This window comes from Pseudomonas mandelii (assembly GCF_006438925.1).
Classification (GTDB): domain Bacteria; phylum Pseudomonadota; class Gammaproteobacteria; order Pseudomonadales; family Pseudomonadaceae; genus Aquipseudomonas; species Aquipseudomonas mandelii_C.
Map to the genome: position 1 here is coordinate 400,425 of NZ_RCZA01000001.1, position 403,680 is coordinate 804,104.

Here is a 403,680-nt window from a genome sequence, read left to right on the forward strand (position 1 = left end):
AAAACCAACAAACCTACGACGCCAGTCGAGTGAAACGGTTTCTGCAACAGTAGAGACCAATACCACTGAGCAGGCTGTAACTCAGCAGGCCGACCCAGCCTGCCGCGCTGGCCGGCCAAAGCCCAACGACCGGCGCCAGCCACACCAGCGGCACATTTGACGCCAGGCGCAGCAGCTCCAGCTTCAGCGCCCACGGGCGATTCTCCAGGGCCACGCCCAACGTAAACAAACCCAGCGCCACGGCACTCCAGCCGAGCACCAGCGCGGCGGTTGGCAAACTCTGCTCCAGGTTCATCAAGTAGCTGCCCAGCGCGATGTAGACGCAGAACTGCAACACGACGTAAAGCTGCTGACGCCCGTCCAGCGGCACCTCGAATTTACGGAACTGACTCAGGTCTGGCTTATTCATCGGGTACCTGGCCGCCACATCCGCCGGCCGCCAACCGGTGCGCATGAACCAGATACGCAGCTTGTCCCATTTGCTTTGCGCACGCCGCGCGTCATCCCACAGCTGCGCATAAAACTGCACATTCGCCCACAACGGATTCCAGCTCGCGAGCGGCGTGGTGACACCGAAAATCACCGGTTCGTTATCGTCCTCTTCCTGGAACGAGCCAAATAGACGGTCCCAAATAATGAACACCCCGCCGTAGTTGCGATCCATGTAGAGAGCGTTCTGTGCATGGTGAGCCCGATGATTGGACGGCGTGACAAAGAACCACTCGAACCAGCCGAGCTTGGGAATGTGTTTGGTATGCACCCAGAACTGGTACAGCAAGTTAAGCGAGGCGACGCTGATGAACACCAGCAGCGGCACGCCGAGCACGGCCATCGGCAGATAGAAAATCCAGCTCAACAGGAAGCCGGTACTGGTCTGGCGCAGCGCCGTGGACAGGTTGTAGTCCTCGCTCTGGTGATGCACTGAATGCGCCGCCCAGAGAATGTTGCGTTCGTGGCCCATGCGATGCAGCCAGTAGTAGCAGAAGTCGTAGAGGACGAAGGCGAATACCCAGACCCAAACGCTGTCCGCCGAGAGTTCGAACAGCGCCAGGTGCTTGAGGGCAAACGCATACGTCACCAGGCCGGCGCCTTTGGTCAACAGGCCGGTGGTGGTCGACAGCACGCCGGTGCTCATGCTGTTGATCGCGTCCGCCACGCGATAATTACTCACCCCGCGCCAACGGTCAGCCAGCAGTTCGACGGCAATCAGCACAAAGAAAAACGGCACCGCATACAGAATGAAGTCCATGACGCGCCCTGATCGGAATCTTGAGGACAGATCCTAGGTGTAGCCGCGAATTAACCCTATGGCAACGAGTGACAAATTAGTGGACATTTAACGCCATGAACCTGGAGAAAAGCCCATGAGCAAAAAAATTGCAGTGATCCTATCCGGCTGTGGCGTGTACGACGGCGCCGAGATCCACGAAAGCGTGATCACCTTGCTACGTCTGGACCAGCGGGGGGCTCAAGTGCAGTGTTTCGCACCGAACATCGCGCAGCTGCATGTGATCAATCACCTGACCGGCGAAGAAATGCCCGAGTCGCGCAACGTACTGGTGGAATCGGCGCGGATCGCCCGGGGCAATATCAAGGATATCCGCGAAGCGGACGTGGAAGACTTCGATGCGCTGATCGTTCCGGGCGGTTTCGGGGCGGCCAAGAACCTGTCCAACTTCGCCGTCGAAGGCGCCGGCTGCACCGTGCAACCGGAAGTCCTGGCGCTGGCTGAAGCCTTTGCCGAGGCCGGCAAACCGGTCGGGCTGATCTGCATCTCGCCGGCGCTCGCGGCGAAGATCTATGGACCGGGCGTGACTTGCACCATCGGCAACGACGCCGATACTGCCGCCACCATGAACAAGATGGGCGCTACACACGCCGACTGTGCGGTAACTGACATCGTTGAAGACAAAGCACGCAAACTGGTCAGCACCCCGGCGTACATGCTGGCGCAGAGCATCAGTGAAGCGGCTTCGGGCATCAACAAACTGGTCGACCGCGTTCTGGAACTGACCCACGAGAATGACGTGTAAACACGGACAAATGTGCGAGCCTGCTCGCGAAGAGGCCGTTACCTTCAACGCCTATGTTGACTGTCAGGCCGCTTTCGCGAGCAGGCTCGCTCCCACAAGGGGTTCTGTGTCTGGCTCAAGACTTGCGGGAAAGCCGCGTAAGGATCCGGTCCAGCGCATTGGCAAACGCCTGCTTCTCACGCTCACCAAATGGCGCTGGCCCGCCGCTCATCTGCCCCTGTTCACGTAGATCGGTAAACAGGTTACGCACCGCCAACCGATCGCCCATGTTCTGCGCATCGAACTCTTTGCCCCGTGGATCCAGCGCCGCAACACCCTTTTTCACCAGACGGTCGGCCAGCGGCACATCGCTGCAGATCACCAATTCGCCGGGGACTGCGTATTCCACCAGGTAGTCGTCGGCGGCATCCGGACCACTCGGCACCACGATCAGCTTCACCAGGGCCAACCCCGGTTTGATCTGCGGCTGTCCGGCCACCAGCACCACTTCGAACTGGCGCTTGAGGGCGAACTTCACCACCAGATCCTTGGCCGCCCGGGGGCAGGCGTCGGCATCGATCCACACACGCATCGTGTTTTCCTCGGGTCAAAAAGCTTCGCGAGCAGGCTCGCTCCCACAGGTTATACGCAAATCCTGTGGGAGCGAGCCTGCTCGCGAATATGAGCGAAGCGAATGCTTTTAAGAAACCTGCACCCGCCGCTTCTCGGCCAGCCGGCTACGGCCATACAGCACGATGATCGCGATGATCGCCACCGCCTGCGCACTCAGCGAATACGCATCAGCGTGGATCCCCAGCCAGTCGAAGTCAAAGAACGGCACCGGCCGGGTGCCGAAAACCCCGGCTTCCTGCAACGCCTTCACGCCATGCCCGGCAAACACCACCGACAACGCACACAACAGACCGGCGTTGATACTGAAGAACAACGACAGCGGCAGTTTCGCCGAGCCGCGCAGGATCACCCAGGCCAGACCCACCAACATAACCAACGCCGTCGCACCACCCGCCAGTACCGCGTTATGGCCCGCTGGACCTGCCTGCAGCCACAGGGTCTCGTAGAACAGAATCACCTCAAACAGTTCGCGATACACCGAGAAGAACGCCAGCGTCGCAAACCCGAAACGCCCGCCGCCTCCCACCAGGCTGCTCTTGACGTAATCCTGCCAGGCCGCGGCGTGACGACGGTCATGCATCCACACGCCGAGCCATAGCACCATGACGGCAGCGAACAATGCCGTCGCACCTTCCAGCAATTCCCGTTGCGAACCGCTGACATCGATCACATACGCTGCCAGCGCCCAGGTCCCCAGACCGGCCAGTAGCGCCAAGCCCCAACCGACGTTGACGCTGCGGACCGCTGATTGCTGGCCAGTGTTGCGCAGGAACGCGAGGATCGCCGCCAGCACCAAAATCGCTTCCAGGCCTTCGCGCAACAGAATCAACAGGCCGGAGATGTAGCTCAGCGACCAGCTCAAACCATCGCTGCCCAGCAGGCCGGCGGACGCCTTCAACTTGGCCTTGGCCGCGTCCAGACGTTGCTGGACCTGGGCAACCGGCAGACCGTCCTGCAACGACTGACGGTAAGCCATCAGCGATTTCTCAGTGTCTTTGCGCACGTTGGCATCGACGTTATCCAGAGAACTTTCGACCAGTTCGAAACCCTCCAGATAAGCCGCCACCGACAGGTCATAAGCCTGATCGTGATCACCGGCACGGTAGGCGGCGATGCTCTTGTCCAGGGTTGCGGCGGTGTAGTCGAGCAACTGCGCCGGGCCACGCTTGACCTGCGGCGGTTGCGCCCGCTGAGCACGGAACGTCGCCGCTGCTTGCGGCCCCTCGGCAACCTGCACTTCTGCGGGAGTCTGACGAGCCAGGTCGGCGATGTTGTAGGTTTTTTCGGACTTTGCAGTAGCCGGGTCGGCGCTGAAGCTGGCGATGTAGGTCGCCAGGTCCCAACGCTGACGATCGTCCAGCTGATCGGCGAAGGCCGGCATGTCGGTGCCTTCGACACCGAGGCCCAGGGTGCTGTAAATCGCGTAGAGGCTCAGGTGATCCAGCCGCGCCGCATCACGCAGATTGGCTGGCGGCGGCGTCAAACCGACGCCCGCCGGGCCATCCCCGGCCCCCGCGTCGCCGTGGCACACCGAACAATGCTGAGCGTACAGCGGCGCACCACGGGTCGGATCCGGGGTAATGATCGGCGCCTGACTGACTTCATAAGTCACGGCCAGTTTCGCACCGAGTTGGCGGGCCTGGCGGGCGACGTCCGCACCGTCCTGACGCGCAGAAATGGCACTGCGCAGTGTGCTGACGCCCTGCTCCAGTCCGGTTTTTTCCGGCTTGGCGGGCATCGCGGCGATCAAGCCTTGCAACACCTTGATGAATTCCAGCTGCTCGCGGTATTCGGACTCATCGATGACCTTGCCTGCCTGCACGGTTTGCGGGTAGTCCGCGCCGATGTAGTCGAGCAAATGCAGCGCTTGCGGCGCGCCTTCTACGGTGTCGGCCAGCAGATTGAAACTGCACAAGGCAAACAGCGGAAACACCAGCCAGGCCAGGAAACGGGACGGGGCAGTCATGAATGAATCTCAATTGGAAATACGAAGTAACACATTGTTCACTTCCAATGCCATTCACTCAAGCTTTGTCTGAGGCGGCCGCTGAAGTACAGGAACAAAGTGCCATCATCCAAGTCTATAATTTGCCGCCTCATGGCGGCTTATTTTCAAGGAAGACACACAGCAAATGGCCACCCGCCTGCGCTTCATGTTTGTACTCAGTGCGTGCCTTCTACTGAGCGGCTGCCCCACCATGCGCAACTACAACGCGGAACTGGGGGAGACACTCGATTACTTCAACGCGGGGCATCTCGACGGGGCACTGGCCGTACTTGAGCGAAACAATCCCATTGCGCCAGGGGATCTGCTCTATCACTTTGAGAAAGGCGAATTGCTGCGGCTCAACGGCGATATGAGCGGCAGTTTTGAAACGTGGGACTACGCCGACCGGTTGATCGAGGGGTGGGAAAACTCGCCAAGGTTCGACACCTTCAAAAAATTCACCGAGTTCAATAGTTACGCCCTTAACGACAAAGTCCGCTTATACGACGGCTACGATTTCGAGAAGGTCGCCCTGACCACGCAAATGGCCCTGACTTGCCTGTCCAGCCCCGACGTCGCAGCCGCCCGCGTCATGATCAAGAAAACCCACGAGCGCGAGGCAACCATTGCCCAAAAGCGCGACCTGCAATACCTGAAACTGGAAAACCAGGCTGAAGAAAAAGGGATCTCCCTGAAGTACAAAGACCTTCAGGGCTACCCGGTAGCGACCCTTGATGCCCCCGAAGTGGTCGCGCTGAAAAACAGCTACCAAAGTGCGTTCAGCCATTACCTGGCCGGTTTCGTCTACGAAACGCTGGGCGAAAAAGACCTCGCCGCGCCGGGTTATCGCCAGGCAGTTGAACTGCGCCCCAACACGCCGCTGCTCGAGCAAGCATTGCGTAATCTGGACAAATCACCGCTGAAGGCTGGCGAGAGTGATGTCCTGCTGATCGTGCAAACCGGCCTTGCGCCAGCGCGCAGCTCGGTTCGCGTGCCGATTGCGGTGGACGTCGACGGCGAAACCTTCATTACCAATATGTCGTTTCCGATCATCGTCCCCGACACCTCCACGCCCCCTGTGGACTTCATCACCGTGGACGGCAAAAAACAGAAACTGACCCTGCTCAACAGCTTCGGCGACATGTCGCGCCGCGCTTTGCGCGATGACATGCCGGGCATCATCCAGCGCACCCTCCATCGCGCTCGGTCCAATGCCGAATACCTGGCCTACCTGAGAAAGCACAGACCCGAGAAACTGGAGGCGGCGATCCTGGAACAAACGCAACGAGAGGATGCCGACACACGTGGCTGGCGTACCTTGCCCGACAAGACATTAGTGGCGCGTCTGCGGCTCAAGAAAGGCGTACATCAACTGACGCTGCCCAACGCGCCGGAATTTTCGCCGCTCAAGTTCAAGATCGATCAGACACATCAAGCCTTCAGCCTTCGGGCGGTGAGTAACCGGATTTACGCCGCCGATATCGCCATGCAGCTCGACGCCACTCCCGCATCGCAAACTGCAGTCGGCCCTGCCCTACCCTGAATGGAGATTTTCATGGGATTGAAATGCATCGCCGTTGTCGCTCTGGCCCTGTTGGCCGGTTGCGCCACACCGCCACCGCCGCCGGAGCCGGGCAGCGCTGCCAGCAAAGTCATGGCCACGGGACCGCTTGAACACGTAGCCATAGGCCCGATGCGCATGGCCCGGGAAAACGGCTTCCTGACGGTCAACGCGCAGCTGAGCAATACCGACACCCGCAACAGAACCTTGTACTACCGCTATCTGTGGCTGGGGCCGGAAGGTTTTCCCGTGGCCGAAGCCGACACCTGGAAAAGCTTGACCCTGTACGCCGAGCAAACCAGTTTTGTGCCGGCCATTGCTCCCGTGCCACAAGCCGTGGATTTCCGCCTGGAGATCAATACGCCGTGAACCGCCCACTTGAGACCTTGCCCATGTTTGTACGCGCTTCCTTCCTGGCCCTGAGCGCTTTGCTGATCGGTGGCTGCGCCGCCAACCATTCGCCGGTGTTAGGCAGTGGCAACATCAGCTACGGCGACCCCAAAGCCGTGGAACTGGTGACTAACGAATTCGGCTCGACTGACCTGCAGATGATCGCTGAAAGCATGACCCGCTCGCTCGCGCAGTCGGGCGTTCTGAAGGGGCGGCCGGTGGTTCAGGTATACGACGTGATGAACAAGACCAGCGAGTACATCGACACCCGCGAAATCACCACGTCGATCAAGACCCAACTGATGCGTTCCGGCACCGCGCGCTTTGCCAGCGACAACACAGACATGCAGAGCCAGGTCGACCACCTCAAACTGCAGAACCAGAGCGGTCTGTACAAGAAAAGTACGGTGGCCAAAACCGGCAACATGATCGCCGCCCGCTACCGCCTGGAAGGCTCGATCAGTTCGATTATTAAGCGCAGCAACGATTACAAGGACGTCTTCTACAAATTCAGCCTGCAATTGATCGACGTCGAAAGCGGGCTGGCGGAGTGGATGGACGAGAAAGAAATCCGCAAGACCACGGAGCGCTGAGCAATGCGTGCATGGATTGGCATCATGGCCCTGGCTTGCGCCGTTGGCGCCCAGGCAGCCCCGAAAATCGCGGTGACCGACTTGGCTTATGAAGCGAGCGTGGATCAATACGTTCACGTGATCTCGGCCCGGGACAATCATCAGCAGGACTATTACGGCACCAGTGGCTCGTCCAGCTATGACGAGTACACGACGCAGAACAGCTATCTGGAACAGACCGAAATCAGGCGTTTCAGTGGTGACATCAAAGGTCAGATGCTCAAGACCGGGATGTTCCAGCTGATTCAGGGCACGCCCTACACCGCCAGCGCTAAAAGCGATGTGTATGACGTAATCAAACGCATCAAGGCCGGCCACTTCAAGGGTGCCGACTACGTGCTGTTCGGCACGCTGTCGGACATCGACTTCACCCAGGACATGAACGAGCTGGCCAATACCGACAGCTATTCGGCAGTGCTGGCACTGACCTTGGTGGCCGACTTCAGCCTGATCAACACCAGGACTTACGAGATAACCTCGGCCTTTACCGCCATGGGCGAGGCTCAGGACACCAAACTGGTGAACAACCGGGATATCCACGTTTCATTGAACCGCCCGCGGGTGGTGCGTGAAGTTTCCCGGTCTCTGGGCGAGGATGTTGCCCGACAATTGAGCGAACAGCTCGGGGATGGAAGTTATGAGCCGTCAGGACAACCGGAGCCGCGCAATGACCTGCCACCGGATACCGCGCCGGTCATCCTGCGCTGACCCGTGAAACTAAAAAGGCGACACCAAGGGTCGCCTTTTTTGTGCCTGGCGGTTTTACACCACGGCTTTGCGAAGGGTCGCCATGAATGCCGCCGCACCAATGAACAGCCCGGCAAACGTGCGGTTCATGCGTCTCTGCTGCTTGGGCGTGCGCAACATCCGCAGCACCTTCGATGCAAGTCCGGTGTAACCGGCCATGACGATCAGATCAACGCAGACCATGGTCACACCAATGATCAGGTACTGGATCAGCAGCGGCGCATGCGGATCAATGAACTGCGGCAACACCGCCAGCATGAACACCAGCGCCTTGGGGTTGCTGATGTTCACCAGAAAACCGCGGAACACCAGGGCCATCGGCTTGCCAATCTGACGCACGGCCGCGTCATCGCTCATGTCGCTGGGCAGCGCACGCCATTGCTTGATCGCAAGGTAAACCAGATAGGCGACACCGAACCATTTGATCGCATAGAAGGCCGTGGCCGACGCCGTGAGAATCGCGCCAACACCGGCACCGACAATCGCAATCTGCACCGCCAGACCCAGTTGCAGGCCCAAGGCGTTCCAATAACCGCGCCAGAACCCGTATCGCAGACCGCTGGACATCGACGCAATGGCGCCGGCACCGGGGGATAGGCTGATCACCCAGCAGGCGGCAAAAAACGCCAGCCATGTTTGAAGCTCCATTGCACACCTCGACTCAGACTCTTGACAGACGTCTAAGCTAATGCGGCTTTGGGCCGATGACTACCGATTTTTGCAGGACAGAGTTGAAGCCGACCAGCGTTTACAGCTGTAGGGCCCTTTCGCGAGCAGGCTCGCTCCCACATGGAATTTGTGAGCGCCACAGATCTACTGTGGGAGCGAGCCTGCTCCGGGCGGCGTTCCGACGAAAGCGATAGGTCAGACGACAAAAGACTTACTTTTCGAAACCGCTGGAAGGAAATAAATCGCTGCCGCGCCAGCGTCGCACCGAGCGCTGGAAGAACAGGCTATTGGGCACTTGCACCATGGCACTGCCGGTGCCGAGTTCTTCGGCTTCGATCAGCGTGGTGTAGAGCAGATTGATCGCCACCACCCGGCCTTTGACGCCAGGCTTGTCAGTGGTGTCCACCAACTCGACCACATCACCGATCCGAAACGGGCCGACGGTGAAGATCAGGATCGCGCAAAGCAGATTGGAGAGCACACTCCACATGGCGAAGAACGCCACTGCCGCTACCGCGACAAACCCGGACAACGCGGTCCAAAGCACCGTCGCCGACACCCCGAGGCGTTCCAGCACGAAGATCAGCGCGCTGCCCATGATCAGCCAGCGCAAACCACCGCGCAGCGGCATCAGCAATTGCGGCGGCAACGGATAGCGCTCACCCAGGCGAGTCAGGCACTTGGCAACGCAACGCTGGGCAACATATCCCGCCAACAGAATCAGCAGGATCTGCACGAAGAGCCAGATCGGCTCGATCCACACAGCAGGCAATGGCAGCTTGAAGACTTCCATCAAGACAGAGCCTCCAGCTCCGCCTGCATGCTTTCAAGCAATTCCAGCGCTTCCATCCAGGCTTCTTCCAGCTCGGCTTCACGGACCTTCAGCTTGGCCTGTTCGGCCAGCAGATCACGCAAATCGTTCTTGCGCGCCGGCTCGTAAATGTCGCTGTCGCCGAGGCTGGTATCGATCTTCGCCAGTTTCTCGTGCAGCTTGCCCAGCTCGGCTTCGAGCTTGTCAGCCTCGCGCTTGTGCGGTGCCAGTTGCTGACGCAACGCAGCCGCCGCCTGGCGCTGGGCTTTCTTGTCGGTCTTGTCCGGGTTGACCGGCGTATTGCTGACCGGGGCGTTGCGCTGACGGTAGTCCACCAGCCAACGGGTGTAGTCTTCCAGGTCGCCGTCGAACTCCTCGACCTTGCCGTCCGCCACCAGATAGAAATTGTCAGTGGTGCTTTTGAGCAAATGGCGATCGTGGGAGACCACCAGTACCGCGCCACTGAATTCCTGAAGAGCCATGGTCAGCGCCAGGCGCATTTCCAGGTCCAGGTGGTTGGTCGGTTCGTCGAGCAGCAACAGGTTCGGCCGGCCCCAGGCGATCAATGCCAGCGCCAGTCGGGCCTTTTCGCCACCGGAGAAGTTCAGCACCGGCTCATCGATACGCGCCCCGCGGAAGTCGAAACCACCGAGGAAGTCGCGCAGCGTCTGCTCGCGCTCGGTCGGCGCCAGGCGCTGCATATGCAGCAACGGGCTGGCCTTGGAGTCGAGTGAGTCCAGCTGATGTTGGGCGAAGTAGCCAACGACGGTGTTCTCGCCACGGGTCAGTCGGCCAGACAACGGCTCAAGTTCACCGGCAAGGTTTTTGATCAGGGTCGATTTACCGGCACCGTTCGGGCCAAGCAAACCGATCCGCGCACCGGGGGTCAGTTGCAGCTTGACCTTCTCCAGCACGGCTCGCTCGCCGTAACCCAGTCGGGCGTCGGAGAGGTCAATCAACGGACTGGAGATTTTCACTGATTCGCGGAAAACGAAATCGAATGGCGAATCGACGTGGGCGGCGGACAGTTCTTCCATCCGCTCCAGCGCCTTGATCCGGCTCTGGGCCTGACGGGCCTTGGTGGCCTGGGCCTTGAAGCGGGCGATGTAGCTTTCCATGTGCGCACGTTGCGCCTGCTGCTTCTCGTAGGCCTGCTGTTGCTGGGCCAGACGTTCGGCACGGGCGCGTTCAAAGGCGCTATAACCACCGCGATACAGGGTGATCTTGCGCTGATCGACGTGGGCCACATGATCGACCACGGCATCGAGGAAGTCCCGGTCGTGGGAAATCAGCATCAAGGTGCCGGGATAGCTTTTGAGCCATTCTTCGAGCCAGATGATGGCGTCGAGGTCCAAGTGGTTGGTCGGTTCGTCGAGCAACAACAAGTCCGAAGGGCACATCAAAGCCTGCGCCAGGTTCAGACGCATCCGCCAACCACCAGAGAAATCTCCTACCTGGCGATCCATCTGTTCATTGGTGAACCCAAGGCCAGCCAGCAGTTTTCGGGCCCGGGCATCGGCGGTGTAACCGTCGGCGCTGTCGAGTTCCGAGTGCAGGCGGGCCTGAGCGGTACCGTCATGGGCCGCTTCGGCTGCCGCGAGGTCGCGTTGCACCTCGCGCAGGCGCAGGTCGCCATCGAGCACATAGTCGACCGCCACGCGATCGAGGGTGTCGATCTCCTGGCGCATGTGGGCGATGCGCCAGTCCGCCGGCAGGAAGCAATCACCCGAGTCCGGGTGCAGGTCACCCAGAAGCAAGGCGAACAGGCTCGATTTGCCGGCGCCGTTGGCACCGATGAGGCCGGCTTTGTGGCCGGCGTGCAGGGTCAGCTCGGCGTCTTCTAGCAGACGTTGAGGGCCACGCTGTAAAGTCAGGTTCTGAAGTCGAATCATAATGGCGGCGGAGTCTACCAGCTTCGCTCGCAACTGGCGCGAGTAGCACTATGTCCTCTGACCTGTGGAGCTTTTCCCTTAGTACTTACGCCCGTCCCGGCGTTGAACCCGCATGCCTGCAATTACAGTCGGCGGGTATCAATGTGTGCTTGCTGCTCTGCGGGCTGTGGCTGGGAGAACGTGGCGTCGCCTGTAACGAACAACGATTGCAGCAACTGCGTAGCGTGGCCGAGCCGTGGGACGCAGACGTGGTGCAACCGCTGCGAGCCTTGCGGGTGAATTGGAAAGTCGTTGCCACCGACGATAGCGAACTGAATGCTTTGCGCGAGCAAGTGAAGGCACTCGAACTGGAAGCCGAGCGACATCTGTTGGTGCGACTGGAACGATCGGCGTTGAGTTGGCCGCAAGGTGAGGCGACCGATCTATCGGCCTGGCTGGAAGGTGTAACGGCAGGCGCCGCCCACCTGGACCGCGACGCGCTGCATCAGCTGCGCGTCGCGGTAAGCAGCACTTAGGAAGCGCTGGGTGGGGTGGTTGCTGCGATCGATGCGGCGGCCGGCGTTGGTGCTGGCGTGGCTGTCGAGGTGGCTGCGGCTAAAGCAGATGTTGCTACCGGAGCCGGGTTGGCTGGCTTGGCAACTGGCGCGGCGGCCGGCTTGGCGGCAACCGGTTTTTTCACCGCTGGTTTTGCAGCCGGTTTGGCAGCGGCAGGTTTGGCTGCTGGTTTCGCTGCAGCAGGTTTTGCAGCAGTGGCTGGCTTGGCTGCGGCTGGTTTTGCAGCAGCAGTTTTGGCAGCCGGTTTGGCTGCAGCTTTTGCAGCTGGTTTTGCAGCTGGCTTGGCAGCTGTTTTAGTCGCGACTGATTTCGCGGCAGGCTTGGCAGCAGGTTTCGCAGCGGCAGTTCTAGCCGTTGGTTTTGCGGCCGGTTTGGCAGCTGCTTTCGCCGCTGCAGTTTTCGCCACCGCCGGTTTAGCAGCAGCGGTTCTTGCAGCCGGTTTAGCGGCAGCTTTTTTGGCAGCGGCTGGCTTGGCGGCAGGTTTGGCGGCGGCTGTTTTTGCAGCCGGTTTTGCAGCGCTTGCAGCGACTGGTTTTTTCGCCGCAGGTTTAGCGGCAGGTTTTGCTGCGGCTTTCACCGGTGCTTTGGCAGCCGGTTTGGCGGCAGACTTGGCCGGTGCTTTTGCAGCAGCCGGTTTGGCAGCGGCTTTCTTGGCAGGAGCCGCAGCAGGCTTGGCCGAACGCAGGGACAACGCCTTGCCGACAGCCTCTTGTACACGACCGACGCCCTGGGCCAGTTTCAGGCTTTCTTGAGCATCGCGCTTGAGTTGCAGAATGTAGCTGCGAGTTTCGGATTGACGATCCTTGAGGGCATCGAGCAAGTCCTCAAGCTCCTTCACCGCTCCCTTGGCTTTGGCTTGTGCCTTGGCCTTGCCGGCCGCCGCAGCGTCCTGCAATTTGGTACGGGACTTGTGCAATTTTTCTTGCGCTTTTCCGCGTTGCTTTTCCAGTTTGGCGAGCAGTTTTTCAGCATCAGCCAAGGCTTGGGAACAAGCGTTTTCCAAGTGCTCGAGCAAGCTGCCCGAGAGTTGTTGGAGTAAGTGCAACGGAGTATTTACAGGCTTCTTGGTGGCCGACATGGTTTACCTCCTGGCTGACGTGGGTGCGGCTCATACTAGACCTCTGCTGCTACCGCCGCTAGGGCATGTTGACAGTATCCAAAGCGCTGCGTTGCAACGGATTGAAATTCTTCTGCGCTTGCGCAAAACCAGTTCACCGTCGAGCGCATTCACACTGGCATAATCCACCGCATCTCAGGTCGGAGAGTGCCCATGTCGCGCTACCTTTTTTTATCACTGTGCGTGTTTTTTTCCGTGGCCCAGGCCGCCGAAAAAACCAAAGAAAATGACACTCATGATCTCTCTTACAGCCTGGGCGCAAGCCTCGGCGAACGCCTGCGCCAGGAGGTTCCCGATCTGCAACTTCAGGCGCTGATCGAAGGCTTGCAACAAGCTTATCAAGGCAAACCCCTGGCGCTGAAAGATGAGCAGATCGAACAGATTCTTGCCGAGCACGAAGCCCAGGTCGCCTTGCAACCGAGCATGCCGCAAAGCGAAGTTGCCCTCGAAAAAGAGCAGGCTTTTCTCGCCGAGGAAAAAACCAGACCGGGCGTTCGTGAGCTGGCCGATGGAATATTGCTAACGGAGTTGGCGCCAGGCACGGGTGCCAAAGCTGGCCCCAACGGCAAAGTCCAGGTGCTGTATGTCGGTCGTCTTCCCGACGGCACGGTGTTCGATCAGAACAGTCAGCCGCAGTGGTTCAGTCTCGACAGCGTGATCAGCGGATGGCGCAGCGCGTTGCAGCAAATGCCGGTCGGTGCGAAATGGCGTCTGGTAATTCCATCGGCCGAAGCCTATGGCGCCGAAGGTGCCGGCGACCTGATTGCACCGTTCACACCGCTGGTATTCGAAGTCGAATTGCGCGGTGCCACAGGCTGAATAGCGGAAACGAAAAACGGCGCGCATAGCGCACCGTTTTTGGAGGTTTTGCAGGAAGGGGGTTCAGGCCTGAACCGGGTCCTCTTCCTTGTGAGCGGTGTGCAGCACTTCGATCAGGCAGTCTTCCAGCTCGAAGCGCTCGTGCAACAGGCCACCCAGCTCTTTGAATTTCTCTGCCACGCATTGACCTGCATCACACAGGTCATTGAACGCTAGCAGCTTCTCGGTGATGACATCGATGCGAGGGTAGATGGTCTCGGCCAACTCAAGCCCGCGAGTGTCACCAAACGCTTTGGCTTCACCGGTCAGCTGTTCGTAGATCTCGAAGTGCCCGGCAGACACGTAATCGACCAGCACGCCGCAGAATTCCTGCAACGGCTTACGGTTCTCACCCAGTGCCTCAGGCTTGGCGCCGAGAGCATCATAGGCCCGAACCAGTTCGTGACGCTCCTGCAACCAGCGATCGATCAGCAGATGCACTCCACCCCAACGTTCCTGAGCATTCTGACAACTTTCGAGCATGGTGATCTCTCTTCCCTTGTGGGTCATGCTGCCCTACACCCGTCGCCACACTTGAAGGTCAAGTATCGGCCAGGCAGAGCGTCATTCGAGCAACATAATTCCAATGACACGTGCGGGCCAGATTATGCCCGCGCGACAATGGCTTCAAGGTACGCAGGAGATAAAGTTCATACAAGTGTTTAATCACCCGCCGGCGCCCGGTGCGACGAACCGCCGCTGGGCGGTCGCAGACAGGCTTTCCAGACAACGCGCAGCAGCTGATAAATTCCCAGAATTGTCATCGCCATGAAGAACAGCAGACTCCATTCAGGAATGCTCAGGTCGAACAGTGTCCAGGAAATCTCCGCGCACTCTGCCTCCCCTTTAAACATCTGCGTCACCTGACAAAACCAGGGCATGTCCTCGTACTGAACTGCCAGATTGGGCGAGCACGTCAACAGCTGATGCATTGGATCGCTCTGCAGCAATACCTGCCGCCACGCCGTGACCGTACCCGCCATACTGCAAAACAGCGCGAGCATCCAATACAGGAAAGACCCGAAGCGGCCCGGCCCATGTACCGAAGCCACCAGGCAGATACCTGTGAGCAACGCGAGGCAAAAGCGCTGCAACAAGCACAACCCGCAAGGCTTGAGGCCGACCGCATATTCCAGGTAATAGGACACGCCCAAGGCCAGGGCACCTGCAATGAAAGCCATGAAAAACAAGGAGCGTGAGCAGGCCAAAGACATGGCATTTCCGTAACAGTAGAGACAGGCGGTTACGGTAGAGGAAAGCGCGGCAGCCTTTCAAGGCAGGCCAGCGGGGACACTTCAACAGAGGTGTAGGGAATTCCCGACAGGAACGAGAGGATTAGGTGTAGTCCTCTGTAGGACTCTGCCGCTGACGGACTACAAAGGTAAAATCCCGACAGTTTGCAGGCAACTGGATCGCTCCTTCGAGCGACCCGTCATCCACTCTTCAAGCGTGAACAGGAACCGGCAACGGTGCCGCCAGCAAGCGCTCGTCCAACAAGCCCAAGCCCTCCTGGAACAACTGATTGCTGCGCTCGGTGTCACCCAGCTGCGCCAGCAGCCGCGCCAGTTCCGCGCAGGCTTCCGGGTTGCGCTGCACCCGCAAGCTGCTTTCCAGATAATCCCGGGCCTTGCCCCAAAGGCTGCTTTGCAGACACAAGCGCCCCAGAGTCAGCAGCAGGCTCGGATCGGCCGGATGATCCTTGAGCCAGCCCTCGGCGGTGTGCAGTTGACGTGCCGGATCGCTACCGCGAACGAGTCCGTAGAGGCGCGCCAGATGACTGTCGTAGTTGCGCTTGAGCGCCGTTCGCAGGATCTCTTCGGCCTCGACCTGAGCACCCAGTTGCCGAAGCTGCTCGGCATAAGCGAGCACCAGTTGCGGCTCCTGACGTTGAGCTGAGGTCAACTGCTGCCAGGCGCGATTGAGCGCTTGCAAGCCGACCGTCCCGTCTTCTTCCTGATGCGCCGCCAGGGACAGGTTCTCACCCCAGGCCCGGCGTTCCAGTTCGGCCAGCTCGGCCGGTGGCAGGACTTTGTCCTTGCGTAGCTCCGGCAGCAGACGAATCACCGCCGACCATTCGCCCCGCTGTTGGTACAAGCGCTGTAACTGGCGCAAGGTCTGGACGTTATGAGGATGACGTTCGTGCATGGCCTGCAGGGTCACCAGGGCGCCTTCGGTATCGCCGCGGTCAGTCTGCAATTGCGCGTGGCTCAGGGCAATCGCCAACTCTGCCTGGGGTTGTCGCTCTAGAGCGCGCTCCAGCAGGTTGTCGCTTTCCTCATATTGACCTTGTTCGTTCGCGGCCCGGGCAGCGCCGAGGTAGTAAAGCAGAGGCTGGCGCTCGGCTTCCGCAGCCCGATGCAGATGGCGCTGCGCACTGGCCCAGCGACCTTCGGCCAGATCCAGCTGACCGTGCTCAATCGCCACCTGCACACGGCGACTGCGATTGCGCCGCGACCAGGGATTGACCACGCCGCTGGAGGTCGTCACCAATTCGATCAACGCCTTGATGCCCCAGAACACCAGCCAGAGCACGGCGACCAACGCCAGGGTTGCCCACAGGCTCGATTCGTAACGGAAGCTTTTATAGGCGATCAGCACGTAACCGGAATGCTCGGCAATCGCCAGCCCCAGCGCAGCAGCAGCGGCAATCACCAGGAACACGATTACATAGAGGCGTTTCATGGCGTCGCCTCCTGAGCCGTGTCCGCGGCAGGTTTGGCCATCGGTTTGATCGAGTCCTCGGCGTTGACATTACGCCGCTCCAGATACCCCTGAACCGCACTCAGCGTGCCGGTCAGGTCTGGCGTGACGACGGTGACCGGTTGCTTGCTCAACTCGCCAACCTGCTCAAGCATCACTTTGCTCTGAGGATTGTCCGGGTTGAAGTTGCCCTTGAGCACGTCCCGCGCTTCGGCCAGCGCCTGGGTATAAACCACGGCCTGGCCATTGAGCGCGGCCCATTGCGCCTGCTCCAGCGCCAGGCTCAGGGCCAGGCGCACCTGGCTCAGGCTCTGCCCGGCCAGCAACGGACGCACATTCTTGTCGGCGTTAAAGTCGATGCGGATGTAGCGCGAGACCTGATCCCACCATTGCGCCCAACGACTGGCGCCGTCGCCATCGGCGGTGAGCCCCAACAGGGATTCACCACGGTCCTTGTACTCGGGTGCCAGCTCGGTGAGGCTGATTACCTGATCGCGCAGCGCCCCCAGTCGAAGGAACAGACCGGTGCGATCCGGCTGTTGGGTGCTACGCAATGCCACCAGCGTTTTGGCCACTTGCTCGCGAGCGGCAAAGGAACCCGGATCGTTCTGTTCGCGCAGAATTTCATCGGCGCCCTGCACCAAAGCCTGGGCACTGCTGATGTCCTGCAACGCGGAAAGACGCAAGCTGGCCAGGCGCAACAGGTGCTCGGCCTCGGCCAGACGCCAATCCTTGCGGCTGGCGCCGAGAACCGTTTCCAGACGTTGATTCAAGCGTTGCTGATCGCCTTGAAGTTGAGTGACCAAACGACTGCGTGCATCGAGCTCGTCGGCGGCAGGCATTTGTTCCAGGCGGGCAGTCAGGCGTTGTTCATTGAGCTTCAGGTCCTGCGCCTGATCGTTCAATGCCTGGACCTGACTCAACTGTTGCTGAGTATTGGCTTGCAGGTGACGCACCTGCCAGACTCCCCAACCGCCCACGGCGACACCGGCAGCGCCCAGCAGCAGCGCGACGATTGCCAGCCCATTGCCTCGGCGCTGCACTGCAGCAGACCCTGTTTCAACCGGTGCTTCAACCGGTGCATCGAGCACTGGCTGGACGTCATCTTTAGGCAAGGCTGTTTCGCTCACGTATCCATCCTTTGCATTAGAGAACGGGTCCGGGATGCTCCCGTAACGCCGTCAGCAAAGCCGCGGCACTGGCGCCACGACAATCCACAACTGTTTGGGCCCCGGCGGCACGTGCCAGCTCGGCGACCCGGGGGCTTGGAACAAACAACGGCAACCGCGCCAATTGCGGCCAGGCATCGCCGGCCAATTGATGCAGGTGCTCAAAACCCTGTCCACTGCTGACCACCAGCCCGTTCAAGCGTTCCGCTTCGATCAGGTCAGGCAGCGCTGCCGGCGGGTATTGCGGCAGGTCGCGGCGGTACAACTCCAGATACTCGACACTAGCACCAAGCTCGCGCAAACGCTCAGCCAGCAACTCGCGCCCGCCCTCCCCGCGCATGATCAGCACGCGTGGACCGGGCCGCGCGATTGCCTCGCGCAACTGAGGAAGTTCAAGCAAGGCTTCGCTGTCATCGCCATCCACCGGAAAGCTGATGTCCAACCCGCGATCCTCGAGGATCTGCGCGGTGGCTGCCCCCACGCTGAACCACTTCAAACGAGGGGGTTGCGGCCGATACCTGTCGAGCAGATCCACAGCAATTCTGGCGGCCGGTTTACTGACCACGATCACCGCGCAATAGCGACCCAGCCCCTGAATCACGTCGCGCATTGTGTCAGAGGCTGGAATCGGCTCGATCTCCAAAAGCGGCAAACTGCTGCTGAAAATCCCCTTTTCGGCCAAAAGACTGCTCAGCGCCACCGACTCATCCGCGGGACGCGTCAGCAGCAGGCGCCAGCCCGTCACTCGTGACCTGCCTCGCCGTAAACTGCTTTCAGAATGTCGTTGGCGCCTTGACTCAGCAGGTCTTCAGCCACTTGCACGCCCAAGGCTTCGGCATCGCTACGTGGCGCACGAGCCTCGGCGCTGAGCAGCAGACCGCCGTTCGGATCACCGACAAGACCACGCAACCATATCTGCTCGCCTTCAAGCACGGCATAGCAGGCGATCGGCACTTGGCAGCCGCCATTCAAATGTTTGTTGAGAGCACGTTCGGCGGTCACGCGGGTGGCGGTGTCCTGATGGTGCAGCGGTGCCAACAGCGCGTGAATTTCGCTGTCGACGCTGCGGCATTCGATACCCACCGCGCCTTGGCCACCGGCCGGCAGACTGTCGTCGACGCTGATGGCCGAGGTAATCCGATCTTCAAAGCCCAGGCGAATCAGGCCGGCGGCGGCGAGGATAATGGCGTCGTATTCGCCGGCATCGAGCTTGGCCAGGCGCGTGTTGACGTTGCCGCGCAGGAAGCGAATTTCCAGGTCCGGACGACGGGTCAGCAACTGGGCCTGACGGCGCAGGCTGGAGGTGCCGACGATGCTGCCTTGCGGCAATTCGTCCAGGCTGGCGTAGGTATTGGAAACGAAGGCATCACGCGGGTCTTCGCGCTCGCAGATGCAAAACAGACCGAGGCCTTCAGGGAAGTCCATCGGCACGTCTTTCATCGAGTGCACCGCGATGTCGGCTTCGTTTTCCAGCAGCGCGGTTTCCAGTTCTTTGACGAACAGGCCCTTGCCGCCGATTTTCGACAGTGGCGAGTCGAGCAACTTGTCACCGCGACTGACCATGGGCACCAACGTCACGAGCAGACCCGGATGGGCTTCTTCCAGACGGGCTTTGACGTATTCGGCCTGCCACAGGGCGAGTGCACTTTTACGGGTGGCGATGCGGATTTCGCGAGAGGACATGGATCAATCCGTACTGAATAGATACGGCGGATAATAACAGCTCAACCAAATCCACTTTGACTTGTATCAGAAAACGCGTGGCCTCCCTGGCCTCAGACATCCAGCAAACGGGATGAAACCCGCCCGTAATTGGCGGATTAAAGCTGTTGCATCATCTTGCGCACGCCGGCCACATGCCGTCGGCTGACGATCAGGGCGTCGCCGTTCAAGCCTTTGAGGAACAGCTGAAAATGCCCCAGAGGCGTGCGTTGCAGGCGTTCGATGCGTTCGCGGGCGACCAGCGCATTGCGGTGGATTCGCACGAAGCGGTCGCCAAATTCATCTTCAAGGGCCTTGAGCGGCTCATCCAGCAGCACTTCGCCGCCTTCGTGGCGCAAGGTCACGTATTTGTGATCCGCAATGAAGTAGACCACCTGACCCAGCGGGATCAGTTCGATACCTTTACGGGTACGGGCGCTGATGTGGCTGCGCGGGCCGCTGCCACTTTCGGCGGCGGGACGGGTCAGGGCCGCGAGCTGGACGCGATTGGGCCGCTCGGCTTTTTTCAACGCTTCATGTAATTGTTCTGTACGCACAGGTTTCACCAGATAGCCTACGGCGCTGGCCTGTAAGGCTTCCACGGCAAATTCATCGGGCCCTGTGCAAAACACCACGGCGGGCGGGGTTTCGCGTTCGCACAATCGCGCAGCCACTTGCAGGCCATCGAGGCCCGGCATGCCGATATCGAGCAGCACGATATCGGGTTTGTGGCTGTCGATCAGAGCCAACGCCTCATCGCCGTTCGTGGCGCTAGGCTCCAGGACACTGTATCCCTCAAGTTCGCCAACCATTCGGCTCAGGCGCTCGCGGGCAAGGGGTTCGTCATCAACGATCAGGACATTCATATTGCGCTGGATTCCTGCGTGAGTCTCGCACAAGGATAGCGTAGACAGGTGAAGTGACGTCCGTCACCGCGATCCACGCTAAGACTAGCGCGAGGGCCAAAAAGTGCCGCCCGACCGACGGTTAAATTTTCATCTGTCGTGCGTTTGGCGGCCCAGGCCCGCGTTGGCGAGGCATCGCCGCAGGGTTTGTTGATACACAATATGAACACCCCCTCTTCTTATAGTCAGCTGCAGCGTCTGGAAGTGCGCTGATCCTACTGTCCAACTGTAGACGGTTGCCGGCACGATATTGCTCAATTGAAAAATATCGTTGCGCAAATCCCCTCGCGTTGACGTGAGTATGGACTTGCGCATGAGAAAAAAACGTCTCGACCAGTGTCAGCGACAGCATTGGCAACCCTGTTATTATCCGCGACAGCTTTCTACGCCATCTTTCTTCAGCCGACACGAGCGAATTCATGAGCACTGACAAGACCAATCAGTCCTGGGGCGGCCGCTTCAGTGAACCCGTCGACGCCTTCGTCGCCCGCTTCACCGCCTCCGTCACTTTCGACCAGCGCCTGTATCGCCACGACATCATGGGCTCGATCGCTCACGCCACGATGCTGGCCAAGGTCGGCGTGCTGACCGATGCCGAGCGCGACAGCATCACTGATGGCCTGAAGACCATCCAGGGTGAAATCGAGGCCGGCCAGTTCGACTGGCGCATCGACCTCGAAGACGTACACATGAACATCGAGGCGCGTCTGACCGACCGCATCGGCGTCACCGGTAAAAAGCTGCACACCGGCCGCAGCCGTAACGACCAGGTCGCCACCGACATCCGCCTGTGGCTGCGTGACGAGATCGACCTGATCCTGAGCGAAATCACCCGCCTGCAAAAAGGCTTGCTGGAGCAGGCCGAGCGCGAATCCGGCAGCATCATGCCGGGCTTCACTCACCTGCAAACCGCGCAGCCGGTGACCTTCGGGCACCACATGCTGGCCTGGTTCGAGATGCTTAGCCGAGACTACGAGCGTCTGGTCGACTGCCGCAAACGTACCAATCGCATGCCGCTGGGCAGCGCCGCACTGGCCGGTACCACCTACCCGATCGACCGCGAATTCACCGCTCAACTGCTGGGCTTCGACGCCGTGGGTGGCAACTCGCTGGACAACGTGTCCGATCGTGACTTCGCCATCGAGTTTTGCTCGGCCGCGAGCATCGCGATGATGCACCTGTCGCGCTTCTCCGAAGAGCTGGTGCTGTGGACCAGCGCGCAGTTCCAGTTCATCGATCTGCCGGACCGTTTCTGCACCGGCAGCTCGATCATGCCGCAAAAGAAAAACCCGGACGTCCCGGAGCTGGTGCGCGGCAAGACCGGCCGCGTATTCGGCGCGCTGATGGGCCTGCTGACCCTGATGAAAGGCCAGCCACTGGCCTACAACAAGGACAACCAGGAAGATAAAGAGCCACTGTTCGACGCCGCCGACACGTTGCGCGACTCGCTGCGGGCCTTTGCCGACATGATCCCGGCAATCAAACCCAAGCACGCGATGATGCGTGAAGCAGCCCTGCGCGGTTTCTCCACCGCCACCGACCTGGCCGACTACCTGGTTCGCCGCGGCCTGCCGTTCCGCGACTGCCACGAAATCGTTGGCCATGCCGTGAAGTACGGCGTGGAAAGCGGTAAAGACCTGGCGGAAATGAGCCTGGAAGAGTTGCGCAAGTTCAGCGACCAGATCGATCAGGACGTGTTCGCCGTGCTGACCCTGGAAGGCTCGGTGAATGCCCGTGACCACATCGGCGGGACTGCGCCGGCACAGGTCAAGAAGGCTGTGGCTCGCGGCCAGGCATTGCTCGCCAGTCGCTAAAACGCTAAAAGCTTCGCGAGCAGGCTCCTTCCCACATTTGGAATGCGTTCCCCTGTGGGAGCGTGCCTGCTCGCGAAAGCGGTCTTGAAGACGCTGTAAATCCTACTTCTTGCCGGCGACCATCGCCAAAAACGCTGGCATTGCCGCGTCCTTGTCCTTTGCGATCCGCTGCACATTCGGATTTTGCCCCAGACGCTCCAGCAACGCCTTGGCCGCCGGCATCTCAGCCAGCAAATCCAGGTCAAACAGCTTCTGCGCCACCGCACAGGCCAGCGGCACGCTGTAGAGGAAATACAAATCCGCAATGCTCAGGCTGTCACCTGCCACATAAGGGGCGAACTTGCCGTGCCTGCCCAGTGAGGCAAACCCCAGCAGCAACTCGGCTTTGGTCTTGTCCTTGATCGCATCCGGCACAGTCATGCCGAAAAATGCTTCGGCGTAGCAGGCACGCCCCGGCAATTCGATGTACAGCTCGATTTCCTTGGCCAGCGCCAGGACCTGCGACCGCTCAAAGGGATCGCTCGGCAACAGCGGCGTGCCTTTCTGGCTGTGTTCGAGGTATTCGAGAATCACGCTGGTTTCGTTGACGAAACCCTGTTCGACACCCAGCACTGGCACCTTCCCGCGCGGGCTGATGGCTAATGCCTCGGGGCTCGGGCCCGGGTAAAACAGTACCTCTTCAAACGGCAGTCCCTTCTCGAGCAGCGCCAGCTTGACCATGTTGTAGTAGTTGCTGACGGAGAATCCATAAAGCTTGAGCATCACATAGCCTCCAGGCCGTGCGGGGTTGGCAGGTGCCTTTTATAGAACGCAGCGACGTTTCTTGCCAGCAGCATCACAGCGCTGAATGCAGGTAAACTGGCCGCCTTAACTTGAGGAGCCTGCCATGAGCGAGCCAACCCCCGGCATCAACAACGACGACATCGACGAAGAAGAGTTCGCCGAAAACACCCTGGTCGAAGCCATCGAAAACCAGATCGAAAGCGACAATCCACCGGCCGCCAAGGCAACCTTCAACAAGCTGACCCTGGTGGGTTACGAGCGTGAAGAAATCCTCAACCTGATGGCCCACGTTCTGGCGGTGGAAATCGACGCAATCCTCGAAGAAGACCGCGCGTTCAACACTGAATGGTATGAAGCCGCGCTGCGTGCATTGCCAGAGTTGCCGCCCGAAAAGAAATAAGCCAACCCCGTTTCGGGCGCGGGCTTCTGTGGTGAGGGGATAAATCCTCACCACAGGCAATCTCCACAACCACAAAAACCCGCTCCCACACAGTTTGTGACCAATCTCTCCTGCCCTTCCCCAGACCCTGTCTACACTGGTAACCACCCCGCTGCCGCACCACCCACCGGGGAATGCTTCCCAAGGCGAAAAAACCCTGTCGCGAGCACTGGACATGCCGCCCGAGTGGGATCACCTTAGGGACGCTGTCGTCCAATTCCTAGAAAGTCTGGAGTCCTTATGTCGCTTACCCCTGAGTTGGTTGCCGAACTGGAAATCCTCGCACTCTTCAACCTGGACAGTTCCCAGGAAGGTTTGAAAATTCATCAGACCGCTGCCCCGAAAGCCATTGCCGCCGCCCAAAGACTGTTCGACAAAGAACTGATCACCCAGCCAGATGGTGGTTATCTGACCAGCCTGGGTCGTGACGCCGCGCAAAATGTGCAAACCGTTCTGACCATTCTCAACGTCCGGGAAACTGCCTGAGCATTACCGTAGCGCCCACGGAAACCCCTGCTTCGGGATTTCCGCGGGCACATTTCGTTACCTGCCTGCTACCTGCCGTCGCCCCGCGATAAAAATCTGACGCCAGAAAAACAAAATCAGCTTAAAAGTCCTGGAGCCGAGGCGCTAAACTGCCCTCATTCGCAGACACCCACGTCTGTGCCCCGCGAGCCGGTTTGAGCTGACATGACCCGCACCCATGAAATCCGCCCCGATCTGGACGAGGGAATCGACCGCAAGGTTCTCAGCCAGCTGCGCGCACGTTTTCTGAAGCTCAACGAAGGCCGTATGGCCCGCGCCATGGAAGGGTTGTCGACCCGCCAGCAAGCGGTGCTGACCTTGTTGCCGCTGTTTTTCCACGTCAATCATCCGCTGTTGCCAGGGTACGTTTCGGGCAGCACGCCGGCCGGGCTGTCGAATTACGAACCCGATGCCAACGCCCTCGCCGAAGCCCAACGCCTGACCCGCTCGTTTTCCTATAAGCCCCGCCACGGCAGCAATCCGCCGCGACCGATTCACGGCCTGTTCCTGATGGGCAGCCTCGGCACCCTCGCCCAGGCCGACCAGAGCGACATGGACGTGTGGGTCTGTCATGGGCCGGACTTGAGCGAAAGCGAGCTCACTGAACTGCGCAAAAAATGCCAGCTCCTCGAAATCTGGGCTGCCAGCCAGGGCGCCGAGGCGCATTTCTTCCTGATCGACCCGACCCGTTTCGTACGCGGCGACCGTGATACGCAACTGAGCTCGGAAGACTGCGGCACCACCCAGCACTATCTGCTGCTGGACGAGTTTTATCGCACCGCGATCTGGCTGGCCGGACGCACGCCCGTCTGGTGGCTGGTGCCGGTCTACGAAGAAGCGAGCTACGACCGTTACACCCATACCCTGATGTCCAAGCGCTTCATCCGTGCCGACGAAACCCTGGACCTGGGGCATCTGGCCTATATCCCGCCGGGGGAGTTCATCGGCGCCGGACTCTGGCAGTTATTCAAGGGCATCGAGTCGCCGTACAAATCGGTCCTCAAACTGCTGCTGATCGAGGTCTATGCCAGCGAACACCCCAAGGTTCATTGCCTGAGCCTGCGCTTCAAGCAAGCGGTGTTTGCCAATCGGCTCGACCTTGACGAGCTGGACCCGTATGTCGTGGTCTACCGACGCATCGAGGAATACCTCACCGCCCGTGGCGAGCCGGAACGGCTGGAGCTGGTACGGCGGGCGTTGTACCTGAAGGTCAATCGCAAACTCACCGGCAGCAGCAGTCGCACTCAGAGCTGGCAGCGCTCGTTGCTCAAACGCCTGGCCCACGAATGGCAGTGGGATCATCGTCAACTGGCCCTGCTCGATAGCCGCAGCCAATGGAAAGTCCGCCAGGTCGGCTCTGAACGCAGGGCCTTGGTCAATGAGCTCAATTACAGCTATCGCTTCCTGACCCAGTTCGCCCGCAACGAACAGACCGTCAGCCTGATCAACAAGCGCGACCTCAACGTGCTGGGTCGACGGCTGTACGCAGCTTTCGAGCGCAAGGCCGACAAGGTCGAGTTCATCAACCCTGGCATCGCCCCGGATCTGGCCGAAGATACCCTCACGCTGGTGCACGCGCCGAACAAAAAAGAATCGGGTCAAACTCAGTGGGGTTTGTACAACGGCAGCCTGACAGCCCTCGAATGGGAGCATTTCGCACCGATCAAGCGCAGCCGCCAATTGCTGGAACTGCTGACCTGGTGTCACCGCAACGGCGTGATCGACAGCAGCACTCGCCTGGCCTTGCATCCCGGCACCAGCGACCTGAGCGAGTTCGAACTGTTCAACCTGCTCGGCAGCCTGCAACAGAGCATCGTCCTACCGCTGACGACCGTCGCCGAAGAACCGTTACTGCGCGCCAGTGTGCCGAGCGAAGTGCTGATTCTGGTGAACGTCGGCGTCGATCCACTCAAGCACCACCGCGACCTGAACATCCTGATGACCACCGAGCGCACCGATTCCCTCAGTTACGCCGGTGTCCGGGAAAACCTGGTGCTGACCCTGGATCAGGTCACGCTCAATAGTTGGAACGAAGTGCTGGTCAGCCGCTTCGACGGCCCCCACGCACTGCTCGACTGCGTGCGCGATTACCTCAACAACCTGCCCGACGGGCTACAACAACCCACGTTGCGGGTTCGTTGCTTCTGCCACAACCGCGCACAGTTCATCGCCCGGCGAGTCGAAGAAATCCTCGATACCGCGCAGAACCTGCTGTTGAGCAAACTCAATCATCGCTACCTGATTCAGGTCCAGCAGCACTACCACGTGTTGGAACTGGTGCCCGGTCAGGTCAAACATGTCGCCCTCGCCACGCTGCCGGCACTGGTCGATTACCTGGGCGAAGAGCTGGCAAGCTACAGCCCGCTGCACCTGGACACGATGGCACTGGAAGACCACGACCTGGCGCTGGTCCTGCCGATGGGCCAGCCCGATTGCATTCAGGTGTTCTACCGGATCAACGAATACCGCGCCGACCTGTACGTGCTGGATGAATTCAATGCCTTATGGCAGCAGCGTTTGCCCTACCACGACGAGCAAAGCCTGCTGGTGCCGCTGCAACGTTTCCTGCAATCGATCCAGTACCGGCGCGACGCCTTGCTGCCGATGGACGTCGCCCAGCCGCTGAGCCTGGACACCTTGTATTACCAACTGCTGCCCTCCGGCCCCGTACGGGCGCGTCGGGTCGAAGCTCAGCCAGCGCCGCAAACCCCGGTCAACAAACCGTTCTACGACGTGCAGGCGATTGTCGGCAAAGCCGCACCGGGACAGGTGCAGGTCACGTTGTATTGCAATCAGCGGGAATTTTCAGAGTTGGAACATGGCGACCGATTGTTCAGCGTGGTCGCCCGGGAAATCGTCGAGCAGCGCCGTGAAACCGAACGCTATCGCTGCTACATCACCGACCTGGACCTGTCGGGCCTGCTCGGTGATGGTCAGAGTTCAAGCATTTTGTATTTGCGCTACAAGGCTGACCTTGAGCGCGCATTGAACGAGGCGCTCGAGCAGGTCTGAGGGGACGTCATTCCGGGAAGGCGCCGCCATTGGCAGGCTGCGATTCGACTTCCAGCAGAGTCAGTTTGAGGGTCTTGCCACCCGGAGCCGGCCAGTCGATGTGCTGACCCACCTTCATACCGAGCAAAGCACTGCCCACTGGCGCAAGAATGGAAATTTTGCCTTCGTCGGCATTGGCTTCCTTCGGGTAAACCAGTGTCAGGTGATAGTCCTTGCCGCTGATTTCTTCACGGCAATGCACACGCGAGTTCATGGTCACGACATCGGCTGGCACCTCGTCGTGACCGACCAGGGTATCGGCGCGGTCCAGTTCGGTTTGCAGCGCGATAACGCCCGGCAGCGTGTCATCCAGGCTGTCGATCAGGCGCTCCAGACGTTGCACGTCCAGACGGGTAAGGGTAATTGAAGGTGCGGTCATGATTTGGGCAGACTCCTTTCTTCTGCACAGAAAAAGCAAAACCCCGCCAGAAAAAGGCGGGGTTTTCACGAGCCTCGATGGGTTGAGGCGTTTCTCGACACTATCACAGCTCAATAAATATACAAGTGAGGGGTGACCACGGCCCGGCGCAGACCTTTTGGAGAGGGGGTTGCCACAAAAGCCCTTATGGCAAGGCTTTGCGCTGTGCCGCCTGGGCGCAGATAACCCGACGCCGATCGTCATCGGCCGAGCGCCATTCGCGGATGTCTTCGACATGGCGAAAACACCCAAGGCAGACCTTCTGCTCATCCAGCCGACACACGCCGCTGCACGGCGAAGCCACCGCCGGGCTGACATTGCTGTAGAGCGGTTTGGGCGGGCGAACGGGGGCAAGCTGGGTCACGATCTCACAGACCTTCGAAATCGAGCTCGGCGTCAGCTTGCAGCTTGACGATGCGCTCGAGCATTTCGCCCAGCTGCTCTTCGCTCTTGTCGCACATCCAGCGCTCGCTCTCTTCGTCGTAATCGAAGTGGAAACCACCGGACACGGCCGCCAACCACAGCTGCCGCAGCGGTTCCTGACGGCTGAAAATCAACTGGCTGCCGTTTTCGAACTTGACGGTGAGCACACCGGCCGAGCTCTCCAGATCGATATCCAGGTCACACTCGTCAAAAATATCCTCCAGCGTCTGCTGGGTGGCATCGACCAGATCGTGGAAGCGGGCTTCAGTCAAACTCATTGCGGGAACCTCAAAAAGTGTCTACTCACGCTCAAGCGCCGCAAGATACGGGCGAGCCCCGGTGATTGCAAAGGATAACGACCAAGCGCCGATATAGGTACATCAAACGCAGGCCCTGTGGGAGCGAGCCTGCTCGCGAAGAGGCCGGCACATTCAACATCGTTGTGGGCTGACACACCGCCTTCGCGAGCAGGCTCGCTCCCACAGGGTTTGCACTTGGCCAGTCGGCATCGGCCCAAGCCCCGCCGGACGGGAGCCCCGTCGCATAGGCAAGCTGCCGGGTGGCCGGTATACTCCGGCGCAATTAATGCATTTTCAAGGATTTCGCCATGAAGCGCCTGATCTCTTCCCTTGCTGCGCTCGCTTCGCTCGTCGCTTTTGTCAGCTTATTATCGGCCTGTGGTCAAAAAGGCCCGCTGTACCTGCCTGACGATAGCCAGGACCCTGCCGAGCAAGCCAAGTCGTCGCAGAAGTCTCCGTCGAAAGCACACAAGCACGACGTCTACCAATAAGGGAACGCCATGGACGCTTTTAACTACCGTGACGGCGAGCTGTTCGCGGAAGGTGTTGCCCTGTCGGCCATCGCCGAGCGCTTTGGTACACCGACCTACGTCTACTCCCGTGCGCACATCGAAGCCCAGTACCTGGCTTACGCCGATGCGCTGGCCGGCATGCCGCACCTGGTCTGCTTTGCGGTCAAGGCCAACTCCAACCTGGGTGTACTGAATGTCCTGGCGCGTCTGGGCGCCGGTTTTGACATCGTCTCCCGTGGTGAGCTGGAACGTGTACTGGCCGCTGGCGGCAGCGCCGACAAGATCGTCTTCTCCGGTGTCGGCAAGACCCGTGACGACATGCGTCGTGCCCTGGAAGTCGGCGTGCACTGCTTCAACGTCGAATCCACCGATGAGCTGGAGCGTCTGCAAGTCGTCGCCGCCGAGCTGGGCGTTCGCGCGCCGATCTCGCTGCGCGTGAACCCGGACGTCGATGCCGGCACCCATCCGTACATTTCTACCGGTCTTAAAGAGAACAAGTTCGGCATCGCCATCGCCGACGCCGAAGACGTGTACATCCGCGCCGCCCAACTGCCAAACCTGGAAGTGGTCGGTGTCGATTGCCACATCGGTTCGCAACTGACCACCCTTCCGCCCTTCATCGATGCCCTCGACCGCCTGCTGGGCCTGGTCGACCGCCTCGGCGACTGTGGCATTTACCTGCGCCACATCGATCTCGGTGGTGGTTTGGGCGTGCGTTATCGCGATGAAGAGCCGCCATTGGCTGCCGACTACATCAAAGCCGTGCGCGAGCGTCTCGACGGTCGTGACCTGGCGCTGGTGTTCGAGCCAGGCCGCTTTATCGTCGCCAACGCCGGCGTGCTGCTGACCCAGGTCGAGTACCTCAAGCACACCGAACACAAAGACTTCGCCATCGTCGACGCGGCCATGAACGACCTGATCCGCCCGGCGCTGTACCAAGCCTGGATGGACGTCACCGCCGTGCGCCCGCGCACTACCGCGGCTCGCGCCTACGACATCGTCGGCCCGATCTGCGAGACCGGCGACTTCCTGGCCAAGGATCGTGAGCTGGCCCTGGAAGAAGGCGACCTGCTGGCCGTGCATTCGGCTGGTGCCTACGGGTTTGTCATGAGTTCCAACTACAACACCCGCGGCCGTGCCGCTGAAGTGTTGGTGGACGGTGATCAGGCATTTGAAGTGCGTCGCCGTGAGACGGTAGCCGAGTTGTTTGCTGGCGAAAGCCTGCTGCCGGAGTAAAACCATGCTGCTGCGTTTTACCAAGATGCACGGCCTGGGCAATGACTTCATGGTCCTCGACCTGGTCAGCCAGCATGCGCACATCCTGCCCAAACACGCCAAGCAATGGGGCGATCGGCATACGGGTATCGGTTTCGACCAGTTGCTGATCGTCGAAGCGCCCAGCAACCCGGACGTGGATTTCCGCTACCGGATCTTCAACGCCGACGGCTCCGAAGTGGAACAGTGCGGCAACGGTGCGCGCTGTTTCGCGCGCTTCGTGCTCGACAAGCGCCTGACCGCGAAACGGCTGATCCGCGTCGAGACCAAAAGCGGCATCATCGAACTGGATATCCGCAGCGACGGGCAGATCGGTGTCAACATGGGCGCACCGCGCCTGGTGCCGACCGACATTCCGTTCGACGCGCCGGAACAGGCCCTGAGTTATCAGGTTGACGTCGACGGCACCGCGGTCGAACTGGCCGCCGTGTCCATGGGCAACCCCCATGCCGTGCTGCGGGTCAGCGATATCAACAACGCACCGGTGCATGAACTGGGGCCGAAAATCGAAAACCATCCGCGCTTTCCGGCGCGGGTCAATGTCGGTTTTCTCCAGGTCATCGACCGGAACCGTGCGCAGTTGCGCGTCTGGGAACGCGGGGCCGGGGAAACCCAGGCTTGCGGAACAGGCGCTTGCGCTGCTGCAGTGGCCGCGATCAGCCAGGGGTGGATGGATTCGCCACTTTTGATCGACCTGCCCGGCGGGCGCCTGTCCATTGAATGGGCAGGCCCTGGCCAACCGGTCATGATGACCGGTCCGGCAGTGCGCGTTTATGAAGGACAAGTGCGTCTTTGAGAGAGTCGAATCCATGAAAGATAAGCCCCAGGTTCCCGCCCTACAGCCCGACGAATCCCCTTCCGAAAGCCTTGAGGCGGCGGCGATTGCCGCGTACCTGGAGGCTCATCCGGATTTCTTCGTCGAGCATGAAGAACTGCTCGCCACCTTGCGCATTCCGCACCAGCGCGGCGACACCATTTCGCTGGTCGAACGCCAGATGACCATCCTGCGCGACCGCAATATCGAATTGCGTCATCGCCTCTCGCATTTGATGGACGTTGCCCGCGACAACGACCGCCTCTTCGACAAGACCCGCCGCCTGATTCTCGCGCTGATGGACGCCACCAGCCTGGAAGACGTGGTGATCAGCGTCGAAGACAGTCTGCGCCAGGACTTCCAGGTGCCCTTCGTCAGCCTGATTCTGCTGGGTGACAACCCGATGCCGGTCGGCCGCTGGGTCACTCATGCCGACGCGCAAACGGCCATCGGCGGCTTGCTCTCGGAAGACAAAAGCGTCAGCGGCAGCCTGCGTGAACACGAACTGGACTTCCTGTTTGGCGAAGAACAGCGCAAACAGATCGGCTCCACCGCCGTCGTCGCCATCAGCTACCAAGGCATCCACGGCGTCCTGGCCATCGCCAGCCGCGACCCGCAGCACTACAAGAGTTCGGTGGGCACGCTGTTCCTCAGCTACATCGCCGAAGTCATGGGCCGCGTGCTGCCACGGGTCAACACCTCCCTGCGCTCGGTACGCTGATCGTGGAACGGCAACTGGACGCTTACTGCGAACACCTGCGCAGTGAGCGGCAGGTGTCACCTCACACGCTATACGCCTACCGCCGCGACCTCGACAAAGTGCTGGGCTGGTGCGTCAAACAGAACATCAGCAGCTGGGCGGCCCTGGACATCCAGCGCCTGCGCAGCCTGATCGCACGCCTGCATTCACAGGGTCAATCGTCCCGCAGCCTGGCGCGGCTGCTGTCGGCGGTGCGCGGGCTCTATCACTATCTGAACCGCGAAGGCCTCTGCGACCACGATCCGGCCAACGGCCTGGCACCGCCGAAGGGCGAACGTCGGCTGCCAAAAACCCTCGACACCGACCGCGCGCTGCAACTGCTTGAGGGTGCGGTAGAGGATGATTTTCTGGCGCGTCGGGATCAGGCGATCCTGGAGCTGTTCTATTCCTCAGGTTTGCGGCTTTCAGAACTGACCGGACTCAATCTGGATCAGCTGGACCTGGCCGACGGCATGGTTCAAGTGCTCGGCAAGGGCAGCAAGACCCGACTGCTGCCGGTCGGCAAAAAAGCTCGCGAAGCGCTGGAGCTGTGGCTGCCGCTACGGGCCATGACCAACCCGGCGGACGACGCAGTGTTTGTCAGCCAGCAAGGCCGGCGCCTCGGCCCACGGGCGATTCAGGTGCGGGTTAAGGCCGCTGGCGAGCGCGAACTGGGACAGAACCTGCATCCGCACATGCTGCGACACTCCTTTGCCAGCCATTTGCTGGAGTCCTCCCAGGACCTGCGGGCGGTTCAGGAATTGCTCGGCCACTCGGACATCAAAACCACCCAGATCTACACCCACCTGGACTTCCAGCACCTGGCGACGGTTTACGACAGCGCCCATCCACGGGCCAAACGCATCAAAGGCGATGAGTCATGAGAATCCAATTGATCACCTTCGACCTCGACGACACCCTGTGGGACACCGCCCCGGTGATCGTCAGCGCCGAAGCCATATTGCGTGAATGGCTGACCGAACATGCACCAAATCTGGGCGCCGTGCCGGTGGAGCATTTGTGGGCGATTCGCGAGCGGATCCTGAGCAGCGAGCCGGGCCTCAAGCACCGCATCAGCGCCTTGCGCCGCCGAGTCTTGTTCCACGCGCTGGAAGAGGCCGGTTACGACCATGATCAAGCTTCGGATCTGGCCGACAAGAGTTTTGAAGTGTTTCTGCATGCGCGGCATCAGCTGGAAATCTTCCCGGAGGTGCAACCGACCCTGGAGACGCTGGCCAATCACTACGCCCTCGGCGTGGTCACCAACGGCAATGCCGATGTGCGCCGGCTAGGGCTGGCGGATTACTTCAAGTTTGCCTTGTGCGCCGAAGACATCGGCATCGGCAAGCCGGATGCGCGACTGTTTCATGAGGCGTTGCAGCGGGGTGGTGCGACGGCTGAAACCGCCGTGCATATCGGCGATCATCCGGGTGACGACATTGCCGGCGCCCAGCAGGCGGGATTGCGGGCGATCTGGTTTAACCCGGCTGGCAAGGCCTGGGAAGCCGAGAAGGCACCGGATGCCGAGATTCGCAGCTTGAGCGAGTTGCCAGCGTTGTTGGCCCTCTGGAACTTGGAAAAGATCTGAGGTGTTTCTGAAAAGATCGCAGCCTTCGGCAGCTCCTACAGGTGTACACCCAATAGTGTAGGAGCTGCCGAAGGCTGCGATCTTTTGATTTTGTTTCACCCATGAAAAAGCCCGCAGCGACGGCGGGCTTTTTCAGCAAGCAAGTAGCAGGCTCAGATAGGCCGGCTGCCGTACTTGTTATCAGGCTTCTTGGGCGGATCGGCGACCACATTGGCCTCCACTTCCTGCACCTTGCCGCCTTTGGCCAGGAACTCTTCCATGGCCCGCGCCAGAGCATCACGCTCCTTGTTTTTTGCTTCGACGCTCGGCAGCTCATCGATCGATACCGCTGCCTTGGCTTTGCCTTTGGCGGTCGGAACGGGCGCTTCACCGCCATCGTCTTCAGCGACGTCGTCCGTCGCCGCTTCCAGACCTTCTTCGGTTTCGTCGTCGTCGCCTACTTCGAGGTCGTCGTTTTCCAGATCATCGTCGCTCATGTTCTACCTCATGACTTGCGAAAAGCAGATTAGTTATAGCCCAGCATCGCCGTCTGTCGAAGGCCGCCGGGAAAAATTCTACAAACGCTGGTAACCAGCGGTTTACGCCTCTTCACCGTGCACGGTGGCGAGGACTTTACGGGCACCGCCAAAATCACGGTGCTCGCCCAGATAAACGCCTTGCCAGGTCCCCAGCGCCAGTCGGCCTGCCGAAATCGGCAAACTGAGCTGACAGCCAAGTACGCTGGCCTTGAAGTGCGCCGGGAGGTCGTCCAGGCCTTCGTCGTTATGCTCATAGCCGTCTGCTCCTTGTGGGATCAGACGATTGAAAAATCGTTCGAAGTCGCGACGTACCGCCGGATCGGCGTTCTCGTTGATGGTCAACGACGCCGAGGTATGCTGCAGCCACAAATGCAACAGACCGACCCGACATGCCTTGAGTTCAGGCAGGCCGGCGAGTAACTCGTGCGTTACCAGATGAAAGCCCCGGGGCCTCGCCCGCAGGGTAATCAGAGTCTGTTGCCACATACAGTTCTCCGCACGTTCGGGGCGCATTCTAGCGCGCTCTGGGAAAAAACAAAGGCCCTAATATTCCTTCTATCATGTAAGCCATTGGCCGCAGAAAAACGCCCGTCGTAAACGCCACTAAACGTGTACGAAAAAACCTTTCAGCAGTTACTTCACTGACAAACTCCAGACAAAAAAATGCCCGGCAAGCCGGGCAAGTTTTTTGTGCGCGTACTTACAAGTTGTAGCCGCGTTCGTTGTGGAGTGCCAGATCGATGCCGACCGCCTCTTCTTCCTCAGTGATACGCAGGCCCATGACAGCGTCCAGAACCTTGAGGATGATGAAAGTGACGATCGCGGTGTAGATCACCGTGAAGCCCACGCCTTTGCACTGAATCCAGACTTGTGCGGCGATGTCGGTGACGGTGCCGAAACCTCCCAGCGACGGTGCAGCGAAGACACCGGTCAGGATCGCGCCGAGGATACCGCCGATACCGTGTACGCCGAAGGCATCCAGGGAGTCGTCATAGCCGAGTTTGCGTTTCAGGGTGGTGGCGCAGAAGAAGCACACCACGCCGGCGGCCAGACCGATGACCAGAGCGCCCATCGGGCCCACGGTGCCAGCGGCTGGCGTGATTGCAACCAGACCGGCCACAACACCCGAAGCGATACCCAGAGCACTTGGTTTGCCGTGCGTGATCCACTCGGCGAACATCCAGCCCAGTGCAGCGGCGGCGGTTGCGATCTGGGTCACCAACATCGCCATACCGGCAGTGCCGTTGGCCGCAGCAGCGGAACCGGCGTTGAAGCCGAACCAGCCAACCCACAGCATGGCAGCGCCCATCAGGGTGTAACCGAGGTTGTGCGGCGCCATCGGGGTAGTCGGGAAGCCTTTGCGCTTGCCCAGTACCAGGCAGGCAATCAGACCGGCCACACCGGCGTTGATGTGCACCACGGTGCCGCCGGCGAAGTCCAGCACGCCCCAGTCCCACAACAGGCCGCCGTTACCGGACCAGACCATGTGCGCGATCGGTGCGTAAACCAGGGTAAACCAGACGCCCATGAAGATCAGCATGGCGGAGAACTTCATCCGCTCGGCGAAGGCACCGACGATCAGCGCAGGGGTGATGATGGCGAACGTCATCTGGAAGGTGACGAACACCGCTTCAGGGAACAGCGCCGCAGGGCCGGTCAGGCTCGCTGGCGTGACACCGGCGAGGAATGCCTTGCCCATGCCACCGAAGAACGAGTTGAAGTTGATGACGCCTTGTTCCATGCCGGTGGTGTCGAACGCGATGCTGTAGCCATAAATGACCCACAGGATGCTGATCAGACCGGTAATGGCAAAGCACTGCATCATCACGGAAAGAATGTTTTTGGAGCGAACCATGCCGCCGTAGAACAGCGCGAGGCCGGGAATGGTCATGAACAGCACGAGGGCTGTCGAGGTCATCATCCAGGCAGTGTCGCCGGAATTGAGGACTGGGGCCGCCACTTCGTCTGCCGCCATAGCCAGGCCGGGCATTACGAGGGACAACAGGGCTCCTAGCCCTGCGAATTTACGCAGAGTCATATTGTTTTCTCCTGGGGCGTTGGGTTTGTGGCGGCTTAGATTGCGTCGGTATCGGTTTCGCCGGTACGGATGCGAATCGCCTGTTCCAGATTGACCACGAAGATCTTGCCGTCACCGATCTTGCCGGTGTTGGCAGCCTTGGTTATCGCCTCGATAACCCGGTCAAGATCCTTGTCGTCAATGGCGACATCGATCTTCACCTTTGGCAGGAAATCGACCACGTATTCCGCGCCGCGATACAGCTCGGTGTGACCCTTCTGCCGACCGAAGCCTTTGACTTCAGTAACGGTAATGCCCTGCACGCCGATCTCGGACAGCGACTCGCGTACGTCGTCCAGTTTGAACGGCTTGATGATGGCAGTGACTAGCTTCATGAAAACTCTCTCCCGAATTGGTGGACTTGCCCCAGGAAAACAAACCCGACTCAAGTCTAAGCGCAGTGCCTGGCTTTGTAACGCATCGTCGGCCTTACCTGCCCGTCCGACGCCTGCTAACCACTCCGCACGAAACACTTCCCCCGTTCCGCTTGGCGCACTGCATTCGTCACAGTGACTGCATCAGTGCATGGGTCAGTACCGACTAAGCAGAAAGCTTGCCATCTCGCCGAAACCCACTGATTTCAAGCTTTTGGCCGCTGTTGCAAGCGGCTTCGCGCAAATGACCTGACGGATACGCACAACAACAGTGCGCGGCCGTCCGTCCCCATGCGCGAAAAGCGTGCACCCCTGACTGCGAGATTGACTATAGACACTGCGTGATACACTGCGCGCCATTGTTGACAGGACATTTCCCATGCTCGCACCCAAAGACTTCCTCGATGCCCTGAGCGGCACTGCCTCCCGCCTCTTCAGCGGCGACACCCCGCTGCCGAAAAGCGAAATCGAAAGCCAGTTCAAGGCTCTGTTGCAGAGCGGCTTCAGCAAGCTGGATCTGGTGAGCCGGGAAGAGTTTGATAGCCAGATGGTTGTGCTCGCACGGACGCGTGCACGGTTGGAGAGCCTTGAGGCGAAGGTGGCGGAGCTGGAAGCGAAGCTCAATCCACCTGCGGAATAATGCGGTCCCCTGTGGGAGCGAGCCTGCTCGCGAATAGAGTCACCTCGGTCTCCAGCCATCCCACACTGAACAGACCACCCCTGTAGGAGCTGCCGAAGGCTGCGATCTTTTGATCTTCAGCCCCGCCACCATCTCGGCAACGTCCTACAAAGATCACACCGCCGTCCGATTGCGCCACAAAGCCCCGGTTCCTAAGCTCACCCAATGCTGAATGTTCAGCACTGGGTTTGGCGACCTGGATACCCCGATGCGGCACGACACATTCGGACAGGGAAATTCCCGTCTCGATTTATGGCGGCTGTGCGTGGGAGACCTTCGGGTCTGCCGGAATTCGGGCGTCGCCGGTTCGCCAACCCACGCACAGCTGCCACCCTTTTCGTTTGGCGACGATCAGAGGCAGTTTCTCTCCACTCGACCCCGAGAACTGCACCATGGATGAAAACTATCTGACGCCACACATCTTCACCCGCCACAAACTCCACCTCCACGCTCTACTGTTGGAAAACCAAGCGTGGTTCTGCGCCCGAGACCTGGGCCGATTGCTTCGCCTGTTCCTCGACGAACGCGCCGTCCGCAAACTCGATCCCGACCAACACCAAACTTTACGAATGCCCATCCACGGCAGCATCGAAAACACCCTGATGATCAGCGAATCCGGCGTTTACGCACTGCTGGTCTACCACTACTGCCCCGAATACCGGGCCCTGCGCGAATGGCTAACCCACGACGTAGTCCCCTCCCTCAGAGACGCCCAGCAACCCACCTCAACCGAACGCCCGATCCTGAGCCTGCTGAACTGGCCCGAGATGTCGTTGAATTTGCTGCACTGGAATAACCAACCGTGGATTCGCTTGCAGGATGTTCCGCACATGCTGGCGGATAGTGAACGGCCGCAGCGCTCGATCAATGCACCGTGGTGGAAGCGTGCTTCCCGAATACTCCTAGCATTCTAAACGACAAAAAAACCCCACGTTTGTAACGTGGGGTTCGTTCAGGAGCAGAGGATCAGGCGCAGTGCGAAAGACGCTCAACCTGATCCCGGATCACTGCCCCTCGCTCAATCTCGGCTTTGCGCAAATCGTAAGTCGATTGCAGGTTCAGCCAAAATTCCGGGGTCGTGTCCAGACAGATAGATAGCCTTAAAGCCATATCAGCGCTGACACCCCGGCGCTGGAGCACGATATCGTTCACCGTTGGTGTCGAAACGCTCAATGCTCTAGCCAAGGCTGCCGCCGTAAGGCTCAGAGGCTCCAGGTATTCCTCTTTGAGGATCTCGCCGGGGTGAACCGGACGCATACCATTCTTAGTCATTACTCACCTCAGTGATAATCGACGATTTCGACATTCTCTGGCCCGTTAAGACCCCAAACAAAGCAAATTCGCCATTGAGCGTTGATACGGATGCTGTGCTGACCTTTTCGATTTCCCCCCAGTGCCTCCAAGCGATTACCCGGCGGCGATCGAAGGTCAATCAGTACGGCAGCAGCATCAAGCATCGTCAGCTTTCGTTCCACGACACTCATAATGGCTGACCACATACGGGTCTTACCGTTGCGAAACAGGTACTCGGTCTCAGAACACTTAAAGCTAACGATCATAATTTAAAGCTTAACGTTATGCATTAATCTTGAGTGTATAACCTGAATTCACTTATGCAAATGCGCCAATGCGACTCTTGGCCATCCCTTCAAAGCTTTAGGAAAAGGACTACCAAAGGCCTTCAGAACTCCTTTTAAACACAGACGTTTCCTACGAAAAGGAGCACCAATTCTCATTGCATCACCACCGCGCTTACCTCTTAAGCTGACCGACCTGTAAAGCCATCTTCAAATCCAAAAAAAGAGATCGCTATGAAACCCGGAAAACGAAAAGCCAAACTTCTACTCATCGCTGGATATCATGCGGAGGCACTCCGGCTGGCCGGGAACGTATCAGCCACTCAACGTCGCTTTTGTGAGGTCGCTGCGGCTTGCGGTAAAGAATTGGAACCAAGCGGTTGGCTCGCCGGTTACAGGGCACCCGCTACGCTTGATTCGACAAAAAAAGGTGAATAATCTCAGCACCGTCAATGTGTCCGTTGAGGATGCGCAGGTCTTGGCCTCACCGAAGCCTGCACATAAAAACCGCTTTTTCAGGCGGTTTTTTTTCGCCCTCAATTCAGCTTCGCCGCCGTCCTTCATCAATCCAGGCAGCGTCCTACAACAACCTCATCCCGCGACTGATTACGTCGCAAATCCCACTCCCTTACGCTTCACCCATCAGAAAGACATTCGCAACATCCTGCGAAGATTTGGCACCTGCGCCATCACGCGCCCCCGACTACCCTTCAAAAAACCGCAGGAAGCGGTTCCCGTAAAGCTCAAGGAACGACCATGTCCCTCTCCATCGTCCATAGCCGCGCTCAGATTGGTGTCGATGCGCCCGCCGTCACCGTAGAAGTCCATCTGGCCAACGGTCTGCCCTCATTGACGATGGTCGGCTTGCCCGAGGCGGCAGTAAAGGAAAGCAAGGACCGGGTGCGCAGCGCGATCATCAATTCAGGCCTGCAATTTCCGGCGCGGCGCATCACGCTGAATCTCGCGCCTGCGGACTTACCGAAGGATGGCGGACGGTTTGATCTGGCAATTGCCTTGGGGATTCTGTCCGCAAGCGTACAGGTGCCGACGTTGACGCTGGATGACATTGAATGCTTGGGAGAATTGGCGCTGTCAGGCGCGGTACGTGCCGTGAGAGGCGTGTTGCCGGCTGCGCTGGCTGCACGCAAGGCCGGACGCTCATTGATGGTGCCGCGGGCGAACGCCGAGGAGGCGTGCCTGGCGTCGGGGTTGAAGGTGTTTGCCGTGGATCACCTGCTGGAAGCCGTTGCGCACTTCAATGGACATACGCCGGTCGAACCCTACGTTTCCAACGGGTTGCTCTACGCAAGTAAACCCTATCCGGACTTGAATGAAGTGCAGGGGCAAATCTCGGCCAAGCGCGCATTGCTGATTGCGGCGGCTGGGGCTCATAACCTGCTGTTCAGCGGACCGCCGGGGACCGGAAAAACGCTGTTAGCGAGTCGGTTGCCGGGGCTGCTTCCCCCGTTAGCCGAAAACGAAGCGCTGGAAGTCGCTGCCATTCAATCCGTCACCAGTTGCGTGCCCTTGAGCCACTGGCCGCAACGACCGTTCCGCCAGCCCCATCACTCGGCCTCCGGCCCGGCGTTGGTGGGCGGCGGTTCGAAGCCACAACCCGGCGAAATCACCCTGGCCCATCATGGCGTTCTATTCCTCGATGAACTCCCGGAGTTCGACCGCAAGGTGTTAGAGGTTTTAAGGGAGCCGCTGGAGTCCGGCCACATCGTGATTTCCCGCGCCAAGGATCGTGTGAGGTTTCCGGCGCGCTTTCAATTGGTGGCCGCAATGAACCCGTGCCCCTGTGGATATCTTGGCGAGCCCAGCGGTAAATGCAGTTGTACACCGGACATGGTCCAGCGTTATCGCAACAAATTGTCGGGGCCTCTACTGGATCGGATCGACCTGCACCTGACCGTCGCTCGGGAAGCCACGGCGTTGAACCCTGCGCTCAAACCCGGTGATGACACAGCCACTGCTGCGGTGCTGGTCGCCGACGCCCGGGAGCGTCAAAACAAACGCCAGGGCTGTGCCAACGCATTCCTTGATTTGCCAGGGCTGCGTCGACACTGCAAGTTATCCACAACCGACGAGGCGTGGCTGGAAACTGCTTGCGAGCGTTTGACCTTGTCACTCAGGTCGGCCCACCGTCTGCTCAAGGTAGCCCGTACATTGGCAGACCTTGAACAGGTGAATGCAATTACACGCGAGCACTTGGCGGAAGCATTGCAATATCGACCAGCCTCAGCGTAATTGATGGTTATTACCGCAAAGCCCTTCAGCAGATCACATACCAGAGAGAGCGTCAGTAAGACATGGAGTTACTAAAGAGTCATTGGATTAGATTCGTCTATTGCTTCATAAGCACTGTTATCGTGTGGGCGGCGCTGTTGAAGCAGGAAATCGTTGTCGGCTCTCCGACAACCCTGAATAACTTCTCCTACGTTGGCACGGTGATAACCATCGTCGCGCTCATCATTTCAATATCCGAAGTTCTGCACAGCGTTCGTTACTCACGAAGCATCAGTGCAGAAGCCAAAAAAGTGCTCAAGGAAGCAAAAGCGGTAGAGGGTGCCTCAGCCGTGAGCGAATGCCTCGCGACGCTTAATGAAACAGCAGGTTATATGGATACCGAAAACTATCAATTGGCGCTGAAGTGCTATCAGCATTTCAGGATTCTATTTGCCAAGATACCCGGCACAGGCCAGGAGTTTGAGAGGATCGACAATATCCTTGGAGAAACTGAAACCGCCGTCAGAAAAGGGATTTTCACATCGGCAAGCGCTCCGCTTGAGAAAACAACAAGAATTCTTATCCATCACAACCTTGAAAACATCAAAGAGAACCTTGAAAAGGTTAACCCGGCCAGAGGGCGACAATATGTTACCGCCTAGATTTCTCGATTTTGTCAAAACGCTTACAGCGAAAACGGAGCAAGGCGAATTCTCCTGGAGCTATGACGACAACAACTCGCTAGTCAAGCTAAATGAAAAAGCCTTTTCTCTTTCATTACGTTACAGCTTCAACTCCGATGAAAAATATGCGGAGTACGTCATCTATTACTTCGATGATATCGAAGACAAAGAATACCGGTTTTATACCAATCAAACCTGGAATGACTTCGACTTCATCCGGCGTTTGTTTGATGCCGCACAAGCTTCAAAAATGAAGCTTCCCTTTTGACACCTCAACGAGCAGTGAATACCTATCGCAGGCATTACTGCTCATCTCGCTCTCTCGACGGACAGGGAGTTAACGCGAGTTTACTCCTTGCTCAAATCCACCAACGGCGCCTGCCGCACCTCAGTCTCCCGACCACCCTGAATGTCGCTCACAGTTTTCAAAGCCTTATCCACAGCCCCTTTATCCACCAGCAAGCTATACCGGATCTGAAACTGTCTCTGTTCTTTAACCCCAATCGTCGGCACCAGATTCAGTGGCCGCTGATACCGACGGTTGTAGGAAAAGCTCGTTCCCGGTTCAAGACCCGTGACATAGCCCTGCCCTTGGGTGTCCGTATTTTTCCACAGGGAGAACACCGGCAACTGTTGAGTATTGAAACCCACGGAAACCCCGAGGCTGCCGGCCTTGTTATGCAATACGGTCAGCGTATCGCCCTTGGCGTCGGCATACGGCACGACATTGTAAACCGTCTCGTCGTAATCCTTGGTTGGCGCGCGGTAGGTCTGCCAGTCTGGCAAATCCCCTTTGGCCTTGTCGTTGAACGGCGACACCTGTTTAACCGGCGCAGCAAACCGGGCGCCCTCTTCCAGGAATGGAGTGCTGAAGTTGCTGTGATACAGCGCCTGATACTCCTTCGGATAGTCGCCGTTGTTGGTCAGGGTGTCGTTGAGGGCGAATGCTGCGCTGCCGGGCTCGGTGACCAGTTCCGTTATCACCGAGAAGTCGACTTTCTTGAACGCCTGCTCTTTCAGCTCGCCGCGCAGGCTGATGGCGTAAGGCGGTTTTTCATCGATGTGCAAAGTGACTTTGCTGGCCGGAATGTTGGCGGCACGGCCGTGGAGGGTCAGCAGTTCACCGTTGTCCATGCCGGGGTGACCGACCCACTCGTAGCCGCAACGGGCGACCAGTTCGTTAAAGCCCTCAAGCCAGCCCAGCCCGCCGCGGCCGTTGAGTTCGATGAAGGACGGATTGACCACGTCCTTGACGGGCGAGTCCCAGCCCATACGCACATTACCGACCGACGCCTGCAAAACGTTCATCCCACGAGTGGGGACCACCGAAAGTTTCATTGTGCCGTTATCGATGTCGACGATGCTGACGCCCTCCTGTCGACCGCCGTGCAAGTTACGAAGGGTCACGGAGAAGGGTTTGTCGGTTTTTACACCGAGTTGCTGGCTGGTGACCTGCCAGTTTTGGGCAGCCTTGTCGCTGTCGAGCAGAACGTAATCCCAGGCCATGGCGTGGGAGGCGGACAGCGCGCCAAAGGCAACGACGAATTTGAGCGGAGTCATGGGGAAGCCTTTCTTGGAGTTGTGCGTTTTTTATAGCGCTGATGAAACGATTCAGCAAGCCTAAAAAGCGTACACCCTAGCCTTCCCGAGCCAATTTAAATTGACCTCATGCAACCTCCGCACGCTTACGCTAGTCTCATACGGTTTTGAACCTCCGGCAAATTGACGGCGACATCATTATGACATTAAGGTCGCCAGCTAATTTCAGGAGCAAGAGCAGACACCTTTGTCTGTCATTTTTGCGCAGCGGAACATATGGAGTTTGAATGCGCGGGGCACTATTACGCAGCGGTAAGAGCGGGTCATTCACTGCCCTGGGCGAGACAGGTCAACCGGTATACCGGGCGGCCCTGCAATTGCGCGAAGCCATTCGCCGCAAGAACCCCGAGATGGTCGATCATCTGGCCATCCCTCAAAGCGACGAACTCGGTAACCAGATCGATTGGTACAGCGGTCTCGACGGCGATGTGATCCCGTGGAGCAGCGCGACCGAAGAAGAACGTGCCCCTGCCCGCCGCCAGCTTGAAGCCCTGAAGACCGCGCTCGACGAGTTGAGCCAGCGTTTCCTGGGCACTGATCCAGCCGAACAGCAGCAAGGCGACAAAGCCGTGTTCGGCAAGCTGCTCAAGCGTGTGATTCATTTCCCCGACGAAAACTTCGTCTACCTGGTGCAAGGCAAACCGGTGCTGACCTTTTGGGGCTTCGAGCATGCCGGTACCGGCAATCGCGATCCCCTGCACTGCCTCTATCAGGTTCCGCCTGCGTTTACCCTGCCCCCCGTGGTCGAAGCCGCGCCCGTGGTTGCGCCTCCCGTCGTGCCGGTGATTGCTCGTCCGTGGTGGCGGCGCTGGTGGTGGTGGCTGTTGCTGCTGCCTTTGTTGCTGCTGCTTTTGTGGCTATTACTGGGCTTGCGTGGTTGTGTGCCGATTCCGCTGGTGGCGGTCGATCTGCTCCCCCAGGGCGTCGTACCTGTTGAAAGGCAACTGGAAGAGCCACAACTGACCGGCCATGCCACGACGCTCAATGGCGTTCCTGTGACGGGCACCGTTGTAGGCTCCACCACGGGAACCGGCACCGCTGTGACCGGAACCCATGACGTGGAAGCGCCGGCGGTCGAGGGCAACGAGGCTGATGCAGCGCCGGCAGACTTGGCCAAAGACCCAGCCAAAGACCCGGCAGCCGAAGACCCAACCGCGCCACCCGAAAACAAAACTGCGCCGCCGGATATCACATCGCCCGAGGCCGAAAAATCCGCCGCCGCAAAACCCGGCCCTCCCCTGAGCATTCCGCCAGACGCCGCCGATGGTGCCGCCAAGTTCCTCGACGGTCAGTTCCGCGCCGGTGCCGGTATTCAGGATCGCCGAACCGGCAAACCCCTGCGTCTGGAATACCAGCTCAAGGACGGTAAAGGCGAAGTCACCGTACACCAGGCCGACGGCACGAAATGCAGCGGGCCGGTGAGCGCTACTATGAAGGGTGGCAGCCTGGCCATCGACAGTCAGGGCCAGGCCGTATGTGGCGATGGCAGCACTTACGACATGCCAAAGGTCAACTGCCGCAAAGGGGCGACCACAGTCGCAGACTGCACCGGCGGTTACGGCAAAGAACAATTCCCCATGTCCATGCGGCACGTGGCCGAATAAAAACGGAATAACCCGACATGTTGCCTGAAGTCACCCAATTCGAAGACACCGTCACGCTGGTCAGCGACACCGGCATCCAGTTCATGGATTTCGCCCTGCGCCTGGATCCTCGCAAGGAACCGGCCGGCGAATTCGCACCGATGATCAGCGGGCTGATCTGCCGCCTGTCGTACAACGAAGAGAAAGACTTCTTTTTCTACGAGCCGGAGCCGGAAAAGGTCGAGAAAGCCAAACCTGCGTTCAGCGTCGACATGAAAAGCAGCGTCGAGTTGCTGGACGGTATCTGGCTGCCGACCCCGTTTTTCCGCTTCATGCCGCCGCACCGCTTCGATGAAGGTCCGACCAACTGGTCGCGCATGCGTCTGGTGAAACTGGCGACACCCGACATTGACGGCAACACCCACCGCCTGACGATGGCCTTCGATAGCCGCGTGATGCCCAAGCGTGACGGCACCGCTTACCTGGCGCCCAACGAAGAAGACATCAGCTCCGGCGTGTCCTTCAAACTGGCGACGAAGGCCAGCGAAACCCGCTGGTTCCTGGCCCAACCGTGGGTCAACGAGTGGCTGTTGGAAGTGTTCAACGAGGGCAATGCCCACCGCTCGCGCGCAGAGCTGGACACCGACATCCGCGCCAACTATCACTTGGCGCACTACCTCAACTTGCTCAGCCTGTTGAGCAAGCCGTCCGCCGCCCAGCAGTCGACGGCCCGTGCGAAAGTTGAAATCCCTGAGCTGAAAGTAGTCGCCAACGACAGCAATGGCCTGGTCAAACCGATTCCGGTGGACCTGGTGCTGGACGTCGGCAACTCGCGCACCTGCGGCATCCTGATCGAGAACCACGGTCAGGCCGGTTCCGGGTTGAAACAGAACTACGTGCTGGAACTGCGCGATCTGATCACCCCGGAACACACCTACAATCTGCCGTTCGAAAGCCGTGTGGAATTCGCCCAGGCGTACTTCGGCAAGGACCACTGTTCGGTCAAGAGCGGCCGTCACGATGCGTTCCAATGGGCGACGATTGCCCGCGTCGGCAATGAGGCCAGCCGTCTGGCCAGCCGTCGCCGTGGTACCGAAGGTTCCACTGGCCTGTCCAGCCCGAAACGTTATCTGTGGGACGAAAACGCCTACGGCCACGGCTGGCGTTTCAACTGCTCGTACATCAAGACCGACAGCGAGCCGTACGCCACAGCCGCGCCGTTCTCGCACCTGATCAATGAAACCGGCGAGGCGCTTTACAGCCTCGAAGAAGACGATCGTCTGCCGGTGTTCATGCCGCGTTACTCGCGCAGCTCGCTGATGACCTTCATGCTCGCCGAAGTGCTGGCCCAGGCGCTGTCGCAAATCAACAGCCCGGCCCAGCGTTCGCGGCAGGGACACACCCGCGTGCCGCGTCAGCTCAACAGCATCACCCTGACCGTGCCGCCGGGCATGCCGCAGGCCGAGCGCAGCATCCTCAACGAACGCATGCTGCAAGCCATCGGCCTGGTGTGGAAGAGCCTCGGCTGGCATGCCGGCGAAGAGGATCCACATCAGGATCAGGCCATCAGCCCGCGCACGCCGATCCCAAGTATCCGCGTGGAATGGGACGAAGCCTCTTGCGGCCAGTTGGTCTACCTGTACACCGAGGTCAATGAGAACTTCGCCGGTCACCCCGAAGAGTTTTTCGACACCATCGCCCGGCCGGACAAGACCGACCGCGAACGCATCACCCTCGCGACCATCGATATCGGCGGCGGCACCACGGACCTGGTGATCACTGACTATCGCCTCGACCGTGCCGGCAACACTGGCAGCGGCAGCAACGTGCACATCGTGCCCGAGCAGCGTTTTCGCGATGGTTTCAAAGTCGCCGGCGATGACATCCTGCTGGACGTGATTCAGGACTTCATCCTGCCGAGCTTCGAAAAAGCCTTGCAGAACGCCGGCGTGAAAGCCCCGGATTCGCTGATGTCTCGGTTGTGCGGCGATGAGTCGGTCAGCGCCCAGGACATGATTCTGCGCCAGCAATTGAACCTGCAGGTGTTCGCACCGCTGGGCCTGGCGCTACTCAAGGCGTACGAGCATTACGACCCGCAAGTGCCGCAAGAAGTCACCCCACAAAGCTATCACCAGTTGCTCGGTGACAACGCGATCAGCCAGACCGTGCTCGACTACGTCAACGCCGCCGTGCGCCGCGATGTCGGTGGCCAGAGCGGTTTCGACCTGTATGCCGCACCGATCAGCTTTGACCTGCAGAAGCTTCACGCCGCGTTCCTCAACGACCAGATCAACATCACCAAGATTCTCGGTGCGCTGTGTGAAGTGGTTGCGCATTACCCGTGCGACGTCCTGCTGCTGACCGGCCGCCCTTCTCGCCTGCCCGGCATCCAGGCGTTCATTCGCAAGGTGTTGCCACTGCCACCGGGGCGCATTCTGGCGCTGCAAAACTACCGCACCGGCGGCTGGTATCCGTTCCACAAGAACGGCCGGATCGACGACCCGAAAAGCACCGCGTCGGTGGGTGCCATGCTCTGCCTGTTGTGTGCCAATCACAGCGTGCCGAACTTCTACTTCCGCTCTTCGGCGCTCAAGCCGTATTCGACGGTCAAGCACATCGGCGTAATCGACCTGAACAACGTGATCAAGGATGCCGACGTGCTGTACCGCGACATCCAGTCCGAAGACTACAAAATCAAGCTGCCGGAAATCGGCGTTGGCGATGCCGCCGACACGCCGCAACTGGAAATGCGCGGCGATCTGCGCCTCGGTTTCCGTCAGTTGGCCGCTGATCGCTGGGCCGCCTCGCCGCTGTACACCTTGCGGTTCACCAAGGCCGGTCGGGAGAAGTTTTCCCGGGCGAGCGGTGAAAACGGCAGCGCGCCGCTGCTCAAGGTGCGGTTCGAGGTCAAGCCGGCAGACAAATACACGCGCAAGCAGGATCTGGTCAGCGACCGCCTCTCGGTTCGCGACATCGAATCCAACTGTAACAACGTCAACTTCAACCCGCGCAGCGACCTCGAGCTGGAACTCAACACCATGCTCGACGCCGGCCTGAGCGAGACCAAGTACTGGCTCGACAGTGGAAGTGTGAAACGCAAATGAATGATCTGACCCCCGATCAAACTCAGCTCTCTGCCAGTTGGGCCGCTGTTTATGAAGGCGCCGGTCAGGCGCTGGACTGGATTGGCCAGACGCGCGGCAATGCCCCGCGCCTGGACAGCGAAGCCGACAACCTGAACATCCGCCTGCACCGCGCCCGCAACCTGGCTCAAAGCCTCGGTCGCGTGGCCTGCACGCCGATGACCATCGGCTTTTTCGGTTTGTCCCAGGCCGGCAAGTCCTACCTGATTTCGGCCCTCGCTGCGGGTCAGAACGGCAAACTGGAAACCGATTTCGGTGGCCAGCGCCTGGACTTCATCAAGCACATCAACCCGGTGGGTGGCGGCAAGGAAGCCACCGGACTGGTGACGCGCTTCAGCCGTCGAGCAACGGAAAGTCAGGACAATGACTTTCCGGTAGAACTCACGCTGTTCAAGGAAATCGAGCTGGCGAAGATCCTCGCCAACTCCTGGTTCAAGGATTTCGACCTTGAGCGCATTTCCTACGAGATCGACGAAGAGCGTATCCAGCGCGTACTTAAACCGTTTGAAGGCCGCGAAACCGGGCCGCTGCAAACGGGCGTCAACGCTGACGATCTGGTGTCGCTGTGGGATTACCTGCGCGACAACTTCCGCAACTCGGTGAAGAAACTCGAGCACCTGTATTGGCCAAAGGCATTACAACTGGCACCACGCCTGAATTTTCAGGAGCGGGCCGAGCTGTTTTCGATCCTGTGGGGTGAGCAAAGCGAGCTGACACGGGTGTATCAGCAACTGGCCGGCGCGCTGCACAAGCTGGGCCTGCCCGAGACCGTGTTCGCACCGTTGAAGGCCTTGGTGAGTTTCGAAAACGACACCTACAGCCAGCGCGACAGCATCATGAACGTCGACATTCTCGAACGCTTCGGCAGCCCACGGGACTTGCCGATCGACGTTCGACCACTGGTTGGCGATCGCCTGCAAAACAGTCAGGCGATTGCGGTTGCGCAACTGGCGGCGTTGACTGCCGAAATGACCTTCCGCCTGATCGAAGCGCCGGTGGATGACATCGTCAATCAGGTCGACCTGCTGGATTTCCCCGGTTATCGCGGGCGCAAGAAACTGCACGAGATCGCCGACTCCAACGACCCGCAATCCGCTACCAAGGACAACTCCGTTTCCCAGCTGATCCTGCGTGGCAAGGTCGCCTACCTGTTCGAACGCTACACCGACAACCAGGAAATGAACGCACTGGTGGTCTGCACCGGTTCGACCAAGCAGAGCGACGTCAACGACGTAGGCCCGGTGCTGACCCGCTGGATCGAAAAGACTCAGGGCGCCGACTCGGCCGCTCGCAGCAAGCGCGACACCGGTCTGATCTGGGCGCTGACCATGCTCGACCTGCGCATTACCAACTCCCTGAGCCTGACACCTGATCAGTACGACGAGAGCTGGAACGGCATGGTCAAGCTGACCATGCTGGAGCGCTTCGGTAGCCTGAGCTGGATGAGCGACTGGGCCGGCACACCGTTCCAGAACACCTTCCTGGTGCGCAAACCGCGCATGGACGCGGCGTTCATCGAGCAAGACACGACCGGTGCTGAAACCGGCCTCAATACCATCTATCAGGAACGTGTCGACGCACTGGGCACCAGCTTCGTCGGCAACGCTCTGGTGTGCAAACACATCAAGAACCCGGCCAATGCCTGGGCGCAAATGCTGCGCAACGATGACGGTGGCATCAGTCACTTCAGCAGCAGCTTCACCGGCGTGGCCAATATCGAATTCAAACTGCAGCGCATCCGCGAGCAATTGAGCGAATGCCTCGAAGGCCTGACCACTCACGGCCTGAGCACCTGGTACCACGCCGACGGCGACGGTGCCGCCGCTGCGAAGAAAGCCCAGGCGCAGATGATTCTGACCGGCCTGGGCCGTCGTCCGGCGGTGCTCGGCGAGTTGATCGATCAACTCGACATGCCGAGCGAAGAGGTGCGCGACCTGTACCTCAGCGGCGTGTACGAAACCGATGACGAGCCAACCGTGAGCGATGAACCGGTCGCCCCGACGCCGAGCCAGAGCCTGTATGGCAACGACGCCGGTTTCGATTTCGATTTCGGTGACGACACGAGCCCTGACGCACCGGTCAGCAGCAGCAAAAACGGCACCCCCGCGCCCGAGCTGCAAAGCAACGAGCACCGATTCGCCAAAGCGGCGTTCAAGGCCTGGATCGCGCACCTGCGTGAACTGACCACCCGGCAAAGCCTGCTCAACCTGCTCGGTCTGGAAAAAGCATTGCTGGAAGCGGTGGTCGACGAACTGATCACCGCTGGCTATCGCCAGGACTTGCCGGGCCAACTGAGCCGCGCAGTACTCAAGCGTGCACAAAGCGGCGCGCGGCGCGATCAACTGGTCGAGCGCCAGGTCCTGGAGGTGCAACGGGTACTGCGCGATTTCGTGTCCTGGTTCGGCTACCTGCAGAAGCCGGTAAGCGAGCGTCCGAACAGCCGTGCCGGCGCCAAGGCGCCCTTATTCTCGTTCTACACCGACATCAGTCCGGGACAAGTGCCCGTGCTGCCCGCGCAACCGGCCAATCAGGCGCAGCGGTATCTCGGCGACTGGCTCTCGGGCCTGGCCTACATCACGCAGGACAATGCCGGCCATGGCGCCGGACGTGAAATTACCCCTGAACAGAACGAACGGCTGGGCCAAGTGCTCACAGCCTTCACAGCGAGATAAGCAATGCCAATTCGTGTCGACCTGCTCGCGTTAGAGCCCAATGTGCCTGGTCAGGCCCGCCTCACTGTGAAGAAGTGGCAGGGTGGCGAGGAACAGCTGGAGTTTTCCATTCAGCGTAACCAGGACGGTTTTTACCTCCAGGACCACAAGGCCTGGAGCAACAATCCATTCTGGTTCAAGGTCTCGCGTTTCAACGTCACGGCCAGCGGTGAAGGCCTGGAAGCGCAGGTCGGCCCGGACGTGGTCGACCCGCTGCTGGAAGGTGGCGCCAACTCGCAATTCCAGATCGAACTGCGCGAACAGAGCCAAGGCCACGCGGACAAAGGCGTGGTTCGGCCAGGCGTTGGCGTGCTGCCGTCCACGGCCGGCGGCCAGACGCGCTCGACGTATGGTGGCGCCGAACTGACGGCGCCGAGTGCACCGGCACCGGAAATCCCGGAAATCCCGGAGCTGCCTGAACTGGTCCTGTCCACCGCCGAGCCCGAAGTGGAGTTGGAGTCGGTGTCCACCGAGCCCGACTACGCACCGCCTCCCACACCGGTGAAGAAAAGCAACAAAGGCCTGATCGGCCTGTTGATTGTCGTGTTGTTGCTGCTGGCCGCGGGCGGCGGATTCTGGTTCTACAAACGCCCCCCGGCGCCTGCCCCGGTGGCCACAGCCGCTGCCGCCGCACCGACCGGCGCCGACGCTCAAGCCTGCACCCTCGAGAGCATGAACAGCCTGCCCGAATTGACCTTCGTCCAGACCTGCATCAAGGCTGCGCCCGACAGTGCCAAGTTGCTGGAGATCATCAACCAGGCCAAGGTCGGCAAACACTGCGGTGTCGCCCAGCGCCTGTACGCCAACCGTGCCCAGGCCGGTGACGCGCTGATCGCCAACGCTTATGCCCGTGAATACGACCCCAAATACCTGAAGGCCAGCGAGTGCTTCCCGGTCGCGGACAACGCCACTGCGGCCTATTGGTACGAAACCATCCTCACCCAGGACCCGAACAACGCCGAAGCCAAGCAGCGTTTCGAGGAGTTGCAGAAGTGATGCGCTCGCCTATGAGTCGATTCCTGCTGAGCAGCGCCGCCCTGTTGGTGTTGTGCATCAGCCCGCTGTCCCAGGCCGATGACAAACCGCTGATCCAGGCCGGTAAAAAGACCCTGTTCCAACGCGTGCTGACCACACCAGGGTGCAAGATCAGCCCGACGGCGGGCGGCGCCGCAGGTGACGAACAGCCTGTGTTCAGCCGCTTTTACGTGTACGAACGTGCCCAAGCGAACAACGCCGAATGGCTGAAAGTCGGCCCCGACAGTTACGGTAAAACCATTGGCTGGTTGCCCGCCGGTTGCACCACCGACTGGAAAATGCAGCTGACGCTGGCCTTCACCAACCCGGCCAACCGCGACCGCTTGCTGTTCTTCAAGGACCGCACCACTGTCGAAGCCATCCTTGATGCACCGGACCCGGTGAGCAAAGTTGCGCCGCTGCGGGCCAAGTTGAAAAAGGGCCAGCAAGCACCGGGTGTGCTGGCTGAAGAGCCTGAATATTTCGTCGACCTGCAAAAGCAGTTCTATCTGCTGCCGGTGCTCAGCGGCGAAGAAGTCATGACCGAAGGCGGTTTCCGCACGCGCCTGCTCAATGTCGCGTCGGTCAGCAAACCAGATGACAAGAATGCCAAGGGCGGATCTGCCAACAACGCTGCCGGCGGCAAGGAGCCCGAGGACAAAAACGCCAACCAACTGAAGGAATTCAGTGCGGCGGTGGTGTTTGTCATCGACTCGACGATCTCGATGGACCCGTACATCGACCGCACCCGCGAGGCGATCCGCAAGGTTTATCAGAAAATCGAAGCGCAGAACCTCGGCAAGCAGGTCAAGTTCGGCATGGTGGCTTTCCGCTCCAACACCCAGGCGGTGCCGGGGCTGGAATACACCACCAAGATGTACGCCGACCCTACCAAAGTGAAAGACAGCGCCGACTTTTTCGCCAAGATCGCCGACCTCAAACAGGCCTCCGTGTCGAGCAGCAGCTTCGATGAGGACGCCTTTGCCGGCGTCATGGAGAGCATCGACAAGGTCGACTGGAGCCAGTTCGGCGCGCGCTACGTGGTGTTGATCACCGATGCGGGCGCCATCGAAGGTGACGACAAACTGTCGAAGACCGGTTTGAGCGCTGCACAGGTGCGTCTCGAAGCCGCCAATCCGGGCGTGGCGATTTACACCCTGCACTTGAAAACCCCGGCCGGGGCCAAGGACCACGCCAAGGCCGAAGCGCAGTACCAGAACCTGTCGACCTACCCGGGCACCAACACCTCGCTGTATTACCCGGTGAACGCTGGCGATATTCATGAATTCGGGCGCAAGGTCGACGCACTGGCCGCCGCGATCACTACACAAGTGAAAGCCGCCTACATGGGCGAGGACGCCATCGGCAGTGCGGCGAACGCCAAGCAGGACCCGGCCGAGAAGAAAATGCTCGAAGACGCGGCGCTGATCGGCCACGCCATGCAACTCGCCTACCTCGGCGAGAAGACCAACAGCAAGGCCCCGCCGGTGTTCAAGGCGTGGATCACCGACCGCGACCTGATCAAGCAGAACATCCCGACCACCGATGTGCGGGTGCTGCTGACCAAATCCCAGCTCAGCGACTTGAGCGATGTGATGAAGCAGATTCTCGATGCGGCCAACGAAGGCCTGATTTCACCGACGGAAATGTTCAATCGCCTGCGTTCGGTGGCGGCGACCATGGGCGCCGATCCCAATCAGCTGAAGCAGAACGGCAACGCCAAACTGGCGGACATGGGCGTGCTCGGCGAGTACCTCGAAGACCTGCCCTATCAGAGCGAAGTGCTGAACCTGGATGAAGAGACCTGGAAGAGCTGGGACGGTCTTGCGCAAGAGAAATTCATCCGCACGCTGAACACCAAACTGCGGCATTACCAGCGTTACAACGCGGATGTCGACCGTTGGGTCGCTTTAGCCAAGGACAGTGATGCACGGGACAACGTGTATCCCGTGCCACTGGAAATGATGCCTTAACGAGACGCCGATGCTCGATATCAAGAACCTGCTGGTGCGCCGTGGTGAAGGCGCACAGGCTCATCACGTGCGACTGCCGCACTTGCAGGTCGGTGCCGGAGAAATCCTCGCCATCACCGGCGAGAGCGGCAGCGGCAAAAGCACGTTGCTCGAAGCCATCGGCCTGTTGCTCGCGCCGATTGAACTCGAGCGCTTTCGCCTGGGCGCGGCGCACGCTCAAGACATTGCCCAACTGCTGGCCACTGACGACCAGCCGGCGCTTGCAACCGTGCGTTCACGGCACTTGGGATTCATTTTGCAGAGCGGCGGCTTGCTGCCGTTCCTGAGCGTGCGGGATAACATCAGCCTGCCGCGCCGGTTGCTCGGGATGCCGGCAAAGAGCGAGCACATCGACCATGCGGTTGACGTGTTGCGCCTGCAAGGGTTGCTGGATAAACAACCCCAGGCCTTGTCGATCGGCGAGCGTCAGCGCGTTGCCTGCGTGCGCGCCATTGCCCATGAACCGCTGTTGCTGTTGGCCGACGAGCCGACCGCCGCGCTCGACCCCCACAGCGCCCGGCGCTTGTTCGAGTTGCTATTGAGCCTGGTGTCGAGCATGGGCCTGAGCGCGCTCGTTGTGTCCCATGACTGGGCCTTGCTGAAAGATTTCGGCTTGCCGCGACTCGGCGCCATCAGCCGTCAGGGAGAGACACTGTTTGAACCGATGGACTGATCGCTTGCGCCTGCTGGGCTCACTGGCGCTGCAAGACCTCTGGCACGACCGCAAGGTCTCGCTGTGCATCGCCGCGTCCCTGGTGGCGGTGATTGCGCCGTTGTTGCTGCTGTTCGGGCTCAAGCACGGGGTGGTCAGCCAGTTGCAGGACGAACTGCTGCGCGACCCGCGCAACCTTGAAGTGAAGATGCTCAGCAACGGCAACTACGACACGGCCTGGATCGAGCGTTTGCGCCTGCGCCCCGAAACCGGTTTTGCCCTCGGCCAGACGCGTTCGCTCAATACCCAGGCTGACCTGCTGATCGGCATGCAACGGTTTGTCGAAGGCGCGGAAATCATTGCCACGCAACCGGGCGACCCACAACTGAACCTGGCGTCGCTTACCCCCGTTGGCAATCAAGTGATCCTCAGCGCCAGCGCCGCGCAGCGCTTGCAGGCCAAGGTCGGCGACAGTGTGCAGCTGCGAGCCTTGCGCCGTCTGGAAGGTGTTAACGAGCGCGGCGAAATGACACTGACAGTGCTGGCGGTGCTCGACGGCGCCCGCTTCGGCCGCGCGGCCGGGTTTGTCGCCCCGCCGCTGCTGCTGGATCTGGAGCGCTTTCGCGACGGTTATCAGGTCAGGGCGTTCGGCGTTATCACCGGCAAGCCTCTGGGCGATCTGCAACCGCTGTACGCCCGCGCCCGCGTCTATGCGCGCGACATCGATCAGGTCGCGCCGCTGGAGCACTGGCTCAACGAACAACACATCGAAACCTCAAGCCGGCTGGCCGACATCGACAACGTCAAAGCCATCAACCATGTGCTGGGGCTGATCTTCGGCGTGATCGCTGTGGCCGCACTGATCGGCTGCGTGGCGTCGATGGTCGGCGCATTCCTGGCCAACATCGACCGCAAGCGCAAAAGCCTGGCGGTCTTGCGTCTGCTGGGTTTCAAGCGCAGGGCCGTCGGCGGTTTCGTGGTCCTGCAGGCGTTGGTGCTGAGCCTTGCGGGCTACGTCGGCGGGCTGGGGTTTTATGCCGTCGGCAGCCATTTATTCGACTACTTGCTCGGCAGCAGCCAGGCCACCGGCACCTTCGTTTGCCACATCACTGTCTGGCATGGCCTTGCCGCCCTGCTCCTGACTTTTTTGGTCGCTGCATTGGTGGCCGTGATCGGTGCCCTGCGAGCCATCAACATCCAACCTGCGGAGAGTCTGCGTGAGCTATAAACGTTTTGGCTTGCTGTTGCCCCTGAGCCTCGGCTACCTGCTCGACGCCTCGGCGGCGGGCTGGGAGGAGAAGTTTTACAACCCGATGCCGGACGCCGCCGACGTGGTGTTGCCGATGCCCTGCGAAGGCTCGATGGTATTTCGCAAGGTGTTTATTCCGGTGGCCGGGCCGCTCGACGATTACCCGATCAATATTGGTCAGGACGGCGCGGAGTATGGCTACGTCGAACAGACCCGCCCGACCTTTATCGCCGGCAGTTTTACCGGGGCCAAGAACGACAAGTCCCGCTACTACCTGATGGCCAAATACGAAATGAGTCAGTTGCAATACGCTGCGCTGACCGAAGCAACCTGCCCCACCGCCGCCACCAAAATGCGCGTGCCGCAAACCGCAGTGAGCTGGGTACAAGCCATCGACGCCGCCGACAAGTACAACCTGTGGCTGCGCAAAAACGCCGCCGACAAGTTGCCCAAGGAAGACGGCGCACAGGGTTTCCTGCGCCTGCCGACTGAAGTCGAGTGGGAGTTTGCCGCGCGCGGCGGGCTGGAAGTCGGTGCCGCGGAATTCCGTGATACACACTACCCGATGCCGGACGGCATCAACGCCTACGAGTGGTTCGCCGGGGCGCAATCGTCCAACGGCAAAGTGCAGTTATCCGGCCTGCAAAAGCCCAACCCGCTGGGTCTGCACGACATGCTCGGCAACGTCGACGAAATGATGTTCGAGCCGTTTCGCCTGAACAAACTTGATCGCCAGCACGGTCAGGCCGGCGGCTATGTGGTCCGTGGCGGCAACTACCTGACCGCCCAGGCCGACCTGCGCACGGCGTTGCGCAAGGAAGAGCCGTATTACAACGCCGACGGCCAGGTGAAAAACAAAACCACCGGCCTGCGCCTGGTCATGGTGTCGCCGACCCTGACGTCTCGCGAACGGGTCGCCAGCATCGAAAGCAGCTGGAAAAAACTCGGCACCGGCAGCAAGGAAGCCGAATCCGCCGACAAAGGCACGGTGCAATCCCTGAACAGCCTGGCCTCGGGCGTCGAAGACAAAGCCCTCAAGGAAAAACTCAAGGCCCTGGAGAACCAGCTGCGCGCCAGCAACCAGCAGCAGGAAGAAACCCGCGACCAGGCGATTCGCGCCAGCCTCAACCTGGGCGCATTCCTGTGCACCAAGATGCTCGACGACGGCCAGTACGTGGACTTCCTGCAAAAGAACTACAAGCTCAACTGCGAAAGCGCGGACAAAGACGCCAGTTGCGACATGCGCAAAGGCAAGCTCGACGAGCAGAAGGATCGCCTGCACAAACTCAGCCGTTACTACGCCAGCAGTCTGGTGGAATCGGCGACCTTGTACGGCCAGCCATTGCTTGAAACGCAAGTCCCGGTGATGGAAGAAATCATCACCCGCAACAAACAGCTGCAAGACCTCAAACCTTACTTGCGCACCCACTGGGCCAATCAGAAGGCGTTCCTGCAAAAGCAGAAGATCGACACTGAAGCCTGGCTGAACAGCTGCAAAACCGTTACTCAATAACTCACCTTAATAACAACACGTCAACACCGTCACCGAGGAGTTTCACCATGTCGCGCAGCCTTTGGACTCGCTTCAAGCTACAGATCGCTTTCGTACTGGCCGGCAGCCTGCTGCTGACCGGTTGCGCCAACACCGGTAGCTCCATGCTCGGCGACAACGAGGGGGCCGACCCGCGCCTGACCCAGGGCCAAGATTCAGAGTTCTTCAGCAAGTCCGGCTATCAGGCCTGCGCCATGGGCGCCGGTGTCGGCATCCTCGCTTGCGCGCTGTCCAACAGCAACAACAAAGCCGTGTGCGCCGTCGCCGCCGGTATTACCGCGTGCGGCGTGGCCATGGGTGCGAACTACTATCTGGATCAGCGTCGCAGCGAATACGCCGACACCACCACCCGCTTGGCTAAAATGAACAGCGACGTCGAACAAGACACCCAGAACGTGATCGCCCGTACCGCGACCGCTCAGCAAGTGATCAAGGATGACCAGGCGCAAATCGCCCAGATCAAAAAGGACATCGCCAACAAGAAAGTCGACAAGGCCAAGGCCCAGGTGCAAATCGCCGAGATCGATTCGAACATCGCACGCCTGCGTAAAGACCTCGGCAACATGCGCATCAAAGTCACCGAGTACACCAAAGTGGCAGACGCCGAGCGTGCACAAGGCGCCGCCGGCGCCGAGATCAAGCAGGTGGACATGAACATTATGAAAATGAACCAGAAAGTCGCCGCCCTGCAGAAGGAAGTCGACGGTCTGTACAGCCAACGCTCTGCAATCACCCTGGGCTAAGCACATGACGCTACGACAACTGGCGGTCCTCACCGCCGTCCTGGCCTTGAGCGGTTGCGCGACCAAGCCGGGCGAATGCGATGCGACCAATCGCGACAGCAGCATGCTGACCAAGATGAACTGCGACTACTCCGGTGGCTACAGCGATCAGGTCAAGCAGAAGGAACTGGCCCTGAGCGAGTCCCGTCAGCAAAACGCAATGTTCCGTCAGGTGTACGAGAACATTCAGGCCCAGCAGCTGAGCACCAAAACCGACCTGGCCAGCCAGCAGAAATCCCAGGCGGCGCTGAATCAGTCGCTGGGGCAGCTGCTGACCTCGCTCAAAGCACGGCATGGCAATGAAAGCCAGGTGCAGAAGCAGATTGCCGGGCTTGAGCAGCAACTCAAGGCTTCGCAGGCTGCGCCAACGACCAAAGCCACTCCAGCGACGCTGAAGGCCAAGCAGGAAGAGCTGAAGGCGTTGCAGAAGAAGGTCAATCAGCTGCAATTCAGCCTCGGCTACGAAGAGTAACTTTTCACCCCGCAGGCCTCCTGATGGAGGCCTGCACTTTTTTCAGGAATCGTCGTCATGCAGCGGGTCATCAGGGATGCGCAAGCCACACCGGAGGGGATGAGTGCGCTGCAAGCCAAAGTCGCCCTCATCCAGAAACACTTTCCGCCGACCGTCGCCAGCCTTTTTGCCATCCCGCGGATGGGCAGCGGCGACGTGCTGGAATGGTGGACCGAACTGGGTGGGCAACCTACGCCCTACGCTGACCTCAACGAGGACGCGCAACGACGTTTGCTGGAAACCTATGAAGTGCGCCAGACGTCCCTCGGACAGCTGGCGGACGAACTGCAAAGACGCGGTCAACCGACGGAAGCCGAAGACCTGCGCAGCCTGCTCGGCACACCGGAGCTGGACAAACTCTACAGCCTCAACGGTGAGCCATTGGTGGTGCGCTGGAACCAGCGCCCGCCCAAACCGATCGTACCGCCGGTTGTTCCGCTGGTGCCGGTTGTTCCGCCATCGCGTCGTGGCTGGTGGATCGCGGCGGCCTTGCTCGCGTTGTTGTTGCTGCTTCTGGCGCTGTGGCTTTGGTGGTTCTTGCACCGTGAGCCGGTTGTCGTGGCTCCACCGGTTGCGCCGGTTGCGCCCGTGGTGACGCCCGCCGAGAAACCGGTTGAGCCTGTTCCCGAGCCTGTCGTGGAACCGGAACCTGCTCCGGAACCAGAGCCCGTGCCCGAACCAGCACCAGTGCCGGCACCCAAGCCGGTCCCACCACCAAAACCGGTCGTGGCCGCGCCGCCACCACCACCGCCGCCACCTCCAGCCCCGACGCTGGACAACTACGCATGCCGCAAAAAAGCGCCTGATGCCGTGCCCCCGCAATTTGTGGTAGTACTCGACACCTCGGGCTCGATGGACTTGAACATCAAGTCGGTGAAAGCCGACGAGGACTGGTTCTTCGGCAATGAGATGAACAAGTACCTGGACCCGAACCGCACCATGCAGATCTTCGCCAAGCCCAGCCGCATGGACGTCGCCAAGGACTCGCTGGCCGGCATGATCAATGGACTGGACCCGAAGATCAACACGCGCCTGATCACCTTCGCCGGTTGCGAAAGAACACCGGACCAGGGCGTGTTCAAGTTTGGCGATCGTCAGCGGTTGATCAACGGGATTCGCGGTCTGGTTCCCGACGACGGCACCCCGCTGGCCGACAGCCTGGCCTACGCCGCCAGCACGGTCGACGGACGCAATAACGATGCAGTGATCGTGATGTTTGTCGACGGTGAGGACGGTTGTCAGAAAGACGCTTGCGCGGTGTCCCGCCGAATCGCCAAGGAACAGCCGCGCCTGCGGGTCAACGTGGTGAAAATCGGTGCCGGTGGCCCGTCACGTTGCATCGCTGAAAACACCGGTGGCCGGGTTTACAACAGCACCAATGCGGCGGAGCTGGGTAGCCAGCTGAAACAGGCAACCAAGGAAGTGTCCAGCAATGCCAAGTGCAACTGACTTGGGAACAGATCCTGAATTGAGGTGACCCCATCGCGAGCAGGCTCGCTCCCACACTGGATTTGTGATCGACACAAAACCCTGTGGGAGCGAGCCGGCTCCGGGCGGCGTTCCGACGATAGCTATTTCAGAGGCGCCTCAACGAAACCGGTCAACCTCGTGACGCAAGTCCGCCGCGAGCTTCTCCAACTCTTTGGCCGTCACGGCCAGGTTCGACACCACTTCGCGCTGCTCACTGTTGGCCAATGCAATGCTTTGCAGGTTGCTGCTGAGCAATGTCGCGGTGCTGCTCTGCTCCTGGGTCGCGGTGGTGATCGCCGCAAATTGCTGACCGGCCGAGCGGCTTTGCTCATCGATCCGCGCCAGGGCCGAAGCCACGTTGGCGTTGCGCGACAGGCCTTCCTGCATCAACAGGTTGCCCTGCTCCATGGTGCTGATGGCGTTACCGGTTTCCTGCTGAATGCTTTGGATCATGCCGGAAATTTCGTCGGTCGCTTCGCGAGTGCGTGAGGCCAGGTTACGAACTTCATCGGCCACGACGGCAAAACCACGCCCCTGCTCACCGGCACGGGCGGCTTCGATGGCGGCATTCAGCGCCAGCAGGTTGGTTTGATCGGCAATCGAGGTAATCACCCCGACAATGCCACCGATTTCCTGGGAGCGCTGACCCAAGGTATTGATCACCGTCGCCGTGCTGTTCAGCGCTCCAGCAATTTGTTCCAGGGACGAGGACGCTTCGTCCATCGACGTGCGACCGATCTGGGTTTGCTGTGCGTTTTCTTGAGCCAGACGCTGAGTGCTGCCCATGTTGTCGGCAATGTTCAGGGACGTTGCGCTGAACTCTTCCACGGCGCCGGCCATGCTGGTGATTTCGCCCGACTGCTGCTCCATCCCTTCATAGGCGCCACCGGACAGACCGGACAAGGCCTGGGCACGGCTGTTGACCTCTTGCGAGGCCTTGCGGATGTGCTCGACCATGGTCGACAGCGCCTGGCTCATCTGGTTGAACGCGCGGGCCAACTGACCGATTTCGTCATTGCTCGATACGTTCAAACGCACGCTCAAATCACCGGCGCCCAAGGCTTCGGCCTGACGCACCAGATCACCCAGCGGCGCGAGTTTGCTGCGCAACAGCCAGACCGCCGCTCCCACAGCGATCAACATCGCCAGCAGACTGCCAATCGCCAATTGAATGCCGACACTCCAGGTCACGGCACGAATTTCGGTTTTCGGCATGCTCGCCACCACCGACCACGGGCCGCCTTCAAACGGCACGGCAATGCTGTAGAAATCTTCGGACTTGTCGCTCCAGAACTCGCCCTTGCCCGGCGTTTTCGCCAAACCAACGATGGTCGGCGTCGCCTGATCCAGCGCTTGTACGCCCGCGATCGGCACCAGCCATTTGCCTTGGTCATCGAGCAACGCCAGGGAGCCGGTCTGGCCGATACGGAAGCGCTTGAGGTTGGCAAACTGCGCGTTCTGCGCGTCGGTGTAGTCGAATCCTACGAATAGAACAGCAATCACCTTACCGCCGCTGTCACGTACGGGGGTGTACTGAGTCATGTAGGAGCGTTCGAACAGCAAGGCGCGTCCGACGTAGGCCTGCCCCGCCATCAAGCGGGCATAGGCCGGGTTCGCGTGATCGAGCAGCGTGCCGATGGCTCGGGTGCCGTCCTGTTTGCTCAGGGACGTGCTGACCCGAATGAAGTCTTCGCCGCTGCGCACAAACACAGTCGCAACGCCGGCGGTCATTTGCTTGAACTCGTCCACTTCCTTGAAGTTGTTGTTCAGCACTTCGCTGCCCAGGTGCAGGCCCGGGGTCTGAGTGCCCGCCACGGCCACCGGCTCGTCCGGATGCACGCTCAACCCTGCGCTGAAGCGTTTCTCGAACAGACCGGCCAAGCGCTGGGTGCTTTCGCGCAACGTGCCGTGAAAGGTGCTCAACTGATCAGCCAGCAAACGGGCTTCACTGGCCAGGTGTTCTTCGCGGGTCGCGAGGTTGGCGGTGTCCAGCGAACGCAGGGCGAACACCGTACTGCCGCTGATGACAATCGCCAGTATCACGGCAAGCGCAAGACCAAGCTGTGAGGCGATCCGGGCACGAGGTTGAGACATGACAGCTCCTGGCCGAGCGACCGGATCTTCCTTGATCTGGCTGCACACTCAGCAAAATTCTAATAATGGGAATTGCGTCGAACCTGCACGAAGGTTCCACCTGCATTTTCGGCGGGAAAACGGAATACTTGAGTAATTAACCGGGATATGGCTCAAGGCCGCCATTGCGGCGGCTCTATCGATTCAGCCCAAGTGTTGAACGTCGGGCAATTCCATGGCTCGGGCTTCGCCTTGCAGGAAGTCGCTGAGCCTGCGCAAACGCTCACCTCCGGGGCGGGTTTTCGGCCAGACCAGGTAATATTTCTCACCGCTGGCGACGGCCGTCGGCCACGGCAGACTCAGACGTCCCTGAGCCACATCCTCCGCCACCATCAGCAGATCGCCCATGGACACGCCATAACCTCGGGCGGCGGCGATCATGCCCAGTTCCAGCGTGTCGAACACCTGCCCGCCCTTGAGCGACACCTGATCCGCCAACCCCATGCGTTCCAGCCAATTGCGCCAGTCGCGACGATCCGGTGTCGGGTGCAGCAGTTCGGCATTGGCCAGCCGCGCGACATCCCACGGTTGATCCTGCAGAAGATTCGGCGCACCGACTGGAATCAGCTCTTCCGGGAACAGGAAACTCGCCTCCCAGTCCGGCGGAAAATGCCCGTTGCTGAGGATGACGGCGCAGTCGAACGGTTCATGGTTGAAGTCCACCGAGTCGACGTCCATCCAGGCGCTGGTCAATTGCACCTCGTTGCCCGGCTGCAGGTGCCGAAAGCGGCTGAGCCGTGCCAGCAGCCAGCGCATGGTCAGGGTCGACGGTGCTTTCATGCGCAGGATGTCATCTTCGGCGCGCAAGGTATTGCAGGCCCGCTCCAGGGCGGTGAAGCCTTCGCGAATGCCGGGCAGGATCAACCGCGCCGATTCGGTCAGTTGCAGGTTGCGCCCGCTGCGGTGAAACAGCCGACAGGCAAAATGCTCTTCTAGCGTACGAATGTGCCGACTGACCGCGCTTTGGGTGATCGATAATTCTTCGGCCGCACGGGTAAACGAACTGTGCCGCGCCGCCGCTTCGAATGCGCGCAGGGCATACAAGGGAGGAAGACGACGGGACATTCGGAAAGCTCCTATAGCGGGGTTCGGTCACCCTAGCAGAAACTCTCCAGCATGAGTTTGAATCATGCAACCCATCCTTTTTATCCCTTTGTGCAAACCCCGGAGAGCGCCGAGAATCGACGCTTTCCTGTCCCTCTTTAATTATCGAGCGTGATGACCATGCAGCATCCAGCACGTACCGAACTCTGGGCCATCCTGCGGCTGGCGGGGCCGTTGATTGCCTCGCAGTTGGCGCACATGCTGATGGTCCTCACCGACACCTTGATGATGGCGCGCCTGAGTCCAGAGGCGCTGGCCGGTGGCGGCCTGGGCGCAGCAACTTACTCGTTCGTGTCGATCTTCTGCATTGGCGTGATCGCCGCGGTTGGCACCCTCGTGGCCATCCGTCAGGGTGCGGGCGATATCGTCGGCGCCGCCAGGCTGACCCAGGCCGGGTTATGGCTGGCGTGGTTGATGGCGTTGGTGGCCGGGCTGCTGCTGTGGAACCTCAAACCGGTGTTGCTGCTGTTCGGCCAGACCGAAACCAACGTCCACGCGGCCGGGCAGTTCCTGTTGATCCTGCCGTTCGCCCTGCCCGGCTACCTGAGCTTCATGGCCCTGCGCGGCTTTACCAGCGCCATCGGCCGGGCAACACCGGTGATGGTCATCAGCCTCGGCGGCACCGTGGCCAACTTCCTGCTCAATTACGCCTTGATTACCGGCATGTTCGGTCTGCCGAAACTGGGGTTGATGGGCATCGGGCTGGTGACCGCTGTTGTCGCCAACTGCATGGCGTTGGCGCTGGCCTGGCACATCCGTCGACATCCGGCTTACGACGCTTATCCCTTGCGCCAAGGCCTGTCGCGACCTAACCGTCAATACCTCAAGGAACTGTGGCGCCTGGGTCTGCCGATTGGTGGCACCTACGCGGTGGAAGTCGGACTGTTTGCGTTCGCCGCGCTGTGCATGGGCACCATGGGCAGTACGCAAATGGGCGCACACCAGATTGCCCTGCAAATCGTCTCGGTGGCGTTCATGGTTCCGGCGGGGATTTCCTATGCGATCACCATGCGCATCGGGCAGCACTACGGCGCCGGGCAGCTGCTGAATGCACGGCTGGCCGGACGGGTCGGCATCGCTTTTGGCGCGGCGGCGATGCTTGCCTTCGCCATGGTCTTCTGGTTGCTGCCGAATCAGTTGATCGGTTTGTTCCTGGACCACAACGACCCGGCGTTTCGCGACGTCATCAACCTGGCCGTGAGCCTGTTGGCAGTCGCCGCGTGGTTCGAGCTGTTCGACGGCACGCAAACCATCGCCATGGGCTGCATTCGCGGGCTCAAGGATGCCAAGACCACGTTCCTGGTGGGTTTGGGGTGCTATTGGCTGATCGGCGCGCCGGCCGCCTGGTGGATGGCCTTCCATTTGAATTGGGGGCCGACAGGCGTCTGGTGGGGATTGGCGCTGGGGCTGGCGTGCGCGGCGGTGAGTCTGACGCTGGCGTTTGAGTGGAAGATGAAGCGGATGATTCGGCAGGAGCCTGCGCCGCGGAATAGTTTCCCGGTCGCCCAGCCTGACTGAGACCCCCTATGGGAGCGAGCCTGCTCGCGATTGCGGTCTGTCAGTAAATAACTATGTCAACTGACACACCGCTATCGCGAGCAGGCTCGCTCCCACATTTGTTCGTGGTTAGCTCACGATTTCCAGGGCGGGCTGCTGACTGCTGCCAAAGCTCAAATACTCAACCAACTCCGCCAACGGCAACGGCTTGCTGATCAAATATCCCTGCACCTGATCGCAGCCAAACCCGCGCAACAGATCCAGTTGCTCCGGCGTTTCTACGCCTTCGGCGACCACTTCAAGATTGAGGTTGTGCGCCAGGTTGATCATCGCGTGGACCAGTTTGCGATTTTCTTCGCGCTGTTCCATGCCGCCGACAAAGCTCTTATCAATCTTCAGCAAGGTAATCGGCAGGCTGTTGAGGTGCACAAACGAAGAGAAACCGGTGCCGAAGTCGTCCAGGGAAAAGCGCACACCCAGACGCCCCAGGGCATCCATGGTCTGCTTCACCAGATCGCTGCGGCGCATCACCGCGGTTTCAGTCAGTTCGAATTCCAGCCATTGCGCCTCGACACCGCGCTCGGTAATCAGCCGGCTCAGGGTCGACAACAATTGGCTGTCCTGAAACTGCCGGAACGACAGGTTGATCGCCATGTGCAACGCCGGCAAACCCCGTTCGCGCAACGCTTGCATGTCGCGCAAGGCGCGGGAAATCACCCAGTAACCCAGCGGCACGATCAAACCGCTCTGCTCGGCCAGCGGCACGAACTCACTGGGTGGCAGCAAGCCGCGCTCGCCATGGCGCCAGCGCACCAAGGCTTCGAGGCCGACGATCTGCCCGTCCTCAAGGTTCAGGCGAGGCTGGTAATGCAGTTCCAGTTCATCCCGGCGCAACGCCCGGCGCAGCTCGCTTTCGAGATCGGCGATGCTGCGGGCATTGCGATTGATGCGTTCGTTGAAGATGTGAAAGGTACAGCCCTGAGTACTTTTGGCTTGTTGCATGGCGATGTGTGCGTGCCACATCAGCGGGTCGGCGCCGGCCTGGGCCCGGGCGTGGGCAATACCGAGGCTGGAACCGATCAACAGGCTTTCGCCGTCGACCCAGTAAGGCTCGGCCAGCGCTTCGGTAATGCGCTCGGCCATCCATTCGGCGCGTTGAGGCGCACGGCGGGTGTCGATCAGCAGGGCGAACTCATCACTGCCCAGTCGTGCCAGCTGATCGCCGGCCTCAAGCTGGCTTTTCAGCCGCGCGACTACTTGCAGGATCAACCGGTCACCGGCCTGGTGACCGAGGGCATCGTTGGCGTGACGGAAGTTGTCGAGATCAAGGTGACCGAGGGCCAGGCCGCGGCCGTCGTTTTCCGCCAGGCGCGCCGCCAGCAAGGTCTGGAAACCCTGGCGATTGGCGATGCCGGTGAGCGGGTCTTGCTCAGCCAGGCGCTGCAGGGTGTTTTCCAGCACGCCACGCTCGCGCACATGCCGCAGGCACCGGCGCAACATGCCGGGATCAAGGTGATCGCGTACCAGCCAGTCGCTCACCCCATCGGGCGGCGCCAGTGGCTCGTGCTCGAGCAGCAATACCGTCGGCAGGCTGCAACGGCCAGGTAGAGGTTGAAGCGCTGGAATCGTCAACAACACCGCGTTGCGGTTGTCATCGAACAGACTGCTGACTGACTCCCAGCTCGGTGCGCTGATGAGCACGGTCGAGCTCCCCATCGGAGCCAGACACTCGCGCAACAACGCTGCCCACGCTGGCTCTTCGGCCAGTAGCAGCAAACGCAAGGGTTCGACAGGCGTAGACAAGCTAGCTCCCTAGACTCTGCAAAGATGTAGGCGGCGGGCATTATGCAGCGCCGGTAACCAATGACCAAATGACCTCGGTTATCAAACGCGGCTTTGTATCTTGAATTACGAACATTAGACGCAAATTCACCGCGCATCCTGCGTGAAAGTATCAAAACCGGCAAATATAGATAGCGTGCTGCGTCACAAGTCGGAGAGAGCAGCACAAATCGCTGAGCCTGTTAAAATGCCGGCCCATTTCGCAAACGACTCCCTGATTTCGTATGTCCCGACTCAATCCCCGGCAGCAAGAAGCCGTGAGCTACGTCGGCGGCCCTCTTTTGGTGCTCGCCGGTGCAGGCTCCGGCAAGACCAGCGTGATCACGCGCAAGATCGCCCACTTGATCCAGAATTGCGGCATCCGCGCCCAGTACATCGTCGCCATGACCTTTACCAACAAGGCCGCGCGGGAGATGAAGGAACGGGTCGGCACCTTGCTCAAGGGCGGCGAAGGCCGCGGCCTGACCGTCTGTACCTTCCACAATCTGGGACTGAACATCATCCGCAAGGAACACGTGCGGCTGGGCTACAAGCCAGGTTTCTCGATCTTCGACGAGACCGATGTCAAAGCCCTGATGACCGACATCATGCAGAAGGAATACTCGGGCGACGACGGCGTCGACGAGATCAAGAACATGATCGGCTCGTGGAAAAACGACCTGATCCTGCCGCCCGAAGCCCTGGAAAACGCGCGCAACCCCAAGGAACAGACCGCCGCCATCGTCTACACCCACTATCAGCGCACGCTCAAGGCGTTCAACGCGGTGGACTTCGACGACCTGATCCTGCTGCCGGTGAAGCTGTTCCAGGAACACGCCGACATCCTCGAAAAATGGCAGAACAAAGTCCGCTACCTGCTGGTGGACGAATACCAGGACACCAACGCCAGCCAGTATTTGCTGGTGAAGTTGCTGATCGGCACGCGCAACCAGTTCACCGTGGTGGGTGATGACGACCAGTCGATCTATGCCTGGCGCGGCGCTCGCCCGGAAAACCTGATGCTGCTCAAGGACGATTACCCGTCCCTGAAAGTGGTGATGCTGGAGCAAAACTATCGCTCCACCAGCCGCATCCTGCGCTGCGCCAACGTGCTGATCTCGAACAACCCGCACGAGTTCGAAAAGCAGCTGTGGAGCGAGATGGGCCACGGCGACGAGATTCGCGTGATCCGTTGCCGCAACGAAGACGCCGAAGCCGAGCGTGTGGCCGTGGAATTGCTGACCCTGCACCTGCGCACGGACCGGCCGTACAGCGATTTTGCGATCCTGTACCGCGGCAACTACCAGGCCAAGCTGATCGAGCTGAAGCTGCAACACCACCAGATTCCGTATCGCCTCTCTGGCGGCAACAGCTTTTTCGGACGTCAGGAAGTGAAGGACCTGATGGCCTACTTCCGCCTGATCGTGAACCCGGACGACGACAACGCCTTCCTGCGGGTGATCAACGTCCCACGTCGGGAGATCGGTTCGACCACGCTGGAAAAGCTCGGCAACTACGCCACCGAACGCAAAATCTCGATGTACGCCGCCACCGACGAAATCGGTTTGGGCGAGCATCTGGATACGCGCTTCACCGATCGACTGTCGCGCTTCAAGCGCTTCATGGACAAGGTCCGCGAGCAGTGCGCCGGCGAAGACCCGATCTCGGCGCTGCGCAGCATGGTCATGGACATCGACTACGAGAACTGGCTGCGCACCAACAGCTCCAGCGATAAGGCCGCCGATTACCGCATGGGTAACGTCTGGTTCCTGATCGAGGCGTTGAAGAACACCCTCGAAAAAGACGAAGAAGGCGAGATGACCGTCGAAGACGCCATCGGCAAACTCGTCCTGCGCGACATGCTGGAACGTCAGCAAGAAGAGGAAGACGGCGCCGAAGGTGTGCAGATGATGACCCTGCACGCCTCCAAAGGTCTGGAATTCCCCTACGTGTTCATCATGGGCATGGAAGAGGAAATCCTCCCGCACCGCTCCAGTATCGAAGCCGACACCATCGAAGAAGAACGTCGGCTGGCCTACGTCGGAATTACCCGAGCGCGCCAGACGCTGGCCTTCACCTTCGCCGCCAAGCGTAAGCAATACGGCGAGATCATCGACTGCGCACCGAGCCGCTTTCTTGATGAGCTGCCGCCGGACGACCTGGCCTGGGAAGGCAACGACGACACACCGGTTGAAGTCAAAGCCGTTCGCGGGAATACCGCATTGGCGGATATACGCGCGATGTTAAAGCGCTAGAATCGACTACTTTTTAACCAGCCTTAGACGCACAGCCGTCCTTAGAGGAAAGCTTCATGGAAGCACTGCACAAGAAAATTCGCGAAGAAGGCATCGTGCTTTCCGATCAGGTCCTGAAAGTCGACGCCTTTCTGAACCACCAGATCGACCCGGCCCTGATGAAGCTGATCGGCGACGAATTCGCCACGCTGTTCAAGGATTCGGGCATCACCAAGATCGTCACCATCGAAGCCTCGGGCATTGCGCCGGCGATCATGACCGGTCTGAACCTCGGCGTACCGGTGATTTTTGCGCGCAAGCATCAGTCCCTGACCCTGACCGAAAACCTGCTGTCGGCGACGGTTTACTCGTTCACCAAGCAGACCGAAAGCACCGTGGCGATCTCCCCGCGCCACCTGACCAGCAGCGATCGCGTGCTGATCATCGATGACTTTTTGGCCAACGGTAAGGCGTCGCAAGCGCTGATCTCGATCATCAAACAGGCCGGCGCTACCGTCGCGGGTTTGGGTATCGTGATCGAGAAGTCGTTCCAGGGCGGCCGTGCGGAACTGGATGCTCAGGGTTATCGCGTTGAATCCCTGGCCCGCGTTCAGTCGCTGGCTGGCGGTGTCGTAACCTTCATCGAGTAACCCGCAACACCGCATTTCCCCTGTGGGAGCCAGCCTGCTGGCGATGGCCGTCTGTCAGTCATGAAGGTTTTGACTGACACGACGCCATCGCCAGCAGGCTGGCTCCCACAGTTGTTTTGTGTTGGCTGTTATGGCGCGGTGGCTTTGAGGCCGGTGAGCAATAGCCGCTGAAACAAATCCTCTTTCAGCCCTTCCGGGCTGGTCAGCTGCATCCGTTCCAGATGCTCGGGAAACGATGAAGGCTCTGGCGCATCGAGCGCTGCCTTGCCCAGTTCCAGAATCTCCGTGAGCTTGAACTTGCTCTTCAGCCAATTCAGCGCCCGCAATAGATCCTTCTCCTCAGCGGTGAAATCACAGCCCAACGGATACTCTGGAAACAACTGCGGATGCCGTGCCTGAATGGCCTGCAAGCGCTGCGGACTGTTGTCGGCGAAGCGTGGATCAATACGGAAATTCTTCGGTAACTTGTCGGCTGCCTGAGCCTGTTCGATCAACCCCGGCTGAAAACGGGAGTCGCTGATATTCAGCAACGCCTCGATCACCGCCGCATCGGTCTTGCCCCGCAGATCGGCGATGCCGTACTCGGTGATCACGATGTCTCGCAGGTGTCGCGGGATCGTGCAATGGCCGTACTCCCAGACAATGTTCGAACTGACCTCACCGCCTGATTCGCGCCAGCTGCGCAGAAGCAACACCGAACGCGCCCCTTCCAGTGCATGCCCTTGCGCTACGAAGTTGTATTGCCCGCCGACACCGCTGAGCACTCGCCCGTCTTCGAGCTGATCGGCCACGCCTGCACCCAGCAAGGTCATGGTAAACACGGTGTTGATGAAACGCGCATCAAGGCGCTGCAAGCGTTTGAGTTCTTCCTGACCGTAGAGCTCATTGATGTAGCTGATGCGGGTCATATTGAATTCGAGCCGCTTGCTGTGCGGCAGCTCGCGCAGGCGCTCATAGAAACTGCGCGGCCCAAGGAAGAAACCGCCATGCACCGAAATGCCGTCAGTTTGCGCGGCTTCATCCAGCGTGCCGGCATTCGCCTGTTGCTGGGTCGGCACATCCGGATAGACCTTGCGCCGCACGATCCCGGCGTCGGCCAGCACCAGCAAGCCGTTGACGAACATTTCGCTGCAACCGTAAAGGCCCTTGGCGAAAGGTTCGACGCCGCCTTCGCGGTCGATGAGTTGTGCCCATTGGCTGAGATTGATATCCGCCAGCAATGCCTTGTAACCGACATTGTCAGCTTGCCGCGCCAGCAGCGCAGCGGTCAGGGCATCACCCATGGCGCCGATGCCGATCTGCAAGGTGCCGCCGTCGCGCACCAGCGTGCTGGCGTGCAGCCCGATGAAGTGATCCTGGAAGCCCACCGGCATGTTCGGCGTGGAGAACAGCGTGGTGCTGTCCTTCTCGTCGATCAGCAGGTCGAACGTGTCGATACCGATTTCAGCATCGCCGGGCATGTACGGCAAATCGTTGTGCACCTGCCCCACCAGCAGGATCGTCTCCCCCGCCGCCCGACGCTTGGCAATCATCGGGAACAGGTCGAGGGTGATGTCCGGGTTGCAGCTCAGGCTCAGGCGGTCGGGGTGCTCGCTGTGGCTCGCCACCAATTGCGCCACCAGGTTCAATCCGGCGGCGTTGATGTCTCGAGCGGCGTGGCTGTAATTACTGCTGACGTAATCCTGCTGGGCCTGTGCGCTGTGGAGCAGGCTGCCGGGCTGCATGAAGAATTGCTGAACATGGATGTTGGACGGCAGGCTGTCGCGATGCAGGTCGGCCAGGAAATCCAGTTCCGGATAATCGCCAAACACCCGCTCGATGAAGGGCTCGAGAAAGCGCTTTTGCAAACCGTCGCCCAACGCTGGACGACCGAGGCATAGCGCGGTGTAGATCGTCAGCTGCCGTTCGGGCAACTGCGCGATGCGTTGAAACAGCGCGTTGACGAAGTGGTTGGGTTTGCCCAGACCGAGGGGCAGGCCCATGTGGATATGCGCCGGCAACCGTGCCAAGACATCATCGACCGCTTGCTCGATAGAACACAGCTGCACCATCTGATCCTCCCTTACATTCCGTGAATTGGGGTTGGACCGAGCTTGCCGCGTCTTTGCTGCAATGAACAGTCTCAGCCGTAAATCGCACGCACAAAAAAGCCGCTCGAAAGCGGCTTTTTGATGAAGATGAAGGCTTATTTCAGGCCGGACATCTTCTGGATGGCGCCTTTGAGCTCGGCGTCTGCGCAATCGGCGCAGGTGCCTTTTGGCGGCATCGAGTTGAGACCGGAGATAGCCTTGGCGAGCAGGCCGTCAACACCACCTTCTTTCTTGGCGCGCTCGCCCCAAGCGGCGGCATCACCGATTTTCGGCGCGCCCAACAGGCCGGTGCCGTGGCAAGCGTTGCAGTGTTTGGCAATCACTTCGTCAGGAGTTTTGGCACCACCACCGCCGCCAGCAGATGCCGCGACTTCCATCCCCTTGCACTCTTTACCCTGAACGCAAACCTGGCCGACCGGCTCAAGGCGTTTAGCAATTTCGTCGTTGGTCGCAGCTTGTGCGCCGACTGCCCAAAGGGCCAATACGGTTGCTGGTACGGCCAGCATTTTCATAATTAGATTCACGCGTTCACCCTCAATGGTGGCTAGTCACGCCCACGGCCACGGTTCGCAGGCGGGCGCAAGTATAACGGTAAGCCCGCCACACTGAAACAACCCTAAAGTCGGAGGGGTCTTATGCGTGGCGGAAAAACAACTCGGGCACCTGCGCAATGCTCGCGGGACGCCTCTTTTCTTAGAAATTCGCTGGAGTCGCTGCGCTGATTAGTCGCGCTGGCGCATCGAACGGATTGCGGAAACGGTGCGGTTTAGTACTTTCAAAGTAGTAGCTGTCGCCGGCTTCAAGCACAAAAGTTTCAAGCCCTACCACCAGTTCAAGTCGACCTTCGAGCAAAATCCCGGTTTCCTCGCCCTCATGGGTGAGCATCTCGTCACCGGTGTCGGCGCCTGGCGGGTAGATTTCGTTGAGGAACGCGATGGCCCGGCTCGGATGAGCCCTGCCGACCAGTTTCATGGTCACCGCGCCATCGGAAATATCGATCAGCTCGTTGGCTTTGTAGACGATCTGAGTCGGTTTTTCCTGCAGGATCTCTTCGGAAAAGAACTCGACCATGGACATGGGAATCCCGCCCAGTACCTTCCTCAGCGAACTGATCGAGGGGCTGACGCTGTTCTTCTCGATCATCGAAATGGTGCTGTTGGTGACGCCCGCGCGTTTGGCGAGTTCACGCTGGGAAAGTCCTTTGAGCTTACGGATGGATTGCAGTCGTTCACCGACGTCCAATGCTGGAGCCTCCAGGGATTCAGGTTGTTGGAATATTGAGCGTTATCATGGCGACAGCGTTCAGTATTTACAACACTTGGACCTGAATCCTGTTCGGTGAAGCGACTTTCGGTCGGGACGCTTTGACCTAAGCCCCGGAATAGAGCATTGGCACCCGGCGCAGGTTGCAGAATATCTGGTAAGGAATCGTGCCCGCGGCCGCAGCCACGTCACTGGCGAGAATGTTTTTGCCCCACAACTCGACGGTCGAACCAAGGCCGGCTTGCGGCACATCGGTCAGGTCAATGCAGAGCATGTCCATCGACACCCGGCCAATCAACTGGCTGCGCTGCCCGGCAACCATCACTGGCGTACCGGTCGGTGCCTGACGAGGGTAGCCGTCGGCGTAACCCATGGCCACCACGCCCACGCGCATCGGTTTCTGGGTGATGAATTTGGCGCCATAACCGATCGGCTCGCCAGCCGGCAGTTCACGCACGCAAATCACTTTCGATTCGAGGGTCATCACCGGTTGCAGGCGGGACGCCACGGCATTGGCTTCTTCAAACGGAGTCGCGCCGTAGAGCATGATGCCCGGGCGAACCCAATCACTTGGAATCTGCGGCCAACCAAGCACTGCCGGCGAGTTACGCAGGCTGACCTCTGCCGACAAGCCCTGGCGCGCCGCTTCGAACACAGCAACCTGTTCGGCACTGGCCTGACTGTGCAGCTCATCGGCCCGGGCGAAGTGGCTCATCAGTACAATCTTCGCGACCTTGCCGCTGGCCAGCAGCCGTTGATAGCCCGCCTGATAATCCTTTGGATGCAAGCCCACCCGATGCATGCCCGAATCGAGTTTGAGCCAGACCGTGATCGGCTTGCTCAGTGCAGCGTTCTCGATGGCTTCGAGCTGCCACAGCGAATGCACCACGCACCAGAAGTCATGCTCGACGATCAGCGACAGCTCATCGGCCTCGAAAAAACCTTCCAGCAGCAACACCGGCGCACGAATGCCCGCGGCTCGCAGCTCCAACGCTTCTTCGATGCAGGCCACGGCAAACCCGTCCGCCTCGGCTTCCAGCGCCTGGGCGCAGCGCACCGCGCCATGGCCGTAGGCATCGGCCTTGATCACCGCGAGGGCCTTGGCCCCCGTGACTTCACGGGCGATTTGATAGTTGTGACGCAGGGCTTGAAGGTCGATCAGGGCACGGGCAGGACGCATGGCGGCAGACTTCTGGTCGGGTCATTGGGGAAGAAAAACCGGCGCTGGCTGACGGCGTGAACCGCCAGTAGCAGCACCGGGAGAGGGATCTTTCTGACGGGTTTATGGCAGAGCGGCGACTACCGACAGCTCAACCAGGATTTCCGGTTCGCACAGCTTCGATTCAACAGTGGCACGGGCCGGTGCGACGCCTTTTGGCAGCCACTTGTCCCAGACCGCGTTCATGCCTTCAAAGTGCGCATCAATGTCTTTCAAGTAAATCGTCACCGACAGTAAACGGCTCTTGTCGGTCCCGGCCAAATCCAGCAAACGCTCGATGTTGGCAAGCGTTTCACGGGTCTGCTGTTCAATCCCGGCGTTCATATCGTCGCCGACCTGCCCTGCCAGATACACGGTACCGCTGTGGACTACGATCTGGCTCATGCGCTCATTGGTGAGCTGGCGCTGGATTGACATGTTTTGCGGACTCCTGAATTTTTTTGCCATAACGGGAAATATCGAGGCCTTCGGCGCTGATCTGCGGCGTTTTCTTCGCCATCAGATCGGCCAGCAAGCGACCGGAACCGCACGCCATGGTCCAACCAAGCGTGCCGTGACCCGTGTTCAAAAACAGATTGCTGAACGGCGTAGCACCCACGATCGGCGTGCCGTCCGGCGTAGTCGGACGCAGACCGGTCCAGAAACTCGCCTGGGCCAGATCGCCGCCCTGAGGATAGAGGTCGTTGACGATCATCTCCAGGGTTTCACGCCGACGCGGGTTCAGCGACAGGTCAAAACCGGCTATTTCAGCCATGCCACCGACGCGGATGCGGTTGTCGAAACGGGTAATCGCGACCTTGTAGGTCTCGTCGAGGATAGTCGAAGTCGGGGCCATCGCCGGGTTGGTGATCGGCACCGTCAAGGAATAACCCTTGAGCGGATACACCGGCGCCTTGATACCCAGCGGCTTGAGCAGTTGCGGCGAGTAGCTGCCCAGGGCCAGCACATAGCGATCAGCGGTTTCCAGCTTGCCATCGATCCATACGCCGTTGATGCGATCACCGGCGTAGTCGAGACGCTGAATGTCCTGGTCGAAGCGGAATTCAACACCCAGATTCGCAGCCATCTCGGCGAGCTTGGTGGTGAACATCTGGCAGTCGCCCGTCTGGTCGTTCGGCAGGCGCAGGGCACCCGCGAGGATGCCGGTGACGCTGGCCAGCGCCGGCTCAACGCGGGCAATGCCGGCGCGGTCGAGCAGTTCGAACGGCACGCCGGACTCTTTCAGCACGGCGATGTCTTTCCAGGCGCCGTCGAGTTGGGCCTGGGTGCGGAACAGTTGGGTAGTACCGAGGCTGCGGCCTTCGTAGGCAATGCCGGTTTCGGCGCGCAATTCATCGAGGCAGTCACGGCTGTATTCGGACAGGCGGACCATGCGCTCTTTGTTCACCGCATAACGGCTGGCGGTGCAGTTGCGCAGCATCTGCGCCATCCACAGGTATTGGTCGATGTCAGCGGTGGCCTTGATCGCCAGCGGTGCGTGGCGCTGCAACAGCCACTTGATGGCCTTGAGCGGCACGCCCGGCGCGGCCCACGGCGAGGCATAACCCGGCGAAACCTGCCCGGCGTTGGCGAAACTGGTCTCCATGGCAGCTGCCGGCTGACGGTCCACGACCACCACTTCAAACCCGGCACGCGCCAGATAATAGGCACTGGTAGTACCGATGACGCCGCTACCCAAGACCATAACGCGCATTTTCATATCCCTCATCGCGGCTTGCCGCTGACGTTCGTAGTTGTCGAGCATTGATGTGCGCAGTGTAAAAAAGATTAGGCAGTGCTTTTCACTATATAAGTGCCTATATTTGGCGAGAATTCTCGGCAAAAACGCTTTTCACGGAGGCGCATCCCCTATGCGTACCAACACTCAGACCAAACGTGAGCTGGACAAGATCGACCGCAACATCCTGCGGATCCTGCAAGCGGACGGGCGTATCTCCTTCACCGAGCTGGGGGAAAAGGTCGGGCTCTCGACCACGCCGTGTACCGAGCGGGTCCGGCGGCTGGAGCGCGAAGGGATCATCATGGGCTACAACGCCCGGCTCAATCCGCAGCACCTCAAGGGTAGTCTTCTGGTATTCGTCGAGATCAGTCTCGACTACAAATCCGGCGATACTTTCGAAGAGTTCCGACGCGCGGTCCTGAAGCTTCCACACGTGCTGGAGTGCCATTTGGTGTCAGGGGATTTCGACTATCTGGTGAAAGCGCGGATTTCCGAGATGGCCTCGTACCGCAAACTGCTGGGCGACATCCTGCTCAAGCTGCCGCATGTGCGCGAATCCAAGAGCTACATCGTGATGGAAGAGGTGAAAGAGAGCTTGAACCTGCCGATTCCGGATTGAAGATCAAAAGATCGCAGCCTTCGGCAGCTCCTACAGGTGTACGCATTCCATGTAGGAGCTGCCGAAGGCTGCGATCTTTTAACTGGCGACGCTTAAACCAGCACCTGCCGCGTCGAAGCCATGTACTCGTGAATCTGCTTCTCGACCCGCGGATGAATCAGCTCCACCGGCCCCCGCCCATTTGGGCACGGCAAAGTCTTGGTGGTGCCGAACAACCGGCAAATCAGCGGCCGCTCGTCATACACGGTGCAGCCATTGGGCCCGAGGTGAACGCAATTGAGCTCATCCATCGCAGCGTCCTGCTCGGCCCGGGTCTTGCGCGGCAGGCGGGACATTTCTTCCGGTGAGGTGGTCACCGGCCCACAGCAGTCATGGCAGCCGGGCACGCACTCGAACGAGGGGATCTGCTGCCGCAGCGTGCGAATTTTCTGACTGTTGCAGCTCATCGAAGCGGTGACCAAAAGCGGAATAGAGCGGGATTCTGACGTAAAAGCCCCGATCCAGACAGCACCAACCGACCAGTGTTGCCCGTGTCCGAAGGTCCGGCTTATGCTCCGTCAAATTTTCTAGACACAAGAATCAGGATCACGCACATGAATGCCCGTGCTCAGCAACCTGCCCCGAACCACCAGCACCCTGCTTCTTACTACGCCGCCAGCAGCCTGCCGCAGCCCGATCATCCGGTGCTCACAGGCGACCTGGTGGCTGACGTGTGCGTGGTCGGTGGCGGGTTCTCCGGATTGAACACGGCGCTCGAACTGGCCGAACGCGGCTTCAATGTGATCCTGCTCGAAGCTCACAAAATCGGTTGGGGCGCCAGCGGACGCAATGGCGGACAGTTGATTCGTGGCGTCGGCCATGGCCTCGATCAGTTCGCCAACGTGGTCGGTGCGGACGGCGTGCGCCAGATGAAACTCATGGGCCTGGAAGCGGTGGAAATCGTCCGACAGCGCGTCGAGCGTTTTCAGATCCCATGCGACCTCACGTGGGGCTATTGCGATCTGGCCAACAAACCCCGCGACCTCGAAGGTTTCGCTGAAGACGCCGATGAGTTGCGCAGTCTCGATTACCGTTACGAAACCCGTCTGCTGCAAGCCAGTGAAATGCATTCCGTAGTGGGTTCCGATCGTTACGTCGGCGGTTTGATCGACATGGGCTCAGGGCACCTGCATCCGCTGAACCTGGCATTGGGCGAAGCCGCCGCCGCGCAGCAGTTGGGGGTGAAGCTGTTCGAACAATCGGCAGTCACCCGCATCGATTATGGCCCCGAGGTCAAGGTCCATACCGCCCAAGGCTCGGTTCGCGCCAAGATGCTGGTGCTGGGCTGCAACGCCTACCTTAATGAACTCAATCCCGAACTCAGCGGCAAGGTGCTGCCCGCCGGCAGCTACATCATCGCCACCGAACCCTTGAGTGAAGCGCTGGCACACTCACTGCTGCCGCAGAACATGGCGGTCTGCGATCAACGGGTCGCGCTGGATTACTACCGGCTCTCGGCGGACCGCCGCTTGCTGTTTGGCGGCGCCTGCCATTATTCAGGTCGCGACCCGAACGACATCGCCGCCTACATGCGGCCGAAGATGCTGGAGGTTTTCCCGCAACTGGCCGGGGTGAAGATCGACTATCAATGGGGCGGGATGATCGGCATCGGCGCCAACCGTCTGCCGCAGATCGGGCGACTCAAGGATCAACCGAATGTGTATTACGCCCAGGCTTATTCCGGTCACGGCGTGAATGCCACGCACCTGGCCGGGAAGTTGTTGGCTGAGGCTATCAGTGGTCAGCAGAGTGGAGGGTTTGATCTGTTTGCCAAGGTGCCGCATATCACGTTCCCTGGCGGTAAGCATTTGCGCTCGCCGCTGTTGGCGTTGGGGATGTTGTGGCATCGTCTCAAAGAGTTGGTCTGAGGGATTTCCAGCGTCTGTACCGACGCCTTCGCGAGCAGGCTCGCTCCCACAGGACCTGTGTCGTTCACAAATCCCCTGTGGGAGCGAGCCTGCTCGCGAATCGGTTCAAAGAACACCGCAAGACTCAGATCCGCCAGAACGGTTTAAGCCCCTCCTCCCGCGCCTGCTCCCGACTCAACCCGACGTCCTTGAGCTGCTCAGTCGTGAGCTCCAGCAATGCCTTGCGCGTGTGCAGACGATGCCAGAACAGGCCCCAGCGACTCAGGCCGGACGGTGCGTTGCGCATGACCGCCTCGCGTGCGCCGTTGTTTTGCCCTGCCGCCAGTTCCTGACTGTGTAATGTCAGCCGCACATCGCTCAAGCCGTTCATTTTGATTGCTCCTGTTTACTTGGGTAGCCAGAGCTTTCATGATGCGTCGACGGCGAAAAGCATTACAGATTCAAAGAGGCTGTATTAACTCCATACAGATTTTGCCTTTCAGCGTCTGAATCTCATATTTTCGACCCATCTGTACTGGTCAACCGAATCACCCACACCGAGACTGCACCATGACCCTTTACGTCAACCTCGCCGAACTGCTCGGCACGCGTATCGAACAGGGCTTCTATCGCCCCGGCGACCGGCTGCCGTCGGTGCGGGCGTTGAGTGTTGAGCACGGCGTCAGCCTGAGCACGGTGCAGCAGGCGTATCGCGTGCTGGAAGACAGCGGCCTGGCGACACCCAAACCCAAGTCGGGCTACTTCGTACCGGTGGGTCGTGAACTGCCGGAGCTTCCGGCCATTGGCCGCCCGGCACAGCGGCCAGTGGATATTTCCCAGTGGGATCAAGTGCTGGAACTGATCCGCGCGGTGCCACGCAAGGATGTGGTGCAACTGGGTCGCGGCATGCCGGACATCACCACGCCGACCATGAAACCGCTGCTGCGCAACCTGGCGCGAATCAGCCGGCGGCAGGACATGCCCGGTCTGTATTACGACAACATCTATGGCACCCTCGAACTGCGCGAACAGATTGCCCGTCTGCTGCTCGATTCCGGCTGCCAGTTGAGTGCCAACGACCTGGTGATCACCACCGGTTGTCACGAAGCGCTGTCCACCAGCATCCGCTCCATCTGCGAGCCGGGCGACATTGTGGCCGTGGACTCGCCAAGCTTTCACGGCGCCATGCAGACACTCAAGGGCCTGGGCATGAAAGCTCTGGAAATCCCCACCGACCCGCTCACCGGGATCAGCCTCGATGCCCTCGAACTGGCGTTGGAGCAATGGCCAATCAAGGCCATACAGTTGACCCCCAACTGCAACAACCCGCTGGGCTACATCATGCCGGAGTCGCGCAAACGCGCGTTGTTGACACTCGCACAGCGCTTCGACGTGGCGATCATCGAGGACGATGTGTATGGCGAACTGGCCTACACCTACCCGCGCCCGCGTACGATCAAATCCTTCGACGAAGATGGCCGCGTCCTGCTGTGCAGTTCCTTTTCCAAGACCCTGGCGCCGGGGCTGCGTATCGGTTGGGTGGCGCCGGGACGGTATCTGGAACGGGTGCTGCACATGAAATACATCAGCACCGGCTCTACCGCGCCGCAACCGCAAATCGCGATTGCCGAATTCCTCAAGGCTGGACATTTCGAACCGCATTTGCGGCGGATGCGCACCCAATACCAGCGCAATCGCGACGTGATGATCGATTGGGTCAGCCGCTATTTTCCGGCCGGTACCCGCGCCAGTCGTCCTCAGGGCAGCTTTATGCTCTGGGTCGAGCTGCCGGAGGGTTTTGACACCCTGAAACTGAATCGTGCGCTGCACGACCAAGGCGTACAGATTGCCGTCGGCAGCATCTTTTCCGCTTCGGGTAAGTACCGCAATTGCCTGCGCATGAACTACGCTGCAAAAACAACCCCGCAGATCGAAGAAGCGGTGCGTAAGGTCGGCGCGGCGGCGATAAAACTTCTGGCGGAAACCGACTGACCTTTCTCCGCCATCCGGCCTCCATATGCTAACCGCCACCACCCGGAATTAGCGCCGTGAGAATCAGACAGCCCCTGCTCGCTTTTCTGTTACTCACCTCGCTCCTTGGTGGCTGTACGACACTCAACGTTCCTCTTGAACCGAGTCAGGCCCTGCCAGCGGCGGACTCGGCGTTCGGCCGTTCCATCCAGGCCAAGGCCGCCCCCCATCAGGGCCAATCGGGCTTTCGCCTGCTCTCCGATAGCGCCGAAGCTTTCACCGCCCGTGCCGAGCTGATTCGTAGTGCACAGAGCAGCCTCGATTTGCAGTACTACATCGTCCACGACGGCATCAGCACTCGGATACTGGTGAGCGAGTTGCTCATGGCCGCCGACCGCGGCGTGCGGGTGCGGATTCTGCTAGACGACACCACCAGCGATGGCCTGGACCAAATCATCGCCACCCTCGCCGCACACCCGAAGATTCAAATCCGCGTGTTCAATCCGCTGCACCTGGGCCGCAGCACCGTGGTGACGCGAACGATGGGTCGGCTGTTCAACCTGTCGCAGCAACACCGTCGCATGCACAACAAACTGTGGGTGGCGGACAACAGCGTAGCGATCGTGGGTGGGCGCAACCTGGGGGACGAGTATTTCGATGCCGGGTCCAATCTGAATTTCACCGACATCGACATGCTCAGCGTCGGCCCGGTTGCAGAACAGCTGGGACATAGCTTTGACGAGTACTGGAACAGTGCTCTGAGCAAGCCGATCGAGCAGTTTCTCTGGACCAGGCCGACAGCCAAGGATCTGCAAAATACCCGGACCCGGCTGGACGAATCCCTGGAGGAAACGCGCAAACAGAATCACGCGCTCTATCAACAATTGATGACCTACACCACTCACCCAAGCCTGGATGTCTGGCTTCGGGAGCTGATCTGGGCCTGGAACCAGGCGTTGTGGGATGCACCGAGCAAGGTGCTGGTAAAGGGTGAGCCGGACCCGCACTTGCTGCTGGCCACCCAGTTGGCACCCGAGCTCAAAGGGGTCACCAAGGAGCTGATCATGGTTTCGGCCTACATGGTGCCCGGCGAACCGGGAATGGTGTACCTGGTCGGTCGTGCCGATGCCGGCGTGTCGGTCACTTTGCTGACCAATTCACTGGAAGCCACCGACGTACCCGCCGCGCATGGTGGTTATGCGCCTTATCGCAAAACCTTGCTGGAGCATGGTGTGCAGTTGTTCGAATTACGCCGCCAGCCCGGCGACAATGGCAGCAGCGGCAGTGGACCGAGCCTGTTTCACACCGGGTCCTCCCCCGGCTCCGACTCCAGCCTGCACAGCAAAGCGATGATTTTCGACCAACAGAAAGCCTTCATCGGCTCGTTCAATTTTGATTCGCGCTCATTACTGTGGAACACCGAAGTCGGGGTGTTGGTGGACAATCCGCAACTCGCCAGACGGGTGCGCGAATTGGCGCTGGAGGGCATGGCGCCAGCCCTCAGTTATCATGCCCAGCTGGAAAATGGCCAGATTGTCTGGGTCACCGAAGATGACGGCAAACTGCACACGCTGACCAAGGAGCCGGGGAGCTGGTGGCGGCGCTTCAATGCATGGATGAGCACCACCGTCGGCCTTGAGCGGATGTTGTAGAAGGGCACAAGATCAAAAGATCGCAGCCTTCGGCAGCTCGGGTGTGCGCCGCGCCCATGTAGGAGCTGCCGAAGGCTGCGATCTTTTGATCTATGCGGGCTGCACCGCGCCAAACGCCCCCCTGCCGCGACAGCAAAATCACCAGGCCAAACGCACCGGCCGCCATCAGCAGTGGCAACGCATGCCCGCTGATCCACTGACTGCCGGCGCCGGCCGCCAGCGGTCCGACCAGGCAACCGATACCCCACAGCTGCGCGATGTGCGCATTGGCGCGCACCAGTGCATCGTCGCGATAGCGCTCGCCGATCAGGATCAGTGACAAGGTGAACAAGCCGCCCGCACTGGCACCGAACAACACCCACAACGGCCAGATCAGCAACGTGTCGATCAACAACGGGATGGCCAGGCTCGATATCAGCAGGACCACCGCACACCCGGTGAACAACGTACGTCGGGACAAGCGATCAGCCAGTGCGCCAATCGGCAATTGCAGCAAGGCATCACCCACCACCACCGTGCTGACCATCGCCAGCGCAATTTCCGTCGTAAAGCCCTGACGCAGGCAATAAACCGGCAACAACGTCAGGATCATCGCTTCGAACGCTGCGAACAGCGAAACCGCCCAGGCAATCGCCGGCAGGCCACGGCAGAAACCCAGCAAGTCGCTGAAGGTCACGCTGCAGGCTTCACTGGTCGGCGCGCCGCTGCGGCTCATCAACAGGAACGGTGCCGCCATCAGCAAACCGACGCCGACCCAGAATCCGTAATCGTGCTCCGTGCCCAGTACGCCAAGCAGCAACGGCCCGGCCAGCTGACTCAGCGCATAGCTGCTGCCATACAGCGCCACCAGTCGCCCGCGCCATTGTTCGATCACCAGCTGGTTGATCCAGCTTTCGCCGAGGATGAAGACGAGGGTCAGGATCACCCCGATCATCAACCGCAATACCAGCCAAACCGGATAGCTCGGCAACAGCGCCAGCAAACCGATGGACAACGCCCCGGCCCACAGGCACAGACGCATCAGATTGGCCGTGCCCAGCCGCGCGGCCAGATGGCTGGAAATCTTGGCCCCCAGCAATACGCCAATGGCGGGCATCGCTGCCATCACACCGATGGCGAATGAGCCGTAACCCCAGCTTTCCAGGCGAAACGACACCAACGGCATGCTGACGCCCAGCGCCAGGCCGACACTCAAGACAGACGCCAACACGGCGAAATAAGTCGCCCAACGCATTTCCCACGCTCCTGTGGATATTATTTTTCAGGCCCGACACAAAACAATGTGGGAGCGAGCCTGCTCGCGAAGAGGCCAGCACATTCAACATCAATGTTGACTGTTACACCGTCTTCGCGAGCAGGCTCGCTCCCACAAGGGATCTACGTCGTTAAGAAAACCGACTTACAACTTGATCCAGGTCGCCTTGAGCTCGGTGTACTTGTCGAACGCATGCAGCGACTTGTCGCGACCGTTGCCGGACTGCTTGAAGCCGCCGAACGGGGCCGTCATGTCGCCGCCGTCATACTGGTTGACCCACACGCTACCGGCGCGCAGTGCCTTGGCGGTCAGGTGGGCCTTGGAAATATCCTGGGTCCACACCGCTGCGGCCAGGCCGTAAGGGGTGTCGTTGGCAATCGCAATGGCTTCTTCGGCGGTATCGAAAGTGATCACCGACAACACTGGGCCGAAGATTTCTTCCTGAGCGATTTTCATCGCATTGCTGACGCCGTCGAAAATGGTCGGCTCAACGTAGGTGCCACCGGTTTCCTGAAGAATGCGCTTGCCGCCTGCCACCAGTTTGGCGCCGTCGGTGTGGCCGGATTCGATGTAGGACAGCACGGTGTTCATCTGCTGGGTATCCACCAGCGCGCCGACGTTGGTTGCCGGGTCCAGCGGGTTGCCCGGTTTCCAGGTTTTGAGGGCCTCGATCACCAGCGGCAGGAATTTATCCTTGATCGAACGCTCCACCAGCAGGCGCGAGCCGGCGGTGCAGACTTCGCCCTGGTTGAAGGCGATGGCGCCGGCAGCCGATTCAGCGGCAGCTTGCAGATCCGGAGCATCGGCGAACACGATGTTCGGGCTCTTGCCGCCGGCTTCGAGCCAGACGCGTTTCATGTTCGATTCGCCGGAGTAGATCAGCAGTTGCTTGGCGATTTTGGTCGAACCGGTGAACACCAGGGTGTCCACATCATTGTGCAGGGCCAGGGCTTTGCCGACGGTGTGACCGTAGCCTGGCAGGACGTTCAGCACGCCTTTCGGAATACCGGCCTCAACGGCCAGCGCAGCGATGCGAATGGCGGTCAACGGGGATTTTTCGGATGGCTTGAGGATCACCGAGTTACCGGTGGACAGCGCCGGACCGAGTTTCCAGCACGCCATCATCAACGGGAAGTTCCACGGCACGATGGCGCCGACCACGCCGACCGGCTCGCGAGTCACCAGACCCAACTGGTCGTGGGGAGTGGCCGCCACTTCGTCGTAGATCTTGTCGATGGCTTCACCGCTCCAGCTCAGCGCTTGCGCCGCGCCAGGAACGTCGATGTACAGGGAATCGCTGATTGGCTTGCCCATGTCCAGGGTTTCAAGCAGGGCCAGCTCTTCGGCGTGCTGTTTCAGCAGGCCGGCGAAACGAATCATGGTGGCTTTGCGTTTGGTCGGTGCCAGGCGCGACCAGACGCCGGAATTGAAAGTGGCGCGGGCGTTTTCAACAGCACGTTGGGCGTCGGCGGCGTCACAGCTGGCAATCTTGCCCAGCAGACGGCCATCGACCGGGCTAATGCACTCGAAGGTCTCGCTGGAGACGGCATCGGTGTATTCGCCATTGATGTAGGCGCGGCCTTCGATCTTCAAATCGCGAGCCCGTTGTTCCCAATCGGCACGAGTCAGGGTGGTCATTCGAGTGTCCTCCTCTTATTGAATACGAGCGCCCCGCGGTCTTCGCGGGCGTCCTCAGGAATTCTGCCCGGCCAGCCTGCTTTTTCGGCCCAAGGCAACCGCCACCCTAAACCAGTGGCCGGGGTTGTTTCAATATATTTGACATAAGGTCGGCAAACGGCCTTGCGGTGTTCATTTTAATAAACATAGACTTTGGACTTTCCAGCCATCGCGCCGCAATCACGGGGGATTACAAGAATGAGCATCCAGGACATCGTCGACTTCAGCCAGGCCACCACCTTGCCCGATCGTTATCGACCAGACCCGGCGAAAGTCCTCAAGGGCGACCCCGAACAAGCAGTGTACAACCACTACAACAGCCCTTGCGGCCAGATGAGCGCAGGCGTGTGGGAAGGCGAAGTCGGCCAGTGGCATGTGAACTACACCGAGCATGAATACTGCGAGATCGTTCAGGGTGTTTCAGTGCTGCGCGACAACGAAGGCAACGGCAAGACCCTGCGCGTGGGCGATCGCTTCGTGATCCCGGCGGGCTTTCGCGGGACTTGGGAAGTGCTGGAAGCTTGCCGCAAGATCTATGTGGTGTTTGAACAGAAGGCTTGAGGATTTTTGTTGTTTGGGCTTGCTCGCGAAGGCGTCCTGACAGGCAACACATAATCTGCAGGCACAAAAAAGGCCCGTATCTCGCGATACGGGCCTTTTTCGTAAGAGGGAAAAATCAATTACTTGATTTTGCCTTCTTTGTAGATCACGTGCTTACGAACAACCGGATCAAATTTCTTGATCTCGATTTTGTCCGGAGTAGTGCGCTTGTTCTTGTCGGTAGTGTAGAAGTGACCAGTACCGGCGCTCGAAATCAAACGAATCAATTCACGCATGATTAGCTCCCTTAGATCTTGCCAGCTTTGCGGATTTCGGCCAGCACGACAGTGATGCCACGCTTGTCGATGATACGCATGCCTTTGGCAGATACGCGCAGACGCACGAAACGTTTCTCTTCTTCAACCCAGAAGCGGTGATGCTGCAGGTTCGGCAGGAAACGACGACGGGTTTTGTTGTTTGCGTGGGAAATGTTATTCCCAGTCACCGGACCCTTACCGGTAACTTGACATACTCTCGACATGCCTCAGCCCTCTAAAACCACATGCCCAACCCGGCATGGGTTGGCCGCTTAATCTCTCAGTCATTTGGCGCCAGGCGCCGCGTTTCTTTAGAGGTCTTACCGGCTACACCTACAGTGAAGGAACCGGGCCCCTAGAAAAGAGCGCTGCTTTATACCAGAAAGACTGGAGAGCAACAACATTCCGTGTGCGCGGACTTGATAAATTCCCCATTTTTCGGGCTCCGAGCGCCTAGGATAAAGGCTGTGGTCGATGAAGACCGCTCGTCGCAGAGAATCGGCCAACCGACCGATTCTGGGTTTTCCTCGGCCCGCATCACCGAAAACAAGCGCACATAGTCCCCTTAAAATGAAAAAGGGGATAGTCATTTGCAAAAGAGCCCACTAGGGTAAGCCTTTTCCAGACTGCACTTGCAGATGGGCCTTCGATCTGTAAAGGAATCCGACCATGCGCCTCGCTGCCCTACCGCTGTTGCTCGCCCCTCTTCTGCTGAGCCCATTGGCCCATGCCGACGCGCTGAGCGTCTGCACCGAGGCAAGCCCGGAAGGCTTCGACGTGGTGCAATACAACTCGCTGACCACCACCAACGCCTCGGCCGACGTGCTGATGAACCGCTTGGTGGACTTCGATACCGCCAGCGGCAAAGTGGTTGCCAGCCTCGCGGACAGCTGGGAAGTCACGCCCGACGGCTTGACCTATGTCTTCAAATTGCACCCGCAGGTGAAATTCCACCGCACTGAATACTTCAGCCCGACGCGTGACCTGACCGCCGAGGACGTGAAGTTCAGCTTCGACCGCATGCTCGACCCGGCAAACCCTTGGCACAAAGTCGCCCAAAGCGGCTTCCCACACGCCCAGTCGATGCAGCTGCCGGCGCTGATCAAGAAGATCGACGCGCTCGATCCGCTGACCATACGCTTTACCCTCGACCACCCGGACTCGACCTTCTTGCCGACGCTAAGCATGGGCTTCGCCTCGATCTACTCCGCCGAGTACGCCGATAAACTGATGAAGGCCGGCACCCCGGAGAAGCTCAATAGCCAGCCAATCGGCAGCGGGCCGTTCATCTTCACGCGCTTCCAGAAAGATGCCTCGATCCGCTACAAGGCCAACCCGGACTACTTCCGTGGCAAGCCTTCGGTGGATCCGCTGATTTTCGCCATCACCCCTGACGCCAACGTGCGTTTGCAGAAATTGCGCCGCAACGAGTGCCAGATCGCCCTGTCGCCCAAGCCTCTGGACGTACAGGCGGCGCTGAAAGAACCGACCCTAAAAGTGGAAAAGACTGACGCCTTCATGACCGCGTTCGTCGGCATCAACAGCCAGCATCCGCCGTTGGACAAGCCTGAAGTGCGCCAGGCGATCAACCTCGCGTTCGACAAGGCCAACTACGTCAAAGCCGTGTTCGAAGACACCGCCCAACCTGCCAACGGTCCGTACCCGCCGAACACCTGGAGCTATGCCAAAGGCCTGCCGGGTTATCCGCATGACGTCGAAAAAGCCAAAGCACTCATGGCGAAGGCCGGGCTCAAGGACGGTTTCCAGACCACCATCTGGACCCGACCTTCTGGCAGTCTGCTCAACCCGAACCCGAGCCTCAGCGCTCAAATGCTGCAATCGGACCTCGCGGAAATCGGCATCCAGGCCGAGATCCGGGTGATCGAATGGGGCGAACTGATTCGCCGCGCCAAGGCCGGTGAACACGACCTGTTGTTCATGGGCTGGGCCGGCGACAACGGTGACCCGGACAACTTCCTCACCCCGCAGTTTTCCTGCGCCGCGGTAAAATCCGGCACCAACTTCGCACGCTACTGCAACCAGGACCTGGACAAGCTGATCAGCGCCGGCAAGACCACCGGCGAGCAAGGTGTGCGTACCAAGCTCTACGAACAGGCCCAGGCACAGATCCAGCAGCAGGCGCTGTGGCTGCCGCTGGCCCACCCGACTGCCTTTGCGCTGACACGCAAGGACGTTGAGGGTTACTCGGTCAGCCCGTTCGGCCGCCAGGACTACTCGAAGGTCAACCTCAAGTAATCCGACCCGACACAAATCCCTGTGGGAGCGAGCCTGCTCGCGAAAGCGGTCTGTCAGTAGACATTGATATCGACTGACACGACGCCTTCGCGAGCAAGCCCGCTCCCACATGGGACTCACTTAACTCCGAAAACCTCGCTCACATCCACCCGTACTCGGCCATAGACAGCGGATCGCCGTCACCGATGATGAAATGGTCGAGCACCCGCACATCGATCAGGTCCAGCGCCTCTTGCAGGCGCTTGGTCAGCGTTCGGTCGGCTTGACTGGGGTTGGTATTACCCGACGGATGGTTATGGCAGAGGATCAACGCTGCGGCGTTGTGGGCCAACGCGCGCTTAACCACTTGTCTCGGATAGACACTAGTGCTGTCGATGGATCCGCGAAACAGCACTTCAAAGGCCAGCACTTGATGCCTGGAATCCAAAAAAAGACAGCCGAACACCTCGTGAGGCTCATGACGCAGCATTGACTTCAGGTAATCACGAACCGCCTGCGGATTTTCCAGCGCCGATTTTTGGCGCGCACGTTCGGCCAAATGCCGCCGGCTCATTTCCTGGACCGCTTGCAACTGAGCGAATTTCGCCGGCCCGAGCCCCAACTGCCTGCTGAATGCTGCTTGATCGGCCTCGAGCAGTGAGCGCAGGCTGCCAAACTGACTCAACAGGTGTCGCGCCAGATCTACCGCGCTTTTACCCGACACGCCCGTTCGTAAAAAAATCGCCAGCAGTTCGGCATCCGAAAGACTCCCCGAGCCCAACTCAAGCAACCTCTCCCGCGGCCGCTCCGCCGCCGGCCAATCACGAATACTCATAGCACCTCCCTGGTCTGTGGGCGCCGCTGTTCCGTAGCGGTCGCTGTGATATCGTAGCCCATCTTTTTTGCGGGCGATTTCACTCCTGGGGAGGGGGTATCGCCATGCAGTCATCAACGAAATGAAAGGCAGACCTATGCAGCGGCTGTATCGGAAACGCATCGTTCTGGGCGTCGGCGGCGGCATTGCTGCCTACAAGAGCGCCGACCTGGTTCGCCGACTGATCGACCAGGGCGCCGAAGTGCGCGTGGTCATGACCCGTGGCGGCAGCGAGTTCATCACGCCGTTGACCATGCAGGCCTTATCCGGCCACCCGGTCCACCTCGACCTGCTGGACCCCGCGGCCGAAGCCGCCATGGGCCACATCGAACTGGCCAAATGGGCCGACCTGGTGCTGATCGCCCCCGCCACCGCGGACCTCATTGCCCGCCTGGCCCAAGGCATTGCCGACGACCTGCTGACCACGCTGGTGCTGGCCACCGACGCCGTGGTCGCCGTTGCCCCGGCGATGAACCAGGCCATGTGGCGCGACCCGGCCACCCAGGCCAACCTGCAAACCCTCGAAAGCCGTGGCCTGAAAACCTTCGGCCCAGCCTCCGGCAGCCAGGCCTGCGGCGACGTCGGCATGGGCCGCATGCTCGAAGCCACCGACCTCGCCCAGTGCGCGGCAGACTGCTTCCAGCGTCAGGCGCTGACCGGCAAACACGTGCTGATCACCGCCGGCCCGACCCAGGAAAACATCGACCCGGTGCGCTACATCACTAACCACAGCTCCGGAAAAATGGGCTTTGCCCTGGCCGAGGCCGCGGTGGAAGCCGGCGCCCGCGTAACCCTGATCACCGGCCCGGTGCACCTGCAGACCCCGGATCGCGTCACCCGCATCGACGTGGTCAGCGCCCGCGACATGCTCGCCGCGTGTGAAGCCGCGATCCCTTGCGACCTGTTCATCGCCTCGGCAGCGGTCGCGGATTACCGCCCGGAAGTCGTCGCCCCACAGAAACTCAAGAAAGACCCTACGAACGGCGACGGCTTGTTGCTACAGATGGTGCGTAACCCAGACATTCTGGCCACCATTGCCACTCGCCCTGACCGTCCGTTCAGTGTCGGTTTCGCCGCCGAAACCGAACACTTGCTCGATTACGCTGCACGCAAGTTGAAAGACAAGAACCTCGATTTGATCGTCGCCAACGACGTCGCCAACCCGAGCATTGGCTTCAACAGCGAAGAAAACGCCTGCAGCGTGATCGACCGCCAGCTACACGCCACACTTTTCGCCCAGACCAGCAAGAGCAAGATTGCTCGCCAGCTGATCACTTTTATCGCCGAACGTCTGAACCAGGTTTAATTTACATGCACACTTTGCAAGCCAAGATCCTCGACCCTCGCATCGGTACCGATTTCCCGCTGCCGCAGTACGCCACGCCAGGCTCCGCCGGCCTCGACCTGCGCGCCATGCTGGAAAAAGACACCGTCATCAAGCCGGGCGAAACCCTGCTGATTCCTACCGGCCTGTCGGTGTACATCGGTGATCCAGGCCTGGCGGCGCTGATTCTGCCGCGCTCGGGCCTGGGCCATAAGCACGGCATCGTGCTGGGCAACCTGGTCGGCCTGATCGACTCCGATTATCAAGGCCCGCTGATGGTGTCGTGCTGGAACCGTGGCCAGACCGACTTCAACATCGTGGTCGGCGAACGTTTGGCTCAACTGGTTTTGGTGCCGGTGGTTCAAGCGCACTTCGAGATGGTCGAAGAGTTCGTTGAAACCGAGCGTGGCACTGGCGGTTTCGGGCATTCCGGCAGCCATTGATGATTTCCTTGTAGGAGCGAGCCTGCTCCGGGCGGCGTTCCGACGATGACGGTTGCACATTCGACAAAGATGTCGCCTGCGAGTCCGCTATCGTCGGAACGCCGCCCGGAGCCTGCTCGCTCCCACAGGTTTTGCACTGAATTGCACAGACGTCATCTGGAAGGTTTATCACTGAAAATCAACGCATTGGCCGTTCCATTACACGCTGATGTCGGGGTCATGGCCTTTACACACCACGAACTCTCAGTGGAAAAAGCCGTCATACCCTTCAGTTTGAGCCTGTCGACGAGTTCTTCGCAGCAGGTCCAGCCACCCTTCGAGATGGAGCATTTCCAGTAATGAGCACCCCAGCCCAAGTCGCACCCAAGTTCCCCGACAGCATCTTCCGCGCCTACGATATTCGCGGCACCGTCCCGGAATTCTTGAACGCTGAAACCGCTTATTGGCTCGGTCGCGCCATCGGCTCCCAGAGCCTGGCCCAGGACGAACCCAACGTGTCCGTCGGCCGTGACGGTCGCCTGTCCGGTCCAGAACTGGTCGAACAACTGATCAAAGGCCTCGCCGACAGCGGTTGCCACGTCAGCGACGTCGGCCTGGTGCCAACGCCTGCGCTGTACTACGCCGCCAACGTGCTGGCCGGCAAATCCGGCGTAATGCTCACCGGCAGCCACAACCCGTCGAACTACAACGGCTTCAAGATCGTCATCGCTGGCGACACCCTGGCCAACGAACAGATCCAGGCCCTGCACGAACGCCTCAAGACCAACAACCTGAGCAGCGGCAAGGGCAGCATCACCCAGGTCGAGATCCTCGACCGCTACAACACCGAAATCGTCCAGGACATCAAACTCGCCCGCCGCCTGAAGGTGGTGGTCGATTGCGGTAACGGCGCCGCCGGCGTGATCGCCCCGCAACTGATCGAAGCCCTGAACTGCGAAGTCATCCCGCTGTTCTGCGACGTCGACGGCAACTTCCCGAACCACCATCCGGATCCGGGCAAGCCTGAAAACCTTGTGGACCTGATCGCCAAGGTCAAGGAAACCAACGCTGACCTGGGCCTGGCCTTCGACGGCGACGGCGACCGCGTCGGCGTGGTGACCAACACCGGCAGCATCGTCTACCCGGACCGCCTGCTGATGCTGTTTGCCCGTGACGTACTGGCGCGCAATGCTGACGCGGAAATCATTTTCGACGTCAAATGCACCCGTCGCCTGACACCGCTGATCAAGGAATACGGCGGTCGTCCGCTCATGTGGAAGACCGGTCACTCGTTGATCAAAAAGAAAATGAAGCAAACCGGCGCCCTGTTGGCCGGCGAAATGAGCGGCCACATCTTCTTCAAGGAGCGCTGGTTCGGTTTCGACGACGGCATTTACAGCGCCGCGCGTCTGCTGGAGATCCTCAGCAAAGAAAAATCCACCGCGGAAGAGCTGTTTGCGACCTTCCCGAACGATATTTCTACGCCGGAAATCAATATCCATGTGACCGAAGAGAGCAAATTCAGCATCATTGATGCTCTGCACGACGCGAAGTGGGGCGAAGGCGCCGACCTGACCACCATTGACGGCGTGCGAGTCGACTACGCCAAAGGCTGGGGCCTGGTGCGCGCGTCCAACACCACACCGGTGCTGGTGCTGCGCTTCGAGGCCGATGACGAGGCGGAATTGCAACGCATCAAGGACGTGTTCAAAGTCCAGTTGAAGCGTGTTGCACCTGATCTCCAATTACCGTTCTGATTTAACGAAGCACCCGGAGCCCTGAATGACCCTCGAACGCGAAGCCGCCGCCAACACCGCCAAGGTCCTGTCCGAAGCGCTGCCTTACATTCGCCGCTATGTCGGCAAGACGCTGGTGATCAAATACGGCGGCAACGCGATGGAAAGCGAGGAGCTGAAAACCGGCTTCGCCCGCGACATCGTGCTGATGAAAGCCGTCGGCATTAACCCGGTGGTGGTTCACGGTGGCGGCCCGCAAATCGGCGACCTGCTCAAGCGTCTGTCGATCGAGAGCCACTTCATCGATGGCATGCGCGTGACTGACGCGCAAACCATGGACGTGGTGGAAATGGTCCTCGGCGGCCAGGTCAACAAGGACATCGTCAACCTGATCAACCGTCATGGCGGCAGCGCCATCGGCCTGACCGGTAAAGATGCCGAGCTGATTCGTGCGAAAAAGCTCACCGTGACCCGCCAAACGCCGGAGATGACTCAACCGGAAATCATCGACATCGGTCAGGTGGGCGAAGTGGTCGGGATCAACACCGACCTGCTGAACCTGCTGGTCAAAGGTGACTTCATCCCGGTGATCGCGCCAATCGGTGTCGGCGCCAACGGCGAGTCGTACAACATCAACGCTGACCTGGTGGCCGGTAAAGTCGCCGAAGCGCTGAAAGCTGAAAAGCTGATGCTGCTGACCAACATCGCCGGCCTGATGGACAAGTCGGGCACGGTCCTGACCGGCCTGACCACCCAACAGGTCGACGATTTGATCGCCGACGGCACCATCTACGGCGGCATGCTGCCGAAGATCCGTTGCGCGCTGGAAGCCGTGCAAGGTGGCGTGGGCAGCTCGTTGATCATCGATGGCCGGGTGCCGAATGCGATTCTGCTGGAGATCTTCACCGATACGGGCGTGGGTACTTTGATCAGTAATCGCAAGCGTCCCTGATTTATAGAGCCTTGAAAGATCGCAGCCTTCGGCAGCTCCTACAAAAGCGGATTTTCGGATGTACGAAAACTCTGTAGGAGCTGACGAAGTCTGCGATCTTTTTTATGCGCATAGGAAATGTCTTACCTGAGTCAACGAAACGTCCGACATCGCGAAAGAACAAATCTGCATAGGATCCTCCCTGTATCCACAGGAGATCTTCCCCATGAAAAAAGACCACGTTCCCTACGGCAGTGATGTTTCAGCAGGCACTTACGAGTGCGCAGACTGCGGGCGCGAATACACCAATCAGTCAAAGACTTCGCTTCCGCCGTGTCCAGACTTCAAACCAAGCACCCACGTACTCAATGGCTGGAATATCCTGACCGGCCAAGGTGACGCCGTGGCAGATCCGTATCCAAACAAGCCTTCCAAGTAATCACGGGAGCCTGAACCATGCAGATCTCGTTCACGATTGACGCCCAGGCATTCGACCTCGAGCAAAAGGAGCCGGTCAAAAAGACCCTGAGGATCTCCGACCACGAAATCGCCCACGCCCTGCAGCGAATCGCCAAGGCGAGCCTGACCGAATACTTGAAAATGCTGGTAGAAGGCGGCATGCCGAGTCGGGCCGATGAAGCGAAACAGGACCGCTTGCTGTATCTGATTCAAAGCTACTTCGGGCAGACATTGCCGACCGAATCCCAGATATCGACGATTTTTCAGCTGACCCAGAGCCAAAGCAAAACCCTGCTGAAAAACACGGTTTCGCGCTTTCGCAATCAGTTGGACGAGATCCTTCAACACAGCATGAGGGCCGTGATCGAAACGGCAGAGCATGCGCAGACGGTTTATCTGGTGGTGATCAGCTCTGACGTCATCCGTGATGAACTGAACATGCTGATCACCCAGAACGAGCCGACTTTCAAACCCATTACAAAACGCAAAGGCAGCGCCGGGCAGTTTGAAATCAGTGAAGATTCCCACGCGCTGTTGTGCCAGACACTGGGCCTGAATGCCGTTCAGTGACATCGTCGCGGTCAGCGGTTTGCTGCTGACCCTGACCACCTTCATGTTCAACCTGGCGTGGCCAAGGCTGCAAGAAGCATTGGAACTGGATGAAAAACAGCCAGGTGCGCTTGCCAGAAAACGCAGCCGCAAAACAGTAATGAACGTTTTGTTCGGCCGCGCTCTTCCACTGACGGCCGCCTTCGCGGCGCTGTTTTACGTCAACTTCCCTGCCGCCGTGAGGATCATGGGAAGCAGCACGCTGGATCTGTGGGATTTCGACGTGGATCGTACGCTCTACGTGCTAGTCGTCCTGGCACTGCTGGTGTTTGCGCTGTTCAACCTGGGATTGGCACTAAAACTAATAGGAAAATGGCAAAGACTGCGCTGACGACATAAAACAAAAGACCCCGCTCGGACTGGCTGAGCGGGGTCTTTTTTTGTACGCCGCTCCCACAAGGGATTGTGGTTAGACGCCGAACTGCGCGCGGTAGGCTTCAACCGCCGGCAGATGTTGCTTGAGCTGCGGATCGTCAGCCAGGAATTCGAGCACCTGGTTCAGCGAAACAATGCTGATCACCGGAATACCGAAGTCACGCTCCACTTCCTGGATGGCCGACAACTCGCCGTTGCCACGCTCCTGACGGTTCAGGGCGATGAGCACACCCGCCGCCTTGGCGCCGTCCTGAGAGGCGATGATCTGCATCACCTCACGGATGGCAGTGCCAGCGGTGATCACGTCGTCGATGATCAGCACGTCGCCGGTCAACGGTGCGCCGACCAGGCTGCCGCCTTCGCCGTGAGCCTTGGCTTCCTTGCGGTTGAAGCACCATGGCAAATCACGATCATGATGCTCGGCCAAGGCCACTGCGGTGGTCGCCGCCAAAGGGATGCCTTTGTACGCCGGGCCAAACAATACATCGAACGAAATACCGCTCTCGATGATGGCTGCCGCGTAGAAACGACCCAGCTGCGCAAGAGCCGAGCCCGAGTTGAACAGGCCGGCATTGAAGAAGTAAGGACTGGTGCGTCCGGACTTCAGGGTGAACTCGCCGAAGCGCAAAACGCCGCGATCGATGGCAAAACGAATGAAATCGCGCTGATACGCTTGCATGAAAAAAACCCCAAATACCACGGATTTAGCTAATTAGGTTGACGCCGTGTATCATACACGCACGCGATTTTTGGGGCCATTTATGCGGATCATCAGTGTGAACGTCAATGGTATTCAGGCTGCAGTGGAGCGAGGGTTGCTCAGTTGGCTGCAAGCACAGAATGCCGACGTCATCTGCCTGCAGGACACCCGCGCCTCCGCCTTTGAACTGGACGATCCAGCCTTCCAACTGGATGGCTACTTCCTTTATGCCTGCGAAGCCGAAGTTCCCGCCCAAGGTGGCGTGGCTTTGTATTCGCGGCTGCAACCGAAGGCAGTCATCAGCGGTCTCGGCTTCGAGACGGCCGACCGCTACGGGCGCTACCTGCAAGCCGATTTCGACAAGGTCAGCATCGCGACCTTACTGCTCCCTTCGGGGCAGAACGGCGATGAAGACTTGAACCAGAAGTTCAAGCTAATGGACGATTTCGCCCGTTATCTGGATAAACAGCGACGCAAACGTCGCGAGTACATTTACTGTGGCTCGCTGTACGTGGCGCAACAGAAGCTGGATATCAAAAACTGGCGTGACAGCCAGCAATCCCCGGGCTTCCTGGCACCTGAACGCGCCTGGATGGACGAGATTGTCGGCAACATGGGCTATGTCGATGCCCTGCGCGAAGTCAGCCGTGAAGGTGACCAGTACAGCTGGTGGCCGGATAACGAACAGGCTGAAATGCTCAACCTCGGTTGGCGTTTCGACTATCAGTTGCTGACGCCGGGTCTGCGCCGTTTCGTACGTAGCGCGCGCTTGCCTCGTCAGCCACGGTTCTCGCAGCACGCACCGCTGATCGTGGACTACGACTGGACGCTGACTATCTAGGTTTCGCTGACACGAAAACCTGCTGACCGGTTGACGAAAATGCCCGTATCGAAAGATACGGGCATTTTTCTTATGCGCTATACCTTCAAACAGCGGCGAAAAACGGCAGCGCCAGATACAACTTGATCACGATGACATTAATGATGTCGATGAAGAAAGCACCCACCATTGGCACCACTAGAAACGCTATCTGCGAAGGTCCATAACGCTGTGTCACCGCTTGCATGTTAGCGATGGCAGTTGGCGTTGCTCCTAATCCGAAACCGCAGTGCCCCGCCGCCAGAACTGCTGCATCGTAGTTGCTACCCATCATTCTGAATGTCACGAAAATCGCAAACAGTGCCATGATCAACGCTTGCGCAGCCAGGATGATAAAGATCGGCAAAGCCAGTGCTGCCAGATCCCACAGTTTGAGCGACATCAGAGCGATCGCCAGAAACAGCGATAAGCTGACATTCCCCAACACGGAAACTTCACGCTCAAACACCTGATACAAGCCAAACGCTGAAAGCCCGTTCCGTAAAATCACACCCACGAACAAGACGCAAACGAACGTCGGCAGCTCAAATGCAGTTCCTTGGAGCAGACCATTCAGGATAGAACCAACCAGCAAGCTGACCGCGATCAGAGCGAGTGTCTCGATAAACGAAAATGGCGTGATCGAGCGCTCTTTGTTCGGTTGCTCAAAGCCCTTTGGCAGCCGTGGCTTTTCTTGCTTGAGGCCGGGCACCTGGACACGTTTGATGAGCAGGCGAGCGACCGGACCACCAATCAAGCCGCCTAATACCAGGCCAAACGTCGCAGAGGCTATCGCGAGCTCAGAGGCAGAAGCCAGACCGTACTTCTCACTGAACACCGTTCCCCACGCAGCGCCTGTACCGTGACCACCCGCCAAGGTAATCGAGCCTGTCAGCAGGCCCATCAAAGGATCGAGTCCCAACGTTTTTGCAAGCGCGATGCCCATGGCATTCTGGACCACCAAAAGCGTGGTGACCGCCAGTAGAAAGATTCCCACTACGCGCCCGCCTTTCTTCAGGCTGGCGAAGTCTGCGCTCAAGCCGATGGTGGCAAAAAAAGCCAACATCAAGGGAGTTTGCAGTGAGGTGTCAAATCGGACGTCAATATCAAGTCCCCGCAAAGCCAGGAGAAGCAGAGCAACCACCAGGCCGCCTGCTACAGGTTCAGGGATATTGTAGTTGCGTAAAAAACCAATTCGGGTGACTAGTCCGCGCCCCAATAACAGCACTAAAGAGGCGGCCACAAGTGTTCCATAAAAATCGAGCTGAACCATCGGGATTATTCTTTTATATATACGTTCAGAGGCGAACTTTTTACCTGGACACGCCTCATGAACAGATTGATCTTCTCAACACTGATTTACTTTAAATTCAAGGACCTTCAATGGTCCGAATATATCGAAATATTTCTGAAGGAATATTACTTGGGGCAACTTTATCAACCGCGAAGTCTCATTACCAAGCACATAGGCGGTGCAGTGGCGAAAGCAGTTGTGACTAGAAGTGTAAGTGCGACAGTGCGTAGCAATACCTGCGGCAGCTGGATATTGCTAACGGCAACGTTTGGGAAGTTAATCCAATACAAAAAAACAAATGCCCCGACAAGTCAGGGCATTTGCTTTAAAGCGTGGCGAACTGCATTTTCACACAGCGGTCGCTCCCACAAGGGAATCTAACGCTGATCGCTATTTGATCAGCCGCCAAGTGAACGGATACCGGTAAGGCACCCCTTCATTGGCCTTCACGCCGCCGATGATCGTCAGCACCAGCGCACCAATCGCTAACAAACCGAACAGGAAGAACCCGACGATCACCACCATCAGCAGCAAGCAGATGGCGGAAGCAATGGCGACGGTGATCTGAAAGTTCAGCGCCTCCTTGCCCTGCGCATCGATGAACGGGTCCATCTCGCGCTTCATCTGCCAGAGAATCAGCGGGCCGATCAACGTGCCGAACGGAACCCAGATCCCCAGCAAGGCGGACAAGTGACAGAACATCGCCCACTGCCGAACCTCTTTGCTCGGTGTGGGAAGCAGCTGTTGCTCGTCACTCATAACGTCCTCCTTGTGTGGAGCGGCCCGATCAATCGGCCAGTGCAGCCTTTTGCAGTTCGAAGATTTCGGTCATGCCTTTCTTCGCCAGTTCCAGCATAGCGTTCAGCTCTTCCGGCTGGAACGGTGCGCCTTCGGCAGTGCCCTGGACTTCGATGAAGCCGCCCGTGCTGGTCATCACTACGTTCAGGTCGGTCTCGGCGGCCGAGTCTTCCAGGTAGTCGAGGTCGAGTACCGGCTCACCCTGGTACATACCCACCGATACGGCAGCAATCATTTGCTTCAGCGGGTCGCCGCCTTTCAGGCCGCCGCGCTTCTTGATCACTTTCAAGGCATCGACCAGTGCAACCATGGCGCCGGTGATGGACGCGGTGCGGGTGCCGCCGTCAGCCTGGATCACGTCGCAATCGACGTACAGGGTAACGTCGCCCAGCTTGGACATGTCCAGCGAAGCGCGCAGGGAACGACCGATCAGACGCTGGATTTCCAGGGTGCGGCCGCCTTGTTTGCCACGGCTCGCTTCACGCTGGTTACGCTCGCCAGTGGCGCGCGGCAGCATGCCGTATTCAGCGGTCAACCAGCCTTGGCCCTGACCTTTGAGGAAACGCGGCACGCCGTTCTCGACGCTGACGGTGCAGATGACTTTGGTATCACCGAACTCGACCAGTACAGATCCCTCGGCGTGTTTGGTGTAGTTGCGGGTAATGCGGATCGAGCGGAGCTGATCGGCAGCGCGACCACTTGGACGTTTCATAGGGAATACCTGTACGGGGGACGGAAAACTGCGGAGCATTATAGAGCCGCAGGGCCGTGAGTGGGCACTTCTAAAAAATCCCCCGACGACTGAAGGCCCTGAATAGCGCTTTACCGACGGCCTGCAGCCCTTTGTCACTCCGTGTGTTTGGGCGCATTCGCCCCACTGCGCTACAATCCTGCGCCTTTGCTGCCTCTGGGCTTAAATTCATATAGATCAGGCCTGCGAAACCTTTGGTAACGCATGAACCTGCATTGCGAGGTACCTCCATGGTGCACAGCATGACCGCCTTCGCCCGCGTCGAAAAAGCCGGCACCCAAGGCACCCTGAGCTGGGAACTGCGCTCGGTCAACAGCCGCTACCTGGAGCCGCACTTGCGTTTGCCAGAGTCCTTTCGCGACCTCGAAGGCGCGGTCCGCGAAGCCCTGCGCCAGGGAATCTCCCGGGGCAAGCTCGAATGCACCTTGCGCTTCACCGAAGAAAATACCGACAAACCCCTGCAAGTGGACCGCGAGCGCGCCGCGCAATTGGTCGCCGCCGCCGAGACCATCGCCGGTCTGATCAAAAACCCGGCCGCGCTGAACCCGCTGGAAGTCCTGGCCTGGCCCGGCGTGCTGGTGGGCGACGCGACCGACCCGCAAGCCCTGAATGCCGAAGCCCTGGCGCTGTTCAACGAAGGCCTGAAAGAACTCAAGGCCGGCCGCGAGCGCGAAGGCGCGGAGCTGGCGCGGTTGATCAACGATCGACTGACCTCTATTGAAGAAGACGTGGTGACCCTGCGTGAACTGGTCCCGCAGATGCTTGCAACCCAGCGCCAGAAAGTCCTCGACCGCTTCGCCGACATGAAGGCCGAGATGGATCCGCAGCGGCTGGAGCAGGAAATGGTCATGCTCGCGCAAAAGAGCGACGTCGCCGAAGAACTGGATCGCCTGAGCACTCACATCATCGAAGTTCGCCGGGTACTCAAATCCGGTGGTGCTGCCGGTCGGCGCCTGGACTTTCTGATGCAAGAGCTCAACCGCGAAGCCAACACACTGGGCTCCAAAGCCTTCGACCCGCGCAGCACCCAGGCGGCGGTCAACCTCAAAGTGTTGATCGAGCAGATGCGCGAACAAGTGCAGAATATTGAGTAAGGCAACCCTGACATGACCCACAGCACCGGCACCCTGTACATCATTTCCGCACCTTCGGGCGCGGGCAAGAGCAGCCTGGTAAAGGCCTTGACCGACTCCGATCAGGAGATCCGTGTCTCCGTCTCCCACACCACCCGCGCCATGCGCCCCGGGGAAGTGAACGGCGTGAACTATCACTTCGTCTCCCGCGAAGCGTTTGTAAAGATGGGTGAACATGGCGACTTCCTGGAGCGCGCCGAAGTGTTCGGCAATCTCTACGGCACCTCGCAAAGCCACTTGCAGCAGACCCTCGACGCAGGCCACGACCTGATCCTGGAAATCGACTGGCAAGGCGCTGAGCAAGTGCGCAAGTTGATGCCCCAGGCTCGTTCGATCTTCATTCTGCCGCCGTCCCTGCAAGCCTTGCACCAGCGCCTGACCAATCGCGGCCAGGACAGCGACGAGATCATTGACGGGCGGATGCGCGAAGCCGTCAGCGAGATGAGTCACTACGTCGACTACGATTACCTGATCATCAACGACGATTTCGCCCACGCACTGCGCGATTTACAGGCGATTTTCCGTGCCAATCAGCTTCATCAGAAGCGCCAGCAGCAGCGTCACGGAAAACTTTTGGCCGAATTGCTCGGCTAAACAGCTCTTCCCAAAACCGCTGCAAGGGCTTTACATTGGCACTTGCAGCGCGTTGAAGGGCTTGGTCAAAAAATCAGCGCTTCCCTAATCGCTGGTGATTTTTTAAACTGTTGAGTCCGCTCGCCCAACCGGGCAGCGCGCATATTGCATTCGCTCCGAGGAATACCATGGCCCGCGTAACCGTTGAAGATTGCCTAAACCACGTGGAAAACCGCTTTGAGCTGGTCATGCTGTCTACCAAGCGTGCCCGTCAACTGGCCACCGGCGGCAAAGAGCCACTGGTTCAGTGGGAAAACGACAAGCCTACCGTTGTAGCCTTGCGTGAAATCGCTGAAGGCCTGATGAGCTACGAGTTCATCGCCAACGCTGAAATCGTCGAAGACGAACCGCTGTTCGCAGCGTTCGAGGACGAGTCCAACGAGGCAGTCTAAGCCATGCCTGGTCGACGTAGCACGGCGCGGGGTCACAGCGAACGGCAGGTTTCATCATGCCGAGCATAGACGCCCTCGCCGATCGCTTATCGACCTACCTCGGCAAGGACCAGGTCAACCTGGTCCGCCGAGCGTACTTCTACGCCGAACAAGCCCACGATGGCCAACGCCGCCGCAGCGGTGAGGCGTACGTCACGCACCCACTCGCGGTTGCGAATATTCTTGCCGACATGCACATGGACCATCAGAGCCTGATGGCTGCGATGCTGCATGACGTGATCGAAGACACCGGTATTGCCAAGGAAGCGCTGCAAGCGCAATTCGGCGAAACCGTGGCCGAACTGGTCGACGGGGTCAGCAAACTGACCCAGATGAACTTCGAGACCAAGGCCGAAGCCCAGGCTGAAAACTTCCAGAAAATGGCCATGGCCATGGCCCGCGATATTCGCGTGATTCTGGTCAAACTGGCCGACCGTCTGCACAACATGCGGACCCTGGAAGTCCTGTCCGGCGAAAAACGCCGACGGATCGCCAAGGAAACCCTGGAAATCTATGCGCCTATCGCCAACCGGCTGGGCATGCACGCCATCCGCATAGAATTCGAAGACCTCGGCTTCAAGGCCATGCACCCGATGCGTTCCGCACGGATCAACCAGGCGGTCAAACGCGCCCGGGGCAACCGCAAGGAAATCGTCAACAAGATCGAAGAATCCCTCAGCCACTGCCTGGCCATCGACGGCATTCAGGGCGAGGTCAGCGGTCGTCAAAAACACCTCTACGGCATCTACAAGAAAATGCGCGGCAAGCGTCGGGCCTTCAACGAGATCATGGACGTCTATGCGTTCCGGATCATCGTCGACAAGGTCGATACCTGCTACCGCGTACTGGGTGCTGTGCATAATTTGTACAAACCGTTGCCGGGGCGCTTCAAGGATTACATCGCGATCCCCAAGGCCAACGGCTACCAGTCGCTGCACACCACGCTGTTCGGCATGCACGGTGTACCGATCGAGATTCAGATCCGTACCCGTGAAATGGAAGAGATGGCCAACAACGGCATTGCCGCCCATTGGCTGTACAAATCCAGCGGCGACGAGCAGCCAAAAGGCACTCACGCCCGCGCCCGCCAGTGGGTCAAAGGCGTGCTGGAGATGCAGCAACGCGCCGGAAACTCGCTGGAATTCATCGAGAGCGTGAAGATCGACCTGTTTCCGGACGAGGTCTACGTGTTCACGCCCAAAGGCCGGATCATGGAGCTGCCCAAAGGCTCCACGGCGGTCGACTTCGCTTACGCGGTGCACACCGACGTGGGCAACAGCTGCATTGCCTGTCGGATCAATCGACGTCTCGCACCGCTGTCCGAACCGCTGCAAAGCGGCTCCACGGTCGAGATCGTCAGCGCCCCCGGGGCTCGACCGAATCCGGCGTGGCTCAACTTCGTGGTCACCGGCAAGGCGCGGACTCACATCCGCCATGCGTTGAAACTGCAACGCCGCTCCGAATCCATCAGCCTCGGCGAACGCCTGCTGAACAAGGTTCTCAACGGGTTCGACAGCTCGCTGGAGAAAGTAGCAGCCGAGCGCGTCAAGGCGATGCTCACCGAGTACCGCCTGGAACTGATCGAGGACCTGCTCGAAGATATCGGCCTGGGCAATCGCATGGCTTACGTTGTCGCCCGCCGACTGCTTGGTGAAGGCGAACAGCTGCCGAGCTCGGAAGGCCCGCTGGCGATTCGCGGCACTGAAGGCCTGGTGCTCAGCTACGCCAAGTGCTGCACACCGATCCCGGGCGACCCGATTGTCGGCCACCTGTCCGCGGGCAAAGGCATGGTCGTGCACCTGGACAACTGCCGCAACATCAGCGAAATCCGCCACAACCCGGAAAAATGCATCCAGCTCTCGTGGGCCAAGGATGTCACCGGTGAATTCAATGTCGAACTGCGCGTCGAGCTGGAACACCAGCGCGGCCTGATCGCCCTGCTGGCCAGCAGCGTCAACGCGGCCGACGGCAATATCGAAAAAATCAGCATGGACGAACGCGATGGTCGCATCAGCGTGGTCCAACTGGTGGTCAGCGTGCACGACCGCGTGCACCTGGCCCGCGTGATCAAGAAACTGCGCGCCCTGACCGGGGTGATTCGCATCACTCGCATGCGTGCGTAAGCCACTCATTACAAGGAGTCATTCATGACCAAAACAGTTATTACCAGCGACAAGGCCCCGGCCGCTATCGGCACTTACTCCCAGGCGATCAAGGCCGGCAACACCGTTTACATGTCGGGTCAAATTCCTCTGGACCCAAAAACCATGGAACTGGTAGAAGGTTTCGAAGCCCAGACCGTCCAGGTGTTCGAGAACCTCAAAGCCGTGGCTGAAGCCGCTGGCGGTTCGTTCAAGGACATCGTCAAACTGAACATCTTCCTCACCGACCTGAGCCACTTCGCCAAGGTCAACGAGATCATGGGCAAGTACTTTGACCAGCCTTACCCTGCCCGCGCCGCCATCGGCGTAGCAGCCCTGCCAAAGGGTTCGCAGGTTGAGATGGATGCCATTCTGGTCATCGAGTAATGCGTCCGGCGCAGCCTTCTAAAGGCTGCGCCGATCTTGCTTTGAAAGGATTCCACCATGCGCCAAGCGCTAGCTCTCTCGCTGGTCGCCCTACTCTTGGGCGGTTGTGCCAGCAACCCTGCCGACCGTGACATCAGCGGCACCTGGATCAATCAGGCGGCCATCGATGTTGCAGCCAAAGGCGGCCCCCTGCGCGAAGCGCTCCAGGCTTATGGCCCGAACCTGGAATGGGACGTCAACACCAAGGCCGGTCAGGCCCGCTACACCAACGGTTTTGAAAACGTCGATGGCAAGCTGCTAGGCGAAGAGTCCGGCGCCTGGAAGGTCGACTTTTATGGCAGCTCGGGTAGTGAGCTGAAGCGTGACGGCAAGCAATTGAGCCAGGTCGCCAGCGACAATGAGCCGGAGCAAGTCTTCGACCGCGCGCAGGTTACGGTGCCAGAGGGCGCACCGGTGGGCGCCAGTTTCGAACGCGCACTGTATTCAGCCTACATGGGCGGCAGCTGGAAAGTCGTCAGCGGTCCCGGTGAAGGCAATACCGTGCAGTTCCAGGCTGACGGCCAGGTTGCAGGCCTGCCGGGGGCGGATCGTTATGCCCTGTGCCTGGCCGGTGATTGCGCGTCGATGAGCGGCGGCAATGACAACATGTGGCTACAGGCGAATGGTCAGGGCAACACCTGGATCTTTGCGCGCAAGGGCAAGGAACTGGAAATCCTCCAGGCAGTGAACACCGCACAGGCGGATGAAATGCCGCAGTTCACCCCGGGTGATCGCAAGTGGTTGCTGGAAAAACAGTGATACAGAATATAGGAGCCTGCGGGCTCCTTTTTCTTTAGCCTGCGCCGTGAAATTCTTCACCCCTCTCAAGGATTGAACATGCGCCCACTGCTTGTCCTCAGCCTTTTGCTGCTCGGCGGCTGCACCTCTATTCCCGCAGAAACGGATATCAGTGGTATCTGGATCAATCAGGCGGCCATCGATGCAGCGGCCCAAGGCCAGTCTTTACATGAATCCTTAAACACCCATGGCCGGAATCTGGAATGGGACATCAACACTCGCACCGGCAAGGCGCAAGTGAGCAGCGGTTTTGAGAGGGGTGGAGGCCAACTGCTGCAAAAGTCACCCAATGCCTGGACCGTCGACTACAACGGCTACGGCACTGACGAACTGCGCCTGGATGGCAAGCGACTGACCCAACTGGCCAAGGAGCACGTCCCCCAGCAGGTGTTCAGTCGCCCCAGCAAGACCGCCAAAACGCATACGAAGTGGGGTAGCACCTTCAGGAGCGCCCTGAACGCTGCTTATATGGGCGGGCAGTGGAAAATCATCGACAGTCACGGAACAGGCCAGCGGGTCGAGTTTACGGAAGATGGCCATGTTTCAGGGTTACCGGGAACCGATCGATACGAGTTATGCCTGGACGGTGATTGCGCCAGCCAAGGCGCAGGGAATGACACCTTGTATCTGGGCACGGGCGACCTGAGTGACACATGGATTTTCGTTCGCAAAGGCAAGCAACTGGAGATTTTCCAGGCAATCAATCAATCCCGGCCAGACGAAATCCCCCAATTCACCCCCGGCCCACGCCAGTGGCTGCTGGTAAAACAATGACCCAAAAACAAAGGCGCCCGCAGGCGCCTGTTGTTTAGAAGCTCGCTCAACTCAACTCCCCCTGGGCAAGTATCGCGGCATAACCTTCGCGGTAACTTGGGTACTTCGGTGTCCAGCCCAAGGCTTTGGCCCGCACATTGCGGCAGCGCTTGCTGCCAGTGCGCCGCACGCTCGCATCGTCATCCCATTCGGTCACGCCCAAATACTCTCGTAGCCAGCCTACCACTTCTGCCAGCGGTGCTGGCGCATCGTCGACGCCGATATAGACGTCATCCAGCGCCACGCCGCGCCGGTCCGCCTCAAGCAAGCAGGCCATCAGCCCCGCCGCGTCGTCTGCATGAATACGGTTGCCATACAACGGCGGATCGACCGCAACGCGATAGCCGCGGCGAACTTGGGTCAACAGCCACTCACGGCCGGGACCATAGATACCGGTTAAACGCACGACGCTGGCAGGAATGCCGCTATTGAGGGCAATCTGCTCGGCTTCCAGCATCACACGCCCTGAATAGCCAGCGGCTACAGCAGGCGAAGTCTCATCGACCCACTCGCCATCCTGCTGGCCATACACACTGCTGCTGGAAACAAACAGCAGGCGGTCGGGCACCTGACCGTAGTCGCCCAGCCACTCCAGCACGTGCTGCAAACCCTGAACATAAGCGGCGCGGTAACCCGCCTCATCGTGATCAGTGGCCGCCGCGCAATACACCAGGTAATCCACCGCACCGACTGGCCAGGTCGCTGGACAGTCTTCATTGAACAAGTCACCGGCAACGCCAATCACCCCCTTGGGCAGGCGCGAGACGTCACGCCTCAGGCCATAAACCTCCCACCCGGAAGCGATCAATTGCGTAGCCAGACGACTGCCAACATCACCGCAGCCGGCGATCAAAACAGAAGGCGCGGACATCAGAAAACTCCCTCAAGAAAGGTACAGACTAGCGCCCGAAATGGATGAGCGGCTAGTAATGGAGGAAAAAAAGAGACGCTATTACTTTTGTTAACAAGAATTAATTGCAATAATGCCAGCCACTTTTGTTCTCGGCCTTACGAGGCCTGGAAGAGCATTTACCGTTTTTCTTTCTCAGGTCCGGCCAGCATGACACCCAATCAATTCCCCGCTTCGCCTACCAAACGACCTCGCGCCTGGAGCGCAGTGGCCGCCCTCCTGCTCAGCCTGATGCTGGCGCCGACCGCCGCTTTCGCTGACGCACAGACGCCAGCCACTCCAGCAGCCACTGCAGCTCCAGCTCCAGCTCCAGCCGATCATGTTACTCCGCCTGCGACCGACCCGGCCCAAGCCGTAGACACCACCGCCGAAGACGTTCCGGAAGTCCTCGAAGCCGACAATAGTCTGGGCATGGCCCACGACCTGTCGCCGTGGGGCATGTACCAGAACGCCGACATCATCGTGAAAATCGTGATGATCGGTCTGGCCATCGCCTCGATCATCACCTGGACCATCTGGATCGCCAAGGGTTTCGAGCTGATGGGCGCCAAGCGTCGTCTACGCACCGAAATCGTCCACCTGAAAAAAGCCACCACGCTTAAAGAAGCCAGTGCGACAGCCACCAAGCATGGCACCCTCGCCAACTTGCTGGTGCATGACGCCCTGGAAGAGATGCGTTTGTCGGTCAACAGCCGCGAGAAAGAAGGCATCAAGGAACGCGTCGCCTTCCGCCTTGAGCGTCTGGTTGCAGCCTGCGGTCGGAACATGAGCAGCGGCACCGGCGTGCTCGCCACCATCGGTTCCACCGCGCCGTTCGTCGGCCTGTTCGGTACCGTGTGGGGCATCATGAACAGCTTCATCGGCATCGCCAAAACCCAGACCACCAACCTCGCCGTCGTGGCTCCCGGCATCGCCGAAGCCCTGCTGGCAACCGCGCTGGGTCTGGTTGCAGCGATCCCGGCCGTAGTGATCTACAACGTTTTTGCCCGCTCCATTGCCGGTTACAAGGCACAAGTATCCGATGCCTCGGCTGAAGTCCTGCTGCTGGTGAGCCGCGACCTCGATCACCTGCCGACCACCGAGCGCTCCGCGCAACCCCACATGGTCAAAGTAGGGTAATCAGCCATGGGCTTGCATTTGAGAGAAGGCGCAGACGACGATCTGGCCGAGAACCACGAAATCAACGTCACGCCGTTCATCGACGTGATGCTGGTGCTGTTGATCATCTTCATGGTGGCGGCCCCGCTCGCCACTGTGGACATCAAGGTCGACCTGCCTGCCTCCAGCGCCAAACCGGCGCCACGGCCAGAGAAACCAGTGTTCCTCAGCGTCAAGGCTGACCAGCGCCTGTTCCTCGGCGAAGACGAAGTGAAGGCCGAAGCACTCGGTGCCACCCTCGACGCCAGGACCAAAGGCAAGAAAGACACGACGATCTTCTTCCAGGCCGACAAAGGTGTGGATTACGGCGACCTGATGAGCGTGATGGACAACCTGCGCTCTGCCGGTTACCTGAAGGTGGGTCTGGTCGGACTCGAGACGGCAGTCAAGAAATGATCACGACGCGCCAAAAGCTGACGCGTTACAGCGCGAGCCTGGCCGTGGTGCTGGGCGTCCATGCGCTGGCCATTGCGCTGGCGCTGAACTGGACGTCGCGCCCACCGATCGAGCTACCGCCGCAGGCGATGATGGTCGAGTTGGCGCCAGTTCCGGCACCGCCACCACCGGCACCGCCGAAGGTCATCACGCCGCCACAGCCACCCGCCCCGGTGGAAGAACTGCCGATACCGAAACTGGCTGAAGTACCGAAGGCCGAGATTACGGTGCCGAAACCGGTCAAACCCAAGCCAAAGCCTCAACCGCCCAAGCCTGTGGAGAAAAAGCCGGAACCGCCTAAAGAGAAGCCGTCCGAGGAAAAACCGAGCGACGCGCAACCGACTCAGGCGCCAACGGAGAAATCCGCTCAGCCGGCACCGGGCCCTTCACCGGCGCAGCAAGCGGCCAAGGCCAGCTGGCAGAGCGAATTGCTCGCGCATCTGGCCAAGCATAAGAAGTATCCACCCGCTGCAAGATTGCGGAACAAGGAAGGTGTGAACCGTCTACGTTTCGTGGTGGATGCGCAAGGTAATGTGTTGTCGTTCGAACTGGAGAGCCCTTCCGGCAACGCCGATCTGGACCGCGCCACCCTGCAAATGATCCGGGAGGCTCAACCACTGCCCAAGCCGCCGGCCGACATGTTGACCAACGGCGCCATCGAAATCGTTGCACCGTTTGTTTACTCGCTGGAAAAACGCCGGCGCTAAACCACCGCCGAACCATTGTGGGAGCGAGCCTGCTCGCGAAGAGGCCATCACATCCAACATCCATGTTGACTGATACACCGCATTCGCGAGCAGGCTCGCTCCCACAGAGATCTCCGGCAGCAGGAATATCCGTGAAAGGCACCCGAAAGGTGCCTTTTGCATATCCGCCAGGGCAAACCTGCTTTGCCCTGTGTCACTCAACACACTCAGTCTGATAACGTGCGTCTATCGATTGCAGCCGGTATGCTTGGCTCGCAACTTCATGGACGCTTGCTATGACTCTTACAGAATTACGCTACATCGTTACCCTCGCCCAAGAGCAGCACTTCGGCCACGCGGCCGAGCGTTGCCACGTCAGTCAGCCGACCCTGTCGGTGGGCGTGAAAAAGCTTGAAGACGAACTCGGTGTGCTGATTTTCGAGCGCAGCAAGAGTGCCGTGCGCCTGACCCCGGTCGGCGAAGGCATTGTCGCCCAGGCGCAGAAAGTGCTGGAACAGGCCCAAGGCATCCGCGAACTGGCCCAGGCCGGCAAGAACCAGCTGACCGCGCCGCTGAAAGTCGGCGCCATCTACACCGTCGGCCCGTACCTGTTTCCGCACCTGATTCCACAACTGCACCGGGTCGCCCCGCAGATGCCGTTGTACATCGAAGAAAACTTCACCCACGTGCTGCGCGACAAACTGCGCAACGGCGAGCTCGACGCGATCATCATCGCCTTGCCGTTCAACGAAGCTGACGTGCTGACCCTCCAGCTCTACGACGAACCGTTCTACGTCCTGATGCCGGCCCAGCACCCGTGGACCCAAAAAGAATCCATCGACGCCGCCCTGCTCAACGACAAGAGCCTGCTGCTGCTCGGCGAAGGCCACTGCTTCCGCGATCAAGTGCTGGAAGCCTGCCCGACCCTGGCCAAAGGCAACGACGGCGCCAAACACACCACCGTGGAATCCAGTTCCCTGGAAACCATCCGCCACATGGTTGCGTCTGGCCTGGGCATTTCGATCCTGCCGCTGTCCGCGGTGGACAGCCATCACTACGCCCCCGGTGTCCTCGAAGTGCGTCCACTGACGCCGCCGGTACCGTTCCGCACCGTAGCCATCGCCTGGCGCGCGAGCTTCCCGCGGCCGAAGGCGATTGAAATCCTCGCTGACTCCATTCGCCTGTGCTCGGTGGCCAAGCCGCAAGCACCGGTGGTTGCGGCCTAAGTCGCTGCCATGACCGAGTTGTCGCAAGTGTCGGTGACGGCACTCAAGGGTGTCGGCGAAGCCATGGCCGAGAAGTTGGCCAAGGTCGGCCTGGAGAATCTCCAGGACGTGCTTTTTCACCTGCCGCTGCGCTATCAGGACCGCACTCGCGTAGTCCCGATCGGCCATTTGCGACCCGGGCAAGACGCCGTGATCGAAGGCACCGTCAGCGGCGCCGACGTGGTCATGGGCCGGCGCCGCAGCCTCGTTGTTCGTCTTCAAGACGGCACCGGCGGGCTCAGCCTGCGTTTCTACCATTTCAGCAACGCCCAGAAAGAAGGCCTCAAACGCGGCACGCGCATTCGCTGCTACGGCGAAGCACGGCCCGGTGCATCGGGGCTGGAAATCTATCACCCGGAATACCGCGCCATCACCGGTGACGAGCCGCCGCCGGTGGATGAAACCCTGACCCCGGTTTACCCGCTCACCGAAGGCCTGACCCAACAGCGCTTGCGCCAATTGTGCATGCAGACCCTGACGATGCTCGGTCCCACCAGTCTGCCCGACTGGCTGCCGACCGAACTGGCGCGGGACTATCAACTGGCGCCGCTGGCCGATGCAATCCGCTACCTGCACCACCCGCCGGCCGATGCCGATGTCGATGAACTCGCCCTCGGTCATCACTGGGCGCAGCACCGTCTGGCCTTCGAAGAACTGCTGACCCATCAACTGTCCCAGCAGCGCCTGCGCGAGAGCATGCGCTCCCTGCGCGCGCCGGCGATGCCGAAAGCCACTCGGCTGCCGGCCCACTATCTGGCCAACCTTGGCTTCACTCCGACCGGCGCTCAGCAACGTGTCGGCAACGAAATCGCCTACGACCTCAGTCAGCACGAACCGATGCTGCGGCTGATTCAGGGCGACGTCGGCGCGGGTAAAACCGTGGTCGCTGCACTCGCCGCACTCCAGGCCTTGGAGGCCGGTTATCAAGTGGCGCTGATGGCGCCCACCGAAATCCTCGCCGAGCAGCACTTCATCACCTTCAAACGCTGGCTCGAACCGCTGGGCATCGAAGTCGCATGGCTGGCCGGCAAGCTCAAAGGCAAGAACCGCGTGGCCGCACTGGAGCAGATTGCCAACGGCACACCGATGGTGGTCGGCACCCACGCACTGTTTCAGGACGAAGTGCAGTTCAAAAACCTCGCACTGGCGATCATCGACGAACAGCACCGCTTCGGCGTGCAGCAACGGCTGGCGTTGCGGCAGAAAGGTGTCGGCGGGCGGATGTGTCCGCACCAGTTGATCATGACCGCCACACCGATTCCCCGGACGCTGGCCATGAGCGCCTACGCCGACCTCGACACCTCGATCCTCGACGAACTGCCGCCCGGCCGGACCCCGGTGAACACCGTGCTGATCACCGATACCCGGCGCGTCGAAGTCATCGAGCGGGTGCGCGGCGCCTGTGCCGAAGGGCGTCAGGCCTATTGGGTGTGCACGCTGATTGAAGAGTCGGAAGAGCTGACCTGTCAGGCCGCCGAAACCACCTACGAAGACCTCACCGCCGCCCTCGGCGAGTTGAAGGTCGGGCTGATCCACGGTCGCATGAAGCCCGTCGAAAAAGCCGCGGTCATGGCCGAATTCAAGGCCGGCAACCTGCAACTGCTGGTCGCCACCACGGTGATCGAAGTCGGCGTCGACGTGCCCAACGCCAGCCTGATGATCATCGAAAACCCGGAACGCCTCGGGCTTGCGCAATTGCACCAGTTGCGCGGTCGTGTCGGTCGAGGCAGCGCGGCCAGTCATTGCGTGCTGCTTTACCATCCGCCGCTTTCACAGATCGGTCGTCAGCGTTTGGGCATCATGCGCGAAACCAACGACGGGTTTGTCATCGCCGAAAAAGACCTTGAGCTGCGCGGCCCCGGCGAAATGCTCGGTACGCGTCAGACCGGCCTGCTGCAATTCAAGGTCGCTGACCTGATGCGCGACGCCGATCTGCTACCCGCCGTGCGCGACGCCGCCCAGGCGCTGCTGGAACGCTGGCCGGATCACGTCAGCCCGCTGCTCGACCGCTGGCTACGTCATGGGCAGCAATACGGCCAAGTGTGAGCACCGTCGCAGTTTCTGAACCACCGTTCTGAGCAAGCTGGTTATACTCCTGCCATTGTTTTAAAACGGATACAGACCATGACCGAAGTTGCCCTCGCACCCGCCTCCCCGCACGCTCCGTCGGTTATTCGGCTGATGCTGGGCAAACTGGGTATCGCCTACGAAGAAGTCCTCGACCATCACGGCCTGAACGCCGCACGCAAAGTGCAGGCAGTTCTGCTTGATGACGCCGTGGGCACGCTCATGGTGCTGTTCCCGCAGAGCCAATTGCTGGACCTCAATAGCCTCGCCGAATTGACGGGTCGCCGCCTTACCGCCGTGTCGACCGAACGGCTGGTAAAAATGCTCGGCAAACACAACCTGAGTCTGCTGCCCGGCATGCCGGCGCTCACCAGTTCACCGTGCCTGTATGAAGAAAGCCTGCTGCGCGAGCCGAAGGTGCTGATCAACTCGGGCGAGCCGGGCGTGTTGCTGGAGATCACCAGCGAAGACTTCAAGACCATGCTGACCAAGGCCAGCGCCGCCAACTTCGGCGAAGCGCTGACCAGCATTCGCCCGAACCTCGACCGCCCCCACGATGACCGCGAGGAAATCACCCAGGCCGTTCAAGCGTTCACCGCGCGGCGCATCCAGCAGCGTCTGGAAGAAACCATCGAGATTCCGCCGCTGGCCGAGACCGCACAGAAAATCATCAAACTGCGCGTCGACCCCAACGCCACCATCGACGACATCACCGGCGTCGTCGAAACCGACCCGGCCCTGGCCGCACAAGTCGTGAGCTGGGCGGCGTCGCCGTACTACGCCTCACCGGGCAAAATTCGTTCAGTAGAAGACGCGATCGTGCGGGTGCTGGGCTTCGACCTGGTGATCAACCTGGCGCTGGGCCTGGCCTTGGGCAAAACCCTGAGCCTGCCCAAAGACCACCCGCAACACACCACGCCGTACTGGCAGCAATCGATCTACACCGCCGCCGTCATCGAAGGCCTGACCCGCGCCATGCCCCGCGCACAGCGCCCGGAAGCCGGCCTGACCTACCTCGCCGGCCTGCTGCACAACTTCGGCTACTTGCTGCTGGCCCACGTCTTCCCGCCACACTTCTCGCTGATCTGCCGCCACCTGGAGGTCAACCCGCACCTGTGCCACAGCTACGTCGAGCAACACTTGCTGGGCATCAGCCGTGAACAGATCGGCTCGTGGCTGATGCGCTACTGGGACATGCCCGAAGAACTGGCCACCGCGCTGCGCTTCCAGCACGACCCGGGCTACGACGGCGATTACGCCGAGTACCCAAACCTCGTGTGCCTGGCTGTGCGCTTGCTGCGCAGTCGTGGGATTGGCTCCGGCCCCGACGAAGACATCCCCGACGCGCTGCTAGAGCGCGTAGGCCTGACCCGCGACAAAGCCAACGACGTCGTCAGCAAAGTGCTTGAAGCTGAAGTGCTGCTGCGTGAACTGGCTTCGCAATTCACCCAGGTATAAAAAACCCGCTCCTACACTCGGTCGAATGTGGGAGCGGGCTTGCTCGCGAAGAATCCAACTCGGTCTAACTGGCGGACCTTAAACCTTGGCTTTTGCCTTCGCCTTCCTCGGCTTCAAATACTTGGTCAACCCCTGAAACCAGATCACCAGCGCCGGGTTGCCCTTGATCTGAATCGACTTGTCCTGAATCCCCGTCATAAACGCCAGCTGCTTGTTCTTCGCCTGCATCGTGGCAAAGCCATACGCCGCGTCTTTAAAGGCAATCGCAAACGCAGGCTCGGCATACACGCCGGACTTGCTGGTGATGCGCTGATCCCTCACAAAGAAATGCCGCGCCACTTTCCCGTCCAGGGTCTGTAGCTGAAACACCAATTCCTTGTCACCCAACTGCTGCTGAAACGCAGGATTAGTCCGACTGGCCTTCCCCATCAACAAACCCAGCATCCACAGAAGAAAACGAAATTTCATGCGCACAGCCTCAAAAGGAAAATGAACGGCCGGCGCAGTGTAGCGGCTTCAAGCGAGAACGCCACTGTCTGGTTGCGTTAGAAGAAGATGCCGGTCTTATTGACGCTGATGACTACCAAGTCATTGACGAAACCAGCTGTTTAAAAGCGAAGATATTTTGATCTTTCTACGCTCGAGTCCATCGGATATTTCCTTCAACACGCGGTGCTGTTCGTGAACTAGGCAGCCCTGGGCTTCATCGATAGTCTTTGTTCGTTACCGCAAAAACGGTGACACGGACGTGCAAGTCCGGTACATATCGCCGCACAATCGCCAATCCGAACACCGAGCGTTTTCATGCTCGCTGTAAATGATTTATGGCGGCTGTGCGTGGGAGGTCCCTTTGGGGTCTGCCGGGGTCCGATATGCCCGGTCTTGCACACCTGCGCACGGCTGCCACCCTTATTCGAATGCAAGCGAAGAGGACACAGCCACATCCAAAACACATATCGGGACATACCAATGATCAAGCCAACACCCAATCCTCCAGAACACGAAGACACATCCCCCTACGAATCCTTCGATTCCAAAAAGCTCCACGAAGCCGCCGAACGCGCCCTCGATCTTCACCTCGGCACACCTGCGGATAAAAAACCTAAACGTCGCAATGGCGACCTCTTCATCGTCGCTCCCGACCTCCACACCGAAACCCTCCTGGCCAACGCCTCGGAAGACGTGCTATCCATCAGCGCCATCGCCGCTGACCTGGCCGACAGTGTAGAAGGCTCGCGCCGCTCCGTCGCACTGGCACTCAGTAGAATGGCGGTCGGTGTGCATCTGTTAGTGGAGCGAGCGCTGGATCACATTGATTCGCCGGATCCGGCGGAGCATCGGGCTAAGACGTAGCAAGAAATACGAAGGGGACTGACGTCCCCTTCTTCATTCCAATGCATTGTCACGTCTGCACTCCGAGCTTTAAATGCAGTGACTTGCCTTGACCGATTCCGCCCCCTTCAATCCAATCCACCATCACCTGCTTCTCCAAAGGCAGCCGAGAGAATGCACGCTGCACGGCCTGACACTGCTGAACGCCGCCAGGAAAGTTCCAAAAGCACGAAAAAGCTGAAAATCACCATGCATCTACGCATACTTGTGCCGCACTTTCAGAATGGAATCTTCAAATGCCTTTTGCCTTACCCCGCCCTATCCTTATCCACACTATGATGCTGGCCAGTATGGCTTTTACCACAATTGCTGCCGCCAACAGTTTCGACTGTGCCAATGCTGCGACACCTACAGAAAAGGCAATATGTTCTGACCCATACACGCTTGGATTGGATCGTAAATTGGGGCAGGCATGGAAAACAGCAAAGGCAACAGTGAAAGACACCGTGATGCTGAAGGCTGATCAACGCCAATGGATTAAAAACCGCGACCACTGCGCTGCCGACTTTCATTGTTTGCGACGCAGTTATTCGATGCGGATTGCAGAGCTCCAACATGCAGGTAAACCATTCAATTGGAAAGGAACCTGGCAACGTATCCCGGCGGGGCGATTCGACAGCGCCGAATGGAAGATAAACGGGCGCGCGCCACAGTTCGGTTTCACCTCAAAAGCGTCAAATAAAATGGGCTCAGGAAATTTGACTGGTACGTTCAACCTGGAAGGCTCCCAAGGTATTTATCGAAGCGAAGATTGCACGTTATTGATGACACCAACCACCGGCCTCCTTTACGTCATCCAAGTGGGTGAATGCCACGGAACTGACGCAGCCTTTGGCGGACATTATGTCGCATCCGAACAACCACTTGATTTGAACTATGACCTGTTGTCGCTGGGACTCGTCCGGACGCAAGAAGAAGACGATGCGGCTCGGCAATTGCTTAAGGATGACTATCAAACCGTTCTGGATGCCAGTGACTCGTTTTACTACGTAGACGAGTCCGCCGCAGACAACCTGGGGGCTCAAGTCGCCAACATTCGGGTTTTGGGGCTTCCTCCTCCCAACGCCGCACTAATCATGCGCGGACGCGACGCTCAACTTTGGGTCGCGGCGCTGGTCAGCGATCAGAAGCAGAATTACCGCGTGCGCTATTACACTAACGTGCAGGGCTGGAAGGGACGTTTGCCAGGCCCGATTCAACGCTGGTATGCCGAACAATTCGATTGGCGCAAGGCGCCGCTGGATTACATGCCGTAGGCGCCAAAGGAAAGGGGACGGATTGCCCCCTTTTCCATCGAATATCAAGGTTACTTTAACAACGCTTTCAAACCTTCATAATCATAGCGTGTAAAAGATTCCTCAATACCTTTTGCCGCCACCTCTAAATACTGAGGAGATTTCAAATCACTAACCTTATATATAGAAAATATTGTGCCAGAGCTGAACTGATGCCGGATGCTGCCTTGCGTAACAGCAACTGACGGAGATTTGGAAACCAAATCGTCCTTAGATTTATAGGTTCTCACCAAATGGATGTCCTTGTACTGAGTCTCATCCACATTCAAAGCCACCGCTGGAGTTTTACTCAAAGACTCTATTGAAACTTTTCCCGCAGCATTCTTCCACTCGTCAGAGAACTCATAGATCGACTCCTCATAATCCTCGACGAGCGGTCTGTTAAGATCACAAACAGCTTTGTTGATGAGAATACCGTTTCTATCATTACGAATATTTGCATATATGCAATCGACAACGACATTGTCTCCTTGCCTACTCAGCGTAAAGTACGCTTCAAACGGGGTGCTCGACGCCAGGTTTTCATAGTGCAAAGCTTTAGCGCCATTAAAGTCAACGAAGTCTCTCGTAACTTCTCCTTTATCACCAATGACACCTTCAACAATTTTGCTTCCGCCCGACCACCTAACTTTCAGGCTCTGAGTCGCTTTATCTACTTCATAAACATCTCCCGCAGGGACTGTTGCTTCTTCAGCAGCAGATACGGCAAACGAGAGGCCAATGAACAACAACGCAAACAGGTTTTTCTTTTTCATTCTTATCGAGTCTCCGGCGCTACGGATGTAGCTCTCAAAATAGCTTCAAATTTAGTGGCATAACTCGCGATCAGAACCTTCTGATCAGAACCGTTGATAACTTTACGAGCGCCTTGATAATCCTTGGTGGTGTTATTTACATAGGTGCCCAATTTTTGATTGGTAAAAATACCCTCTTTCATACCCCAAATCATAATGGGAACTGAATTTTTAAACCCAGCGGCCTCTTCAGGACTTCCAACAAAATCTATCCCGAAATAATCTTTGGCTTTCTGATAGTTGTTTTTCCATGTCAAGTGCACCAAACCACGCCCGCGGTATTTAAAACCGTCACCTTGGGCGGTGTTTCCATTACCTACCGCTCTCTCCCTATGCGCAGCACTAGTTGCAAGAACGGGATCATACTTGTCGAAATAACTAACCGGCCCGATCTCCGGGGCAGCACTAAAATACTCGGCAATAGTGTAGTTATATGCCTCATGCCTAGCCGTAGCGAACATATATGACAACTCATATATCGTCAGAATTTCTCTATTTTTATCAACATATATATTTATATTTTTTACAATCTCCCTGAGATTTTCCTTCGATTTTGCTGAAAGTGCGGGAGATTCGGCTTGGAAAGACACGTGCTGTTCGGCATACATTGCAACGAATCGCTCTACATCGATGTATACGGATTGACTCATGAAATTATCAAGCAACGCTATCGGATGAAAATGCCAAACCAAATCTGAATTTACTACAGCCTTAATGGGAGGCTCCTCCCAAAAAACATAATTATTTATACGTTCTTTTTCATGCATCAAAGATTTTGGAGCAGCTTCCAGTATTTTGTCCAGTCGACTCCACTTCGCATTATTTGCTTTAAACTTCCACTCGGTTGGATGACGAGCAATAAGCTTCGACCATCGATCTCTTGTATCCGCATCTTTTAACGCATCAGCAAGCTCGCCTGGGTCAACATCACCATTGCCGTTTTTATCAATTTTATTAAAAAGATCCTTAAAAAACTGCGGCATGTCTTCTGGATCAAGAAAGCCATCAGCAGTGGCATTGGACTCTTCAACTACGTGGAAGCCCAACTTCGTCCAATCGTGCTGAGTAATAATTACAGCTTCCGATTTTTTGATCAGTCCAGAGATTGGTAAGTCCTCCCCAACCACACGGACTTCGTACCAATCATCGGGGCCCTCTTTGATAACCGGCGCTTTGGTCAAATCTATCGCGTGCTCTCTCTTTAGAGGTTCGGTGGTGCCAATGGCAGGCGCTTTGTTCTTGAGCTTGGTTCCGATTGGCAAATGCAAATATTGCTTGCCTGTCTTTAATCCGGCGAGGTTATCGAGGAAATCTTTGACATCGGCTTCGGCAGTGAATATCTCAATATGAGCCTGGAATTTACTATCCGTTACGCCCGACTCATTGAGGAGATTTTCTGTTTTACCCAGATATCCAATAGGATCGCCAGCCTTGATCCCGGTACTTGCTGTTTCAACCGAATCGAAGCTGGAAGGCATCAACGACGTCCAGTCGACCATGTGGTATTCCGCACTACTTTCTATACAGGTCCAAAAACTCTCAGGTACAGATCCCGCGGCAGCTAAACCGCCGCTGACCATTACGCATTTGGCCATTCGTCGAAGTTTGCCCTCAACGATCAGATTCAGCACTTCTTTACTATCGAACTCAACGACGCTGGTAGGGATAAGCTGCTTATTTCCGCATCGGGCGCCTATGGGTTGGCCGTTTTGAAGCGTCGCGGGGGCTGTGTAAAGGTCAAGCTTATTGGCTGCGGTAGCTTTAACTTTTCCCTGCCAATAATTGGGTCTCAGCCGTTCCGGCACTTTGTCCGCGGTCCAGATCGACTTGTGATTCGAGTTTTGATAGGGGGCGTCGTTCTCTTTATAAGCGAACCAGATTTCATCTCCGACGATTCGTGTTTTATTTGAGCCGCTTTTCACTGATCCAACTAGAATTTTGCCCTTGGCGTACGCCTTAGCTCCGTTAACAGCCTGATCAAGGATTTCTAACTTCGTATCCTTTTTTATTAAGCCGTAGGAAACCGCTCCCGGTATCCAAGGCGCTTTGTCATAGCCTTTGTAGTCTCCAAAGTTCATGGTCACTACAGGTTTCGGGGTTTCCTCTGGAGCCAATGGATAGCGCTCATAGGGAAGCAAGTGCATGTATAGACTGAAGAAGGCCAGCTTGTTTTGCTTGCCTTTGTTCGGCCCTTCTTCCGGGTTGGGCGCAGACTTGTACTCGTGGCGCACCAGGCAGAAGGAACTGGAATACTTCAGTTTTTTCTCGTTGTTGCCGAAGGTCGATTCCAGATAATCCTCATTAAGGCGATAAGCAACGACTTCGCCATCGGCCATACAGCGTATCGGCTCATTCAGTACGCATTGCGGGGCGCTTGCATTGGTGATGTGGATGCCGCCGTGCCAGAACTTGTTACTGCCGAGCAGGTAGTGACCCGAGGTTTCACTTTCGAGTGCAGCGTAAACTTCTTCCCCGTTGGCGAACTGCTTGCCATCAGCTTTTCTGAACGGATATTGGAAGTTCATCAATGGCGCAGGCCCCGCCGGAGCAGGTGCGGGGGCAGGAGCAGCCGCAGGCATCGGTTGTGCACCAGTTCTGTATTGAGCTTTCGGACGCAAAAACTTTTCTGGCATCGGCCAGTAACCGCTCAGGTGCCCATACTTAGCGGATTTCGGCCCAGAAGAAGATTGCGAGCCGAAAAAATTCCCCGCGGTCCGTACTGAGTTGATGTCCTCGACTACCCCCGTATGCCCGTGGAAATTGATCCAAAGTGCAATATCGCCGGGCTCGACGCTCGCGAGCGGGATGACGTTAAAATGGGTTACATCAACATTTAACTGTCCCGTTGTCAGGTATGGGATTGAATATCCCGCATCCTTCAACATTCGGTACAACAGACCTGAGCAATCGATTTCCTTGCGACCGTCGGCGTCGGCGTCGGCGTACCCCTTGGCAGGGCCGTATTCATATTGGCTATGTGGGTAGTTAGCCCGTTGCTCAAGTAGTCCGGTACTCATCGGAAGCTTCCTGCTTTAAGACATTGAGTTGAGTTATCAGCGACGACGCCCTGAGCCGCTAAGTGCTCAACACCTCGCGTACCGGACTCACTATCCATTTTCTGAACCTCCTGATAACACGCCATTGCTCTGGACAGATCAGCTGGGACGATGTTGCCGACTTCATACACTTGGCCCAGTTGACTCAGTGCGTCAATTGAGCCTCGGCGCGCGGCGCTTTCCAATGCGGCCATTGACTGTTGCGGGTTGATACAGACGCGCCTGTCGTCGTATTCACCCTCATCGCAATAAAAATTGGCAAGCGCCACGCCTGCGTCGGGAATGCTTTTTGAAGCAGCAACCAAAAGATCCACAATCTTGGTGTTATCCAAGCGCGGAGCTTGCCCAGAAAGACTGATTCCCGCAGCAGATAATGCAGCCTGCGGCGAACCTTGTTGCGCTCCGGCTAAATAACTATCCAGTGCTGCGGCGTACAGATAAACACCGGATTCGGGCGAAGCATGATTAGCCAATCGGTCAAACCACACACCTTTCTTCAACTCTCGCTCACCGGGTGATAGTTTTTCCGTTCGAGCCACACCCTCTAAAACGTTTTCAAGCGACCAATCTTCGACACGACTGAGAACCCAGCAGTTGTCGTTTTTGAAGACGAAAATTTTCAGGAATCCGCCCACCTGGTCACGGACGATCACCTTGTTAGGTAATTCGACCTTAATGGTCAGATTCGACTCACCAGCTTTTTCTGGAATGAGAACGCTCAATTCAGTAGCGTCCAGGGTTTTGAGTTTACGTTTGACTACCTTCGGCTTGTCGCCATCAAAAACCACTCGAATCTCTTCAACGGGAGAGGCGATAAAGGCCTTCTGTATCTCAGGCTGGGAGGCGAAAACTTTAACGAACTCTGCAAAGTCGTCGCTCGGACATTGAGCATCAATGGACGACGAGGCAAAGGCACCGGTGTGCATACCTAAGGTCAACAGTACGAGGGAGCACCACTTCAATTGCCTTACACTTTTGTTTGTTCTAATCACGAATTTCATCACTCAGAAAATACAAAAAAAGCCTTCGGTTTAACCTTCTCAGGCGGCGCATTCAACAACGCCTGATCCATCAAACTCCCCGCCTTATCCTTATCTGCCGCCCCCGGCAGCACCGGTGGCTTAATCCCGATCCCCGTCCCGCTCCCCGCCGACCCACCCGCATTAATCTTCACCACCGGCCCAACAACCGTAATCCCGCCAGCATCGAGTTTGATAAAGCTCCCACCCGCCTTCACGGTGAGCTCCATCCCGGCTTCAATGACAATCTTGTCCCCAGCCTTCAGATGAATCTCCTTCCCAACGCTAGTCAGCTGCGCAGTCCCCAGCTTCATATGCTGGTTCTGCCCAATCGTCAGGTGGTCATCCAGCCGCGCTTCAGTCTTGCGATCCGCAATCGTGGTTCGATGTTCTTCCGCCTTCAGCTCGGTGTAAGTGTTCTTCTCCACCGTGTCGTGGCGCTCATTGCCGACTCTTATCTTCTGGTCATGCTCAACGTTTTCATCCCAATCGCGCTGGGCATGGATGAAGATCTGCTCGGCGCCTTTCTTGTCTTCAATCCGCAGTTCGTTGTACCCGCCGCCCCCCGGTGAGCTGAGGGTTTTGAATTCGGTGCGAGTCTTGTTCGCCGGCAGTTCGTAAGGGACCTGGTTTTCCTTGTGGTACAGGCAACCGGTCACCAGCGGCTGGTCGGGGTCACCTTCGAGGAAGGTCACCAGCACTTCCATGCCGATGCGCGGGATGGCGATGGCGCCGTAGCGGTCGCCGGCCCAGCTGCTGGAGACACGCATCCAGCAACTGGTTTTGTCGTCAGCCAAACCTTCACGGTCCCAGTGGAATTGCACCTTGATGCGGCCGTACTGGTCGCAGTGGATTTCTTCACCTTTGGGGCCGGTGACCATGGCAGTCTGGCTGCCGAGCACGCGAGGTTTCGGGTGTTCCAGCGCCGGGCGGTAGAACACGTCCCACGGCGTGGCGAGGAAGCGGTTGCGGTAGCCCTGGTGGAAGTCGTCTTTGTTGTCGGTGGTGTCGCTGGTCACGGACTCTTCGAGGACTTGCGGCTGTTTACCTTCGTGGACGATTTCGGTGAGCAACCAGAGGTCGTTCCACTCGGTGCGCGGGTGGTCGGACATTTCCAGGAAGTGGCCGCTGACCAGGGTGGTCTGATCGCTTTTGCCTTCGGCCTGGCGGTAATCGGCGCGGTGGCGTTCGAGGGCGCGTTGGCTGAGGAATTTGCCGCGCGCGCGGTCGATGAAGCGGCCGGGGTAGTCGTAGTCTTCGAGGTCCGGCGCGTCGCTTTGCGCCTCGGGTTTGTAGGCGGATTCCAGTTGCAGGCGCGGTTTTTCGAAGTCGTAGTCGCGGCGGGTGACGCGGCCGGTGCGGGTTTCCAGGCGGAGCTTGAAGCCTTTGATCACCGGTTCGTCGGCGACCATGCCGCTGCCTTGTACATACGCCGTTGGCTGGCCGAGTTTCGGGAACACGGTCTGATCATCGCCGAATACCAAAAGATGACCTTTGGAACTGTGCTGGAAGTGGTAGTGAATGCCTTCCTCTTCGCACAGGCGCTGGACGAAATGCAAGTCGGTTTCGTCGTACTGCACGCAGTAGTCGCGGTCCGGGCACGGTTGGCTGAGCTGGAAGTTGTAGGCGTTGCCTTTGATGCCGTGTTCTTCGAGGATCAGCGCGATGATTTTCGGCGCGGACATCTGCTGATAGATGCGCTGGTTAGTGCGGTGATGCAGGTATTGCAGTTGCGGCACCAGGGAGATTTTGTAGCGGGTCAGGCGTTTGCCGGCGTCACCTTGGGCAACGCGGTAGATCTGGCCGTGGATGCCGCTTCCCTGCGGATCGAACGCCAAAAAAGCCTGTTTGTGCAGGAGTTTTTCCAGGTCCAGATCGGGGTTTTCGCTGACCAGTTCGAGGTCGAAGCGATACGGCTGGCTGATACCTTCGGTGCCGGTGAACGACAGCACTTGCAGGTCGCCCACGTAGTCTTCGACGGTCAGGCTGAAGTGGGTTTCGTTAGCGAGGTTGAACATTGCTTGCTCCCTGTTCGGTAGTCATCCGTTACGCCCGCAGTCGCAGGCGTTGCAGCAAAGACGAAGTGGCGCCCAAGGCGTCACGCAATTGGGCGGCGGTGATGGTGCGCTTGGCCGCATCGAAAGCCAGCGCCGTTCGCAGGGCTGGCCAGCAGTGTTTCGGTAGATTCCTGGGTGCGTGCAGCTCGCGTTCGAGGTGCCCGTCGCGGGCCTCGGTCGAGGGCAAGCGGCGGAACGGGTGTTTGCCGCCGGCCAATTCGTAGAGCACGCAGGCCACGCCGTACACATCTGCACTGGCCGACAGCGGCTGGCCTTCGAGCAGTTCGGGGGCGGCGTAGCCGGGGGTCCAGGCGTTGAAGCGGTTGCGGCTCAGGTGTGGCAGGCCGGGCAGGATGCCCTCCTCGGCCTGGCCCAGACCGAAGTCGAACAGGCGCACGCCTTCTTCGCTGAGCATGACGTTGCTTGGCTTCATGTCACCGTGCAGCACGCCGCGAGCGTGGGCAAAGGCCAGCGCGTCGAGCAGCGGCAGCGCGATGTCGCGCAGTTCTTTCCACGGCAGGCCCAGCGGCCGCTCGCAGAGTAATTTGTCCAGGGTCAGCCCACGCATGAGTTCCATGGTGATGAAGGCGCGCTGGCAGTCGGTGTCCACTTCAAAGCTGTGCAAACGCAGCACGTTGTCGTGGCGCAGTCGTCGGGTCAGGGCGAACTCGCTGTAGAGCAAGGCACTGGCGTCCGGCGATTCGGCAAATTCTTCGCTGAGGATTTTCAGCGCGATGTAAGGGTCGGGATCGCCGAACTGTTCGCTCAGCAAGTCCCGTGCGCGGTAAACCGCGCCCATGCCACCGGCACCGAGCAGGCGCTCGATGCGGTAACGGCCTGCCAGCACGTCGGGCATTTCACCGACGCTGGCCTTTGTCGGCGCCAGCGCGGGTTCTGCTTTATGCGGCTTTCCGTTTAGAGACGGGGCAAACGCAAAGTAAGTCAGGTTATTGGCTTCCTCGTCGGTCACCGGCAGGTCGTCGAGCGGCGGCATGAGTTGAGTCATTTTCGGATCACCACAGCAGTCAGGTTGTCCCGGGCCGACCCACGCAGGGCGCCGTCGAACAGACGCTCCAGCGCAACGTGCGGCGCGGTCAGGCTCAGGGCGTTGCCCAAGGCATCGGTGCTCAACCCCTGGTACAAACCATCGCTGCACAACAGAAACGCATCGCCGGGGTAAACCTCGAGTTCAAGCACATCCAGCGTCAGCTGCTCCGCAGCCCCGACCGCACGGGTCAAGGCATGAGCAGAAGGATGGGCACGGGCGTCTTCGACACTCATGTTTTGCTCGTCGATCAGTTGCTGTTGCAGCGAATGGTCCTTGGACAGCTGATACAACCGCTGGCCACGCCACAGGTAGCAACGGCTGTCGCCGGCCCAGATGCAGGCCGCACGATTACCTTCCACCAGCAGCGCCACCACGGTACTGCCCATGATGCTGTCGTGGCGCCCGGCCGTGACGGTCAACTCCTGACCCAAGCGGCGGTTGAGCCAGTGCAGGCACTGGCGTATGCCTTTGAGTCGTTCGTCGAAGTCGTCCTGCACCGGCAATTCCGCCAGGCTGGCGACGATCAACTGGCTGGCGATGTCGCCACCCTGATGACCGCCCATGCCATCCGCGACCACCCACAGCCCCTGCTGCGGGCAGTCGAGAAAAGCATCTTCGTTGCGCGCCCGAACCTTGCCCGGATCGGTACGCGCAGCGCTGCGCCAGGGACTGGCAACCAGCATCAGAGCTGCACCGGCATACGGAAGGTACGCAGCACGCCCATGTCGAACGGGTTCGGTGTGCGCTGGCTCGACAGCAAGTAGTTGGCGCGCAGGCCGCCCACATCAGCTTTCAGTACCAGCACATCGCGACCGCTCAGGTACTCGGTCTGCATCAGGTCGAACAGACGGAACAGCGACCATGGGCCGGTGTTCTTTTCGATACCGATCGGGCGGCCGGCCATTTTGTCGAGGACCAGGCTGGTGCGACCGTCTTCAGCATCGGTCGGCCATTTGAACGACACCGGCACGATCGGGCCGTGGCGGTATTCGATGGTCTTGTCGCCAAACTTGAACTCGGAACGGCTGACGGCCGGGTCGAGGGTGTACGGCTCCAGTTTGAACTGCACTTGTGGTTCGGCCGGGTTGATCGAGAAGAAGCTCTGGCGAATCACTTGTGCCGCGGCCATCTGGTCGAGGTAGACCTTGGAGATCGGCATGCTGTGACCGTCGATGCTGCGCAGACGGTAGTTGCCTGGATCGCCACTCACGAACGGACGCATGTAGGTCTCGAAGAAGCGATCGTTGATGCCCTGCGCCTTGAAGAACTCGCGGAAGTCGCTGATCGCAACGTCGCTGGTGCTGTGGGCGCTGAACGGGTAACGCTTGTTGATCGCCTTGCCATAGAAGCTGTACAGCTCGCTCTGATAACGCTGGTTCAGGTACTGGTAGGAATCGTTCAGCACCAGACGCCAGGTGTCTTCAGCCAGTACGTTGAACCACACGCTGACCGGGCGCGGCAGACGGTTGGAAGCATTGCGCAAGTTGCTCAGCGCATCACGCTGGCCGCTCATGCGGGTCTTGGCCATTTCGAACGCAGCCTGTTCCGGCGCGCTGGCACGAGCGAGGCTCGCCAGTTGCAGTTGCAGGTCGTTGAGCGCCGTCAGGGCCGGGGTCAAATCAGCGGCCGGGCCGTTGTTGTCATCCAGCAAACGGTGCAGCGGTTCGAAGCGACGTTGCAGGGATTTCTTCGCGGTGTCCGGCAAGTTCTTGATCGCAGCCAGGTCCGAGGCCTTGTCTGCCGCAGCTGACGCCAGTTTGCCCAGCTTGCCCAACTTGCCTTTCTGATCGGCCAGTGCGCCAGCGGCATCAGCCGCTTGATCAACCGGCTCGGCTTCTGCCGGGAACCGGGTGTTCTCACGCACTTCCACTAGCAGTTGCAGCACCGGGGAGTTGGCGGACGTCAGGCCAGCCAATTGCTCGGCGCCTTCACCGGCGTCGTTGATCGGTGGCAAGGCAACCTGGCCGACCGCTTCACTCCAGAAGTTGGCGTAGTCGCGGAAGTACAGTTGCTCCAGTTCGACCATCAAGCGACGCAAGTCCATGCCGCTGATGCCCGAGCCTTCGCCCAGCACCCAGTTGTCACGCAGGATATCGGTGACCAGCGCAGAGCCCTGAACCGAGAAGTACTGCTGATAACCCTGTTGGGTGTAGAAACCCGGGATCACGTACTCGGTGCCGACAAACAGCGAAGCCTGCGGGCCGATGTGTTGGCTCAAACGATATTCCGGGAGGTTGCGAGCCTGCTCGCGCAGCATCCGGTAAACCACGTTGGCCAGCGATTCGCTGCGCAGGACCTGACGCGCCTGAGCCACCAGTTGATCGTTCAACGGGTAGATAAACGGCTGCTTCAGCAAACGCTCGAAGTGGGTGTTCAAACCGTTTTGCACGGCGGTGTTGCCGGCGTAACGCTGGGACCATTCGGTAGCGACCCAATCCTTGAGCCACGGCCCGTCGCGACGGTCTTTCATGTTCAGCATCAGGTACGCACGCAGGCTGTTGAGCAAGCGTTCGCGGTCCTTCATGTTGGCGCGGATCTGACCTTCCAGCAGCGTCGCGACCTTCGGCAGCAATTGCGCTTCGAGCTCACGCTCGTAGGCCTCCTTGACCACCGGATTGACCTCTTCGCCCTGGTACAGACCACCGCGCTCGTGGTAACTCACGTCGCCTTTTTTCGGGAAGACCTGAGTCGCTGCGTAGCTGGTGTCGAGGGGCTTGAGCACCGCCATGGAATCATCACGCGCGGTCAATGCCGAGCGCTGTTGCGTCCAGTTGGTCGCCAGGCTGCGCAGGTTTTCCAGACGCTCGTAGTTGGCCGAAAATCCGCCCGCCCACAGCATGCCGAACAGCGCCAATGCCGCCAATGCGCCCACGTACAACGCACGCTGGCCCCAATGAATGCGGCTGCGTTCGCGCTTGTCCAGACCGGCCAGATCGGCCTCGGGGAAAATCACCCGGCTGAGCAAGTGGTGAATGAAGCGCGAACGGCCGCTGCGCAAGGTCGGCAGCACGCCAGCGTTCATCCCCAGATTGGCGCCGATGCCGGCGGTGGTCTGGTCCATCTCTTGGGTCAGGTGCGGTGCGCTGGTCAGGTAGAAACCGCGCAACTGGCTGACACGCTGGTAACGGTTGCCGGTGAACGCCATGTCGACGAACAGGCACAGACGCTCGCCGATCTGCCCCAGTTGATGCGGGAAGTCGAGGATGCGGCCACGGCGCTGGGTGTCGCGCTCCTGGTGCATGCGCATGATCACCTGGCTGTTCAGGCGACGCAGCAGCTCTTCGAACTCGGCGCGCAGGACGGCGACGTCGGTGCCGCTCTGCTCTTTGCGGAAGCTGGTGCCGAGCACCTGATCGCTTTCTTCGCGGGTCAGTTGATCGAAGAACTCGTCGAAACCGAGCAGCGTGTCAGCCTTGCTCAGCACCAGATAAACCGGCACATCGACGTGCAATTTCTGATGCACGTCTTGCAGACGGGCACGCACCTGGCGAGCCAGGGTATCGAGGTCTTGCTCGCTGCCGCTCAGCAGTGTTTCCACCGGAATGGTCACCAGCACACCGTTCAACGGACGGTTGCGGCGACGCTTGCGCAACAGGTCGAGCAAGGTGCTCCAGGCGCTGCCATCGACTTCGGCATCCGACTGGGTCAGGTAACGTCCGGCGGTGTCGATCAGCACACCGTGGTCGGCGAAATACCAGTCGCAATGACGGGTGCCGAGGGTGTCGCGGGTCAGTTTGCGGTCGATCTTGTTGATCGGAAACTCAAGGCCCGAGAAGTCCAACAGGCTGGTCTTGCCGCTGCCCTGCGGGCCGATCAGCAAGTACCACGGCAAATCACTGCGCCAGCGCTCGCTGCGACCGCGATACAGGCTCGAGGTCTTCAGGGTTTTCAGCGCGTCCTTGAAACGCACCTTCAACTCTTTCTGCTCTTCGTCGATCAACTCTTCACGGCGGATACGATCCTGGCCGTCTTCGGTGTCTTCGATAGCCTTTTTGCGTACGCCAGCGCGCCAGCTGACGAAGACCATGGTCAGGCCCCAGATCAGGAACAGCACACTGATGGTCAGCAGGCGGGAGGTCGAACCTTCCCAGAACTTGTAGTCATCGACGGCCAGCAGCGGCCCGACGAACCACACCAGCAGCGCGACAAACAGCACCACCAGCAAGGTCCAGACCCAGGTCTTGCGCAAGAATGCGCCGACTTTCTTGAAAAACTTTTTCATCACACGTCCCTGTTTACGGCTGCGACTGCGGCTGGACCGCGGCCGGATCTAGCTGCTGATAAGGTTGCAGAACGGTTTCGCGTTGCTCGCCCAGTACCCAGGCAAAGCCCGAATACATCACCACCAGGCAAACCACGGTGAACAGCACCACCATCCACGCCGGCACGATGCGCACCAGGCTGCGACGCTGATCGTTCAAGCCTTCCCAATGGGGCGACAGTTCGCGTGGCACGTCGCCGCGCAGTTGACGAATCTGGCGATACAAGGCGTCGCGGATGCCTTCGAGCTCGAGCATGCCGCGGGCTTGCACGCGGTACTTGCCCTCGAAGCCCAGCGACAGGCACAGGTACATCAGTTCCAGCATCGGCAGGTGCTTGACCGGGTTTTTCGACAGGCGATCCAGCAGCTGGAAGAACTTCTCGCCGCCGAAGGTTTCGTTGTGGAAGCTGCTGAGCAGGCTCATCTGCGACCACTCGCTTTCGTTGCCCCACGGCGTGGTCACGACGGCTTCGTCGACCACGGTGCAGAGCACGTAACGCGCGGCCATCACCTGGCTGCTTTCGGCGCCGTTGTGCAGCGCCCGCACTTCAAACAGTTTGAGCCCGGCGGTCAGTCGCTCATTGAGCGCGTACATGTCCTCGCGGGTGTCGCTGTGCTTGAGTCGCACCACTTCCGACAACAGGTCGGACGCCGCGGCCACCAGCGAATTGAGGCTGATGTTGAAGGCTTCGGCCGGGCGCAAGCGTGCGGCGTAGATCATCCGCTCTTCGAGCTGTTCAAAACGCGGCGGTGCGGCGAAATCTGTCAGCGGACTCGAAGCCGGGCCGTGGCCCTGGCGGTCGAGCAGGACGGTTTTATCGTCCTGGTTGTGTTCCATGTCCTTGATCATGTCGGTCAGTTCCTGATGGCCCAGAATTTCAGTTCAAGCTCGGCAAATTCGCCGGACACGTGGAACGCGAAACCGCCGGAGCGCTCGAGTTGTGCCAGGTCTTCGGAACTGAGTTCGAGAATGAAATAGGTTTTGTTGGAGTGGAACGCGATCTGCCGCGGGGCCACCGGCAACGGTTTGACCTTGATGCCCGGCAGATGCAGGTTGACCAGTTGGCGGATGCGCTCCACCGGGCCGACCTTGAGGTGCGCCGGCAAGCGATGGCGCAGTTCTTCGGAGTCGCAGTTGGCGCTGGCGGCGAGCACGAACGAGGCCGAGCCCAGCAGTTTGTGGTCGTGCAACGGCGAGACGATGATCCCGTACTGGCGCGCTTGCAGGACCAGTTCGATGGCGTGCTGTTCGAGCACCATCGACAGCACCTGACGAATCGCTTCCATCAGTTTGCGGAAGCTCGCGCCCTGATCGCTGTGCTGGTAGCGGCTGTCCAGGCGCGGGCGTTTGCTGTCGCTGGAAAACGTCGCCAGATCGCCGAGCATGGTCAGCAGCGTGCGGTACAACTCTTCCGGGTGAACCTGTTCCAGGCCGAGGTAGTGGCGCAGCAGCAGCTCGGTGCGGTTGATCAGTTGCAGCATCATGAAGTCGCCGACTTCCGCGCCACCGACTTTACCGTTGGAGCGGATGCGCTCGGCGATGGTGTCGCCACGGTGGCCGAGCATGCTGATCACTTCTTTCAGACACGACAGCAGGTAGCTGGACGAATGCGCCTGAATGTAGGTCGGAACGAAATCCGGGTCGAGGCTGATCACGCCGTCGGGCGTGGTGTCGAGCACTTCGCAGATCTTCAGTTTCACGTAGGCCTGGTCGCTCTGCTGCTCGCCGAGCAACAGTTTGAAATCCGGACGGCCGCAGCTGACCTGGCTGGCAGAATCGTCGCCGGCGTTGGAGTCGGCGACTTCCGCTTCGTACGCGGTGTAGCGCGCCAGCACGTCGGATTGCTCCGGACGGCGCGACTCGATGTGGTTACCGGTGACCAGCGGCAGCGCCAGATAGATCGGCGTGTTACCGGTGTTCGGCGGCACGTCGAGCGCCAGCGGTTCGGTGTTGCCGCCGAGTTCGAACAGGCTGCCATCCGGTAGAATCCCCGAGGCCTGGCTGATCACCAGTTTGCCCATGTTGAGGAACTGCAAGTCGATGTCCAGGTTCAGGAAGCCCCAGGTGTAGCTGCCCAGCAACTGAGTGCGGGTCTTCATCTGGTGGTCGTAGTAGCGATCGTTGTGCTGGAAGTGCTGCGGACGCAGCAGCATGCCTTCCTGCCAAATCACTTTATGGGAATTCATGATCAGTCATCCGCCTTGGCGAGCGTTTCGTTGCTATTGCGAATACCAGCCTGGTCGAGGGTCAGATCAGCGTCGGTGACTTCCACCGGGGTGACTTGCACCGTGTAGCGCCATTTGGTTTCCGGCAGATCGCGGTAGGCGGCGAGGATGCCGACGTAGCGACTGCCCTCCTCCACGCTGAGTTTCATCTCCACGGTTTCACCTGGGCGCAGTTCAATTTCTTCGCTGGCCACCAGGTCCGGGGTCAGGGATTCCTTGGCGCGCTCGTACAGGCTGAAGAAATCCGCGTTCTCGAACGTCACCGGATGCTTGAGCTCGAACAGACGCACAACAATCGGCGATGGACGCCCGTTGAGGTCCGGGTTCAGCTGATCGCTGGCGGTCAGCTTCAGGTTGAGCTTGGTGACGTGGGAATACGGCGACAGTGACGAGCAGCCGGCCAGCAGCACCAGGGCCGCGAACGCCATCAGCGTCTTGAAAAAAGCGGTCGAGCAGCGAGACATGCGCATCATCCTTGGTGGTCGGTGTGAAGGGTGGAAATCAGGCGGATCTGTTCTTCGTAGGCCTGAGCGAAGTCGCGGGCCAGCAGGCGCTCGCTCCAGTCATCGTCCTGACGCAGGGCCTGGTGATAACGACCGTAGGCTCTCCAGCGACTACCCGACGTGGCGAGCAACGGCTTGTTGTCGCGCTCGAAACGCAGGGTCAATTGCTGTGGCGAGAAGTGCTCCAGCGTGCCGCGAACGGCAGCGCGACTGGCGGTCAGCAACGCCACCTGATGCGCCTGCAAATCGCGGAACGCACGGGAGATTGCTTGCTCAGCCGGCAACTGACCCGGCTTGTTCGGCTGCAACAAAATGCCCAACGCTTCGCCGGCATCGACGGCAAATTTGAGCGGGTTCTTTTGGGTGCCTTGCACAGTGGTCTGGGCCAGACGCAGTTCGTTTTTCAGTTCGCTGCGGGTGCGCAGGCTCTGCTGCAAACCACCGACGCTTTGCTTGAGCAGGCGTGCAGCGTTCAGCGCCAGGGCTTCGCGGGCATCGTGGTCGAGGCCTTTGAGGTCCACGCCCAACGCGGCACCGAAGTGCTCCCAGAAACCTTCACTCTGACGCTCGACCGCTTTGGGCGGTGGCGCGGGTGCTGGCTCTGCCGGGGCGTTGATCAGCTCCGGGACCATCAGACTTTCCATGTCGATGCGCGCATAGTCGGCGCGCTGACGGGTGTCCTGTGGTGCGTTGTTCGGGGAGATCAGCTCGTCGATTTCCGAATACACGCGCTCTTGCTGATCGAGGGCATTGAGCGGGTCGAGATCGAGAAACGCATCGTCTGGAATGATGCTGCCTGCCACTTGCGGACGGCCGACTTCAACGTCGAAGGTCGCCGGGTCGCGCACCAGCCGCGCGCGGATCTCGAAGTCACCCAGCACATAGACGCTGCCATGCTCGATGCGCATCGCTTCGCCCTTGCGCAGGCGCGCGCCGCTTTCGCTGTCCTGGATACCGTTACTGCTGGTATCGGTCAGGAAAAACGTGCCTTCGCGGTAGCTGATCAACGCGTGGTGGTTGGACAGGTGACGCTTGCGGTCCGGAATGATCCAGTCGCAATCCTCACCCCGACCGATCACCCCACCGGCCTGTTTGAAGGTCTTCTGGCACAAATCCGTGGGCACGAACTGCTTGGTGTTGAGCATTTCGAAAACCAGTTCCATGGTGATACTCCTTGCGGTCACTTGCCGCGATTGACCGCCTGCGGATCACCCAATGGGCGATAGGTGTTGTCGTTGTATTTGTAATTGCCGCTACAGCCGCCGAGGCCGCATAGAACGACGAGGGTCAGCAGGACGGCTTGCCAGTGACGAACAGACATCAGAGGGTCTCCAGGGGTAGACAAAGTACAAAGCGCCGACCCGTTGGGGCGGCGCCGTTAGAAGCGGATAAGGTGAAATCGATGGTCGTTTGCCTAGCCATCGAAATCACCCAAATTGATATTCAGGCGCCCGAGGCGATACAGCAGCGTGCGGCGTGGAAGCCCGAGTTCGCGGGCCGCGAGGGTTTGGTTGCCGTCGTTTTTGCGCAGGCAATCGAGCAACAGACTGCGTTCGACCTGCTCCAGGCGTTCGCGCAGGTTCAGGCCGCTGCTGTCTTCCGGCATGGCCTCCATGCGCAGAGAGAAATGTTCGGCCAACAACTCACCGCCCTCGCACAGCAGCACCGCGCGTTCGACCAGGCCTTTGAGTTCACGCACGTTGCCGGGGAAGGCGTAACCGGACAGGTGATCCAGCGCCGCATCGGACCAGCGCACCGCATCGCGCTGCAAGAACGAGCAGGCCTTGTCGGCGAAGTGTCGGGCCAGGTCGAGAATGTCGCCTTCGCGCTGACGCAGGGCCGGCAACTCAATCGGAAATTGCGCGAGGCGGTAGTACAAGTCCTCGCGAAATTTGCCTTCGCTGACCAGCACCGACAAATCCCGGTGCGTCGCGGCGATGATGCGCACGTCGATTTTGTGAGTGTCGTTGGAACCCAGCGGGCGGATCTCGCCCTCCTGCAGAACCCGCAACAGCTTGGCTTGCAGGGACAACGGCATGTCGCCGATTTCATCGAGCAGCAAGGTGCCGCCGTTGGCCGCGTCGAACAGCCCGGCACGGTCGCGATCAGCACCGGTGAACGCACCTTTGCGGTAGCCGAACAGTTCGCTTTCCAACAGGTTCTCGGGGAACGCCGCGCAGTTCTGCACGATGAACGCCTGAGAACGGCGCGGGCCGCAATCGTGAATCGCCCGCGCCACCACTTCCTTGCCGGTGCCGGTTTCGCCGCGCAGCAGCACGGTATACGGGCTGTGCAGAACTTTGCTGATCAGCGAATAGGTTTGGCGCATGGCCGAACTCTTGCCGATCAAACCGTAACCGCTGGCACTCGGAACGCTGACCTTCACTGGCCGCGCATCACTGGTTGGCTGACGCAGACGTTGCAGCAAATGCAGTTGGCCGAGCACGAACGAACCGAGTTGACCGAGGGAATCGGCAAAACCTTGCAGGTCGATGTGCCGGCGACTGGCGCACAGCAGCAAGCCTTCGACGGCTTTCTGCTGATTGACCAGCGGCACACACAACAGCGACTGCCAAGGCATGGCCTGAGGTGGCAGGAAACTGGTTTCGTGCAAGCTGCCGCTCAGCTCGCTGAGACACACCACGCGGTTCTGGCACAGGGCGAATTGCAGCAGTTGTTCACCGTTGTAATCCGCCGGCAGGCTCGTCGCTTCCCGGGGTTGCAGGATGCCGTTGAGGCATTCGGCGTTCATCCCCAGGCACGTGTGAGTCGCGTCCAGCAGGTACAGCTGCGTCAACTCGCAACCGCTGAGCTCGGCCAACCCGCGCACGAAGTCACCCAGCAGCGCAGCACCGTCCGCCGCGCGCGACAAGCTGGCGAACTGCGCCAGCAAGGCTTCGGCATACACCAGCGGCTGCGGCACTTGAGTGAACATCACACCCACCTCAGGCGAACTCGCAGGTCACGCTGGCGTTGCCGTCGAGCGTCGCGTGGACACGCTTGAGGCTTTCGCCCGTGGCCATCGCATCGAGCAAGCGGTCTGCCACCAGCGGCAGCACGTGCAGGTCGAGCAAATGGTCGATCAGGCGCGCGCCACTGTCGCTCTGGGTGCAGCGTTCGGCCAAGTGATCGACGAGGTCCTGAGAGAACGTGAAATCCAACTGACGGCGGTTCAGGCGCTCGCCCAAACGACCGAGTTTGATTTCGATCAGCTCGCGCAGCACCGGGCCGCCCACCGGGTAGTAAGGCACCACGCGCATGCGCGCCAGCAGCGCCGGTTTGAAGTGTTTGCTCAGCACCGGGCGGATGGTTTCTTCGAGCACTTCGGCCGACGGCCGCGCGCCGTTTTCACAGAGCTCGGCGATGCGGTCGCTGCCCAGGTTCGAAGTCATCAGGATCAGCGTGTTGCGGAAGTCGATCTCGCGCCCTTCGCCGTCGTTGGCCACGCCTTTATCGAAGATTTGGTAGAACAGGTTGAGCACGTCCGGGTCGGCTTTCTCGACTTCATCGAGCAGCACCACCGAGTACGGTTTCTGGCGCACGGCTTCGGTGAGCATGCCGCCCTCGCCATAACCGACGTAGCCCGGCGGCGCGCCGATCAGGCGCGAGACGGTGTGCTTCTCCTGGAACTCGGACATGTTGATGGTGGTGATGAAACGATCGCCGCCGTACAGCAAATCCGCCAGGGCCAGCGCGGTTTCGGTCTTGCCGACGCCGCTCGGGCCGACCAGCAGGAACACGCCGACCGGCGCATCAGGTTTGTTCAGGCCGGCAGCAGTGGCGCGCATCGAGCGGTCCAGTGCGTGAACGGCTTGTTCCTGACCACGGATGCGGGTGCGCAAATCGGTGGCGAAGCTCGCGACCTTGGCGTTGTGCTCACGGGCCAGTTGGGCCAATGGCACACCGGTCCAGGCGCTGATCACTTCGGCGACCAGACGCGGGCAGACTTCAAAACTCACCAGACGTTCTTTGATCTGAAGTTCGGTCAGGGCGCGGTGGGTTTCGTTCAGCGCGACTTCCAGGGATGCGACGCTTTGCGCTTCGTCCACAGGGGCTTCGAGCGTTTCGATCACGGTGCCTTCGGCGTCTTCCTCAACCGTGACAGTGGGCTCGACGGCGGCAGCTTCGCGGGCCTTGGCCAGTTGCTGACGCAGGTCCAGCAGACGCTCTGCCAGTTCTTTCTGCTCGGTCCAAAGAGTTTCCAGCACGACCATTTCGTCTTCAGCTTCGGCCAGGCGATCTTCCAAAGCGTCCAGCGCTTCGTGATCGATCAGCAGACCGGCCTCGGCATCACGGCGCAGGGCCTGACGCTGACGACCACCTTCAGCCAGTTCACCACGCAGGCGTTCAAGGCTTTCCGGTGCGGCGGCGAGGCTGATGCGCACGCGAGCGCACGCGGTGTCGAGCACATCGACGGCTTTGTCCGGCAGCTGACGGCCCGCGAGGTAGCGAGCAGACAACTCGGCCGCTGCAACCACCGCGTCATCGCGCAGGTAGATGCCGTGGCTCTTCTCGTAGACCTGCGCCAGACCACGAAGGATGGTCACCGCTTCGCTGACGGTCGGTTCGTGCAGTTGCACCGGTTGGAAACGACGGGCCAGGGCCGGGTCTTTTTCGAAGTATTTTTTGTATTCCGCCCAGGTGGTGGCGGCGATGGTGCGCAACTCGCCACGGGCCAGGGCTGGCTTGAGCAGGTTGGCCGCGTCGGAACCGCCGGCATTGCCGCCCGCGCCGATCAGTGTGTGAGCTTCGTCGATGAACAGGATGATTGGTTTCGGCGAGGCTTTGACTTCGTCGATCACGCCTTTGAGGCGACGTTCGAATTCACCTTTGACGCTGGCGCCCGCCTGCAACAGGCCCATGTCCAGCGACAGCAACTCAACGCCTTTCAAGACTTGCGGCACTTCACCCGCCGCGATGCGCGAGGCCAGACCTTCAACGATGGCGGTTTTACCGACACCGGCTTCACCGACCACAATCGGGTTGTTCTTGCGGCGACGGGCGAGGATGTCGACCATCTGACGGATCGCGCCATCGCGGCACAACACCGGGTCGAGTTTGCCGTCGCGGGCTTGTTGGGTCAGGTTGTGGGTGAAGCGCTGCAGCAGCGATTCGCCGGGCACAGCGGGTTTGCCCGTCGCCGGTTGTTCTTTCTGCGACAGGGCGAATTCTTTCAGGCGCTCGATGTTCAGTTTGGCCAGCAACGACTGGTAGCGGCTGCCGGCGTAGCGCATCGGGTTGCGCAACAACGCGAGGATCAACGCGGCTTGCTCGACCTGGCTTTGGCCCAATTCAAGGTTGGCCACCAGCAACGCATCTTGCAGCCACTGCACCAGTTCCGGGGCGAACACCGGGTTGCGCGAAGCGCTGTGCTCGATCCGCGATTGCAACGCGGCGCTCAGCTCACCGGCATCCACTTCGGCGTCTTGCAGCGCGCGTGCGAGCAAGCCTTGCGGGCGCTCCAGCAAGCCCAGCAGCAAGTCTTCGACGAGGATTTTGCTGCCGCCACGGGCGACGCAACGTTCGGCCGAACTTTCCAGGTCACGACGGGTTTCGGCGTCCAGCGCCTGGATAAGTTGTTGCAGGTCTACGTTGATCATAGGTCTCACGTCCTTAATGAATTTTGCTGCCGAGGGTCACCACGCCGTCCGCTTTTTCGCGGCCGAGCCAACTGGTCCATCCCAGGCGACAGGCGTTCTGCTCACCGATGCGCAGTTCGCGGATTTCTTCCTGGCGCAGCACCAGGCGAATGTCGTAATCGAGCGGGTCACGCAGGGTGAACCGCACCAGCGCACAGAGCGGTTGGTAGCCGAAACCGATTGGCAGGAATTCGTGGAAGCGTTGCCAGTCGAGTTCGCGGATGTGGATGCGGAACTTGCCGCTGCGGTCGCGCACGTGTTCGCCCAGCACCAGGTCTTCGCCGAGCAGGCTGTTGGCGCGGCCCAAGCGATTGCGCTGCTCGTCGAGGATTTCGACGCGGCGCTCGATGCACTGCTCGATGGTCAGCTCTGCATGTTTGAAGTAGTACCGCAGCACCGCCTCGATCAGCGCCGCCGAGTGCGCCCGCAAGCTGAGCAAGCCGAGGTACGGCAGCAGGCGTTTCCAGTTCAGCTCCTGGGCCCTGCGGATCTCTTCGCCGCCGAGGCCGATCAACGCAAACAGCTGCGACGAAAACGGGTCGAGGGCGCCGCTCTGGAAGCTTGCGCGGTAACGGTATTTTTTCCAGATCGGCAGCATCAGCCGTTGCAGGCGATGGTGGAACAGGTCGAGAAAGTTGCGAGTCGGGTTGCCGTCTTCGCTATCGCCCAGGGCTTGTTCGCCGTAGAACGCCGGCAGCGGCGAGCCGGAACCGACCAGGCCGATCAGGTTGAAACGCAGACGCGCGCGCATCTGCCCGTGCTCTTCGAAAAACTCCACGCGATCAACGTCACTGCCGGGGAAACCCAGGCTCGGATTGGCCTGGAATTCCAGCTGGTCGTACAGATCGTCTTCGCTCAGGTATGGGTGCGCCTCGCGCAGCCGGTCAACCACCAGCAGCACCGCCTGAAACAGCGAGTACTCGCGTATTACCCGGGTCAGCCCGCTTAAAGCAGGGGTTGCAGACCCATACGTGGTGTCCATTGGTACACCTCTCCCTGTGTGCTTTTTACCCGCAACTCGTGGTACGAATTGAGACTGGCGTAAAGCGCGAAAAACTCGTTAAGAACCGAAGCGAAAACGAACAGGTCGCCCTCACCGATATACCCTTCCGGGTCGATGGTCAGCTCGGTGCGCAACCCGCGTACCGGCAACCCTCGGTGCAAGCGGTCGACATGCTGGTGTTTGATCGACTTGAGCCCGCCCAGCAGGCGCTTGCTGACTTTTTCAGCGTGTTGGTCGTAGTAGCGCGGCAGGTCGTAGGTTTCGAGAATCACCTTCAACGCATTGACGTCGGCCAGCGACAGATAGTTAAGCGACATGTTGCTGATCAGCTTCCAGAGGAAGTCACGGTTCAGCGGCGGCGCATAACTGGGCGTGGCCGGGGTGATGTTGCGGAAACTGAGGAACTCCGGCGTCTCTTCGCAGGCCACGCAGATGTCGCCGAGCTTGAGCTTGCGCGGCAGGTTCTGGTTGGTGCACATCAGCTCGATCGACAGGGTTTCGTGGGCTTCGGTGTGACGGATGCCGAAGCTCAGGTAAGTGTCGAGGCCGTCGTGCAACGAGGACGAACGCTGGCGAATGCTGTAGTGCGGACGGCTGTTGGGCACGTCGAAACTCGGGTCGTGCTCGAACGATTCGAACGGCACGTACTCCTGATAACCGAGGCCGCCGGGCTTCCAGCCGGTGACGGTTTCCACGGAAAACACACCGCAGTTCTGCAGGTCGTATTCGGCTGGCAGCAGCAGGTATTCGTCCTGCTTGCCGTCGAGGCGGATTGGCAATGCATCGTGCTTGAACAGGTTGACGATGGGCGTGCAGTAGAGCTTCACGTTGTCCAGCGTCGGACGCAGGCGCTGGATGCCGCTCTTGCGAATATCGAAGCGCAATTCAAGACCGCGCATCTGCTTGAGCGTGTCTTCCGGCAGGGCTTTGAGCAGGTCCAGACCTTTGATGTCGACGAACAGGAATTTGTCCTGAAAGGCGAAATATTCCTGCAGGTAGCGATAGCCGCGGAAGGTGTTCAGCGGATACGGGATCAACGCCTCTTCTTCGGCAAAACCCACCGGCTGCACGCGGTCGCCGGGCATCTTGAATGCCATTGGCGTGCCGTTCACACCATTGATGGGCTTGCCGGCGCCGTCCAACGGGATCAGCTCGATGCCTTCCAGGTTGCGCAACAGGCTCAGATACAGCATCTGGCTGATGTAGCGCTCTCCCGCAAAATGCAGACGCAAGCGGCTCAGTTCCAGTTCGCCGAGGTGACCGTCAGCGCTCATCTCCAGACGCAGGCTCAACAGCGAACCGTCGCCCTTGACCGAGTAATTCAGCGCGGCCAGATCCAGCGGCAAGACTTCGGTCGGGTAGCAAGTGCGGAAGCGGCAACGCACGTCATCGATCGGGACACTCTCAACCGGCGTGTCGCGCTCGACCATCAACGCAGGTCCCGATCGCTTCAACGGATCGAACTGCAAAATGCTGAACGCCGGCAGCGGGCGCATGTAGTTGGGCCACAGCAGGTGCATCAGCGAGTGGCTGAGTTCCGGCAGTTCGTCGTCGAGCTTCTGGCGCAGGCGACCGGTCAGGAATGCAAAACCTTCCAGCAACCGCTCCACGTCCGGATCCCGCCCGGCCTGGCCGAGGAAAGGCGCCAACGCTGGACTACGCTCGGCGAAACGGCGGCCTAACTGGCGCAGTGCGGTGAGTTCGCTTTGGTAGTAGTGGTTAAAGGACACGGGGTACCTTCCTGGTAGTGGAACTCATGAAAAAACTGTCCTGTAGAGCGCTACCCTGAAAAAAATTGGACTAGGGCAGCATTCATTTTTTTGAATGCTCCGCGACGGATCATTAGTAAGTTTCACTGAACACCCAGTGATTAAAGCTGTAAAGAACAACAGCACCTACAACTGAGGAAGCCAAGAATGAAAATCCATTGTGCGAGCTTTTATATTTAAAAAATTTCAATAACGCTTCTACAAAACGATAAAAAGAAAACCCCATCACGCTCGGGGTTTTCCATCTTATTTTAGAACCGGATATCAGCGGCATTCTGGAATTATCCAACTTTCCCAGCCTTCGGAGCCTGGGTACACAATCATTTCACCACGAAACTCTGGAGCAACGCCGGCATTTCCTTCTCTCATCCAGAGATTCCACTCAGACGTTTCCAACAATTCATCATTCTTCGTATAAACACGATAAAAATATGGACTACTGAAATATTTAAAGATACGCCCAGCGACGACACCCAGGACTTTGTAATCAGGTGCATATGTGGCGATATAACACTCGCCCGAATCATTCCAATCCGTGCGCAAGGGTTTTGCAGTCCATGAGCTCTGCACTTTCAACCCAAGAAGGACCAATAGCGGTAGCGCCACAACCATCAAGAGAATGAATACTCGCTTTCCAATAGCAGTTCTCATGGCGCTACCTTAGGCTTAACAGATCTTTGCGAAAACTCAGAAAAATCGTCAGCAGTAAAACGATGGTGAATAGACACAGGTACTTTTTTAACAGTTGAGTACACGAACAAATCACCGCCCTTGCCATATTTCTGACGATATTGGTTATAACTATCGTTGGTAACCTTGAAATAAACTTTCCCGTCAACCTCGTAAGTTTTCGGCGCAGTAAAGTATGCGTAGACGCTAGGCTTCACCACACCATCATGGTTCCAGTAACCAAGCAACTGGTCATCACCGCCTTCGTTCAAAAACTCATACGTGTCACGTATGTAACATCCAATCTCTTCAATGTGCAGTGTGGCCGCCATTTTTTTGGTCTTAGGCGTGGTGCTAAACTTCGTAACTGCAAACTTAACGACAAACCCTCCCAACGTTCCGTACACGTCATCTAAAGGATTGTTCTTTTTTTCCGATGTCGATGTCCCGATAGGTCTGAAGTTATATTGTGTAACGCTTTCCAATGCCCTTGCGCTTAAAGCGCTGTAGTCATAAGTGCCTTTTACAAGATCCTGATTTGCCTCATCGAGCACTCCCAGTGACCTCATACACGTCATAAACTGCAAAAGACCTGGCGCCAGTTGCGTCAAACCTTTTTGACGACCGATAAGTTCATTGTATTGGCTGGGATTTGTCACTTTACCGATCAGCTCTTTGATCACTTGGCCCGTGTGGGGCGAAGCAGTGGTGAGCCAATCAAAATTCAGATCATCGAACAGCTTCTCCTGGGCAATCTTGTCAACCGCCAGACGCCCCAGTTTTTCGCTTGAAGACATCACAAATGGTGCACCATCTAGCCACCGCTGCATGATTCGGGCGCTCTCCTTCCAGCCCATCTTCGTCATCACACCTGGAATATCCGTGACCTGGAAATCTTCCACAGTCGCCTCCACTGGCTTCTTGTCAGAAGAAGGAGTGAGCTGGGCCGTTATAGGTGCGGGTGCAGACATGTGATGGTCCCTTATGCAATCACGATAGAAGACTGTGGTTCGAAAGTGAGCGTGACGCTTTCAGCCAAATGGGACGCTATCGAGGCTGTTTTACCCTGTGCATCCGTAACGCCTTTGAACTCTTTGCCTGATGCCGTACGCAAGGTGTATGCGCGGTCAGCAACCGGCGCTCCGGTTTTCGGATTACGCACCACAAAGTGCTGGCTGAACGGCCACTGAATCTCCACCGGCAACGGCGCCACAAACGGCACCGGCGAATGCGAATTCCCGATAATCACCGTCCCGGACCCGGCCGTAACCTTGTTGCCATGTGTCCCAACCGAATCAACCGTCGCAGCCGGTTTTCCATTAATCAAAACCGTCGTCGCCAACCCGCCCGACATCGCACCACCACACGCCGAGGCATCGCCTTGGCGGGCGGCCGCGAGGCCGTCGAAGAAGACGTCGCCGGAACCGGCGACAATCGGGTTGGTGCCGTGGCCGGGGAGCGGGCAAGCGGTGGGGTCGGTGACACGTGCTGCGGGTTTGCCGGACATACGAATCTCCTTAGTTGACCTTGACTTGACCGCTGCCATCCAGGCGCGCGGCGAAACTGACCTGACGCTTGAAACCATCAACTTCCAGCAGGCCTTCGATGCTGAAGGACAGGCGAAGCTGATCGTGGTCACGCGGCAGGGAGATGACACGCACATTGCTCAGGCGTGGCTCGTAGGCTTCGATGAAATTTTCGATGGCCAGACGGGCCTGACTCAGGGAGTCGTGCAGGCTCAGACGCATGTCATTGAGATCGGGTAGCCCGTAATCGGACAGCGTTTGCACGCTGCCCGCACGGGTGCTGAGCATCTTGGCCAGATGGGCAGCCACGGACGCCATGGCGGAGACCTCGCGGCTCCAGCCGACGCGTTTGTCCGCGTCGCCACCCAGGCGTTCGAAAAGGCTGCCGTATCCAGTCATGAGTTAGCTCCGCTTACTCTTTGTCCAGCTTGCCAACCAGCGATAGGGTGAAATCGGCACCCATGTACTTGAAGTGCGGGCGCACGTTCAGGCTGACGCGGTACCAGCCAGGCTCGCCTTCAACATCGCTGACGATGATCTGGGCAGCGCGCAGTGGACGACGGCCACGCACTTCGGCGCTTGGGTTTTCCTGGTCCGCCACGTACTGGCGGATCCACTTGTTGAGTTCCAGCTCGAGGTCGGTACGTTCTTTCCATGAACCGAGTTGCTCGCGCTGCAGCACTTTCAAGTAGTGAGCCAGGCGGTTGACGATCATCATGTACGGCAGTTGGGTGCCGAGCTTGTAGTTCAGCTCTGCTGCCTTGCCTTCTGCGCTGATGCCGAAGAACTTCGGCTTCTGCACCGAGCTGGCGGAGAAGAACGCCGCGTTGTCGGAGCCTTTGCGCATGGTCAGGGAGATGAAGCCTTCCTCGGCCAGTTCGTATTCACGACGGTCGCTAACCAGAACCTCGGTAGGAATCTTGGTTTCGATTTCGCCCATGCTTTCGAAGTGGTGCAACGGCAGGTCTTCAACCGCGCCACCGCTCTGCGGGCCGATGATGTTCGGGCACCAGCGGAATTTGGCGAAGCTGTCGGTCAGCTTGGTGCCGAACGCGTAGGCCGTGTTGCCCCACAGGTAGTGCTCGTGGCTGTTGGCGACGGTTTCTTTGTACACGAACGATTTGACCGGGTTTTCTTCCGGGTCGTACGGGTTGCGCAGCAGGAAACGCGGCACGGTCAGGCCAACGTAACGGGAATCTTCCGACTGGCGGAAGCTCTGCCATTTGGCGAATTGCGGGCCTTCGAAGTGATCTTTCAGATCCTTCAGGTCCGGCAAACCGGTGAAGCTTTCCAGGCCGAAGAATTTCGGGCCGGCAGCCGCAATGAACGGCGCGTGGGACATGCAGGCAACGCTGGACACGTACTGCATCAGTTTCACGTCCGGCGAGCTTGGGGACATGAAGTAGTTGGCGATGATCGCGCCAACCGGCTGACCACCGAACTGACCGTATTCAGCGGTGTAGATGTGCTTGTACAGGCCCGATTGCATCACTTCCGGCGAATCTTCGAAGTCGTCCAGCAGGTCGTCTTTGGAGACGTTGAGGATTTCGATCTTGATGTTTTCGCGGAAGTTGGTGCGGTCGACCAGCAACTGCAGGCCACGCCACGACGATTCCAGGGACTGGAAAGACGGGTGGTGCAGGATTTCGTCCATCTGGCGGCTGAGCTTGGCATCGATCTCGGCGATCATGCGGTCGACCATGGCCTTCTTGACTGGCTCACCGTTGTTCTGCGGCTTGAGCAGCTCTTCGATGAAGGCCGACACACCGCGTTTGGCGATGTCGTAGGCTTCGTCGTCCGGCGTCAGGCGGGTTTCGGCGATGATGCTGTCGAGAATGCTGTATTCGCCGTTCTCTTTGCTCTTTTGCTGTGCTGCGCTAGTGCTCATTGTTGGCTTCCTTGACTGATGGGGGCTCAGACGTTCTGGGGGGCGTCCTGGGCGGCGGCGTTCAAGCCCAGCTCACCCAGTACGCGACCGCGGGATTCGTCGTCGGCGAGAACGCCTTCGATGGCTTTGCGGAACGCAGGCGCGTTACCCAGCGGGCCTTTGAGGGCCACCAGCGCGTCGCGCAGTTCCATCAGTTTTTTCAGCTCAGGCACTTGCTCAACCAGGCTGGCCGGGTTGAAGTCCTTCATCGAGTTGACGCGCAGCTGCACGCCCAGCTCTTCAGTGCTGCCCTCTTCCTGAAGACGGTTCGGCACGTTCAACGTCAGGGTCAGCTCTTGCTTGGCCAGCACTTCGTCGAAGGTCATCTTGTCGATGCTGATCGGCTTGCGATCTTCGACTTTACGTTCGTCCTTGCGGTGGGTGTAGTCACCGATTGCCAGTAGTTTCAACGGCAGTTCAATCTCTTCCTGAGCACCACCGGTGGCAGGTTTGAAAGTGACGTTGATGCGTTCCTTGGGGGCTACCGAGCCTTCTTTGGCCATGGCTATTCTCCTTGCGGTTGTGGCCCGGGGGCCTATTCGAGTACCACTTCGAGATCGAGGTGGCACAGCCTGCGATAAATCTCTTCCTTGCGTTCACGTACGGCATGGTTCTGCGGCAACAACTCGCAGCAGCTATGCAGTAAATGCAGCACTTCCAGCGCAAGATCGGGCTCCCAGGCGTTCAGGCCTGAGTCCTGTAATGTTTGGTCCAGGGTTTCGAGTTGGGTCCTGGCCAGTTCGTATTTCTTGGCCATGAAGCACAGCCGCGCGAGGGCGAACTGCCAGAAGAACCGGGCGCGTCCGCCTTGGGCGCTTTGCAGGCCTTGCTTGAGGATCTGCACGGCGGCCTTGAGGCCGTCCTTGCGCAGGATCGGCAAGACTTCTTCCAGGGCCAGTTCCCAGGCTGGCTGGGTGTCGGCGACTTCGACCTTGCGCGGCGCGCTGGCGCTTTGCAGATGTGGCATGACGTGGGCGCTGACCCAGGCGCGGGTGGCCGGATCAGCGAACGGCGCGCCGTCATGGAAGCGCAATTCGATGATGCCGGGCAGGCGCTGAATCAAAAGCGCGAAGTGGATTTCCACTTCGCGCATAGCCATCTCGGCGTTGAGCCCCTGGAGGCACTCCCAGACCATTCGCTGGCCATCGAACCAGAACGGCGCCTTCGCCAGGCTCGCCTCCAGTTCCACCAGCAGATCGGCGTATTTGGCCTGGTCGTAACGGTCCTGGTAAGCCTTGAGCTTGTCGGCGGGCAAACCGCGCAGAACGGTGATCTGCTCGGCGTTGCGCTCGGGCACCGCGTCGATGGGCAACCACAACAGTGTGCGATTGAGGCGCAAGGCGCGCAGGTCGGTGGCTTTCTGCTTGAGCCACCAGGCACACAGCGGCCGCGCGCTTTCCTGCTGGGCGCGCAGGGCTTTATGGGCTTCTTTTTCGTTGTCGATCGGTGCGCCGGGGGTGAACAGTTGCGTGGCGGCTTGTTTGACCTGAGCCACCGCCGCGCCGACCACGCCGGGCTCCGGCTGGTTGTCGGCGGCGCGCTGAACCATGTTTTTCAAGCGGCGGGAGATCGGCAGCAACAACGGCGCATCGTCGCCCAAGTGCTCGGTGCAAGCGGCATCGAGACCTTCAAGGTGTTCGACCAGCCGCCGGAACATCGGCAACTGCTCTTTGATCGCGACGTTTTCGGTCAGCACCTGCTCAAGACGCGGTACCAACCAACTGACGGCAGCGGAGCGGGTGCGGGCCTTATTGGGATGAACCTCGGCCCAGTGGTTCTCGCACAGGTGGTGCAAAAGTCCGAGGCCGGCCAGCAGCCCCTGGAAGGATTCGCGCTGGTACAGGGCCCAGGTCAGCCAGGCACCAACCCGCAAGTCCTTGGACTGGGTGCGCAGCAGGTTTTCACTGTTTTCGCGGATTTTCAGCCAGTCGATCTGACCGCTTTCGTGCATGGATTGGGCTTTGCCCAGCTCGCTTTCCAGCGCCTCATATTCGCTCGAAAAGCGAACGTCCTCGCCCGCGAAATTCTCTTTGGAAACAGAGGCTTTTGCGAGTTCGAGGTAATGAGCGGAAAGTTTGCTTGAGTAGGACATCCCTGGCCTTTAGTTAGGATTACAGTCATACGTCCATTGGAGTTCCAACGACGCGAGACAGAATCAAAGAGCTGCGATGAGTCTCATCCAATTGAGTTCGTGCTCTTTCAAGTGCGCGCATCGTAATCACAATGATGGCCACTAGCAAGCATCTGATTAAACAACAAGACGAAGTGTATTTTTATCTCGTAGGAGATGTCCCTATATGTAGCAGGGGGATCCCTGATATCCGCTTAACAATTCATCGCTCGACCTAATGGCCTGAAACCACTGAGATAGAGCCATCAGCCCCTCCACCTTAATAAATGCCGTATTCATTACCGATTCGCCCCTGAGACAGGCGCGAAGCATGCCAAAAATACAAAATTATGAATGTAGGACTATTCCTAAATGTTACCGATATTCATGAGTTAAACGACGAGCGACAACAGCCAATAAGAAAAGTGCCATCATTGTGATGGCATTTTTATATTTCAAACAAAGTTCCAAAATGGAACTTCCGGTATCGCGGAAATTTCATATCGGGCTTCAAGATCCCTCCTACATCAATACTTTGGATGCCTTGTTAGCGTGCACGGCATTTTGGCGACCTGCTCGAGCCAGGCACGACTCGGGCGTCACGATTTTTTCTCTCTCGGCTTAAGGACGAGCTAAAAAAGCAAAAGGATAAGCGCATGTTCGCACCGGCTAATGCTGGCAACTTGGCAGTCTCACCTGACTACCACAGTTGCCTGCCCATCGAGCTGCACAGTCAGGCGGATGCATTTATCCGTTATCTGCACGAGCTACCCAATAAATCACCGGTCGAATGTCCGCAGTGTGGTCATCCACGCTTCAGACTGGAGGCCATGCCAAACCTGCGTCTTCCGTTTTACCGCTGTGCAGCTTGCAATAAAGGCTTTAACTGCCTGTCGAAAAACCCATTTTCGGGGTACGGGCTTATGCACCTGTGGTCCGCCTACGGACAGTACCTTCTAGCAGGCTGGCCTATGCCCAATATTGCCAAAGCGCTGGGCATTTCCCCCAGTACCACGTGGCGCTGGATTAAACCCTGCCGAGCGGTAATGGCTAAAGAATTTCCAGCGTTGTATCACTGGTGGTCTGCGCGACAAGATCGAACCGATCTGGAACCGCCGCCGCATATTGCGGCCCAGGCCCAGGCGTTCCTGAGTGGGTTAAAGCATTTACTGACGACTCAACAGGCTGTTTGCTCAAGGTGTGGCTCGCTTCAAATGCGGCGCGTCGATGAGCGGCGTCCCAATTTCTACTGTTCTGGCTGCTCAAGCACGTTGAGCTTACTGCGTGGCACGGTACTGTCCCGGTTGGGTTATCCGGAACACTGGCTGGGTTTAGCTCAAGGGGTGATCAATGGCGAAAGCGTGGTTGATTTGCAACGCCGTACGGGGCTTTGCGGAAATGCCTGCAAGCGCTGGCAAGTGCGTTTTACCCAGATGCTGGAACAGCAGGGATATACCGAGTTGATCCAGTGGATTACCTGGCTGCGTAGCCGCCGGGTTAAGGAGGTGAGTGATTTTGTGCGTGAAGGCGGGCAATTGGAGGTTGTAACCGGTTCTCGCTATTCCACTGATTCAAATCGGCGGTATTCGGTTCCACCAAAGCGCTTGCGCAAGCAGCACTGAAGACATTTCGAGCAACACGGCTGCGACGACATTAAAGACTCTCACTGTTGTCAGCTAATTGTCCGAACGACAGTACGAAGGCCCTCTCTTAACGTATTGATTGCTACGCCTGCTTCGTTCGTGGAAACAACATTCTGTAACCACCAACCGAATATTCTCTCAGCAAATTCCTCACGTCCTGCTGCGCCGGTGGAAACACCGCCTCCGCCTGCGAGAGTTACCACTGAAAACCAGGCCTTCAAGCACGTCTCTACAACTCATGCACGACGTTTGTCGGTCGGATTCAATCGTTGAACCTCGGCAAAAATCTCGGTAATGGCTCGTCTTGGCTGTCGCTTGTGCAGTGCTCGTACTTGTTCGCTCATGCGCAGCAGTTCTTCGCTTGGCTTGGCCCATTGCTCCTTTGGCAACGGCTCTGACCATTGGCGCATCACCTCGGGCAACGTGTGTTGGCCCATGGCTTTGATGCGCCGGATTTCCCATTCGGTCAGGTAGTTGGGAATCGTCCACAGCGTCATGACGTGGTACAGGTACCAGAAAAATCCCGAGAGCCGGTTGCGTGAACCGTCGCGGATTTGCTGGTGCATGCGCGCGCGGGCGTTGTGGAAGGTGTGCAGGCCTTCGTGGGGTGGGTCGTCGGGGCCTTGCAGGTCTTGCGGGTCCTGGATGGATTTGAGGTCGTTGACTTCGAATTCCATGTAGCCGCGAATCGCTTCCCAATGGCTGATGGCGATGGGCAGGCCGGTGCAGGGGAATTCGACGCTGGTCAGGGTCTCGCCGTGCTGGAAACCGATGCCCATGCCGTATTGGCGGCGGATGCCGTACTGGGTGGCGTTTTGGGCTTCGATGACCCAGGCCGAGAGCGACTCCCAGGGGACGAAGACCGGTTCGGTGGCGTCCTCGGGCATGAAGCAGACTTCACGGCGTTGACGGTTGAAGCGGGTGGGGATGATTTCGGCGCGTTTGTTGTGGTTGTGGAGCCAGACGCAGAGGCCGATGAATAGGGTAAGAGAAGCGGCTACCAGTCCGAGTTCAGAGGCAGCAAAAAAAACATCAATCGCGAACTCCCATGAATAAAGCCACTCGTATCCCAAAACGAGGCCGAAAAAAAAGCTGAACAACGGGAATAGGAAAGCAAACATACAGGCAAGAGTGAATGGTCCGCCTAATATGACTTGCCATGAGAACACCTCTGGCGATCCCAAACCGAAGTCCATGTACACCTCATTCAACTCCCCGATATGAGGGCCATTAGGCGGCAGTGGTGTCGGAAGCGGCAGCGGGGCGAGATAGGTGATCTTCCCGCTTGGAAAGGGCTCGACATCTCCGGCTTTGCGCGATTGCCCAAGGTGCGGTGTCGGCGCGGGGTTATCAAGGTTTTTGGGCATGGTCGACCGGCTCCAGCAAATGGGTTTCAACCAGCAACAGGGGCGGAGGCTCGGTGACTGATTTTGGCGGAAGCGAAGGAAAATGGCCTTCGCCCCGAGGATTGAGATGAATGACGTGAGTGCGAGAGACCCACTCTCCTTTGGCATTCAACATTTGCACGCACACCCCCAGTTCCAGTGTCTCCACCACAGGCGCCATCGGTGCATTACGATTCAGCGGATATTGCAGACATACAATCAGCGGGTCTGCTTGCACGACCAGCAGGCTGTCCGTCACTTCGTCGCTGATCACATCCTTGCGTTCACGCGCCGTACCGCGGCTGTCGAGGGGGCGGAAAAGCCGATGGGCGCCGATACCCAGGCGGTGAGACGGTTTACCGCTTAACGGCGGCTGGAAGTCGCTCAGTTTCACCCCCGGCAGCGTCAGATGTATATCACTGGGTTTGGCGCGCAAAAACAGGTTCTTCAGCAATGAATCATGCTTGTTCAAGCCAAGTTGTGCCGAAGGGGCGTGAAGCAAATCGCCGAGGTAACGTTGGTACTGATCCAGGGTGTAGTTACCGCGTTCATCGCTGTCCAGGCTCCATGGCGTGGTTTTGAGCCATTTGTCGTGAGCGCTGATGTTGTAGCGGTTGAACAGCCAGGTGCCGCCGAATTCCAATACGGTAAACAGGAAGCCGGCCAGGTTGACTCGGAAAAACACAGTAGACAGGCGTGTACCGGCTGCGGCCCAAGCGGCTGTGCGTGCCGCGGCACTCCTTGCAGTCACTACTTTAAAAGTGGCGTGGACAGTATGACTAAGGCCATAAGCATTAACAGCTGTCATGCCGGCTGCACCCACTGTAGCCAGAGCAGCACTGCTTTGGGCCGCGCGGTTGCCGCTGCGCGTTGCTTGCTGCCAATTCTGCTGTTGGGTATTAAGGCTGGCCAATGAGGATGCAAAACCAAGCGCGTAGGTAACGAAACCCAGTCCCACATGCATCTTCCCCATTTGCACATGCACACTCTCCAAGGCGTGATGTTGAGCTGCCCAGACCAGCTTATCGCTACGGGCCTTCAGAGCGGTGTCTGCCAGGCTCTGTGCTGCGGCAAACCCTGCGGCACCTGTGGCCGCCGCCGCACTCAACAATGGTCCAATAGATCGTTTGTTTCCTGCCTGCTTGATTGTCTCTTTGAAGACCACCACCAAATTCACCGCCTGCGCCAAAAACACCAACAACCCAACCCCTTCGCTCTTGATCAAGTCTGCCTTCGGCACGCTCTGAATCCCCAGCCGAATGTTCTTCAGCAAACTCCTCACCTCCTGCTGCTGCGCCGGTGGAAACACCACCGTCACCCCCGCCCGAGCCGGCGTAGCACCGTACGTGCGCACCGACCCATCCGGCAACTCAGCAATCGGGCTCAACGCATCCGCCAGTCGGCCTTCAAGCTGAGTCAACTCCGCACGTACCCGAACGATCTCGGTTTGCAATTCAACCGCGCGTGGCGTTTTGTGCCCCGCTTGGTTTTTATTGTGGGTAAGCCGGTTGCGCTCACTGGTCAAACTCTTTTGGTAAGCGCGCTCCCTGAGCACGTCCTTGATGTCGGTTTGCAGCGCCGCGTGTTCCCCCGGGGTGGCAATGGTAAAGGTCACCCCGGTGGTTTTCGCCGCATCGAGAATCCGTGCCGGCAGCGCTTTGGGCAGATGACGGAATAGTTCGTCGAGGTCGGGGACTTTCCCACCCGCCAAATCGAAGCCTTCCAGCGCGCGACTCAGGCCCAGGTTCAACGCTGGGCTGTAGCTGTGTTGCACCGCGTCGGCCATGGCGCGGGTGTGTTCGGGTAAATCGTCGAGGGCCGGCAGGTGCGGTTGTTCGATTTTTCGCAGGGCTTCCAACCATTGGGGCAGCTTGCTTAACAGGCCGGCGCCCGCATTGGACAACAGGCTGTATTGCACCAGCAGCTCGGGCCTGACGCGCAGCGGCAAGGTATAGAACGGGGACCGCGTCAACTCCGGGTGTTCTTCCAGATAGCCCAGCATTTCTTTGCTTGCGTGGTCACTGCGGCAGATGTCTTTGATGCAGGCGTATTCGGCAGCGAAGACCTCGGCCAATTGCTGCGGCTCGCGCGCGTCGTAGTACCAGGCCGAACGATGGTAACGCCCCGAACATACCAGCATCGTACGGTCAGCGGTGATGCGTTCGAGCAAGCGGTTCCAGCGCCCGAGGTCTGCGCGGTGCTGAAACAACGCGTCGTCCATGGCGGGGCGGTCGATGAAATCGTTGATCCCGCGTTTGCCCGTGAAATCGGAGCCCTCGATCACGTCCTCAATGCGTTTGTTTTGCTCCTTGCCGAGCTTGATCAGGGTTTTGAGGTGCTGCTCAACGAAGTCGGTGGGGGCCATCGCAAAGTGCTGGCGGGTGTAGTAACTGCGGTCCGCGTCTTCAATGGCGCGCTTGTGTGCAGTGATGTCTGGAGTCCCCCCCTGATACTTGAGCATCTCTTGGACTTCGGCTTTGGCTTCCTTGCGCAGCTGCACCAGCTCCAGGGGGGCTGGTACGTCGACAGGCTCGACCTTGCCGCCCTTGTTCAGGTAATCCAGCAAGGCTTTGCGCATGTGTTCCCGGGTTGGTTCAGGCAACTGTTGTAGATCGACGAGCAGCGCATTGACCGCCGGGTCGTCGCTGGCGTCGGCCAGGTTGCCGATATCCGCGGGACTGAGCTGGCTCAAGGATTCGATGTAGCAAGCCAGCAAATAATTACGTTCGTTGTGGTCGGCATTGCTCCAGGTATCGACCCAGCCGACCACAGTGTCTTGATACTCGGCCAGATCACGCAGCACGCCGAGGTCGTCCTGCACCACGAGGAACAGCGTGTCGTCCTGATAAGCCGGGCGGACCCGCCCGAGAAACTCACCGATGTGCGCCTCGCGAAAGCGTCGCGGCTGCTCCCACAGATAGGGTTCACGTTCGTGCGCGGGGGCGTCGCTGACGTGCAACGTCGGCAATAGAACGGCGTCCGGCGGCGACTCGGCTTCCTGTTCAGCGCGGTCTTGGGCGGCTTGCGCCTGCCGGGCCGAAACCGTCGCAATCTCCGCCAGCCACTGCTTGCCTTGCGCGACCGTCAGCAGATGCCCGCCACCGGTCTGGCAATGCACCGGGCCGAGATCGACGGCCTGCATGAAGTGTTCGCGTTCCTCGCGGCTGTCGAGCACTTGCGTGCATTTGGCCGCCGTCCACTGCACTTCGGCGAAGCTCACATGCAAGGTGCTGCGCCTTGAAAACACCAGTGCGGGACGTTCTTCGATGGGCGTGCGCTGATCGCCATCGACCTTGGCGCCCTTGTGCAGCAAGGCGCTGACCAGTCCGTTGAGTACCTGATATTCGTGCAGGTGGCCGGTGACGCTGTCGATGACGTACAACCAGCCATCGCGCAGCATGCGAATGCCCAACGGGCGGGTCGTCAGGGCATACGGCAGCTTCAGTTCCGCACTCGGGTCGAGGGGCTTTTCCACCAGCCCGTAACGCAAGGGCAGCAGCTGTACGTGGGTTTGGCGCAAGGGGCAGGCACCCAGAGAGCCGATGGGGGATTTGGAGGCGGCAGCCGCAGCAAGGTTCGCAAGGTGGGTCATGAGCGTCCTCCTTGGCTGGCCCAGCGCTGGGCCAGATCAGCGGCCAGCGCCACACGCTCGCCGAGTGATTGCAGTGATGATGTATGCAGCAACCCGTTGATCTGCGGATGCTGGTCTAGCGGTGAGCCGTCCAGCCAGGCCATGACGTTGGCGTAGTGGAAAAGCTCGGATTGGCTGCTCACGCCCAAGGCGCCGGCCTCGGCCTCCACTTGTTCGAGCATTGGCCAACGCTGGGCCACGGTTTCACCGCCATAACGTTCGGGAAAGTGAGCGAGCAGGTGAGCGTCGAGTTCGAGCAATACGCGGCGCCGATCAGCGTGGTCCAGCGCCGAATTCTGTTCAGGGCTCAGGCGATAGGGCGTCGGCAGGTCAGGACGCTCGGACGACCGGGGTTGGTGGCGATGCCAATTCGCGCCGACGTTATCGGCCGTTACCACACAGGACAGTGGACCAAACAAACGCTCATCGCCGCTGCCGAACAGGGCACGCGCCACGGCGGCATCGGCCAGTCGCAAAATCACCGGCAGGCCCTCTGGCATTTCAACCGTCAGCAGTTTGCGCAAATGCTGAGCAACGCCATGCGCAGGCTCGGGACTGAACAACAGCACGCCCCACTCTTCATGCGCCTGTTGCAGATAGAACTGAAAGATCGGCTCGTCAGGTTGTTCGATCGCCACCAGCAGCGGCGAGATATCCTGCAGCGCAGTGAACGGCGCACTGTCATACAGCGCAACAGTGCTTGCACCCGGACTGAGTTGCTTCAAGCGATCCGGCAAATCGCTCAAGGTCGCGCCGTCCAGCAACAGGAAAGCCTGTTGCTCGCTCCATGGCAGGTCTTCAGGCAGAGAGGTCGAGAGATTCATGCTTGGGCGGCCTCGCAAATCAGGCAGCGCGAGGCGCGGGTTGAAATCAGCGCATGACGTTGCTGGACCGCATCGAACGTCACTTTCAACAAAGGCAAGGCGCCCGGCATCAAAGGCTCAGTCGACATGCCCACGGCCGGGGCGCCGCCCTGCACAATAGGTGCGCTGCTGAAAATGCCTTCCGGGCCTATCGTCAGCCAATGACCGCCAGCCTGAATCGCCGCGCGCTGACCACCGTCGATGACCACTTGTTCGTCTGCATTGAGGTGAATGTGCCGAGTGGCACTGAGCAGGTGATTGGTGGTTCGGATATGGCGATCGCCATGAACCAGCAAGTGATCGTTTTGTTTGAGTTCGGTCAAGCGGTTGCCGTGGGTGAGGTGCTGTTCTTCGCCACGCAGGTCGTGGCTGGCGATGCCGCCGACCACCACGGTGCGTTGGTTATCGACTTGAATGCGCTCGTCGTTGAGGACGAGCTGGACGAAATCGCGCTGGGCACGCAGGGCAATCTCCTCGGCGCCCTTTTTGTCCTCGATGCGCAACTCGTTGTAACCGCCCCCGCCGGGACTGCTCTGGCTGCGGAAAATGCTGCGGGTGTGCTCGGCCGGCAAATCGAGTGGCACTGGAGTTGAGGCGTTGGGCAGACAGTTGAGGATAAAAGGTTTGTCAGGGTCGCCATCGGTGAACCCCACCAGCACTTCCATGCCGACCCGGGGGATCTGGACGCTGCCATAACGGTCATGGGCCCAACCGGTAGCGACCCGAAGCCAGCAGCTCGATTGTTCGTCGCGCTGACCCTCTCGGTCCCACGGCAGTTGAACCTTGACCCGGCCGTACTCGTCGCAGTAGATCTCTTCGCCGGGCGGGCCTGTGACGATGGCATGCTGGTTGCCCGTTATTCGCGGTTTGGCGTGCTCAAGAGCCGGCCTGAATATGACGTCCCAAGGTGTCGCGACGAAGTGGTTACGGTAGCCCTGACTGAAACCGTCCTGCGGACTGGCATCGGTAATCGACTCCTCAAGCACTTGGGGTTGCAAGCCAACATGTTCGACTTCAGTCAGAAGCCACAGGCCATTCCAGTCAGTGCGGGGGTGTTCGGACATGTCGACGAAATGGCCGCTACGCATGGCGCACTGATCGCTGCGCCCTTCGGCTTGCTGGTAATCGGCGCGGTGACGTTCCAGTGCCCGATTGGCCAGATGTTTACCGCGCTCACGATGGGTGAATTGACCTGGGAAACCATAATCCTCAAGGTGCGGCAGCAGCGGGTTTTTGGCCTCGCTTTCCAGTTCCAGACGCGGTTTCTCGAAGTCGTAATCACGACGGCTGACGTGGGTCGGGCGGGTTTCCAGTCGCAGCTTGAAACGGTCGATCACCGGCGCTTCGGCGACCATGCCACTGCCTGGCCTGTACGCGGTTGACTGGGAGGGTTTCGAGAAGCTGGTTTGATCGTCGCCGAACACCAGCACATGTCCGTCGGGGCTGTGCTCGAAATGAAAGTGCAGACCTTCTTCCTCGCACAACCTTTGCAGGAAATGCAGATCAGCCTCGTACTGCACACAATAGAGCCGTGCCCGGTACTCGGCGCTTAGTTGGAAACGCCAGGCATCGGGCTGCATTCCCTGGTCTTTCAGTACTTTTGCAATGATCTGCTGCACGCTCAGGTGCTGAAAAATGCGCTGATTGTGGCAGTGGGCGAGGTAGGCAAGCCGGGGCACCAGGGTGATTTGATAGCGGGTCAGGCGTTTGCCGGAATCGCCTTGGGCGATTTGATAGACCTGCCCGTGAATGCCGGCGCCGTCAGGACCGAAGCGCAGAAAAGCCGGGCGATGCAGCAGAGACTCGAGGTCCAGGTCGGGGCGTTCGCTGACCAGTTCGAGTTTGACTGCGTAGGGTTGGTTGAGCCTCTCCTTGGCGCGGAATTCGAGCACCTGAAGGTCGTGGGGGAAACCTTCAATGTCGAGTTTGAAAACGACCTGCTTGGCCTCGCTGAGCATCCACATGTCCCTGTGTCTATTTGTAAGCACGGGACTTTGCGTGGATCTACAAATTGGCGCAGTCAGACGAATCGATATTTAGCGTAGGACGCTTCCGTTAAGCCGAATAGTTGTCGAATATCGTTTCCCGCCAACATTTTCGGAAGTTAAACACCGCTCGACAGCGCTTGTTTAAAACGGCTCAAGGTTACTTCCTGCAAGCTACAACACCTTGCGTCGTTGCCTACGGCTACGCCAGAATCCGCCGGCTTGTGCGCCTTGGGGGCGGTCGGTAACTTGGTTCCTGTCACTGCCCATCAGTGATCGGGTTTAGTCGCTCGCTGGTAATTGAAGATGCACAAGCTTCTGTCAGACAGGTATTTCCTACCTGCATTTGATGGTGGCTGTGCGTAGGGCACCTTCGGGTGCGCCGGCTTCTTCAATTCCCCGGTCCGACTAACCTGCGTACAGCTGCCACCCCTTCGTTTAGTCGGCGAAGTGTTGTCAGCATCATTCAAGGAATTGAAGATCATGTTCAAGGTCACACCAAACCCACCCGACACCGATCCGGTCTCCCCCTACGAAAGCCCCGACTCAAACAAACTCAACGAAGCCGCCGAGCGCGCCCTCGACCATCACTTCCCGCCAGCCGACCCCAAACCACCAAAACGCAACGGCCAGCTCTTCAGCGTCTGCCCGGGTATCAACCCTGAAACCCTTCTCGCCAATGCCTCGGAAGATTTGCTGTCCATCAGCGCCATCGCCGCCAACCTCGCCGACGATGTGGACGGTTCCCGCCGCTCCGTAGCCCTGGCGCTCAGCCGCATGGCCGACGGCGTGCATTTGTTGGTGGAGCGAATGCTGGATCATCTGGATGAGCCGGAGATAGCGGCGATTCTCGCCAGGAAACAAAGCCGAGTCAGTTGATCGACCAAGAAAAAAGTACTCCGCCCCCCATAAAAAAATGGTTCTTCCCCGGAAAACCGTGAAGAACCTTTTTATTGGTGCGCCAGGCATGGCGAGTAGCGCCGTGACTGGCGCTGTTTGGCTCACTGTGGTGGTGAGTTGGAGGTAGAAGCCATTTACACACCCGGCAAGAGGAGGTGTTCGCCAGAGGCAAGGGTGTCGCGGGTGACTGCGAATCTGAAGGAAACGCGAGGCAAAATGCTGGCCTGACGAACAGGAGGCGGTAGCGGAGGGAAGATACCCGTTACTGGCTGCATCCTTGCAACCAGCAACGAAGGGCTGTTACTACACATTGTTCAATGGGGCTTGCGAGCAACGTCGCAGTGAATCAGGCGGGATATCTCGATCATATCCACAACGGTTTTTTCATCGACCTCAAACCCGCGGCCTGAAAGCCCTGTATCGCTATTACTTGAGCGTGACGTCGAGCATCGGCGGGATATAACCGTAGTCGTACTCGGCCACCACGAACGTCTGCTGCCCTTTTATCTTCATGCCCACCGTCGGCGCCTCAGTGCCGCCGATACGAATCTGCGTGCCGGTTTCGTCGGTCGGTACGCTGTCGATAAAGGAGGTCACCAGGCCGTTGGGCATCACATAGTGCGAGTAGGTCTGGAACGGCTGAGAAGACGGGTTGCCCAGCACCAGGCCGGAACCGTTCAACGGCACGTAAGGGCCGAACAGCGAATCCGCGACAAAACCGTACACCCCGTCCGGCCCGGTCACACCATCGGCATAGGTGAACGTATGGCTGATGGTGAACAGGTAGTACTTGCCGTCCTGGAACACGAAGTGCGGGCGTTCGGTCTGGTCGTTGACCCCCACAGCGGTCAGCAGCGGCGGTAGCATTTCCCAGTCGTCGCCGTCCGCGTCACGGGCCACGGCGATGCCGACACAGGCGGTCTGGAAGCGCGAGTTGCCGACGTTTTCATAACCCGGCGGTACATCGCCGATTTCCGCTTCACCCACCTTGTGCGAGCCGCGCTCGCCGGCCACGTTGCCCTCGAACAGCATGTACAGGTTGCCGTCCTTCGGGTCGCGGAATGGCCATGGATCACGGAAGCCCCAGAAGGAATTCTGTGCTTCGGTCTGGTACATCTTGCCGTCGGCCTCGAACAGCGGCTTGACCTTCTCGAAGCCGACCATGCTGACGCCATGTTCGGTGGTCACCACCCGGCCCCGCACCTTGACGATGGTCGCGCCCGGGGTGACGGCGGTGTAATACAGGTCCACCTCACCCTGGTCATTCAACAGGATCGGCGTACCGGCCCATTCGCGAACGGTCGGCGAAACCCCTTCAGCCATCACACGGCCGCCGAGTTTCCAGTCCTTGCCGGTACGAGAAAACCAGTAGTACATCTTTGCCCGACCGTGGCGATCGTTCCAGTCGCGGGTGATGTTGTAGTTGCCGTTCTCGTCGATGTACTCCGGGTCGTTTGGATGACGATCGGCAGTCAGGGTGAAGATCACCGACCAGCCATCGACGGACGTCACGTTACCATCCATGTCGCGCAGCGGCATGGTGTCCCAGATGAACACTTCGTTGCTCAATACCGGGAAATCCGCGCTGACCAGCGGTTGGGTGGTGGTGGGATCGTCCGCGCGGACTTTCAGCGCATCAGCGCGGGTCCAGAGGCTGGATTGATGGGGCGTTTTGCCGAATTTTTCAGTGTTGCTTTTCATAGGGTAATGCCTCGTCCATGAATGGATTCGAATAAATATTGATCAAAAAATACTGTATGCACATACAGCTAATTAACCTTAAGAGACTCAATCTTATGGGTCAAGAAAAAAATGCATTTGTGCATAATTTAATATTTTTCTGAAGCTGATACGTTTCAGCTTGCGATTTTTATAGAAGTTTTTTCTCAGCCAGATCGGCGACGTTGCCTGCAAAACACGCGCGTTTAACCGCTGGTCGGTCGAGGGTATGCGTAGCTGATGCAACGGGCGGAAGCAGGGACTGGGCGGATCGGTCAACTGAGTCAGCGCATCCTGCGCAAAGCCCAACAAGGCTGTGAAGAACCAAAAAAAATGGGCACCCAACCCAGTTGGCGTGCCCATTTTTTATCCCGCTCCCGCGCTACGCGGGAAGTCGGTGCGTGTTACGGATTAACGCTGTCTTTCAACGATTTGCCTGGCTTGAACGCAACAGTGTTGCTGGCCTTGATTTTGACGGGCTCACCGGTTTGCGGGTTTTTGCCGGTGCGGGCACCGCGGTGGCGTTGCAGGAAGGTACCGAAGCCCACCAGCGTGACGCTGTCCTTGCGGTGCAGAGCGCCGGTGATTTCTTCGAGAACGGCGTTGAGAACGCGGTTGGCCTGCTCTTTGGTGAGGTCTGCTTTTTCAGCAATTGCAGCGGCGAGTTCTGGTTTACGCATTAGTGAAGCCCCTTTGACGGTTTTTTGTTGTTATGTCCGTGCTGTTCTCGTTGGAACAGCGCCCAAAGCGCCGCAGATGCTCTACTCTGCGGCAGACGGGAGTGAGGATGGCACGCAGCGAAGAGCCGCGCCAGTCTCGGCGCGACCTTTGTAGGGGCAAAAGAGGGGTGATTCCGACAGAACGACCGGTATTTACGCCAGCAGTGCCGGAAGCTCTTTGTTCAGGGCCAGTTTTTCCATCACCGCCGCGCCTGTCAGGGCATAACCCAGCAGTTTGCCGCTGGCATCGCGGCACAATACCTTGATGTCCGCACCCTGCCCTTCGACTGTCCAGACGCCCTCCAAACCCCGTGGCGGCGGTGAAACCACCAAGGGACAGACCGGCGTTTTAACGGTGATGGGCATCGGGCCATAACTCACCGCCGTCGGGTTTCCGGCGAGGGTCTGAGCCAGCGCTCTCGCACAGCTCATGAGGGGCATCACGTACAACAGATTCAGCCCATCGACTTCGGCGCAGTCGCCCAGGGCATAGATATTGGCGTGAGAGGTTTTCAACTGACGATCGACCACCACGCCGCGATTGACCTGCACACCGGCCGCAGCCGCCAGGTCGATGCGCGGACGCAGCCCGATGGCCGACACCACCACATCGCAAGGGATCACCTGGCCATCGGACAGATGCGCTTCCAGTCCGTCAGCAACGCGCTGCAAGCGATTGAGCACCGGCCCGAGGTGGAAGCGTGCGCCCAGGCTTTCCAGCCCGGCCTGGACCGCAGCGGCCGCCGCCGGGTGCAACAGGGTCGGCATGACCTGCTCGCACGGTGCAACCAGTTGCACCTCGTAACCGCCAAGGATCAGATCGTTGGCGAACTCGCAACCAATCAGGCCGGCGCCGAGCAGCAACACGCGACGTTTGCCGGCCGCCGCTGTGCGAAAGCGTGCGTAGTCTTCCAGATCGTTGATCGGGAAGACTGCGTCAGCCGCATCGCCTTCGATCGGCACTCGCACGGTTTCCGCGCCCCAGGCGAGGATCAGGTCACGGTAAAACACCGCTTCCTCTCCGATCCACAAGCGCTTGTGGCCAGGGTCGATGCCGCTGATGCGCGTGTGTGTACGCACTTCGGCCTTCAACTGCTCGGCCATGGTGCCGGGTTCGGCCATGCTCAAGCCGTCAGCGTCTTTGTTTTTGCCGAAGCCGGTGGAGAGCATCGGCTTGGAGTAGGAGCGTCCGTCATCGGCAGTAATCAGCAGCAGCGGGGTTTCGCCATCGAGTTTGCGAAACTCCCGGGCCAGGTTGTAGCCGGCCAGCCCGGTGCCGACGATCACGACAGGTGCGTTCATTCCTTACTCCTCTAATTGTTTTATGCAGCGATTTCGATCATTTCAAAATCCATCTTTCCCACGCCGCAGTCCGGGCACAACCAGTCTTCCGGCACGTCCTGCCACAGGGTGCCTGGGGCAATACCATCATCCGGCCAACCTTCAGCTTCGTTGTAGATCAGGCCGCAAACCACACATTGCCACTTTTTCATTCGGTTCATCCTCAGGAATCAGATTCTTACTGGCGCGAACGGTCGATTGGTGAAGCGCTGCTGTCCGGCTCAGGGGCGCTTTGTACTGATCGGGCCCGGCAGATGCAAGTCTGTTCGGCGCAGTGGCCGGCCGGATCAATCAAAATCGCTGGCTGACATGGTAAGCTCGCCGCCTCATTTGCTGCCAATAATGACTCACTGTGCCGCACTCAAAATCCCCCGCCGTGACCCCGCTTTGGCTCCCTCGCAGCCAACTGACGCCCCTCCCCGACACGTCTACGCTCGACTGGTTGTTCGACGAAGGCTCTTTGACTCGACGGTTGATCCGTTTGTCGAATGATGGCTTCAGCGTCACGCCACTCTTCGAAGGCTGGCAATCACTGCGCGCCGACGAATGTGCCGCGCTGGACCTGGCCGAAGGCAGCGAGGGCTGGGTGCGCGAGGTGTATCTGCGCGGCCACGGCGAAGCCTGGGTGTTTGCGCGCAGCGTGGCGGCGCGCAGTGCGCTGCAGGGCGACGGTCTGCACATGGACGAGTTGGGCAGCCGCTCCCTGGGCGAATTGCTGTTTTGCGATCAGGCGTTCCAGCGCCGCGCTATTGAGGTTTGTCACTATCCTCAGGTGTGGCTGCCGATGGAGTCCCGGGCACCTGAACTGTGGGGCCGCCGTTCGCGTTTCGACCGCGGGGCCTTGAGCGTGCTGGTGGCCGAAATTTTCTTGCCGACCTTGTGGAACGCCACCCGCGCCCATCCGGAGAATTGCTGATGTACCAGAGCCTGCTCAAGTCCCTGAATCGCTTGAACCCACGGGCCTGGGATTTCATTCAGCTGACTCGCATGGACAAACCGATCGGCATTTATCTGCTGCTGTGGCCGACGCTGTGGGCACTGTGGATCGCCGGTAAAGGGTCGCCGTCACTGGCCAATATCGTGATTTTCGTCCTGGGCGTGGTGCTGACCCGCGCCGGCGGCTGCGTGATCAACGATTGGGCAGACCGCAAGGTCGATGGCTACGTGAAGCGCACCGAACAGCGACCCTTGGTGAGTGGCAAGATCAGCTCCAAAGAAGCGCTGGTGTTCTTCGCGCTGCTGATGGGCGTGAGTTTCCTGCTGGTGTTGTGCACCAATGCGGCAACGGTCTGGCTGTCGTTCGGTGGTTTGGCACTGGCCTTCACTTACCCGTTCATGAAGCGCTACACCTATTACCCGCAAGTGGTGCTGGGCGCGGCGTTCTCCTGGGGCATGCCGATGGCGTTCACCGCCGAAACCGGTGAACTGCCGGCGGCGGCGTGGTTGCTGTGGATCGCCAACCTGCTGTGGACGGTGGGCTACGACACCTACTACGCCATGACCGACCGCGACGACGACTTGAAGATCGGCGTGAAATCCACGGCGATTCTGTTTGGCGAGGCGGATCGGGTGATCATTCTGACGCTGCAAGGGATGGCGCTGGGTTGCCTGTTGCTGGCCGGGTCGAAATTCGAGCTCGGCGGCTGGTTCCACCTCGGATTGCTGGCGGCGGCAGGCTGTTTTGCGTGGGAGTTCTGGTACACCCGCGGCAAGGACCGGATGCGTTGCTTCAAGGCGTTTCTGCACAACCATTGGGCCGGGTTGGCGATTTTTGTCGGGATTGTGCTGGATTACGCGCTGCATTGACCGTTGGAGAAGATCGCAGCCTGCGCCAGCTCCAACAGGGGGATGGAGCGACCGCAGGCTGCGAACTGTTTACGGCGCAGGCGAATCGCTTATTTATGCTCGCGCATGATGTGCCAGACGTCCTTCATATTGTCGCCTGCCATGTCACCAGGTTTTTTGTCCTTCATGAACGTGTAAAGCGGCTTGCCATCATAGGCCCACTGCATCTTACCGTCATCACGCTTGATCGTGCTCCACTTGCCTTCGGGCTTGGCGCCCGCCGGCGCCATCATTGGCGGCCAGTATTCAGCGCACTCGCCGTTGCACATCGACTTACTGCCTGAGTCCTTGTCGTATGTGTACACCGTCATGCCCTTATGATCGACCATCATCCCGTCTTTCATCATCGCCGGCTCGGCGGCGAAGGCCAGTGTCGGCAGCGTTAGCGCAGCCGTGACCAGCAGAGCCTTCCAGGTTTGAGCAATGTGTTTCATGGAAACCTTCCTTTTGTGGTTGTCAGGATTCGGACTTAGAGCTTAGTTCAGGATCATGACAACCGCCGATCGACTAAAATACTGTCACACGACTGCAATAATTCCGTTATCTAATGCGGCGCAAGACAGTTAAATGACAAGAGGATTAAAGGCATGGTTGGCAGGAGCATTCTGATCGTCGACGACGAAGCGCCCATTCGCGAAATGATCGCCGTGGCGTTGGAAATGGCCGGCTATGACTGCATGGAGGCTGAGAACTCGCAACAGGCCCACGCCATCATCGTCGACCGCAAGCCGGACCTGATCCTGCTCGACTGGATGCTGCCCGGCACGTCCGGCATCGAGCTGGCCCGACGCCTCAAGCGCGATGAGCTGACCGGGGACATCCCGATCATCATGCTCACCGCCAAGGGCGAAGAGGACAACAAGATCCAGGGCCTGGAAGTCGGCGCCGATGACTACATCACCAAACCCTTTTCCCCACGTGAGCTGGTTGCGCGCCTGAAGGCCGTGCTGCGCCGTGCCGGTCCGACCGATGGCGAGACGCCGATCGAAGTCGGCGGCCTGCTGCTGGACCCGATCAGCCACCGTGTGACCATCGACGGCAAACCCGCCGAGATGGGCCCGACCGAATACCGCCTGCTGCAATTCTTCATGACCCACCAGGAACGTGCCTACACCCGCGGCCAGTTGCTGGACCAGGTCTGGGGCGGCAACGTTTATGTCGAAGAGCGCACCGTCGACGTGCACATCCGCCGCCTGCGCAAAGCCCTCGGTGATGCTTACGAAAATCTGGTACAAACCGTGCGCGGCACCGGTTACCGGTTTTCCACCAAGGCCTGACCCGGACCTTTCCGCCCCGACAAGCTGACAAGGACGCGCGTTCAAGTGAACCAAAACTGGCATGGCACCCTGATCCGCCACATGCTTTTGCTGGTCACCGCCTGCCTGGTGATCGGCCTGATCACCGGCTACTACGGCTGGAGCCTCGCCGCGGGCCTGGGCCTTTACCTGGCCTGGACCCTCAAGCAACTGCTGCGTCTGCACGAATGGCTGCGCCTGCACAAATCCGATGAGGCACCGCCCGATGGCTATGGCCTGTGGGGCGAAGTGTTCGACAGCATCTACCACCTGCAACGCCGCGACCAACGAGTGCGCGGGCGCCTGCAAGCGGTGATCGACCGGGTCCAGGAATCGACTGCCGCGCTGAAAGACGCGGTGATCATGCTCGACAGCGACGGCAACCTCGAATGGTGGAACCGAGCCGCCGAAACCCTGCTCGGCCTCAAGACTCCGCAAGACAGCGGCCAACCGGTCACCAACCTAGTCCGCCATCCGAGCTTCAAGGAATACTTCGAGCAGGACAGTTACGCCGAGCCGCTGGAAATCCCTTCACCGATCAACGACCGTCTGCGCATTCAGCTGTACATCACCCGCTACGGCAACAACGAACACTTGATGCTGGTGCGCGACGTGACGCGTATCCATCAACTGGAACAGATGCGCAAAGACTTCATCGCCAACGTCTCCCATGAACTGCGCACGCCGTTGACGGTGATCTGCGGTTATCTGGAAACCTTGCTCGACAATGTCGAGGACGTGAACCCGCGCTGGTCCCGTGCCCTGCAGCAGATGCAGCAGCAAGGCGGACGCATGCAGACGTTGCTCAACGACTTGCTGCTGTTGGCCAAACTGGAAGCCACCGATTACCCGTCGGACAACCAGCCGGTGGCCATCGACGGCTTGCTGCAATCGATCAAGAGCGACGCTCAGCAACTGTCCGCCCAGCGCAATCAGAAAATCACCCTGGAAGCCGACCCGACGATTCTGCTCAAGGGCAGCGAGGCCGAATTGCGCAGCGCGTTTTCCAATCTGGTGTTCAACGCGGTGAAATACACCCCGGCCGAGGGCAATATCCGCATTCGCTGGTGGGGTGATGAGCAAGGCGCACACCTGAGCGTGCAGGATTCCGGCATCGGCATCGACAGCAAACACCTGCCGCGCCTGACCGAACGCTTCTACCGCGTCGATTCCAGCCGCAACTCCAACACCGGCGGCACGGGGCTCGGCCTGGCGATCGTCAAACACGTGCTGCTGCGCCACCGCGCACGGATGGAAATCAGCAGTGTGCCGGGCCACGGCAGCACCTTTACCTGCCATTTTGCGCCGGCCCAGGTCACCAAATCCCGGGTCATCAGCGCCACCGACTGATACCGGCCGGCACGCGCCACTAGGCAATCGACCAGTCAGCCGCTACATTGGCTGACTTGTGCCTGCCCTTCAGGCGCACTTTTTTCTTTCCTTTCGAATACACGGAACCCGCAAAACTCCATCATGGACCCTTCCCCTGGCTTGACCCTCGCGACACTCTTCGCCGATTTCGGCATGATTCTTTTTGCTCTGATCCTGGTTTTGCTCAACGGTTTTTTCGTTGCGGCGGAATTTGCCATGGTCAAATTGCGCTCGACCCGGGTCGAATCCATCGCTGAAAAAAACGGCTGGCGCGGACACATCCTGCGCACCGTTCACAGTCAGCTCGATGCTTACCTGTCGGCCTGCCAATTGGGTATCACCCTCGCCTCCCTCGGCCTCGGCTGGGTTGGTGAACCGGCGTTCGCGCACATCCTCGAGCCTTTGCTTGAGACCGTTGGCGTGCAGTCGGCCGAAGTGGTCAAAGGCGTATCATTCTTCGCCGCGTTCTTCGTCATCTCGTACCTACACATCGTGGTCGGTGAGCTGGCCCCGAAATCCTGGGCCATTCGCAAACCCGAATTGCTGTCGCTGTGGACCGCCGTGCCGCTGTACCTGTTCTACTGGGCCATGTACCCGGCGATTTACCTGCTCAACGCCAGCGCCAACACGATCTTGCGTATTGCTGGCCAAGGTGAACCCGGCCCGCATCACGAGCACCATTACAGCCGTGAAGAACTGAAACTGATCCTGCACTCCAGCCGTGGCCAGGACCCGAGCGACCAAGGCATGCGTGTTTTGGCCTCGGCGGTGGAAATGGGCGAGCTGGAAGTGGTCGACTGGGCCAATTCCCGGGAAGACCTCGTGACCCTGGAGTTCAACGCGCCGCTGAAGGAAATCCTGGCGATGTTTCGTCGCCACAAATTCAGCCGTTATCCGGTGTACGACAGCGATCGTCAGGAGTTCGTCGGCCTGCTGCACATCAAGGATCTGCTGCTGGAACTGGCAGCCCTGGACCACATTCCAGAGTCGTTCAACCTCGCCGAGCTGACCCGGCCGCTGGAGCGGGTTTCGCGCCATATGCCGCTGTCGCAGTTGCTGGAACAGTTCCGCAAAGGCGGCTCGCACTTCGCCCTGGTCGAAGAAGCCGATGGCAACATCATCGGCTACCTGACCATGGAAGACGTGTTGGAAGTGCTGGTCGGCGACATTCAGGATGAACACCGCAAGGCTGAGCGCGGGATCCTCGCGTACCAGCCGGGCAAGCTGCTGGTGCGCGGCGACACGCCATTATTCAAGGTCGAGCGCCTGCTGGGCATCGATCTGGACCACATCGAAGCCGAAACCCTCGCCGGGCTGGTCTACGAAACCCTGAAACGGGTACCGGAAGAGGAAGAAGTGCTGGAAGTCGAAGGCTTGCGGATCATCATCAAGAAGATGAAAGGGCCGAAGATCATTCTGGCCAAGGTGTTGATGCTCGATTGAGTGCAATGCGGTGAACCGCATTGACCCCAAATGAACGCAGCCTTCGGCAGCTCCTACGCCGAACGCGTACTCCTGTAGGAGCTGCCGCAGGCTGCGATCTTTTGCTTTATGGCCTTATTGTTTGCCCAACGCAAAGTTGGGCAAGTTGCCCACCGGTTGATTGAACTGGTACGGAATCGACACCAGCCCCAACCCGGTATTGCGCTGCACCACGAAATGCAGGTGCGGCCCGCTGCTGTTGCCGGTATTGCCCGACAGCGCCAACGCACTCCCCACCGACACCCGTTGCCCCTCGCGAACGCTCACCGAACCTTGTTTGAGGTGCAGGTACACGCCCATCGTCCCGTCATCGTGCAGCACCCGCACGAAATTACCCGACGGATCGGTGCCGCGCCCGGTCTGGGCATTCTCGGTTTTCACCACCACACCGCCTCGCGCCGCGATGATCGGCGTGCCTTCGGGCATGGCGATGTCCATGGCGTAGCGGTTCTTTGGACCAAAGTGGCTGTATTGACCGTTGGCGCCCTGACTCAGCCGAAACGGTCCACCGCGCCAGGGCAACGGGTATCGATAGGCCATGGCGGCCCCTGAGGGGTCGCCCAGGGAGTATTCAAATTTTGGGGTATACGCGAGCGGCCTTTCGGACTGCGTGGCGGTGAGCAGCGCCAGACGAATACTGCTGCGTGCCGGCATCACCCGGTGAATCGGCCGGCTCGGCGCACCACTGACGTTCTTCAGCCCACCGAAGCTCAACTCGATTTCTACCGGCGCATACAGGTCATTGCGCACGTAAACGCTGTCCACGCCCTTCTTCTTCGTGATAACGAGGTACACCTGACGCTCAAGATTCTCGACCATGCGATCACGAAAAACGAACACCTTGGAGCCTGTCGTGGGGCGGTCGCTGTAGGAGACCACGCCATTGGCGTCGGTGGACTTGTAGATCGTCATGGCCATCGCCGAGGTGGAGGCCATGAAAAGACCGCAGAAAAACAGCAGGCGCGCGAGCATGGGCAAGATTCTGTCGAGTAAGGCCTGGGTAGGAGCCTAGCAGCTGCAATGGACCCGGGTAGTCGGCAGATGTTTCAAAATGGGCCGTTCAGCGGATGTGTGGTGAATCTGATGGCCCCTTCGCGAGCAGGCTCGCTCCCACATTGGAATGCATTTCAATTGTGGGAGCAGCCGGTCGACGCTCGATTGCTCGCGAAGGCGTCCTGTCAGGCGACGAAGATTACGCGCCCGGTACGAAATGCTTCTGCGCCGTACCACGTGCGATCAATCGCGAGATGTAGTCGAGCTTCTGCGCATCCTGATCGACGAAGCGGAAGGTCAGTTGCAGCCACTCGCTGTCGGGTTTCTGCTCGTGGGCGACGATGGCGTGCAGGTAGCCGTTCAGACGGGCGGTCTCGGCGTTATCGCCCTGCTCCAGGTCGAGCACGGCGCTGTCGAGTACTTGCGGCAGGGTGTCGGTGCGTTTCACCACCAGCAAGGCTTCCTTGAGACTCAAGGCCTTGATCACACATTGCTGAATGCCGTTCGGCAGGCGCAATTGGCCCTGGCCACGACCGCCCGTTGGCGCTGCGGAGGACGCTGGAGGCTTGATCGGCGGGCTGTTGAGCAGACCGCGAGACGGAGCGGCCGCCGGGGCTGGCGCGGCGGCGGCAGGTTTGGCGAACGGGTTGACCGGCGCCGCGGCGGGTGCGACCACGCCAGCCTTACCGCCCGTCAATGCGCTCAGGGAATCGTTGCCGAACGCCGAGTTCATTTTGGTCGGCGCGCTGTTCATCAAGGTGTCGAGCTTGCCGACCTTGTTCAGGGCCTGCTTGACCTTGGTCAGCAGTTGCTCGTTGGTGAACGGCTTGCTGACGTAACCCGAAACCCCGGCCTGGATCGCCTGGACAACGTTCTCTTTATCGCCCCGACTGGTCACCATCACGAACGGCATGGTCTTGAGGTTGTCCTGCTCGCGGCACCAGGTCAGCAGCTCCAGCCCGGACATTTCCGGCATTTCCCAGTCGCACAGGACCAGGTCGAACGCTTCCCGTGCCAGCAAGGACTGAGCCTTCTTGCCGTTGACCGCGTCTTCGATCCGGATCCCCGGGAAGTAGTTGCGCAAGCACTTCTTCACCAGGTCACGAATGAACGACGCGTCGTCCACGACCAACACACTGACCTTACTCATCCATCACCCCTATAAAAAATCCCGGCAAGCATACCGCTTTGCTGATGGCACATTGCCAAAAACCTTCAGTCACGCCGGGACATTTCGTTCGCGGGTGCTGCTTTCGAATTCATCGACCACAAACAAAAACGCCCGGCCAAAAGGCCGGGCGCTTTTCTCAGGCAATCTTACTTATCGTCAGCTTTGCCCGGAACATTAGCGGTTTCGCCACTTGTGCCTTCAACTTCTTCTTTCATGCGCTTGAGGCCCAGGTGCCGCACGTCGGTGCCGCGCACCAGGTAAATCACCAGCTCCGAGATATTGCGTGCGTGGTCGCCGATCCGTTCCAGCGAGCGCAGCACCCAAATGATGCTCAAGACCCGCGAGATAGAGCGCGGGTCTTCCATCATGTAGGTGGCAAGTTCACGCAGGGCGGTCTTGTATTCACGGTCGATGATCTTGTCGTACTGGGCCACCGACAACGCCAGGTCGGCGTCGAAGCGGGCAAAGGCGTCCAGTGCATCGCGAACCATGTTGCGCACCTGGTCGCCGATGTGGCGAACCTCGACATAACCCCGTGGGGCTTCGCCTTCTTCACACAACTGGATGGCGCGACGGGCGATCTTGGTCGCTTCGTCACCGATGCGCTCCAGGTCGATGACCGACTTGGAGATGCTGATGATCAAACGCAAGTCCGACGCCGCCGGCTGACGACGGGCCAGAATGCGCAGGCATTCTTCGTCGATGTTGCGTTCCATCTGGTTGATCTGGTCGTCGATCTCGCGAACCTGCTGGGCCAGGCCGGAGTCGGCCTCGATCAGCGCGGTCACCGCGTCGTTGACCTGCTTTTCCACCAGCCCGCCCATGGCCAGGAGGTGGCTGCGCACTTCCTCGAGCTCAGCGTTGAACTGCGCAGAGATGTGATGGGTAAGGCCTTCTTTACTAATCATGTTGGCGTCCTTGGAGCGTCCGGTAAGGTGCGGTGGACCGCAGCGTCAGTTCAGTGAGCAACAACAGCTTCCTAGCCGTAGCGACCCGTGATGTAGTCTTCGGTCTGCTTCTTCGCCGGATTGGTGAACAGGGTGTCGGTGTCGCCGAATTCCACCAGTTTGCCCATGTACATGAACGCCGTGTAGTCGGAAACCCGCGCGGCCTGTTGCATGTTGTGGGTCACGATGACGATGGTGAACTTGGATTTCAGTTCGTAGATCAGCTCTTCGACTTTCAGCGTGGAGATCGGGTCAAGTGCCGAGCACGGTTCGTCGAGCAGCAGCACTTCCGGCTCCACGGCGATGGTGCGAGCGATCACCAGACGTTGTTGCTGACCGCCGGACAGCCCAAGTGCCGACTCATGCAGGCGGTCTTTGACTTCGTCCCACAGTGCCGCGCCTTTCAACGCCCACTCGACGGCTTCGTCGAGTACGCGTTTTTTGTTGATGCCCTGGATGCGCAGGCCGTAGACCACGTTTTCGTAGATGGTTTTCGGGAACGGGTTGGGCTTCTGGAACACCATGCCGACGCGACGACGCAGCTCGGCCACGTCTTCGCCCTTACGGTAGATGTTGTTGCCGTAGAGGTTGATCTCGCCTTCGACACGGCAGCCATCCACCAGGTCGTTCATGCGGTTGAAGGTGCGCAGCAGCGTGGACTTGCCGCAGCCGGACGGGCCGATGAAGGCGGTCACACGCTGTTTCGGGATATTCATGCTGACGTCGAACAGCGCTTGTTTGTCGCCATAAAACAGGCTCAGGCCCGGCACTTGAATGGCCACGGTTTCCTGTTCAAGGCTCAGGCTCTGTTTGTCGCGGCCCAAGGCAGACATGTTGATGCCGTGGGTATGTGTTTCGTGCTGCATGGGAGGCTCCCTGTGCTAACAAATTCGGTTCGGTTTTTGTGGGAGCCAGCCTGCTGGCGATTCAGGCAACGCGGTCAATCTGTAAACCGCGGTGATGCCATCGCCAGCAGGCTGGCTCCCACATAAAAATCAGCTATCCAGCGCTTTGTATTTTTCGCGCAGGTGGTTCCGGATGTACACCGCCGACAGGTTCAACGTGGCAATCACCAACACCAGCAACAGTGCCGTGGCGTACACCAGCGGCCGTGCGGCCTCGACGTTCGGACTCTGGAAGCCGACGTCATAGATATGGAAGCCCAAGTGCATGATCTTCTGGTCTAGGTGCAAGTACGGGTAGTTACCATCCACCGGCAGCGACGGCGCCAGTTTCACCACACCCACCAGCATCAGCGGCGCCACTTCACCGGCGGCGCGAGCCACGGCGAGGATCATGCCGGTCATCATGGCCGGGCTGGCCATCGGCAGCACGATCTTCCACAAGGTTTCAGCCTTGGTTGCGCCGAGGGCCAACGAGCCTTCACGCACGGTGCGAGGAATCCGCGCCAGGCCTTCTTCCGTGGCCACGATCACCACCGGCACCGCCAGCAGCGCCAGGGTCAGGGACGCCCAGAGCAGACCCGGCGTACCAAAGGTCGGCGCCGGCAGCGCTTCCGGGAAGAACAACCGGTCGACCGAACCGCCCAGCACATAAACGAAGAAGCCCAGACCGAACACGCCGTAAACGATGGCCGGAACGCCCGCCAGGTTGTTCACCGCGATGCGGATCAAGCGCGTCATGGTGTTCTGTTTCGCATATTCACGCAGGTAAACCGCTGCCAGTACGCCAAACGGGGTCACGATCATCGCCATGATCAACGTCATCATCACGGTGCCGAAAATCGCCGGGAAGATCCCGCCTTCGGTGTTCGCTTCACGCGGGTCGTCACTCAGGAATTCCCAGACCTTGCTGAAGTAGAAACCGATCTTGGTGAAGGTACCCATGGCGTTCGGCTGGTAGGCATGAACCACTTTGCCGATGCCGATTTCGATCTCTTTGCCGTTGGCATCGCGGGCCGTGAGGCTGTCGCGGTTGAACTGGGCGTGCAGGTCGTTCAGGCGTGCTTCGATGTCCTGATAACGAGCGTTCAGTTCGGCGCGCTCGGACTCCATGTCCGCTTGCGCGGTAGCGTCCATCGTCCCGGCCAGTTCCAGCTTGCGACCGTGCAGACGGACGCGCTCGAGGCCGGAGTTGATCGCGCCAATGTCGGTTTTTTCCAGGCTCTTGAGCTGCGCGGCGAGTTTGTTGACGCGATCGACACGGGCCTGCAACTCAGGCCAGGCGGCTTCGCCTTCAGCGATGACCTTGCCGTCCTGTTTGACGTTGACCAGGTAGCCGTAGAAGTTGCCCCACTCACGACGCTCGATGGTCATCAGCTCGGGTGGCGTCTTCTGATTGGTCAGCCACTCGCCGACGATCCAGGTGAAGTCGTTGCCGTTCAGGTCACGGTTGCCGACCTTGATCAGCTCGCGGGTCATGAACTCCGGGCCCTGATCGGGCACCGGCAGGCCAGCACTTTTAAGGCGCTCGCGCGGCACTTCTTCTTTCTGCACCACTTCGCCGATGACGAGGTGATTGGCCTGACCCGGCACGTCGTAACTGGCGTGCACCAGGTCCGCCGGCCAGAAATGGCCCAGACCGCGCACGGCAATCACTGCCAGCAAGCCAATGGTCATGATGACGGCGATGGACACCGCGCCACCGCTGATCCAGACGCCGGGGGCGCCGCTCTTGAACCATCCATTCAGGGAGTTCTGTTTCACAGACTTCTACCTTTCTTAAAGCGACGAGTATTTCTTGCGCAGACGCTGACGAATCAGTTCCGCGAGGGTGTTCATGACGAAGGTGAACAACAGCAGCACCAGCGCCGAGAGGAACAGCACCCGGTAGTGGCTGCCGCCGACTTCCGATTCGGGCATTTCCACCGCAACGTTGGCCGCCAGGGTGCGCAGGCCTTCGAACAGGTTCATTTCCATGACCGGGGTGTTACCGGTGGCCATCAGCACGATCATCGTTTCACCGACCGCACGGCCCATGCCGATCATCAGCGCTGAGAAGATGCCCGGGCTGGCGGTAAGGATCACCACGCGAGTCATGGTCTGCCACGGCGTGGCACCGAGGGCCAGGGAACCGAGGGTCAAACCGCGAGGCACGCTGAACACGGCGTCTTCGGCGATGGAGTAGATGTTCGGGATCACCGCAAAGCCCATGGCCAGACCGACCACCAGAGCGTTGCGCTGATCGTAGGTGATGCCCAGGTCGTGGGAGATCCACATGCGCATGTCGCCGCCGAAGAACCAGGTTTCCATGTACGGGCTCATGTACAGCGAGAGCCAGCCCACGAACAGGATCACCGGAATCAGGATCGCGCTTTCCCAGCCGTCCGGCACTTTCAGGCGAATCGACTCAGGCAGGCGGCTGAAAACGAAACCCGCCACCAGAATGCCGATCGGCAAGAGCATCAGCAGGCTGAAGATGCCCGGCAAATGTCCTTCTACATAGGGTGCGAGGAACAGGCCGGCGAAGAAGCCGAGGATCACCGTCGGCATTGCTTCCATCAGCTCGATTACCGGTTTTACCTTGCGGCGCAGGCTCGGAGCCATGAAGTACGCGGTGTAGATCGCAGCGGCGACGGCCAGTGGCGCGGCCAGCAGCATGGCGTAGAACGCGGCCTTGAGCGTACCGAAGGTCAGTGGCGCCAGGCTCATCTTGGGTTCGAAATCGGTGTTGGCGGCGGTCGATTGCCAGACGTATTTAGGCTCGTCGTAGTTTTCGTACCAGACCTTGCTCCACAACGCGCTCCACGACACTTCCGGGTGTGGGTTGTCGAGCAACAGCGGTTGAATCTTGCCGCCGGCTTCCACGATCACGCGGTTGGCCCGTGGCGACAGACCAAAGATGCCTTGGCCATCGACCACTTGATCCACCAGCAAGGTGCGGTGAGCCGTGCTGTGGAACACGCCAAGCTTGCCGGACGCATCGAGGGCAATGAAACCTTTGCGACGTTCTTCAGCGGTGATTTCAACGATCGGCGCAGTGCCCATCTGGAAAGTACGAATCTGCTTCAGACGCAGTTCGCCATCGTGGTCGCGGGCCATGAACCACTGGGCCAAGCCACCCTTGGAATCGCCGAGGATCAGCGAGATGCCACCCACCAATTGAGTACTGGCAGTGATCTGCGCTTCGCCGTCATCCAGCAGTTTGTAGCGACCGTTGAGACTTTTGTCGCGCAGGCTGAACACGTCGGCCTGAGCCCGACCGTTGATCACATACAGCCATTGCTGACGCGGGTCGATGAAGATGTTCTTCACCGGCTCGGTCATCTGTGGCAGATCGATGCGCTTCTGCTCGTTGGTGACTTCACCGGTCATCATGTTTTCTTCGCTGGTCAGCGACAAAACATTGAGTTGCGAACCGGTGGAACCGACCAGCATCAAGGTCGTGTCGGTGGCGTTGAGACTGACGTGCTCAAGTGCACCGCCCGCCTCGTTCAGCGCAATCGGGGTTTCGCCATACGGATATTCAATGGCCGGCGAGATGGTCTTCTTGCCCGCGGGATAGCTGACTTTATAGGTGTGACGGAAAACCAGGGCCTGGCCGTTGGACAAGCCCACCGCCACCAGCGGATGACCAGGCTGGTCTTCACCGATGGAGGTCACGGTGGTGCCAGCTGGAATCGGCAGATCGACACGCTTGAGTTCAGCGCCACTGTCAATATCGAAGAACAACGCCTGGCCTTTGTCGGAAACCCGCATGGCAACCTGGTTCTGCTCTTCCAGGGAGATCATCAACGGCTTGCCGGCGTCCTGCATCCAGGCCGGTGTGATGGCGTCCTGGGCGGTCAGGTCGGCCCCCTGAAACAGAGGCGCGACAACGTAAGCAAGGAAGAAAAAGATCAGCGTGATCGCACCGAGAACGGCGAGGCCGCCCACGAGGACGTACCAGCGGGTCAGGCGATCTTTGAGCGCGCGAATGCGGCGCTTGCGTTGCAACTCAGGCGTATTGAAGTCAATTCGCTTGGGGGGATTTGTAGTCATGGTGGAATTGGCCAGATCATTCATTCGCACACCCTAGCGATCCTGTATGACAGAAAGATGACAATGCAGTGACGCAACAAATCCGCCGCCCGTGGGAACTGGCAGCGGACTGAAAATTTGGGGGTTGTAGGAGCTGTCGAGGGAACCGAGGCTGCGATCTTTTGATCTTGCAGTTAGAGACCAGATCAAAAGATCGCAGCCTCGGTTCACTCGACAGCTCCTACAGAGTCCGGGTTTACCCCGGACTCAGGGTTTTACTTTTTTGCGACTTCAGCACCGCCTTCCTGCAGACCCAGGTCAGCCAGTGCTTTTGCAGCAACCTTGGCTGGCAGCGGGATGTAACCATCTTTCACCACAACTTCCTGGCCCTGTTTGGACAGAACCAGTTTCACGAACTCGGCTTCCAGCGGGGCCAGAGGCTTGTTCGGGGCTTTGTTGACGTAAACGTAGAGGAAACGCGACAGCGGGTATTTGCCGTTCAGTGCGTTTTCTTCGCTGTCTTCGATGAACTCAGTGCTGCCCTTCTTGGACAGAGCCACCGTTTTCACGCTAGCGGTTTTGTAGCCGATGCCCGAGTAACCGATGCCGTTCAGCGAGGAGCTGATCGACTGCACAACCGAAGCCGAACCTGGTTGTTCGTTGACGTTTGGCTTGTAGTCACCTTTGCACAGGGCTTCTTCTTTGAAGTAGCCGTAGGTGCCGGATACCGAGTTACGACCGAACAGCTGAACCGGCTTGTTGGCCAGGTCGCCGGTCACGCCCAGGTCGCCCCAGGTTTTGACTTCGGTTTTAGCGCCGCACAGACGAGTGGACGAGAAGATCGCGTCGACTTGTTCCATGGTCAGGTGCTGGATCGGGTTGTCTTTGTGGACGAAGACAGCCAGGGCGTCCACGGCAACCGGGATAGCGGTTGGCTTGTAGCCGTATTTCTGCTCGAAGGCAGCCAGTTCGGTGTCCTTCATCTTGCGGCTCATCGGGCCCAGGTTAGAGGTGCCTTCAGTCAGCGCAGGTGGCGCAGTGGCGGAGCCAGCGGCCTGAATCTGGATGTTTACGTTCGGGTATTCTTTTTTGTAGTTCTCGGCCCACAGGGTCATGAGGTTGGCCAGAGTATCGGAGCCGACGCTGGACAGGTTGCCCGACACACCAGTGGTTTTGGTGTAGCTCGGGATAGCAGGGTCAACAGCGGCAACCGCGTTGGCAGTCGCAACGCCAGCAGCGACAAAAGTCATTGCCGCCATCAAACGCTTCAGTTTCATGCCTTACTCCTAGCAGATAGGTGTGTTAAGTCGGGGCCAAGTATCAGCAGGCCGTGTGAACACTCTATGGCTGAAATATGACAATTGGATGAAAGGCCAGCATTCGATCTTTTGCCGGGGCACCGCGTTATCGTTTTTCGCGAGCAAGGCCGCTCCCACAGGGGATCTGCGGTCAACACAGAATCAATGTGGGAGCGAGCCTGCTCGCGAAGAGGCCAGTGCAGTCGATGAAAGAAGTCCGCCTAGCGGCCCTTCTTCCAGAGGTACGCCCCCACCAGCACCCCGACACCGCAAATGATCGCTACGTAATAGGCGGGCCCCATCGGGCTTTCCTTGAGCAGCAACGTCACGATCATCGGCGTCAACCCGCCGAAGATCGCGTAGGCCAAATTGTAGGAGAACGACAGCCCGCTGAAGCGCACCACCGCCGGGAAGGCTTTGACCATCACGTACGGCACCGCACCGATGGTGCCGACCAGCAAACCGGTCAAGGCGTACATCGGGAACAGCCAGTCCGGGTGGTTGAACAGGCTGTGATAGAAGGTCCACGAACTGATCAGCAACGCAGCACTGCCGAACACGAAGACACGACCCGCGCCGAAGCGGTCAGCCAGTGCACCTGAGGCGACGCAGCCCAGGCTCAGAAACACGATCGCCAGGCTGTTGGCCTGCAACGCGGTGGTTGGCGAGAAGTGGTAGACGGTCTGCAGCACGGTCGGGGTCATCAGGATGACCACGATGATGCCGGCGGACAGCAGCCAGGTCAGCAGCATGGAAATCAGGATCGCCCCGCGATGGTCGCGCAACACGGCGCGCAACGGCACTTCTTCTGCCAAGGCCTTGCGCAGTTGTAGCTCGGCGAATACCGGGGTCTCGTGCAACCAGCGGCGCAGGTAAACCGAGAACAGGCCGAATACGCCACCCAACAGGAACGGAATCCGCCAGGCGTAATCCGAGACTTCGACCGGGGTGTAAATGCTGTTGATTGCGGTGGCGACCAACGAGCCCAGCAGAATACCCGCCGTCAGACCGCTGGTCAGGGTGCCGCAGGCGTAGCCGATGTGCCGCTGCGGCACGTGTTCGGAAACGAATACCCACGCGCCCGGCACTTCACCGCCAATCGCAGCGCCTTGAATCACCCGCATCAGCAGCAACAGGATCGGCGCCCACATGCCGATCTGCGCGTAAGTCGGTAGCAGGCCCATGATCAGGGTCGGCACCGCCATCATGAAAATGCTCAGGGTGAACATCTTCTTGCGTCCCAGCAGGTCGCCGAAGTGCGCCATGACGATGCCGCCCAGTGGCCGTGCCAGGTAGCCGGCGGCAAAGATCCCGAAGGTCTGCATCAAGCGCAGCCACTCGGGCATGTCGGCCGGGAAGAACAGCTTGCCGACCACCGTGGCGAAGAACACGAAGATGATGAAGTCGTAAAACTCCAGCGCACCGCCCAGGGCAGACAACGACAAAGTCTTGTAATCGCTGCGGGTCAGCGGACGTGCGGATTGAGTGGACTGCGCGATGCTCGAGGGCGCGGTGGTCATGGCAAGGCTTCTCTTATAGTCGGAACTGCAACCCCAACAACGCTGGCGGAGGCTTGGGCAGGTCCGGCACGATAACAAATTGTTCGAAAAAGCACATAGAGGTGCGTATTTGACGGTCGAAATGAGAACCGGACGGTCGTCTCGGAGTCTACCGATCGATATACTCGCAATCCTGCACCTGCTTGTAAGGGGTTGCTGTGCGAAAACGTCGTTGGCAGCCGTCAGCCGATTTCGCAGAGTTTCCCTTTAGGCGCCTTACGAAAAACGTGACGAACGCAGTATGTTCGGGGCTGAATCGTTTTTCCTTAAGACGGCTATTCACCTGAAGTACCAATGAGAGTCACGGGTCAGAGGCACCCCCGGCATGATAGAGCTCGAACAAGAAGATCCAATCCCGCAAGGCGACCTGGCCCTGCAAATTACCGCGCTTCCCCGCGAAACCAATGGCTTTGGCGATATTTTCGGCGGCTGGCTGGTGTCGCAGATGGATTTGGCCGGCACCGCAATGGCCAGTAAAGTCGCAGGTGGTCGCGTGGCGACGGTTGCGATCGACCGCATGGCATTTCTGGTGCCGGTAGCGGTGGGCGCTCAGCTCTCCTTCTATACCCAGGCGCTGGAAATCGGACGCAGCTCGATTCAGATGATGGTCGAAGTCTGGAGTGACGATCCGCTGTCCAGCGAATGGCGTAAAGTGACTGAAGCCGTGTTTGTGTTCGTCGCCATCGACGGCAGCGGTCGCACCCGTTCGGTTCCGCCTAGAGCTCGTTAAACACTGCGACCATTCTGCGGTCCATTGCAGTCATTGTTCCTGATCGAGAGTTGCCCCATGAGCACGCCCAACGTTGAAGCCGTGAAACTGGATGAACTGAACTGCTGGCGCATCCGCCACGGTCAGGCCGAACTGCTGGTTGCCCAGCAGGGCGCGCACATCCTCAGTTATCAAGTGGCCGGTCAACCGCCGCTGATCTGGCTCAACGACGAGGCAGTGTTCAAGACTGGCAAGAGCATCCGCGCCGGGGTTCCGGTGTGCTGGCCGTGGTTCGGCAATCTGCCGCGCAACCCGCAGAGCGTTCAGGCCATGCGCGTCAGCAACGAAGCGCCGACCGCCCACGGGCTGGTAAGGGCAATGGACTGGGAATTGGGTGGCATTGAAACCGAGGGCGAAAGCCTCAAGGTGGAGTTTGTTCTGCCTTACCCTGAAGGCGGCTTGCCAGGCTGGCCACATCAAGTGGAATTGAAGCTGAGCATTCGTCTGGATGAGCAACTGCATATCTGCCTGACCAGCCATAACCAGGGCGCTGACAAAGTCACCATCAGCCAGGCGCTGCACAGCTATTTCGCGGTCAGCGATGTACGCGAAGTGCATGTCGAAGGGCTGGATGGCTTGAGTTACATCGAAACCCTGGACGACTGGAAAACCGTCACTCAGACCGGCGATCTGCGTTTTACCGGCGAGACCGATCGCATCTATCTCAATACCCCGGCGAAGCTGAGCATTGTCGATCCGGCCTGGGAACGGCGCATCGAGCTGACCAGCAGCGGTTCACGCTCGGCGGTGATCTGGAATCCGTGGATTGAACGCGCCGCGGCGTTCAGCGACATGGCCGACGATGGCTGGCAGCGCATGCTGTGCATTGAAACGGCGAATGTGATGGATGATGTGGTGACGCTGGCGCCGGGTGCGAGCCATACCCTCGGCGTCAGCATCGGCAGCAAATCTCTCTAAGCAACACCACAAAACCAATGTGGGAGCGAGCTTGCTCGCGATGGCGGTATAACAGTCAACATAGATGCTGAATGTTATGGCCTCATCGCGAGCAAGCTCGCTCCCACATTTGGTTTGTGCCAGGCCAACTGGCGCGTTACAAATCCGACTCTTTGACCACTCGCACTTTCGCCGCATCCAGCGCATACGCTGCGTCAGCCAGGTCATTGTTGACCTTCTCGACCTTCAGCGTGCCGGTCACCCACAGCGGTGTATAGATGTCATTCAGCTTCAAACCTTTCGGATAACGCACCAACACCAATTGATTAGGCGGTGGCGGCGGCACGTGGATGCAGGCGCCCGGATACGGCACGAGGAAGAACAGCGTGCTGCGGCCCTGGGCGTCGGATTCCAGCGGCACCGGATAACCACCGATGCGGATGTTCTTGTCGTTCATCGACGGCACGGTTTTGGTCGAATACATCACTGCAGGCAAGCCCTTGCTCTGCTTCATGCCACCCTTTTGGGTAAAGGTGCCATTGGATTCGGGGGAGTTGTGGTCGATTTCGGGCATGGCCTCGAGGGCTTTCTGGTCCGACTTTGGCATCAGTTCGAGCCAGTCGGTTTCCGGCAGTTCGCCGGCGTGGGCAAGGCCTGTACCCAGCAAAAGGAGAGTGAACATCAGACGGCGCATGGAGGTGCTCGGCAAAGGAGAGGACAGTGCAACGCCGAGCATTCTAGCCCTCTCTGCGTGCGGCGCAGAGGGGGCTTTGTCGCCTGAATCAGTTCTTTTTGATCAAGCCGTAGATCACCAGCAATATCACGGCGCCAACCAGCGCACCAAGGAAGCCTGCGCCTTGGCCGGCCTGATAGAAGCCCAGGGCCTGGCCGCCGTATGTGGCCGCCAGCGAACCGCCGATACCGAGCAGGATGGTCATGATCCAGCCCATGCTGTCGTCGCCCGGTTTCAGGAACCGGGCCAGCAGGCCGACGATCAAGCCGATAAAGATGGTTCCAATAATTCCCATGGCATTTCCCTCTGATTGAATGGCTGTGCGAAAGCCTAGTCAGACTTTGGCATCCTGCCATGAGAGAACGGCGGCCCCTGAATGGTTCCGCCGCTGCCACATGAAACTATTCGGCGATGAGCGCTTCGACCTTGAGGATCTGCTGCTCCAGCGTGGCCTTGTCGGCGCAGCGCAGGTTAGCGTGACCGACCTTGCGACCGACCTTGAACGCCTTGCCATAGTGATGCAGATGGCAATCGGCTATGGCCATGACTTTCTCGGTCTCCGGCACTTTACCGATGAAGTTGAGCATCGCGCTCTCGCCGACCTTGGCCGTCGAACCCAGTGGCAGACCGGCAACGGCCCGCAGGTGGTTTTCGAACTGGCTGCACTCGGCACCTTCAGTGGTCCAGTGACCTGAGTTGTGCACGCGCGGAGCAATCTCGTTAGCCTTGAGGCCACCGTCGACTTCAAAGAACTCGAACGCCATCACGCCAACGTAGTTCAGCTGCTTGAGTACGCGGCTGGAATAGTCTTCCGCCAGGGCTTGCAGCGGGTGATCGGTGCTGGCCACGGACAGTTTGAGGATGCCGCTGTCGTGGGTGTTGTGAACCAGCGGATAGAACCTGGTTTCGCCATCGCGAGCGCGCACGGCGATCAACGACACTTCGCCGGTAAACGGCACGAAGCCTTCCAACAGGCAGGCCACGCTGCCCAGTTCGGCGAACGTGCCGACCACGTCTTCAGGCTTGCGCAGAACCTTCTGGCCCTTGCCGTCGTAACCCAGGGTGCGGGTTTTCAGCACGGCCGGCAGACCGATGGAAGCCACGGCAGCGTCCAGATCGGCTTGCGATTGAATGTCGGCGAACGCCGGGGTGGGAATCCCCAGGTCCTTGAACATGCTCTTCTCGAACCAGCGATCACGGGCGATGCGCAGCGCTTCGGCGCTCGGGTAGACCGGGACGAATTGCGACAGGAAAGCCACGGTTTCAGCCGGGACACTTTCGAACTCGAAGGTCACCAGATCGACTTCTTCGGCGAGCTGACGCAAGTGATCCTGATCGCCGTAATCGGCCCGCAGGTGTTCGCCCAACGCGGCTGCGCAGGCATCCGGCGCGGGGTCCAGGAAAGCGAAGTTCATGCCCAGCGGAGTGCCCGCCAGCGCCAACATGCGACCCAACTGGCCGCCACCGATTACACCGATCTTCATCGTTAACAACCTCAGGCGATGCGTGGGTCTGGATTTTCCAGGACGCTGTCTGTCTGCTCAGCGCGGAATTTTTTCAGCACCGCGTGGAACTGCGGGTGCTTGGCGCCGAGGATGCTCGCCGAGAGCAGCGCTGCGTTGATCGCGCCGGCCTTGCCGATGGCCAGGGTGGCGACCGGAATGCCCGCGGGCATCTGCACGATAGACAGCAGCGAATCGACGCCCGACAGCATCGCCGACTGCACCGGCACGCCCAGCACCGGCAGGTGGGTCTTGGCCGCACACATGCCTGGCAAGTGAGCCGCGCCGCCGGCACCGGCGATGATCACCTCGATGCCACGCGCCTCAGCCTCTTCGGCGTACTGGAACAGCAGGTCCGGGGTGCGGTGGGCAGAGACCACTTTTACCTCGTAAGGGATGCCGAGCTTTTCCAGCATATCGGCGGTGTGGCTAAGGGTGGACCAATCGGACTTGGAGCCCATGATCACGCCAACCAGTGCACTCATCGTCGTGCCTCTTCTCTCTGGGCGCCCGCAGGCGCGTCAAAAAACAACAAGCCACGCAAAATGCGTGGCTTGATTGTACGAATTATGGCCGGACGAACCGGCCGAAGGCCGCGCAGTATACCTCAATGAGGCAGATAAACAGCCCCCGATACGACCATCTGTCATTCGGCGCAAAGCGCCGGTTTTATTGACTCGCAGGTCAACCAAATACACCACAAATCCCTTGTGGGAGCGAGCCTGCTCGCGATAGCGGTCGTCCATCCAACATTGATGCTGACTGACACACCGCCATCGCGAACAGGCTCGCTCCCACATTTGATTTTCAGCGGTCTCAGGAACCGGTTGTTCCTTGGGCGGCACCGCCTTCCAGCTTGCGCCACAGCAACCGCACGTTCGCCTTGCGCACCAGCGCGCAACGGTACAGGCGAATCTCCAGCGGCACATGCCATTGCGGGCCGCCGCAAACCACCAGTTCACCCCGAGCCAGTTCGGCGCGCACGCTGAGCCGGGGCACCCAGGCAATGCCCAATCCTTCCAGCGCCATGCTTTTCAGGCTGTCGGCCATAGCCGTCTCATAGATGGTGGTGAAGCGCAGCGCGCGCTGACGCAGCAGCATGTTCACCGAACGCCCGAGAAATGCACCGGCGCTGTAGGCGAGCAGCGGCACACTGCCTTCGCCTTCCAGATCGAACAGCGGCTTGCCCTCGGCGTCCGCCGCGCAGACCGGGAGCATTTCGGTGTCGCCAAGGTGCAGCGACGGGAAGATTTCCGGGTCCATCTGCATCGCCGCGTCCGGGTCGTAGAACGCCAGCATCAGATCGCAACCGCCTTCACGCAGGGCATGCACGGCATCACCGACGTTGGTCGCCACCAGGCGCGTCGCGATGTTCAGGCCTTCATTACGCAACTGCGCGATCCAGCGCGGGAAGAAACCCAGCGCCAGGGAGTGAGCGGCGGCGACCTGCATCACCTCGCCCTGCCCGCCTTCCAGGTGATGAAGGTGACGCAACACTTCACCGAGCTGCTCGACCACCGTTCGCGCGGTGACCAGAAACAGCTGCCCCGCCGCCGTCAGTTCGATCGGCGTGCGCGAGCGATTGACCAGGGTCAGCCCCAGCGCGGCTTCAAGGCTGCGGATCCGTCGACTGAATGCCGGCTGAGTCACGAAGCGCCGTTCGGCAGCCTGGGAGAAGCTGCGGGTGGCGGCCAGAGCACTAAAGTCCTCAAGCCATTTACTTTCAAGGTTCATCACGGCCTCCCGGACACGCACCAATTTAGGTCACACGCTCGCCGCCGACACGGCGTCACACGGGCATTATGCCGAATGTGCATAGGCTAGTGTTTAACAGCATTGGCCCAAAATTCTCCACAAGCCTAGCATTTGCAGTGTTCCGGCACAGACCGGGTCCATATCGAGATGATTTCTATCATGTCCTCCGCTGCATCTTTCCGCACAGAAAAAGACCTGCTTGGCGTACTCGAAGTACCTGCTCAAGCGTATTACGGCATCCAGACCCTGCGAGCGGTGAACAACTTCCGTCTCTCCGGCGTTCCGATTTCGCATTACCCAAAGCTGGTTGTCGGGCTGGCCATGGTCAAACAGGCCGCCGCTGACGCCAACCGCGAACTGGGTCACCTGAGCGAAGCCAAGCACGCTGCCATCAGCGAAGCCTGTGCACGTTTGATCCGCGGCGATTTCCACGAAGAGTTCGTAGTGGACATGATTCAAGGCGGCGCTGGCACTTCAACCAACATGAATGCCAACGAAGTCATCGCCAACATCGCGCTGGAGGCCATGGGTCACCAGAAGGGCGAATACCAATACCTGCACCCGAACAACGACGTGAACATGGCGCAGTCGACCAACGACGCCTACCCGACCGCGATCCGTCTGGGTCTGCTGCTGGGTCACGACGCGCTGCTGGCCAGCCTCGACAGCCTGATCCAGGCGTTCGCCGCCAAAGGTCAGGAATTCGCACACGTCCTGAAAATGGGCCGCACCCAGCTGCAAGACGCCGTGCCGATGACCCTCGGCCAGGAATTCCGCGCCTTCGCCACGACACTGGGCGAAGACCTGGCACGCCTGAAAACACTGGCACCTGAACTGCTGACCGAAGTGAACCTGGGCGGCACCGCGATCGGTACCGGCATCAACGCCGACCCGCGCTACCAGCACCTGGCCGTGCAGCGTCTGGCCCTGATCAGCGGTCAACCGCTGGTTCCAGCCGCCGACCTGATCGAAGCCACCTCCGACATGGGCGCCTTCGTGCTGTTCTCCGGCATGCTCAAGCGCACCGCGGTCAAGCTGTCGAAGATCTGCAACGACCTGCGCCTGCTGTCCAGCGGCCCACGCACCGGCATCAACGAAATCAACCTGCCGGCACGTCAGCCAGGCAGCTCGATCATGCCAGGCAAGGTCAACCCGGTTATTCCGGAAGCGGTTAACCAGGTGGCGTTCCAGATCATCGGCAACGACCTGGCCCTGACCATCGCGGCCGAAGGCGGCCAGTTGCAACTGAACGTGATGGAGCCGCTGATCGCGTTCAAGATCTTCGACTCGATCCGCCTGCTGCAACGCGCCATGGACATGCTGCGCGAGCACTGCATCGTCGGCATCACCGCCAACGAAGAGCGCTGCCGCGAACTGGTCGAGCACTCGATCGGTCTGGTCACCGCGCTGAACCCGTACATCGGCTATGAAAACGCCACCCGCATCGCCCGTATCGCGCTGGAAAGCGGCCGCGGTGTGCTGGAACTGGTGCGCGAAGAAGGCTTGCTCGACGACGAAATGCTCGCCGACATCCTGCGTCCGGAAAACATGATTGCTCCGCGTCTGGTGCCTCTGAAGGCTTAACCGAACGCAACACCGGCTCTTTGAACCAAGAGCCACGCTCACCAGGTCGAGGGACTAGACACCTCTCACCTTTTGAGGGCTTGGGGATTTATCCCCAAGCCCTTTTTTTTAACTTTTGAAGGACTTCTGTCTTCTGTGGGAGTGAGCCTGCTCGCGATGAACGATAAAGCGGTGTAACTGAAATGCCGCGGTGTCTGCATCGCGAGCAGGCTCACTCCTACAAGGGCCTGGCTCAAAAAAGTCAGGTGTTTCAAAGGCTTCGTTTCGATGCTTGCACCACAACCGTGCAGACGGACGGCGCGCTCATAGGTATAGTGCCGCCCCTCTTCGCGTGAGCGGTCGTCGGTAACGAGGCCCAAACCCATGCGAAACCCGAACTAATAACAACCCGCGATATGGAACCGGGACGAATCTTCGCCTCACCTGTTGTGCCACGCGCAAGCCGGTGTAACGCGATGTTTCTGACCCTCCAGCATTTGCCTACACAAAAAACAGCGAGGAAAAATCCATGCTCGAAGTCATCAACGACTTCCTCTCAGGGAAAGTACTGATCGTGCTCATTGTCGGGCTCGGTAGCTACTTCACGATCCGCTCGCGTTTCGTACAACTGCGTCACTTCTTCCACATGTTCGCGGTGTTCCGCGACAGCCTCAAAAGCAGCGCCGGTCAACTCAGTTCGTTCCAGGCCCTGATGCTCAGCCTCGCCGGCCGCGTCGGTGCGGGTAACATCGCCGGTGTCGGTATCGCCGTGACCCTGGGTGGCCCGGGTGCGGTGTTCTGGATGTGGGTGACCGCGCTGGTCGGCATGTCCAGCAGCTTCTTCGAATGCTCTCTCGGCCAGCTCTACAAGCGCTGCGACTCCGACGGCACGTACCGTGGCGGCCCGTCCTATTACATCCAGCACGGCCTGCAAAAACGCTGGCTGGGCATGATCATGGCGTTCCTGCTGCTGATCACCTTCGGCTTCGCCTTCAACGGCCTGCAATCCCACGCCGTGACCCACTCGCTGAACAACGCGTTCGGCCTCGATACCACCTACACAGGCTTGGCCCTGGCGGTGTTGTTGGGTCTGGTGTTCATCGGTGGTATCAAGCGCATCGCCAAGGTCGCTGACCTGCTGGTGCCGGTGAAAACCCTGGTGTACATCGGCGTGACCCTCTACGTGATCGTGCTGCAATTCGACCACGTTCCGGGCATGTTGATGACCATCGTCAAAAGCGCTTTCGGTCTGGATCAAGCCTTCGGCGGCCTGATCGGCAGCGCGATCGTCATGGGCGTGAAGCGTGGCGTGTTCGCCAACGAAGCGGGCCTGGGCAGTGCGCCGAACGTGGCCGCAGTGGCTTCGGTCGAGCACCCGGTGGCACAGGGTGTGGTTCAGGCGTTCAGCGTGTTCCTCGACACCTTCGTGATCTGCACCTGCACCGCGTTGCTGATCCTGCTGTCGGGTTTCTACACCCCGGGCTTCGAAGGCGACGGCATTGCCCTGACCCAAAACTCGCTGGCTGCCGTGGTCGGTGACTGGGGCCGGAGCTTCATCTCCGTAGCCCTGTCGTTGTTTGTGTTCACCTCGATCCTCTACAACTACTACCTGGGCGAGAGCAACCTGCGCTTCCTGATCGGTGAAAACCGCAAGGCGCTGATCGGCTACCGCGCACTGGTTTTGGTGTTGATCTTCTGGGGTGCGATCGAGAACCTCGGCACGGTGTTCGCCTTCGCCGACATCACCATGACCCTGCTGGCGTTCGTGAACCTGATCGCGCTGTTCCTGCTGTTCAAAGTCGGCATGCGCATCCTGCGTGACTACGATGACCAGCGCGCTGCCGGGATCAAGACGCCGGTGTTCGATTCGAGCAAGTTCCCGGATCTGGACCTGGACCTGAAAGCCTGGCCAGCCAATCCGCCAGCGGCCGACACCAAGGCTGAAGCTGAGCCGCAAGGCGTACCCGCAGCGCAACGCTGATCGGTTAAAGTGCGAAAACCCCTGTGGGAGCGAGCAGGCTCGCTCCCACAGGGGAAGTCATTATTCTCGGAGTACCTCCATGAATTCCTCGACCTACCCTGCCGCCCAGCACGTCATGGTGCTCTACACCGGCGGCACCATCGGTATGCAATCCAGCGCCAATGGCCTGGCCCCAGCGTCCGGTTTCGAAGCCCGGATGCGCGAGTATCTGCACAGCCAGCCCGACCTTGTCGTGCCGCAGTGGCGCTTTCGCGAGATGTCGCCGCTGATCGATAGCGCCAACATGAGCCCTGATTACTGGCAGCAACTGCGTGAAGCGGTGGTCGACGCCGTCGATGTCCAGGGCTGCGACAGCGTGCTGATCCTGCACGGCACCGACACCCTCGCCTACAGCGCCGCCGCGATGAGTTTTCAATTGCTCGGCCTGCATGCCCGCGTGGTGTTCACCGGTTCCATGCTGCCGGCCGGCGTAACCGACAGCGATGCCTGGGAAAACCTCAGTGGCGCGCTGGTTGCTTTGGGTCTCGGGCTTGCGCCGGGCGTTCATCTGTACTTCCACGGCGAACTGCTGGACCCGACCCGTTGCGCAAAAGTACGCAGTTTCGGTCGTCATCCGTTCAAGCGACTTGAGCGTCAGGGTGGCGGCGTGAAGGCTACTTCCTTGCCCGCGCCGCTGACCTATAACCAACCCAAGCAACTGGCGAAAGTCGCTGTGCTGCCGCTGTTCCCCGGCATCGGCGCCGAGATACTGGACGGCCTGCTCGACAGTGGCATTCAAGGCCTGGTGCTGGAGTGCTACGGCAGCGGCACCGGGCCGAGCGATAGCCCTGAGTTTCTCACCAGCCTGGAACGGGCGCGGGACAAAGGTGTTGTTGTCGTCGCGGTGACGCAGTGCCATGAAGGTGGTGTCGAACTGGATATTTACGAGGCCGGCAGTCGCTTGCGCGGTGTCGGCGTGTTGTCCGGTGGCGGCATGACTCGCGAGGCTGCGTTCGGCAAGTTACATGCTTTGCTGGGCGCAGGGCTGGATAACGCTGAAGTGCGTCGTCTTGCAGAACTAGACCTCTGCGGCGAACTGAGCTGACACCCTGCAAACCCCTGTGGGAGCGAGCCTGCTCGCGATAGCGGTCGTCCATCCAACATTGATGCTGACTGACACACCGCCATCGCGAACAGGCTCGCTCCCACAGGATCTCCATCAGGCATATAACTTGCTGCGTTTCAGCCATCCCAAGGCTGGAAGCCGCCCATGCTCCACTCCCACCTCACCACCCTCAACGCCGTCTCCCTTGTGCTCAACACCTTCAAGGCCGAAGGCTTGTCCAGCGAAGCGCTGCTGGCGGGAAGCGGCATCAGCGCGGCGGATCTGAGCCGGGCCGACACGCGCATTACCACCAACCAGGAGATGCAGGTCTGCGCCAACGCCGTCGCGCTCAAGCGTGACATCGGCCTGGAACTGGGCCGCCGGATGCACGTTTCGTCCTACGGCATGCTCGGTTATGCGCTGCTAACCAGTGCCACCTTCGGTGACGCTTTGCGGTTGGCGATGCGTTATCCGGCGCTGTTGGGAACACTTTTCGAGCTGAGCCTGGAAGACGACGGCGAGCGCGTCTGGTTCGTCGCCGCCGATTACCGGGAAAGCCCGGCACTGGCGGTATTCAATGCCGAGTTCTGTCTGGTGTCGTTGAAAGTCATCTGCGACGACCTGCTCAGCCATCCACTTCCCGTGCTCGCTGCTCGCTTTGAACATAGCGCGCCAGACTATCAAGCGACCTACACCGAGCACTTCGACTGCCCGCTGCACTTCGAGGCGCGGGACAACGCCTTCGCCTTTGATAAACGCTGGCTCGATCAACCCTTGCCACTGGCGGACGTCATCACCCATCAGGCCATGGCCGATCGCTGCCGCAAACAGAACACCGAATTCACGGGTCGCCAGGTGTGGCTGGGGCGAATCCGCCAGCTACTCAGCGCGCAGTTGAATGCGGCGCCGGGGCTTGAGGGGTTGGCCGAGCAGATGAATTGCTCGGCGCGGACGTTGCGCCGGCACCTCAAGGATTTGGGTAGCAGCTATCAGGAATTGCTCGACGAACTGCGGTTCGAGCAGGCCAAACAAATGCTCTGCGAGGATCATCTGCCGATTTACCGGATTGCCGAAGCACTGGGGTTCAGCGAGACCGCGAGTTTCCGCCATGCGTTTGTGCGCTGGAGTGGCGTGGCGCCCAGCCAATTCAGGCCCCACTGATTAACCCAATGTGAGAGTGAGCCGGCTCCGGGCGGCGTTCCGACGAAGACGGCTGCACAGCCAACACTGATGTTGTCTGACACTCCGCTTTCGTCGGAACGCCGCCCGGAGCCGGCTCGCTCCCACAGGTTGAACATCCCACGCCCAACCCTGGAGCACTCCCGCGCCAATAAGGGGCGAATTACGGTCAATTCTTTTGGCCATATTGATCCCCTTTTGGCCTTTCCTGCCGTTCTCTCAAACACCGTGCGCCGCAAGACTGTGTTCAACCGAATCAGCCTGCGGAGAACAAGAAAATGCTGACGATCTACTCGGACGATCACCACCTGCACCACGGTCGCTGTGAATTGATGGACGGGCAACTGATGCCCTGCTTTGAGATGCCGTCACGCGCCGACCACGTGCTGCAACGCGTGCAATACCGCGACCTCGGCCCGGTCGAAGCGCCGCAGGATTTCGGCCTCGACCCGATCGCGCGCGTCCACAGCCGCGCCTACCTCGACTTCTTCAAAGGTGCCTGGGCGCGCTGGACCGAATTCGGTACCGACGGCGACTTGCTGCCCTACACCTGGCCGGCCCGCACTTTGCGCCGGATCATCCCCACCAGCCTGCACGGCCAACTCGGCTATTACAGCTTCGACGGCGGCGCACCGATTACCGCCGGCACCTGGCAAGCGGCATACAGCGCGGCGCAAGTAGCGCTGACCGCTCAAGCCGTCATTCAACGCGGCGCCCGCAGTGCCTTCGCCTTGTGCCGTCCTCCGGGACACCACGCCGCCAGCGATTTGATGGGCGGTTATTGCTACCTCAACAACGCCGCCATCGCTGCGCAGGCGTTCCTCGATCAGGGCCATAAAAAGGTCGCGATCCTCGACGTCGACTACCACCACGGCAACGGCACTCAATCGATTTTTTACGAGCGCAGCGACGTGCTGTTCACCTCGATCCACGGTCATCCGGAAGCCGAGTTCCCATTCTTCCTCGGCTATGAAGATGAGCGGGGTGAAGGGGCCGGCGAAGGCTTCAACTTCAACTACCCTTTGCCGGCCGGGAGCGGTTGGGACAGTTGGAGTGCCGCGCTGGAACAAGCCTGCAAAGAGATCGAAAAGTACGGCGCCGATATCGTCGTCGTTTCCCTGGGCGTCGATACGTTCAAGGACGATCCGATCTCCCAATTCAAGCTCGACAGCCCGGATTACCTGGCCATGGGTGCATGCATCGCCGGCCTCGGCAAGCCGACGCTGTTCGTAATGGAAGGCGGCTACGCGGTAGAAGAAATCGGTATCAATGCCGTGAACGTTCTCGAAGGTTTTGAAAGCGCCCAATGAGGAATTAGAACAATGATCAGTCTCAAGCGTTTTATCGCGCCAGCACTCTTCCCCACAGTGCTGTGCGCCACAGTGCTCAGTGGTGCCGTTCACGCTGAAGAGCGAACGTTGCGCGTCTACAACTGGTTCGACTACATCACCCCCAAAGCGCTGGAAGACTTCAAGGCCCAGAACACCCAGACCAAACTGGTCTACGACATCTTCGACACCAACGAAGCGCTGGAGGCCAAGCTGCTGACCGGCAACTCCGGTTATGACGTGGTCGTGCCGTCCAACGTATTCCTTGCCAAGCAAATCGAGGCCGGCGTTTTCCAGCCACTGGATCGCAGCAAACTGCCGAACTGGAACCACCTCGATCCCAAGCTGATGAAGCTGATCGAAGCCAACGATCCGGGCAACAAATTTGCCGTGCCGTACATGTACGGGACCATCCTGATCGGCTTCAACCCGGACAAGATCAAGGCTGCACTGGGTGACAACGCACCGGTGGACAGCTGGGATCTGATCTTCAAGGAAGAGAACATCAGCAAGCTCAAGCAGTGCGGCGTGGCCCTGCTCGACTCGCCGTCGGAGATCCTGCCACTGGCCCTGCAACACCTCGGCCTGGACCCCAACAGCAAGAAACCGGCGGATTACGAAAAGGCTGAAGCGCTGTTGATGAAGATTCGTCCGTACGTCACCTACTTCCATTCCTCGAAGTACATGGCCGACATCGCCAACGGTGACATCTGCGTCGCGGTCGGTTATTCCGGCAGCTTCTCCCAGGCAGCGAACCGCGCCAAGGAAGCCAAGAACGGCGTAATCGTCGACATGCGTCTGCCGAAAGAAGGCGCGCCGATCTGGTTCGACATGCTCTCCATCCCGAAAGGCGCGAAGAACCCGGAAGACGCCTACACCTTCATCAACTACTTGTTGCAGCCGCAGGTGATTGCACCGGTCAGCGATTTCGTCGGCTACCCGAACCCGAACAAAGACGCCACAGAAATGGTCGACCCAGCGATCCGCAACAACCCGAATCTGTACCCGACCGAAACGGCGATGAGCACGCTGTACACCCTGCAACCGCTGCCCCGTGATGCCGAACGGGCGCGGACCCGGGCCTGGACCAAGATCAAGTCCGGGACCTGAACAACCCATCGTTTACGCGCCATTGAAGACCCGCCCCGTGCGGGTCTTTTTTTTTACCTGACGATATTTAAGTACCACCCGACCGATCCAACACCCCGCTACTTTCCGAACCTGACCGGCGCGTTTGCGCGCACGTCCCAGTCCCTCAGAAAGGAATGCACATGTCCTCTACCGAAACGAATGCTGTCGAAGCCGATCCGGCATCCAGCAACCCCAGTGATCTGCTCACCCAACTGGTCACCGGCCCCTCGATCAGGGAAGTCGCCACCCGTATTCTTCAACAGGACCTGAAAAAGCTTTATCCACAATTGGAAATCGATCCCAGGATGGCGATGGTCGTCACACCGCGCTGGAAAATCATCGCCGGGGCGGTCCAGCCCGGGTCATTGAGATTCGAGTCATTGACGGACGCGCTATTGCGACACTTCGGCTCAGGCGAGTCAGTGACCTACCTCGACGGTGAACACTTCCTGAGCCTTAATCCCAAGGCGATCACACCCATCCACCTTCCGGTCAAGATCGATGCGATCGGGCGCCTGATCAATAAGCTGTCCCCCCTCCTGTTGGTGGCTTACCAGGAACAACAACTTGAATACTGGGACCAACCCACCCACGGCACGACCCTGCGTTGGCAGGCGTTGTCGCAGTCATTGCGCCAGGTCTGGAATGTAGAAAAGGTTGAGGGCTGGGATGTGCACCAGCTGGCCATTGCGCGCAGTGTCTTCAATTATCCCGATGCGACGTTGCGAGGCCCCCACGACACCTACAAGACCCGGGTCTGTCTGATCGACTTCGACCGGCTCGATGGCACCGTATCCAGCCACCTCAATCGTACGGATTTGACGGTCGTGATCGGCACCGTCGGGACACGCACGATCATTCTGACCCACTCCATCGCGACGGGCTTCCTGGCCTATGAATCGCTGGAAAAACTGGGCGAGATCCTGCCCGGTTACGTTGAAAAACTGCCCCCAGAGGCCACGCTTCAATGGCGCCTGTTCGAACCCTCCGGGAATTTTTTTAATCATCAGGCCACCGCACTGATTGCTCTCCAGGTTGATGTCATTGCCAGCATGGCGTATGCAAAACGGGCCAGCAGGCCGGCGATCACCACCCCCTCCCGTCCCGCAGCAGAGGTGACCGGTACGACTCAGGCCGAGCAGGATTCGCACTTCGAAAAGGTGCAGCGTCTGATCCCCGAATGGCTGAACAACGCTTCGCCATTCGATCTGGGTTGCTACAGCCGACACCTGTTGGATCTGGCGCTGCTACAACTGCGAAACAGCGGCAAATCCTTCGACGACGATATTGCTCCGATCAAGACGTTCGCGCTGGATGCGCTTCGAGCCCACATGCTCAAAAGCCACAGTGACGTTGCCCAAATGAAGCTTGAGAACGTCGAGATCGTTATTGTCAGTCAAGTGGTGTGGGGAGCATTCACGGCCCCCGGCATGAGCGAGACCACTCGCCTGGACCTCGCCGAACTGGCACTCGAAAACCTCATCGCCCTCCCGCTGGGCAACCAGTCGGTTCAGTACAAAGACGGCACAGCGGTGCCGGCCTGGATGACACCCGACTACCTGAAGACCGCAATCAGCACCGTCGACATTGGCACGGCTTACCCGGCGTGGGTCAAGGGCAAGCTGCTGGATGACCCGCTGGAATCGCTGCGGCGTCAACGCCTCTACGCCAGTAACCTGCGCATCCAGCTGCCGCTGCAAGCATTGCAAAGCAAGATCCTTGGCGAACACGGCATCGACGAGCGGGGCTATCGCTACGTTGTGGCGGTGATGAATGTGCTGAATGCCGATCGGTGGGTGGAGGGACAAGAGATCGTCATTCGCCCGCTGGCGTTCATCCCCAGCCAGCGGGACAGCAAAACCCCTGACGAAGTCACCAACATGTATGTGATCGGGCCGCGGGACATGGACAAGGGGCCTTGCATCCTCTATCGCCCACTGCTTGAGCAACCGTTGGCGCAGTATCCCGCGGCCGCCAACCTGCTATATGCGATCAACCACTCCAAAGAGCTACGGGCATCAACCCTGGCGTGGCTGCCGGACAACGTTCGGTTCAACTATTCGCAGTATGTCTTCCCGGGGGAATTGCCTTCGGTCTGGACGTTGTCCCAACTGCTGGTCGATCCAGCCATTTCCTTGCAGATGAGCGGACCCGTGTTGTTCGGGCAGAGAGTGATAGAACACGACCGCCTGGCGACTCTGTTCAAGGCCAACGCCAACGCGATGGTCATGAAGGGTGAGCGAGACTCGGTGTCCAATGCCGAAAGCCGTTGGGCCAGCTTCAAACAACACGCCTGGATGATATTCAGCGCCGTGTTGCCGTTTCTCGGTCGCACTGCCGGAACAGCTGCGTGGATCTGGCAGATTCTGGACGACCTGCAAGAAGGCATCGACGCCCGGGAAAACCAGGATACGACGGCACAATGGTCGGCCCTGACCGACTTGTTCCTGACCCTGGGCATGGTGCTGGCTCACCACGCGACCGCCCGACGCCAACCCGCGCGAGACCGCGTATCGCAGACCGAAACACCCATCATTGTCGGCGCGGAGAAAAGCCCTCCGGCCCAGACCCCGGCCAGCATACAGCTGCCTGATATTGCTGCTGATTATCTGCCAGCCGAACACCAGACCTCACTTCATCCCACAACCGCACTCAATAGCAGCAGCCAAGGGCTGGGGCCAACCCTGGACCAGTACAAAATCCCCAAACCGCAAGGACTCGGGGCGGCCAGTACCGAAGGCTTGCACAAGCACCTCTATGAACATCAGTCCAAATGCTATGCCCCGGTTGGCGAACGATGGTTCGAGGTCTTCCTGAACGACGATGGAATCGTTCAGATCATTGATACCCGCCAGGAACCGTCCATCAACGGACCGTTGTTGATCAACAACTCCACAGGTAAATGGTTCATTGATATCAGGCTACGACTGCGTGGCGGCGGCAAAAAAAGCAAGCTCAAGGCATTACAACAAGCGAACGCAACCAGAATCGCCAGCATCAAGACTCATCTGGCCGTCTTCGATGCGCAGATAGCATCCAAAAGAAAAGGTATTGCCGACGCCTACAACGCCATGAAAAATGCCCCCGCCGATGCAATCGACGCCACTCGACAAACATTTCTAGAAAAACTGGAGGCACGCACCGACGAATATGAAACCACGATCGAGAAAGTCAAATCGCTCAATCTGGTGGAGGAAGTGCCTAACTATCGTGACGCGATGATCGAAATGCTGGGAACTCAACTGTTTTTCAACCAAACCTGGATCGACCAGAAATACCCGGCATTCGTCGAGGCCCTGCGTCTGACCATGGAACATCTCGATGCCAAAGAAAACAGCGGCCCTCCTCCCCCCGCCGGCACGTTTGAAACCATGTCAGACCTGACCCAGGGCATTATTCAGAAGGTTGAGTTCGCTCAGTCCCGCTTCCAGGAATTGACGCGTCTGGGCAAAAATGCCGAGCAGTTGTCCCTGGAGTATCAAAAAAAACTACCCAATTTCGACCTCCAGGACCTCCGGTCCCTTCAGGTCACCCTCGCCCGCGAGCTGTGCCTCAAACCTGGCGAAACGCCCGAACTGTCCGCAGCCAAAGCTTCCATCGTGCAGATTGTCGAAGATGCCGATCTGACGGTGAATAGTGCGATGGAGTTGATGCGTGATGAGCTGCTGAGCTCGGGTGACCGGATCGAGGCCTTGAACAACCTGGTCGACCAGTTCGCCGCTATCGAACAGCGCCTGCAGAGCTTCGCCGGAACGTACCCGGAGCAGATTGTCAAAGAGCAATTTGAGCGGCTGCAGGTCCGCGTTGGCGAGTTCAATCAGCAGACCGTCGGGCATCTGGCGGACTTGTTGCGCAAGCAGCGACTCCTGGAGCCTGCACCCGGCCCGTCACGCCCCTCATCGGCGTCAAACAAGAGAGTCATCAAGACGCGCTTCAAAGGCACCGTGATCGGCAAAACCCGCAAAACCACGCCCGGCCACCCGGTCCTCGTGGATGTCACCGCGCCGGTGACCGGCAAGGTGATCGCCACCTTCCACGAAAAAACACCAGGGGTCTGGATCGAGCGGGTGACGAAGAAACCGCCCACCAGAGAACGCCTGCCTGACCCGGGGACACGTATAACGGCAGGAAAAGCACTGCTGGATACTCTACCGTCCTTTACCCAACGTACCGAAGCTGACTCAAAACAGCCCAGGCAGATCCCGGTGGAAATAGAAGAAGCGTTCCACCAGCAGGCCTCCCGCCTTGAAGACGCCACCAAGGCGATCAACGCAGCGCTCATCCAAAGCAATGCCACGCAGGACCATACGAACGACGCACGACCGGTATTGGCACAACTGGCCACACAAACCACCCGGCTCTATGCCGAAGGCCATCGCCTGCGGCTTGAGATGACCAAACGACAACCGCCTACCGCCGCACGCGTCGAGTGGTTACGCAGTAAAGGTGAAGTCGACATTGTGCGTGTGGGAGAGCGACGTCGGCTCAAAGGGCCGCGCCGCGATTATCTGCAGGAATACGAAGTGCGTGAGGCCACCACCGCCCGCGTGCTGTGGTATGCCCACTTCCACTACGCCCAGCTCAAGGATGGCGTCCAGTCCTTTACCGCCGCGCACCTGAAAACCCGCGAGCAACGATTGCTTGGCCGTGTCGATATAGGGGCAAGCACCAGCAACCAGGAAGCGATCGAGATCTATCGCAGCGAGATCAGCCCTCTGCTGGCCCGATCGCTGTTCTTCTCTCAGGCACCCGCGTCTACCTGACCGTTACCACAGACCCATCTGCCGATGGGTCTTTTTAACCGCGGCCATCGACTGCCACCTCACCGGCTGTTTCGCCCATATCGGGTGCTGGCGGCCGCCCTCTACTCCGGTCAAAAAGGAAAATGACCATGACACAAGTATCCACACCCACTCCCCCAAGCAACGCAACACTGCTGCTGGACAGAAGTAATCTGGTCAGCCAGACCAATCAGGGCCCCACCCTCGACGATGTCAGCTCGCAAGTGCTGCGCGAAGCACTGAAACAGCTTTATCCGCAGCTCGACATCGACCCCGACCAAACACTGATCGTCACTCCAGGATGGCGCATGGAGGATGGAACCTTGAGTGCCGACTCGCCATACGTGGAGACATTGACCCATGCGCTGGTGCGTCTGAGCTGGAGCGCAGGTGTCGCGAACTTCATCGAAGGTGAGCACTTCCTGATGCGAATTCCCCTTACCAGCTCTCCCGTTCATCTCGCTGTCAGTGTCGAAGACATTGCCCAACTGCTGAACGATCACGTCTCCCTGCTATCCGTCGAGTTTCAACAGCGCGCACTGGCTTTCTGGAATGAGGCGGTAAACGATCAGCCCCGCTGGCATGGGCTCTGCGAGACGCTGAGAAACACGTTTAATGTTCAACAGGCAAAGGGCTGGAGCGCCGATCAATGCGCCGTGGCCCGTGCGGTGTACAACTATCCGGACAAAACCGAACGGGCGTTGAAAAACACTGAAATCCCCGGCATCACAGCCTGCCTGATCGACGTGGACTACAGCGAAACCACCAACACCGCCCATCTCATGTTGGGAGGTGCAATTGCCCTGAAGGCTACTTATAAACAGCGCGAACAGATCATGCTGTACACGATAGAAGACGGCTACGAGGCCTTCGATTCTCTGGAGCAACTGGGCGCGTCGCTGCCCGCCCGGATCGACATGGACCTGGCAGGTCGCACACTCAAGTGGCAATTGGTCGAGCCAGCAGGCAACATTTTCGATCACATGGCCTGGGCGCTGATCGCCTCTCAAATGGACGCCATCAACGCATTCATCCCCTCGGTCTCGACCGCCGGGACCGGAAAAACCCCTGGCTTGCGCACGGCAGTCACCCCCGCAGGACATTTCAGCTCCGCCGACAAGAGCCGCATCGAGCAGCTTGAGGCGGCCATACCCGATTGGTTATCAAACGCCTCGGCCAGTCATCTGCAAGACTACAGCCGTGGTCTCTCCCATCTGGGAAAACTGCGAAACGCCTCAGGCCTGAACGATATTCCGCTGATCGGTGCGTACGCGCAGACCAAAATGCGTGAAGCCATCGTCACGGACAAAGCCAGCGAAGGGGCCGCGCAGCTACCGCTGGATGACCTGCAAATCACTGTCACCAACAGCTTCATCGCCGGCGGGCTCACCTTGCCCAACCCGCATGACCGGCATATCGAAAGCCTGGGTGATTTCGCCCTGCAAAATACCGCGCCCTACCTGGCAGAACTGCATTTCAAAAACAACGAAACCGTCCCCCAATGGCTGACGGTTGATTACCTCATTGCCATGGCGGCTCAGGTCAATGTCGGCAAGATCTACCCACAGTTGCTCAGAAGCAAACTGATCGATGATCCGGCACAAGTCGCGCTCCAGAAGCAGCGCTACATCAGCCAACTACCCGACCTGCTACGGCTCAAGGCACTAGAGTGCATGCTTCAACAGGAAGGCGGGGTCGATGAAACAGGCTATCGCTACATCTGCGAGTTAATGGACGTCGCACTCGGAAAACCGCGACCAGGTAATCTCGATATCGTGATTCGCCCCCTCACGTTCAGTCCTCGGCATCGCCTGCTGTCTGGCGGTGACACCGTCACAAACATGTTCATCGTCGGCCCGCGGAAAAAAACAGACGCTCCCTGCCTGCTTTACCGGCCACTGCTTGAGCAACCTATATTGCAGTTTGCCTCGCAGGCAAACCTGGTTTACGCCCTGCACCAACCGGGCGAGCTGCGCGACTCCGTACTGGCCTGGCTCCCGACCCCGGCGCTGAGCTTCGAATATGCGCAATACGTCTTTCCCGTGGGGCTGCCTTCGCCATGGCTGGCGACTCAGTCCGATATCGATACGCTACTCACTCTGGACCTGGCCGGGCCCATCGACCTGGGAACCAAAGAGATCGTCGACGACATACTGGCAACACTGTTTAACAGCAACGCCAGCACCATGGCGGAGCAGGCGGATCGGCAGTCACTGTCCAATGGCGAAAGACGCTGGGCACTCTTGAAGGACAGTGCCTGGGCGATCTTCAACGTTGCCTCAACCTTCTTGAGCGGGCCTGTGGGGACCGCCGTTTGGGTGTGGCAAAGCATCAGCGAGATCCAGCAAGCGCTCGATGCCCATGAACAAGGCGACACGCTGGTCGAGTGGAGTTCATGGGGAGATGTGCTGGTGACACTTGCTATTGTGCTGACTCACCGCGCTTACGAGCAGCGTCATAGCGAATGGACTGGGTATGCGCGCAAGAAACCGGCATGGGAACTGCCGTCACCTCCAGCACCACGTCCATTACCCGAGCCTGTCCCTGCGACGATTTCCATGGATCCCCTGGTATTTGAACTGTCCGCAAGCCATTCCTCTTCACTGGAAATCGGCGTATCGGTCCCTCGTCGCTCAGGCCCGACACTGGACGCCTTTCTGGACACGCTCAAAGTCAGCGCGCCGGATCTGAACAGCACCGAGCTGAACACACTGAATGAGAAACCGCCCCATCTGTATCAGCTCAACGATACGCACTACGCCAAGGTCGGCGAGCGCTGGTTCAAGGTCAGCATCGATGACGACGAGGAAGTGCAGATCCTCAATCCAAAAGAACCCATGCACCCCGGTCCGTTGCTGACTCCTGACCAGCACGCCAAGTGGTCTGTGGATTCACGGTTGCGGCTGCGCGGTGGTGGTCCAAAAAGCCGTTTGAAAGCCTTGAAGCAAGCAAAGGAGGCCCGCAAACTCGAGCTGAATACTCAGTTAGAGACATTCAAGGGCCAGGAAAAAACCCATCAGGAAGCACTCGATCGCCTCCAGAACGCTATGTCCAAGGCTGCCGCCGAGAACCTCGAAACCGCATCCAGGTCTTACACCGACAAACTCGATGAGCGAATCAAAAGCTATGGAGAAGCCCTCGAACAGCTACGCGAATGGCGCTCGCTGGGCGGTGAAACCAATTACACCTACACGCTGTTGCGCCTCACCACCGAGCAGCAAAAGTTCCTGTCACTCTGGTTAACGGTGAAGAACAACCAATACGTTCGGGTCACGCAACCACTGGAGGAACAGGCCCATATCAACAGTGCTGAACCGGTGCCCGGGAACCTGGCCGTCATTCAGCAGGCAACCGCACTGAGCAACGCCATAATCGAACGGCTTGAGCTGGCAAAAGCCACTCTGGCGGGCCTCAAGGTACTAGGCCGCACAGGGCTCACCAGAATCCAAGCCCTCACAATGCTCCTGCCAAAATTCACCCGACTGGACTTCAAGGCCAATGAAATCGGTATGGCCTACGAACTGTGCATTCAAGAGACCTCTGACGAGACCATGCCACAGGCTCGAGCGGCAATCGCCAGCATTGTGGTCGAAGCCGCCGAGGCCAGCCATGAAGTCGCTGATATGACGAAACAGCCGAGCGTTACCGAGCCGCCCGAGGAGCGCATCAAAAAACTGTCCAGGCTGGCCGACATCTATGCCGATACCCATCAGCGCATCCAGGACCTGCCAACCCGATACCCCGGGATGGTCCGCCAATCGCCTCTCGACCACCTTCAAGCATTGATCTCGGAATTTCAGGCACTGACGCTGACCCAGCTCGACGACCTGCTTCCCGAGGCCGAAGAGTCTTTCCTCCAGGAACCTCCCCAACCTGTTGTCGCAGGGCCGTCGCGGCCCAAGGTCAAAATCAAAGTCACCAAGACCCGTCCACGCGTCGTGGAAAGCGAAGCCCCCCAAATACCCGAGCAGGTGAAAGAGGAGGAGGCGTTCCACAAGCTCGCCCCCAAAAGCGCTCAGCCAGCCAGACCCGCTCTGGATGATACAGATACCATCGCTGCCGCCCTGAACCTCAACCTGGACGTAAACGATTTCATCAGACGCACCAACCGGGATGCCGAACGTGCGAACCGAATCCCTGCCGATGTGCAGGATCTGTTCGATCAACAGGCGCTCAAACTGGAAGAGTCTGCAACAAACCTCGACAGGGTCATGAGCAACATCAAAAGTGCCGGTAAACAACTTCCTCCCATATCAGGCCAGAGCCAGGCAATGCGTGGAGCAGCCATCAGGCTCCGCAACGAAGGCATCAGTACCCGCACAAAAATGCTCAAGAAGCGCAAACCCAGGCAGGAGTACTTTCAATGGTTGCACGAGAACCGACAGATCAAAATCGTCCGCAACGATCAAGGCAGGATCAGAACCAAGGGGCGCAAGGACTACTTTCAGGAGTACCGGATTCTCGACACCCGCAACAATGACCAGGAACTGTGGGTTGCGCATTTCCACTACGAAACACTTGAGAGCAACGCCACTCAACCCACCGCAGCTCACCTGAAAGTATCTGAAAAATACCTGGCGACGCTGGAGACCGAGCTTCGGCAACAGCTGGCCACACTTCAACCGATTGACTACGTACTGCGTCGAATTACCAGTGCGTCCACCCAATCGCTGTTCCTGACACTTGAACCCCAGTGATAAGTAAAAAGGCTGGTTGCCAGCCAGCCTTTTTACCGACGCCAGGCACTGAGCAGACGCACAAGCGCTGACTCGATGGCTGCTTCCGGCACCGCCGCAAAACCCAGCACCAACCCCGCTCGCTGATCCGCCGGAGTGTTCGAATCCGGTAGCCAGTAACTGCTCAGGCCGTTGATCTCGACATCGACGCTGGCGGCGGCTTCAATCAGTTCGCGTTCGCGGGCCTGAGTGTCGACCGCCACCGTCAAGTGCAGCCCTGCCGCCACACTCGGCAGGCTGCCAACCCCGGGAATGTCCGAGGGCCAGTTGGCCAGAAGTGTATTGCGGCGACTCAACGCGGCGCGGCGCATGCGGCGGATGTGCCGCTGGAAATGCCCGGCCGCCATGAACTCGGCCATGACGGCCTGGGTGCTTACTTCAGAGTGGCGCACATCGACCGCGCGACGCTGGGCGAAAGCGTCTACCAATGCCGGAGGCAGCACCAGATAGCCCAGGCGCAATGCCGGAAAAGCCACTTTGCCGAACGTGCCGACGTAGAGCACCCGCCCGTGACGATCTAGCGCAGCCAGCGGGGCCAGAGGCGCGCCGCTGTAACGATACTCGCCATCGTAATCATCCTCGACGATCCACCCCTCGGTTCGCTCGGCCCAGGCCAACAACTCCAGCCGCCGCGCCAGACTCATCACCACACCGGTCGGGTACTGATGCGACGGCGTGACATAGGCCAGTCGACAATCGTTGAGCCCGTTCAATTCGGTGCAGTCGATGCCCTCGCTGTCCACCGCCACCCCGTGCAATCGCGCACCGGCCACGGCGAACGCATGACCCGCCGCCCGATACCCCGGATTCTCGATCGCCACGCCATCGCCCGGCTCTACCAGCAGCTGTGCACAAAGGCTAATCCCCTGCTGTGCGCCACTGGTGATCACTATTTGCTCAGCCGTGCACTGCATCCCCCGGGAACTGCGCAAGTACGCGGCAATCAGACCGCGTAATCGTGCATCGCCCGCAGGATCGCCATAACACAATTGCTGGAGATCCGGTTTACGCCAGAAAGCCGCATTCAGCTTGGCCCAAACCTCGAAAGGAAACAGGTCGAACGCCGGAACACCGACCCGGAACGCACGAGGCGGACCACTGGGCGGCAAGGCCAAATGGTTCTTTTCCACGCGTCCCAGTGCACCGTTGTGGATAACTTTGCTGGATGAAACCACAGGTAAATCCAGCCAATTTGTGGATAAGGCTGTGGGTAACCCTGTTGACAACCCTGTGGATACTTTTGTGGATAGTTTTTTCACCGGCAACACTGCTTGAGGCAATTGCGCGACATACGTCCCATCCCCCACACGTCCTTCAATAAAGCCCTCGGCGTAGAGCTGATCGTAGGCACGGACCACGCTGTTTCGGGAAATCGACAACGCCGCCGCCAGATCGCGACTGGCCGGTAATCGCGTACCGCTGGCCAACCGACCGTCGAGCACTCGCACCCGTAAGGCTTGATAGAGCTGACGACTCAAACCCTGGCGTCGATCGAGTTCGATACCCGCGGGGTTGAATGACAAGGACAGTGGCTCGCTGGTCATGGCAATGGACCTATGAAATTGGTCGTTAATGGCTCTTACAACAGACCAATAGCCTGCCTAGGATGCAGGCATTCGCCAAGGAAAATCTCCATGTACACGCCAAGCAGCTTTGCCATAGATGATTTGCATGAACTGCACCAGCAGATACTCGGCACCCGCCTTGCCATGGTGGTCACCCACGGGGAGCAAGGTTTGCAAGCCAGTCATCTGCCGCTGCTGTTCAACCCCGACCACGGCCCGAATGGCACCCTTTACGGCCACTTCGCCCGGGCCAATCCGCAATGGAAGGAACTGCAGAACGGCGCCGAAGCCCTGGTCATTTTTGCCGGTGCCGACGCTTACGTCAGCCCGGGGTTTTACCAGAGCAAAGCCGAGCACGGCAAAGTCGTGCCGACCTGGAACTACGTCGCCGTGCATGCGTACGGCACGGCCGAAGTGTTCACCGACGCTGATCGCCTGCGCACTCTGGTCAGCGCGCTGACTGATCGTCATGAAGCGGGTCGCGCCAGTCCATGGAAAGTCGCCGATGCCCCCGCCGACTACATTGACGGGATGCTCAAGGCCATCGTCGGTTTTGCCTTGCCGATCCAGCGCCTGGAAGGCAAACGCAAGCTCAGCCAGAACCGCAACGCTGCAGACATCACCGGTGTGCGCGAGGGGCTTGCCGCCAGCCCTGATGTGCACGACCAGGCCCTCGCCCACTTGATGCGTTAAGGAATGAACATGAGTCAGATCGCCATCCGCCAGGTCAGTGCCGACGACCACGCCGCCTGGTTGCCGTTGTGGCAGGCCTACCTGCGTTTCTACAACACCGAACTGCCTGAGGCGGTCACCCAAAGCACCTGGCAGCGCCTGCTCGACCCGAGCGAACCGACCCATGCCGCGCTGGCCTGGGCCGATGGCAAAGCGGTGGGCATGGTGCACTTCATCTACCATCGTTCAAACTGGAGCATCGAAAACTCCTGCTACCTGCAAGACCTGTTAGTAACGCCTGAAACCCGCGGCACTGGCGTCGGCCGACAGTTGATCGAATTCGTATACGCGACAGCCAAAGAGGACGGTTGCTGCAAGGTCCACTGGCTGACCCACGAAACCAACGCCACCGCGATCCAGCTCTACGAGCGCATCGCCGAACGCCCCGGTTTTATCCAGTTTCGCAAAGCCCTGTAAGGTTCAAGGAGAACAGCATGTCGACTTCACTCGCCGACTGGAAAGGCGTTCCGGCGCCATCAGTCCAAACCATTGAAGGGCGTTTCATTCGCCTGGAAAAACTCGACCCGGCGCGTCATGCCGACGGTTTGTGGAAAGCCCTGCAAGGCCCGGGTTCCGACCCGAAACTCTGGGACTATTTGCCTTACGGTCCTTTCCCGGAGCGCAGCGTGTTCAACGATTGGCTGAACAATCATGCGGCCAATAGCGACCCATACTTCTTCAGCGTGATCGACCGTGCCAGCGGCGATGTGCAAGGCATCCTCAGTTTGATGTCGATTGTTCCTTCACAAGGCCGGATCGAGATCGGCCATGTCACGTTCGGTGCGCCGATGCAGCGCTCGCCGAAAAGCACCGAGGCGGTTTATCTGCTCGCCAAAGAGTCGTTTGCCTTGGGTTATCGACGCCTGGAGTGGAAGTGCAACAACGGCAACGCCCGCTCCAAATACGCGGCCGAGCGGCTGGGGTTCAGCTTTGAAGGCGTGTTTCGCCAGCACATGGTGGTCAAGGGGCAGAATCGAGACACGGCGTGGTATTCGATTCTGGACTCGGAATGGCCAGCGATCGGGGCGGGGTTTGAGCGCTGGCTGTCCGATGAGAACCAGACGGATTCGGGGCAGGTGAAAACGTTGGCGGAGTGCCGCGGGTAATCTTCGGCGCCTGGACGGACGCTATCGCGAGCAGGCTCGCTCCCACATTGGATCGTTGTCGAACACAATATACGTGTTCACTGAAGATCTAATGTGGGAGCGAGCCTGCTCGCGAATGGCTTCACGCCAGTTTCTGGGCAAGCACCGCAATATGCTCCGGCCCGATCCCGCAGCAACCACCCAAATGACTCGCGCCGCGTTCTTTCCAATCAGCGGCCCACTGCAAATAACCCGGCGGATCGAGGTCTTCACGCAACGGGTCCAGACCGTCGTTGGCTGTGGCCTCTTTCGGTTGCGGCGGGAAGGCGTTGGCGTAAGCGCCGATGTGAATCTTCACACCCAACTGCTCGAAGGTTTCCCGCGCGGCATCAATCGCAGCACCGATTACTTCCGGCTGGCTGCAATTGAACAGCAACGTCTCGACGCCCAGCTCAGCCGCCACTGCTGCGGCTTCAGCCACCGGCTCACCCGAACGCAAGCGCGGCACTTCGTCCGTGTCCTCATCCTTCAGGGTAAACGACAGCCAGAACGGCTTGCCGTCCGTTGGCAGACCGGCATGGATCGCTCGCGCTTCAACGATCGAGCTCTGGGTTTCCGCCAGCCATAGATCGACATGCGGTGCCAGCCCCTTCACCAGCGGCGCCAACAATTCAGTCGCCCGAGCAGCGTCGAAAAGGTCCGGACGATAGGACCCAAACAGCGGCGGCAATGAACCGGCCACGCGAACCGCTTTGCCCGAAGCCTCTACAGCGCGCCGAGCCAGCTCACCGGCCAACGCCGCGAGCGCCTGCCCTTCTGCGGCAAAACGCTCTTCGCCAATGTGAAACGGCACCACCGCGTAACTGTTGCTGGTGATCACGTTCGCACCGCTTTCGATATAAGCCGAGTGCACCGCCTCTACCGCTTGCGGTGCTTCGCTCAAGGCCAGCGCCGACCACTCGGGCTGTCTGAACGGCGCGCCTCGACGCTGCAACTCACGACCCATGCCGCCATCCAGAATTACTGTGCTTGCTGCGCCCATATGCTTTTCACTCATAAGCTTATGAAAATAACTCACTATCAGAGTCGTCCTTATAACTATTTAATACGCACCATCCGGTTAATAACAACCTCTTTTTTATCAGGGATCGACTGTGAAATTCCAACCGCTACTGGCCCTGGGCCTGACGATTCTGGCTGCCTCCACCCAAGCCTTTGGCGGCGCCACGCTGGATCGCGTCGAAAAAAAGAAAGAGCTCGTGGGCGTGTTGATGGAAAGCTATCCACCCTTCTCGTTCCTCAATGATCAGAACCAGCTCGATGGATTCGACGTCGACGTAGCCAAGGCCGTGGCAGACAAACTGGGCGTCAAACTGCGCCTCGAAACCCCGTCCTGGGACGTGATTGCCGCCGGCCGCTGGAGTGGACGCTACGACATCTGCATCTGCTCCATGACCCCGAGCAAGGCCCGCGCCGAGGTCTTCGACTTCCCGGTCGAGTACTACGCCTCGCCAGCCGTGATCGTGGTCAACGCCAAGGACGACAGCATCCACAGCGCCAAGGACCTGAGCGGCAAGAAAGTCGGCCTCACCAGTGCCTCCAGCTACGAAAGCTACCTGAACAAAAACCTGGTGATCGAAGGCGCCGAAGACACGCAATTGCAGTACCCGTTCGAGGACGTGCAAATCGCGCCGTATGACACCGACAATGTCGCGTTCCAGGACCTCGGCCTGGGTGCTGGTGTTCGACTGGACGCGATCCTCACCAACCTTGTCACCGCACAACCGCGCCTGACCGAAGACAAACGCTTCAAGCTCGCCGGCGAGCCGCTGTACTCGGAGCCGAACTCGGTGGCCATTGAAAAAGGCGACGCCCAGTGGGACGCCAAAGTGCGCGACGTCTTCGCTCAGCTGAAACAGGACGGAACAATGAGCAAGCTGTCGCAAAAATGGATCGGCGCTGATATCAGTAAATGACTTCTTTCCCAAAACCTCCCCAGCCGCCGCAACCAGTGGCTGAGTCGCGGCTGCAACGAATCTTCGGTTTCCGCACGCGGCTGTACCTGACCTGGGCAGCGATGCTCGGGTTGTTCGCCAGCTTCTTCCTGAGCTTCGACCTGAAGTTCTCAATCATCCTCGACAAACTGCCGAACCTGATCGGCCTGCACCTGGCGCCCAACGGCTTTTTGCAGGGCGCGGCACTGACGCTGTTTCTCTGCCTGTGTTCGATCGTGAGCTCCTCGCTGCTGGGCTTCATCACCGCCCTGGCGCGGCTGTCGAAAAGCGCCGTGGCCTTCGGGATTGCGAGCTTCTATGCTTCATTTTTTCGTGGCACACCGCTGCTTATCCAGATCCTGCTGATCTACCTCGGCCTGCCACAACTTGGCATCGTGCCCGGTGCCATCGCCGCCGGCATCATTGCCCTGTCGCTCAATTACGGCGCCTACCTGAGCGAAATCTTCCGCGCCGGCATCCTCGGCGTCCCCCACGGCCAACGCGAAGCGTCCCTGGCGCTGGGCATGCGCGAAACCGTGATCTTTTGGCGAGTCACCCTGCCCCAGGCCATGCGCACCATCATCCCGCCAACCACCAACCAATTCATCTCAATGCTCAAAGACTCGTCGCTGATCTCGGTGATGGGGGTTTGGGAGGTTATGTTTTTGGCGCAATCGTATGGACGGTCGAGCTATCGCTACATCGAGATGCTGACGACAGCGGCGGTGATTTATTGGGTGATGTCGATTGGGCTGGAGCTGATTCAGGCACGGATGGAGCGGCATTATGGGAAGGCGTATTTGAGCCGTAGTTAGCGAAAGGCAGATGAGTTTCCGAGTTTGCGATAGCCGACCCTGTCTCGATTTGTTGTAAGAAAAAGCGTCAGCCCCAACAGGTAAAAACAGCCTTCCTCAGGAGGCTGGCAATTTTCTACACAACCTTCTGACAACCCCCGCAATCCTGCGGGAAGCAGCTGACATCGGTACCTATAGCCTGCCTCTTAGAGTTTGGCCTCCTGTCAAAAGAGGCCGTACTCGATGCCCGTTCAACACAAATACCGACCAAAACACCTGGCGCTGGCCATTGCGCTTGCGCTGGGTTGCACTGAATTTTCGATGGCTCAGCAAATCTCCGCGGATATCACCGCACCTCCGGTTGAATCGCCAGAGCAGCTCATGGCGGCGCTGGACGCATTTATCAATGATCCCGCCATCGACAAAAGCACCATCAGCAAAGCAGCGGATGGTGTTGATCGGACATTCGGCGACGGAGATGATCTGGTCATTGTGTCTGGCCGCGGAGTCCTTTCCGGATTGATCGACGGTGGTGACGGTGTCAACTTCCTACAACTCGATACCGCGAGCGGTGGCACGTTAGGCGAGAGTCGTCGTTTTGAAGGCATGGAGATCAAACGAAGCACTTGGACCATGAATGGTTCCGGTGATTTCAATACCGGTGTCTTGATACGTTCAAAAGCAACGCTAATCAATAATGGGCATATCCAGGGTGGGGCGTTGACCCAAGGAACGCTTGTCAATAACGGAAAGATTGGCGGCGGAGCGACCGTGCAATCAGGAGGCACCCTGAACAACCCGGGAACTATCGAAGGCGACGTCGTTATCCATGAAAAAGGAGCTTTTGCGGGCAACGGTTTAACGGGTTCCCTGAAGGTAAACGGAAAGCTTTCTGTTGACGGTTTGCACGGCGCACCGACAGTTAAAGGTGACTTGGGTCTCTCAAAAACTGCCGAGCTAACCTACGAGGTCAATGCCAACCGCAAAAGTGAAACGATATTAGTCGATGGAACCGCCAACCTTGGAGGCGCAACACTGAACATCGTTGCAGCACAGGGTGACTACCCGCTAATCAGCGAAAACAACATCCTTATTGCCAATAAAGTCGAAGGGGAATTTGGGGAAGTCCTCAACAACCTTGCCTTTTTAACGCCCAAGGTCAAATACGAAGAAAAGACTGTCGACCTGATCTTCGTCCGTAACGATGTGACGATCGAGAGTGTCGCAACCACGGATAACGGCAAGCAAGTCGCCCAAAGCATTGAAGAGCCCAAGGACATACCTCAAGCACCCACCGTCGCTGAAGCCCCGAATCCAGTTGCAAGTGCCGACACATCCGTTCCGGTCTCCACACCGACAACTACCGCTGAAAAACCTTCGACAGCCGCAACACCACCCATCACCGAGCAGCCCGTCACAGCCTCAACTCCACCCCCTGCTACCAATTCCGTCGCCACAGTGCCAAAGGCACCCAGCCCCATTAACGCTGCTGTCGCAGCCCTGCTCAGCGCTGACAAACAGACGGCATCTGTTGCCATCGAACAGCTGGCTGGCGGCCAGAACGCCAACCTTGCGAAAGCGACCCTGAACAGTGACAGCCCAATCAGCGCGACCATGCTCTCGGCCATGCGTCAGCTGGACAGCGCCAGTAGCTACAGCAATTCAACCAGGCGCAATGCACCACGCCGGGCCGCCGGCAGTGATGACAATGGCCGAGTCTGGCTTCAAGCATTGGGTCACGGTGGGACGCTGGATCGCGATTACGACGCGCTGAAACACACAACCCACGGCCTGGTACTGGGAGCGGATTGGGGCATCGATGAGGAATGGCGCATCGGTGTCTTGGGCGGGAAGTCCGAGACTCGCCTGGACAGCCGCGGACTCGACGGCGATCTCGACAGCTGGCATTTGGGAGCTTATGCCCTGCGTCAAAACGGACCAGTCTCCCTGCGCCTGGGTGCGACCTACAGCAGCCACGACGGCAGCACTAAACGCCGGGTTGCCTTCAAAGGTTTCAGCGACCGCCCTGAAGGCCGTTACGATGCCAACACCCAGCAGGCCTTTGCGGAATTGGGTTACAACCTGGGGCAGGCGAACGTCAGCATCGAACCGTTTGCCAGCCTGGGCTACCAACGCTATCAGCGCGACACTTACACGGAAAAAGGTGGCGCAGCGGCACTGAAGGTACACGGTCAAACGCAGAACAACTTGAACAGCACATTCGGCCTGCGCCTGGCGAAGCTCAACACTCTGGATAACGGCATGCAACTGACGCCGCGATTCAGTGCCGGGTGGAAACACACTTACGGGGACGTCTACAGCGATACCCGCCAACGATTGGTGACGGGCGGAAAAAACTTCACCGTTTCCGGTGCGCCGCTGGATCGTGACAGTCTGCTGGTCGATGCAGGGCTGGACCTTGGATTGTCAGCAAAACACACCCTGGGCGTCGGCCTCACTGGCGAGATCGGCACCGACAGCCGAAACCACGGCGTCACGGGTCAGTGGCGAATGAGTTTCTAATACCCACAAATCCCGGGCGAAAAAAAAGGGGAGCACATGCCCCCCCGAGGTTTAAAGCGGTGTATCGAGGCTGTTAACTCAGCCTTCGATCTCGATCAGGATTTCGCCCGGGTTCACCCGGTCGCCCTTGGCCACGTGGATGGCGGTGACTTTGCCGGCGATGGCCGATTGGACTTCGGTTTCCATCTTCATCGCTTCGGTGATCAGCACGGCCTGGCCGGCTTTCACGGTGTCGCCTTCCTTGACCAGCACGTCGACGATGTTGCCCGGCATGGTGGTGCTGACGTGGCCCGGTGCAGTGGCTTGCTTGCGCTTGCTGCTGCCGCCGCTGACGAATTCGTTGAGCGGCTCGAACACCACTTCTTCCGGCATGCCGTCGATGGACAGGTAGAAGTGGCGCTTGCCTTCAGCCTTGACGCCGACACCGGTGATGTCGACGCGGTAGGTTTCGCCGTGGACGTCGATGACGAACTCGGTCGGCACGCCTTCGCCACCGGCCGAGGTCACGCCGCCGGCTTCAGGAATCGGCAGCAGCACTTCTGGAGTCAGGGTGCCGGCGGCGCGTTCTTCGAGGAACTTGCGACCGATGTCCGGGAACATGGCGTAGGTCAGCACGTCTTCTTCAGACTTGGCCACCGTACCGATTTCAGCACGCAGCTTGGTCATTTCCGGCTTGAGCAGGTCAGCCGGACGCACGTCGATCACTTCTTCGCTGCCGATGGCCTGGCGACGCAGTTTTTCGTTCACGGTGCCCGGCGCTTTGCCATAGCCGCCTTGTAGGTAAAGCTTCACTTCGTTGGTGATGGTCTTGTAGCGCTCACCGGCCAGCACGTTGAAGAACGCCTGGGTGCCGACAATCTGCGAGGTCGGGGTCACCAGCGGCGGGAAGCCGAGGTCTTCACGAACGCGCGGGATTTCGGCCAGCACTTCGCTCATGCGGTTCAGGGCACCCTGCTCTTTCAACTGGTTTGCCAGGTTGGAAATCATCCCGCCGGGTACCTGGTTGACTTGAACGCGGGTGTCGACGGCGGTGAACTCGCTTTCGAACTGGTGGTACTTTTTGCGCACGGCGTAGAAGTACAGACCGATCTCTTGCAGCAGTTCCAGATTCAGTCCGGTGTCGAACTCGCTGCCTTTAAGGGCGGCAACCATCGACTCGGTGCCCGGGTGGCTGGTGCCCCAGGCGAAGCTGGAGATCGCGGTATCGATGTGGTCGGCACCGTTTTCGATGGCCTTGAGTTGGCACATCGCGGCCAAACCCGCGGTGTCGTGCGAGTGAATGAACACTGGCAGCGATTGCTCGGATTTCAATGCCTTGACCAGTTCTCCGGTAGCGTACGGAGTCAGCAGGCCAGCCATGTCCTTGATCGCCACCGAGTCGCAACCCATGGCTTCCATCTGCTTGGCTTGCGCCACGAACGCCTCGATGGTGTGCACCGGGCTGGTGGTGTAAGCGATGGTGCCTTGAGCGTGTTTGCCGGCGGCTTTCACCGCTTCGATGGCGACTCGCAGGTTACGCACGTCGTTCATGGCGTCGAAGATGCGGAACACATCGATGCCGTTGACCGCAGCCTTGGCGACGAAGGCTTTGACCACGTCGTCGCTGTAGTGGCGGTAGCCCAGCAGGTTCTGGCCACGCAGAAGCATTTGCAGGCGAGTGTTAGGCAACGCCGCGCGCAGTTGGCGCAAGCGCTCCCACGGGTCTTCTTTGAGGAAGCGTACGCAGGCGTCGAAGGTCGCGCCGCCCCAGACTTCCAGCGACCAGTAGCCGACTTTGTCGAGCTTGTCGCAGATCGGCAGCATGTCTTCGGTGCGCATGCGGGTCGCGAGCAGCGATTGGTGGGCGTCGCGCAGGATTGTGTCGGTAACGTTTATCTTTTTAGAAACAGGGGGTTTGCTCATTGTTCTATTCCTCACAGGCCTGCGTGGGCGGCGATGGCGGCGGCGATGGCCAGGGCCAGCTCTTCGGGTTTGCGCTTGATCGAGTAGTTGGTCAGTTCAGGGTGGCTTTCAACGAAGCTGGTGTTGAACTGGCCGCTACGGAATTCCGGGTTACGCAGGATTTCCTGGTAGTACGCGGCGGTGGTCTTGACCCCTTGCAGACGCATGTCGTCGAGGGCGCGCAAGCCACGGTCCATCGCCTCTTCCCAGGTCAGCGCCCACACCACCAGTTTCAGGCACATGGAGTCGTAGAACGGTGGAATGGTGTAACCGGTGTAGATCGCCGTGTCGGTACGCACACCGGGGCCGCCGGGTGCGTAGTAACGGGTGATCTTGCCGAAACTCGGCAGGAAGTTGTTTTTCGGGTCTTCGGCGTTGATCCGGAACTGCAGCGCGAAACCGCGGTGCTGGATGTCTTCCTGTTTCACCGAAAGCGGCAGGCCGGAGGCAATGCGGATCTGCTCACGAACGATGTCGATGCCGGTGATTTCTTCGGTGATGGTGTGTTCCACCTGCACCCGGGTGTTCATTTCCATGAAGTACACCTCGCCCTCGGCGAGCAGGAACTCCACGGTGCCGGCGTTCTCGTAACCCACGGCCTTGGCTGCGCGCACCGACAGGTCGCCGATGTAGGCGCGCTGTTCCGGGGTCAGTTGCGGGCTTGGGGCGATCTCGATGAGCTTCTGGTTGCGACGCTGGATCGAGCAGTCACGCTCGAACAGGTGCACCACGTTGCCAAAGCTGTCGCCGAGGATCTGCGCTTCGATGTGTTTCGGATTGACGATGCATTTTTCCAGGAACACTTCCGCCGAACCGAAAGCCTTGGTGGCTTCGGAAATGACTCGCGGGAATGCTTGTTCAAGTTCTTCTCGGCTGTCACAGCGACGGATACCACGACCACCGCCACCCGAAGTCGCCTTGAGCATCACCGGATAACCGATGCGGTCGCCTTCGATCAACGCTTCCGCGATATCCGCGACGTTGCCTTCGGTCCCCGGGGTGACGGGTACGCCAGCCTTGATCATGCTGCGACGGGCTTCAGTCTTGTCGCCCATGCGGCGAATCACTTCAGCCGATGGACCGATGAACTTGATGCCGCGCTCGGCGCAGATGTCTGCCAGTTCAGCGTTTTCCGAAAGGAAACCGTAGCCGGGGTGCAGCGCATCACAACCGGTTTCCACCGCCAGATTCACCAGCTTGCGCGCATTCAGGTAGCCGGCCAGTGGCTCGGCACCGATGCTGTGGGCCTCGTCCGCACGCTTCACATGCAACGCATGGCGGTCGGCGTCGGAATAGATCGCGACCGAGCGAATGCCCATCTCGGCGCAGGCACGTACGATTCGTACGGCAATCTCACCACGGTTGGCGATCAGGATCTTTTTTATCACTTGGAGGTTCCCTTGAGCCGGTGGTACCCACGACCTGCTAGACCAGGTCGACGCGTGACCAAATGTTTCAATTCAGTCGCAGGCCCACACTAGCCCCCACAAGGGATTAACAAAAATGAATAATAATTGGGTCAGGCATAAGCAAAGACTTATAGTTGACTCATCAGCCTGCGGTGAGAGCGCCTAGAAAATGCGTAAGTCCTTGATGCGTATGACGTTGCGTCAATTGCAGATCTTCAATGAAGTCTGTGATTTGCGGTCCTACAGCCGTGCAGCCGATGAAATGTCTCTCACACAACCTGCCGTGAGCCTACAGATTCGTCAACTTGAAGAGCTGATTGGGCAACCTCTGTTCGATTATGTCGGTAAAAAGCTCTACATGACCGAGGCAGCCGAAGCCCTTCAACGCGCCAGCCGCGACATTTTCGGACGCCTGGAAAACCTCGACATGCAGCTTTCAGACATGCAGGGATCGCTGCAAGGTCAGCTGAAACTGGCGGTGGAGTCCAGCGCCAAGTATTTCGTGCCGCATCTGTTTGCCGCGTTCAAGCGCCAGCATCCGGAAGTGAACCTGCAACTGACGGTGGTCAATCGCGGGCAGGTCATTCGACGACTGTCGGACAACCGCGACGACCTGGTGATCATGTCCATGGTGCCGCAGGACATGGGGCTGGAGTTCTTGCCATTCCTCAACAACCCGATCGTTGCCGTGGCGCCACCGGATCATCCGCTGTGCCACATGGGCCCGCTACGTTTGCAGGATCTTGAACCCTACACACTGCTGATGCGCGAATCCGGCTCCGGGACGCGGCTGGCTTGCGAAGAATATTTCAAAGAGAAGCGCGTGCACTTCAACCAGACCCAGGAAGTCTCGTCAGCCGAAGCACAGCGTGAATGTGTGGTGGCGGGTCTGGGCGTGGCGCTGTTGACGCGTCACGCCCTGAACCTTGAGTTGGCGACCGGCGGATTGATCGAGTTGCCGGTCGAAGAGCTGCCGCTGTATCGCAGCTGGTGCCTGGTGCAAGCCAAGGCGAAACGGCTGTCACCGGTGGCGCACGCGTTCCTTGCGTTTATTCGCAGTGAGCGGGTGCAGATCAGCGCGCTGGTTGAGCGTTTCGACGGGAAGTTGCCGGTGCCGCCTGCCAGTAGTTGAGCTCCAGCTCAGGGAAATCACCGATCTCGGCCAGCAGTTGGCGACGCTCGCAGCGATCTTCGATAGCGCGGCGAAATTCCATGCGGCGCTGGTCTTCCTGCTGACGACGGGTTCTGGCGGCGCTGTTGCGTTCTTCGTAGGGCTGGGCCATTTCGAGTCTCCCAAGGCGATTACGGGAGTTTCAAGATAGGCGCGAGGGATGACGGTTTGGCGGCGGGCGGGTTACAGGGAGATGAACCTTGCCGAGTGATGTGAACCCAAAAAGCAAAGATCGCAGCCTTCGGCAGCTCCTACAGATGTACACATTCCATGTAGGAGTTGCCGAAGGCTGCGATCTTTTGACTTTAATCGTCCAGCGCTTTTACCGATTTAGGCGACAGCCGCAAGCTGCGCAGGCTGCGCTTGACGCTCTTGAGGTGATTGACCAGGCTCGGCCCGCGGGCCATGGCCACGCCCATCGCCAACACGTCGATCACCACCAGGTGAGCGATCCGCGAGGTCAGCGGCGTATAGATCTCGGTGTCTTCATGCACATCGATCGCCAGGTTGACGGTCGACAGTTCGGCCAGCGGTGTCTGGCTCGGGCACAAGGTAATCAGCGAAGCGCCGCTTTCGCGCACCAGATTGGCGGTGATCAACAAATCTTTGGAACGCCCGGACTGGGAAATACAGATCGCTACGTCGGTCGGTTTCAACGTGACCGCCGACATCGCCTGCATGTGCGGGTCGGAATACGCCGCCGCCGTCAGCAACAAACGGAAGAACTTGTGCTGGGCATCGGCCGCCACTGCACCCGACGCGCCAAAGCCATAGAACTCGACCCGCTGGGCCTGCGACATGAGCGACACAGCACGCTGCAACTCCACCGGATCGAGCTTCTCGCGAACCTCCATCAGCGTGTGCAGGGTGGTGTCGAAGATTTTCAGGCTGTAGTCAGCGACCGAGTCGTCTTCATGAATCGCGAACTGCCCGAAGCTCGCGCCGGCAGCCAGGCTCTGTGCCAGTTTCAACTTCAAGTCCTGGAAACCGGAGCAACCGATGGCGCGACAGAACCGCACGATGGTCGGTTCGCTAATGCCCACGTTGTGGGCCAGGTCGGCCATGGAGCTGTGCATCACCGCCGCAGGATCAAGCAGCACGTGGTCGGCGACCTTGAGCTCCGACTTGCGTAAGAGGTGGCGTGACTGGGCGATGTGTTGCAGCAGATTCAAAGGGCTGGACTCTTTGTTATTGGCAGGTGCCGGGGATGTAGCACGCTTGTAGTTATACTACATGAATCGGCTTTTTGCCTGCTCAATGCGTAACTCGATGTCCCCATTTCACGCCACATGCGCTCCATGTAGCCCCCGAGACCCTGTAGCAGCTGCCGAAGGCTGCGTTCGGCGGCGCAGCCGTCGTAAAACCTGAGAACCGGATTATCCGGTAACCGCGTAACGCCCATTCACGACGGCTGCGCCGCCGAACGCAGCCTTCGGCAGCTGCTACAGGGAATTTGTGTCCTGACGTAAAAGCGCAGCCAGGCCATCAGCCTCGACCGGACGACTGATGAGATAGCCCTGCACTTCATCGCAGCACTCGGCTTTCAAAAACTCTAGCTGCTCCTGCCGCTCCACCCCTTCAGCCACCACTTTCAACGACAAGCCGTGCGCCATGGCAATAATCGCCCGGGTGATCGCCGCGTCCTCGCTGCCTTCCCCCAGACCGCGGATAAACGCCTGATCGATTTTCACGTAATCCACCGGGATGCGTTTGAGGTAGCTCAGGGACGAATACCCGGTGCCAAAGTCATCAATCGCCAACTTAACCCCCAAATCACGCAATTGCTGGAAAGTCGCGATGATGTGCTCGACGCTGTCCAGCAACTGACTTTCGGTGAGTTCCAGCTCGAGGTAGTGCGGCGCCAGACCGGTTTCCTCCAGCACCTGACGCACAAGGCTGACCAGTTTGCCCTGACGCAATTGATGCACCGACAGATTGACCGACACCCGAATCGGCGCAAGCCCCTGACGCTGCCACTCACAGGCTTGCCAGCAGGCCTGACGCAACACGAACTCGCCGATCGGGCCGATCAACCCGGTTTCCTCGGCCAGGCCGATGAAGTCCCCTGGCGGCACACGGCCCATGGTCGGGTGATCCCAGCGCACCAGCGCCTCGGCGGCATTCAACCGACCCGTGGCGAGGCACAGCTTCGGCTGATAAAACACCATCAACTGCTTCTCTTCGATAGCTTTACGCAGCTGATTTTCCAGCTGCAAGCGCTCCAGCGTGCTGGCTTGCAGGCTGTCGGTGTAAAACTGGAAGTTATTTCCGCCCAAGTGCTTGGCGTGCTGCATGGCCATATTTGACTGATGGACCAGCGCGGAAATTTCTCGCGCGTTGTCCGGCAACATACTGATGCCCATGGACGCGCTAACCACCAGTTCATGGCCCTCGACAGTGATCGGCAAGCGCAGCTTGGTCGACAGTCGGGTCGCCACCCGCACCAGGCTCGACAGGTTGCCGTAGGCATTGAACAACACGGCAAACTCATCGCCGGACAAGCGAGCGATGGTGTCTGCTTCAGGCAATGCGTTGACCAGGCGCCGGGCCATTTTCTGCAAGAGCTGGTCGGCGATTTCATGGCCAAGGCTGTCATTGAGCAGCTTGAAACGATCCAGATTGATGTGCAGCAGCGCCAGACTGCGATAGCCGCCCTGGCGCACCCGCTGATGAGCCTCGTTTAGCCGTTCGCGGAACAGTGAACGGTTAGCCAGGCCCGTCAATTCGTCGTAATGCGTCAGGTAACGCATGCGCTCTTCAGATTCGCGCCGGGCCGATAGGTCGGCGAAGAAGCCCACGATATGGCTCACATTTCCCCGAGCATCACGCACCGCGTTCAGTTGCAACCATTGCGGATACAACTCGCCATTCTTGCGGGTTTCTACCAGCTCGCCCTGCCAACTGCCGTGTTGCTCCAGCGCCTGATGAATCGCAGCGTAGTGTCGGCGGGCATCGCGGCTGCACGGCAACTCGACCACGTTGCGTCCAATCATGTCTTCAATGTCATAGCCGGTGACTCGGCTGAAGGCCTGATTGACCGCGATCAACGCGTAATTCGGATCGAAAATCACGATGCCTTCGCTGGCGGCTTCGAACACCGTCGCGGCCAGTTGCCGTTGCTCTTCCAGAGCTTTGCTGACGCTGATGTCGCGACGGGTGCCGACCATGCGGATCACCCGGCCATTTTCGCCGCGCTCAACCGCTCGACCACGGTCTTCGATCCAGACCCAATGGCCATCGCCGTGGCGCACGCGGTACTCAATCTGGTAGTCCTCGCTGCGGCCCTTCAAATGCTCGACCAGCGCGCGCTTGAGCGACGGCAAGTCATCGGGGTGCAGGCGCGGCTTGAGGTGGCGAAGCATCGCCGTCACGAATTCCGGCTCCAGGCCGAACAGCTCCTGAAGCTGGGTGTGATGGACTTCGTCGGTTTGCAGGTTCCAGTCCCACAACCCGAGCTCACTGGCCTTCAACGCCAGCGCCAGACGCGCTTCACTCTTGCTCAGGGCCTGATTGGCAGCGTCCAGCTCCAGGCTGCGCTGGGCAACACGGCTTTCCAGCTCGATCTGAATTTGACGTAGCTCGTCTTCGGCGCGACGGCGCTGGTCGATTTCCTTGGCCAGCTTTTGATTGAGCTGATCGCTGCAGCTTTGCGCCTGCTGCAAGTGTTCGATCAGTGCTTGATTCTGGAAGCGCCGTAACAGTCCGCTATCGATGAGCCGATTGACCTGCCAGGCGACCACACTCAACGCGCCCAGCAATATGAGGCCGAACCAGCCCCAGCCCTGATCTTGCTCATCGCCGCCCCAAAACAGATAGCCGATGGCCGGCAACAGACACGGCAAGGTAAAGGACAGGAACGCCGGCAGGCTGACCGCGTAGGCAACGCTGGCCGAAAGCGCTGCGGCGCCGATCAGGCCGAACACCCAGGCTTGTTGCATGAAGTTATCGGCGGGTACCAGCGCAATGCCGGCGCCGGCCAGGGTCAGGCCGGTCATGGCCGACCCCAGCAAAAACATGCGACGCCAGATCGGATGGGCCTGACGGTTGGGTATCGCCGAATCGAAGGCCGCGACTTGAATCACCCGCAACGCCACCAGCGACAACAGCCACACCAGCCAGACGCTGACCAGGAAGTAACGCTGCGGACTCCAAAGCAAGCCAGCGCAAACCAGACCGTTGATCAACATGAATAACGTGGGTAGTAACGAACCCTGATAAAGCAGACGCGTGCGTTCGACCGCCATTTCCATGGCGTACTGTTTGCGGATAACCCGGGGCTCCACAACGGGGCCCGACAGGTCGGTGCTGAGGGTCATAGGCAATGTTCTTGTTCTTATAATGGTGAGCATGCGCCCGAAACGTCGAGGGAGCATACACAAGCAAATGCCCGGACCAAACTGCCCCAGGTCATAAATAGACCAAAGTATCGACTGCCTGGCCCCGTGTAAAAGCAGCCAAGCGAGCCCCGCCAACGCTTGCAGCCAGTGACTGACCGGTCGTCCTGCACCTATCTTTCATCGGCTAAAACAATGCGGGGTTTGCCCGGTGTGACGCCGCCCCCTAGAATGCCCCGATGCGCGATGATCTCTCCCTTCTGCTGAACTCCCTCAACGATGCCCAACGCCAGGCCGTAGCTGCCTCCGTGGGTCGTCAGTTGGTCCTGGCCGGTGCTGGTTCCGGTAAAACCCGAGTGCTGGTGCACCGTATCGCCTGGTTGATCCAGGTCGAAAACGCCTCGCCCCACTCAATCCTGTCGGTGACCTTCACCAATAAGGCCGCTGCCGAGATGCGCCATCGCATCGAGCAGCTGATGGGTATCAACCCGGCCGGCATGTGGGTCGGCACCTTCCACGGCCTGGCGCACCGCTTGTTGCGGGCGCACTGGCAGGAAGCCGGCCTGAGCCAGACTTTCCAGATTCTCGACAGCGACGACCAGCAACGGCTGGTCAAGCGGGTGATCCGCGAGCTGGGCCTGGACGAACAACGCTGGCCGGCCCGTCAGGCCCAATGGTTCATCAACGGGCAGAAAGACGAAGGTCTGCGTCCGCAACACATTCAAGCCAGCGGCGACCTGTTCCTGGCAACCATGCGCAGCATTTATGAAGCCTATGAGGCTGCATGCCTGCGCGCTGGCGTGATCGACTTCTCTGAATTGCTGCTGCGCGCCCTCGATCTGTGGCGCGATCACCCGGGCTTGCTGGCTCATTATCAGAAACGCTTCCGCCACATCCTGGTAGACGAATTCCAGGACACCAACGCCGTGCAGTACGCCTGGTTGCGACTGCTGGCCAAGGGCGGCGACAGCCTGATGGTGGTCGGCGACGACGATCAGTCGATCTACGGCTGGCGCGGCGCGAAAATCGAGAACATTTATCAGTATTCCGACGATTTTCCGGATGCCGAGACCATTCGTCTGGAGCAGAACTACCGCTCCACCGCCGGCATCCTTAAAGCAGCCAACGCCCTGATCGCCAACAACACGGGACGCATGGGCAAAGAGCTGTGGACCGACGGCGGCGAAGGCGAAGCGATCAACCTGTACGCCGCGTTCAACGAACACGATGAAGCACGCTACGTGGTGGAAACCATCGAAAGCGCGCTGAAAACCGGCTTGGCTCGCAGTGACATCGCGATTTTGTACCGCTCCAACGCCCAATCGCGCGTTTTGGAAGAAGCCTTGTTGCGCGAGCGCATTCCGTACCGCATCTATGGCGGTCAGCGCTTCTTCGAACGGGCAGAAATCAAAAACGCCATGGCCTACCTGCGCTTGCTGGAAGGTCGCGGCAACGATGCAGCGCTGGAGCGGGTGATCAACGTTCCGGCCCGTGGTATCGGTGAGAAAACCGTTGAAGCGATCCGCGACCATGCCCGTCACAGCGATGTATCGATGTGGGAAGCCATGCGTCTGCTGGTGGCTAACAAAGGTCTGACTGGTCGTGCCGCCGGTGCTCTCGGGGCGTTTATCGAACTGATCGAGAACCTCGCCGCCAAGTGCATGGAAATGCCGCTGCATCTGATGACCCAGACCGTCATCGAGCAGTCCGGTCTAATCGCCTATCACGAAGCGGAAAAAGGCGAGAAAGGCCAGGCACGGGTAGAAAACCTTGAGGAACTGGTCAGCGCCGCGCGCAACTTCGAAAACGCTGAAGAAGACGAAGACCTGACGCCACTGGCGGCGTTCCTCGGTCACGCGTCACTGGAGGCCGGAGATACTCAGGCCGACGAGCACGAAGACAGCATTCAGTTGATGACGTTGCACAGCGCCAAGGGTCTGGAATTCCCTTACGTGTTCCTGGTGGGCATGGAAGAAGGCCTGTTCCCGCACAAGATGAGCCTTGAAGAACCGGGTCGTCTTGAAGAGGAGCGCCGTTTGGCCTATGTCGGTATCACCCGGGCCATGCAGAACCTGGTGATGACCTATGCTGAAACCCGACGCCTGTACGGCAGCGAGACTTACAACAAGGTGTCGCGTTTCGTACGTGAAGTGCCGAAAGGCCTGATCCAGGAAGTTCGGCTGTCCAACAGCGTCAGCCGTCCGTTCGGCGGAGGCCAGCAGCAGAGCTCCAGCAGCCTGTTTGGCGGTAGCGAGATCCCGGATACCGGGTTCAGCCTCGGCCAGGCCGTACGGCATTCGGTGTTTGGCGACGGTGTGATCCTGAACTTCGAAGGTGCCGGGGCTCAGGCTCGGGTGCAGGTGAACTTCAGCGAAGGCAGCAAGTGGCTGATGCTGGGTTACGCAAAGCTGGAAGCGATTTAAAGCCTGCCCGAAAAGCTTTTCTGTGGGAGCGAGCTTGCCCGCGATGAACGATAGCGCAGTGTTTCAGACATACCGCTGCGCCCCAAATCGCGAGCAAGCTCGCTCCCACAGGGTTTTGTGTTGCATCCACTCTGTGTGCTGATACGTTGATCTATAAAGGCGCGACAACATGGGCTCAGGCTTCTTTTCTTCCTGGACATTCTGGGCCCTGATGTCGGCAGCCTTTGCCGCCATGACCGCCATTTTCGCGAAAATCGGCATCGAAAACGTCAACTCCGACTTTGCCACCCTTCTGCGCACCATGGTGGTATTGGTCAGTCTGGCCTTGATTTTGTACGCCACGGGCCAATATCAGTCATTAGGATCGATCTCTGCCAGGAGCTACCTGTTCCTGCTGCTGTCGGGACTTGCCACCGGTGCCTCGTGGATCTGCTACTTCCGCGCACTGAAACTGGGGCCAGCCTCACTGGTCGCTCCGGTGGACAAGCTCAGCGTGGTACTGGTGGCGGTGCTCGGCGTGATCCTGCTGGGCGAAAAACTCGACCTGCGTCAATGGGGTGGAATCGGCCTGATTACAGCCGGTGTGGTGATGCTGGCGCTGCGCCGCTAGGCCACCTTCCTACAGAACTTATCAACTTATCCTACGGACCAAAGTTAACAGGCCTTATTGCGCTGACTGAAGCTGAACACAACCTGTCAGGCAAAAGCCCGAAACACTCTGCCGCTAGCCAGTAACACTTCAGCTGTGCAACATGGCGCGCGTGCCATCCACAAATGGGAATTCCCTTTATGAAACGTTTTCTTAGCATCGCCATGGCGTTGTGCATCGGCCTGACGATGAGCCTCGACGCCAACGCCAAGCGCTTTGGTGGCGGCAAGAGCTCCGGCGCTGCGCCGACTCACCAGACCAGCCAAATGGCGCCTTCTTCTGCCGCAGGTGGTGCTGCCGCCACTGCGGGCGCGGCCGGTGCCGCTGGCGCTGCCGCCAAAGCCGGCGGTGCTTCGCGCTGGCTCGGCCCTCTGGCCGGCATCGCAGCCGGTGGTCTGTTGGCCTCCATGTTCATGGGCGGCGGCTTCCAGGGCATGCAGATCTTCGACATCCTGATCATGGCGGTCATCGCCTTCCTGATCTTCCGCTTCATCGCCGCTCGTCGTCGCAAGCAGCAGGAACACATGGCTCCAGCTGGCGCACCGATGCAGCGTGAAGTGTTCGAGCAGAAGCCAACGGCCATGGGTTCAGTCTTCGGCGGCTCGGCAGCACCGGTTGCCGCTCGCCCGGTAATCAATGCTCCGGCCTGGTTCAATGAGAAGAACTTCATTGAAGCGGCCCGCAACCACTTCCAGTCCCTGCAGCAACACTGGGACGCCAACGAAATGGACAAGATCGCCGAGTTCGTGACCCCGCAACTGCTCGAGTTCCTCAAGCGCGAACGTGCCGATCTGGGCGAAGGTTTCCAGTCCACCTACATTGACAACCTCAATGTTCAACTGGACGGCGTGGATGATCGCGCCGACAAGACCATCGCCACCCTGACCTTCACCGGTGTGTCGAAGACCTCGCGTTTCGACCAGGGCGAAGTGTTCAGCGAAAGCTGGAACATGGAACGTCCGCAGGGCGAGAACCAGCCTTGGCTGGTCGCCGGTATCCGCCAGAACGGCTGATCCCTCCTGCGTTAAGCATGCTGTAACGAAAACCCCGGCCTTGCCGGGGTTTTTCTATTTCACGGTTGCATCTATAGCGAGCTACTGTATAAACCGCCCCAACTAAACCGCGCCATCAAGCAAGAGGATCCCGGACGTGGAAGAAATCATCGAACAACTGCGTGAAGCCAACGAACCGGTACCGGTCCCCTTGGAGTTGCCCGACGAAGATCAATTGGTGGAAATCGAAGAACAGCTGTTCATCGACATTCCGTTTGTCTTCAGAGAGTTTTTGCTGACCGTCAGCGACGTCGTCTATGGCAGCCTGGAGCCGGTGACCGTTACCGACCCGCAATCCCACACCTACCTGCCGGACGTTGCTGCCAACGCCTGGGATGCGGGTGTTGATCGCAGCATGATTCCGATCTGCCAGGACGGTGACAACTACTACCTGGTCGAAGAAGACGGCACCGTGGTGCTGTGGTTGGCCGAAGAAGAGCTGATCGCCGAAGAAACCTGGGAATCGGTGTGGCACTGGGCGCGGGATGTCTGGCTGGAAAGCTGAGACGTCTGACGCGCCACAGGGTTAATGCCCGGACGAATCCTTGTGGTTGTCCAGTGTTTCGAGTAACGCCACCTGCATCCGCGTGTGCACGCGGATGAACCAGCGCCAGAGCAGCGCCGCTACAGCGGCCGCGACGACGACGATCAGCACCAGCAACTTGTTGGTCGGCAGAATACTGGCCGACAAGGCTGCCAGCAGCAGAAAAATCACCAGCAGCGAGAGGATCGGGATCACTTCGGCGATCACCCGACGCACTCGTTGCGTGTGGCGGCCGGCCATCTCCGGCTTCACGCCCATCTCCGCCAACAGCATCGAGAGCGCCTTGAGCTTGCGATAGGCGGCGATCAGGAACGGCAGCGACAACAGCAACGCCCCGCCCCAAATCAACGCTTTCTGCCAGCTCGGGTCGCCGATCCAGTCTTGCAGGTAAGCGGACATGCGCTCGGCGAAAAAAGCACCCGAGAAGAAGATCGCAATCACCAGCGCCAGATTGACTCCCACCTGCAACAGAATCCGCCGAATCATCGACGCCAGCAGCGCGCCCTCGCCCTGAGGCTGGATGCTGCGCAGCCATTCGCCGTACATCCCCAATACCCTGCCCAGTCGCTTCGGCATCACCGCGGCAAGCTTGACCGACAGCGGATCAGCCGCGCGGATCAGGTAGGGTGTCAGCAACGTGGTGATCACCGAGACGGCAACCGCGACCGGGTAAAGGAAGTTGCTGGTGACCTGCAACGTCATGCCCAGCGCCGCGATGATGAAAGAAAATTCGCCAATCTGCGAAAGCCCCATCCCTACTCGAAGTGAGGTGCGTCCATCATTACCAGCGATAAAGGCGCCAAGGCCGCAAGAGAACATTTTGCCCAGCACCACGGCCACGGTGATCACCGCAATCGACCACGCGTATTGCAGCAGGATCATCGGATCGAGCATCAACCCGATGGCGACAAAGAAGATCGCGCTGAACAGGTCGCGAACCGGTTCGATCAAGCGTTCGATTTTTAGCAATTGCCGGGATTCAGCCATGATCGCGCCAATCAGGAAGGCACCGAGCACCATGCTGTACTCGAGTTTGACCACCAGCAAACAGAAGCCGAAACACAGGCCTAACACCGTGATCAGCAGCATTTCATTGCTTTCGAACTTCGCCACGTAAGCCAGCAATCGCGGCACCAACAGGATGCCGATGACCAGTGCGACAATCATGAACAGCGAGAGCTTGCCGACCGTGGAAAATACTTCGCCGGAACTGACCGTGCCGCTGACCGCGATGCTCGACAGCAAGGCGATGATGCCGATACCAAGGATGTCTTCAACAATCAGCACGCCGAAAATCAGCTGCGCGAAGCGCTCGTTCTTCATCTTCAGATCGTTGAGCGCCTTAACGATGATGGTGGTTGAGGAAATCGCCAGGATCGCGCCAAGGAACAGCGAGTCCATGGTGTTCCAATCGAACCAGCGACCGATTTCGTAGCCGATCCAGATCATCAGCACGATTTCCATAAACGCCGCAATGAACGCTGTGGCGCCGACCTTGAACAGCTTGCGCAGGCTGAACTCCAGGCCCAGGCAGAACATCAGGAAAATCACCCCGAGTTCGGCGAGGGTCTTGATGGTTTCTTCATCGTGAATCAGGCTGAACGGCGGGGTGTGCGGCCCGATGATGAAGCCGGCGACGATGTAGCCGAGTACCACCGGTTGTTTGAAGCGATGAAACAGCACGGTCACCACACCCGCGATCAACATGATCACTGCCAGATCTTGAATGAAACTGATGGCGTGCATGGTGTGGGGCTCCTTGGGTGACATTGCTCAATCGACAGACGTAGGAAAGGTCTGTTCGAGCAAGGTAAAAAATCCACTTTCCGCGTGGGAATTACCCTTGAGAAGGGGCTTTTGAAGGGTAACACCGCGACTTCCGGCAGAAAGGCGGTGCAATATATGGAAACAGATCGATCCGGGCGTGACGGCAGCCACCCGCCCGGCGTCCCGATAACTGTTGGTTTGAAAAAGCTGACGAGGCACCCGCAGAGGTGCCGCCCTCCCGAAATTCTGCCTTGAACCGTGAGAACGCTATGGAACCCGGAAACGCACAACTGTCGATGACGGTATTGATGACCCCCGACATGGCCAACTTCTCTGGCAATGTCCACGGCGGTACCTTGCTCAAATACCTCGACGAAGTGGCCTACGCGTGCGCCAGCCGTTATGCCGGTCGCTACGTAGTGACCCTGTCAGTGGACCAGGTGATTTTCCGCGAGCCGATTCATGTCGGCGAACTGGTGACCTTTCTGGCCTCGGTCAATTACACCGGCAACACCTCCATGGAGGTGGGCATCAAGGTGGTGACCGAGAACATCCGCGAGCGTTCGGTGCGCCACACCAACAGCTGTTTCTTCACCATGGTCGCAGTGGATGACGACCGCAAACCGGCTGCTGTACCGCCACTGCAACCGCAGAACAGCGAAGACAAACGCCGCTTCATGCAAGCCCAGCAACGTCGGCAGATTCGTCAGGAGCTGGAAAAGCGCTATCAGGACATCAAGGGCGACGCCTGATATCGACAAGGTCGCAGCCAGTGCAAAGGCTGCGATTTTTTCTGCGAATGTTGTTACAAACTGATCGCCGTCGCCTCGAACCGCACCCGCGGGTGGGAAATCCGGTCCTGAGCCCGTACCAGTTCCAGCTCATAGCTGGAGCAAGCCTGGGTTTCCAGCAGCACTTCATGTACCGCCGACGCGGCGAATTCGAAAGCCGCCACCAGGCTATCGCCCAACAGTACGCGAGCCAGAAACAGTCCGGAGGTCAGGTCGCCGACGCCCACCGGCTGACGCGGGAACGCCAGCAGCGGACGGCGCAAATGCCAGCTGTCTTCGGCCGTCACCAGCAACATCTCGAAAACATCCCCCGGTTTACCGGGATAGTCCAGATGCTTGACCAGCACAGCCTTCGGACCACGCGCCAGCAATGCTCGCGCCATGGCCAGGCAATCAAATAACGATTGCGGCTTGCGCCCCGAAAAGCTGTCCAGCTCCAGCTGGTTTGGGCACATGAAGTCCGCCACGGCAGCCGCCTCCTCCAGCAGAAAATCGCTGACTTCCGCGGGCACGCTGCAACCCTTCTCCGGATGGCCCATCACCGGGTCACACAGATACAGTGCCTTGGGATTCATCGACTTGATCCGTGCCACACCTGTCAGGATCGCCCGGCCCTGGGCAGCACTGCCGAGATAGCCAGACAGCACGGCGTCGCAGTTGCCCAGTTCGCCAATCGCCGCGATGCCTTCGATCAGGTCGGGAATCTGATGCGGTGCCAGCACTTCACCGGCCCACTGGCCGTACTGGGTGTGGTTGGAGAACTGCACCGTATTGAGCGGCCAGACATTCACCCCGACCCGCTGCATCGGGAAAACCGCGGCGCTGTTGCCAGCGTGGCCGAACACCACGTGGGACTGGATGGCGAGCAGATGGGGCGTACGTTTCATGCGGTGGGTTTTCCGTCAAACGATTGAAATTCAAGCCGCGCAGTATGCGACTAAACGCAGCCTGTACGACAGACCGGCGACGCAGTTAAGCTGACACCATCTTGTTGGAGCAACGTGTTGATGCTGACCCTTGGAAATATCTTCGTCCTGATGCTGCTTGCCACCGGTGGCGCGTGGTTATGGCACAACCATGGCTTGCGTGAGCGCGCGCTGGAGCGGGTCAAGCTGCATTGCACCAAGCTCGGAATCGAGCTGCTGGACGGCAACGTGGCCTTGAAGAAGATTGCGTTCATTAAAGACGCCAACGGCCGCCGGCGCCTCGCCCGTGTGTATAACTTCGAATTCACCGTGACCGGTGAAAGCCGTCACAACGGCACCATCACCCAGTTCGGCGCCCACAGTGCCCAGATTGAACTGGCGCCCTACCCGATGCCGTCCGACGACACGCCTGCGGTGGCCGAAGTAGTGAAACCGCGCGCCGAGGTGATCGAGATGAGCCAGTGGCGGCAAGAACACACTAAATGGCGTCCTTGATTCAAGTCTTGCTCGACCGGCAGTCGGCTAGATCTCTTTGTAATGAAGCTACATCCTGCGGCTCACTGAAAATCAGCTCGATGCGCGAATCACGCCGCCATTCGCTGGGCAGCCAATCCAGCACCGAGTTTTCCAGCGCATTCGCCGAAACCCAACCGTCGATGCTGTGGATAACCAGCTTCGCCCGCCGCCAGGCAAGGCTTTCAAGCCAACGGCCAAGACGCGTCGCATCGAAAGTCTGACTCGGATGCCAGCGCCACCCAACACTCCAGCCGCCCTGCTGCTCCTGGCTCAAGCAAATTGGCAGCGCAGGATCGGTCCAGACGGCCGGCAGCTGTGCCAATCCTTTGGGTGCAACGAAGTTATCCACACCCGCTACAGCCTGAACCCCAAGCCCTGGTAACTCACTCAATGGCAACGCGGCCTGCTGCGTCCAGTACAACGGACGCGCCGGCAACTGGGCGGCGATTCGCAGGCGATCAGCATCGTCGATATTTTCGGCTTTATTCATCAGCAACAACCCGGCGCTGTTCAGTGCGTCCTGTTGCGCCACCGGCAGCGGTTTACCGGCAGCAAGTGCCTGGGCGTCCAGCACCAGCACGCAGGGTTGAACAGCCAATACGCCTTGCCACGGCGCCTCACTCAACTGCCTGAGCAATTGCGCCGGATGCCCCAGCCCGGAGGGTTCGATAAACAGCCGATCCGGCCGCGCCTTGCGCAGCAAACGCCCGAGGCCGATCTGAAACGGCGCACCATTCACGCAACACAAACAGCCCCCGGCCACTTCACCCAGTGCGATACCATCGGCGTCTCGGGTCAGCAACGCAGCGTCGAGGCCAATCTGGCCGAATTCGTTGATCAGCACCGCCCAACGCTCATTCGCCGGCCGCTGCGCCAGCAGGTGCTTGATCAGGCTGGTCTTGCCGGCGCCCAACGGACCGGCGATGACGTGAGTGGGAATGTTCTGCAACATGGTCGAAAGTTTCTGAGGAGGTAAGAATGCGGTTGATGGGATTGTCGTTGCTCCTGGCGCTCACTTCAGGTGAGGCGCTGGCTCAAGCCTGCGTGGTACATAGCACGGCTGCGCGACTCGACGTGAAAGTCTGCCAGCAGAACCGCAACATTCCGGAAAAACTGTTCGCCGATGGATTCTGCCAGCCGAACCTTCCTGGCCAGAAAGTCGAGGTGCAGTACGTCGACCAATGCCCCACCGGCGCGTTCGGCGTGTGCAGCAACGCCCAAGTCGCCAATATGCCTTACCGGCAGGATATTCACTATTACGGCGTAGCCACGGATGCGGCGTATTTGAAGCCGTTTTGTGAAGCCCAAAGCCAGGGAACCTGGCTCAAGCCGTGAGCCGCTAGCTCAGCCAGTCGAGCGTCAGGATCAGACGCCGCTCACCGGACGCAAGCTGTGGCGACCGGTGAATAAGGCCGAAGCCTTCGTTGCCATGCCATTTCTCGCCTTTGAGCAACGCCACTTCGCCGCTGGCGATCTGCTCGATCAACGAATCGTCCTGGGGTTCGGCTTCGGCGTTGCCCAGTTGTCGGCGATCCATCGCACCTTCCTTCAGCCACTGGCTGCCGATCCCGCAATACGTGGTGATCAGCCGCACCGGCACGTGATCGACGTGGAAACGCGGACACATGGCCTTGTCCAGGACCCGCAGGCGCAGGCCGACATGCTTGGCGCCCAGCAAACAGGCGAAAGCACTGACCAGCCAGGAGACGTCGGCGATGAAACCTTCGTAACCTTCGAGATCGCTGAAACCTGAGGCCAATCCATGAAGATTGGGTTCGGTATCAGCGCTGGGCAGTTCCAGGACCAGCGACTCGGCCAACGGCTTGTTCAGGGACAGCAGCAAACGCCCGAAATCAGCGATGTGCGCCGGCAGTTGGCGACGCCAAACGACGAGGTTTACGCCGTCATCCAATATTCGGGTCAGCGCTTGCGGCGCCTCACCTTGAACCTGATAAATGATCGGCCGCATTTTCAGACCGGGTGCCAACATCAGGCTGCCGCCTCTTCATGCCACGGGCCAAATGGATCCGACAGCAATCGCCAGCCCCCGACGCCTAACGCCATTTCATCGTCGGTCAGCAGGCAATTGTCGAGTTCGTTGGTGAGTTGCGCAAAGTCGATGTTCTGGCCGATGAACACCAGTTCCTGGCGGCAATCGCCAGCGGTTGCGGTCCAGTTTTCCATGATCCCGGCGGTGCTTTCTTCGTCCTGCGGCCATTGGGTTTTCGGCACAAAACGCCACCAGCGCCCGGCGAAACCATGGCGCATCAATCCGCCGGCCTGGGACCAGCTACCGGCGTCCATGTGCTTGCTGGCCAGCCAGAAGAAACCCTTGGAGCGCAGCAGTTTGCCGTTCACCCACGGGCGGTCGATGAAGCTGTAAAAACGTTGCGGATGAAACGGTCGGCGTGCTCGGTAGGCTGTCGAGGCGATGCCGTATTCCTCGGTTTCGGGCACGTGTTCGCCACGCAATTCCTGTAGCCAGCCCGGCGCCTGAGCGGCCTTCTCGAAGTCGAAACGACCGGTATTGAGGATTTTCTTGAGCGACACTTCGCCCATCACCATCGGAATGATTTCCGCTTGGGCGTTAAGCCGTTCGAGGATCGCGATCAACTCCTGGCGTTCGCTGCTGCTGATCAAGTCGATCTTGCTGATCAGAATCACGTCGGCGAATTCGATTTGCTCGATCAACAGGTCGGTGATCGAGCGTTCGTCCTCTTCACCCAAGGTTTCACCACGGGATGCGAGGCTTTCGGCGGCCTGATAGTCGAGCAGGAAGTTCATGCCATCGACCACTGTGACCATGGTGTCGAGCCGGGCGACGTCGGCCAGGCTCTGCCCTTCTTCATCGCGGAAGGTGAAGGTTTCCGCCACGGGCATTGGCTCGGAAATGCCGGTGGATTCGATCAACAAATAATCAAAGCGACCCTCCTTGGCGAGTTTGCTCACCTCTTCCAGCAAGTCTTCGCGCAAGGTGCAGCAAATGCAGCCATTGCTCATCTCCACGAGTTTTTCTTCAGCACGGTTCAGGCTGACATCGCGCTGAACTTCGCTGCCATCGATGTTGATTTCGCTCATATCATTGACGATCACTGCGACCCGCAAATTTTCGCGATTACGTAGTACGTAATTAAGAAGTGTACTTTTTCCGGCACCGAGAAAGCCCGACAGGACGGTCACGGGGAGACGATTGGGCATCAGGTATTCCTCACAAAGATGCCCGGTCGCAGTGTCGGGCTTAACTTGATGTTATAGTATAACAACACAATCAAGCCACTCTCCTCTTGCCCACGATGACAAATGGCACGATGCTCAAGCCCGTTCGGTCCGTGAGAAATCCTATGCGTGTAGCCCTGAAAATAACGCTGATAAGCTTTTCGCTGCTGGTCGCTGTCGACGCCTGGGCGCAAATCCCGAGCCTGGCCAAATGCACCCGAAGCGCCAATCTGCTGGCCTGCGTGGATAGCGACGGCAACGCCTACAGCGTCAACACCGTCGGAAGCACGATCTATCTGCGGGGCTTCGAAGCAGCCGGAAAACGCCATTGGGCACAGACCAACAGTCGCTATGGACAACTCACGTTCTTCACTGGGCTCGCTTCCGATGGCGAGGCCTGGGTCGGCTACAACCGTCGCGTCGGCTGGACCACGATCAATCGGTTTTCCAGTTCCGGTGGCAGCAGTGGCAAGTTCACCTGTAGCCGAATTGCGGGATGTTAGCCAGCGACTTCAGCACCGCAAATCCCGCTTGTTCCACGCGCTTCTGATGCAGTGTGGTGATGCCCGCCAGACTGCCAAGCACCGTGCTGCCCAACTGCAAACTGGCGGCGAAGGCCGCGCTGGCCAGGATCAGGTTCAACAACTGACGTCTGTGCATGATGAAAGCCTGTTCATGAAAAAGGCATGGCCGATTTTGATGTAATAACATAACATTCGAAATCGACTCTCACGATGGACCTGCTCATGAATGCGCTGACTCTGCCGGATATCGCTGCGCAGGCCTCACGCCAAGCCCTGCCACTCGACTGGGTGGGCATGTGCGGCATTGCTCTTCCTGTTTTGTTCGATGGCCAACGGCTGAGTGCGAAAGCCGACGCGGGCGTTAGCCTCGATGATGGAGAGGCGCGCGGGATTCATATGTCGCGGCTGTACTTGGCGCTGGAAATGCTCGAGCAAGAAAACCTGACGCCCGCCTTGTTGCGGCGAGTTTTGCAACGTTTTCTCAAGACTCATGAAGGACTGTCCAACAGCGCGTACTTAAAAATCCACACCGATTTACTGCTCAAAAGACCGGCGCTGGTCAGTCCATTGGCCGGCTGGAAAACCTATCCAGTGAGCATCGAAGCACATTTGAAAAACGCGATGTTCCACGTGGAACTAAAAATCGACGTGCCTTATTCCTCGACCTGCCCGTGTTCGGCCGCGCTTTCCCGGCAACTGATTCAGCAGCAATTCGTCGATGACTTCGCCAACAAGCCGCTGCAACATGCCGATGTGTTGGCTTGGCTCGGCTCCACAAAAGGCATCGTCGCAACGCCTCACAGCCAACGGAGCACTGCAAGATTGCGGCTTCGAGTGGACGACTATCTGGAAGACTTGCCGCTGATCGCGCTCATCAACGACGCTGAAGCGGCCCTCGGTACCGCCGTACAAACAGCGGTAAAACGCGCCGACGAACAAGCCTTCGCGCTGGCCAACGGTCAGAACCTGATGTTCTGTGAAGACGCCGTCCGACGTTTGAACCTGGCGTTAAAACGCTCCCCCGGCATCAACGCCTTCCACATACGAGTCGTCCACGCGGAAAGCCTCCACGCCCACGATGCCGTCGCCGAAAGCCGCTGGAATTGGGAGGCCGCATGATTCATTGCCAAGCCTTGCGTTGGGGCGCACCTGGCCAGCCACTGACTCCATCCGTGGAATTCGAACTGGCCAAAGGAAGTCTGACCGCCGTAATCGGTGCCAATGGCTCGGGTAAAAGTAGCCTGCTGAAAGTCATCGCTGGCTTGCAAAAACCGCTGACCGGCAAAGTCATCCTGGATGCTCCACGCAAGGGCAGCCTCTCGTTCCTTGCACAGCAACAACACCTGGATCGCCAATTTCCCATCAGCCTGCAAGAGTTAGTGGCCGCCGGTTTCTGGGGTAGCACGCAGTCTCCCGAGATACGCAGACAACGCCTCAAAGCCGTGCTGGAAAACTGGTGTCTGAGCGGACTGGAACAGCGCCCATTGATGGCCTTGTCCGGCGGCGAATTACAGCGTGCCTTGCTCGCCCGTTTGAGCCTCGCCGACACACCATTGCTATTGCTCGACGAACCCCACGCCGCCCTCGACGAGCTCGGTCAGGCACTGCTCTGGAAACACATTCACGCCTGGCATGCCGAAGGTCGAACCCAGCTGATCGTGTGCCATGACCTGGCCGCCGTTCGCCAACACATTCCTCAAACGTTGCTGATCAAAAGCAGCGGCTGCGTCCTCGGGTCGAGCGTTGATCTGATCCACCAACAACCACATACGCGGGTGGCCTGATGCTCGCTACCGCTCATCTTTGGCAACCGTTCCACGAGTTCGTGTTCATGCGTCGAGCGCTGCTGGGTGGATTGGTCCTGGCGTGCAGCACCGCACCGTTGGGCGTGTTTCTGATCCTGCGACGGATGAGCCTGATCGGCGACGCGGTGGCTCACGGCATTCTGCCGGGGGCCGCGTTGGGCTTCTGGTTCGCCGGATTGAGTCTGCCGGCGCTGACCGTCGGCGGCCTCGGTGCCGGTCTCGGCATGGCCGGACTCGCCGCCTGGATCACCCGTCGCACCGGCCTGCGGGAAGACGCCAGTCTCGCCGCGATCTACCCGATCTCCCTTGCCTGCGGTGTGCTGATCCTCGGCATCGCCGGCAAACGTCTGGACCTGTTGCACCTGTTGTTTGGCTCGGCACTGGCGGTCGATGGCCCGACGCTGACCGGCATGTTCTGGGTCTCCGGCTTCAGCCTGATCGCCATGGCGTTCATCTACAGACCGCTGTTGCTGGACACCCTCGACCCACTCTTTCTGCAAACCGTCAGCCGACTCGGTCCCTTGGCCCACGGCGTATTTCTAACCCTGGTGGTGCTGAATCTGGTGATCGGTTTTCAAGCCATCGGTGCGCTGATGGTGGTCGGTTTGATGATGTTGCCCGCCGCTGCTTCTCGCTTCTGGAGCCGTCGCTTGCCGACGTTAATGGCCATCGCCGCCCTGCTCGGCTGCCTCTCGGTGTGGCTCGGACTGTTGCTGTCGTTCTACTACTCGCTCCCCAGTGGCCCGGCGATCGTGCTGGTGGCTGGCGGTTTGTATCTGCTGTCCGTGGTGTTCGGACCGGTGCATGGCTTGCTGCGCCGCCCGCCTTTGCTCACATCCTGATGAGGTGTTACCCGATGCGCGTTTTACTCGTGCTGTTCAGTTTGATGCTGTCGATGTCGCTGTCTGCTGCGGAAAAACTTCAGGTAGTCACCAGTTTCAGCATTCTCGCCGACATGACCCATCAAGTCGGCGGCGACCATATCCAGATCACCAACATGGTCGGCCCGGATGCCGATGCTCACACGTACGAGCCGACGCCGGACGACGCCAAGGCGTTGCTCAAAGCCAAACTCATCATCAAAAACGGCTTGGGTTTCGAGCCATGGCTGGACCGCCTGGTGACCAGCACTGAGACCCAAGCGCCAGTGATCAGCGCGAGCCACGGCGTCATCCCGCGCTCCCTGGATGAAGAGGGCGAGACGATTCCCGACCCGCATGCCTGGCACAATCTGGCGAACGCTGAGCTGTATATCAGCAACATCAGCAAGGCGCTGATCGCCGCCGACCCGACGAATAAAGCCGACTACGAACGCAACAGTCAGGCCTACCTGAAACAGATCTACGCGCTGCTCGCCGAAGCCAAGACCAAACTCGGTTCGCTGCCACCGCGCAATCGCAAAATCGTGACGTCCCATGACGCCTTCGGTTATCTCGGTCAGGCTTACGGCATCGACTTCATGGCGCCTCAAGGTCTGTCCACTGAACGAGAACCGTCAGCCGCCGAAGTCGCCGCACTGATCACCCAGATACGCCAGGCCAAGGTCAAAGCGGTGTTCATGGAAAACATCAAGGATGCACGCCTGCTCAAGCAGATTGCCGATGAAAGCGGCGCGCACATCGGTGGCACGTTGTACTCCGATGCGCTAGCGGCGACCGGTCCGGCCAGCACCTTCGTCGGGATGTTCGAGTACAACCTCAACACCCTGTACGACGCGTTGGGCAAGCCATGATCCGCAAGAATCCTTCGGGTGATTTGCCCCTGATTGCCGAGTCAGCGTACGTGGACAACACCGCCATCATCTGCGGCAAAGTAGTGATCGGCGAGAACGTCTTCGTCGGTCCTTACGCGGTGATTCGTGCCGACGAAGTGGATACCTCAGGAGAGATGGAGCCGATCACCATCGGCGCCAATTCGAACATCCAGGATGGCGTGGTGATCCACTCCAAGTCCGGCGCGGCAGTGACCATCGGCGAGTTCAGCTCCATCGCCCACCGCTCGATCGTTCATGGTCCGTGCAAGGTTGGCGACCGGGTGTTTATCGGGTTCAACAGCGTGCTGTTCAACTGCATAGTCGGCGACGGTTGCGTGGTGCGGCACAACTCGGTGGTCGATGGTCGCGACCTGCCCGAAGACTTCTATGTGCCCTCCACCACCCGCATCGGCCCGAATACAGATCTGTCGCAGTTCCCACCGGTGAGCGTCAGCGCCTCGGAGTTTTCCGAGGACGTGGCGCGCACCAACGTCGACCTGGTGCGCGGCTACAAAGCCCTGCAGAACGAGTTCTGACCATGAGCAGCGTGCTGATTCGCAATGCCCGGCTGGTGAACGAAGGCCGTGAGTTTGACGGTGATCTGTTGGCGAGCAACGGTCGAATCGTGAAGATCGCCAGCAGCATCCACGGTGAAAATGCCGACGTGGAAATCGATGCACAAGGGCGATGGCTGTTGCCCGGAATGATCGACGACCAAGTGCACTTCCGCGATCCAGGCTCGCCAGACAAGGGCAGCTTCTACACCGAATCGCGGGCTGCGGTGGCCGGTGGCATCACCAGCTTCATGGACATGCCCAACACTAATCCGGCGACCCTGACCCTCAGCGCACTGACCGACAAAAAGCGCCGAGCGGCGATCAGCTCCGTCGCCAATTACGGCTTTCACTTCGGCGTGAGCAACGACAATCTCGATACCGTTGCCAGGCTCAATCCCTGTGAAGTAGCCGGAGTCAAAGTGTTCATGGGCGCCTCGACCGGCAACATGCTGGTCGATGACCCACGGATTCTTGAACGGTTATTCGCCGAGGTGCCAACCCTTTTGTTGGCCCACTGCGAGCACACGCCCAGCATCGACGCCAATGCCGCGAACCTGCGTGACTTGTTCGGCGAACACATTCCAGCTGCGGCCCACCCGCTGATCCGCAACGCCGAGGCCTGCTTTCGCTCCTCTTCGATGGCCGTAGAGCTGGCCAGACGTCACGGCACCCGACTGCACGTTCTGCACCTGACCACCGCCCGCGAGCTGGCGTTGTTCGAAGACAAGCCGCTGGCACAGAAACGCATCACCGCCGAAGTCTGCCTGCACCACTTGCTGTTCGATGACCGGAATTACCTTGGCCTCGGCAACCTGATCAAGTGCAACCCGGCGATCAAAACCCAGGCCGATCGCGATGCCTTGCGCGAAGCATTGCTGAGCCATCGGCTCGACGTGATCGGCAGCGATCACGCGCCACACACTTGGGCCGAAAAACAGCTGCCCTACAGCCAGGCACCTTCCGGGTTGCCGTTGGTGCAACACGCCCTGCCCGCGTTGCTGGAACTGGTCGCGGATGAAGTGTTGCCGATCACCACGCTCGTGGCCAAGACCAGTCACCGGGTCGCCGATCTGTTCGCGATTCCCGACCGCGGTTATCTGCGCGAAGGCTATTGGGCCGACCTCGTTCTGATCAAACCCGAACCCGGCGGTGTCGCCGTTGCCCAACAGCCGATCCTGTCTCAATGCGGCTGGACGCCTTTTGCCCAATGGCGTTTTCGCCACAGCGTCAGCACCACGATCGTCTCGGGTCAAATTGCCTGGCATGACAAACTACTTAATGACAACTGCCAGGGTTTACCTCTACGGTTTATGCGCTAGCACTCGAGAGCACCGACATGATTCACATCACCCTGAGCGATGGTTCATTGCGTGAATACGACCAGCCACTGTCGGTGTACGAACTCGCCGCGAGTATCGGACCCGGGCTGGCAAAAGCAGCAGTCGCAGGTCGAGTAGACGGCATATTGGTGGACTGTGAGTTCATGATCGAGGCCGATGCCCGGGTCAGCATCGTCACGCCTCAAGAGCCCGATGGGCTGGAGATCCTTCGACGCTCCTGTGCACTGATGCTGGCCATGGCCGTTAAACAACTCCATCCTCAGGTGCAACTGCATGCAGGGACGGCGCTGGGCGACGGGTTCTTTCAGGCGTTTTCTACCGACCGTCCCCTTATGCAGACAGACCTGCCACTGATCGAGGCTCGCATGCAGACTCTGGCGGCGACCAATCACTCGATTCGCCGTCAAGGAAAGACGCCGCTGTATCGCCTGGGGAACTTCGAATCTTCGACGGTTGGCCCACATGTCCCCACCACCAAAGTGCTGCAAGCATTCACCCTCGACCACATCAGCGGTACGTTGCCGCAACGGATATACGGTACGTGCTGGTCCTGCCAACAGGAGCTCGATAACTGGCGGACGCCGCCACACGTCATGATCGTCAGCATGGACGAACGTCAGGCGGATTATGCGCAGTCGGTGACTGAGGTATTGCGTCGAAGTGGCGTGCGCGCCCGCGCGGATCTACGTCACGAGAAAGTCCGCCAAAAGATTCGCGAGCACAGTCAGCACGTACCGTATCTGGTGGTGATTGGGGAGAAAGAACAGGAAGGTGGATTTGTCAGTGTGCGCAGCCGCACCGGGGAAGACTTCGGGAGGATGGCGATAGACGCGGTGTGCGAGTGGTTGAATCAAGCCCGCCCCCACACGGCCATGTAGGGAGCGGACCTGTTGGCGAAGCTTTTAAGCCCTCGGCTTGACGGTCCCGCAATCCTGCCCCAACCACACGGCGCGGCTATCGAGGCTGCCCTTCTGCTGAATACCGGTGGCGTTGAACGTGCCATTAACCTTGGTGGTGAACTCACGATCACTGAGGAAAGTGGCGACACCGGTGCCCTGCGCTTTCGGACAGCTGAAGCGGAATTTCCACTGATTCCCGCTGCGGTCGGTGATTTCCTGCTTGCAGCCCGACTGTGGATCGGTCAGCGGAATGTCGTTGGTCTTCACCTGTTCTGGCGTCAAGCAAGCCCGAATCCCCTTGCCGCCCATGGTGATGCCCTGCTTCTCCAGCTGCGCACGCTGTGCCGGGGTCATCTGGCCCTGCAACTGGCCAAGGATCAACTGCAAATCCGGGAGATTCTGGTCATCGACCTTCATGTTGCTTGTGGTCATTTCCCACAAGCCGGGCTGCAGCATCTGCGCCTGAGCGGCCACAGGAAGTGACAAACCAATAGCCATGGCCAAACCCAGCAGACGAACGTTCATCGAGTAACTCCTGATCAGTAGTGGCCGTTAGACGTCAGCCAGTGGCTTCGGTTCATGGGCCAATTAAATAGCGACATTCTGCACGGAACATGGTCTGTTAAGCATTGAATCTTCAGGAGCAAGGCTGCCCCATGGATTACTTTGGACCGCATATTTTCGGCTACACGATTGCACTGCTTCACTCGCTGGGCCTGATCGCTGCCATCCACGCCGTGCTCACCGTCCGGACCGCCCAGGGATCGATCGCCTGGGCCCTGTCGTTGCTGTTTATTCCCTACCTCACGCTCATCCCCTATCTGGTCTTCGGCCGCAGTACCTTCGATGGCTACATCAAGGCTCGGCGCCAGGCCAACGAAGAAATGCGCAAGGCTATCTCCGAGCTCAACTGGCGCCCTTGGGTAGAAGAGGCGCTGACCGCTCGCGCCTCAAGTGCTTACGCATCCTTGAGGGCCATGCCGAAACTGGGGCGCATGCCGTGCCTGGCGAATAACGAAGTGCGCTTGCTGATCAACGGCCAGGCCACCTTCGACGCCATTTTTGAAGCCATCAGCAACGCGAAGGAAGCGGTGCTGATTCAGTTTTTCATCATCCACGACGATCGCCTCGGCCAACGCCTGCAAACCTTGCTGCTGAAGAAAGCCGCTGAAGGCGTGGCGGTTTATTTATTGTACGACCGCATCGGCAGCCATTCCCTGCCTCACAGTTACGTGCAGCCGTTACGTGATGCCGGCATCGAGGTTAAAGCCTTTGCGACCCGCAGCGGCTGGCTCAACCGCTTCCAGGTCAACTTCCGCAATCACCGCAAGATTGTGGTGGTCGATGGAGTGCTGGGTTTCGTCGGTGGGCATAACGTCGGCGACGAATACATGGGCGAGAAACCACCCCTCGCCCCGTGGCGCGATACCCATGTGCAAGTACGCGGACCGGTGGTTGCCTGCATGCAGGAATCGTTTGCTGAAGACTGGTTTTGGGCGGCCCGCTCATTGCCGCCGCTGATCCTGCCGGACGTTTACCCGGACGACGGCGTGCTCTGCCAATTGCTCGCCAGCGGCCCGGCGGATTCCTACGAGACCTGTTCGTTATTCTTCGTCGAAGCTATCCATGCGGCAACCGAACGGGTGTGGATCACCAGCCCTTATTTCATACCCGACGAAGCTGTGTTCGCGGCGTTAAGGCTGGCGGTTCTGCGAGGCGTGGATGTGCGGCTGCTGCTGCCCTCACGACCGGACCACCGGATCGTCTACGCCGCCTCCAGCCTGTATGCCTTCGAAGCCGTGCGCGCGGGCGTGCGGGTGTTCCGCTACGAGCCGGGATTCCTGCATCAGAAAGTGGTGTTGATCGACAGCGAAATCAGCGCCATTGGCAGTGCCAATCTGGACAACCGCTCGTTCCGGTTGAATTTTGAATTGATGTTGTTGACGGTCGACAGCGCGTTTGCCGCCGAAGTAGAACAGATGCTCATCGATGACTTCGCCCAGGCTCACGAGATCGCCAAAGAAGAAAGCCGGGAGACCCACCGCCTGCAACAGGTCGGCATGCGGGTCGCCCGGCTTATTTCACCGATCCTTTAAGGGTTGTAGATGTCGTCGCGAGTCCATGGCAGTTCATGGCTGCCATCGGGGTGGGCTTTTACCGCGAGAATCTGGTGCAAGTTGATCCAGCCCTTGGCGAACGCATAAGCGCATCCCGCCAGGTACAGCCGCCAGATACGCAGGGCCTGCTCCGGCACCTGCCTGGCGGCGGCTTCCAGATTGTCTTCCAGGCGCTCGCTCCAGTGGTCCAGCGTACGCGCGTAATGCAGGCGCAGACTCTCGACGTCGACGATCTCCAGCCCTGCTTCGCTGATCTCGGCAGAAATCATCGACAGATGCGGAAGCTCGCCATTGGGGAACACATACCTCTCGATGAATTCGCCGGCACCGCGCCCCACCGGACGGCCATCGATGTGTTTGGCGGTGATCCCGTGGTTCATCACCAGGCCACCCTCTTTCACCGCACCGAACAAGGTCTTGCAGTACTCGGCCAGATTGGCGTGGCCAACGTGTTCGAACATACCGACACTGACCACTTTGTCGAAGCGACCGTCCTGAGGCAGGTCGCGGTAGTCGAGCAGTTGCAGTTCGACCAGATCGTCCAGGCCCTCGGCAGTCACCCGTTCACGGGCAAGTGCCAGTTGCTCTTTACTGAGTGTGATCCCGAACACCTTCGCGCCAAACTCCCGAGCCGCATACCGTGCCAGTCCGCCCCAACCACAACCGACATCCAGCAGGTATTCCCCTGGTTGCAGCCGCAGCTTGCGGCACAGGTGGCGGAATTTCGCTTGCTGGGCTTGCTCCAGCGTTTCGCTGCCGGTCTCGAAATAGGCGCAGGAATACGCCATGTCACTGTCGAGCCACAGCTGATAAAACGCATTGGAAAGGTCGTAGTGGTAGGAAATCGCCTTGGCGTCGGCTTCTTTGTCGTGAGCGGTGCGCACTGGCTGGCTGTCTTGATCACCGAGCAACGCCTGGCTCCACTCATCGCAGACGCGGATCACGTCACTGATGGAGCCTTCCAGCTCAAGTTTACCTTCGACAAACGCCGCTCCTAGCGCGTCCAGGCTTGGGTGAGTGAACTGGGTAACCATTTGTGGGTCCTTGACCACAATTGTGACGCTAGGCGTCGGCCCCAGGTTGAATTCATGGCCGTCCCAGAGTCGCAGGCGTAGCGGTAACTGCAGATTCTGTAAGGCCGGTGGAAGGTGCGCGAGCATGGATAGTCCCTCGTGTTTCAGACGTCTGATGTGAGGGTAGACCATCTTTGAAAAATAGCTGGCTATCGAATTAATAGCCCTTTTGTATGATTCGTAACGCTCGAACCCACCGTTGCGAATTCACAAAATTGATTGCCCTCACGTAGATGACTACGAATTCGTCGTACAGTTCTGAAAACTTCAAATCGACCGTGATCGCCCTGTTTAGAGCACTCACCCGGCGTACTCAATCCTCATCCTTAAGCTTGAGCAATGGTTCCTGAAAACGCAGTAAACGCCCGGCGTTCCCCAACACCAGCAACGTGCTGAAATTGTGCAACAGCGCAGCAATCATCGCGCCCGCAGCGCCAAGCCAACCGAAGGCGGCGAAGGCTACAATCGCCAGCGTCCAGCCCAGACCGATGATCACGTTAACCTGCAACGTCTGCCGGCATTGGCGACTCAAGCGCACACACGTGCCGAGTCGACGCAGGTCGCTGCCGATCAGGACGATGTCGGCCGAAGCCAGCGCGATGTCCGCCCCGCCCGCTCCCATGGCGACGCCAACCACACCGGCCTTGAGCGCCAGCGAATCGTTGATCCCATCTCCCACGACCATAGGCCGGAAGCCGCTGCCGATTTCCTTCAGCACGCGATTGAGTTTGTCCTCGGGCAACGCTTGAGCTTCAACGTCACTGATCCCGACATCGCGCGCCAATGTGTGCGCGACGCTTTGCCGATCACCTGTCAGCAGCAACTGCCGACCCAACCCCAACTCACGTAGCTCGCTCAAAGCAAATCGAGCTTCAGGTTTGACGCTGTCGGCCAGCAACAGCCAGGCGAGGAACTCACCGTTGAGCGCCAGCCCGGCAATCGGGCCATCGTGGTCGGGGACACTTGAAGTGGCGATGCCCAATTGGGTGAACAACTCCGGACGACCGAGCGCCGCCTCGCCCTGCTCCGTCATCGCCACCACGCCCAATCCCTGACGCTCGTGGATGTCGCAGAGCTGCAGAAAATGTTCCTGGGTGACCAACCCGGCGAGCGCGCGGCTGACCGGATGACTGCTGGCGGACCCGAGGCTGGCGGCAAGTTTTAGAACGTGACCGCGATCCTCCAGAGGACTGTCGATGGATTGTAAACGCAAGGTGCCGAAGGTCAGGGTTCCGGTCTTGTCGACCACCAGCGAAGTCAGGTCTGCCAACTCTTCGAGGAACGCGGAGCTGCGAATCAGAATCCCGTGCCGAGCGGCCACCGCCACCCCGGCAATCGCCGTGGCCGGAGCCGACAACACCAATGCACAAGGACAGGCCGCCACCAACACCGCGAGCATGGCCTGAGCATCGTTAGTGACGAACCAGGTCACGGCGGCCAGCAGCAACACCAGCACCATGTAGCTGCCGGCGTAGCGTTCCAGCAAACGCGTGATCGGTGGTTTGGAACGCTCGGCGCTTTGCATCAGCGCGATGACTTTGCCGAGGGTCGACTCATTGCCGGTGCGAGTCACTTCAATACGCAGCAGACCGTCGAGGTTGATCGCGCCGCCGAAGACTAGCATGCCGACGCCCGCCTCCATCGGCACCGATTCGCCGGTAATCGAAGCGGTGTCCAGGCTCGCCTGTCCGGACAACACCCGACCATCCGCCGGCACTCGATCACCCGCGCGCACCTCGACGAGGTCGCCGGCCTTGAGTGTGCCGTTATCGACTTCGACGATGGAGCCATCGGCCTGAACCTTGCGCGCGTGGCTGCGAGTCAGTTTGCCGAGGGCACGAATCGCTTCCTGCGAGCCGATCACGCTGCGCTCTTCCAGCACGTGGCCGAAGATCATGATGATTGGCAGCAACGCCGCAGTCAGCAGATCTCCCATGGCCCACGCCCCCAGCATGGCCAGGGCGATCAATTGATCAGTGATCCCGTGCAGGCTTGGATAACGCAGGCTGTACCAGGCTGAACGCATCACGGGCACGGCCACCAATAACGAAGCAAAGCCCAGCAGCAATTGACTGACGCCCGTCTGCTCCGGCGCCAACCAGCGCCAGCTCAGACCGAGGGCGAGCAGGCCCAATGCGAGCATGGCCAAGGTCAATTGACGCGCGGCGCTGCGTTGTTCAGCCGAGGACAACATGCTCGGTGCGGCGGCGGTTTGGGTGGTCATTGTGCAGCTCCCTGAATGATCAGGCGGGAATCGTCTTTCGGGTTGACCGTGGTCACCGAACCGGCCTGACCGAGAATCTTCGGCATCCGCTCGCGGTAGATGCGCAGCAGCATTTGCGGGTCCGTCCCTTGTTGTTGCGCCTTAGCCAGGCTCAACACCGTGGCCGTGTCCGCCGAGGCTTTGGCCAGCCGTTCGCTCGCTTGGGCATGAGCGACTTGCAGCGTGCGATCGGCTTGTTCGTTGGCAGTCTGAGTCAGTTTCTCGGCTTCAGTGCGAGCATTGGCCACAGCTTTATCGGCTTGTTGACTGGCGGTCAGAACAGCGTTGAAGGCGTTGACCGCCGGACCCGGCAGACTCGATTGCACGTCGACTCGCGTCACTTCAATGCCTACCCCCTGCCCGGTCGCGGTCAGGTCAGCCAGGCGCTGATTCATGGCTTGCACCAGATCACCGCGCAACCGTTCGCGGCGTTCAGCAGCCTGACTATCGGCGCCGATCAACTCCGGTCGAGCGACCAGAATAGTGTCCAGATCTCTTGCGGCAGTCAGGGTCACCGCACTGCGAGTCACCAATCGATCCAGCGCCGGCAACACATGTTCGCCTTGAAGGACGAAGGCATAAGGCTCGGTGACTTTGTAGAAAACACGCACATCCAGTTGCACCACGCCCGCGTCACCGGTGAGCAAATAACCGGAGCCGGCAAGTGCATCGCTGATTGGTGTAGCGAAACTCGCTACCCGGTCTGCCTGCGACGCGGCATCTGTACGCAGCAGGTTTTCCACCCGACGCTCAATCACCCGATCCGCCGCAGGCAACAAAATCACCTGCTCAAACGGACGCGGCCAGGCCAATAGCAGCCCAGCATTCTGGATACGATCCAACGCGCCGAAGTGCAACACCACCGCGCGATTTTGCGGATCGATCTGCCGCACATTGGAGAATGCCCACACCAAAGCGGCCAGCACCGTCACGGCGTAAAGGGCCAAAAAAGCCAATCGCCCAGCCTGAATCCAGGGACTGCTTAACTCATTTGTTCCACGTGGAACTAATTTCATGGTTGCGACCCGGCCTTGTTATCGAGGGTCGGCGGACCGTCAACCAATACCCTGAACGGCGCGGCGTCGGTGCGCAGAATCAGTTTTGTACCGGGCGTGACGATGGTGCCTAGTGTGTCGAGGGAGCGCAGCAGGTTGTAGAGCTGGGGCGATCCGGCGTAGGCGCGACCGTAAATTTGCGCGGCTTCGACGCGCGATTGTGCTTCGATGTCCGCCGCTTTTACCGTGGCGTCGGCCTGCACGATGCGCGCGTCACGCTCGGCAGCGGAACGGATTTGCGCCGCTTCGCGCTTACCGATGGCTGTGCGTTCGGTGGCGATTGTTTCACGCTCGGCACGCATGCGATCGACCGTGGCCGTGAGGGTTACCGACGGCAAAGTCAGACGCTCGATACCGACTTGCAGCACCCGCACGCCATAAGTCGTGAGCAGCTGCTGATCGATTTGCTGCCGCAGTTGCGCTTCAAAATCAGCGATGTGTACTTTGTTGGCATCGGTGTTCACCAGGTTAGCCAGATCAAAACTGCTGGCCGTGGTTTCCAGAGCCGAACCCACAAACGTGCGAATCTGCCGCGCTGCTTCGTCCGGCTGATTCTGTACGGCGCGCATGAAGCGCTGCACGTTGTCCGGATCGCCTTGAACCTGCCAGGCCACATACGCCTGAACGATGATGCGCAAACCGTCCCGCGTACCCACATCCTGTAAACCACTCGAGGTCGTGCGCAGTCGCAGATCGACAGGAATCGCTGCTTCAAAAGGAGCAGGCCAACGCCAGCCAAGACCTGGTTCCAGCAATACCCGCGACGGATTACCAAAACGCGTGATCACCGTGGCCTCCCCCGAACGCACTTGAACCAGGCTCGCTGCCGCGATGGCGAACGCCACCAGCAACGCCGCCCAACCCATCCGCCGCCATGGGAACGGGCCAGCTTCTTGGGGATCACCGTGGTGGTGATGTCCGTGGTGATGCCCGCCATGGCCGTGATCGTGGCCAGTGTGGTCGTCGTGATCGTGAGTGTGCGACTGGCTCAATTGGCAGCTCCTGGCTGAGCGGTTTTACGCGCCGGCGCAGGATCAGCCGGCAGCGTGAATGTACGGAGGTCGATGGTCGGCGCGTTACTGCTGCCGCCCAGACGATGATCCAGTACCAGCAACCTGGCATTGGCCAGGCCCTGGGACAGTTGGCTGAAGTACTGCTCCAGCACGAAGGCCTGGCCGGCGCTGGCGTAGGCCTTTTGCTCGGCACTGAATCTCAAGTCTGCCGCTTGGGCGGTGGCGTTGATTTCACGAGCGCTGGCCGTCGCTTGATCGCGTGCGATGCTGGCCTGCAATTGCGCCTGGTTAGTGGCCTCCGCCGCCGCCCCACGCTCGCGGGAAATCAACGCCTGGGCGCCAATCTGAGCAGCCTGAACGCCGTGATAGGCATTGGCGGCACCGGCCGGCGGATGAATCGCCTCGACCACGGTGGCGAGAATTTCCACGCCGCTGTCGAGTTTCTGCAGGTCAGCCTGTACCGCGCGACCAATCTCTTCGGCGAGCCCTGCCCTGTCTTCACCGAGCAAACCGTCGAGGGTTCGCGAGGCGAAATCGTGGACCAGAATCCGGCTGGCGGTGCTGCGGATTAGCGTTGGCACGTCGGCGCTGTTGTAGGTCGCGGCCAACGCCGCTTGATCGCTCAGGCCGATACGGTAGACGAAACGCACGTCCATGTTGACGATCTGGAAGCTCTGCTTATCGGCTCGACTGCTGGCAATGACTTGGGATTTGTCGTTCACATGGCTGGCGTCCCACAAGCGATTGGCAATCGCGGGCGCCGGGCCTTCGGCGGGTTCGGCCACAACCGGAGCCGGTGTGTCGCCAACACTGGTAGCCAACTCGTGGACCACACCATTCTCGACGCTCAACACTCGGCCCAGAGGCCAGGGCAAACCCGCGTGCAAACCAGGGCCGAATACCTCCACCGGTTTGCCGAATCGCTCGTAGATGCCCCGCCCTTGCATGGGGATTTCGTGGATGCCGGTGAGTGACCAACCGACAATTGCCACCACCATCAGCACCGGAAAAAACGCCCGACGCATGTAGGTGAAGGCCCAGATCTGTCGCAGGTCGATGCCGAAGCGGTTGTGCAATTCGTGCTGCAACGCCAACAAGGGTTGCGGCGGCCAGCGCAGCATGTCGGCGACGAAGCTGCGCGCCAGCAAGGCAGGTTCGAGTTGTTCGCGCTGCGGACTGAACAACGACAGCAGGGCGCGCAACAGCAGCTCGGCGGCGACCAACCCTGGCAGCAAGCCAATCAGTACCGCCAGACGCACCGGCCATACCGAGGTTTCACTACCCAACAACAGGCACAAAGCGCTGAGTACCAGGCAGATGATCGCCACCCGAGTCATCTGCGCCAACGACGCTGCTTCGGGCCATTGCGCGACGTTTTCCTGCGCCAGTTGTCGCTCCAGCACCAACAAACCGAAGGCCAGCAACAAGGACAACGCCGCACCGACACTGGCCGACAACCCCAGTGCGGCCGGCGGCAGTACAAGGTTCCAGACTTGTTCGATGCTCAATAACGTCAGCAGCGACCAACCGCCAAGCCACAGTGTCGGAGCGCCGATCTGCACCAACATTCGCAGCCATCGCTGGCTGAGCCGATCCAGCAGCCGTTCGTACCAGCCCACCGGGGCAACGACTTCGTCCGCAACGACGACCTGCACGACCGGGTTCAACGCCCGCGCGCGCCACTGGGTCACCCACCAGGCCGATTGCAAACCGGCGACCAGCACCAGCAAACCGGCGCTCTGATTGACCAGCAACGCAGGCCAGAGCGACTGCGGCGCAAACAGCCCGACAAAAAACGCCAGCAACCAACCCGTCGCCGTAAGAGCGCCCAGACCGATTGCGAACTGACGCAATCGTCGCCCTTGAAAAACCGCCAGCTGGAAACGCGGCAGCCCGGCTACTTGCGTCCCATCGACATCGAGATCGACTTGCATACCACCCCAGTGTTTATCGTTGCTCATATCGCATTTCGTTACGATATAACGAAAGCCGTGAAATTTCCGTTCTTAAATGCTGTATCTAAAGGCGCTCAACCTGTCGCTTGGCTGAAGCCTTGACCGAAATGTTGCGGAATGCACATATTACGTTCGTAATTTTATCCAGGAACTACGTTTACCCATTCCGATCCGATTCACTCCAGGAGTACACCATGAGCATCTATGACGTCGTGATTCTGGGCGGAGGCCCCGGTGGTTATAACGCGGCGATCCGCGCCGGTCAGTTGGGCCTCAGAGCGGTTTGCGTAGAAGGACGCGCCACGCTCGGCGGCACCTGCCTGAACGTCGGTTGCATGCCGTCAAAAGCGTTGCTGCACGCCTCCGAACTCTACGACGCCGCCATGGGCGCGGAATTCGCCAACCTGGGGATTGAAGTCAAACCCACACTCAACCTCGCGCAGATGATGAAACAAAAGGATGAAAGCGTTGCAGGATTGACCAAAGGCATCGAGTTTCTGTTTCGCAAAAACAAAGTCCACTGGATCAAGGGCTGGGGCCACATCGACGGGCCCGGCAAAGTGACGGTGACCGACAGCCAGGGCGTCAAGACCGAACTGAACGCCAAGAACATCATCATCGCCACAGGTTCCGAGCCCACTCCCCTGCCCGGTGTGGACATCGACAACAAACGCATCCTCGATTCAACGGGCGCGCTGTCGCTGACTGAAGTGCCCAAGCATCTGGTGGTGATCGGCGCCGGAGTGATCGGTCTGGAGTTGGGCTCGGTGTGGCGCCGTTTGGGCGCTCAAGTGACGGTGATCGAGTTTCTCGACCGGATCTGCCCCGGTGTGGATGGTGAAGCCGGCAAAACCCTGCAACGTTCGTTGAGTAAACAGGGCATCAACTTCAAATTGAGTTGCAAAGTCACCAGCGCCACGACCTCGGCGACCGGCGTTCAACTCAGCGTCGAACCCGCGGCTGGTGGCACCACCGAACTGCTTGAAGCGGATTACGTGCTGGTATCCATCGGGCGCCGGCCTTACACCCACGGCCTGGGGCTGGAAAACGTCGGCCTCGCCACGGATAAACGCGGCATGCTCGCCAACAAGGGCCATCGCACCGAAGCCGCTGGCATTTGGGTGATCGGCGACGTCACGTCCGGGCCGATGCTCGCCCACAAGGCCGAAGACGAGGCCATGGTCTGCATCGAGCAGATTGTCGGCAAGGCGGCCGAGGTCAACTACGACCTGATCCCCAACGTGATCTACACCAAACCCGAACTGGCCAGCGTCGGCAAGACCGAAGAACAACTGAAGGCCGAAGGTCGTGCCTACAAGGTCGGCAAGTTTCCCTTCACCGCCAACAGCCGGGCAAAGATCAATCACGAAACCGAAGGCTTCGCCAAAGTGCTGGCCGATGAGCGCACCGACGAGATTCTCGGCGTACACCTTGTGGGCCCAAGTGTCAGTGAAATGATTGGCGAATACTGTGTGGCCATGGAGTTCAGCGCCTCTGCCGAAGACATTGCCCTGACCTGCCATCCACACCCGACCCGCTCCGAGGCCTTGCGTCAGGCGGCGATGAATGTGGAGGGGATGGCGACGCAGATGTAAGCCTGGAGGTTGGCGGTGGCGGGTCTACCGCTATCGTCGGAATGCCGCCCAGACCAAGCTCGCGATTGGGTCTCAGGCCGGCAAATGTTCCAACGGCAACGCCCCTGGCGTCTTCACCGTATGAATCGCAAAGTTGCTGCGGATGTCGCTCACGCCCGGCAATTTCAGCAAACGCCCCGTGAGGAAACGGTCATAGGCACGCAGGTCCGGCACCACCACTTGCAGCAGAAAATCCGATTCCCCTGACACCAGAAACGCCGAAATCACCTCGGGTAACGCCGTCACGGCCAGGCGAAAGGCTTCGGCTTGCTCATCGTTGTGCCGCTCGACCTTGACCCCGACAAACACCGTCAGCCCAAGCCCTACTTCGTCGCGATCCAGATTGGCCTGGTAACCGCGTATCACCCCGGCTTCTTCAAGCATCCGTACCCGACGCAAACAAGGCGAAGCGGACAGGCCGATCTCGTCAGCCAGTTGCACGTTGCTCAGGCGACCGTCCCGTTGCAGGGCTGCGAGAATCTTGCGGTCATAGGCGTCGAGTTTCATGGTTTGGCAGATCCTGATGGTTCAAATGCAATTCAGTGGCAGGTTATGCCAACCAGAAGCATTTTAGAAGCGAACTACGCAACCACCTGCCCTGCCCTTCAGTCCTAGACTGACCGGACCGAATCGACAACGAATGGGGTGCAACGTGGCAGGACTCTGGGTGTTTTTCATGGCGCTGGCGGTGGTCTATCTGTTGCCGGGCCCGGACATGATCCTGTTGTTGCAGACGGGTGCCCGTCAGGGCAAAGGCGCGGCGCTGGCGACTGCGGTGGGTCTGGGTGTGGCCCGGGGATGCCATGTGGCGTTGGCAGCGTTGGGGTTGGCGGCACTGTTCAAGGCTGCGCCCTGGACGTTCGACGTGGTACGCCTGGCCGGGGCCGCCTATCTACTGTGGATCGGCATTCAATGCCTGCGAACCACCATGCTGCCGAACTTGAACGGAGCAGACTCCACCGCCGAGAAACATCGCTGGCGTGCAGCGATCCAGCGCGGTTTGCTGACCAACCTGCTCAACCCCAAAGCGTTGCTGTTCTGCTCGGTGCTGCTGCCGCAGTTCATCGATCCACAGGCCGGGCCAGTGCTCGCACAATTTGCGACCCTCGGAATAGTGCTGGTCGGTGTCGGTTTGCTGTTCGACAGCGCTTACGCACTGACCGGCGCAGCGCTGGGCCGTTGGCTGCAACGCAGTCCTTCGGCCCAGCGCCTGCAGCAATGGCTGTTTGGCAGCCTGTTGATCGGCTTCGCCGTGCGGCTGACCTTTGTGCAACAGGCTTGAGCCTTACCGCGTTTTACGGCGGCGATTGATCAGCAACAGCGCCGCGGCCGTGACTGCTATCACACCGCCAATCTGCAACGGTGTTTTGTAGGGCCGCAGCTGCGAGCGCGCGGCGTCGGTGACTTGGGTCACATAGCGCTTGTCGGCGCTCTGAAAGTCCGGATCCTGGCATTGGTGACCAAAATCTCCGGCCCAGACCACGTACGGGCCTTCCTCGACATAACGACGGTAGAACGCGCTTTGCTCTTGCAGACTGGAGCCCCACGACGAAGCCTTGCACAGCACCGAAGCAAACGCCTGACTGCTGTGGGGCAGCTGATCAGCGGCCTTGCTCGCCAGCGCCGTGGCGACAAAACGGTAGTGGAAACGCTCATCAGGCTGCGCCACCGTGGCTTGCTGGCGCTGCACTTCACCCTCGGCCATCAGCGGTCCAACCTTGAGCTCGGGCGCTTCCAGACTGTAATTGCCACCGAAGGTGGCGTAATCCGGGGACAGCTCGTAGCCCAACAACTCCATTCCGTCGAAACGCGCCAGCGTCGCTGCATGGTAATAAGCGAGTGCCCGTTTGGTCGGCCACCATTTTGATTCGGCGTCGTGGCGCAACTGCCCATACCACTTGGCCTTGGCCTGGAAGTCGGTGTTATCGAAATAGGCTGGCGCTTCGTCGTACCGCTCTTCGCGCAGCAAGCGCCGCCCGAGCAAATTGCGCAGTTTCGCCGCCACCGGTAACTGCACGTAGTTATCGCGATCCTGCTGAGTCAGAGGGGGCGGTGCCGGCACTTGAGTGTCGACGTATTGCTTGAGCTCATCGACGGTCAACACCCGCTCGGCGACCGTGGCTGCGTCGAACCAGTAAATATCTTTACTGCGATAAAGCTGATCGAACGCTTGCAGGTAATCCCCGCGTTGCAACGCCAGGATCGCGCTTTCCCCTTCAACCCGGCACTTTGGCTGAAGCGTTTCGAAGTCCCAGTCTGGCGTGCGCCGCTCACCCCAGGACTCATTCTGCGGGAAGGCTTGGGCAGCCTTGGCATACGCTGCGGCAGCCGCGTTTTTATCGCCATCGCGCACGGCCAGTTTGGCCCGCAGCCACCACGCCAGTCCGCCGTCACCGGCGTGTTCGAGGAACGCCTTGGCGCTGGTGTAATCACCCTGTTGATAATTTACCGCTGCCAGCCGATCAGCGTTGTCGAGGCTACCGCGGGTGCTGTTTTGCAGCAGTTTGATCAGTTTCAATTCATTTGGCGGTTGATCACCGAATGACCAGCCCAGTCGGCTGATCAACGACGCCGTCACCAGTTGCTGTACCGGTTTGCCCTTGAGCAACACGGCCAGTTGATCGTCAGGCATCGCTGCGAGGTCGGCTACCAACAGTTTCAGCGAGGTGTAACCCACCGCCGAGCCCTGAAGGTTTTGCGTGGCGTAGAGTTCGATGGCGCGATTCCAGTCGCCGGCCGTGCGGGCCACGCGGGCCTCTTCACCAAGACTGGCGACGCCCAGTTCCAGAGGGTCACTGAAGCCGTCGATATTCAGCTGGCGGGTCTGCTCGAAGGCCTTTCGAGACTGAGTCAACAAGTCAGGGCCAGCGTCCGCTTCGGAGCTCATGGCAAACAGCGCCCGACCTAACGAATAAGCAGCCCAGGTGCTGCGCAACGCCCGTTGATCCGCCGGCAATGCCAGCACCTTCTGGAAGTACTCGGCTGCCAGTCCATGATCACCGGCATTGAATGCCACCGCACCAGCCAGATAGAGCGTGAGCTCAGCCGGAAGGCTCGCACCCTGAATCTCGACCTCATGCGCATCGGTCAGGCTGCGTAACTGTTTCACCAGCGTTTGCTGCTCAGCCGTCAAACCGGATTGCTCAGCCTGATCCCGCTGTTCTGCGTAGTCGGGCGCATCCATGTTATAGGCAGTTTCGGTGACATTTTTCAGCCCGGCGACCGCATGTCCGAGGCGACTGATTTCAAATCTGAAGTTGCCTTCCGGCAGCTCCGCCAGCGACTGGCCGCGGTTGTCCAGCAGACGCATCGGAAAATCCGGCCCACAGGCCAGCGCCGAACCCAGCGGCAGGCTGAGGCTCAGGCAAAGCAGATGGCGGGGCCAGTTACGGGTAAACATTCGAACCTCCTTGATCAATATGTGCGCAACGAGCCCAACCAATGGCGCGCTGCCCGCCGGCCGGTATTCGACCCTCGCGCAGGCGGGTGAAGGTAAGCAGATCCGGACGCTGTTGCAATGCATAACCGGCCAGCGCATCAGCACCGTCACAGCCCTGCACCGCGAGTGTCAGGCGTTCGGGCCAGGCGCTGTCGAGGTTGCCCTGATTGCTGAGGCTGATGTCATAGAGGCCTTCTTGCGCAGAGAGTTTCAGCGCCAAGTGACTGTCGAGGGCGTCGCCACGCGCCACGGCGCTCAGGGTCGTCAGACTCCAGGCCCGGCGGTCGCTGGCCAGCGGCAAACGAAACCAGATCAGGCCCGCCAGATGAGCCGGTGGATCGTTGCGCAACTCGGTCCCGAGTCGGCTCAGTTGCTGCGGATCGGCTAGTAATTCCCGGCGTTTGCCGCCCTGTTCGATCGGCACTTCGCTTTCCACTACCGGCGCACCGCCGCCCGGCAACAACGCTACACCGTAGGCCGGCAGCGCCAGATAGAACGGTTTGGAAGTGATGCGGCTCCAGGCCCTGGTCCATTTACCGGCCTGATCCGGGTCGAACAAGCCAAGACGCGGATCGCTCACCGCGTGCACCTGCAACACGCTGCTATCGACTGTGGATAACAGCGTCGGCAACTCGGGACTGTCGAGCCAGGCCGGCAATGCGGTGATGCTCAGTGGAATAGAGGCTGGCAAAACTGCGCGCAGGTGCGTAAGAAATTCGCGGTAGGTCGGTAGCCGAGCATTACCGGCATCGTGGTCGATTTCCACGCCGGAGAGATTCAGCCCCTGCCCTTGCCAATCGCCGAGCACCTGCTGGATCTGCACGATGACTTCGTCCCGATCCAGCGACTTGAGTTGGCCGTCGAGACGAATCACCGCGATCAGCGGCCGACCATCACGGTTGAGCAGCGCCGGATCAATCCGCGCCCGGCTCCAACCTGCCTCGGGGAATGCCTGCAAGGCCAGCACCCGCAGCGTGGAAAAGTCAGCGCGGCTGTCCCTCAACGCCGCTTCATGGGCCGGTGTCCATTGTCGTTGCCAAACGTAGAGTTGCTGATCGAGCGGTGACGCGTCCTGTCGTTCGCAACCGTTGAGCAATGCCACCGCGACAATCAACGCCGACAGACGAGCGAAAAAATACATACCGAATCTGATCCCTTATCGCAGCGGCCAGAAGCTGCGTTCGGCAGATGCTACAGGTCGAGGACCAACGGCTGCGACCCCTGCGCCGGAATCGCACAACAAATCAGCACTTGTCCGTCGTCCGGCACGTCGGCCGGCGGCTGTGGATAATTCACCTGGCCGCTGATCAGGCGAGTCTTGCAGGTCCCGCAGGAACCACCGCGGCAACTGAATTCCGGGCGCAATCCACGGCTTTCCGCCAACTCCAGCAAACTGCCACCGTCCGGTTGCCAGCGGGCCTCTTTAGCCGAGCGCTGAAACACCACCGGCACGGAGGTGGTAGCAGCGGGTGGTTGCTCGATGACCACTGCGTCGCGATCCGGTACCCGGCGCAAGGTCGAGGGGCCGAAGGTTTCGGCGTGAATCCTTGCATCACGGATGTCCAGTTCCCGCAGGCTGTCGTACAGCCCTTGGGTAAAACTGCCTGGACCGCAGAGGACGAAATCCAGCTGATCGTAGTCCTCCACTTCAAGAATGGTTTTGAGCAACGCTGTGTCGATCCGCCCGTTCAGGTCGAAATCCTCACCCTCCAAGGCCCCGGCTTCCGGCTGACTCACCAGACGCAATACCCTGACCGCATCGCCCGCGCCATCAAGCAAGCGATCCAGCTCAGGACGAAACGCTTGATCGGCCAACGTCCGCGAACTCTGGAAAAACCAGGTCGGCCGGATGCGGCGGGTGCGCAGGCCTTGATAAACCACCTCGCGCAGCATCGACAGCAGCGGCGTGATGCCGACACCGGCAGCCAACAACACCAGTGGCCGACGTTCATTAGGTGCTACGGTGAAATGCCCTTGAGGCGCACGGGCCTCCAACAGATCACCCACGCGCACCTGTTCATGCAGGTACGAAGACACCAAGCCTTCACGCTTCACGCTGATGCGGAAAAAATCATCGGACGGCGCGCTCGACAGGCTGTAAGTGCGGATGTGCACCTCGCCGGCAATATTGAACCGCAGGGGCAAATGCTGCCCGGCCTGAAACACTGGCAACCCCGCCCCATCGGCAGGCTCCAGATAGATAGAGCGGATGTTGTGGCTTTCCTCTTTGATGCGCGCCACCCGCAGAAGCCGCCAACTATCGCCCAAGGCCTGGGCTTGCAGACGGGCGTTGGCCTGCACCCAGGTGCCGGTGAGCAAACTGGTGGGGGACACGCCGTCGAAGCGCCACCGCAGAGCAAGCGCGGCGGGCCGACGCACCACGCTTTCCACCTCGAATGTCCACAAGCGCTCGGCCCCTTGAAATGCCTCGACCTGTGGGCCTTCAAGAATGACTTCGGCGCGACCGCTGAGGTGCAGCAGGTCTCCCGAATTGAAATCGATAAACAGCAAACCGGCTCGGGGATTGAGCAGCAGGTTGCCCAAGGTGTTGAAAAACAGATTGCCGGCGAAATCGGGAATGGTCAGGCGATTGCCTTCTACCTGTACGAAACCGGCCTGGCCGCCGCGGTGAGAAACATCCACCGAGCGTTGGCCATCAACGTCCACGTAACTGGCGACAAAGAACGTATCGGCTCCCGCGATCAGGGTTTTGGCCGCTTCATCCAGCCCGTTGAGGTGTTGCGCGATGCGAGTCGACGGATCCGCCAACGGCACTGAGCGAAACTGCCGCAATTGGATGTATTGCGGGCAATTGCCGAAGGACTGCTCCACCGTCACATCGAAGCCGCTTGCCGTCATCGCGCCGACTCGGCCGTTGAGACGATTGCGGCGACGGGTGTGCAGTTCGATCCCCAGCAGGCCGATGGCCGCACCCTCCGTCAATTGAGCCGGATCGTCGGCGCCCGGCAGGCTGCAAAATTGCAGTGCGCCCGGCTCGGGCGAGTGAGCGAAACCCGGTGGCCCTTCAAGAATACTGGTCCAAGGATTTCCGTCGGCATCCACCGCGCCGTACAGCATGAATGGCAATTGCTCATAGAACGTGCGGTGCTGATCCGGCATCTCGCGGCGAATCACCTTACGACCGAGCACCTCCATTCGTTCGGCAATGCCCACATGAGCCTGCAATTGTTTCTCTCCAGCGTGCCAGGGTGAACGGTCCACAACGACTTCTCCCCTGCGCCATTGGCGCAGTGTGAACGACCCGACAGTGTCGGGCCGTAAGCATCAGGCAGTTTTTTGCAGACCGGCAACGGTGCGCGGCATGCCGACAAACCCTGGCAAGGCTTCGATCCGCGCCAGCCAGGCGCGGATGTTGGCGTAGTCCTCCAGCGACACGTTTCCTTCCGGTGCGTGGGCGATGTAGCTGTAGGCCGAAACGTCGGCAATGGTTGGCTCGGTGCCAGCCAGATAAGGCGTTGCAGCCAGTTCCTGATCGATGACCTTGAGCACAACGTGCGAATAAGCGATCACCTCTTCAGCGTTGTAAGGCGCACCAAACACCGTGATCAGCCTTGCTCTGGCGGGGCCAAAGGCAATCGGCCCAGCGGCAACGGACAACCAACGCTGAACCTTGGCCGCACCGACCGGATCGGCTGGCAGCCAGCGGCCATTGCCATATTTCTGTGCCAGGTAGACCAGGATCGCATTGGAGTCAGCCAACACCACACCTTGATCATCAAGGACCGGAACCTGACCAAATGAGTTGAGTGCAAGGAAGTCCGGCTGTTTGTGCGCGCCCTTGGCCAGGTCGACAAATATCAGCTCGGTCGGCAGTTGCAGCAGGGACAGCATCAGTTCTACACGGTGAGCGTGGCCGGAACGTGGGAAGTTGTAGAGTTTGATCGCTTGCATGGTCGACTCCGCTGGCTGGTGGCGCTGTTGAACAGAGATCAGCACCGATGGGGCGCTATCTTCCACCCGCAACCAAAACAACAGAATAACCAGCCAACGCAATCCATTATTTCACCATGTGAAATAAACCATCACGCCTGCAAGGACGGATGCTCACGCAGCGCGCTCACCGCAAAATCCACAAAACTGCGAATCCGCGCAGGGGCCTTGCGCCCGCCCTGATAGACCACATGGATAGGCAATGGCGGTAGTTCGAAGTCAGCCAGAACGATTTCCAGCTCACCGGAGGCGACTTTACTCGCGACCTGATAAGACAGAACCCGGGTCAACCCCAAACCCAGGCATGCCGCCGTAATGGCCGCCTGATTGGCCGTCACCACCAGGCGCGGCGCTGGTCGAACACTCAGCGGCTCTCCCCCTTCGAGGAACGGCCAGGTTTTCGACTGACCGATAGAGGACGTCGCAATAACCGGCGCCTGAGCCAGATCCTGAGGATGTCGAGGTCGACCATGGGCCGTCAGGAATTCCCGCGAGCCGCAAATCACCCGCCGAACCTCCCCCACGCGAATCGCGTGCTGATTACTGTCGGGCAACTCACCGATCCGCACGGCGACATCGATGCCCTCCTCGACCATGCTGACCACTCGATCGACCAGCAACCCATTGATGCTGACCTCAGGAAATTGCCTCAGATAATTCACCATCACTGGCGTGACAAACAACTCACCAAACAACACCGGCGCAGTAATCGTCAATTGCCCACGCGGTTGGGTGTGGCTGCCCGCCGCCGAGTCCTCGGCTTCCTGCACCTCGGCGAGAATCCTCCGACAGTCTTCCAGGTAACGCTGACCCGCCTCGCTCAAATGCACACTGCGGGTGGTTCGCGTCAGCAGCAACGTGCCGATGCGTTTCTCCAGCGCTGCCACTGCGCGAGTCACGCTGGCGGCCGATAGGCCCAAACGCCGCGCCGCCGCCGAGAAGCCTTGGTCTTGGGCGACGGCAGCGAAGACCTGCATTTCCTGGAATCGGTCCATGGGCGTGTCCTCAATTCAGATAAAAAAATCGCAACCGTAGGCTGCGATTTTTAATGATGTTTTGATCTTAAAGAATAAAAACTGTCGCGCCCAGTGCCGGAAATTCGAGGCCTGAGCGCATGCTTGCGGGAAATCTAAAAACTGTCGCAACCCTCAATAAAGGAAAATAGAAGGATGTTCCAAGTAATAAAAACTGTCGCAATCACAGGAAGTTTGCCAGCCATCCTCTAAACGAAAGCATCGCTGGGCAAAAAGGGCTTAAGGGCGGTAAGTGAATGGTGGCGATTCATAGGCTTTGCACTGACACTAAATAATACGCATCAGTAAATTTTCGTTGTGGGCTGTAACGCATCGCGATGACCTCTCTCTAGTGGGGTAAGCCAGCACAAACGCGGCTTACCAAAACTCAAACCACGGAGAAACATCATGACTGCTACTACCCGCACCCTGTCCGCCACCGCCCTGGTTCTGGCCCTTGGTTCTGCGCTGAGCATGGCCGCTGTCTCCACCGTCCAGGCCGCCGACAACAGCAACATGGAAAAATGTTTCGGCGTGGCCATGAAAGGTCATAACGATTGCGCGGCTGGCGCTGGCACCACGTGCGCGGGCACCGCGAAGACCGACTACCAGCCAAACGCCTGGAAACTGGTTCCCAAAGGCACCTGCGCCACCGCCGAAAGCAAAACCTCGCCGACCGGTTTCGGTCAGATGGAAGCCTTCAAAGCCAAAGCGTGATCCGTCTCCCAGCCTGAGTGTCGAACATGAACCATTCACCGTTCGGGCTCCCGCCCCGCGCCGGACTGGGGCTCAAGACCGGGCACTTCCGTGAAGTGCTCGGTTCACAACCGGACATCGGTTTCTTCGAAGTCCACGCCGAAAACTACATGGTGGCCGGCGGCCCTTTTCATCACTATCTGGGGCTGATCCGCGAGCAGTATCCGCTGTCGTTGCATGGGGTTGGCCTGTCCATCGGTGCCGAAGGTCCGCTGGACATTCGCCACCTGCAACGCCTCGCCGAGCTGATCGAGCGCTATCAACCCCACTCCTTTTCCGAACACCTGGCCTGGTCCAGCCATGGCTCGGTATTCCTCAATGACCTGCTGCCACTGGCTTACGACAACACAACGCTGAACCGCGTCTGCGAACACATCGATCAGGTGCAAACCACGCTCAAGCGCCCAATGCTGCTGGAGAACCCGGCGACGTACCTGGCGTTCAAGCGTTCGACGATCGATGAGGCCGATTTTATCAGCGAAGTCATTCGCCGCACCGGTTGCGGGTTGTTGCTGGACGTGAATAACGTCTATGTGTCGAGCATCAATCATCAACGCGATCCTCTGGCCTACATCGACGCCCTGCCCCTTCACGCCGTCGGCGAGATTCATCTGGCCGGATTTGCCGAAGACACCGACAGCCTCGGCGACCTTCTGCTGATTGACGATCACGGCGCGCCCATCGACAACGCCGTGTGGGCGCTGTACGTGCAAGTGCTGGAGCGCGTCGGCCCGATGGCGACGCTGATCGAACGCGACAACCACTTGCCGGCCTTCAGCGTTTTGCATGCGGAAGCGCGCCAGGCCGATGAGATTTTGCTATGCGCCGAGGTCAGGCCATGAACAATCATGCCGAATTCGCCGCCGCCCTGCTCGATCCGCAACGGCACTGCCCCGATGGATTATTCAGCCCAAATGGCGCCGATCCGGCCAGCCGTTTTGCGGTGTATCGCAACAATGTGCAAGGCTCGCTGATCAACGCGCTGGCAGACAGTTACCCCGTGGTCGTGCAATTGGTTGGCGAGGAATTCTTCCGCGCCATGGCCGGTCTTTTTGTACAAAGCACCCCACCCCAGAACCCTTTGATGAATGGCTACGGCCAAGATCTCGCCGCCTTCATCGAAGGCTTTGCGCCCGTCGCCAGCGTGCCTTATCTGGCCGACGTCGCCCGGTTGGAGCGCCTGCGAATCATGGCCTATCACGCCGCCGATGCGCAGCCATTGAATCACGAACAGATCGCCGCAGCGCTCGCCGACCAGCAAGCCCTGAGCGAGCTCACCGTCGAACTTCATCCCTCCCTCAATCTGTTGAATTCAACCTTCGCCGTGGTCGCGATCTGGGCTGCCCATCAACAGGAAGCGACGCTGGCGGGGATTGATCTGAACCAGGGACAGCACGCGCTGGTACTGCGCAATGGCCTGGACGTTGAAGTATTCGCCATTGATGAGGGGGTCAGTGCATTCATCCAGAACCTGCAAAAGGGCGAGTCACTGATGCAGGCGCTGGAAGCCGCCCCCGCCTTCGATCTCAGCCAAACCCTGGCGCTGCTGATCAGCCGCAACGCCATCACTCACTTGCTTAACAACAAGGTATCGCCATGAACATCCGGACCGAATCACTGAACCCCATCGCCCGCGCCATCGTGCGGCTGGAGATGATCCCCCATAGCCTGATCGCCTTTATCGCGCGTTTTTCCATCGCCGCAGTGTTCTGGAAGTCCGGGCAAACCAAGGTCGAAGGCCTGGCCATCGACCTGTTCGACGGCTCCTTCCAGCTTGGCGTGCCGCATCTGGCGGACTCGACCATTCCGTTATTCCAGGGCGAGTACCACGTGCCGTTGCTGTCCCCGGAACTGGCAGCGCACCTGGCAGCGTTCGCCGAGCATTTCTTCCCGATGCTGATCCTGATCGGCTTCGCCACGCGGTTTTCTGCGCTGGCCTTGCTGGGCATGACCCTGACCATTCAACTGTTCGTGTACCCGGATGCCTACCCGACTCATGGCACTTGGGCGGCGGTGTTGCTGTATCTGATGGCGACCGGGCCGGGCAAGTTGTCGATCGATCACCTGATCGCCCGTCGTTACGCCCACTAAGTAATTGTCAATGAAGAATGCGTCCACGAAATTGTCCGGGTCTCAAGACTGGCTGAGTATTTTTGGGACTGTTCCTAAAGTGAAGAGTTGGTGTCAGTGGTAACATTCTGGCTCCTTGCTCCATCCCTCTGATGGTATTTCTTTGCCCAATATTTTGAAGATGATTGATGCCGCTCCGATGGAGCGCCATACCTATGAATGACGACGCGAAACTGGTCAAGCGCTTACTAACGGGCGAAAGTCAGGCTTACGGGGAACTCGTCGCTACTTATCAAAGCGCCATGAGGGCAGTGGCCTACGCTATCGTGGGCGCGAGAAGTTGCGATGATGTGGTGCAGGATGCCTGGCTGTCAGTGGTGCGTAATCTGGCAGGTTTCCAGGGCCGTTCGAGCCTTAAAACCTGGCTGCTGACCATCACTGCCAACTCGGCCAAGAGCCGCTACAAGCAGAACCGACGGGAAGTGTTACTCGATGATTTGCCGTCGCCTCATGGCACTATCGGCGATGATCGTTTTTCGCCTGACGATGGTCACTGGCTGCTGGCGCCATTCGCCTGGCATCAAGACACGCCCGAAGCCCTGCTGACCGAAAACGAGTTGCGTCTATGCCTGGAGCACACGTTGCAGTGCTTGCCGGACTTGCAAAGCGGCGTGTTGCTACTGCGAGAGCGTCAAGGGTTGGAGCTGGAAGATATCTGTATTCTTCTAGACGTTTCGCTCTCTAACGTTCGTGTACTGCTGCACAGGGCACGGTTGAAAGTCTTTGCGACCCTGGAACATTTTGAGGAAACCGGTGAATGCTGACTTGTAAAGAACAAGTAGCGCAGTCAAGTGACTATCTCGATGGGCAGCTAAGCTTTCGGGAGACATTGATGATGCGTCATCATTTGATGTTTTGTCCCAATTGCCGACGATTCAATCGACAGATGCGTCTGATGCAAGCAACACTGCGTGACCTGCCGGAGGATGCAGTGCCAGACGTCGATACACTTGCCGAACGCCTAGCTGCCGAACGTCGCAAGGAACTGTAAAAACAGACTTTAGGCAAATTTTGATCCTACTGCTTTCCTTGGAACTTCTCATCTGAGCCCTCAGACGCCACTGACTCAGACAGACCGACATGGCTTGCGAAGTACCGAATTGAGTTCAAACAAAAAAACCCGCAGTGGCGGGGTAAAAGTAATGCCGCTCATATTACCTGGAGCGAAAACAAGACCGATCCCCATACAAAAAACACGGAACACCTCATCCTTGAGGCGGCTCAACGTTCACTCATTGCGATAAGCAAGTCTTTGGGATTTGTCTCAAAGGCTGACGAACAAAGCGCCAGTAAAGCGGGACTTTTTTTTAAACCTCTGTAACACCGTCAGGGGTAGTGCTCTCTAGTGCTGTGTCGGGACTGACAAACCGTCCAGCCGACACCCCTGACGATTACCGAGGATATAAAAATGAACTTCAAAAACGCTACCGCCGGTGCTGCTCTCGCCTTCGCTGCTGCGACCCTGTTTGCCGGTGTAGCCACTCAAGCCCAAGCCGCTGACGCTGCTCAGGTTCACTGCTACGGCGTGACTTCTTGCAAAGGCATGAACGATTGCAAGACTGCTGAAAACGCCTGCAAGGGCCAGGGTGTTTGCAAAGGTCACGGCTTCAAGGCAATGACGCAGACCGAATGCATGAAAGCAGGTGGCAAGGTCGGCGAGTAATCGACCACTGCATGCCGCCGCAGTGGTTTGCGCCACTGCGGCCACTTTGCGAGGAGTCCGCAAAATGTCTGCATCCCTTCCTTGTCTGGGCTACGGCCTGGGCTTGCGCAGTGCTTACTACCAACAGATTCTCGAGCAGTCGCCCCCCGTTGACTGGTTCGAAGTCACCTCCGAAAATTTTATGGTTCAGGGCGGGAAAGCCTTGTATTACCTCGGCGCCATTGCCGAGCGTTATCCGGTGGTGATGCATGGCGTGTCCTTGTCCGTCGGCGGGCCTCATGCCCTCGATCCAGACTATCTGAACCAACTCAAATTATTGGCTGAACGAGTGAGACCCGCGTGGATCTCCGATCACCTGTGCTGGAGCCGCGGCAACGCCCATCAGCTTCATGATCTGCTACCGTTGCCTTACACCGAAGAAAGCCTTTATTACGTGGCTGGCCGAGTGCGTCAGGTTCAGGACGTTTTGCAGCGACCGCTGGTGCTGGAGAATGTCTCCAGTTATGTGCGCAGCGCCGGCGACGACTTCAGCGAGTGGGAATTTCTTGAAGCCCTCAGTCGGGAGAGCGGTTGCGAGCTGTTGCTGGACGTCAACAATGTCTATGTCAGCTCGCGCAATCACGGCTTCGATCCGTGGACGTTCATCCAAGGCTTGCCGGCGAACAAGATTCGCCAACTGCACCTGGCAGGGCACAGCGATTACGGCCATTACGTGATCGACACCCATGATCAGCCCGTGAGTGATCCGGTCTGGGCACTCTATCAAAAAACCCTTGAACACCTCGGCCCGGTCGCCACGCTTCTGGAACGCGATGACCACCTCCCGCCTTTTGCAGAGCTGCTGACCGAATTGCAAAAGGCCCGGGAGCTAGGCGAAAGCGTGCTGGGCCGGAGACTGAAATGCGCCTGAACGATTGGCAACTGGCCTTTGAAGACTATCTGTCAGGGGAGCGGGCAATAGCCGATCCCAAGCTGGGAGCAAGCTTGATCGGCAGTCCGACACTTGACGTAAATACAGGCTTGGCGATCTATCACAACGCCTATCAGGCGCGGCTTCAGGAAGTGTTGCGTGGCGACTATCCGGTAATCTGGCATTGGTTGGGCGACGATGAATTCGCACAGCTCGCCGTGGCTTACATTCGCCAGTCACCCTCAGCGCATTTCAGTTTGAGGTGGCTGGGCAAAGGTTTTGAAATGTTCCTCCGCCAGCATCTGGTGCCTGAACAAAGTGCTGCACTCGCCGAATTAGCCGCGTTTGAATGGGCTTTCACCCTGGCGTTCGACGCACCTGAATCCCGACCGCTGACGATGCAAGACATGGCCGCTTTGCCACCGCAGGACTGGCCGATGCTGCGAGTCTGTCCCGGCACCACCGTGCAGTGGTTGGAATGTACTTTCAACAGCGTCGCACTGTGGCGGGCAGTGAAGGATGAAACCGCGTTTCCCGGGAGCACAGCATTGGAAGCACACCAGGTAGTCGTCATCTGGCGCAGCGAACTGGTTTGTCACTACCGCAGTCTCGAATCTGCCGAGGCAACTGCTCTAAAAGGTATGTTTCAGCTCGGCTGGAGTTTTGCTGAACTGTGTTCCGAACTAGCAGTCATCTTTGGTGAGAACGCACCACTTCAAGCTGTTACATGGCTGAAACAGTGGATTCATGACGGTTGGTTAGAACGTTGCGACTCGTAGAGAGATTACTGAATAGATATCCTCATACCTGACGGAAGCCATAGCGCAGTCAAGGTCATCGCTACCATCATCTCAGGGAAATGCGCGCTATGAGCATCGTAAGTGGAAACGGTGTCCTGTCTTTTAGGGTGGCTCGTTCACGGCTGTTTGGTGCCTGGATAAACGGGATAGCGAATATTCAAAGCATGGGCAATCGACTGAACCGCAGATTGCGGAAGGATGGGAAATTGCTCACGTATGTCCAACACATCTGGGGAAACTCGGCTACGAGCAAATACCCGTATTCAAGATCAGACAGCAGGTGATGGAGCCGATCAACCTTTACTCCATGCACCTTGCGCAAACGGCCATGACGGAACGTCTTGCACGCGTAGCCATGGCAAATAAAGCCCCTGACTTCCTTGTCCAAAGCCTTTTTCGATATGCCGATCGATATCGGACTGCGTCTTAAAGCTACGACCACGCAAGCCAACCTCCCATGCCTTCTGCGGCCTCCACATATACTCGAAAATGGAATGTGCACAAAAAGTCACAGGAAATTATCAGTCCTGTGAATAAGTCTGATCACCAGTACCAGATTAAACCTTCAGCAAGACCACTATCCATAATCGGACATCTGTGGAGGGCATAAAAAAGAAAAAGCCCCTGAAATCAGGGGCTTTTGGCATTTTGTAAAAATCTATTGTCTGAAACCACCAGTTTCCATCAGCTGTGGATAACTTATTCCACCGTCACCGACTTCGCCAGATTTCGCGGCTGGTCAACGTCAGTGCCCTTCAACACGGCAACGTAATACGAGAGCAACTGCAGCGGAATGGTGTAGAGGATCGGCGACAGGATGTCGTGAATGTGCGGCATTTGCACAACATGAGTGCCTTCGCCATTGGTCATGCCAGCTTGTTCGTCTGCGAAGACGATCAGCTCGCCGCCACGGGCGCGGACTTCCTGGAGGTTGGATTTCAACTTCTCCAGCAGCTCGTTGTTCGGTGCCACGGTGACCACCGGCATGTCGTTATCCACAAGCGCCAATGGACCGTGTTTCAGCTCGCCAGCCGGATAGGCTTCGGCGTGGATGTAGGAGATTTCCTTGAGCTTGAGAGCCCCTTCCATCGCCACCGGAAATTGCGCGCCACGACCGAGGAACAGGGTGTGGTTTTTCTCGGCGAACAGCTCAGCGATTTTTTCGACGGTGCCGTCCATGGCCAGGGCTTCGCCGAGGCGAGTTGGCAAGCGACGCAGCTCTTCAACCAATGTGGCTTCGACGCCTTTGGCCAACGTGCCGTGAACCTGGCCTAGGGACAAGGTCAGCAACAACAGGCCTACCAATTGAGTGGTGAAGGCTTTGGTCGAGGCCACGCCGATTTCGCGACCGGCCTGGGTCAGCAGAGTCAGATCGGACTCACGCACCAATGAGCTGATGCCGACGTTGCAAATCGCCAGGCTGGCGAGGTAACCCAGCTCTTTGGCGTTGCGCAGGGCAGCCAGGGTGTCGGCGGTTTCGCCGGACTGGGAGATGGTCACGAATAGCGTGTCGGCCTGCACCACCACCTTGCGGTAGCGGAATTCGCTGGCGACTTCGACCTGGCACGGGACACCGGCCAGTTCTTCGAGCCAGTAACGGGCAACCATGCCGGCGTGGTAACTGGTGCCGCACGCGACGATCTGTACGTTACGCACTTTGGCGAACAGCTCGGCAGCCTGTGGACCGAACGCTTGCACCAGCACTTGATTCTGGCTAATGCGCCCTTCCAGGGTGCGCTGCACCACAGCGGGTTGCTCGTGAATTTCCTTGAGCATGAAGTGGCGGAATTTGCCCTTGTCAGCGGCTTCAGCGCCATCGCGATATTGCACCGACTCACGTTCGACCACTTGACCGCTCAGGTCCCAAATCTGCACGCTATCGCAGCGAATTTCGGCGATATCGCCTTCTTCGAGGTACATGAAACGGTCAGTGACCTGGCGCAGGGCCAGCTGATCGGAAGCCAGGAAGTTTTCACCCATACCCAGACCGATGACCAGCGGGCTGCCGCTGCGGGCCGCAATCAAACGATCCGGTTGTTGAGCGCTGATCACCGCCAGACCGTAAGCACCGTGCAGCTCTTTGACAGTAGCCTTCAGGGCCACAGTCAGATCAGGCAGATCCTTGAGTTTGTGGTTCAACAGGTGAGCAATGACTTCGGTGTCGGTGTCCGAGGTGAACACGTAACCTAAAGTTTTCAGTTGCTCGCGCAGGGCTTCGTGGTTCTCGATGATGCCGTTGTGCACCACCGCCAAATCACCGGAGAAATGCGGGTGAGCGTTGCGCTCGCACGGCGCACCGTGAGTGGCCCAGCGGGTGTGGGCGATACCCAGGCGGCCGACCAGCGGTTCTTCGGCCAGCGCCAGTTCCAATTCACTGACCTTGCCCGGACGTCGCAGACGCTCAAGCTTTTGGTCATTGGTGTAGACCGCTACACCGGCACTGTCATAGCCACGGTATTCCAGGCGTTTGAGGCCTTCGAGCAGGATGGCGGTGATATTACGTTCTGCGATTGCGCCGACAATTCCACACATGCTATTTCTCCTGACTGACAGCCGCGAGGATCAAGTTGATTCCGCGGGCCTGAATCTGATCCCGTGCCTCAAGCGGCAGGCGATCATCGGTAATAAGGGTATGGACGCTGCTCCAGGGCAGCTCCAGGTTGGGAATCTTGCGGCCGATCTTGTCGGCCTCCACCATGACAACCACTTCCCGGGCGACTTCAGCCATGACTCGGCTCAGCCCCAGCAGTTCGTTGAAGGTGGTGGTACCGCGAACCAGGTCGATGCCATCGGCACCGATGAACAACTGGTCGAAATCGTAAGAGCGCAGGACCTGCTCGGCCACCTGCCCCTGAAAGGACTCTGAATGCGGGTCCCAGGTGCCGCCGGTCATCAACAGTACCGGCTCATGCTCAAGTTCGCTCAAGGCATTGGCGACATGCAGGGAGTTGGTCATCACGACCAGGCCCGGCTGCTGGCCGATTTCCGGAATCATCGCCGCCGTAGTGCTGCCGCTGTCGATGATGATCCGCGCATGCTCGCGAATCCGCGCAACGGCGGCGCGAGCAATAGCCTGTTTGTATTTGGACACCGGCTGACCAAGGTCGGCCACCAGCTCTTGAGGCAGGGTAATCGCTCCGCCATAACGGCGTAGCAGCAAACCATTGGTCTCAAGCGCAGCGAGATCCTTGCGGACCGTAACTTCTGACGTTTCGAAGCGCTTGGCCAGCTCATCCACACTGACTTCGCCCTGCTCATTGAGCAGGGCGAGGATGTTGTGACGGCGTTGAGGTGTATTGCGCTTCGACATGGCTTGGTAAGTTTCGATTCGAAAGATAACGGAAGCAATCAAAACCTATTGGCGAAACTTCGTCAAGCGTGGGGCGATAAAACGACCTGTGGATAACTGAAAAAAGATCGCAGCCTGCGGCAGCTCACAAATGGGTTTTCTTTTCACCCTGTAGGAGCTGCCGCAGGCTGCGATCTTTTGCTCTTCAAGAGCTGTGGATAACTCAGCTCTTCTTGATTTTCTCAGGCCGCTTCCAGCCATCGATATTCTTCTGCCGCGCACGGCCCACGGCCAACTGCGCGTTATCCACATTCTGCGTAATGGTCGAACCAGCAGCAGTAGTTGCACCGGAAGAGATATCCACAGGCGCAACCAACGAGTTGTTGGAACCGATGAACACATCTTCACCCAGCACTGTTTTCCACTTATTGGCGCCATCGTAGTTGCAGGTAATGGTGCCCGCGCCGATGTTGGTACGCGCGCCGATCTCGGCATCACCCAGGTAGGTCAAATGACCGGCCTTGGCGCCCTCGCCAAGATGAGCGTTTTTCAACTCAACAAAGTTACCCACATGGGCGCGTGCTTCGAGCACTGTGCCCGGACGTAAACGTGCGAACGGGCCGGCATCGCTACCTTCGCCGAGAATCGCGCCTTCGATGTGGCTGTTGGCCTTGATCACCACGCCTTTACGCAGAGTGCTGTCCTTGATCACGCAGTTCGGGCCAATCACCACGTCGTCCTCGATAACGACCTTGCCTTCGAGGATCACGTTGATGTCGATCAGCACGTCGCGGCCGACGGTGATTTCACCGCGCACATCGAAACGAGCCGGATCACGCAGGGTCACGCCTTGAGCCATCAAACGACGACCGGCGCGCAGCTGATAGTGACGCTCAAGCTCGGAAAGCTGCTTGCGGTCGTTAGCACCCTGCACTTCCATGGCGTCATGCGGTTGCTCGGTGGCCACCACCAGACCGTCGCTGACCGCCATCGCGATCACGTCAGTCAGGTAATACTCGCCCTGGGCGTTGTTGTTCGATAGACGGCTCATCCAGCCAGCCAATTGCGCGAACGGCAGCGCCAGAATACCGGTGTTGCCTTCAGTGATCGCTCGTTCGGCTTCGTTGGCGTCTTTCTGCTCGACGATGGCTGTTACCTTGCCGTCGGCGTTTCGGACGATGCGGCCATAGCCGGTCGGGTCGTCCAGTTCTACTGTCAACAAACCCAGTTGCTGCGGCGCTACTTGCTTGAGCAGACGCTGCAGGGTCTCGACTTCGATCAATGGCACGTCACCATAAAGAATCAGGACGGTGTCGGACTCAATAAAAGGCACCGCTTGAGCAACGGCGTGGCCAGTTCCAAGCTGTTTGTCCTGCAGGACGAAATTCAGATCATCAGCCGCCAGACGCTCGCGCACCGCATCGGCACCATGGCCTATCACTACGTGGATGCGCTGTGGATCAAGTTGCCGGGCGCTGTGGATAACATGGCCGAGCATTGAGTTACCGGCAATCGGATGCAGAACTTTCGGCAGTGCCGAACGCATGCGAGTGCCTTGACCAGCAGCGAGGATAACGATTTCTAAAGACATGACTGGCTACCAATCCTGGGTGGTCAGCGGCTGCGACCAGGTTTTGAATATATAAAAAGAAAAAAGGGTAGCCGAGGCTACCCTTTTTAATCAATCGCACAACAAGCGGCGGCCTATTAGTGGCCGAACTTCTTGCGGATCTGCTGGACGGTGCGCAGCTGAGCTGCGGCCTCGGCCAGACGTGCGGCAGCAGAACCGTAATCGAATTCTGCACCACGGTCATGCAAGGCCTTCTCGGCAGCCTTAACGGCTTCCTGAGCGGAGGCTTCGTCCAGGTCGGCAGCACGTTGCACAGTGTCGGCAAGTACCTTGACCATGTTCGGCTGAACCTCGAGGAAACCGCCAGAGATGTAATACACCTCCTCTTCCCCGCCCTGCTTGATCAGGCGGATCGGGCCCGGCTTGAGATTAGTGATCAGCGGCGCGTGACCCAGGGCGATACCAAGATCACCCAGTGCACCGTGCGCAACCACCATCTCGACCAGGCCGGAGAAGATTTCCCCTTCCGCGCTGACGATATCGCAATGGACTGTCATAGCCATCTGATTGCCTCAACCTAAATTAGCGCCCGTTGCCGGGCGCCGGGATTACAGTTTCTTGGCTTTCTCGATCGCTTCTTCGATGCCGCCGACCATGTAGAACGCTTGTTCTGGCAGGTGGTCGTAGTCACCGTTGAGGATGCCTTTGAAGCCAGCAATGGTGTCTTTCAGGGAAACGTATTTACCCGAAGCACCGGTGAAGACTTCAGCCACGAAGAACGGCTGCGACAAGAAACGCTGGATCTTACGAGCACGGTTTACCAACTGCTTGTCGGCTTCCGACAGCTCGTCCATACCCAGGATCGCAATGATGTCCTTCAGTTCTTTGTAACGTTGCAGAACATACTGTACGCCGCGAGCGGTGTCGTAGTGGTCCTGGCCGATTACGTTCGGGTCCAGCTGGCGCGAAGTCGAGTCGAGTGGATCGACCGCTGGGTAGATACCCAGGGAAGCGATGTCACGGGACAGAACGACGGTGGCGTCCAAGTGGGCGAAAGTGGTCGCTGGCGACGGGTCAGTCAAGTCATCCGCAGGTACGTATACCGCTTGGATCGAAGTGATCGAACCGTTTTTGGTCGAAGTGATACGCTCTTGCAGAGTACCCATCTCTTCGGCCAGGGTCGGCTGGTAACCTACTGCGGAAGGCATACGGCCCAGCAGTGCGGATACTTCAGTACCGGCCAGGGTGTAACGATAGATGTTGTCGACGAACAGCAGAACGTCGTTACCTTCGTCACGGAACTTCTCGGCCATGGTCAGGCCGGTCAGTGCTACGCGCAGACGGTTACCCGGCGGCTCGTTCATCTGACCGTAAACCAGTGCCACTTTGTCCAGAACGTTGGAATCCTTCATCTCGTGGTAGAAGTCGTTACCCTCACGAGTACGCTCACCCACACCGGCGAACACGGAATAACCGCTGTGCTCGATGGCGATGTTACGGATCAGTTCCATCATGTTTACGGTTTTGCCTACACCGGCACCACCGAACAGACCGACTTTACCACCCTTGGCGAACGGGCAAACCAGGTCGATAACCTTGATGCCGGTTTCCAGCAGGTCGTTGCCGCCAGCTTGTTCAGCGAAGGTTGGCGCAGGACGGTGAATGCCCCAGCGCTCTTCGGTGTCAATCGGGCCAGCTTCGTCGATCGGGTTACCCAGTACGTCCATGATCCGGCCCAGGGTCGCTTTACCGACCGGTACGGAGATGGCTGCGCCGGAGTCCTTGACTTCCAGACCGCGCTTCAAGCCTTCGGTGGAACCCATCGCAATGGTACGAACCACGCCGTCGCCCAGCTGTTGCTGAACTTCCAGAGTGGTCCCTGCCGCGCTTTGTACCAACAGCGCGTTATAGATGCTCGGTACGCTGTCGCGTGGAAATTCCACGTCGATAACGGCGCCGATGATTTGAACGATACGTCCGCTACTCATAGCTGGATCCTCTGAATATTTGAACCGTTAAACCGCGGCAGCGCCGCCGACGATTTCCGAGATCTCTTGGGTGATCGCAGCCTGACGCGCCTTGTTGTAGACCAGCTGCAAATCGCTGATCAAATCACCGGCGTTGTCGGTAGCGTTCTTCATCGCGATCATCCGCGCAGCTTGTTCAGCCGCGTTGTTCTCGACCACCGCCTGGTAGACCTGCGACTCAACGTAGCGGACCATCAAGCCGTCAAGCAGCTCTTTGGCATCCGGTTCGTAGAGATAGTCCCAGTGGTGCTTGAGCGATTGATCCGGGGTTGCCTCCAGTGGAATCAACTGCTCCACAGTAGGCTGTTGCGTCATGGTGTTGATGAACTTGTTGGACACCACGGACAGGCGATCAATACGGCCGTCCAGGTAGGCATCCAGCATCACCTTGACGCTGCCAATCAGATCATTGATCGACGGCTCTTCACCCAGGTGGCTGATAGCTGCAACGACGTTACCGCCGAAGTTGCGGAAGAAAGCCGCACCCTTGCTACCAACAACACACAGATCGATCTCGACGCCGTTTTCACGGTTTACCGCCATGTCCTTGACCAGGGCCTTGAACAGGTTGGTGTTCAAGCCACCACACAGACCACGGTCACTGCTCACTACAACATAACCGACGCGCTTGATTTCACGCTCGATCATGAAGGGGTGGCGATATTCCGGGTTAGCATTGGCCAAATGACCAATAACCTGGCGGATGCGCTCCGCGTAAGGACGGCTAGCAGACATACGCATTTGTGCCTTGCGCATTTTGCTGACCGCCACTTTTTCCATGGCGCTGGTAATCTTTTGCGTGCTTTTGATGCTCGCAATCTTACTGCGAATCTCTTTTGCGCCTGCCATGTAACACCTATCAGGTTAGCAAGCGGGAGCCTTGCGGCTCCCGCTGCGGCTTACCAGGTTTGGGTGGCCTTGAACTTCTCGATACCGGCTTTCATGCCAGCGTCGATTTCGTCATTGAAGTCACCCTTCACGTTGATCTTCGCCATCAATTCGGCGTGATCGCGGTTGAAGAAAGCAATCAGCGCTTGTTCGAAGCTGCCGATCTTGGCGATTTCAACGTCAGTCAGGAACCCACGCTCAGCGGCATACAGCGACAGCGCCATGTCAGCGATCGACATTGGTGCGTATTGCTTCTGCTTCATCAGCTCGGTAACGCGCTGACCATGCTCAAGTTGCTTACGGGTCGCTTCGTCCAGGTCAGAAGCGAACTGGGCGAATGCCGCCAGTTCACGGTACTGAGCCAGAGCGGTACGGATACCACCGGAGAGCTTCTTGATGATCTTGGTCTGAGCGGCACCACCCACACGGGATACCGAAACACCGGCGTTCACAGCAGGACGGATCCCGGAGTTGAACATGGCCGATTCCAGGAAGATCTGACCGTCGGTGATGGAAATCACGTTGGTCGGAACGAACGCGGAAACGTCGCCAGCCTGGGTTTCGATGATCGGCAGTGCGGTCAGGGAACCGGTTTTGCCGGTCACTGCGCCGTTGGTGAACTTCTCTACGTACTCTTCCGAAACGCGGGATGCGCGCTCCAGCAGACGGGAGTGGAGATAGAACACGTCGCCTGGGTAAGCTTCACGGCCTGGTGGACGGCGCAGCAGCAGGGAAATCTGGCGGTAAGCCACTGCTTGCTTGGACAGATCGTCATAAACGATCAGCGCGTCTTCGCCGCGGTCGCGGAAGAATTCACCCATGGTGCAACCGGAGTACGGTGCCAGGAACTGCAGTGCTGCAGATTCCGAAGCGCTCGCAGCGACGACGATGGTGTTAGCCAGTGCGCCGTTTTCTTCCAGTTTGCGAACCACGTTAGCGATGGTCGATTGTTTCTGACCGATCGCTACGTAGACGCAGAAAATGCCGCTGTTTTTCTGGTTGATGATCGCGTCGATCGCCAGAGCGGTTTTACCGATCTGACGGTCACCGATGATCAGCTCACGCTGGCCACGGCCGACAGGGATCATGGCATCGACAGCCTTGTAGCCAGTCTGTACAGGCTGGTCTACCGACTTACGCCAGATCACGCCCGGAGCAACTTTCTCGACCGCATCGGTCTCGGTGTTGTTCAGCGGACCTTTGCCGTCAACTGGGTTACCCAGTGCGTCGACTACGCGACCCAGCAGTTCCTTACCAACCGGAACTTCGAGGATGCGGCCAGTGCACTTGGCGCTCATGCCTTCAGCCAGAGACTGGTAAGAGCCCAATACAACGGCACCTACAGAGTCTTGCTCCAGGTTGAGAGCCATACCGAAGACGCCGCCCGGAAACTCGATCATCTCGCCGTACATTACGTCGGCCAGACCGTGAATCCGCACGATACCGTCAGATACGCTGACGACAGTGCCTTCGTTACGGGCTTGGGAGGTCACATCGAGCTTGTCGATGCGGCCCTTGATAATTTCACTTATTTCGGAAGGATTGAGTTGCTGCATTGCTCTGCTGCCCCTTCAAACTCAAGATTTCAATGCTTCGGCAAGGTTCGCGAGTTTGCCGCGAATCGAGCCATCGATTACCAGGTCGCCGGCGCGAATGATGACACCACCAATAAGGGTGGCATCCTCCGCAGCGTGCAGTCGCACTTCCCGGCCGAGCCGTGCACTGAGAACCTTGGCGAGTTTGTCTTGCTGTTCTTGGTTCAATGCAAAAGCACTGGTTACGTCCACGTCTACCGATTTCTCTTGTTCGGCCTTGTACAGGTCAAACAGAGCGGCGATCTCCGGCAAAAGCGGGAGACGGTCGTTTTCGGCAACGACGTGAATGAAATTCTGTGCCTTGGCATCGAACTTGTCGCCACACACGTCAATAAACGTGGTGGCCTTGTTTGCGCTCGTCAGTCGCGGGGCCTTGAGCACGCGCTGCATGGTGTCGTCTTGCGACACTGCTGCAGCCAGGCCGAGCATGGCTGACCAAGAGGCCAGTTGCTGGTGGGCCTGGGCGTGCTCGAAGGCTGCCTTAGCGTAAGGTCGGGCCAACGTGGTCAATTCTGCCATGATCGCCCTCGCTTAAATTTCAGCAGCCAGTTTGTTTACCAGCTCCGCGTGCGCGTTTTGATCGATTGTGGCACCCAGGATCTTCTCGGCGCCGCCAACGGCCAGAGCACCCAATTGGGCACGCAGCGCGTCTTTGACACTGTTCAGTTCCTGCTCGATCTCGGCCTGAGCCTGAACCTTCACACGGTCAGCGTCGATACGGGCTTTTTCAACAGCCTCTTCAACGATCTGGTTACCGCGTTTCTTGGCCTGCTCAATGATTTCAGCTGCCTGAGCTTTTGCTTCGCGCAGTTGATGACCCGCTTTCTCTTGGGCCAACTCCAGGTCGCGAGCTGCTCGGCTGGCAGCATCCAGTCCATCCGCGATCTTCTTCTGACGTTCGTGCAAAGCCGCGATGACCGGAGGCCACACGAACTTCATGCAAAACAGTACAAAAATGAAGAACGCAACGGACTGGCCAATCAGGGTTGCATTAATGTTCACGCCAACACCTCGCTCGTTCGTTGCACATCACACCAATTACTCGAAGGTTCGAGTAATTAGCCAGCGAGTTGACCAACGAATGGGTTCGCGAAGGTGAAGAACAGAGCGATACCAACACCGATCATGGTTACGGCGTCGAGCAGACCGGCAACGATGAACATTTTAACTTGCAGCATTGGAACCATCTCTGGCTGACGCGCTGCGCCTTCCAGGAACTTGCCACCCAACAGGCCGAAACCAATTGCGGTACCCAGTGCGCCCAGGCCGATCAACAGTGCAACAGCGATAGCGGTTAGACCAACTACAGTTTCCATCTTTCCTCCCGACTTTTACGTCGTATGGTTTAGGTTTTTTAGATTTTAAAGCGGTAAAACAAATCGTTTCATAGCCCTGTTCGGGCACCCACTCGTTTGACCGAGTGGGACATCAGACTAGTCGAGACTGGTCTTAATGGTTCTCTTCGTGCGCCATCGACAGGTAAACGATGGTCAGCATCATGAAGATAAACGCCTGCAGGGTAATGATCAGGATGTGGAACACAGCCCACGCCCACTGCAGAACTATGCCCAGGCCGCTAAGCCAGAGCAGACCGCTGCCGAACATCACAGCAATCAGAATGAAGACCAGTTCGCCGGCGTACATGTTGCCGAACAGACGCAGTGCCAGGGAGATTGGCTTGGCGACCAGCGTCACGAACTCCAGCAGGAAGTTCACCGGGATCAACAGGGCTTGAACGAAGATGTTCTTGCTGCCGAAAGGGTGCAGGGTCAGTTCGCCGATGAAGCCGCCGATACCCTTGACCTTGATGCTGTAGAAAATGATCAACGCGAACACCGACAGGGACATACCCAGAGTCGCGTTCGGGTCAGTGGTCGGAACAGCACGGAAGACCAGATGCGGGTCGCCGGTAATGATGGCGGCCACTTTCGGAATCCAGTCGACCGGAACCAGGTCGACGGCGTTCATCAGGAACACCCAGACAAAAATCGTCAGCGCCAATGGTGCGATCAATGGATTACGGCCGTGAAAGGTATCTTTCACGCTGCTGTCGACGAACTCGATCAGAACCTCGACGAAGTTCTGCAGGCCGCCAGGCTGACCGGAAGTCGCCTTCTTTGCCGCCATGCGGAAAAGAAGAACGAAGATCAGACCCAACGCGACCGACCAGCCGAGAGTATCGACGTGGAAAGCCCAGAAGCCCATTTCTTTGGCTTCTGCTGCGGTGTGGGCAAAACCCCACCCGCCAGTTGGGTGCTGACCGAAGGTCAGGTTCTGCAAGTGGTGCTGGATATAGCCCGAAGCGGTTGTCTCTGCCATGGTTGCCTCAAACGCCCTAAGGTCTCGAAAGTCTTGTTCTCATCAGCAGGGGCGCGAACCAGCTGACCAGTTGGGTCAACACGAAGACGCCGAATACAGCTAGCGGCGCCAATGGCTTCACACCTGCAAACGTCAATGCAAAGAGCACTGCCGTCAAAATTAGTTTGCCCGCCTCGCCGGCATAAAAAGACCGGACGATGGCTTGAGCTGCTCGGGCGCCGGAAAACCGAAATGCCCTGTGAGCGAAATAAACATTGGGCAGCAAGGCTATCAGGCCTCCGCAGAGTCCTGAGTACCCGGCTACGACTCCATGCCAGTACCAGAGCGCCAAAGCGGCCAGTACCAAAACGACAAATTGAGCCAGTAAGACCGGAAAAACTGCCAGGCGATGGAACGGCAAGCGGTTTGGCGTGCGGCTCTCCATCGTTTTTGCTCCCCAATGATCGGCTGCCAGAATTCAATAACTTGGCATAATTTGTGCCGACAAAATGCGCGCAGAGTATAGGGGCGGTTCTGCCCCTATTCAACTGTCAGGTAGTGATTTCCGACTGCACGCTACATGAGGAAATGTTTCAACGAATGTGTGCAAGCACACCTTGAAGCTCATCAAGGGAGTTGTAACCGATCACCAACTGCCCCTTCCCCTTTTTACCGTGGCGGATCTGCACCGCAGAGCCTAGGCGCTCAGCCAGACGCTGTTCGAGTCGAGCAATATCCGGGTCCGGCTTTACCGGTTCAGCAGGTTCCTGTTTACCACTCAACCACTGGCGAACCAGTGCTTCAGTCTGGCGTACAGTCAGCCCCCGTGCGACAACGTGTCGCGCCCCTTCAACCTGTTGATTTTCCGGTAAACCGAGCAAAGCACGTGCATGACCCATTTCCAGGTCGCCGTGGGACAGCATGGTTTTGATGACTTCCGGCAACGCGATCAAGCGTAGCAGGTTGGCCACGGTCACGCGGGATTTGCCCACGGCTTCGGCCACTTGTTGCTGCGTCAGCTGGAATTCCTGCTGCAAACGCTGCAAAGCCACCGCTTCTTCGATCGGATTGAGGTCTTCGCGCTGGATGTTCTCAATCAGCGCCATGGCGATCGCGGTTTCATCCGGTACATCGCGAACCATTGCCGGGATGGTTTCCTGCCCAGCCTGCTGACTGGCGCGCCAACGGCGCTCACCGGCGATGATCTCAAATCGGCCGCTGCCGATCGGACGAACCACAATCGGCTGCATCACGCCCTGAGCCTTGATCGACTGCGCCAGCTCTTCCAGCGCCTGAGGATCCATATCCCGGCGCGGCTGGTACTTGCCGCGCTGGATCAGGTCCAGGGGCAGGTGCTGCAGCTCACGCTGATCAGCCTGCACCGCTTGTTCTTCCAGCGAGCTGACAGTCGGACCACTCAGCAGTGCATCCAGTCCACGTCCGAGACCTCGTTTCTTGACGGCCATGGGGATTCCTTAAGTTGCCTGAGCAGCGGCAGTGCGTGAGTTTTTGCGTTGACGACGAACCATCTCGCCCGCCAATGCCAGATAGGCAATGGCGCCCCGCGATGATTTGTCGTACGCCAGCGCCGGCATGCCATAGCTTGGCGCTTCGGCCAGGCGGATGTTGCGCGGAATCACCGTGTCGTAGAGCTGCTCGCCGAAGTGTTCCTTGAGCTGCGCCGAAACATCGTTCATCAGGCTCAGGCGCGGGTCATACATGGTCCGCAACAGGCCTTCGACTTTCAGGTTCGGGTTCAGCAACTCAGCGATGCGCTTGATGTTATCCACAAGGTCGCTCAAACCTTCGAGCGCGAAGTACTCGCACTGCATGGGGATAATCACCCCGTCAGCCGCAACCAGTGCGTTAAGCGTGAGCATCGACAACGATGGCGGGCAGTCGATCAAAATGTAATCGTAGTTTTCACGGATCGGTGCCAGCGCGCTGCGCAGGCGGCTTTCCTTCATCTGCATTTCCAGCAGAACCACTTCGGCCGCGGTCAGGTCGCGGTTGGCCGGCAGCAGTTGGTAACCACCGTGTTCGGAATAGTGCATGGCCTGGGCCAGATCGCATTCGCCGATCAGCAGGTCGTAGACCGAGTTCTCCAGGCCGTGTTTATCCACACCGCTACCCATGGTGGCGTTGCCCTGTGGATCGAGATCGATCAACAGCACCCGACGCTTGGTAGCGACCAGGGAAGCTGCGAGGTTGATACAGGTGGTGGTCTTGCCCACACCACCCTTTTGGTTCGCTATCGCGAATACCTTAGCCATTCTTGCTTGTGTTCCCAATCATGCCGTGCGGCGCAGTATCAGCAGATGGCGTTGGCCTTGGCAACCGGGTACGGCCAAGGCGTGTTCGCTATCGAGGTGGAAGTCTGCCGGCAATGCTACCAGCTCATCGGCGGGATGAACGCCCTTCATTGCCAGCCAACGTGTTTCGGTGTCGCCGAGGTGGCGAGTCCAGTTGCTGAAGTTCTCCATGCTGCTGAACGCCCGGGAAATGATCCCGTTGAATGGCTGATCAGGCTGAAAAGCTTCGACGCGACTGTGGATAACTTGAAGGTTATCCAGTTTGAGTTCGAGTTTGACCTGAGTCAGGAAGCGGGTTTTCTTGCCGTTGCTGTCCAGGCAGGTCACTTGAGACTCTGGAAACAGGATGGCCAACGGAATACCCGGCATGCCGCCGCCGCTGCCAACGTCCAGCCAGCGGCCGTTTTCGACGAACGACATTACGCTCAAACTATCGAGCAAGTGACGGGAAACCATTTCATCCGGATCGCGTACGGCGGTCAGGTTGTAAGCCTTGTTCCATTTGATCAACAGGGCCAGATAACCCAGCAGCTGAGCATGTTGGGTTTCTGTCAGCGTGACACCGAGCTGGCGAGCACCTGTGGATAACTCTTCTGCGTGTTGCGAGGTGACCAACGAACTCAAGCGCTTTGCTCCAACTGACGGCCCGCGCCGCGTTTTTTCAAATGAATCATCAACAGCGAAATCGCTGCCGGCGTCACACCCGGGATACGCGACGCCTGGCCCAAGGTCTCTGGACGGGTCGCGCCGAGCTTGCTCTGGATCTCTTTGGAGAGACCGGAAATATTCGTGTAATCGATATCCACAGGCAGTTTTGTGTCTTCGCTGGCCCGCAGCCGTGCGATTTCATCCTGCTGGCGATCGATGTAACCGGCGTATTTGGTCTTGATTTCGACCTGCTCGGCGACTTGTGGATCTTCTGCACCCCCACCGGTGACGGCGATCAGACCAGCGTAGTCGATTTCCGGACGGCTCAGCAGGTTGAGCAAGTTGTATTCGTGGGTCAGCGGCGTGCCGAATTTCTCGGAAATCGCATCGCCTTGCTCAGTGCCCGGGCGAACCCAGGTACTTTTCAGGCGTTGCTCTTCCAGCGTAATGCTTTCGCGTTTGGTGCAGAACGCAGCCCAACGCGCGTCATCCACCAGACCCAGTTCGCGACCTTTTTCGGTCAAGCGCAGGTCAGCGTTATCTTCACGCAGGATCAGGCGGTATTCGGCGCGGGACGTGAACATCCGATACGGTTCCTGGGTACCCAGGGTAATCAGGTCGTCGACCAACACTCCGATGTACGCCTCGTCGCGACGCGGGCACCAGGCATCTTTGCCCTGAGCACGCAGTGCGGCGTTGGCCCCGGCCAGCAAACCCTGGGCGCCGGCTTCTTCGTAACCGGTGGTGCCGTTGATTTGTCCGGCGAAGAACAGACCGCCGATGACTTTGGTTTCCAGGTTGTACTTCAGGTCACGCGGGTCGAAGTAGTCGTATTCGATGGCGTAACCCGGACGAACGATGTGCGCGTTTTCCATGCCGCGGATCGATTGCACGATCTGCAGTTGCACATCGAACGGCAAGGATGTGGATATCCCGTTCGGGTACAGCTCGTTGGTCGTCAGGCCTTCCGGCTCGATGAAGACCTGATGGCTTTCCTTGTCGGCAAAGCGATGGATCTTGTCTTCGATCGACGGGCAGTAACGCGGGCCGATACCTTCGATCACACCGGCATCGGAATACATCGGCGACCGATCAAGGTTGGCGGCAATGATTTCATGGGTGCGGGCGTTGGTGTGGGTAATCCAGCAGCTGACCTGTTTCGGGTGCTGCTCTTTGGAACCCATGAACGACATCACCGGGATCGGTGTATCGCCGGCTTGCTCGGTCATCACCGAGAAATCCACAGAACGACCGTCGATACGCGGTGGGGTGCCGGTTTTCAGGCGACCAACGCGCAATGGCAATTCACGCAAACGGTGAGCCAGGGCGATCGATGGCGGATCACCGGCACGGCCACCGGAAAAGTTCTGCATTCCGATGTGGATAAGTCCACCGAGGAAGGTGCCAGTAGTTAACACCACGGAATCCGCGAGGAAACGCAGGCCCATTTGGGTGACAACACCGCGCACTTGTTCCTGCTCGACGATCAGGTCGTCGGCTGCCTGTTGAAATATCCACAGGTTCGGCTGGTTTTCGAGGATTTCGCGGACAGCGGCCTTGTACAGAACCCGATCAGCCTGAGCGCGGGTTGCCCGCACGGCCGGGCCTTTGCGGCTGTTCAATACGCGAAATTGAATACCGCCCTTATCGGTAGCCATGGCCATCGCGCCGCCGAGGGCATCGATTTCCTTGACCAGATGGCTTTTGCCGATCCCACCGATAGCGGGGTTGCAACTCATGGCACCGAGGGTTTCCACGTTATGCGTCAGTAACAGGGTTTTTGCACCCATGCGTGCTGAGGCCAGTGCTGCCTCGGTACCGGCATGACCGCCGCCGATGACGATCACTTCAAAACGGGAAGGGAAATCCACCACGCACCTCGTGCCTGCTTCAGTTAGGTAATCCGGAATAGGTTGATCTCAGGTTTTTGGACCTGGTCGGCAAGTATAGGGACTTCGCCCTTCCTAAAGAACCCTTTGCACAAAATTTAACCAGCTGTGGAGAAGTCGCGGTTATAGAAATTAAAAAGAAAGAAATTTATTAAATCTTTGTTTTTATGTTTATTTCTACTGAGGCACATTTCTGTGGATAGATCTCTACAGGCCTTTATATTCAATATGTACAGAGATTCAAAACCCTGTGGTCATGTGCCAATTAGGCCCTTGGATAACCGGTTTAAGCCTGTGGATGAAAGGGGTGCTTATCCACAGGGGCGGTTATCTTCAGTTTTGAGGCCCTGTTATCAACTGCCCTTAGAGGCAGTTATTCACAGGGCTTAATCCACAGAAAACTGCTGAATAAGCAAATCCTGGGCACGGGAAATCCGCTCAAGCAGAAAGAATCTGCTCAGCACCGGAAGAGAATTTAAGAAAAGGAGGGAACAGACAGGCACGAATGGCCTGTCTGTGGACAACGGGGAAGATTATTTACCGATACAGAAGCTGGAAAAGATCCGTCCCAGCAGGTCATCGGAGCTGAATGCACCAGTGATTTCACCCAAAGCGTGTTGGGCTTGTCGCAAATCCTCGGCTAACAGTTCACCGGCACCCGCCAGGGTCAGCTGTGCACGGCCGTGCTCAAGGGACGCACTGGCGTGGCGCAACGCTTCAAGGTGACGCCTGCGAGCACTGAAGCTGCTTTCAGAGGTCTGCTCGTAACCCATGCAGGCCTTGAGGTGGTCGCGCAGCAATTCCAGCCCTTCACCTGCAGATTTGGCGCTCAGGTTGATGGTGACGTGGCCATCCCCGCTGACTTCCAGGGCAATGGCTTCGCCAGTGAGGTCAGCCTTGTTTCGAATCAGCGTGACTTTCGCCGGATCCGGACGGATTTCCAGGAATTCAGGCCATAACGCGAACGGATCAAGTGCCTCAGGAGCCGTAGCATCGACCACCAACAGCACGCGATCAGCCTCGCCGATCGCTTTCAACGCTCGCTCGACGCCGATTTTTTCCACCTGGTCTTCGGTATCTCGCAGGCCTGCGGTGTCGACTACGTGCAGCGGCATACCATCGATGTGGATATGTTCACGAAGAATGTCCCGGGTAGTGCCGGCAATCTCGGTGACGATCGCGGCTTCACGGCCGGCCAGCGCATTCAACAGGCTGGATTTACCGGCATTCGGCCGGCCGGCGATCACCACGGTCATCCCGTCACGCAGCAAGGCACCCTGCCCGGCTTCCCGTAGTACGGTGGATAACTCGTCACGCACTTTGTCGAGCATGCTCAATACGTGGCCATCGGCGAGGAAGTCGATTTCTTCTTCAGGGAAGTCGATCGCCGCTTCGACATAGATGCGCAGGCCAATCAATTGCTCGGTGAGGTTATGCACACGTTCGGAGAATGCGCCCTGCAAGGAACGCAGGGCATTTCGCGCAGCCTGTGCAGAACTCGCTTCGATCAAATCAGCGATGGCCTCGGCCTGAGCCAGGTCGAGTTTGTCATTGAGGAACGCGCGCTCGCTGAATTCCCCCGGCCGGGCCAACCGACAGCCCAGTTCCAGGCAACGCTTGAGCAGCATATCCAGAACTATCGGACCACCATGGCCCTGGAGCTCCAGCACATCTTCGCCGGTGAACGAGTTCGGGCCGGGAAAATACAGGGCGATACCTTGATCCAGCACCTCATCGTTTTTACTGAGGAACGGGCCGTAGTGGGCGAATCGCGGCTTGAGTTCACGACCGCTGAAGGCCTTGGCTGCAACACTCGCCAGCGGCCCGGAAATACGGACGATGCCTACCCCGCCGCGACCTTGAGCGGTGGCGACGGCGGCGATGGTTTCACGAGGAACGCTCATAAACCGTTATCCAGACAAAAGTGACAGATAGCAAAACGCCCCACTAGGGGGCGTTTTGAGTGGTTATCCACAGTGTAAGTCAGGCAGCTGCTTTGGTAGCTGCTTCGATCTTACGAGTGATGTACCACTGTTGGGCGATCGACAGGCAGTTGTTCACTACCCAGTACAGCACCAGACCAGCCGGGAACCACAGGAAGAAGAAGGTGAAGATGATTGGCATCAACTTCATCACCTTGGCCTGCATCGGGTCCGGAGGAGTCGGGTTCAGCTGCTGCTGGATGAACATGGTTGCACCCATGATGATCGGCAGAATGAAGAACGGATCCTTGATCGACAGGTCAGTAATCCACAGCATGAACGGCGCTTGGCGCATTTCAACGCTTTCCAGCAGAACCCAGTACAGCGAAAGGAAAACCGGCATCTGCACGAGGATTGGCAAGCAACCACCCAGCGGATTGATCTTTTCTTTCTTGTACAGCTCCATCATGGATTGCGACATTTTCTGCCGGTCGTCGCCATGTTGCTCTTTCAGCGCTGCCAGTTTCGGTGCCACTGCACGCATGCGCGCCATGGATTTGTAGCTGGCAGCCGACAACGGGAAGAAGATCCCTTTGATCAGCATGGTCAGGAAGATGATCGACCAGCCCCAGTTACCGACCAGCGCGTGGATATGTTGCAGCAGCCAGAAGATTGGCTGGGCAATGAACCACAGAATGCCGTAGTCGACGGTCAGTTCCAGACCCGGGGACAACTCTTTCAGCACGGCCTGACTTTTCGGACCGGCATACAGAACGGCACTGGTCTCGGCTTTTGCACCTGGCGCGACGGTCATTGCCGGAGCGGTGTAGCCGATGATGTAGTTGCCTTTGCTGTCTTTACGGGTCTGGACGAGGTTGTTCTCGCCTTTCGCCGGAATCCACGCGGTCACGAAGTAGTGCTGCAACCATGCAACCCAACCACCGTTAACGGTTTCTTTCAGCTGAGCCTTGTCCATGTCCTTCATGGACACTTTCTTGTACGGCTCGTTACTTGTCCACAGGGCGGCGCCCAGGTAAGTCGCGGTGCCGGTGGCGGTGCTGGAAGAAGGATCGGAGCTGGCGTCACGCTTCAATTGCGCGAACATTGCACCGGACCAGGGCTGAGCACTCTGGTTATCGATCAGGTAGGAAACGGTTACGTCATACAGGCCACGTTTCAGGGTGAAACGCTTGATGTAGTTGACGCCGTCCTTGCTGAACTTCAGGTCTGCGACCAATTGGTCCTGACCATCAGCCAGTTGGTAAATCTTCTTCTCCGAGGAGTAAACCGGACGGCCGGCAGGACTGGCGTCCGGACCGTTGGTGCCGATCAAACCACTTTGAGCCAGATAAGTCCGCTCGTTGCCGTTATCGAACAACTGGAAAGGAATTTCCGGATGGTCCTGGCGACGTGGATACAGCGGCAGCGTCAACTGCGCAACATCACCACCTTGTGGATCGATTGCCAGGTTGAGCACATCCGTTTTGATCTGGATGAGGTCTTTGCTTGCAGCTACTGGTGTTTCAGCAGGTGCAGTTGCACTGGTATCGCTTGCGGCGCGTGGAATGTCGTCACTGACAGAAGCATTATTGCCAGTCGCCGTATCCGGTAGGCCCGGTGCGGTAGTACTGGAAGCAACATTCTGAGTCGGCAGGGCAGCCTGGCCATAGTCCTGGTTCCATTTAAGAACCATAACGTAGGACACGATTGCCAGGGCGACGATCAGGATCGTGCGTTTGATATCCATGATTACTCGGCCATCGAAGAAGAACGGGAGGTAGGGATAGATGGAACCGGGTCATAACCACCGGGATTCCACGGATGACAGCGACCTAAACGACGAAAGGCCAGCCAGCCACCGCGCAGAAGGCCATGATTTTCTATGGCTTCATACGCGTAGCAGGAACAACTGGGGTAGAAACGACAGTGACTGGCCATCAGAGGACTAATGGCATAGCGATAAAACTGGATCGGAACGAGTGCCAGTTTACGCATCGGGACTGTCTACCCCTACAGTTTCGGTTTTGACTGCTGGTACCGGCGTGCTGCGTGCCAGACGCTTCCAGAGTTTGCCGAAATGCTGAATCAATTCGGGGTTTTCTACGTCACCCAAACCTTTGCGCGCGACGATAACGATGTCCCAGCCGGCCAGTGAGTCCTGGTTCAGACGGAACGATTCGCGCATCAGACGTTTGAGGCGATTGCGCTCGACGGAGAGCTTTACGCTCTTTTTCCCGATAACCAGCCCGAGACGGGGGTGATCAAGATCGTTGTTGCGCGCAAGGAGCAGGAGATTTTTCCCCGGAACCTTGCCGGTAGGGGAGTCAAAGACTGCCTTGAAATGCCGGGGAGTAAGCAGACGCTTTTCCCGACTGAAGTCCTGACTCACCTCCAGTGCCGGATTATCAAACTGCCAGACGCGCACGACCTTTGGCGCGACGACGCGACAGGACGGCACGACCGTTTTTGGTAGCCATGCGAGCACGGAAACCGTGAGTACGAGCGCGTTTGATAGTGCTTGGTTGGAAAGTACGTTTCATTGTCGTGTTACCTGGTTCGTCCACAACGGGCCGGAATGGCCCCCGTTTTAAGAGACCGGGGATTCTAGAGAAAGCAAGCCTCTAGGTCAATTTCCAACCAGCGTTTCCTTATAAATAGATCTCCAGACGTTTTTCCTGCCGAGCTCCATTGGCTAGATATAGAAATTAAGAAGGAAAGTATTTAAAGCTTTTCTGTAAAGCTTATAAAAGCTAGGGACACGATCATCTGTGGATAACTGCCATCAGCCCTTTAAAGTCGTGCTGTACAGAGAATGACAACTACGGTGGAAAACGGTGGTAACCCTGTGCTGCGCTGTCGGATAAGCTGTGTGTGAAAGAGGTAGTTATCCACAACGTGGTTATCCACCGAGTTTCGCCCCCACTTGTACAACGACCTTAGGCCCGGTTATCCACAGAGCTTATGCACAGACCGCTGGTCGTCTTTTTTTCGTATAAATCACTGATTCTTCATGGCAGGTGCACAACCTTCGTGTGGATAAGTCGGGGCTTGGTCGGCTACAATGGCGGCTTGTTTTTGCCTCACCGGCTTTCAACTTAGGGGATATCCGTGTCAGTGGAACTTTGGCAGCAGTGCGTGGAGCTTTTGCGCGATGAGCTGCCTGCCCAACAATTCAACACTTGGATCCGTCCACTACAGGTCGAAGCCGAAGGCGACGAGTTGCGTGTCTACGCACCGAATCGTTTTGTTCTCGACTGGGTCAACGAAAAGTACCTGGGCCGCGTCCTTGAACTGCTGGATGAGCATGGCAATGGCATCGCGCCGGCGCTGTCCTTATTAATAGGCAGCAAACGCAGTTCGGCACCACGTGCAGCCCCGAATGCTCCGTTGGCCGCCGCTGCTTCACAGGCTCAGGCCGCTCAAGCACCTGTCAGCGCCCCGGCGCCAGCCCAGGTAGCCGCTCCGACCAAGCGTGCGACGCAAAAAGTTGCAGAGGTTAATGAAGAGCCATCGCGCGACAGCTTCGACCCGATGGCCGGGGCCAGTTCGCAACAAGCCCCGATTCGCGCCGAACAGCGTACGGTGCAGGTCGAAGGCGCGCTCAAGCACACCAGCTACCTGAACCGCACCTTCACCTTCGAAAACTTCGTCGAGGGCAAGTCCAACCAACTGGCCCGGGCTGCGGCCTGGCAAGTGGCGGACAATCCCAAGCACGGTTACAACCCGCTTTTCCTTTATGGTGGCGTCGGCTTGGGTAAAACCCACTTGATGCACGCTGTGGGTAACCACCTATTAAAGAAGAATCCGAATGCCAAGGTTGTGTACCTGCATTCCGAGCGTTTCGTCGCGGACATGGTCAAGGCCTTGCAGCTGAATGCGATCAACGAGTTCAAGCGCTTCTACCGCTCGGTGGATGCGTTGCTGATCGATGACATTCAGTTCTTCGCCCGCAAGGAACGTTCCCAGGAAGAGTTTTTCCACACCTTCAACGCCCTGCTTGAAGGTGGCCAGCAGGTCATTCTCACCAGTGACCGCTACCCGAAAGAAATCGAAGGCCTTGAAGAGCGCCTCAAATCCCGCTTCGGCTGGGGCCTGACGGTAGCCGTCGAGCCGCCGGAACTGGAAACCCGCGTGGCGATCCTGATGAAAAAGGCCGATCAGGCCAAAGTCGATCTGCCCCATGACGCGGCGTTCTTCATTGCCCAACGTATTCGTTCCAATGTCCGTGAGCTGGAAGGCGCGCTCAAACGCGTGATCGCCCACTCGCACTTCATGGGCCGCGATATCACCATCGAGCTGATTCGCGAATCCCTGAAAGATCTGTTGGCACTGCAAGACAAACTGGTCTCTGTGGATAACATTCAGCGCACGGTCGCCGAGTACTACAAGATCAAGATCTCCGACTTGTTGTCCAAACGTCGTTCGCGTTCGGTAGCTCGTCCGCGTCAGGTTGCCATGGCGTTGTCCAAAGAGTTGACTAACCACAGCCTGCCGGAAATCGGCGATGTGTTTGGCGGCCGGGACCACACGACTGTTTTGCACGCCTGCCGCAAGATCAACGAACTTAAGGAATCCGACGCGGACATCCGCGAGGACTACAAGAACCTGCTGCGTACACTGACCACTTGATGAACACCAGCGCAGCTTATTAAGGCAAGGGACTAGACCATGCATTTCACCATTCAACGCGAAGCCCTGTTGAAACCCCTGCAACTGGTCGCAGGCGTCGTCGAGCGCCGACAGACCTTGCCGGTGCTCTCCAACGTGCTGCTGGTTGTCGAAGGCCAGCAACTGTCGCTGACCGGTACCGACCTGGAAGTCGAGCTGGTTGGTCGCGTGCAACTCGAAGAACCGGCTGATCCAGGTTCCATCACTGTGCCTGCGCGCAAGCTGATGGATATCTGCAAGAGCTTGCCGAACGATGCGCTGATCGACATCAAGGTTGACGAGCAGAAGCTCGTGGTGAAGGCCGGCCGTAGCCGCTTCACCCTGTCGACCCTGCCGGCCAATGACTTCCCGACTGTGGAAGAAGGCCCTGGCTCGTTGACGTGCAGCCTTGAGCAAAGCAAATTGCGGCGCCTGATTGAACGGACCAGCTTCGCCATGGCCCAGCAGGACGTGCGTTACTACCTCAACGGCATGCTGCTGGAAGTCTCGGCTGGCATCATCCGCGCCGTGGCCACCGACGGTCACCGCTTGGCCATGTGCTCGATGCAGGCTGATATCGGTCAGCCGGATCGCCACCAGGTCATCGTGCCACGTAAAGGTATCCTTGAACTGGCGCGCCTGCTGACTGAGCCGGACGGCATCGTCAGTATCGTACTGGGCCAGCACCACATTCGTGCGACCACTGGCGAGTTCACCTTCACGTCGAAACTGGTCGACGGCAAATTCCCGGACTACGAGCGTGTTCTGCCGAAAGGTGGCGACAAACTGGTACTCGGCGATCGTCAGGCCCTGCGTGAAGCCTTCAGTCGTACCGCGATTCTGTCCAACGAGAAGTACCGCGGCATCCGTCTGCAACTGGCCAATGGTCAGCTGAAGATCCAGGCGAATAACCCGGAACAGGAAGAAGCTGAAGAAGAAGTGGGCGTTGAGTACAACGGCGGCAATCTGGAAATCGGCTTCAACGTGAGCTATCTGCTCGACGTACTGGGCGTGATGACCACTGAGCAGGTTCGCTTGATTCTGTCCGACTCCAACAGCAGCGCGCTGGTGCAAGAGTCCGACAACGACGACTCGGCCTACGTTGTCATGCCGATGCGTCTGTAATCATGCTCAGCAGAAGCTAGATGTCCTTAAGTCGCGTCTCGGTCACCGCGGTGCGCAATCTGCACCCGGTGACCTTCTCCCCTTCCCCCCGAATCAACATTCTTTACGGCGCCAACGGCAGCGGAAAAACCAGTGTTCTGGAAGCCATTCATCTGCTGGGGCTTGCCCGTTCGTTTCGTAGCACCCGCCTGTTACCGGTCATCCAGTACGAGCAGCTCGCCTGTACGGTGTTTGGTCAGGTGGAGTTGGCCGAGGGTGGGCACAGCGCCTTGGGGATCTCCCGAGACCGTCAAGGGGAGTTCCAGATTCGCATCGACGGGCAGAACGCCCGGAGCGCGGCGCAACTGGCGGAAATCCTGCCGCTGCAACTGATCAACCCTGATAGCTTCCGCTTGCTGGAAGGCGCACCGAAGATTCGCCGGCAGTTTCTCGACTGGGGCGTGTTCCACGTGGAACCACGATTCATGTCCACCTGGCAGCGCTTGCAGAAGGCCCTGCGCCAGAGAAACTCTTGGCTGCGGCATGGTACACTTGACGCCGTTTCGCAAGCGGTTTGGGACAGGGAACTGTGCCAGGCCAGCGCTGAAATTGATGAATACCGCCGCGCTTATATCAAAGCCTTGAAACCAGTCTTTGAACAGACCTTGAGCGAACTCGTTGAGCTCGAGGGCTTAACGCTCAGCTATTACCGAGGTTGGGACAAAGACCGAGAGCTGAGTGCAGTACTCGCCGGGTCCCTTCAGCGGGATCAGCAAATGGGTCATACCCAGGCCGGACCGCAGCGCGCTGATTTGCGCCTTAGATTGGGCGCACACAACGCCGCGGACATATTGTCTCGCGGTCAGCAGAAGCTGGTGGTCTGTGCATTGCGGATTGCCCAAGGGCACTTGGTTAGCCAGGCCCGACGCGGCCAGTGTATTTATCTGGTGGATGACCTGCCGTCCGAACTGGATGAGCAACACCGCCGTGCGCTTTGCCGCTTGCTGGAAGACTTACGCTGCCAGGTGTTTATCACCTGTGTAGATCACGAATTATTGAGGGAAGGCTGGCAGACGGAAACGCCAGTCGCTCTGTTCCACGTGGAACAGGGCCGTATCACCCAGACCCACGACCATCGGGAGTGAAGGCATTGAGCGAAGAAAATACGAATACCTACGACTCAACGAGCATTAAAGTGCTGAAAGGCCTGGATGCCGTACGCAAACGTCCCGGTATGTACATTGGTGACACCGACGATGGTAGCGGTCTGCACCACATGGTCTTCGAGGTAGTCGACAACTCCATCGATGAAGCGCTCGCTGGCCACTGCGACGACATCAGCATCATTATCCACCCGGATGAGTCCATCACCGTTCGCGACAACGGTCGTGGTATCCCGGTTGACGTGCACAAAGAAGAAGGCGTCTCGGCAGCCGAGGTCATAATGACCGTGCTGCACGCCGGCGGTAAGTTCGACGACAACTCCTACAAAGTATCCGGCGGTCTGCACGGTGTCGGTGTGTCGGTTGTGAACGCCTTGTCCGAAGAGCTGGTTCTGACCGTTCGCCGCAGCGGCAAGATCTGGGAACAGACCTACATTCACGGTGTTCCAAAAGAGCCGATGAAAATCGTTGGCGAAAGCGAAAGCACCGGTACCCAGATTCACTTCAAGCCGTCCGATCTGACCTTCAAGAACATCCACTTCAGCTGGGACATCCTGGCCAAGCGGATTCGTGAACTGTCCTTCCTCAACTCCGGTGTCGGCATCGTCCTCAAGGATGAGCGCAGCGGCAAGGAAGAGCTGTTCAAGTACGAAGGCGGCCTGCGTGCGTTCGTTGAATACCTGAACACCAACAAGACCCCGGTCAACCAGGTGTTCCATTTCAATGTCCAGCGTGAAGACGGCATCGGCGTGGAAATCGCCCTGCAGTGGAACGACAGCTTCAACGAGAATCTGTTGTGCTTCACCAACAACATCCCGCAGCGCGATGGCGGTACTCACTTGGTGGGTTTCCGTTCCGCACTGACGCGTAACCTGAACACCTACATCGAAGCTGAAGGCTTGGCGAAGAAGCACAAGGTCGCCACCACCGGTGACGATGCCCGTGAAGGTCTTACCGCGATTATCTCGGTAAAAGTACCGGATCCGAAGTTCAGCTCCCAGACCAAAGACAAGCTGGTTTCTTCCGAAGTGAAGACCGCGGTCGAACAGGAAATGGGTAAGTACTTCTCCGACTTCCTGCTGGAAAACCCGAACGAAGCCAAACTGGTCGTCGGCAAGATGATCGACGCGGCGCGTGCGCGTGAAGCGGCACGTAAAGCCCGTGAGATGACCCGTCGTAAAGGCGCGCTGGATATCGCCGGTTTGCCGGGCAAACTGGCTGACTGCCAGGAAAAAGACCCTGCCCTTTCCGAACTGTACCTCGTGGAAGGTGACTCTGCTGGCGGCTCCGCCAAGCAGGGACGTAACCGCCGCACTCAGGCCATCCTGCCGTTGAAAGGTAAGATCCTGAACGTCGAGAAGGCGCGCTTCGACAAGATGATCTCTTCGCAAGAAGTGGGCACCTTGATCACCGCGCTGGGCTGTGGCATTGGCCGCGATGAATACAACATCGCGAAGCTGCGTTACCACAACATCATCATCATGACCGATGCTGACGTCGACGGTTCGCACATCCGTACCCTGCTGCTGACCTTCTTCTTCCGTCAGTTGCCGGAGCTGATCGAGCGCGGCTACATCTACATCGCCCAGCCACCGCTGTACAAGGTCAAGAAAGGCAAGCAAGAGCAATACATCAAAGACGACGACGCCATGGAAGAGTACATGACGCAGTCGGCCCTGGAAGACGCGAGCCTGCACCTGAACGAGGAAGCCCCGGGTATCTCCGGTGCAGCCCTTGAGCGTCTGGTGAATGACTTCCGTCTGGTGATGAAGACCCTCAAGCGTCTGTCGCGCCTGTACCCACAGGAGCTGACCGAGCACTTCATCTACCTGCCAGCCGTCAGCCTGGAGCAATTGTCTGATCACGCAGCGATGCAGGATTGGATGGCCCAGTACGAAGTTCGTCTGCGCACTGTCGAGAAATCCGGCCTGGTTTATAAAGCCAGCCTGCGTGAAGACCGTGAACGTAACGTCTGGCTGCCTGAGGTCGAACTGATCTCCCACGGCTTGTCGAACTACGTCACCTTCAACCGCGACTTCTTCGGCAGCAACGATTACAAGACTGTTGTTTCTCTGGGCGCTCAACTGAGCACCTTGCTGGACGACGGCGCGTATATCCAGCGTGGCGAGCGCAAGAAGCCGGTCACGGAGTTCAAGGAAGCCCTTGAATGGCTGATGGCCGAAAGCACCAAGCGTCACACCATCCAGCGATACAAAGGTCTGGGTGAGATGAACCCTGATCAGCTGTGGGAAACCACCATGGACCCAAGTCAGCGCCGGATGCTCAAAGTGACCATCGAAGACGCCATTGGCGCGGACCAGATCTTCAACACCCTGATGGGTGATGCGGTCGAGCCTCGCCGTGACTTCATCGAAAGCAACGCCCTGGCGGTTTCCAACCTGGACTTCTGATCCAGCGAACCTGCCAAACGAAAAAGGCCAACGCTCAAGCGTTGGCCTTTTTTATTTCTGCGATTCCGTGAAAGCAGCCCCCACGGGCCCTTCGTGCGAAGCCTGAAACCTAGCAAACCCCGGGCATAAAAAAACCGGCTATATCAGCCGGTTTTTTTGCGCCCGAAAAAAACTTATGCACCATTTCCGGCGTTTTATGTGTTTAAGAAATATGTATATAAATCATAAACTTAAAAACAAAAAACGCTACTTTTCGACAAAACGGTACACAGGTTATCCACAGAATCTCAGACAGCAACCTGATCGTTGGCGGAGGGGGCCGCAGGGGCTGCTGGCAGCGAACCCATTTCACGTTGCATCTGCTCGTTCCAGGCCTGGACCCGATCATTCAGATCGGCAATGGCGCGCGGCCCACTGCCCACGGCGTACATCGGCTCACCGATGATCACGGTAATGACGCCCTGCTTCTTCGCCCAACCGGTTTTCGGCCAGAACTTGCCAGCATTGTGCGCAATCGGCAGCACGGGAAGTGCGGCGTTGACGGCTAAAGCAGTACCACCGCGAGAGAACTTTCCGATGGTGCCGTAAGGAACGCGCGTTCCCTCTGGGAAGATCAGAACCCAGACGCCGTCTTTCAGCAGTTCATCGCCCTTCTTCGCCACATGCTTGAGTGCCGCTTTAGGGTTGTCGCGGTCGATGGCGATCGGTCGCAGCATGGCCATGGCCCAGCCGAAGAACGGTACAAACAGCAATGAGCGCTTCAGTACCTGGCTCAACGGCTCGAAGTAAGCGGATAGAAAGAACGTCTCCCACGTGCTCTGATGGTTCGACTGAATCACGCAGGGCTGGTCGGGCACGTTCTCGGCGCCCTTCACTTCGTAGCTGATACCCAGAAAGACTTTGCTCAGCCACAAGGCGCAGCGGCACCAGTACACATTGATGAAGCGATAGCGCGCCCTGAACGGTAGAAAAGGCGCGATAAAAAAGCTCAGGCTGCACCAGAGCAAGGAGCTGATGCCCAGCAGCAGGTAAAAGAGGAAGGATCTGATGGCCTGCAGTATCGACATGGCGACATTTACCGTTGCGGGCTCTGCCCGTCTATATAAAGCGCACTCCCGATCAATCCCTGGTCAGGAACAATCGAAGCACTCTAATTGTGGATAAGTTCTGCGGCAATCGCCGCCAGATCGTCAAAAATCAAGGTACCTGCCGGTAGGGTCTTGCCCAAAGTCTTTTCGCCTTTCCCGGTCTTTACCAAAACTGGCTGAGAATCGACGGCTTTGGCGGCCTCCAGGTCACCTAGGGTATCGCCGACGAACCAAAGATTGGTCAGCGATACGTTGTAATGCGCGGCGATGGCTTTCAACATCCCGGGTTTTGGTTTGCGGCATTCGCAGCCATCGTCCGGCCCGTGCGGGCAATAGACGATTAGCCCGACTTCACCGCCCTGCTCCGCCACCCGCTCGCGCAAGCGCTCGTGCATGGCGTCCAGGGTGGCGATGTCGTAATAGCCGCGAGCGATGCCCGACTGGTTGGTAGCCACCGCTACCGTCCAGCCGGCCTTGCTCAACTGCGCGATGGCTTCGATCGAACCAGGGAGCGGAATCCACTCCTCCACCGACTTGATGTAAGCGTCGGAGTCGTAATTGATCACCCCGTCCCGATCGAGAATCAGCAGTTTCAACAGCAGCCCCTCAACCCAGCAGCGAAATGTCGGCGACGCCGAGGAACAGCCCACGCAGGCGCGACAGCAACGCATAACGGTTGGCGCGGACCTTGGCATCTTCAGCGTTGACCATCACGGCTTCGAAGAACGCATCCACCGGCTCGCGCAAGGCAGCCAGACGTGCCAGGGATTCGCTGTACTGACGCGCCGCAGCCATCGGCTGGACAGCCTGGTCAGCCTGCTGGATCGCCGAGTACAGGGAGAACTCGTTGGCGTTGTCGAAGTACTTGGCTTCCACGACCGAAGGAACAGAGCCTTCTACCTTGCTCAGCAAGTTCGAAACGCGCTTGTTCACCGCGGCCAGGGCAGCGGCTTCCGGCAATTTGCGGAACGCCTCTACCGCTTGTACGCGTTGATCGAAGTCCAGCGCCGAACCCGGTTTCAGGGCACGAACCGACAGGTAAGTGCCGACATCCACGCCTTCGTCTTCGTAACGGGCACGCAGACGGTCGAAGACAAACTCCAGCACCGAGTCGTTCAGGCCGGCAACCTTGACCTTGGTACCGAACGCGTTCACGGCAAACGCCACGGCGTCGTTCAGGTCGAGGTCGAGCTTCTTGTCGATCAGGATCCGCAACACACCCAGCGCAGCACGGCGCAAGGCGTACGGGTCTTTACTACCGGTTGGCAGCATGCCGATACCGAAAATGCCCACCAGCGTGTCGAGCTTGTCAGCGATGGCCACGGCCGCACCGGTCAGGGTGGTCGGCAGTTCCGCACCGGCACCGCGCGGCATGTATTGCTCGTTCAGCGCCAGAGCGACTTCTTCCGGCTCGCCGTCGTTGAGGGCGTAGTAGTAACCGGCGACACCTTGCATCTCCGGGAACTCACCGACCATCTCGGTCGCCAGGTCGCACTTGGACAGCAGCCCGGCACGGGAAGCCCACGCGGCGTTACCGCCAATGCGTTGGGCGATGAACGCAGCGAGTTTGGAAACGCGCTCGGCCTTGTCGTAGACGCTGCCGAGTTTTTCCTGGAACACCACGTTCTGCAGGCGCAGGTTGAAGTCTTCGAGTTTCTGCTTCTTGTCTTGCTTGAAGAAGAACTCGGCGTCGGTCAGGCGTGGACGAACCACTTTCTCGTTACCGGCGATGATCTGCTGTGGGTCTTTGCTTTCGATGTTGGCCACGGTAATGAAACGTGGCAGCAACTTGCCGTCGGCATCCAGCAGGCAGAAATACTTCTGGTTGTCCTGCATGGTGGTGATCAGGGCTTCTTGCGGCACGTCGAGGAAACGCTCTTCGAACGAGCACACCAGCGGCACCGGCCATTCAACCAGCGCGGTCACTTCGTCGAGCAGCGCTGGCGGCACGATCGCCGTCCCTTCCTGCATCGTCGCCAGCTCTTCGACGCGCTTGCTGATCAGTTCGCGACGCTCGTTGGCATCGGCCAGTACGTAAGCAGCACGCAGGTCGGTCAGGTAGTTGGCCGGCGAGGTGATGCGCACGCTTTGCGGGTGATGGAAGCGGTGACCACGGGAATCGCGACCCGCCTTCTGGGCGAGGATGGTGCAATCGATGACCTGGTCACCGAGCAGCATCACCAGCCACTGGGTCGGACGAACGAATTCTTCCTTGCGAGCACCCCAGCGCATGCGCTTGGGAATCGGCAGGTCGTTCAGGGAATCTTCGACGATGGTCGACAGCAGGCTCGCGGTCGGTTTGCCGGCGATGCTTTGGCTGTAACGCAGTTTCGGGCCGCTTTGATCGATTTCGCTCAGGTCGACGCCGCACTTCTTGGCGAAGCCCAATGCCGCTTGAGTCGGGTTGCCTTCGGCATCGAATGCAGCCTGACGTGGCGGGCCATCGAGGTTGATGCTGCGATCCGGCTGATGAGTCGCGAGTGAAGTGATCAGCACAGCCAGACGTCGTGGCGCGGCGTAGACGGTTTTGGTCTCGTAGTTCAGGCCGGCGGCTTGCAGGCCCTTGTCGATACCGGCCAGGAACGCGTCGGCCAGGGTGTTCAGGGCTTTGGGTGGCAGTTCTTCGGTGCCCAGTTCAACCAGAAAATCTTGAGCACTCATTGTGCAGCCTCCAGCTTGGCCAGTACTTCGTCACGCAAGTCCGGGGTCGCCATCGGGAAGCCCAGCTTGGCGCGAGCCAGCAGGTAGGCTTGCGCAACGGAACGCGCCAGGGTGCGGACACGCAGAATGTATTGCTGACGCGCGGTCACCGAGATCGCCCGGCGCGCATCCAGCAGGTTGAAGGTGTGGGAGGCTTTCAACACCATTTCGTAGCTCGGCAACGGCAGCGGCTGGTCGAGTTCGATCAGGCGCTTGGCTTCGCTTTCGTAGAAATCGAACAGTTCGAACAGCTTCTCGACGTTGGCGTGTTCGAAGTTATAGGTCGACTGCTCCACTTCGTTCTGGTGGAACACGTCGCCGTAGGTCACTTTGCCCATCGGACCGTCAGCCCAGACCAGGTCGTAAACCGAGTCCACGCCTTGCAGGTACATGGCCAGGCGCTCCAGACCGTAAGTGATCTCGCCGGTCACCGGGTAGCACTCGATGCCGCCCGCTTGCTGGAAGTAAGTGAACTGCGTCACTTCCATGCCGTTGAGCCAGACTTCCCAGCCCAGACCCCAGGCGCCCAGTGTTGGTGATTCCCAGTTGTCTTCAACAAAGCGAATGTCGTGGACCAGCGGGTCCAGGCCGACATGCTTGAGGGAGCCCAGGTACAGTTCCTGGAAGTTGTCCGGGTTCGGCTTCAGCACGACCTGGAACTGGTAGTAGTGCTGCAGACGGTTCGGGTTTTCGCCGTAGCGGCCGTCAGTCGGGCGACGACTGGGCTGCACATAAGCGGCGTTCCAGGTTTCCGGGCCAATGGCGCGCAGAAACGTGGCAGTGTGGAAAGTCCCGGCGCCTACTTCCATATCGTAGGGCTGAAGTACCACACAACCTTGCTCGGCCCAGTATTGCTGGAGGGCGAGGATCAAGTCTTGGAAGGTACGCACGGCTGGCGTAGGCTGGCTCACGAAATTCACCTGTTTCTTGGGCTGCGATTTAAAGAGCGGGAGTATACCCGATTCGGTCCTGCGCACGCCCCCTGGAGCCTTATGCCACGCTGCTTTTGGTGTTCCGAAGATCCGCTGTACATGGCTTATCACGATCAGGAGTGGGGTACGCCGCTACGCGATGCGCAGGGATTGTTCGAGTTGCTTTTGCTCGAAGGGTTCCAGGCCGGCCTTTCCTGGATCACCGTGCTGCGTAAACGTGAGCACTATCGTCAGGTGATGTTCGGCTTCGACGTACAGCGCGTGGCGCAAATGAGCGACGCCGAAATCGATGAATTGATGCTCGATCCGGGCATTATTCGCAATCGCCTCAAACTCAATGCGGCCCGGCGCAATGCCCAGGCCTGGCTGGCGCTGGAGGATCCGGTGGAGTTTCTCTGGTCCTTCGTCGACGGCAAGCCTGTGATCAATCATTTCAAGGATCGCAGCGAAGTGCCGGCGGTGACGCCGACCGCCGTGGAGATGAGCAAAGGCCTGAAAAAGGCCGGTTTTACCTTCGTCGGTCCGACCATTTGTTACGCGCTGATGCAGGCCTCGGGCATGGTCATGGACCACACCCAGGATTGTGATCGCTACGCGACCCTGGCGAACGGCGGTTAGAATAGCCGCCTCGCGCACAGCACAAGATCAGGAGTGACCTGTGGATAAGTTTAAAGGCGCCTTGCTGGTAGGCGCTCTGCGGTTGTTTGCCTTGCTTCCGTGGCGGGCAGTACAAGCCGTGGGCTCGGCCATCGGCTGGATGATGTGGAAAACCCCGAACCGTTCCCGCGATGTGGTGCGGATCAATCTCGCCAAGTGCTTCCCGGATATGGACCCGGCCGAGCGTGAGCGTCTGGTAGGCCAGAGTCTGAAAGACATCGGCAAATCCTTGACCGAAAGCGCCTGCGCCTGGATCTGGCCGGCCCAGCGCTCCATCGATCTGGTGCGTGAAGTCGAAGGTCTGGACGTATTGAAGGACGCCCTCGCCTCTGGCAAAGGTGTCGTCGGCATCACCAGTCACCTTGGCAACTGGGAAGTGTTGAACCACTTCTATTGCAGCCAGTGCAAACCGATCATCTTTTATCGTCCGCCAAAGCTGAAGGCTGTGGATGATTTGCTGCGCAAGCAGCGGGTGCAATTGGGCAATCGGGTGGCCGCCTCCACCAAGGAAGGCATCCTCAGTGTTATCAAGGAAGTGCGCAAAGGTGGTGCAGTGGGCATTCCCGCTGACCCGGAACCGGCCGAATCCGCCGGGATCTTCGTGCCGTTCTTCGCCACTCAGGCCCTGACCAGCAAATTCGTACCGAACATGCTCGCGGGCGGCAAAGCGGTCGGCGTGTTTCTGCATGCGCTACGTCTACCGGACGGTTCGGGTTACAAAGTGATCCTCGAAGCCGCGCCAGAAGCCATGTACAGCACCGATACCGAGACGTCCTGCGCGGCCATGAGCCAGGTGGTCGAGCGCTATGTGCGGGCGTATCCGAGCCAGTACATGTGGAGCATGAAGCGCTTCAAGAAGCGTCCGCCGGGTGAAGAACGCTGGTACTGAGTTGATCGGCATGATCTGTGGATAACCTGGGGGCCAGGGTTATCCACAACCGTTCAATAAAGGGCGCAGAAGATGTCCGAACACCGCAAATCTCTTCGCATCAAGATCAGTCACCACAGTTTCGGCGAATGCCTGGGTCAGACGCGTAACCTCTCGACGACAGGCGTCTACGTCAAGCATCCGGGCTTGTCGGCCTTGCCCAAGGGCGCGGTGGTGTACGGTCAGGTGCAGGACTTACCCACAGGCGCGCCGCGCGTGCGCATGGAAGTGGTGCTGGTGGATGCCGAGGGCATCGGTTTGCGATACCTCTGACTAGTGAGCCTGACGCTCGAGCTTTTTCAGAAACACCGTCATTTCCTTTTCTGCCTGCTTGTCGCCATGGGCGCGAGCGGCTTCCAGGCCCTGTTCCCACGCCTGACGTGCGGACGCGAAATCCTTCAGCCCCAGATGGGCCTTGCCCAACAGCTTCCAGGCTGCCGAATACTTCGGATCGAATTCGACACAACGTTGGAAATGCTCAGCGGCCTTGGCGTTTTCCCCAAGATCGAGATAACCCTTGCCCAGCCCGAAGCGCAGCAATGAGTTATCCACACCCTTGGCGAGCATTTTTTCCAGGGATTCGATCACGGTGGATTCCTTATTGATGTTATTCAGGGATGACTGTTCGTTCTTGAGATTGCTTTCGCGGGCAAGCCCGCTCCCACAGGAATCTCGGTCGTACACAAGATAGGTGTTCACTGCAAAATACTGTGGGAGCGGGCTTGCCCGCGAAGAGGCCAGTCCAGGCGCCACACATCACGGATCAGAAGAAGCTCAATCCCACATGGAACAGCTTCTCCACATCCCGAATATGCTTCTTATCCACAAGGAACAGAATCACATGGTCACCCGCAGCGATCACGGTGTCGTCGTGGGCAATGATCACCTCTTCGTCGCGGATGATTGCGCCGATGGTGGTGCCCGGCGGCAGGCCGATGTTCTCAATGGACTTGCCGATGACCTTACTCGACTTCTCATCACCATGGGCAATCGCCTCGATGGCTTCCGCCGCGCCCCGGCGCAATGAGTGCACGCTAACGATATCGCCACGGCGCACGTGGGCCAGCAAGGTGCCGATGGTTGCCAATTGCGGGCTGATGGCGATGTCGATGTCGCCGCCCTGGATCAGGTCGACGTAGGCCGGGTTGTTGATGATGGTCATCACCTTCTTCGCACCCAGGCGCTTGGCCAGCAGCGACGACATGATGTTGGCTTCGTCGTCGTTGGTCAGGGCCAGGAAAAGGTCGGCGTCGGCGATGTTCTCTTCCAGCAGTAGATCCCGATCCGAAGCACTGCCCTGCAACACCACGGTGCTGTCGAGGGTGTCCGAGAGATGACGGCAGCGCGCCGGGTTCATCTCGATGATCTTCACTTGGTAACGGCTTTCGATGGCCTCGGCCAAACGCTCGCCAATTTGCCCACCGCCAGCGATGACGATGCGTTTGTAGCTCTCATCAAGGCGGCGCATTTCGCTCATCACGGCGCGAATATTCGCCTTGGCGGCGATGAAAAAAACTTCGTCGTCCGCCTCAATCACAGTATCGCCCTGCGGCAGGATCGGCCGATCACGACGGAAAATCGCCGCGACGCGGGTTTCGACATTCGGCATGTGTTCACGCAACTGACGCAGCTGCTGGCCCACCAGCGGGCCACCGTAGTACGCCTTGACCGCCACCAATTGGGCTTTGCCTTCGGCGAAGTCGATCACCTGCAAGGCGCCCGGATGCTGGATCAGGCGCTTGATGTAATTGGTGACCACTTGCTCCGGGCTGATCAGCACGTCCACCGGGATCGCTTCGTTATCGAACAGCTCGGAGCGAGTCAGGTAGGCGGCTTCGCGAACCCGGGCGATTTTGGTCGGCGTGTGGAACAGGGTGTGGGCAACCTGGCAGGCCACCATGTTGGTTTCGTCGCTGTTGGTCACCGCCACCAGCATGTCGGCATCGTCCGCGCCGGCCTGGCGCAGCACCGTCGGCAGTGAGCCGCGGCCCTGCACGGTGCGGATGTCCAGCCGATCGCCAAGGTCGCGCAGGCGTTCGCCGTCGGTGTCGACCACGGTGATGTCGTTGGCCTCGCTGGCCAAGTGTTCTGCCAGCGAACCGCCGACCTGCCCTGCGCCAAGGATGATGATTTTCATCCAGTCACTCCCTTAAAACCTATTAACCGCGCGCGGCGGCGATCTTGATCAGCTTGGCGTAGTAGAACCCGTCGTGGCCGCCGTCCTGGGCCAGCAATTGGCGACCGTGAGGTTGCTTGATACCGGCTTGAGTCGCGAGGTCCAGTTCACGGGCGCCCGGCGTGCGAGCGAGGAAGGCTTCGATGACTTCGGTGTTCTCGGTCGGTAGCGTCGAGCAGGTGGCGTATAGCAGGATGCCGCCGACCTCCAAAGTTATCCACATGGCATCGAGCAGCTCGCCCTGAAGCACCGCCAGTGCGGCGATGTCGTCGGGTTGGCGAGTCAGCTTGATGTCGGGATGACGACGGATGACGCCGGTGGCCGAGCATGGCGCGTCCAGCAGAATGCGCTGGAACGATTTGCCGTCCCACCAGGTGGCGGTATCGCGGCCGTCGGCGGCGATCAGTTCGGCGCTCAGGCCCAGGCGTGCGAGGTTTTCCCGCACTCGCACCAGACGCTTGGCTTCCAGGTCCACCGCCACCACGCCGGCGAGTGCCGGCTCGGCTTCAAGGATGTGGCAAGTCTTGCCGCCCGGTGCACAGCAGGCGTCGAGCACCCGTTGGCCCGGCGCCAGATCAAGCAGATCGGCGGCCAGTTGCGCGGCTTCGTCCTGCACGCTGATCCAGCCTTCGGCGAAACCCGGCAAGCTGCGCACGTCGGCAGCGGCTTCGAGAATGATGCCGTCCTGACTGTAAACACACGGCGTGGCGGCGATGCCGGCGGCGGTCAGCAAGCCGAGGTAAGCATCGCGGCTGTGATGACGGCGGTTGACCCGCAAAATCATCGGCGGGTGAGCGTTGTTTGCCGCGCAAATGGCTTCCCACTGCTCAGGCCAGAAGGCTTTGAGGGATTTTTGCAGCCAGCGCGGGTGGGCAGTGCGCACCACCGGATCGTGTTCCAGCTCCGCCAGCAGCGCTTCGCTTTCACGCTGGGCGCGGCGCAACACGGCGTTGAGCAAGGCCTTGGCCCAAGGCTTTTTCAGCTTGTCGGCGCAACCCACGGTTTCACCGATGGCGGCGTGGGCTGGAACTCGTGTGTAGAGCAACTGGTAGAGACCGACCAGCAACAGCGCTTCGACATCGGCGTCGGCTGCCTTGAACGGCTTCTGCAGCAACTTGGCCGCCAGCGCCGACAAACGCGGCTGCCAGCGAGCGGTGCCGAACGCCAGGTCTTGGGTGAAGGCGCGATCACGGTCTTCGACCTTGTCCATCTGCGTCGGCAGGGAACTGTTGAGTGAGGCTTTTCCGTTAAGAACAGCAGCAAGTGCCTTGGCGGCGGCCAGACGTGGATTCATTGAGCGTCCGCCGCTTGACCGAGGACGGTGCCGACGGCGAATTTCTCACGACGGCTGTTGAACAAGTCGCTGAAGTTCAGCGCCTTGCCGCCGGGCAATTGCAGACGAGTCAGACACAGCGCTTGCTCACCGCAGGCGACGATCAAACCATCCTTGCTGGCGCTGAGGATTTCACCGGGAGCGCCCTGCCCTTCAGCGAGGCTGGCGGCCAACACCTTCAATGCTTCGCCATTTAGCGTGCTGTGGCAGATCGGCCATGGATTGAAGGCGCGAACCAGACGTTCCAGCTCAACCGCCGGACGGGTCCAGTCGATGCGTGCTTCATCCTTGTTCAATTTGTGAGCATAAGTGGCGAGGCTGTCGTCCTGCACTTCGCCATCCAGCGTGCCGGCAGCGAGGCCGGCAATCGCCTGAATCACCGCTGGGGGACCCATTTTCGCCAGACGGTCGTGGAGGCTGCCGCCGGTGTCTTCAGCGGTGATCGGCGTGGTGACTTTCAGCAGCATCGGCCCGGTGTCGAGGCCCAGTTCCATGCGCATGACGGTCACACCGCTTTCGCTGTCGCCCGCTTCGACGGCGCGCTGGATCGGCGCCGCACCACGCCAGCGTGGCAGCAAGGAGGCGTGGCTGTTGATGCATCCCAGGCGCGGAATATCCAGCACCACTTGCGGCAGGATCAGGCCGTAGGCAACCACCACCAGCAAGTCCGGCTTGAGCGCGGCCAGTTCAGCCTGAGCGTCTTCGTTGCGCAGGGTTGGCGGTTGCAACACAGGAATGTTGTTTTCCAGAGCCAACTGCTTGACCGGGCTTGGCATCAACTTTTGCCCGCGACCCGCCGGACGGTCCGGTTGGGTGTAGACCGCGACGATCTCGTAAGGGCTGTCGAGCAGGGCCTTGAGGTGTTCGGCGGCGAATTCCGGGGTGCCGGCAAAGACGATGCGCAGTGGCTCAGTCATTCAAAAGGTCTCGCAAAAGAAAAAGGCTTGCCGCAGCAAGCCTTTGAAAGGAGGGCATCAAGCGTTCTGGCGATGGAGCTTTTCCAGTTTCTTCTTGATTCGGTCGCGTTTGAGATTGGACAGGTAGTCGACGAACAATTTGCCGTTCAGGTGGTCGCATTCATGCTGGATGCACACCGCGAGCAGGCCTTCGGCGATCAGTTCGTAAGGCTGGCCGTCGCGGTCCAGGGCCTTGATTTTGACCTTCTGTGGGCGATCGACGTTTTCGTAGAAGCCCGGCACCGAGAGGCAGCCTTCCTGATATTGCTCCATCTCGTCGGTCAGGGTTTCGAACTCGGGGTTGATGAACACCCGTGGTTCGCTGCGGTCTTCGGAGAGGTCCATCACGACGATACGTTTGTGCACGTTGACCTGGGTCGCGGCGAGGCCGATGCCTGGCGCTTCATACATTGTTTCAAACATGTCATCGACCAACTGACGCACTTCGTCGTCCACTACGGCCACTGGTTTGGCGATAGTGCGCAGGCGCGAATCGGGAAATTCGAGGATGTCTAAAATGGCCATAAGCTTAATTGCTGCACGTGTGAGGTAATGTCGGGTCGATGGCCTGGCGGGTCCGAAGATGCAGGCTACCGTTGTAAAACGTAGCTTCCTTCTCTTTTTGGTAAAGAGTCAGGAGCGAGCCACGAGGGCTCTGGCGTTCTACGCGAATGCACATAATAAAGGGATTCACCGCATGAGGAAATCACTACTCGCCTTGCTCCTTCTGGCCTCGGCCGGTTTTGCGCACGGGCAAGTGCAACTCAAGGAAGGTTTTCCACAGCAATACACCGTGGTATCCGGTGACACACTCTGGGACATATCGGGGAAATTTCTCCGTGAGCCCTGGAAATGGCCGGAGCTCTGGCAGGCCAATCCACAGATCGAAAACCCCAATCTCATCTACCCCGGCGACTCGCTGTCGCTGGTCTACGTCAATGGGCAGCCACGCCTGACCCTCAACCGTGGCGCTTCCAGGGGCACCATCAAGCTTTCGCCACGCATTCGCAGTAGCCCGGTTGCCGACGCGATCCCGAGCATTCCGCTGCAATCGATCAACAGCTTTCTGCTGAGCAACCGCATCGTCGACAAGGTCGAGGATTTCGACAAGGCGCCCTACATCGTTGCCGGTGATGCCGAGCGCGTGCTCAGTGGCACCGGTGACCGGATCTTCGCCCGCGGCCACTTCGACCCGGCCCAGCCGGTTTACGGCATCTTCCGTCAGGGCAAGGTCTACACCGATCCTGTCAGTAAAGAATTTTTGGGGATCAATGCCGACGACATCGGCGGTGGCGAGATTGTGGCCACCGAAGGCGACGTTGCCACCCTGGCGCTGCAACGCACCACCCAGGAAGTCCGCATCGGCGACCGCTTGTTCAGCGGTGAAGAGCGCTCCATCAACTCGACCTTCATGCCCAGTGCGCCAAAATCCGAGATCAACGGGTTGATCATCGACGTGCCGCGCGGGGTTACCCAAATTGGCGCGCTGGATGTGGTCACGCTGAACAAGGGCCAGCGCGATGGCCTGGTCGAAGGCAACGTGTTGGTGGTGATGAAAACCGGTGAAACCGTGCGTGACCGGATCACCGGTCAACCACTGAAAATCCCGGATGAGCGTGCCGGTTTGCTGATGGTTTTCCGCACCTATGACAAGCTCAGTTACGGGTTGGTGCTCTACGCATCACGCTCCCTGGCGGTGCTGGACAAGGTGCGAAATCCTTAGCAGGTTCCACAAGTTACCAACAGAGTTATCCACAGCTTATTCCCGTTTGAACGGGGCTCATAACGATCAAGGATGATCCATGTCGCTGTCTGCTTTTGCACCGGTTTCCCCTGCGGAACTGGAAGCTCGTTTACGTTTGCATCGCCTGCCGGAAATCGGCCCTGCGCGTTTCAGGAAATTGCTTGAGGCCTTCGGCTCGGCGTCCAAGGCTATCAGCGCACCGGCCAGTGCCTGGCGTTCGCTGGGTTTGCCCCTCGCTTGCGCAGAGGCCAGGCGCTCCAGTGAAATCCGTGATGGCGCGAGCCATGCATTGGCCTGGCTAGAGCGTCCGGACCAGCATTTACTGATGTGGGACCAATCTGAATATCCGGCACTGCTGGCGGAAATCAGTGATGCGCCGCCGCTGTTATTCGTGGCGGGCGATCCTGGCATTCTGGAAAAACCGCAGCTGGCGATGGTCGGCAGCCGTCGCGCTTCGCGGCCGGGCATGGACACCGCCGCGGCCTTTTCCCGCAGTCTGGCGGGCGCCGGTTTTGTCATTACTAGCGGTTTGGCGCTGGGCATTGATGCCGCCGCGCATCAAGCCGCTTTGGACGTGGGCGGGCGAACGGTCGGTGTACTTGGCACGGGTCTTGAAAAGTTTTATCCACAGCGCAATCGACGGCTGGCAGACGCCATGATCGCCTCGGGCAGCGCAGTGCTTTCGGAGTTCCCGCTGGACGCCGGACCGACCGCCAGTAACTTCCCCCGGCGCAATCGGATCATCAGCGGGTTATCCCTGGGCGTGCTGGTGGTCGAGGCGAGTGTCGCCAGTGGTTCATTGATCACCGCGAGGCTGGCGGCGGAACAAGGGCGCGAGGTGTATGCGATTCCCGGGTCGATCCACCACCCTGGTGCAAAGGGTTGTCATCAACTGATCCGCGACGGTGCAGTGCTGGTGGAAACCATCGAGCATATCCTCGAAGCGTTGCGCGGCTGGCAGCAGTTGCCGTTATCCACAGCAACGCCAGCGGTGACACATCCGTTGCTCATACTGCTGCATGCCGCGCCGCATACCAGTGAAGCGTTGTCTGTCACCAGCGGTTGGGCCTTGCCGAAAGTGCTGGCGGCACTGACGGAACTGGAAATGGACGGCCGTGCGGTCTGCGAAAGCGGGCGCTGGTTTGCGCGGGTGAGCTAGGTTTTATAAGGAAGATCGGTAAACTGCGCAGAGCCTTATTCCGGAGAGTTTTTTCATGGTCAACAGTTGGCGTGTGCAACAAGCCGCACGAGCCATTCGCGCAGGCGCCGTGATTGCCTACCCAACCGAAGCGGTCTGGGGTCTGGGTTGCGACCCGTGGGACGAAGAGGCGGTCTACCGTCTGCTGGCGATCAAGGGGCGGTCGGTGGAAAAAGGGTTGATTCTGGTGGCCGACAACATTCGCCAGTTCGACTTCCTCTTCGAAGACTTTCCTGAATTGTGGATGGATCGCATGGCCAGCACCTGGCCAGGGCCGAACACCTGGCTGGTGCCGCATCAGAATATGTTGCCCCAGTGGATTACCGGTGTGCATGAAACGGTGGCGCTGCGGGTCAGCGATCACCCGCAGGTGCGGGATTTGTGTGCGTTGGTCGGGCCGCTGGTGTCGACCTCGGCCAATCCACAGGGCCGGCCGGCGGCGCGCACGCGAATTCGCGTGGAGCAATATTTCCGTGGGCAGGTTGATTTGGTGCTGGGCGGTAACCTCGGGGGACGCAAGAACCCGAGCGTGATCCGCGATCTGGCGACCGGCAAGGTTTTGCGCCCGGATTAAGACCGCGTCATCGTTCATCGCGAGCAAGCTCGCTCCCACAGGAGATCTTCAGTGAACACAGAATTTGTGTTCGACAACGATCCACTGTGGGAGCGAGCTTGCTCGCGATGGCGTCCGTCAAGGCAACAAAACAGTCAAACCCGTCGTGCGTCGTGCCGACAACTCGGTCTGCGCCTTCGCCGCTTCGGCCAATGGATACTTCTGGCTGATGTCCACTTTCAGCTTGCCGCTGATGATCATCTCGAACAGTTCATCCGCCATACGTTGCAGGTTTTCAGCGTTGTTGGCGTAAGTCGCGAGCGTAGGCCGGGTCACGTACAGCGAACCCTTCGCCGACAGAATTCCCAGGTTCACCCCGTCTACCGCACCCGACGCATTGCCGAAGCTCACCACCAGACCGCGAGGCGCCGCGCTATCAAGCGAAGTCAGCCAAGTGTCCTTGCCCACGCCGTCGTACACCACCGGGACTTTTTTCCCGTCAGTCAATTCCAGAACGCGCTGTGCGACGTTTTCATGGCTGTAATCGATGGTTGCCCAGGCGCCGTTGGCCTTGGCAAGAGCAGCTTTCTCCGGTGAGCTGACGGTACCGATCAACTTCACACCCAAGGCTTTGGCCCACTGGCAGGCCAGGGAACCGACACCACCGGCTGCCGCGTGAAACAGAATGGTTTCACCACCCTTGAGTTCATAGGTCTGACGCAGCAGGTATTGCACGGTCAGGCCCTTGAGCATTACGCCCGCGGCCTGTTCGAAGCTGATCGCGTCCGGCAGGTGCACCAGATTGGCCTCCGGCAACACGTGAACATCGCTGTAGGCGCCCAACGGTCCGCTGCCATACGCCACGCGATCACCCACCTTGAACCGGGTGACTTCACTGCCCACCGCCTCGACCACGCCCGCGCCTTCCGAGCCCAGGCCCGATGGCAGGGCTGGCGGTGCATAGAGACCGCTGCGGTAATAGGTGTCGATGAAATTCAGGCCGATGGCCTTATTGGTCACGCGAACCTGCTGCGGGCCGGGCTCGGCGGGTTGGTAGTCAACATACTCGAGTACTTCAGGGCCGCCATGGGTGCGGAACTGGATACGCTTAGCCATCAGAACTCTCCTTAGGTCTTAGCTACTAGGGTTGTAGCGCGAAGCTCCCTATCGAACTCCCATGCTTGATCTTCGTCAACTGCGGCAGGTCCATCTGCGATGTTATGCTACGCGCCCATTTGCGCCGGCCCTGCTCCCATGGAGCGCCGCGTAGCTTTGCCCGATTCAAGGTGATGACATGACAACCCGCACCGAGGCCGTAAAAGCCTACCTGCTCGACCTGCAAGACCGCATTTGCGCGGCCCTCGAAGCTGAAGACGGCGGCACGCAGTTCGTCGAAGACGCCTGGACCCGGACTGCCGGCGGTGGCGGTCGCACCCGGGTGATCGAAAACGGCGCGGTCATCGAAAAGGGCGGCGTCAACTTTTCCCACGTCTTCGGCAGCGGTCTCCCACCCTCCGCCAGCGCCCATCGGCCAGAATTGGCCGGACGTGGCTTCGAAGCCCTTGGCGTGTCGCTGGTCATTCACCCGCATAACCCGTATGTGCCGACGTCCCACGCCAACGTGCGCTTTTTCATCGCTGAAAAAGAAGGCGAAGAACCGGTCTGGTGGTTCGGCGGTGGCTTCGACCTGACCCCTTATTACGGCAATGAAGAAGACTGCGTGCACTGGCACCGCGTCGCCGAGCAGGCCTGCGCGCCATTCGGTCCGGATGTTTACCCACGCTACAAGGCCTGGTGCGACAGCTACTTCCACATCAAGCATCGCCACGAACCGCGCGGCATCGGCGGCCTGTTCTTTGATGACTTGAACGAGTGGGACTTCGATACGAGTTTCGCCTTCATGCGTGCCATCGGTGACGCGTTCATCGACGCGTACCTGCCGATCGTGCAGCGCCGCAAAAATGATGCGTTTACCGCCAAACAGCGTGAATTCCAGGAATTCCGCCGTGGGCGCTACGTTGAATTCAATCTGGTCTACGATCGCGGCACGCTGTTCGGTCTGCAATCGGGCGGGCGTACCGAGTCGATCCTGATGTCTCTGCCGCCGCAAGTACGCTGGGGTTACGACTGGAAAGCCGAGCCGGGCAGCGAAGAAGCACGGCTGACCGAGTACTTCCTGCAAGACCGCGATTGGTTGGCCAAGGCCTGAACGAGGAATCCTGATGGACCGTTACGTCGTATTCGGTAACCCGATTGGCCACAGCAAGTCGCCGCTGATCCACCGTCTGTTCGCGGAACAGACAGCTCAAAAACTCGACTACAGCACGTTGCTGGCGCCCCTCGACGACTTTTCCACGTGCGCCCGGACGTTTTTCCTCGAAGGCCGCGGGGCGAATGTGACGGTGCCGTTCAAGGAAGAAGCCTATCGTCTGGCGAACAGTCTGACGGCGCGGGCGCAACGCGCCGGTGCGGTAAACACCCTGAGCAAACTCGCTGATGGCAGCCTGCTGGGCGACAACACCGATGGCGCCGGACTGGTGCGGGACCTGACGGTCAACGCCGGTTTCAGCCTCAAGGGCAAGCGCATCCTGCTGCTCGGTGCCGGTGGCGCGGTGCGCGGTGCGCTGGAGCCGTTGCTGGCCGAGCAACCCGCTTCGGTGATCATCGCCAACCGCACGGTGGAAAAAGCCGAGCTGTTGGCGGAATTGTTCGCGGACCTGGGGCCGGTGTCGGCCAGTGGTTTTGATTGGTTGAAGGAGTCGGTGGACCTGATCATCAACGCGACGTCCGCCAGTCTGTCAGGCGAAGTACCGCCGATTGCCAGCAGTTTGATCGAGCCGGGCAAAACGGTGTGCTACGACATGATGTACGGCAAGGAGCCGACCTCATTCTGCCGTTGGGCCAGTGAACATGGCGCGGCGGTGTCGATGGATGGCTTGGGGATGTTGGCCGAACAGGCGGCGGAAGCCTTCTATCTGTGGCGCGGTGTGCGACCGGATACGGCGCCGGTGCTGGCCGAACTTCGCCGCCAGCTCGCGCTTTAAGGTCAAAAGATCGCAGCCTTCGGCAGCTCCTACACGGGATCGAAGTGCATCCTGTAGGAGATGCCGAAGGCTGTGATCTTTTCAGTCCTCAAACCGGATCGGACATTTCTCCGCGCCTTCCAGCTTGCGCAACTCTTCCACCACCTGAGGCCGCGCGCGCCGCAGGGTCAGGCTGCGATCCTGGCGCAGCAGCCGTCGCGCTTCCTGATGCAGCATTTCCACCCCTGAATAGTCGATGAAGTTGATCTGCTGCGCTTCGATCACCACGCGCGCGCCGTGCATCCGTTGCAGGCGTACTTGCAGGTAATGGCTGGCGCCGAAAAAGATCGAACCGCCAACCCGCAGAATGTCTTCATCCCCCTCACGCCAATGCTGAACTCGCGGTTGCGAGGTGCGTTTGAGGTAGAAGAACAGCGAAGCCAGCACCCCGGCGTAGATCGCGGTCTGCAATTCCAGCAGCAGCGTGGCGACACAGGTCAGCGCCATGACCAGGAACTCGGCGTGGCTGACCCGCAACAACGCGCGAATGCCGCGATGATCCACCAGCCCCCAGGCGATCAACAAAATGCTGCCGGCCATGGCCGGGATCGGAATGTGCGCGATCAAATTTGCGCCGAAGATGGCGAACAGCGCCACCCACAACGCCGAAAAAACGCCGGCCATTGGCGAGCAGGCACCCGCTTCATAGCTCAGGCCCGAGCGGGTGAAGGAACCGGCTGACAGCGATCCGGAAAAAAACGCACCGACCATGTTCGATAAACCCTGGGCGCGGACCTCTTGGTTGGCGTCGAGCAACTGCTGGGAGCGGGCCGATAAGGAGCGGGCAATCGACAGACTGGTGACCAGCCCGAGCATGCCCACCGCCACCGCGCTAGGTAACAGGCGCAGAATCAGGTCCAGATCCAGCGGCAGCGGGCTGAAGGGCGGCAGCCGCCCGACAAATGCGCTGACCAACTTCACATGACCCAGCATTGATGGCCAGAGCCAGACCAGCAAGCCGCTCAGCACCAGGGTGATCAATAGTGTCGGCCAGCGCGGCAGGAGCCATTTGAGGATCACGCCCACGACGACCGTCGCGAAGCCCAGCATTAACGAAGGTTTATCCACTTCGCCGAGATGGCTGAACAGCATCATCAAGCTGTTCAGCGCTGTTGCCTGGTTGGGCAATTCCAGCCCCAGCAGGTTTGGCAGTTGGCCGATGGCAATCACCACCGCCGCGCCGAGGGTGAAACCCAGCACTACCGAGTGCGAGACGAAATTCACCAAGGCGCCGAAGCGCAGCAAACCGAGCAGCCACTGGAAAATGCCGGCAAGCAGCGTCAGAAGCAGGATCAGGGTGACGTAGTCATCTGACGCAGGAACGGCCAGCGGACTGATGCTGGCGTACAAGACGATAGAAATCGCCGCCGTAGGACCGCAGATCAAGTGCCACGAAGAACCCCAGAGACACGCGATCAGCACCGGGATAATCGCCGCATACAGACCGTATTCAGGTGGGAGACCGGCGATCAGCGCGTAGGCAATGGATTGCGGCAGCGCGAGAATCGCGCCGCTCAGGCCGACAATCAGGTCACGACCGACACTGGCGCGGGTTTGCCGCGGCAACCAGCTAAGGAAGGGGAAGAGCGAATGGCGGCTTGGGAAGGCCATGGGTCCTCTCGGGTGGGGGTTTGCGCAAGGGTAGCAGGGTGTGAGGGGTTGTCAGAAGAATCCACCCCTCACCCTAACCCTCCCGAAACGTCGGACCGCCCCAGAGGGTAGAGGGGACTGACCGTGTTGAATGTTCGGAATACTGCGACCTGCGATAACGAGGTGAGCTCAGTTCTGAAAAACACCGGAAATCTGCTCCCTTTCCCCCTCTCCCCTATGGGGAGAGGGCGGGGGTGAGGGGGGAGACCCTGAGCCAGAAACAGAATCCAGCATCACCCGATCAAAGCTTCGCTTTCACCGCCCCCAGCGCATCCTTCCCATCCACTGTCTTCACCCCGTCCAGCCACTTATCCAGCACAGCCGGATTCGCCTTGATCCACGCCTTGGCCGCATCAGCATTGCTGACCTTCTTGTTCACCACCTCGGCCATGATGCTGTTCTCCATTTCCTGGGTGAAACTCAGGTTGGTGAGCAATTTGCCTACGTTGGGACAGGCCTGTGCATAACCTTTGCGGGTCAAGGTGTGAACACTGCCGGTGTCGCCGAAGTACTTCTCGCCGCCCTTGAGGTAATGCATTTTCAGTTGCACGTTCATCGGGTGCGGGGTCCAGCCGAGAAAGGTCACGAACTTCTGTTTTTTCACCGCGCGAGACACTTCGGCCAGCATGGCCTGCTCGCTGGACTCGACCAGTTTCCACTGGCCCATGTCGAAGTCGTTCTTCTTGATGATTTCCTGCAAGGAGATGTTGGCGGGAGCGCCGGAGCCGATGCCGTAGATCTTCTTGTCGAACTTGTCGGCGTATTTGTTCAGGTCGGAAAAGTTATGCACACCCGCATCCCAGACGTAATCCGGGACCGCGAGCGTGAATTCGGTGCCATCGAGGTTCTTCGCCAATTGCGTGACATCGCCGGTGGCCACGAACTTGTCATAGAAACCCTGTTGCGCCGGCATCCAGTTACCGAGAAACACGTCGACCTGGCCATCTTTCAAGCCGCCAAAGGTGATCGGCACTGCAAGCGTGTCGACCTTGGCCTTGTAGCCCATGCCGTCCAGCAGAAACCCGGTGATGGCGTTGGTCGCGGCAATGTCGCTCCAGCCAGGGTCGGCCATTTTCACCGTCTCGCAACTCTGATCGGCATACGCCGATGCACTGCCCAGAGCCAGAAGCCCGACCGTCATTGCTGTGGATAACCTACGCATGGCATTCCCCTTAACATTATTGGTTTTGGCAGGGTTGTGGATAACGTGCTTTACGCTCCAGATCGTCGAGGTCGATGTGGTTGCGCATGTACTGCTGACTGGCGTCCACCAGCGGCTGGTGATCCCAGCTCTTCAGCTTGCCAATGGTTAATGCATCGGCGACAAAACGTCGGCGCCGTTGGCTGGCGAGCACTTGTTGGTGGATCGCCGGGATATCCCATTTGGCCCGGGCTTCGGCGAGAAATTCATCGAAAAGCGACTGATGTTGCGGCGATTGGCTGAGTTCTTCCAGTTCGCGCGGGTCGTTGTGTACATCGAAGAGTAGGCAAGGGTCGTCTTCGCTATAGATGAATTTGTAGGCGCCGCGGCGAATCATCATCAGCGGGCTGATAGTGCCTTCAGCCATGTATTCGCCGAAGACCTCGTCATGACCGCCCTGCCCTTGCAGGTGCGAGACCAGTGAGCGGCCATCCAGCGGCAGTCCAGGCTCCAGCGACCCGCCGGCCAGTTCCACGAAGGTCGGCAACAGATCGGCAGTGGAGACCGCCGCGCTGACCCGGCCAGCCCCGAATTGCCCCGGCGCACTGATCAACAGAGGCACGCGGGCGGCCATTTCATACCAATGCATTTTGTACCAGAGACCACGCTCGCCGAGCATGTCGCCGTGGTCGCCGGAGAACACGATGATGGTGTCGTCGATGAGGCCGGTTTCCTCGAGTGTTTGCAGGAGTTTGCCGACGTTGCTATCGATATAGCTGCACGCACCGAAATAGGCACGGCGCGCATCGCGAATCTTATCCACAGGCAGCGGTTTATCCCACAGGTCGTAAACCTTGAGTAAACGCTGGGAATGCGGATCAAGTTCGGTCTGCGTCGGGGTTTTGGGTAATGGGATATCGGCGTCGTCGTACATATCCCAGAAAGCCTTGGGAATGGTGTACGGGTCGTGTGGGTGAGTCATCGAAACGGTCAGGCAAAACGGCTGATCGCCATCCTCGCGGATGTGATCGAACAAATACTGTTGGGCCTTGAACACCACCTCTTCGTCGAAATCCAGCTGATTGGTGCGTACACACGGCCCGGCCTGCAGCACCGACGACATGTTGTGAAACCAGGTTGGACGCACGTCTGGCTCGTCCCAGTTCACAGACCAGCCGTAATCGGCCGGGTAGATGTCGCTGGTCAGGCGTTCTTCATAGCCGTGTAGCTGATCCGGGCCGCAGAAATGCATCTTGCCGGACAGCGCGGTGCGGTAACCGAGTCGACGCAGGTAGTGGGCATAAGTCGGTACATCGGCGGGGAAATCGGCCGCGTTGTCGTAGGCGCCGATCTTGCTCGGCAACTGACCACTCACCAAGGTAAAACGCGACGGCGCGCACAGTGGGCTGTTGCAATAAGCGGCGTCGAACACCACACCTTGGGCGGCGAGGCGGCTGAGATTAGGCAGTTTGATGGGCGAAGGGCCGTAGAACGGCAACATTGGCGCGGCCATCTGATCGGCCATGATGAAAAGAATATTCTTGCGCTTCATGTGATCGCGGCATTCCATAGTGAATATTTATGCGAGAGTGCTGCGATCGAGCATGTAGCCCATGCAATTTGTGGTAAAGCCCATGCGCGGCAATGACTAGGATAAGCCCAGCTTATGTATGACGCCCTTGGTGATTTGTCTCTGGATTTGCTTCGTGCCTTTGAAGCAGCGGCCCGTCAACGCAGCTTCACGGCGGCCGCCGTGGAGCTTGGCACCACGCAACCGGCCATCAGCCAGCAGATCAAACGGTTGGAAGAACAACTCGGGACGCGGCTGTTCGACCGGATCTACCGCGGGATCGAACTGACCGAGGCCGGGACCATCCTGTTTGAGCAGGTTCAGCTCGGATTGCAGAATATCGATGCAGGATTGAGCGCAATCAGCGCACAGCACCAACATGAGGTGTTGCAGGTTGCCACCGACTTTGCCTTCGCCGCGTATTGGCTGATGCCGCGGCTGCACCGTTTCCATGCCGCCAACCCTCAAGTGGACGTCAGCCTGGTCACCAGCGAACGCAGCCTCAATATGCTGCGCACCGACATTGATGTGGCGGTGCTGTTTGGTGATGGCCGATTCAAGCAGGGCGAAAGCCATTGGCTGTTCAGCGAAGAAGTCTTTCCGGTGTGCAGCCCGCTGCTGTTGAAGGATCGTCCCCTGCCCTTGCCCTCCCAGTCATTGCTCGAATTCCCGCTGCTGCACCTTCGAGGCGAGAACAGCAGCAACTGGTTCGACTGGAGCGGCGTGTTTCGGGAGTTGGGGATCGCTTCGGCACCTGCGCCCGGGCAATTGCGCTTCGACAATTACACGCTGCTGATTCAGGCGGCGATTGGCGGCCAAGGGGTGGCGATTGGGTGGCGGCACCTTGTGGATAACTTGCTGGCGCAAGGTTTGTTATGCCGACCGATTGCGGAAACGGTGATTTCCAGGCTCGGCTATTACGTGGTCCTGCCCCAGCGGAAACGGCGTGGTGCGCTGATTCAACAGTTTGTGGACTGGCTGATGGCTGAGCAGGCCAGCAGTGCGCAATCGTTGAATGGCCTGCCGTTGCCGTCTATCGCTGTATAGCGTCAGTCGCGACGAAGGTTACGTGTTCGCCGACATGCAGGTTCAACCGCAATTCATCGGCAATCCCCACGGCCACCCGGCTCAACCGCTCAAGCGGTTCGGCGAGGCCCGGCTCCAGGCTGCTGCTGACGTGGCTGAAATGTTCGATGGTCAGCCCGGCCACCCCGCGTGGTGCATTCACCAGCGTCCAGTGCAAGGTGCTGCTTTGCAGGGCTTCGCGGATTTCTTCGGCGGCGTGGCGTTGCAGTTGATCTTCGATCTCCGGATCGTCCAGTGCCTCGAAATCTCCGACAAGAAACAGTCGGGCAATCCCTGAGGCCTGCATGCCATCAATCAGAGCATCCACCGCCAGCACTTGCTCTACCGGGCCGGGTACGATGGATTTTTCCACGTGCTCACTGTTCATCGGCAACCCGGGTGCATCCAGCAGACAGATCACCGCCGAACACCCGGCGACACTCTGCTTGACCCGCTTGGCGTCGAACAAATCACCGGTCTTGGTCCGCAATCCCGGGCGCGGCGCGAGCGCCGTCAAATCATCGAGAATCGCGATCACTTCATGTTGGCGCCGCAGCATTTCAGCCATCAGCGCACTGCCCAGGCTACTCATGGCACCATAAAGCACCACTTTCACCACTGGGGTTTCGGCATTTTTCATGGCCGTGCTCCGTTCTTCCTACGTATATGGCGTGTGACCTGTGGGAAACAACGCCAGTTCGACTCGGTTCAGAGGGTTTCAAATGCAGCGGATCAAGGGCTACCACGCCCATGTCTACTTCGACGCCACCACCCTTCCTCAGGCTCGAGCCTTGTGTGAGCAGGCGGCGCAATTGTTTCCAGTGAGGATGGGCCGCGTCCATGAACGGCCGGTGGGCCCGCACCCGGACTGGAGCTGCCAGTTGGCGTTCGAGCCGCAATACATCGGCGACGTACTGCCCTGGCTTGCGCTCAACCGCAAGGGTTTGGTGGTGTTCCTGCACCCGGACACCGGCGACGATCTGCTCGACCACACCGAGCACGCCATCTGGATGGGCGCGATTCGGCCACTGGACTTGTCTATTTTTTGATCAGTTTACAACTGTTCCTCGGCTTCGCCGGGCAAATGTTCATCCAGATGCAGCCAGGGCAGTCGGTTGTCAGTCCAGATATGCCTTTCGGCGGGTGCGTGCTCGGGATGATCGAGAGTGGCGATGGTCACGTCGATGCTGTCCGGGCTCAGGTGCGAGACCAGCGCCAGCTGCGCCCCACAGTTGCCGCAGAAATACCGTACGCAGGTTATGGAAGAGTCGTACTGCGCTGGCGTTCCTTTCACCCATTCAAAGGCTGACGTGGGCACGGTGATCCAGGTGGTCACGATCCCGCCGCTGACCCGTCGGCAAATCGAACAATGACAGTGGGCGATGTCGTGCAAAGGCCCGCTGAATTGATAGCGCAGATGCCCGCAATGGCAGCCGCCCGTATGAATTTCGCCCATGTTTTGTCCTCCTGCCCTGTTTTCAGTGACTTCAAACCCGTCCGACGACCGGTTGCACATCTGGTCACTGCTTTCATCCGCGAAAGCTGGGTGAAAGCTTCCCCGATTAGGATCGCCCCCACTACCGGCAACAGACCGGTCGGCCAATGCCAGTGTTTTATCGCTCGCACAGCCCATTTAACAACAACAATGGTGATCCTGATGTCCTCTGCTACCCGCCGCTTCGCTGTCACTCCGCCCATACGCCTCGTGCTTCCCGTTCTGCGCTGACCCACCCGGTTCGCCCATTCCCTAGCCGCGCTATGCCTGGAGTATTCCCATGCTGACTTTCCTTGGCTTTGCCATGGTCATCACGTTCATGTTCCTGATCATGACCAAGCGCCTGTCCGCGCTGATCGCTCTGATCATCATCCCGATCCTGTTCGCGCTGTTCGGTGGTTTTGCACCGAAGATCGGCCCGATGATGCTCGAAGGCATCACCAAGCTCGCACCGACCGGTGTGATGCTGATGTTCGCCATTCTGTACTTCGCCCTGATGATCGACTCCGGCCTGTTCGACCCGGCCGTGCGCAAGATCCTCAAACTGGTCAAGGGCGACCCGTTGAAAGTTTCGGTCGGCACCGCCGTACTGGCGCTCGTCGTCTCCCTCGATGGTGACGGCGCGACCACTTATATGATCTGCGTGGCCGCCATGCTGCCGCTCTACAGCCGCATCGGCATGAGCCCACGGATCATGGCCGGCCTGATCATCCTCGCCGGTGGCGTGATGAACATGACGCCATGGGGCGGCCCGACCGCTCGTGCGGCCAGTGCGTTGCATGTGGACCCGTCCGACATCTTCGTACCCATGATTCCGGCGATGGCTTTCGGGGTGCTGGCCATCCTCGTGATTGCCTACTTCTACGGCAAGCGTGAGCGTGCGCGCCTGGGTGAGCTGCACCTGGTGGGCGAGGAAATCGACCACAGTGAAATCAGCGTTTCGCAATTCCCGGATGCCCGTCGTCCGAATTTGATCTGGTTCAACGGCGCCCTGACCCTGACCCTGATGTGCACCCTGGTCGCCGGTCTGTTGCCGCTGCCGGTGCTGTTCATGGTGGCGTTCAGCATCGCGATGATCGTCAACTACCCGAGCCTGCAACAGCAGAAAGACCGCGTCGCGGCTCATGCCGGTAGCGTGCTGGCGGTGGTCGGCTTGATCTTCGCGGCCGGTATCTTCACCGGAATCCTGTCGGGCACCGGCATGGTCGATGCGATGTCGAAGAGCCTGTTGGCAGTCATCCCGGACTTCCTCGGCCCGTACCTGGCCGTGATTACCGCGCTGGTGAGCATGCCGTTCACGTTCTTCATGTCGAACGACGCATTTTATTACGGGGTGTTACCGGTACTTGCCGAAGCCGCCAGCCATTACGGTATAACCGCGGTTGAAATGGCACGTGCCTCGATCGTCGGTCAGCCCGTCCACTTGCTGAGCCCGCTGGTACCATCGACCTATCTGTTGGTGGCCCTGGCCGGTATCGACTTCGGTGATCACCAGCGTTTCACCCTGAAGTGGGCAGTGCTGGTGTGCATGTGCATACTGGTCGCCGCTTTGCTGATGGGGATTTTTCCGCTGTTCAGCACTCTATAAGCCCAAGACTCACCACGACGGGTCCAGGCTTTGTTGTTTGAAGCCCGGGCCCTTCGTGGTTTAACACTCGCACAAAGGAATACACATGGAATGGCTGACCAACCCTGAAATCTGGGTTGCCTTCTTCACCCTGACCGCCCTGGAAATCGTCCTGGGTATCGATAACATCATTATGATTTCGATCCTGGTCAGCCGCATGCCCAAGCACATGCAACAGCGCACCCGGATTTTCGGCCTGGCACTGGCCATGGTCACGCGGATCCTGTTGCTGCTGTCGATCACTTGGGTCATGCGCCTTACCGCGGACTTGTTCGAAGTGTTCGGCCAAGGCATTTCCGGGCGTGACCTGATCCTGTTCTTCGGTGGTCTGTTCCTGCTGTGGAAGAGCTCGCAAGAGATGTACCACGCGCTGGAAGGTGAAGACGAAACCAATGAGGAGCCGGGCGGCAAGGGCGGCAACTTCCTCTACACCATCATTCAGATCGCGATCATCGACATCGTGTTCTCGCTGGACTCGGTCATCACCGCCGTGGGCATGGTGTCCTACGTACCGGTCATGGTCGCGGCGATCATCGTTGCCGTGCTGGTGATGATGTGGGCTTCCGGCACCATCAGCGAGTTCATCGACAAGCACCCGTCGCTGAAGATGCTGGCGCTGTCGTTCCTGTTGATAGTCGGTACTGTGCTGATTGCTGAATCCTTCGACGTTCACGTGCCAAAAGGCTACGTCTACTTCGCCATGGCGTTCTCGCTGGCGGTGGAAGCGATCAACATCAAGATGCGCACCGCGATCGCGAAAAAACGCAAACAGCAGGATCCGGTGAAACTGCGCAAGGACATTCCGGGTCAGTAACCCCGGTCAGCATAAAACCTGTGGGAGCGAGCCTGCTCGCGATAGCGGCCTGTCAGTCAACATCAATGTTGAATGTGACGGCCTCATCGCGAGCAGGCTCGCTCCCACATTTTTTTTGCTCTGTGATTACCCTGGCGGATCGAGGTTATCCAGCACTCGATTCACCGCCAATTCCCCCAACATGATGCTTTGCTGAATCCCGAGCAGAGTGCTGCGCTGTGGGCCATTCAGAAACCCTGCGAAATCACTGGCCATTACGCTGGCGGACGCCAACGATTCGCAGGCGTGCCCGAGCAAGGTTTCGTTATCGACCTTGGGGTCTATGAAGAAAATGCTGCTGGGTTTACGCGGCGGGAAGTCGTGGGGGACCGGATCGGTGTCCGGTGGGTTGGGCGTGACTTTGAACATAGGGACTTTCTCCAGTATGGCCGCAACCCCTTCGCTACTAATACAAAAGGGTGGCAGCTGTGCACAGGTTAGTAGACCGGCAAAGTCACCTAAAACACCCGGCGCGCCCGAGGGCGCCCTATGCACAGCCACCATCAAGCGCAGGCGGATACCTGACTGGATGACGCTTGTACAACCGAGATGACTGGTCGGGCTACTAAACCCGATCACTGATGGTCAGCGACGGGAACCAAGTTATCGACAGGCCTCTAGGCGCACAAGCCGGCGGATTCTGGCGTAGCCGTAGGCAACGACGCAAGGCGTTGTAGCCTCCGAGAAGTAACTCCGGATGTCTTTAAACACGCGCTGCAAAAACACGTGAATCACATCAAAACAACCGAATGCTTACCGACGTTTTTTTTCAAGGGTTGACGCACCGAGCTCTGGTGGTTAGCGTCCCTCGCTCGCTTCAACCGACAATGACAAGGAATGCATATGTCTGGAAAACCGGCTGCACGCCTCACGGACCCCACCACCTGCCCGCTTCCAGGGCACGGCACCAATCCCATCGCAAGCGGCTCACCCGATGTCTTTTTCAACGGTCTCGCCGCCGCTCGGGTCAGCGACAAATGCACCTGCGGCCAGGCCTTGAACGGTGGATTCTCTTCAACCGTGTTCATCAACGGCCTGAATGCCATGACTCTCGATAGCACCACCAGCCATGGCGGTGTGGTGATTGGCGGCTCCGGCAACGTCATCATCGGCAGCTCTCATTCCCCTGAGTCCTTCATCCCGCCCTTGCCGATCATTGGTCAACCTTTGGTGGAGTTCAAAGCCGTCAGCGCCGGCAATGGCGAACCGATCGCCGCACAAGACTACGAAATCGAAACCGCCGAAGGCCGCATCGTCAAAGGCCAGACCAACGCCCTGGGCATGACCCAAAGCGTCGCCACCTTACAGCCCGACCTCGCCGTCGTCCGCTGGACCGTCTGAAGCCTCAAGGAAGAATCAAATGACCGGCCAATGCATCGCTCCAGACGACCTGGACATGAAAAAACTCTGGGACAGCGCCTGCGAACTGCCTACCTGCAAACGCGAAACCACCATCGGCGGCCCCAACCCGAAAACCCGCGTCGAAGTGCCATTGCTGACTTGTAACTGCCTGTGGCGCAGATTTCAGAAAGAAGCCGAAGAATGGGTCGCGCCGGGCGGCGTGTTGATTGCGGACCCGCAAGCACGCAACCGCAAGATCAACGCGGCTTATGCGCAGCTGTGGCTGGCGGACAACCGGTTTCAGTGGGCGGGGTTGGCGGCGTTTGCTTCCAAGCAGGTGGGGTGTGGGTTGATTCATGCCGCCAAATTGCAAACGGCTATTGCGGCGCAAAAGGCTGCGCAAGAGAAACTGCGGACCGGTAAGTCGGAAACCATTTTCGAAGGGTTTGGGTTCAAGCTCAGTAAGACAGATCCAGAAATTGAGAAAGAATTAGCGAAAGCCAAAGAGGCCAATCCTCTTCCTACGGATGATATTACCTTCGGCGACAGCTCCCGTTCCGCTGTTCAGCAGCAGTTGGACTACGTGTATGAAATGCTTGCCCTCGGTAACACCTCACTGTTTCTGGATGTTTATCCGCTGCATCGGTTTTTTATGGTGCGGGGCTATAAGGAAATGGAGAAATGCTTGAAGAGCCGTCGCGGCATTCTGAAAGATGTGATGTGGCCGATTGCAGGGAAAGTTGAGTTTGGCGCAGATACCCCGGAAATCTACGCAACGTTCAAAGCCATCGACAACGGAAACATCAAGGGTAGCGTCGAGCGAATGGCGACTCATGAACAAGTAAATATCCTGCAACCAGCAATGTACGACGAAACTCATTTCGCCATGCTCATGCGAGGCACTCATGGAGGCGATGTCATTTCGGTTGTAACGGGATTGTTGCCAGGGGCAGCCGAGGAGATCCAGCTTACCCTTGCTAGCCAATGCAAAGCGCTTGACAACAAAAAAGTTGCTTTCGGTAGTAACCCACTCGCGAATCTCGCCGACAAGGACCAAAGGATGGCGTTCGTCTTACGCGCCGCCACTCAATTTGACACATTGCTTAATGAGCCAGCTTCTCGAGCAAAATTAAAACAGTCAATTACTGACATTGCGAGCGGCGGTGGTATCAAGTGAGGCACAAGCGAAATACCTACTTACTTTTTGCTGCCGTTGCGTTGGTGACAATCACCGTGGCTTTTTTTTTCAGCCGTGGACCGGAGCAACTTTCCTTTCACATCGGAAAAAGTTACGACGATGTGGTGCGCGATTCGACATTTCCTGTAAAGGGCGAAACCGCCATCTATCCCGGTGAACCACCTCACCCGAGCTCCACCTGGATTAGCACGCCAGTAATAATTACTTTTGATGACAAGCAACATGGATTCACGTTGCCTGCCACAAAGTTCGGTGCGATTGGGTGGTCCGAATTCAAAGCGATCACCCTGACTACGTCGCCGATGCTGGAAACCTTGCCGTTCGAGCAAGCGGTAAAACTTCTTGAGGAATTACAACAAAAGTTCAAACAAGTCGGGTGGACTCCAGAGCCTGTGGAAGGTAACGACTGGCTAAAAATAGAAACCCAAGAGGACAAGGTGCAGCTTCAAGCCAAACTCTTTGATCAACTGGACGGTGTCATCCTGTTGATTCCGCACAAGTACAGCTTGATCCTTCACATCAAATGCTATGCCCGCTGCGACGAACGAAACTCCGAGACAGCCAAGTATCTGATCGACGTAGGACTGGGCGAGGATCACTTCAGTGATTGAACTCTCCCTCAATGGGGCTGCTGCGCAGCCCAGCGGGAGCAAGCTCCCTCGCCACAGGTTATGTTCGCGTAACCTTTCAACTGAGGGGCTGAGATCTATGGGCCCCTTTTTCATTGACGCATGAACCTGTTTTCATGACAGTTTTGTTTCAATCGCTTCTTTAGCTGTGCGATGCTGGCGCGCAGACCGTTAGCCAACTACAGCTTAAGTACAGAACGTAGAAGAACGCGCGGCACCGTCAACTTGCCCCTTTGGGGCGCTACCACCACAGGGGGCCTGCATGCTCACCCTGCTCAATTTGTTATCTGCCGTGGCCTTGTTGATTTGGGGCACGCACATCGTCCGAACCGGCATATTGCGGGTCTACGGTTCCAACCTGCGCCATGTGATTGGCCGGAACATGTCCAAGCGTTGGCTGGCATTCGTCTCGGGGATCGTCGTAACGGCGATGGTCCAGAGCAGCAACGCCACCGCGATGCTCGTCACCTCCTTTGTCGGTCAGGGCCTGATGGCGCTGACCCCGGCCCTGGCGACCATGCTCGGGGCCGACGTCGGTACCGCACTGATGGCGCGGGTGCTGACCTTCGACCTGTCATGGTTGTCGCCGCTGCTGATCTTTCTTGGGGTGATTTTCTTCCTGTCGCGCAAACAGACCCGGGTCGGACAAATGGGCCGGGTCGGCATTGGCCTAGGGCTGATCATCCTGGCGCTGCAACTGATCGTCGAATCCGCCGCGCCGATCACCCAGGCCCAAGGCGTGAAGGTTATTTTCGCCTCGCTGACCGGCGACATCCTGCTGGATGCCCTGGTCGGTGCGTTGTTCGCAATGGTTTCCTACTCCAGCCTGGCCGCCGTCCTGCTGACCGCGACCCTGGCCGGTGCCGCAGTGATCAGCCTGCCCGTGGCCATCGGTCTGGTGATCGGCGCCAACATCGGCAGCGGCATCCTTGCCTTCCTCAGCACCAGCATGCAGAACGCCGCCGGTCGCCAGGTGGCGTTGGGCAGCCTGCTCTACAAACTGATCGGCCTGTTGCTGATCATCCCGGTACTCGACCCGTTGGTGCACTGGATCGACAGCCTGGACTTCAGCCCTCAGGAAATGGTCATCGGCTTTCACCTGCTCTACAACACCGCGCGCTGCCTGATCTTGCTGCCCAGTGTCGGGCCGATGGCCAAGCTGTGCGCGTGGCTGTTGCCGGAGCGGCCGGAAATCAACGGCACTGCCAAACCGCGGCATCTTGATCCAACAGCGCTGGTCACGCCCAGCCTGGCGCTGGCCAATGCCGCCCGGGAAACCCTGCGCATCGGCGACCTGATCGACAACATGCTCGAGGCCATGCTCGACGTGCTGAACGGCAAGCAAACCGCCATTACCCAGGAAATGCGGCGCCTGACCGATGATGTGGAATCGCTCTACGGTGCGATCAAGCTGTATCTGGCGCAAATGCCCCGTGAAGACCTCAGCGAGCAGGACAGCCGGCGCTGGGCGGAAATCATCGAGCTGGCGATCAACCTTAAGCTCGCCAGCGACCTCATCGAACGTATGCTGCGCAAGGTTCAGCAGCAGAAAACCTCGCAGCGCCGGTCTTTTTCCGAGGTCGGCCTGGAAGAGTTGGCGGGGCTGCACAGTCAGTTGATCTCCAACCTGCGCCTGGGGTTGTCGGTGTTCCTCAGTGCCGATAAGGAAAGTGCCCGCCAGTTATTGCGTGAGAAACGTCGCTTTCGCGCACAGGAACGCCGCTTGGCCCATGCTCACGTCAGCCGATTGCAACGTAAGATCGTGCAGAGTATCGAGACCAGCTCGTTGCACCTTGAGTTGATTGCCGACATGAAGCGTCTGAATTCGCTGTTTTGCAGCAGCGCCTATGTGGTGCTGGAAACTTCCGACACCGGCGCCCTGGCGGCCGACGATTTGGCTGACATCACGCATTCACCTTGAACGTCTGGCAGAGTGGTCAGTCAGTAACATTGATTCAGCATGAAGGCCGCCTTCGCGAGCAGGCTCGCTCCCGCAGTGGATCTTCGGTGTACTCGGAAATTGTGTCCGACTCAGATCACCTGTGGGAGCGAGCCTGCTCGCGAAGGCGGCCTGGCTGATGACACGGATCTCCGATTGGTTGCCTGGAAGCTTGCTATGCGTTGTTTGTTGTTCGCCTGTCTGTTGCTTGGCTCATTCCCTTCATTTGCCCTGGATCGCTTTCAGGTCGAGGGCTATACGCTGCCCAACGGCCTGCAATTAATGCTCAAACCCGGCACCGAGCGCGGGCATGTGGCGATTCGTCTGGTGGTCGGCGTCGGCATCGATGATTTCAGCTGCGCCGACAAAGAGCTGCCGCACCTGCTTGAGCACTTGCTGTTCAGCGGCATCGACGCCACGGGCGAAGGCGGGCTGGAAGAACGCATGCAGGCCCTGGGTGGCGAGTGGAACGCCTACACCAACAATGCCGACACGACGTTCGTCATCGAAGCCCCGGCGAAAAACCAGCGCAAAGTCCTCGACCTGCTGCTGGCGCTGCTGACCCAGACCCGAATCGACGACAACGCCATCAACGCCGCCAAACAAGTGGTCGAGCGCGAAGACGGCGGCCATTACTCGCACCTGCAACGCTGGCTGGATCGCCAGGATCTTGGCCACACGGCGAGTAATCAGCTGGCGGTGGAACTGGGCCTCAAATGCCCCGAACGGCCTGAAGTCGATCACCTGACCCGCGATCAGGTGGAAAAGGTACGCAAGGCCTGGTACGCAGCCAACAACATGACCCTGATCGTCGTCGGCGACCTTGAGCGGTTGCTGCCGGCCTATCTGGAACGGTCTTATGGCGCGCTTGAAGCGGTCGACCCGACCGATCACCCGGCCCTGCCGGCGATCCAGGCCAGTGCTGCCCATGAGCGCACCCTGAGTCACGGTTTGGTCGGCGGCAGTGCGAAATTGCATTGGCTGGTGCCAGAGCCGGTGCAAGAGGATCAGCACGACGAAACCTTCGACTTGCTCAAGGACTATCTGGACTGGGCGCTCTACCGCCAGTTGCGCCTGACCCATAGCTTGTCCTACGGGCCTTCGGCCGAGCGTGAGGTGTTTGGCGGCGTGGGCTTCATGAGTCTGAACGCCGACCTTGACCGCGACGACGTACCCCAGGCCGAACAGGTGCTGGATGATCTGAAGGCCGGGTTGCTCAGGGACGGCCTCAATGCCAACACCTTCAACCGCCTCAAGCAGGCCGCCATTGCCCGCCAGGCCTGGGCCGTGCAAGGCAACAGCGCGTTGGCCGATTATTACTGGAGCGCCCTTGGGGACTACGAGGACGGCCGTTTCGCCAACCCGGCCAAGGAACTGCAAGGGGTGACGCTGGAGGAAGCAAACAAGGCCATGCGTGAGTTGCTGATGCAGCCGGGCTACCTGCGGATCGAAAAGCCGTTGATCAGTGATGATCAGTTTATGTGGGCGATTGCCGGGGTGCTGGGGCTCATCGTGTTGATGCTGATGGGTTGGCGTGTGTACCTCAGAGCACCGCGAACCGTGTAGCAGCTGGCGAAGGCTGCGTTCGGCTGCGCAGCAGTCGCAAACCCGTTATGTCAGATATACCTGATGGGCCGCGTTGAATGGTTTTACGACTGCTGCGCAGCCGAACGCAGGCTGCGCCAGCTGCTACAAGGATTTGTGATCGGACCGCAGCCCCTCGCCACGCCGCCCTCTCGGCGGTTACCCTGTCGGGGATTTTTCCCACGACTATTGCGAACCGCCGAATGCCTACTCTGACCCTATACGTCCAGCGCATCCTGGAACTGATGAAGCGCTACCCAGGGGTCATTGCGCTCGGTGGCTTCATTTCCGGGGTCGGCAGTTTCATTCTGGTGGATCGCCAGCAAGGTCTGGCGACCTGGATCACCACCATCATGCTGGTCAGCTGGATCTGGCTGATGCTGGAAAACAGTCTCACCAAGCTGTTCACCAGGATCTTCAAGCGCGAAATACCCCAGCCTCTGCTGCGCTACGCCACGCAGATGATCCACCAGGAAAGCCTGTTCTTCGTCCTGCCGTTCTTTTTCATCACCACCACCTGGAACAGTGGCCAGTTGTTCTTCACCGGGTTGCTGAGCATGGCGGCGCTGATTTCCATCATCGACCCGCTCTACTACAAATGGCTGGCCCCCCGGCGCTGGGCGTTCCTGGCGCTGCATACCTTGACGCTGTTCGCTGCGCTGCTGACCGCCCTGCCCGTCATCCTGCACCTGACCACCGCACAGAGTTTCAAACTGGCCCTGGGCACCGCCGTCGTGCTGTCGTTCCCGAGCCTGGCGTCGATCTTCCCGATTCGTACCGTGCGCAACGCGCTGGCGATTCTGAGCATCACCGTGGGTATCGGTGGCGTTGGCTGGGTGCTGCGTTCGTGGGTTCCGCCGGCGACGCTGTGGATGACCGACGTGGCCATCAGCACGCAAATGCAGGACCGCACACCTGGCAAGAGTCTGGAAGAAGTCAGCGCCGACCAGATCCGTGGTGACGGGCTGTACGCCTACACCGCGATCAACGCCCCGCGCGGTCTGGATGAGAGGATCTACCACGTGTGGCAGTTCAACGGCAAAGAGGTCGACCGCATCCCCCTGGACATCCATGGTGGGCGCAAGGAAGGCTATCGGGCCTGGACCCACAAGCAGAATTTCCCCGGTAACCCCGCGGGTAAGTGGCAAGTTCGGGTGCTGACCGAAGATGGCCAGGTTATCGGTGTGTTGCGCTTCACCATTACGGACAGCACACCGACCAAAGAAAAGTAATGCGGTTCATGCTATTACGTAGCTCTGCGAAATAGCCGAACAAGCACGGAGCTTATGAGCAGCAGCACAATGGCCGGCAGTGCCCGACTGGACACCTCTCACTCCCCTGCTCAGTTGCGGGTCACGGGTGACTGGACGCTTGCCCATTACGCCGATCTCAAGCACCTGTGCGAAAAGCTCCACGGCCAATACGACGACAGCACTCACATCGACCTCAACGGCCTCGGCGCGCTCGACACCGCCGGTGCGTCGCTGCTGGTGGAGTTGCTCGGTTCCGAGCGTTTGGGCCGATCCGCCGAACACCCCGATTGCACGCTGTCCTCGGCCGACCGTGCCTTGTTGCAGACTGTTTATTGCTCGCTGACCGACTTCTGCGTGCCGATCAAGGAGCCGGAAATCAGCGTCAGCGTTCAACTGTTGACCCGCATCGGCCGGGCGGTCGACGCGGTCTGGCAGGACACCCTGCAACTGCTGGGTTTCGTCGGCCTGATTCTGGAAACCATCGCCCGCAATCTGTTTCGCCCCGCGCGCTGGCGGATTACACCGATGGTGGCGCACATCGAGCAGACCGGCCTCGACGCCGCGCCCATCGTTGCCCTGCTGACCTTTTTGGTGGGCGCCGTGGTGGCGTTTCTCGGGGCGACGGTGTTGGCGAGTTTTGGCGCGAGTATTTTTACCGTGGACCTGGTGGCATTCTCCTTCCTGCGCGAATTCGGTGTGTTGCTGACCGCGATCCTGATGGCCGGCCGCACCGCCAGTGCGTTTACCGCGCAGATCGGTTCGATGAAAGCCAACGAAGAAATCGACGCCATCCGCACCTTGGGCCTCGACCCGATAGAGTTGCTGGTGGTGCCGCGCGTCTTGGCCCTGCTGGTCGCGCTGCCGATGTTGACCTTTCTGGCGATGCTTTCGGGGATTGTCGGCGGCGGCGTAGTCTGCGCTGTGTCGCTGGATATCTCGCCGGCGATGTTCCTGTCGCTGCTGCAATCGGACATCGGCGTTCAGCATTTTCTGGTGGGGATCGTCAAAGCGCCGATCTTCGCGTTCCTGATCGCTGCCATTGGCTGTCTCGAAGGCTTCAAAGTCAGCGGCAGCGCCGAGTCCGTCGGCGCGCACACCACGTCGAGCGTGGTCCAGTCTATTTTCGTGGTGATCGTACTCGACGCCGTGGCCGCGCTGTTTTTCATGGAGATGGGCTGGTGAATCGTCTACCCCGAGCGCCCTCCGAGGCGGTGATCGAAGTCCGCGGTCTGTGCAACCGCTTCGGTCACCAGAGCGTGCATGAGAACCTTGATCTGGATTTGTACAAGGGCGAAATCCTGGCTGTGGTCGGCGGTTCCGGCAGCGGTAAATCGGTGCTGTTGCGCAGCATCGTCGGGCTGCGTCAGCCCAGCGAAGGTGTAGTGAAGGTCTTCGGCAAAAACCTGCCGACGCTGTCCGAACACGAGCGCTCGATGGTCGAACGGCGCTTCGGCGTGCTGTTCCAGAAAGGCGCCCTGTTCTCTTCGCTGACCGTGACCGAGAACGTCGCCCTGCCCCTGATCGAGCATGCCGGTTTGAGCCGAGAGGACGCCGAGCACCTGGCGGCAGTGAAAATGGCCTTGGCCGGGCTGCCGCTGTCGGCGGCCGACAAGTACCCCGCTTCGCTGTCCGGCGGGATGATCAAGCGTGCGGCACTGGCCCGCGCGCTGGCACTGGACCCGGACATCCTGTTTCTCGACGAACCCACCGCCGGGCTCGATCCGATTGGTGCGGCCGCGTTCGATCAATTGATCCTGACCCTGCGCGATGCATTGGGCCTGAGTGTTTTTCTGGTCACCCACGACCTCGACACGCTCTACACCATCACCGACCGGGTGGCGGTGCTGGCGCAGAAGAAAGTGCTGGTGGCGGATGCCATCGAAAAAGTCTCGGAAACCGATGACGCGTGGATTCACGAATACTTCCATGGCCCTCGCGGCCGCGCGGCGCTGACCGCCGCTCAACAGCTTAAGGAGGTCTGACATGGAAACCCGAGCCCATCATGTATTGATCGGCCTGTTCACCGTGATTGTGGTGGCGGGCGCCCTGCTCTTCGGCTTGTGGCTGGCCAAGTCCAGCGTCGACACCGAGTTCAAGGACTACGAAATCGTCTTCAACGAGGCCGTCAGCGGCCTGTCCAAGGGCAGCGCCGTGCAGTACAGCGGGATCAAGGTCGGCGACGTGGTGACCCTGCGTCTGGACCCGAAAGACCCGCGCCGGGTGCTGGCGCGGATCCGCCTGGGCGGCGAGACACCGATCAAGGAAGACACCCGGGCCATATTGGCGCTGACCGGGATCACCGGGACGTCGATCATCCAGCTCAGCGGGGGTACGCCGCAGAGTCCGAAGCTCAAGGGCAAGGACGGTAATTTACCGACGATCATTGCATCGCCCTCGCCCATCGCCCGTTTGCTGAATGACAGCGGCGACCTGGTGGCCGGTGTGAACATGCTGATGCTCAACGCCAATCAGATGTTTTCTTCGCAGAACGTCGAGCGCATCAGCAAGACCCTTGAACATCTGGAACAAACCACCGGCACCATCGCCGACCAGCGCGGCGATATTCGCCAGGCGATGCAGCAACTGGCCTCGGTCGGCAAACAGGCCGGCGCCATGCTGGAACAGACGTCGGCGCTGATGCGCAACGCTAATGGCATGCTCAACGATCAAGGCAAGCAGATGTTCGGCAGTGCCGAGCAGGCGATGAAGTCGCTGGAGTCGAGCAGCGCGACCATCAACAAGCTGCTCACGACCAATCAGGACTCGCTCAACAGCGGCATGCAAGGCCTCAATGGCCTGGCCCCGGCGGTGCGTGAACTGCGCGACACCCTGACGTCGTTGCGGGCTATTTCCCAGCGTCTGGAAGCCAACCCCACCGGTTATTTGCTGGGCAATGACAAGAACAAGGAGTTCACGCCATGAAGCTGGCTCACCTCGCCCTCCTCGCCAGCTTCATTGTGCTCGGCGCTTGCTCGATCCTGCCCAAGTCCGAGCCGTCCGATGTCTATCGGTTGCCTTCGGCCCAGAGCAGCGCATCGGCCAGTCACGGGACGCCGCAGCGCTGGTCGTTGCGCCTGACCAAGCCGCAGACCAGCGAGGTCTTGAACAGCCCGAAGATCGCCGTGATCCCTCAGGGTGATCTGATCAGCAGCTACAAGGCTTCGCGCTGGAGCGACCCGGCACCGGTGTTGCTGCGCAATCGTCTGTTGGATGGTTTCCAGCGTGATGGTCGGGTGACATTGCTGAGCACCGACGACAGCAACTTCCAGGCGGATCTTGAACTGGGCGGTAGCCTGCAGGCATTCCAGACTGAGTACCAAGGAACGAACGCGAGCGTCGTCGTGCGTCTGGATGCGTTGCTGGTGCGCGGTTATGACCAGCGAATCCTCGCCAGCCGACGCTTTGAGGTGCGCCAGCCATTGAGCGATGTGAAGGTGCCGGCGGTGGTGGTTGGGTTTGGTCAGGCCAGTGACCAGTTGACGGCGCAGGTGGTGGCTTGGGCGGTGGAGCAAGGGCAGAAGGTTGCTCCGGTAAAACCCTGAAATCGCCAAGATCGCAGCCTTCGGCAGCTCCTATAGTGGATTTGCGTACACCTGTAGGAGCTGCCGAAGGCTGCGATCTTTTGATTCACCCAAAGAACCAGTAGCAAACGCCGATCGCGCCGAGGACGCCGGCAAGCTCCGCCAGCAACGCACACCCCACCGCATGCCGCGCCCGCTGGATCCCCACCGCGCCGAAATACACCGCCAATACATAGAAGGTCGTTTCAGTACTGCCCTGAACCGTCGCCGCCACCAGCGCCGGGAAGCTGTCCACGCCAGATGTTTTCATGGTTTCGATCAGCATCGCCCGGGCAGCACTGCCGGAGAACGGCTTGACCATGGCGGTCGGCAGCGCATCGACGAAGCGCGTGTCCCAACCGGCCCATTCCACCAGATGCCGAATCCCGTCCAGGCCAAAGTCCAGCGCTCCGGATGCTCGCAGCACGCCGACGGCACACAGCATCGCCACCAGATACGGCAGCAGGTTCTTGGCCACGTCGAAGCCTTCTTTGGCGCCTTCGACGAACGCTTCGTACACCTTCACTTTGCGCAGCGCGCCAATCACCAGAAACAACATGATCAGCCCAAACAGCGTCACGTTGCCGAGGATCGATGACAGGCTGGCCAGAGCGGTCGCTGAGAGCGTCGCCAGCAGCGCCATGAAGGCACCGAGGGCCAAGGCACCGGGAATCAGGTACGCAAGCACCACCGGGTCCCACAGGCGCAGACGCTGCATGAACGCCACCGACAGCAGGCCGACCAATGTAGAGCAACTGGTGGCGAGCAGGATTGGCAGGAACACCAGGGTCGGATCGGGCGCACCCTGCTGGGCGCGGTACATGAAGATGGTCACCGGCAGCAGGGTCAGGGAGGAGGCGTTGAGCACCAGGAACAGAATCTGCGCGTTGCTGGCGATTGTGGTGCTCGGGTTGAGTTCTTGCAGCGCCTTCATGGCTTTGAGGCCGATTGGCGTGGCGGCGTTGTCCAGGCCCAGGCCGTTGGCGGCAAAGTTGAGCGTGATCAGGCCGATGGCGGGGTGACCGGCCGGCACTTCCGGCATCAGGCGCAGGAACAACGGGCCCAGCGCTTTGGCCAGCCACTCGACGATCCCGGCCTTCTCGGCAATCCGCAGAAAGCCCAGCCAGAGCGTCAGGGTGCCGAACAGCAGGACCATGACTTCGACCGACAACTTGGCCATGGCGAAAATGCTTTCCACCATCGCCGCGAAGATCCCGGCGTTACCGCCGATCAACCATTGCGCCAGTGCCGAAACGGCAGCCACGATGAAGAAGCCAAGCCAAAGGCCATTGAGCATCAGTCAAATCCCCCGAAGAATGCGGCGAATGATAGCGGGGTAGCCAGAAACGACAAACCCCGGATTTCTCCGGGGTTTGTTTGAGGCGTTGTACGCAATCCAATGTGGGAGCGGGCTTGCTCGCAAAGAGGCCGGAACATTCAACATCTCTATTGACTGATCCACCGCTTTCGCGAGCAAGCCCGCTCCCACAGGAGGGTTGCATCAGTTGCTGGAAACCTCGCCAGACGGCAATTTTTCCTTGCTGCGCCAGTGCGGCAAGGAGTTCCAGTAGCGCTGGCCCTTGGCGTCGTCGTACATGCCTTCCCAACGGGAGATGACCAGCACGGCCAAGGCATTACCGATCACGTTCAGTGCGGTACGGGCCATGTCCATGATGCGGTCGACACCGGCGATGAACGCCAGGCCTTCGAGCGGAATACCCACGCTGCCCAGGGTGGCCAGCAGCACCACAAAGGACACACCCGGTACGCCGGCGATGCCTTTGGAGGTGACCATCAGGGTCAGCACCAGCAGCAATTGCTGGCTGATCGACAGGTCGATGCCGTAGAGCTGGGCAATGAAGATGGCCGCAATGCTCTGGTACAGGGTCGAGCCGTCGAGGTTGAACGAATAACCGGTCGGTACCACGAAGCTGCAAATGGCTTTCGGTGCGCCGTAGGCTTCCATTTTCTCGATCACGCGCGGCAGCACGGTTTCGGAACTGGCGGTGGAGTAGGCCAGCACCAGCTCATCCTTGAAGATGCGCATCAGCTTGATCACCGAGAAGCCGAACAGGCGAGCGATCAGGCCCAGCACCACGAAGGCGAAGAAGGCGATGGCGAAGTAAACCAGGATCACCAGTTTCGCCAGTGGCAGCAGGGAGGCGAAGCCGAAGTTGGCCACGGTCACCGCGATCAGTGCGAAAACGCCGATCGGGGCGTAGTTCATGATCATGTGAGTGACCTTGAACATGCTTTCCGACACGCCCTGGAACATCTTCACCAGCGGCTCGCGCAGGTCCGATTGCAGGCTCGACAGACCGAGGCCGAACAATACGGAGAAGAAGATGATCGGCAGCATCTCGCCGCGGGCCATGGCCGCGAAGATGTTCGACGGGATCAGGTTAAGGATGGTCTGGATGAACGCATGTTCATGCTGAACCTCGGCGGCAGTGGCCTGGTACTTGGAAATATCCACGGTACCCAGGGTGCTCATGTCGATGCCGGTGCCCGGATGGAACACGTTGGCCAACACCAGACCGACCACGATGGCGATGGTGGTAACGATCTCGAAGTAGAGGATGGTCTTCAGACCGATACGCCCGAGCTTCTTCGCGTCGCCGACGCCTGCAATACCGACGATCAAGGATGAGATCACGATCGGGATCACAATCATCTTGATCAGACGGATAAAGATATCGCCTGCTGGTTGCAGGACGTTGCTGACCCACCAGGCTTTTTCGGCACTGAAATGGTTGAGCAGCGCACCGATTGCAATCCCCAATACCAGACCGATGAGGATCTGCCAGGCGAGGCTAAGCTTTGCCTTCTTCATATCTTTACCCTTACTTGCGTTTGACTCAGGCAGATGCAAGAACTGGAACGCTTGTGGCGAAAAAGTCTTGTGCATCTGCCCCCGTATAAGGTGCCCCGGAGCGCTTGTTATCGGCTCTCTGGCAGGCGAAAAAAGGCGCAACTATTCAGATGCAAGGAAGCGACGTCTAATGCCGTAAACGCCTACCCTATGCCGAATCGGCATGAGCTTTTTTAACTGAAACCCGCGTCCCAACCGGTTCGAATACGACATTTCGGCAGGCATAAGTGCCGTGAACCGGCCATCGTAGAGGAGGTTGGTTGTTTTTTGAGCAAGGGAATGAGGGCTAGAACTTGGGAAAAAGCCTACGTTTAAGCGCGAAAATTCTCGGTCTTTGAGTCGCAGTTTTCTCGATATACGGTCACCAAAGAAACACTACGAAATGGTTTTGCGAGGGATTAACGGAGCAGGCGAGCAGAACGCTCTAGGACAACACTTTGCGCTGAGGAAGCTCTTCGCAAGTCCGTCGATCCATGAGTGACCGGCGAACTTACGTCGCAGCTTCTGCCTGACCCGGCCCTTGCGCAGGCACTCCCCTGTACCCGTAGGTCACTCCGCCCCTGAAACAGGCAGAACGTCCCGGCCCCTTGATCATGCGTCTACCTTCCTCGGGCAGCGCAGTGGAAAGAAGCCATGCTGCTTCTTTCATGTTACGAATTCAGTACCAGTGTGGGTCTTTCTTCAGCTGTTCCATCAACAAATCCTGCATACCCTGGTCCGGCTTTCCCAGAAAGCGGTAGTCGGCATGCCGCGTGGGCGACTTGTCGGCCGGCAGCCCCGCAGGCACTTCGACCAGCATGGCGTAGGCTTCCTTCTTGTTGAAGCTGACGGCAACGATCAAGCGCTTGTTGAGGCATGTCGCCTGCGATTCGCAGAGCGGCCCAACCAGATACTTTTCGCCATCCTCTTCAACGGCATTCATTTGCTCGGCGTCGCCGGACAGGTTCATGACCCATTCCGGCAGGCGTTCTTCCTTCTTCACCACGCCTTGCCAGGTTTCACGGTACTGCGGGTCTGCACTTAGCAACTCATTGACCCGCGCCTGGCCGTCATTGGCCGCTGTTGCCATGGCACTACCGCCCAGAAGCAGGGCGGCTGCCAGTGTCTTTAACAAAACGCTCATATTCACCCTCGACCGCGACGGCCAAAGAAGAAGGAAGCAATGAACATCACCAGGAACACGACAAAGAGAATCTTGGCGATACCCGTGGCGGTGCCCGCGATACCACCGAAGCCCAGTACCGCAGCGATGATGGCAATGATCAAGAATGTGATTGCCCAGCTCAACATGGTGATTCTCCTTACGCTTCTATTTAGAGATGTTGCTTGTGGTGCTTTTCCCGGCGCAGGGAACGCGCCAAGTTCATGTGTTTAGAACACCCAACGTTCCTGGCGAGGCATCTGATCGGCAGGCTGAGCCTGGTCGACGTCCAGCATTCGCATTGGGGGGCTGTCAGCCTGGTTACTGCTGGCCGCGCTGAAATGGGTTTGGGTCGGGTGCTGAATCGACAAGCGTGGCGCTTCTTGCTGCTGGTTCTGCTCCCAACGCTGAAACTGCTGGCCGGCGATCAAGGTGATCAATAGCGCCAGAACAGCAAACAGACCTTGCTGGAGATGCAGTGGCGAGATACGCAACTGGGCGGCACGTTGGCGACTCATCCTGAAGCTCCTCCCACTCTGTGGTGATCTTGTTAGGGCGACGTCTTTGAATGCCCCGGTTAATCAGACCATTGCAGCCTGCATGCCAGCTTTTAAAGATAATAAAAATCAATAAAATCAATTAGTTATGAATGATGTGGAAAATGGATCGGACGCATCCTGCACGATGGTCCTTTTGAAGTCGTGCGTAATGCACGATGGGTTCGTTGGAACTTTCAATATTTTTGAATTGCGAGGAGGGCGTGGATGTCACAAGGGGACAGCGGCAATCGCCGGCGAACCGGCTATCTGATAAAAAAACAACAAAATCAGGCGATTAGCCGTAGGGTGAGGAGAGAGTTACGCTGCTGTGGCAGGAATCGACCAGAATCAACCATGCAACTTGCCCGATTATTCCGGGACTAACCAAGATCATTCATTAAGGAGCGTAGGAAAATGGAGTCAGCCACTGAGCATCAAGGCCGCATTCTGCTGGTGGACGATGAGTCCGCCATCCTGCGTACATTCCGTTATTGCCTCGAAGATGAAGGCTACAGCGTCGCTACCGCCAACAGCGCCGCTCAGGCTGATGCACTGCTTCAGCGTCAAGTCTTCGACTTGTGCTTCCTCGACCTGCGTCTGGGTGAAGACAATGGCCTCGATGTGCTGGCCCAAATGCGCATTCAGGCGCCGTGGATGAGGGTGGTGATCGTCACCGCTCATTCGGCCGTCGACACGGCGGTCGATGCCATTCAGGCCGGGGCCGCCGACTATCTGGTCAAGCCTTGCAGCCCCGACCAATTACGCCTGGCCACCGCCAAGCAGCTGGAAGTGCGGCAACTGTCGGCACGTCTGGAAGCCCTTGAAGGCGAAGTGCGCAAACCCAAGGATGGCCTGGACTCTCACAGCCCGGCGATGAAAGTGGTGCTCGAAACCGCCCGCCAGGTGGCCAGTACCGATGCCAATATTTTGATTCTCGGCGAGTCCGGTACCGGTAAAGGCGAACTGTCCCAAGCCATTCACGGCTGGAGCAAGCGCGCGAAGAAATCCTGCATCACGATCAACTGCCCGTCCCTGACCGCCGAACTCATGGAAAGCGAGCTCTTCGGCCACAGCCGTGGCGCGTTCACCGGGGCCAGCGAAAGTACTCTGGGTCGTGTCAATCAGGCCGACGGTGGGACGCTGTTTCTTGACGAGATCGGCGATTTTCCGTTGGTTTTGCAACCTAAACTGCTGCGTTTCATCCAGGACAAAGAATACGAACGGGTGGGCGATCCGGTCACCCGCCGCGCCGATGTGCGCATCCTCGCGGCCACTAACCAGAACCTCGAAGACATGGTGCGCGACGGCCGTTTCCGTGAAGATTTGCTTTACCGCCTGAACGTGATCACCCTGCACCTGCCACCACTGCGCGAACGCAGGGAAGATATTCTGACCCTGGCCGATCGCTTTCTGGCCCGTTTCGTCAAGGAATACGCGCGTCCGGCCCGGGGCTTCAGCGACGAAGCCCGTGAAGCGCTGCTCGGCTACCGCTGGCCGGGGAACATTCGCGAACTGCGCAACGTTGTGGAGCGGGCAAGCATCATTTGTCCACAGGAACGGGTCGAGATCAGTCACTTGGGCATGGCTGAAACCCCGGTCAACAACGCTCCTCGCATCGGCGCTGCGCTGAGTCTGGATGAATTGGAAAAAGCCCACATCGGAGCGGTCCTCGCCACTGCAGATACGCTGGACCAGGCCGCCAAGACCCTGGGTATCGATGCCTCGACGTTGTACCGAAAACGCAAGCAGTACAACTTGTGAGCTGTCTCCGATGAGACTGGCGATGAAGTTGCGCACGCGGCTGTTTCTCAGTATTTCCGCACTGATCACCGTGGCGCTGCTTGGGCTGTTGCTCGGGCTGGTCAGCGTGATGCAGATGGCGAGTTCCCAGGAAGCGCTGATTCGCAATAATTTCGTCACGCTCGACCTGGGACTGAAATTGCGTCAGACCTTGGGCGATCAGCTGATGATCATGCTCAGCGAGAAGCCGGATCCTGCGGCGTTCGAGGCGTCCAAGCAGCATTATTTTCAGTTGCTTGATGACGGCATTGTCCATGCCCAGGCTGGCGATGAGCTCCAACACGGTTTCGAACAGGCTAAGACTGACTACCTGAGCTTTTTGCAGGCATACGACCTGTCCCGTGACTCGACGCAGGTATTGAGTGGCAACGAAGAGCTCACCGAAAAATTCAATGCACTGCGCAATGGTTTGATCGTCGAGCAACAGCGTGCGCTGGATAACATCAATGCCACCGAACGGCAGACTCGGGAGAGGGCGCTGCTGGTTGCCGGCCTGCTCGGGCTGGTGGGGCTGGCGGTGCTGATCATCGGCTTCGTCACCGCCCACGCTATCGCTCAACGTTTTGGTGCGCCGATCGAGGCTCTGGCCCAAGCGGCGGACAACATCGGCCAAGGCAATTTCGAAGTGACGCTACCGATTTCCTCGGCCGTGGAAATGAACCTGCTGACCAAGCGCTTCGGGATCATGGCCCAGGCCCTGCGTGAGCATCAGGCCACCAATGTCGATGAACTGCTCGCAGGTCAGCAGCGTTTGCAGGCCGTGCTCGACAGCATCGACGATGGGCTGTTGATGATCGACCGCGATGGTCGTTTGGAACACCTCAATCCAGTGGCGCAGCGTCAGTTGGGTTGGGACAGCGATCGTCTCGGCCAAGGTCTGGGTACGGCGCTTGAGCGCCCCGAACTCGATGATCAGCTGCAACTGGTACTGCGCGGTGGCACCCTGGAGCGGGCGCCTGAGGACCTGAGTATCGAGGTCGACGGTGAGTCGCGGTTGCTGACCTTTAGCCTGACGCCGGTCAGCCATACACAAGGTCATATTCTCGGCGCCGTGATGGTGCTGCATGACGTCACAGAACAGCGGGCGTTTGAGCGGGTGCGCAGCGAGTTCGTGCTGCGCGCCTCCCATGAATTGCGAACGCCGGTTACCGGGATGCACATGGCGTTCGGCCTGTTTCGCGAGCGCGCCCACTTTGCCCAGGACTCGCGTGAAGCTGATCTGCTGGACACCGTGAATGAAGAGATGCAGCGCTTGATGCAGTTGATCAACGACCTGCTGAACTTCTCCCGCTACCAGAACGGATTGCAAAAACTCACGTTGGCGCCGTGCTCCATAGAGGATTTGCTGGAGCAGTCCCGGGCACGTTTTGCCGGCCTTGCAGAAGAGCAGGGCATCGACCTGCTAGTGGAAGTGCAAGGGCCATTACCGCGATTGCAAGCCGATCAGCCGCAGCTGGACCGGGTGCTCGATAACCTGATCGACAACGCATTGCGCCACACCGCTTCCGGCGGGCAAATACGTTTGCAGGCTCGACGCCATGGGGAGCGGGTGATTATCAGCGTTGAAGACAACGGCGAAGGCATTGCCTATGGCCAGCAGGGACGGATTTTCGAACCCTTTGTACAGGTGGGTCGCAAGAAGGGCGGTGCCGGGCTCGGTCTGGCACTGTGTAAGGAAATTGTGCAGTTGCACGGCGGTCGGATGGGTGTTTATTCGCGACCAGGGCAGGGTACTCAGTTCTATATGGCGCTGTCGGTATAAGCCGCAGCCGCTTCAGGCTTCGTCATCGAGACGTCGGGCAGCCAATCGGCGACCACGGGTTATCAGCTCGATGAACTGCACCGCACTCAACGCATGGGCGAATAGCCAACCCTGACCGAACTTCACGCCTTCACTGCTCAAAAGCGCCGCCTGGGATTCAAGTTCGATGCCCTCGGCAATCACCTTGAGTTGCAGGGCCTGGGCCATGTGAATGATGTGCGGTGCGACACCGCTACTCGCAGCGTCATGACCCAGTGCATCGATAAACGCCTTGTCGATTTTCAGGCAATCGACTGGAAGGGTTTGCAGATAGGCGAGGCTGCAATAGCCGGTGCCAAAGTCATCGATCAGCACTTGATGCCCGACATCCCGCAAGGCTTGCAGGTTTTCCCGGGCGACCACGACATCGATCAATCCCCGTTCGGTGACCTCAAAGGCAATTTGCTTTGCCGCGACGCGGTGCAAGGTCAGCAGTCGCGCCATTACCTGGCCGATACGCGGCACCATGACGTCGCAGGCCGCCAGGTTGACCGAGATGTACAGTTGCGGATTGGCCCGCAACAATTGACCCAGCTGCTCAAGCAGGCGTTGCAGGACGAAGTCGGTCATCTGGCGGATCTGGCCGGTGTTCTCCGCCATCGGAATAAACAGGTCGGGGCTGGTCAGGGTGCCGTCCGGTCTTCGCCAGCGCAGCAAGGCTTCTGCCCCGACACAGTTGCGGCTGTCGAGGTCGAAGATCGGTTGATACAGCACCTGCAATTCGCCTCGTCGTATGGCACCACTCAGTTCGGCGTCCAGCGACTGTCGCTGGCGCACCAGCAGAAGCACCAGAAAACCCACGCATAAGGCGAGTGCCAGGCTGGCCGGCAGCAACCACCACCAGACTGCGGGCACTTGCATACCGGTGCGCGGGCTGATCAGCACCAGTTGGTATTCCGGATTGTTGGTGGGCATGCGGTAAATCAAGCGGGAATGCGTCACTTGTAGCGCGTCGAGGCTTTTCGGGGGCCAGGGTTCGGTGGGTGGCCAGACCTGCGAGACACCCAGTACCGGAATCGCGCGCGTACCGTGGTCGAGCACCACCAGCAGGCTGCTTCCCGGTGGCAAGTCGACCATGTCGGTCAAATGCCCGCGAGACGTCGCGACACGAAAATTGCCGCGTCCGAGCATCAGCGCGGCGCGGTTTTCATCGGGTTCGGTGGTGGTGTTCAGCCAGTAACTGTAGGTCGGCCCCTTGATGTCTGGCGGTCTTATCATCGACAGCCCTTCCTGGCGGGGGCGATTGGAACAGATCCGCGAGGCGTCCATATAAGCGGCTTCGTAAACGAAACGGTAATTGAAGCTGACCTGTTGCAAGGTCGCGATCATTTCGTCATCGCAGCCGCGTAACGGCTGGGCCTCCAGGTCGTCGAGGCTTTCCCGCAACTGCCCGAAAAGTTGCTCCAGACGAGCAAGGAAGCGCTCGCCCTGGGCATTCATCTCTTCGCTTTCGCTCTGCTCGACTTGATGCATGGCCACGAACAGGCTGCCGGCCATCAGGAGTGTCGCGCTCAAGGCAGCAGCCAGTATCGCCAAAAACCAAGGGCGAAAGAACCAACTACGTAGTGTCTCTCGAGCAGCAGGCATAGGGAATATCCGAAGTATTACCAATGAGTTATAGCTGCTGATTGGAAAAAAGCCCTGACCGTCGGGCGGGCGTCATTATTTTGTCTGGTTCAAGACTTGTAGAAGCGCCGCGGTTTGCGCATCCGGTGTGCCATCGAAACGTGACGGTCGGAAATGCATCTGGAAGGCCGCAATCACATGACGTGTCGCAACATCCAGTTCGCCGGTTTGCGGCGTGGGATAACCCGCGCGGGCCAGCTGCGCCTGAAACCAGCTGATGGTTGGCAGTTGTACTTCGAACTGTGCTTGCTGACGCGTTACGGCCTGCTCATTCGGCCAGATCCCCAGGCCTTCGGCCGCCAGGCGCTTCCAAGGGAACGCCGGCCCCGGATCAAGCTTGCGCAGCGGGGCGATGTCGCTATGGCCGATGATGCTGTGGGGATTGATGGCGTAACGCTTGCTGATGTCCTTGAGCAGAACGATCAACGACTGGACCTGGGCTTCGCTGTAGGGATACCAGAAGCGTCCTCCGCTCGGGAGTTCCTTGAAACCCGGGTTGACGATTTCGATACCAATGGAGCTGGAGTTCAACCAGGTCCGGCCTTGCCATTCGCTTTCCCCGGCGTGCCAGGCTCGAAGGTTTTCATCCATCAACTTGTAGATGGTGGCGCCCTTGTCGTCGCCAATCAGGTAGTGGCTGCTGACCTCGCCGTGGGTCAGCAGTTGCAGCGAGCGCTCCAGTGATGCGGTGGTGTAGTGCACCACCACGAACTGAATGCGGCTGTCGTAATTGGCTGAAGGGTGACTTGTGTCGAAACGGGGGCCGCTGGCGCAACCGGCCAACAGAATCAGAGACACGAAGAGAGATAGATATTTCATGGCAGAAGGCAATACACGCAAGACAGTAATGCAACAGTGTAACGTACTGCCTTGCGCGCAGACGGCCAACGCGAAGTTTTAAACAAAATGGAACAATTGACCGTCAGCCCATTGCCACTTGGTTACGACCAGCATGTTTCGCGCGATATAGGGCCTGATCGGCTCTTTTAAGGGCCAGATCGCTATGTTCGCCGGGTTTGAATGCAGTCAGGCCCATGGAAATGGTGATAGTTACCGGCTCACCCTTGAAGTGGAAAGGGCAGGCTTCGATTGAGGCGCGCAGCTTTTCCAGCAGTTTCGCACCAGCAGTTGGCACTGTGTCTGGCATCAACAGGACAAACTCCTCACCGCCGAACCGGGCAATGAAATCCGTCCCGCGCAGGCGCTTGCGTAGCACGTTGGCGATGATTTTCAGTACTTTGTCGCCCGCCAGGTGACCATAGTTATCGTTAATGCGTTTGAAATGGTCGAGGTCGAGCATTGCCAGCAACAGGGTGTTGCCGTGTTGCTGCCATTGATTGATTTCGTGATCCAGCCGTTCGCTCCAGGCTGCCCGGTTAGGCAGGTCGGTCAGCGGGTCGATCAAGGCTTTCTGACGCTGCTCTTCAAGATGCTCGCGGTAGCCCAGGGCTTCCTGCTCCATGTGCGCAACGCGTTCTGCGAGACTATGAAGGCGGGCTGCGACTTCCTGCTCGCGTTCGTCACGCTGCTTCTGGTGCTGGTCCATGGTGCCAAGCAGGCCTTCCAGATGGTTTTCCAGGACGTGCTTGAGATCGTCCAGGTCGGCGGCTTCCTGCATGCTGCTCTGCAAGCCGTCGACCTGCTCGCGGATCTGCGTGTCCATCTCGCGTGCGGCGGAACGGTTGTCGGCATGGCCTTCGCTGGCGGCTTGCAAGTTGCTTTGGAACGACTCGAGGCGTTCGTTTAGTTGTTGCAGGTAGGCTTCGAATTCATGCTGGCCACTGTCGGTGATTGCCAACATCAAGGTTGCCAGATCGTCGAGGATTGGCAGCAGTTCGTACCAATTCAAACCGTTTTGCAGGCGATCACGCATCGCTTCGGCTTGCGGACGATGACGCTCGGGCAGCGTCAGGTCGTCGAGCAAGCCCAGTAGCGTGTCTTCGATATGCTTGGCCACCGAGCTGTAGGACGGCTCGGGTGAGTCCGGCAGGGCGTAGAGAACATGCGGCTCGGATTGTTCAGTGTCTACGGTGGCCAACACCTCGGCCATGGCCGGGGGCAACGGTAGGCTGTCGAGATAGACCACCGGGGTCAGTTCGTCGGGATTGATTGCCGGTTGAGCCTGTATTTCTGGCTCGATGATTGATGGAACGGGTTCTTCTGGATGTTCTATGTCCGGTTGCGGTTGCGTCTCTGGAGTCTGGGCGCGTGCTCGCTCCGCCTCAAGCACCGGCGGGACAAACGCTACAACTGCAGGAGAGGGCGCTGTTGCGGGCGGTGCCTCGATCGTCGGTGGCTCGGATGCAGTAGTGGGCGCGGCAACTTGTGCAAACGCCACTTGCGGCTTATCGATCTCTGGCGCGAGATCGACAGTGACCTGTGATGTCTGGGCATGCGGCACAGCAAACGCTTCGGCTGGCTGCGGGGCGGGCGTCGGGAAGGTGCCGGAGGTAACCTGTAATACCGCTTCATCCGCGTCTCGGCTACCAAACAGTCGCTGCAGCAAACCAGGGCGGCCGGGTTCTGCCGGGTTTTCAAGCTGATTCAGGGCTTTGCCTTGCAGACCGCTCAGTTCGCTGAGCAGCAACGGAATTTCGCGCGCCTGCCCGACTCTTGCATCCAGATGCTTGGCGAAGTTTTTCAGAGGCCGGCTTACTTCGCGGGGCAGCGGTAATGTTTGCAGCTGCGAGACCAGCGCGGTCAATGCGGCGCTGGTCTGATTAACTCGAGTTTCCCGGCGTTGTTCGGAGTCGAGTACGGCTTTTTCCAGCCGCGGAAGCAGGGCGGCCAGGCCGGCGTCCATGTCGTCGGTGCGCACGACTTCACGCATTTCCTTCATGCATTGGTCAACGACGCGGTCGGTGCCCTCGGCTGCCAGCGTGCTGCGTACCAGGCCACGACGCAGCAGGTCGAGTCGGGCGTCCCATCGACGTTCGAGCTTTTCCTGTTGTTCGATGCTTTTGAGGTATTTCTCTTTCCAGCGCTGTGCTTCGTCGCTCATTCATGGGATCCGCGAGGGGCAGGACTCAACGCGGGCAATGCATCAGCCGTAAGCGAACCCGGCAGACGAATCTCTACCGCGACCGGCAGGTGATCGGAAATGGGTTGTGCCAGCACCTGGACCTTTTCAAGGGTCAGGGTGGGGCTCAGTAGAATATGGTCCAGACAGCGCTGCGGGCGCCAGCTAGGGAACGTCGCTTCCAGTTGCGGCGCGAGCAGGCCGAGGTCACGCAACGGGGAGTTTTGCAGCAAGTCACTGGCATGGGTATTCATGTCGCCCATCAGCACCTGGTGTTTATAGCCGCCGATCAACTCGCGGATGTAAGCCAGTTGCATGCTGCGGGCGCGAGCGCCCAGTGCAAGGTGCATCATGACCACCACCAGCGCCTCAGGACCCTCGCCAAAGCGCACCAGAATCGCCCCGCGACCCTTGGGCCCCGGTAGCGGATGATCTTCAATCGCCCACGGACGCAGGCGGCTTAGCACACCATTGCTGTGCTGGCCGAGGCGTCCGAGATTGCGATTGAGTTGTTGATACCAGTAGGGGAATGCGCCGAGCTGGGCCAGGTGTTCGACCTGGTTGACGTAGCCTGATCGCAAGCTGCCGCCATCGGCTTCCTGCAAGGCGACCAGATCGAAGTCGCCCAACAGATTGCCGATCTTTTGCAGATTGTCGGCACGTCCGGTGTGCGGCAACAGGTGCTGCCAGCCCCGGGTCAGGTAGTGGTGATAGCGCTCGGTACTGATGCCGACCTGGATATTGAAGCTGAGCAAGCGCAGACGACTGTCTGCGGGCAGGCCCGTCGATTCCAGATGATGTTCGTTGACCCGCGGATCATGCAGGCCAACGACGCGTTCAGTGCCCCAGCGGCGCATGGCAGTTGCGGCGCTTAGTTCGCTGCAGCCTTGTTAGCCGCTCGCTCTTTGTCGACCAGTTTATCGGCCAACTGCAGTGCTTGTTCGGCACCACCGGCCGAGCCTACATCGAAGCGATACTTGCCGTTGACGATCATGGTAGGAACACCTGAGATTTCATACTTCTTGGCCAGTTCGCGAGCCTTGGTCATCTGACCCTTGATGGCGAAGGAGTCGAAGGTGGCGAGGAATTTGTCCTTGTCTACGCCTTGGGTCGCCAGGAAGTCAGCCATTTCGTTTTTGTCGGTCAGTTTCTTGTGTTCCTTCTGGATGGCGTTGAACACCGCAGCGTGCACGTCATGCTCGACACCCATGCTTTGCAGGGTCAGGAACATTTGCCCATGGGCGTCCCAAGGGCCGCCGAACAGGGCTGGGATACGCACGAAATTAACGTCGGAAGGCAGCTTTTCAACCCAAGGATTGATCACCGGCTCAAATGCGTAGCAGTGCGGGCAGCCGTACCAGAACAACTCCACCACTTCGATCTTGCCAGGTACAGCCACCGGAACAGCGTTAGTCAGTTCGACGTAAGGGGCGGCGGGTGCTTCGGCGGCTTGGGCGGTCATGCCGAACAGGCTGGCAGCGACGAGTGCGGCGCTGATGATCAGATTACGCATGCTTAACTCCTGGACAATTTTGGTCGCCTCGCGCGACCTGTTTTCAGACAGGTCATGGCGGGCTTGAGTTCTGTAGTGTAACGGCAGCGGCCACAAAAAAGGGCGGCCTAAGCCACCCTTTTTATACTTGCTGCGACGGATTAATAGAGCGTTAACGTTGCTGGAGATGTCCACCCAACGCAACGCTCGATCCGCAGGCCTTAGTGTAGGCCCTGAATGTAGCTGGAGACCGCGGCGATATCTTCGTCGCTCAGCTTTTTGGAGATGGTCTGCATCGGCTTGGTATCGCCATCGTTGGTGCGGCCGGCTTCTTCCTTGCGGAAATCGGTCAGCTGCTTGGCGATGTATTGAGCATGCTGGCCGCCCAGGTGCGGGAAGCCGGCGGCCGCGTTGCCTGCGCCATTTGGCGAGTGGCAGCCGGTGCAGGATGGCAGGCCCTTGGCCAGGTCGCCACCACGGAACAGTGCTTCACCGCGAGAAACGACTTTCGGGTCGGCGGCGCCAACGCTGCCTTTCTGGCTGGCGAAGTAGGCGGCGATATCGGCCAGGTCCTGATCGCTCAGGTTGGTCAGCAGGCCGGTCATTTCCAGTACCGTGCGTTTGCCGGACTTGATGTCGTGTAGCTGCTTGTTCAGATAACGCTCGCCCTGGCCTGCCAGTTTCGGAAAGTTAGGCGCCATACTGTTGCCATCCGGGCCATGACAGGCGCCACATACTGCGGCTTTCGCCTGACCAGCAGTCGCATCACCTGCAGCATGGGCAATGCCGGAGATCCCCACGGTCAACAGCAGACTCACGATCAATTTGTTCATCAGCTAATCCAACTACGGCTAAGGGTTAAAGAGTTATGGACCGGGATCACTCGCTCATCCACTGGATGATTGCTTGGTAATCCTCGGCACTGCAGTCCATGCACAAACCACGCGGCGGCATCGCCTTGAAACCCTGGGTCACGTGTTGCACCAGCGTCTCCATACCTTTCGCCAACCTCGGCGTCCAAGCTTCCTGATCGCCCTTTTGGGGCGCCATGGGTAGTTGGCCGGAATGACAGGCACCACAAACACGGTTGTACACAGCTTCCGGATCCTGTGTAGCCTGAGCGCTGTAAAGCGGCATCAAGACACCGGCAGCTAGCAGCCATTTCGTCATAAAACGACCTTTTCAGGGTTGAGAGCGTTCTGCGTTCTAGTGCGCAATCAAGGTCAATCGCTCTCGTGAACTTCATCCTACGCTGGGACAAAGCGCACACAAAATCTGCGGCATTATATACTGGCGTCACTGAAACGGAAACGACACTGCTCGCCGCGTCCATTCCCGGCGCCGCCCACATCGGAAATCCCATGCAACTCAAGAACCCCATCCTCGGCCTGTGCCAACAGTCCACCTTCATGCTCAGCGCTGCCAAAGTCGACCAATGTCCCGACGACGAAGGCTTTGAAGTGGCCTTCGCCGGGCGTTCCAACGCCGGCAAGTCCAGTGCGCTGAACACCTTGACGCACGCCAGCCTTGCGCGGACCTCGAAAACTCCGGGTCGCACGCAGCTCTTGAACTTCTTCAAGCTAGACGATGATCGTCGTCTGGTCGACCTGCCGGGTTACGGTTACGCGAAAGTACCTATCCCGTTGAAGCTGCACTGGCAGCGTCACCTGGAAGCCTATCTGGGTGGTCGTGAGAGTTTGAAGGGGCTGATTTTGATGATGGACATCCGTCATCCAATGACCGACTTCGACCTGCTGATGCTCGATTGGGCTGTCGCTAGCGGCATGCCAATGCACATTTTGCTGACCAAAGCCGACAAGCTGACCTACGGCGCGGCGAAAAACGTCCTGCTCAAGGTTCAGGCAGACATCCGCAAGGGTTGGGGAGATGCGATCAGCATCCAGCTGTTCTCGGCGCCAAAACGCATGGGCCTGGAAGACGCCTACACTGTACTGGCGGGTTGGATGGAACTGGCGGACAAGGGCGCCGAGCTCGCGGAGTAAGCTCGTTTACAAAAATTGCGGGCAAAAAAAACCCCGGACTTCTTATGGGGAGGGGGAAGTTCCGGGGTTCAAGTTCCGGACCGTTAGGGCGGGGTCCAGATATCTGCCAACACTTAACACAACATTAGGAGCATCGAAGGGCTTCACCACCCATTCAGTAACTCTGAGTGGCGATTCAGGAAATTAGTTCAGAATTTTTTAAAAAGCCTTTGGAATAGGCCATCGAATTTTCCGAACTAAGAGCCCTTCGGTCTTTCTGCCGCGGCACTACGCCGCAGCGGAAAACACCTTTTCAGACGGTTCAGTGAGCCTCATCCCAGTTATTTCCTACACCCACCTCTACCAACAGCGGCACATCAAGCTTCGCTGCGTCGCTCATGTGCACGCGAATTTCATCACGGACCTGATCGACCAAATCCTCACGCACTTCCAGAACCAATTCATCGTGCACCTGCAGGATGACTTTGGCGTCGAGGCCTGACGCTGTCAGCCAGCTATCCACGGCAATCATGGCTTTCTTGATGATGTCCGCCGCAGTGCCTTGCATCGGGGCGTTGATCGCCGTGCGTTCGGCACCTTTGCGCAGGGCCGGGTTTTTCGCGTTGATTTCCGGCAGGTACAAGCGACGACCAAAGATGGTTTCGACGAAACCTTGTTCGGCGGCCTGGGCGCGGGTGCGTTCCATGTATTCCAGCACGCCTGGGTAACGGGCGAAGTAACGGTCGATGTAGGCTTGGGATTGCTTGCGATCAACACCAATCTGTTTGGCCAGGCCAAACGCGCTCATGCCGTAGATCAAGCCGAAGTTGATCGCCTTGGCACTGCGCCGTTGGTCGGTGGTGACGTCTGCCAGTTCAACCCCGAAAACTTCAGCGGCGGTGGCTTTGTGCACGTCCAGATCGTTGCGAAACGCGTGCAGCAACCCTTCGTCCTTGGCCAGGTGAGCCATGATTCGCAGTTCGATTTGCGAATAGTCCGCTGCCAGCAGCTTGTAGCCTTTTGGTGCGACGAACGCCTGACGAATCCGACGACCTTCAGCGGTGCGGATAGGAATGTTCTGCAGGTTCGGGTCGCTGGACGACAAGCGCCCGGTCGCCGCGACAGCCTGATGATAAGAGGTGTGAATCCGCCCGGTGCGCGGGTTTATCTGCTCCGGCAGGCGATCGGTGTAGGTGCTTTTCAGCTTGCTCATCGAGCGGTACTGCATCAGCACTTTGGGCAGCGGGAAATCCTGTTCGGCCAGCTCCGCCAGCACGGCTTCGGCGGTGGACGCCTGGCCCTTGGCGGTTTTGCTGAGAATTGGCAGGCCGAGCTTTTCGTACAGGATCACGCCCAATTGCTTCGGAGAGCCGAGGTTGAACTCTTCCCCGGCAATGGCGAACGCCTCACGCTCGAGGGCGACCATTTTCTCGCCCAGCTCCACGCTCTGAATGCCCAGCAGGTTGGCATCGACCAGCGCGCCTTGGCGTTCGATTCGTGCCAGCACCGGCACCAACGGCATTTCGATTTCGCTCAGGACCTTGCTCAGGCTCGGGATGGCGTTGAGTTTTTCCATCAGGGTTTGATGCAGGCGCAGCGTTACGTCGGCGTCTTCGGCGGCGTAAGGCCCGGCAAGTTCCAGGGAGATCTGGTCAAATGTCAGCTGTTTGGCGCCTTTGCCGGCGATGTCCTGAAAACTGGTGGTGGTGTGATTCAGGTACTTGAGCGCCAGGCTGTCCATGTCGTGGCGGGTCGCGGTGGAGTCCAGCACGTAGGATTCGAGCATTGTGTCGAAAGCAACGCCTTGCACGGTGATGCCGCAGCTTTGATCGCCACCGATGGCACAGTTGGCCAGGATGTTCATGTCGAACTTGGCGTGCTGGCCAACCTTGAGTTTGCTCGGGTCTTCCAACATCGGCTTCAGTGCTCGCAGCACGGTATCGCGATCGAGCTGATCCGGCACGCCCATGTAGGAATGGGTCAGTGGGATGTAGGCTGCTTCGTTTGCTTGTACAGCGAAAGACAGGCCCACCAGTTGCGCCTGCTGCGCATCGATGCCGGTAGTTTCGGTATCGAAGGCAATCAGCTTGGCATCGTTGAGCTTCTTCAGCCACAGGTCGAAATCAGCCTGGGTGAGGATCGTTGTGTACTTGAGTTCGGTATCGGCGGCCGCTTCTTCAGCCACCGGAGCGACGACTTCCTGGCCGGAACGCTTGGCATCGCGCTGGTTCTCTTCGAACCAGCTCTTGAACTCCAGCAGGGTATAGAGCTCGGCGAGCTTGTCGTGATCCGGCTTGCCCATTTGCAGGTCGTCGAGGCCGATATCCAGCGGCACGTCGATCTTGATGGTTGCCAATTGATAGGAGAGAAACGCCATCTCCTTGTGCTCTTCGAGCTTGGCCGGCAGGGTTTTGGCCCCGCGAATCGGCAGGGTCGGGACGATGTCGAGCTGCGCATAGAGCTCGGTCAGGCCGCCGTTCACCCCGACCAACAGGCCGGAAGCGGTCTTCGGGCCAATGCCCGGAACGCCCGGAATGTTGTCGGAAGAATCGCCCATGAGCGCCAGGTAATCGATGATCTGCTCGGGAGCGACGCCGAATTTCTCCTTCACGCCCTCCACGTCCAGCGCGCTACCGGTCATGGTATTGACCAAGGTAATGTGGCCGTCGACCAGCTGCGCCATGTCCTTGTCGCCGGTGGAGATCACCACCGGGCGGTCGGCCGCCGCGCTGCTGCGGGCCAGGGTGCCGATCACGTCATCGGCTTCGACGCCTTCGACGCACAACAGTGGAAAGCCCAGGGCGATCACGCTTTGGTGCAGCGGCTCGATCTGAACACGCATGTCGTCGGGCATGCTTGGGCGGTTGGCCTTGTACTCGGCAAACATTTCGTCCCGGAATGTCCCGCCCTTGGCGTCGAACACCACGGCGAACGGACTTTCCGGGTACTGCTTGCGCAGACTCTTGAGCATGTTCAATACGCCCTTGACCGCACCGGTCGGCAAACCTTTGGAAGTGGTCAGCGGTGGCAGGGCGTGAAAGGCGCGGTACAGGTAAGAAGAACCGTCCACCAGGACGAGGGGGGCTTGGCTCATGAGCAGGATCAACCTTTTCGGCGGGTCCGGCGCTAGAATAGCGGGACCGTTGACGACAAAGGGACAAGGTTATCATGCGCACACTAAATCGCCTGTTGCTGGCTGGCCTGTTTGCAACCGTTCCACTGGCCGTCATGGCGGCGGATGATGCTCCGACATCTGAGCCGCAAGTCACTATCCGCACGGAAGGGGATAAAACCATCCAGGAGTACCGCCAAAACGGTTTCCTGTACGCGATCAAGGTCACGCCCAAGGTCGGACCGCCGTATTTTCTGGTGCGCGCGGATGGGACCGATGCAAACTACATCCGTTCGGATCAGCCGGATATGCTGATTCCGTCGTGGAAGATTTTTGAATGGAAGTAGTTTCTTAATCTCAATCGGCGCTGGCTCAAGCAGCGGCGCCCGTACTGGCAGTTCAAACATGTCTGTGTTCACCCCGCTGGCTCGGCCCGAGCTGGAAACCTTTCTCGCCCCTTACGGGCTCGGCCGCCTGCTTGATTTCCAGGGGATTGCCGCTGGAAGCGAAAACACCAATTTCTTTATCAGCCTGGAGCAGGGCGAATTTGTCCTGACCCTGGTTGAGCGTGGTCCGGTCCAGGAGATGCCGTTCTTCATAGAACTGCTCGACGTGCTGCATGGCGCCGACCTGCCCGTGCCTTATGCCTTGCGCACCACCGACGGCGTCGCCTTGCGCGAGCTGGCGGGCAAGCCTGCGCTGTTGCAGCCACGTCTGGCCGGCAAGCACATCAAGGAAGCCAATGCGCAGCATTGCGCTCAGGTGGGCGAGTTGCTCGGCCATCTGCACCTGGCGACCCGGGCCAACATGATCAAGCGCAAGACCGATCGCGGCCTGGACTGGATGCTGGAAGAGGGCACGCAGTTGCTGTCGCACCTCAATGCCGAGCAAAGCGAACTGCTGCAACGGGCGCTGGACGAAATCACACAGCAGAAGACGAAAATTCTGGCGCTGCCGCGAGCCAATATCCACGCCGACCTGTTCCGCGATAACGCGATGTTCGAAGGCACGCACCTGACCGGGTTGATCGACTTCTACAACGCGTGTTCGGGGCCGATGCTCTACGACGTGGCGATCGCCTTGAACGACTGGTGTTCGGACGAGAGCGGGTTGATCGACGGGCCACGGGCGAGGGCGTTGCTTGGCGCTTATGCAGCGCTGCGACCGTTCACGGCGACCGAGGCGGAGTTGTGGCCAACCATGCTGCGGGTGGCGTGTGTGCGGTTCTGGCTGTCGCGGTTGATTGCCGCTGAGTCGTTCGCCGGGCAGGACGTGTTGATTCACGATCCGATGGAGTTTCAGCAGCGTCTGGCGCAGCGGCAGAAGGTCAGCACACCGCTGCCGTTCGCGCTTTAAAGTCAAAAGATCGTCCGAACGCGGCCCGAACCTTCGGCAGCTCCTACAAAGATCGGTGTAGGAGCTGCCGAAGGCTGCGATCTTTTTTATGGGGTTACAACGACTCCAGACACCCCGCCAAATCATTCCCCAACTTCTCCAGCACCTGCTCATACCCCTGAGCGGTCGCCGGCGTGTACCCGCCCAGCGCGTCCAGTTCCGCCAGCTTCACCGGCAGACCCGCCACCAGGGTTTCCGCCAGGCGCGGACGCAGAGGCGGTTCGCTGAACACGCAGGTTTTGCCGACTTCCTGTAATCGAGTGCGCATCGCCGCGACGTGCTGGGCGCCAGGCTGGACCTCGGCGGCGACGCTGAATACGCCGGCGTGCTTGAGGCCGTAGGCGTCTTCAAAGTAGTCGAAGGCCTCGTGGAATACGAAGTACGGTTTGCCTGCGATGCCGGCCAGGCGTGCTTTCAAGCGAAGATCCATTGCATCCAGACGCTCATCGAACGCCTTGAGGTTGCTCTGATAACGCGCGGCATTGGCCGGATCGGCTGCACTCAGGTCTGCGGCCATTTTTGTGGCGATGACGCGGGCGTTGACCGGCGAAAGCCACAAGTGTGCGTCCAGACTGCCGGGACGGTGATCGTGATCATGCTCGTCGGCTTCTTCCGCATGGGAGTGGCTATCTTCGGCGAAATGTCGCAGTTTCAGGCCCGGCAAATCCTGCACGGCGACGCTGGGCAGCGTACGACCATTCAGCACGCGGGGCAGGAAACCTTCCATGCTCGGACCGACCCAGTACACCAGATCCACCGATTGCACCTTCCGTACGTCGGATGGGCGCAAGGCATAGTTATGAGGCGAGGCACCCGGCGGCAGCAAGACTTCCGGAATCGCCACGCCGTCCTGCACCGCCGCCGCGATCAGCTGTAGAGGTTTGATACTGGTGAGAACTTTGACTTCGGCGTGAGCTGAACTGATCAGCAGAAAACTTGCTACAAATGCGACAAAGATAGAAAAAAGTCGGGACACGATGACCACTCGAAGAGGCGAGAACGGGTAACATAATAACGTCTCTCACAAAACTCGTCGCCGCTCATGCCTAAAACACCGATTGCCAGCCGTCCCCACGACCACTCTCATTGCGTCCATAGCGCATTGTCTGAGGCCGATGCCCTGTGCGCACGTCAAGGCCTGCGCCTGACCGCCTTGCGCCGGCGGGTGCTGGAACTGGTCTGGCAGAGCCATAAACCGTTGGGTGCCTACGACATTCTCGCGGTACTCAGCGAGCAGGACGGCCGCCGTGCGGCGCCGCCGACCGTGTACCGTGCGCTGGACTTCCTGCTGGAAAACGGCCTCGTACACCGCATCTCCTCGCTGAACGCCTTCGTCGGCTGCAATCACCCGGGGCACGCCCATCAGGGCCAGTTCCTGATTTGCCGCGAATGCCACGCCGCCATCGAGCTCGAACAGAAATCCATCAGTGACGCGATCATCAGTAGCGCCAAGGATGTCGGATTTGTCGTCGAGGGCCAGACCGTTGAAGTGGTCGGCCTCTGTTCGGGTTGCCAGGGGGTTTAATGAGCAACGCGCTGATCCGCCTCGAGCAGGTTGCCGTCACCTTTGCCGGGCAAAACGTGCTGGATAACATCGAGCTGAGCGTCGAGCCGGGGCAGATCGTCACCCTGATCGGCCCTAACGGCGCCGGCAAGACCACGCTGGTGCGCGCTGTACTCGGTCTGTTGAAACCGGACCGCGGCAGCGTGTGGCGCAAGCCGAAACTGCGGGTCGGTTACATGCCGCAAAAACTTCACGTCGATCCAACGCTGCCGCTGTCGGTGCTGCGCTTTTTGCGTTTGGTGCCGGGCGTGGACCGCGCCATGGCCTTGGCGGCACTCAAGGAAGTCGGCGCCGAACAGGTGATCGACAGCCCGGTGCAAAATGTTTCCGGAGGCGAAATGCAGCGGGTGCTGCTGGCCCGGGCATTGCTGCGAGAGCCGGAATTGCTGGTACTCGATGAACCTGTGCAAGGCGTCGATGTGGCCGGTCAAGCCGAGCTCTACAGCCTGATCACACGATTGCGCGACCGCCACGGTTGCGGCGTGTTGATGGTGTCCCACGACCTGCATCTGGTGATGAGTACCACCGACCAGGTGGTCTGCCTCAACCGTCACGTCTGCTGCTCCGGGCATCCTGAGCAGGTCAGCGGTGATCCGGCTTTCGTCGAGCTGTTCGGAAAGAACGCACAAAGCCTGGCGATTTATCACCACCATCACGACCACGCCCATGACCTGCATGGCTCGGTGGTCAGCGCCGCCCCGTCGGCCCCTACCCACGTTCACGGAGATGGCTGCAAGCATGGCTGATTTTCTGCTCTACGCCCTGCTTGCAGGTCTGGCCCTGGCGTTGGTCGCGGGCCCGTTGGGTTCGTTCGTGGTCTGGCGGCGCATGGCCTATTTCGGCGACACCCTTTCCCATGCCGCGCTGCTCGGCGTGGCGCTGGGTTTTCTGCTGGATGTCAGCCCGACCGTTGCGGTCACCGTAGGCTGTCTGCTGTTGGCGGTGTTGCTGGTGACCTTGCAACAGCGCCAACCGCTGGCGTCCGACACGCTTTTGGGAATTCTCGCACCGAGCACGCTCTCTTTGGGCCTGGTCGTACTAAGCTTCATGCACGAAGTGCGGATCGACCTGATGGCTTATCTGTTCGGCGACTTGCTGGCGATCAGCCCGACCGATCTCGCCTGGATACTCGGCGGCAGCGCGGCCGTTCTGGCTTTGCTGGTGACGTTGTGGCGGCCATTGCTGGCAATCACGGTGCACGAAGAACTGGCCAGGGTTGAAGGTCTGCCGGTGGCGGCGTTGCGCCTGACCCTGATGTTGCTGATCGCTGTAGTGATCGCAGTGGCGATGAAAATCGTCGGTGTGTTGCTGATTACGTCCTTGCTGATCATCCCGGCGGCTGCGGCACAACGTCACGCCCGGTCACCGGAGCAGATGGCACTGGGCGCGAGCCTGCTGGGTATGCTCGCGGTCTGTGGCGGGCTGTCGCTGTCATGGTTCAAGGACACCCCGGCGGGCCCATCGATTGTTGTGGCGGCCGCCGCACTGTTTCTGCTGAGTTTTGTCCTGCCCCGTCGAGGGGTGTAGACTTGCTCGTTTTTTGCGCAAATAGAGAGTCGCAGGAATGAAGCCGTTCCCCTCCCGTTATCTGCTCCTTGTCGCATTTTCGCTGCTACTGGGCGCTTGTCAAAGCACGCCACCGGCGGCCACCGAGGCTGCCGGTGCACGGGCCACGGCCATCGCGCAGCTGCAACAAAGCCTAGCCAGCAGCGAACTGGCGACTGCCGAAGATCAATTGGCTGCCTTGCAGGCCGAGTCGCCCAATGATCAATCCCTTGAGCAATACCAGCGGCAACTGGCCGAAGCCTATCTGCGCCGCAGTCAGATCGTGCTGCAAAAGGGCGATGTGAATGCGGCTGCCACGGCGCTGAGCCGCGCCCGGTCGTTGATGCCCAAGGCTCCGGCGCTGACCGGAGGGGTTAACAATGCCATCGTTGATGCCCGCAAAGCTGAACTGGACAGAGCCGAAACAGCGCTCATGGCTGCCGAAGCCAAGCCACAGGCCAAAGTCATTGATCCGACGGCGGAAAGCACCACGGTTGCGTTGAACCTGACTGATATGACGAAACTTCGTCGCCAACTGGATGCGATCGCCGCCGATGTGGTGAATTACCAGTGCGACGTGAGCATTCAGGCGCCACGCACCCAGGACTTCCCTTGGTTGGTCACGTTGCTGACCAAACGCGTGAAGAAACTCGATTCGGACTTTGATCTGAATCTGGAGAAGCAGATTCTGCGCAACGTTCCCGCGCAGATGGTTCTGAGTCCGCGTAAACCTTAAAAGCTTCGCGAGCAGGCTCGCTCCCACATGGGATGGGGGTTGATCACAAATCTGTGATCATCTCTGAATTCTGTGGGAGCGAGCTTGCTCGCGATAGCGTCCTCCCTATCGATACAAAACCTTAAGCCGGAATCGCCTTGGCCTTAGGCTCCCTGTCCCACACCCGATGCTGCCCGATCGCGGCAAAAAACGGTTTGATCAACTTCGCATCCGCACCCACGATCAACCCCGAATCAGCCTCGAGCTTTAAAACATCCAGCAACTGTTTGGCCTCGCCCTGCAGCGCAATCGCCTTCAAGTGCTTGTACGCCTCCAGCACGTAATGCAGTGCCACGCCGTCAGTGCTCAACGCCTTGATCGACGCCGCACCACCGGGCACAAACACCGCATCGAACGCCACCGAAGGCGAGCCTTCCATCGACGCATCGACCGGCAACGCCTTGCCATCGGCGGTGGTCACAGGCGCAGACGTCGGGCCGAGCAGTTTGGCGTGCGCACCTTCGGCCTTCAGCGCTTTCTTCATCGCATCAATCGCTGCGCCATCGACGCCATTGGCTGCCAGGATTGCCACTTTGCGAGTTTTGATATCCGCCGGCAGCAAGTTGGCCTGGCTCAGGGCCGGCGAGCGATCCGGTGAGGTTTTGCGTACTTCGACCGTCCCGGCTTTGGGCGCGGGCAACCCCAGGTTCTGCGCCACGCGCTTAGCCAGATCCAGATCTATGTTGGCCAGAATCTCATTCACCTGACGCGCGCGGATGAACTCCCGCTCAACCTTGCCCAACTCGAAGCTGTAAGCCGAGATGATGTGCTCCTGCTCGTGCTTGCTCATGCTGTGGAAAAACAGCCGCGCCTGGGAGAAGTGGTCGCTGAAAGATTCGCTGCGCTGACGGATCTTGTTGGCATCGATGCGCTCTGGATAACTTTCGAAGCCGCCATCCTGGGCTGCCGGCGGTGTTTCTTTCGGCCAACCGCTATCAATGGAGTTCGGCTCGTAAGACGCGCGGCCCTTGTCGATGGTGGTGCGATGCAGCGCATCCCGTTGACCATTGTGGAACGGTGCCACCGGGCGGTTGATCGGAATCTCGTGAAAGTTAGGCCCACCGAGTCGGCTGATTTGCGTATCGGTGTAGGAAAACAGCCGACCTTGCAGCAATGGATCGTTGGAAAAGTCGATCCCCGGCACGATATGCCCTGGGCAGAAGGCGACCTGTTCGGTTTCGGCGAAAAAGTTGTCGGGGTTACGGTTGAGGGTCATTTTGCCCAGTGGGGTGATCGGCACCAGTTCTTCCGGGATCAGCTTGGTCGGGTCAAGGATGTCGAAGTCGAATTTATGTTCGTTCTCCTCCTCGATGATCTGTACGCCCAGTTCCCATTGCGGGTAGTCGCCCATCTCGATCGACTCCCAGAGATCGCGACGGTGGTAATCCGTGTCTTTACCGGCGAGTTTTTGCGCTTCATCCCACACCAGCGAACAGGTCCCGGCAGTGGGGCGCCAGTGGAATTTGACGAAGCGCGATTTACCTTCGGCATTGATCAGGCGGAAGGTGTGCACACCGAAGCCTTGCATGCTGCGCAGGCTTTTCGGGATAGCCCGGTCGGACATGGTCCAGATCACCATGTGCGCCGACTCCGGGACTAGAGAGACAAAATCCCAAAAGGTGTCGTGAGCTGAACCGCCGGTGGGCATCTCATTGTGCGGCTCGGGTTTCACCGCGTGCACGAAGTCAGGAAACTTGATCGCATCCTGAATGAAAAACACCGGCATGTTATTGCCCACCAGATCGAAGTTGCCTTCGTCGGTGAAAAACTTCACCGCGAAACCTCGTACGTCCCGCACGGTATCGCCCGACCCACGAGGGCCCTGCACCGTGGAGAAACGGACGAAGACCGGGGTTTTTTGGCTTGGGTCTTGTAGGAACCCCGCCTTGGTCAGCACGGAATGAGTTTCATAACTCTGGAAGTAGCCGTGAGCACCGGTGCCACGGGCGTGGACGATGCGCTCGGGAATGCGTTCATGGTCAAAGTGCGTGATCTTTTCACGCATGATGAAATCTTCCAGCAACGATGGCCCGCGGGCGCCGACCTTCAACGTGTTCTGGTTGTCCGAGACTTTCACGCCCTGGTTGGTGCGCAGGGCCTGTTCAGTGGCATCGGAGCGAAATTGCTCCAGGCTGTCGAGCTTGGCATTGGTGTTACCGCGGTCCGGGGTATCGGTCCCGGCCAGTGCGCTTTTGGTTGCGGCAGGTTTTTTAGTACTCATCAGGCAAAACTCCTCGTTGCGATTCCCGCCGTAGCCAGGACTCTTGAGCAATACCCCAGGCGCGGACCGGGGGCGTTTTCGAGTTGCCTAATTAGTGACTGATGACGTTTTGCGCCGTTCCTTTTTTCTAACCTTTGATCGCGTTATTGCCAAATGGAAGGTTGAATGCGGAATAAATGCTAATAACCTCTATACGGACAGGCTAAAATGCGCGCCCGGCTAACCGCTGATCCTTTTCCAACGCGCCCCACAAGGTTCGCTACGTGATCGAGTTTCAAAACGTCCACAAAACCTACCGCGTCGCCGGTAAGGATATTCCCGCCTTGCATCCGACCAGTCTGACGATTGAGAACGGTCAGGTCTTCGGTCTGATCGGCCATTCCGGTGCGGGAAAAAGTACCCTGCTGCGTCTGATCAATCGCCTGGAAGAGTCCAGTGGCGGCAAGATATTCGTCGACGGTGAAGAAGTCACCGCGCTTGACGCCAACAGCCTGCGGCGCTTCCGTCAGCAGGTCGGGATGATTTTCCAGCACTTCAACTTGCTGGCGTCCAAGACTGTGGCCGACAACGTCGCGCTGCCACTGACCCTGGCCGGTGAACTGTCGCGCAGCGACATCGACCGGCGCGTGGCCGAATTGCTGAAGCGGGTCGGCCTGTCCGACCACGCAAAAAAGTACCCGGCGCAGTTGTCCGGTGGCCAGAAGCAGCGTGTCGGCATCGCCCGCGCCCTGGCGACCAAGCCGAAAATCCTGCTGTGCGACGAAGCCACCAGCGCACTGGACCCGCAGACCACCGCGTCGGTCCTGCAATTGCTGGCCGAGATCAATCGCGAACTGAAGCTGACCATCGTGTTGATTACCCACGAGATGGACGTGATCCGCCGGGTCTGCGACCAGGTCGCGGTGATGGACGCTGGCGTGATCGTCGAGCAAGGTTCGGTAGCCGAGGTGTTCCTGCATCCGAAGCACCCGACCACCAAGCGCTTCGTGCAAGAAGACGAGCAGATCGACGAAAGCGAGCAGCGCGACGACTTCGCTCATGTTCCAGGCCGCATCGTGCGTCTGACCTTCCAGGGCGAAGCGACCTACGCGCCACTGCTGGGTACCGTCGCTCGCGAAACGGGTGTGGACTACAGCATCCTGGCCGGTCGTATCGATCGCATCAAAGACGTGCCCTACGGGCAGTTGACCCTGGCCGTTACCGGTGGCGACATGGAAGCGGCGTTCGCCCACTTCACCGCAGCTGATGTCCATATGGAGGTCCTGCGCTAATGGAAGTCTTGGCAAGTTTCTTCGTCAATATCGACTGGTTCGAAATCTGGCTGGCCACCGGCGATACCTTTCTGATGCTCTTCGGTTCGCTGTTGTTCACCGTTTTGCTCGGTCTGCCCTTGGGCGTGCTGTTGTTCCTCTGCAGCCCGCGTCAGTTGCTGGAAGCCAAAGGCGTCTACGCGATGCTGTCGCTGGTGGTGAACATCCTGCGTTCGCTGCCGTTCATCATTCTGCTGATTGTGATGATTCCGTTCACGGTGTTGATCACCGGTACGTCCCTTGGTGTCGCCGGTGCGATTCCGCCGCTGGTGGTGGGCGCTACGCCATTCTTCGCGCGGCTGGTGGAAACCGCCCTGCGTGAAGTGGATCGCGGCATCATCGAGGCAACCCAGGCCATGGGCGCGACGACGCGGCAGATCATCACTAATGCCTTGCTGCCGGAAGCCCGCCCGGGCATTTTCGCGGCGATTACGGTGACAGCCATTACACTGGTGTCCTACACGGCGATGGCGGGTGTGGTCGGCGCGGGTGGTTTGGGCGACCTGGCGATCCGTTTCGGTTACCAGCGTTTCCAGCCTGATGTGATGGTCGTGACGGTGATGTTGCTGCTGGTGATCGTTCAGGTTTTGCAAACCGTTGGCGACAAGTTGGTTGTCCACTTTTCCCGTAAATGACAATTGAGCCGGCCATTCGCTGGCAGGGCGCCGAATTCAGGCGCCGCAAGCGGGTACCCACAAGGAGTTAGCTGAATGAAAAAATTACTCGTAGCGCTCGCAGCCGTTGCAGCGTTCTCTGCTCAGGCCGATGAAACCCTGACCGTCGCGGCTACCCCGGTCCCGCACGCAGAAATCCTCGAATTCGTGAAACCGGCCCTGGCCAAAGAAGGCGTGGACCTGAAGATCAAAGTCTTCACCGACTACATCCAGCCGAACGTGCAGGTGGCCGAAAAACGTCTGGACGCCAACTTCTTCCAGCACCAGCCATACCTCGATGAATTCAACAAGGCCAAGGGCACTAACCTGGTGGCCGTTGCTGGCGTGCACCTGGAACCGCTGGGCGCTTACTCCAGCAAGTACAAAGCGCTGACCGAGCTGCCAGGCGGCGCCAACGTGGTGATCCCGAACGACGCCACCAACGGCGGCCGTGCGCTGTTGCTGCTGGCGAAGGCTGGCCTGATCAAGTTGAAGGATTCGAATAACATCCTCGCGACCGTCAAGGACATCACCGAGAATTCCAAGGACCTGAAATTCCGTGAACTGGAAGCCGCGACCATCCCGCGCGTGCTGACCCAGGTCGACCTGGCGCTGATCAACACCAATTACGCGCTGGAAGCCAAGCTTGATCCGTCCAAGGACGCGCTGGTCATCGAAGGCAACGACTCGCCTTACGTGAACATCCTCGTTGCCCGTCCAGACGACAAGGACAGTGACGCGATGAAGAAGCTGGTTGCTGCCCTGCACAGCCCGGAAGTAAAAGCCTTCATCCTCGAGAAGTACAAAGGCGCGGTATTGCCGGCGTTCTGATTTGACCCGCTACACCTGATCGTTCCCACGCAGAGCGTGGGAACGATCAGGTACAAAAAAACCGCAGCCATGGGCTGCGGTTTTTTTTGGCCTGTCGATTTATTTGCGGTTAAGCATCACCGGCAACTGCGCCACCAATTTCACGTTGTTCAACGGTGCGCGAATGAACCCACGCTGCGTCCCGTCCGGCCCGATCACCGCCAGGTTGCCGCTGTGATCGACGGTGTAGTTCGCCTTGCTGGTGTCCGCCGGAATGAACGGAATACTCACCGCATTGGCCAGTTTCTGGATGTCTTCCACCGACGAAGCCGTCAGGCCTTTGAACTGCGGATCGAAGTAGCCCAAGTACTGCTTGAGCTGATTGGGTGTGTCGCGATTCGGGTCGACGCTGACCAGAATGATCTGCAACTTGGCCACAGCCTCTGGCGGCAGCTCGCTCTTGATCTGACGCAGCTGGGCGAGGGTGGTCGGGCAGATGTCGGGGCAGAAGGTGTAGCCGAAGAACAGCAGCGACCATTTGTCTTTCAGCTCGTTGATCGCCACTGGCTTGCCGTCCTGATCGGTCATTGTGACGGCCGGCAGGTTGCGGCTTTGCGGCAGCAGAATGATCCCGGCATCAATCAGAGCGGTCGGGTCGCCCTGGCCTTTGCCGGACAGCACTTTGTTGATGGTCAGGCCCAGGACCAGCGCGATCAGGGCAACGAGGATGAAGACGGTTTTCTGGGTTCGAGTCATAGGTTCAACAGTAAGTAGTGATCTACGAGCAGCGCGATAAACAGCAGGAACAAGTAGTAAATAGAGTACTTGAAGGTGTTGATCGCCGCGTGCGGCCGAGTGCCACGGTACAGCACCACGGCCCATTGCAGAAACCTCGCGCCAAGTCCCAGCGCGCAAATCAGGTAGAGCACACCGCTCATGTGGATCACGTACGGCATCAGGCTCACGGCCAGCAGCGCGAAGGTATAAAGCAGGATGTGGACCTTGGTGTAGTGCTCGCCATGGGTCACCGGCAGCATCGGGATGTCAGCCTTGGCGTATTCCTCTTTGCGGTGAATGGCCAGGGCCCAGAAGTGCGGTGGGGTCCAGGCGAAGATGATCAACACCAACAGCAAGGGTTCGGCGCTGACGTGGCCGGTGGCGGCGGTCCAGCCGAGCAGTGGCGGGGCGGCTCCAGCCAGGCCTCCGATGACGATGTTTTGCGGCGTCGCGCGTTTCAGGAAGCCGGTGTAGACCACCGCATAGCCGAGCAACGAGGCCAGGGTTAGCCACGCCGTCAGTGGATTGGTGAAAGCCAGCAGTACGGCTTGCCCAAGCACCGCCAATACCAAGGCAAACGTCAGCGCGGCCGCTGGTGACACCCGGCCTTCGGCCAAGGGACGTTTGTGCGTGCGGGCCATGACCGCATCGATGCGTCGGTCCACCACATGATTAACGGCTGCCGCACCGCCGGCACACAAGGCGATCCCCAGATTGCCGAACACCAGCACCGTCCACGGCACCCCGGCGCGGGTCGCGAGGAACATGCCGACCAGCGAGGTGATGAGCATCAGCACCACCACTTTCGGCTTGGTCAGCTCCAGGTAGTCACGCCAGATCGCCTGACTGTGACGTGCGCCGATCAGAGTCGCCATGGCATCTCTCCTTTTATTGTTATGGGCCCGGCTGAGTGTTTACGCGGGCTGAATCGCCAGCGCGCAGGGGGTTGCTGCTTGACCCGAACCAGACTGGTTCGCGCGTGATAATTGACCAGCACCATCGTCAGCAACAGTGCCGCGCCGCCCGCGTTGTGCGCGATGGCCACTGGCAGAGGCAGGTGAAACAGCACATTGCTGATGCCGAGGGTGATTTGTGCGGCGAGGGCGATCAGCACCAACCCGGCCAACCGCGTCATGCCGACGACTTTCAGTTGCCACGCCAGCCCGAGCAGCACCAGCGTCACTAGTAATGCGCCGATGCGGTGAGTCAGATGAATCGCGGTGCGGGCATCGCTGTCCAGTTGCCCGCCGAGGTAATTGGGGCCGATGTGTTGAGTCAGGTGAAAACCGTTGGCGAAATCCGCGGGCGGCAGCCACTGACCGTGACAGGTCGGGAAGTCGATACAGGCCACCGCCGCGTAGTTGGAACTGACCCAGCCACCGAGGGCGATTTGCCCGATCACCAGCAGCAGCCCGGCCGTCGCCCAGTACTGCAAGCGCCGCGGCACGGTCAGCACCGGCAACACGCCGGACAATCGCAACGTCAGCAAAAACAGCAGGCTCAACGTCGCAAAGCCGCCGAGCAAATGCCCGGTCACCACTTGTGGCCAGAGCTTGAGCGTTACCGTCCACATGCCGAATGCCGCTTGGGCAATCACCACCGCCAGCAGAAACAACGGCAACTTCACCGGTTGTCCCGGATGACGACGATGAACCCAGGCGCGACCCGCCAGCACCGAAATCAGCAGCCCCAGCGTGCCGGCGAAGTAGCGGTGAACCATCTCGTTCCAGCCCTTATGGGCTTCGACGGGAGCGTCGGGAAAATGCAGTTCGGCGTGGGCCAATTGAACTTCGCTTTTGGGCACGCTGATAAAGCCATAGCAACCCGGCCAGTCCGGGCAGCTGAGGCCGGCGTGGGTCAGGCGGGTATAGGCGCCGAGCAACACCACAATCAGTGCCAGCAAGGTGGCAAACAGCGCGAGGCGAAATCCAGGTTTGGCCATGACGATGCCCTTATCCGATGTTCGACAGTTTCAGCAAATGGCGCAGGTCGTTGAGCAGATCCTTACCCTTCACCGTCGGGTCGTAGCGCAGCACCAGATTGCCGTGAGGGTCGATGATCCACAGCTGTGGCGCGGTCTTGTCCCCGGTGCCAGCGGTTTTGTTGAAAGTACTGAAGGTGGCGAGGTCCAAGGGATACCGCTGCAATTGAGGATACTCGCGCGTCAGCTTGGCGTCGTATTCACTGCTCAGCGGTTGTGCCGCGGCCAAGGCATGACTGGCGCGCCCGGCATCACGGCCGAGGCCGATCTGGATCTGCCGCGCCAGATACACCAGTTGCTGGCAGTCCACCGAGCAATCCTTGGGCGCGGTCACCAGTATCTGCCAACGATCCTCCTGCGCCTGCACGCCGAGGTCGGCGCGGGTCTGGCCGTTGCCGATCAGTTCGCCGTGATAGCTGCGACCTTCCGGCACCCAGAACTGCAATTTGTACATGCCGGTGGCGAGGATCATCGGACCGATCACCCCGAACAGGATCAGCAGCAACTGCAAGCGACCTTTACGCCGACTCGCCGGCGTTTTCGCCTCAGACATGCTGGGTGGATTCATGGCCGCTCCCATGGTGTTTCTCCTTTGCGTTGTGCCAGCCGAGATAGAGATAGAGGCCGAACAGGGCGATCGACATGGCGAACCACTGCACGGCATAAGCCAGGTGTTTTTCCGGCCCCATGGCCACCACCGGCCAATCGGCCTGGTAAGTCGCGGGACCGCTTTCTGCGCGTAATTCGTAGGTAAAACCTTCACGACCCAGCGCCGTCCAGAGCGTGGCCGGCTCGACCGCGGTGATCAGTTGTGGCCAGGTCGTGGTATTCGGGTCGGCGTGCAACTGGAAGGTGGCGCCGGGGGAGACGTAGACCCAGGCGTTGAGGCTCAAGGCTTCAGTGGGTGTTTTGAATTGCGGTGGAGTGCGGCGATCCGGCCACGGCAGCCAGCCGCGATTGACCAGCAGCCAGAGCCCGGTCGCTTGATCCTGAAATGGTTGCAGCAGCTCGACGCCAACCTTGCCGTCGCGCTGACGGTTATCCAGCAACAGGCTGTGGGCGGCATCGAACTGGCCGTGCAGGTGAACCCGGCGGAAGGCCGGATCTGCGGTGTGTAGCAGCTCGGTGCTGGCCATCGGTTCGGCGGCACGGCGCTCGGTGTAACTTTGCAGCAGCGCGCTTTTCTCTGCGCCCCGGCTCAATTGCCAGAACCCGAGTGACACCAGCATGGGCAACAACACGGCGACCACCAGGGTCGGCACGATGCCCGGCCGGAAACGCTTCATGGCGTCGCCAGAAAGTCGGTAGTCTCGATAGCTATACTCAAGTGCATCGCCTTTCCCCCCGGAGTTTCACCATGCTCAAAGCAGCCATCGTCCTGATGCTGATTGCCACGGTTGTCAGCCTGTTCAGCGGCCTGTTTTTTTTGGTCAAGGACGACAGCAGCTCGAACCGCCTCGTCATTGCCTTGAGTGTTCGTGTCGCGCTGGCCGCTATTACCGTCGGCTTGATTGCCTGGGGTTTTTTCAGCGGCCAGTTGGTGTCGCACGCACCTTGGTAAGCCTCAGAGCACGTAGACGAAAACGAACAGACCGATCCACACCACGTCCACGAAGTGCCAGTACCAGCTCGCCGCTTCAAACGCGAACTGGTGCTCGGCGTCGAAGTGTCCGCGCATGATCCGCATCAACATCACAAACAGGATGATGGTGCCGATGGTCACGTGGGCGCCGTGGAAGCCGGTGAGCATGAAGAAGGTCGCGCCGTAGATACCTGAACCGAGCGTCAGGCCCAGTTCGTGGTAGGCATGCATGTATTCTTCGGCCTGAAAACCAAGGAACGCGCAGCCCAGTAACACGGTGAGCGCCAGCCAGATTTTCAGCGCGCCGCGATGGCCCTTTTTCAAGGCGTGGTGAGCGATGGTCACGGTGACGCTGGAACTCACCAGCAGAACGGTATTGAGCAGCGGCAGGCCCCAAGGGCTGATGACTTCCTTGGGTGGCGGGAAGAGTTTCGGGTCAGGGGTATGCAGCAATGGCCAGGCGAACTGGAAGTTCGGCCAAAGCATGTGCGCGATACCTTTGACCCCTTCACCCCCGAGCGCCGGGCCGGAGATGTTTCTCACATAAAACAGCGCGCCGAAGAACGCGATGAAGAACATCACCTCCGAGAAGATGAACCAGCTCATGCCCCAGCGGAACGAGCGATCCATCTGTGCGCTGTACAACCCCTGACGGCTTTCCTTGATCACCGTACCGAACCAGCCGAAGAGCATGTAGGCCACCAGCAGGCCACCGACGAAAAAGATCAGCGGGCCGTGGGACTCCGGCCGCGCCGCCTTCAGGTCGTTGAACCAGGTGGCCAGGCCGAACACGGTGACGAACATACCGACCGTGGCAATGATCGGCCATTTGCTCTGTGCCGGAACGTAATAATGTTCATGAGTTGCCATTTATTGTTCTCCTTATCGGGCACGCTTTAACGCCTAGCCACCGGTGTTTGCAGCAACAGCCGCGGGTGGATGACGTGCGGTGATATCGAACAGCGTGTAGGAAAGCGTCAGGTGCTTCACATCCTTGGGCATGTCACGGTCAACGATGAAACGTACCGGCATCTCGATCCGTTGACCGGGCTGCAGCACTTGCTGGGTAAAGCAGAAACATTCGGTCTTGTGGAAGTACGCCGCCGCGGCGCTGGGCGCGATGCTCGGAACTGCTTGCGCGCTCATCGGTTTGTCGGTCGGGTTGTGCGCGATGAAAATCATCTCGTTCACCGCGCCCGGATTCGCCACCAGTTCATCGCCCTTGGGATAAAAGTCCCACGACATGTCGGCGGAATTGGTCGACAGAAACTGCACGCGAACCTGCCGCGAGGTGTCGACCGTTTGTTCGCCCTCATACTGCCCGCCGGTCTTGCCGTTGATGCCGAACGCCTTGCACATCACGTCGTAGATCGGCACCAGGGCAAACCCGAAGACAAACATCGCCACCACCACCAGCAGCAGGCGCGTGACCAGCTTCTTCAGCGAAATCGAGTCAGCCATGACTTCTAACCTCCGCCGGGAGCCCTGTGGGAGCGAGCCTGCTCGCGAAGCAGGCGCCGCGGTTTAGCAGCCAGACCGCGTCAGTCGAGCGCGACCCCGGCGTCTTCGCGAGCAGGCTCGCTCCCACAAAGGCAAGGCTGTTCATTTCACTTCCGGCGGCGTGGTGAAGGTGTGATACGGCGCCGGCGACGGGATGCTCCATTCCAGGCCTTCGGCCCCATCCCACGGTTTGGCCGGTGCTGGTGGGCCACCACGGATGGTCTTGATCACGATGAACAGGAAGAAGATCTGCGTGGCACCGAACATGAACGCACCGATCGACGACACCATGTTGAAGTCGGCGAACTGCAGGTTGTAGTCGGGAATCCGCCGCGGCATGCCCGCCAGCCCCACAAAGTGCATCGGGAAGAACGCCATGTTCATGCCGATGAACGAGAGCCAGAAGTGCAGCTTGCCGAGGGTTTCGTCGTACATGTGGCCGGTCCATTTCGGCATCCAGTAGTAGGCCGAGGCGAAGATTCCGAAGATGGCCCCAGGTACCAATACGTAATGGAAGTGGGCGACCACAAAGTAGGTGTCCTGGTACTGGAAGTCCGCCGGGGCGATGGCCAGCATCAACCCGGAGAAACCACCGATGGAAAACAGGATCACGAACGCCACCGCAAACAGCATCGGTGTCTCGAAGGTCAGCGAGCCTTGCCACATGGTGCTGGCCCAGTTGAACACCTTCACGCCGGTCGGCACCGCAATCAGCAGCGTGGCGTACATGAAGAACAACTCGCCCACCAACGGAATGCCGACCACGAACATGTGGTGCGCCCAGACGATGAACGACAGGAACGCGATACTCGCCGTCGCATAGACCATCGAGGTGTAGCCAAACAGCGGCTTGCGTGAGAAGGCCGGAATGATCGAGCTGACGGCACCGAAGGCCGGCAGGATCATGATGTACACCTCGGGGTGACCGAAGAACCAGAACACGTGCTGGAACAACACCGGGTCACCGCCACCGGCGGCACTGAAGAAGCTGGTGCCGAAGTGGATGTCCATCAGCATCATCGTCACGCAGCCGGCCAGTACCGGCATCACCGCGATCAGCAGGAACGCGGTAATCAGCCAGGTCCAGACGAACAGCGGCATTTTCATCAACGTCATGCCGGGGGCGCGCAGGTTGAGGATGGTGGCGATCACGTTGATCGCGCCCATGATCGAACTGATCCCCATCAAGTGGATGGCGAAGATGAAGAAGGTCACGCTTTCCGGTGCGTAGGTCGTCGACAGCGGGGCGTAGAACGTCCAGCCGAAGTTCGGTCCACCGCCGGGGGTGAACAGGGTCGATACCAGCAGGATGAACGCCGCCGGCAAAAGCCAGAAGCTGAAGTTGTTCATCCGTGGCAGGGCCATGTCCGGCGCGCCGATCATCAACGGGATCATCCAGTTGGCGAGGCCGACGAAGGCTGGCATCACCGCACCGAACACCATGACCAGGCCATGCATGGTGGTCATCTGGTTGAAGAACGCCGGCTCGACGATTTGCAGACCTGGCTGGAACAGCTCGGCGCGAATCACCATCGCGAACGAGCCGCCGAGCAAGAACATGGAGAACGCGAACCACAGGTACAGCGTGCCGATATCCTTGTGGTTGGTGGTCAGCACCCAGCGCATCAAGCCTTTGGCGGGGCCGTGGGCGTGGGCGGTGCCGGTATGAACATGGTCATCGACGACAGCAGTCATGTCCTGTCTCCTGCAAACAGATGGGCTGGGCAGGCCGGGGCGCGATGCCCCGACTGGTTCCTTACGTGCGCAATAGACCGGGTCATTTGCTTTCCGCCTGTTTCAGCTCCAGCACTTCTTTAGGGGTGACCATGTCGCCCTTGTTGTTGCCCCAGGCGTTACGTTCGTAGGTCACGACCGCTGCGATATCGACTTCCGAGAGCTGCTTGCCGAACGCCGCCATGGCGGTGCCGGGCTTGCCGTGGAAGACAAGGCTCAGGTGACCTTCTTTGGGTCCGGTAGCGATTTTCGAGCCTTTGAGCGCCGGGAACATCGGCGGCAGGCCCTGACCTTCGGCCTGGTGACAGGCAACGCAGGTGGTGTGATAGATCTTGTCGCCGCGCTCTTTGAGCTCGTCGAGGGTCCATTCCTTGCTGGTCAGCTCTTTGAGCTGCAGGGCTTCAGCCTTGCGCTCGCCCAGCCATTTTTCGTAATCGGCCTTTTCCTTGACCTCGACCACGATGGGCATGAAGCCGTGGTCCTTGCCGCACAATTCGGCGCATTGACCGCGGTAGATGCCGGGCTTGTCGATCCGGGTCCAGGCTTCGTTGACGAACCCCGGAATCGCATCGCGCTTGACCGCAAAGGCCGGCACCCACCAGGAATGGATGACGTCGGCGGAGGTCACCAGGAAGCGCACCTTGGCGCCGATCGGCAGCACCAAAGGCTTGTCGACCTCAAGCAAGTAGTGCTCGCTCTTGGCTTCCTTGTTGTGGATCTGATCGGCGGGGGTGGTCAGGTTGCTGAAGAACTCAACGTCCTGGCCCAGGTATTTGTAGTGCCACTTCCACTGATAGCCGGTGACCTGGATATCGATATCCGGCTCACTGGCGTCGTACATCTTGATCAGGGTTGCGGTCGCGGGGACCGCCATGGCCACCAGGATCAGGAAGGGCACGATGGTCCAGAGGATTTCAACGGTGGTGCTTTCATGAAATTTTGCGGCCACCTGCCCGGTCGAGCGTCGGTGGAGAATCATCGACCAGAACATGGCGCCGAAGACGATGATGCCGATCACTACACAGATCCAGAAAATGGTCATGTGCAGGTCAAATACTGCGTGACTGATTTCAGTCGCTCCAGGCGCCATATTCACAGTCCAGGCCGCTTGTGCCTGACTGAAAATCGACCACAACAGGAGGCCCATCCAGACGTGTGGATGTCGCATCATTGCGGGTTCCCCTTATCGTTCTTTTTATCCCGCCGGCTTTCACCTGCGGCAAGGGAGCGGCTGTCTCAGACTACGAACTTGAATCGCCGAGCCTTGCTGCGTGTGCAGTCGGGTGTCATCAGCTAACTCCATTCCCACCCGAGTATAGACAGCGACTGCCACCTCGCAACGTGATGGCGTAAATGATCTGAAACAGCTGGGACTTGCGTTCCAGGGCACGAATGGAGAAGGATGCAGACGAGTGGTGGCAAACCGATATAACTTTGATGTCTCAAGGATGAAACAATTATGACAAATGCGTCTTAGCATTTTTCGTATGCCAGCTAAGTTATGTCTTCCCTATTTCATTGCCTTTGTTTCCTGGAGTTTTCATGAACACCGCCGCATTGCGCGAGCAGATCCAAAAAGCCCAACAACACGAAGCCGAAACCGGCCTGCTGACTCGTCAGCTGGAAACCCAACTGCCACACCTTCACTCCGCCATCCAATTGCCGGATGTCGACGCCAACGGCGTGATGACGCGTTTTGTGGCCGCGTATATAGAGCAAGTGCCGGACCTGCTGGACGCAGCCAATGAAGTCGCCAGGGAAGCGGGTATCGAATCACAGATCAAACCGGTGCTGACCATCGCCGAGCAGTTCTTCCTCCAGCCGCCGGCGATCATGGTCGGTCACGTCGGTCTGGACAGCCTGCTGGACGAAGCCTATCTGGCGCACCGCCTGGTCGAAGAGGTCAATGACCTGTACATCAAGCATTTTGGCCAGCCACTGATCCCCTTGGACATGACTGTTGCCAACCTGATTGCCCACCAACTGATCGGCGAGGAGTTTGCCAATCAACTGGATGAGGCGGTGCATCACGCCGTGGACGAGATGCTCAACGAAGACAGCTTTGCGCTGGAATCCGTGGAAGCCTACCGCGAGAAACTCAACAGCCCGGACACCGGCGCTGCGTGGAAGCGCTGGCCGTGCCTGTCGCGCCAACTGGGCGTAGGCCTTGAGCTGGATCAGCCAGCGGCTTGATCCAGCGGAGTGAGCCGAACACCTGTGGGAGCGAGCCTGCTCGCGATTGCGATATGTCATTCAACATTTATGTCGATTGATACACCGCCTTCGCGAGCAGGCTCGCTCCCACATTATTTACCTCTATGCCGTAGAGCCCACTCCGGATGTGGTTCGCAATCGCCCTTCCAGCCTGCGCTTCAACCCCCGCGCTTCAATCAACAGTTTTGATCCCTTGGCCGCATTGGCCCGACCCCATTCCTCCAGCAACTCCAGACATGAGTGATCGATGTAGCTCAGGTTATTGAGCGGCACATGCACCGTCGCGCCTGCCGGAATGGTCCCCAGCACCTGGGTCAGCGCCGGCACTTTGAGAAAGGTCGCTGCACCTATCAATCGCAGTTCCATTTCGCCGTCCTTGGGCAGATCGATCAGGCTGATTTTCAACCGCGAAGCCTTCCAGGCCAGTTTGGCCAGTGTCAGGCCGAAGCCGATCAGCACGCCGGTCAGCAGGTCGGTGAAGATGATCGCCAGGGCAGTTGCCGCGTAGGTGAACATCGGCATCCGGCCATAACGGCCCAGACCGCGAAAGGCCTTGAGGTCGACCAGTTTGAAACCGGTGTAAACCAGAACGCCCGCCAGGCTCGCCACCGGAATGCTTTGCAGCACGCTGGACAGCAGCAAAACGAAAGCCAGTAACCACAGGCCATGGAAGATCGCCGACAGTCGCGTGGTGGCGCCGGCCTGGACGTTGGCCGAACTGCGCACGATCACGCCGGTCATCGGTAGCGCGCCGAGTAAACCGCAAAGCATGTTGCCTACGCCTTGAGCCGACAATTCCCGGTCGAAGTCTGAGCGCTGGCCGCTGTGCATGCGGTCCACCGCGGCGGCCGAGAGCAGGGTTTCGGCGCTGGCGATAAACGCCACGGCAAAGGCGGCAATGAGCAGCGTCGGGTCAGCCAGGTTGAGTAAATCTGCGGGTTTCAGCCAGTCGATGGCTTCCGCCAGGTTGGCCGGGACTTCCACTCGTTTGACCTGCAACGCGAGCACCAGGCTGGCGACGGTCGCCAGGCCTACCCCAAGCAGTGCGCCGGGAATGAAGCGCAGGGAATGGGGGCGGAATTTCTCCCACAACCACATCACCGCAATCGTCGACAGTCCGAGCAACCCGGCTTGCCAACCGAAGGAGGGCAAGGCCTGCATGACGGCAGCCGGGAAGGCGGCCAGGTTATCCAGCCCGGAAGGCTTGGGCACGGCGTCGAGCATCACATGCACCTGTGACAACACGATCAGTACACCAATCCCGGCGAGCATGCCGTAGACCACCGCCGGCGCCGTCACCCGGAACCAGCAGCCGAGTTTCAAACGCCCGGCCACCAGCTGCAGAAAACCGGCCAGCAGCAGGATGGGGCCGAGCATGTCGATACCGTGCTGGCGCACCAGTTCGAACACCAGAACAGCCAAACCGGCCGCCGGGCCGCTGACTTGCAGTGGCGAACCGGCAATCCAGCCCACCACCAAGCCACCGATGATCCCGGTGATCAAGCCTTTGGACGGCGGCAGCCCTGAGGCGATGGCGATGCCCATGCATAAGGGCAGGGCGACGAGAAACACAACCACGGACGCCAGCAGCTCCCGTGGCAGAACAGCTTTGAGTTGCGCAGCACGCATAGGAATTCTCCCGAAGTTTTCTTCAGGCATGGCAAAGCCAGGCTGCTCAATCGGCAGCCTCGGCTAAACCACACGGGGATTTAGGAGGATCTAAAAGCGCGCTTTAGGCGTCGCCACCGGAATCGGATGGCTGCCGTCGAGCGGCAGGAAACAACCCTTGTCCGCGTCGTAAGCTCTGATTTCGCTGGTTTCGATGTTGTAGATCCAACCATGGATAAACAGCTGACCATTAGCCATGCGCGAGGCTACCGACGGGTGCGTGCGCAAATGCTGCAGCTGGGCGATCACATTCTCCTCGGTGAGGACGTGCATGCTTTCGTTTTCGTCGGCGCAATGACAGTTTTCCTGGACCATGGTTTTTGCCACTTCGGCATGACGCAACCAGGCTTTGACCGTTGGCATTTTTTCCAGGCTTTGCGGGTTGAGCACTGCGCGCATCGCGCCACAGTCAGAGTGCCCGCAAATGATGATGTGCTGCACGCCGAGGGCCAGAACGGCGTATTCGATTGCCGTGGAAACACCACCGTTCATTTGCCCATAAGGCGGCACCACGTTGCCGACGTTACGGGTCACGAACAGATCGCCGGGGGAGCTTTGGGTGATCAGCTCAGGAACGATGCGCGAATCGGCGCAGGCGATGAACATCGCTCTGGGGCTCTGGGCCGTGGCGAGTTTTTTGAAGAGTTCTTCCTGCTGTGGAAAAACTTCGTGATGAAAATGCAAAAAGCCGTCAACGATATGCTGCAGCGCTGCATCGGCGGTTTCCGCCTCCGGTTGGGCTGAAGCCGACGCAGCCAACGGCTGTTTATCCTTGTCACTCATGATTCATCCTCTTTGGCGGAGTCAGGGAATTTTCCCGTATTGTCCGGTGTGAAGCCAGTGGCTGTTTAAAAAACATCCAGGTCGAGAGCCTCGACCCATCAGTCACTCGATGAACAAGGTAGCGACCGAAACTTAACTCAAACTGAATAAAACGCTCTAGAACGTGTGTTCCAGGTCACAAAAAACGTGACCGGCGTAGTGGCAAAGTGCATTTCACACTACTCAAACATAGGCCAATTGTCCTCAAATCAACGACATCTGGCGACCCGGCGGACAGAAGGCTTCGCAGTCCAGATTGAAACCTTCCCGACTATTGAGCCCCAGACGTTTGATGGTTTTGGCAAAGCGTTGCGCCAGCAGATCGGCAAACGGCCCTTCGCCACGCATCCTGGCACCGAAGCGACTGTCGTAGAGCTCGCCACCACGGCTCTGACGAATCAGGCTCAACACATGAGCGGCACGCTGAGGATAGTGGGCCGCCAGCCATTCTTCGAATAGCGGCGCCACTTCCAGCGGCAGGCGCAGCATCATGTAGGCCGCACTTTGCGCCCCCGCGGCATGTGCTTCGGTGAGCAGGCTTTCGAGTTCGCTGTCGTTGATCATCGGAATCATCGGCGAGCACAGAACGCCCACCGGAATTCCCGCTTCACGCATCACACGGATCGCCCGCAACCGAGCCTTGGGTGCAGCGGCGCGCGGTTCGAGTATGCGTTTGAGCTCATCGTCCAGGGTGGTGAGGCTGATCATCACCGCCACCAGCCTTTGCTCGGCGAGTTCGACCAGCAGGTCCAGATCCCGAAGAATCAGCGAGCCCTTGGTAATGATGGTCACGGGATGGCGATAGCGCAGCAGCACTTCGAGGGTTTTGCGGGTGATTTTGTGTTCGCGTTCGATCGGCTGATAAGGGTCCGTATTGGAGCCCAGATTGATCGGCGCACATTGATAGCCGCGCTTGGACAGTTGTTCTTCCAGCACATCGGCGGCGTTGGTCTTGGCGATCAGTTTGGTTTCGAAATCCAGCCCTGGCGACATGTCCCAATAAGCGTGGCTTGGCCGCGCGTAGCAATAGATGCAGCCGTGCTCGCAGCCGCGATAGGGATTGATCGAACGATCGAAGGGCAAGTCCGGCGAGTTGTTGCGAGTGATGATGGTTTTCGCCGTTTCGATGCGCACCTCGGTGCCTTGGGTGATCGGCGCTTCCTGATACCAGCCGTCATCCTCGGTCACCGAACGGTTAGGCGCGAAGCGGTTGTGCGGGTTGGTCGCGGTTCCGCGGCCGCGCGGGGGAAGAGGGGTGGACATGAAAACGCCTCTGCACTGTTTTTATATACAGTATAGAGGCGTTGTTCATATGGCTAGTGCCGCTGGGCAGTCAGTTCTTCTGGGTGACTTGCCCCAGATCGTCGCTCGACGTGGTCTTCATATCATCCGTGCGCAGGTTCGCCACTTCGCTCGCCTTGACCGGTGAGCCGCCGTTGCCCCAGCTGCTACGGATGAAACTCACCACATCCGCCAATTCCTGATCCGACAGGCGCCAGGCGAACCCCGGCATCGTGAAGGTCGAAGGCGCCATGTGGGTCGCAGGCAACGTGCCGCCCTTGAGCACGATGTGAATCAGCGACGTCGGATCCTCCGACTGCAACACCGGGTTGCCCGCCAGCGCCGGGAACACTTTGGTGTAGCCATGGCCATCGCTACGGTGACAGGCCGCGCAGTTGTCGATGTACACCGAAGCGCCGGGCTTGCTGTCGTCGCCGTTCCACAGCGCCTGTGCGACCTGTTTGTCGTACTGGTGCGGCTGATCGTCGGGATCATTGGCCGGCAAGGACTTGAGGTAACGGGCAATCGCGGTCAGATCGTTGTCGGTCATGTATTGCATGCTGTGCGTCACCACATCACTCATGCCACCAAACACTGCGCTGCGATCACTGCGACCGGTCTTGAGAAACTGCACCAGTTGTTCTTCGCTCCAGCTGCCGAGGCCGTCTTTGTGATCGCCCCGCAGACTTTTCGCGATCCAGCCTTCAAGCGGCGCACTGCCTGACAGAAATGCGCTGCCTTCGCCTGCATTCAGGGCTTTTTCCTGCATGGTCAGGGCACGCGGCGTATGGCATGCGCCGCAATGTCCGAGGCCTTCCACCAGATAAGCCCCACGACTGACCACGGCATCTTCGCCGGGTGCCGCTTTGTAGTCCGCCACAGCCGGGGCAAACATCCAGCGCCAACCCGCAAGCGGCCAGCGCATGCTCAATGGCCAAGGAATGTCGCTGGCCTTATTCTCCTGAGCGACCGGCGCCACGCCATGCATGAAGTAGGCGTACAAGGCTTGCATGTCGGTTTGGTTGACGCTGGCGTAGGACGGATACGGCATCGCCGGGTACAAAGTGCTGCCGTTTTTGGCGACACCGTGGCGCACGGCTTTGTCGAAGTCCTCGAAGCTGTAGTCGCCCAGGCCGGTTTTATCCGGGGTGATATTGGTGGAGTAGATCGTCCCGATCGGCGTTTCCATCGGCAAGCCACCGGCGAACGGCTTACCGTCCTTGGCGGTGTGGCAGGCCACGCAGTCACCCGCGCGGGCGAGGTATTCGCCTTGTTTGATCAGGTTTTGATCGATTTCTGCGGCGTTGATCGAGCCACAACCGAGCAGCGCCAGGGTCGCGATAACAAGTGCTTTCATGGTCATCGCTCCTTAAGCCTGAACCAGCGGGCCGGGGTTTTTCAGGTATTGCTCGCGGATCGCCCGGGCCGACCAGTAGGTCAACGCTGCCACCAGGCCGGTAGGGTTGTAGCCCAGGCCTTGTGGGAAAGCTGACGCTCCAGGGACGAAAACGTTGTGTACGTCCCAGCTCTGCAAGTAACGGTTCAGGGCGCTGGTTTTCGGATTGGTGCCCATGATCGCGCCACCGTTGAGGTGGGTGGTCTGGTAAGACGCGGTGTTGAAGTGATCGCCGACCTTCTTGCCGATCACGGCGATGGCCTTGGGGCTCATCGCTTCGGCGATCTTGCCCATTTTCTCGACCATGAAGCGGTTCATCTTGATGTCGTTTTCCTGCCAGTCGAAGGTCATCCGCAACAGCGGCAAGCCGTAGGCATCGCGGTACACCGGGTCCAGATCGAGGTAGTTGCCACGGTAGGATTGGTGCGCGCCGTGGGCATCCATCGACACTTGATGGGTGTAGTAATCGGCGGTGGCACGTTTCCAGGCACTGCCCCAGGCCGGGGTGCCCGGCGGGTTGGATGTGCCTGCGATCGGTCGGCTGCCGGCCTGGTTGACCCACATCGGCGAGCCGCCGACGAAACCATGGGGCCCGTGATCGAAGTTGTCGGCGTTGAAGTCGTCCACCGCCACGCCGTTACCGCCGGCACCAATAAAGTTATTGGTGTGGGTGTCTTTGTCAAAGTAGGCCTTGATGGTGGCCATGTTCTGGTAGGCGAAGTTCTTGCCGACCACGCCTTCGCCGCTGATCGGGTCATACGGCTTGCCGATACCCGACAGCAACATCAGCCGCACATTGTGGAACTGGAAGGCACCGAGGATGACCAGATCTGCCGGCTGCTCGATTTCCCGGCCCTGGCCGTCGATGTAGGTCACGCCTGTCGCCTTGCTCTTGGTGCTGTCGAGATTGACCCGCAGTACGTGGGAGTTGGGCCGCAGCTCGAAGTTGGGCAGCGGTTTGAGCGCCGGCAGAATGTTTACGTTCGGCGATGCCTTGGAATACATGTAGCAGACATAGCCGCTGCAAAAACCGCAGAAGTTGCACGGGCCCATTTGTGCGCCGTAGGGGTTGGTGTAAGGGCCTGACGTATTGGCAGAGGGCAGGTTGTAGGGTTTGTAACCCACTGCGGTGGCCGCTTTCTGAAACAACTGTGCGGAAACAGTGTTCTTCTGCGATTCCAGCGGGAAATGATTCGAACGGTCCGGCGCGTACGGGTTGCCGCCCTTGCCTTCGCCGACCAACTGACCCTTCACCGTCCAGGCTTGACCCGACGTGCCGAAGACCTTCTCGGCGTAATCAAAAAACGGTTCCAGCTCTTCATAGCTGACGCCGAAGTCCTGGATGGTCATGTCCTTGGGGATGAAGCTTTTGCCGTAGCGTTCTTCGTAGTGGCTGCGCATGCGCAACTCGATCGGGTCGACCCGAAAATGCACGCCGGACCAGTGCAAACCGGCGCCGCCGACACCATTGCCGGGCAGGAAGGCGCCCAGTTGGCGGTTCGGCAGCGCGATGTCATTCACGCTATGGCGAATGGTCACGGTCTCCTTGGAAATGTCCTGGAAGAGTTTTTTCCGCACGCTGTAGGTAAGTTCGTCGATCACCTGTGGATAGTTGCCATCGGGGTAAGTGTCCTGCATCGGCCCGCGCTCGAGCGCCAGCACATTCAGGCCGGCTTCTGTCAGCTCCTTGGCCATGATCGCGCCCGTCCAGCCAAAACCGACGATCACTGCGTCGACCTTCTTCATTACCGTTGCCATGCTTACGCCCTCTCGCCGCGAATCGAAACTGCCGGGAAGGGGTATTGCTCGTTGCGTTCCACCCAATCCATGAAATCGGCGCGGGCGCCGGGGAAGCCGATCATGGTCCAGCCGACCATCCCTTTATTGCCGCCATGAATCGGGTCGCAGAAGAACCCTTCTTTGGTGTTTTGCAGCAGCAGGTTGAAGAAAATCTTCGCTGGAACACTGTCGAACTGAGGTTTTCCGGCCTCGAGTTGCTTGAGTAAATTGTCTCGGGTAGCGCTGTCTTGCTCAGCAAATACTTTACCGTTGAACGTTTTCGACCAAGCATCCGTAGCGGCGATGCCCAGGCGATAAATCTCTTTGGGCACCAATTTGCTCTGCCAGCCCATTTCTGGAGCGGCGTCTGCGTTGAACGGTCCCTGCATGAACCACAGCGCGCCGGCCGCGTAAGGCGTGTTCATCTGGCGGTCGATGTATTCGGGCACACCCGCTTCCAGGGCGCCTGGCCCTTGGGCATCGCTCGGAATCAGCTGGGCGACAGCCGCCTGGATGAACGTCCATTCTTCGGCGGTGAAGTAGCTTGGTTCATAAGTGCTGGTGTTGGCCGGCGCTTTGCCGGAACTGGCCGGGGCTGCTTCGGGCGCGGCCATCAGGACCGTGCTGCCCAGACCGGTGCTGGCAACGGTGACCAGCGGGATCAAGGTCAGGGATTTGCGCAAAAACTCACGCCGCGGGTTGTCTCGATCTTGATCGGACATAGGGAGGGCACCTCATCAGGCATTAGCGGTTTTTCAGCCGTCTCACAGGACGACTTTTCGTTTTGACACCGATGCAGAACGCCAGCAAACGGGGAGCAATAGGGCGCATCGGTAATATGGGGTAACAAATGGTAGCAGGCTAAGTATCAAGATGAACCGATTCAGCTAAAAAACCTCGGTTTTGCGACGAAAGCAATCGGCTGATTCACGATTCTTTGACAGAGGGGTCACAGGCCTTTGACCCCTCGGGGTTGAAGCTCGGCGTCATCTTCCCGACTCTTCCTGAACGGTCACCCCGAGCATGTCTCTACTGCGTTGTTTCCCAGCGATTTGCCTGTCCCTGGCCGCACTTTTAAACCTGACGCTGGCCCTTGCCGACGACAGTGCATTGCCCCGACCTGCGGAGTGGGCTCAATCGGTCGAGGTGCAGTACAACCTCTTCAAAATGTCCCCGACGCTTTATCGCAGTGCATTGCCCGACAGCGGTGCGGTGCCGTTACTGGAGAAGCTCAAGGTCGGGACGGTTATTACGTTCCTGCCCGAGTCGGATTCAAGCTGGTTGTCGACGCCAGGTATCGCGCAAGTACAGTTGCCCTATCGCACCAACCATGTGGATGACGCGGATGTACTCAAAGCCCTTAGAACGATCCAGACCGCCGAAACCAAGGGGCCGGTGCTGATGCACTGCAAACATGGTTCGGACCGCACTGGTCTGATGGCGGCCATGTACCGGGTCGTGGTGCAGGGCTGGAGCAAGGAAGACGCCCTGAACGAAATGACCCAGGGCGGCTTTGGTGACAGCACTCATTTCAAGGACGGCATCCGTTACATGATGCAGGTCGATGTCGACAAGCTCCGCACCGCGTTGGCCAACGGCGATTGCAGCACGAGTCCGTTCGCCAGTTGTTCGATGAAGAGCTGGTTCAAATCGGCCCACGTCGAATAAACCGTTACGTCAGCCGGCAACGGCCTCTGACGAAAGCGCGAACAGATCTTCGGCGATCGGCCGTTCAAGAAACGCTTCCAGGGCGGTCAGCAAGGAGCGCGAATCGCCCGGAGAAAAAAACGCCTCGCGGAAGGCTCGCCCTGTTCGCACATTGAAGACCCAATCCTGTCGGAATCGGTTGAAGGCTTCGATTGCCAGTACCCCTGACCACGAGTAGGCGTAAACGGAGGCTGCGTAACCGGTCACCATGTAGTCAAAGCTGTTTGCGAACCGACAATAAGACGGCAGTTGCACGTGGGGAACCTCCCGTTGAACGTCTTTGAATACTTGCTGGGTGCTACGGCCATCGCCTTGGCTGTGGTGCACTTCGAAATCGAACATTGCACCCATCAGCAAGAGTGCGGCTTGTCGACTGGTCTGGGTTTCGAGGGCTGCCAGTGCCGCGTCTACCCGCGCCTCGGTCAAGCGTTCACCGCTTTGGTGGTGGGCACCCAGCCATAATAGAAACTCCCGTGACAGGCACCACTGCTCGAATACCTGCCCTGCGAACTCCGCCGTATCGCGCCCCAGTTGGGAAATACCGGAAAGGTTGTAATGCGGCGAACTCGTCAACACGTGTTGCAGGCAATGACCGAATTCATGAAAAAGCACCCGCAGACCCTCGTGCTCAAGCAGACACGGATGGCCGTCGACCCCAGGCGTGAAGTTGCAGTGAAGATCGGCAATCGGTAGCGCTACGCAGCCTTCGGCGTTTATTCGTCGGTTCCGCAGTGTGCCGGTCCAGGCGTAATCCGGAGCTTCTTTGCGGTGGAACGGGTCAAGATAAATATGCCCGATGGTCTGACCATGCTCGCTGACCTCAAACAGGCGCACGTCGTTATGCCAGCGACTGAATTCAGCCTGTTCGAGGATCCGGATCCCGAACAGGCGTTCGCAGAACAGGCAGAGTCGTCGCAAGGTGCCGTCCAGGGGAAAATAGTCGCGCAGATTCTTCAGGGCTTCAGGGAAACGATGGTGGCGCAGTTGTTCAGCGAGAAATTCGTGGTCCCAGGCGTGTACTTCAGAGAGGCCCCGTTCGAGCGCAAACGCTTGTAGCTCCTTTGAATCCCGTGCAAGGGGCGGTGTGTTCACTGTCACTTGCCGACGCAGGAAACGACGAACTTGATCGGTGGACTCGGCCGCTGCGGTGGCCAGACGCAGTTGCGCGAAATTATCGAAACCTAGCAGTTCGGCTTTCTGGTGGCGCAGCGAAAGCAGCAATGTCAGTACAGGATCATTATCGAACTCGTCGGCATGCGGGCCTTGATCGGACGCGCGCGTGGAGTACGCCACGAAATATTCTTCTCGCAATGCCCGATTTTCGGCGTACCTCATGATTTGCTGGTAGGTGTTTTCATCCAGGGGAATCAGCCAGCCCTCATGTCCTGCTTCTGTGGCCAGGTGCCTCAGACGATTTTTTACGGTGGGGTATAAACCTTCCAGTACCGCAACGTCATCGACGTGCTTGGTCCATGCAGCGTTGGCGCTTTGCAGATGGATGAGAAACAGCTCTTCGAGCCGATCGATGTCGAGGTTCAATCGGGCCAGCGTTTCCCGTTGCGTCAGGGACAAGTCGATTCCCGACAATTGAAACTTGCGCAGAATCTTGGCCAGCGCTGCCTTGCGCGGTTCATCGAAGTTGAGGGCGATCGAACTGTTCGCCAACCGCCGGTATGCATCAAACAACGGACGATTGCTCATTCTTTCGGATCGGTACTGCGCCCCGGCGTCGCTGCATACAGCCGCTGCGGTGTTCCAGGCGGTGTCGTTGTGTTTCGCCATCGACAGGATCTGGATGATGCCCAAAGCCTCGCTCAGGCGCGCATCGATTTCATCGATGGCCAGAACCAGGTCATCCCAATTGGGGAATACGGATTGGCTGGTGATGGTTTCGGCAATGACCTGCCGGTTGTCGGTAATGATGGCTGTGATTGCCGGCACGAGGTGTTCGGTGCGGACCTCCGACCAGGGCGGCAGGTCCCAGGCCTGCAAAAGCGGGTTGGTGTCGGGCATGGCGTCTTCCTTGAGCAGAGGCTGAATGTGGTCAGCCTATAAAGGAAGCGCAGGGGAAAGGTGGTAGATAGTTACCACCTCCGCACCGCAAGGTGTGGAGGTGGCGGTGACTCAGTGTTGCTCGTCAGGCTTTTTCTTCAGCTTCGGGTTCGGGAAAAACTGCACGGCCTGAACCTTGGCGTCCGGCACTTTCAGCGCCGAGGTGTTGACCCGCGTGCCCAATTCCTTGGGCACGGACAGGCCTTGTTCATTCAGCGTGTCCGAATAACCGCAGGCCACGCACTCACGATGCGGGACCTCGTCTTCGTTCCACATCATCAATTTGTCCGGCTCGCTGCAGGCCGGGCAGACTGCCCCGGCGATAAAGCGCTTTTTCGTGATCACAGGGCCCTCGCTCATGCTGCCGCGACCTCACTCAGGCCGCTGTGGCGCAAGAGTGCGTCAATCGACGGCGGGCGTCCGCGGAAGTCGACGAACAGCACCATCGGTTCCTGGGAGCCACCGCGCGCCAGGATCGCTTCGCGGAACGCACGACCGGTTTCGGCGTTGAGCACGCCGTCTTCTTCGAACTTCGAGAAGGCATCGGCCGACAGCACTTCAGCCCATTTGTAGCTGTAGTAACCCGCCGCGTAACCGCCGGCGAAGATGTGGGCGAAGCTGTTAGGGAAGCGGTTGTAGGCCGGTGGACGCATCACCGAGACCTCGTCGCGCACACCTTCAAGTACCTGCGCCACGCTACGGCCGTCACCGTGGGTGGCGTGCAGGTCGAAGTCGAACAGCGAGAACTCCAACTGACGGACCATCATCAGACCGGACTGGAAGTTCTTCGCCGCGAGCATTTTCTCCAGCAGGTCCTGAGGCAGCGGTTCGCCGGTTTCGTAGTGACCGGAAATCAGCGCCAGACCTTCCGGCTCCCAGCACCAGTTCTCCATGAACTGGCTTGGCAGCTCGACCGCATCCCAGGCCACGCCGTTGATGCCGGATACGCCGGCGTGTTCAACGCGGGTCAACAGGTGATGCAGGCCGTGACCGAATTCGTGGAACAGGGTGGTCACTTCATCATGGGTCAGCAGGGCCGGTTTGCCGCTGTCGGCCGGGGTGAAGTTGCACACCAGGTTGGCCACCGGACTCTGCAATACGCCGCTGATCGTGCGGCGACGGTCACGGGCGCCATCCATCCAGGCACCGCCACGCTTGTTGGCGCGGGCGTAGAGGTCGAAGAAGAAGCGACCGACGTGCTGTCCGTTTTCCTTGATTTCAAACAGGCGAACATCCGGGTGCCAGGTGTCGAAGCCTTTCAGTTCGGCGATTTCGATGCCGTACAGGCGCTGAACGATAGCGAACAGACCGCCCAGCACTTTGTCGATCGGGAAGTAAGCGCGAAGGGCTTCCTGGGCCACGCTGTAGCGCTGCTCGCGAAGCTTTTCACCGTAGAAACCGCTGTCCCAGCTTTGCAGGTCCGGGCAGCCTTGTTCGGCGGCGTAAGCCTTGAGCTGTTCCAGATCCCGGACGGCGAACGGCTTGCTGCGCTTGGCCAGATCGCGCAGGAAACTCAGCACCTGATCGCTGGATTCGGCCATTTTGGTGGCCAGGCTCAGCTCCGAGAAGCTGGCGAAACCGAGCAGCTTGGCCAGTTCCTGACGCAGGTCGAGGATTTCTTCCATCACCGGGCCGTTATCGTTCTGACCGGCATTCGGGCCTTGGTCCGACGCACGGGTGCAGTAGGCGGCGTAGACTTCTTCGCGCAGAGTGCGGTTCTGGGCGTAGGTCATCACCGCGTAGTAGCTCGGGAATTCCAGGGTGATCAGGAAGCCTTCAAGACCTTTGGCCTGCGCAGCCGCGGCCATTTGCGCCTTGGCCGAATCGGTCAGGCCGGCGAGGGCGGCTTCATCCGTCACGTGCTTGGTCCAGGCTTGAGTCGCGTCAAGCAACTGGTTGGAGAAGCGACTGCCCAGCTCCGACAACTTGCTTTGCACTTCGGCGTAGCGCTTCTGTTCGGCGTCTGGCAGGTCGATACCCGACAGACGGAAGTCTCGCAGGGAGTGTTCCAGGATAGTTTTCTGCGCCACGTCGAAACCGGCCGCTTCAGGGCTGTTAGCCAGCGCTTCGAATGCTTCGAACAACTCGCGGTTCTGCCCCAGTTCGGTGGAATAGGCGCTCAAGGCCGGCAGGCAGGATTCGTAGGCTTCGCGCAGTTCGGCGCTGTTGCACACGGCATTCAGGTGGCTGACCGGGCTCCAGGCGGCGCCCAGTCGATCATTCAGCTCGTCCATCGCCAGCACCAGGCCGGCCCAGGTCGGTTGTTTGCCCTGGGTTTTGAGGATCTCGATAATGGCGGTACGGTTGTCAGCCAGGATCTGGTCAATGGCCGGTTGCACGTGTTCGGCACGGATCGCCGAGAACGGCGGCAGGTCGTAGGACTGCAAAAGAGGGTTGTTCACGCTCACGGTTGGCACCTTGGCTGGAAGAAACATTGCGCCATCTTAATTACAATCGACGCTCACCGCAGCTATCAGCAAAAGAGAGAGAGCCTATCGTGACCCTTCGCAAGTATCAGAACCACACGCCGCTACTGGGCAAAGGCGCCTTTGTCGACGGTTCGGCGGTGGTGATCGGCGACGTTGAAATCGGCGAAGACAGCTCGGTCTGGCCGCTGACGGTGATTCGTGGCGATATGCACCGCATCCGCATCGGCGCGCGCACCAGCGTGCAGGACGGCTGTGTGCTGCACATCACCCACGCCGGGCCGTTCAATCCCGATGGCTTTCCGTTGCTGATTGGCGATGATGTGACCATCGCGCATAAAGTCATGCTCCACGGCTGCACCGTGGGCAGTCGGATTCTGATCGGCATGGGCAGCATCGTCATGGACGGTGCGGTGGTCGAGGACGACGTGATTATCGGTGCTGGCAGCCTGGTACCCCCGGGCAAACGCCTGGAAAGCGGCTTCCTTTATGTGGGCAGCCCGGTGAAACAGGTCCGGCCGCTGACTGACAAAGAAAGAGCCTTTTTCACCTACAGCGCGGCGAACTACGTGAAGCTCAAGAATTTGCACTTGGCCGAAGGCTACGACCAGCTCTGACCCTGCGCCCTTATTCAGGATTCAACATGCATTACCAAACTGTTTTGTTCGACCTCGATGGCACCTTGACCGATCCACGCGAGGGCATCACCCGTTCGATCCAGTTCGCCTTGAGCAAACTGGGCATCGATGAGCCCGATCTGACAAAACTTGAACACTTCATTGGCCCGCCGTTGTTGCAGGCGTTCATGCAGTTCTACGATTTCGACGAGCCCAAAGCCTGGGACGCGGTCAATTTCTATCGCGAACGCTTCAAGGTCACCGGCCTGTACGAGAATCGCGTGTTCGACGGCGTCACGCCATTGCTGGAAACCCTCGGCGGGCAAGGGCGACAGCTGTACATCGCGACGTCCAAACCGTGGATTTTTGCCCGGGAAATTGCCCGGCACTTCGACTTCGCCAAACACTTTAAAGTGATCTATGGCAGCGAACTGGATGGAACCCGGACCAACAAAGTCGAGCTGATTGCCCACTTGATGGCCGAAGAAGGCCTGGACCCGGCCAGCACCCTGATGATCGGCGACCGTAAACACGATTTGATCGGTGCTCGCAGTAACGGGCTGGATGCAGCGGCGGTGGGTTACGGGTTTGGCAGTCGGGAAGAGTTGAGTGCAGAGGCGCCGGTTTATCACTTCGAGACGCTGGAAGAGATGCACCAGGCGTTTTTGCAGCGTTAATTAAACCGCCATCGCGCGCAAGCTCGCTCCCACAGTGGACCTGTGTTTACAAATCTAATGTGGGAGCGAGCTTGCTCGCGATGAGGTCCGATCAGCCACCGCGACTTTTCAATTGAGCCAAAGCATTCAGTGCCGCCTTGCGCTCCCCAACCGGCAACGCGCCGAGCTTCTCGACTGCCGCATAAAACTTCTTCCAATCCCCACCCACCTGTCTGAACAACGCCGCAAACGCCGGCACCCATTGGTCGTACAGCCCAAATGGCAACAGCCGGGCATTGTTCATCGGCGCATTGATCCACGCGTCATAGCGTTTGTCCCCAGCCCATTGGCTGTCGCGCAGTTGCCGGTATTCACGCCGCAATCGTTCGAACTCGTCGGCCTTGCGCTGGCGCATCTGGTCGGCGGGCAGGGGCAGGGTGTACAGCCGTTCGAGTCGCGTGCGGGTATCCAGAACCAATTGAATGAACCGGTCCCGTTGCTGCACCTGCGCGCCGCTATCCGGCGCCAGGCCACGGAATGCACGCCATTGGCGGGTGCCTTCCTGTTCGACGAAGGTGGCGAAAGACTCATTGAACTCGGTGTCGTCCTCCACATAAAAACGTTGATGCGCTAGCTCATGGAAGATCAGCGTGGCCAATCGTTCGTCACCCCAAGCCATCATCGAACTGATAATCGGATCGTTGAACCAGCCGAGCGTCGAATAAGCCTCGACGCCGCCGATCGACACGTCCATACCTTGCAATCGTTGCAACGCAGCTTCACCGCGGGCGGCGCTCTGACTGTAATAACCGCGATAGGCGACGCAACCGGCGATCGGGAAGCAATGGTTCTGTGGTGTCAGGGAAAATTCCGGCGTGGCAAACACATTCCAGACTACGAATGGCCGGCCAATGTCGGCGTACAAACGGTAACTCTGGTTATCCGGCAGCTGCAGCTGTTGGCTGGCGAACGTGCGGGTCTTTTGTGATTGAGTCAGGTGCGCACGCAATAATTGATCGCGACCGGGATCGGCAATCACTCTGGAAACCGGCTCGCGTGCCCGCAGCAATTGCAGCTGACCACTGGCCAATTGGCCGTAATAGCTGACGCCGGCGCAACCATTGAGAAACAAAAACAACACACCCGGAAACAAAATGCGTAAAACGCGATCAAGTAACCCAAGGCTTGGAAGCGGCCTGATCAAAATGAATCATCCCTGGAGAGTCTGCCCGCAAGACTATCCCGCCTGACTGGAGCTCCGCTATGCGCACGTTGATGCTGACAGGAAGCCTGCTGATGCTGGCAGGTTGTGCTGGATTCGGATTACCCCCCCATGATCCGGCTCAAGCGTGGATCGACCTGGATTCGAAGCAGGAAGACACTGCGCTGCAAGCGCTGGAAGTCGATGACAAGGCCGCCACCGACAAGCGCTATTTCCAGGTTCAGCCTGGTAGTCATGAGCTCACCGTTCGTTACCAATTCCCGGTCGCGCCAAGCAACATTGGACCCGATGCCGAGCCACTATGGCGTGACTGCCACCTAAACGTGAAATTCAACGACTTCAACGCTGGCGAGCGGTATCAGTTGAAAGCAGGAAATATCGGCTTTCGGCCGTGGGCAAAACTCTACGATCAGCAGCGTAAAGTCATTGGCCAGGGCACACCTGCAGGCTGCCAACGCACCTGATCGGCGTTATGCTGAATGACCTATCCTCGGGACATTCATCATGCGCAGGTTGATGTTGTTGCTGGCTGCAAGCGTTGTTGCTGGCTGCCAGAGCCCGTTGCCGGCGGTTAATCCGCAGATGGCCTGGGTCGAATTTTCTACGCCATTCCCCAATGACAAATTGTTGATGGCTGAACGACTGGACAAGCAGCGATTGCGCGACGGGCGTTTTTTCCAGGTCACTCCCGGTAGCCATGAGCTGATCGTTCGATTCGACTTCGAAGTGCCCGGTGGTGGTGGCTTAGGTGTGATGGACGGTCCCTCGGAACGGCTGTGCTACCTGACCATCAACTATGATCATTTCGAAGCCGGCCAACGTTATGTGCTGGTAGGCCAGTCGATAGCGTTTACTCCCGGCGCCCGACTGTACAACGCCAAGCGTGAAATCGTCGCGGAAGATCGAGAGTCCTATTGCCTCATGTGAGGTGAATCAGCGGTCGTTCTTCTGGTAGATGATTTTCTTCGTGCCGCCTTCGCACGAGCCAACGACCATATTCTGATCGTGTACTTCGTCGTTGGTGACGATTTCCAGCGTGTAGGACGAGACCTTATTGGCCTGGATCTTGGCTTCAATCTCGGCCTTGAGTTCTTCACAGGATTTCGGTGCCACCAGGGTCACCGCCACGGCCGATGTGGCCAGCGCGCAACAGATAACCGCCAAGGCAAAACGTTTCATGGTTGAAGCTCCTTTGAGGCAGCGCGCAGGGTGATGCGCTTTAGCTGCTGTCATTTATTCGACCACAATCTCGCCAGCCAGGTTTTGTTTCAGGGCAAAAAAGAACGCAGCCCGCCGCGGCTGCGATCTTTTATCGGGGAGCGCGACAACCCCTGTCAGCTGACCAATGTTGCATCCAGACTGATTTTCGCATTCAGCACTTTGGAAACCGGGCAGCCTTCTTTGGCTTTATTGCTCAATTCCTCAAATTGAGCCTGAGTCGCCCCAGGGATCTTCGCTTTGAGGATCAATTTCACTGCCGTGATCGCGAATCCGCCGTCCACCTGGTCCAGGGTGACTTCGGCATTGGTATCGATGCTGTCAGCCTTGAGACCGGCATCGCCGAGAATCATCGAAAACGCCATGGAGAAGCAGCCCGCGTGCGCTGCGCCGATCAGTTCTTCCGGATTGGTGCCTTTGCCGCCTTCGAAACGTGCCTTGAAGCCATAGGGCGCTTCTCTGAGGACACCGGTTTCCGTAGAAATCGAGCCGATGCCGGTTTTCAGATCACCTTCCCAATGAGCTGATGCTTTCTTTGTGATAGCCATGAATGCCTCCTCAAGATCCGGCGCGAAGGGTCGCGCCTTCGTGGTTTTCGGTTGCTAGGGTTCTGAGGATAGACCGTGGTGCAAAGTTCACCTCATCTGATCTTTCTTCAAATTCGGTAGGAATTTTGCCTCTGCTATTGAAACTCGGGTATATGCCCTCATTGCATGAAACACGCTTATAGATTCGGCAGGTTTTCGTTTGCGAGAAAAAACCTGCGTACCCAATTGGAGAAGCAGGTTTATGAAACGACTGTCCGATATCAAATTTTCGACCCTCGATCTGGTGCCCGTGAGGGAGAACGGCAGCGCGGCCCAGTCGCTGCGCAATTCCCTGGACCTGGCTCAGCACGTCGAAAAATTTGGCTACAACCGTTTCTGGGTTGCCGAACACCACAACATGGACGGCATTGCCAGTTCCGCGACTTCGGTACTGCTTGGCTACCTGGCTGGCGGCACCTCGACCATTCGTGTTGGCTCGGGCGGTGTGATGCTGCCAAACCACGCGCCGCTGGTGATCGCCGAGCAGTTCGGCACGCTCGAAAGTCTGTACCCGGGTCGGATCGACCTGGGCCTGGGCCGTGCACCAGGTTCCGACCAGATGACCGCCCGCGCCTTGCGTCGTGAACGCTCCGGCAGCGCCGACGATTTCCCGGAAGACGTGGCGGAGCTGATGCGCTACCTCGGCCCGCGCACCCCGGACCAACGGATCATCGCAATGCCAGGCACGGGCACCAATGTCCCGGTCTGGCTGCTGGGCTCCAGCCTGTTCAGCGCACAACTGGCCGGTGAACGCGGTTTGCCCTACGCCTTCGCTTCACATTTCGCACCGCGCTTCATGCATGAGGCCATTCGCGTCTACCGCAATCACTTCAAGCCTTCAGCGGTATTGGATAAGCCCTACGTCATGCTCGGCGTGCCGTTGGTGGCCGCCGACACCGACGAGCAGGCCGAGTACCTGGCAACTTCCGTCTACCGACGGATTCTTGCCCTGATGCGTGGCCAGAGCCTGGTGCAACGCCCGCCGGTAAAAACCATGGACGGCCTGTGGCTGCCTCATGAAAAAGAAGCCGTCGGCGATTTCCTTGGTCTGGCGATGGTGGGCAGTCCGCAGAAAATCCGCGCCAAACTGGAAGTGCTGATCGAGCAGACCCAGGCGGACGAGCTGATTTTTACCTGCGACCTGTACGAACATGCCGATCGCGTGCACTCCTACGAGCTGCTGGCCCAAGTCATGAAGGGTTGACGCTCAAATAGCGAGCACAAAAAAGCCGACGTCATTGCGTCGGATTTTTCAATTTCGAGGGAGTTCAGCCCTGCTTGTAGACGATTTGCTTGGAACCTTTTTCACAGGTGCCGACGACTTTCCCGCCGGCAGCAGTGCCTTTATCGATGATTTCCAGTGAATAATTAGAAATGCCCTTGGCATCAAGTTTCGCTGCGATTTCGGCTTTCAGCTCTTCGCACGACTTGCCCTGAGCCAGGGCTGTTCCCGCAAAAATCAACAAACCTACCGCTAAAATAAAATTCTTCATCGGTCGCATTCCCTGGTCGGATCAATAGGGGCACCCAGCAATCAGCCGGATGTAAATATGTAGCGCTTTGCCATTCCCTATGGCGCTCGGCCAGCGCGCAGGCTCTGAAGATTAGCTCAAACTCAGCTACTGGCAATCCGGAACCCGACTTTGAGCGTCACCTGAAAGTGCGCTGCTTTACCGTCCTTGATGTGCCCGCGGGTTTCGGTCACTTCAAACCATTCCATATATTTGAGGCTTTTGCTGGCCTCGGCCAGTGCGTTGTTGATGGCGTCTTCAATGCTGCTGGTGGACGAACCGACGAGTTCGACTTTCTTGTAAGTGTGATGGTCAGTCATGGCGTTCTCCTCAGGGTGTGAAATACAGCCTAGCAGTGATTTTTCGTATTACTTCTGTCGGCCAATCCGAAGTGGAAGTTCAGATTTACTGCACTTTCTCGAACCCCTGAAGTCCCAACCAACACACGCAACTCAATCAATGCAGGAGAGCCACCATGGCCAACACCTCTTTACGTAAAGCCTCATTGCAAAGCATGGAAGCCGAGATCGAGAGTCTGCTGAAGTCTTTGGAAAACCTGAAGGACGACGCCTCGGACGAGTCGCGTAAAACCCTTAAAGCCTTGAAAAGCAACGCCGAGAACGCGCTGAAGCATTCGCGTCATCTGCTCAGCGATGCGTACGAAGAAGTCAAAGTCAAAACCCGTGAAACCGGGATTGCCACGCGGGACTACGCCCAGGAACACCCTTGGACGACAGCGGGTGTGGCCGTCGGTGCATTGGGTCTGCTCGCGGCTTATCTGCTGTTCAAACGCGGTGACTAATCCGTCTGGTGCAGCTCGTTTTTGAGCCACTGCGCCAGTTGCCGAGCGCGCCCGTCCGCGGCGCGTTTGGGTAGCCACAACGCCAGTTGCGCCGGGGTTTCACTGAAGCCCCATGGCGCAACCAGGCGCCCGGCTTTCAAGTCCTCGGTCACCAGCGGTTCGGGCGCAATCGCCACACCCAGGCCGGCCACTGCGGCCTCCAGCAGATAATACAAATGCTCGAAACCCTGACCGTACTTCAACGCCTTGGCCTCGAGGCCACGTTGCTGTGCCCAGCTTGGCCATGCCTGCGGGCGTGAGGTGGTGCGCAGCAATGGCTCGCTCAGCAGCGCCGCGGGCGGTGCATTTTGCAGTCGTTCGTAGCCGGCGAATCGCGGGCTCATGACCGGGCCGATGCGTTCGCTCGCCAACTCATAGACTTGCATGTCCGCTGGCCACGGCGGCTCGGCAAACACCAGCAAGGCGTCCAGCCCTGGACGACGTGGATCGAGATCACCCTCGCCAGCCGACAGGTGCAGGCGCAGGTCCGGCAGGTCGGTATTCAATCGTCCCAACCTGGGAATAAACCAACGTGCCAACAAGCTGCCGGAGCAACCCAGTACGAACGGCGCATCGGCGGTGTTTTGAGTCAGCTCTGCACAAACAGTCCGTAAACGCTCGAACGCCTCGCCGCTGGCATCGCGTAAACGAATGCCGGCATCTGTGAGTTTCAGGCCGCGACCATCCTTGATGAACAGGCTCACGCCCAAGTGTTCCTCAAGCACCTTGAGTTGCCGGCTGACCGCGCCATGGGTGACGTGCAGCTGTTCGGCGGCCTTGCTGACGCTGTTCAGGCGGGCAGTCGCTTCGAAGGCCCGAAGGGCGTTCAGCGGGGGGAGGTCATGGCTCATGAGATATGTGAGTTTTTCTGACAGGTTGCAGCGATCTTATCGGTTTTCAGCTTCAAGCGTCAGGGGTAAAGTTAACCCCATTGTCATCCCACGCATTCAACTGGAGCGACCCATGACCCAGACTAATCTGCGCAACGGCCCCGACGCCAACGGCCTGTTTGGCGCGTTCGGCGGCCGTTACGTCGCCGAAACCCTGATGCCGTTGATCCTCGATCTGGCCCGTGAATACGAATTGGCCAAGGATGATCCTGCATTCAAAGAAGAATTGGCCTACTTCCAGCGCGACTACGTGGGTCGTCCAAGCCCGCTGTACTTTGCCGAACGTCTGACAGAGTTCTGCGGCGGCGCGAAGATTTACCTCAAACGCGAAGAGCTGAACCATACCGGCGCGCACAAGATCAACAACTGCATCGGCCAGATTCTGCTGGCGCGGCGCATGGGCAAGAAACGCATCATCGCCGAGACCGGTGCTGGCATGCACGGCGTGGCGACCGCCACCGTGGCTGCACGTTTTGGCCTCGATTGCGTGATCTACATGGGCACCACTGACATCGAACGTCAGCAGGCCAACGTATTTCGCATGAAGCTGCTGGGCGCCGAAGTGATCCCGGTCGTGGCCGGTACCGGCACCCTGAAAGACGCGATGAACGAAGCCCTGCGTGACTGGGTCACCAACGTCGACAGCACCTTCTACCTGATCGGCACCGTGGCCGGCCCACACCCTTATCCAGCCATGGTTCGCGACTTCCAGTCCGTTATTGGCAAAGAAACCCGTACTCAACTGCAAGCCCAGGAAGGTCGTCTGCCGGACAGCCTGGTGGCGTGCATTGGCGGTGGTTCCAACGCCATGGGCCTGTTTCACCCGTTCCTTGATGACAAAAGCGTCGAGATCATTGGTGTTGAAGCGGCCGGCTACGGTATTGAAACCGGCAAGCACGCAGCCAGCCTGAACGGCGGCGTACCGGGCGTACTGCACGGCAACCGTACCTTCCTGCTGCAGGACGACGATGGCCAGATCATCGACGCTCACTCGATCTCTGCCGGCCTCGACTATCCAGGCATTGGCCCGGAACACGCCTGGTTGCATGACATCGGCCGCGTCCAGTACACCTCGGTGACCGACGACGAAGCCCTCGACGCGTTCCACAAATGCTGTCGCCTGGAAGGGATTATTCCTGCACTGGAAAGCGCCCATGCCCTGGCCGAAGTGTTCAAACGCGCACCGACGCTGCCGAAAGATCACTTGATGGTGGTCAACCTGTCCGGTCGTGGCGACAAAGACATGCAAACCGTGATGCACCACATGGAACACTCTCAACAAGAGCAATCCAAGCAGGAGAAACACTGATGAGCCGCCTGCAAACGCGTTTTGCCGAACTCAAGGAACAGAATCGTGCCGCCCTGGTGACTTTCGTGACCGCTGGCGATCCGAGCTATGACACTTCCCTGGCGATCCTCAAAGGCTTGCCCGGCGCTGGTGCCGACGTGATCGAGTTGGGCATGCCCTTCACCGATCCAATGGCCGATGGTCCGGCAATCCAGTTGGCTAACATCCGCGCCCTTGGCGCCAAGCAGAACCTGGCGAAAACCCTGCAAATGGTTCGCGAGTTCCGTGAAGGCAATACCGAGACGCCGCTGGTGCTGATGGGTTACTTCAACCCGATCCACATGTATGGCGTACCGCGCTTCATCGCCGACGCCAAAGAGGCCGGTGTTGACGGCCTGATCGTGGTCGACTTGCCGCCCGAGCATAATGGCGAACTGTGCGACCCGGCCCAGGCAGCAGGTTTGGATTTCATCCGTCTGACCACCCCGACGACCGATGATGTACGCCTGCCAACCGTTTTGAACGGCAGCTCAGGCTTCGTCTACTACGTGTCTGTTGCCGGTGTGACCGGTGCGGGTGCGGCGACGCTGGAGCATGTTGAAGAAGCCGTTGCGCGTCTGCGTCGCCATACTGATTTGCCGATCAGCATCGGTTTCGGCATTCGTACACCGGAGCAAGCGGCGTCCATCGCGCGTCTGGCTGATGGCGTGGTGGTGGGCTCCGCGTTGATCGATCACATCGCCAATGCCTCGACGCCGGATCAGGCAGTTGATGGCGTGTTGAGCCTTTGCTCGGCTCTGGCAGACGGCGTGCGTAAAGCCCGCGTCAGCTGAAGGTAAAGTTCCTGATACAGAGGAATTAGAGCCTCGCGGTACAGACTAAACAGCAAGACCGAGGGCTTCAGGACTACGTTCTGAAGCCCTTTTTGCTGTATGTGCAGTGAGGAAAGACCCGATGAAAATGCCGAAACGTCTGATTGCCAGCCTGGGTGTACTGATGTTCAGTGCCACCCCGTTGCTGAATGCGAGTGCTGATCAGCGCGACGATCACGACCGCGGCGGCCAGCAGCAAGGCCATTACGATAACCGCGGTGACAATCATGGCGACGATCACCGTGGCCCGCAGGACAATCATCGCGGCGGCCCTCCGCCACGGGACTTCGGCCCGGTGCGCCAGACGATCCACGATAACCATGGCTATTTCGTACGCGGTGCTCCGCCTCCTCCGGGTATTCATTTGGTGCGTGGCCGACCACTGCCTCGCGGCTATTACGGCGAACGCCTGGATAACCGGGCGTTGGGCCGACTGCCGTATTACCCCGGTTACGAATGGCGTCGTGCGGGTGGCGACATTGTGCTGATCGCCGTAGGAACCGGGATCGTTTATGAAATTCTCGAAGGGGTGCTTTGAATAGCAAGTAAGTGTTGAAGGCTTCGCGGATTAGCCGCGAAGCCTGTTGTTTATGGCAACTCCAACCCGCCCGCAGCTTTGTGCAACTTCCTCAGATGCTCGCCAACCTGCTTCAGGTTGGCTTCATTGGCGGCCATCTCGGCTGCACGGCTCGGTTCGAGCAGCGCTCTCACTTCTTTGTCCAGATCGCCTGTCAGCGCCTGAAGCTGCTTCTGCCGCAGACTGCTTTCCGATTCCAGACGCTGCCACTCACTCGGCTGCGGCAATCCATAGCCACCGGTGCCGAGCAGCTCCGCCGGACGGCTGAGGAAGCCGCTGTTGGCAAGAATTTGCTGCAAGGTTGCGTTGGCCTTGTCCATGCCGCCGTTCTTCAATTCCCGAGCGCCCAGATAGCGCTGCTTTACTTCGTCCTGGGCCAGCACCAATTGTTGGCGGAAGGCTGCCTGCTCCAGTAACAGTAATGCTGCGCTGGTGCGCAAATCGGCTTGGTCGATCCATTGCCGGCGCTCTTCAGCTTTCAGGGCGAGCCAGTCTTCGACCTTTTCCTGCTTGATCGGCAAGTGCTTCTTCAGCACTTCGAACATCGCTTGATAACGATCGCGGAAGGAGTCGAATCGATAGCCCAGGCGCAGCGCTTCGCGGGGATCATCCAGCACGCTGGTGTCCGCCAGTCCGCGGCCCTTGAGCACTTCCAGCAAACCGTTGGGCATGATGCTGTCCAACCCGACCAGTTTTGTATTGTTGGTACTGCTACGCAGTAACTTCAGGCCCTCTACAGCGCAGTTATTGGACAGGAAGAAGTAGTTGCCGTCGTAACTCCAGTGTATTTCGGCGGCGTGTTCCACCACGTCTTCGATCTCGCTGCGCGACAGGTTCAGCGGCACCGAGGCCAGGCTGCGCAGTTCGGTCTTGGTGTATTCGTCGATCACCTGGGCCAGCGGCAGGACAAACAGGCGTGACGGATATTTGCCCACTAATCCGTCCCAGCTCGACAGCTGCACGTCACCGACGAAGGCGCGGTAGGACAACACCAGATGCTGATCCAGATCCAGCCGACAATCTGGCCCACGTGGCCGGCCGGGTGCACAGATCACCAATCGCAACATGCTGTGGCCCCAGCGGCTGACCCAGTTCTGGTTGGCTTCGGCCAGCAGATAGTCAACGGCATAAACCCGCTCCGGATCGACCTGACCCAGTGGCGTTTTGGCGAAATCGTTGCCGGCATTGAGGAAGGAGAAAGTTTTGCCGCAGGTGTCTTTAACGGTGGGCGCCCAGCCGAAATGCTCTTTGTAGTAGCGGTACAGTGCAGGACGGCGGCAGGCGTAGGCGGGGTCGAGAAGGAAATACTCCATGTTGACCGCGACGAACTCCTTGGGGCTGCTCGTCTCGTAAATGTCCGGGCTGCGAGCGATTTGTCGGTTTTGCTGTTCGCGCTCGCCACGGCGGCCAACGTACTGCGGCCAGCCGGCTAGGTCGAGCAGGCGCGGGTCATCACTGAGGGTAAAGCGCCGGGCTGATTGCCCGCGGCATTGATCCGGGATACCCACCAGTCCCGAGCTGCTGCTGCGCCGAGTGCAGCGCTGAATCAGCATGCGCTCCGCTTCTGGCCACAGGCGCGAGCGGTCATAGATGTGGGTGAGTTCGTGCAACACCGTGGCAAGCATTTCGCGGCGCACGGTGCCGTGCGGGCGATAAGTCTTCTTGGTCGCGGCGCTGCCGTCAGTGAGGCTGGCAAGCAGGTTGCGGTTCAGGTCGAGCTCGGACACCAGCGACGCCTGGCCGTAAGCGTTGCTCGGCATGTCATCGGTCCAGCCGACGTCGATACGTCGGTCGAGTTGCTCGATGAACCGCGGCGGAAGCGCCTGCATGGCTTCATCGAGCAACGCCTGACTGGCCTGTTGTTGAGCGGGGCTGAGGCCTTCGGTTTTAAGCCTTAATTGCAAGTCAGCCTGGGCCGTGTTGCCGAGCAGCAACATGACCCCGGCCAACAGCCAGGCGCCTGGCGACCTCACAGTGCGAGGATGGCTTCGGCGAGAACCTGATCACTGGCGTCGCGGGCTTCCGGCACGCGGGTGCGCAACGTGTTGAAGGCCGCTTCGAGGTGCGCGCCACGAATCTCGCCATCGCTGGCGACGAAGCTGGCCGCATCGTCGTGGGCTTCACGAACGATCTTCGAGTCACGGATGGACGTCGTGGTATCGGAAGTGAAATCAAGGGTACGCCGGGTGGCGTTGATGAGGATGTTACTGGTGGCTACCAGGGTTTGCGCCTGGGCCACATCGGCCAGCAACAACAGGCCTAGGGTGGCAGCAATCAGGGGGCTACGCATGGAACGACTCCGCAAGAACAAGGATAACTATTGGACGAGAATTGCCTGCGCCAGTTCAAGGTCGCTTGCATGAAGTTTTGGCTGGGTGCGGCGCAGATAATTCAGGGCGGACTCCAATTGTGCTCCTCGCAGTTGGCCGTCACTGGCGATGAACGCCGCAGCGTCATCGTGGGCCGCGATTAGCAGCTTACGGTCGAAGGGAGCGGAGGTCACCATGCTTGAGGCGTAGCCGGTAGCGACGATGCCTTGTGTAGACAGGTTGAAAGCGTCAAAGGCATGGGCCGAGCCCACCCAGCAGGCTGCCACGAAAAGAAGAGAGATCGACAGATTTGAAAGAAAACGCATGAGACTCGAAAGCTGAAGGCAAGTCCCAAGGCTAGCGCAACGCCCGGTCTAGAGCCAGCGCTGAAACATTGGGACACGGCGGGCGTGTCCCCACGTCAGTGATGCCGCTTAGATAGCCAGTATGGCTTGCGCCAGTTGTGCATCAGTCGCGTTCAGCTGAGGTGCCTGGTGGCGAATATGGTCGAGTGCGCTTTCCAGTTTCACGCCACGAATGGCGCCTTCGCTGGCCACGAAGCTGGCGGCGTCGTCACGGGCGGCGCGCACGATTTTGTTATCGCGAAAGGAAGAAGTGACATCTGAGGTCGCATCGGACGTGGCCTTGAGCGCATTGACGACGGTATCGGTGGTCACGATAAAGCTGGTGGCGTGGGAATTGGCAGCCACGGCAAGCAGGGCTGCAGCGCTGAGCAGACGAAGACGGGACATGGTGAAACTCCTTTGGGAAAACTGATTGAGAGGTGGCGCAGTGTCTGTTGAGTCAGACGCCAATCATGCAGCGTTCGCCACGTTTCATTTGGATATTAGGCCTATGAGTGTCCGTTCGAACAGTCCCATCTGTTCAAGCAGGAAGCTAGCGCCAGAACGGTTTATCCAGCTCGTTGAGACGATCCGCGTGGCTGATGTTCAGGTCTGAGAGCTGCCGGTCATCAAGTTGACCCAGTAAACGCCGGGTTCGGGCCCTTTCCAGGTTGTTGGCAACCCCCCTCAGCAATCTACGAAACCAAAGGAAGCGAGGCGTTGATTGTGGCGTGGAAACGGAAACATCCAGTAAGTGATTCATGGCGCGGTCCTTTGCTGGCAGTTCGGGATTTCATGGTGATCCCGTCCTCTCTTGCGCAATAGACACACTGCACTGAAATTGTACTGGTTCAGTTTCTTGAATATTAAAACTGTACCTGTTTGGCGGGGTCTCTACTGTATGACCCATGTTGAAGGTCCAAAACGACAAAGCCCGTCGTGGTTTCCCACGACGGGCTTTGTTTTTTAAATTTGGAGTGCTGGCGGTGGACCCGGTGGGTCAGAGCCAGCGACGCTAACTTAGCGCCAGAACGGCTTGCTCAGCTCTTCGTAGCGTTGTGCTTCGCTAATCCCTGCGTCAGCCAGCAGACGCGAATCCAGACGAGCCAGTTGATGGCGGCTGGAGATACGGCGCTGCCACAGCATCAGGTTGGCGAGAACGCGAAGAGGCGTGGAAGCCTGGGTTTTTACAGCGTTGTCTTCGAAAAACAGCTCGGAACTGAGTGTACGTTCCATGGTTGACATCCTTCCGCTTATGGCGGGATTAGGTAGTGGTTTAACTGATGCCAATGATCCTCTCGTTTGGCCAGTCTCTCTAGATACAGTTCACCTGTATTGTGAGAGACCAGTTAACTGTTAAAGGGCGGTGTACTGGTCAAAATTGAGGCAACTGTACCTATCTGCACTAACATGGTGCATTTTTGATTGATTGACTCGGAAAGGTAGGCAATTGCGGTAGGAAAAGACCGGTACAGCAGTACAGTTTTGTTCAGGATTTTGTTCGGCAACAGCGAGCTGACGAAACTGTGTTTGCGTCAGCTGCTATCTGTACCAATTACACCGCCAGCATGCGCCCGGTTTCTTCCAGGTTGATGTGCCAGCTCAGGGCATCGCGCAGGATGTGCGGTGTGTGACCGCCGAGAGCACAAGCGGCTGTGAAGTAGTCATCCAGCGCTTGGCGATAGTCCGGATGCACGCAGTTGTCGATGATGACCCGAGCGCGCTCTCGCGGCGCCAGGCCACGCAAGTCCGCCAGACCGATCTCAGTGACAAGGATGTCGACGTCATGCTCAGTGTGATCAACGTGGCTGACCATCGGCACCACACTGGAAATTGCGCCGCCCTTGGCGATCGACTTGGTCACGAAGACCGCCAAATGCGCATTGCGCGCAAAGTCGCCCGAGCCGCCGATACCGTTCATCATCCGCGTGCCGCAGATGTGGGTGGAGTTGACGTTGCCGTACAAGTCGAACTCAAGCGCCGTGTTGATGCCGATGATGCCGAGCCGGCGCACCACTTCCGGGTGGTTGGAAATTTCTTGCGGGCGCAGGACCAGTTTGTCCTTATAGCGCTCAAGGTTGCCGAAAACATCGGTATTGCGACGGCTCGACAAGGTGATTGAACTGCCTGAAGCAAAACTCAGCTTGCCGGCGTCGATCAGGTCGAAGGTCGAGTCCTGAAGCACCTCGGAGTACATCGTCAGGTCTTCGAACGGCGAGTCGATCAGCCCGCACATGACCGAGTTGGCGATATTGCCAATCCCGGCCTGCAGCGGGCCGAGCTTGTTGGTCATGCGCCCGGCAGCCACTTCCTGCTTGAAGAAGTCGATCAGGTGGTCGGCAATGGCCTGGGTGTCAACGTCCGGCGGCAGCACGGTGGACGGAGAGTCAGACTGATTGGTGATCACGATAGCGACGATCTTCTCCGGCGGAATCGGGATGGCAGTGCTGCCAATGCGATCGTCGACTTTTACCAGCGGGATCGGCGTGCGCGTCGGCCGATAGGTCGGGATATAGATGTCGTGCAGACCTTCGAGATTCGGGTTGTGCGCAAGGTTGATCTCGACGATCACCTGTTTGGCGAAAATCGCGAAGCTGGCCGAGTTACCCACCGACGTGGTCGGCACGATATGGCCCTGCTCAGTGATCGCAACGGCCTCAATCACCGCGATGTCCGGCAGTTTGAGCTGCTGGTTGCGCAATTGCTCAACAGTTTCCGAAAGATGCTGGTCAATGAACATCACTTCGCCGGCATTAATAGCCTTGCGCAGGGTGCTGTCGACCTGGAACGGCATGCGCCGCGACAGTACGCCAGCTTCGGTGAGCTGTTTATCGAGGTCGTTGCCCAGGCTCGCGCCGGTCATCAGGGTGATTTTCAGCGGGGTGATTTTGGCGCGTTCGGCCAATGCGTGAGGCACGGCTTTGGCTTCGCCGGCGCGGGTAAAACCGCTCATGCCGACGGTCATGCCGTCCTCAATCAGAGCAGCAGCGTCAGCGGCGCTCATCACCTTATCCAACAACGAAGGCAAGCGAATACGATCACGGTACATGGATTGTTATCTCGGGCAACGGAAGCAAGGTACGCAGTCTAGTGATTTCAAAAAGATTCCTCCCGCTACCATGGTCGAATGCAGCCCCCTGATTTAGAGCCTTTGGTCGGTTTTTAGCGGGCAATAAAAAACCCCAGCCTACTAAAGGCTGAGGTTTTGGGTATTGCGCTGGAGCAGGTTTTACTCGACAGCTTTAACCATGTCTTCGATGACTTTCTTGGCGTCGCCGAAGACCATCATGGTTTTGTCGAGGTAGAACAGTTCGTTGTCCAGACCGGCATAGCCGCTGGCCATCGAGCGCTTGTTGACGATGATGGTCTTGGCCTTGAACGCTTCGAGAATCGGCATGCCGGCAATTGGCGATTTCGGATCGTTCTTCGCAGCCGGGTTGACCACGTCGTTGGCGCCCAGCACCAGCACCACGTCGGCTTGGCCAAACTCGGAGTTGATGTCTTCCATCTCGAACACCTGGTCGTAAGGCACTTCGGCCTCGGCCAGCAATACGTTCATGTGGCCAGGCATACGACCGGCGACCGGGTGGATCGCGTACTTCACGGTCACGCCGCGATGGGTCAGCTTCTCGGTCAGCTCTTTCAGCGCGTGCTGCGCCCGCGCTACCGCCAGGCCGTAGCCCGGAACGATGATCACGGTGTCGGCGTTGGTCAGCAGGAAGGTCGCGTCGTCAGCCGAACCGGATTTCACCGGGCGGGCTTCTTTCGAGCCAGCGGGGCCGGCCGCGTCCGCCGTATTGCCGAAACCGCCGAGCAGCACATTAAAGAAGGAGCGGTTCATCGCTTTGCACATGATGTACGAGAGGATCGCACCGCTTGAGCCCACCAGCGAACCGGCGATGATCAGCATCGAGTTGTTCAGCGAGAAGCCGATGCCCGCCGCTGCCCAGCCGGAGTAGCTGTTGAGCATCGACACAACCACCGGCATGTCCGCGCCGCCGATTGGGATGATGATCAGAACGCCCAGCACGAAGGCCAGGGCCAGCATCAGCGCGAAGGCGTTCAGGTTACCGGTCAGCATGAAGGTCACGCCGAGGCCCAGTGTCGCCAGGCCCAGCAGCAGGTTCAGCTTGTGCTGACCGCCGAACTGTACCGGTGCGCCCTGGAACAGGCGGAACTTGTACTTGCCCGACAGCTTGCCGAAGGCGATTACCGAACCGGAGAAGGTGATTGCACCGATGGCCGCACCGAGGAACAGCTCCAGGCGGTTACCGGCAGGAATGGAATCACCCAGTTGCTTGACGATGCCCAGCGATTGCGGTTCGACGACAGCAGCGATGGCGATGAACACCGCGGCCATACCGATCATGCTGTGCATGAAGGCGACCAGTTCCGGCATTTTGGTCATTTCAACGCGCTTGGCCATGATCGACCCGGCGGTACCGCCGATCAGCAGGCCGACGATGACGTAACCGATGCCGGCGGTGGCCAACTCGGCGCCCAGCTTATAGACGAGGCCCACTGTGGTGAGGATCGCCAATGCCATGCCGAGCATGCCGTACACATTGCCGCGCCGCGACGTGGTCGGGTGCGACAGGCCTTTGAGGGCCTGGATGAAACAGATCGACGCGATCAAGTAGAGCGTCGTTACAAGATTCATGCTCATTACTTAGGCGCCTCTTCTTTTACCGCTTTCGGGGCTTTTTTCTTGAACATCTCAAGCATCCTGCGGGTGACCAGGAAGCCACCAAACACGTTCACCGCTGCCAGAGCTACCGCCAGGGTGCCCATGGTCTTGCCCAGAGGCGTGACGGTCAATGCCGCGGCCAGCATGGCGCCGACGATCACGATCGCCGAAATGGCATTCGTTACCGCCATCAAAGGCGTGTGCAGTGCAGGTGTAACGTTCCAGACCACGTGATAACCGACATAAATCGCCAGCACGAAGATGATCAGGTTGTAGATACCGGGGGAGATAAGCTCTTCCATCGTCTGAATCCCTGCTTAGGCGTTTTTGCGGATGACTTGGCCGTCGCGGCACATCAGGCACGCGGCGACGATGTCGTCTTCGAGGTTGATCTCGAACTGGCCTTCTTTGTTGAAGACCAGCTTCAGGAAGTCCAGCAGGTTGCGCGCGTACAGTGCCGAAGCGTCTGCCGCGACTGCGCCGGCCAGGTTGGTCGGGCCGCAAATGATCACGCCATTCTCGACGACGACCTGGTCAGCCACGGTCAGCGGGCAGTTACCGCCCTGGGCTGCCGCTAGGTCGATGACCACCGAGCCCGGCTTCATCTGCGCCACGGTTTCCGCGCTCAACAACATCGGCGCCTTACGGCCTGGAATCAGTGCGGTGGTGATGACAATGTCAGCCTGTTTGGCGCGTTCGTGCACGGCCAGGGCCTGACGTTGCATCCAGCTGGCGGGCATTGGTCGCGCGTAACCGCCGACACCGACGGCGCATTCGCGCTCTTCATCGGTTTCGTAAGGTACGTCGACGAACTTGGCGCCGAGGGATTCGATCTGCTCTTTTACCGCAGGACGTACGTCAGACGCTTCGATCACTGCACCCAGACGTTTCGCCGTAGCGATCGCCTGCAAACCGGCGACGCCAGCGCCGAGAATCAGCACGCGCGCCGCTTTCACGGTACCCGCAGCGGTCATCAGCATCGGCATGAAGCGTGGATAGTGGTGAGCGGCCAGCAACACGGCTTTATAACCGGCGATGTTGGCTTGGGAGGACAGCACATCCAGGCTCTGAGCTCGGGAGGTGCGCGGCGCGGCCTCCAGAGCGAAAGCGGTAATGCCGCACTCAGCCAGCTTGGCAATGGTTTCATTGCTGAACGGGTTGAGCATGCCCACCACAACGGTGCCGCTCTTGATCAGCGTCAGTTCGCTGTCGCTGGGGGCGACCACCTTGAGTATCAGCTCGGCGCCAAACGCATCATTGGCGCTGCCAATGGTTGCGCCTGCCGCTTCATAAGCACTGTCGACAACGCTGGCATTAATGCCGGCGCCGCTTTGCACAGTGACCTTATGACCTTGGCCGATCAGCTTCTTGATGGTTTCCGGGGTTGCAGCAACCCGTGTTTCACCCGTCTGGGTTTCGAGAGGAACACCAATGTGCACGTCAAATCTCCTGCGTGATCTTATTGAGTAAACCCAGGCACTTCGGATGGTGCGGCTGGGGCGGCCGATCAGCACGATCCCGCCAAATCAGGGCGGGGCGCGGCATTTTGCAGGCGAACTTAGTGCCCTTCAAGGGTTTATGACGGGTGACGGAAAATTAACTACAAGTCACCCCGTGACCGAATGTCGCAACTGACCGGTTCAATCCCTTGCAGGCCGTGACTTGTAAGGATTCTTGTAAAAATTGAAGAATTTGCGCATCGGTCAGGTGAATGAGTTGTTATTGCTCCGCAATAGAGGCTCAAGGCCACGATTTCAGGCCCTTGTGGGACGTTTGTACTGCTTGTCGGTACAGTCTTCGAATATGCGACAAATACTTATATCTGTAGTGCTTTTATTTTGCTGACTACGAGGTCAGCTAATCAGTCTGAGCCTTTATCCTTCTAGGCTGTAGCTCTGTGCCTGATTGACCAGCCAATCGCGAAATGCCCTTAAAGAGGCCGATTCGACCTTTCGTTCGGGAATCATCAAGTAATACGCCTTGATGCTTGATAACGCCTGGGCGTTGGCAATGACCAGGCGCTTCTCGGCCAGTTCACGTTGAATCAGGAACGGTGGAATCAACGCTATTCCCATATCGTGCATGGCCGCTTGGGCAAGCATGGAGAATAGCTCGTAGCGCGGCCCTGTCATGTCTCGAGGGATATTAAGGTGTTGGGAGTTGAACCACTGGCGCCAGGCATAAGGGCGAGTGGTCTGCTGCAGCAGGGGCAATTCGGCGATGTCGCCGGGAGACAGGGTTGTCTTTTTCCCCATGAGATTGGGGCTGCACACCGGCATCGGATTTTCGCCCATCAGCCTGTGGGATTCGGTACCCGACCAGTCCGCGTCTCCAAAATAGATCGCGGCATCGAAGTCGGTGTCGGCAAACAGGAAGGGGCGCGTTCGGTTGGTGAGGTTGACCGTCACTTCCGGGTGTTTTTGCTGGAAATCCTTGAGTCGTGGCAACAGCCATTGAGTGCCGAAGGTTGGAACCACCGCCAGCTCGATCACGTTGGCACCTTGCTGGCCCATCACCGACAAGGTGTCCCGTTCAACGGCATCGAGTTGGGTGGCCACCCGGCGGCTGTAGGAAAGACCGGCCTCTGTCAGCTTGACCCCGCGTCGTGAGCGTCGGAACAGTTCTACGCTGAGGAACTCCTCAAGGCTGGCGATCTGTCGGCAAATGGCGCCCTGAGTGAGCGAAAGCTCCTGAGCCGCCTTGGTAAAACTTTCGTGGCGAGCCGCGGCTTCAAAGCTGATCAGGGCCGTTGTGCTGGGGATTTTCCTGCGCATGTACGTCAACCTCACTAATACATCGCATAAAAGCTATTTTGCGATGTTTCGGAGTGAGAAATTAGCACAACAGTATGCAAAATCCTCGTTTGCCGTAACGCCGAACCCGGCCTAGGATCAGCCCACGTTATTTGACCCGATTCGAGAGGACACACTCATGGGCGGTAAAGCTAGCTTCAACTGGATCGATCCCCTGCTGCTGGATCAACAGCTCACCGAAGAAGAACGCATGATTCGCGACACCGCTGAGCAATTCGCTCAGCAGAAGCTCGCGCCGCGTGTCCTCGAAGCTTTCCGCCATGAAAAGACCGACCCGGCGATCTTCCGCGAGATGGGCGAAATAGGTCTGTTGGGCGCAACGATACCTGAGCAGTATGGTGGTAGCGGCTTGAACTACGTCAGCTACGGCCTGATCGCCCGTGAAGTCGAGCGCGTCGACTCCGGCTACCGCTCGATGATGAGCGTGCAGTCCTCGCTGGTCATGGTACCGATCAATGAATTCGGTACCGAAGCCCAGAAGCAGAAGTACCTGCCGAAACTGGCTTCAGGCGAATGGATTGGTTGCTTCGGACTGACCGAGCCTAACCACGGTTCCGACCCGGGCGCGATGATTACTCGTGCGCGCAAAGTGGAAGGCGGCTACAGCCTGACCGGCAACAAGATGTGGATCACCAACAGCCCGATCGCTGATGTGTTCGTGGTCTGGGGCAAGGACGATGCCGGCGACATCCGCGGCTTCGTTCTGGAGAAAGGCTGGAAGGGCCTGAGTGCTCCTGCGATTCACGGCAAGGTTGGCCTGCGTGCATCCATCACCGGCGAGATCGTCATGGACAACGTGTTTGTCCCTGAAGAGAACATCTTCCCGGATGTCCGTGGCTTGAAGGGCCCTTTTACTTGCCTCAACTCGGCACGTTACGGCATTTCCTGGGGCGCGCTGGGCGCGGCCGAGTTTTGCTGGCACACCGCTCGCCAGTACACCCTGGATCGTCAGCAGTTCGGACGCCCGTTGGCTGCTACTCAGCTGATCCAGAAGAAACTGGCCGACATGCAGACTGAAATCACCCTGGCGCTGCAAGGTTGCCTGCGTCTGGGTCGCATGAAAGATGAGGGTACTGCAGCGGTCGAGATCACTTCGATGATGAAGCGCAACTCCTGCGGCAAGTCCCTGGACATTGCTCGCATGGCGCGCGACATGCTGGGTGGTAACGGTATCTCCGATGAGTTCGGTGTTGCTCGCCACTTGGTCAACCTGGAAGTGGTGAATACCTATGAAGGTACGCATGACGTCCATGCGCTGATCCTCGGTCGTGCGCAGACTGGCATCCAGGCGTTCTATTAATAGGAGAACGTCCATGGGCGCGCTATCGCATCTACGGGTACTGGATTTATCGCGGGTACTGGCCGGGCCTTGGGCCGGGCAGATCCTTGCCGACCTTGGCGCCGAAGTGATCAAGGTCGAGCGCCCGGGTAATGGCGATGACACGCGCGCCTGGGGGCCTCCCTTCCTTAAAGACGCTTATGGCGAGAACACTAGCGAGGCCGCCTATTACTTGTCGGCCAATCGCAACAAGCAATCGGTCACCATCGACTTCACCCGGCCTGAAGGGCAGAAGCTGGTGCGTGATCTGGCGGCGAAGTCGGACATCCTGATCGAGAATTTCAAGGTCGGTGGGCTGGCGGCATATGGTTTGGACTATGAGTCTCTAAAGGCGATCAATCCGAATCTGATCTATTGCTCGATTACCGGGTTTGGCCAGACAGGCCCTTATGCCAAGCGCGCGGGTTATGACTTCATGATCCAGGGGCTGGGCGGTCTGATGAGTCTGACGGGGCGACCCGAAGGGGATGAGGGTGCCGGGCCGGTGAAAGTCGGCGTGGCGCTGACGGACATTTTGACCGGTCTCTATTCGACCGTGGCGATCCTTGCAGCGCTTGCGCATCGGGATCATGACGGTGGCGGTCAGCATATTGATATGGCGCTGTTGGATGTTCAGGTGGCTTGTCTGGCTAACCAGGCAATGAATTACCTGACTACGGGCAATGCTCCGAAGCGCCTGGGTAATGCTCATCCGAATATCGTGCCTTATCAGGACTTTCCTACGGCGGATGGAGATTTCATCCTTACCGTGGGTAATGACGGGCAGTTTCGCAAGTTTGCTGAAGTGGCTGGTCAGTCGCAGTGGGCAGATGATCCACGCTTTGCGACCAACAAGTTGCGGGTGGCGAATCGTGCGGTGTTGATTCCGCTTATTCGCCAGGCGACTGTGTTCAAGACGACTGCTGAGTGGGTGCTGCAGTTGGAGCAAGCAGGTGTGCCGTGCGGGCCGATCAATGATCTGGCTCAGATGTTTGCGGATCCTCAGGTTAAGGCGCGCGGGTTGGCGATCGAGCTGCCCCATGTTCTGGCCGGGATGGTGCCGCAAGTGGCGAGTCCGATTCGTCTGTCCGAAACGCCTGTGGAGTATCGCAATGCGCCTCCTTTATTAGGGGAGCATACGCTGGAGGTTCTGCAGCGGGTGTTGGGTCTGGATGCTGGTGCTGTGGCGGCATTCAAAGAGGCCGGGGTGCTCTGAGGATTCCTTCTATATAGGGGAGTGGTTTTACTCTCCTATGATAGAGAGGAAGCGGGCTGTTTTCCGGTGTTCGGCAAGTGTTTGATAGAAAAGCGCAATTAAGTGTTGACGGCAGATTCTGGAAGTCTATAATTCGCCCCACTTCCGGCGCAGTCGAAACGGAAAACTCCTTGGTAAACAATGAGTTAAGCAGTTTTCGGCAGCGAGTTGCTTCAGGTCATCGAAGCCCAGAAGGAGTTGAAAGAGCGAGGTTGTTTGGCTCTTTTAACGATTCGATCTTCTCGGTCGAAAGCGGTGTAAAAGAGGTGTTGACAGCAGCGAGTAACGCTGTAGAATTCGCCTCCCGCTAACGAGAGATCGGAAGCGCAAGTGGTTGAAGTTGCAAAGGAAACTTTGAAARCTTCGAAAAATAACCGCTTGACAGCAACAGAGGCTGCT

At 59.0% G+C, this 403,680-nt stretch carries 371 protein-coding genes and 4 pseudogenes (1 of these 375 cut by a window edge); 169 read left to right on the forward strand and 206 right to left on the reverse strand.

The features are described 5' to 3' along the window. On the forward strand, positions 1-33 hold the final stretch of the coding sequence (locus EAH74_RS01885; protein WP_140675356.1) for a DedA family protein. It extends 600 nt beyond the left edge of the window; 33 of the gene's 633 nt are visible here — the last part of the coding sequence; its start codon lies off the left edge, out of view; it ends in the stop codon at positions 31-33. On the opposite strand, the gene EAH74_RS01890 is transcribed toward EAH74_RS01885, so the two are convergent. Continuing rightward, positions 14-1,249 carry a sterol desaturase family protein gene (locus tag EAH74_RS01890; protein ID WP_140675359.1) on the reverse strand — a complete coding sequence of 412 codons (1,236 nt, stop codon included), beginning with the start codon at positions 1,247-1,249 and terminating at the stop codon, positions 14-16. The genes EAH74_RS01885 and EAH74_RS01890 overlap by 20 nt on opposite strands. Positions 1,250-1,364: 115 nt before the next feature. On the opposite strand from EAH74_RS01890, the gene elbB reads away from it, so the two are divergent. Continuing rightward, complete coding sequence (gene elbB, locus EAH74_RS01895; protein ID WP_140675362.1) at positions 1,365-2,033, forward strand: isoprenoid biosynthesis glyoxalase ElbB; 669 nt, start codon at positions 1,365-1,367, stop codon at positions 2,031-2,033. Positions 2,034-2,148: 115 nt separating this feature from the next. On the opposite strand, the gene EAH74_RS01905 is transcribed toward elbB, so the two are convergent. Then, positions 2,149-2,604: a YaiI/YqxD family protein gene (locus EAH74_RS01905; RefSeq protein WP_084320266.1), complete on the reverse strand. Its 456-nt coding sequence runs from the start codon at positions 2,602-2,604 to the stop codon at positions 2,149-2,151. A 108-nt stretch (positions 2,605-2,712) separates the two neighbouring features. Beyond that, the gene (locus tag EAH74_RS01910; protein WP_140675367.1) at positions 2,713-4,611 is read right to left on the reverse strand and encodes a cytochrome c/FTR1 family iron permease; all 1,899 of its coding nucleotides are present in this window, start codon (positions 4,609-4,611) and stop codon (positions 2,713-2,715) included. Positions 4,612-4,777: 166 nt separating this feature from the next. On the opposite strand from EAH74_RS01910, the gene EAH74_RS01915 reads away from it, so the two are divergent. From EAH74_RS01915 to EAH74_RS01930, 4 genes are read left to right on the forward strand one after another with little or no spacing between them, the layout of a single operon-like run. Then, positions 4,778-6,175 carry a COG3014 family protein gene (locus tag EAH74_RS01915; protein ID WP_140675370.1) on the forward strand — a complete coding sequence of 466 codons (1,398 nt, stop codon included), beginning with the start codon at positions 4,778-4,780 and terminating at the stop codon, positions 6,173-6,175. A 12-nt stretch (positions 6,176-6,187) separates the two neighbouring features. Beyond that, on the forward strand, positions 6,188-6,562 hold the full coding sequence (locus tag EAH74_RS01920) for a YcfL family protein (RefSeq protein WP_123365089.1): 375 nt from the start codon (positions 6,188-6,190) through the stop codon (positions 6,560-6,562). Between the two features lie 23 nt (positions 6,563-6,585). Beyond that, entirely contained in the window at positions 6,586-7,176 is a 591-nt protein-coding gene (gene lpoB, locus EAH74_RS01925; protein ID WP_123365088.1) for a penicillin-binding protein activator LpoB, read from the forward strand. A gap of 3 nt (positions 7,177-7,179) precedes the next feature. Next, positions 7,180-7,923, forward strand: a complete 744-nt coding sequence (locus EAH74_RS01930; protein WP_123365087.1) for a penicillin-binding protein activator LpoB — start codon at positions 7,180-7,182, stop codon at positions 7,921-7,923. A gap of 54 nt (positions 7,924-7,977) precedes the next feature. On the opposite strand, the gene rhtB is transcribed toward EAH74_RS01930, so the two are convergent. The 3 genes from rhtB to EAH74_RS01945 form a co-directional block, all read right to left on the reverse strand. After that, positions 7,978-8,610, reverse strand: coding sequence for a homoserine/homoserine lactone efflux protein (rhtB, locus tag EAH74_RS01935; RefSeq protein WP_123365086.1), 633 nt, complete (start codon positions 8,608-8,610; stop codon positions 7,978-7,980). Between the two features lie 232 nt (positions 8,611-8,842). After that, entirely contained in the window at positions 8,843-9,424 is a 582-nt protein-coding gene (locus EAH74_RS01940; RefSeq protein WP_140675373.1) for a mechanosensitive ion channel family protein, read from the reverse strand. After that, positions 9,424-11,334, reverse strand: a complete 1,911-nt coding sequence (locus tag EAH74_RS01945; RefSeq protein ID WP_046045102.1) for an ATP-binding cassette domain-containing protein — start codon at positions 11,332-11,334, stop codon at positions 9,424-9,426. Before EAH74_RS01945 ends, EAH74_RS01940 begins: the two co-directional genes overlap by 1 nt. Positions 11,335-11,384: 50 nt before the next feature. On the opposite strand from EAH74_RS01945, the gene EAH74_RS01950 reads away from it, so the two are divergent. Beyond that, on the forward strand, positions 11,385-11,849 hold the full coding sequence (locus EAH74_RS01950) for a TIGR02444 family protein (RefSeq protein ID WP_140675376.1): 465 nt from the start codon (positions 11,385-11,387) through the stop codon (positions 11,847-11,849). Here the strand turns inward: EAH74_RS01950 and EAH74_RS01955 are convergent. Then, positions 11,846-12,967, reverse strand: coding sequence for an AlgP family protein (locus tag EAH74_RS01955; protein WP_140675379.1), 1,122 nt, complete (start codon positions 12,965-12,967; stop codon positions 11,846-11,848). The two genes, EAH74_RS01950 and EAH74_RS01955, sit on opposite strands and share 4 nt — an antisense overlap. 192 nt (positions 12,968-13,159) lie before the next feature. Here EAH74_RS01955 and EAH74_RS01960 point away from each other — a divergent pair, with 192 nt between their 5' ends. Continuing rightward, a complete protein-coding gene (locus tag EAH74_RS01960; protein WP_140675383.1) occupies positions 13,160-13,825 on the forward strand; it encodes an FKBP-type peptidyl-prolyl cis-trans isomerase in 666 nt (221 codons plus the stop codon). Positions 13,826-13,888: 63 nt separating this feature from the next. On the opposite strand, the gene EAH74_RS01965 is transcribed toward EAH74_RS01960, so the two are convergent. The 8 genes and pseudogenes from EAH74_RS01965 to EAH74_RS33710 all read right to left on the reverse strand — a co-directional run. Continuing rightward, positions 13,889-14,347 carry an Rsd/AlgQ family anti-sigma factor gene (locus EAH74_RS01965; RefSeq protein WP_033053386.1) on the reverse strand — a complete coding sequence of 153 codons (459 nt, stop codon included), beginning with the start codon at positions 14,345-14,347 and terminating at the stop codon, positions 13,889-13,891. Positions 14,348-14,526: 179 nt separating this feature from the next. Beyond that, positions 14,527-15,078 (reverse strand): disulfide bond formation protein B, encoded by a 552-nt coding sequence (locus EAH74_RS01970; protein ID WP_140675386.1) that lies wholly within the window; start codon positions 15,076-15,078, stop codon positions 14,527-14,529. A 229-nt stretch (positions 15,079-15,307) separates the two neighbouring features. Beyond that, positions 15,308-16,546: a heme biosynthesis protein HemY gene (locus tag EAH74_RS01975; RefSeq protein WP_140675389.1), complete on the reverse strand. Its 1,239-nt coding sequence runs from the start codon at positions 16,544-16,546 to the stop codon at positions 15,308-15,310. Next, the gene (locus EAH74_RS01980) at positions 16,543-17,694 is read right to left on the reverse strand and encodes a uroporphyrinogen-III C-methyltransferase (protein ID WP_140675392.1); all 1,152 of its coding nucleotides are present in this window, start codon (positions 17,692-17,694) and stop codon (positions 16,543-16,545) included. The genes EAH74_RS01975 and EAH74_RS01980 overlap by 4 nt, the downstream gene beginning before the upstream one ends. 16 nt (positions 17,695-17,710) lie before the next feature. Continuing rightward, positions 17,711-18,478 carry a uroporphyrinogen-III synthase gene (locus EAH74_RS01985; RefSeq protein WP_140675395.1) on the reverse strand — a complete coding sequence of 256 codons (768 nt, stop codon included), beginning with the start codon at positions 18,476-18,478 and terminating at the stop codon, positions 17,711-17,713. Next, on the reverse strand, positions 18,475-19,416 hold the full coding sequence (gene hemC / locus EAH74_RS01990; RefSeq protein WP_008150280.1) for a hydroxymethylbilane synthase: 942 nt from the start codon (positions 19,414-19,416) through the stop codon (positions 18,475-18,477). Before hemC ends, EAH74_RS01985 begins: the two co-directional genes overlap by 4 nt. Before the next feature lie 137 nt (positions 19,417-19,553). Beyond that, positions 19,554-20,300 carry a LytR/AlgR family response regulator transcription factor gene (locus tag EAH74_RS01995; protein WP_046045093.1) on the reverse strand — a complete coding sequence of 249 codons (747 nt, stop codon included), beginning with the start codon at positions 20,298-20,300 and terminating at the stop codon, positions 19,554-19,556. Then, positions 20,297-20,616: pseudogene (locus EAH74_RS33710) on the reverse strand (sensor histidine kinase); the annotation flags it as partial. The gene EAH74_RS01995 and the pseudogene EAH74_RS33710, both read right to left, overlap by 4 nt. 142 nt (positions 20,617-20,758) lie before the next feature. Here EAH74_RS33710 and argH point away from each other — a divergent pair. Beyond that, entirely contained in the window at positions 20,759-22,153 is a 1,395-nt protein-coding gene (gene argH, locus EAH74_RS02000; RefSeq protein WP_140675398.1) for an argininosuccinate lyase, read from the forward strand. 102 nt (positions 22,154-22,255) lie between these two features. Here argH and EAH74_RS02005 read toward each other — a convergent pair whose 3' ends face one another. Next, positions 22,256-22,915: a glutathione S-transferase family protein gene (locus tag EAH74_RS02005; RefSeq protein WP_140675401.1), complete on the reverse strand. Its 660-nt coding sequence runs from the start codon at positions 22,913-22,915 to the stop codon at positions 22,256-22,258. Positions 22,916-23,039: 124 nt separating this feature from the next. Here EAH74_RS02005 and EAH74_RS02010 point away from each other — a divergent pair, with 124 nt between their 5' ends. From EAH74_RS02010 to EAH74_RS02020, 3 genes are all read left to right on the forward strand, one after another. Then, positions 23,040-23,336 carry a hypothetical protein gene (locus tag EAH74_RS02010; RefSeq protein ID WP_046045090.1) on the forward strand — a complete coding sequence of 99 codons (297 nt, stop codon included), beginning with the start codon at positions 23,040-23,042 and terminating at the stop codon, positions 23,334-23,336. Between the two features lie 279 nt (positions 23,337-23,615). Then, positions 23,616-23,861, forward strand: a complete 246-nt coding sequence (locus EAH74_RS02015; protein ID WP_008150272.1) for a TIGR02647 family protein — start codon at positions 23,616-23,618, stop codon at positions 23,859-23,861. A 204-nt stretch (positions 23,862-24,065) separates the two neighbouring features. Further along, positions 24,066-26,912 carry a class I adenylate cyclase gene (locus EAH74_RS02020; RefSeq protein WP_140675404.1) on the forward strand — a complete coding sequence of 949 codons (2,847 nt, stop codon included), beginning with the start codon at positions 24,066-24,068 and terminating at the stop codon, positions 26,910-26,912. Positions 26,913-26,919: 7 nt separating this feature from the next. On the opposite strand, the gene rnk is transcribed toward EAH74_RS02020, so the two are convergent. The 3 genes from rnk to cyaY all read right to left on the reverse strand — a co-directional run bounded on the left by rnk (position 26,920) and on the right by cyaY (position 28,070). Next, positions 26,920-27,330, reverse strand: coding sequence for a nucleoside diphosphate kinase regulator (gene rnk / locus EAH74_RS02025; RefSeq protein ID WP_123365074.1), 411 nt, complete (start codon positions 27,328-27,330; stop codon positions 26,920-26,922). Positions 27,331-27,514: 184 nt separating this feature from the next. Continuing rightward, positions 27,515-27,733 carry a DUF1289 domain-containing protein gene (locus EAH74_RS02030; RefSeq protein ID WP_140675407.1) on the reverse strand — a complete coding sequence of 73 codons (219 nt, stop codon included), beginning with the start codon at positions 27,731-27,733 and terminating at the stop codon, positions 27,515-27,517. A gap of 4 nt (positions 27,734-27,737) precedes the next feature. After that, positions 27,738-28,070 carry an iron donor protein CyaY gene (gene cyaY, locus EAH74_RS02035; protein ID WP_123365072.1) on the reverse strand — a complete coding sequence of 111 codons (333 nt, stop codon included), beginning with the start codon at positions 28,068-28,070 and terminating at the stop codon, positions 27,738-27,740. 329 nt (positions 28,071-28,399) lie between these two features. On the opposite strand from cyaY, the gene lptM reads away from it, so the two are divergent. Genes lptM through EAH74_RS02070 form a run of 6 tightly spaced genes read left to right on the forward strand, consistent with a single transcriptional unit; the run spans position 28,400 to position 33,019 of the window. After that, on the forward strand, positions 28,400-28,582 hold the full coding sequence (lptM, locus tag EAH74_RS02045) for an LPS translocon maturation chaperone LptM (protein WP_140675410.1): 183 nt from the start codon (positions 28,400-28,402) through the stop codon (positions 28,580-28,582). Between the two features lie 9 nt (positions 28,583-28,591). Next, positions 28,592-29,839: a diaminopimelate decarboxylase gene (gene lysA / locus EAH74_RS02050; protein ID WP_046045084.1), complete on the forward strand. Its 1,248-nt coding sequence runs from the start codon at positions 28,592-28,594 to the stop codon at positions 29,837-29,839. 4 nt (positions 29,840-29,843) lie between these two features. Further along, complete coding sequence (dapF, locus tag EAH74_RS02055) at positions 29,844-30,674, forward strand: diaminopimelate epimerase (protein WP_123365071.1); 831 nt, start codon at positions 29,844-29,846, stop codon at positions 30,672-30,674. A 13-nt stretch (positions 30,675-30,687) separates the two neighbouring features. Then, positions 30,688-31,413 carry a DUF484 family protein gene (locus EAH74_RS02060; protein ID WP_129440062.1) on the forward strand — a complete coding sequence of 242 codons (726 nt, stop codon included), beginning with the start codon at positions 30,688-30,690 and terminating at the stop codon, positions 31,411-31,413. Positions 31,414-31,415: 2 nt separating this feature from the next. Next, complete coding sequence (xerC, locus tag EAH74_RS02065) at positions 31,416-32,315, forward strand: tyrosine recombinase XerC (protein WP_008150257.1); 900 nt, start codon at positions 31,416-31,418, stop codon at positions 32,313-32,315. Beyond that, on the forward strand, positions 32,312-33,019 hold the full coding sequence (locus EAH74_RS02070) for an HAD family hydrolase (protein ID WP_140675413.1): 708 nt from the start codon (positions 32,312-32,314) through the stop codon (positions 33,017-33,019). The genes xerC and EAH74_RS02070 overlap by 4 nt, the downstream gene beginning before the upstream one ends. 152 nt (positions 33,020-33,171) lie before the next feature. Here the strand turns inward: EAH74_RS02070 and sutA are convergent, their stop codons facing one another. The 4 genes from sutA to glnK form a co-directional block, all read right to left on the reverse strand. Next, positions 33,172-33,495, reverse strand: coding sequence for a transcriptional regulator SutA (sutA, locus tag EAH74_RS02075; protein WP_123365068.1), 324 nt, complete (start codon positions 33,493-33,495; stop codon positions 33,172-33,174). A gap of 102 nt (positions 33,496-33,597) precedes the next feature. Continuing rightward, positions 33,598-34,023, reverse strand: a complete 426-nt coding sequence (locus EAH74_RS02080; RefSeq protein ID WP_140675416.1) for a secondary thiamine-phosphate synthase enzyme YjbQ — start codon at positions 34,021-34,023, stop codon at positions 33,598-33,600. Positions 34,024-34,237: 214 nt separating this feature from the next. Beyond that, complete coding sequence (locus EAH74_RS02085) at positions 34,238-35,575, reverse strand: ammonium transporter (RefSeq protein WP_033060693.1); 1,338 nt, start codon at positions 35,573-35,575, stop codon at positions 34,238-34,240. A 35-nt stretch (positions 35,576-35,610) separates the two neighbouring features. Next, positions 35,611-35,949, reverse strand: a complete 339-nt coding sequence (glnK, locus tag EAH74_RS02090; RefSeq protein ID WP_002555808.1) for a P-II family nitrogen regulator — start codon at positions 35,947-35,949, stop codon at positions 35,611-35,613. A 418-nt stretch (positions 35,950-36,367) separates the two neighbouring features. Between glnK and EAH74_RS02095 the strand changes: the two genes are divergently transcribed. Continuing rightward, positions 36,368-36,628 (forward strand): accessory factor UbiK family protein, encoded by a 261-nt coding sequence (locus EAH74_RS02095; protein WP_008076132.1) that lies wholly within the window; start codon positions 36,368-36,370, stop codon positions 36,626-36,628. Between the two features lie 431 nt (positions 36,629-37,059). Further along, positions 37,060-37,581, forward strand: coding sequence for a BRO-N domain-containing protein (locus EAH74_RS02100; protein WP_140675419.1), 522 nt, complete (start codon positions 37,060-37,062; stop codon positions 37,579-37,581). Between the two features lie 52 nt (positions 37,582-37,633). Here the strand turns inward: EAH74_RS02100 and EAH74_RS02105 are convergent, their stop codons facing one another. After that, a complete protein-coding gene (locus EAH74_RS02105) occupies positions 37,634-37,939 on the reverse strand; it encodes a HigA family addiction module antitoxin (protein WP_140675422.1) in 306 nt (101 codons plus the stop codon). Positions 37,940-37,947: 8 nt separating this feature from the next. Beyond that, entirely contained in the window at positions 37,948-38,226 is a 279-nt protein-coding gene (locus EAH74_RS02110) for a type II toxin-antitoxin system RelE/ParE family toxin (protein ID WP_140675427.1), read from the reverse strand. A 774-nt stretch (positions 38,227-39,000) separates the two neighbouring features. Here EAH74_RS02110 and EAH74_RS02120 point away from each other — a divergent pair. The 3 genes from EAH74_RS02120 to EAH74_RS02130 all read left to right on the forward strand — a co-directional run bounded on the left by EAH74_RS02120 (position 39,001) and on the right by EAH74_RS02130 (position 41,424). Next, the gene (locus tag EAH74_RS02120; protein ID WP_140675434.1) at positions 39,001-40,494 is read left to right on the forward strand and encodes a YifB family Mg chelatase-like AAA ATPase; all 1,494 of its coding nucleotides are present in this window, start codon (positions 39,001-39,003) and stop codon (positions 40,492-40,494) included. Between the two features lie 137 nt (positions 40,495-40,631). Then, complete coding sequence (locus tag EAH74_RS02125) at positions 40,632-41,135, forward strand: hypothetical protein (RefSeq protein WP_140675437.1); 504 nt, start codon at positions 40,632-40,634, stop codon at positions 41,133-41,135. Next, positions 41,089-41,424 (forward strand): hypothetical protein, encoded by a 336-nt coding sequence (locus EAH74_RS02130; RefSeq protein WP_170206201.1) that lies wholly within the window; start codon positions 41,089-41,091, stop codon positions 41,422-41,424. Before EAH74_RS02125 ends, EAH74_RS02130 begins: the two co-directional genes overlap by 47 nt. Before the next feature lie 80 nt (positions 41,425-41,504). Here EAH74_RS02130 and EAH74_RS02135 read toward each other — a convergent pair whose 3' ends face one another. Continuing rightward, positions 41,505-42,716: an aldose 1-epimerase family protein gene (locus tag EAH74_RS02135; protein WP_140675441.1), complete on the reverse strand. Its 1,212-nt coding sequence runs from the start codon at positions 42,714-42,716 to the stop codon at positions 41,505-41,507. Between the two features lie 266 nt (positions 42,717-42,982). Here EAH74_RS02135 and EAH74_RS02140 point away from each other — a divergent pair, with 266 nt between their 5' ends. From EAH74_RS02140 to EAH74_RS02190, 11 genes are read left to right on the forward strand one after another with little or no spacing between them, the layout of a single operon-like run. Then, positions 42,983-44,359 (forward strand): SrfA family protein, encoded by a 1,377-nt coding sequence (locus tag EAH74_RS02140; protein WP_140675445.1) that lies wholly within the window; start codon positions 42,983-42,985, stop codon positions 44,357-44,359. A 17-nt stretch (positions 44,360-44,376) separates the two neighbouring features. Continuing rightward, complete coding sequence (locus tag EAH74_RS02145) at positions 44,377-47,442, forward strand: virulence factor SrfB (protein ID WP_140675449.1); 3,066 nt, start codon at positions 44,377-44,379, stop codon at positions 47,440-47,442. Continuing rightward, entirely contained in the window at positions 47,439-50,153 is a 2,715-nt protein-coding gene (locus EAH74_RS02150; RefSeq protein ID WP_140675453.1) for a putative virulence factor, read from the forward strand. The genes EAH74_RS02145 and EAH74_RS02150 overlap by 4 nt, the downstream gene beginning before the upstream one ends. A gap of 3 nt (positions 50,154-50,156) precedes the next feature. Beyond that, positions 50,157-51,188, forward strand: coding sequence for a hypothetical protein (locus EAH74_RS02155; protein ID WP_140675456.1), 1,032 nt, complete (start codon positions 50,157-50,159; stop codon positions 51,186-51,188). Between the two features lie 11 nt (positions 51,189-51,199). Continuing rightward, the gene (locus tag EAH74_RS02160; RefSeq protein WP_140676139.1) at positions 51,200-53,179 is read left to right on the forward strand and encodes a vWA domain-containing protein; all 1,980 of its coding nucleotides are present in this window, start codon (positions 51,200-51,202) and stop codon (positions 53,177-53,179) included. 10 nt (positions 53,180-53,189) lie between these two features. Then, complete coding sequence (locus EAH74_RS02165; RefSeq protein ID WP_140675458.1) at positions 53,190-53,891, forward strand: ABC transporter ATP-binding protein; 702 nt, start codon at positions 53,190-53,192, stop codon at positions 53,889-53,891. Further along, positions 53,875-55,098 carry an ABC transporter permease gene (locus EAH74_RS02170; protein ID WP_140675462.1) on the forward strand — a complete coding sequence of 408 codons (1,224 nt, stop codon included), beginning with the start codon at positions 53,875-53,877 and terminating at the stop codon, positions 55,096-55,098. Before EAH74_RS02165 ends, EAH74_RS02170 begins: the two co-directional genes overlap by 17 nt. Continuing rightward, a complete protein-coding gene (locus tag EAH74_RS02175; RefSeq protein WP_140675465.1) occupies positions 55,088-56,632 on the forward strand; it encodes an SUMF1/EgtB/PvdO family nonheme iron enzyme in 1,545 nt (514 codons plus the stop codon). Before EAH74_RS02170 ends, EAH74_RS02175 begins: the two co-directional genes overlap by 11 nt. A gap of 47 nt (positions 56,633-56,679) precedes the next feature. Then, on the forward strand, positions 56,680-57,414 hold the full coding sequence (locus EAH74_RS02180; protein WP_140675468.1) for a hypothetical protein: 735 nt from the start codon (positions 56,680-56,682) through the stop codon (positions 57,412-57,414). Positions 57,415-57,418: 4 nt separating this feature from the next. Next, positions 57,419-57,925, forward strand: a complete 507-nt coding sequence (locus EAH74_RS02185; protein WP_129440031.1) for a hypothetical protein — start codon at positions 57,419-57,421, stop codon at positions 57,923-57,925. Between the two features lie 57 nt (positions 57,926-57,982). After that, a complete protein-coding gene (locus EAH74_RS02190; RefSeq protein WP_140675471.1) occupies positions 57,983-59,413 on the forward strand; it encodes a vWA domain-containing protein in 1,431 nt (476 codons plus the stop codon). Positions 59,414-59,551: 138 nt separating this feature from the next. Here the strand turns inward: EAH74_RS02190 and EAH74_RS02195 are convergent, their stop codons facing one another. Together EAH74_RS02195 and EAH74_RS02205 are read right to left on the reverse strand one after the other, a co-directional pair. Further along, the gene (locus tag EAH74_RS02195; protein WP_140675474.1) at positions 59,552-61,528 is read right to left on the reverse strand and encodes a methyl-accepting chemotaxis protein; all 1,977 of its coding nucleotides are present in this window, start codon (positions 61,526-61,528) and stop codon (positions 59,552-59,554) included. Between the two features lie 183 nt (positions 61,529-61,711). Then, positions 61,712-62,632: a LysR substrate-binding domain-containing protein gene (locus EAH74_RS02205; protein WP_140675477.1), complete on the reverse strand. Its 921-nt coding sequence runs from the start codon at positions 62,630-62,632 to the stop codon at positions 61,712-61,714. Positions 62,633-62,791: 159 nt separating this feature from the next. Here EAH74_RS02205 and EAH74_RS02210 point away from each other — a divergent pair, with 159 nt between their 5' ends. Continuing rightward, entirely contained in the window at positions 62,792-64,189 is a 1,398-nt protein-coding gene (locus tag EAH74_RS02210; RefSeq protein WP_140675479.1) for a NorM family multidrug efflux MATE transporter, read from the forward strand. 108 nt (positions 64,190-64,297) lie between these two features. Here the strand turns inward: EAH74_RS02210 and EAH74_RS02215 are convergent, their stop codons facing one another. Beyond that, the gene (locus EAH74_RS02215; RefSeq protein ID WP_140675482.1) at positions 64,298-65,971 is read right to left on the reverse strand and encodes a putative bifunctional diguanylate cyclase/phosphodiesterase; all 1,674 of its coding nucleotides are present in this window, start codon (positions 65,969-65,971) and stop codon (positions 64,298-64,300) included. Positions 65,972-66,234: 263 nt separating this feature from the next. Between EAH74_RS02215 and rep the strand changes: the two genes are divergently transcribed. Both rep and EAH74_RS02225 read left to right on the forward strand, forming a co-directional pair. Beyond that, positions 66,235-68,244 (forward strand): DNA helicase Rep, encoded by a 2,010-nt coding sequence (gene rep, locus EAH74_RS02220; RefSeq protein WP_123367140.1) that lies wholly within the window; start codon positions 66,235-66,237, stop codon positions 68,242-68,244. A 56-nt stretch (positions 68,245-68,300) separates the two neighbouring features. Then, complete coding sequence (locus EAH74_RS02225; protein ID WP_020799401.1) at positions 68,301-68,873, forward strand: xanthine phosphoribosyltransferase; 573 nt, start codon at positions 68,301-68,303, stop codon at positions 68,871-68,873. A gap of 128 nt (positions 68,874-69,001) precedes the next feature. Here EAH74_RS02225 and EAH74_RS02230 read toward each other — a convergent pair whose 3' ends face one another. The 6 genes from EAH74_RS02230 to dadA form a co-directional block, all read right to left on the reverse strand. Continuing rightward, positions 69,002-70,924 (reverse strand): acetyl-CoA hydrolase/transferase C-terminal domain-containing protein, encoded by a 1,923-nt coding sequence (locus EAH74_RS02230; protein ID WP_140675485.1) that lies wholly within the window; start codon positions 70,922-70,924, stop codon positions 69,002-69,004. Positions 70,925-71,058: 134 nt separating this feature from the next. Beyond that, complete coding sequence (locus tag EAH74_RS02235) at positions 71,059-71,475, reverse strand: c-type cytochrome (RefSeq protein WP_140676142.1); 417 nt, start codon at positions 71,473-71,475, stop codon at positions 71,059-71,061. A gap of 181 nt (positions 71,476-71,656) precedes the next feature. Next, entirely contained in the window at positions 71,657-72,205 is a 549-nt protein-coding gene (locus EAH74_RS02240; protein ID WP_008150195.1) for a cupin domain-containing protein, read from the reverse strand. Between the two features lie 127 nt (positions 72,206-72,332). Next, entirely contained in the window at positions 72,333-73,406 is a 1,074-nt protein-coding gene (alr, locus tag EAH74_RS02245; RefSeq protein WP_140675488.1) for an alanine racemase, read from the reverse strand. A gap of 102 nt (positions 73,407-73,508) precedes the next feature. Next, complete coding sequence (locus tag EAH74_RS02250) at positions 73,509-73,862, reverse strand: RidA family protein (RefSeq protein WP_008150191.1); 354 nt, start codon at positions 73,860-73,862, stop codon at positions 73,509-73,511. Continuing rightward, positions 73,834-75,138 (reverse strand): D-amino acid dehydrogenase, encoded by a 1,305-nt coding sequence (gene dadA / locus EAH74_RS02255; protein WP_123367170.1) that lies wholly within the window; start codon positions 75,136-75,138, stop codon positions 73,834-73,836. The genes EAH74_RS02250 and dadA overlap by 29 nt, the downstream gene beginning before the upstream one ends. Before the next feature lie 157 nt (positions 75,139-75,295). On the opposite strand from dadA, the gene EAH74_RS02260 reads away from it, so the two are divergent. Beyond that, positions 75,296-75,784, forward strand: a complete 489-nt coding sequence (locus EAH74_RS02260; protein ID WP_003206849.1) for an Lrp/AsnC ligand binding domain-containing protein — start codon at positions 75,296-75,298, stop codon at positions 75,782-75,784. Between the two features lie 92 nt (positions 75,785-75,876). Here EAH74_RS02260 and EAH74_RS02265 read toward each other — a convergent pair whose 3' ends face one another. Then, a complete protein-coding gene (locus tag EAH74_RS02265; protein WP_007947437.1) occupies positions 75,877-76,230 on the reverse strand; it encodes a YkgJ family cysteine cluster protein in 354 nt (117 codons plus the stop codon). A gap of 147 nt (positions 76,231-76,377) precedes the next feature. Between EAH74_RS02265 and EAH74_RS02270 the strand changes: the two genes are divergently transcribed. Then, complete coding sequence (locus EAH74_RS02270; protein WP_140675491.1) at positions 76,378-77,691, forward strand: NAD(P)/FAD-dependent oxidoreductase; 1,314 nt, start codon at positions 76,378-76,380, stop codon at positions 77,689-77,691. Between the two features lie 124 nt (positions 77,692-77,815). On the opposite strand, the gene EAH74_RS02275 is transcribed toward EAH74_RS02270, so the two are convergent. Further along, positions 77,816-78,061 (reverse strand): DUF1127 domain-containing protein, encoded by a 246-nt coding sequence (locus EAH74_RS02275; protein ID WP_140675494.1) that lies wholly within the window; start codon positions 78,059-78,061, stop codon positions 77,816-77,818. A gap of 179 nt (positions 78,062-78,240) precedes the next feature. Here EAH74_RS02275 and EAH74_RS02280 point away from each other — a divergent pair, with 179 nt between their 5' ends. Next, positions 78,241-79,662, forward strand: coding sequence for a PLP-dependent aminotransferase family protein (locus tag EAH74_RS02280; protein ID WP_140675497.1), 1,422 nt, complete (start codon positions 78,241-78,243; stop codon positions 79,660-79,662). A gap of 56 nt (positions 79,663-79,718) precedes the next feature. After that, positions 79,719-81,293, forward strand: a complete 1,575-nt coding sequence (locus EAH74_RS02285) for a phospholipase D family protein (protein WP_140675500.1) — start codon at positions 79,719-79,721, stop codon at positions 81,291-81,293. Positions 81,294-81,383: 90 nt separating this feature from the next. Here EAH74_RS02285 and EAH74_RS02290 read toward each other — a convergent pair. Both EAH74_RS02290 and EAH74_RS02300 read right to left on the reverse strand, forming a co-directional pair. Further along, positions 81,384-82,527: pseudogene (locus tag EAH74_RS02290) on the reverse strand (MFS transporter). Positions 82,528-82,692: 165 nt separating this feature from the next. Next, positions 82,693-84,186, reverse strand: a complete 1,494-nt coding sequence (locus EAH74_RS02300) for an aldehyde dehydrogenase (protein WP_123367151.1) — start codon at positions 84,184-84,186, stop codon at positions 82,693-82,695. A 237-nt stretch (positions 84,187-84,423) separates the two neighbouring features. Between EAH74_RS02300 and EAH74_RS02305 the strand changes: the two genes are divergently transcribed. Next, entirely contained in the window at positions 84,424-84,786 is a 363-nt protein-coding gene (locus EAH74_RS02305) for a cupin domain-containing protein (protein ID WP_140675503.1), read from the forward strand. Positions 84,787-84,905: 119 nt separating this feature from the next. Here the strand turns inward: EAH74_RS02305 and rpmG are convergent, their stop codons facing one another. Further along, the gene (gene rpmG, locus EAH74_RS02310; protein WP_007894709.1) at positions 84,906-85,061 is read right to left on the reverse strand and encodes a 50S ribosomal protein L33; all 156 of its coding nucleotides are present in this window, start codon (positions 85,059-85,061) and stop codon (positions 84,906-84,908) included. Between the two features lie 11 nt (positions 85,062-85,072). After that, positions 85,073-85,306: a 50S ribosomal protein L28 gene (gene rpmB, locus EAH74_RS02315; protein WP_007894701.1), complete on the reverse strand. Its 234-nt coding sequence runs from the start codon at positions 85,304-85,306 to the stop codon at positions 85,073-85,075. A gap of 445 nt (positions 85,307-85,751) precedes the next feature. Here rpmB and EAH74_RS02320 point away from each other — a divergent pair, with 445 nt between their 5' ends. Then, on the forward strand, positions 85,752-87,338 hold the full coding sequence (locus EAH74_RS02320; protein ID WP_123367153.1) for an ABC transporter substrate-binding protein: 1,587 nt from the start codon (positions 85,752-85,754) through the stop codon (positions 87,336-87,338). Positions 87,339-87,477: 139 nt separating this feature from the next. On the opposite strand, the gene radC is transcribed toward EAH74_RS02320, so the two are convergent. Beyond that, positions 87,478-88,152 carry a RadC family protein gene (gene radC, locus EAH74_RS02325; RefSeq protein WP_140675506.1) on the reverse strand — a complete coding sequence of 225 codons (675 nt, stop codon included), beginning with the start codon at positions 88,150-88,152 and terminating at the stop codon, positions 87,478-87,480. A gap of 136 nt (positions 88,153-88,288) precedes the next feature. On the opposite strand from radC, the gene coaBC reads away from it, so the two are divergent. The 7 genes and pseudogenes from coaBC (at position 88,289) to EAH74_RS02365 (ending at position 94,003) form a co-directional block, all read left to right on the forward strand. Next, complete coding sequence (coaBC, locus tag EAH74_RS02330; RefSeq protein ID WP_123367155.1) at positions 88,289-89,497, forward strand: bifunctional phosphopantothenoylcysteine decarboxylase/phosphopantothenate--cysteine ligase CoaBC; 1,209 nt, start codon at positions 88,289-88,291, stop codon at positions 89,495-89,497. A gap of 5 nt (positions 89,498-89,502) precedes the next feature. Next, a complete protein-coding gene (gene dut, locus EAH74_RS02335) occupies positions 89,503-89,958 on the forward strand; it encodes a dUTP diphosphatase (RefSeq protein ID WP_140675509.1) in 456 nt (151 codons plus the stop codon). Between the two features lie 332 nt (positions 89,959-90,290). Continuing rightward, positions 90,291-91,694, forward strand: a pseudogene (locus tag EAH74_RS02345) (phosphomannomutase/phosphoglucomutase); the annotation flags it as partial. 25 nt (positions 91,695-91,719) lie between these two features. Then, positions 91,720-92,625 carry an acetylglutamate kinase gene (argB, locus tag EAH74_RS02350; RefSeq protein WP_109626724.1) on the forward strand — a complete coding sequence of 302 codons (906 nt, stop codon included), beginning with the start codon at positions 91,720-91,722 and terminating at the stop codon, positions 92,623-92,625. A gap of 205 nt (positions 92,626-92,830) precedes the next feature. Beyond that, positions 92,831-93,043, forward strand: a complete 213-nt coding sequence (locus EAH74_RS02355; protein ID WP_074871958.1) for a hypothetical protein — start codon at positions 92,831-92,833, stop codon at positions 93,041-93,043. Positions 93,044-93,060: 17 nt separating this feature from the next. Continuing rightward, entirely contained in the window at positions 93,061-93,633 is a 573-nt protein-coding gene (locus tag EAH74_RS02360) for a hypothetical protein (protein ID WP_140675517.1), read from the forward strand. Beyond that, positions 93,620-94,003, forward strand: a complete 384-nt coding sequence (locus EAH74_RS02365) for a hypothetical protein (protein ID WP_140675522.1) — start codon at positions 93,620-93,622, stop codon at positions 94,001-94,003. The genes EAH74_RS02360 and EAH74_RS02365 overlap by 14 nt, the downstream gene beginning before the upstream one ends. 78 nt (positions 94,004-94,081) lie before the next feature. On the opposite strand, the gene pyrE is transcribed toward EAH74_RS02365, so the two are convergent. Next, positions 94,082-94,726 carry an orotate phosphoribosyltransferase gene (gene pyrE / locus EAH74_RS02370; protein WP_123367160.1) on the reverse strand — a complete coding sequence of 215 codons (645 nt, stop codon included), beginning with the start codon at positions 94,724-94,726 and terminating at the stop codon, positions 94,082-94,084. Positions 94,727-94,808: 82 nt separating this feature from the next. Between pyrE and EAH74_RS02375 the strand changes: the two genes are divergently transcribed. Further along, positions 94,809-95,588, forward strand: a complete 780-nt coding sequence (locus EAH74_RS02375) for an exodeoxyribonuclease III (protein WP_007934608.1) — start codon at positions 94,809-94,811, stop codon at positions 95,586-95,588. A gap of 85 nt (positions 95,589-95,673) precedes the next feature. Here the strand turns inward: EAH74_RS02375 and gltS are convergent, their stop codons facing one another. The 3 genes from gltS to rph all read right to left on the reverse strand — a co-directional run bounded on the left by gltS (position 95,674) and on the right by rph (position 98,410). Next, a complete protein-coding gene (gene gltS, locus EAH74_RS02380; protein WP_123367161.1) occupies positions 95,674-96,879 on the reverse strand; it encodes a sodium/glutamate symporter in 1,206 nt (401 codons plus the stop codon). A gap of 411 nt (positions 96,880-97,290) precedes the next feature. Continuing rightward, entirely contained in the window at positions 97,291-97,659 is a 369-nt protein-coding gene (locus EAH74_RS02385) for a DUF4870 domain-containing protein (RefSeq protein ID WP_140675527.1), read from the reverse strand. A gap of 28 nt (positions 97,660-97,687) precedes the next feature. Next, the gene (rph, locus tag EAH74_RS02390; RefSeq protein WP_010465211.1) at positions 97,688-98,410 is read right to left on the reverse strand and encodes a ribonuclease PH; all 723 of its coding nucleotides are present in this window, start codon (positions 98,408-98,410) and stop codon (positions 97,688-97,690) included. A 269-nt stretch (positions 98,411-98,679) separates the two neighbouring features. Here rph and EAH74_RS02395 point away from each other — a divergent pair, with 269 nt between their 5' ends. From EAH74_RS02395 to EAH74_RS02425, 7 genes are all read left to right on the forward strand, one after another. Further along, positions 98,680-99,543: a YicC/YloC family endoribonuclease gene (locus EAH74_RS02395; RefSeq protein WP_140675530.1), complete on the forward strand. Its 864-nt coding sequence runs from the start codon at positions 98,680-98,682 to the stop codon at positions 99,541-99,543. A 12-nt stretch (positions 99,544-99,555) separates the two neighbouring features. Beyond that, entirely contained in the window at positions 99,556-100,176 is a 621-nt protein-coding gene (gene gmk, locus EAH74_RS02400) for a guanylate kinase (RefSeq protein WP_123367163.1), read from the forward strand. 167 nt (positions 100,177-100,343) lie between these two features. After that, positions 100,344-100,607 (forward strand): DNA-directed RNA polymerase subunit omega, encoded by a 264-nt coding sequence (gene rpoZ / locus EAH74_RS02405; RefSeq protein ID WP_007894670.1) that lies wholly within the window; start codon positions 100,344-100,346, stop codon positions 100,605-100,607. 56 nt (positions 100,608-100,663) lie between these two features. Beyond that, positions 100,664-102,769: a bifunctional GTP diphosphokinase/guanosine-3',5'-bis pyrophosphate 3'-pyrophosphohydrolase gene (gene spoT, locus EAH74_RS02410; RefSeq protein ID WP_123367164.1), complete on the forward strand. Its 2,106-nt coding sequence runs from the start codon at positions 100,664-100,666 to the stop codon at positions 102,767-102,769. Positions 102,770-102,793: 24 nt separating this feature from the next. Further along, on the forward strand, positions 102,794-103,174 hold the full coding sequence (locus EAH74_RS02415; protein ID WP_003229509.1) for a RidA family protein: 381 nt from the start codon (positions 102,794-102,796) through the stop codon (positions 103,172-103,174). Between the two features lie 57 nt (positions 103,175-103,231). After that, positions 103,232-103,972: a hypothetical protein gene (locus EAH74_RS02420; protein ID WP_140675534.1), complete on the forward strand. Its 741-nt coding sequence runs from the start codon at positions 103,232-103,234 to the stop codon at positions 103,970-103,972. 78 nt (positions 103,973-104,050) lie between these two features. Beyond that, positions 104,051-104,785, forward strand: coding sequence for a hypothetical protein (locus EAH74_RS02425; protein ID WP_140675537.1), 735 nt, complete (start codon positions 104,051-104,053; stop codon positions 104,783-104,785). Positions 104,786-104,831: 46 nt separating this feature from the next. On the opposite strand, the gene EAH74_RS02430 is transcribed toward EAH74_RS02425, so the two are convergent. Next, the gene (locus EAH74_RS02430; RefSeq protein ID WP_140675540.1) at positions 104,832-105,695 is read right to left on the reverse strand and encodes an SDR family oxidoreductase; all 864 of its coding nucleotides are present in this window, start codon (positions 105,693-105,695) and stop codon (positions 104,832-104,834) included. Positions 105,696-105,884: 189 nt separating this feature from the next. On the opposite strand from EAH74_RS02430, the gene exbB reads away from it, so the two are divergent. The 6 genes from exbB (at position 105,885) to EAH74_RS02465 (ending at position 112,803) form a co-directional block, all read left to right on the forward strand. Beyond that, complete coding sequence (gene exbB / locus EAH74_RS02435; protein WP_140675543.1) at positions 105,885-106,853, forward strand: tonB-system energizer ExbB; 969 nt, start codon at positions 105,885-105,887, stop codon at positions 106,851-106,853. 6 nt (positions 106,854-106,859) lie between these two features. After that, positions 106,860-107,288 carry a TonB system transport protein ExbD gene (gene exbD / locus EAH74_RS02440; protein WP_123367168.1) on the forward strand — a complete coding sequence of 143 codons (429 nt, stop codon included), beginning with the start codon at positions 106,860-106,862 and terminating at the stop codon, positions 107,286-107,288. Continuing rightward, a complete protein-coding gene (locus EAH74_RS02445) occupies positions 107,285-108,034 on the forward strand; it encodes an energy transducer TonB family protein (protein ID WP_140675546.1) in 750 nt (249 codons plus the stop codon). The genes exbD and EAH74_RS02445 overlap by 4 nt, the downstream gene beginning before the upstream one ends. A 275-nt stretch (positions 108,035-108,309) precedes the next feature. Further along, positions 108,310-109,239, forward strand: a complete 930-nt coding sequence (locus tag EAH74_RS02455; RefSeq protein WP_123367554.1) for a hydrogen peroxide-inducible genes activator — start codon at positions 108,310-108,312, stop codon at positions 109,237-109,239. A 9-nt stretch (positions 109,240-109,248) separates the two neighbouring features. Beyond that, complete coding sequence (gene recG, locus EAH74_RS02460; protein WP_140675552.1) at positions 109,249-111,324, forward strand: ATP-dependent DNA helicase RecG; 2,076 nt, start codon at positions 109,249-109,251, stop codon at positions 111,322-111,324. Between the two features lie 78 nt (positions 111,325-111,402). Beyond that, positions 111,403-112,803 (forward strand): aminoacyl-tRNA deacylase and HDOD domain-containing protein, encoded by a 1,401-nt coding sequence (locus tag EAH74_RS02465; RefSeq protein WP_140675555.1) that lies wholly within the window; start codon positions 111,403-111,405, stop codon positions 112,801-112,803. A gap of 78 nt (positions 112,804-112,881) precedes the next feature. Here the strand turns inward: EAH74_RS02465 and EAH74_RS02470 are convergent, their stop codons facing one another. Next, positions 112,882-113,271 (reverse strand): helicase, encoded by a 390-nt coding sequence (locus EAH74_RS02470; protein WP_140675558.1) that lies wholly within the window; start codon positions 113,269-113,271, stop codon positions 112,882-112,884. Positions 113,272-113,772: 501 nt separating this feature from the next. Here EAH74_RS02470 and EAH74_RS02475 point away from each other — a divergent pair. Together EAH74_RS02475 and EAH74_RS02480 are read left to right on the forward strand one after the other, a co-directional pair. Beyond that, positions 113,773-114,156: a DUF6124 family protein gene (locus EAH74_RS02475; protein ID WP_140675561.1), complete on the forward strand. Its 384-nt coding sequence runs from the start codon at positions 113,773-113,775 to the stop codon at positions 114,154-114,156. 275 nt (positions 114,157-114,431) lie between these two features. Then, positions 114,432-115,451 (forward strand): lysozyme inhibitor LprI family protein, encoded by a 1,020-nt coding sequence (locus EAH74_RS02480; RefSeq protein WP_140675565.1) that lies wholly within the window; start codon positions 114,432-114,434, stop codon positions 115,449-115,451. Positions 115,452-115,501: 50 nt separating this feature from the next. On the opposite strand, the gene EAH74_RS02485 is transcribed toward EAH74_RS02480, so the two are convergent. The 23 genes from EAH74_RS02485 to tssA form a co-directional block, all read right to left on the reverse strand. Then, a complete protein-coding gene (locus tag EAH74_RS02485; protein WP_140675568.1) occupies positions 115,502-116,245 on the reverse strand; it encodes a hypothetical protein in 744 nt (247 codons plus the stop codon). A 2-nt stretch (positions 116,246-116,247) separates the two neighbouring features. Continuing rightward, positions 116,248-119,301 (reverse strand): hypothetical protein, encoded by a 3,054-nt coding sequence (locus tag EAH74_RS02490; protein WP_140675571.1) that lies wholly within the window; start codon positions 119,299-119,301, stop codon positions 116,248-116,250. Further along, positions 119,298-120,266, reverse strand: coding sequence for a tetratricopeptide repeat protein (locus tag EAH74_RS02495; protein ID WP_240050472.1), 969 nt, complete (start codon positions 120,264-120,266; stop codon positions 119,298-119,300). The genes EAH74_RS02490 and EAH74_RS02495 overlap by 4 nt, the downstream gene beginning before the upstream one ends. Before the next feature lie 74 nt (positions 120,267-120,340). Further along, on the reverse strand, positions 120,341-122,377 hold the full coding sequence (gene tssI / locus EAH74_RS02500) for a type VI secretion system tip protein TssI/VgrG (RefSeq protein ID WP_140675577.1): 2,037 nt from the start codon (positions 122,375-122,377) through the stop codon (positions 120,341-120,343). 28 nt (positions 122,378-122,405) lie between these two features. After that, positions 122,406-123,422 carry a serine/threonine-protein kinase gene (locus EAH74_RS02505; RefSeq protein ID WP_170206606.1) on the reverse strand — a complete coding sequence of 339 codons (1,017 nt, stop codon included), beginning with the start codon at positions 123,420-123,422 and terminating at the stop codon, positions 122,406-122,408. Then, positions 123,419-124,147: a PP2C family protein-serine/threonine phosphatase gene (locus EAH74_RS02510; RefSeq protein ID WP_140675581.1), complete on the reverse strand. Its 729-nt coding sequence runs from the start codon at positions 124,145-124,147 to the stop codon at positions 123,419-123,421. Before EAH74_RS02510 ends, EAH74_RS02505 begins: the two co-directional genes overlap by 4 nt. Further along, complete coding sequence (gene tssM, locus EAH74_RS02515) at positions 124,147-127,686, reverse strand: type VI secretion system membrane subunit TssM (RefSeq protein WP_140675584.1); 3,540 nt, start codon at positions 127,684-127,686, stop codon at positions 124,147-124,149. Before tssM ends, EAH74_RS02510 begins: the two co-directional genes overlap by 1 nt. A 13-nt stretch (positions 127,687-127,699) precedes the next feature. Beyond that, positions 127,700-128,575, reverse strand: coding sequence for a type IVB secretion system protein IcmH/DotU (icmH, locus tag EAH74_RS02520; protein WP_123367541.1), 876 nt, complete (start codon positions 128,573-128,575; stop codon positions 127,700-127,702). Between the two features lie 5 nt (positions 128,576-128,580). Further along, positions 128,581-129,912, reverse strand: coding sequence for a type VI secretion system baseplate subunit TssK (tssK, locus tag EAH74_RS02525; RefSeq protein WP_046045022.1), 1,332 nt, complete (start codon positions 129,910-129,912; stop codon positions 128,581-128,583). A 2-nt stretch (positions 129,913-129,914) separates the two neighbouring features. Continuing rightward, on the reverse strand, positions 129,915-130,415 hold the full coding sequence (gene tssJ, locus EAH74_RS02530; RefSeq protein ID WP_140675587.1) for a type VI secretion system lipoprotein TssJ: 501 nt from the start codon (positions 130,413-130,415) through the stop codon (positions 129,915-129,917). Between the two features lie 5 nt (positions 130,416-130,420). After that, complete coding sequence (tagH, locus tag EAH74_RS02535; RefSeq protein WP_140675591.1) at positions 130,421-131,617, reverse strand: type VI secretion system-associated FHA domain protein TagH; 1,197 nt, start codon at positions 131,615-131,617, stop codon at positions 130,421-130,423. Positions 131,618-131,634: 17 nt separating this feature from the next. Continuing rightward, positions 131,635-131,775: a hypothetical protein gene (locus tag EAH74_RS02540; RefSeq protein WP_008150087.1), complete on the reverse strand. Its 141-nt coding sequence runs from the start codon at positions 131,773-131,775 to the stop codon at positions 131,635-131,637. Between the two features lie 93 nt (positions 131,776-131,868). Beyond that, positions 131,869-133,389, reverse strand: a complete 1,521-nt coding sequence (locus EAH74_RS02545) for a sigma-54 interaction domain-containing protein (RefSeq protein WP_140675595.1) — start codon at positions 133,387-133,389, stop codon at positions 131,869-131,871. A gap of 10 nt (positions 133,390-133,399) precedes the next feature. Next, on the reverse strand, positions 133,400-136,054 hold the full coding sequence (gene tssH, locus EAH74_RS02550) for a type VI secretion system ATPase TssH (RefSeq protein WP_140675598.1): 2,655 nt from the start codon (positions 136,052-136,054) through the stop codon (positions 133,400-133,402). Positions 136,055-136,067: 13 nt separating this feature from the next. Then, positions 136,068-137,075, reverse strand: a complete 1,008-nt coding sequence (tssG, locus tag EAH74_RS02555; protein WP_033059313.1) for a type VI secretion system baseplate subunit TssG — start codon at positions 137,073-137,075, stop codon at positions 136,068-136,070. After that, a complete protein-coding gene (tssF, locus tag EAH74_RS02560; protein WP_140675601.1) occupies positions 137,039-138,826 on the reverse strand; it encodes a type VI secretion system baseplate subunit TssF in 1,788 nt (595 codons plus the stop codon). Before tssF ends, tssG begins: the two co-directional genes overlap by 37 nt. Before the next feature lie 303 nt (positions 138,827-139,129). Beyond that, complete coding sequence (locus EAH74_RS02565) at positions 139,130-139,516, reverse strand: hypothetical protein (RefSeq protein ID WP_140675604.1); 387 nt, start codon at positions 139,514-139,516, stop codon at positions 139,130-139,132. Beyond that, positions 139,513-140,505, reverse strand: coding sequence for a DUF6402 family protein (locus tag EAH74_RS02570; RefSeq protein ID WP_140675607.1), 993 nt, complete (start codon positions 140,503-140,505; stop codon positions 139,513-139,515). The genes EAH74_RS02565 and EAH74_RS02570 overlap by 4 nt, the downstream gene beginning before the upstream one ends. 11 nt (positions 140,506-140,516) lie before the next feature. Next, entirely contained in the window at positions 140,517-141,041 is a 525-nt protein-coding gene (locus EAH74_RS02575; protein WP_140675610.1) for a PAAR domain-containing protein, read from the reverse strand. Positions 141,042-141,051: 10 nt separating this feature from the next. Further along, positions 141,052-141,459: a type VI secretion system baseplate subunit TssE gene (gene tssE / locus EAH74_RS02580; protein WP_008150080.1), complete on the reverse strand. Its 408-nt coding sequence runs from the start codon at positions 141,457-141,459 to the stop codon at positions 141,052-141,054. A 13-nt stretch (positions 141,460-141,472) separates the two neighbouring features. Beyond that, positions 141,473-142,948, reverse strand: coding sequence for a type VI secretion system contractile sheath large subunit (tssC, locus tag EAH74_RS02585; RefSeq protein WP_123367531.1), 1,476 nt, complete (start codon positions 142,946-142,948; stop codon positions 141,473-141,475). A 26-nt stretch (positions 142,949-142,974) separates the two neighbouring features. Further along, complete coding sequence (gene tssB, locus EAH74_RS02590; RefSeq protein ID WP_129439931.1) at positions 142,975-143,490, reverse strand: type VI secretion system contractile sheath small subunit; 516 nt, start codon at positions 143,488-143,490, stop codon at positions 142,975-142,977. Between the two features lie 32 nt (positions 143,491-143,522). Then, positions 143,523-145,079 (reverse strand): type VI secretion system protein TssA, encoded by a 1,557-nt coding sequence (tssA, locus tag EAH74_RS02595; RefSeq protein WP_140675613.1) that lies wholly within the window; start codon positions 145,077-145,079, stop codon positions 143,523-143,525. A 674-nt stretch (positions 145,080-145,753) separates the two neighbouring features. Here tssA and EAH74_RS02600 point away from each other — a divergent pair. Beyond that, positions 145,754-146,719, forward strand: coding sequence for a helix-turn-helix domain-containing protein (locus EAH74_RS02600; protein WP_140675616.1), 966 nt, complete (start codon positions 145,754-145,756; stop codon positions 146,717-146,719). A 257-nt stretch (positions 146,720-146,976) separates the two neighbouring features. Here EAH74_RS02600 and EAH74_RS33265 read toward each other — a convergent pair whose 3' ends face one another. The 4 genes from EAH74_RS33265 to EAH74_RS02620 form a co-directional block, all read right to left on the reverse strand. Beyond that, the gene (locus tag EAH74_RS33265) at positions 146,977-147,627 is read right to left on the reverse strand and encodes a hypothetical protein (RefSeq protein WP_240050473.1); all 651 of its coding nucleotides are present in this window, start codon (positions 147,625-147,627) and stop codon (positions 146,977-146,979) included. Between the two features lie 463 nt (positions 147,628-148,090). Next, entirely contained in the window at positions 148,091-151,717 is a 3,627-nt protein-coding gene (locus EAH74_RS02610; RefSeq protein ID WP_140675622.1) for a toxin VasX, read from the reverse strand. After that, on the reverse strand, positions 151,714-152,580 hold the full coding sequence (locus EAH74_RS02615) for a DUF4123 domain-containing protein (protein WP_140675625.1): 867 nt from the start codon (positions 152,578-152,580) through the stop codon (positions 151,714-151,716). Before EAH74_RS02615 ends, EAH74_RS02610 begins: the two co-directional genes overlap by 4 nt. After that, the gene (locus EAH74_RS02620) at positions 152,577-154,577 is read right to left on the reverse strand and encodes a type VI secretion system tip protein VgrG (RefSeq protein ID WP_140676148.1); all 2,001 of its coding nucleotides are present in this window, start codon (positions 154,575-154,577) and stop codon (positions 152,577-152,579) included. The genes EAH74_RS02615 and EAH74_RS02620 overlap by 4 nt, the downstream gene beginning before the upstream one ends. Positions 154,578-155,087: 510 nt before the next feature. Between EAH74_RS02620 and EAH74_RS02625 the strand changes: the two genes are divergently transcribed. After that, a complete protein-coding gene (locus EAH74_RS02625; RefSeq protein ID WP_140675630.1) occupies positions 155,088-155,483 on the forward strand; it encodes a DUF6124 family protein in 396 nt (131 codons plus the stop codon). Positions 155,484-155,930: 447 nt separating this feature from the next. Here the strand turns inward: EAH74_RS02625 and EAH74_RS02630 are convergent, their stop codons facing one another. The 5 genes from EAH74_RS02630 to EAH74_RS02650 all read right to left on the reverse strand — a co-directional run bounded on the left by EAH74_RS02630 (position 155,931) and on the right by EAH74_RS02650 (position 159,435). Further along, positions 155,931-157,205, reverse strand: a complete 1,275-nt coding sequence (locus EAH74_RS02630) for a glycoside hydrolase family 68 protein (RefSeq protein ID WP_140675633.1) — start codon at positions 157,203-157,205, stop codon at positions 155,931-155,933. Between the two features lie 93 nt (positions 157,206-157,298). After that, entirely contained in the window at positions 157,299-157,586 is a 288-nt protein-coding gene (locus tag EAH74_RS02635; RefSeq protein WP_140675636.1) for a hypothetical protein, read from the reverse strand. A 41-nt stretch (positions 157,587-157,627) separates the two neighbouring features. Then, positions 157,628-157,903, reverse strand: coding sequence for an HU family DNA-binding protein (locus tag EAH74_RS02640; protein ID WP_003213368.1), 276 nt, complete (start codon positions 157,901-157,903; stop codon positions 157,628-157,630). Between the two features lie 192 nt (positions 157,904-158,095). After that, positions 158,096-159,244: an NAD(P)/FAD-dependent oxidoreductase gene (locus EAH74_RS02645; RefSeq protein ID WP_140675639.1), complete on the reverse strand. Its 1,149-nt coding sequence runs from the start codon at positions 159,242-159,244 to the stop codon at positions 158,096-158,098. A 20-nt stretch (positions 159,245-159,264) separates the two neighbouring features. Continuing rightward, complete coding sequence (locus EAH74_RS02650; protein WP_046045006.1) at positions 159,265-159,435, reverse strand: rubredoxin; 171 nt, start codon at positions 159,433-159,435, stop codon at positions 159,265-159,267. Between the two features lie 200 nt (positions 159,436-159,635). Between EAH74_RS02650 and EAH74_RS02655 the strand changes: the two genes are divergently transcribed. Next, positions 159,636-160,199 carry a chorismate--pyruvate lyase family protein gene (locus EAH74_RS02655; RefSeq protein ID WP_123367526.1) on the forward strand — a complete coding sequence of 188 codons (564 nt, stop codon included), beginning with the start codon at positions 159,636-159,638 and terminating at the stop codon, positions 160,197-160,199. Then, on the forward strand, positions 160,199-161,089 hold the full coding sequence (ubiA, locus tag EAH74_RS02660) for a 4-hydroxybenzoate octaprenyltransferase (RefSeq protein WP_140675642.1): 891 nt from the start codon (positions 160,199-160,201) through the stop codon (positions 161,087-161,089). The genes EAH74_RS02655 and ubiA overlap by 1 nt, the downstream gene beginning before the upstream one ends. 89 nt (positions 161,090-161,178) lie before the next feature. On the opposite strand, the gene EAH74_RS02665 is transcribed toward ubiA, so the two are convergent. Beyond that, the gene (locus EAH74_RS02665) at positions 161,179-161,562 is read right to left on the reverse strand and encodes a COG4315 family predicted lipoprotein (RefSeq protein ID WP_140675645.1); all 384 of its coding nucleotides are present in this window, start codon (positions 161,560-161,562) and stop codon (positions 161,179-161,181) included. Between the two features lie 153 nt (positions 161,563-161,715). Here EAH74_RS02665 and phoB point away from each other — a divergent pair, with 153 nt between their 5' ends. The 3 genes from phoB to EAH74_RS02680 all read left to right on the forward strand — a co-directional run bounded on the left by phoB (position 161,716) and on the right by EAH74_RS02680 (position 165,237). Next, positions 161,716-162,405 carry a phosphate regulon transcriptional regulator PhoB gene (phoB, locus tag EAH74_RS02670; RefSeq protein ID WP_046045002.1) on the forward strand — a complete coding sequence of 230 codons (690 nt, stop codon included), beginning with the start codon at positions 161,716-161,718 and terminating at the stop codon, positions 162,403-162,405. Between the two features lie 81 nt (positions 162,406-162,486). Beyond that, on the forward strand, positions 162,487-163,773 hold the full coding sequence (gene phoR / locus EAH74_RS02675; RefSeq protein WP_240050477.1) for a phosphate regulon sensor histidine kinase PhoR: 1,287 nt from the start codon (positions 162,487-162,489) through the stop codon (positions 163,771-163,773). 123 nt (positions 163,774-163,896) lie between these two features. Further along, positions 163,897-165,237: a hemolysin family protein gene (locus tag EAH74_RS02680; protein WP_140675651.1), complete on the forward strand. Its 1,341-nt coding sequence runs from the start codon at positions 163,897-163,899 to the stop codon at positions 165,235-165,237. A gap of 114 nt (positions 165,238-165,351) precedes the next feature. Here the strand turns inward: EAH74_RS02680 and EAH74_RS02685 are convergent, their stop codons facing one another. The 8 genes from EAH74_RS02685 to EAH74_RS02720 form a co-directional block, all read right to left on the reverse strand. Next, complete coding sequence (locus EAH74_RS02685) at positions 165,352-166,248, reverse strand: peptidoglycan DD-metalloendopeptidase family protein (RefSeq protein ID WP_140675654.1); 897 nt, start codon at positions 166,246-166,248, stop codon at positions 165,352-165,354. 220 nt (positions 166,249-166,468) lie between these two features. Then, positions 166,469-167,419 carry a response regulator gene (locus EAH74_RS02690; RefSeq protein WP_140675657.1) on the reverse strand — a complete coding sequence of 317 codons (951 nt, stop codon included), beginning with the start codon at positions 167,417-167,419 and terminating at the stop codon, positions 166,469-166,471. Positions 167,420-167,586: 167 nt separating this feature from the next. After that, positions 167,587-168,348 (reverse strand): phosphate signaling complex protein PhoU, encoded by a 762-nt coding sequence (phoU, locus tag EAH74_RS02695; protein WP_008150055.1) that lies wholly within the window; start codon positions 168,346-168,348, stop codon positions 167,587-167,589. Positions 168,349-168,419: 71 nt separating this feature from the next. Then, positions 168,420-169,253, reverse strand: a complete 834-nt coding sequence (pstB, locus tag EAH74_RS02700) for a phosphate ABC transporter ATP-binding protein PstB (RefSeq protein ID WP_140675660.1) — start codon at positions 169,251-169,253, stop codon at positions 168,420-168,422. Between the two features lie 129 nt (positions 169,254-169,382). After that, entirely contained in the window at positions 169,383-171,053 is a 1,671-nt protein-coding gene (gene pstA / locus EAH74_RS02705) for a phosphate ABC transporter permease PstA (protein ID WP_140675662.1), read from the reverse strand. A gap of 15 nt (positions 171,054-171,068) precedes the next feature. Beyond that, the gene (locus EAH74_RS02710) at positions 171,069-173,351 is read right to left on the reverse strand and encodes an ABC transporter permease subunit (RefSeq protein ID WP_140675665.1); all 2,283 of its coding nucleotides are present in this window, start codon (positions 173,349-173,351) and stop codon (positions 171,069-171,071) included. A 230-nt stretch (positions 173,352-173,581) separates the two neighbouring features. Then, positions 173,582-174,583 (reverse strand): phosphate ABC transporter substrate-binding protein PstS, encoded by a 1,002-nt coding sequence (locus EAH74_RS02715; RefSeq protein ID WP_123367516.1) that lies wholly within the window; start codon positions 174,581-174,583, stop codon positions 173,582-173,584. 242 nt (positions 174,584-174,825) lie between these two features. Further along, positions 174,826-176,124 carry an MFS transporter gene (locus tag EAH74_RS02720; RefSeq protein WP_140675667.1) on the reverse strand — a complete coding sequence of 433 codons (1,299 nt, stop codon included), beginning with the start codon at positions 176,122-176,124 and terminating at the stop codon, positions 174,826-174,828. A gap of 364 nt (positions 176,125-176,488) precedes the next feature. Between EAH74_RS02720 and EAH74_RS02725 the strand changes: the two genes are divergently transcribed. Then, positions 176,489-176,893: an acyl-CoA thioesterase gene (locus EAH74_RS02725; protein ID WP_003177184.1), complete on the forward strand. Its 405-nt coding sequence runs from the start codon at positions 176,489-176,491 to the stop codon at positions 176,891-176,893. Positions 176,894-176,950: 57 nt separating this feature from the next. Then, complete coding sequence (locus EAH74_RS02730; protein WP_140675670.1) at positions 176,951-177,850, forward strand: D-hexose-6-phosphate mutarotase; 900 nt, start codon at positions 176,951-176,953, stop codon at positions 177,848-177,850. A gap of 136 nt (positions 177,851-177,986) precedes the next feature. On the opposite strand, the gene EAH74_RS02740 is transcribed toward EAH74_RS02730, so the two are convergent. The 5 genes from EAH74_RS02740 to EAH74_RS02760 form a co-directional block, all read right to left on the reverse strand. Beyond that, positions 177,987-178,523 (reverse strand): DUF3299 domain-containing protein, encoded by a 537-nt coding sequence (locus EAH74_RS02740; RefSeq protein WP_140675672.1) that lies wholly within the window; start codon positions 178,521-178,523, stop codon positions 177,987-177,989. Positions 178,524-178,611: 88 nt separating this feature from the next. Further along, positions 178,612-178,857, reverse strand: coding sequence for a GlsB/YeaQ/YmgE family stress response membrane protein (locus EAH74_RS02745; protein ID WP_033059272.1), 246 nt, complete (start codon positions 178,855-178,857; stop codon positions 178,612-178,614). Positions 178,858-178,963: 106 nt separating this feature from the next. Then, positions 178,964-180,046, reverse strand: coding sequence for a 5-(carboxyamino)imidazole ribonucleotide synthase (locus EAH74_RS02750; RefSeq protein ID WP_140675675.1), 1,083 nt, complete (start codon positions 180,044-180,046; stop codon positions 178,964-178,966). An 11-nt stretch (positions 180,047-180,057) separates the two neighbouring features. Next, complete coding sequence (gene purE / locus EAH74_RS02755; protein WP_140675678.1) at positions 180,058-180,549, reverse strand: 5-(carboxyamino)imidazole ribonucleotide mutase; 492 nt, start codon at positions 180,547-180,549, stop codon at positions 180,058-180,060. A 331-nt stretch (positions 180,550-180,880) separates the two neighbouring features. Beyond that, positions 180,881-181,798, reverse strand: a complete 918-nt coding sequence (locus tag EAH74_RS02760; protein ID WP_046053897.1) for a LysR substrate-binding domain-containing protein — start codon at positions 181,796-181,798, stop codon at positions 180,881-180,883. Positions 181,799-181,978: 180 nt separating this feature from the next. On the opposite strand from EAH74_RS02760, the gene aspA reads away from it, so the two are divergent. From aspA to EAH74_RS02800, 8 genes are all read left to right on the forward strand, one after another. Beyond that, entirely contained in the window at positions 181,979-183,403 is a 1,425-nt protein-coding gene (gene aspA / locus EAH74_RS02765) for an aspartate ammonia-lyase (protein WP_111448231.1), read from the forward strand. A 508-nt stretch (positions 183,404-183,911) separates the two neighbouring features. Next, positions 183,912-185,363 (forward strand): alanine/glycine:cation symporter family protein, encoded by a 1,452-nt coding sequence (locus tag EAH74_RS02770; RefSeq protein ID WP_140675681.1) that lies wholly within the window; start codon positions 183,912-183,914, stop codon positions 185,361-185,363. A gap of 79 nt (positions 185,364-185,442) precedes the next feature. Next, entirely contained in the window at positions 185,443-186,447 is a 1,005-nt protein-coding gene (locus EAH74_RS02775) for an asparaginase (RefSeq protein ID WP_140675684.1), read from the forward strand. Positions 186,448-186,612: 165 nt separating this feature from the next. Next, positions 186,613-187,608 (forward strand): AraC family transcriptional regulator, encoded by a 996-nt coding sequence (locus EAH74_RS02780; RefSeq protein ID WP_140675687.1) that lies wholly within the window; start codon positions 186,613-186,615, stop codon positions 187,606-187,608. 296 nt (positions 187,609-187,904) lie between these two features. Then, on the forward strand, positions 187,905-188,936 hold the full coding sequence (locus EAH74_RS02785; protein WP_140675690.1) for a histone deacetylase family protein: 1,032 nt from the start codon (positions 187,905-187,907) through the stop codon (positions 188,934-188,936). 12 nt (positions 188,937-188,948) lie between these two features. Further along, on the forward strand, positions 188,949-190,064 hold the full coding sequence (locus EAH74_RS02790; protein ID WP_140675693.1) for a polyamine ABC transporter substrate-binding protein: 1,116 nt from the start codon (positions 188,949-188,951) through the stop codon (positions 190,062-190,064). A gap of 161 nt (positions 190,065-190,225) precedes the next feature. Further along, positions 190,226-194,848 (forward strand): dermonecrotic toxin domain-containing protein, encoded by a 4,623-nt coding sequence (locus tag EAH74_RS02795; protein WP_140675697.1) that lies wholly within the window; start codon positions 190,226-190,228, stop codon positions 194,846-194,848. A gap of 128 nt (positions 194,849-194,976) precedes the next feature. Next, the gene (locus EAH74_RS02800; protein ID WP_140675700.1) at positions 194,977-199,563 is read left to right on the forward strand and encodes a hypothetical protein; all 4,587 of its coding nucleotides are present in this window, start codon (positions 194,977-194,979) and stop codon (positions 199,561-199,563) included. A gap of 32 nt (positions 199,564-199,595) precedes the next feature. On the opposite strand, the gene EAH74_RS02805 is transcribed toward EAH74_RS02800, so the two are convergent. Beyond that, a complete protein-coding gene (locus EAH74_RS02805; RefSeq protein ID WP_140675702.1) occupies positions 199,596-201,146 on the reverse strand; it encodes a PLP-dependent aminotransferase family protein in 1,551 nt (516 codons plus the stop codon). 90 nt (positions 201,147-201,236) lie between these two features. Here EAH74_RS02805 and EAH74_RS02810 point away from each other — a divergent pair, with 90 nt between their 5' ends. The 3 genes from EAH74_RS02810 to EAH74_RS02820 are packed head-to-tail and all read left to right on the forward strand — an operon-like array spanning position 201,237 to position 203,005. Then, the gene (locus tag EAH74_RS02810; RefSeq protein WP_140675703.1) at positions 201,237-201,860 is read left to right on the forward strand and encodes an FMN-binding negative transcriptional regulator; all 624 of its coding nucleotides are present in this window, start codon (positions 201,237-201,239) and stop codon (positions 201,858-201,860) included. A gap of 9 nt (positions 201,861-201,869) precedes the next feature. Beyond that, a complete protein-coding gene (locus EAH74_RS02815; protein ID WP_140675704.1) occupies positions 201,870-202,316 on the forward strand; it encodes a GNAT family N-acetyltransferase in 447 nt (148 codons plus the stop codon). A gap of 17 nt (positions 202,317-202,333) precedes the next feature. After that, positions 202,334-203,005: a GNAT family N-acetyltransferase gene (locus EAH74_RS02820; protein WP_140675705.1), complete on the forward strand. Its 672-nt coding sequence runs from the start codon at positions 202,334-202,336 to the stop codon at positions 203,003-203,005. Between the two features lie 121 nt (positions 203,006-203,126). On the opposite strand, the gene EAH74_RS02825 is transcribed toward EAH74_RS02820, so the two are convergent. Beyond that, on the reverse strand, positions 203,127-204,026 hold the full coding sequence (locus EAH74_RS02825) for a homocysteine S-methyltransferase family protein (RefSeq protein WP_140675706.1): 900 nt from the start codon (positions 204,024-204,026) through the stop codon (positions 203,127-203,129). A gap of 112 nt (positions 204,027-204,138) precedes the next feature. On the opposite strand from EAH74_RS02825, the gene EAH74_RS02830 reads away from it, so the two are divergent. The 3 genes from EAH74_RS02830 to EAH74_RS02840 all read left to right on the forward strand — a co-directional run bounded on the left by EAH74_RS02830 (position 204,139) and on the right by EAH74_RS02840 (position 208,295). Continuing rightward, positions 204,139-204,960 carry an ABC transporter substrate-binding protein gene (locus EAH74_RS02830; protein ID WP_140675707.1) on the forward strand — a complete coding sequence of 274 codons (822 nt, stop codon included), beginning with the start codon at positions 204,139-204,141 and terminating at the stop codon, positions 204,958-204,960. Next, on the forward strand, positions 204,957-205,793 hold the full coding sequence (locus EAH74_RS02835) for an amino acid ABC transporter permease (RefSeq protein ID WP_140675708.1): 837 nt from the start codon (positions 204,957-204,959) through the stop codon (positions 205,791-205,793). Before EAH74_RS02830 ends, EAH74_RS02835 begins: the two co-directional genes overlap by 4 nt. A gap of 222 nt (positions 205,794-206,015) precedes the next feature. Then, positions 206,016-208,295: an autotransporter outer membrane beta-barrel domain-containing protein gene (locus tag EAH74_RS02840; protein ID WP_140675710.1), complete on the forward strand. Its 2,280-nt coding sequence runs from the start codon at positions 206,016-206,018 to the stop codon at positions 208,293-208,295. 78 nt (positions 208,296-208,373) lie between these two features. Here the strand turns inward: EAH74_RS02840 and oadA are convergent, their stop codons facing one another. Both oadA and EAH74_RS02850 read right to left on the reverse strand, forming a co-directional pair. Next, positions 208,374-210,197, reverse strand: a complete 1,824-nt coding sequence (gene oadA, locus EAH74_RS02845; protein WP_140675712.1) for a sodium-extruding oxaloacetate decarboxylase subunit alpha — start codon at positions 210,195-210,197, stop codon at positions 208,374-208,376. 11 nt (positions 210,198-210,208) lie between these two features. Next, the gene (locus tag EAH74_RS02850) at positions 210,209-211,624 is read right to left on the reverse strand and encodes an acetyl-CoA carboxylase biotin carboxylase subunit (protein WP_008156643.1); all 1,416 of its coding nucleotides are present in this window, start codon (positions 211,622-211,624) and stop codon (positions 210,209-210,211) included. A gap of 190 nt (positions 211,625-211,814) precedes the next feature. On the opposite strand from EAH74_RS02850, the gene EAH74_RS02855 reads away from it, so the two are divergent. After that, complete coding sequence (locus tag EAH74_RS02855) at positions 211,815-212,777, forward strand: LysR family transcriptional regulator (RefSeq protein ID WP_140675714.1); 963 nt, start codon at positions 211,815-211,817, stop codon at positions 212,775-212,777. Here EAH74_RS02855 and EAH74_RS02860 read toward each other — a convergent pair. The 3 genes from EAH74_RS02860 to EAH74_RS02870 form a co-directional block, all read right to left on the reverse strand. Next, entirely contained in the window at positions 212,719-212,928 is a 210-nt protein-coding gene (locus EAH74_RS02860) for a PA3496 family putative envelope integrity protein (RefSeq protein ID WP_046044971.1), read from the reverse strand. The two genes, EAH74_RS02855 and EAH74_RS02860, sit on opposite strands and share 59 nt — an antisense overlap. Positions 212,929-213,121: 193 nt before the next feature. Beyond that, a complete protein-coding gene (gene hexR / locus EAH74_RS02865; RefSeq protein ID WP_008156648.1) occupies positions 213,122-213,988 on the reverse strand; it encodes a transcriptional regulator HexR in 867 nt (288 codons plus the stop codon). A gap of 270 nt (positions 213,989-214,258) precedes the next feature. Further along, a complete protein-coding gene (locus EAH74_RS02870) occupies positions 214,259-217,132 on the reverse strand; it encodes an EAL domain-containing protein (protein ID WP_140675716.1) in 2,874 nt (957 codons plus the stop codon). 257 nt (positions 217,133-217,389) lie between these two features. On the opposite strand from EAH74_RS02870, the gene uvrD reads away from it, so the two are divergent. The 4 genes from uvrD to EAH74_RS02890 all read left to right on the forward strand — a co-directional run bounded on the left by uvrD (position 217,390) and on the right by EAH74_RS02890 (position 221,779). Then, on the forward strand, positions 217,390-219,573 hold the full coding sequence (uvrD, locus tag EAH74_RS02875) for a DNA helicase II (RefSeq protein ID WP_010465377.1): 2,184 nt from the start codon (positions 217,390-217,392) through the stop codon (positions 219,571-219,573). Between the two features lie 169 nt (positions 219,574-219,742). After that, on the forward strand, positions 219,743-220,183 hold the full coding sequence (locus EAH74_RS02880; RefSeq protein ID WP_140675718.1) for an EamA family transporter: 441 nt from the start codon (positions 219,743-219,745) through the stop codon (positions 220,181-220,183). Positions 220,184-220,362: 179 nt separating this feature from the next. Further along, positions 220,363-221,235 (forward strand): Tim44 domain-containing protein, encoded by an 873-nt coding sequence (locus EAH74_RS02885; RefSeq protein ID WP_140675720.1) that lies wholly within the window; start codon positions 220,363-220,365, stop codon positions 221,233-221,235. Positions 221,236-221,371: 136 nt separating this feature from the next. Then, positions 221,372-221,779 carry an SMI1/KNR4 family protein gene (locus tag EAH74_RS02890; protein ID WP_008156656.1) on the forward strand — a complete coding sequence of 136 codons (408 nt, stop codon included), beginning with the start codon at positions 221,372-221,374 and terminating at the stop codon, positions 221,777-221,779. Between the two features lie 21 nt (positions 221,780-221,800). On the opposite strand, the gene EAH74_RS02895 is transcribed toward EAH74_RS02890, so the two are convergent. Then, complete coding sequence (locus tag EAH74_RS02895) at positions 221,801-223,564, reverse strand: cation:proton antiporter (protein WP_140675722.1); 1,764 nt, start codon at positions 223,562-223,564, stop codon at positions 221,801-221,803. Positions 223,565-223,854: 290 nt separating this feature from the next. On the opposite strand from EAH74_RS02895, the gene EAH74_RS02900 reads away from it, so the two are divergent. Next, positions 223,855-224,337: an acyl-CoA thioesterase gene (locus tag EAH74_RS02900; protein WP_074872148.1), complete on the forward strand. Its 483-nt coding sequence runs from the start codon at positions 223,855-223,857 to the stop codon at positions 224,335-224,337. Between the two features lie 53 nt (positions 224,338-224,390). Here the strand turns inward: EAH74_RS02900 and pdxY are convergent, their stop codons facing one another. Beyond that, the gene (gene pdxY, locus EAH74_RS02905) at positions 224,391-225,263 is read right to left on the reverse strand and encodes a pyridoxal kinase PdxY (RefSeq protein WP_123367493.1); all 873 of its coding nucleotides are present in this window, start codon (positions 225,261-225,263) and stop codon (positions 224,391-224,393) included. 120 nt (positions 225,264-225,383) lie between these two features. Between pdxY and EAH74_RS02910 the strand changes: the two genes are divergently transcribed. Continuing rightward, positions 225,384-225,797 carry a DUF3301 domain-containing protein gene (locus tag EAH74_RS02910; protein WP_140675724.1) on the forward strand — a complete coding sequence of 138 codons (414 nt, stop codon included), beginning with the start codon at positions 225,384-225,386 and terminating at the stop codon, positions 225,795-225,797. 1 nt (position 225,798) lies between these two features. On the opposite strand, the gene EAH74_RS02915 is transcribed toward EAH74_RS02910, so the two are convergent. Continuing rightward, the gene (locus EAH74_RS02915; protein WP_140675727.1) at positions 225,799-226,770 is read right to left on the reverse strand and encodes a CobW family GTP-binding protein; all 972 of its coding nucleotides are present in this window, start codon (positions 226,768-226,770) and stop codon (positions 225,799-225,801) included. Positions 226,771-226,796: 26 nt separating this feature from the next. Between EAH74_RS02915 and EAH74_RS02920 the strand changes: the two genes are divergently transcribed. Further along, complete coding sequence (locus EAH74_RS02920) at positions 226,797-227,153, forward strand: hypothetical protein (protein ID WP_008156668.1); 357 nt, start codon at positions 226,797-226,799, stop codon at positions 227,151-227,153. Positions 227,154-227,157: 4 nt separating this feature from the next. On the opposite strand, the gene EAH74_RS02925 is transcribed toward EAH74_RS02920, so the two are convergent. After that, complete coding sequence (locus EAH74_RS02925) at positions 227,158-227,808, reverse strand: DUF1826 domain-containing protein (RefSeq protein ID WP_140675730.1); 651 nt, start codon at positions 227,806-227,808, stop codon at positions 227,158-227,160. Then, positions 227,808-229,016 carry a zinc metallochaperone GTPase ZigA gene (zigA, locus tag EAH74_RS02930; protein ID WP_140675733.1) on the reverse strand — a complete coding sequence of 403 codons (1,209 nt, stop codon included), beginning with the start codon at positions 229,014-229,016 and terminating at the stop codon, positions 227,808-227,810. The genes EAH74_RS02925 and zigA overlap by 1 nt, the downstream gene beginning before the upstream one ends. Positions 229,017-229,159: 143 nt before the next feature. Here zigA and EAH74_RS02935 point away from each other — a divergent pair, with 143 nt between their 5' ends. Continuing rightward, positions 229,160-229,537, forward strand: a complete 378-nt coding sequence (locus tag EAH74_RS02935; protein ID WP_140675736.1) for a glutamine synthetase — start codon at positions 229,160-229,162, stop codon at positions 229,535-229,537. Between the two features lie 4 nt (positions 229,538-229,541). On the opposite strand, the pseudogene EAH74_RS33715 reads toward EAH74_RS02935, so the two are convergent. Further along, positions 229,542-229,658 (reverse strand): annotated as a pseudogene (locus EAH74_RS33715) (hypothetical protein); the annotation flags it as partial. A gap of 122 nt (positions 229,659-229,780) precedes the next feature. Between EAH74_RS33715 and folE2 the strand changes: the two are divergent. The 7 genes from folE2 to EAH74_RS02975 are packed head-to-tail and all read left to right on the forward strand — an operon-like array spanning position 229,781 to position 235,891. Then, entirely contained in the window at positions 229,781-230,677 is an 897-nt protein-coding gene (gene folE2, locus EAH74_RS02945; RefSeq protein ID WP_140675744.1) for a GTP cyclohydrolase FolE2, read from the forward strand. Beyond that, the gene (locus EAH74_RS02950; RefSeq protein WP_140675747.1) at positions 230,674-231,342 is read left to right on the forward strand and encodes a metal ABC transporter ATP-binding protein; all 669 of its coding nucleotides are present in this window, start codon (positions 230,674-230,676) and stop codon (positions 231,340-231,342) included. Before folE2 ends, EAH74_RS02950 begins: the two co-directional genes overlap by 4 nt. Continuing rightward, complete coding sequence (locus EAH74_RS02955) at positions 231,342-232,205, forward strand: metal ABC transporter permease (protein ID WP_140675750.1); 864 nt, start codon at positions 231,342-231,344, stop codon at positions 232,203-232,205. The genes EAH74_RS02950 and EAH74_RS02955 overlap by 1 nt, the downstream gene beginning before the upstream one ends. Before the next feature lie 14 nt (positions 232,206-232,219). Further along, entirely contained in the window at positions 232,220-233,095 is an 876-nt protein-coding gene (locus EAH74_RS02960) for a metal ABC transporter substrate-binding protein (protein ID WP_140675753.1), read from the forward strand. Further along, positions 233,092-233,652 (forward strand): DapH/DapD/GlmU-related protein, encoded by a 561-nt coding sequence (locus tag EAH74_RS02965; protein WP_140675756.1) that lies wholly within the window; start codon positions 233,092-233,094, stop codon positions 233,650-233,652. Before EAH74_RS02960 ends, EAH74_RS02965 begins: the two co-directional genes overlap by 4 nt. A 2-nt stretch (positions 233,653-233,654) precedes the next feature. After that, positions 233,655-234,992 carry a dihydroorotase gene (locus EAH74_RS02970; RefSeq protein WP_140675759.1) on the forward strand — a complete coding sequence of 446 codons (1,338 nt, stop codon included), beginning with the start codon at positions 233,655-233,657 and terminating at the stop codon, positions 234,990-234,992. A 17-nt stretch (positions 234,993-235,009) separates the two neighbouring features. Beyond that, complete coding sequence (locus EAH74_RS02975; RefSeq protein WP_140675762.1) at positions 235,010-235,891, forward strand: His/Gly/Thr/Pro-type tRNA ligase C-terminal domain-containing protein; 882 nt, start codon at positions 235,010-235,012, stop codon at positions 235,889-235,891. Between the two features lie 24 nt (positions 235,892-235,915). Here the strand turns inward: EAH74_RS02975 and EAH74_RS02980 are convergent, their stop codons facing one another. Then, positions 235,916-236,437, reverse strand: coding sequence for a DUF3617 domain-containing protein (locus EAH74_RS02980; RefSeq protein ID WP_140675764.1), 522 nt, complete (start codon positions 236,435-236,437; stop codon positions 235,916-235,918). A 131-nt stretch (positions 236,438-236,568) separates the two neighbouring features. On the opposite strand from EAH74_RS02980, the gene cls reads away from it, so the two are divergent. After that, complete coding sequence (cls, locus tag EAH74_RS02985) at positions 236,569-238,008, forward strand: cardiolipin synthase (protein ID WP_140675767.1); 1,440 nt, start codon at positions 236,569-236,571, stop codon at positions 238,006-238,008. Here cls and cfaB read toward each other — a convergent pair. The 5 genes from cfaB to hflK (EAH74_RS03010) all read right to left on the reverse strand — a co-directional run bounded on the left by cfaB (position 238,005) and on the right by hflK (EAH74_RS03010) (position 245,367). Further along, a complete protein-coding gene (gene cfaB / locus EAH74_RS02990) occupies positions 238,005-239,189 on the reverse strand; it encodes a C17 cyclopropane fatty acid synthase CfaB (protein ID WP_140675771.1) in 1,185 nt (394 codons plus the stop codon). The genes cls and cfaB overlap by 4 nt on opposite strands. A 226-nt stretch (positions 239,190-239,415) precedes the next feature. Then, entirely contained in the window at positions 239,416-241,326 is a 1,911-nt protein-coding gene (locus EAH74_RS02995; protein WP_140675774.1) for a cation-translocating P-type ATPase, read from the reverse strand. Continuing rightward, positions 241,323-242,381, reverse strand: a complete 1,059-nt coding sequence (gene hflK, locus EAH74_RS03000; protein WP_140675778.1) for a protease modulator HflK — start codon at positions 242,379-242,381, stop codon at positions 241,323-241,325. The genes EAH74_RS02995 and hflK (EAH74_RS03000) overlap by 4 nt, the downstream gene beginning before the upstream one ends. Then, the gene (gene hflC, locus EAH74_RS03005) at positions 242,378-243,412 is read right to left on the reverse strand and encodes a protease modulator HflC (protein WP_123367475.1); all 1,035 of its coding nucleotides are present in this window, start codon (positions 243,410-243,412) and stop codon (positions 242,378-242,380) included. Before hflC ends, hflK (EAH74_RS03000) begins: the two co-directional genes overlap by 4 nt. Beyond that, positions 243,409-245,367, reverse strand: coding sequence for a protease modulator HflK (gene hflK / locus EAH74_RS03010; RefSeq protein ID WP_140676151.1), 1,959 nt, complete (start codon positions 245,365-245,367; stop codon positions 243,409-243,411). Before hflK (EAH74_RS03010) ends, hflC begins: the two co-directional genes overlap by 4 nt. Positions 245,368-245,582: 215 nt before the next feature. On the opposite strand from hflK (EAH74_RS03010), the gene lpdA reads away from it, so the two are divergent. Continuing rightward, positions 245,583-246,983, forward strand: coding sequence for a dihydrolipoyl dehydrogenase (gene lpdA / locus EAH74_RS03015; RefSeq protein ID WP_140675781.1), 1,401 nt, complete (start codon positions 245,583-245,585; stop codon positions 246,981-246,983). Between the two features lie 72 nt (positions 246,984-247,055). Here the strand turns inward: lpdA and EAH74_RS03020 are convergent, their stop codons facing one another. Next, positions 247,056-247,529: an Lrp/AsnC family transcriptional regulator gene (locus EAH74_RS03020; protein WP_140675785.1), complete on the reverse strand. Its 474-nt coding sequence runs from the start codon at positions 247,527-247,529 to the stop codon at positions 247,056-247,058. A gap of 145 nt (positions 247,530-247,674) precedes the next feature. On the opposite strand from EAH74_RS03020, the gene EAH74_RS03025 reads away from it, so the two are divergent. Continuing rightward, positions 247,675-248,304: a LysE family translocator gene (locus EAH74_RS03025; RefSeq protein WP_140675788.1), complete on the forward strand. Its 630-nt coding sequence runs from the start codon at positions 247,675-247,677 to the stop codon at positions 248,302-248,304. A gap of 3 nt (positions 248,305-248,307) precedes the next feature. On the opposite strand, the gene EAH74_RS03030 is transcribed toward EAH74_RS03025, so the two are convergent. The 5 genes from EAH74_RS03030 to EAH74_RS03050 all read right to left on the reverse strand — a co-directional run bounded on the left by EAH74_RS03030 (position 248,308) and on the right by EAH74_RS03050 (position 255,407). Then, positions 248,308-250,422, reverse strand: coding sequence for a hypothetical protein (locus EAH74_RS03030; RefSeq protein WP_140675791.1), 2,115 nt, complete (start codon positions 250,420-250,422; stop codon positions 248,308-248,310). Beyond that, the gene (locus tag EAH74_RS03035) at positions 250,409-251,602 is read right to left on the reverse strand and encodes a DUF3142 domain-containing protein (protein WP_140675794.1); all 1,194 of its coding nucleotides are present in this window, start codon (positions 251,600-251,602) and stop codon (positions 250,409-250,411) included. The genes EAH74_RS03030 and EAH74_RS03035 overlap by 14 nt, the downstream gene beginning before the upstream one ends. 50 nt (positions 251,603-251,652) lie before the next feature. Next, positions 251,653-253,683 (reverse strand): pyridoxamine 5'-phosphate oxidase family protein, encoded by a 2,031-nt coding sequence (locus tag EAH74_RS03040; protein ID WP_140675797.1) that lies wholly within the window; start codon positions 253,681-253,683, stop codon positions 251,653-251,655. A 63-nt stretch (positions 253,684-253,746) separates the two neighbouring features. Next, complete coding sequence (locus EAH74_RS03045) at positions 253,747-254,373, reverse strand: glutathione S-transferase family protein (RefSeq protein WP_140675800.1); 627 nt, start codon at positions 254,371-254,373, stop codon at positions 253,747-253,749. Positions 254,374-254,504: 131 nt separating this feature from the next. Then, complete coding sequence (locus EAH74_RS03050; protein WP_140675803.1) at positions 254,505-255,407, reverse strand: LysR family transcriptional regulator; 903 nt, start codon at positions 255,405-255,407, stop codon at positions 254,505-254,507. A gap of 426 nt (positions 255,408-255,833) precedes the next feature. Here EAH74_RS03050 and EAH74_RS03055 point away from each other — a divergent pair, with 426 nt between their 5' ends. From EAH74_RS03055 to EAH74_RS03095, 9 genes are all read left to right on the forward strand, one after another. Beyond that, the gene (locus tag EAH74_RS03055) at positions 255,834-256,142 is read left to right on the forward strand and encodes a BufA1 family periplasmic bufferin-type metallophore (protein ID WP_140675806.1); all 309 of its coding nucleotides are present in this window, start codon (positions 255,834-255,836) and stop codon (positions 256,140-256,142) included. A 26-nt stretch (positions 256,143-256,168) separates the two neighbouring features. Beyond that, positions 256,169-257,023: an MNIO family bufferin maturase gene (gene bufB / locus EAH74_RS03060; protein ID WP_140675809.1), complete on the forward strand. Its 855-nt coding sequence runs from the start codon at positions 256,169-256,171 to the stop codon at positions 257,021-257,023. Continuing rightward, positions 257,020-257,781, forward strand: a complete 762-nt coding sequence (locus EAH74_RS03065) for a DNA-binding domain-containing protein (protein ID WP_140675812.1) — start codon at positions 257,020-257,022, stop codon at positions 257,779-257,781. Before bufB (EAH74_RS03060) ends, EAH74_RS03065 begins: the two co-directional genes overlap by 4 nt. After that, entirely contained in the window at positions 257,778-258,272 is a 495-nt protein-coding gene (locus EAH74_RS03070; protein WP_140675815.1) for a DoxX family protein, read from the forward strand. Before EAH74_RS03065 ends, EAH74_RS03070 begins: the two co-directional genes overlap by 4 nt. A 194-nt stretch (positions 258,273-258,466) precedes the next feature. Then, on the forward strand, positions 258,467-259,075 hold the full coding sequence (locus tag EAH74_RS03075) for an RNA polymerase sigma factor (protein WP_140675818.1): 609 nt from the start codon (positions 258,467-258,469) through the stop codon (positions 259,073-259,075). Then, entirely contained in the window at positions 259,069-259,302 is a 234-nt protein-coding gene (locus tag EAH74_RS03080) for an anti-sigma factor family protein (protein WP_140675821.1), read from the forward strand. The genes EAH74_RS03075 and EAH74_RS03080 overlap by 7 nt, the downstream gene beginning before the upstream one ends. Before the next feature lie 417 nt (positions 259,303-259,719). Further along, positions 259,720-259,974 (forward strand): BufA2 family periplasmic bufferin-type metallophore, encoded by a 255-nt coding sequence (bufA2, locus tag EAH74_RS03085; RefSeq protein WP_140675825.1) that lies wholly within the window; start codon positions 259,720-259,722, stop codon positions 259,972-259,974. A 64-nt stretch (positions 259,975-260,038) separates the two neighbouring features. Next, entirely contained in the window at positions 260,039-260,884 is an 846-nt protein-coding gene (gene bufB / locus EAH74_RS03090) for an MNIO family bufferin maturase (protein WP_140675828.1), read from the forward strand. Next, the gene (locus EAH74_RS03095; RefSeq protein ID WP_140675831.1) at positions 260,875-261,663 is read left to right on the forward strand and encodes a DNA-binding domain-containing protein; all 789 of its coding nucleotides are present in this window, start codon (positions 260,875-260,877) and stop codon (positions 261,661-261,663) included. Before bufB (EAH74_RS03090) ends, EAH74_RS03095 begins: the two co-directional genes overlap by 10 nt. Positions 261,664-262,383: 720 nt before the next feature. Here EAH74_RS03095 and glmS read toward each other — a convergent pair. The 21 genes from glmS to rpmH form a co-directional block, all read right to left on the reverse strand. Further along, positions 262,384-264,216 carry a glutamine--fructose-6-phosphate transaminase (isomerizing) gene (glmS, locus tag EAH74_RS03105; protein WP_140675834.1) on the reverse strand — a complete coding sequence of 611 codons (1,833 nt, stop codon included), beginning with the start codon at positions 264,214-264,216 and terminating at the stop codon, positions 262,384-262,386. Position 264,217: 1 nt separating this feature from the next. Beyond that, positions 264,218-264,994 (reverse strand): DeoR family transcriptional regulator, encoded by a 777-nt coding sequence (locus tag EAH74_RS03110; RefSeq protein WP_140675837.1) that lies wholly within the window; start codon positions 264,992-264,994, stop codon positions 264,218-264,220. Between the two features lie 202 nt (positions 264,995-265,196). Next, on the reverse strand, positions 265,197-266,564 hold the full coding sequence (gene glmU, locus EAH74_RS03115) for a bifunctional UDP-N-acetylglucosamine diphosphorylase/glucosamine-1-phosphate N-acetyltransferase GlmU (RefSeq protein WP_056738515.1): 1,368 nt from the start codon (positions 266,562-266,564) through the stop codon (positions 265,197-265,199). Between the two features lie 116 nt (positions 266,565-266,680). After that, positions 266,681-267,106, reverse strand: coding sequence for a F0F1 ATP synthase subunit epsilon (locus tag EAH74_RS03120; protein ID WP_008155716.1), 426 nt, complete (start codon positions 267,104-267,106; stop codon positions 266,681-266,683). 45 nt (positions 267,107-267,151) lie between these two features. Continuing rightward, the gene (gene atpD, locus EAH74_RS03125; protein ID WP_033059678.1) at positions 267,152-268,531 is read right to left on the reverse strand and encodes a F0F1 ATP synthase subunit beta; all 1,380 of its coding nucleotides are present in this window, start codon (positions 268,529-268,531) and stop codon (positions 267,152-267,154) included. A gap of 27 nt (positions 268,532-268,558) precedes the next feature. Next, positions 268,559-269,419 (reverse strand): F0F1 ATP synthase subunit gamma, encoded by an 861-nt coding sequence (atpG, locus tag EAH74_RS03130; RefSeq protein WP_123367463.1) that lies wholly within the window; start codon positions 269,417-269,419, stop codon positions 268,559-268,561. A 50-nt stretch (positions 269,420-269,469) separates the two neighbouring features. Then, entirely contained in the window at positions 269,470-271,014 is a 1,545-nt protein-coding gene (atpA, locus tag EAH74_RS03135) for a F0F1 ATP synthase subunit alpha (protein WP_033059681.1), read from the reverse strand. 21 nt (positions 271,015-271,035) lie between these two features. Next, on the reverse strand, positions 271,036-271,572 hold the full coding sequence (locus EAH74_RS03140) for a F0F1 ATP synthase subunit delta (RefSeq protein WP_033059683.1): 537 nt from the start codon (positions 271,570-271,572) through the stop codon (positions 271,036-271,038). A gap of 12 nt (positions 271,573-271,584) precedes the next feature. Next, positions 271,585-272,055: a F0F1 ATP synthase subunit B gene (locus tag EAH74_RS03145; protein ID WP_008155711.1), complete on the reverse strand. Its 471-nt coding sequence runs from the start codon at positions 272,053-272,055 to the stop codon at positions 271,585-271,587. A 56-nt stretch (positions 272,056-272,111) separates the two neighbouring features. Then, a complete protein-coding gene (gene atpE, locus EAH74_RS03150) occupies positions 272,112-272,369 on the reverse strand; it encodes a F0F1 ATP synthase subunit C (RefSeq protein WP_002555987.1) in 258 nt (85 codons plus the stop codon). Positions 272,370-272,502: 133 nt separating this feature from the next. Further along, the gene (atpB, locus tag EAH74_RS03155) at positions 272,503-273,372 is read right to left on the reverse strand and encodes a F0F1 ATP synthase subunit A (RefSeq protein WP_123367462.1); all 870 of its coding nucleotides are present in this window, start codon (positions 273,370-273,372) and stop codon (positions 272,503-272,505) included. Positions 273,373-273,388: 16 nt separating this feature from the next. Continuing rightward, a complete protein-coding gene (locus EAH74_RS03160) occupies positions 273,389-273,796 on the reverse strand; it encodes a F0F1 ATP synthase subunit I (RefSeq protein WP_007948092.1) in 408 nt (135 codons plus the stop codon). Positions 273,797-273,944: 148 nt separating this feature from the next. Continuing rightward, complete coding sequence (locus EAH74_RS03165; protein ID WP_008027541.1) at positions 273,945-274,817, reverse strand: ParB/RepB/Spo0J family partition protein; 873 nt, start codon at positions 274,815-274,817, stop codon at positions 273,945-273,947. Between the two features lie 9 nt (positions 274,818-274,826). Next, positions 274,827-275,624: a ParA family protein gene (locus tag EAH74_RS03170; protein ID WP_008155709.1), complete on the reverse strand. Its 798-nt coding sequence runs from the start codon at positions 275,622-275,624 to the stop codon at positions 274,827-274,829. An 18-nt stretch (positions 275,625-275,642) separates the two neighbouring features. Next, positions 275,643-276,287, reverse strand: a complete 645-nt coding sequence (gene rsmG, locus EAH74_RS03175) for a 16S rRNA (guanine(527)-N(7))-methyltransferase RsmG (protein WP_033059687.1) — start codon at positions 276,285-276,287, stop codon at positions 275,643-275,645. Continuing rightward, positions 276,284-278,182: a tRNA uridine-5-carboxymethylaminomethyl(34) synthesis enzyme MnmG gene (gene mnmG / locus EAH74_RS03180; protein ID WP_046044925.1), complete on the reverse strand. Its 1,899-nt coding sequence runs from the start codon at positions 278,180-278,182 to the stop codon at positions 276,284-276,286. The genes rsmG and mnmG overlap by 4 nt, the downstream gene beginning before the upstream one ends. Positions 278,183-278,733: 551 nt before the next feature. Beyond that, positions 278,734-280,104 carry a tRNA uridine-5-carboxymethylaminomethyl(34) synthesis GTPase MnmE gene (mnmE, locus tag EAH74_RS03190; protein ID WP_140675840.1) on the reverse strand — a complete coding sequence of 457 codons (1,371 nt, stop codon included), beginning with the start codon at positions 280,102-280,104 and terminating at the stop codon, positions 278,734-278,736. A 79-nt stretch (positions 280,105-280,183) separates the two neighbouring features. Then, positions 280,184-281,869: a membrane protein insertase YidC gene (yidC, locus tag EAH74_RS03195; RefSeq protein ID WP_129439752.1), complete on the reverse strand. Its 1,686-nt coding sequence runs from the start codon at positions 281,867-281,869 to the stop codon at positions 280,184-280,186. Positions 281,870-281,871: 2 nt separating this feature from the next. Continuing rightward, positions 281,872-282,117, reverse strand: coding sequence for a membrane protein insertion efficiency factor YidD (gene yidD, locus EAH74_RS03200; protein ID WP_074872215.1), 246 nt, complete (start codon positions 282,115-282,117; stop codon positions 281,872-281,874). Continuing rightward, positions 282,110-282,511, reverse strand: coding sequence for a ribonuclease P protein component (gene rnpA, locus EAH74_RS03205; RefSeq protein ID WP_031319201.1), 402 nt, complete (start codon positions 282,509-282,511; stop codon positions 282,110-282,112). Before rnpA ends, yidD begins: the two co-directional genes overlap by 8 nt. A gap of 16 nt (positions 282,512-282,527) precedes the next feature. Continuing rightward, a complete protein-coding gene (rpmH, locus tag EAH74_RS03210) occupies positions 282,528-282,662 on the reverse strand; it encodes a 50S ribosomal protein L34 (protein ID WP_003213577.1) in 135 nt (44 codons plus the stop codon). A gap of 568 nt (positions 282,663-283,230) precedes the next feature. Here rpmH and dnaA point away from each other — a divergent pair. From dnaA to gyrB, 4 genes are read left to right on the forward strand one after another with little or no spacing between them, the layout of a single operon-like run. After that, complete coding sequence (dnaA, locus tag EAH74_RS03215) at positions 283,231-284,751, forward strand: chromosomal replication initiator protein DnaA (protein ID WP_033059693.1); 1,521 nt, start codon at positions 283,231-283,233, stop codon at positions 284,749-284,751. A gap of 39 nt (positions 284,752-284,790) precedes the next feature. Next, on the forward strand, positions 284,791-285,894 hold the full coding sequence (gene dnaN / locus EAH74_RS03220) for a DNA polymerase III subunit beta (protein WP_017341709.1): 1,104 nt from the start codon (positions 284,791-284,793) through the stop codon (positions 285,892-285,894). A gap of 20 nt (positions 285,895-285,914) precedes the next feature. Next, entirely contained in the window at positions 285,915-287,018 is a 1,104-nt protein-coding gene (gene recF / locus EAH74_RS03225) for a DNA replication/repair protein RecF (protein ID WP_008064628.1), read from the forward strand. Positions 287,019-287,023: 5 nt separating this feature from the next. Next, on the forward strand, positions 287,024-289,447 hold the full coding sequence (gene gyrB, locus EAH74_RS03230; RefSeq protein ID WP_140675843.1) for a DNA topoisomerase (ATP-hydrolyzing) subunit B: 2,424 nt from the start codon (positions 287,024-287,026) through the stop codon (positions 289,445-289,447). A gap of 287 nt (positions 289,448-289,734) precedes the next feature. Here gyrB and EAH74_RS03235 read toward each other — a convergent pair whose 3' ends face one another. The 4 genes from EAH74_RS03235 to glyQ form a co-directional block, all read right to left on the reverse strand. Then, complete coding sequence (locus tag EAH74_RS03235; protein ID WP_140675846.1) at positions 289,735-290,514, reverse strand: lysophospholipid acyltransferase family protein; 780 nt, start codon at positions 290,512-290,514, stop codon at positions 289,735-289,737. A gap of 83 nt (positions 290,515-290,597) precedes the next feature. After that, complete coding sequence (gene gmhB, locus EAH74_RS03240; RefSeq protein ID WP_170206203.1) at positions 290,598-291,137, reverse strand: D-glycero-beta-D-manno-heptose 1,7-bisphosphate 7-phosphatase; 540 nt, start codon at positions 291,135-291,137, stop codon at positions 290,598-290,600. A 4-nt stretch (positions 291,138-291,141) separates the two neighbouring features. Continuing rightward, entirely contained in the window at positions 291,142-293,196 is a 2,055-nt protein-coding gene (gene glyS / locus EAH74_RS03245) for a glycine--tRNA ligase subunit beta (RefSeq protein WP_140675852.1), read from the reverse strand. Next, positions 293,193-294,146, reverse strand: coding sequence for a glycine--tRNA ligase subunit alpha (glyQ, locus tag EAH74_RS03250; RefSeq protein ID WP_008155694.1), 954 nt, complete (start codon positions 294,144-294,146; stop codon positions 293,193-293,195). Before glyQ ends, glyS begins: the two co-directional genes overlap by 4 nt. Positions 294,147-294,227: 81 nt before the next feature. Between glyQ and tag the strand changes: the two genes are divergently transcribed. From tag to EAH74_RS03265, 3 genes are all read left to right on the forward strand, one after another. Continuing rightward, the gene (gene tag, locus EAH74_RS03255) at positions 294,228-294,785 is read left to right on the forward strand and encodes a DNA-3-methyladenine glycosylase I (protein ID WP_140675875.1); all 558 of its coding nucleotides are present in this window, start codon (positions 294,228-294,230) and stop codon (positions 294,783-294,785) included. Positions 294,786-294,825: 40 nt separating this feature from the next. After that, entirely contained in the window at positions 294,826-295,713 is an 888-nt protein-coding gene (locus tag EAH74_RS03260) for a lysophospholipid acyltransferase (RefSeq protein WP_140675879.1), read from the forward strand. Between the two features lie 72 nt (positions 295,714-295,785). Beyond that, on the forward strand, positions 295,786-296,025 hold the full coding sequence (locus EAH74_RS03265; protein WP_140675883.1) for a PilZ domain-containing protein: 240 nt from the start codon (positions 295,786-295,788) through the stop codon (positions 296,023-296,025). Here EAH74_RS03265 and EAH74_RS03270 read toward each other — a convergent pair whose 3' ends face one another. From EAH74_RS03270 to def, 5 genes are all read right to left on the reverse strand, one after another. After that, positions 296,026-296,319: a tetratricopeptide repeat protein gene (locus EAH74_RS03270; protein ID WP_170206608.1), complete on the reverse strand. Its 294-nt coding sequence runs from the start codon at positions 296,317-296,319 to the stop codon at positions 296,026-296,028. A gap of 196 nt (positions 296,320-296,515) precedes the next feature. Beyond that, positions 296,516-297,889, reverse strand: coding sequence for a Trk system potassium transporter TrkA (gene trkA / locus EAH74_RS03275; protein ID WP_140675886.1), 1,374 nt, complete (start codon positions 297,887-297,889; stop codon positions 296,516-296,518). 22 nt (positions 297,890-297,911) lie between these two features. Continuing rightward, positions 297,912-299,222 carry a 16S rRNA (cytosine(967)-C(5))-methyltransferase RsmB gene (rsmB, locus tag EAH74_RS03280; protein WP_140675890.1) on the reverse strand — a complete coding sequence of 437 codons (1,311 nt, stop codon included), beginning with the start codon at positions 299,220-299,222 and terminating at the stop codon, positions 297,912-297,914. Beyond that, a complete protein-coding gene (gene fmt / locus EAH74_RS03285) occupies positions 299,219-300,178 on the reverse strand; it encodes a methionyl-tRNA formyltransferase (protein WP_140675893.1) in 960 nt (319 codons plus the stop codon). Before fmt ends, rsmB begins: the two co-directional genes overlap by 4 nt. A 57-nt stretch (positions 300,179-300,235) precedes the next feature. Further along, complete coding sequence (gene def, locus EAH74_RS03290) at positions 300,236-300,742, reverse strand: peptide deformylase (protein WP_046056612.1); 507 nt, start codon at positions 300,740-300,742, stop codon at positions 300,236-300,238. Between the two features lie 172 nt (positions 300,743-300,914). Here def and EAH74_RS03295 point away from each other — a divergent pair, with 172 nt between their 5' ends. The 3 genes from EAH74_RS03295 to EAH74_RS03305 all read left to right on the forward strand — a co-directional run bounded on the left by EAH74_RS03295 (position 300,915) and on the right by EAH74_RS03305 (position 303,733). Next, complete coding sequence (locus EAH74_RS03295) at positions 300,915-301,940, forward strand: LysM peptidoglycan-binding domain-containing protein (protein ID WP_140675896.1); 1,026 nt, start codon at positions 300,915-300,917, stop codon at positions 301,938-301,940. A gap of 79 nt (positions 301,941-302,019) precedes the next feature. Beyond that, positions 302,020-303,120 (forward strand): DNA-processing protein DprA, encoded by a 1,101-nt coding sequence (gene dprA, locus EAH74_RS03300; protein WP_140675899.1) that lies wholly within the window; start codon positions 302,020-302,022, stop codon positions 303,118-303,120. 55 nt (positions 303,121-303,175) lie between these two features. Next, positions 303,176-303,733, forward strand: a complete 558-nt coding sequence (locus tag EAH74_RS03305; RefSeq protein ID WP_140675902.1) for an L-threonylcarbamoyladenylate synthase — start codon at positions 303,176-303,178, stop codon at positions 303,731-303,733. Positions 303,734-303,850: 117 nt separating this feature from the next. Here the strand turns inward: EAH74_RS03305 and EAH74_RS03310 are convergent, their stop codons facing one another. Beyond that, positions 303,851-304,828, reverse strand: coding sequence for an NADPH:quinone reductase (locus EAH74_RS03310; RefSeq protein ID WP_140675907.1), 978 nt, complete (start codon positions 304,826-304,828; stop codon positions 303,851-303,853). Between the two features lie 178 nt (positions 304,829-305,006). Here EAH74_RS03310 and hemF point away from each other — a divergent pair, with 178 nt between their 5' ends. Beyond that, complete coding sequence (gene hemF, locus EAH74_RS03315; RefSeq protein ID WP_140675911.1) at positions 305,007-305,921, forward strand: oxygen-dependent coproporphyrinogen oxidase; 915 nt, start codon at positions 305,007-305,009, stop codon at positions 305,919-305,921. Positions 305,922-305,934: 13 nt separating this feature from the next. Further along, a complete protein-coding gene (gene aroE / locus EAH74_RS03320; RefSeq protein WP_140675915.1) occupies positions 305,935-306,756 on the forward strand; it encodes a shikimate dehydrogenase in 822 nt (273 codons plus the stop codon). An 81-nt stretch (positions 306,757-306,837) separates the two neighbouring features. On the opposite strand, the gene EAH74_RS03325 is transcribed toward aroE, so the two are convergent. From EAH74_RS03325 to betC, 3 genes are all read right to left on the reverse strand, one after another. After that, complete coding sequence (locus tag EAH74_RS03325; RefSeq protein WP_140675918.1) at positions 306,838-308,406, reverse strand: SulP family inorganic anion transporter; 1,569 nt, start codon at positions 308,404-308,406, stop codon at positions 306,838-306,840. Positions 308,407-308,686: 280 nt separating this feature from the next. After that, entirely contained in the window at positions 308,687-309,607 is a 921-nt protein-coding gene (gene choX / locus EAH74_RS03330) for a choline ABC transporter substrate-binding protein (protein WP_008155658.1), read from the reverse strand. A 16-nt stretch (positions 309,608-309,623) separates the two neighbouring features. Beyond that, positions 309,624-311,138, reverse strand: coding sequence for a choline-sulfatase (betC, locus tag EAH74_RS03335; RefSeq protein WP_140675922.1), 1,515 nt, complete (start codon positions 311,136-311,138; stop codon positions 309,624-309,626). Positions 311,139-311,252: 114 nt separating this feature from the next. Here betC and EAH74_RS03340 point away from each other — a divergent pair, with 114 nt between their 5' ends. Next, positions 311,253-312,203 (forward strand): choline sulfate utilization transcriptional regulator, encoded by a 951-nt coding sequence (locus EAH74_RS03340; protein ID WP_095126794.1) that lies wholly within the window; start codon positions 311,253-311,255, stop codon positions 312,201-312,203. Here the strand turns inward: EAH74_RS03340 and EAH74_RS03345 are convergent. Then, the gene (locus EAH74_RS03345; protein ID WP_140675925.1) at positions 312,190-312,861 is read right to left on the reverse strand and encodes an NAD(P)-dependent oxidoreductase; all 672 of its coding nucleotides are present in this window, start codon (positions 312,859-312,861) and stop codon (positions 312,190-312,192) included. The two genes, EAH74_RS03340 and EAH74_RS03345, sit on opposite strands and share 14 nt — an antisense overlap. Before the next feature lie 82 nt (positions 312,862-312,943). Between EAH74_RS03345 and EAH74_RS03350 the strand changes: the two genes are divergently transcribed. Next, positions 312,944-313,270, forward strand: a complete 327-nt coding sequence (locus EAH74_RS03350; RefSeq protein WP_140675929.1) for a DOPA 4,5-dioxygenase family protein — start codon at positions 312,944-312,946, stop codon at positions 313,268-313,270. A 5-nt stretch (positions 313,271-313,275) separates the two neighbouring features. Here EAH74_RS03350 and EAH74_RS03355 read toward each other — a convergent pair whose 3' ends face one another. Next, positions 313,276-313,677, reverse strand: a complete 402-nt coding sequence (locus EAH74_RS03355; RefSeq protein ID WP_140675932.1) for a GFA family protein — start codon at positions 313,675-313,677, stop codon at positions 313,276-313,278. 319 nt (positions 313,678-313,996) lie between these two features. On the opposite strand from EAH74_RS03355, the gene EAH74_RS03360 reads away from it, so the two are divergent. Together EAH74_RS03360 and EAH74_RS03365 are read left to right on the forward strand one after the other, a co-directional pair. Further along, positions 313,997-315,304 carry a CitMHS family transporter gene (locus EAH74_RS03360; protein ID WP_123367440.1) on the forward strand — a complete coding sequence of 436 codons (1,308 nt, stop codon included), beginning with the start codon at positions 313,997-313,999 and terminating at the stop codon, positions 315,302-315,304. 85 nt (positions 315,305-315,389) lie between these two features. Beyond that, a complete protein-coding gene (locus EAH74_RS03365; RefSeq protein ID WP_123367439.1) occupies positions 315,390-316,157 on the forward strand; it encodes a TerC family protein in 768 nt (255 codons plus the stop codon). Positions 316,158-316,283: 126 nt separating this feature from the next. Here the strand turns inward: EAH74_RS03365 and EAH74_RS03370 are convergent, their stop codons facing one another. Continuing rightward, positions 316,284-316,565: a DUF6124 family protein gene (locus EAH74_RS03370; RefSeq protein WP_140675935.1), complete on the reverse strand. Its 282-nt coding sequence runs from the start codon at positions 316,563-316,565 to the stop codon at positions 316,284-316,286. Between the two features lie 474 nt (positions 316,566-317,039). On the opposite strand from EAH74_RS03370, the gene EAH74_RS03375 reads away from it, so the two are divergent. The 10 genes from EAH74_RS03375 (at position 317,040) to EAH74_RS03420 (ending at position 327,682) form a co-directional block, all read left to right on the forward strand. Continuing rightward, positions 317,040-317,537, forward strand: a complete 498-nt coding sequence (locus EAH74_RS03375) for a PAAR domain-containing protein (protein WP_140675937.1) — start codon at positions 317,040-317,042, stop codon at positions 317,535-317,537. Between the two features lie 19 nt (positions 317,538-317,556). Continuing rightward, positions 317,557-318,714, forward strand: a complete 1,158-nt coding sequence (locus tag EAH74_RS03380) for a DUF2515 family protein (RefSeq protein ID WP_140675940.1) — start codon at positions 317,557-317,559, stop codon at positions 318,712-318,714. Next, complete coding sequence (locus tag EAH74_RS03385) at positions 318,711-319,346, forward strand: hypothetical protein (RefSeq protein ID WP_240050474.1); 636 nt, start codon at positions 318,711-318,713, stop codon at positions 319,344-319,346. The genes EAH74_RS03380 and EAH74_RS03385 overlap by 4 nt, the downstream gene beginning before the upstream one ends. Positions 319,347-319,626: 280 nt before the next feature. After that, positions 319,627-321,285 carry a Na/Pi cotransporter family protein gene (locus EAH74_RS03390; RefSeq protein WP_140675943.1) on the forward strand — a complete coding sequence of 553 codons (1,659 nt, stop codon included), beginning with the start codon at positions 319,627-319,629 and terminating at the stop codon, positions 321,283-321,285. A gap of 195 nt (positions 321,286-321,480) precedes the next feature. Then, entirely contained in the window at positions 321,481-322,869 is a 1,389-nt protein-coding gene (locus EAH74_RS03395) for a M16 family metallopeptidase (protein WP_140675947.1), read from the forward strand. Between the two features lie 221 nt (positions 322,870-323,090). Continuing rightward, on the forward strand, positions 323,091-324,119 hold the full coding sequence (locus EAH74_RS03400; RefSeq protein ID WP_140675950.1) for a DUF5924 family protein: 1,029 nt from the start codon (positions 323,091-323,093) through the stop codon (positions 324,117-324,119). 54 nt (positions 324,120-324,173) lie between these two features. Further along, on the forward strand, positions 324,174-325,322 hold the full coding sequence (locus EAH74_RS03405) for an ABC transporter permease (protein ID WP_140675954.1): 1,149 nt from the start codon (positions 324,174-324,176) through the stop codon (positions 325,320-325,322). Next, positions 325,319-326,122: an ABC transporter ATP-binding protein gene (locus EAH74_RS03410; protein ID WP_140675957.1), complete on the forward strand. Its 804-nt coding sequence runs from the start codon at positions 325,319-325,321 to the stop codon at positions 326,120-326,122. The genes EAH74_RS03405 and EAH74_RS03410 overlap by 4 nt, the downstream gene beginning before the upstream one ends. A 1-nt stretch (position 326,123) precedes the next feature. Continuing rightward, positions 326,124-327,062, forward strand: coding sequence for an MlaD family protein (locus EAH74_RS03415; RefSeq protein WP_140675961.1), 939 nt, complete (start codon positions 326,124-326,126; stop codon positions 327,060-327,062). Further along, on the forward strand, positions 327,059-327,682 hold the full coding sequence (locus tag EAH74_RS03420; protein ID WP_140675965.1) for an ABC-type transport auxiliary lipoprotein family protein: 624 nt from the start codon (positions 327,059-327,061) through the stop codon (positions 327,680-327,682). Before EAH74_RS03415 ends, EAH74_RS03420 begins: the two co-directional genes overlap by 4 nt. A gap of 85 nt (positions 327,683-327,767) precedes the next feature. Here the strand turns inward: EAH74_RS03420 and EAH74_RS03425 are convergent, their stop codons facing one another. From EAH74_RS03425 to EAH74_RS03455, 5 genes are all read right to left on the reverse strand, one after another. Further along, positions 327,768-328,997, reverse strand: coding sequence for a nucleoside recognition domain-containing protein (locus EAH74_RS03425; protein WP_123367430.1), 1,230 nt, complete (start codon positions 328,995-328,997; stop codon positions 327,768-327,770). A gap of 204 nt (positions 328,998-329,201) precedes the next feature. Further along, positions 329,202-330,533: a glutamate/aspartate:proton symporter GltP gene (gltP, locus tag EAH74_RS03435; RefSeq protein ID WP_140675970.1), complete on the reverse strand. Its 1,332-nt coding sequence runs from the start codon at positions 330,531-330,533 to the stop codon at positions 329,202-329,204. A gap of 697 nt (positions 330,534-331,230) precedes the next feature. Next, a complete protein-coding gene (locus EAH74_RS03445) occupies positions 331,231-331,695 on the reverse strand; it encodes an inhibitor of vertebrate lysozyme family protein (protein WP_140675974.1) in 465 nt (154 codons plus the stop codon). Between the two features lie 2 nt (positions 331,696-331,697). Then, positions 331,698-331,862 (reverse strand): DUF1328 domain-containing protein, encoded by a 165-nt coding sequence (locus tag EAH74_RS03450; RefSeq protein ID WP_003177151.1) that lies wholly within the window; start codon positions 331,860-331,862, stop codon positions 331,698-331,700. Positions 331,863-331,943: 81 nt separating this feature from the next. Next, positions 331,944-332,231: a hypothetical protein gene (locus tag EAH74_RS03455; protein WP_140675977.1), complete on the reverse strand. Its 288-nt coding sequence runs from the start codon at positions 332,229-332,231 to the stop codon at positions 331,944-331,946. 435 nt (positions 332,232-332,666) lie between these two features. Here EAH74_RS03455 and algB point away from each other — a divergent pair, with 435 nt between their 5' ends. Beyond that, positions 332,667-334,013, forward strand: coding sequence for a sigma-54-dependent response regulator transcription factor AlgB (gene algB / locus EAH74_RS03460; RefSeq protein ID WP_123367426.1), 1,347 nt, complete (start codon positions 332,667-332,669; stop codon positions 334,011-334,013). Positions 334,014-334,023: 10 nt separating this feature from the next. Then, positions 334,024-335,814, forward strand: coding sequence for an ATP-binding protein (locus EAH74_RS03465; protein ID WP_140675980.1), 1,791 nt, complete (start codon positions 334,024-334,026; stop codon positions 335,812-335,814). Positions 335,815-335,826: 12 nt separating this feature from the next. On the opposite strand, the gene EAH74_RS03470 is transcribed toward EAH74_RS03465, so the two are convergent. The 7 genes from EAH74_RS03470 to EAH74_RS03500 all read right to left on the reverse strand — a co-directional run bounded on the left by EAH74_RS03470 (position 335,827) and on the right by EAH74_RS03500 (position 343,160). After that, positions 335,827-337,440 (reverse strand): EAL domain-containing protein, encoded by a 1,614-nt coding sequence (locus EAH74_RS03470; RefSeq protein WP_140675983.1) that lies wholly within the window; start codon positions 337,438-337,440, stop codon positions 335,827-335,829. 75 nt (positions 337,441-337,515) lie between these two features. Then, positions 337,516-338,298 carry an N-acetylmuramoyl-L-alanine amidase gene (locus EAH74_RS03475; RefSeq protein ID WP_140675986.1) on the reverse strand — a complete coding sequence of 261 codons (783 nt, stop codon included), beginning with the start codon at positions 338,296-338,298 and terminating at the stop codon, positions 337,516-337,518. 103 nt (positions 338,299-338,401) lie between these two features. Beyond that, the gene (locus tag EAH74_RS03480; RefSeq protein ID WP_140675989.1) at positions 338,402-340,480 is read right to left on the reverse strand and encodes a GGDEF domain-containing protein; all 2,079 of its coding nucleotides are present in this window, start codon (positions 340,478-340,480) and stop codon (positions 338,402-338,404) included. After that, positions 340,477-341,355 carry an endonuclease/exonuclease/phosphatase family protein gene (locus EAH74_RS03485; RefSeq protein ID WP_123367421.1) on the reverse strand — a complete coding sequence of 293 codons (879 nt, stop codon included), beginning with the start codon at positions 341,353-341,355 and terminating at the stop codon, positions 340,477-340,479. The genes EAH74_RS03480 and EAH74_RS03485 overlap by 4 nt, the downstream gene beginning before the upstream one ends. 14 nt (positions 341,356-341,369) lie before the next feature. Next, a complete protein-coding gene (locus EAH74_RS03490) occupies positions 341,370-342,011 on the reverse strand; it encodes a thiol:disulfide interchange protein DsbA/DsbL (RefSeq protein WP_123367420.1) in 642 nt (213 codons plus the stop codon). A 200-nt stretch (positions 342,012-342,211) separates the two neighbouring features. After that, a complete protein-coding gene (locus EAH74_RS03495) occupies positions 342,212-342,823 on the reverse strand; it encodes a c-type cytochrome (RefSeq protein ID WP_123367419.1) in 612 nt (203 codons plus the stop codon). A 46-nt stretch (positions 342,824-342,869) separates the two neighbouring features. After that, on the reverse strand, positions 342,870-343,160 hold the full coding sequence (locus EAH74_RS03500) for a c-type cytochrome (protein WP_007947948.1): 291 nt from the start codon (positions 343,158-343,160) through the stop codon (positions 342,870-342,872). 191 nt (positions 343,161-343,351) lie between these two features. On the opposite strand from EAH74_RS03500, the gene yihA reads away from it, so the two are divergent. After that, positions 343,352-343,993, forward strand: coding sequence for a ribosome biogenesis GTP-binding protein YihA/YsxC (gene yihA, locus EAH74_RS03505; protein ID WP_046044882.1), 642 nt, complete (start codon positions 343,352-343,354; stop codon positions 343,991-343,993). Positions 343,994-344,294: 301 nt separating this feature from the next. Here the strand turns inward: yihA and polA are convergent, their stop codons facing one another. Further along, positions 344,295-347,066, reverse strand: coding sequence for a DNA polymerase I (gene polA / locus EAH74_RS03510; protein WP_140675991.1), 2,772 nt, complete (start codon positions 347,064-347,066; stop codon positions 344,295-344,297). 74 nt (positions 347,067-347,140) lie between these two features. Here polA and EAH74_RS03515 point away from each other — a divergent pair, with 74 nt between their 5' ends. Both EAH74_RS03515 and EAH74_RS03520 read left to right on the forward strand, forming a co-directional pair. Continuing rightward, positions 347,141-347,431, forward strand: a complete 291-nt coding sequence (locus EAH74_RS03515) for a DUF2782 domain-containing protein (protein WP_123367417.1) — start codon at positions 347,141-347,143, stop codon at positions 347,429-347,431. A gap of 58 nt (positions 347,432-347,489) precedes the next feature. Next, complete coding sequence (locus EAH74_RS03520; protein ID WP_140675994.1) at positions 347,490-348,440, forward strand: homoserine kinase; 951 nt, start codon at positions 347,490-347,492, stop codon at positions 348,438-348,440. A gap of 94 nt (positions 348,441-348,534) precedes the next feature. On the opposite strand, the gene EAH74_RS03525 is transcribed toward EAH74_RS03520, so the two are convergent. Beyond that, a complete protein-coding gene (locus tag EAH74_RS03525; RefSeq protein ID WP_140675997.1) occupies positions 348,535-349,455 on the reverse strand; it encodes a zinc ABC transporter substrate-binding protein in 921 nt (306 codons plus the stop codon). 66 nt (positions 349,456-349,521) lie between these two features. Between EAH74_RS03525 and zur the strand changes: the two genes are divergently transcribed. Genes zur through EAH74_RS03545 form a run of 4 tightly spaced genes read left to right on the forward strand, consistent with a single transcriptional unit; the run spans position 349,522 to position 352,324 of the window. Then, positions 349,522-350,004 carry a zinc uptake transcriptional repressor Zur gene (zur, locus tag EAH74_RS03530; protein WP_033059798.1) on the forward strand — a complete coding sequence of 161 codons (483 nt, stop codon included), beginning with the start codon at positions 349,522-349,524 and terminating at the stop codon, positions 350,002-350,004. Then, positions 350,004-350,789 (forward strand): zinc ABC transporter ATP-binding protein ZnuC, encoded by a 786-nt coding sequence (znuC, locus tag EAH74_RS03535; RefSeq protein ID WP_140676000.1) that lies wholly within the window; start codon positions 350,004-350,006, stop codon positions 350,787-350,789. The genes zur and znuC overlap by 1 nt, the downstream gene beginning before the upstream one ends. Beyond that, positions 350,782-351,570 carry a zinc ABC transporter permease subunit ZnuB gene (znuB, locus tag EAH74_RS03540; RefSeq protein ID WP_123367413.1) on the forward strand — a complete coding sequence of 263 codons (789 nt, stop codon included), beginning with the start codon at positions 350,782-350,784 and terminating at the stop codon, positions 351,568-351,570. Before znuC ends, znuB begins: the two co-directional genes overlap by 8 nt. A 37-nt stretch (positions 351,571-351,607) precedes the next feature. Continuing rightward, on the forward strand, positions 351,608-352,324 hold the full coding sequence (locus EAH74_RS03545) for a PA5502 family lipoprotein (protein ID WP_140676003.1): 717 nt from the start codon (positions 351,608-351,610) through the stop codon (positions 352,322-352,324). A gap of 121 nt (positions 352,325-352,445) precedes the next feature. Here EAH74_RS03545 and katE read toward each other — a convergent pair whose 3' ends face one another. After that, on the reverse strand, positions 352,446-354,584 hold the full coding sequence (katE, locus tag EAH74_RS03550) for a catalase HPII (RefSeq protein WP_140676006.1): 2,139 nt from the start codon (positions 354,582-354,584) through the stop codon (positions 352,446-352,448). Between the two features lie 263 nt (positions 354,585-354,847). On the opposite strand from katE, the gene EAH74_RS03555 reads away from it, so the two are divergent. The 3 genes from EAH74_RS03555 to EAH74_RS03565 all read left to right on the forward strand — a co-directional run bounded on the left by EAH74_RS03555 (position 354,848) and on the right by EAH74_RS03565 (position 357,378). Then, on the forward strand, positions 354,848-355,855 hold the full coding sequence (locus EAH74_RS03555; protein WP_140676009.1) for a methionine ABC transporter ATP-binding protein: 1,008 nt from the start codon (positions 354,848-354,850) through the stop codon (positions 355,853-355,855). Next, positions 355,855-356,529: a methionine ABC transporter permease gene (locus EAH74_RS03560; RefSeq protein ID WP_140676012.1), complete on the forward strand. Its 675-nt coding sequence runs from the start codon at positions 355,855-355,857 to the stop codon at positions 356,527-356,529. The genes EAH74_RS03555 and EAH74_RS03560 overlap by 1 nt, the downstream gene beginning before the upstream one ends. Before the next feature lie 75 nt (positions 356,530-356,604). Further along, the gene (locus tag EAH74_RS03565; RefSeq protein ID WP_140676015.1) at positions 356,605-357,378 is read left to right on the forward strand and encodes a MetQ/NlpA family ABC transporter substrate-binding protein; all 774 of its coding nucleotides are present in this window, start codon (positions 356,605-356,607) and stop codon (positions 357,376-357,378) included. Between the two features lie 99 nt (positions 357,379-357,477). Here EAH74_RS03565 and EAH74_RS03570 read toward each other — a convergent pair whose 3' ends face one another. Genes EAH74_RS03570 through EAH74_RS03590 form a run of 5 tightly spaced genes read right to left on the reverse strand, consistent with a single transcriptional unit; the run spans position 357,478 to position 361,401 of the window. After that, positions 357,478-358,113 (reverse strand): SCO family protein, encoded by a 636-nt coding sequence (locus EAH74_RS03570; RefSeq protein WP_140676018.1) that lies wholly within the window; start codon positions 358,111-358,113, stop codon positions 357,478-357,480. Then, positions 358,110-359,009 carry a heme o synthase gene (cyoE, locus tag EAH74_RS03575; RefSeq protein WP_140676021.1) on the reverse strand — a complete coding sequence of 300 codons (900 nt, stop codon included), beginning with the start codon at positions 359,007-359,009 and terminating at the stop codon, positions 358,110-358,112. The genes EAH74_RS03570 and cyoE overlap by 4 nt, the downstream gene beginning before the upstream one ends. Next, positions 358,997-360,076, reverse strand: coding sequence for a COX15/CtaA family protein (locus tag EAH74_RS03580; RefSeq protein ID WP_140676024.1), 1,080 nt, complete (start codon positions 360,074-360,076; stop codon positions 358,997-358,999). The genes cyoE and EAH74_RS03580 overlap by 13 nt, the downstream gene beginning before the upstream one ends. Positions 360,077-360,086: 10 nt before the next feature. After that, positions 360,087-360,695: a hypothetical protein gene (locus EAH74_RS03585; RefSeq protein ID WP_140676027.1), complete on the reverse strand. Its 609-nt coding sequence runs from the start codon at positions 360,693-360,695 to the stop codon at positions 360,087-360,089. Beyond that, positions 360,661-361,401: an SURF1 family protein gene (locus EAH74_RS03590; RefSeq protein ID WP_140676030.1), complete on the reverse strand. Its 741-nt coding sequence runs from the start codon at positions 361,399-361,401 to the stop codon at positions 360,661-360,663. Before EAH74_RS03590 ends, EAH74_RS03585 begins: the two co-directional genes overlap by 35 nt. Positions 361,402-361,472: 71 nt before the next feature. Here EAH74_RS03590 and EAH74_RS03595 point away from each other — a divergent pair, with 71 nt between their 5' ends. Continuing rightward, entirely contained in the window at positions 361,473-361,676 is a 204-nt protein-coding gene (locus EAH74_RS03595) for a twin transmembrane helix small protein (RefSeq protein WP_008064738.1), read from the forward strand. A 3-nt stretch (positions 361,677-361,679) separates the two neighbouring features. On the opposite strand, the gene EAH74_RS03600 is transcribed toward EAH74_RS03595, so the two are convergent. The 4 genes from EAH74_RS03600 to coxB all read right to left on the reverse strand — a co-directional run bounded on the left by EAH74_RS03600 (position 361,680) and on the right by coxB (position 366,102). Next, a complete protein-coding gene (locus EAH74_RS03600; RefSeq protein WP_140676033.1) occupies positions 361,680-362,567 on the reverse strand; it encodes a cytochrome c oxidase subunit 3 in 888 nt (295 codons plus the stop codon). Positions 362,568-362,600: 33 nt separating this feature from the next. Beyond that, positions 362,601-363,158 carry a cytochrome c oxidase assembly protein gene (locus EAH74_RS03605; protein ID WP_140676036.1) on the reverse strand — a complete coding sequence of 186 codons (558 nt, stop codon included), beginning with the start codon at positions 363,156-363,158 and terminating at the stop codon, positions 362,601-362,603. Positions 363,159-363,299: 141 nt separating this feature from the next. Then, entirely contained in the window at positions 363,300-364,892 is a 1,593-nt protein-coding gene (gene ctaD, locus EAH74_RS03610) for a cytochrome c oxidase subunit I (RefSeq protein WP_140676039.1), read from the reverse strand. Between the two features lie 82 nt (positions 364,893-364,974). After that, positions 364,975-366,102 (reverse strand): cytochrome c oxidase subunit II, encoded by a 1,128-nt coding sequence (gene coxB / locus EAH74_RS03615; RefSeq protein ID WP_140676042.1) that lies wholly within the window; start codon positions 366,100-366,102, stop codon positions 364,975-364,977. 371 nt (positions 366,103-366,473) lie between these two features. Here coxB and EAH74_RS03620 point away from each other — a divergent pair, with 371 nt between their 5' ends. Next, positions 366,474-367,124 (forward strand): hypothetical protein, encoded by a 651-nt coding sequence (locus EAH74_RS03620; protein ID WP_123367401.1) that lies wholly within the window; start codon positions 366,474-366,476, stop codon positions 367,122-367,124. 123 nt (positions 367,125-367,247) lie between these two features. On the opposite strand, the gene EAH74_RS03625 is transcribed toward EAH74_RS03620, so the two are convergent. The 6 genes from EAH74_RS03625 to EAH74_RS03650 form a co-directional block, all read right to left on the reverse strand. Then, entirely contained in the window at positions 367,248-368,774 is a 1,527-nt protein-coding gene (locus EAH74_RS03625) for a SulP family inorganic anion transporter (RefSeq protein ID WP_140676045.1), read from the reverse strand. Between the two features lie 90 nt (positions 368,775-368,864). After that, positions 368,865-369,596: a carbonic anhydrase gene (locus tag EAH74_RS03630; RefSeq protein WP_056738405.1), complete on the reverse strand. Its 732-nt coding sequence runs from the start codon at positions 369,594-369,596 to the stop codon at positions 368,865-368,867. Positions 369,597-369,839: 243 nt separating this feature from the next. Beyond that, a complete protein-coding gene (locus EAH74_RS03635) occupies positions 369,840-370,898 on the reverse strand; it encodes a PA0069 family radical SAM protein (protein ID WP_140676047.1) in 1,059 nt (352 codons plus the stop codon). Positions 370,899-370,968: 70 nt separating this feature from the next. Beyond that, positions 370,969-372,273, reverse strand: coding sequence for a c-type cytochrome (locus tag EAH74_RS03640; RefSeq protein WP_140676050.1), 1,305 nt, complete (start codon positions 372,271-372,273; stop codon positions 370,969-370,971). 12 nt (positions 372,274-372,285) lie between these two features. After that, positions 372,286-374,070 (reverse strand): GMC family oxidoreductase, encoded by a 1,785-nt coding sequence (locus EAH74_RS03645; RefSeq protein WP_140676054.1) that lies wholly within the window; start codon positions 374,068-374,070, stop codon positions 372,286-372,288. A 2-nt stretch (positions 374,071-374,072) separates the two neighbouring features. Then, a complete protein-coding gene (locus EAH74_RS03650; protein WP_140676057.1) occupies positions 374,073-374,813 on the reverse strand; it encodes a gluconate 2-dehydrogenase subunit 3 family protein in 741 nt (246 codons plus the stop codon). A gap of 301 nt (positions 374,814-375,114) precedes the next feature. Between EAH74_RS03650 and EAH74_RS03655 the strand changes: the two genes are divergently transcribed. After that, entirely contained in the window at positions 375,115-375,759 is a 645-nt protein-coding gene (locus EAH74_RS03655; RefSeq protein ID WP_140676060.1) for a tyrosine-protein phosphatase, read from the forward strand. Positions 375,760-375,768: 9 nt separating this feature from the next. On the opposite strand, the gene EAH74_RS03660 is transcribed toward EAH74_RS03655, so the two are convergent. The 3 genes from EAH74_RS03660 to prlC all read right to left on the reverse strand — a co-directional run bounded on the left by EAH74_RS03660 (position 375,769) and on the right by prlC (position 380,285). Beyond that, the gene (locus EAH74_RS03660; protein WP_140676063.1) at positions 375,769-377,811 is read right to left on the reverse strand and encodes a M3 family metallopeptidase; all 2,043 of its coding nucleotides are present in this window, start codon (positions 377,809-377,811) and stop codon (positions 375,769-375,771) included. A 111-nt stretch (positions 377,812-377,922) separates the two neighbouring features. Further along, positions 377,923-378,210 (reverse strand): YheV family putative zinc ribbon protein, encoded by a 288-nt coding sequence (locus EAH74_RS03665; protein WP_008152496.1) that lies wholly within the window; start codon positions 378,208-378,210, stop codon positions 377,923-377,925. Continuing rightward, entirely contained in the window at positions 378,207-380,285 is a 2,079-nt protein-coding gene (gene prlC, locus EAH74_RS03670) for an oligopeptidase A (RefSeq protein ID WP_170206607.1), read from the reverse strand. The genes EAH74_RS03665 and prlC overlap by 4 nt, the downstream gene beginning before the upstream one ends. A gap of 62 nt (positions 380,286-380,347) precedes the next feature. Here prlC and EAH74_RS03675 point away from each other — a divergent pair, with 62 nt between their 5' ends. Together EAH74_RS03675 and EAH74_RS03680 are read left to right on the forward strand one after the other, a co-directional pair. Continuing rightward, positions 380,348-380,893 carry a gamma carbonic anhydrase family protein gene (locus EAH74_RS03675; RefSeq protein WP_140676068.1) on the forward strand — a complete coding sequence of 182 codons (546 nt, stop codon included), beginning with the start codon at positions 380,348-380,350 and terminating at the stop codon, positions 380,891-380,893. A gap of 26 nt (positions 380,894-380,919) precedes the next feature. Next, positions 380,920-381,570 (forward strand): HAD family hydrolase, encoded by a 651-nt coding sequence (locus tag EAH74_RS03680; RefSeq protein WP_140676071.1) that lies wholly within the window; start codon positions 380,920-380,922, stop codon positions 381,568-381,570. 91 nt (positions 381,571-381,661) lie between these two features. On the opposite strand, the gene EAH74_RS03685 is transcribed toward EAH74_RS03680, so the two are convergent. Then, complete coding sequence (locus tag EAH74_RS03685; protein WP_140676074.1) at positions 381,662-382,753, reverse strand: aminopeptidase; 1,092 nt, start codon at positions 382,751-382,753, stop codon at positions 381,662-381,664. 59 nt (positions 382,754-382,812) lie between these two features. Here EAH74_RS03685 and EAH74_RS03690 point away from each other — a divergent pair, with 59 nt between their 5' ends. Further along, positions 382,813-383,235, forward strand: a complete 423-nt coding sequence (locus EAH74_RS03690) for a hypothetical protein (RefSeq protein WP_129439608.1) — start codon at positions 382,813-382,815, stop codon at positions 383,233-383,235. A gap of 40 nt (positions 383,236-383,275) precedes the next feature. Then, a complete protein-coding gene (locus EAH74_RS03695) occupies positions 383,276-383,698 on the forward strand; it encodes a hypothetical protein (RefSeq protein ID WP_123367388.1) in 423 nt (140 codons plus the stop codon). 6 nt (positions 383,699-383,704) lie between these two features. Here EAH74_RS03695 and EAH74_RS03700 read toward each other — a convergent pair whose 3' ends face one another. Both EAH74_RS03700 and EAH74_RS03705 read right to left on the reverse strand, forming a co-directional pair. Further along, positions 383,705-383,950, reverse strand: a complete 246-nt coding sequence (locus EAH74_RS03700; protein WP_140676077.1) for a DUF1161 domain-containing protein — start codon at positions 383,948-383,950, stop codon at positions 383,705-383,707. Positions 383,951-384,105: 155 nt separating this feature from the next. Beyond that, positions 384,106-384,537: an OsmC family protein gene (locus EAH74_RS03705; protein ID WP_008152515.1), complete on the reverse strand. Its 432-nt coding sequence runs from the start codon at positions 384,535-384,537 to the stop codon at positions 384,106-384,108. 241 nt (positions 384,538-384,778) lie between these two features. On the opposite strand from EAH74_RS03705, the gene EAH74_RS03710 reads away from it, so the two are divergent. Then, entirely contained in the window at positions 384,779-385,780 is a 1,002-nt protein-coding gene (locus tag EAH74_RS03710; protein ID WP_140676080.1) for an LLM class flavin-dependent oxidoreductase, read from the forward strand. Between the two features lie 64 nt (positions 385,781-385,844). On the opposite strand, the gene EAH74_RS03715 is transcribed toward EAH74_RS03710, so the two are convergent. Both EAH74_RS03715 and EAH74_RS03720 read right to left on the reverse strand, forming a co-directional pair. Continuing rightward, positions 385,845-386,069, reverse strand: coding sequence for a DUF1161 domain-containing protein (locus EAH74_RS03715; RefSeq protein WP_056738381.1), 225 nt, complete (start codon positions 386,067-386,069; stop codon positions 385,845-385,847). A gap of 122 nt (positions 386,070-386,191) precedes the next feature. Next, entirely contained in the window at positions 386,192-386,407 is a 216-nt protein-coding gene (locus EAH74_RS03720; RefSeq protein ID WP_008027736.1) for a dodecin, read from the reverse strand. Positions 386,408-386,562: 155 nt separating this feature from the next. Here EAH74_RS03720 and EAH74_RS03725 point away from each other — a divergent pair, with 155 nt between their 5' ends. After that, positions 386,563-386,889, forward strand: coding sequence for a DUF883 family protein (locus tag EAH74_RS03725; protein WP_008152522.1), 327 nt, complete (start codon positions 386,563-386,565; stop codon positions 386,887-386,889). On the opposite strand, the gene EAH74_RS03730 is transcribed toward EAH74_RS03725, so the two are convergent. After that, positions 386,886-387,779, reverse strand: coding sequence for a LysR family transcriptional regulator (locus EAH74_RS03730; RefSeq protein WP_140676083.1), 894 nt, complete (start codon positions 387,777-387,779; stop codon positions 386,886-386,888). The two genes, EAH74_RS03725 and EAH74_RS03730, sit on opposite strands and share 4 nt — an antisense overlap. Before the next feature lie 112 nt (positions 387,780-387,891). On the opposite strand from EAH74_RS03730, the gene trpB reads away from it, so the two are divergent. The 3 genes from trpB to EAH74_RS03745 all read left to right on the forward strand — a co-directional run bounded on the left by trpB (position 387,892) and on the right by EAH74_RS03745 (position 390,516). Beyond that, the gene (gene trpB, locus EAH74_RS03735) at positions 387,892-389,127 is read left to right on the forward strand and encodes a tryptophan synthase subunit beta (RefSeq protein WP_140676086.1); all 1,236 of its coding nucleotides are present in this window, start codon (positions 387,892-387,894) and stop codon (positions 389,125-389,127) included. Then, positions 389,127-389,939, forward strand: coding sequence for a tryptophan synthase subunit alpha (gene trpA, locus EAH74_RS03740; RefSeq protein ID WP_008152530.1), 813 nt, complete (start codon positions 389,127-389,129; stop codon positions 389,937-389,939). The genes trpB and trpA overlap by 1 nt, the downstream gene beginning before the upstream one ends. A gap of 121 nt (positions 389,940-390,060) precedes the next feature. Next, positions 390,061-390,516 carry an anti-virulence regulator CigR family protein gene (locus EAH74_RS03745; RefSeq protein WP_140676089.1) on the forward strand — a complete coding sequence of 152 codons (456 nt, stop codon included), beginning with the start codon at positions 390,061-390,063 and terminating at the stop codon, positions 390,514-390,516. 50 nt (positions 390,517-390,566) lie between these two features. On the opposite strand, the gene EAH74_RS03750 is transcribed toward EAH74_RS03745, so the two are convergent. The 11 genes from EAH74_RS03750 to EAH74_RS03800 form a co-directional block, all read right to left on the reverse strand. Beyond that, the gene (locus tag EAH74_RS03750; protein WP_140676092.1) at positions 390,567-392,528 is read right to left on the reverse strand and encodes a DUF4105 domain-containing protein; all 1,962 of its coding nucleotides are present in this window, start codon (positions 392,526-392,528) and stop codon (positions 390,567-390,569) included. Continuing rightward, positions 392,525-392,845 carry a DUF2388 domain-containing protein gene (locus EAH74_RS03755; protein WP_140676095.1) on the reverse strand — a complete coding sequence of 107 codons (321 nt, stop codon included), beginning with the start codon at positions 392,843-392,845 and terminating at the stop codon, positions 392,525-392,527. Before EAH74_RS03755 ends, EAH74_RS03750 begins: the two co-directional genes overlap by 4 nt. A gap of 27 nt (positions 392,846-392,872) precedes the next feature. Continuing rightward, positions 392,873-393,190 (reverse strand): DUF2388 domain-containing protein, encoded by a 318-nt coding sequence (locus EAH74_RS03760; RefSeq protein WP_140676098.1) that lies wholly within the window; start codon positions 393,188-393,190, stop codon positions 392,873-392,875. A 108-nt stretch (positions 393,191-393,298) separates the two neighbouring features. Beyond that, complete coding sequence (locus tag EAH74_RS03765; protein WP_140676101.1) at positions 393,299-393,616, reverse strand: DUF2388 domain-containing protein; 318 nt, start codon at positions 393,614-393,616, stop codon at positions 393,299-393,301. Between the two features lie 145 nt (positions 393,617-393,761). Beyond that, positions 393,762-393,971, reverse strand: a complete 210-nt coding sequence (locus EAH74_RS03770) for a DUF1127 domain-containing protein (RefSeq protein WP_140676105.1) — start codon at positions 393,969-393,971, stop codon at positions 393,762-393,764. A 257-nt stretch (positions 393,972-394,228) separates the two neighbouring features. Further along, entirely contained in the window at positions 394,229-394,444 is a 216-nt protein-coding gene (locus EAH74_RS03775; protein WP_008154465.1) for a DUF1127 domain-containing protein, read from the reverse strand. Positions 394,445-394,763: 319 nt separating this feature from the next. Then, positions 394,764-396,257 (reverse strand): acetyl-CoA hydrolase/transferase family protein, encoded by a 1,494-nt coding sequence (locus EAH74_RS03780; RefSeq protein ID WP_140676108.1) that lies wholly within the window; start codon positions 396,255-396,257, stop codon positions 394,764-394,766. 180 nt (positions 396,258-396,437) lie between these two features. Continuing rightward, on the reverse strand, positions 396,438-397,874 hold the full coding sequence (locus EAH74_RS03785) for an NAD(P)(+) transhydrogenase (Re/Si-specific) subunit beta (RefSeq protein ID WP_140676113.1): 1,437 nt from the start codon (positions 397,872-397,874) through the stop codon (positions 396,438-396,440). Next, the gene (locus tag EAH74_RS03790) at positions 397,874-398,197 is read right to left on the reverse strand and encodes an NAD(P) transhydrogenase subunit alpha (protein ID WP_003187010.1); all 324 of its coding nucleotides are present in this window, start codon (positions 398,195-398,197) and stop codon (positions 397,874-397,876) included. The genes EAH74_RS03785 and EAH74_RS03790 overlap by 1 nt, the downstream gene beginning before the upstream one ends. A gap of 15 nt (positions 398,198-398,212) precedes the next feature. Then, positions 398,213-399,334 (reverse strand): Re/Si-specific NAD(P)(+) transhydrogenase subunit alpha, encoded by a 1,122-nt coding sequence (locus tag EAH74_RS03795; protein WP_140676118.1) that lies wholly within the window; start codon positions 399,332-399,334, stop codon positions 398,213-398,215. A gap of 435 nt (positions 399,335-399,769) precedes the next feature. Next, positions 399,770-400,669, reverse strand: a complete 900-nt coding sequence (locus EAH74_RS03800) for a LysR family transcriptional regulator (protein ID WP_140676121.1) — start codon at positions 400,667-400,669, stop codon at positions 399,770-399,772. A gap of 157 nt (positions 400,670-400,826) precedes the next feature. On the opposite strand from EAH74_RS03800, the gene EAH74_RS03805 reads away from it, so the two are divergent. Both EAH74_RS03805 and EAH74_RS03810 read left to right on the forward strand, forming a co-directional pair. Further along, entirely contained in the window at positions 400,827-402,008 is a 1,182-nt protein-coding gene (locus tag EAH74_RS03805) for an acyl-CoA dehydrogenase (protein ID WP_123369330.1), read from the forward strand. A gap of 13 nt (positions 402,009-402,021) precedes the next feature. Beyond that, positions 402,022-403,242 (forward strand): CaiB/BaiF CoA transferase family protein, encoded by a 1,221-nt coding sequence (locus EAH74_RS03810; RefSeq protein WP_140676126.1) that lies wholly within the window; start codon positions 402,022-402,024, stop codon positions 403,240-403,242. The last annotated feature ends 438 nt before the right edge of the window (positions 403,243-403,680 follow it).

Bases quoted from the DNA above. Each gene is read 5' to 3' on its own strand.
- EAH74_RS01890 (WP_140675359.1), bottom strand. From the start codon at position 1,249: ATGGACTTCATTCTGTATGCGGTGCCGTTTTTCTTTGTGCTGATTGCC.
- elbB (WP_140675362.1), top strand. From the start codon at position 1,365: ATGAGCAAAAAAATTGCAGTGATCCTATCCGGCTGTGGCGTGTACGAC.
- EAH74_RS01905 (WP_084320266.1), bottom strand. From the start codon at position 2,604: ATGCGTGTGTGGATCGATGCCGACGCCTGCCCCCGGGCGGCCAAGGAT.
- EAH74_RS01910 (WP_140675367.1), bottom strand. From the start codon at position 4,611: ATGACTGCCCCGTCCCGTTTCCTGGCCTGGCTGGTGTTTCCGCTGTTT.
- EAH74_RS01915 (WP_140675370.1), top strand. From the start codon at position 4,778: ATGGCCACCCGCCTGCGCTTCATGTTTGTACTCAGTGCGTGCCTTCTA.
- EAH74_RS01920 (WP_123365089.1), top strand. From the start codon at position 6,188: ATGGGATTGAAATGCATCGCCGTTGTCGCTCTGGCCCTGTTGGCCGGT.
- lpoB (WP_123365088.1), top strand. From the start codon at position 6,586: ATGTTTGTACGCGCTTCCTTCCTGGCCCTGAGCGCTTTGCTGATCGGT.
- EAH74_RS01930 (WP_123365087.1), top strand. From the start codon at position 7,180: ATGCGTGCATGGATTGGCATCATGGCCCTGGCTTGCGCCGTTGGCGCC.
- rhtB (WP_123365086.1), bottom strand. From the start codon at position 8,610: ATGGAGCTTCAAACATGGCTGGCGTTTTTTGCCGCCTGCTGGGTGATC.
- EAH74_RS01940 (WP_140675373.1), bottom strand. From the start codon at position 9,424: ATGGAAGTCTTCAAGCTGCCATTGCCTGCTGTGTGGATCGAGCCGATC.
- EAH74_RS01945 (WP_046045102.1), bottom strand. From the start codon at position 11,334: ATGATTCGACTTCAGAACCTGACTTTACAGCGTGGCCCTCAACGTCTG.
- EAH74_RS01950 (WP_140675376.1), top strand. From the start codon at position 11,385: ATGTCCTCTGACCTGTGGAGCTTTTCCCTTAGTACTTACGCCCGTCCC.
- EAH74_RS01955 (WP_140675379.1), bottom strand. From the start codon at position 12,967: ATGTCGGCCACCAAGAAGCCTGTAAATACTCCGTTGCACTTACTCCAA.
- EAH74_RS01960 (WP_140675383.1), top strand. From the start codon at position 13,160: ATGTCGCGCTACCTTTTTTTATCACTGTGCGTGTTTTTTTCCGTGGCC.
- EAH74_RS01965 (WP_033053386.1), bottom strand. From the start codon at position 14,347: ATGCTCGAAAGTTGTCAGAATGCTCAGGAACGTTGGGGTGGAGTGCAT.
- EAH74_RS01970 (WP_140675386.1), bottom strand. From the start codon at position 15,078: ATGTCTTTGGCCTGCTCACGCTCCTTGTTTTTCATGGCTTTCATTGCA.
- EAH74_RS01975 (WP_140675389.1), bottom strand. From the start codon at position 16,546: ATGAAACGCCTCTATGTAATCGTGTTCCTGGTGATTGCCGCTGCTGCT.
- hemC (WP_008150280.1), bottom strand. From the start codon at position 19,416: ATGTCCTCTCGCGAAATCCGCATCGCCACCCGTAAAAGTGCACTCGCC.
- EAH74_RS01995 (WP_046045093.1), bottom strand. From the start codon at position 20,300: ATGAATGTCCTGATCGTTGATGACGAACCCCTTGCCCGCGAGCGCCTG.
- argH (WP_140675398.1), top strand. From the start codon at position 20,759: ATGAGCACTGACAAGACCAATCAGTCCTGGGGCGGCCGCTTCAGTGAA.
- EAH74_RS02005 (WP_140675401.1), bottom strand. From the start codon at position 22,915: ATGCTCAAGCTTTATGGATTCTCCGTCAGCAACTACTACAACATGGTC.
- EAH74_RS02010 (WP_046045090.1), top strand. From the start codon at position 23,040: ATGAGCGAGCCAACCCCCGGCATCAACAACGACGACATCGACGAAGAA.
- EAH74_RS02015 (WP_008150272.1), top strand. From the start codon at position 23,616: ATGTCGCTTACCCCTGAGTTGGTTGCCGAACTGGAAATCCTCGCACTC.
- EAH74_RS02020 (WP_140675404.1), top strand. From the start codon at position 24,066: ATGACCCGCACCCATGAAATCCGCCCCGATCTGGACGAGGGAATCGAC.
- rnk (WP_123365074.1), bottom strand. From the start codon at position 27,330: ATGACCGCACCTTCAATTACCCTTACCCGTCTGGACGTGCAACGTCTG.
- cyaY (WP_123365072.1), bottom strand. From the start codon at position 28,070: ATGAGTTTGACTGAAGCCCGCTTCCACGATCTGGTCGATGCCACCCAG.
- lptM (WP_140675410.1), top strand. From the start codon at position 28,400: ATGAAGCGCCTGATCTCTTCCCTTGCTGCGCTCGCTTCGCTCGTCGCT.
- lysA (WP_046045084.1), top strand. From the start codon at position 28,592: ATGGACGCTTTTAACTACCGTGACGGCGAGCTGTTCGCGGAAGGTGTT.
- dapF (WP_123365071.1), top strand. From the start codon at position 29,844: ATGCTGCTGCGTTTTACCAAGATGCACGGCCTGGGCAATGACTTCATG.
- EAH74_RS02060 (WP_129440062.1), top strand. From the start codon at position 30,688: ATGAAAGATAAGCCCCAGGTTCCCGCCCTACAGCCCGACGAATCCCCT.
- EAH74_RS02070 (WP_140675413.1), top strand. From the start codon at position 32,312: ATGAGAATCCAATTGATCACCTTCGACCTCGACGACACCCTGTGGGAC.
- sutA (WP_123365068.1), bottom strand. From the start codon at position 33,495: ATGAGCGACGATGATCTGGAAAACGACGACCTCGAAGTAGGCGACGAC.
- EAH74_RS02080 (WP_140675416.1), bottom strand. From the start codon at position 34,023: ATGTGGCAACAGACTCTGATTACCCTGCGGGCGAGGCCCCGGGGCTTT.
- EAH74_RS02085 (WP_033060693.1), bottom strand. From the start codon at position 35,575: ATGACTCTGCGTAAATTCGCAGGGCTAGGAGCCCTGTTGTCCCTCGTA.
- glnK (WP_002555808.1), bottom strand. From the start codon at position 35,949: ATGAAGCTAGTCACTGCCATCATCAAGCCGTTCAAACTGGACGACGTA.
- EAH74_RS02095 (WP_008076132.1), top strand. From the start codon at position 36,368: ATGCTCGCACCCAAAGACTTCCTCGATGCCCTGAGCGGCACTGCCTCC.
- EAH74_RS02100 (WP_140675419.1), top strand. From the start codon at position 37,060: ATGGATGAAAACTATCTGACGCCACACATCTTCACCCGCCACAAACTC.
- EAH74_RS02105 (WP_140675422.1), bottom strand. From the start codon at position 37,939: ATGACTAAGAATGGTATGCGTCCGGTTCACCCCGGCGAGATCCTCAAA.
- EAH74_RS02110 (WP_140675427.1), bottom strand. From the start codon at position 38,226: ATGATCGTTAGCTTTAAGTGTTCTGAGACCGAGTACCTGTTTCGCAAC.
- EAH74_RS02120 (WP_140675434.1), top strand. From the start codon at position 39,001: ATGTCCCTCTCCATCGTCCATAGCCGCGCTCAGATTGGTGTCGATGCG.
- EAH74_RS02135 (WP_140675441.1), bottom strand. From the start codon at position 42,716: ATGACTCCGCTCAAATTCGTCGTTGCCTTTGGCGCGCTGTCCGCCTCC.
- EAH74_RS02140 (WP_140675445.1), top strand. From the start codon at position 42,983: ATGCGCGGGGCACTATTACGCAGCGGTAAGAGCGGGTCATTCACTGCC.
- EAH74_RS02145 (WP_140675449.1), top strand. From the start codon at position 44,377: ATGTTGCCTGAAGTCACCCAATTCGAAGACACCGTCACGCTGGTCAGC.
- EAH74_RS02150 (WP_140675453.1), top strand. From the start codon at position 47,439: ATGAATGATCTGACCCCCGATCAAACTCAGCTCTCTGCCAGTTGGGCC.
- EAH74_RS02155 (WP_140675456.1), top strand. From the start codon at position 50,157: ATGCCAATTCGTGTCGACCTGCTCGCGTTAGAGCCCAATGTGCCTGGT.
- EAH74_RS02160 (WP_140676139.1), top strand. From the start codon at position 51,200: ATGAGTCGATTCCTGCTGAGCAGCGCCGCCCTGTTGGTGTTGTGCATC.
- EAH74_RS02165 (WP_140675458.1), top strand. From the start codon at position 53,190: ATGCTCGATATCAAGAACCTGCTGGTGCGCCGTGGTGAAGGCGCACAG.
- EAH74_RS02180 (WP_140675468.1), top strand. From the start codon at position 56,680: ATGTCGCGCAGCCTTTGGACTCGCTTCAAGCTACAGATCGCTTTCGTA.
- EAH74_RS02185 (WP_129440031.1), top strand. From the start codon at position 57,419: ATGACGCTACGACAACTGGCGGTCCTCACCGCCGTCCTGGCCTTGAGC.
- EAH74_RS02190 (WP_140675471.1), top strand. From the start codon at position 57,983: ATGCAGCGGGTCATCAGGGATGCGCAAGCCACACCGGAGGGGATGAGT.
- EAH74_RS02195 (WP_140675474.1), bottom strand. From the start codon at position 61,528: ATGTCTCAACCTCGTGCCCGGATCGCCTCACAGCTTGGTCTTGCGCTT.
- EAH74_RS02205 (WP_140675477.1), bottom strand. From the start codon at position 62,632: ATGTCCCGTCGTCTTCCTCCCTTGTATGCCCTGCGCGCATTCGAAGCG.
- EAH74_RS02210 (WP_140675479.1), top strand. From the start codon at position 62,792: ATGCAGCATCCAGCACGTACCGAACTCTGGGCCATCCTGCGGCTGGCG.
- rep (WP_123367140.1), top strand. From the start codon at position 66,235: ATGTCCCGACTCAATCCCCGGCAGCAAGAAGCCGTGAGCTACGTCGGC.
- EAH74_RS02225 (WP_020799401.1), top strand. From the start codon at position 68,301: ATGGAAGCACTGCACAAGAAAATTCGCGAAGAAGGCATCGTGCTTTCC.
- EAH74_RS02230 (WP_140675485.1), bottom strand. From the start codon at position 70,924: ATGGTGCAGCTGTGTTCTATCGAGCAAGCGGTCGATGATGTCTTGGCA.
- EAH74_RS02235 (WP_140676142.1), bottom strand. From the start codon at position 71,475: ATGAAAATGCTGGCCGTACCAGCAACCGTATTGGCCCTTTGGGCAGTC.
- alr (WP_140675488.1), bottom strand. From the start codon at position 73,406: ATGCGTCCTGCCCGTGCCCTGATCGACCTTCAAGCCCTGCGTCACAAC.
- EAH74_RS02250 (WP_008150191.1), bottom strand. From the start codon at position 73,862: ATGTCAATCCAGCGCCAGCTCACCAATGAGCGCATGAGCCAGATCGTA.
- dadA (WP_123367170.1), bottom strand. From the start codon at position 75,138: ATGCGCGTTATGGTCTTGGGTAGCGGCGTCATCGGTACTACCAGTGCC.
- EAH74_RS02260 (WP_003206849.1), top strand. From the start codon at position 75,296: ATGCGTACCAACACTCAGACCAAACGTGAGCTGGACAAGATCGACCGC.
- EAH74_RS02265 (WP_007947437.1), bottom strand. From the start codon at position 76,230: ATGAGCTGCAACAGTCAGAAAATTCGCACGCTGCGGCAGCAGATCCCC.
- EAH74_RS02270 (WP_140675491.1), top strand. From the start codon at position 76,378: ATGAATGCCCGTGCTCAGCAACCTGCCCCGAACCACCAGCACCCTGCT.
- EAH74_RS02275 (WP_140675494.1), bottom strand. From the start codon at position 78,061: ATGAACGGCTTGAGCGATGTGCGGCTGACATTACACAGTCAGGAACTG.
- EAH74_RS02280 (WP_140675497.1), top strand. From the start codon at position 78,241: ATGACCCTTTACGTCAACCTCGCCGAACTGCTCGGCACGCGTATCGAA.
- EAH74_RS02300 (WP_123367151.1), bottom strand. From the start codon at position 84,186: ATGACCACCCTGACTCGTGCCGATTGGGAACAACGGGCTCGCGATTTG.
- EAH74_RS02305 (WP_140675503.1), top strand. From the start codon at position 84,424: ATGAGCATCCAGGACATCGTCGACTTCAGCCAGGCCACCACCTTGCCC.
- rpmG (WP_007894709.1), bottom strand. From the start codon at position 85,061: ATGCGTGAATTGATTCGTTTGATTTCGAGCGCCGGTACTGGTCACTTC.
- rpmB (WP_007894701.1), bottom strand. From the start codon at position 85,306: ATGTCGAGAGTATGTCAAGTTACCGGTAAGGGTCCGGTGACTGGGAAT.
- EAH74_RS02320 (WP_123367153.1), top strand. From the start codon at position 85,752: ATGCGCCTCGCTGCCCTACCGCTGTTGCTCGCCCCTCTTCTGCTGAGC.
- radC (WP_140675506.1), bottom strand. From the start codon at position 88,152: ATGAGTATTCGTGATTGGCCGGCGGCGGAGCGGCCGCGGGAGAGGTTG.
- coaBC (WP_123367155.1), top strand. From the start codon at position 88,289: ATGCAGCGGCTGTATCGGAAACGCATCGTTCTGGGCGTCGGCGGCGGC.
- dut (WP_140675509.1), top strand. From the start codon at position 89,503: ATGCACACTTTGCAAGCCAAGATCCTCGACCCTCGCATCGGTACCGAT.
- argB (WP_109626724.1), top strand. From the start codon at position 91,720: ATGACCCTCGAACGCGAAGCCGCCGCCAACACCGCCAAGGTCCTGTCC.
- EAH74_RS02355 (WP_074871958.1), top strand. From the start codon at position 92,831: ATGAAAAAAGACCACGTTCCCTACGGCAGTGATGTTTCAGCAGGCACT.
- EAH74_RS02360 (WP_140675517.1), top strand. From the start codon at position 93,061: ATGCAGATCTCGTTCACGATTGACGCCCAGGCATTCGACCTCGAGCAA.
- EAH74_RS02365 (WP_140675522.1), top strand. From the start codon at position 93,620: ATGCCGTTCAGTGACATCGTCGCGGTCAGCGGTTTGCTGCTGACCCTG.
- pyrE (WP_123367160.1), bottom strand. From the start codon at position 94,726: ATGCAAGCGTATCAGCGCGATTTCATTCGTTTTGCCATCGATCGCGGC.
- EAH74_RS02375 (WP_007934608.1), top strand. From the start codon at position 94,809: ATGCGGATCATCAGTGTGAACGTCAATGGTATTCAGGCTGCAGTGGAG.
- gltS (WP_123367161.1), bottom strand. From the start codon at position 96,879: ATGGTTCAGCTCGATTTTTATGGAACACTTGTGGCCGCCTCTTTAGTG.
- EAH74_RS02385 (WP_140675527.1), bottom strand. From the start codon at position 97,659: ATGAGTGACGAGCAACAGCTGCTTCCCACACCGAGCAAAGAGGTTCGG.
- rph (WP_010465211.1), bottom strand. From the start codon at position 98,410: ATGAAACGTCCAAGTGGTCGCGCTGCCGATCAGCTCCGCTCGATCCGC.
- EAH74_RS02395 (WP_140675530.1), top strand. From the start codon at position 98,680: ATGGTGCACAGCATGACCGCCTTCGCCCGCGTCGAAAAAGCCGGCACC.
- gmk (WP_123367163.1), top strand. From the start codon at position 99,556: ATGACCCACAGCACCGGCACCCTGTACATCATTTCCGCACCTTCGGGC.
- rpoZ (WP_007894670.1), top strand. From the start codon at position 100,344: ATGGCCCGCGTAACCGTTGAAGATTGCCTAAACCACGTGGAAAACCGC.
- spoT (WP_123367164.1), top strand. From the start codon at position 100,664: ATGCCGAGCATAGACGCCCTCGCCGATCGCTTATCGACCTACCTCGGC.
- EAH74_RS02415 (WP_003229509.1), top strand. From the start codon at position 102,794: ATGACCAAAACAGTTATTACCAGCGACAAGGCCCCGGCCGCTATCGGC.
- EAH74_RS02420 (WP_140675534.1), top strand. From the start codon at position 103,232: ATGCGCCAAGCGCTAGCTCTCTCGCTGGTCGCCCTACTCTTGGGCGGT.
- EAH74_RS02425 (WP_140675537.1), top strand. From the start codon at position 104,051: ATGCGCCCACTGCTTGTCCTCAGCCTTTTGCTGCTCGGCGGCTGCACC.
- EAH74_RS02430 (WP_140675540.1), bottom strand. From the start codon at position 105,695: ATGTCCGCGCCTTCTGTTTTGATCGCCGGCTGCGGTGATGTTGGCAGT.
- exbB (WP_140675543.1), top strand. From the start codon at position 105,885: ATGACACCCAATCAATTCCCCGCTTCGCCTACCAAACGACCTCGCGCC.
- exbD (WP_123367168.1), top strand. From the start codon at position 106,860: ATGGGCTTGCATTTGAGAGAAGGCGCAGACGACGATCTGGCCGAGAAC.
- EAH74_RS02445 (WP_140675546.1), top strand. From the start codon at position 107,285: ATGATCACGACGCGCCAAAAGCTGACGCGTTACAGCGCGAGCCTGGCC.
- EAH74_RS02455 (WP_123367554.1), top strand. From the start codon at position 108,310: ATGACTCTTACAGAATTACGCTACATCGTTACCCTCGCCCAAGAGCAG.
- recG (WP_140675552.1), top strand. From the start codon at position 109,249: ATGACCGAGTTGTCGCAAGTGTCGGTGACGGCACTCAAGGGTGTCGGC.
- EAH74_RS02465 (WP_140675555.1), top strand. From the start codon at position 111,403: ATGACCGAAGTTGCCCTCGCACCCGCCTCCCCGCACGCTCCGTCGGTT.
- EAH74_RS02470 (WP_140675558.1), bottom strand. From the start codon at position 113,271: ATGAAATTTCGTTTTCTTCTGTGGATGCTGGGTTTGTTGATGGGGAAG.
- EAH74_RS02475 (WP_140675561.1), top strand. From the start codon at position 113,773: ATGATCAAGCCAACACCCAATCCTCCAGAACACGAAGACACATCCCCC.
- EAH74_RS02480 (WP_140675565.1), top strand. From the start codon at position 114,432: ATGCCTTTTGCCTTACCCCGCCCTATCCTTATCCACACTATGATGCTG.
- EAH74_RS02485 (WP_140675568.1), bottom strand. From the start codon at position 116,245: ATGAAAAAGAAAAACCTGTTTGCGTTGTTGTTCATTGGCCTCTCGTTT.
- EAH74_RS02490 (WP_140675571.1), bottom strand. From the start codon at position 119,301: ATGAGTACCGGACTACTTGAGCAACGGGCTAACTACCCACATAGCCAA.
- EAH74_RS02495 (WP_240050472.1), bottom strand. From the start codon at position 120,266: ATGCACACCGGTGCCTTTGCCTCGTCGTCCATTGATGCTCAATGTCCG.
- tssI (WP_140675577.1), bottom strand. From the start codon at position 122,377: ATGTTCAACCTCGCTAACGAAACCCACTTCAGCCTGACCGTCGAAGAC.
- EAH74_RS02505 (WP_170206606.1), bottom strand. From the start codon at position 123,422: ATGACTCAACTCATGCCGCCGCTCGACGACCTGCCGGTGACCGACGAG.
- EAH74_RS02510 (WP_140675581.1), bottom strand. From the start codon at position 124,147: ATGCTGGTTGCCAGTCCCTGGCGCAGCGCTGCGCGTACCGATCCGGGC.
- tssM (WP_140675584.1), bottom strand. From the start codon at position 127,686: ATGAAAAAGTTTTTCAAGAAAGTCGGCGCATTCTTGCGCAAGACCTGG.
- icmH (WP_123367541.1), bottom strand. From the start codon at position 128,575: ATGATCAAGGACATGGAACACAACCAGGACGATAAAACCGTCCTGCTC.
- tssK (WP_046045022.1), bottom strand. From the start codon at position 129,912: ATGAATTCCCATAAAGTGATTTGGCAGGAAGGCATGCTGCTGCGTCCG.
- tssJ (WP_140675587.1), bottom strand. From the start codon at position 130,415: ATGTCTCGCTGCTCGACCGCTTTTTTCAAGACGCTGATGGCGTTCGCG.
- tagH (WP_140675591.1), bottom strand. From the start codon at position 131,617: ATGGAACTGGTTTTCGAAATGCTCAACACCAAGCAGTTCGTGCCCACG.
- EAH74_RS02540 (WP_008150087.1), bottom strand. From the start codon at position 131,775: ATGTCTGTTCGTCACTGGCAAGCCGTCCTGCTGACCCTCGTCGTTCTA.
- EAH74_RS02545 (WP_140675595.1), bottom strand. From the start codon at position 133,389: ATGTTCACTCAAGTGCCGCAGCCGCTGGTGTATGCCGAAGCCTTGCTG.
- tssH (WP_140675598.1), bottom strand. From the start codon at position 136,054: ATGATCAACGTAGACCTGCAACAACTTATCCAGGCGCTGGACGCCGAA.
- tssG (WP_033059313.1), bottom strand. From the start codon at position 137,075: ATGGACACCACGTATGGGTCTGCAACCCCTGCTTTAAGCGGGCTGACC.
- EAH74_RS02565 (WP_140675604.1), bottom strand. From the start codon at position 139,516: ATGAGAACTGCTATTGGAAAGCGAGTATTCATTCTCTTGATGGTTGTG.
- EAH74_RS02570 (WP_140675607.1), bottom strand. From the start codon at position 140,505: ATGTCTGCACCCGCACCTATAACGGCCCAGCTCACTCCTTCTTCTGAC.
- EAH74_RS02575 (WP_140675610.1), bottom strand. From the start codon at position 141,041: ATGTCCGGCAAACCCGCAGCACGTGTCACCGACCCCACCGCTTGCCCG.
- tssE (WP_008150080.1), bottom strand. From the start codon at position 141,459: ATGACTGGATACGGCAGCCTTTTCGAACGCCTGGGTGGCGACGCGGAC.
- tssC (WP_123367531.1), bottom strand. From the start codon at position 142,948: ATGAGCACTAGCGCAGCACAGCAAAAGAGCAAAGAGAACGGCGAATAC.
- tssB (WP_129439931.1), bottom strand. From the start codon at position 143,490: ATGGCCAAAGAAGGCTCGGTAGCCCCCAAGGAACGCATCAACGTCACT.
- tssA (WP_140675613.1), bottom strand. From the start codon at position 145,079: ATGTCCTACTCAAGCAAACTTTCCGCTCATTACCTCGAACTCGCAAAA.
- EAH74_RS02600 (WP_140675616.1), top strand. From the start codon at position 145,754: ATGTTCGCACCGGCTAATGCTGGCAACTTGGCAGTCTCACCTGACTAC.
- EAH74_RS33265 (WP_240050473.1), bottom strand. From the start codon at position 147,627: ATGCCCGAGGACGCCACCGAACCGGTCTTCGTCCCCTGGGAGTCGCTC.
- EAH74_RS02610 (WP_140675622.1), bottom strand. From the start codon at position 151,717: ATGACCCACCTTGCGAACCTTGCTGCGGCTGCCGCCTCCAAATCCCCC.
- EAH74_RS02615 (WP_140675625.1), bottom strand. From the start codon at position 152,580: ATGAATCTCTCGACCTCTCTGCCTGAAGACCTGCCATGGAGCGAGCAA.
- EAH74_RS02620 (WP_140676148.1), bottom strand. From the start codon at position 154,577: ATGCTCAGCGAGGCCAAGCAGGTCGTTTTCAAACTCGACATTGAAGGT.
- EAH74_RS02625 (WP_140675630.1), top strand. From the start codon at position 155,088: ATGTTCAAGGTCACACCAAACCCACCCGACACCGATCCGGTCTCCCCC.
- EAH74_RS02630 (WP_140675633.1), bottom strand. From the start codon at position 157,205: ATGAAAAGCAACACTGAAAAATTCGGCAAAACGCCCCATCAATCCAGC.
- EAH74_RS02635 (WP_140675636.1), bottom strand. From the start codon at position 157,586: ATGGGCACGCCAACTGGGTTGGGTGCCCATTTTTTTTGGTTCTTCACA.
- EAH74_RS02640 (WP_003213368.1), bottom strand. From the start codon at position 157,903: ATGCGTAAACCAGAACTCGCCGCTGCAATTGCTGAAAAAGCAGACCTC.
- EAH74_RS02645 (WP_140675639.1), bottom strand. From the start codon at position 159,244: ATGAACGCACCTGTCGTGATCGTCGGCACCGGGCTGGCCGGCTACAAC.
- EAH74_RS02650 (WP_046045006.1), bottom strand. From the start codon at position 159,435: ATGAAAAAGTGGCAATGTGTGGTTTGCGGCCTGATCTACAACGAAGCT.
- ubiA (WP_140675642.1), top strand. From the start codon at position 160,199: ATGTACCAGAGCCTGCTCAAGTCCCTGAATCGCTTGAACCCACGGGCC.
- EAH74_RS02665 (WP_140675645.1), bottom strand. From the start codon at position 161,562: ATGAAACACATTGCTCAAACCTGGAAGGCTCTGCTGGTCACGGCTGCG.
- phoB (WP_046045002.1), top strand. From the start codon at position 161,716: ATGGTTGGCAGGAGCATTCTGATCGTCGACGACGAAGCGCCCATTCGC.
- phoR (WP_240050477.1), top strand. From the start codon at position 162,487: ATGCTTTTGCTGGTCACCGCCTGCCTGGTGATCGGCCTGATCACCGGC.
- EAH74_RS02680 (WP_140675651.1), top strand. From the start codon at position 163,897: ATGGACCCTTCCCCTGGCTTGACCCTCGCGACACTCTTCGCCGATTTC.
- EAH74_RS02685 (WP_140675654.1), bottom strand. From the start codon at position 166,248: ATGCTCGCGCGCCTGCTGTTTTTCTGCGGTCTTTTCATGGCCTCCACC.
- EAH74_RS02690 (WP_140675657.1), bottom strand. From the start codon at position 167,419: ATGAGTAAGGTCAGTGTGTTGGTCGTGGACGACGCGTCGTTCATTCGT.
- phoU (WP_008150055.1), bottom strand. From the start codon at position 168,348: ATGATTAGTAAAGAAGGCCTTACCCATCACATCTCTGCGCAGTTCAAC.
- pstB (WP_140675660.1), bottom strand. From the start codon at position 169,253: ATGCAGCACGAAACACATACCCACGGCATCAACATGTCTGCCTTGGGC.
- EAH74_RS02710 (WP_140675665.1), bottom strand. From the start codon at position 173,351: ATGAATGATCTGGCCAATTCCACCATGACTACAAATCCCCCCAAGCGA.
- EAH74_RS02715 (WP_123367516.1), bottom strand. From the start codon at position 174,583: ATGAAACTGAAGCGTTTGATGGCGGCAATGACTTTTGTCGCTGCTGGC.
- EAH74_RS02720 (WP_140675667.1), bottom strand. From the start codon at position 176,124: ATGACCACCGCGCCCTCGAGCATCGCGCAGTCCACTCAATCCGCACGT.
- EAH74_RS02725 (WP_003177184.1), top strand. From the start codon at position 176,489: ATGATAGAGCTCGAACAAGAAGATCCAATCCCGCAAGGCGACCTGGCC.
- EAH74_RS02730 (WP_140675670.1), top strand. From the start codon at position 176,951: ATGAGCACGCCCAACGTTGAAGCCGTGAAACTGGATGAACTGAACTGC.
- EAH74_RS02740 (WP_140675672.1), bottom strand. From the start codon at position 178,523: ATGCGCCGTCTGATGTTCACTCTCCTTTTGCTGGGTACAGGCCTTGCC.
- EAH74_RS02745 (WP_033059272.1), bottom strand. From the start codon at position 178,857: ATGGGAATTATTGGAACCATCTTTATCGGCTTGATCGTCGGCCTGCTG.
- EAH74_RS02750 (WP_140675675.1), bottom strand. From the start codon at position 180,046: ATGAAGATCGGTGTAATCGGTGGCGGCCAGTTGGGTCGCATGTTGGCG.
- purE (WP_140675678.1), bottom strand. From the start codon at position 180,549: ATGAGTGCACTGGTTGGCGTGATCATGGGCTCCAAGTCCGATTGGTCC.
- EAH74_RS02760 (WP_046053897.1), bottom strand. From the start codon at position 181,798: ATGAACCTTGAAAGTAAATGGCTTGAGGACTTTAGTGCTCTGGCCGCC.
- aspA (WP_111448231.1), top strand. From the start codon at position 181,979: ATGTCCTCCGCTGCATCTTTCCGCACAGAAAAAGACCTGCTTGGCGTA.
- EAH74_RS02770 (WP_140675681.1), top strand. From the start codon at position 183,912: ATGCTCGAAGTCATCAACGACTTCCTCTCAGGGAAAGTACTGATCGTG.
- EAH74_RS02775 (WP_140675684.1), top strand. From the start codon at position 185,443: ATGAATTCCTCGACCTACCCTGCCGCCCAGCACGTCATGGTGCTCTAC.
- EAH74_RS02780 (WP_140675687.1), top strand. From the start codon at position 186,613: ATGCTCCACTCCCACCTCACCACCCTCAACGCCGTCTCCCTTGTGCTC.
- EAH74_RS02785 (WP_140675690.1), top strand. From the start codon at position 187,905: ATGCTGACGATCTACTCGGACGATCACCACCTGCACCACGGTCGCTGT.
- EAH74_RS02790 (WP_140675693.1), top strand. From the start codon at position 188,949: ATGATCAGTCTCAAGCGTTTTATCGCGCCAGCACTCTTCCCCACAGTG.
- EAH74_RS02795 (WP_140675697.1), top strand. From the start codon at position 190,226: ATGTCCTCTACCGAAACGAATGCTGTCGAAGCCGATCCGGCATCCAGC.
- EAH74_RS02800 (WP_140675700.1), top strand. From the start codon at position 194,977: ATGACACAAGTATCCACACCCACTCCCCCAAGCAACGCAACACTGCTG.
- EAH74_RS02805 (WP_140675702.1), bottom strand. From the start codon at position 201,146: ATGACCAGCGAGCCACTGTCCTTGTCATTCAACCCCGCGGGTATCGAA.
- EAH74_RS02810 (WP_140675703.1), top strand. From the start codon at position 201,237: ATGTACACGCCAAGCAGCTTTGCCATAGATGATTTGCATGAACTGCAC.
- EAH74_RS02815 (WP_140675704.1), top strand. From the start codon at position 201,870: ATGAGTCAGATCGCCATCCGCCAGGTCAGTGCCGACGACCACGCCGCC.
- EAH74_RS02820 (WP_140675705.1), top strand. From the start codon at position 202,334: ATGTCGACTTCACTCGCCGACTGGAAAGGCGTTCCGGCGCCATCAGTC.
- EAH74_RS02825 (WP_140675706.1), bottom strand. From the start codon at position 204,026: ATGGGCGCAGCAAGCACAGTAATTCTGGATGGCGGCATGGGTCGTGAG.
- EAH74_RS02835 (WP_140675708.1), top strand. From the start codon at position 204,957: ATGACTTCTTTCCCAAAACCTCCCCAGCCGCCGCAACCAGTGGCTGAG.
- EAH74_RS02840 (WP_140675710.1), top strand. From the start codon at position 206,016: ATGCCCGTTCAACACAAATACCGACCAAAACACCTGGCGCTGGCCATT.
- oadA (WP_140675712.1), bottom strand. From the start codon at position 210,197: ATGAGCAAACCCCCTGTTTCTAAAAAGATAAACGTTACCGACACAATC.
- EAH74_RS02855 (WP_140675714.1), top strand. From the start codon at position 211,815: ATGCGTAAGTCCTTGATGCGTATGACGTTGCGTCAATTGCAGATCTTC.
- EAH74_RS02860 (WP_046044971.1), bottom strand. From the start codon at position 212,928: ATGGCCCAGCCCTACGAAGAACGCAACAGCGCCGCCAGAACCCGTCGT.
- EAH74_RS02870 (WP_140675716.1), bottom strand. From the start codon at position 217,132: ATGACCCTCAGCACCGACCTGTCGGGCCCCGTTGTGGAGCCCCGGGTT.
- uvrD (WP_010465377.1), top strand. From the start codon at position 217,390: ATGCGCGATGATCTCTCCCTTCTGCTGAACTCCCTCAACGATGCCCAA.
- EAH74_RS02880 (WP_140675718.1), top strand. From the start codon at position 219,743: ATGGGCTCAGGCTTCTTTTCTTCCTGGACATTCTGGGCCCTGATGTCG.
- EAH74_RS02885 (WP_140675720.1), top strand. From the start codon at position 220,363: ATGAAACGTTTTCTTAGCATCGCCATGGCGTTGTGCATCGGCCTGACG.
- EAH74_RS02895 (WP_140675722.1), bottom strand. From the start codon at position 223,564: ATGCACGCCATCAGTTTCATTCAAGATCTGGCAGTGATCATGTTGATC.
- EAH74_RS02900 (WP_074872148.1), top strand. From the start codon at position 223,855: ATGGAACCCGGAAACGCACAACTGTCGATGACGGTATTGATGACCCCC.
- pdxY (WP_123367493.1), bottom strand. From the start codon at position 225,263: ATGAAACGTACGCCCCATCTGCTCGCCATCCAGTCCCACGTGGTGTTC.
- EAH74_RS02910 (WP_140675724.1), top strand. From the start codon at position 225,384: ATGCTGACCCTTGGAAATATCTTCGTCCTGATGCTGCTTGCCACCGGT.
- EAH74_RS02915 (WP_140675727.1), bottom strand. From the start codon at position 226,770: ATGTTGCAGAACATTCCCACTCACGTCATCGCCGGTCCGTTGGGCGCC.
- EAH74_RS02920 (WP_008156668.1), top strand. From the start codon at position 226,797: ATGCGGTTGATGGGATTGTCGTTGCTCCTGGCGCTCACTTCAGGTGAG.
- EAH74_RS02925 (WP_140675730.1), bottom strand. From the start codon at position 227,808: ATGTTGGCACCCGGTCTGAAAATGCGGCCGATCATTTATCAGGTTCAA.
- zigA (WP_140675733.1), bottom strand. From the start codon at position 229,016: ATGCCCAATCGTCTCCCCGTGACCGTCCTGTCGGGCTTTCTCGGTGCC.
- EAH74_RS02935 (WP_140675736.1), top strand. From the start codon at position 229,160: ATGCGTGTAGCCCTGAAAATAACGCTGATAAGCTTTTCGCTGCTGGTC.
- folE2 (WP_140675744.1), top strand. From the start codon at position 229,781: ATGAATGCGCTGACTCTGCCGGATATCGCTGCGCAGGCCTCACGCCAA.
- EAH74_RS02950 (WP_140675747.1), top strand. From the start codon at position 230,674: ATGATTCATTGCCAAGCCTTGCGTTGGGGCGCACCTGGCCAGCCACTG.
- EAH74_RS02955 (WP_140675750.1), top strand. From the start codon at position 231,342: ATGCTCGCTACCGCTCATCTTTGGCAACCGTTCCACGAGTTCGTGTTC.
- EAH74_RS02960 (WP_140675753.1), top strand. From the start codon at position 232,220: ATGCGCGTTTTACTCGTGCTGTTCAGTTTGATGCTGTCGATGTCGCTG.
- EAH74_RS02965 (WP_140675756.1), top strand. From the start codon at position 233,092: ATGATCCGCAAGAATCCTTCGGGTGATTTGCCCCTGATTGCCGAGTCA.
- EAH74_RS02970 (WP_140675759.1), top strand. From the start codon at position 233,655: ATGAGCAGCGTGCTGATTCGCAATGCCCGGCTGGTGAACGAAGGCCGT.
- EAH74_RS02975 (WP_140675762.1), top strand. From the start codon at position 235,010: ATGATTCACATCACCCTGAGCGATGGTTCATTGCGTGAATACGACCAG.
- EAH74_RS02980 (WP_140675764.1), bottom strand. From the start codon at position 236,437: ATGAACGTTCGTCTGCTGGGTTTGGCCATGGCTATTGGTTTGTCACTT.
- cls (WP_140675767.1), top strand. From the start codon at position 236,569: ATGGATTACTTTGGACCGCATATTTTCGGCTACACGATTGCACTGCTT.
- cfaB (WP_140675771.1), bottom strand. From the start codon at position 239,189: ATGCTCGCGCACCTTCCACCGGCCTTACAGAATCTGCAGTTACCGCTA.
- EAH74_RS02995 (WP_140675774.1), bottom strand. From the start codon at position 241,326: ATGACCACCCAAACCGCCGCCGCACCGAGCATGTTGTCCTCGGCTGAA.
- hflK (WP_140675778.1), bottom strand. From the start codon at position 242,381: ATGAAATTAGTTCCACGTGGAACAAATGAGTTAAGCAGTCCCTGGATT.
- hflK (WP_140676151.1), bottom strand. From the start codon at position 245,367: ATGCAAGTCGATCTCGATGTCGATGGGACGCAAGTAGCCGGGCTGCCG.
- lpdA (WP_140675781.1), top strand. From the start codon at position 245,583: ATGAGCATCTATGACGTCGTGATTCTGGGCGGAGGCCCCGGTGGTTAT.
- EAH74_RS03020 (WP_140675785.1), bottom strand. From the start codon at position 247,529: ATGAAACTCGACGCCTATGACCGCAAGATTCTCGCAGCCCTGCAACGG.
- EAH74_RS03030 (WP_140675791.1), bottom strand. From the start codon at position 250,422: ATGTTTACCCGTAACTGGCCCCGCCATCTGCTTTGCCTGAGCCTCAGC.
- EAH74_RS03035 (WP_140675794.1), bottom strand. From the start codon at position 251,602: ATGTATTTTTTCGCTCGTCTGTCGGCGTTGATTGTCGCGGTGGCATTG.
- EAH74_RS03045 (WP_140675800.1), bottom strand. From the start codon at position 254,373: ATGCAAGCGATCAAACTCTACAACTTCCCACGTTCCGGCCACGCTCAC.
- EAH74_RS03050 (WP_140675803.1), bottom strand. From the start codon at position 255,407: ATGGACCGATTCCAGGAAATGCAGGTCTTCGCTGCCGTCGCCCAAGAC.
- EAH74_RS03055 (WP_140675806.1), top strand. From the start codon at position 255,834: ATGACTGCTACTACCCGCACCCTGTCCGCCACCGCCCTGGTTCTGGCC.
- bufB (WP_140675809.1), top strand. From the start codon at position 256,169: ATGAACCATTCACCGTTCGGGCTCCCGCCCCGCGCCGGACTGGGGCTC.
- EAH74_RS03065 (WP_140675812.1), top strand. From the start codon at position 257,020: ATGAACAATCATGCCGAATTCGCCGCCGCCCTGCTCGATCCGCAACGG.
- EAH74_RS03070 (WP_140675815.1), top strand. From the start codon at position 257,778: ATGAACATCCGGACCGAATCACTGAACCCCATCGCCCGCGCCATCGTG.
- EAH74_RS03075 (WP_140675818.1), top strand. From the start codon at position 258,467: ATGAATGACGACGCGAAACTGGTCAAGCGCTTACTAACGGGCGAAAGT.
- EAH74_RS03080 (WP_140675821.1), top strand. From the start codon at position 259,069: ATGCTGACTTGTAAAGAACAAGTAGCGCAGTCAAGTGACTATCTCGAT.
- bufA2 (WP_140675825.1), top strand. From the start codon at position 259,720: ATGAACTTCAAAAACGCTACCGCCGGTGCTGCTCTCGCCTTCGCTGCT.
- bufB (WP_140675828.1), top strand. From the start codon at position 260,039: ATGTCTGCATCCCTTCCTTGTCTGGGCTACGGCCTGGGCTTGCGCAGT.
- EAH74_RS03095 (WP_140675831.1), top strand. From the start codon at position 260,875: ATGCGCCTGAACGATTGGCAACTGGCCTTTGAAGACTATCTGTCAGGG.
- glmS (WP_140675834.1), bottom strand. From the start codon at position 264,216: ATGTGTGGAATTGTCGGCGCAATCGCAGAACGTAATATCACCGCCATC.
- EAH74_RS03110 (WP_140675837.1), bottom strand. From the start codon at position 264,994: ATGTCGAAGCGCAATACACCTCAACGCCGTCACAACATCCTCGCCCTG.
- glmU (WP_056738515.1), bottom strand. From the start codon at position 266,564: ATGTCTTTAGAAATCGTTATCCTCGCTGCTGGTCAAGGCACTCGCATG.
- EAH74_RS03120 (WP_008155716.1), bottom strand. From the start codon at position 267,106: ATGGCTATGACAGTCCATTGCGATATCGTCAGCGCGGAAGGGGAAATC.
- atpD (WP_033059678.1), bottom strand. From the start codon at position 268,531: ATGAGTAGCGGACGTATCGTTCAAATCATCGGCGCCGTTATCGACGTG.
- atpG (WP_123367463.1), bottom strand. From the start codon at position 269,419: ATGGCAGGCGCAAAAGAGATTCGCAGTAAGATTGCGAGCATCAAAAGC.
- atpA (WP_033059681.1), bottom strand. From the start codon at position 271,014: ATGCAGCAACTCAATCCTTCCGAAATAAGTGAAATTATCAAGGGCCGC.
- EAH74_RS03140 (WP_033059683.1), bottom strand. From the start codon at position 271,572: ATGGCAGAATTGACCACGTTGGCCCGACCTTACGCTAAGGCAGCCTTC.
- atpE (WP_002555987.1), bottom strand. From the start codon at position 272,369: ATGGAAACTGTAGTTGGTCTAACCGCTATCGCTGTTGCACTGTTGATC.
- atpB (WP_123367462.1), bottom strand. From the start codon at position 273,372: ATGGCAGAGACAACCGCTTCGGGCTATATCCAGCACCACTTGCAGAAC.
- EAH74_RS03160 (WP_007948092.1), bottom strand. From the start codon at position 273,796: ATGGAGAGCCGCACGCCAAACCGCTTGCCGTTCCATCGCCTGGCAGTT.
- EAH74_RS03165 (WP_008027541.1), bottom strand. From the start codon at position 274,817: ATGGCCGTCAAGAAACGAGGTCTCGGACGTGGACTGGATGCACTGCTG.
- EAH74_RS03170 (WP_008155709.1), bottom strand. From the start codon at position 275,624: ATGGCTAAGGTATTCGCGATAGCGAACCAAAAGGGTGGTGTGGGCAAG.
- mnmE (WP_140675840.1), bottom strand. From the start codon at position 280,104: ATGAGCGTTCCTCGTGAAACCATCGCCGCCGTCGCCACCGCTCAAGGT.
- yidC (WP_129439752.1), bottom strand. From the start codon at position 281,869: ATGGATATCAAACGCACGATCCTGATCGTCGCCCTGGCAATCGTGTCC.
- yidD (WP_074872215.1), bottom strand. From the start codon at position 282,117: ATGCGTAAACTGGCACTCGTTCCGATCCAGTTTTATCGCTATGCCATT.
- rpmH (WP_003213577.1), bottom strand. From the start codon at position 282,662: ATGAAACGTACTTTCCAACCAAGCACTATCAAACGCGCTCGTACTCAC.
- dnaN (WP_017341709.1), top strand. From the start codon at position 284,791: ATGCATTTCACCATTCAACGCGAAGCCCTGTTGAAACCCCTGCAACTG.
- recF (WP_008064628.1), top strand. From the start codon at position 285,915: ATGTCCTTAAGTCGCGTCTCGGTCACCGCGGTGCGCAATCTGCACCCG.
- EAH74_RS03235 (WP_140675846.1), bottom strand. From the start codon at position 290,514: ATGTCGATACTGCAGGCCATCAGATCCTTCCTCTTTTACCTGCTGCTG.
- glyS (WP_140675852.1), bottom strand. From the start codon at position 293,196: ATGAGTGCTCAAGATTTTCTGGTTGAACTGGGCACCGAAGAACTGCCA.
- tag (WP_140675875.1), top strand. From the start codon at position 294,228: ATGCCACGCTGCTTTTGGTGTTCCGAAGATCCGCTGTACATGGCTTAT.
- EAH74_RS03265 (WP_140675883.1), top strand. From the start codon at position 295,786: ATGTCCGAACACCGCAAATCTCTTCGCATCAAGATCAGTCACCACAGT.
- EAH74_RS03270 (WP_170206608.1), bottom strand. From the start codon at position 296,319: ATGCTCGCCAAGGGTGTGGATAACTCATTGCTGCGCTTCGGGCTGGGC.
- trkA (WP_140675886.1), bottom strand. From the start codon at position 297,889: ATGAAAATCATCATCCTTGGCGCAGGGCAGGTCGGCGGTTCGCTGGCA.
- rsmB (WP_140675890.1), bottom strand. From the start codon at position 299,222: ATGAATCCACGTCTGGCCGCCGCCAAGGCACTTGCTGCTGTTCTTAAC.
- fmt (WP_140675893.1), bottom strand. From the start codon at position 300,178: ATGACTGAGCCACTGCGCATCGTCTTTGCCGGCACCCCGGAATTCGCC.
- def (WP_046056612.1), bottom strand. From the start codon at position 300,742: ATGGCCATTTTAGACATCCTCGAATTTCCCGATTCGCGCCTGCGCACT.
- EAH74_RS03295 (WP_140675896.1), top strand. From the start codon at position 300,915: ATGAGGAAATCACTACTCGCCTTGCTCCTTCTGGCCTCGGCCGGTTTT.
- dprA (WP_140675899.1), top strand. From the start codon at position 302,020: ATGTCGCTGTCTGCTTTTGCACCGGTTTCCCCTGCGGAACTGGAAGCT.
- EAH74_RS03305 (WP_140675902.1), top strand. From the start codon at position 303,176: ATGGTCAACAGTTGGCGTGTGCAACAAGCCGCACGAGCCATTCGCGCA.
- EAH74_RS03310 (WP_140675907.1), bottom strand. From the start codon at position 304,828: ATGGCTAAGCGTATCCAGTTCCGCACCCATGGCGGCCCTGAAGTACTC.
- hemF (WP_140675911.1), top strand. From the start codon at position 305,007: ATGACAACCCGCACCGAGGCCGTAAAAGCCTACCTGCTCGACCTGCAA.
- aroE (WP_140675915.1), top strand. From the start codon at position 305,935: ATGGACCGTTACGTCGTATTCGGTAACCCGATTGGCCACAGCAAGTCG.
- EAH74_RS03325 (WP_140675918.1), bottom strand. From the start codon at position 308,406: ATGGCCTTCCCAAGCCGCCATTCGCTCTTCCCCTTCCTTAGCTGGTTG.
- choX (WP_008155658.1), bottom strand. From the start codon at position 309,607: ATGCGTAGGTTATCCACAGCAATGACGGTCGGGCTTCTGGCTCTGGGC.
- betC (WP_140675922.1), bottom strand. From the start codon at position 311,138: ATGAAGCGCAAGAATATTCTTTTCATCATGGCCGATCAGATGGCCGCG.
- EAH74_RS03340 (WP_095126794.1), top strand. From the start codon at position 311,253: ATGTATGACGCCCTTGGTGATTTGTCTCTGGATTTGCTTCGTGCCTTT.
- EAH74_RS03345 (WP_140675925.1), bottom strand. From the start codon at position 312,861: ATGAAAAATGCCGAAACCCCAGTGGTGAAAGTGGTGCTTTATGGTGCC.
- EAH74_RS03350 (WP_140675929.1), top strand. From the start codon at position 312,944: ATGCAGCGGATCAAGGGCTACCACGCCCATGTCTACTTCGACGCCACC.
- EAH74_RS03355 (WP_140675932.1), bottom strand. From the start codon at position 313,677: ATGGGCGAAATTCATACGGGCGGCTGCCATTGCGGGCATCTGCGCTAT.
- EAH74_RS03360 (WP_123367440.1), top strand. From the start codon at position 313,997: ATGCTGACTTTCCTTGGCTTTGCCATGGTCATCACGTTCATGTTCCTG.
- EAH74_RS03365 (WP_123367439.1), top strand. From the start codon at position 315,390: ATGGAATGGCTGACCAACCCTGAAATCTGGGTTGCCTTCTTCACCCTG.
- EAH74_RS03370 (WP_140675935.1), bottom strand. From the start codon at position 316,565: ATGTTCAAAGTCACGCCCAACCCACCGGACACCGATCCGGTCCCCCAC.
- EAH74_RS03375 (WP_140675937.1), top strand. From the start codon at position 317,040: ATGTCTGGAAAACCGGCTGCACGCCTCACGGACCCCACCACCTGCCCG.
- EAH74_RS03380 (WP_140675940.1), top strand. From the start codon at position 317,557: ATGACCGGCCAATGCATCGCTCCAGACGACCTGGACATGAAAAAACTC.
- EAH74_RS03390 (WP_140675943.1), top strand. From the start codon at position 319,627: ATGCTCACCCTGCTCAATTTGTTATCTGCCGTGGCCTTGTTGATTTGG.
- EAH74_RS03395 (WP_140675947.1), top strand. From the start codon at position 321,481: ATGCGTTGTTTGTTGTTCGCCTGTCTGTTGCTTGGCTCATTCCCTTCA.
- EAH74_RS03400 (WP_140675950.1), top strand. From the start codon at position 323,091: ATGCCTACTCTGACCCTATACGTCCAGCGCATCCTGGAACTGATGAAG.
- EAH74_RS03405 (WP_140675954.1), top strand. From the start codon at position 324,174: ATGAGCAGCAGCACAATGGCCGGCAGTGCCCGACTGGACACCTCTCAC.
- EAH74_RS03415 (WP_140675961.1), top strand. From the start codon at position 326,124: ATGGAAACCCGAGCCCATCATGTATTGATCGGCCTGTTCACCGTGATT.
- EAH74_RS03420 (WP_140675965.1), top strand. From the start codon at position 327,059: ATGAAGCTGGCTCACCTCGCCCTCCTCGCCAGCTTCATTGTGCTCGGC.
- EAH74_RS03425 (WP_123367430.1), bottom strand. From the start codon at position 328,997: ATGCTCAATGGCCTTTGGCTTGGCTTCTTCATCGTGGCTGCCGTTTCG.
- gltP (WP_140675970.1), bottom strand. From the start codon at position 330,533: ATGAAGAAGGCAAAGCTTAGCCTCGCCTGGCAGATCCTCATCGGTCTG.
- EAH74_RS03445 (WP_140675974.1), bottom strand. From the start codon at position 331,695: ATGAGCGTTTTGTTAAAGACACTGGCAGCCGCCCTGCTTCTGGGCGGT.
- EAH74_RS03450 (WP_003177151.1), bottom strand. From the start codon at position 331,862: ATGTTGAGCTGGGCAATCACATTCTTGATCATTGCCATCATCGCTGCG.
- EAH74_RS03455 (WP_140675977.1), bottom strand. From the start codon at position 332,231: ATGAGTCGCCAACGTGCCGCCCAGTTGCGTATCTCGCCACTGCATCTC.
- algB (WP_123367426.1), top strand. From the start codon at position 332,667: ATGGAGTCAGCCACTGAGCATCAAGGCCGCATTCTGCTGGTGGACGAT.
- EAH74_RS03465 (WP_140675980.1), top strand. From the start codon at position 334,024: ATGAGACTGGCGATGAAGTTGCGCACGCGGCTGTTTCTCAGTATTTCC.
- EAH74_RS03470 (WP_140675983.1), bottom strand. From the start codon at position 337,440: ATGCCTGCTGCTCGAGAGACACTACGTAGTTGGTTCTTTCGCCCTTGG.
- EAH74_RS03475 (WP_140675986.1), bottom strand. From the start codon at position 338,298: ATGAAATATCTATCTCTCTTCGTGTCTCTGATTCTGTTGGCCGGTTGC.
- EAH74_RS03480 (WP_140675989.1), bottom strand. From the start codon at position 340,480: ATGAGCGACGAAGCACAGCGCTGGAAAGAGAAATACCTCAAAAGCATC.
- EAH74_RS03485 (WP_123367421.1), bottom strand. From the start codon at position 341,355: ATGCGCCGCTGGGGCACTGAACGCGTCGTTGGCCTGCATGATCCGCGG.
- EAH74_RS03490 (WP_123367420.1), bottom strand. From the start codon at position 342,011: ATGCGTAATCTGATCATCAGCGCCGCACTCGTCGCTGCCAGCCTGTTC.
- EAH74_RS03495 (WP_123367419.1), bottom strand. From the start codon at position 342,823: ATGAACAAATTGATCGTGAGTCTGCTGTTGACCGTGGGGATCTCCGGC.
- EAH74_RS03500 (WP_007947948.1), bottom strand. From the start codon at position 343,160: ATGACGAAATGGCTGCTAGCTGCCGGTGTCTTGATGCCGCTTTACAGC.
- yihA (WP_046044882.1), top strand. From the start codon at position 343,352: ATGCAACTCAAGAACCCCATCCTCGGCCTGTGCCAACAGTCCACCTTC.
- polA (WP_140675991.1), bottom strand. From the start codon at position 347,066: ATGAGCCAAGCCCCCCTCGTCCTGGTGGACGGTTCTTCTTACCTGTAC.
- EAH74_RS03515 (WP_123367417.1), top strand. From the start codon at position 347,141: ATGCGCACACTAAATCGCCTGTTGCTGGCTGGCCTGTTTGCAACCGTT.
- EAH74_RS03520 (WP_140675994.1), top strand. From the start codon at position 347,490: ATGTCTGTGTTCACCCCGCTGGCTCGGCCCGAGCTGGAAACCTTTCTC.
- zur (WP_033059798.1), top strand. From the start codon at position 349,522: ATGCCTAAAACACCGATTGCCAGCCGTCCCCACGACCACTCTCATTGC.
- znuC (WP_140676000.1), top strand. From the start codon at position 350,004: ATGAGCAACGCGCTGATCCGCCTCGAGCAGGTTGCCGTCACCTTTGCC.
- znuB (WP_123367413.1), top strand. From the start codon at position 350,782: ATGGCTGATTTTCTGCTCTACGCCCTGCTTGCAGGTCTGGCCCTGGCG.
- EAH74_RS03545 (WP_140676003.1), top strand. From the start codon at position 351,608: ATGAAGCCGTTCCCCTCCCGTTATCTGCTCCTTGTCGCATTTTCGCTG.
- katE (WP_140676006.1), bottom strand. From the start codon at position 354,584: ATGAGTACTAAAAAACCTGCCGCAACCAAAAGCGCACTGGCCGGGACC.
- EAH74_RS03560 (WP_140676012.1), top strand. From the start codon at position 355,855: ATGGAAGTCTTGGCAAGTTTCTTCGTCAATATCGACTGGTTCGAAATC.
- EAH74_RS03565 (WP_140676015.1), top strand. From the start codon at position 356,605: ATGAAAAAATTACTCGTAGCGCTCGCAGCCGTTGCAGCGTTCTCTGCT.
- EAH74_RS03570 (WP_140676018.1), bottom strand. From the start codon at position 358,113: ATGACTCGAACCCAGAAAACCGTCTTCATCCTCGTTGCCCTGATCGCG.
- cyoE (WP_140676021.1), bottom strand. From the start codon at position 359,009: ATGGCGACTCTGATCGGCGCACGTCACAGTCAGGCGATCTGGCGTGAC.
- EAH74_RS03580 (WP_140676024.1), bottom strand. From the start codon at position 360,076: ATGGCCAAACCTGGATTTCGCCTCGCGCTGTTTGCCACCTTGCTGGCA.
- EAH74_RS03585 (WP_140676027.1), bottom strand. From the start codon at position 360,695: ATGGGAGCGGCCATGAATCCACCCAGCATGTCTGAGGCGAAAACGCCG.
- EAH74_RS03590 (WP_140676030.1), bottom strand. From the start codon at position 361,401: ATGAAGCGTTTCCGGCCGGGCATCGTGCCGACCCTGGTGGTCGCCGTG.
- EAH74_RS03595 (WP_008064738.1), top strand. From the start codon at position 361,473: ATGCTCAAAGCAGCCATCGTCCTGATGCTGATTGCCACGGTTGTCAGC.
- EAH74_RS03600 (WP_140676033.1), bottom strand. From the start codon at position 362,567: ATGGCAACTCATGAACATTATTACGTTCCGGCACAGAGCAAATGGCCG.
- EAH74_RS03605 (WP_140676036.1), bottom strand. From the start codon at position 363,158: ATGGCTGACTCGATTTCGCTGAAGAAGCTGGTCACGCGCCTGCTGCTG.
- ctaD (WP_140676039.1), bottom strand. From the start codon at position 364,892: ATGACTGCTGTCGTCGATGACCATGTTCATACCGGCACCGCCCACGCC.
- coxB (WP_140676042.1), bottom strand. From the start codon at position 366,102: ATGATGCGACATCCACACGTCTGGATGGGCCTCCTGTTGTGGTCGATT.
- EAH74_RS03620 (WP_123367401.1), top strand. From the start codon at position 366,474: ATGAACACCGCCGCATTGCGCGAGCAGATCCAAAAAGCCCAACAACAC.
- EAH74_RS03625 (WP_140676045.1), bottom strand. From the start codon at position 368,774: ATGCGTGCTGCGCAACTCAAAGCTGTTCTGCCACGGGAGCTGCTGGCG.
- EAH74_RS03630 (WP_056738405.1), bottom strand. From the start codon at position 369,596: ATGAGTGACAAGGATAAACAGCCGTTGGCTGCGTCGGCTTCAGCCCAA.
- EAH74_RS03635 (WP_140676047.1), bottom strand. From the start codon at position 370,898: ATGTCCACCCCTCTTCCCCCGCGCGGCCGCGGAACCGCGACCAACCCG.
- EAH74_RS03640 (WP_140676050.1), bottom strand. From the start codon at position 372,273: ATGAAAGCACTTGTTATCGCGACCCTGGCGCTGCTCGGTTGTGGCTCG.
- EAH74_RS03645 (WP_140676054.1), bottom strand. From the start codon at position 374,070: ATGGCAACGGTAATGAAGAAGGTCGACGCAGTGATCGTCGGTTTTGGC.
- EAH74_RS03650 (WP_140676057.1), bottom strand. From the start codon at position 374,813: ATGTCCGATCAAGATCGAGACAACCCGCGGCGTGAGTTTTTGCGCAAA.
- EAH74_RS03655 (WP_140676060.1), top strand. From the start codon at position 375,115: ATGTCTCTACTGCGTTGTTTCCCAGCGATTTGCCTGTCCCTGGCCGCA.
- EAH74_RS03660 (WP_140676063.1), bottom strand. From the start codon at position 377,811: ATGCCCGACACCAACCCGCTTTTGCAGGCCTGGGACCTGCCGCCCTGG.
- EAH74_RS03665 (WP_008152496.1), bottom strand. From the start codon at position 378,210: ATGAGCGAGGGCCCTGTGATCACGAAAAAGCGCTTTATCGCCGGGGCA.
- prlC (WP_170206607.1), bottom strand. From the start codon at position 380,285: ATGTTTCTTCCAGCCAAGGTGCCAACCGTGAGCGTGAACAACCCTCTT.
- EAH74_RS03680 (WP_140676071.1), top strand. From the start codon at position 380,920: ATGCATTACCAAACTGTTTTGTTCGACCTCGATGGCACCTTGACCGAT.
- EAH74_RS03690 (WP_129439608.1), top strand. From the start codon at position 382,813: ATGCGCACGTTGATGCTGACAGGAAGCCTGCTGATGCTGGCAGGTTGT.
- EAH74_RS03695 (WP_123367388.1), top strand. From the start codon at position 383,276: ATGCGCAGGTTGATGTTGTTGCTGGCTGCAAGCGTTGTTGCTGGCTGC.
- EAH74_RS03700 (WP_140676077.1), bottom strand. From the start codon at position 383,950: ATGAAACGTTTTGCCTTGGCGGTTATCTGTTGCGCGCTGGCCACATCG.
- EAH74_RS03705 (WP_008152515.1), bottom strand. From the start codon at position 384,537: ATGGCTATCACAAAGAAAGCATCAGCTCATTGGGAAGGTGATCTGAAA.
- EAH74_RS03710 (WP_140676080.1), top strand. From the start codon at position 384,779: ATGAAACGACTGTCCGATATCAAATTTTCGACCCTCGATCTGGTGCCC.
- EAH74_RS03715 (WP_056738381.1), bottom strand. From the start codon at position 386,069: ATGAAGAATTTTATTTTAGCGGTAGGTTTGTTGATTTTTGCGGGAACA.
- EAH74_RS03720 (WP_008027736.1), bottom strand. From the start codon at position 386,407: ATGACTGACCATCACACTTACAAGAAAGTCGAACTCGTCGGTTCGTCC.
- EAH74_RS03725 (WP_008152522.1), top strand. From the start codon at position 386,563: ATGGCCAACACCTCTTTACGTAAAGCCTCATTGCAAAGCATGGAAGCC.
- EAH74_RS03730 (WP_140676083.1), bottom strand. From the start codon at position 387,779: ATGAGCCATGACCTCCCCCCGCTGAACGCCCTTCGGGCCTTCGAAGCG.
- trpB (WP_140676086.1), top strand. From the start codon at position 387,892: ATGACCCAGACTAATCTGCGCAACGGCCCCGACGCCAACGGCCTGTTT.
- trpA (WP_008152530.1), top strand. From the start codon at position 389,127: ATGAGCCGCCTGCAAACGCGTTTTGCCGAACTCAAGGAACAGAATCGT.
- EAH74_RS03745 (WP_140676089.1), top strand. From the start codon at position 390,061: ATGAAAATGCCGAAACGTCTGATTGCCAGCCTGGGTGTACTGATGTTC.
- EAH74_RS03755 (WP_140676095.1), bottom strand. From the start codon at position 392,845: ATGCGTAGCCCCCTGATTGCTGCCACCCTAGGCCTGTTGTTGCTGGCC.
- EAH74_RS03760 (WP_140676098.1), bottom strand. From the start codon at position 393,190: ATGCGTTTTCTTTCAAATCTGTCGATCTCTCTTCTTTTCGTGGCAGCC.
- EAH74_RS03765 (WP_140676101.1), bottom strand. From the start codon at position 393,616: ATGTCCCGTCTTCGTCTGCTCAGCGCTGCAGCCCTGCTTGCCGTGGCT.
- EAH74_RS03770 (WP_140676105.1), bottom strand. From the start codon at position 393,971: ATGAATCACTTACTGGATGTTTCCGTTTCCACGCCACAATCAACGCCT.
- EAH74_RS03775 (WP_008154465.1), bottom strand. From the start codon at position 394,444: ATGGAACGTACACTCAGTTCCGAGCTGTTTTTCGAAGACAACGCTGTA.
- EAH74_RS03780 (WP_140676108.1), bottom strand. From the start codon at position 396,257: ATGTACCGTGATCGTATTCGCTTGCCTTCGTTGTTGGATAAGGTGATG.
- EAH74_RS03785 (WP_140676113.1), bottom strand. From the start codon at position 397,874: ATGAGCATGAATCTTGTAACGACGCTCTACTTGATCGCGTCGATCTGT.
- EAH74_RS03790 (WP_003187010.1), bottom strand. From the start codon at position 398,197: ATGGAAGAGCTTATCTCCCCCGGTATCTACAACCTGATCATCTTCGTG.
- EAH74_RS03800 (WP_140676121.1), bottom strand. From the start codon at position 400,669: ATGCGCAGGAAAATCCCCAGCACAACGGCCCTGATCAGCTTTGAAGCC.
- EAH74_RS03805 (WP_123369330.1), top strand. From the start codon at position 400,827: ATGGGCGGTAAAGCTAGCTTCAACTGGATCGATCCCCTGCTGCTGGAT.
- EAH74_RS03810 (WP_140676126.1), top strand. From the start codon at position 402,022: ATGGGCGCGCTATCGCATCTACGGGTACTGGATTTATCGCGGGTACTG.